At 60.2% G+C, this 461,373-nt stretch carries 415 protein-coding genes, 12 tRNA genes, 1 other RNA gene, 5 pseudogenes and 2 riboswitches (2 of these 435 cut by a window edge); of the genes and pseudogenes, 170 read left to right on the top strand and 263 right to left on the bottom strand.

Annotation, left to right across the window (positions count from 1 at the left end; translation table 11 throughout):
• The 4 genes in view from CFAEC_RS02680 to CFAEC_RS02665 are tightly spaced (at most 19 nt apart) and all read left to right on the top strand, a layout consistent with a single transcriptional unit that may run on beyond the window.
• A protein-coding gene (locus tag CFAEC_RS02680; protein WP_290278578.1) for a phytoene desaturase crosses the window boundary here: on the top strand, window positions 1–792 show its 3' end. 840 nt of this gene lie to the left of the window's left edge; the window shows 792 of its 1,632 coding nt (coding positions 841–1,632); its start codon lies off the left edge, out of view; the stop codon is at window positions 790–792.
• 19 nt (window positions 793–811) lie between these two features.
• A complete protein-coding gene (locus CFAEC_RS02675; RefSeq protein WP_353960120.1) occupies window positions 812–1,210 on the top strand; it encodes a lycopene cyclase domain-containing protein in 399 nt (132 codons plus the stop codon).
• Complete coding sequence (locus tag CFAEC_RS02670; RefSeq protein ID WP_290278576.1) at window positions 1,207–1,536, top strand: lycopene cyclase domain-containing protein; 330 nt, start codon at window positions 1,207–1,209, stop codon at window positions 1,534–1,536. Before CFAEC_RS02675 ends, CFAEC_RS02670 begins: the two co-directional genes overlap by 4 nt.
• Window positions 1,537–1,542: 6 nt before the next feature.
• The gene (locus CFAEC_RS02665; protein WP_290278574.1) at window positions 1,543–2,406 is read left to right on the top strand and encodes a prenyltransferase; all 864 of its coding nucleotides are present in this window, start codon (window positions 1,543–1,545) and stop codon (window positions 2,404–2,406) included.
• A 261-nt stretch (window positions 2,407–2,667) separates the two neighbouring features.
• On the opposite strand, the gene CFAEC_RS02660 is transcribed toward CFAEC_RS02665, so the two are convergent.
• Window positions 2,668–5,898, bottom strand: coding sequence for an error-prone DNA polymerase (locus CFAEC_RS02660; RefSeq protein ID WP_290278572.1), 3,231 nt, complete (start codon window positions 5,896–5,898; stop codon window positions 2,668–2,670).
• A gap of 182 nt (window positions 5,899–6,080) precedes the next feature.
• On the opposite strand from CFAEC_RS02660, the gene CFAEC_RS02655 reads away from it, so the two are divergent.
• From CFAEC_RS02655 to CFAEC_RS02640, 4 genes are all read left to right on the top strand, one after another.
• Window positions 6,081–6,971, top strand: coding sequence for a MetQ/NlpA family ABC transporter substrate-binding protein (locus CFAEC_RS02655; protein WP_290278570.1), 891 nt, complete (start codon window positions 6,081–6,083; stop codon window positions 6,969–6,971).
• 134 nt (window positions 6,972–7,105) lie between these two features.
• Complete coding sequence (locus CFAEC_RS02650; RefSeq protein ID WP_290278568.1) at window positions 7,106–8,155, top strand: methionine ABC transporter ATP-binding protein; 1,050 nt, start codon at window positions 7,106–7,108, stop codon at window positions 8,153–8,155.
• Window positions 8,152–8,829, top strand: a complete 678-nt coding sequence (locus tag CFAEC_RS02645) for a methionine ABC transporter permease (RefSeq protein ID WP_290278565.1) — start codon at window positions 8,152–8,154, stop codon at window positions 8,827–8,829. Before CFAEC_RS02650 ends, CFAEC_RS02645 begins: the two co-directional genes overlap by 4 nt.
• 309 nt (window positions 8,830–9,138) lie before the next feature.
• On the top strand, window positions 9,139–9,720 hold the full coding sequence (locus tag CFAEC_RS02640; RefSeq protein ID WP_435384252.1) for an AMIN-like domain-containing (lipo)protein: 582 nt from the start codon (window positions 9,139–9,141) through the stop codon (window positions 9,718–9,720).
• Window positions 9,721–9,738: 18 nt separating this feature from the next.
• On the opposite strand, the gene CFAEC_RS02635 is transcribed toward CFAEC_RS02640, so the two are convergent.
• From CFAEC_RS02635 to CFAEC_RS02625, 3 genes are all read right to left on the bottom strand, one after another.
• Window positions 9,739–11,316 carry a Y-family DNA polymerase gene (locus CFAEC_RS02635; RefSeq protein WP_290278563.1) on the bottom strand — a complete coding sequence of 526 codons (1,578 nt, stop codon included), beginning with the start codon at window positions 11,314–11,316 and terminating at the stop codon, window positions 9,739–9,741.
• An 18-nt stretch (window positions 11,317–11,334) separates the two neighbouring features.
• Entirely contained in the window at window positions 11,335–12,114 is a 780-nt protein-coding gene (imuA', locus tag CFAEC_RS02630; RefSeq protein ID WP_290278561.1) for a DnaE2-dependent mutagenesis accessory factor ImuA', read from the bottom strand.
• A gap of 159 nt (window positions 12,115–12,273) precedes the next feature.
• A complete protein-coding gene (locus tag CFAEC_RS02625; RefSeq protein ID WP_290278559.1) occupies window positions 12,274–13,662 on the bottom strand; it encodes a hypothetical protein in 1,389 nt (462 codons plus the stop codon).
• A gap of 291 nt (window positions 13,663–13,953) precedes the next feature.
• Here CFAEC_RS02625 and CFAEC_RS02620 point away from each other — a divergent pair, with 291 nt between their 5' ends.
• Entirely contained in the window at window positions 13,954–14,397 is a 444-nt protein-coding gene (locus CFAEC_RS02620) for a hypothetical protein (protein WP_290278557.1), read from the top strand.
• 22 nt (window positions 14,398–14,419) lie between these two features.
• Here CFAEC_RS02620 and CFAEC_RS02615 read toward each other — a convergent pair whose 3' ends face one another.
• Both CFAEC_RS02615 and CFAEC_RS02610 read right to left on the bottom strand, forming a co-directional pair.
• The gene (locus CFAEC_RS02615; protein ID WP_290278555.1) at window positions 14,420–14,728 is read right to left on the bottom strand and encodes a hypothetical protein; all 309 of its coding nucleotides are present in this window, start codon (window positions 14,726–14,728) and stop codon (window positions 14,420–14,422) included.
• Complete coding sequence (locus CFAEC_RS02610) at window positions 14,728–15,420, bottom strand: response regulator (RefSeq protein WP_290278541.1); 693 nt, start codon at window positions 15,418–15,420, stop codon at window positions 14,728–14,730. Before CFAEC_RS02610 ends, CFAEC_RS02615 begins: the two co-directional genes overlap by 1 nt.
• Before the next feature lie 137 nt (window positions 15,421–15,557).
• Between CFAEC_RS02610 and CFAEC_RS02605 the strand changes: the two genes are divergently transcribed.
• Together CFAEC_RS02605 and CFAEC_RS02600 are read left to right on the top strand one after the other, a co-directional pair.
• Window positions 15,558–16,640, top strand: coding sequence for a CAP domain-containing protein (locus CFAEC_RS02605; protein WP_290278539.1), 1,083 nt, complete (start codon window positions 15,558–15,560; stop codon window positions 16,638–16,640).
• A gap of 171 nt (window positions 16,641–16,811) precedes the next feature.
• A complete protein-coding gene (locus tag CFAEC_RS02600; protein WP_290278538.1) occupies window positions 16,812–17,729 on the top strand; it encodes a UTP--glucose-1-phosphate uridylyltransferase in 918 nt (305 codons plus the stop codon).
• Between the two features lie 8 nt (window positions 17,730–17,737).
• Here the strand turns inward: CFAEC_RS02600 and CFAEC_RS02595 are convergent, their stop codons facing one another.
• Window positions 17,738–18,940, bottom strand: a complete 1,203-nt coding sequence (locus tag CFAEC_RS02595; RefSeq protein ID WP_290278535.1) for a PspC domain-containing protein — start codon at window positions 18,938–18,940, stop codon at window positions 17,738–17,740.
• Window positions 18,941–19,055: 115 nt separating this feature from the next.
• On the opposite strand from CFAEC_RS02595, the gene CFAEC_RS02590 reads away from it, so the two are divergent.
• Complete coding sequence (locus CFAEC_RS02590) at window positions 19,056–20,225, top strand: PspC domain-containing protein (protein WP_290278533.1); 1,170 nt, start codon at window positions 19,056–19,058, stop codon at window positions 20,223–20,225.
• Here CFAEC_RS02590 and CFAEC_RS02585 read toward each other — a convergent pair whose 3' ends face one another.
• The 7 genes from CFAEC_RS02585 to guaB form a co-directional block, all read right to left on the bottom strand.
• Window positions 20,226–20,867, bottom strand: a complete 642-nt coding sequence (locus CFAEC_RS02585; protein WP_290278530.1) for a hypothetical protein — start codon at window positions 20,865–20,867, stop codon at window positions 20,226–20,228.
• 2 nt (window positions 20,868–20,869) lie between these two features.
• Complete coding sequence (locus CFAEC_RS02580) at window positions 20,870–22,273, bottom strand: hypothetical protein (RefSeq protein ID WP_290278528.1); 1,404 nt, start codon at window positions 22,271–22,273, stop codon at window positions 20,870–20,872.
• A gap of 125 nt (window positions 22,274–22,398) precedes the next feature.
• Window positions 22,399–22,782 (bottom strand): imm68 putative immunity domain-containing protein, encoded by a 384-nt coding sequence (locus CFAEC_RS02575; RefSeq protein ID WP_290278525.1) that lies wholly within the window; start codon window positions 22,780–22,782, stop codon window positions 22,399–22,401.
• A 151-nt stretch (window positions 22,783–22,933) separates the two neighbouring features.
• On the bottom strand, window positions 22,934–24,505 hold the full coding sequence (guaA, locus tag CFAEC_RS02570) for a glutamine-hydrolyzing GMP synthase (protein WP_290278523.1): 1,572 nt from the start codon (window positions 24,503–24,505) through the stop codon (window positions 22,934–22,936).
• Window positions 24,506–24,622: 117 nt separating this feature from the next.
• Window positions 24,623–25,231, bottom strand: a complete 609-nt coding sequence (locus CFAEC_RS02565; protein WP_290278521.1) for a YdcF family protein — start codon at window positions 25,229–25,231, stop codon at window positions 24,623–24,625.
• Between the two features lie 311 nt (window positions 25,232–25,542).
• A complete protein-coding gene (locus tag CFAEC_RS02560) occupies window positions 25,543–26,715 on the bottom strand; it encodes a GuaB3 family IMP dehydrogenase-related protein (RefSeq protein WP_290278519.1) in 1,173 nt (390 codons plus the stop codon).
• A 146-nt stretch (window positions 26,716–26,861) separates the two neighbouring features.
• Window positions 26,862–28,382 (bottom strand): IMP dehydrogenase, encoded by a 1,521-nt coding sequence (gene guaB, locus CFAEC_RS02555; protein ID WP_290278517.1) that lies wholly within the window; start codon window positions 28,380–28,382, stop codon window positions 26,862–26,864.
• 245 nt (window positions 28,383–28,627) lie between these two features.
• Between guaB and CFAEC_RS02550 the strand changes: the two genes are divergently transcribed.
• Window positions 28,628–29,002: a DUF5319 domain-containing protein gene (locus tag CFAEC_RS02550; protein WP_290278515.1), complete on the top strand. Its 375-nt coding sequence runs from the start codon at window positions 28,628–28,630 to the stop codon at window positions 29,000–29,002.
• Window positions 29,003–29,087: 85 nt separating this feature from the next.
• Here CFAEC_RS02550 and CFAEC_RS02545 read toward each other — a convergent pair whose 3' ends face one another.
• Together CFAEC_RS02545 and CFAEC_RS02540 are read right to left on the bottom strand one after the other, a co-directional pair.
• Window positions 29,088–30,083: a hypothetical protein gene (locus CFAEC_RS02545; protein ID WP_290278513.1), complete on the bottom strand. Its 996-nt coding sequence runs from the start codon at window positions 30,081–30,083 to the stop codon at window positions 29,088–29,090.
• Complete coding sequence (locus CFAEC_RS02540) at window positions 30,083–30,682, bottom strand: sigma-70 family RNA polymerase sigma factor (protein ID WP_435384251.1); 600 nt, start codon at window positions 30,680–30,682, stop codon at window positions 30,083–30,085. Before CFAEC_RS02540 ends, CFAEC_RS02545 begins: the two co-directional genes overlap by 1 nt.
• A 370-nt stretch (window positions 30,683–31,052) precedes the next feature.
• On the opposite strand from CFAEC_RS02540, the gene CFAEC_RS02535 reads away from it, so the two are divergent.
• Both CFAEC_RS02535 and CFAEC_RS02530 read left to right on the top strand, forming a co-directional pair.
• Window positions 31,053–31,352 carry a WhiB family transcriptional regulator gene (locus CFAEC_RS02535; RefSeq protein WP_290278509.1) on the top strand — a complete coding sequence of 100 codons (300 nt, stop codon included), beginning with the start codon at window positions 31,053–31,055 and terminating at the stop codon, window positions 31,350–31,352.
• Window positions 31,353–31,410: 58 nt separating this feature from the next.
• The gene (locus CFAEC_RS02530; RefSeq protein WP_290278506.1) at window positions 31,411–32,970 is read left to right on the top strand and encodes a succinic semialdehyde dehydrogenase; all 1,560 of its coding nucleotides are present in this window, start codon (window positions 31,411–31,413) and stop codon (window positions 32,968–32,970) included.
• A gap of 52 nt (window positions 32,971–33,022) precedes the next feature.
• On the opposite strand, the gene groL is transcribed toward CFAEC_RS02530, so the two are convergent.
• From groL to alr, 11 genes are all read right to left on the bottom strand, one after another.
• On the bottom strand, window positions 33,023–34,639 hold the full coding sequence (gene groL / locus CFAEC_RS02525; protein WP_290278504.1) for a chaperonin GroEL: 1,617 nt from the start codon (window positions 34,637–34,639) through the stop codon (window positions 33,023–33,025).
• A 10-nt stretch (window positions 34,640–34,649) separates the two neighbouring features.
• Window positions 34,650–34,949, bottom strand: a complete 300-nt coding sequence (gene groES, locus CFAEC_RS02520; protein ID WP_290279785.1) for a co-chaperone GroES — start codon at window positions 34,947–34,949, stop codon at window positions 34,650–34,652.
• A gap of 248 nt (window positions 34,950–35,197) precedes the next feature.
• Window positions 35,198–35,641 carry a hypothetical protein gene (locus tag CFAEC_RS02515; protein WP_290278502.1) on the bottom strand — a complete coding sequence of 148 codons (444 nt, stop codon included), beginning with the start codon at window positions 35,639–35,641 and terminating at the stop codon, window positions 35,198–35,200.
• 54 nt (window positions 35,642–35,695) lie between these two features.
• Complete coding sequence (locus CFAEC_RS02510) at window positions 35,696–37,426, bottom strand: bifunctional ADP-dependent NAD(P)H-hydrate dehydratase/NAD(P)H-hydrate epimerase (RefSeq protein WP_290278499.1); 1,731 nt, start codon at window positions 37,424–37,426, stop codon at window positions 35,696–35,698.
• Window positions 37,427–37,437: 11 nt separating this feature from the next.
• The gene (gene tsaD / locus CFAEC_RS02505) at window positions 37,438–38,481 is read right to left on the bottom strand and encodes a tRNA (adenosine(37)-N6)-threonylcarbamoyltransferase complex transferase subunit TsaD (protein WP_290278497.1); all 1,044 of its coding nucleotides are present in this window, start codon (window positions 38,479–38,481) and stop codon (window positions 37,438–37,440) included.
• Between the two features lie 3 nt (window positions 38,482–38,484).
• Window positions 38,485–38,997 carry a ribosomal protein S18-alanine N-acetyltransferase gene (rimI, locus tag CFAEC_RS02500; protein WP_290278496.1) on the bottom strand — a complete coding sequence of 171 codons (513 nt, stop codon included), beginning with the start codon at window positions 38,995–38,997 and terminating at the stop codon, window positions 38,485–38,487.
• Window positions 38,994–39,668 (bottom strand): tRNA (adenosine(37)-N6)-threonylcarbamoyltransferase complex dimerization subunit type 1 TsaB, encoded by a 675-nt coding sequence (gene tsaB, locus CFAEC_RS02495; RefSeq protein WP_290278494.1) that lies wholly within the window; start codon window positions 39,666–39,668, stop codon window positions 38,994–38,996. Before tsaB ends, rimI begins: the two co-directional genes overlap by 4 nt.
• Before the next feature lie 6 nt (window positions 39,669–39,674).
• Window positions 39,675–40,931 (bottom strand): alpha/beta fold hydrolase, encoded by a 1,257-nt coding sequence (locus tag CFAEC_RS02490; protein ID WP_290278492.1) that lies wholly within the window; start codon window positions 40,929–40,931, stop codon window positions 39,675–39,677.
• Window positions 40,932–41,024: 93 nt separating this feature from the next.
• Complete coding sequence (locus CFAEC_RS02485) at window positions 41,025–42,617, bottom strand: aspartate:alanine exchanger family transporter (protein ID WP_290278490.1); 1,593 nt, start codon at window positions 42,615–42,617, stop codon at window positions 41,025–41,027.
• A gap of 178 nt (window positions 42,618–42,795) precedes the next feature.
• Window positions 42,796–43,299: a tRNA (adenosine(37)-N6)-threonylcarbamoyltransferase complex ATPase subunit type 1 TsaE gene (gene tsaE / locus CFAEC_RS02480; protein WP_290278487.1), complete on the bottom strand. Its 504-nt coding sequence runs from the start codon at window positions 43,297–43,299 to the stop codon at window positions 42,796–42,798.
• The gene (alr, locus tag CFAEC_RS02475) at window positions 43,296–44,399 is read right to left on the bottom strand and encodes an alanine racemase (RefSeq protein ID WP_290278485.1); all 1,104 of its coding nucleotides are present in this window, start codon (window positions 44,397–44,399) and stop codon (window positions 43,296–43,298) included. The genes tsaE and alr overlap by 4 nt, the downstream gene beginning before the upstream one ends.
• A 167-nt stretch (window positions 44,400–44,566) precedes the next feature.
• Between alr and CFAEC_RS02470 the strand changes: the two genes are divergently transcribed.
• The gene (locus CFAEC_RS02470; RefSeq protein WP_290278483.1) at window positions 44,567–45,430 is read left to right on the top strand and encodes a dienelactone hydrolase family protein; all 864 of its coding nucleotides are present in this window, start codon (window positions 44,567–44,569) and stop codon (window positions 45,428–45,430) included.
• A 362-nt stretch (window positions 45,431–45,792) separates the two neighbouring features.
• Here the strand turns inward: CFAEC_RS02470 and CFAEC_RS02465 are convergent, their stop codons facing one another.
• The 10 genes from CFAEC_RS02465 to eccCa form a co-directional block, all read right to left on the bottom strand.
• Complete coding sequence (locus CFAEC_RS02465) at window positions 45,793–47,385, bottom strand: hypothetical protein (RefSeq protein ID WP_290278481.1); 1,593 nt, start codon at window positions 47,383–47,385, stop codon at window positions 45,793–45,795.
• The gene (locus tag CFAEC_RS02460; protein WP_290278479.1) at window positions 47,382–47,693 is read right to left on the bottom strand and encodes a hypothetical protein; all 312 of its coding nucleotides are present in this window, start codon (window positions 47,691–47,693) and stop codon (window positions 47,382–47,384) included. The genes CFAEC_RS02465 and CFAEC_RS02460 overlap by 4 nt, the downstream gene beginning before the upstream one ends.
• Window positions 47,694–47,801: 108 nt before the next feature.
• Window positions 47,802–49,145 (bottom strand): phosphoglucosamine mutase, encoded by a 1,344-nt coding sequence (glmM, locus tag CFAEC_RS02455; protein ID WP_290278477.1) that lies wholly within the window; start codon window positions 49,143–49,145, stop codon window positions 47,802–47,804.
• 169 nt (window positions 49,146–49,314) lie between these two features.
• Window positions 49,315–49,863, bottom strand: a complete 549-nt coding sequence (rpsI, locus tag CFAEC_RS02450) for a 30S ribosomal protein S9 (RefSeq protein WP_290278476.1) — start codon at window positions 49,861–49,863, stop codon at window positions 49,315–49,317.
• The gene (rplM, locus tag CFAEC_RS02445) at window positions 49,863–50,306 is read right to left on the bottom strand and encodes a 50S ribosomal protein L13 (protein ID WP_290278474.1); all 444 of its coding nucleotides are present in this window, start codon (window positions 50,304–50,306) and stop codon (window positions 49,863–49,865) included. The genes rpsI and rplM overlap by 1 nt, the downstream gene beginning before the upstream one ends.
• A gap of 241 nt (window positions 50,307–50,547) precedes the next feature.
• Window positions 50,548–51,444: a ferredoxin family protein gene (locus CFAEC_RS02440; RefSeq protein WP_290278472.1), complete on the bottom strand. Its 897-nt coding sequence runs from the start codon at window positions 51,442–51,444 to the stop codon at window positions 50,548–50,550.
• Window positions 51,445–51,943: 499 nt separating this feature from the next.
• Entirely contained in the window at window positions 51,944–52,234 is a 291-nt protein-coding gene (locus CFAEC_RS02435) for a WXG100 family type VII secretion target (protein ID WP_290278471.1), read from the bottom strand.
• 39 nt (window positions 52,235–52,273) lie between these two features.
• Window positions 52,274–52,597, bottom strand: a complete 324-nt coding sequence (locus tag CFAEC_RS02430) for a WXG100 family type VII secretion target (protein WP_290278469.1) — start codon at window positions 52,595–52,597, stop codon at window positions 52,274–52,276.
• Window positions 52,598–52,788: 191 nt separating this feature from the next.
• Window positions 52,789–53,712, bottom strand: coding sequence for a type VII secretion-associated protein (locus CFAEC_RS02425; RefSeq protein WP_290278467.1), 924 nt, complete (start codon window positions 53,710–53,712; stop codon window positions 52,789–52,791).
• Window positions 53,709–57,329, bottom strand: a complete 3,621-nt coding sequence (gene eccCa / locus CFAEC_RS02420; RefSeq protein ID WP_290279784.1) for a type VII secretion protein EccCa — start codon at window positions 57,327–57,329, stop codon at window positions 53,709–53,711. The genes CFAEC_RS02425 and eccCa overlap by 4 nt, the downstream gene beginning before the upstream one ends.
• A 409-nt stretch (window positions 57,330–57,738) precedes the next feature.
• On the opposite strand from eccCa, the gene eccD reads away from it, so the two are divergent.
• Together eccD and mycP are read left to right on the top strand one after the other, a co-directional pair.
• Window positions 57,739–59,148, top strand: coding sequence for a type VII secretion integral membrane protein EccD (gene eccD, locus CFAEC_RS02415; RefSeq protein WP_290278465.1), 1,410 nt, complete (start codon window positions 57,739–57,741; stop codon window positions 59,146–59,148).
• A gap of 8 nt (window positions 59,149–59,156) precedes the next feature.
• Window positions 59,157–60,428, top strand: coding sequence for a type VII secretion-associated serine protease mycosin (gene mycP / locus CFAEC_RS02410; RefSeq protein WP_290278464.1), 1,272 nt, complete (start codon window positions 59,157–59,159; stop codon window positions 60,426–60,428).
• 6 nt (window positions 60,429–60,434) lie between these two features.
• Here the strand turns inward: mycP and CFAEC_RS02405 are convergent, their stop codons facing one another.
• From CFAEC_RS02405 to secY, 15 genes are all read right to left on the bottom strand, one after another.
• Window positions 60,435–60,863 carry a TIGR02611 family protein gene (locus CFAEC_RS02405; RefSeq protein ID WP_290278463.1) on the bottom strand — a complete coding sequence of 143 codons (429 nt, stop codon included), beginning with the start codon at window positions 60,861–60,863 and terminating at the stop codon, window positions 60,435–60,437.
• A 227-nt stretch (window positions 60,864–61,090) separates the two neighbouring features.
• Window positions 61,091–62,626, bottom strand: a complete 1,536-nt coding sequence (locus CFAEC_RS02400) for an FAD-binding oxidoreductase (protein ID WP_290278461.1) — start codon at window positions 62,624–62,626, stop codon at window positions 61,091–61,093.
• A 15-nt stretch (window positions 62,627–62,641) separates the two neighbouring features.
• Window positions 62,642–63,907, bottom strand: coding sequence for a type VII secretion protein EccB (eccB, locus tag CFAEC_RS02395; protein WP_290278460.1), 1,266 nt, complete (start codon window positions 63,905–63,907; stop codon window positions 62,642–62,644).
• 120 nt (window positions 63,908–64,027) lie between these two features.
• On the bottom strand, window positions 64,028–66,367 hold the full coding sequence (locus tag CFAEC_RS02390) for a DUF6541 family protein (protein WP_290278458.1): 2,340 nt from the start codon (window positions 66,365–66,367) through the stop codon (window positions 64,028–64,030).
• A 58-nt stretch (window positions 66,368–66,425) separates the two neighbouring features.
• Window positions 66,426–67,310: a tRNA pseudouridine(38-40) synthase TruA gene (gene truA / locus CFAEC_RS02385; RefSeq protein ID WP_290279783.1), complete on the bottom strand. Its 885-nt coding sequence runs from the start codon at window positions 67,308–67,310 to the stop codon at window positions 66,426–66,428.
• A gap of 230 nt (window positions 67,311–67,540) precedes the next feature.
• A complete protein-coding gene (gene rplQ / locus CFAEC_RS02380; protein ID WP_290278456.1) occupies window positions 67,541–68,095 on the bottom strand; it encodes a 50S ribosomal protein L17 in 555 nt (184 codons plus the stop codon).
• Window positions 68,096–68,150: 55 nt separating this feature from the next.
• A complete protein-coding gene (locus CFAEC_RS02375) occupies window positions 68,151–69,167 on the bottom strand; it encodes a DNA-directed RNA polymerase subunit alpha (RefSeq protein ID WP_290278454.1) in 1,017 nt (338 codons plus the stop codon).
• A gap of 113 nt (window positions 69,168–69,280) precedes the next feature.
• Window positions 69,281–69,886: a 30S ribosomal protein S4 gene (rpsD, locus tag CFAEC_RS02370; RefSeq protein ID WP_290278452.1), complete on the bottom strand. Its 606-nt coding sequence runs from the start codon at window positions 69,884–69,886 to the stop codon at window positions 69,281–69,283.
• Window positions 69,887–69,908: 22 nt separating this feature from the next.
• Window positions 69,909–70,313: a 30S ribosomal protein S11 gene (gene rpsK / locus CFAEC_RS02365; RefSeq protein ID WP_290278450.1), complete on the bottom strand. Its 405-nt coding sequence runs from the start codon at window positions 70,311–70,313 to the stop codon at window positions 69,909–69,911.
• 3 nt (window positions 70,314–70,316) lie between these two features.
• Window positions 70,317–70,685, bottom strand: a complete 369-nt coding sequence (gene rpsM, locus CFAEC_RS02360) for a 30S ribosomal protein S13 (RefSeq protein WP_290278448.1) — start codon at window positions 70,683–70,685, stop codon at window positions 70,317–70,319.
• A 185-nt stretch (window positions 70,686–70,870) separates the two neighbouring features.
• Entirely contained in the window at window positions 70,871–71,089 is a 219-nt protein-coding gene (infA, locus tag CFAEC_RS02355; RefSeq protein ID WP_003854422.1) for a translation initiation factor IF-1, read from the bottom strand.
• 307 nt (window positions 71,090–71,396) lie between these two features.
• Window positions 71,397–72,158 (bottom strand): L,D-transpeptidase, encoded by a 762-nt coding sequence (locus CFAEC_RS02350; protein WP_290278446.1) that lies wholly within the window; start codon window positions 72,156–72,158, stop codon window positions 71,397–71,399.
• 140 nt (window positions 72,159–72,298) lie between these two features.
• The gene (gene map / locus CFAEC_RS02345) at window positions 72,299–73,093 is read right to left on the bottom strand and encodes a type I methionyl aminopeptidase (protein ID WP_290278444.1); all 795 of its coding nucleotides are present in this window, start codon (window positions 73,091–73,093) and stop codon (window positions 72,299–72,301) included.
• A gap of 153 nt (window positions 73,094–73,246) precedes the next feature.
• Window positions 73,247–73,792, bottom strand: coding sequence for an adenylate kinase (locus CFAEC_RS02340; RefSeq protein ID WP_290278442.1), 546 nt, complete (start codon window positions 73,790–73,792; stop codon window positions 73,247–73,249).
• Window positions 73,792–75,114 (bottom strand): preprotein translocase subunit SecY, encoded by a 1,323-nt coding sequence (secY, locus tag CFAEC_RS02335; protein WP_290278440.1) that lies wholly within the window; start codon window positions 75,112–75,114, stop codon window positions 73,792–73,794. The genes CFAEC_RS02340 and secY overlap by 1 nt, the downstream gene beginning before the upstream one ends.
• 350 nt (window positions 75,115–75,464) lie before the next feature.
• Here secY and CFAEC_RS02330 point away from each other — a divergent pair, with 350 nt between their 5' ends.
• From CFAEC_RS02330 to CFAEC_RS02290, 9 genes are all read left to right on the top strand, one after another.
• Window positions 75,465–76,271: an IclR family transcriptional regulator gene (locus tag CFAEC_RS02330; RefSeq protein WP_290278438.1), complete on the top strand. Its 807-nt coding sequence runs from the start codon at window positions 75,465–75,467 to the stop codon at window positions 76,269–76,271.
• Window positions 76,272–76,463: 192 nt separating this feature from the next.
• Window positions 76,464–77,780: a cytochrome P450 gene (locus CFAEC_RS02325; RefSeq protein WP_290278436.1), complete on the top strand. Its 1,317-nt coding sequence runs from the start codon at window positions 76,464–76,466 to the stop codon at window positions 77,778–77,780.
• A gap of 14 nt (window positions 77,781–77,794) precedes the next feature.
• Window positions 77,795–78,889: a PEP/pyruvate-binding domain-containing protein gene (locus CFAEC_RS02320; RefSeq protein ID WP_290278434.1), complete on the top strand. Its 1,095-nt coding sequence runs from the start codon at window positions 77,795–77,797 to the stop codon at window positions 78,887–78,889.
• Between the two features lie 71 nt (window positions 78,890–78,960).
• Complete coding sequence (locus CFAEC_RS02315; RefSeq protein ID WP_290278432.1) at window positions 78,961–80,877, top strand: PEP-utilizing enzyme; 1,917 nt, start codon at window positions 78,961–78,963, stop codon at window positions 80,875–80,877.
• Window positions 80,870–81,622, top strand: coding sequence for an SDR family NAD(P)-dependent oxidoreductase (locus CFAEC_RS02310; RefSeq protein ID WP_290278429.1), 753 nt, complete (start codon window positions 80,870–80,872; stop codon window positions 81,620–81,622). Before CFAEC_RS02315 ends, CFAEC_RS02310 begins: the two co-directional genes overlap by 8 nt.
• Before the next feature lie 137 nt (window positions 81,623–81,759).
• The gene (locus CFAEC_RS02305) at window positions 81,760–82,080 is read left to right on the top strand and encodes a 2Fe-2S iron-sulfur cluster-binding protein (protein WP_290278428.1); all 321 of its coding nucleotides are present in this window, start codon (window positions 81,760–81,762) and stop codon (window positions 82,078–82,080) included.
• Window positions 82,081–82,089: 9 nt separating this feature from the next.
• Window positions 82,090–83,367 carry an NAD(P)/FAD-dependent oxidoreductase gene (locus CFAEC_RS02300; protein ID WP_290278425.1) on the top strand — a complete coding sequence of 426 codons (1,278 nt, stop codon included), beginning with the start codon at window positions 82,090–82,092 and terminating at the stop codon, window positions 83,365–83,367.
• The gene (locus CFAEC_RS02295) at window positions 83,364–84,101 is read left to right on the top strand and encodes an HD domain-containing protein (protein WP_290278423.1); all 738 of its coding nucleotides are present in this window, start codon (window positions 83,364–83,366) and stop codon (window positions 84,099–84,101) included. The genes CFAEC_RS02300 and CFAEC_RS02295 overlap by 4 nt, the downstream gene beginning before the upstream one ends.
• Window positions 84,098–85,606 (top strand): aldehyde dehydrogenase family protein, encoded by a 1,509-nt coding sequence (locus CFAEC_RS02290; RefSeq protein WP_290278422.1) that lies wholly within the window; start codon window positions 84,098–84,100, stop codon window positions 85,604–85,606. The genes CFAEC_RS02295 and CFAEC_RS02290 overlap by 4 nt, the downstream gene beginning before the upstream one ends.
• 316 nt (window positions 85,607–85,922) lie before the next feature.
• Here the strand turns inward: CFAEC_RS02290 and rplO are convergent, their stop codons facing one another.
• The 6 genes from rplO to rpsH are packed head-to-tail and all read right to left on the bottom strand — an operon-like array spanning window position 85,923 to window position 88,602.
• Window positions 85,923–86,369, bottom strand: a complete 447-nt coding sequence (gene rplO, locus CFAEC_RS02285) for a 50S ribosomal protein L15 (protein ID WP_290278420.1) — start codon at window positions 86,367–86,369, stop codon at window positions 85,923–85,925.
• Between the two features lie 7 nt (window positions 86,370–86,376).
• Window positions 86,377–86,562, bottom strand: a complete 186-nt coding sequence (gene rpmD / locus CFAEC_RS02280) for a 50S ribosomal protein L30 (protein ID WP_290278419.1) — start codon at window positions 86,560–86,562, stop codon at window positions 86,377–86,379.
• 3 nt (window positions 86,563–86,565) lie between these two features.
• The gene (rpsE, locus tag CFAEC_RS02275) at window positions 86,566–87,201 is read right to left on the bottom strand and encodes a 30S ribosomal protein S5 (protein ID WP_290278416.1); all 636 of its coding nucleotides are present in this window, start codon (window positions 87,199–87,201) and stop codon (window positions 86,566–86,568) included.
• Between the two features lie 40 nt (window positions 87,202–87,241).
• Entirely contained in the window at window positions 87,242–87,646 is a 405-nt protein-coding gene (gene rplR, locus CFAEC_RS02270) for a 50S ribosomal protein L18 (protein ID WP_290278413.1), read from the bottom strand.
• Between the two features lie 3 nt (window positions 87,647–87,649).
• The gene (gene rplF / locus CFAEC_RS02265; protein WP_290278411.1) at window positions 87,650–88,186 is read right to left on the bottom strand and encodes a 50S ribosomal protein L6; all 537 of its coding nucleotides are present in this window, start codon (window positions 88,184–88,186) and stop codon (window positions 87,650–87,652) included.
• A gap of 17 nt (window positions 88,187–88,203) precedes the next feature.
• The gene (rpsH, locus tag CFAEC_RS02260) at window positions 88,204–88,602 is read right to left on the bottom strand and encodes a 30S ribosomal protein S8 (protein WP_290278409.1); all 399 of its coding nucleotides are present in this window, start codon (window positions 88,600–88,602) and stop codon (window positions 88,204–88,206) included.
• A gap of 402 nt (window positions 88,603–89,004) precedes the next feature.
• Here rpsH and CFAEC_RS02255 point away from each other — a divergent pair, with 402 nt between their 5' ends.
• From CFAEC_RS02255 to CFAEC_RS02230, 6 genes and pseudogenes are all read left to right on the top strand, one after another.
• Window positions 89,005–89,511, top strand: a complete 507-nt coding sequence (locus CFAEC_RS02255) for a GNAT family N-acetyltransferase (protein ID WP_290278407.1) — start codon at window positions 89,005–89,007, stop codon at window positions 89,509–89,511.
• A gap of 60 nt (window positions 89,512–89,571) precedes the next feature.
• Window positions 89,572–89,720, top strand: a riboswitch (adenosylcobalamin (AdoCbl) riboswitch).
• Between the two features lie 70 nt (window positions 89,721–89,790).
• Window positions 89,791–91,035 (top strand): prenyltransferase/squalene oxidase repeat-containing protein, encoded by a 1,245-nt coding sequence (locus tag CFAEC_RS02250; RefSeq protein WP_290278405.1) that lies wholly within the window; start codon window positions 89,791–89,793, stop codon window positions 91,033–91,035.
• Window positions 91,036–91,051: 16 nt separating this feature from the next.
• Window positions 91,052–92,119 carry an oxidoreductase gene (locus CFAEC_RS02245; protein ID WP_290278402.1) on the top strand — a complete coding sequence of 356 codons (1,068 nt, stop codon included), beginning with the start codon at window positions 91,052–91,054 and terminating at the stop codon, window positions 92,117–92,119.
• 106 nt (window positions 92,120–92,225) lie between these two features.
• Window positions 92,226–93,308 (top strand): annotated as a pseudogene (locus tag CFAEC_RS02240) (CbiQ family ECF transporter T component); the annotation flags it as partial.
• 259 nt (window positions 93,309–93,567) lie between these two features.
• On the top strand, window positions 93,568–95,334 hold the full coding sequence (locus CFAEC_RS02235; protein ID WP_290278398.1) for an ABC transporter ATP-binding protein: 1,767 nt from the start codon (window positions 93,568–93,570) through the stop codon (window positions 95,332–95,334).
• Window positions 95,331–96,116 (top strand): ECF transporter S component, encoded by a 786-nt coding sequence (locus tag CFAEC_RS02230; RefSeq protein ID WP_290278396.1) that lies wholly within the window; start codon window positions 95,331–95,333, stop codon window positions 96,114–96,116. The genes CFAEC_RS02235 and CFAEC_RS02230 overlap by 4 nt, the downstream gene beginning before the upstream one ends.
• Before the next feature lie 103 nt (window positions 96,117–96,219).
• Here the strand turns inward: CFAEC_RS02230 and CFAEC_RS02225 are convergent, their stop codons facing one another.
• Window positions 96,220–96,855, bottom strand: a complete 636-nt coding sequence (locus tag CFAEC_RS02225) for a hypothetical protein (protein WP_290278394.1) — start codon at window positions 96,853–96,855, stop codon at window positions 96,220–96,222.
• A 210-nt stretch (window positions 96,856–97,065) separates the two neighbouring features.
• A riboswitch (cobalamin riboswitch) is annotated at window positions 97,066–97,139 on the bottom strand.
• 172 nt (window positions 97,140–97,311) lie between these two features.
• Between CFAEC_RS02225 and CFAEC_RS02220 the strand changes: the two genes are divergently transcribed.
• The 5 genes from CFAEC_RS02220 (at window position 97,312) to CFAEC_RS02200 (ending at window position 101,772) form a co-directional block, all read left to right on the top strand.
• The gene (locus CFAEC_RS02220) at window positions 97,312–99,594 is read left to right on the top strand and encodes an FdhF/YdeP family oxidoreductase (protein ID WP_290278393.1); all 2,283 of its coding nucleotides are present in this window, start codon (window positions 97,312–97,314) and stop codon (window positions 99,592–99,594) included.
• A 111-nt stretch (window positions 99,595–99,705) separates the two neighbouring features.
• Window positions 99,706–99,999 carry a DUF6457 domain-containing protein gene (locus CFAEC_RS02215; RefSeq protein WP_290279782.1) on the top strand — a complete coding sequence of 98 codons (294 nt, stop codon included), beginning with the start codon at window positions 99,706–99,708 and terminating at the stop codon, window positions 99,997–99,999.
• Window positions 99,999–100,832: a formate dehydrogenase accessory sulfurtransferase FdhD gene (gene fdhD / locus CFAEC_RS02210; protein WP_290278391.1), complete on the top strand. Its 834-nt coding sequence runs from the start codon at window positions 99,999–100,001 to the stop codon at window positions 100,830–100,832. The genes CFAEC_RS02215 and fdhD overlap by 1 nt, the downstream gene beginning before the upstream one ends.
• Window positions 100,832–101,305 carry a hypothetical protein gene (locus CFAEC_RS02205; protein WP_290278390.1) on the top strand — a complete coding sequence of 158 codons (474 nt, stop codon included), beginning with the start codon at window positions 100,832–100,834 and terminating at the stop codon, window positions 101,303–101,305. Before fdhD ends, CFAEC_RS02205 begins: the two co-directional genes overlap by 1 nt.
• Window positions 101,305–101,772 (top strand): hypothetical protein, encoded by a 468-nt coding sequence (locus CFAEC_RS02200; RefSeq protein WP_290278388.1) that lies wholly within the window; start codon window positions 101,305–101,307, stop codon window positions 101,770–101,772. The genes CFAEC_RS02205 and CFAEC_RS02200 overlap by 1 nt, the downstream gene beginning before the upstream one ends.
• A gap of 20 nt (window positions 101,773–101,792) precedes the next feature.
• Here CFAEC_RS02200 and CFAEC_RS02195 read toward each other — a convergent pair whose 3' ends face one another.
• Window positions 101,793–102,002, bottom strand: a complete 210-nt coding sequence (locus tag CFAEC_RS02195; RefSeq protein ID WP_290278386.1) for a hypothetical protein — start codon at window positions 102,000–102,002, stop codon at window positions 101,793–101,795.
• 253 nt (window positions 102,003–102,255) lie between these two features.
• Between CFAEC_RS02195 and CFAEC_RS02190 the strand changes: the two genes are divergently transcribed.
• Window positions 102,256–103,098 carry an aldo/keto reductase gene (locus CFAEC_RS02190; RefSeq protein WP_290278384.1) on the top strand — a complete coding sequence of 281 codons (843 nt, stop codon included), beginning with the start codon at window positions 102,256–102,258 and terminating at the stop codon, window positions 103,096–103,098.
• Between the two features lie 3 nt (window positions 103,099–103,101).
• Here the strand turns inward: CFAEC_RS02190 and CFAEC_RS02185 are convergent, their stop codons facing one another.
• The 4 genes from CFAEC_RS02185 to rplN form a co-directional block, all read right to left on the bottom strand.
• A complete protein-coding gene (locus CFAEC_RS02185; RefSeq protein WP_435384250.1) occupies window positions 103,102–104,073 on the bottom strand; it encodes an SGNH/GDSL hydrolase family protein in 972 nt (323 codons plus the stop codon).
• A gap of 189 nt (window positions 104,074–104,262) precedes the next feature.
• A complete protein-coding gene (rplE, locus tag CFAEC_RS02180) occupies window positions 104,263–104,835 on the bottom strand; it encodes a 50S ribosomal protein L5 (RefSeq protein ID WP_290278382.1) in 573 nt (190 codons plus the stop codon).
• Window positions 104,835–105,149: a 50S ribosomal protein L24 gene (gene rplX, locus CFAEC_RS02175; protein ID WP_290278381.1), complete on the bottom strand. Its 315-nt coding sequence runs from the start codon at window positions 105,147–105,149 to the stop codon at window positions 104,835–104,837. The genes rplE and rplX overlap by 1 nt, the downstream gene beginning before the upstream one ends.
• Window positions 105,150–105,151: 2 nt before the next feature.
• The gene (gene rplN / locus CFAEC_RS02170) at window positions 105,152–105,520 is read right to left on the bottom strand and encodes a 50S ribosomal protein L14 (RefSeq protein WP_290278378.1); all 369 of its coding nucleotides are present in this window, start codon (window positions 105,518–105,520) and stop codon (window positions 105,152–105,154) included.
• Window positions 105,521–105,954: 434 nt separating this feature from the next.
• On the opposite strand from rplN, the gene CFAEC_RS02165 reads away from it, so the two are divergent.
• On the top strand, window positions 105,955–106,638 hold the full coding sequence (locus CFAEC_RS02165) for an LppP/LprE family lipoprotein (RefSeq protein ID WP_290278376.1): 684 nt from the start codon (window positions 105,955–105,957) through the stop codon (window positions 106,636–106,638).
• Between the two features lie 88 nt (window positions 106,639–106,726).
• Here CFAEC_RS02165 and rpsQ read toward each other — a convergent pair whose 3' ends face one another.
• The 12 genes from rpsQ to scpC all read right to left on the bottom strand — a co-directional run bounded on the left by rpsQ (window position 106,727) and on the right by scpC (window position 114,129).
• Entirely contained in the window at window positions 106,727–107,005 is a 279-nt protein-coding gene (gene rpsQ, locus CFAEC_RS02160) for a 30S ribosomal protein S17 (RefSeq protein ID WP_290278374.1), read from the bottom strand.
• A 2-nt stretch (window positions 107,006–107,007) separates the two neighbouring features.
• Window positions 107,008–107,238, bottom strand: coding sequence for a 50S ribosomal protein L29 (gene rpmC / locus CFAEC_RS02155; RefSeq protein WP_003854304.1), 231 nt, complete (start codon window positions 107,236–107,238; stop codon window positions 107,008–107,010).
• On the bottom strand, window positions 107,238–107,654 hold the full coding sequence (gene rplP, locus CFAEC_RS02150; RefSeq protein WP_290278371.1) for a 50S ribosomal protein L16: 417 nt from the start codon (window positions 107,652–107,654) through the stop codon (window positions 107,238–107,240). Before rplP ends, rpmC begins: the two co-directional genes overlap by 1 nt.
• A gap of 2 nt (window positions 107,655–107,656) precedes the next feature.
• Window positions 107,657–108,403: a 30S ribosomal protein S3 gene (rpsC, locus tag CFAEC_RS02145; protein WP_290278369.1), complete on the bottom strand. Its 747-nt coding sequence runs from the start codon at window positions 108,401–108,403 to the stop codon at window positions 107,657–107,659.
• The gene (gene rplV, locus CFAEC_RS02140) at window positions 108,403–108,765 is read right to left on the bottom strand and encodes a 50S ribosomal protein L22 (RefSeq protein WP_290278367.1); all 363 of its coding nucleotides are present in this window, start codon (window positions 108,763–108,765) and stop codon (window positions 108,403–108,405) included. The genes rpsC and rplV overlap by 1 nt, the downstream gene beginning before the upstream one ends.
• 3 nt (window positions 108,766–108,768) lie before the next feature.
• Window positions 108,769–109,047 (bottom strand): 30S ribosomal protein S19, encoded by a 279-nt coding sequence (gene rpsS / locus CFAEC_RS02135; protein WP_191732726.1) that lies wholly within the window; start codon window positions 109,045–109,047, stop codon window positions 108,769–108,771.
• A 16-nt stretch (window positions 109,048–109,063) separates the two neighbouring features.
• Complete coding sequence (rplB, locus tag CFAEC_RS02130; RefSeq protein ID WP_290278362.1) at window positions 109,064–109,906, bottom strand: 50S ribosomal protein L2; 843 nt, start codon at window positions 109,904–109,906, stop codon at window positions 109,064–109,066.
• 24 nt (window positions 109,907–109,930) lie between these two features.
• Window positions 109,931–110,236, bottom strand: coding sequence for a 50S ribosomal protein L23 (gene rplW / locus CFAEC_RS02125; protein ID WP_290278361.1), 306 nt, complete (start codon window positions 110,234–110,236; stop codon window positions 109,931–109,933).
• On the bottom strand, window positions 110,236–110,892 hold the full coding sequence (rplD, locus tag CFAEC_RS02120; RefSeq protein WP_290278359.1) for a 50S ribosomal protein L4: 657 nt from the start codon (window positions 110,890–110,892) through the stop codon (window positions 110,236–110,238). Before rplD ends, rplW begins: the two co-directional genes overlap by 1 nt.
• Window positions 110,889–111,545 (bottom strand): 50S ribosomal protein L3, encoded by a 657-nt coding sequence (gene rplC, locus CFAEC_RS02115; RefSeq protein WP_290278357.1) that lies wholly within the window; start codon window positions 111,543–111,545, stop codon window positions 110,889–110,891. Before rplC ends, rplD begins: the two co-directional genes overlap by 4 nt.
• Window positions 111,546–111,576: 31 nt before the next feature.
• Window positions 111,577–111,882 carry a 30S ribosomal protein S10 gene (rpsJ, locus tag CFAEC_RS02110; RefSeq protein WP_003854291.1) on the bottom strand — a complete coding sequence of 102 codons (306 nt, stop codon included), beginning with the start codon at window positions 111,880–111,882 and terminating at the stop codon, window positions 111,577–111,579.
• A 744-nt stretch (window positions 111,883–112,626) separates the two neighbouring features.
• Window positions 112,627–114,129, bottom strand: coding sequence for a succinyl-CoA:acetate CoA-transferase ScpC (scpC, locus tag CFAEC_RS02105; protein WP_290278355.1), 1,503 nt, complete (start codon window positions 114,127–114,129; stop codon window positions 112,627–112,629).
• A gap of 173 nt (window positions 114,130–114,302) precedes the next feature.
• Between scpC and CFAEC_RS02100 the strand changes: the two genes are divergently transcribed.
• A complete protein-coding gene (locus CFAEC_RS02100) occupies window positions 114,303–115,256 on the top strand; it encodes a GlxA family transcriptional regulator (RefSeq protein WP_290278353.1) in 954 nt (317 codons plus the stop codon).
• On the opposite strand, the gene CFAEC_RS02095 is transcribed toward CFAEC_RS02100, so the two are convergent.
• From CFAEC_RS02095 to rpsL, 5 genes are all read right to left on the bottom strand, one after another.
• Entirely contained in the window at window positions 115,253–115,951 is a 699-nt protein-coding gene (locus CFAEC_RS02095; protein WP_290278351.1) for a hypothetical protein, read from the bottom strand. The genes CFAEC_RS02100 and CFAEC_RS02095 overlap by 4 nt on opposite strands.
• A gap of 138 nt (window positions 115,952–116,089) precedes the next feature.
• A complete protein-coding gene (tuf, locus tag CFAEC_RS02090) occupies window positions 116,090–117,280 on the bottom strand; it encodes an elongation factor Tu (RefSeq protein ID WP_290278349.1) in 1,191 nt (396 codons plus the stop codon).
• A gap of 344 nt (window positions 117,281–117,624) precedes the next feature.
• Window positions 117,625–119,751, bottom strand: a complete 2,127-nt coding sequence (gene fusA / locus CFAEC_RS02085; RefSeq protein ID WP_290278348.1) for an elongation factor G — start codon at window positions 119,749–119,751, stop codon at window positions 117,625–117,627.
• Between the two features lie 371 nt (window positions 119,752–120,122).
• Entirely contained in the window at window positions 120,123–120,590 is a 468-nt protein-coding gene (gene rpsG / locus CFAEC_RS02080; protein ID WP_290278346.1) for a 30S ribosomal protein S7, read from the bottom strand.
• A 6-nt stretch (window positions 120,591–120,596) separates the two neighbouring features.
• Window positions 120,597–120,965, bottom strand: coding sequence for a 30S ribosomal protein S12 (gene rpsL / locus CFAEC_RS02075; protein WP_290278344.1), 369 nt, complete (start codon window positions 120,963–120,965; stop codon window positions 120,597–120,599).
• A gap of 362 nt (window positions 120,966–121,327) precedes the next feature.
• Between rpsL and CFAEC_RS02070 the strand changes: the two genes are divergently transcribed.
• On the top strand, window positions 121,328–121,996 hold the full coding sequence (locus tag CFAEC_RS02070) for a DUF1707 SHOCT-like domain-containing protein (protein WP_290278342.1): 669 nt from the start codon (window positions 121,328–121,330) through the stop codon (window positions 121,994–121,996).
• A gap of 166 nt (window positions 121,997–122,162) precedes the next feature.
• On the opposite strand, the gene CFAEC_RS02065 is transcribed toward CFAEC_RS02070, so the two are convergent.
• The 12 genes from CFAEC_RS02065 to rplK all read right to left on the bottom strand — a co-directional run bounded on the left by CFAEC_RS02065 (window position 122,163) and on the right by rplK (window position 138,942).
• The gene (locus tag CFAEC_RS02065) at window positions 122,163–126,164 is read right to left on the bottom strand and encodes a DNA-directed RNA polymerase subunit beta' (RefSeq protein WP_290278340.1); all 4,002 of its coding nucleotides are present in this window, start codon (window positions 126,162–126,164) and stop codon (window positions 122,163–122,165) included.
• 83 nt (window positions 126,165–126,247) lie between these two features.
• The gene (gene rpoB / locus CFAEC_RS02060) at window positions 126,248–129,745 is read right to left on the bottom strand and encodes a DNA-directed RNA polymerase subunit beta (RefSeq protein ID WP_290279780.1); all 3,498 of its coding nucleotides are present in this window, start codon (window positions 129,743–129,745) and stop codon (window positions 126,248–126,250) included.
• Window positions 129,746–130,245: 500 nt separating this feature from the next.
• The gene (gene pgfA, locus CFAEC_RS02055; RefSeq protein ID WP_290278338.1) at window positions 130,246–131,223 is read right to left on the bottom strand and encodes a cell envelope lipid trafficking protein PgfA; all 978 of its coding nucleotides are present in this window, start codon (window positions 131,221–131,223) and stop codon (window positions 130,246–130,248) included.
• 185 nt (window positions 131,224–131,408) lie between these two features.
• On the bottom strand, window positions 131,409–131,792 hold the full coding sequence (gene rplL, locus CFAEC_RS02050; protein WP_290278336.1) for a 50S ribosomal protein L7/L12: 384 nt from the start codon (window positions 131,790–131,792) through the stop codon (window positions 131,409–131,411).
• A 76-nt stretch (window positions 131,793–131,868) separates the two neighbouring features.
• On the bottom strand, window positions 131,869–132,384 hold the full coding sequence (rplJ, locus tag CFAEC_RS02045) for a 50S ribosomal protein L10 (protein WP_290278335.1): 516 nt from the start codon (window positions 132,382–132,384) through the stop codon (window positions 131,869–131,871).
• A gap of 328 nt (window positions 132,385–132,712) precedes the next feature.
• Complete coding sequence (locus CFAEC_RS02040) at window positions 132,713–133,339, bottom strand: SIMPL domain-containing protein (protein ID WP_290278334.1); 627 nt, start codon at window positions 133,337–133,339, stop codon at window positions 132,713–132,715.
• Window positions 133,340–133,347: 8 nt separating this feature from the next.
• Window positions 133,348–134,769 (bottom strand): phytoene desaturase family protein, encoded by a 1,422-nt coding sequence (locus CFAEC_RS02035; protein ID WP_290278332.1) that lies wholly within the window; start codon window positions 134,767–134,769, stop codon window positions 133,348–133,350.
• 120 nt (window positions 134,770–134,889) lie between these two features.
• Complete coding sequence (locus CFAEC_RS02030; RefSeq protein WP_290278330.1) at window positions 134,890–135,456, bottom strand: TetR/AcrR family transcriptional regulator; 567 nt, start codon at window positions 135,454–135,456, stop codon at window positions 134,890–134,892.
• Between the two features lie 10 nt (window positions 135,457–135,466).
• Window positions 135,467–136,144, bottom strand: coding sequence for an ABC transporter ATP-binding protein (locus CFAEC_RS02025; protein WP_290278328.1), 678 nt, complete (start codon window positions 136,142–136,144; stop codon window positions 135,467–135,469).
• Window positions 136,144–137,289 carry an ABC transporter permease gene (locus CFAEC_RS02020; RefSeq protein WP_290278326.1) on the bottom strand — a complete coding sequence of 382 codons (1,146 nt, stop codon included), beginning with the start codon at window positions 137,287–137,289 and terminating at the stop codon, window positions 136,144–136,146. Before CFAEC_RS02020 ends, CFAEC_RS02025 begins: the two co-directional genes overlap by 1 nt.
• A 272-nt stretch (window positions 137,290–137,561) precedes the next feature.
• The gene (gene rplA / locus CFAEC_RS02015; RefSeq protein ID WP_290278324.1) at window positions 137,562–138,272 is read right to left on the bottom strand and encodes a 50S ribosomal protein L1; all 711 of its coding nucleotides are present in this window, start codon (window positions 138,270–138,272) and stop codon (window positions 137,562–137,564) included.
• A 235-nt stretch (window positions 138,273–138,507) separates the two neighbouring features.
• Window positions 138,508–138,942: a 50S ribosomal protein L11 gene (rplK, locus tag CFAEC_RS02010; protein WP_290278322.1), complete on the bottom strand. Its 435-nt coding sequence runs from the start codon at window positions 138,940–138,942 to the stop codon at window positions 138,508–138,510.
• 325 nt (window positions 138,943–139,267) lie between these two features.
• Here rplK and CFAEC_RS02005 point away from each other — a divergent pair, with 325 nt between their 5' ends.
• Window positions 139,268–139,789, top strand: coding sequence for a TetR/AcrR family transcriptional regulator (locus CFAEC_RS02005; RefSeq protein WP_290278320.1), 522 nt, complete (start codon window positions 139,268–139,270; stop codon window positions 139,787–139,789).
• A 110-nt stretch (window positions 139,790–139,899) separates the two neighbouring features.
• Here CFAEC_RS02005 and nusG read toward each other — a convergent pair whose 3' ends face one another.
• From nusG to CFAEC_RS01970, 7 genes are all read right to left on the bottom strand, one after another.
• Window positions 139,900–140,757, bottom strand: coding sequence for a transcription termination/antitermination protein NusG (gene nusG / locus CFAEC_RS02000; protein ID WP_290278318.1), 858 nt, complete (start codon window positions 140,755–140,757; stop codon window positions 139,900–139,902).
• 222 nt (window positions 140,758–140,979) lie between these two features.
• Complete coding sequence (secE, locus tag CFAEC_RS01995) at window positions 140,980–141,306, bottom strand: preprotein translocase subunit SecE (protein ID WP_290278316.1); 327 nt, start codon at window positions 141,304–141,306, stop codon at window positions 140,980–140,982.
• Between the two features lie 25 nt (window positions 141,307–141,331).
• A tRNA-Trp gene (locus tag CFAEC_RS01990) sits at window positions 141,332–141,404 on the bottom strand.
• Between the two features lie 169 nt (window positions 141,405–141,573).
• Window positions 141,574–141,645, bottom strand: a tRNA-Met gene (locus tag CFAEC_RS01985).
• A 55-nt stretch (window positions 141,646–141,700) separates the two neighbouring features.
• Window positions 141,701–141,773, bottom strand: a tRNA-Thr gene (locus tag CFAEC_RS01980).
• A gap of 603 nt (window positions 141,774–142,376) precedes the next feature.
• Window positions 142,377–142,459, bottom strand: a tRNA-Tyr gene (locus tag CFAEC_RS01975).
• Between the two features lie 131 nt (window positions 142,460–142,590).
• On the bottom strand, window positions 142,591–143,643 hold the full coding sequence (locus tag CFAEC_RS01970; RefSeq protein WP_290278314.1) for a polyprenyl synthetase family protein: 1,053 nt from the start codon (window positions 143,641–143,643) through the stop codon (window positions 142,591–142,593).
• Between the two features lie 151 nt (window positions 143,644–143,794).
• On the opposite strand from CFAEC_RS01970, the gene CFAEC_RS01965 reads away from it, so the two are divergent.
• Window positions 143,795–145,090, top strand: a complete 1,296-nt coding sequence (locus tag CFAEC_RS01965; RefSeq protein ID WP_290278312.1) for a geranylgeranyl reductase family protein — start codon at window positions 143,795–143,797, stop codon at window positions 145,088–145,090.
• Between the two features lie 15 nt (window positions 145,091–145,105).
• On the opposite strand, the gene CFAEC_RS01960 is transcribed toward CFAEC_RS01965, so the two are convergent.
• From CFAEC_RS01960 to CFAEC_RS01940, 5 genes are all read right to left on the bottom strand, one after another.
• Entirely contained in the window at window positions 145,106–145,798 is a 693-nt protein-coding gene (locus tag CFAEC_RS01960) for a demethylmenaquinone methyltransferase (RefSeq protein ID WP_290278310.1), read from the bottom strand.
• Window positions 145,799–145,843: 45 nt separating this feature from the next.
• The gene (locus tag CFAEC_RS01955; protein WP_290278309.1) at window positions 145,844–147,073 is read right to left on the bottom strand and encodes a glycosyltransferase family 4 protein; all 1,230 of its coding nucleotides are present in this window, start codon (window positions 147,071–147,073) and stop codon (window positions 145,844–145,846) included.
• Between the two features lie 101 nt (window positions 147,074–147,174).
• Window positions 147,175–147,612, bottom strand: a complete 438-nt coding sequence (locus tag CFAEC_RS01950; RefSeq protein WP_290278308.1) for a DUF3592 domain-containing protein — start codon at window positions 147,610–147,612, stop codon at window positions 147,175–147,177.
• Complete coding sequence (gene menD, locus CFAEC_RS01945) at window positions 147,613–149,244, bottom strand: 2-succinyl-5-enolpyruvyl-6-hydroxy-3-cyclohexene-1-carboxylic-acid synthase (RefSeq protein WP_290278307.1); 1,632 nt, start codon at window positions 149,242–149,244, stop codon at window positions 147,613–147,615.
• A 10-nt stretch (window positions 149,245–149,254) separates the two neighbouring features.
• Window positions 149,255–150,271, bottom strand: a complete 1,017-nt coding sequence (locus CFAEC_RS01940; protein ID WP_290278305.1) for an o-succinylbenzoate synthase — start codon at window positions 150,269–150,271, stop codon at window positions 149,255–149,257.
• A 184-nt stretch (window positions 150,272–150,455) separates the two neighbouring features.
• Between CFAEC_RS01940 and CFAEC_RS01935 the strand changes: the two genes are divergently transcribed.
• The 6 genes from CFAEC_RS01935 to menE all read left to right on the top strand — a co-directional run bounded on the left by CFAEC_RS01935 (window position 150,456) and on the right by menE (window position 155,838).
• On the top strand, window positions 150,456–150,764 hold the full coding sequence (locus CFAEC_RS01935) for a 4a-hydroxytetrahydrobiopterin dehydratase (RefSeq protein WP_290278303.1): 309 nt from the start codon (window positions 150,456–150,458) through the stop codon (window positions 150,762–150,764).
• Between the two features lie 207 nt (window positions 150,765–150,971).
• A complete protein-coding gene (locus CFAEC_RS01930; RefSeq protein WP_290278302.1) occupies window positions 150,972–151,931 on the top strand; it encodes a 1,4-dihydroxy-2-naphthoyl-CoA synthase in 960 nt (319 codons plus the stop codon).
• Between the two features lie 407 nt (window positions 151,932–152,338).
• The gene (locus tag CFAEC_RS01925) at window positions 152,339–153,625 is read left to right on the top strand and encodes an inorganic phosphate transporter (protein ID WP_290278301.1); all 1,287 of its coding nucleotides are present in this window, start codon (window positions 152,339–152,341) and stop codon (window positions 153,623–153,625) included.
• Window positions 153,626–153,913, top strand: a complete 288-nt coding sequence (locus tag CFAEC_RS01920) for a hypothetical protein (protein WP_290278300.1) — start codon at window positions 153,626–153,628, stop codon at window positions 153,911–153,913. It begins immediately after the preceding gene.
• A gap of 243 nt (window positions 153,914–154,156) precedes the next feature.
• Window positions 154,157–154,597 carry a DoxX family protein gene (locus CFAEC_RS01915; RefSeq protein WP_290278299.1) on the top strand — a complete coding sequence of 147 codons (441 nt, stop codon included), beginning with the start codon at window positions 154,157–154,159 and terminating at the stop codon, window positions 154,595–154,597.
• A 110-nt stretch (window positions 154,598–154,707) separates the two neighbouring features.
• The gene (gene menE, locus CFAEC_RS01910; RefSeq protein ID WP_290278297.1) at window positions 154,708–155,838 is read left to right on the top strand and encodes an o-succinylbenzoate--CoA ligase; all 1,131 of its coding nucleotides are present in this window, start codon (window positions 154,708–154,710) and stop codon (window positions 155,836–155,838) included.
• 2 nt (window positions 155,839–155,840) lie between these two features.
• On the opposite strand, the gene CFAEC_RS01905 is transcribed toward menE, so the two are convergent.
• Window positions 155,841–156,707 carry a glycosyltransferase gene (locus tag CFAEC_RS01905; RefSeq protein ID WP_290278295.1) on the bottom strand — a complete coding sequence of 289 codons (867 nt, stop codon included), beginning with the start codon at window positions 156,705–156,707 and terminating at the stop codon, window positions 155,841–155,843.
• Between the two features lie 198 nt (window positions 156,708–156,905).
• Between CFAEC_RS01905 and CFAEC_RS01900 the strand changes: the two genes are divergently transcribed.
• Window positions 156,906–157,805, top strand: coding sequence for a 1,4-dihydroxy-2-naphthoate polyprenyltransferase (locus CFAEC_RS01900; protein ID WP_290278294.1), 900 nt, complete (start codon window positions 156,906–156,908; stop codon window positions 157,803–157,805).
• 82 nt (window positions 157,806–157,887) lie between these two features.
• Here CFAEC_RS01900 and CFAEC_RS01895 read toward each other — a convergent pair whose 3' ends face one another.
• Window positions 157,888–158,217 carry a DUF4229 domain-containing protein gene (locus tag CFAEC_RS01895; RefSeq protein ID WP_290278293.1) on the bottom strand — a complete coding sequence of 110 codons (330 nt, stop codon included), beginning with the start codon at window positions 158,215–158,217 and terminating at the stop codon, window positions 157,888–157,890.
• 107 nt (window positions 158,218–158,324) lie between these two features.
• Here CFAEC_RS01895 and CFAEC_RS01890 point away from each other — a divergent pair, with 107 nt between their 5' ends.
• Entirely contained in the window at window positions 158,325–158,633 is a 309-nt protein-coding gene (locus CFAEC_RS01890) for a hypothetical protein (RefSeq protein WP_290278292.1), read from the top strand.
• A 53-nt stretch (window positions 158,634–158,686) separates the two neighbouring features.
• The gene (locus CFAEC_RS01885) at window positions 158,687–159,040 is read left to right on the top strand and encodes an ArsR/SmtB family transcription factor (RefSeq protein ID WP_290278291.1); all 354 of its coding nucleotides are present in this window, start codon (window positions 158,687–158,689) and stop codon (window positions 159,038–159,040) included.
• 171 nt (window positions 159,041–159,211) lie between these two features.
• Here CFAEC_RS01885 and CFAEC_RS01880 read toward each other — a convergent pair whose 3' ends face one another.
• From CFAEC_RS01880 to CFAEC_RS01815, 14 genes are all read right to left on the bottom strand, one after another.
• Window positions 159,212–159,508 (bottom strand): cupin domain-containing protein, encoded by a 297-nt coding sequence (locus CFAEC_RS01880; protein ID WP_290278290.1) that lies wholly within the window; start codon window positions 159,506–159,508, stop codon window positions 159,212–159,214.
• Window positions 159,509–159,619: 111 nt separating this feature from the next.
• Window positions 159,620–160,660 carry a c-type cytochrome biogenesis protein CcsB gene (gene ccsB, locus CFAEC_RS01875; RefSeq protein WP_290278289.1) on the bottom strand — a complete coding sequence of 347 codons (1,041 nt, stop codon included), beginning with the start codon at window positions 160,658–160,660 and terminating at the stop codon, window positions 159,620–159,622.
• Window positions 160,661–160,786: 126 nt separating this feature from the next.
• The gene (locus CFAEC_RS01870) at window positions 160,787–162,421 is read right to left on the bottom strand and encodes a cytochrome c biogenesis protein ResB (protein WP_290278288.1); all 1,635 of its coding nucleotides are present in this window, start codon (window positions 162,419–162,421) and stop codon (window positions 160,787–160,789) included.
• A gap of 150 nt (window positions 162,422–162,571) precedes the next feature.
• Window positions 162,572–163,378 carry a cytochrome c biogenesis CcdA family protein gene (locus CFAEC_RS01865; RefSeq protein WP_290278287.1) on the bottom strand — a complete coding sequence of 269 codons (807 nt, stop codon included), beginning with the start codon at window positions 163,376–163,378 and terminating at the stop codon, window positions 162,572–162,574.
• 4 nt (window positions 163,379–163,382) lie between these two features.
• A complete protein-coding gene (locus CFAEC_RS01860) occupies window positions 163,383–164,006 on the bottom strand; it encodes a TlpA family protein disulfide reductase (protein ID WP_290278286.1) in 624 nt (207 codons plus the stop codon).
• 6 nt (window positions 164,007–164,012) lie between these two features.
• Window positions 164,013–164,621 carry a histidine phosphatase family protein gene (locus CFAEC_RS01855; RefSeq protein WP_290278285.1) on the bottom strand — a complete coding sequence of 203 codons (609 nt, stop codon included), beginning with the start codon at window positions 164,619–164,621 and terminating at the stop codon, window positions 164,013–164,015.
• A gap of 71 nt (window positions 164,622–164,692) precedes the next feature.
• Window positions 164,693–166,024 (bottom strand): glutamate-1-semialdehyde 2,1-aminomutase, encoded by a 1,332-nt coding sequence (gene hemL, locus CFAEC_RS01850; protein ID WP_290278283.1) that lies wholly within the window; start codon window positions 166,022–166,024, stop codon window positions 164,693–164,695.
• Between the two features lie 50 nt (window positions 166,025–166,074).
• Window positions 166,075–167,472, bottom strand: coding sequence for a protoporphyrinogen oxidase (locus CFAEC_RS01845; protein WP_290278282.1), 1,398 nt, complete (start codon window positions 167,470–167,472; stop codon window positions 166,075–166,077).
• A gap of 18 nt (window positions 167,473–167,490) precedes the next feature.
• Window positions 167,491–168,570 carry a uroporphyrinogen decarboxylase gene (gene hemE, locus CFAEC_RS01840; RefSeq protein ID WP_290278281.1) on the bottom strand — a complete coding sequence of 360 codons (1,080 nt, stop codon included), beginning with the start codon at window positions 168,568–168,570 and terminating at the stop codon, window positions 167,491–167,493.
• A 125-nt stretch (window positions 168,571–168,695) separates the two neighbouring features.
• Window positions 168,696–171,320: a heavy metal translocating P-type ATPase gene (locus tag CFAEC_RS01835; RefSeq protein WP_290279779.1), complete on the bottom strand. Its 2,625-nt coding sequence runs from the start codon at window positions 171,318–171,320 to the stop codon at window positions 168,696–168,698.
• 331 nt (window positions 171,321–171,651) lie between these two features.
• Complete coding sequence (locus CFAEC_RS01830; protein WP_290279778.1) at window positions 171,652–172,143, bottom strand: hypothetical protein; 492 nt, start codon at window positions 172,141–172,143, stop codon at window positions 171,652–171,654.
• Window positions 172,144–172,270: 127 nt separating this feature from the next.
• The gene (locus tag CFAEC_RS01825; RefSeq protein ID WP_290278280.1) at window positions 172,271–172,858 is read right to left on the bottom strand and encodes a hypothetical protein; all 588 of its coding nucleotides are present in this window, start codon (window positions 172,856–172,858) and stop codon (window positions 172,271–172,273) included.
• Between the two features lie 22 nt (window positions 172,859–172,880).
• Entirely contained in the window at window positions 172,881–173,900 is a 1,020-nt protein-coding gene (gene hemB, locus CFAEC_RS01820; protein WP_290278279.1) for a porphobilinogen synthase, read from the bottom strand.
• Window positions 173,901–174,164: 264 nt separating this feature from the next.
• Window positions 174,165–175,949, bottom strand: a complete 1,785-nt coding sequence (locus CFAEC_RS01815) for a bifunctional uroporphyrinogen-III C-methyltransferase/uroporphyrinogen-III synthase (protein WP_290278278.1) — start codon at window positions 175,947–175,949, stop codon at window positions 174,165–174,167.
• 756 nt (window positions 175,950–176,705) lie between these two features.
• Between CFAEC_RS01815 and CFAEC_RS01810 the strand changes: the two genes are divergently transcribed.
• The 5 genes from CFAEC_RS01810 (at window position 176,706) to CFAEC_RS01790 (ending at window position 181,224) form a co-directional block, all read left to right on the top strand.
• The gene (locus tag CFAEC_RS01810) at window positions 176,706–177,779 is read left to right on the top strand and encodes an ABC transporter substrate-binding protein (RefSeq protein WP_494337420.1); all 1,074 of its coding nucleotides are present in this window, start codon (window positions 176,706–176,708) and stop codon (window positions 177,777–177,779) included.
• A gap of 20 nt (window positions 177,780–177,799) precedes the next feature.
• Window positions 177,800–179,404, top strand: a complete 1,605-nt coding sequence (locus CFAEC_RS01805; protein WP_290278277.1) for an ABC transporter permease — start codon at window positions 177,800–177,802, stop codon at window positions 179,402–179,404.
• A 1-nt stretch (window position 179,405) separates the two neighbouring features.
• The gene (locus tag CFAEC_RS01800) at window positions 179,406–180,455 is read left to right on the top strand and encodes an ABC transporter ATP-binding protein (RefSeq protein ID WP_290278275.1); all 1,050 of its coding nucleotides are present in this window, start codon (window positions 179,406–179,408) and stop codon (window positions 180,453–180,455) included.
• 16 nt (window positions 180,456–180,471) lie between these two features.
• Window positions 180,472–180,786, top strand: a complete 315-nt coding sequence (locus CFAEC_RS01795; protein ID WP_290278273.1) for a hypothetical protein — start codon at window positions 180,472–180,474, stop codon at window positions 180,784–180,786.
• Window positions 180,787–180,975: 189 nt separating this feature from the next.
• Window positions 180,976–181,224, top strand: coding sequence for a hypothetical protein (locus tag CFAEC_RS01790; protein WP_290278271.1), 249 nt, complete (start codon window positions 180,976–180,978; stop codon window positions 181,222–181,224).
• Window positions 181,225–181,316: 92 nt separating this feature from the next.
• On the opposite strand, the gene CFAEC_RS01785 is transcribed toward CFAEC_RS01790, so the two are convergent.
• The 4 genes from CFAEC_RS01785 to tcuA all read right to left on the bottom strand — a co-directional run bounded on the left by CFAEC_RS01785 (window position 181,317) and on the right by tcuA (window position 185,058).
• Window positions 181,317–181,598: a DUF2243 domain-containing protein gene (locus CFAEC_RS01785; protein ID WP_290278270.1), complete on the bottom strand. Its 282-nt coding sequence runs from the start codon at window positions 181,596–181,598 to the stop codon at window positions 181,317–181,319.
• Window positions 181,583–182,590 carry an SDR family NAD(P)-dependent oxidoreductase gene (locus CFAEC_RS01780; RefSeq protein WP_290278269.1) on the bottom strand — a complete coding sequence of 336 codons (1,008 nt, stop codon included), beginning with the start codon at window positions 182,588–182,590 and terminating at the stop codon, window positions 181,583–181,585. Before CFAEC_RS01780 ends, CFAEC_RS01785 begins: the two co-directional genes overlap by 16 nt.
• Before the next feature lie 270 nt (window positions 182,591–182,860).
• On the bottom strand, window positions 182,861–183,520 hold the full coding sequence (locus CFAEC_RS01775) for a GntR family transcriptional regulator (protein WP_290278267.1): 660 nt from the start codon (window positions 183,518–183,520) through the stop codon (window positions 182,861–182,863).
• Between the two features lie 53 nt (window positions 183,521–183,573).
• Complete coding sequence (gene tcuA / locus CFAEC_RS01770; protein ID WP_290278266.1) at window positions 183,574–185,058, bottom strand: FAD-dependent tricarballylate dehydrogenase TcuA; 1,485 nt, start codon at window positions 185,056–185,058, stop codon at window positions 183,574–183,576.
• Between the two features lie 247 nt (window positions 185,059–185,305).
• Here tcuA and CFAEC_RS01765 point away from each other — a divergent pair, with 247 nt between their 5' ends.
• The 4 genes from CFAEC_RS01765 to CFAEC_RS01750 all read left to right on the top strand — a co-directional run bounded on the left by CFAEC_RS01765 (window position 185,306) and on the right by CFAEC_RS01750 (window position 189,277).
• The gene (locus CFAEC_RS01765) at window positions 185,306–186,286 is read left to right on the top strand and encodes a Bug family tripartite tricarboxylate transporter substrate binding protein (RefSeq protein ID WP_290278264.1); all 981 of its coding nucleotides are present in this window, start codon (window positions 185,306–185,308) and stop codon (window positions 186,284–186,286) included.
• A complete protein-coding gene (locus tag CFAEC_RS01760; RefSeq protein ID WP_290278263.1) occupies window positions 186,283–186,966 on the top strand; it encodes a tripartite tricarboxylate transporter TctB family protein in 684 nt (227 codons plus the stop codon). The genes CFAEC_RS01765 and CFAEC_RS01760 overlap by 4 nt, the downstream gene beginning before the upstream one ends.
• Window positions 186,966–188,513, top strand: coding sequence for a tripartite tricarboxylate transporter permease (locus CFAEC_RS01755; RefSeq protein WP_290278261.1), 1,548 nt, complete (start codon window positions 186,966–186,968; stop codon window positions 188,511–188,513). The genes CFAEC_RS01760 and CFAEC_RS01755 overlap by 1 nt, the downstream gene beginning before the upstream one ends.
• Window positions 188,514–188,632: 119 nt before the next feature.
• Window positions 188,633–189,277 carry an NUDIX hydrolase N-terminal domain-containing protein gene (locus CFAEC_RS01750; RefSeq protein WP_290278259.1) on the top strand — a complete coding sequence of 215 codons (645 nt, stop codon included), beginning with the start codon at window positions 188,633–188,635 and terminating at the stop codon, window positions 189,275–189,277.
• 110 nt (window positions 189,278–189,387) lie between these two features.
• Here the strand turns inward: CFAEC_RS01750 and CFAEC_RS01745 are convergent, their stop codons facing one another.
• From CFAEC_RS01745 to CFAEC_RS01730, 4 genes are read right to left on the bottom strand one after another with little or no spacing between them, the layout of a single operon-like run.
• Window positions 189,388–190,242, bottom strand: a complete 855-nt coding sequence (locus CFAEC_RS01745; RefSeq protein WP_290278257.1) for a quinate/shikimate dehydrogenase (NAD+) — start codon at window positions 190,240–190,242, stop codon at window positions 189,388–189,390.
• Window positions 190,242–190,697, bottom strand: coding sequence for a type II 3-dehydroquinate dehydratase (gene aroQ / locus CFAEC_RS01740; RefSeq protein ID WP_290278255.1), 456 nt, complete (start codon window positions 190,695–190,697; stop codon window positions 190,242–190,244). The genes CFAEC_RS01745 and aroQ overlap by 1 nt, the downstream gene beginning before the upstream one ends.
• A gap of 25 nt (window positions 190,698–190,722) precedes the next feature.
• Entirely contained in the window at window positions 190,723–192,588 is a 1,866-nt protein-coding gene (locus CFAEC_RS01735; protein ID WP_290278252.1) for a sugar phosphate isomerase/epimerase and 4-hydroxyphenylpyruvate domain-containing protein, read from the bottom strand.
• Window positions 192,588–194,114, bottom strand: coding sequence for an MFS transporter (locus tag CFAEC_RS01730; RefSeq protein ID WP_290278250.1), 1,527 nt, complete (start codon window positions 194,112–194,114; stop codon window positions 192,588–192,590). Before CFAEC_RS01730 ends, CFAEC_RS01735 begins: the two co-directional genes overlap by 1 nt.
• A gap of 262 nt (window positions 194,115–194,376) precedes the next feature.
• Here CFAEC_RS01730 and CFAEC_RS01725 point away from each other — a divergent pair, with 262 nt between their 5' ends.
• The gene (locus CFAEC_RS01725; RefSeq protein ID WP_290278248.1) at window positions 194,377–195,312 is read left to right on the top strand and encodes a LysR family transcriptional regulator; all 936 of its coding nucleotides are present in this window, start codon (window positions 194,377–194,379) and stop codon (window positions 195,310–195,312) included.
• Window positions 195,313–195,349: 37 nt separating this feature from the next.
• On the opposite strand, the gene CFAEC_RS01720 is transcribed toward CFAEC_RS01725, so the two are convergent.
• From CFAEC_RS01720 to CFAEC_RS01700, 5 genes are all read right to left on the bottom strand, one after another.
• A complete protein-coding gene (locus tag CFAEC_RS01720; protein WP_290278246.1) occupies window positions 195,350–195,883 on the bottom strand; it encodes a DJ-1/PfpI family protein in 534 nt (177 codons plus the stop codon).
• 101 nt (window positions 195,884–195,984) lie between these two features.
• A complete protein-coding gene (locus CFAEC_RS01715) occupies window positions 195,985–196,353 on the bottom strand; it encodes a hypothetical protein (protein WP_290278244.1) in 369 nt (122 codons plus the stop codon).
• Between the two features lie 153 nt (window positions 196,354–196,506).
• A complete protein-coding gene (gene hemC / locus CFAEC_RS01710) occupies window positions 196,507–197,406 on the bottom strand; it encodes a hydroxymethylbilane synthase (RefSeq protein ID WP_290278242.1) in 900 nt (299 codons plus the stop codon).
• Between the two features lie 24 nt (window positions 197,407–197,430).
• Entirely contained in the window at window positions 197,431–198,837 is a 1,407-nt protein-coding gene (locus tag CFAEC_RS01705; RefSeq protein WP_290278240.1) for a glutamyl-tRNA reductase, read from the bottom strand.
• A gap of 88 nt (window positions 198,838–198,925) precedes the next feature.
• Window positions 198,926–199,168, bottom strand: a complete 243-nt coding sequence (locus CFAEC_RS01700; RefSeq protein ID WP_290278238.1) for a glutaredoxin family protein — start codon at window positions 199,166–199,168, stop codon at window positions 198,926–198,928.
• A 189-nt stretch (window positions 199,169–199,357) separates the two neighbouring features.
• On the opposite strand from CFAEC_RS01700, the gene CFAEC_RS01695 reads away from it, so the two are divergent.
• Window positions 199,358–200,422, top strand: a complete 1,065-nt coding sequence (locus tag CFAEC_RS01695) for an HAD-IB family hydrolase (RefSeq protein ID WP_290278237.1) — start codon at window positions 199,358–199,360, stop codon at window positions 200,420–200,422.
• 41 nt (window positions 200,423–200,463) lie between these two features.
• Here CFAEC_RS01695 and CFAEC_RS01690 read toward each other — a convergent pair whose 3' ends face one another.
• From CFAEC_RS01690 to CFAEC_RS01670, 5 genes are all read right to left on the bottom strand, one after another.
• Entirely contained in the window at window positions 200,464–200,565 is a 102-nt protein-coding gene (locus CFAEC_RS01690; protein ID WP_003855542.1) for a 30S ribosomal protein bS22, read from the bottom strand.
• A 326-nt stretch (window positions 200,566–200,891) separates the two neighbouring features.
• Window positions 200,892–201,083, bottom strand: coding sequence for a helix-turn-helix domain-containing protein (locus tag CFAEC_RS01685; RefSeq protein ID WP_290278235.1), 192 nt, complete (start codon window positions 201,081–201,083; stop codon window positions 200,892–200,894).
• A gap of 254 nt (window positions 201,084–201,337) precedes the next feature.
• On the bottom strand, window positions 201,338–202,150 hold the full coding sequence (gene proC, locus CFAEC_RS01680) for a pyrroline-5-carboxylate reductase (protein WP_290278232.1): 813 nt from the start codon (window positions 202,148–202,150) through the stop codon (window positions 201,338–201,340).
• Between the two features lie 117 nt (window positions 202,151–202,267).
• Window positions 202,268–203,254 (bottom strand): Rv0497 family membrane protein, encoded by a 987-nt coding sequence (locus CFAEC_RS01675; RefSeq protein ID WP_290278231.1) that lies wholly within the window; start codon window positions 203,252–203,254, stop codon window positions 202,268–202,270.
• A gap of 26 nt (window positions 203,255–203,280) precedes the next feature.
• Window positions 203,281–204,210 carry a Ppx/GppA family phosphatase gene (locus tag CFAEC_RS01670; protein ID WP_290278229.1) on the bottom strand — a complete coding sequence of 310 codons (930 nt, stop codon included), beginning with the start codon at window positions 204,208–204,210 and terminating at the stop codon, window positions 203,281–203,283.
• Window positions 204,211–204,243: 33 nt separating this feature from the next.
• On the opposite strand from CFAEC_RS01670, the gene CFAEC_RS01665 reads away from it, so the two are divergent.
• Entirely contained in the window at window positions 204,244–205,209 is a 966-nt protein-coding gene (locus tag CFAEC_RS01665) for a DUF3109 family protein (protein ID WP_290278227.1), read from the top strand.
• 307 nt (window positions 205,210–205,516) lie between these two features.
• The gene (locus CFAEC_RS01660) at window positions 205,517–208,090 is read left to right on the top strand and encodes an ABC transporter permease (protein ID WP_290279776.1); all 2,574 of its coding nucleotides are present in this window, start codon (window positions 205,517–205,519) and stop codon (window positions 208,088–208,090) included.
• 72 nt (window positions 208,091–208,162) lie between these two features.
• Here the strand turns inward: CFAEC_RS01660 and CFAEC_RS01655 are convergent, their stop codons facing one another.
• From CFAEC_RS01655 to mshA, 4 genes are all read right to left on the bottom strand, one after another.
• Window positions 208,163–208,861 carry a response regulator transcription factor gene (locus CFAEC_RS01655; RefSeq protein ID WP_290278225.1) on the bottom strand — a complete coding sequence of 233 codons (699 nt, stop codon included), beginning with the start codon at window positions 208,859–208,861 and terminating at the stop codon, window positions 208,163–208,165.
• Window positions 208,858–210,099, bottom strand: coding sequence for a sensor histidine kinase (locus tag CFAEC_RS01650; RefSeq protein WP_290278223.1), 1,242 nt, complete (start codon window positions 210,097–210,099; stop codon window positions 208,858–208,860). The genes CFAEC_RS01655 and CFAEC_RS01650 overlap by 4 nt, the downstream gene beginning before the upstream one ends.
• Before the next feature lie 32 nt (window positions 210,100–210,131).
• Entirely contained in the window at window positions 210,132–210,878 is a 747-nt protein-coding gene (locus CFAEC_RS01645; RefSeq protein ID WP_290278221.1) for a phosphoglyceromutase, read from the bottom strand.
• 76 nt (window positions 210,879–210,954) lie between these two features.
• Entirely contained in the window at window positions 210,955–212,229 is a 1,275-nt protein-coding gene (gene mshA, locus CFAEC_RS01640) for a D-inositol-3-phosphate glycosyltransferase (protein ID WP_290278219.1), read from the bottom strand.
• 114 nt (window positions 212,230–212,343) lie between these two features.
• Between mshA and CFAEC_RS01635 the strand changes: the two genes are divergently transcribed.
• Window positions 212,344–214,050 (top strand): long-chain-fatty-acid--CoA ligase, encoded by a 1,707-nt coding sequence (locus CFAEC_RS01635; protein ID WP_290278217.1) that lies wholly within the window; start codon window positions 212,344–212,346, stop codon window positions 214,048–214,050.
• Window positions 214,051–214,690: 640 nt separating this feature from the next.
• On the opposite strand, the gene CFAEC_RS01630 is transcribed toward CFAEC_RS01635, so the two are convergent.
• Window positions 214,691–215,824, bottom strand: coding sequence for a UDP-N-acetylmuramate dehydrogenase (locus CFAEC_RS01630; RefSeq protein ID WP_290278216.1), 1,134 nt, complete (start codon window positions 215,822–215,824; stop codon window positions 214,691–214,693).
• Window positions 215,825–215,848: 24 nt separating this feature from the next.
• On the opposite strand from CFAEC_RS01630, the gene CFAEC_RS01625 reads away from it, so the two are divergent.
• The 6 genes from CFAEC_RS01625 (at window position 215,849) to CFAEC_RS01600 (ending at window position 221,946) form a co-directional block, all read left to right on the top strand.
• Window positions 215,849–216,352, top strand: coding sequence for a DUF2505 domain-containing protein (locus CFAEC_RS01625; RefSeq protein WP_290278213.1), 504 nt, complete (start codon window positions 215,849–215,851; stop codon window positions 216,350–216,352).
• A 14-nt stretch (window positions 216,353–216,366) separates the two neighbouring features.
• Window positions 216,367–217,185 carry a class I SAM-dependent methyltransferase gene (locus CFAEC_RS01620; RefSeq protein WP_290278211.1) on the top strand — a complete coding sequence of 273 codons (819 nt, stop codon included), beginning with the start codon at window positions 216,367–216,369 and terminating at the stop codon, window positions 217,183–217,185.
• Window positions 217,186–217,495: 310 nt separating this feature from the next.
• The gene (locus CFAEC_RS01615; RefSeq protein ID WP_290278209.1) at window positions 217,496–218,305 is read left to right on the top strand and encodes an LmeA family phospholipid-binding protein; all 810 of its coding nucleotides are present in this window, start codon (window positions 217,496–217,498) and stop codon (window positions 218,303–218,305) included.
• A 182-nt stretch (window positions 218,306–218,487) separates the two neighbouring features.
• A complete protein-coding gene (locus CFAEC_RS01610) occupies window positions 218,488–220,797 on the top strand; it encodes a heavy metal translocating P-type ATPase (RefSeq protein WP_290278206.1) in 2,310 nt (769 codons plus the stop codon).
• Entirely contained in the window at window positions 220,794–221,156 is a 363-nt protein-coding gene (locus tag CFAEC_RS01605) for a metal-sensitive transcriptional regulator (RefSeq protein ID WP_290278204.1), read from the top strand. Before CFAEC_RS01610 ends, CFAEC_RS01605 begins: the two co-directional genes overlap by 4 nt.
• Window positions 221,157–221,310: 154 nt before the next feature.
• On the top strand, window positions 221,311–221,946 hold the full coding sequence (locus CFAEC_RS01600) for a hypothetical protein (RefSeq protein WP_290278202.1): 636 nt from the start codon (window positions 221,311–221,313) through the stop codon (window positions 221,944–221,946).
• Window positions 221,947–222,017: 71 nt separating this feature from the next.
• Here CFAEC_RS01600 and CFAEC_RS01595 read toward each other — a convergent pair whose 3' ends face one another.
• Both CFAEC_RS01595 and deoC read right to left on the bottom strand, forming a co-directional pair.
• On the bottom strand, window positions 222,018–223,298 hold the full coding sequence (locus tag CFAEC_RS01595; RefSeq protein ID WP_290278200.1) for a Bcr/CflA family efflux MFS transporter: 1,281 nt from the start codon (window positions 223,296–223,298) through the stop codon (window positions 222,018–222,020).
• 279 nt (window positions 223,299–223,577) lie between these two features.
• Window positions 223,578–224,246 carry a deoxyribose-phosphate aldolase gene (gene deoC, locus CFAEC_RS01590; protein WP_290278198.1) on the bottom strand — a complete coding sequence of 223 codons (669 nt, stop codon included), beginning with the start codon at window positions 224,244–224,246 and terminating at the stop codon, window positions 223,578–223,580.
• A 96-nt stretch (window positions 224,247–224,342) separates the two neighbouring features.
• On the opposite strand from deoC, the gene purU reads away from it, so the two are divergent.
• Window positions 224,343–225,260 carry a formyltetrahydrofolate deformylase gene (gene purU, locus CFAEC_RS01585; protein ID WP_290278196.1) on the top strand — a complete coding sequence of 306 codons (918 nt, stop codon included), beginning with the start codon at window positions 224,343–224,345 and terminating at the stop codon, window positions 225,258–225,260.
• A gap of 82 nt (window positions 225,261–225,342) precedes the next feature.
• On the opposite strand, the gene CFAEC_RS01580 is transcribed toward purU, so the two are convergent.
• The 6 genes from CFAEC_RS01580 to CFAEC_RS01555 all read right to left on the bottom strand — a co-directional run bounded on the left by CFAEC_RS01580 (window position 225,343) and on the right by CFAEC_RS01555 (window position 231,753).
• Complete coding sequence (locus CFAEC_RS01580) at window positions 225,343–226,983, bottom strand: MDR family MFS transporter (protein WP_435384270.1); 1,641 nt, start codon at window positions 226,981–226,983, stop codon at window positions 225,343–225,345.
• 20 nt (window positions 226,984–227,003) lie between these two features.
• Window positions 227,004–228,656, bottom strand: coding sequence for an MDR family MFS transporter (locus CFAEC_RS01575; RefSeq protein WP_290278193.1), 1,653 nt, complete (start codon window positions 228,654–228,656; stop codon window positions 227,004–227,006).
• On the bottom strand, window positions 228,653–229,273 hold the full coding sequence (locus CFAEC_RS01570) for a TetR/AcrR family transcriptional regulator (protein ID WP_435384269.1): 621 nt from the start codon (window positions 229,271–229,273) through the stop codon (window positions 228,653–228,655). The genes CFAEC_RS01575 and CFAEC_RS01570 overlap by 4 nt, the downstream gene beginning before the upstream one ends.
• Before the next feature lie 211 nt (window positions 229,274–229,484).
• Window positions 229,485–229,781, bottom strand: a complete 297-nt coding sequence (locus tag CFAEC_RS01565) for a DUF2516 family protein (protein WP_290278189.1) — start codon at window positions 229,779–229,781, stop codon at window positions 229,485–229,487.
• Window positions 229,782–229,805: 24 nt separating this feature from the next.
• Window positions 229,806–230,309 (bottom strand): CGLAU_01105 family protein, encoded by a 504-nt coding sequence (locus CFAEC_RS01560; protein ID WP_290278187.1) that lies wholly within the window; start codon window positions 230,307–230,309, stop codon window positions 229,806–229,808.
• Window positions 230,310–230,325: 16 nt separating this feature from the next.
• Window positions 230,326–231,753, bottom strand: a complete 1,428-nt coding sequence (locus tag CFAEC_RS01555) for a DUF445 domain-containing protein (protein ID WP_290278186.1) — start codon at window positions 231,751–231,753, stop codon at window positions 230,326–230,328.
• Between the two features lie 59 nt (window positions 231,754–231,812).
• On the opposite strand from CFAEC_RS01555, the gene CFAEC_RS01550 reads away from it, so the two are divergent.
• Window positions 231,813–232,811, top strand: a complete 999-nt coding sequence (locus CFAEC_RS01550) for a winged helix DNA-binding domain-containing protein (RefSeq protein WP_290278184.1) — start codon at window positions 231,813–231,815, stop codon at window positions 232,809–232,811.
• Between the two features lie 27 nt (window positions 232,812–232,838).
• On the opposite strand, the gene CFAEC_RS01545 is transcribed toward CFAEC_RS01550, so the two are convergent.
• From CFAEC_RS01545 to CFAEC_RS01525, 5 genes are all read right to left on the bottom strand, one after another.
• Window positions 232,839–232,982 carry a hypothetical protein gene (locus CFAEC_RS01545; protein WP_290278182.1) on the bottom strand — a complete coding sequence of 48 codons (144 nt, stop codon included), beginning with the start codon at window positions 232,980–232,982 and terminating at the stop codon, window positions 232,839–232,841.
• Window positions 232,983–233,142: 160 nt separating this feature from the next.
• Window positions 233,143–233,484 carry a hypothetical protein gene (locus tag CFAEC_RS01540; RefSeq protein WP_290278180.1) on the bottom strand — a complete coding sequence of 114 codons (342 nt, stop codon included), beginning with the start codon at window positions 233,482–233,484 and terminating at the stop codon, window positions 233,143–233,145.
• Window positions 233,485–233,548: 64 nt separating this feature from the next.
• The gene (locus CFAEC_RS01535; protein ID WP_290278178.1) at window positions 233,549–234,298 is read right to left on the bottom strand and encodes a succinate dehydrogenase/fumarate reductase iron-sulfur subunit; all 750 of its coding nucleotides are present in this window, start codon (window positions 234,296–234,298) and stop codon (window positions 233,549–233,551) included.
• Entirely contained in the window at window positions 234,298–236,310 is a 2,013-nt protein-coding gene (locus tag CFAEC_RS01530; RefSeq protein WP_290278177.1) for a fumarate reductase/succinate dehydrogenase flavoprotein subunit, read from the bottom strand. Before CFAEC_RS01530 ends, CFAEC_RS01535 begins: the two co-directional genes overlap by 1 nt.
• A 21-nt stretch (window positions 236,311–236,331) precedes the next feature.
• On the bottom strand, window positions 236,332–237,105 hold the full coding sequence (locus CFAEC_RS01525) for a succinate dehydrogenase cytochrome b subunit (protein ID WP_290278175.1): 774 nt from the start codon (window positions 237,103–237,105) through the stop codon (window positions 236,332–236,334).
• A 536-nt stretch (window positions 237,106–237,641) separates the two neighbouring features.
• On the opposite strand from CFAEC_RS01525, the gene ramB reads away from it, so the two are divergent.
• A complete protein-coding gene (ramB, locus tag CFAEC_RS01520; RefSeq protein ID WP_290278173.1) occupies window positions 237,642–239,066 on the top strand; it encodes an acetate metabolism transcriptional regulator RamB in 1,425 nt (474 codons plus the stop codon).
• Between the two features lie 87 nt (window positions 239,067–239,153).
• Here the strand turns inward: ramB and ybaK are convergent, their stop codons facing one another.
• On the bottom strand, window positions 239,154–239,660 hold the full coding sequence (gene ybaK, locus CFAEC_RS01515) for a Cys-tRNA(Pro) deacylase (protein ID WP_290278172.1): 507 nt from the start codon (window positions 239,658–239,660) through the stop codon (window positions 239,154–239,156).
• Window positions 239,661–239,752: 92 nt separating this feature from the next.
• On the bottom strand, window positions 239,753–241,162 hold the full coding sequence (gene lpdA, locus CFAEC_RS01510) for a dihydrolipoyl dehydrogenase (RefSeq protein ID WP_290278170.1): 1,410 nt from the start codon (window positions 241,160–241,162) through the stop codon (window positions 239,753–239,755).
• Window positions 241,163–242,080: 918 nt separating this feature from the next.
• On the opposite strand from lpdA, the gene mytC reads away from it, so the two are divergent.
• The 4 genes from mytC (at window position 242,081) to CFAEC_RS01490 (ending at window position 247,965) form a co-directional block, all read left to right on the top strand.
• Window positions 242,081–243,187: a trehalose O-mycolyltransferase MytC gene (mytC, locus tag CFAEC_RS01505; RefSeq protein WP_290278168.1), complete on the top strand. Its 1,107-nt coding sequence runs from the start codon at window positions 242,081–242,083 to the stop codon at window positions 243,185–243,187.
• Between the two features lie 117 nt (window positions 243,188–243,304).
• On the top strand, window positions 243,305–245,323 hold the full coding sequence (locus CFAEC_RS01500; protein WP_290278166.1) for a prolyl oligopeptidase family serine peptidase: 2,019 nt from the start codon (window positions 243,305–243,307) through the stop codon (window positions 245,321–245,323).
• A 12-nt stretch (window positions 245,324–245,335) separates the two neighbouring features.
• The gene (locus CFAEC_RS01495) at window positions 245,336–246,724 is read left to right on the top strand and encodes a M1 family metallopeptidase (RefSeq protein ID WP_290278164.1); all 1,389 of its coding nucleotides are present in this window, start codon (window positions 245,336–245,338) and stop codon (window positions 246,722–246,724) included.
• A complete protein-coding gene (locus CFAEC_RS01490) occupies window positions 246,721–247,965 on the top strand; it encodes a hypothetical protein (protein WP_290278161.1) in 1,245 nt (414 codons plus the stop codon). The genes CFAEC_RS01495 and CFAEC_RS01490 overlap by 4 nt, the downstream gene beginning before the upstream one ends.
• 71 nt (window positions 247,966–248,036) lie before the next feature.
• Here CFAEC_RS01490 and CFAEC_RS01485 read toward each other — a convergent pair whose 3' ends face one another.
• The 3 genes from CFAEC_RS01485 to CFAEC_RS01475 form a co-directional block, all read right to left on the bottom strand.
• On the bottom strand, window positions 248,037–249,014 hold the full coding sequence (locus CFAEC_RS01485; protein WP_290278158.1) for a TspO-related membrane protein: 978 nt from the start codon (window positions 249,012–249,014) through the stop codon (window positions 248,037–248,039).
• Window positions 249,015–249,247: 233 nt separating this feature from the next.
• Window positions 249,248–250,372, bottom strand: coding sequence for a reverse transcriptase family protein (locus tag CFAEC_RS01480; protein WP_290278156.1), 1,125 nt, complete (start codon window positions 250,370–250,372; stop codon window positions 249,248–249,250).
• Between the two features lie 183 nt (window positions 250,373–250,555).
• Window positions 250,556–252,043 carry a phosphoribosyltransferase-like protein gene (locus tag CFAEC_RS01475; protein ID WP_290278154.1) on the bottom strand — a complete coding sequence of 496 codons (1,488 nt, stop codon included), beginning with the start codon at window positions 252,041–252,043 and terminating at the stop codon, window positions 250,556–250,558.
• A gap of 399 nt (window positions 252,044–252,442) precedes the next feature.
• On the opposite strand from CFAEC_RS01475, the gene rfbB reads away from it, so the two are divergent.
• From rfbB to CFAEC_RS01445, 6 genes are all read left to right on the top strand, one after another.
• Window positions 252,443–253,462, top strand: coding sequence for a dTDP-glucose 4,6-dehydratase (rfbB, locus tag CFAEC_RS01470; RefSeq protein WP_290278152.1), 1,020 nt, complete (start codon window positions 252,443–252,445; stop codon window positions 253,460–253,462).
• Window positions 253,463–253,465: 3 nt separating this feature from the next.
• Complete coding sequence (locus CFAEC_RS01465; RefSeq protein WP_290278150.1) at window positions 253,466–254,827, top strand: sugar nucleotide-binding protein; 1,362 nt, start codon at window positions 253,466–253,468, stop codon at window positions 254,825–254,827.
• Complete coding sequence (rfbA, locus tag CFAEC_RS01460; RefSeq protein WP_290278148.1) at window positions 254,828–255,694, top strand: glucose-1-phosphate thymidylyltransferase RfbA; 867 nt, start codon at window positions 254,828–254,830, stop codon at window positions 255,692–255,694.
• A 3-nt stretch (window positions 255,695–255,697) separates the two neighbouring features.
• Window positions 255,698–256,060 carry an SdpI family protein gene (locus CFAEC_RS01455; protein WP_290278145.1) on the top strand — a complete coding sequence of 121 codons (363 nt, stop codon included), beginning with the start codon at window positions 255,698–255,700 and terminating at the stop codon, window positions 256,058–256,060.
• Between the two features lie 191 nt (window positions 256,061–256,251).
• Entirely contained in the window at window positions 256,252–257,862 is a 1,611-nt protein-coding gene (locus tag CFAEC_RS01450; protein WP_290278142.1) for an FAD-dependent oxidoreductase, read from the top strand.
• A gap of 44 nt (window positions 257,863–257,906) precedes the next feature.
• Window positions 257,907–258,950 (top strand): NAD(P)-dependent alcohol dehydrogenase, encoded by a 1,044-nt coding sequence (locus tag CFAEC_RS01445; RefSeq protein ID WP_290278140.1) that lies wholly within the window; start codon window positions 257,907–257,909, stop codon window positions 258,948–258,950.
• Window positions 258,951–259,025: 75 nt separating this feature from the next.
• Here CFAEC_RS01445 and CFAEC_RS01440 read toward each other — a convergent pair whose 3' ends face one another.
• Window positions 259,026–261,104, bottom strand: coding sequence for a bifunctional metallophosphatase/5'-nucleotidase (locus CFAEC_RS01440; protein ID WP_290278138.1), 2,079 nt, complete (start codon window positions 261,102–261,104; stop codon window positions 259,026–259,028).
• Window positions 261,105–261,302: 198 nt separating this feature from the next.
• A complete protein-coding gene (locus tag CFAEC_RS01435) occupies window positions 261,303–262,412 on the bottom strand; it encodes a glycosyltransferase family 2 protein (protein WP_290278136.1) in 1,110 nt (369 codons plus the stop codon).
• Window positions 262,413–262,785: 373 nt separating this feature from the next.
• On the opposite strand from CFAEC_RS01435, the gene ppgS reads away from it, so the two are divergent.
• The 3 genes and pseudogenes from ppgS to CFAEC_RS01420 all read left to right on the top strand — a co-directional run bounded on the left by ppgS (window position 262,786) and on the right by CFAEC_RS01420 (window position 265,454).
• Window positions 262,786–263,520 carry a polyprenyl-phospho-N-acetylgalactosaminyl synthase PpgS gene (gene ppgS, locus CFAEC_RS01430; protein ID WP_290278134.1) on the top strand — a complete coding sequence of 245 codons (735 nt, stop codon included), beginning with the start codon at window positions 262,786–262,788 and terminating at the stop codon, window positions 263,518–263,520.
• Window positions 263,517–263,885 carry a DUF2304 domain-containing protein gene (locus CFAEC_RS01425; protein WP_290278132.1) on the top strand — a complete coding sequence of 123 codons (369 nt, stop codon included), beginning with the start codon at window positions 263,517–263,519 and terminating at the stop codon, window positions 263,883–263,885. The genes ppgS and CFAEC_RS01425 overlap by 4 nt, the downstream gene beginning before the upstream one ends.
• Before the next feature lie 416 nt (window positions 263,886–264,301).
• Window positions 264,302–265,454 (top strand): annotated as a pseudogene (locus tag CFAEC_RS01420) (IS3 family transposase).
• A 36-nt stretch (window positions 265,455–265,490) separates the two neighbouring features.
• Here CFAEC_RS01420 and CFAEC_RS01415 read toward each other — a convergent pair.
• The 6 genes from CFAEC_RS01415 to CFAEC_RS01390 all read right to left on the bottom strand — a co-directional run bounded on the left by CFAEC_RS01415 (window position 265,491) and on the right by CFAEC_RS01390 (window position 274,531).
• Window positions 265,491–268,154 carry an exonuclease domain-containing protein gene (locus CFAEC_RS01415; RefSeq protein WP_290278130.1) on the bottom strand — a complete coding sequence of 888 codons (2,664 nt, stop codon included), beginning with the start codon at window positions 268,152–268,154 and terminating at the stop codon, window positions 265,491–265,493.
• A gap of 134 nt (window positions 268,155–268,288) precedes the next feature.
• Window positions 268,289–269,224 (bottom strand): NAD-dependent epimerase/dehydratase family protein, encoded by a 936-nt coding sequence (locus tag CFAEC_RS01410; RefSeq protein WP_290278128.1) that lies wholly within the window; start codon window positions 269,222–269,224, stop codon window positions 268,289–268,291.
• Between the two features lie 33 nt (window positions 269,225–269,257).
• On the bottom strand, window positions 269,258–270,460 hold the full coding sequence (locus tag CFAEC_RS01405; protein ID WP_290278126.1) for an MFS transporter: 1,203 nt from the start codon (window positions 270,458–270,460) through the stop codon (window positions 269,258–269,260).
• Between the two features lie 120 nt (window positions 270,461–270,580).
• On the bottom strand, window positions 270,581–271,216 hold the full coding sequence (locus CFAEC_RS01400) for an MBL fold metallo-hydrolase (protein WP_290278124.1): 636 nt from the start codon (window positions 271,214–271,216) through the stop codon (window positions 270,581–270,583).
• Between the two features lie 2 nt (window positions 271,217–271,218).
• The gene (locus CFAEC_RS01395; protein WP_290278122.1) at window positions 271,219–272,325 is read right to left on the bottom strand and encodes an S-(hydroxymethyl)mycothiol dehydrogenase; all 1,107 of its coding nucleotides are present in this window, start codon (window positions 272,323–272,325) and stop codon (window positions 271,219–271,221) included.
• 181 nt (window positions 272,326–272,506) lie between these two features.
• The gene (locus CFAEC_RS01390; protein ID WP_290278120.1) at window positions 272,507–274,531 is read right to left on the bottom strand and encodes a glycoside hydrolase family 3 protein; all 2,025 of its coding nucleotides are present in this window, start codon (window positions 274,529–274,531) and stop codon (window positions 272,507–272,509) included.
• A gap of 123 nt (window positions 274,532–274,654) precedes the next feature.
• Here CFAEC_RS01390 and CFAEC_RS01385 point away from each other — a divergent pair, with 123 nt between their 5' ends.
• Complete coding sequence (locus CFAEC_RS01385; protein ID WP_290278117.1) at window positions 274,655–275,503, top strand: DsbA family protein; 849 nt, start codon at window positions 274,655–274,657, stop codon at window positions 275,501–275,503.
• On the opposite strand, the gene CFAEC_RS01380 is transcribed toward CFAEC_RS01385, so the two are convergent.
• Window positions 275,474–276,415: an RluA family pseudouridine synthase gene (locus tag CFAEC_RS01380; protein ID WP_290278115.1), complete on the bottom strand. Its 942-nt coding sequence runs from the start codon at window positions 276,413–276,415 to the stop codon at window positions 275,474–275,476. The two genes, CFAEC_RS01385 and CFAEC_RS01380, sit on opposite strands and share 30 nt — an antisense overlap.
• Before the next feature lie 400 nt (window positions 276,416–276,815).
• On the opposite strand from CFAEC_RS01380, the gene CFAEC_RS01375 reads away from it, so the two are divergent.
• The 4 genes from CFAEC_RS01375 (at window position 276,816) to CFAEC_RS01360 (ending at window position 281,334) form a co-directional block, all read left to right on the top strand.
• Window positions 276,816–278,024 carry an IS110 family RNA-guided transposase gene (locus CFAEC_RS01375; protein ID WP_290278112.1) on the top strand — a complete coding sequence of 403 codons (1,209 nt, stop codon included), beginning with the start codon at window positions 276,816–276,818 and terminating at the stop codon, window positions 278,022–278,024.
• A gap of 371 nt (window positions 278,025–278,395) precedes the next feature.
• On the top strand, window positions 278,396–279,790 hold the full coding sequence (locus tag CFAEC_RS01370; protein ID WP_290278111.1) for an MBL fold metallo-hydrolase: 1,395 nt from the start codon (window positions 278,396–278,398) through the stop codon (window positions 279,788–279,790).
• A gap of 35 nt (window positions 279,791–279,825) precedes the next feature.
• Window positions 279,826–280,434: a rhodanese-like domain-containing protein gene (locus CFAEC_RS01365; RefSeq protein ID WP_290278109.1), complete on the top strand. Its 609-nt coding sequence runs from the start codon at window positions 279,826–279,828 to the stop codon at window positions 280,432–280,434.
• Between the two features lie 45 nt (window positions 280,435–280,479).
• On the top strand, window positions 280,480–281,334 hold the full coding sequence (locus CFAEC_RS01360; protein ID WP_290278108.1) for a sulfite exporter TauE/SafE family protein: 855 nt from the start codon (window positions 280,480–280,482) through the stop codon (window positions 281,332–281,334).
• A gap of 69 nt (window positions 281,335–281,403) precedes the next feature.
• Here the strand turns inward: CFAEC_RS01360 and CFAEC_RS01355 are convergent.
• Window positions 281,404–281,479: transfer RNA gene (locus CFAEC_RS01355), tRNA-Thr, on the bottom strand.
• Between the two features lie 102 nt (window positions 281,480–281,581).
• Window positions 281,582–282,835, bottom strand: coding sequence for a DNA polymerase III subunit delta' (locus CFAEC_RS01350; RefSeq protein WP_435384268.1), 1,254 nt, complete (start codon window positions 282,833–282,835; stop codon window positions 281,582–281,584).
• Between the two features lie 74 nt (window positions 282,836–282,909).
• Between CFAEC_RS01350 and CFAEC_RS01345 the strand changes: the two genes are divergently transcribed.
• The 5 genes from CFAEC_RS01345 (at window position 282,910) to CFAEC_RS01325 (ending at window position 291,246) form a co-directional block, all read left to right on the top strand.
• On the top strand, window positions 282,910–284,436 hold the full coding sequence (locus tag CFAEC_RS01345; RefSeq protein WP_290278106.1) for an adenylate/guanylate cyclase domain-containing protein: 1,527 nt from the start codon (window positions 282,910–282,912) through the stop codon (window positions 284,434–284,436).
• Between the two features lie 117 nt (window positions 284,437–284,553).
• Window positions 284,554–286,014: a DUF3375 domain-containing protein gene (locus tag CFAEC_RS01340; RefSeq protein ID WP_290278103.1), complete on the top strand. Its 1,461-nt coding sequence runs from the start codon at window positions 284,554–284,556 to the stop codon at window positions 286,012–286,014.
• The gene (locus CFAEC_RS01335; protein WP_290278101.1) at window positions 286,015–286,674 is read left to right on the top strand and encodes a DUF4194 domain-containing protein; all 660 of its coding nucleotides are present in this window, start codon (window positions 286,015–286,017) and stop codon (window positions 286,672–286,674) included. It begins immediately after the preceding gene.
• Window positions 286,671–290,066 (top strand): ATP-binding protein, encoded by a 3,396-nt coding sequence (locus CFAEC_RS01330; protein ID WP_290278100.1) that lies wholly within the window; start codon window positions 286,671–286,673, stop codon window positions 290,064–290,066. The genes CFAEC_RS01335 and CFAEC_RS01330 overlap by 4 nt, the downstream gene beginning before the upstream one ends.
• Window positions 290,059–291,246, top strand: a complete 1,188-nt coding sequence (locus CFAEC_RS01325; protein WP_290278098.1) for a Wadjet anti-phage system protein JetD domain-containing protein — start codon at window positions 290,059–290,061, stop codon at window positions 291,244–291,246. Before CFAEC_RS01330 ends, CFAEC_RS01325 begins: the two co-directional genes overlap by 8 nt.
• On the opposite strand, the gene CFAEC_RS01320 is transcribed toward CFAEC_RS01325, so the two are convergent.
• From CFAEC_RS01320 to CFAEC_RS01310, 3 genes are all read right to left on the bottom strand, one after another.
• Entirely contained in the window at window positions 291,206–291,928 is a 723-nt protein-coding gene (locus CFAEC_RS01320) for a lysoplasmalogenase (protein ID WP_290278096.1), read from the bottom strand. The genes CFAEC_RS01325 and CFAEC_RS01320 overlap by 41 nt on opposite strands.
• Before the next feature lie 5 nt (window positions 291,929–291,933).
• The gene (gene topA, locus CFAEC_RS01315) at window positions 291,934–294,939 is read right to left on the bottom strand and encodes a type I DNA topoisomerase (protein WP_290278094.1); all 3,006 of its coding nucleotides are present in this window, start codon (window positions 294,937–294,939) and stop codon (window positions 291,934–291,936) included.
• A gap of 618 nt (window positions 294,940–295,557) precedes the next feature.
• The gene (locus CFAEC_RS01310) at window positions 295,558–295,761 is read right to left on the bottom strand and encodes a cold-shock protein (RefSeq protein WP_290278093.1); all 204 of its coding nucleotides are present in this window, start codon (window positions 295,759–295,761) and stop codon (window positions 295,558–295,560) included.
• A gap of 322 nt (window positions 295,762–296,083) precedes the next feature.
• Between CFAEC_RS01310 and CFAEC_RS01305 the strand changes: the two genes are divergently transcribed.
• The 3 genes from CFAEC_RS01305 (at window position 296,084) to CFAEC_RS01295 (ending at window position 299,293) form a co-directional block, all read left to right on the top strand.
• Complete coding sequence (locus CFAEC_RS01305; RefSeq protein WP_290278091.1) at window positions 296,084–298,468, top strand: DEAD/DEAH box helicase; 2,385 nt, start codon at window positions 296,084–296,086, stop codon at window positions 298,466–298,468.
• A 79-nt stretch (window positions 298,469–298,547) separates the two neighbouring features.
• The gene (locus tag CFAEC_RS01300; RefSeq protein ID WP_290278088.1) at window positions 298,548–298,991 is read left to right on the top strand and encodes a hypothetical protein; all 444 of its coding nucleotides are present in this window, start codon (window positions 298,548–298,550) and stop codon (window positions 298,989–298,991) included.
• Window positions 298,988–299,293: a transcriptional regulator gene (locus CFAEC_RS01295; protein WP_290278085.1), complete on the top strand. Its 306-nt coding sequence runs from the start codon at window positions 298,988–298,990 to the stop codon at window positions 299,291–299,293. The genes CFAEC_RS01300 and CFAEC_RS01295 overlap by 4 nt, the downstream gene beginning before the upstream one ends.
• Here the strand turns inward: CFAEC_RS01295 and CFAEC_RS01290 are convergent, their stop codons facing one another.
• The 7 genes from CFAEC_RS01290 to ssd are packed head-to-tail and all read right to left on the bottom strand — an operon-like array spanning window position 299,294 to window position 303,783.
• Window positions 299,294–299,632 carry an Rv3654c family TadE-like protein gene (locus CFAEC_RS01290; protein ID WP_290279774.1) on the bottom strand — a complete coding sequence of 113 codons (339 nt, stop codon included), beginning with the start codon at window positions 299,630–299,632 and terminating at the stop codon, window positions 299,294–299,296. It abuts the gene before it with no gap.
• Entirely contained in the window at window positions 299,607–299,939 is a 333-nt protein-coding gene (locus tag CFAEC_RS01285) for a hypothetical protein (RefSeq protein WP_290278083.1), read from the bottom strand. Before CFAEC_RS01285 ends, CFAEC_RS01290 begins: the two co-directional genes overlap by 26 nt.
• On the bottom strand, window positions 299,917–300,117 hold the full coding sequence (locus CFAEC_RS01280) for a DUF4244 domain-containing protein (protein WP_290278081.1): 201 nt from the start codon (window positions 300,115–300,117) through the stop codon (window positions 299,917–299,919). The genes CFAEC_RS01285 and CFAEC_RS01280 overlap by 23 nt, the downstream gene beginning before the upstream one ends.
• 60 nt (window positions 300,118–300,177) lie before the next feature.
• Window positions 300,178–300,789 (bottom strand): type II secretion system F family protein, encoded by a 612-nt coding sequence (locus CFAEC_RS01275; protein WP_290278079.1) that lies wholly within the window; start codon window positions 300,787–300,789, stop codon window positions 300,178–300,180.
• Window positions 300,786–301,571 carry a type II secretion system F family protein gene (locus tag CFAEC_RS01270; protein WP_290278077.1) on the bottom strand — a complete coding sequence of 262 codons (786 nt, stop codon included), beginning with the start codon at window positions 301,569–301,571 and terminating at the stop codon, window positions 300,786–300,788. The genes CFAEC_RS01275 and CFAEC_RS01270 overlap by 4 nt, the downstream gene beginning before the upstream one ends.
• Window positions 301,556–302,704, bottom strand: a complete 1,149-nt coding sequence (locus tag CFAEC_RS01265; protein ID WP_290279773.1) for a TadA family conjugal transfer-associated ATPase — start codon at window positions 302,702–302,704, stop codon at window positions 301,556–301,558. The genes CFAEC_RS01270 and CFAEC_RS01265 overlap by 16 nt, the downstream gene beginning before the upstream one ends.
• Window positions 302,704–303,783 carry a septum site-determining protein Ssd gene (gene ssd / locus CFAEC_RS01260; protein ID WP_290278075.1) on the bottom strand — a complete coding sequence of 360 codons (1,080 nt, stop codon included), beginning with the start codon at window positions 303,781–303,783 and terminating at the stop codon, window positions 302,704–302,706. Before ssd ends, CFAEC_RS01265 begins: the two co-directional genes overlap by 1 nt.
• 449 nt (window positions 303,784–304,232) lie before the next feature.
• On the opposite strand from ssd, the gene CFAEC_RS01255 reads away from it, so the two are divergent.
• From CFAEC_RS01255 to CFAEC_RS01245, 3 genes are all read left to right on the top strand, one after another.
• A complete protein-coding gene (locus CFAEC_RS01255) occupies window positions 304,233–305,087 on the top strand; it encodes an HAD family hydrolase (RefSeq protein ID WP_435384248.1) in 855 nt (284 codons plus the stop codon).
• Window positions 305,088–305,350: 263 nt separating this feature from the next.
• Window positions 305,351–305,899, top strand: coding sequence for a phage holin family protein (locus tag CFAEC_RS01250; RefSeq protein ID WP_290278072.1), 549 nt, complete (start codon window positions 305,351–305,353; stop codon window positions 305,897–305,899).
• 300 nt (window positions 305,900–306,199) lie between these two features.
• Window positions 306,200–307,141 carry an alpha/beta fold hydrolase gene (locus tag CFAEC_RS01245; RefSeq protein WP_290278070.1) on the top strand — a complete coding sequence of 314 codons (942 nt, stop codon included), beginning with the start codon at window positions 306,200–306,202 and terminating at the stop codon, window positions 307,139–307,141.
• Between the two features lie 90 nt (window positions 307,142–307,231).
• Here the strand turns inward: CFAEC_RS01245 and CFAEC_RS01240 are convergent, their stop codons facing one another.
• The 4 genes from CFAEC_RS01240 to nth form a co-directional block, all read right to left on the bottom strand.
• Window positions 307,232–308,428, bottom strand: a complete 1,197-nt coding sequence (locus tag CFAEC_RS01240) for a MarP family serine protease (RefSeq protein ID WP_290278069.1) — start codon at window positions 308,426–308,428, stop codon at window positions 307,232–307,234.
• Between the two features lie 348 nt (window positions 308,429–308,776).
• Window positions 308,777–309,529, bottom strand: coding sequence for an NUDIX hydrolase (locus CFAEC_RS01235; RefSeq protein WP_290278067.1), 753 nt, complete (start codon window positions 309,527–309,529; stop codon window positions 308,777–308,779).
• Entirely contained in the window at window positions 309,529–310,119 is a 591-nt protein-coding gene (locus CFAEC_RS01230) for a TlpA family protein disulfide reductase (protein ID WP_290278065.1), read from the bottom strand. Before CFAEC_RS01230 ends, CFAEC_RS01235 begins: the two co-directional genes overlap by 1 nt.
• Window positions 310,120–310,917 (bottom strand): endonuclease III, encoded by a 798-nt coding sequence (gene nth / locus CFAEC_RS01225; RefSeq protein ID WP_290278063.1) that lies wholly within the window; start codon window positions 310,915–310,917, stop codon window positions 310,120–310,122.
• Between the two features lie 63 nt (window positions 310,918–310,980).
• Between nth and CFAEC_RS01220 the strand changes: the two genes are divergently transcribed.
• Together CFAEC_RS01220 and glxR are read left to right on the top strand one after the other, a co-directional pair.
• A complete protein-coding gene (locus CFAEC_RS01220; protein WP_290278061.1) occupies window positions 310,981–311,184 on the top strand; it encodes a hypothetical protein in 204 nt (67 codons plus the stop codon).
• 260 nt (window positions 311,185–311,444) lie between these two features.
• Window positions 311,445–312,128, top strand: coding sequence for a CRP-like cAMP-activated global transcriptional regulator GlxR (glxR, locus tag CFAEC_RS01215; protein ID WP_290278059.1), 684 nt, complete (start codon window positions 311,445–311,447; stop codon window positions 312,126–312,128).
• A gap of 181 nt (window positions 312,129–312,309) precedes the next feature.
• Here glxR and CFAEC_RS01210 read toward each other — a convergent pair whose 3' ends face one another.
• The 4 genes from CFAEC_RS01210 to CFAEC_RS01195 form a co-directional block, all read right to left on the bottom strand.
• Complete coding sequence (locus CFAEC_RS01210; RefSeq protein ID WP_290279771.1) at window positions 312,310–313,161, bottom strand: MBL fold metallo-hydrolase; 852 nt, start codon at window positions 313,159–313,161, stop codon at window positions 312,310–312,312.
• A 129-nt stretch (window positions 313,162–313,290) separates the two neighbouring features.
• The gene (locus tag CFAEC_RS01205) at window positions 313,291–313,752 is read right to left on the bottom strand and encodes a RidA family protein (protein WP_290278057.1); all 462 of its coding nucleotides are present in this window, start codon (window positions 313,750–313,752) and stop codon (window positions 313,291–313,293) included.
• A gap of 4 nt (window positions 313,753–313,756) precedes the next feature.
• Window positions 313,757–313,912 (bottom strand): Sp36 family protein, encoded by a 156-nt coding sequence (gene sp36, locus CFAEC_RS01200; protein ID WP_006770232.1) that lies wholly within the window; start codon window positions 313,910–313,912, stop codon window positions 313,757–313,759.
• 70 nt (window positions 313,913–313,982) lie between these two features.
• A complete protein-coding gene (locus tag CFAEC_RS01195) occupies window positions 313,983–314,333 on the bottom strand; it encodes a WhiB family transcriptional regulator (protein ID WP_290278048.1) in 351 nt (116 codons plus the stop codon).
• A gap of 223 nt (window positions 314,334–314,556) precedes the next feature.
• Between CFAEC_RS01195 and CFAEC_RS01190 the strand changes: the two genes are divergently transcribed.
• Window positions 314,557–316,947 (top strand): transglycosylase domain-containing protein, encoded by a 2,391-nt coding sequence (locus CFAEC_RS01190; RefSeq protein ID WP_435384267.1) that lies wholly within the window; start codon window positions 314,557–314,559, stop codon window positions 316,945–316,947.
• Here the strand turns inward: CFAEC_RS01190 and CFAEC_RS01185 are convergent.
• Complete coding sequence (locus CFAEC_RS01185; protein WP_290278044.1) at window positions 316,944–317,408, bottom strand: GatB/YqeY domain-containing protein; 465 nt, start codon at window positions 317,406–317,408, stop codon at window positions 316,944–316,946. The genes CFAEC_RS01190 and CFAEC_RS01185 overlap by 4 nt on opposite strands.
• Before the next feature lie 9 nt (window positions 317,409–317,417).
• On the opposite strand from CFAEC_RS01185, the gene CFAEC_RS01180 reads away from it, so the two are divergent.
• The 8 genes from CFAEC_RS01180 to CFAEC_RS01145 all read left to right on the top strand — a co-directional run bounded on the left by CFAEC_RS01180 (window position 317,418) and on the right by CFAEC_RS01145 (window position 325,283).
• The gene (locus tag CFAEC_RS01180) at window positions 317,418–318,440 is read left to right on the top strand and encodes a metallophosphoesterase (protein WP_435384247.1); all 1,023 of its coding nucleotides are present in this window, start codon (window positions 317,418–317,420) and stop codon (window positions 318,438–318,440) included.
• A 16-nt stretch (window positions 318,441–318,456) separates the two neighbouring features.
• Window positions 318,457–318,533 (top strand) — tRNA-Pro (locus tag CFAEC_RS01175).
• A gap of 365 nt (window positions 318,534–318,898) precedes the next feature.
• Complete coding sequence (locus CFAEC_RS01170; RefSeq protein WP_290278040.1) at window positions 318,899–319,852, top strand: hypothetical protein; 954 nt, start codon at window positions 318,899–318,901, stop codon at window positions 319,850–319,852.
• Entirely contained in the window at window positions 319,836–321,326 is a 1,491-nt protein-coding gene (locus CFAEC_RS01165) for an SLC13 family permease (protein ID WP_290278037.1), read from the top strand. The genes CFAEC_RS01170 and CFAEC_RS01165 overlap by 17 nt, the downstream gene beginning before the upstream one ends.
• 22 nt (window positions 321,327–321,348) lie before the next feature.
• Window positions 321,349–322,569 carry a glycerate kinase family protein gene (locus CFAEC_RS01160; RefSeq protein WP_290278035.1) on the top strand — a complete coding sequence of 407 codons (1,221 nt, stop codon included), beginning with the start codon at window positions 321,349–321,351 and terminating at the stop codon, window positions 322,567–322,569.
• Between the two features lie 83 nt (window positions 322,570–322,652).
• On the top strand, window positions 322,653–323,090 hold the full coding sequence (locus CFAEC_RS01155) for a hypothetical protein (protein ID WP_290278033.1): 438 nt from the start codon (window positions 322,653–322,655) through the stop codon (window positions 323,088–323,090).
• Between the two features lie 42 nt (window positions 323,091–323,132).
• A complete protein-coding gene (locus CFAEC_RS01150; RefSeq protein WP_290278032.1) occupies window positions 323,133–324,608 on the top strand; it encodes a sensor histidine kinase in 1,476 nt (491 codons plus the stop codon).
• 6 nt (window positions 324,609–324,614) lie between these two features.
• Window positions 324,615–325,283: a response regulator transcription factor gene (locus CFAEC_RS01145; RefSeq protein WP_290278030.1), complete on the top strand. Its 669-nt coding sequence runs from the start codon at window positions 324,615–324,617 to the stop codon at window positions 325,281–325,283.
• Between the two features lie 38 nt (window positions 325,284–325,321).
• On the opposite strand, the gene CFAEC_RS01140 is transcribed toward CFAEC_RS01145, so the two are convergent.
• The 7 genes from CFAEC_RS01140 to CFAEC_RS01110 all read right to left on the bottom strand — a co-directional run bounded on the left by CFAEC_RS01140 (window position 325,322) and on the right by CFAEC_RS01110 (window position 332,913).
• Window positions 325,322–326,842: a YhgE/Pip domain-containing protein gene (locus CFAEC_RS01140; protein ID WP_290278028.1), complete on the bottom strand. Its 1,521-nt coding sequence runs from the start codon at window positions 326,840–326,842 to the stop codon at window positions 325,322–325,324.
• Between the two features lie 147 nt (window positions 326,843–326,989).
• Window positions 326,990–327,355 carry a cation:proton antiporter gene (locus CFAEC_RS01135; protein WP_290278027.1) on the bottom strand — a complete coding sequence of 122 codons (366 nt, stop codon included), beginning with the start codon at window positions 327,353–327,355 and terminating at the stop codon, window positions 326,990–326,992.
• Window positions 327,352–327,609 (bottom strand): MrpF/PhaF family protein, encoded by a 258-nt coding sequence (locus CFAEC_RS01130; RefSeq protein WP_290278026.1) that lies wholly within the window; start codon window positions 327,607–327,609, stop codon window positions 327,352–327,354. The genes CFAEC_RS01135 and CFAEC_RS01130 overlap by 4 nt, the downstream gene beginning before the upstream one ends.
• Window positions 327,606–327,971 carry a Na+/H+ antiporter subunit E gene (locus tag CFAEC_RS01125; RefSeq protein ID WP_290278024.1) on the bottom strand — a complete coding sequence of 122 codons (366 nt, stop codon included), beginning with the start codon at window positions 327,969–327,971 and terminating at the stop codon, window positions 327,606–327,608. Before CFAEC_RS01125 ends, CFAEC_RS01130 begins: the two co-directional genes overlap by 4 nt.
• A complete protein-coding gene (locus tag CFAEC_RS01120; protein WP_290278022.1) occupies window positions 327,968–329,617 on the bottom strand; it encodes a monovalent cation/H+ antiporter subunit D family protein in 1,650 nt (549 codons plus the stop codon). Before CFAEC_RS01120 ends, CFAEC_RS01125 begins: the two co-directional genes overlap by 4 nt.
• A complete protein-coding gene (locus CFAEC_RS01115; RefSeq protein WP_290278019.1) occupies window positions 329,618–330,073 on the bottom strand; it encodes a cation:proton antiporter subunit C in 456 nt (151 codons plus the stop codon).
• Entirely contained in the window at window positions 330,070–332,913 is a 2,844-nt protein-coding gene (locus tag CFAEC_RS01110; RefSeq protein ID WP_290278017.1) for a DUF4040 family protein, read from the bottom strand. The genes CFAEC_RS01115 and CFAEC_RS01110 overlap by 4 nt, the downstream gene beginning before the upstream one ends.
• Window positions 332,914–333,428: 515 nt before the next feature.
• Here CFAEC_RS01110 and CFAEC_RS01105 point away from each other — a divergent pair.
• Window positions 333,429–333,719: a hypothetical protein gene (locus CFAEC_RS01105; RefSeq protein ID WP_290278015.1), complete on the top strand. Its 291-nt coding sequence runs from the start codon at window positions 333,429–333,431 to the stop codon at window positions 333,717–333,719.
• A gap of 125 nt (window positions 333,720–333,844) precedes the next feature.
• Here CFAEC_RS01105 and CFAEC_RS01100 read toward each other — a convergent pair whose 3' ends face one another.
• Window positions 333,845–335,446, bottom strand: a complete 1,602-nt coding sequence (locus tag CFAEC_RS01100; protein WP_290278014.1) for a catalase — start codon at window positions 335,444–335,446, stop codon at window positions 333,845–333,847.
• Between the two features lie 258 nt (window positions 335,447–335,704).
• Here CFAEC_RS01100 and CFAEC_RS01095 point away from each other — a divergent pair, with 258 nt between their 5' ends.
• Both CFAEC_RS01095 and CFAEC_RS01090 read left to right on the top strand, forming a co-directional pair.
• On the top strand, window positions 335,705–336,283 hold the full coding sequence (locus CFAEC_RS01095) for an RNA polymerase sigma factor (RefSeq protein ID WP_290278013.1): 579 nt from the start codon (window positions 335,705–335,707) through the stop codon (window positions 336,281–336,283).
• Window positions 336,284–336,304: 21 nt separating this feature from the next.
• Window positions 336,305–337,309: a cation diffusion facilitator family transporter gene (locus CFAEC_RS01090; protein ID WP_290278012.1), complete on the top strand. Its 1,005-nt coding sequence runs from the start codon at window positions 336,305–336,307 to the stop codon at window positions 337,307–337,309.
• Window positions 337,310–337,382: 73 nt separating this feature from the next.
• Here the strand turns inward: CFAEC_RS01090 and CFAEC_RS01085 are convergent, their stop codons facing one another.
• From CFAEC_RS01085 to CFAEC_RS01060, 7 genes and pseudogenes are all read right to left on the bottom strand, one after another.
• Complete coding sequence (locus tag CFAEC_RS01085) at window positions 337,383–342,032, bottom strand: DUF5979 domain-containing protein (RefSeq protein ID WP_290278011.1); 4,650 nt, start codon at window positions 342,030–342,032, stop codon at window positions 337,383–337,385.
• A 495-nt stretch (window positions 342,033–342,527) separates the two neighbouring features.
• Window positions 342,528–343,079: pseudogene (locus tag CFAEC_RS14260) on the bottom strand (vWA domain-containing protein); the annotation flags it as partial.
• A gap of 116 nt (window positions 343,080–343,195) precedes the next feature.
• Window positions 343,196–343,981 carry an isopeptide-forming domain-containing protein gene (locus tag CFAEC_RS01080; RefSeq protein ID WP_290278009.1) on the bottom strand — a complete coding sequence of 262 codons (786 nt, stop codon included), beginning with the start codon at window positions 343,979–343,981 and terminating at the stop codon, window positions 343,196–343,198.
• Complete coding sequence (locus CFAEC_RS01075) at window positions 343,971–344,864, bottom strand: class C sortase (protein WP_290278007.1); 894 nt, start codon at window positions 344,862–344,864, stop codon at window positions 343,971–343,973. The genes CFAEC_RS01080 and CFAEC_RS01075 overlap by 11 nt, the downstream gene beginning before the upstream one ends.
• 75 nt (window positions 344,865–344,939) lie before the next feature.
• The gene (locus CFAEC_RS01070; RefSeq protein ID WP_290278004.1) at window positions 344,940–346,640 is read right to left on the bottom strand and encodes a SpaH/EbpB family LPXTG-anchored major pilin; all 1,701 of its coding nucleotides are present in this window, start codon (window positions 346,638–346,640) and stop codon (window positions 344,940–344,942) included.
• Window positions 346,641–347,353: 713 nt separating this feature from the next.
• Window positions 347,354–348,388: an aspartate-semialdehyde dehydrogenase gene (locus tag CFAEC_RS01065; protein WP_290278001.1), complete on the bottom strand. Its 1,035-nt coding sequence runs from the start codon at window positions 348,386–348,388 to the stop codon at window positions 347,354–347,356.
• 34 nt (window positions 348,389–348,422) lie between these two features.
• Complete coding sequence (locus tag CFAEC_RS01060; RefSeq protein WP_290277999.1) at window positions 348,423–349,688, bottom strand: aspartate kinase; 1,266 nt, start codon at window positions 349,686–349,688, stop codon at window positions 348,423–348,425.
• Window positions 349,689–349,877: 189 nt separating this feature from the next.
• On the opposite strand from CFAEC_RS01060, the gene CFAEC_RS01055 reads away from it, so the two are divergent.
• Entirely contained in the window at window positions 349,878–350,714 is an 837-nt protein-coding gene (locus CFAEC_RS01055) for a DMT family transporter (RefSeq protein WP_290277997.1), read from the top strand.
• A gap of 76 nt (window positions 350,715–350,790) precedes the next feature.
• Here CFAEC_RS01055 and CFAEC_RS01050 read toward each other — a convergent pair whose 3' ends face one another.
• Together CFAEC_RS01050 and CFAEC_RS01045 are read right to left on the bottom strand one after the other, a co-directional pair.
• Window positions 350,791–350,946: a hypothetical protein gene (locus CFAEC_RS01050; protein ID WP_290277995.1), complete on the bottom strand. Its 156-nt coding sequence runs from the start codon at window positions 350,944–350,946 to the stop codon at window positions 350,791–350,793.
• Between the two features lie 98 nt (window positions 350,947–351,044).
• Window positions 351,045–355,346, bottom strand: a complete 4,302-nt coding sequence (locus tag CFAEC_RS01045; protein WP_290277993.1) for a VaFE repeat-containing surface-anchored protein — start codon at window positions 355,344–355,346, stop codon at window positions 351,045–351,047.
• Window positions 355,347–356,069: 723 nt separating this feature from the next.
• On the opposite strand from CFAEC_RS01045, the gene leuA reads away from it, so the two are divergent.
• The 4 genes from leuA (at window position 356,070) to CFAEC_RS01025 (ending at window position 361,250) form a co-directional block, all read left to right on the top strand.
• The gene (gene leuA, locus CFAEC_RS01040; protein WP_290277991.1) at window positions 356,070–357,911 is read left to right on the top strand and encodes a 2-isopropylmalate synthase; all 1,842 of its coding nucleotides are present in this window, start codon (window positions 356,070–356,072) and stop codon (window positions 357,909–357,911) included.
• Window positions 357,912–358,043: 132 nt separating this feature from the next.
• Window positions 358,044–359,189, top strand: a complete 1,146-nt coding sequence (locus tag CFAEC_RS01035; protein ID WP_290277989.1) for a DNA polymerase III subunit epsilon — start codon at window positions 358,044–358,046, stop codon at window positions 359,187–359,189.
• Window positions 359,190–359,226: 37 nt separating this feature from the next.
• Window positions 359,227–360,498, top strand: coding sequence for a Mur ligase family protein (locus CFAEC_RS01030; protein WP_290277988.1), 1,272 nt, complete (start codon window positions 359,227–359,229; stop codon window positions 360,496–360,498).
• Window positions 360,498–361,250, top strand: a complete 753-nt coding sequence (locus tag CFAEC_RS01025; protein WP_290277985.1) for a type 1 glutamine amidotransferase — start codon at window positions 360,498–360,500, stop codon at window positions 361,248–361,250. The genes CFAEC_RS01030 and CFAEC_RS01025 overlap by 1 nt, the downstream gene beginning before the upstream one ends.
• 406 nt (window positions 361,251–361,656) lie before the next feature.
• Here CFAEC_RS01025 and CFAEC_RS01020 read toward each other — a convergent pair whose 3' ends face one another.
• The 6 genes from CFAEC_RS01020 to ffs all read right to left on the bottom strand — a co-directional run bounded on the left by CFAEC_RS01020 (window position 361,657) and on the right by ffs (window position 367,447).
• Entirely contained in the window at window positions 361,657–362,313 is a 657-nt protein-coding gene (locus CFAEC_RS01020; RefSeq protein ID WP_290277982.1) for a recombination mediator RecR, read from the bottom strand.
• Between the two features lie 121 nt (window positions 362,314–362,434).
• Window positions 362,435–362,758, bottom strand: coding sequence for a YbaB/EbfC family nucleoid-associated protein (locus CFAEC_RS01015; protein ID WP_290277980.1), 324 nt, complete (start codon window positions 362,756–362,758; stop codon window positions 362,435–362,437).
• Between the two features lie 95 nt (window positions 362,759–362,853).
• On the bottom strand, window positions 362,854–365,262 hold the full coding sequence (locus CFAEC_RS01010) for a DNA polymerase III subunit gamma and tau (protein WP_290277977.1): 2,409 nt from the start codon (window positions 365,260–365,262) through the stop codon (window positions 362,854–362,856).
• 18 nt (window positions 365,263–365,280) lie between these two features.
• A complete protein-coding gene (locus CFAEC_RS01005) occupies window positions 365,281–365,946 on the bottom strand; it encodes a suppressor of fused domain protein (RefSeq protein ID WP_290277975.1) in 666 nt (221 codons plus the stop codon).
• A complete protein-coding gene (locus tag CFAEC_RS01000) occupies window positions 365,947–367,227 on the bottom strand; it encodes an aspartate aminotransferase type Ic (RefSeq protein WP_290277973.1) in 1,281 nt (426 codons plus the stop codon). It lies immediately after the preceding gene.
• A 123-nt stretch (window positions 367,228–367,350) separates the two neighbouring features.
• Window positions 367,351–367,447: signal recognition particle sRNA small type (ffs, locus tag CFAEC_RS00995), an RNA gene on the bottom strand.
• Between the two features lie 138 nt (window positions 367,448–367,585).
• On the opposite strand from ffs, the gene CFAEC_RS00990 reads away from it, so the two are divergent.
• Both CFAEC_RS00990 and CFAEC_RS00985 read left to right on the top strand, forming a co-directional pair.
• A tRNA-Ser gene (locus CFAEC_RS00990) sits at window positions 367,586–367,670 on the top strand.
• A 100-nt stretch (window positions 367,671–367,770) separates the two neighbouring features.
• Window positions 367,771–368,607, top strand: a complete 837-nt coding sequence (locus tag CFAEC_RS00985) for an SDR family NAD(P)-dependent oxidoreductase (RefSeq protein WP_290277970.1) — start codon at window positions 367,771–367,773, stop codon at window positions 368,605–368,607.
• Window positions 368,608–368,633: 26 nt separating this feature from the next.
• Here the strand turns inward: CFAEC_RS00985 and CFAEC_RS00980 are convergent, their stop codons facing one another.
• From CFAEC_RS00980 to CFAEC_RS00965, 4 genes are all read right to left on the bottom strand, one after another.
• The gene (locus CFAEC_RS00980; RefSeq protein ID WP_290277967.1) at window positions 368,634–369,974 is read right to left on the bottom strand and encodes a hemolysin family protein; all 1,341 of its coding nucleotides are present in this window, start codon (window positions 369,972–369,974) and stop codon (window positions 368,634–368,636) included.
• A gap of 255 nt (window positions 369,975–370,229) precedes the next feature.
• On the bottom strand, window positions 370,230–371,132 hold the full coding sequence (gene gluQRS, locus CFAEC_RS00975; RefSeq protein ID WP_290277966.1) for a tRNA glutamyl-Q(34) synthetase GluQRS: 903 nt from the start codon (window positions 371,130–371,132) through the stop codon (window positions 370,230–370,232).
• A gap of 3 nt (window positions 371,133–371,135) precedes the next feature.
• Complete coding sequence (locus CFAEC_RS00970) at window positions 371,136–372,602, bottom strand: ABC transporter transmembrane domain-containing protein (protein WP_290277963.1); 1,467 nt, start codon at window positions 372,600–372,602, stop codon at window positions 371,136–371,138.
• Window position 372,603: 1 nt separating this feature from the next.
• Entirely contained in the window at window positions 372,604–373,701 is a 1,098-nt protein-coding gene (locus CFAEC_RS00965) for a DUF1611 domain-containing protein (RefSeq protein WP_290279770.1), read from the bottom strand.
• Window positions 373,702–373,852: 151 nt separating this feature from the next.
• On the opposite strand from CFAEC_RS00965, the gene CFAEC_RS00960 reads away from it, so the two are divergent.
• Window positions 373,853–374,626, top strand: coding sequence for a queuosine precursor transporter (locus CFAEC_RS00960; RefSeq protein ID WP_290277961.1), 774 nt, complete (start codon window positions 373,853–373,855; stop codon window positions 374,624–374,626).
• Here CFAEC_RS00960 and CFAEC_RS00955 read toward each other — a convergent pair.
• Genes CFAEC_RS00955 through CFAEC_RS00945 form a run of 3 tightly spaced genes read right to left on the bottom strand, consistent with a single transcriptional unit; the run spans window position 374,623 to window position 379,127 of the window.
• Window positions 374,623–375,396, bottom strand: coding sequence for a thioesterase family protein (locus tag CFAEC_RS00955; protein WP_290277959.1), 774 nt, complete (start codon window positions 375,394–375,396; stop codon window positions 374,623–374,625). The two genes, CFAEC_RS00960 and CFAEC_RS00955, sit on opposite strands and share 4 nt — an antisense overlap.
• A gap of 45 nt (window positions 375,397–375,441) precedes the next feature.
• Entirely contained in the window at window positions 375,442–376,707 is a 1,266-nt protein-coding gene (gene tgt, locus CFAEC_RS00950) for a tRNA guanosine(34) transglycosylase Tgt (RefSeq protein ID WP_435384246.1), read from the bottom strand.
• Window positions 376,708–376,718: 11 nt separating this feature from the next.
• Entirely contained in the window at window positions 376,719–379,127 is a 2,409-nt protein-coding gene (locus tag CFAEC_RS00945; protein WP_290277954.1) for an MMPL family transporter, read from the bottom strand.
• A gap of 369 nt (window positions 379,128–379,496) precedes the next feature.
• Between CFAEC_RS00945 and CFAEC_RS00940 the strand changes: the two genes are divergently transcribed.
• Both CFAEC_RS00940 and CFAEC_RS00935 read left to right on the top strand, forming a co-directional pair.
• Complete coding sequence (locus tag CFAEC_RS00940; RefSeq protein WP_290277952.1) at window positions 379,497–380,108, top strand: hypothetical protein; 612 nt, start codon at window positions 379,497–379,499, stop codon at window positions 380,106–380,108.
• Between the two features lie 107 nt (window positions 380,109–380,215).
• Window positions 380,216–380,842 carry a hypothetical protein gene (locus CFAEC_RS00935; protein WP_290277950.1) on the top strand — a complete coding sequence of 209 codons (627 nt, stop codon included), beginning with the start codon at window positions 380,216–380,218 and terminating at the stop codon, window positions 380,840–380,842.
• A gap of 62 nt (window positions 380,843–380,904) precedes the next feature.
• Here the strand turns inward: CFAEC_RS00935 and CFAEC_RS00930 are convergent.
• The 4 genes from CFAEC_RS00930 to CFAEC_RS00915 form a co-directional block, all read right to left on the bottom strand.
• Window positions 380,905–380,995, bottom strand: a tRNA-Ser gene (locus tag CFAEC_RS00930).
• 67 nt (window positions 380,996–381,062) lie between these two features.
• On the bottom strand, window positions 381,063–381,296 hold the full coding sequence (locus CFAEC_RS00925) for a CsbD family protein (protein WP_290277948.1): 234 nt from the start codon (window positions 381,294–381,296) through the stop codon (window positions 381,063–381,065).
• A 135-nt stretch (window positions 381,297–381,431) separates the two neighbouring features.
• Window positions 381,432–381,911: a tRNA adenosine(34) deaminase TadA gene (gene tadA / locus CFAEC_RS00920; RefSeq protein WP_290277946.1), complete on the bottom strand. Its 480-nt coding sequence runs from the start codon at window positions 381,909–381,911 to the stop codon at window positions 381,432–381,434.
• A 1-nt stretch (window position 381,912) separates the two neighbouring features.
• Window positions 381,913–382,398, bottom strand: a complete 486-nt coding sequence (locus CFAEC_RS00915) for a tRNA adenosine deaminase-associated protein (RefSeq protein WP_290277943.1) — start codon at window positions 382,396–382,398, stop codon at window positions 381,913–381,915.
• Window positions 382,399–382,435: 37 nt separating this feature from the next.
• Between CFAEC_RS00915 and CFAEC_RS00910 the strand changes: the two genes are divergently transcribed.
• Window positions 382,436–383,458, top strand: coding sequence for a prephenate dehydrogenase (locus tag CFAEC_RS00910; protein WP_290277940.1), 1,023 nt, complete (start codon window positions 382,436–382,438; stop codon window positions 383,456–383,458).
• Between the two features lie 235 nt (window positions 383,459–383,693).
• Here CFAEC_RS00910 and CFAEC_RS00905 read toward each other — a convergent pair.
• The 4 genes from CFAEC_RS00905 to CFAEC_RS00890 form a co-directional block, all read right to left on the bottom strand.
• A tRNA-Arg gene (locus CFAEC_RS00905) sits at window positions 383,694–383,766 on the bottom strand.
• Window positions 383,767–383,916: 150 nt separating this feature from the next.
• Complete coding sequence (locus tag CFAEC_RS00900) at window positions 383,917–385,449, bottom strand: SLC13 family permease (RefSeq protein WP_435384266.1); 1,533 nt, start codon at window positions 385,447–385,449, stop codon at window positions 383,917–383,919.
• Between the two features lie 450 nt (window positions 385,450–385,899).
• Window positions 385,900–385,972: transfer RNA gene (locus tag CFAEC_RS00895), tRNA-Arg, on the bottom strand.
• 30 nt (window positions 385,973–386,002) lie between these two features.
• Window positions 386,003–386,091 (bottom strand) — tRNA-Ser (locus tag CFAEC_RS00890).
• Window positions 386,092–386,217: 126 nt separating this feature from the next.
• On the opposite strand from CFAEC_RS00890, the gene hisC reads away from it, so the two are divergent.
• Genes hisC through CFAEC_RS00875 form a run of 3 tightly spaced genes read left to right on the top strand, consistent with a single transcriptional unit; the run spans window position 386,218 to window position 388,584 of the window.
• Window positions 386,218–387,246, top strand: coding sequence for a histidinol-phosphate transaminase (gene hisC, locus CFAEC_RS00885; protein ID WP_290277936.1), 1,029 nt, complete (start codon window positions 386,218–386,220; stop codon window positions 387,244–387,246).
• The gene (locus CFAEC_RS00880; RefSeq protein ID WP_290277935.1) at window positions 387,239–387,658 is read left to right on the top strand and encodes a phage holin family protein; all 420 of its coding nucleotides are present in this window, start codon (window positions 387,239–387,241) and stop codon (window positions 387,656–387,658) included. The genes hisC and CFAEC_RS00880 overlap by 8 nt, the downstream gene beginning before the upstream one ends.
• Before the next feature lie 5 nt (window positions 387,659–387,663).
• Window positions 387,664–388,584: an ABC transporter ATP-binding protein gene (locus CFAEC_RS00875; RefSeq protein WP_290277933.1), complete on the top strand. Its 921-nt coding sequence runs from the start codon at window positions 387,664–387,666 to the stop codon at window positions 388,582–388,584.
• On the opposite strand, the gene CFAEC_RS00870 is transcribed toward CFAEC_RS00875, so the two are convergent.
• The gene (locus CFAEC_RS00870; protein WP_290277931.1) at window positions 388,581–388,838 is read right to left on the bottom strand and encodes a MoaD/ThiS family protein; all 258 of its coding nucleotides are present in this window, start codon (window positions 388,836–388,838) and stop codon (window positions 388,581–388,583) included. The two genes, CFAEC_RS00875 and CFAEC_RS00870, sit on opposite strands and share 4 nt — an antisense overlap.
• A gap of 70 nt (window positions 388,839–388,908) precedes the next feature.
• On the opposite strand from CFAEC_RS00870, the gene modA reads away from it, so the two are divergent.
• From modA to CFAEC_RS00835, 7 genes are read left to right on the top strand one after another with little or no spacing between them, the layout of a single operon-like run.
• On the top strand, window positions 388,909–389,688 hold the full coding sequence (gene modA, locus CFAEC_RS00865) for a molybdate ABC transporter substrate-binding protein (protein WP_290277929.1): 780 nt from the start codon (window positions 388,909–388,911) through the stop codon (window positions 389,686–389,688).
• Entirely contained in the window at window positions 389,669–390,640 is a 972-nt protein-coding gene (locus tag CFAEC_RS00860) for a molybdate ABC transporter permease subunit (RefSeq protein ID WP_290277927.1), read from the top strand. Before modA ends, CFAEC_RS00860 begins: the two co-directional genes overlap by 20 nt.
• 20 nt (window positions 390,641–390,660) lie before the next feature.
• On the top strand, window positions 390,661–391,887 hold the full coding sequence (locus CFAEC_RS00855) for a molybdopterin molybdotransferase MoeA (protein WP_290277926.1): 1,227 nt from the start codon (window positions 390,661–390,663) through the stop codon (window positions 391,885–391,887).
• 27 nt (window positions 391,888–391,914) lie between these two features.
• Window positions 391,915–392,382 (top strand): cyclic pyranopterin monophosphate synthase MoaC, encoded by a 468-nt coding sequence (moaC, locus tag CFAEC_RS00850; protein ID WP_290277925.1) that lies wholly within the window; start codon window positions 391,915–391,917, stop codon window positions 392,380–392,382.
• The gene (locus tag CFAEC_RS00845) at window positions 392,379–392,864 is read left to right on the top strand and encodes a MogA/MoaB family molybdenum cofactor biosynthesis protein (protein ID WP_290277924.1); all 486 of its coding nucleotides are present in this window, start codon (window positions 392,379–392,381) and stop codon (window positions 392,862–392,864) included. The genes moaC and CFAEC_RS00845 overlap by 4 nt, the downstream gene beginning before the upstream one ends.
• Window positions 392,854–393,312, top strand: a complete 459-nt coding sequence (locus CFAEC_RS00840) for a molybdenum cofactor biosynthesis protein MoaE (protein WP_290277923.1) — start codon at window positions 392,854–392,856, stop codon at window positions 393,310–393,312. Before CFAEC_RS00845 ends, CFAEC_RS00840 begins: the two co-directional genes overlap by 11 nt.
• Window positions 393,309–394,370 (top strand): ThiF family adenylyltransferase, encoded by a 1,062-nt coding sequence (locus CFAEC_RS00835; RefSeq protein WP_290277922.1) that lies wholly within the window; start codon window positions 393,309–393,311, stop codon window positions 394,368–394,370. Before CFAEC_RS00840 ends, CFAEC_RS00835 begins: the two co-directional genes overlap by 4 nt.
• 3 nt (window positions 394,371–394,373) lie before the next feature.
• Here CFAEC_RS00835 and CFAEC_RS00830 read toward each other — a convergent pair whose 3' ends face one another.
• The 3 genes from CFAEC_RS00830 to CFAEC_RS00820 all read right to left on the bottom strand — a co-directional run bounded on the left by CFAEC_RS00830 (window position 394,374) and on the right by CFAEC_RS00820 (window position 396,074).
• Window positions 394,374–394,658 (bottom strand): 2Fe-2S iron-sulfur cluster-binding protein, encoded by a 285-nt coding sequence (locus CFAEC_RS00830; RefSeq protein WP_290277921.1) that lies wholly within the window; start codon window positions 394,656–394,658, stop codon window positions 394,374–394,376.
• A gap of 10 nt (window positions 394,659–394,668) precedes the next feature.
• Window positions 394,669–395,517: a putative endonuclease domain-containing protein gene (locus tag CFAEC_RS00825; RefSeq protein WP_290277920.1), complete on the bottom strand. Its 849-nt coding sequence runs from the start codon at window positions 395,515–395,517 to the stop codon at window positions 394,669–394,671.
• A gap of 472 nt (window positions 395,518–395,989) precedes the next feature.
• Window positions 395,990–396,074, bottom strand: a tRNA-Ser gene (locus CFAEC_RS00820).
• A gap of 111 nt (window positions 396,075–396,185) precedes the next feature.
• Here CFAEC_RS00820 and CFAEC_RS00815 point away from each other — a divergent pair.
• Window positions 396,186–397,142 carry an NAD(P)H-quinone oxidoreductase gene (locus tag CFAEC_RS00815; RefSeq protein WP_290279769.1) on the top strand — a complete coding sequence of 319 codons (957 nt, stop codon included), beginning with the start codon at window positions 396,186–396,188 and terminating at the stop codon, window positions 397,140–397,142.
• Here CFAEC_RS00815 and CFAEC_RS00810 read toward each other — a convergent pair.
• A complete protein-coding gene (locus tag CFAEC_RS00810) occupies window positions 397,139–398,317 on the bottom strand; it encodes an aminotransferase class V-fold PLP-dependent enzyme (protein WP_290277919.1) in 1,179 nt (392 codons plus the stop codon). The genes CFAEC_RS00815 and CFAEC_RS00810 overlap by 4 nt on opposite strands.
• A 193-nt stretch (window positions 398,318–398,510) precedes the next feature.
• Between CFAEC_RS00810 and wzm the strand changes: the two genes are divergently transcribed.
• From wzm to glfT1, 4 genes are all read left to right on the top strand, one after another.
• Window positions 398,511–399,359, top strand: a complete 849-nt coding sequence (gene wzm / locus CFAEC_RS00805; RefSeq protein ID WP_435384265.1) for a galactan export ABC transporter permease subunit Wzm/RfbD — start codon at window positions 398,511–398,513, stop codon at window positions 399,357–399,359.
• Between the two features lie 12 nt (window positions 399,360–399,371).
• Window positions 399,372–400,190, top strand: a complete 819-nt coding sequence (gene wzt / locus CFAEC_RS00800; protein ID WP_290277917.1) for a galactan export ABC transporter ATP-binding subunit Wzt/RfbE — start codon at window positions 399,372–399,374, stop codon at window positions 400,188–400,190.
• A 335-nt stretch (window positions 400,191–400,525) separates the two neighbouring features.
• On the top strand, window positions 400,526–401,137 hold the full coding sequence (locus CFAEC_RS00795; RefSeq protein ID WP_290277916.1) for a VOC family protein: 612 nt from the start codon (window positions 400,526–400,528) through the stop codon (window positions 401,135–401,137).
• A 21-nt stretch (window positions 401,138–401,158) separates the two neighbouring features.
• Window positions 401,159–402,097: a galactofuranosyltransferase GlfT1 gene (gene glfT1, locus CFAEC_RS00790; RefSeq protein ID WP_290277915.1), complete on the top strand. Its 939-nt coding sequence runs from the start codon at window positions 401,159–401,161 to the stop codon at window positions 402,095–402,097.
• On the opposite strand, the gene CFAEC_RS00785 is transcribed toward glfT1, so the two are convergent.
• From CFAEC_RS00785 to CFAEC_RS00765, 5 genes are all read right to left on the bottom strand, one after another.
• Window positions 402,090–402,725 (bottom strand): MOSC domain-containing protein, encoded by a 636-nt coding sequence (locus CFAEC_RS00785; RefSeq protein WP_290277914.1) that lies wholly within the window; start codon window positions 402,723–402,725, stop codon window positions 402,090–402,092. The genes glfT1 and CFAEC_RS00785 overlap by 8 nt on opposite strands.
• The gene (locus CFAEC_RS00780) at window positions 402,722–403,129 is read right to left on the bottom strand and encodes a hypothetical protein (RefSeq protein WP_290277913.1); all 408 of its coding nucleotides are present in this window, start codon (window positions 403,127–403,129) and stop codon (window positions 402,722–402,724) included. Before CFAEC_RS00780 ends, CFAEC_RS00785 begins: the two co-directional genes overlap by 4 nt.
• A 26-nt stretch (window positions 403,130–403,155) precedes the next feature.
• Entirely contained in the window at window positions 403,156–403,548 is a 393-nt protein-coding gene (locus tag CFAEC_RS00775; RefSeq protein WP_290279768.1) for a GtrA family protein, read from the bottom strand.
• Window positions 403,549–403,630: 82 nt separating this feature from the next.
• A complete protein-coding gene (locus tag CFAEC_RS00770; RefSeq protein WP_290277912.1) occupies window positions 403,631–404,515 on the bottom strand; it encodes a hypothetical protein in 885 nt (294 codons plus the stop codon).
• Window positions 404,516–404,563: 48 nt separating this feature from the next.
• Window positions 404,564–405,073 carry a hypothetical protein gene (locus tag CFAEC_RS00765; RefSeq protein ID WP_290277911.1) on the bottom strand — a complete coding sequence of 170 codons (510 nt, stop codon included), beginning with the start codon at window positions 405,071–405,073 and terminating at the stop codon, window positions 404,564–404,566.
• A 23-nt stretch (window positions 405,074–405,096) separates the two neighbouring features.
• On the opposite strand from CFAEC_RS00765, the gene CFAEC_RS00760 reads away from it, so the two are divergent.
• The 10 genes from CFAEC_RS00760 (at window position 405,097) to CFAEC_RS00715 (ending at window position 418,175) form a co-directional block, all read left to right on the top strand.
• The gene (locus CFAEC_RS00760) at window positions 405,097–405,324 is read left to right on the top strand and encodes a hypothetical protein (protein ID WP_290277910.1); all 228 of its coding nucleotides are present in this window, start codon (window positions 405,097–405,099) and stop codon (window positions 405,322–405,324) included.
• 20 nt (window positions 405,325–405,344) lie between these two features.
• Complete coding sequence (locus CFAEC_RS00755) at window positions 405,345–406,157, top strand: ABC transporter ATP-binding protein (protein WP_290277909.1); 813 nt, start codon at window positions 405,345–405,347, stop codon at window positions 406,155–406,157.
• A complete protein-coding gene (locus CFAEC_RS00750) occupies window positions 406,154–406,819 on the top strand; it encodes an ABC transporter permease (RefSeq protein WP_290277908.1) in 666 nt (221 codons plus the stop codon). The genes CFAEC_RS00755 and CFAEC_RS00750 overlap by 4 nt, the downstream gene beginning before the upstream one ends.
• The gene (locus tag CFAEC_RS00745; RefSeq protein WP_290277907.1) at window positions 406,819–407,481 is read left to right on the top strand and encodes an ABC transporter permease; all 663 of its coding nucleotides are present in this window, start codon (window positions 406,819–406,821) and stop codon (window positions 407,479–407,481) included. The genes CFAEC_RS00750 and CFAEC_RS00745 overlap by 1 nt, the downstream gene beginning before the upstream one ends.
• Complete coding sequence (locus CFAEC_RS00740; protein ID WP_290277906.1) at window positions 407,478–408,389, top strand: ABC transporter substrate-binding protein; 912 nt, start codon at window positions 407,478–407,480, stop codon at window positions 408,387–408,389. The genes CFAEC_RS00745 and CFAEC_RS00740 overlap by 4 nt, the downstream gene beginning before the upstream one ends.
• A gap of 218 nt (window positions 408,390–408,607) precedes the next feature.
• Complete coding sequence (gene dprE1 / locus CFAEC_RS00735; RefSeq protein WP_290277905.1) at window positions 408,608–410,074, top strand: decaprenylphosphoryl-beta-D-ribose oxidase; 1,467 nt, start codon at window positions 408,608–408,610, stop codon at window positions 410,072–410,074.
• Between the two features lie 19 nt (window positions 410,075–410,093).
• Window positions 410,094–410,855, top strand: a complete 762-nt coding sequence (gene dprE2 / locus CFAEC_RS00730) for a decaprenylphospho-beta-D-erythro-pentofuranosid-2-ulose 2-reductase (RefSeq protein ID WP_290277904.1) — start codon at window positions 410,094–410,096, stop codon at window positions 410,853–410,855.
• 153 nt (window positions 410,856–411,008) lie between these two features.
• Complete coding sequence (locus tag CFAEC_RS00725) at window positions 411,009–413,099, top strand: galactan 5-O-arabinofuranosyltransferase (RefSeq protein ID WP_290277902.1); 2,091 nt, start codon at window positions 411,009–411,011, stop codon at window positions 413,097–413,099.
• Entirely contained in the window at window positions 413,092–416,562 is a 3,471-nt protein-coding gene (locus CFAEC_RS00720; protein WP_290277899.1) for an arabinosyltransferase domain-containing protein, read from the top strand. Before CFAEC_RS00725 ends, CFAEC_RS00720 begins: the two co-directional genes overlap by 8 nt.
• Window positions 416,563–416,687: 125 nt before the next feature.
• Window positions 416,688–418,175 carry a glutamate-cysteine ligase family protein gene (locus CFAEC_RS00715; RefSeq protein WP_290277897.1) on the top strand — a complete coding sequence of 496 codons (1,488 nt, stop codon included), beginning with the start codon at window positions 416,688–416,690 and terminating at the stop codon, window positions 418,173–418,175.
• 172 nt (window positions 418,176–418,347) lie between these two features.
• Here CFAEC_RS00715 and CFAEC_RS00710 read toward each other — a convergent pair whose 3' ends face one another.
• Window positions 418,348–419,871, bottom strand: coding sequence for a glutamate synthase subunit beta (locus CFAEC_RS00710; RefSeq protein ID WP_290277895.1), 1,524 nt, complete (start codon window positions 419,869–419,871; stop codon window positions 418,348–418,350).
• Window positions 419,871–424,367 (bottom strand): glutamate synthase large subunit, encoded by a 4,497-nt coding sequence (gene gltB, locus CFAEC_RS00705; RefSeq protein WP_290277893.1) that lies wholly within the window; start codon window positions 424,365–424,367, stop codon window positions 419,871–419,873. The genes CFAEC_RS00710 and gltB overlap by 1 nt, the downstream gene beginning before the upstream one ends.
• A 198-nt stretch (window positions 424,368–424,565) precedes the next feature.
• Between gltB and CFAEC_RS00700 the strand changes: the two genes are divergently transcribed.
• Entirely contained in the window at window positions 424,566–425,000 is a 435-nt protein-coding gene (locus CFAEC_RS00700; protein ID WP_290277891.1) for a PAS domain-containing protein, read from the top strand.
• A 69-nt stretch (window positions 425,001–425,069) separates the two neighbouring features.
• Here the strand turns inward: CFAEC_RS00700 and CFAEC_RS00695 are convergent, their stop codons facing one another.
• Complete coding sequence (locus CFAEC_RS00695; protein ID WP_290277890.1) at window positions 425,070–426,059, bottom strand: PrsW family intramembrane metalloprotease; 990 nt, start codon at window positions 426,057–426,059, stop codon at window positions 425,070–425,072.
• A complete protein-coding gene (locus tag CFAEC_RS00690; protein ID WP_290277887.1) occupies window positions 426,056–426,829 on the bottom strand; it encodes a hypothetical protein in 774 nt (257 codons plus the stop codon). The genes CFAEC_RS00695 and CFAEC_RS00690 overlap by 4 nt, the downstream gene beginning before the upstream one ends.
• 370 nt (window positions 426,830–427,199) lie before the next feature.
• Between CFAEC_RS00690 and CFAEC_RS00685 the strand changes: the two genes are divergently transcribed.
• Together CFAEC_RS00685 and CFAEC_RS00680 are read left to right on the top strand one after the other, a co-directional pair.
• Entirely contained in the window at window positions 427,200–429,137 is a 1,938-nt protein-coding gene (locus CFAEC_RS00685) for a M13 family metallopeptidase (RefSeq protein ID WP_290277885.1), read from the top strand.
• A 198-nt stretch (window positions 429,138–429,335) separates the two neighbouring features.
• Window positions 429,336–429,728, top strand: coding sequence for a TetR-like C-terminal domain-containing protein (locus tag CFAEC_RS00680; protein ID WP_290277883.1), 393 nt, complete (start codon window positions 429,336–429,338; stop codon window positions 429,726–429,728).
• 6 nt (window positions 429,729–429,734) lie between these two features.
• On the opposite strand, the gene CFAEC_RS00675 is transcribed toward CFAEC_RS00680, so the two are convergent.
• The gene (locus CFAEC_RS00675; protein ID WP_290277881.1) at window positions 429,735–430,358 is read right to left on the bottom strand and encodes a CG0192 family protein; all 624 of its coding nucleotides are present in this window, start codon (window positions 430,356–430,358) and stop codon (window positions 429,735–429,737) included.
• Between the two features lie 286 nt (window positions 430,359–430,644).
• On the opposite strand from CFAEC_RS00675, the gene CFAEC_RS00670 reads away from it, so the two are divergent.
• Window positions 430,645–431,571, top strand: coding sequence for an alpha/beta hydrolase family protein (locus tag CFAEC_RS00670; protein ID WP_290277878.1), 927 nt, complete (start codon window positions 430,645–430,647; stop codon window positions 431,569–431,571).
• Here the strand turns inward: CFAEC_RS00670 and CFAEC_RS00665 are convergent.
• From CFAEC_RS00665 to CFAEC_RS00635, 7 genes are all read right to left on the bottom strand, one after another.
• On the bottom strand, window positions 431,568–432,632 hold the full coding sequence (locus CFAEC_RS00665; protein WP_290277876.1) for an NAD(P)-dependent alcohol dehydrogenase: 1,065 nt from the start codon (window positions 432,630–432,632) through the stop codon (window positions 431,568–431,570). The genes CFAEC_RS00670 and CFAEC_RS00665 overlap by 4 nt on opposite strands.
• 72 nt (window positions 432,633–432,704) lie before the next feature.
• The gene (locus CFAEC_RS00660) at window positions 432,705–433,043 is read right to left on the bottom strand and encodes an MGMT family protein (protein ID WP_290277874.1); all 339 of its coding nucleotides are present in this window, start codon (window positions 433,041–433,043) and stop codon (window positions 432,705–432,707) included.
• A 30-nt stretch (window positions 433,044–433,073) separates the two neighbouring features.
• Window positions 433,074–433,931 (bottom strand): VOC family protein, encoded by an 858-nt coding sequence (locus CFAEC_RS00655; RefSeq protein ID WP_290277872.1) that lies wholly within the window; start codon window positions 433,929–433,931, stop codon window positions 433,074–433,076.
• Entirely contained in the window at window positions 433,931–434,221 is a 291-nt protein-coding gene (locus tag CFAEC_RS00650) for an RNA-binding S4 domain-containing protein (RefSeq protein ID WP_290277871.1), read from the bottom strand. Before CFAEC_RS00650 ends, CFAEC_RS00655 begins: the two co-directional genes overlap by 1 nt.
• 34 nt (window positions 434,222–434,255) lie before the next feature.
• Window positions 434,256–434,933, bottom strand: a complete 678-nt coding sequence (locus CFAEC_RS00645) for a LysE family translocator (protein WP_290277869.1) — start codon at window positions 434,931–434,933, stop codon at window positions 434,256–434,258.
• A complete protein-coding gene (locus tag CFAEC_RS00640; RefSeq protein ID WP_290277867.1) occupies window positions 434,930–435,529 on the bottom strand; it encodes a DNA-3-methyladenine glycosylase I in 600 nt (199 codons plus the stop codon). The genes CFAEC_RS00645 and CFAEC_RS00640 overlap by 4 nt, the downstream gene beginning before the upstream one ends.
• A 70-nt stretch (window positions 435,530–435,599) precedes the next feature.
• A complete protein-coding gene (locus tag CFAEC_RS00635) occupies window positions 435,600–436,292 on the bottom strand; it encodes an alpha-ketoglutarate-dependent dioxygenase AlkB family protein (protein ID WP_290279767.1) in 693 nt (230 codons plus the stop codon).
• Between the two features lie 34 nt (window positions 436,293–436,326).
• Between CFAEC_RS00635 and CFAEC_RS00630 the strand changes: the two genes are divergently transcribed.
• Window positions 436,327–436,992 (top strand): sugar O-acetyltransferase, encoded by a 666-nt coding sequence (locus tag CFAEC_RS00630; protein ID WP_290277865.1) that lies wholly within the window; start codon window positions 436,327–436,329, stop codon window positions 436,990–436,992.
• A gap of 13 nt (window positions 436,993–437,005) precedes the next feature.
• Window positions 437,006–439,456, top strand: coding sequence for an ATP-dependent helicase HrpB (gene hrpB, locus CFAEC_RS00625; RefSeq protein ID WP_435384245.1), 2,451 nt, complete (start codon window positions 437,006–437,008; stop codon window positions 439,454–439,456).
• Between the two features lie 30 nt (window positions 439,457–439,486).
• On the opposite strand, the gene CFAEC_RS00620 is transcribed toward hrpB, so the two are convergent.
• Window positions 439,487–439,903 carry a hypothetical protein gene (locus CFAEC_RS00620; RefSeq protein WP_290277863.1) on the bottom strand — a complete coding sequence of 139 codons (417 nt, stop codon included), beginning with the start codon at window positions 439,901–439,903 and terminating at the stop codon, window positions 439,487–439,489.
• A gap of 78 nt (window positions 439,904–439,981) precedes the next feature.
• Window positions 439,982–440,764, bottom strand: coding sequence for a TSUP family transporter (locus CFAEC_RS00615; RefSeq protein ID WP_290279765.1), 783 nt, complete (start codon window positions 440,762–440,764; stop codon window positions 439,982–439,984).
• A 139-nt stretch (window positions 440,765–440,903) separates the two neighbouring features.
• Between CFAEC_RS00615 and CFAEC_RS00610 the strand changes: the two genes are divergently transcribed.
• Window positions 440,904–441,578, top strand: coding sequence for a hypothetical protein (locus CFAEC_RS00610; RefSeq protein WP_290277862.1), 675 nt, complete (start codon window positions 440,904–440,906; stop codon window positions 441,576–441,578).
• A 42-nt stretch (window positions 441,579–441,620) separates the two neighbouring features.
• Window positions 441,621–442,736 (top strand): AbrB family transcriptional regulator, encoded by a 1,116-nt coding sequence (locus tag CFAEC_RS00605; protein ID WP_290277860.1) that lies wholly within the window; start codon window positions 441,621–441,623, stop codon window positions 442,734–442,736.
• A gap of 77 nt (window positions 442,737–442,813) precedes the next feature.
• Here CFAEC_RS00605 and CFAEC_RS00600 read toward each other — a convergent pair whose 3' ends face one another.
• Entirely contained in the window at window positions 442,814–444,478 is a 1,665-nt protein-coding gene (locus tag CFAEC_RS00600; RefSeq protein WP_290277858.1) for a DUF885 domain-containing protein, read from the bottom strand.
• A 292-nt stretch (window positions 444,479–444,770) separates the two neighbouring features.
• On the opposite strand from CFAEC_RS00600, the gene panD reads away from it, so the two are divergent.
• Window positions 444,771–445,181, top strand: a complete 411-nt coding sequence (gene panD / locus CFAEC_RS00595; protein WP_290277856.1) for an aspartate 1-decarboxylase — start codon at window positions 444,771–444,773, stop codon at window positions 445,179–445,181.
• A 61-nt stretch (window positions 445,182–445,242) separates the two neighbouring features.
• The gene (locus tag CFAEC_RS00590) at window positions 445,243–446,148 is read left to right on the top strand and encodes an EamA family transporter (protein WP_435384244.1); all 906 of its coding nucleotides are present in this window, start codon (window positions 445,243–445,245) and stop codon (window positions 446,146–446,148) included.
• A 30-nt stretch (window positions 446,149–446,178) separates the two neighbouring features.
• On the opposite strand, the gene CFAEC_RS00585 is transcribed toward CFAEC_RS00590, so the two are convergent.
• From CFAEC_RS00585 to CFAEC_RS00565, 5 genes are all read right to left on the bottom strand, one after another.
• Window positions 446,179–446,931 carry a sulfite exporter TauE/SafE family protein gene (locus tag CFAEC_RS00585; protein WP_290277851.1) on the bottom strand — a complete coding sequence of 251 codons (753 nt, stop codon included), beginning with the start codon at window positions 446,929–446,931 and terminating at the stop codon, window positions 446,179–446,181.
• A gap of 586 nt (window positions 446,932–447,517) precedes the next feature.
• Window positions 447,518–449,368, bottom strand: coding sequence for an ArnT family glycosyltransferase (locus CFAEC_RS00580; RefSeq protein WP_290277849.1), 1,851 nt, complete (start codon window positions 449,366–449,368; stop codon window positions 447,518–447,520).
• 8 nt (window positions 449,369–449,376) lie between these two features.
• Entirely contained in the window at window positions 449,377–450,813 is a 1,437-nt protein-coding gene (locus CFAEC_RS00575) for a glycosyltransferase (protein WP_290277848.1), read from the bottom strand.
• A complete protein-coding gene (locus CFAEC_RS00570; protein ID WP_290277845.1) occupies window positions 450,810–452,366 on the bottom strand; it encodes a hypothetical protein in 1,557 nt (518 codons plus the stop codon). The genes CFAEC_RS00575 and CFAEC_RS00570 overlap by 4 nt, the downstream gene beginning before the upstream one ends.
• A gap of 54 nt (window positions 452,367–452,420) precedes the next feature.
• Window positions 452,421–454,391, bottom strand: coding sequence for a hypothetical protein (locus CFAEC_RS00565; protein ID WP_290277843.1), 1,971 nt, complete (start codon window positions 454,389–454,391; stop codon window positions 452,421–452,423).
• 245 nt (window positions 454,392–454,636) lie between these two features.
• On the opposite strand from CFAEC_RS00565, the gene CFAEC_RS00560 reads away from it, so the two are divergent.
• Together CFAEC_RS00560 and cysR are read left to right on the top strand one after the other, a co-directional pair.
• On the top strand, window positions 454,637–455,929 hold the full coding sequence (locus CFAEC_RS00560) for an MFS transporter (protein WP_290277840.1): 1,293 nt from the start codon (window positions 454,637–454,639) through the stop codon (window positions 455,927–455,929).
• 220 nt (window positions 455,930–456,149) lie between these two features.
• Window positions 456,150–457,310, top strand: coding sequence for a transcriptional regulator CysR (cysR, locus tag CFAEC_RS00555; RefSeq protein WP_290277837.1), 1,161 nt, complete (start codon window positions 456,150–456,152; stop codon window positions 457,308–457,310).
• A gap of 86 nt (window positions 457,311–457,396) precedes the next feature.
• Here the strand turns inward: cysR and CFAEC_RS00550 are convergent, their stop codons facing one another.
• Window positions 457,397–457,711, bottom strand: coding sequence for an NINE protein (locus CFAEC_RS00550; RefSeq protein WP_290277834.1), 315 nt, complete (start codon window positions 457,709–457,711; stop codon window positions 457,397–457,399).
• Window positions 457,712–458,068: 357 nt separating this feature from the next.
• On the opposite strand from CFAEC_RS00550, the gene CFAEC_RS00545 reads away from it, so the two are divergent.
• The gene (locus tag CFAEC_RS00545; RefSeq protein ID WP_290277832.1) at window positions 458,069–458,326 is read left to right on the top strand and encodes a LuxR C-terminal-related transcriptional regulator; all 258 of its coding nucleotides are present in this window, start codon (window positions 458,069–458,071) and stop codon (window positions 458,324–458,326) included.
• A 58-nt stretch (window positions 458,327–458,384) separates the two neighbouring features.
• On the opposite strand, the gene CFAEC_RS00540 is transcribed toward CFAEC_RS00545, so the two are convergent.
• On the bottom strand, window positions 458,385–459,056 hold the full coding sequence (locus CFAEC_RS00540; protein WP_290277829.1) for an NPCBM/NEW2 domain-containing protein: 672 nt from the start codon (window positions 459,054–459,056) through the stop codon (window positions 458,385–458,387).
• Between the two features lie 189 nt (window positions 459,057–459,245).
• Window positions 459,246–459,662: pseudogene (locus CFAEC_RS00535) on the bottom strand (gamma carbonic anhydrase family protein); the annotation flags it as partial.
• Between CFAEC_RS00535 and CFAEC_RS00530 the strand changes: the two are divergent.
• Together CFAEC_RS00530 and CFAEC_RS00525 are read left to right on the top strand one after the other, a co-directional pair.
• Window positions 459,656–460,011, top strand: a pseudogene (locus CFAEC_RS00530) (DNA-3-methyladenine glycosylase); the annotation flags it as partial. The pseudogenes CFAEC_RS00535 and CFAEC_RS00530 sit on opposite strands and share 7 nt — an antisense overlap.
• A gap of 149 nt (window positions 460,012–460,160) precedes the next feature.
• Window positions 460,161–461,373, top strand: the 5' portion of a protein-coding gene (locus tag CFAEC_RS00525) for a Fic family protein (RefSeq protein ID WP_290277827.1). Its footprint extends 17 nt past the window's final position; only the first 1,213 of its 1,230 coding nucleotides appear in the window; the start codon lies at window positions 460,161–460,163; its stop codon lies beyond the right edge, outside the window.

The following is a 461,373-nucleotide window of genomic DNA, read 5'->3' as shown; positions in this document are numbered from 1 at the left end:
GTGCTACACGGCGGGAAGGCTGAGAAGATCCCGGCGGATATCGTGGTCTCTGCCGGTGATCTTCACCATACGGAGAACAACCTTCTGCCGAAGAAACTGCGCACCTATCCGGAGCGTTACTGGTCCACCCGCAACCCGGGTATCGGTTCCGTTCTGGTGTTGCTTGGCGTGGAGGGTGAGCTGCCCCAGCTGGACCACCACAACCTGTTCTTCAGCGAGGACTGGACCGATGACTTCGCCGTGGTCTTCGACGGGCCACAGAAGACCCGCCCCTCCAACTCCTCAGAATCCATCTACGTATCCAAGCCATCGGCTTCCGAGGACGGGGTGGCACCTGCCGGTGCTGAGAACCTGTTTGTCCTGGTGCCGGTGAAGGCCACCAGCAGCATCGGCCATGGTGATGCGTACATGCCTGAGGCTTCTGCCTCAGTGGACGCCATTGCAGAGCATGCCATCTCACAGATCGCAGCCCAGGCCGGCATTGGGGATCTGCGCGAACGGATCATGGTCAAGCGCACCCTGGGACCCGCTGACTTTGAGCACCGCTACCACTCCTGGCTCGGTAGCGCACTCGGCCCTGCGCACACCCTGGCGCAGTCCGCGTTCCTGCGCGGGCGCAATAAATCACGCAAGATCGACACCCTCTTCTACGCCGGTGCCACCACCGTGCCGGGCGTGGGCATCCCGATGTGCCTGATCTCTGCGGAGAATATCCTCAAACGACTCCACTCCGACACAACCCCCGGACCACTACCGGAGCCAGTACCCAATGCTGCTGAATCAGTAGGGTAAATACGTGACCGATTTCCTGATGTCCTTCGTCTACCTAGGTTTGCTGATCGTCTTCATCGGCTGCATGGTGTTGTGTGATCACCGGTGGAAGCTCGCCTTCTTCCGTGACGCACGTCGTGCAGCCCTGGCGATCGGCATCACCTTTGCCGGATTTCTCCTGTGGGATGTGTTCGGCATTGTCACCGGCACCTTCTACCGCGGTGACTCCCCCTATATGACGGGCATCGACTTAGCTCCCCATCTGCCCATTGAGGAGCTGTTCTTCCTGTTCTTCCTGTGTTATCTCACCTTGAACCTGACCTCCGCGGTGAGTCTTGTGCTCAAGACCCCACTGCCGGAACAACGAACGGGCAGGGGTGATCCAGGTGTGGCAACCGGCTCCACCACAATGACCGGTGATAAGGGGGCCCGACCATGACCTATGTACTCATGAGTATCCCCTTCATGGTGTTTGCGCTCATCGCGTTTGTGCTCAAGCGGAAAAACGGCACCAGGAAGATCACCGTGGTCACCCTGTCGACCACCCTCATCCTGTTCGTGTTGACGATCATCTTCGACAACATCATGGTGTGGGCTGATCTCTTCGGTTATGGCGATGCCCAGCACTTAGGCATCTGGATCGGCCTGATCCCCTTGGAAGATCTCTTCTATCCCCTCTTCGCCGCCCTGCTGATCCCGGCGATCTGGTTGCCGGGCAGCATGTTCCGCAAAACTGACACACCTTCTGAAGCTGAAAGGGCGTAAACCATCATGATGGACACAATCCGCATTGTGTTTTCCTCATCCCGCCCCATCAGCTGGGTGAACACCGCCTTCCCCTATGGCCTGGCCTATCTGCTCGGTGGCGGCCAGCTAGACTGGTTGTTCTGGGCGGGTGTGGTCTTCTTCCTCATCCCCTACAACATCGCCATGTACGGCATCAATGATGTCTTCGATTATGAATCCGACATCCGCAACCCCCGCAAGGGCGGTGTCGAGGGTGCCGTGGTACCCAAGAAGTACCACCCCACCCTGCTGTGGGCCTCCGCCATCACCACCATCCCCTTCCTGGTGGTGCTCTATGCTGCAGGCACCTGGATGTCCGCCCTGTGGTTGACCATCTCGGTCTTTGCGGTCATCGCCTACTCCGCGGCGGGCCTGCGTTTCAAGGAGCGTCCGCTGCTGGATGCGATCACCTCCTCCACCCACTTCACCTCCCCGGCGCTGGTGGGTGCCACGATCACCGGTGCGGATATCTCCACCGCGATGTGGCTCGCCCTGGCGTCCTTCTTCCTCTGGGGCATGGCCAGCCAGATCCTCGGCGCGGTCCAGGATGTGCGCGCTGACCGCGAAGCCGGACTGGCTTCGATCGCCACGGCGATGGGCGCACGCGGTGCCACACGTTTAGCCACTGTGCTCTACATTGGTGCTGCCGGGCTGGTGTTCCTGCTGCCCTCACCTGCGTGGATTGTGGGCATCACCGCTATCACCTATGTGCTCAACGCTGGCCGGTTCTGGAATATCACCGATGCCACCTGCGAAGATGCCAACCGCAGTTGGAAGGTCTTCCTCTGGCTCAACTACCTGGTGGGTGCCGTGGTGTCCATGACCCTGATCAGCGTGTACCTGGTATAAAAAGCTGCTTGCCCACGCCCTGTCCTGTGCACAGCACCATTGCCGAAGGGGATACTGGCATGGCGATGGACACAACCGGGTAGAGGCAGGGTTTCCCCGCCTCCCCCTGGCACTACTGGAAGTCTGCTTCATGGAAGTTTCTTCTCTTGCCGGTCTGGTTTCATAGACACAGCTTTTGGTTTGGGAGAGCTATAAGCCTTCCAGTTTCTGCTGAAACAGCAGGAAACTTCATCGGACAACAGCGGTAAACAGCAGCTTTGATCACTTGAAATCCCTGGCCCCTCTACTGAGCCACTCCCCCACGGGGAGTGGCTCTAGTCGATCCGCCACCACATTCACCGCGCCGTTGGCATTCTGTACGATCCCACGGATGATGAGCGTCCTGGCGGTGCGGGCGAGTACCCGCTGACGGTTCCACAATCCGGGTGAGATCATCACATTCATCAGCCCGGTCTCATCCTCCAGGCCCAAAAACGTCACACCCGAGGCGGTCTGGGGGCGCTGACGGTGGGTGACCACCCCGGCGATCCGGACCCGGGTGCCATCGGAAACCCCGTGGAGCAGCTGATCTGCCGGGGTGATGCCACGTGAATCCAGATGGGTGCGCAACATCGCCATGGGTTGTTGATCATGGGTGACACCAGTGGCTGCGATGCTGGTGACCATCAGGTCGAAGGCATTCATGCCGGGCAGTGCCGGGGCGTCGATGGCCGAGAGACCAGGCAGCATGCCGGGGCGTTCGGTGGCGGCAATGCCGGCCTGCCAGAGTGCCTCGCGTCGGTTGATCCCCAGACAGTCCAGGGCACCGGCACGGGCCAGGGTCTCCACGTGGGCAACGCTGAGATCAGCCCGGCGCGAGAGATCCTGGATCGAGGTATACGGGGCATGCTGCTCAATGCGGGTGGCGGCGTCATCGCCCAGCCCTTTGATCAGGTTGAGCCCGAGACGGATCTTCCCATCCGGTGCATCAGCCTCCACGCCGGAGTCATTGACGGTGATGGGGAGGATCTCCACGCCGTGGCGCCGGGCATCGGCGATCAATGACTGCGGGGAGTAGAACCCCATCGGCTGTGCTCGCAGCAGACCTACACAGAACTCCGCCGGATAGTGGTACTTGAACCACGCGGAGAAATACACCAGGGAGGCAAAGGACTGGGAGTGGGATTCCGGGAAGCCATAGGCGGCGAAGGCCACGATCTTATTCCACAGCTTATCGGCGGTATCCCCGGTGATGCCCTGGGTGTTTTTCAACCCCTGGTGGAAACGCGCCTTTAAGGCCGCCATGCGGGCGGGGGAACGTTTGGAGCCCATGGCGCGTCGTAAAGCATCGGCCTCCCCGCCGGTGAACCCGGCGGCATCCACGGCAACCTGCATGAGCTGTTCCTGGAACAGCGGAATGCCCAGTGTTTTTCCGAGGGATTTCTCCAGCACCGGATGATCATAGGTGATCGCCTCCTCACCATTGCGTCGGCGCAGGTAGGGGTGCACGGAGCCGCCCTGGATGGGGCCGGGGCGGATGAGTGCCACCTCCACCACCAGGTCAAAGAAGGTGCGGGGTTTCAGGCGTGGCAGGGTGGACATCTGGGCGCGGGATTCCACCTGGAACACCCCCACGGCATCGGCGCGGCAGAGCATGTCATAGACCTCAGGTTCAGTGAGATCCAGCTCCCAGAGGTTGATGGTGGTGCCGCGGTGTTCTTTCACCAGATCCATCATGTGATGCAGTGCCTCCAGCATGCCCAGGCCAAGCAGGTCGAATTTCACGAGGCCAGCCGCCGCGCAATCATCCTTGTCCCACTGCACCACGGAACGGCCCTGCATACGGGCCCATTCGGTGGGCACCACATCGGCGATGGGTCGATCACAGATGACCATGCCACCGGAGTGGATGCCCAGGTGCCGGGGATGGCCTGTGAGTTGCCCGGCCAGCTCAACCACATCGTCCGGGGGCTCGGATGTGCCCTTGGCCCAGGCGTCGGCGGCACCCTGCGGGTAACCGAGGGCGCGGGCGGCATCCCGCATTGCCCCCTTGGTGCGGTAGGTGATCACATTGGCCACCTGCGCGGCATTATCGCGACCGTATTTGGTGTAGACATACTGGATCACCTCCTCGCGGCGACCGGATTCAATGTCAATATCAATATCGGGTGGGCCATCGCGGTCAGGTGAAAGAAACCGTTCAAAGAGCAGGCCCGCAGAGATGGGTTCCGCATTGGTGATGCCGAGGACAAAACACACCACAGAGTTGGCAGCCGAGCCCCGGCCCTGGCAGAGGATGTCAGCGGTGTGGCAAAACTGCACCAGGTCATCCACGATGAGAAAATAGCCCGGAAACCCCAGCTTTTGGATCACATCGAGCTCATGCTCGATCTGTTTCTGCGCCTGTTCCCGGATCTGCGGGGAGCGTGAACGATAACGGCGGTCAAAGCGGGACTGGACCGACTCGGTCAGCCAGGTCATCTCAGTGTGACCATCTGGAGTATCCCACCGGGGCAGATCAGGTGCCACCAGGTTAAGAGGGAAGGCACACTCCCGGGCCACGTCCACGGTGGTGGACAGCAGATCCGCACAGGACGGGTGGGCGCGCAGTAGTGCCTCACCGCTGCGCAGCCACGTTCCACCCATGGGGTGGAGTTCACTTGCAGCCTCGGAGAGGGAGTTGCGCAGTGCCAGGGCGTGCTTGGCACCTGCGAGCCGTGCCTGATCCCGGGTGGCTGCTGTGGGTGTCGTGCTGATAATGCCGCGCAGGCCTGTTCTCAATTGGATACTTCTCAAAATGTCATGATCATCGGCGTCTTCGGGCAGCATCCGGGAGGTGAATTCCAGCACCACATTTCCCTCCCCGAAGTAATCGATCAGTTGATCGATCTGTTTGCGCCAGGAGATATCAGCCACCACCACCCAATGGCCACCCGCCTGCTGGGCAATGAGTGGCAGAGGCGGATAATGGACCTCCCCCTTTGCCCCGGTGACCATTTTAGCGGAGGCGATGAGATGACTGAGGCGCCGGTATCCTTCCAACCCCCTGCACAACACCGTGAGAACCCCTTCACCGAGGGAAAGTTCAGCGCCGAATACGGTGGACAGACCAGCGGTTGCCGCAGCCTCAGAGAAGCGGACAGCACCGTAGAAACCATCCCGGTCCAGCAGCGCAAGGGCCGATACTCCCAGTTCATGGGCGCGGGCAACCATCGCCTCAGGATCAGATGCGCCCCGCAGAAAGCTGTAACTACTCGCAGCGTGAAGCTCGGCGAAAGGGGTGGGCGCCGACAGCCCCGCGCCAACAGACGCACCAGCTGGTGCGCGAGCCGGTGCGCCAGCCACATCCCCCGCACGCGCCGGCTCGCCTGCACGCACCGGCTTCCCCTCAGTCTCCGGCTGGTGCTGTACCGGACGTGGGGTGTCCACAACCTTCCCGGAGAGGATCTTCTCCACCGCAGACCAGGACAAGGGCCTTCCATTAAGACTCCCCGCCCCGGTCTCCCATTCCATATCCCAAAACTACCTCATTAGAACAAACTTTCCAATCACTTTTGGCCACTGAGCATGACCATCCACCCAACCCGCCCACACCCCAAACTAGACCGAGCTGTACAGAACCTGGTCTAGAATGCTAATCTCCTAAACACTGTCACTATCGCCCACCCACCTGAGATAAAAGGGATGCCGAATACATGAAGCTTCGTCGTATCACCACCACCGCCCTCGCGGGCCTGTTCGCCGCAACCACCCTGGTTGCCTGCGGCTCTGACTCCGATGGCACCAGCGCCACCACCGACGGTGGCAACGACGTCACCATCCGCATCGGCACCACCGATGCAACCAAGGAAGCCTGGACCGTTTTTGAGGATAAGGCTGCTGAAGAGGGCATCACCCTGGATATCGTCTCCTTCTCTGATTACCCACCGGTCAATGAGGCACTCTCCCAGGATCAGCTGGACGTTAACCTCTTCCAGCACCTGAAGTACCTGGCTGAGTACAACGTCGGCGCAGGCGAGGATCTCACCCCGGTTGGTTCCACCGAGATCGTTCCACTGGCACTGTTCTGGAAGGACCAGGACTCCCTCGACGGCATTGAGGGCGAGCAGGTCGCCATCCCCAATGACGCCACCAACCAGGGCCGCGCCATCAACGTCCTCGTCCAGGCTGGCCTGGTCACCCTGCGGGAACCCGGCCTGATCACCCCGGCCCCAGCCGACATCGATGAAGAGGCCTCTCAGGTCTCCGTCCTGCCGATCGATGCAGCCCAGACCCCATCCGCTTACCAGGAGGGCACCCCGGCGATCATCAACAACTCGTTCCTCGAGCGTTCCGGCATCGACCCGAACCTGGCTGTCTTCGAAGATGATCCGAACTCCGAAGAGGCTGAGCCGTACATCAACATTTTCGCCACTAAGGCTGAGAACAAGGACGATGAGAACATCGCCCGCCTGGTTGAGCTCTGGCACGACGCTGATGTTCAGGCCGCTGTTGACCGCGATTCCAAGGGCACTTCGGTAGCCGTGGACCGCCCAGCTGATGAGCTGCAGGAGATCCTCGACCGCCTCCAGGCTGCAAGCGAGTAATCAGCGTTACCTTCAACGCCCCGTTGTGAGCTTTTCGACGCACTACCAGCGTCGCTTCTGCCCCAACGGGGCGTTAGACTGTCTTCTTGTTCTTTTGTCTTTTTCCGATCCACCTCTGAATCGAGGACACCGCTGTGTCTACACCTGCGTCCAGCCCCCACCCGGGCACGCGCGTTGAATTCCGTGGAGTGACCAAGGTATTCACCAACAACAAGAATGCTGAAACGGTCGCTCTTGATGATGTCACCCTCACCGTCGAACCCGGTGAAGTCATCGGCATCATCGGTTACTCAGGTGCCGGTAAATCCACCCTGGTCCGCATGATCAACGGCCTGGATACCCCCACCTCAGGTTCCCTGCTGCTCGATGGCACCGACATCGTGACCATGCCTGAAGCAAAACTGCGCAAGCTGCGCAGCCGCATCGGCATGATCTTCCAGCAGTTCAACCTCTTCCAGTCCCGCACCGCCGAGGGCAATGTCGAATACCCTCTGCAGCTGGCGAAGATGGACAAGGCACAGCGCAAGGCCCGCGTGAAGGAGATGCTCGAGTTCGTCGGATTGTCCGACAAGGGCAAGAACTACCCCGAACAGCTCTCCGGTGGACAGAAGCAGCGCGTGGGCATCGCGCGTGCGCTCGCCACCAACCCCTCCCTGCTGCTTGCCGACGAAGCAACCTCCGCCCTCGACCCCGAAACCACCCAGGAAGTCCTGGCACTCCTGCGCAAGGTGAATAAGGAACTGGGCATCACCATCGTGGTGATCACCCACGAGATGGAGGTGGTGCGCTCCATCGCCGATAAGGTTGCCGTCATGGAGGCTGGCCGGGTCGTCGAATACGGCAGCGTTTACGATGTCTTCTCCAACCCGCAGACCAACGTGGCCCAGCGGTTTGTGGCCACCGCCCTGCGCAATACCCCGGACATGGTGGAGGCAGAGGATCTCCTCTCCCATGAGGGCCGACTCTTCACCGTCGACCTCACCGAGGATTCCGGTTTCTTCGCGGCTTCCGCCACCGCAGCTGACAATGGTGTGTCGATCAACGTGGTGCACGGTGGCGTGACCACCCTGCAGCAGCAGTCATTCGGCAAAATCACCGTCCGCCTGAACGGCGATCAGGCAGCGATCGAAGAATTCTACCGGTCCCTCACCCGCACCACGACCATCAAGGAGATCACCCGATGAACCAGATGATCATGGCCGCCGATTGGGACCGCCTGGGCGGCACCTTCCGCGACGCCATCCTGGACACCCTCTTCATGGTGGCCATCACCATGGTGGTCTCAGGTTTCCTCGGTCTCGTGGTGGGCCTGTTGCTCTACACCACCCGCGCCGGCGGCATCCTGCAGAACAAGGCTGTCTACACAGTCCTGAACGTGCTGGTGAACTTCGTCCGCCCGATCCCCTTCATCATCCTGATCGTGGCCATGAAACCGCTGACCATCGCGGTGATGGGCACATCCATCGGCCGTGATGCCGGCATCTTCGTGATGGTGGTGGCTGCGATGTTCTCCGTGGCACGAATCGTGGAACAGAACCTGGTCACCATTGATCCCGGCGTGATCGAAGCCGCGCGCGCAATGGGTGCCAGCCCACTGACCATCATCCGCACGGTGATCATCCCCGAAGCGCTGGGACCACTGGTGCTGGGTTACACCTTCCTGTTCATCGCCATCGTGGACATGTCCGCCATGGTCGGTTATATCGGTGGCGGTGGTCTCGGTGATTTCGCCATCGTCTACGGTTACCGCGCCTTCGACAACGAAGTCATGTACGTGGCCGTCCTGGTCATCGTGATCATCGTCCAGGCAGCCCAGCTGCTGGGCAACTGGCTATCGAAGAAGATCATGCGACGATAGGCTCCCCCCTCGCATCAAGAGTCACTGAAATCCCCGTGTCAGATTGTTCTGACATGGGGATTTCTGCCACCACGAGGACTCTTAGAGCCTGGAAGAGATCATTGCCCGGTTTCCCAGTCGTCGGAGACAAGGGGTGGATGGTAAAAACTGGAGCAGCGCTGAGCTTTCTTCGCTGCCTTTACAACGATTCGTTCACAATCCACCCCAACCCATCCTTTCGCTTAGGTCAGAGGCACCCCTGGAGGTTACGGTGTGAGGATGATTGTGCAGCGACCATTCATTACTCAACCGCGCTTCAAATTAACCGGCATGGCTGTTCTGGGTATCAGTGCCCTCACCCTTGCCGGTTGCGGGACCCAGGACACCCAGGCAGATGGGTCCCCCACCCAGACGATGGTCGCCACGGCGGATGGGGAATCAACCACAGACACCGCCTCGGCAGGACCGACCCCGCTCGGCTCCGCTGACATGAGTATGAAAACACTGCGCCCAGAGGTTCCGGCACAGCTTTTAGTGACCGATGTTCGAACCGGATCGCATGCGGGTTTTGACCGTGTGGTCTTTGACCTCATTGGTGAGGGTGAGCCGGGCTGGTTCATGGATTACACGACCACACCCACCCAGCAGGGCAGCGGAAACACCATCAATTATGAGGGTGCAACCGCCTTGAACATCAACATTGACGGCACCGTCTACCCCTTCGATCTGAATATGGAAGATCCACAGATCGGCACCGTGCAGGGCACCGGCAGCCTGGTCACGGAAGTCATCAGCGCCGGGACTTTCGAGGGCCGCTCCCAGTTCGTGATCGGTCTGGACTCCGAGCACCCCTACTCGGTGACGGTGCTGCAGGATCCACACCGTCTGGTTGTTGATGTCCTCGCCAATTAAGCCGATACATCTCCGGCGTTAGTAGATAGCTTCAATTCTCCATCTGCCTTTCATCCAGATCAGCAGCCAGGCACCCAGCCCGGCCTCCTGGTCAACAGCCCGCCCCACCACCTGGAGGCGGGCATATCGCTGCCCATCGCCTGCCCACCAGTGATCATCCACCGGCCAGGGTCCCGCCCACCCGGTCACGAGATAACGGCGGGCGCCCCACCCCAGTGCATAGGGTGCGTCATTGAGTAGCACCTCGGCGGTCACTGATACCGGTGTGCCGGTGGCGCTGATCAGCACCACCTGGGAGGCCGGGTGGTTGATACCGCCTCCCAAGCGGGCCGGCAACGGTGCTGGCAGTCGGCCACTCCACGTACCCTCTGGATTCCGCACCTGGTCCGGTTTGTCCCCAAATGGCACCAGGGTGATGCCCTCCGCTATCCCCCGGCCCCCAGTGGGCACGGGTTGCAGCACGGCGGTGATCCCCAGGGTGGACTGCACCCGCTCAATCACCTGCCGGGCAACGGCGCGCTGGCTGGTGCCGGTGTCCCACAGCCCGTCACTGGCCACCGCCGGGGGAACGCATTCCAATGGGGTCAGCCACAACGCGGTGATCCCACCCTGATCGTCCTCATCGGTCACGCCGCGCGCCGTCAGCCAACCATCCAATTGCCACCGCACACGATCCGCCGTTGCTGCCTCCGTCAGAAGTTCGGTGGTGCGCCACAGTCGACTGTTGCTGGTTCCATCGGTGAAATCAGCTGTCACCTTCAGCAATTGACACACCACACCGGCTTCCGCCAGACGTGCATGCAGCTGCACCGCCAGGTTACGTGCCATAAAGGCAGCCACATCTATCCGCTGGATCGGATCACCCGGCACATGCGAGACCTCCCAATCCACATGATCGATCGGCGGTGCGACTGTGCGTGCCTGCCGGGCGGTCGCGATATCGTGGCATCGCAGACCGGGATTGCCGAACCTGGTGGCAACCGAACCCACGGGAAGATCTGCCAGGTCACCAAGGGTCTGGATCCCGAGATCACCCAGGGCATCCACCACCTCCCGCGCACATCCCAGGGCTTCCTCCGCCACCAGCACCCCGAGGGGTTGCGCACGCAGAAAGCTTATCGACGCCCCGTCCCCCACCACCCCGCCATCCGCCACGCGGGTGGCTATTACTGCTGTATTGATCTCATCCGCAATCCCCGCAACGATATCCACGCCCGGCAGGGAAGCAGCACTGATCAACATCTGGGCCGCAATCTCCTCTGAACCGTGGTAGCGGGCAGCTGCGTCGGCGGAGATGACCACCAGTCCGGGCCGGAGCACCTCGACGCTTGGGGCCACTTCCCCGAGGGATGCAACAATCCCCTCGAACAGGCGGGCATCGCGTTCAGGATCATCTTCCACAACGGTGAGTTCGGGACAGACAGCCTGTGCCTGGCGAACTTTCATTCCACGTCGAACACCTCGTCTGCGGGCGGAATGCCCGCATACCTTGATCCGGTGGTGTGCTGCAATAGCAAGGGGCTGCCCCTGTTCCTCGGTATCCTCCCTGTTCAAGCGCACCGCCTGCACCGGCCAATCAGGAAACCACAGTGCCATGATGCGCATGATGCTTCCTCACACGACCCTGAGGGTTGTTCTCTTCTTCTGGGCAGGGAGGGGTTCGCTTTCCCCGGATCCGCCAATCATCACTGTCCCGCTCGCCGGTGCCTGTCCCTTGACGGTTACCCGGATCAGCATTTCTATGCCACGGATACGCCCCTCCCCCGCACCTATACCCAGGTAGTTCGTGATGTCCGCCTCTACCGTCACCGCCGGTGTCTGCACCCGGGTGCCCACCATCAACAGCGTGGCGGTTCCCTTGCGGAGCCTGCCCAGAAGGGGCCGCGCACGCACAGGGGAGAGCGTGATCTCCGGCCCCCGGTAAATCACAAGATCCAATCCTTCACACAGCACCGCCACGACACTGAGCGGTTCGGCACCTGGATCAGGGATCGCAATGATGTTCTCATGCACACCACCGGCAGCGATCACACCGGCGTAGGAGAATTCCTTCCAGCCGATCATCGCGGCATATCCGCCCCCGGCAGTAATGTGGGAAAGGAGTTCAGCCACCAGCAGCGGTTGATCCTGGAGCAGAGTCACTGACCTACGGGGTAGCCCTCCTCCCGGGAGGAAACCAGAAAAGATCTCAGGAACTGCAACAATGCTCTCCTTGGGCGGAGGTTTCAGTTGAGCCTGTTCAGGCCCTTCCCCCAGTTGTGGAACAGCCGCGCCCATCGCGGACATCTGTGAACGCAGCGCCCGGATGCGCTCCGCCCTGTCCATTCCGGTGAGGTTGGGGGGTGATGAACGAGAATCACCCTCACCCACTCCTCGAACGTCTGTTCTATTCATGAAATCCAGCTAACACTACTTTCGTCCCCCACGCAACTGGCTATCCCAGGATGGGGCGACCACCGATCCACCACCATATTGAATAACAAAACCCGGCCTTCTCACCAAGTAAAAATAGTGAACAGGCCGGGCAATGTCCTCATCGTGAAAATGAAAGGGTTAGATCAAACCCTGCAGGATGGCTGGGTTGCTCAGGAAGATTCCAGCGATTCCCCCGATGGCTGCAAGAATCGCAACAATGATCGGCAGAACACCCATACCCTCTGACTTCTTCTCCACCAGAGCGTCCTCGGATTCAGTAACTTCCACAGGGTCCGCAGAAACAGTCACCGTGGGTGTGGTGGTGACCGTTGTCGGTTCAGCAGTGACTGTCACAGTTGGCTTCACCGCAGTGGAGGTCGCCGGAGCTGGGGTGAGGACAACTGTTTCACGCTCCTTAGTGCTGGTCACCGGAGCGGGAGTAGCAGTGACGGTCTGGGGAGCTGCCGTCGATGTCACCGGTGCCGGGGTCTCCACAACAGTCTCCACCGGAGCTGTGGTCACCACCGGATCTGGGATCACAGTCGTGGTGACCGGCGCGGGGGTTTCGGTAAGAGTTTTTGTGGGAGCCGTAGACGTGACAGGCTCTGGGGTCACCGTGACAGTTTCTGTTGAAGCGGTGGTGGTCACCGGCGCAGGCTCAACCACGACGGTGGATGGCTCGGCGGTCACCGTCGATGGCTCAGGAGTCACGACCACAGTGGATGGATTAGCGGTGACAGTTACTGTCGGCGCATAGGTGGTGGTGGGAACAGACTCCGGTTCAGGGAAGTTCCCCGCCTCATAGGACTGCAAGCAGGCGGTTGCAGCCCGATCGAGCGCATAGTAATTCCAGGATTCATTGAACTGATCACTGATCGATTCAACCCGCACCTTATGGGGATTAATGATCGGACGCAGAGCTGCACTTGGTACCGAGTACTCCAGTTCACTGATTCCGTATTTATTGATCTCTTTTTCAGCCCTAATAGCATAGGTGAACTGACTAGTGCCCCAATTGGCGCCGGCAGCGATTACAGGTGCGGTTCCAAACGGGTAGTTTTCAAATTGAGCCTGTGTCCAGTTGGGAGCGATCTCAACCTCAACCGAGTAGCCATTTTTGGCAAAATCCTGATACTTTACGTGATCCGGGGAGTTGGTAAAGAAGAATAATGAAAGCTCACCATAGGCGAACCCTGCATTTGAGATGCGATTTCGCAGGGGCGCGGGATAACCCATGATGAAGGACTCACCTGCCGCTTGGCGGCGATCCACGTCCTCAAACTCTGCTTCCATCCCTGGGAAAAGCGCCCGGAGTTCAGATTCCAGGGCCAGGTGCTCATTGATGAGCGTCTGGAAAAAATCCTTGGACACCTGAGTTTCACGATCAGACAGGGTCGCAACGCAGATCGGACGCCCGGAGCGCTCTTCGCCATGCAGTTGAACCGCCGATGCAGCCGGAACTACAGATAGCGAGGTGGCAAAAATAGCTACCGAAGTAAGCCCGGCGATAAATTTTGATTTAGACATTGAATCCTCAACCTGGGTTCTGGCACTGATGTCCAGAAACAAACAGTATTTCCGTGGAGAACACACAGAAAAAGTACAGACTTAATACAAAATACCCACCCTGTACTTAAAAAGTATTTTTACACCCCCGACTATCACCCCTTTTTTATTCAGGGGAAGCAGTGGTCAAGCATAGTTTCTTTCATTCGCCATCAAAAGATCTAGCCACCTCCCCAGCATCCGGCGAGCCTCCCCCATCTCATTCATCACTGGTAATGGTCATTCGCCGGTCTTCTATTAGGCTGAACCCTTATGGACCCCATGAGCAGCTACACCCAGATGCGATCCCACATCACTCCGATCCCGACCCCACCCATCGTGCGCATCAGCGTATCCGCGCTGGTGGGAGCTGCCGTGGCTGTGCTCACCACAGTCCTCGCACCCGGTGTGAGATTCGGTGTCATGGCGGCCTGTCTCGCCGCAGCCCTGCTCATCACCCTGGCCCACCCCTACCGGGGACAGATGAAGACCTATCGGATTCAACACAATGTCAGCGTGGTGCCCACCATCGGCCAGCTGCTGCCGCTGTTTCTCACCTGGTTGGCCCTCATGATCGCTCCGTTGCTCGGCGGATCCGCGCTATGGGTCACGGTTTTAGTGTGGCTGGCGGTCAGCGGTTGGATGTTTGTGACCTTCCCGCATGTGGATGGAAGCCGGGCTCTGGCTTTCGTCGAAAAGCCTGGCCGGGACACGTAACGCCCCAAACAAGGCCAACCCCCTACCGCCTGGGTTTGCGATCTTTCTCCTGCTCGTCCATGATCTTCTTATTTCTGCGACCCAGCTCAATCAGCTTGAGGTTGGCCCAGTTGTAAAAACTGTGGCCGAGAATGAAGAAAGCCCAGACGACGAACCAGATCGGCAGGGCCCACCACAGTGTGAAGCCGGATTGCCACATCACCAGAGCGGTGAAAATGATGCTGAACAACAGGGTGCGGGTGGGTTGAAAGGTGAACTTCGCAGCTGTGCGGTCAAATTTGTCATCAGGGTCCGGGCCCGCAGGCGTGGAACCCCTGGAATTACGTGCCATTAATCCAGATCTCTCGAGTGCGCCCAACGGGTCAGTGCGTGGCGGTTGGACTGCTGGGTCTTGCGCAGAATATTGGAGGCATGGGTCTCCACCGTCTTCACCGAGATAAACAGTTCCTTGCCGATCTCCTTGTAGGTGTACCCCCTCGCCAATAGACGGAGAACCTCCAGTTCACGGCGGGTCAGCGCATCCACTATGGGATCATCGATCACAGCACCCTTCTCCACCGCGGCGTCCTTCTCGGGTGCGTCTACGATTCCTGCTCCCGCGGTGGAATCCGGTGCCGCGAAGGCATCCAGCACAAAACCGGCAAGTCGTGGTGAGAAGAAGGCGTCACCGGAGTTCACCCGGTTGATGGCCTCCACCAGCTCCTCGCCGGAGATGGACTTGGTCACATAACCACGGGCCCCTGCCCGGATGATCGCGATGACATCCTCTGCCGCGTCGGAGACGCTCAACGCCAGGAAGATGGTCTCCACCCCGGCATCAATGACCCGCCGGATCACAGCCAGGCCGCCACCGTCGGGCATGTGGACATCAAGCAACACCACGTCCGGTCGTGTCTCTGCAATCCCGGTGGCGGCATCAGCCACGGTGCCGGCTTCACCGACGATGGTGACTGCATCACCCAGCTCCGCCTTGACACCAGAACGGAATACTGAGTGATCATCAACCAGAAACACTTGAACCATGCTTTTCAGGTTACCGCTAGTGATGCACCCAGGGGGTGGCGGAGTCCCCACAGCGTGCGATAATCCCCCACCCACACAGGGTTAGCACTCCCACTGTCTTTCTTCTCCCCCACTCTGCCCGGGATACGGTTGCTCCCGTGAAGATCCGATCCTTGTTCATATCTGTAGCCACGGCCATCACCACCGCAGTGGCCCTCACCACGAGTCTCGCTGCCCCGGTGGGGGCAGCACCGTCGACAAGCCTCAATGTGGAGTTGGGGCCGGGTGTGGAGATCGGCACCACCGTGAACCTGGCTCAGACTGAGGTTCAGAGTGTGTCACTGCCCTATCTGCGTCAGGTTCGTGCAGATATGTATGACAGGAATGTGCCCTTCAACGGCAGATCACTTCGGGAGGCTGTCGCTTCAAAGGGGTTGACCCGGGATGATTACGTCAATGGTCTCCAGTGGAGTGGGGATATGGAGCGGATCGCGGTGCAGCGGGCTGTGGAGGAGAAATACTCCGGGCGCATCACCCATGATCGTGCCAATGACACCAGCCCCTTCACTGCCTTTGTGCCAGGTGGATCGCAGTCCTATGCAGAAAACCTCTGTCAGGGACATGCCACGGTGGAAGCCTGCCTCAAATCTTTGACCTATGGGGAGGAGCGTTATCTGCGACGTTCCAACGGCATATCCAACAATGATTCAGGTCATCTCTATAACGTGCTCAATCCCAGCAACTCGCACGTGGGCGTCGGGGCGGTGGATCGGTTCTACGTCACCCACCACTCCTCTGCGCCTTCATCTACCCAACCTCTGTCTGATGGTTACACTCCCCTCAGCCTCGCTGTGCCGGAAGAAGACATCACCCGCCATTTCTCTCTCACACCTTCACGTTCCAGGTTGGCACCGGGTGAATCAACTGATGTGATCATGCATAATGGCCAGGGTTTCGATCTCCCCGGGACCCTTGAATCCAGTGATAACAGCATTGCCACCGCGGTGGGCACCACTGTCACCGCCCTTGATCTTGGTAAAACCACCATCAGGTTCCTGAGTGATCATGAATATTTCTCCGACTCCACCTCCATCACCGTGGCAGAACGCGCTGCAGCCTCAGGGCCTGATGCAAGCTCAGGTTCCAGTGCTGATTCCAATCCCCTCCTGGTCATCATCGCTGTCATTCTGGCAACTGTCGGTATCAGCGCGGGACTACTCGGCCTTGACGCACTGCCTTAATGCTTTACCTTGATCCTTTATCGTGATACTCCGCCTGGCGCATTCTTGTCATTCCCCGCATGTCAACCAGTGTTTCTCATTCGGTGAACTGCATCGGATATACCCCCTGAGGAGGTCCTCAGATTCCCTATTAATCAGGCGCTTCACGCCACACCCGCTTAAGATTGATGAATGGTTAAAGCGAATCACACCCCCACCAGCGGTCTGCGTACCGTTGTTGTCCCTGCTGCTGGTCTTGGCACCAGGTTCCTTCCAGCCACCAAGACGGTGCCCAAGGAGCTACTTCCAGTCGTGGACACCCCCGGCATTGAGCTCGTTGCGGAAGAAGCCGCCGAGGCCGGTGCCCAGAGACTGGCTGTGATCACGGCGCCGTCCAAAGATGGAATTCTCGCCCACTTCGGTGATTTCACCGAACTGCAGGAACACCTCGCGGAAAAAGGAAAAACCACGGAAGCCCTCAAGGTTTCCCGCGCAGCGGACATCATCACCGTTCAGGGAGTGGTCCAGGACAAGCCACTGGGCCTCGGCCATGCAGTGGGTCTCGCCGAGAATGCTCTCGATGACGATGAAGATATCTTCGCCGTGATGCTCCCCGATGATCTGGTCCTCCCGATCGGTGTCACCTCCCAGATGCTCAAGGTCCAGCGGCAGTTCGGCGGAACCGTGCTGTGTGCGATGGATGTGGCACTGGAAGAGGTTTCCAAATACGGTGTCTTCGATATCGCTGATGTTGAGGGCCAACCCACCGTCAAACAGGTCAAGGGCATGGTGGAAAAGCCCTCCATCGAAGAGGCACCCTCCACATTCGTGGCCACGGGCCGTTACCTCTTCGACCGCCACATCTTTGATGCCCTGCGTCGCATCACACCGGGAAAGGGCGGGGAGCTCCAGCTCACCGATGCTATTGACCTGCTCATACAGGAAGGCCACCCGGTCCATATCCTGATCCACTCTGGTCAGCGCCATGATCTGGGGAACCCAGGCGGTTATATCGTCGCCTGCATTGAACTCGGCATGGAGCACCCTGTCTACGGTGAGACCGTGCGCAACGCAATCGCGAAGGCCGCGGCAACGCTCAACACCGTCTAAGACAATCCTCACACCCCCATCGTGATGGCAACCTCAGTGCCGTCATCGATCGCGGATTTAATCCGGACCGTCCCCCCGGCGCGTTCAACGCGGCCATGCACTGATTCCGCCAGACCATGGTGTCCGTCGGGAATATTGTCCGGATCAAATCCGCACCCGCGGTCGCGCACAAAAATACTCAGCTCACCGAGCATGATCTCCGCATACACATCTGCGGTATCCACACCGGCGTGTTTGGCCACATTCACCAACGCTTCCCTCGCTGCCAGCACCGCGGCGTGGGTTTCATCGGTCAGTGGTTCATCAGTACCCACGGTCACCGGCACGATACGCAGTCCGTAGAGATCCTCCACCTCACCACATGCCCGTTCCAGGGCGGTGAAGACAGTACCGGTGGTCTGCGGGGTTTTATCCTGCGAGTCAAACAACCACTGCCGCAGCTCACGTTCCTGACCACGCGCAAGACGCATCACCTCCCCGGGGTCCTCTGCGCGCTTCTGGATCAGCGCCAAGGTCTGCAGCACGGAATCATGCAGGCGCGAGGCGATATCGGCGCGTTCATCGGCGGCCGCTTTCTGCGCGCGTTCCTCCCCCAGCTGATCCCACAGACGAACCCACAGTGGCACGCCCAGAGCTGCCACACCGAGCAGGGTGAGAACCACGGTGGCCAGGGACGCAACGAAATTCGCCTGTCCGTCCCAGTTCATCACCACCACCACGATCGCGGAGAGCACCAGCACCCCGCCTGCGGCAATGATGGCGATATTGGTGTTGGACTCCAGCCCCCTGTCGTAGGCGATCCACACCATCAACACACCGATGCCCACGATGGCGATTGGAATGAACGTCGCCAAGCCAAAACCGGTGGTGAGCGTGAGCGAGGCACCGGCGCCGACAATGGCGAGCGCAACCAGCGACCAGGACGTGATCCGCGCGGGGCGCGGGGTGCTTATCGACGCCTCCCTCTTCTTCTCCCCGATCTTAGTGAATATCCACACCAGTGCGTAGGCCACCAACCCCACACCGTTGAGAAGGGAGGAGATGATCAGCACCGCCCGGACCCAGAACAGTGACACACCCAGGTGCTGCGCCAGTCCGGAGGCCACGCCGGCCACCACGCGTCCCTCACGGGAGCGCGTGAACTTGGGATATAACGGTTCTAGCTGCTGCCCCGCTGGCTGCGGGGTATACGGCGCGGGTGTATTACTCATGCCTCGATCTTGTCATGTGGCCTTCTCGCCCGGCCATCAGGGAACACCCTGAGGCGGTCAAGTTCAGGGCTTCCCCCCATGTTGTTTTCGCACCCGCCGGGCCACAATTGACGTTATGAGCACTTATGAGGAGCAGCCCCGGTTCATGCCGTTCGCTCAGGAAACCCCCGAACCTTCCCCTGCCGTGGAAGTCACCGGGGCTCTCAGCCAGATGTGGCACACCCGCCCTGTCCGCCTCCCCTCCGGGCAGGGCGGCAACGCCAAGGTTGCCGGTGTGTGTGAAGGAATAGGTGTCCGCTACCAGGTTGATCCCATCCTGGTCCGCCTGGCGTTTGTGGTGTTCGGTTTCCTCGGCGCCGGTGTCGCCGCCTACCTCCTGGCGTGGATGCTCATGCCCCGCTATTCCGTTCCGGTCTCACCTCTCGAGGCGACCTGGAAACCAGACCACCCACAGGACCGCACCCACGGCTGGTGGCTGCTGATCTTCTTCCTTCTCTTCTCAGGGGTCTTCACCTCCGGCGCCATGGAATTCTTCGGTTCCGCCTCCCTGCTCACCTATGTGCTCCTCGGTGCGATGTGGTGGGGACTGCACCGGAAACAACCCCTCCCACCTCTCGGATTACTTGCCAATGGTTACGACCCGACACAGGACCCCACAATGACTACTCCCAACCACAACCCCAATATCTACCCACAGCCCCAACCGGATCTGAGCAGCATGGATCCGGTCAGCGGATACAGTGCCCCCTTTGCCCAGCAGTACCGGGAGGAAACCCCCGCCTGGGATCCCCTGGCACCCACCTACAACACCTGGGATATCCAGCACGTTCCCCAACCGCCGGAGAAGAAAAAGAAGCGCGTCTGGCCCTGGGTGCTCGGCGGGTTCCTGGTGGCTGGCGTGGTGTCTTCAATGATGCTCGGAGCAGTGGTGTACAACATTGACACGGACCTGGGCGACGGGACTGCACTCGGAGAGTTGTCACTGACCCCCACCAACGGCAATCTCCAGGACACCTACAATTCCGGGATCGGTGAACTGAACCTGGATCTGACTGCCCTGACACCATTGGAGCAGGAACACAGCCTCCAGGTGTCCTCAGGGGTGGGCGAAGTCAACGTGACCCTCCCAGAAAATATCCCCGTCAACCTCACCTGCACAACCGGGATCGGCACCGCACACTGTGACGTGGAGGGCCTCAATGCTCGTGCCGATATGGATGCCCCACCGCTGAACATCCACATCAACTCAGGCATCGGCGAGGTAAAGGTTGAGTATGCAGACTAGTCAGAAATCCCACTGATGATTGGGATCGTTGAGCGCAGACGTTGTTGATTCAATGGACTCAAGGTCCTTGAACGGCGAAGTTTCCGCCAGTCGGAGTATGCCATCCAGTCCCATCGCCAGCTGCTGGATATTGTCCTTTTCCAGAGCATCATCAACCACTGTGAATAGCCGGCGGAAGTTCTCTTTCCGCTCATCAAAGGACTTATCCAGGTAGTCGATTAATACGGTCTTCTGCATCTCGATCTTCGCTAGGGCCACATCCCGCTCCGCTGCGATTCCTACTCGAACCGTCTGCTGGGCAGAATCGAACTTAGCCACTTCGCCGGCCATCAGAATCAGATGTTGCAGTGCGACTACGACATCGCCGGAGTCCCTCACCGCATTAACCTGCAACTGCTGCACAAAGTTTCTCTCGAAGTCTGCAGCATCGTGATAGTTCACTTGTGATGAACCCTCAAGATCTTCTCTCAGGTCATCCCCCAGATTCTCATCACTATCAGAGACAACCTCGTCATCTGTCCCGTTCAAATGATTCGGCTGGTGTGGCCGTCTATTATCAACTGCTTCCCTGGCCAGTTCAATGATTTGATCGCCGAACTCCTCATACAGCAGCTGAAACAGTTGTTTGTAATCCTGTGCCATGCCTAAACCTCCGTGTTCAGCACTGAACGGACCTTGCTGGAAATCTTCATGCTCTCATAGCTCAGGTTTCCATCCTCATCCAGCAGGGGAATCTGAGCGAGCGTCACCATCGTCTTAATCAGCACGCCACACTTATTAAAGACCACGACATGATCGGGATCCTGGAAATCAAAATCCTTAATGAGGCTTTCCAAGTTATCCAACTCGAAAATCGTCTTCCACTTCAGCTCCTCGGTAACCTCCCGGAGTTCCACGGTGCGGGTCTTGATTCCATCCATCACCACCCATGATTTCTCCAGACCGGCAACTGCAACACCGATCTTCTTTTCGTACTCTTTCGCCTCAGTAAGTTTCTTTCCGTAGTGAACGGAGACAATTGTTCCTGCCGCCAGGATTGCAAAAACTCCGGTAGTGCTGGCGGTGATAGTTGTCAGCACAGCCGTACCCGCAGCTACTCCGCCGCCTCCTGCTACCAGGCTCCCACCACCCAGCCAGGCCATCGTGGCATTGGTGGCAGCAGCACCACTGAGAGTGGAGATTGCGGTTCCTGTTGATGCTGCGGCAAACGTTCCGACGGCACCGGTCACCGCTGCAGGGGTACCAACCAATGCAGCGAGTCCAAAGGCACCCGCCACGGCCGTGGAACGCAGTGCCTCACTGGCAGCCATGTCCAGGTGTTCCATCTCAGCCAGCTTCTCAAAGCTGAACTCCGCTCCCATGAGGATCTCATATTCCTTGGCGGCGTTGTTCTGCTTGAGCTCTGTGAGGTACTCCAGGAATCGCCCCACCGTAAGGTGAAGGACCCGCAGGCGATACTCTCCGAAATCCGTGATCACATAGTTAAGGTCACGTCGCTTTTCCTCCGTGATCTCCTCTGCGCACTCGTAGTACTCAGAACACACTCTTTCAATGTTCTTGGCGGATTTTCTGTTCTGAATGCCCTGGATTCCAACCGCGCTCTTGCCAATTCGCACCGTTGCCCCGGCAATGCCTTTAGGATCCACACTTCCGATCGCTTTACCCGCTCCGGAAACCACATTCTGAGCACCAGCTTTGAGAGCAGAAGCTTCCAGATCCTTGATGGACTGGCCTGCATCTTTGGCTGCTGAGCTAGTCGCCCTACCTGCTCGCTTAGCGCCACTGGCAAAATCATCAAAACCCAGTTTTCCATCACCGCTGAAATCAAGTTTAGAGACTATTTTCTTTCCAAACTTTCGGCGTTTGCCCTCAACTTGTTCTGCATCCGTGGCTTCAACAACCTTGATTTCAGGTTCAACCCCGGCTTGTTCAGCTTCCAGACGCTGCTCTTCGATGTACTCATCTATATCGAAATCCGGAAAATCCCTGGAGATCAACTCCTGGTAGGCATCTTTGGATGCCTGAAAAACTTTGTACAGCTCTTCCATCGGAAACTGCTTTCTACTCGCGCTAAAAACTAATGGCAGAGGGACCACCAGTAATATCAGAGCAGCTTACTTTCCATGCAGGACAACCAAGGTAAAGACATCGAACAAAAGCGATCAGGTATTTCTTAATCCAACTGCCCCCGCAGCTCCTCAGCCAGGTCAGCCACATCATAGAGCTCATCCTCGCCGAAGCGTTCCGCCACGGTGTGCTCCTCCGGGGAGAATGCAAAATACTTCAGGGCGGTGCTGATCTGGGTGTTTTCCTTGGCATCAACCTGGAATTTCACCTCACCCTTGTCCACAATCAGCGTGGCCAGGGCTGCCACCACCATGAAGGCATCACCGTATCCATCCAGCTGCGTGTCGGTGTAGTTGCCAGAGAGCTTATCCAGACCCAGCTCAGCAAACAGAGCCGTCACATCGATCGTCTCGCCGGAGCGCTCTTTCACATGGTTGATCAGCGCCTGAGCCTCCTCAGAGGTACCGAATACCGTGTCCAGGTTGCTCATGGTTGTCTCTCCTAAGATCAGATGGCCGTAACTTGTGCGCCCCACATTACGCCGGGGTGGGCGGGGCGTCGTGAAGCAAAGCTGTTAAAACCCAATGGGCGGCGCACAGCCGTGAAGCTGTGCGCCGCCCATTGGTAAGAGCTGTGGGGATCTACTCCCACTCGATGGTTCCCGGTGGCTTGGAGGTTACGTCCAGCACCACGCGGTTGACATCAGCAACCTCATTGGTGATGCGGGTGGAAATGCGCTCAAGCACCTCATAGGGCAGGCGGGTCCAGTCGGCGGTCATGGCATCCTCGGAGGACACCGGACGCAGCACGATCGGGTGACCGTAGGTACGGCCATCGCCCTGGACACCGACGGAGCGGACATCGGCGAGCAGCACCACCGGGCACTGCCAGATGATGCCATCGAGGCCGGCTGCGGTGAGCTCGGTACGCGCGATCAGGTCGGCGTGACGGAGAGTCTCCAGACGCTCCTCGGTGACCTCACCGATGATGCGGATGCCCAGGCCTGGGCCGGGGAATGGCTGGCGGGCGACGATGACCTCAGGCAGGTTGAGCTCGCGACCAACCGCACGGACCTCATCCTTGAACAGCAGGCGGAGAGGTTCGACGAGTTCGAACTCGACATCATCAGGCAGGCCGCCCACGTTGTGATGGCTCTTGATGTTGGCGGTACCGGATCCGCCGCCGGACTCAACCACATCCGGGTAGAGGGTGCCCTGGACCAGGAAGTCCACGGTGGAACCTTCTGGGGCATCTTCAAGCACACCGGTGACAGCACGCTCGAAGGAACGGATGAACTCCGCGCCGATGGCCTTACGCTTGGCCTCAGGCTCAGTGACACCAGCCAGCTTATCCAGGAACGCCTTGCGCTCATCAACGGTGATGAGCTTCGCGCCGGTGGCCGCCACGAAGTCCTTCTCCACCTGCTCACGCTCGCCGGCACGCAGCAGACCGTGATCAACAAAGACACAGGTCAGACGATCACCAATGGCACGCTGCACCAGGGCGGCCGCCACGGCGGAGTCAACGCCACCGGAGAGTCCACAGATGGCGCGACCTTCAGGGCCGACCTGCTCGCGGATCTTCTCAATGAGCTCTTCTGCAATGTTGGCAGCGGTCCAGTTCTGCTCCAGGCCGGCGATCTCAGTGAGGAAGCGGGTGAGCACCTGCTGGCCGTGCGGAGAATGCAGTACCTCAGGGTGGTACTGCACACCGGCCATCTTCAGGTCATGATTCTCGAAGGCGGCAACCGGTGCCCCTTCGGAGGATGCGGTGACGGTGAAACCCTCGGGTGCCTCAGACACGGCGTCACCATGGCTCATCCAGACCTTGTGGGACAACTCGAGGCCGTCATGCAGCACGCCACCTTCGACGGTGAGGTCGGTGCGACCGAACTCGCGCTTACCCGTGTGGGCAACAGTGCCACCGAGGGCGTGGGTCATGGCCTGGAAGCCGTAGCAGATGCCGAATACCGGCAGCCCCAGCTTGAGGATTTCAGGATCCAGAGACGGTGCGTCTTCTGAATACACAGACGACGGTCCACCGGACAGCACCAGCGCAACAGCATCCTTTTCCTGGATTTCCTGCGCGGTGGCGGTGTGCGGGACAACTTCGGAGTAGATTCCAGCCTCACGCACACGACGTGCGATCAGCTGCGCGTACTGTGCGCCGAAGTCCACGACGAGTACGGGGCGATGATTAGGTGTAAGACTCACAGAACATCACTCTACTAGACGCGCCCGCGGATACTATTTTTCGGCCATATGCACCTGAAATAGCCCCCGATCCTAGTGTCGCGGCTACCCCAGCTCAGCGCACTGCGAGCAGACACCTTAACTGTTGCCACAGGGATTGGTGATCCAGAATTTGATGAATCCAGCTACTTCATGAAACACCTGGTAGATGATGGTGTTCTCATTGATATTGCGAACATTGGCCACCTTGACCTCAGATAGATTGGTGCACTGCTCGAAGAAGTAGTTCACCCGTCTGGTGTGTGGTCGGCTCGTCACCATGATCGCTGAATCCCAGTTCTCCTCCTCTGCCAGCTCGTGGAAGGTTCTGGCCTCACCGGAGGTGATCACAGGATAGGAATCCATGCACCAGGTCCTAGTCCCCTCGGGGCGATCCTCCCCCTGGCAGTGACTGTATCCCACCTTGTCCCGGGCACCTGCGGGATTGGACACCACGAAGTTCTCAATTCCATATTTCCTGACGATGTCCGCACCCAGCTCATGGCGCCCATCGGATGCGCCCGCGATAACCACCACCACATCGGCATTTTCCGACCGCTCATTGGGTGGGTAAACCGTCCAGAACGTAAAAGCGGTGAAACCCATGATGGCAGCCATGGTCAGCGACACCACCATCACCAGCGCCGCCCGGATGGTCGCAGTGACCACGCCGGTGCTGTTGATACGTTTTCGCTGTCTGATCCCCATGCCGTCCCATCACTGATGCTCCCCGAGTCCGGTGATGAGACTACCAGCAGCATCCGGGTATCCACCACGGGCAATCCGCCGGGAAACGCATGCACGTGATTAACCCAGAAATCCTATGTCCAGAAAGCACCAGCGATCTCTGGGTTAAGCACAGTGGTTTCTGGGAACAGGATCTCTGGGTTAAGTGTGGCCCACCCGATCGCGCCCCAAGACACGACATCGCATCACCGACATCGGCACTGATGTCGTGGTTCAGTGCACTGATGTCTGTGATGCGATGTCGTGGTGGGCGGGGTGGGCAGGCTTAAGGCCTAGCCGTTAAAGTGCAGCGGCACCTTCTGGAAGCTCTTCAGATCGGTGAACCCGCACTTGGCCAGGGCACGCTTGAGGCCGCCGCTGAAGTTCTCCACGCCCCACGGAAGGGTGGAGGGACCGTTGAGGATCTGCGCCAGGGATGGAACGGCGTCATCGAGGTAACCCGAATCAGCCACGATGCCACGGGGGAAACGAGGGTGCGCGGCAACCGCAGGCCAGAAGTATCCCTTACCGGCAGCTTCCTTGGCGCGTGCCAGGGGGGAACCGAGCACCACGGCATCAGCACCGCAGGCAATAGCCTTGACCACGTCACCGGAGTTGTAGATCTCACCGTCGGCGATGATGTGCACGTTGCGGCCACCGGTTTCATCCAGGTAATCGCGGCGGGCGGCGGCCACATCGGCGATCGCGGTGGCCATGGGTACATCCATGCCCAGCGCGAGGTCATTGGTGTTCTCGCCACCGCCGACGATGATGCCCACGGCACCGGTGCGCATCATGTGCAGCGCGGTGGTGTAGTCATAGACGCCGCCGGCGATGACGGGAATCTCGATGGAACCGATGAATTCCTTGAGGTTCAGCGGCTCACCACCGGTGTTGACGTGTTCCGCGGAGATGAGCGTGCCCTGGATGACCAGGAGATCCGCACCGGCCTTGGCCACCACGGGTGCCAACTCGCGGGCGTTCTGTGGGGAGACCCGCACAGCGACGATCTCACCGGATTCACGGACCTGGCCGATCCGCTCGGCGAGCAGCTCCGTGTCCAGTGGCGCGGCGTGCAATTCCTGCAGGGTTCGGGTGGCCGCGGCCTGGTCGCCACCGCCGATGATCTCCAGGTCGGAGGCACCGTCGCGGCCGTCCTCGCCCTCGTAGGCGGCGATGACCTTGGCAATGGCCCCATCAAGATCAGCGTGACGGCCCCAGAGACCTTCCGCATTGATCACACCGAGCCCGCCCTGTCGGCCCATCTCGATGACGAACTCGGGGCTGGCCAGCGCGTCGGTGGGATGGTTCATGAAGGGCAGATCAAACTTATAGGCATCAATGTGCCAGTTGGTGTCAACGTCCTTGGAAGAACGGGTACGGCGGCTGGCAACGACAGAGATATCGTCCAGGCTATAAGTGCGTCGTGCCTCGCGGCCGATGCCGATTTCTACGTAGTCACGCATCTGTGACAGGCCTCCCTTGAAGTTCGTATACCTCAAGGACTTTACCCGAGCTGGCAGGCAGAGAGGTAAGCAGCCTGCCACCGTTACGGTGGCAGGCTGCCGGTTGTTGCTGCTTGACGACGCCCAGACGATCGCCTCCGAACCTTTTAGTGGTAGTTCGGAGCCTCGACGGTCTGCTGGATGTGGTGGGGGTGGGATTCCTTCAGGCCAGCGCTGGTGATCTGGACGAAGCGCGCCCGGTGCAGATCACGGATGGTGGCGGAACCGGTGTAACCCATGGCGGCACGCAGGCCACCGACCTGCTGGTGGAGGATGTTCTCGATGGAACCGCGGAAAGGCACACGGCCTTCGATGCCTTCCGGAACCAGCTTCTCCTCGCTGCGCACATCTGCCTGGAAGTAGCGGTCCTTGGAGTAGGAGCGCTTCTCACCGGACAGTCCACGGCCCTGCATGGCACCCATGGAACCCATGCCACGGTAACGCTTGTACTGCTTGCCGTTGATGGTGATGGTCTCACCCGGAGCCTCTGCGGTGCCTGCGAGCATGGAACCCAGCATGACGGAGCTGGCACCTGCGGCGAGAGCCTTGGCGATGTCACCGGAGAACTGCATGCCACCATCAGCGATGATCGGGATGCCGGCGGCGTGTGCCGGAACAGCCGCCTCCATGATGGCGGTGATCTGTGGTGCACCCACACCTGCAACCACACGGGTGGTGCAGATGGAGCCGGGGCCGATACCGACCTTGATCGCATCTGCACCAGCCTCGATCATGGCCTTGGCAGCCTCACGGGTGGCCAGGTTGCCACCGATGATGTCCACACCGGGGAAGTCCTTCTTCACGCGGGCCACCATGTCCAGCACACCGCGACTGTGGGCGTGGGCGGAATCCACCACAAGCACGTCTACGCCGGCATCCACCAGGGCGCCTGCGCGCTGGTAGGACTCATCACCGGTGCCGATACCGGCGGCAACCAGCAGACGACCGGAGGCGTCCTTGGAGGAGTTCGGGTACTGCTCAGTCTTGACGAAGTCCTTGACCGTGATCAGGCCGACGAGCTTGCCATTGCCGTCCACGATCGGCAGCTTCTCCACCTTGTGGGTGGACAGCAGCTCCAGAGCCTCCTCCTTGGACACACCCTGCTCAGCCACGACCAGGGGCCTCGGGGTCATGACATCGCCCACACGACGGTTCGGGTCGGATTCAAAACGCATATCGCGGTTGGTGCAGATACCCAGCAGGGTGCCATCCTCATCAACAACAGGAAGACCGGAGATACGGAAGCGGGCACACAGGTTATCCACTTCTTCGATGGTCATGTCCGGGGTGCAGGTCACCGGGTCGGTCACCATGCCCGATTCGGATCGCTTAACCAGCTCAACGTTTCCGGCCTGCTCCTCGGTGGAGAGGTTGCGGTGCAGTACGCCGATGCCGCCCTGGCGTGCCATGGCCACAGCCATGCGCGCCTCGGTGACGGTATCCATGGCAGCGGAGAGGATCGGGGTGCTCAGCGTGATATTGCGGGTCAGCTGGGATGAGGTGTCAACATCAGACGGCACGATCTCGGACGCATCGGGCAGAAGAAGCACATCATCAAAGGTCAGTCCGATGAGTGCGACCTTGTTCGGATCGTTTCCCCCGGTGGAAACTCGGCTCTGGGTGGTCATATGCGACAGTTCCTCCTCATTTTGTGTCCACAATTATCTAAACCTTAATGCCAAATCCTCATTTCAGATAACCGTGTCCGCACCTTCCTGATTCCCGGTGACGATATGCACTCACCTTGACGTGTTGTACATCTCATCCCGCAGGGACGGGCCTCACCCAACCGGAACTATCTGTGGCGCTTCACGCAGGCACGGGTTGGTCTCCTGGTTGCCCATTGCACCTCGTGGGCAATAGGGTAACGGGTGTGAACTTTGATGCGATGATGCCCCGCGACCCGTTTGCCGACGATCCCAACGACCCGGCATCCTTCCTGACCGATGACAACGACCATATGGAGCCGTTGTCCGATGAGGAGCGCAGTCATGTGCAGCAGGACCTGAAACTCGTCGAGGAGTTCAAGCGTGTGCTGCGTCCCCGCGGCATTGAGGGAATCTTCTTCATGTGTGAGGACTGCGAGGAACTCCACTATTACGACTGGGACATCATGGCCTCCAATATGAGGGCCACCCTCGCCGGTGAGTTGAGTCCTGTGCATGAGCCGAGCCTGCATCCGAATGTTGAGGCTTATGTGCCATGGGATTATTGCCTGGGCTACCTGGACGGCCTGGAGGCACGCTGACCCCCTTCAATCACTTTTAGAGCTCAAGAAACACCCAAAAGAGGCTGTCGCTTAACGCAACAGCCTCTTTTTCATCGTGGGGAATTTAGTTCCCGAAGAATTGTGGTGGTGCTACTTCCCCACCATCAGTGTTTCCGCCTTCGCCGCCTTCGCCTTCGCCGCCTCCATCATCGACAGGTGGAATCTGCTGGGTGGGCGGTGCCGGAGGCTGGAAGGTCTGGGTCGGTTCAGGGGTCCACACCGGAGGCTGCACCACGGTGGACACCACGGTTTGAGTCTGGGTCTGGGTCTGGATCTGTGTCTGCACAGAGGTCTCGGTGACCGTCTCCGGGGCTGGTTCCTCCGGAATGGCAGTCTCGGTGACCGTGGCGGTGGCTGTCTCTGTGACAGGAACCGGGGTGGCAGCCTCCCGTGGGGCGGAGTTGCGCTGACGCTCATCCATGGTGGCTAGCATGCTTCGGGCCTGTTCAAGAAGCTCACGGGCTCCCTCAACATCACCGTTGGCGGTGCGGCTATCCACTTCCTCCAGGGTGGAGGCGAGCTCGACAACACTCGGGTTGTCGGTATTGCCAAACAGTGTGGTGCTCAATCCATGCAGGGGTGAATCCGCATCGGCGTTGTAGATGGCGGTGCCGCCGCCGGCGATGACCAGAGTGGCCGCTGCGGCACCCACCAGTCCATGGAGGAATGGGTGCGAGGTACGGCGCCCTGCTCCGGAGGCCTTAACCGCTCCACGACGTCCCCTGCGGGAATCCAGTGCCACCACGGCTCCGGACTCGTCGGAGTTGTCTCCGGACGGGGTGCTGATCGGGGCGAATTCGGTGGTTCCGGGATCGACGTCCGCGGCACCACCCTCACCGAAACCGGGGAGCAGGACGGACAGATCCGGCGCCGCCGGCATATCCTCGGTTATTTCCTTATTCATGTCGAGGAGGAGACCTGCCAGGGGATCCTCCCCCGCGGAGGGATCAACGCCGCGGGACAGATCAGTCAGAAACTCATCATCGACGAACAGCTGCTTCAGCTGTCCGTTGACAATGTCCTGACCATCCGGGTCACCACCATTATGACGTCGAGTCATTACTTTTTCTCCTGCTGCTCAAGTGCGCTTCGAAGTGTCGTGAGCGCTCTGTGTTGAGCTACTCGCACAGCACCCGGGGTGCTGCCTACCATCTCTGCAGTTTCTTCTGCGGAAAGGCCCACCATCACTCTCAGAATAAGAATGTCGCGTGCCTTCTCACTAAGTAGATCGAGAAGAGCCCTCACTCTGTTACTTCCGTCAGTGACCAGCGCAAACTCCTCAGGAGTATTGGAGTCTGGCTCAGTGTCCGGAACGTCTTCCGTGGGAGTGGACTTGTCCCGCGACATGGCGCGATGCGCATCGGCGACCTTATTGGAGGCGATACCGTAGACAAAAGCCATGAACGGACGACCCTGATCCACGAAATTCCCGATCGAGGTGGCCACCGCCAGACAGATCTCCTGCGCCACATCCTCCGGGGTTGGTTGCCGACCTCCGCCAATGCGGGCTCGGGCATAACGCAGGACCACCGGATGGATGATTTCCATGATGCGCTGGAGCGCCCGGCGATCCCCTGCCGTTGCCCGGGGAACAAGGTCCGCCAGCTCACGCTCGGAATCTGCCACCGTCCCGTACCTTCCTGCCAAAAAACACTTCATCAGGCTCCCCATGGGAGGGCGCCTGCCCGAGATGATCGTCTACCCGGATATCCGTTCATACTAACAACACCGGTCACACATCCTGCCCCTTGTGGGACAAACCCGCCGGACCAACCCCCGAAACAGTGGCCTGAATCACCCCTTTACCTGGGTTTATACGCCGTGGGAAAGAATTCACCCGAGATTCACCTATCGCCAAATCTGCAGGTCGCGGGGGGTAAGGACTAGACAGTTTCCCATTAAATCAACACCTGTCTACAAAACGGCCACCAACAGGACACCAACCGTTCACCGAGGCAGTCGACACTATCTCCTCGGGTGAACAACCCACCTCAGTAATACAAACTCGCTGAATAGGGAGTATTTCAAGATGACATTGCCCCACCAACTTCCGGGACCTAACGCAGACTTCTGGGACTGGCAGCTGCACGGTTCATGCCGCGGCGAAACCTCGGACGTGTTTTATCACCCGGATGGCGAGCGTGGACGAGCCCGTCAACGTCGTGAGCTGCGCGCGAAGGCCATCTGCACCGCCTGCCCCGTCTTGGAAGCTTGTCGCAGACATGCACTCTCAGTAGCCGAACCATACGGCGTCTGGGGTGGCTTATCAGAATCCGAACGCCTCGGAATTCTACGAAAGATCGACCGCAAACAGCCGGTAGCTGTGTAACCAGTACAGACCCAGGGTTTTCAACCCGGGTCTTTTTTCATTCTCTATTGTGGGGTGGATGTACCCACGCCGACTCAAACTCGAAGCCCTCCCCCACGACCTGCACCAACACCTGACTGGTCTGATCACCTCTGATTCGACCACGCGGATCGCCGTGGAATCTCCTTTCAACGGTGACACCATTGGACAGATCCCGGAAGGTGACGCCAGGTGTGTGGACAAGGCTTTCGGACTCGCCCGCGTGGCGCAGCGTTCCTGGGATGAGACTCCCCATGCTTTACGACGTTCCATCTTCCGCACCTTTCATTCATCGGTGCTGAAGCACCGGGAACTGCTCATGGACGTGGTGCAGCTGGAAACGGGCAAGAACCGTGCAGCAGCCTTCGATGAGGTGATGGATGTCGCCGCCACCGCTGATTATTACGGCAGGACAGCCGAGAAACTACTCAAGCCGAAACGCCGCCACGGTACCGTCCCTTTCCTATCCTCCACCTTTGAGCATCACTATCCGCTTGGTGTGGTGGGGCAGATCAGCCCATGGAACTATCCCCTGACCCTGGCCATTTCCGACGCGATTCCCGCCCTACTGGCAGGTAATGCAGTGGTATCCAAGCCAGACGCCAAAACCCCTTTCACATCTCTCCTGGTAACCAGCCTGCTTTATGATGCCGGCCTCCCACGTGACCTCTTTCAGACCGTCACCGGTGAGGGGCCAGTGGTGGGTGGTGCCATTTCGGAGCACTGTGATTACCTCATGTTCACGGGTTCCACCAAGACCGGCCGCATCCTGGGCGAGACCGCCGGCCGTCGGCTCATCGATTTCTCCGCGGAGCTGGGTGGCAAGAACCCGCTCATCGTTGCGGGTGATGCTGACCTTGACAAAGCCGTGGATGGTGCCGTCCATGGCACACTTTCCAACTCGGGCCAGCTATGTGTCTCCATAGAGCGGATCTACGTGGTGGATTCTGTTTATCAGAAGTTTGTGGACGCCTATGTCGACCGGATCAGGCACTCACGGATCGGCGCCGGTTTCAACTGGGAGGTGGAGATGGGTTCCTTGGCATCCCGCCAACAATTGGATAACGTCCAGACAATGGTGGATGATGCCGTGGACAAGGGTGCCACGGTGCTCTGCGGTGGCAAGGCGCGTCCTGATCTGGGCCCCTATTTCTTTGAGCCCACCGTCATCACCGGCGCCACCGGGGACATGGAACTTTACCGCAATGAGGTATTCGGGCCGGTGGTCTATATCGAGGTTGTGGAGGACCTCGCCGAAGCCATCGTCCGTGCAAATGACACGGATTATGGTCTCAACGCCGCCATATTCGCCTCCCCAGAAACGGCCCGTGCTGCCGCTCCCCTGATCAAGTCCGGTGGAGTGAACATCAATGATGCCTACACAGCTACCTGGGGAAATCTGGATACACCACTGGGCGGTTCCAAGGATTCAGGCCTCGCTGCCCGCCATGGCGCGGACGGCCTACTGAAATACACCCAGGTGCAAAATATCTCTGAGCAGAAGCTCATGCAGCTGCGTGGGCCACGATCGCTGAATCGTAAGGCCTACGCGGAAATCATGACGGTGGTATTGAAGGCGATGGCAGTGATGCGTCGATAAGCAAAAGACCGGCCTGGAAACCAGGCCGGTCAGTTCACGTCACCGTGTGCGACTAGTGGTGGTGGCTGTGGCCGTGACCGGCTGCAGCTTCCTCCGCAGGCTTCTCCACGATGGAGGCCTCGGTGGTCAGCACCATGCGTGCAACAGAGGTTGCGTTGACAACGGCGGAGTGGGTGACCTTGACCGGGTCAATGACACCCTGCTCAACCAGGTTGCCGTACTCCAACGTCGCGGCGTTGAAGCCCTCGTTGTTCGGCAGCTCGGCGGTGCGCGCGACAACCACGGCACCGTCCAGGCCGGCGTTCGCGGCGATCCAGTAGGCGGGCTTGCTCAGAGCAAGCGCCAGGGCGCGGACGCCCACCTTCTGATCTCCCTCGAACTCCTCGGCATAAACCTTGAGGGTCTCCGCGATCTGCACCAGAGCGGAACCGCCACCGGCGATCACACCCTCCTGTGCAGCGGCGCGGGCCGCGTTGATGGCATCCTCGACGCGCAGCTTACGCTCGTTGACCTCGGTCTCGGTGGCGGCACCGACACGGATGACGGCGACACCTCCGGACAGCTTGGCCAGACGCTCTTCAGCCTTTTCACGGTCCCAGGAGGAATCCGTGGTCTCGATCTCGCGGCGGATCTGCTGGCGGCGGTTCTCCACAGCCTCAGCGGAACCCGCGCCATCCACGATGATGGTCTCATCCTTGGAGACGGTGACACGACGTGCGGTTCCAAGAACCTCGGTGCCGGCCTCGTTGAGGGTGACACCGACCTCGGGATCAACCACGGTGGCGTTGGTGACAACAGCCAGGTCATCCATGAACGCCTTGCGCCGATCGCCGAAGTACGGGGACTTCACGGCGACAGCCTTGACGGTCTTGCGGATGGAGTTGACCACCAGGGTCTGCAGAGGCTCGCCCTCGATGTCCTCGGCGATGATGAGGACCGGACGGTTGGACTCCACGATCTTCTCCAGCAGCGGAAGGAAATCCGGCAGGGAGGAGATCTTGTTGCGGACCAGGAGGATCGCAGGATCATCAAACACAGCCGTCTGGGTGTCGGTGTCATTGATGAAGTACGGGGACAGGTATCCCTTGTCGAAGGAGACGCCCTCGGTGATATCCAGTGAGGATTCGATGGACTGGGACTCCTCGACAGTGACTACGCCGTCCTTGCCGACCTTCTCCATGGCCTCAGCCACGATGGTGCCGACAACCTCATCCCGGGAGGACACGGTGGCCACGTTGGCGATCTCCTGGGTGGAGGACACCTCCGTTGCGCGTGCCTTGAGCTCCTCGAGGGTCTTCTCAGCTGCTGCTGCGATACCCTTGTTCAGCTCGATCGGGTTGGCACCGGCTGCAACGTTACGCAGACCCTCGGCGATGATCGCCTGGGCCAGCAGGGTTGCGGTGGTGGTGCCGTCACCGGCGATGTCGTTGGTCTTTACTGCAACAGACTTGACCAGCTGCGCACCGAGGTTCTCAAAAGGATCCTCGACATCGATGTCACGGGCGATGGTGACACCGTCGTTGGTGACCAACGGGCCACCAAACGCCTTAGCCAGGACCACGTTGCGGCCGCGGGGACCGAGGGTGACCTTGACGGTGTCAGCCAGGGCATCGACGCCCCGGAGAATGCCTTCGCGGGCGTCCTGGTCAAAAGCAATGAGCTTTGCCATGAACTATCCCCTACTTCTCGACGATGGCGAGGATGTCACGTGCGGACAGCAGGAGGTACTCCACGCCGTCGAACTTGATCTCGGTGCCACCGTAACGGGAGAAGATGACAACGTCGTCTTCCTTGATGTCCAGTGGGATGCGGTTGCCCTGGTCATCGAAACGGCCTGGGCCCACGGCGATGACGGTGGCTTCCTGTGGCTTTTCCTTAGCGGAGTCCGGGATGACCAGACCGGAGGCGGTGGTGGTCTCAGCCTCGTTGATCTGAACCAGGATCTTGTCTTCGAGCGGCTTGATGTTGACGTTTGCCACGATGAATCCTTCCATGAGAAAAGAGTGTGATTGTTGTGCCGGTTGTGGATTTCCAGCACAGCCGTCGTCGCGGGTGAACAACTGTGTGTCAAACAACCTACTGGCACTCTACCTTCGCGAGTGCCAGCACTCAACCGCAGAGGGTGCTAAAGGTGTTCGCTGGTCGCGAACACCCCCACAGCCACTAAAAATCAGCAGGCCCCGCACACACCCGGATGTGGAGGCCTGCTGCAACAGATTTGCTCTGACTAAGACGAGTGGGCCTCCAGGTCCCGGTCACGCATGTTGTACACCGCGTTGCGCCAGAGCTGGAACTCCTCCGGATAATCCTCACGGTAATGCCTGGCTGCACGGATACCATCCATGATGCGTTCAATCTCCGCATCACCGACATCATCACCCTCCGCGCCGATGAAGATCACCGAACCACAGATGGCGGTGGTGGGATCACTGAAGAACGCAGAATCTCCGGTGGCGGCTTCCATCCGCCCCAGGGAAGCCACCGGATTGGCGTGGGCACCAAGCGCCCTGGCCTCGGAATTGTACAGAGCTGCGTAGGTGGAGCCATCTTCCTGGAAAGCTACCGATACCCGGGCATCATCGGCCCCACCCAGGAACTGTGCAGCCGATACAAGCTCAAACTCAACGGAACGGTGGGTCAGGTCGGGGTTAACAAGAAATCCTCTGGTCATGCCTTCAATTAACCGGGTGGGCCGGGAAACAGCGACCTGGGGCCTAAGAATTCATCAGGCGTTCATGATCCGGTTGATGTTGACCCGGGCGGTCGCCGCGGAGATGGCCTCAGCGATGCGGGATGCAGAGGTGGGTGCCGGACCGAACTCGGTACGCGCCGACAAAGCCGCCGCCACCGCATGAATACTCACCGCGGGCGCCACCAATGAATACACCGCTGTTGGAGGCAGCTCCATGTCCGGAATGAACTCCGGCAGGCGGGTCAGCTCCACATAACTCTGTGCCAGGTGCGCACCGATGAGACCGGAGAGCACATCCCCGGAACCAGGGGTGGCCGACCACGAATGACCGGCATTGACCACATAGGCGTAATCGGTGGTCGCCACGATGGTGAATCTGCCCTTGAGGAGCACACAACAGTCGAGTGCCACCGCCATCGCCAGGGTGGCACCGATGGGGTCAGTGTCGGCGGAGGGGATCTCACTGCCGTCGGCGCGCAGTGGTTCCGCCAACCGTTCGAACTCCCCTTTGTGGGGAGTGAGAACGGTGGGGGATGAGCGATGGCGCACCGTGGACCGTAACTCCGGCGACTGGGCGATGAGGGTGATGCCATCGGCGTCGATAAGCACGGGCTCGGGGGATGCCAGGAGCCCGGCGAGTTCTGCCGCCTGGCCAGCACCTGTGCCCCGACCGGGTCCGTAGACCCATGCCTGGACGCGGCCGGCCTCCTCCACCGACGGGGACACGACCACCTCAGGCAACGCGGCGATCACCTGGTTGCGGGCGACGCTGTCCCCGACGAACCGCACCATGGAGCTGGTTGCGCGCACCGCACCAGCACATGCGAGAATCGCTGCGCCGGGGTAGTCCTCGCTGCCCGCGGCGATGCCCACCACTCCCCCGGTGTATTTATCGGAATCAGGGGCCGGTTCCACATCCAGCATGATGAACTGGGCCCCGATGGGTGAGGCGCCAGGCACCGATATCTCCGCACTGACATCACGCCAGGCGGTGGAGGCGTACAGCGTGGGGCTGGCGTCCTTGAGCTGGATGTCCTGCAGCGCGGTGGAGAGATTAAGACCCCCGCCGCCCTCCACACGGATATCAGCACACAACACATAACCGCAGGCCATGGATACCGCGTGCGCGCGACGCAGACCACCGAAGGTGACGGTGACATCAGCATTGATGTGGGTGGGGATGCACTGCCGGGCAATGGGCGCTCCCTCGGCGTATCCCGCCAGCTGCATCATGATGGGTTCCGGAACGGAGCCGGTGTCCGCCTCAATGCCACTGGGGACGTCGACCGACAGGATCGGCACACCGGCGGAGTAGATACGTTCCACGAACTGGGCGGTATCCGCATCAATTCCCCCGCGCCCACCGATGCCGAGGATGCCGTCGATGACCAGATCATAGGAAGCGGGATCGGGGCTGGTGTCCACCACGGTGCCACCGAGGTGGTGAAAATGCCGGAGGGCGGGCTCATGCACCCGGTCCCCGCCCAGCAGTAGGGCATCCACCTGATAACCCTCCTCGCGGAGGAAGGCACCGGCATAAAGTGCATCACCGCCGTTGCCGCCGGAGCCGACGAGGAGGAGAATACGGTCTTCGCCAAAGTGGTCCTCACCGCTGTCGTCGGCAGCGGGCCCATCCACCATCGCCAGAGCCACATCGGCCACGGCGGCGGCAGCGGAGATCATCAGTTCATCGGGGTCGTTTTGTATTGCGAATAGTCGTTCTTCTGCACGTCGGATCTGGCCGACGGTGAACACAGACTTCATGCCGATTAAGTCTAGGCTGTTGAAAACACCTGTGGGGTCTCAACGGATAAAGAAGGATCAGTTCCCACACTGAGTTGTGAACCACCGGCGCCCTCGTGAATGCGTTGGGCCGCGAGCGCCGCGATCATCACGCCGTTATCGGTGCACAGGTTGAAACGGGGAACGCGTAATTCGATGCCTGCGGCGGCACAGCGTTCCTGCGCCAGTTCCCTGAGCCGGGAGTTCGCAGCCACACCACCACCGAGCAACAACACACGAGCGCCCACATCCTGGCAGGCACGCACCGCTTTGAAGGTGAGTACATCACACACCGCCTCCTGGAAGCTGGCGCACACATCCTCCACTGAGATGATCTCCCCGTTGCGCTCGGCTGCCTCCACATACCGGGCGACCGCGGTTTTGAGTCCGGAGAAGGAGAAATCGTGGCGGGAGTCTGATTTCTTGGTCAACCCGCGTGGGAACTTTATGGCCTCCGGGTTGCCACGGCGCGCCAGTTTATCAATGACCGGCCCGCCCGGATAACCCAGACCGAGCAGCCTGGAGACCTTGTCATAGGCCTCACCGGCGGCGTCATCGAGGGTGGACCCGAGTTCCTTCATGGGCAATCCCACAGCATCCACCTCAAGGAGTTGGGTGTGCCCGCCGGAGACCAGCAGAGCCACCGAATGCGGGAGGGTTTCACCTTCCAGATTGGCTACTGCGACGTGGCCGCCGAGGTGGTTTACCGCGTAGAACGGCACACCCCAGGCCGCGGCATAGGCCTTGGCGGCACTCGCCCCCACCAACAGCGCACCAGCCAGACCTGGCCCGACGGTGGCGGCCACGGCATCTGGCTTGGCGATACCCGCACGGTTGAGTGCCTCACGCATGACAGGAACCATGGATTCCAGATGCGCACGGGAGGCAATCTCCGGCACGACACCACCGAAACGCGCATGGTCCTGCATGGATGAGGCGACGGCATCCGCCAGGATGGTCAGATGTCCCTGCTCATCCAACCTGACCACGCCGACGCCGGTTTCATCACAGGAGCTCTCAATACCCAGGACAATCATGACTTAGAGGTTAGTCCTGTCCCCTGAATTCCCGGAACTCCGCCGGTCACTCAACCGCGGGCGCTGCATGGTGTATGCGTCCGCACCGGAGGGCCGGTAGTAATTCTTGCGTGTGGCCAGGGTGGTGAAACCAAAGGCCTCATACATCGCGATCGCGGCATCATTGTCGGTCCGGACCTCAAGGAATACCGGGCCGTCGTGACTGTCCGCCATGGTCATCATCTGATCCATGAGCACCCGCCCCAGGCCCCGACGCTGGTACTCCGGATCCACGCCGACGGTGTGGATCTCAAATTCAGGATCCTCCACCGGCCCCATCATCGCCAGACCCGCATAGGCGACCAGGAACCCGTCCTCGAAGGCTCCGAGATACAACGTGGTGGGGTGTGAAAACTCCACCAGGAACACATCCCGGGGCCACGGATTGTCACCGGGGAACAGTTGCCGTTCCAGGTCGGCGCAGCGCTGGGCATCCTCACGGCGTAGTTCACGGAGTTCAAACTGTTCGGTGCTCATAGCTCCACCTCCGGGATGGCCGGTGACTTCGGTTTTGGTTTCGGTTCCTTGGCATCGGGTCGGCGCAGATACATCGGCACCAGTGCCTCGGGAGTGGTGGCGAGGTCGGCCACCGCCACCAGGTTGGCGGGTAGCGGTTTCAACGTGAGCTTGTCGACGCCCCCGAGCCCCTCCGGCAACTTCTCCCCCAGGTGCTCCGGGATGGAAATGACATCGACCGCCCGGTCAAGCTCCAACTGTCCCGGCGCGACCACATCGGGCCCATCAGTGCGGATGCCCTGGGTATAGGTGGCCCAGTAGATCTCCCTGCGGCGGGCGTCAGTGGCCACCAGTGCGTGGGGGGTGGCGTCGAAATCAATGCCCTGGGCAATGGCATCGAGGGAACATACACCGTGCACCGGGATGCCCAGTGCATCGCCGAAGGCTGCGGCGGAGACCATTCCCACGCGCAGTCCGGTGAACGGGCCGGGCCCACATCCGACCACCACGGCTCCGAGGTCAGGGAAGGTCAGGCCGGCGTCAGAGAGGGCTTCCTGCACCATCGGGGTGAGCTGTTCATTGTGCTCCCGGGTGTCTTCGATGATGCGCTGGCCAACGGTATCTCCGGTCTCGGAGTTGACGATGCCGACGATGAGGTCCGGGGTTGAGGTGTCGATCGCTAGTACTAACACAGGGAGTCAGCGTACCTTCCGGCCATGCGCGAGATCGATGAGGTGAGCGAGTACAGCGCCGTCGCTGGCACGCAGGCCATTGTGCTCATGTTCGCTGGTGATGTGGAGCTGCACGCCGGGCAGGTATTCCGCGGTGTCCAGTGAGTAGTCCAGGGGCACGAAGACATCGTTGACATAGACAGCCGCGGCGCCCCTGGCACCTGATGCCTGTAGTGCCCGGGCATCGTAGAGTTTCGGCCATTCCTGTTGTGCGAGCGCGAGTGCCACATCCTTCCAGGGGCGCAGGGCCGGCACGGTATCGGCCCACTCCCGGAAGACATGCTCGCCGGTGAGCAGGGTGGGATCCGCCTGGAACTCCTCCGGGTAAACGCGTTCGGCTGCCCAGTCGGTGACCACGCCATCGGCATAGGACGATTCATGGAGGACGTAGTAGAGGGGGTTGCGGTTGCCATAGGGCAGCAGGGTGCTCAAATCGTGGAGGAAGGCGTTGGAGGCCGGATCCAGTTCCAGGAGAGTGTAGAGATCCAGCCAGCCGTCATTGCTGCCGAGCAGATGACCTAAGGAGCGGAACCTGGATTCAGAGACCACCTCGCCGGTGGGCAGGACGATCTCCCCGGCGCGTGCCCGGGCGACCAGGTCACCGATGATGGCACGGTGTTCGGGGAAACGCCGGTAGTACTGCTCTGAGTTGCGGTGCATGCGCCGGTAGGAATTGGCGTAGATGTCCTCGGCCGGCCGGTCAATCGCGCTGAGGCCACCGGTGATGAACACCTGATCCAGTGAATCAGGGTGTGTGGAGAGATAATGCAGGGTGGTGAAACCCCCGAAGGATTGACCGAGCACATTCCAGGTCCGGACCCCGAGTGCCTCCCTGACTGCCTCGCAGTCACGGACAATGCCATCGGCCCGCAGATGGCTGAGGTAGTCAACGATGTCCCCTGTGCTGTGCTCAGCCAGGAGCGCGTCCCCCACCGGGGTGGACAGGCCGGTGCCACGCTGATCCAGCATGACCACCCGGAAATGTGTCAGGGCTGTTCCCAGCCAACTCGGGTTCAGGGGCTCAAGGCTGGGGCGGGGGGCCTCAACACCCGGACCACCCTGAAGGAACACCAGGTACGGAAGGTCCTCCCCACCCTTCTTTGTCACGATGCGGGAGAAGATATCGATGGTGCGGTCATCGGTGTCGTCGGCGGTCAGTGGGACAGTGAGGGTGAGGGAATCCAGACGGAGATCGCCCAGGTGGATGGTGGTCATGTCAGTCATGACCCCAAGGTTACGCGCGGGGGTGGACACGGTCCTGCCCCCGCACGATTCTTCCTGGTGATCCGGCTTTGGGCGTGCCGGGCCACCGCGGTACTACAACAGGAGGAACAACACCTGGCAGGCCAGGATCTTGCCGATCATTGCTGTGGGATACACCGTGGCATAACCTCTGTTCGCCAGGTCTGTTCCGGTCTGATCGTTGAGATAGGAAATGATCGCCGGGTTGGTGGTGGCGCCGGCGGCCACACCCATGGATTCATCCCACCGCAGTTTCAGCAGCCACATGCCGACCGCTGCACACACCAACGCCGAGGTGATGGTGATGAGGAAACCCGCACCCATGTACACGAAGGACTTCGGGTCAGTCAGGGCCTCGCGGAAACCCACACCCGCAGACGTGCCCACACCTGCCAGGAACAGTGCCAGCCCCAACGTGGAGATGGTCCTGTTGGCATGGAAGGGCAGCTGCCAGGTGATGGGGCCGGAGCGGTTCAGGGCACCGAGGATGAGCCCGACCACGATGGGTCCACCACCGAAACCGAGATACATGGTGGTGCCACCTGGAAGTGGGATCGGGATGGCACCGAGCAGCAGACCGAGTGACAGGCCGATGGCGAAGGGCAGCAGGTTGACATCACCGAGAGACTTCTCAGAATCCCCGAGAAAGCGCCTCACATCACTCATACGACCCGGGGCAGCCACAACGCGGACGCGGTCGGAGTAGTTGAGCACGGTGTCCCGGTGCGGGACGATCTCGGTGTCGCCCTGGCGAATCCGGGCGATCATGAAACCATTGGCCACCGGGTCCAACTCAGCGACGGTATGCCCCACGATGTCCGGGTTGGATACGGTGAAGCGGGAGTAGACGAGCTCGGTGTCCTCGATCTTGGTGTCGCATTCCGCACCCAGGGCCTCGATCGCCCGATCAACAGCATTGACCGTTCCGTTGATCACCAGCTCCATCCCCGGCTTCACCGGCAGGGAGGGATCCGCCAGACGGTGTTCGTGCGGATCCTCCACGATGCGGGTGGCGATAATCTCCTGGCCGGACAACCGTGCAAGGTCACCGATGTTGCCGGTGATCCCCTCCCCGATCCTCAACCCTTTCCACACCAGCGGCTCTGACACAAGCCCTTCGGTGCGCGCATCCTCCCGGTGATCCACCTTGAGGAGTTTCGCACCGATCGCCGCCACCAGGATCGACCCCAGTACCGCGCCGGGATAGGCCAGCGAATATCCGATGACCGGTTCACCCGCCTGCGCAGGGTCGATGAGTTGGACCACCGCGGCCATACCCGGGGTGGAGGTCAGGGCACCAGCGAACATGCCTGCGCCGGCGCCCGCACCCAGTCCGAAGATCCGAACCAGGACCCAGGCCAGCGCTGTCATGGATATCAGCAGGAGAATCATGAAGACGGTGAGTTTCCATCCCCGCGATCGGAACTCGCGGAAGAAGGCTGGTCCAGCGGAGATCCCGATGACATAAACGAACATCGCCAGGCCGAGCTGGTACACGAATGCCGGGATCTGGATATCCGGGTTCAGGGTGGACACCGCCAATGCCACGAATAGGACCGCAGCGGCACCGAGGGACAGGCCGAAGAAGCGTATCCGTCCGATGGCCAGACCCACAGCCAGGATCACAGCCAGTGCGATCAGGGGGTTCGCCGCGAAGAAATCGAGCACGATTAGACCACTCCTCAACAGGTCAGGGGACTCTCACCGAATGGGGGTAACTCCGAGCGTCCCGTGATCCCAACTCCACTTTCACCACGGGCTTCAGGAGTAATTTTTCACTACTCCCCATAATCCCGCAGTGTCAGACATAAAACAACACATACAGAACTGCCGGGCGCTGTGCGGGTCAGTGTCCGGAAACCCAGCGCCAGGTGAAGATGCGCGCCTCCGAATCAGGGTCTTGCGCAACCGCGGTTTCCCTGTCGATGGAGATGAGCAGATAGGCGTCGGAGATCTGCTCCACCAGTCCCCCGCCCCACTCGGCGACCACCACTGCGGTGTCCAGGTCCGTGTCCAGATCGAGGGAATCCAGTGCACCGATGGGGTCGGAATCCACATCGTCCGGGTCTTCACCCAGGAGACGGTAGGCATCCACGTGGATGAGCGCGGGACCGGACACCTCTGAACGGTGTTCGCGGGCGATCACGAAGGTGGGTGAGGTCACCCGACCCCTGACCTGCAGTCCGCGGGCGATGCCCTGGGTGAAGGTGGTCTTACCCGCACCGAGTGGCCCATCGAGAATGACCACATCGCCTGCTTCGAGAACACCACCGAGCTGCTCCCCGAAGGCCTGGGTGTCGGGGGCTGTCTCGAATCGCTGGGTACCGGATTCGGGGAAACCTGGTTTCATTGACCTTCTCCTGTGTATTCGCGGACGGTCCGTCCGGTGGGACGACAGATGACCTCATAGTTGATGGTGCCCAGGGAATCTGCCAGCTCGGTGGCGGACATACCTCCTGAACCGAAGATGACCGCCTCATCACCCGCACTGACATCGTGGGGATTGCTGCCCAGGAAGATGACGAACTGATCCATGCACACCCTGCCCACCTGGGGATAATAGTGGCCGTTGATGTTCACCCGGAGATGGTCCTGTGCCATGCGAGGCACACCATCGGCATAACCTGCTGGCACCACGGCGAGGAAACCATCGGAGTCTGCGCGCCACGTGAGGCCATAGGAAGTGCCCTCCCCCTGGGCTATGGGCTTCACCACGGTGACCGCCCCGACCCAGGTCATGGCGGGACGTAAGCCGTGATCCAGTCCGCTGACCGGTTCCATGCCATACAGCGCCACGCCGGGGCGGACCAGGTCAAAGTGGAGGTCCTGGCGGGTGAGGGTGGCCGGAGAGTTGCACAGATGGTTCTCCTTCACCTCCAGGCCGAGTTCGCGGGCCCGGGTGATGCTGCGACGGAACACCTCCGCCTGGCGGTCAGTCTCCCCGTCATCCGGGTCATCGGCACAGGACAGATGGGAGAACACACCGGTGACCTCGATATGTTCGGCATCGCGGAGTAGGGAAAACACCTCATCCCAGTCCTCCTCATCAAGACCGGAACGATGCAGGTTAGTATCCACCTTGATGGATACGCGGATCCTGCGGGAGGTGGGGGGTGCGTCGACAAGCACTCTGGCATGGTGCGGGGAGATCACCGCAAGATCAATGTCGGCGGCAACCGCCGCGGCCCAGTCCTGTTCCGGGCCCCATATCCAGCACAGGATGGGCTGGGTGATGCCGCCGGCGCGCAGGGCGAGTGCCTCATCGAGGGTGGCCACACCGAAGGCATCCGCGCCATTGGCAGCCATGACCGGCGCCACCTGATTCATGCCGTGGTTGTATCCGTCCGCCTTGACCACAGCCATCAGCTTCGCCGTGCCCGCCCTGGCTTTCAGCAGACGGGTGTTGTGGGCGATGGCATCCAGATCGATGCGGGTGGTCAAGAGATTCATGGTTTCTCATTCTGCCACCAGCTCCGGTACACAATGGTGCAAGGGGGGATCTCAGGCGGGGCGCCCAGCGCCGGAAGTCGAGTGGGTGCACAGGAAACAAGCTGGATAATGACTCGGCCAGGACAACCTCCCCGTCATGCCTGGTGCTTTCCACTATTCTTGAGCGTGTGGCTGACAATCTGAAAAAACACCTTGCAAAGCTCTCCAAGCGCGGACCGCACCGGGTACTGGTGGGTGACCTCGATTACGCCGGCCTGCCCGGCAAGATCTACACCCCCGCTGAGGGCAACGGCGTCCCCGGCGTAGCCTTCGGACACGACTGGCTGAAACCCATCAAGTACTATCATCAGACCCTGCGTCACCTGGCCAGCTGGGGTATCGCCGTGGCCGCCCCCAATACTGAAACCGGCCCCATGCCCGATCACCGTGGCCTGGCCGCCGATCTGGAATCCGCCCTGCAGATCCTGGCGGGCGTGAAACTCGGTGCCGGCAACGTGACCGTCAGCCCGGGAAGTCTGGGCATGGTCGGCCATGGCATGGGAGCAGGCGCCGCCATCCTCGCCTCCGCCAACCGTGAAGCCGTCCGCGCCGTGGGTGCTCTCTACCCGGCAGTGACCTCCCCGTCCTCCGTGGATGCCGCACCAGCGGTGAAGGCCCCCGGCCTGATCATCGGTAGTGCGGACATCGGCATGTTTGATGCCGGTGATGCCTCCAAGGTCGCCGCCAACTGGGGTGGCGAGGTCGCCTACCGCGAGTTGAAGAATGGAAACCAGCAGGGATTCTCCGAAGACACCCTGTTTAAGATTCTGGTCGGTCTCGGCCGACCCCAGACCTCCGGTCAGGAAACAGCCCGGGGATTACTCACCGGGTTCCTCCTCCACCAGCTCGATGGTGAGCGCAAGTACAAGGCGTTCTCCGACCCCACCGCTGAGGCGAAGAAGGTCACTTCCTACTGGGGTGAGGAGCTTCAGAAGAAGGCCTACCCTGATGATGACTCCCCGCTTGCGTTCCTGAATAAGAACAACAGCTAGCAGTACATCCGCCTGACACGATCATTCCAGTCAGGCCTTCCGCAGTATCGACTGCACGGGCCCCCGGCCACGGGTCCGCGCACGCCCAGATTGCACCGGTTTCTTTAGCGGCTGAGCAGGCTGGGTGGTGTGATTCTCCACAGGCGTCGCCCTAGCCACATGCACCGAGCCAGACACGGGCGCCGGCACCTGCCCGGTCCCCGGTGGCCCTTGTTGCTTTCTCCCCTGCCGAGTTGGTGTTTCCGCCTGCGCCCTGGTTTCAGCCAATCCCTTCTGAGTTCTCGCCAGTGCCTTTTCAAATTCCTCCATCCGGGAACGTGCCCGTGCCCGGAACTGCGCCACAAAATCCTCATATTCCATGGTCACCACCCGCCTGCCTTGTGTATCCGGGGTTGAGTATCAGGGGAACCCGGCGGTCCTGCTGGATCAGGTAACGGCGGTTGCATCGGTTGCATCGGTTGCGCTGGCTGAGCTGATGTCTGCTGTGCCACGGCCACCGGGGCAACCGGCGTGACCGGCGCCTGGTGGGCAACCGGCGTTGACTCAGATGATGGCATCACGGGTGTCGGGTCGTCCACCGCGGCTGCAGACACCACATTCGGTGATGGTTTGGGAGCGGGTTCAGGAACCAGGTGGAGTTGCTCCTCCGGTGTGGCCACACTCGTCGCCTCTGTCTCATTATCCTGCGATTCAGCGGGCGCCGGGCTGTGGTCTGGCGAAATTGCGTCCGCAGGCAGCTGTCCAGTTGCCTCCGTTGGCGTCTGAGGTGTCATGTCCGTGGCCATATCAACCGGCATCTCCTGACCCACCCCTGCCACCAGATCCTGCACCGCGTCTTCCAGGAAATCGACGATCAGACCAACCCCCGCAACCAACAGCCCAGCACCGAGCACCCCTAGTAGCATGCCTTCACTGTCAGCGGTGTCCATAACCCCATCCCCGGTCAAGTCCTCCTCCGGTGTCTCCGTATCAGGGGTCTCTGTATCGGGGATCTCCGTATCGGGGATCTCCACTCCGGAGGATTTTTCGGTGTGCGGTGGGTCCGGTGGGCAGTCAGACTGCTCCTTCTCGGTGTCCTCACTGCAGTCCCTGAGATCCTCTCCACTTTCCTTGGTCACCGCATTGAGCTCGTCCCCGGCGTCACCCTCCATTGGTGGCGCCGATGCCGGCGAGGGGACGGGGGAGGTCACCGGGGAGGTCGCCCTGGATGTCTCCAGACCTGCATCGCTCCCATTAGATCCACCAGATCCCCCTGAACCACCAGTCCCTCCGGTTCCACCGTCAACCCCACTACCCGGCGTGCCCGTCGCCTGGGGAGCAGTCACAGCAGGGGCCAACGCCGGATCGGGTTGTCCACAGACCCGGTTGCCGTGATCGATGAGGGCGCAATAGCAATCTTCGATCGCGCGATCCCGATCAGCGCACAAACCCAGCACCATGGCGGCAGCATCATCGATAATGTCTGCTCCGGCTTGAAGCGTGGTCATGAACAGTTCCGGGTGCTTCTCCGGGTCGATGGTGGCGAGATGAGATGAGATCTGGCCGATAATTTCAGCCAACTGCAGGAGGATCGCCTCGATCCCTCCATCGGATTCCAGCACGGTGGTGTCAATGGCGTCCGCGGCTCGGTCCGCGGCATCAGCCACCTCGGTCGCCTCACCCCGGTTGGTTACCCAGTCCTCAACCTTTTCAATCAGTTCAGAAACCACCAATCCAGCCCCCACGCTGCCGAAGAATTTCATCAACGGCCCCAAAAATCCCTGCACGCCCGCGGTGTCCGCATTCCCCGCCGCCAGCTGCGCGCTACCCCGCAAGGCACCCGTATCAAGTCCCGCGATGGATGTGAAGGCTCGGTCCAACACGGTTTCGGTCACCGCTGGCCCAGGATAACGTCCGCGGCCCACGCTCCGTAACTGCTGCACCGCCCGCCCATAACCCGCGATCAGTTCAGTCACCGCCCCTCACCGTCCACGGCACCGAGCTCTTCGGCGAATGTGTGGTCCACTTCGACAAAATGCTTCACCTGGCGGGTGGCCGCGCCGGTGGTGGCTTCCACCGCCTCCAGACGCTTGTCGACGCTCCGGTGCAGCGCCCCCAACATCGTTGCCACCTCAGCTCCCAGCGCCGAAAAATCACGGCCCGCCGCTGCCGCCGGGTAGACCGGCGGTGCGGCGGTATGGTGTTCGCGTTGGTGTGTGGTCTCGCCCAGCATCATGCGCAGCGATGACAACGCCCCCTCCGCGTCGAGCTTGAATCCCGACATGATAATCCCCCTGTGCAATGAACAATGGTTGACAAGAATGTGTCTTACACCAGTGTTGGACTGCGCAGGGGGACAAACGGTTCCCTGGGAACCCGGAATGTGAGGAGCTTAAACCTCAGCGACCACCGCCGCGAGACGGCCAGCGACGCGGCGTGCCTGCTCCTCGTCTGCTGCCTCAACCATGACGCGGAACAGTTCCTCGGTGCCGGAGGCACGCAGCAGCACGCGACCGGTCTCACCCAGCTCATTCTCCGCGGCCGCGATGGAGGACTGAACGTTGGTGTCGTTCATGATGCAGGATTTGTCAGACACGGGGACGTTGATGAGAACCTGCGGCAGAACGGTCATGGCCGCCGCCAGTTCAGCCAGGGACTGTCCGGTATCCGCCATGCGCGCCATCAGTGCCAGGCCGGTCAGGGTGCCATCACCGGTGGTGCCGTGATCCGGGAGCACGATGTGGCCGGACTGCTCACCACCGAGAGCGAAACCACCCGCGTTGAGGTCAGCCAGGACATAGCGGTCGCCGACCTTGGTGGTGCGCAGATTGATGCCGGCCTTCTCCATGGCAAGCTTCAGACCCAGGTTGGACATAACCGTGGCCACCAGGGTGTTCTTGCGGAGCTCGGAGTTCTCCTTCATGGCGATCGCCAGGATGGCCATGATCTGGTCACCGTCGACGATGTTGCCGTCCTTGTCCACCGCGAGACAACGGTCGGCGTCGCCATCATGGGCGAGACCCAGATCAGCACCGTGTTCCAGGACCGCTGCCTGGACCTGGTCCATGTGGGTGGAGCCACACTTTTCATTGATATTGTAGGCATTCGGCTGGTCGTGGATGGTAATCACTGTGGCACCCGCAGCTTCATAGGCCTTGGGTGCGACCTCGCTGGCAGCACCGTTGGCGGCGTCCACCACCACGGTGATCCCCTTGATGCTGGTGGATACCGCATCGGCCAGGTGCTGCAGGTAGCGGTCCTGTGCATCCGGGGCTTCCTCGATGACGCGTCCGATGCCATGTCCGGTGGGGCCTTCCTCGGGGAGATCATCCATGACGCGCTCGATCTCATCCTCGATCTCATCGGGAAGCTTGTGTCCGCCGGCAGAGAAGAACTTGATTCCGTTGTCCGGCATCGGGTTGTGGGATGCAGAGATCATGACACCCATGTCCGCACCATAATCATCGGTGAGGAATGCGACACCCGGGGTGGGGATCACACCGACCCGGAGAACATCCACGCCACGGCTGGCCATACCGGCAGCGAGCGCGGCGGCGAGCATCTCACCGGAGACGCGCGGGTCCCGGCCCACGATAGCCACGGGCCGACGGCCGGTGCTCCGATTGCCCGCCGTTAAGACATGGGCAGCTGCTGCACCCAGTTTGAGGGCAAGCGGGGCGGTGAGGGCTTCATTCGCAAGACCGCGAACGCCGTCTGTTCCAAAAAGTCGAGTCATGTCTAACATTATGCACGTACTGGGGCATTTCACATGTTTGAACACCGTGTGCTGACCACTTTCCTCCGTAGGAAAGGGAGGGGTGCGTGGAAAAACATCGTAGAAAGCGGACAACCCGCCCACCGTGATGAAACGGTGAAGCGGGTTGAACGAGGCAAGCGGAGAAAAATCAGCGCTTGGAGTACTGCGGGGCACGACGTGCCTTGTGCAGACCAGCCTTCTTACGCTCAACTGCACGAGCGTCACGGGTGAGGAAGCCAGCCTTCTTCAGGGCAGGGCGCTCAGCCGGGTTGTAGGCGTTCAGTGCGCGGGCGATGGCGAGGCGGAAAGCGCCAGCCTGACCGGTAGGTCCGCCGCCACCCAGGTTTGCCTGGATGTCGAACTGGTTCTCGCGGTCCAGGAGGACCAGAGGCGCCTTGATCAGCTGCTGGTGCAGCTTGTTCGGGAAGTAATCCTCCAGGGAGCGACCGTTGCAGGTGATCTCGCCGGAACCGGCGACCAGGCGGACGCGGACGATGGCGCGCTTACGGCGACCAACGGTCTGGATCGGGCCGTCGAGAACTGCTGGTGCAGCCTCGAAGGTCTCTTCCTCGGAAGGAGTGGCAATCGCATCACCGATGGTGTTGGTGAACTCCTCGGTGGCAGCGGCTGCTGCAGCGATGTCAGCAGCGTCTGCGACGTTGCTTTCTACGTTCTCGTTCTGGATAGGCTCGGACATTACTGGGCCACCTTCTTGATCTCGTAGGTCTCAGGCTTCTGAGCAGCGTAAGGGTGCTCGGAACCAGCGAAGACGTGCAGCTTCTTTGCGGAAGCGGCGGTCAGCTTGGTGTGCGGCATCATGCCGACGATGGATTCCTCAAGCACACGCTCCGGGTGCAGTTCCAGGGAACGGCCCAGGGTCATGGACTTCAGACCACCCGGGTAACCGGAGTGGCGGTAGCGCATCTCGCGATCGCGCTTGTTGGAGGTGACTGCAATCTTGTCAGCGTTGATGATGATGACGTGGTCACCACAGTCGACGTTTGGTGCGTACAGGGGCTTGCCCTTGCCGCGAAGCAGGTCGGCGGCGTGGGTAGCCAGGCGACCCAGGACCACGTCAGTGGCGTCGATGACGTACCACTTGCGGGTGATGTCACCGCTCTTCGGGTGGTAAGTAGACACTATGACTCCTTAAATAAGTCTGTCTAGGAACTGCCAGCCAGGAACATGTGCGGAAGAATCAATGACGGCGGCCGGTGGTGACCCAAATTCATGCTCTGCTGTCAGGACCGCGCCTTAAAAAGGGGTGATCCGGACTCCACACACAGAGATATAAGAGTACTCTTTTCCACCACAGAAACCAAAATCGCCTGCCGTGCCGGGTTGAGGATTCGATGCCAGACCGCAGCGCCAGGGTTCAGGATCAGGAGCTCAGGGTCACCGCCGTGGCCACCCAGGACTTAGCCACCTTGGGCGCATCACCGCAGGAGGAGATGACGCCGTCGACGTCTTCTTGGGAGACCTCCACCTCAAAAACGCGACCATCGGGGAGTCGCACCTGGGTGCCATCCACCTGGAATCCAGACAGCCCCACTGTTTCACCCCGGCTGATCAGGTGCCCGGCAACAGCCAACTCCACCACCTGGCTGCGGGCATCCACCGTGCCACGCCCACGGTTGCCGGGGAGGAAGAACTCACCCTTCTGCGCTGCCATGAGCATGTCGGTGGTGGCTTCCCGGTTCAGCTGCCCGAAGGAGTAATTCCACGGCATCAACATCATGGACGGTGCGAAGCGGTGCCCCTTGGTGTGCGAGGACTCCCATACATAGTCAGACGGGAAGTCAGCAACCAGTTCAGCGGCCAGTGGGCGCCCCTTGAGTGCGCAGCAGACATCCCTTTTGGCGTGCGTACAAATGAGAAGCACCGGGTGAGCTACCGGACGGGCGCCGAACTCTGCATCATTTTGGCCCGGAGCGCTCAGATCCAGGTCCATGATCTGCTCCACGCTGTCCAGGACCAGCCGTTCCATGACCTGTTGATCACTGAACACCAGGTACACGGTGTGCCCGGTGATCTGACGGCCTTCACGCCCGGGTTTACGGATGAGCTGTAATCCCATACCGGATGCCTTGAGGTGTTTCTTCAGCCGACCGGTGAACTCCGGTGCAAAGGTGTCACCGTCCAGGACATCGCGACTCCAGGCCCCGGGATGTTCCAGGAGGACAAACCGGTCACCGGTCTTCGCGGTACCGGGCAGTGGTTCCACTCCGGTGTCGGAGCAGCGGACAGGGTTCGGCCGGGCGGTGTTTAACGCAGTCAAGGAAGATACAACCAATCTTGGAAGAGGCTCTATTCATAGCCAGGATACGGACACCGCTCCCACCACCTCCCCCACGGTGGCCCCCTGACTGGATTCACAGGTGATCTCTGGATCAAAAAAGAACTGTTGCTGTGACCACGCGAGTCGCTCACCCCGTGATTCGGCACACCCTCCCCATCCATGTTCAGGGGACACGGATGGGAAGGGTGTGCTCGTCTTGTGCCCACCTCCGGTGCCACCACAGACACCGGGGGCCACGAGTGTTCCCACGGGTGAACAGGCCGGGGGGAACCCTCTCATGATGGGCACCGGGGAAACTAGCTGCCTGCCACCCCTTCCTCTAACCACCCATCTCCACAACGTGGGGGTCTGTCCTGAACCTTAGGATTCAATGGAACGGAGATGGGTGGGTAAAAGAACTTGAGAGGTGCAGCAGCTGGATCAGGAACCGTTGATACACCACCTCGATCCCGGTGGAATCTGGATACCGGGCACGTGGCTATCCTCCCCAGCTGGCTGCAGCCTGCCGGTTAACGTCACTCATGCGCTCGGCTCCCTGCTGGACGGTCTGGGAGATGGTGGCCAGGATGGTGTTGAGTTCTGCTGCGGCGTTATCCCACTTCAGCTGCGCCTCGGCATAAGCTGCGGCCGAATCGCCCTCCCATGTGGAGACCATCGGCTGCAGCTGCTGCTTCAGGCCATCCAACAGAGAATTGATGCGGCCCGACGTGGAATTGATATCGGTGGCGGCACCCTGGATGGCACCGAATTCATAGCGGATCATGTCCATGTGTCTTATCCTTAACTTTTCGTTTGTTGCTTCGGTGAACTAGAGGGCCAGGCCGGAGCCACCGCCACCGACGGCGCTGAAAGCCTGCGAGTTATCAGCTTCAGTGTTCTCAAATGACCTGGCATTCGCGCGGATATTGGTGGAAATGGAATCCAGCGCCTCCTGCAGTTGGCGTGCGGAGTCATTCCAGCGGTTCATCAGCGCATCAAAACTCACCTGCGCCTGGCCTGCCCAGCTGCCACGCACGGAATCAACCACGCCACGCAGACGGCTCAGCTCATTCTGAACCTGATCATTGGTGTCATCGACCTGGCCTGCGGTGGCCAGCATGACATCGGATTCTGTCCTAAAAAGATTCGACATTGGGTTCGCCCCTCCTCGAACTAGTTGGTGTGTCAGTCAGGTGCACTATCCCCCGGGTATCCACCCGCGGTGCACCTTCCCCCGAAAAGGCCTTATTACCTTTCCTGCTTAGTAAGACTGCGCAAACCCCTCCACGGTTCCCTGCCCCCGAAAGATTCCCCCGCCACTGCCAGCCCACCGGTATGCCTCAATCATCCGATCTCAAGCGAATCTGTCACCTGCCGGCAGACGGCCTTCTGCACCACCGTGGGTTCCAACCGGGTGTGGCACCCCACGGTGATCTGGGTGTCGTCTTCAAACCAGGTCACCCACGCCACCTCTGACCCATCACCGGGATCCTCCCTGTAGCCGATCCGCCCAGGCTCCACCATCACCTGCGGTTCCAGCACCGGATCCGCTGTGATGAGCTGGTTCATCTCCTGCTCCACCAGCTGCGGGTCCACCCCGTGCAGCGGGTCAAGAGCGATCCGGATGCGCACATCCGGGTCCTGCCCGGTCATCACATGGGCATCATCATCCTCATGCATCTGAAACCCCGGTGGTGCCTCCACCCGGAAACCCCTGCCTTCCAGGACGCTTATCGACGCCCTCCCCATCCCCGTCCCCGCCCTCTCAGCGGGAGTGCCGGTGGGCGTCAGTGTCTCTGCCTGCGGCGGAGGTGATGCCGGAGCGTCGCCTCCGCCCACCAACATCCAGACAGCTGCCACCGCACTGGCAAACAACGTTGTCAGAATCAGATGGACGGGCCTGATGCCGAAGAAATCACGGTGGGTCCTCCCCCTGGTTGGTCTCATCACCACCGGGCCAGGATCTGGGTCAGGATCCTGCTCGGATTCAGGCAGGGGATGCTCCCGGAGGGTCTCGATGGGATAGGAGGTCACGCCCTTGCCGATGAAGGTCTTGGTCAGCATGTCGGTAACCTTGTCATCAGCATCGATGATCACCTCAACCTCCGGCCAGTACACCGAGGACAGCTGTTGCACCTGATCCACCACCGCCGGGATGGCCCAGCCCTCCAGGATGCCCGTGGCCATGATGTCATAGCGATAGACGGTGTCCGGCCCCTCAAAGATGGTGGCGGTTTCCAACACCGTCACCGTCAACACCTCAGTCATTGTTGTTCCCCTCCGATCCGTGCCACCTGGCAGACCCCCACCCGGGTCCCCCGGATACTGATCTGGGCACGTCCCGGTGGCTGCGCTGAAGGTTTGAGTCCGAGAACTGACCCTTCCTCCCGGTCTGAATCAAACAACAGGACCTGGGGTGATTGATCCTTGATCTCGGTGAGCACCGGGTCATAGAGTGCACGGGAGACACCACCTGATTTCCGGGTGAGCACCACATGCAGTCCCACATCACGGGCGTGGGGCATGATGTCCTTCAACGGGTGCAACAGACCGGCGGGCAGCAGGTCATAATCATCAATGATCAGGTAGATGTCCGGCCCGGTCCACCAGGATCGTTGTCTGAGCTGCGCCGGGGTGACATCGGGGCCGGGCAGGCGCCCGCTGAGGGTGGTCACCATGTCCGTCACTGTCGCCTGCGCCGCGGTGGAGGTGGCGCAGTAGGCAGCCACCATGGACTCATCCAACATGCCCAGGTGAGCACGCCGGAAATCCATCACCACCATCCGGATCTGTTCCCTGCCCAGAATGCTCAGCCCCGCCACGATGGTGCGGATGAGGGTGGTTTTGCCACATCCCTGCGACCCGAAGGCCACGAGGTGTCTGTTGGTGTCCGGATCCCAGGTGAGGGTGGACAATTCCATGCCACCTCGTGCCAGTGGAATACCCGGCGCAGCGGTGGGAGCCAGTTCGTGCAGGGTGATGTCAGTGGGCAGGATGGTGAGTCTGGGCACTGGTTCCTGTCCGATCTCCGTGGCCCGGGTACTCACATGGGCGATGTCCTGGGCGGTGGAGTTTGCGATGAGGATCTGCTCGCCCTGAAGGTTCAATCCCCTGCCCGGCGCCGAGGGGATCCGCAGTTGTGCCTTCCGGTCAATGACGGAATCCATGGCCTCCCCCAGTTTCAACTCCACCCGGCCCGGTATCAGATCCCTGATCGCCGGTCGGATCGAACTCCACCGTTGGGTGCTTAAAATCAGATGAACCCGGGAGGCCAGTCCGTGGGCTGCGATGTGGACGAAGGAGTCGAAGAGGTCCTCGAAATCCTGGGGAATGCTCTGCCAACCATCCACCACCAAAAAGGTGTGCCGGTCCTCCGGGGTGTCGATGAGCGCGGTGACCTCATCGAGTACTCGCCGCACCCGCTCCGGGTCGCTGCGGTGTGCGACCCCGGCGACATGCGGAAGTCGGCTCAGATGATCCAGGGTGGTGCCGGACAGATCAAGGATGTAGAAACGCACTTCAGCTGTGGTGTGGGTGGCGGCGAGGGAGACGACGATGCTGCGCAGGGCGGTGGATTTACCGGTCTGCGGGCCACCACACACCACCAGGTGTCCGGATCCACCGGACGGTGAAAAGTCCACCACCAGCGGGTCCTGGCGCTGATGGTAGGGGCGGTCGATGATACCGACCGCCGCGGCCAGATGCCCCACGGGATCAGCAACCCCACCGATGGACACCTCGGTGGGCAGCGGTGGCAGCCAGATGCGGTGGGCGCGCAACCCGCGCGCTGTGGCAGCGGTGGTTGAGGCGGTGACCACGGCGTCGATAAGCGTGGTTTCACCCTGCTGGATCACAACGGTGCCCGGGTCAGCCTCCCAGCCTGTGAACGGGCGCACCTGCTGGGGCGCATCGGTGAGTTCAACCTGGTGACTCACCGGACCGGAGACATAGCTGGCCTGGAAACGGGTGACCGTGTCGGCTGTGGACTTCAAATAACCCGCCCCCGGTTGCGCAGGCAGATGATAGGCATCCGTGATGCCCAGAACCTGGCGGGATTCGGTGGCGGAGAAGGTCTTGAGACCGATCCGGTAGGACAGGTGGGAGTCCAGACCACGCAGACGTCCCTCCTCCAGTCGCTGGCTGGACAGCAGCAGATGGATGTGAAGCGAACGACCGAGCCTGCCGACCGCGACAAACAGATCCGCGAAATCCGGGTGCTGCCCCAGCAGTTCGGAGAACTCATCCAGCACAATGAGCAGCGCCGGCATCGGGTCATGACCATCGGTGGGCGCGGCGGTGTTGTACTCATCCACATTGGCAAACCCCCCGGCGCGCCGAAGCTGTTCCTGCCGGCGGTTCATCTCCCCACTGATGGCATCGTGCATGCGCTCCACCAGAATGGATTCCTCCTCCAGGTTGGTGATCACCGCCGAGGTATGGGGCAATGTCTCAAACCCTAAAAAGGTGGCGCCACCCTTGAAATCCACCAGCACCAGGTTGAGCTCCGCAGGCGAATGGGTGAGAATCAGGCCGGACACCAATGTGCGCAGCAGCTCAGATTTGCCACTTCCGGTGGCGCCGATGCACAGCCCGTGCGGGCCCATGCCGCCGTGCGCGGATTCCTTGAGGTCCAGGATCATGGGTGTGCCCTGATCTGTCAGGCCCAGCGGCACAGTCAGTCGGGTTCGCGGGTTCTTCCGGAGGCCCGATTGACCCGCGTGTCCCGCCTGCCCGGTCTGATCAGGCCAGAGTGTCTCCGGGTTGAGGTGGGTGTGGTCGGGGATGCCCAGCAGGGGAAGAAGTTCACCGGAGACTCGGGCCTCGCTGGTTCCGGCTCGGCGGTAGGCGGTGAGCATCCTTCCGAAGGTGGCCGCCGTGGAGTGGGTGACCGCGTCCGGGGTGCCGAGGGTCTCAACCCCCTGGGCGGTGAACACGTTGAGTTCTGAATCCACATGCAGCAGCAACCCCTCCTCCTCTGCGCGCCGGCCCAGTTCGGTGCTCGTTAAAGCCCCGACGTTGATGATGCACGTCCACTGTGGATCATCAATGAACTCCTCGGTGCCGTTGGTCAGCTCAGAGTCCACGATGAGGATGCGGTGCGCGGCGGCGTCCGGATCCCTGGAGTGTGGAACCCACTTCAACCATTCCCACCCCTCATCCCCCGGTGTGCTGCCACGGGCGGTGACACTGACTGTTTCAGGACCGTGGTGATACAGCAACTGCACCACAATCGCGCGGGCAAGGTCATGGGCACCCGGCCCGTTGAGGCCGAGGAACCTGAACGCCTGCAGCTGCACCGCCACCGGCATCCCCTGCACCGACCCCACCGCCCGCACCGTGTGTCGCAGGGACACCGCACACACGGGATCCAGGTCCTCCGGCGCACCGGAATCCTGCACCTCGATCCCTGGTTGCAGGCTGGTGGTGCCCAGACCGAAACGGATCTCCAGACAGTCCTGGTCCGGGGTGGAACGCTCCCACATCCTCCGCGATCCCAGTTGTGCCCACAGCGTCGCCGGTTCCGGGTGCCGGTGTAGCTCATGGTGGCGCTGCGCCTGGGCATGATCCAATGCCTGTTTGCGCAATGCCACCAGGTGACGCATATAGGTCCGACGTGTCTCATCCGTATCCTGCCCCTCCGGTGGGGTGAACATCATGGCCATGGACATGATCATCATCAACGGGAAGATCATCACCATCGGGTTGATACGACCGCTCATCATCACCATGAGCGCCACCATCGCCAGCACCGCCGCCACCATGATCACCGGGAGCAGCACCTTGATCAACGGTTTGGGGGTGGGCCTTTCTGCGGGTGGCACCGGCTCAGCAACCAGCGGTGCCGTGGGCAGCGGTGGCGCGGGATCACGCTCAGACCAGCCCATCTGCTCCACCACATAACCTGCGATGCGTGCGGGATCGCCGGCGCGGGTGCTTCTCCACGCCTCCCCAGGTGATTCCGGAGCCGGCGTTCCCGAACCCTGCGGGTAGACGATCCGCGCTGTCGTACGCGCTTCCTGCTCCCCCTCTTCAGCGGTGGCAGCGGTGGCAGCGGTGGCAGCGGTAACAGCGGTCATAAGTAATCTCTCCCCAACCTGATGGCCACCCTGATGGTGTGCGCAGACGTGTCTCTCTCATCCATGGTTGGACTGCGAAACCCCGCCGAAGGTTCCCTCTCGGGGTCAAAGTGGGTTTCTTCTCACCAAACCGGTTTCTGACCTGGTTTTTTGGCAGAATTCCCAGCAACACACCTGATGGGATCTTCACGAGGATCCCATCAGACACAGGAGGGGGATGGAAGTTTTGGCGATCGACAATGTCCTGCGCATCAGCGTCCGCATCGATCTCACCGTGGGCACCATGCCCTTTGCCATGGCTGATCTGTCGTTACCGGCCTGGTCCAGTCTCGCGGAGATACTCGATGAGGTCCTGGATCTCACCGGTGCGCCGACCATCTCGCGGCCGTGGGTGGCCCGCACCGCCGCGGGTATCCCCATCGACCCGGGGGTTCCGCTGTCTCAAACCCAGCTGGAACAGGGTGGGGTTCTGGTTCTCTCCCCGGAGCGTGACCTCCCCTCACCCGTGATCCGGGACGCCGCGGAGGCCCTGGTCGAGCTGTCCTCCACCACCCGCACCAGCGGCCTGGTGGATCTTCTCACCCTCACCGGTTTCATCACCACCGCAGTACTGCTCACCAGTCCGATGTTGAACACAGTCGGGGTGAATATCCGCCTGCTCATCATGGCGGGCGTCTGCGTGGTCATCCTCGCCTGGCTACCCGGGGCACGCCAACTCCAGGCACACCAGCCCCAGGCGGGAGTCCCCATCACGCGCGCCCTTTTGCCGGTGGTGATCACTGGATTGATCTCGGTGTCCGCGATGCTCACCGTCACCGGTCCGCTGAGCGGCTCATCTGATCAGCTCGCATGGGGTCTGCTGTGTGCCTCCGCCGCCGGTTTCACCACCGTGATCATCCTTCAGCTGTTCTTCCGTCCACCCCTTCTGATCAGCGCCGCGCTCACCGCGTTGCTGCTGGTGCTGTCGGTGCCCGCTGCAGGCGCCGCTGTCTCAGGTGTGGAGGGTGATTTCAGTGGTCCGGCAGCCATCACCATCGCGGTGATCATGATCCTGATAAGCACAGCACCCAAACTCGCGGCCTCACTGGCGGGCCTGCGTGTGCCCGCACTGCCGACTGCAGGCCAGGATCTCTCCGTCAGCGACGGCGACCAGGTTGACCCCACGGCCTCAGCCTCCCGGGCCCAGACGCTTTACGACGCCCAGATCCTCGCCTTCTCCCTCACCGCCACCATGCTGATCATCTTCACCACCCAACCGGGAACGTGGTTCTCCACGCTCTTCGCCTTCGCCACGGCCCTGGCCGCCCTGTTGCACTCCATCCGGCAGAGTCGGGCCGTTCCCACCTGGTCGCTGATGGCCCTGGCCTGCGCGGGCATCATCTCGGCCGTGGTCTCGGCCACACGTCAGGAGGAATCCTGGGCGGCGTTGATCCTGGGGATCATCCTCGCCGGCATCACAGTCAGCATCGCACTCTGGATACCACGGATACCCACACCGGAACCCACCACCATCGTCTGGGTGGAACGGATCGAATCCCTCAGCGTAGCCGCCGTCCTACCGCTGGCGTTCCATCTTCTTGATGTGTTCGGGATGCTCCGGGCTCTCAATATCGGACTGGGAGGTTGAGTGTCACCGTGGCGCTTCCCAGGCTTTTACTTCTGCTGCTCACCGCCGGCTTCCTTGTCCTTCTGGGGGTGGGTGTCCCCGGTGGACCCGGTGGACCTGCAGTACCCACTGCCAACGCCCAGGGGCAGGTTGAACCCCTGGACTGCCCCGGGGTGATGCCGGTGGATCCTTCGGTGCATCCCCAGGATGAGGAGCTGACCCAATCCCTGGAGCAGGCCCACCGGATCGCCACGGGTAGGGACGTCACCGTCGCGGTCATTGACACCGGTGTGGCACCCCATCCCCGTCTTCCAGCAGTGATTCCGGGTGGCGATCTGGTGCGGGGCCACCTGGAGGAGGGAACCCCCGGTGAGCTCATCGACTGTGACGGGCACGGGACGATCGTGGCCGGCATCATCGCCATGCGCCCGGACCCGGGTTCCGGGTGGCCCTATGACGGCACGGGGGATACCCACACCGGCATTGCTCCCGACGCCACTATTCTCTCCATTAAACAAACCAGTGCCTTCGTGCGTACCTCCGGCGATACCGGGGTGGGCACCCTCGGTACCCTCGCCGAGGCCATCCATCGGGCCATCGACCAGGGTGCCAACATCATCAATATCTCGGTGGTGTCGTGCATCCCCGCCGGCCACGCCCCGGAACATGTGGTCACACCTCTGGACGAGGCGCTGCGCCACGCCGAGCACATGGGAGTGGTGGTCGTGGTCGCTGCCGGGAACCTCGGACAGGACTGCCCTGACGGGTCCACGGTGTACCCGGCGCATGCTGATACCGTGCTGGCTGTCTCCGCTCGTTTTGATCCCCACACCATCGCCAGTTATTCCATTCCGGTGAATCAGCATCTGCTCTCGGCGCAGGGGCTCATCACCGCAGGTCTGTCACCGCGTGGCGATGGTTTCGTGGCCGGGATGCTCACCCCCTCCGGTCTCAGTCCCTTCGAGGGCACCAGCTTCGCAGCCCCCGTAGTCAGCGCCACCGCAGCCCTGATCAAACAACGCCACCCGCATGCCTCACCGGAGGAGATACGTATGAGAATTCTGGGCAGTGTGGATCCCGCCCGGGGCGCGGTGGATCCCTACCGGGCGCTCACGCTGGAACCGTCCCATCACCCAGCCGTTCCCCATGAGGTGACCGTGGCGGCACCCACTCCCCCGGACAACTCGGTGGCCCACAGATCACTGCTGGTCATGATCGGGATCTGCGTGGTGATGACGCTGATCACCGTGCTCACCGGATGGTGGTTTCAGACCCGTCGACGCCCCCTGAACCGCCAGTGAATGACATCAGCGGGTCAAACCAAGCCACTCCATGAACTCATCCGCCCACGGCAGGGTGCCGTAGTACCACATGGCCCAGAACGTCACCATGAATACGATCCAGATCACGATCAGCAACGCCAGGAGCATGAGCATCCGGAAACGGAAGGATCTGGTGGCGTACCAGGCGAAGAACCGGTCATACTGGTGCACACCCCATCCCAGGAGTCGCTTGGCCCAGTTCTGTTCCAGGGAGAGAATGCCCACGCCGATGAATGTGGTCAGCCATCCCTGTCCCGGCAGTGGGATGGTGATGAGGCCGATGATCATGACCACCCATCCGCTGATCAGGGTGATCGGTCGGACCAGGAAACCGTATTTCTTCTGTTTCTGACGCTGGTGGGCGTCCTGTAACCGTTCAATCCGGTCCTGGACCAGTTCCCGCATAGTGCCCATGGATCAACACCGCCCCTGCAGGGCGGGGGAACACAGTGTGCAGTCCGCCCTTCTCGCGGGACCGACTGTTCCGGACCGGGTCATGCTTTTTAATCCTGCCAACTCATCAAGCGAATGAAACAATAGTGATCCAGCTTAGCAACGGAGCTGTTTCCTACTGGTTGATTTCCCACCGGTTGTTCACCCGTCGGGTAACTTCACACGGGATTCAACGGAAATCCCCAGCCCTACTGCCCGCCAACTGTTTTCTCATACAGCCCTGGGAACCGTTCCCCGGGATCGAATTTCTTCTTCAACTGCTCCAGCACCCCACCGCCGTATAGTTCCTCAAAGTGCTCACGGGTGTAGAACGACTCAGAGAACAACGAGGTGTGTCCGCCCAGTGCAGCGACCCGCTTCTCAATCTCCCGGCTGAGAGACCCGACGGGTTCATCGCCACCGACCGGGCCCGGCGGGGCCACCGACCCGACCGGCACCGATGACAAGATGCCCACCATCACCCAGGTCACCCCGGACGTGGCAGGATAGAGCGACCACGGGCGGGTGGTGGAGGTGTCTGCCCCGTCCCGCAACCGGATCGGGCACAACCACAGCGGTGCGATGCCGGGGGTGTCCAGAACCCAGGTGAGGAACTCCTCCAGTCGGTCGGTGGTGATCTCAATGTTGTGCACCACATGTTCGCGGGCTGGTCGCCCGGCGCGCTTCTCCAGGCGGTCCGTGACGTGGAACTTCCGGTCCAATCCGATGAGTTTCCAATAGAAGCTGGAGTGCAGCAGGTCACGTGGCCAGAACTTCCTGCTGGTGAGGTGGCGCGATCCCTGGGCGTCCTGGGGGTCCTGGGTATGCAAGCCCCATAACCAGTCGGTATCCCAGCGCCAGATATAGTCACGGATGTTCAACCGGTCATGGGTGATGCCGGTGGGGTGCTTGATGGATCGGTAATAAATCCTATCCCGGGTGTAGTTACTGACCGGTCCGGGTTCGGCGGTCTGGGTGCCCATGATCAGATATGTCTCTGTGGGTGAGAGCACCACGCCATCCAGATAGTCCACCTGCTGTCCCTCATAACGGCCGGTCTCAGAGACTTCCGTGAGAACCCACACCAGGACCGCCAGGTCATCAAAACGCACGTGTCGCAGTTCCACATAGTCCAGGACGGGTTCCAACTCGATCTTCACCCGCACCGCGTAACCAAGTGATCCATGGGAGTTCGGGAACCCGCGGTAGAGATCTTCATTTTCCTCCGGCGAGCAGGTCACCACCTCACCGGTGCCGGTCAGGATGTCCATCTCCAGGACCGATTCATGGGACAGGCCGTTGCGGAAACTGGTGGATTCCACCCCCAGTCCCGCCACCGCGCCACCGATGGTGATCGTCTTCAGATTGGGCACCACCAGGGGCATCAGACCGAAGGGTAGGGTGGCGTCCACCAGGTCTTCGAAGGTACACATCCCCTGGACATCAGCAGTGGCCTGGAAGGGGTCGATCGCGATGACGCCACGCAGTCCCTCCACGTCGAGGGGGTCAGCGGTGGATCCGGGACGTCCCCGGAACAGGTTGGATGTTTTCTTCTTCAGTCGCACCATGCGGTCGGAGGGGATCTCACGCAGGTGGTACACCAGGTCACCGACGGCGTCCTGATGCGCTGACCAGCCCGTGGCCTGGATCCTCCTCTGGTCCATGCCCCTACCGATGGGCAGGCTCCTGGTCAATCGTGCCAGCATCCTGATGATGGTGTTCTCCGGACGATTCACTGTGCTCATATGATGTCATCGTACTCAGTACATCGGTTGCAGCGCAGCGGTCTGTGACAGATCACTACCTCCCGGGAGCAGCCCCAAAACCAGCCACGGTACCTCAAAAACTTCAGAAATCCCCAGCGCGGTCATCGTTTCACCATCCGCCACCGCATGCACCATACCGGTGTCATCCACCAGGTAGTAGCCGAATCCACTGTCCACGCCTACGGCTCCGCCCAGGCCTGAGTGGAACTCCACGGCCACTGATTCCCCGGACAGCGCCACACCGGGTTCCAGTCCGTCCGACACCATCACCGGGCCTTCTCCATCCGCGCACACCACCATGCCGGTGGTATCCACCCACTCCACGAGTGTGTCCGGCAGGGTGAGTGGCAGCGCGTTTGTCTCCGGATAACCACCGATGGCGGGCCGGATCTCATGGACGGTGTGCGCGCCGGCGTCGATGAGCATGCCGTGCTGCAGCGGGGTGATCACCTGCAGCGCGTCCCCCACACGCATCCAGGACCGCGCCCCGGCCTGGACCACCTCCGGCAGCGGATCCGGGAAAACCACACCTGACTGCTCCGGAATGAGGTTGAGCATCTCAGGGGTCAGGTGCCATACCGGTGTGTCCGCGGTGATGCCAAGGTGGCGTCGCACCACACGGCCCTCGTGTGTGTCCTCCCCGGGGAGCGCAGCGCGGCCCCGGTCGGTGATCAGGTGCCAGGTCACCTCACCGGTGGTGCTTTGCGACGCCCCCACCACCGCCTCCCCCGCCCTCAGCCGTGGGGGTTGCGCCCCCAGCACCGCCACGTGCATATCGCCGGAGGTGGTGTCCTGGCACCCCAGCCACCACACATCGCCGGACTCTTCCGAACCACCCGGGGAGATGATCGCCGGGGCGTCGACAAGCCCGATGGGCACACCCCGGGGTGTGCCCATGATGACGGCATCACTGGCTGCTACCGGCTCCGCCGCCTCCCCCACGATCAGACGTGCGGATGCGAGATTGGCCACGGGGTGCACCGCATCATCAATGCGCACAAAGAGCGCACCTGATTCAGCGCGGATGATGGGGGCATCACCGGGATCGATCATGGGGCGAAACAGTGCCATCGCCACGGAGGCGACCCCCATGAGCACACAGGCGACCACTCCAAAAATCACCGCGCGACGGCGGCGGCTCAACGGATCGTGGATCATCCGCACATCACCGAGCACCAGACCGTGTTCAATCCGACGAACTAGAAATTTATGCCCGGACACCTGTGCGCTGGTGGTGGGCATGAGTATCCCATTGGCCATGGCTTTGCCTCCCCCATGTGGAAAAAGTTGACCGCCCCTGACCTTAGTGCAGGTCAGAGGCGGTTGTCGCGCTCATGTGAGGTTGTCCACGGCAGGGAACCTTTTAGCGTTTCGCGGAGTCTAACCCTCGGTGGAGGCTGCTTGCACACCAGGGGTCCAGGAGTTCTGCGACATGACCTCCTCGGTGGTGGTCAACTGCGGATCCGGGGCAAACGGCCCGGCATCCGCATCAGTTGACTGCGGGGTGGTGGGGCGATGGTAATAGGTGTCATCCCAGTCATCCATGCCCTCCGCCAGGCCGAGTTCACCCTTGGTGGGCAGTGGGGGTAATGGCTGCGGGGAGTTACCCGGAGCCCGCATCTGATCCAATTCCTCATCGGTGAACATCTGGTTCACAGCGAAGAGGGTGACATTGTCCAGCTGGTACACCGGGGTCACACCCGGGGTGCTCCACAGCTCATCGTAGATACGGAAGTTGGGGTCCTGGAAAGCCCAGAACGGCCACGGGGACGCTGCGAAGAAACCGACGTTGAGATCCTCGGCTGCCTGGTCCACATCATTTGCCTCGGTCAGATCACCATCATTGCCCACACCGAGCAGCTGTGGCCACCAGTAGAGAAAAGCGGTGGCGGTGCCCTCACCGGCGGCGGGCCAGGCGTAGTGGCGATTGACTGACTGGAGTCCGTTATAGGCGTACATCCAGCCGTGCCCATCGGCCGGATCACCCATCACGCGCAGTTCTGTGCCCCGTGGCTGCTCAATCAACCAGTCCCAGGCAGCACGGTCGGCGTCATTGATCATGCGGTCATCATGGGGTGCCAGGATGGAGAATTCCGACCCCTCCTCCACCAGATCACGTACCCAGGACTGCAGCGGGACTGCGACCACGAGTGCCATCACCACCGACACCACACCGGAGACCGCGGCGAACTGCTTCACCGGTCCCAGACACACCAGGCGAATCACCGCGGCCAGGCCGATGCCGGCGGCGGCGAAGGTGAACAGTGCCACCGGCATGATGAGCCGGTGTCCGGTCGAATAATGCAGACCACCGATGATGCCCAACCACTCGCCCCACGGCTCCTCGAAAGGTTTGAGGGAGTTAACAGTCAGGGCCAGGCTGACGAAGTAGAACAACGGCGCCCACAGATTGATGCGCCAGATCAGGGCCACCACACCACCGATCGCCGCGAAGATCAGCACCCAGGTCAGATCGATCTCCCCGAAGGAGTCCACGTGGCGGGTCTCCATGTGCAGGGCCTTCAACCATGATTCCGAGCGGGTGACATCCACCTCCGCGGAATAGGACATGACATCCTCGGTCTGTTCCGCACCGGAGAGCACCTGGGGCAGCACCAACAGCACACCCACGATGCCGGTGGCGGCCAGGATGCCCACATCACGCAGGCGCACCAGAGCCGCACCGGCGGCGGTCCCGGCCTTCCGGCTCGGCTTCCACAGCAGGTACAGCAGCCACCACAGGATCAGCGCCAGCACCACAATGGTCACCGCCGACGGGTGCAACTGGAACATACCGATGAACGCCAGCATCGCCGCCAACATGCGCACCGGAACCGCAGGGGTGGACATGTACAGTGCCAGCACCACACCCGCGGCGCCGATGGCGGCCAGGTATGGCCACGCGCCCACATAGTTGCCGATCCAGAACAGCACCGGCGAACCGATGACAGCAAGACCTGCGAACCCTGCACCGATCTGCGCGGTCAGACCACGGTTGTTGATCAGGCGCCAGGCGATCAGTGCCACCGCCAGCGGGATCAACAGACCGGACAGCACGATACCCGTGAGGTTGGTGGCCTCATTCGGGGTCAGGTCGGCTAAGTCAGATACCAGGAAGGCGCCTGCATGCCAGGCGGAGGGGTAGAAGAGTTCCTGCTGCGTCTCAATATTGCGCAATTCACCCATGCGCGTTGAGGAGGCGATGCCGGTGTCGGCGATGAACCTCACCGTGGAGGCGTGCCAGTGCACATCCCAGCCCTGGTAGAAATCATCCAGTCCGTGGCGGGTGGTCAGCAGCAGATCCACGGCGCGGTCAATGATCAACCATGCGCCGGCACCCACGCCCGCCGCCGGCAACAACCAGCGGGGATCCAGCAGGCCGCCCTGGCGCGCGTAGTCAAGCGGTGCGCGCCACCACACACTGGCCTCATCAGATGCTTCTCGACGCCCCGACCGACGCCGTCTCACCACCGCCACGGTGGCAAACCCCAGGCGCCAGACGAGCGCAAGGACCGACACCAGGAGTGTGGAGATGGCGACCGACCGGACGTCGAAACGCATGTCCGCCATGCCCAGCACCCAGGCCGCCATGCCGTAGATGCCGAACGACACCGGAATGGACGCGGCTGCGGCCCACGGAAACTTGAGTCCGGAGATCCACGACACGAGCAAACCGGGAACGGTGAAGACGAGGACTGCTATCCACACTGTCGTCAGCATCAGGCTCCACTCACCACTTTGTTGTTATTTACCACGCAACGAGTCTAACGCTGCCCGTTCAATCCTCAAGGTTAAGGCTCGCGGGTATCTCCGTCACAGTCCCGCGCACCGCCCGGGTTTCCCGCGCACGGGCCATGAGCTTGTCCGGTTCAGGGTAGTCCACCCCCACCAGACTCAAACCTTTCGCCGGCGCCACGGGGACATCCGGACTGCGCTGGGTGGCGGTGAGCAGCGTGGCGGTGAAGTCCTGACTCCGGCGGCCCTCCCCCACCGCCATGCAGGATCCCACCAGGGAGCGCACCATGGACCAGCAGAAGGCATCCGCAACAACATGGGCCTCATATAGCTGTGGCTCAGTGGGGGTGGATACGTCATGCCAGGTGAATTCCTGTAACTCCCGGATGGTGGTGGCATTCGGCTTGGCTTTGCAGAAAGCCACGAAATCATGGAGCCCGATGAGGGTGTCCGCCGCGAACTGCATGGCATCGAGATCCACAGGTTTCGGCCACGTCGCGGTATCCCTGTTGCGCGTGGGCAGGGGCCCCGCCGGATGCGTGGTGATGCGATAGACATAATGCCGGCGCAAAGCGGAGAAGCGGGCATCAAAACCCTCCGGTGCCACAGTCACCCCGTGCACACGGATATCATCCGGTAACAGTCGTGCCAGACGACGCACGAGTTTGGCCGGATCCCCATCGATGGAACGCTGCTGAAGGGATTCCGGGGAAACATCGCAATGCGCAACCTGACCCGCGGCATGAACCCCCGCGTCGGTACGACCGGCCACGGTCAGTTCGATTGTTTCCCGCAGCACCATGCTGAGGTTGTCCTCCAGGACCTTCTGCACCGTCCTCAGATCACTGGTGCCCTGTTTGGCCCAGCCGTGGAAATCAGTGCCGTCATAATCCAGATCCAGTCTGATTCGCACGGTGGAGCCGGGAATAGTCACGAGTGTCCTTTCGGATGGGGCGGTTTTTCATAGTTGAGCTTAGACCTTCGTGGAGGTCAGTCCGCCGCCTGCATAACGTCACAAGGATTCGGCGAAAAGGGTGTGCTTTTCCGCAATGCTTGTGACGTTGTGCTGATGGCATGACAACACCCCGCGCCCTCCACCGGATTTCTCCCATGGATGGTGCGGGGTGTGTGTTTTTCAGAAAAGAGGGGGAAGGAGAATTACTTCTCTTCGTCCTTCTTCTCCTCAGCTGGAGTCTCTTCTGCAGGAGCCTCGTCAGCCTCAGGGGCTTCGGTGGTCTCTTCTGCAGCGGTCTCCTCGGCTACCTCTTCAGCTGGGGCTTCTTCAGCCTGAGCTTCTTCAGCAGCCTGCTTGGAAGCGGCAGCGCGTGCGGCGCGGCCAGCTTCTGCGGAGACAGTCTCCTCGAGAACGAGGGAGATCTGGGACATAGGGGCGTTGTCGCCCTTACGGTTCTCCAGCTTGATGATGCGGGTGTAGCCACCAGCGCGGTTCTCGAACTTCGGTGCAAGCTCGTCGAACAGGTAGGCAACGATGTCCTTGTTAGGGATCAGAGCCAGAACGTTACGACGGTCTGCGACGGAACCGGACTTAGCCTTGGTGATCAGCTTCTCAGCGTATGGACGCAGAGTCTTCGCCTTGGCATCAGTGGTCTTGATTGCGCCGTGCTCGAACAGCGAAGCAGCCAGGTTAGAAAGAATCTTCTTCTGGTGGCTCGCGGAACCGCCGAGACGGGTGCCCTTCTTTGGTGTAGGCATGATGTACTCCTCGTGTACGTATGTTGTGAGCGCGGCCGGAGGGGCCTATTGCGAATTACTCGGAATCTTCCGGCTCAACATCGATGTAGCCACCGGTCTCGGCGTCATAGCCTTCCAGGGTGGATGGATCGAAGTCTTCAGGAGCATCCTTCAGGGTGAGACCCAGGCCAGCGAGCTTGATCTTGACCTCATTGATCGACTTCTGTCCGAAGTTGCGGATATCCAGCAGATCGGACTCAGCACGCTCAGCAAGTTCACCCACGGTGTGGATGTCCTCGCGCTTGAGGCAGTTGTAGGAACGGACGGAGAAGTCCAGATCCTCGATCGGCATGCTGTAGGCGGCGATGTACTCGGTCTCCTGTGGGGAGGGTCCGATCTCGATGCCTTCAGCTGCGGTGTTCAGCTCGCGAGCGAGGCCGAACAGCTCAACCAGGGTCTTGCCTGCCGACGCCAGGGCGTCACGTGCGGAGATGGAGTTCTTGGTCTCGACGTCAATGATCAGCTTGTCGAAGTCGGTGCGCTGCTCAACACGAGTGGCCTCAACCTTGTAGCTGACCTTCAAAACCGGGGAGTAGATCTGATCGACCGGGATACGGCCGATGTCACCACCGGTAGCGGTCATGGTGGACGGGACGTAGCCACGTCCACGCTCGACGACGAACTCGATTTCCAGCTTTGCAGTCTCGTTCAGGGTGGCGATGTGCAGATCCGGGTTATGGATCTCCACACCGGCGGGTGGCTGGATATCGCCAGCAGTGACGAGACCCGGACCTTCCTTGGCCAGATGCATGACCACCGGCTCATCAGAGTCGGAGGACAGAACCAGTCCCTTGATATTCAGGATGATGTCAGAGACATCCTCCTTGATACCGTTGATGGTGGTGAACTCGTGGAGAACGCCACCGATCTTCACGCTGGTGACTGCAGCTCCGGGAATGGAGGACAGCAGGGTGCGGCGGAGGGAGTTACCGAGGGTGTAGCCGAAACCGGGCTCCAGTGGCTCAATGATGAACTTGGAACGGGAAGAATCGACGAATTCCTCGGTGAGGGTTGGTCGCTGTGAAATGAGCATTGAACTCTCCTAATGTGACGCCCACTATTTGACGTCGGTAGACGGAAAGGATGATGAAGTACCGAAGAGACCCCTGCATGAGCCCGACCGGATGCGGCGGGCTCGCGCAGAAATTACTTCGAGTAAAACTCGACGATGAGCTGCTCCTGCAGCGGAACGTCGATCTGAGCACGCTCGGGCAGCTGGTGCACGAGGATGCGCAGGGATGCCGGAACGACCTGCAGCCATGCCGGAACGATGGCGTCGACGAGGTTATCCTGAGCCTCTTCGTACCAGTTCATCTTCTGTGACTTCTCACGGACATCGATGATGTCGTACTGAGAAACGCGGAAGGACGGAACGTCGACTGCCTTGCCGTTGACCTGGAAGTGGCCGTGGGAGACGAGCTGACGTGCCTGGCGGCGGGTGCGTGCGAGACCTGCGCGGTAAACGACGTTGTCGAGGCGGGACTCGAGCAGAACGACCAGGTTTTCACCGGTCTTGCCCGGGCGACGGTTTGCCTCGGCGTAGTAGCGACGGAACTGCTTCTCCATGACGCCATAGATGAAACGAGCCTTCTGCTTCTCCTGGAGCTGCAGCAGGTACTCAGATTCCTTGATTCGTGCGCGTCCTGCCTGTCCCGGAGGGTACGGGCGACGCTCAAAGGCCATGTCTCCGCCGATGAGGTCGACGCGCAGGCGACGGGATTTACGGGTTGCTGGGCCGGTATAACGAGCCATTATTTATCCTCTTCCTTCCCTATTAAACGCGACGGCGCTTCGCCGGACGGCAGCCGTTGTGTGGCTGTGGAGTCACGTCGGAGATCGAGCTGACCTCGAGGCCGGCGGCCTGGAGGGAACGGATAGCGGTTTCGCGACCCGAGCCTGGGCCCTTGACGAAAACGTCAACCTTCTTCATGCCGTGATCCATTGCCTTGCGGGCAGCGTTCTCAGCGGCCATCTGAGCAGCGAACGGAGTGGACTTACGTGAGCCCTTGAATCCGACGTGTCCAGATGAAGCCCAGGAGATAACGGCGCCGCTCGGGTCGGTGATTGACACGATGGTGTTGTTAAAGGTGGACTTGATGTATGCGTGGCCCTGGGCCACATTCTTCTTTACGACGCGACGGCCTGTACGGCGCGCGCCAGAGCGTGCTTTAGGAGGCATTTTCTACTTCTTCTTTCCGGCGATCGTCTTCTTAGGACCCTTGCGTGTACGTGCATTGGTCTTGGTGCGCTGACCACGAACAGGAAGGCCACGACGGTGACGCAGACCCTGGTAGGAACCGATCTCGATCTTGCGACGGATATCAGCCTGCACCTCGCGGCGGAGGTCACCCTCTACCTTCCAGGTGGCTTCAATGACGTCACGAAGGGAAGCGATCTGCTCGTCCGTGAGGTTGTCGGTGCGCAGGTCAGGAGAGACGCCGGTCTCCTCGAGAAGCTGCTTGGCTCGGGCTGGGCCGATGCCGTAGATGTAGGTGAGAGCGACTTCCATGCGCTTGTTGCGCGGGAGGTCAACACCAGCTAGACGTGCCATATGGCAGTAACCTTTCCGGTTGTTGCGATGGTTTTCTCCGCATTCGTCCTCGCCAAACAACGCTTTCCCCGGACGGAAACCGGGATGTGGGTTGTGATTCGCAAGGCTCCAGCCATCGTTACCTGGAGGTGTGTCAGCACAGACGGATGCCCCGCCTGCGCCCTGAAGTACGGAGGCTTAAAGATTTACTTGTAGCGGTAAACGATACGACCGCGAGTAAGGTCGTAGGGCGAGAGCTCTACAACAACGCGGTCCTCAGGAAGGATACGGATGTAGTGCTGGCGCATCTTTCCACTGATGTGGGCGAGTACCTTGTGTCCGTTGTCGAGCTCGACACGGAACATTGCATTTGGCAGAGGTTCGACAATGCGACCCTCAACCTCAATAGCGCCTTCCTTAGCCATATCCTCCACATTTCCAGGACCGCGACTTCCGTCCGGCCCCTTAAGTTTTCCACTGCAAAAGTGCGGTGATACGCGAACTGCACATACACCGTCGTCTAAGGTTACACGTTCTGCAGCCGGATACCAAATGACCTCATACCACACAATTCATACCGGGGTTCAGGAAGGGGTTTGCCCGCCCCGGAAAGCTCGACGACCTGCCACTTCTCGGAAATACCCTCAAAGAAATAAAGCCAGCGCACCCGGCAGGTCATCTGCCGGGTGCGCTGGTTTATGAAACTTTCAAGGCCCTTTGGAACTGAGTCTGCTAGTAAATGTAGACCATGTCCCCGATGTGGACATTGTTGAAGTAGTGGATCGCATCCTGCTGATTGAGACGGACACAACCTGCAGAGGTACGTGCGACGTTGCCCTGGTGGAAAGCGTGGCCGTTGTAGGTGAAGTACATGGCATACGGCATCGGAGCATTATTGAAGATGTAGGACACCTCGTCCTTCACCTTGCGGTTGATGTAGAAGGTGCCACGAGGGGTCTCCTGGGTGACTCCACCTGAGGAAACAGGAACGGCTCCGTAGACAACCTGGCCGTTCTCCTGCAGCCAGGAGCGTCCGCCGTCAATGTCCACGCAGACATCTGCGCTTGCCGGGCAGGAACCGCGGTTGAAACGGGCGGCCTCTTCAGCTGCACGCTGTGCCGCCTCAGCCTGCACCCGGGCAGCTTCTGCCTCAGCTTGTGCGCGACGGGCTGCTTCATTGGCCGCGGCCTTCTCCTCGAGGAGGCCCGGGAAAACTCCATTGATGGCCCCATCCACAGCCTGCTTGATCGGGAGGCCTGATGGCCCCATCGGATCAATCTGGGCATGGAGGTTGTTGCGGGTCACCCAGGCGCCTTCACGGGCGTCATTGGTGGCTGCTGCGATGGCTTCGTTGATGCCAGAGCTCCCGGCGGTGAAGTCCTGCGCGGAGGCTGCTGGTACGGCACCGAAAATGGTGGCTGCTGCAGCAACCGTGGTGAGAATCGCTGTTACACCACGTTTGGCGGTCTTCTGGGTGCGGGATGTCTTCTGCATGTGAATCAGTATATAAGCCAATATGAAAATACTGCAGGCTTTGTCACAAGATTTTCGCACCCACGCACCCCAGCTGCCTTAAGATGCGGGCCGCAAACCTTTGCTTAAGCAATCAAGCATCACACCCGGTTCTGCTTATCTCAGGTACGTGGTGTGAGAATCCGTGGTCCACCGGAAGTAGCTGCCACGGTGTGCTCCCAGTGCGCCGCGTAGGAACCGTCGAGGGTGACCACGGTCCAGTCATCTTCAAGAACGGCGGAATCAGTGGTGCCCAGGGTGAGCATCGGCTCGATGGCCAGCACGGAGCCCTCCTGAATCCGCGGCCCGCGGTTGGGCTTTCCCTCGTTGGCCAGGTAGGGATCCTCATGCATGGTGCGGCCGATGCCGTGCCCGCCGTAGCCATCGACGATGCCCAGGTGGACACCGAACTTCTGTTCAGCCTTGCGGGTGGCCAATTCCAGGGCGTGGGAGACATCAGTCAGACGGTTCCCAGGGACCATCGCCTTGAGACCTTCCATGAGCACCCATTCGGTGGCTTCGTTGAGGGACTGCACGTCGTCGTCAAGCTCACCGATGCCAAATGCCCACGCCGAGTCACCCACCCAGCCGTCGAATGTGGCGCCGCAGTCGACGGAGACCAAGTCTCCGTCTTTCAGGACATCGTCCTTGGAGGGGATGCCGTGCACGATGACCTCATTGACGGAGGTGCAAATCGACGCGGGGAAACCCTGGTAGCCCAGGAAGGTCGGGATGGCCCCGGCATCGCGGATCACGGCCTCGGCGATCTGGTCGAGATCGTGGGTGGTCATGCCTGCCCGCGCTTCGGCCTTGACCGCCTGCAGAGCGCGCGCGACGATCTCGCCGGACGCCTGCATTGCATCAAGCTCGCCCGGGGTTTTGGCGGCGATGGCGCGTTTCTTCGAACGGAAACCCATGTTTTGGGATCCTCCCTGATTCAGAGTGTGTGGAGTAATTATCAGTAAAAATGACTGCAGCCGGTCACCCACAGGTTGATGCGGGTACCGGCCGGAGTCATTGTCCCTGTGTCCCCCGCGGAAGTCTCATTCAGGGGAGGGACTGAAGGGGAACTACTTCCCCAGTGCCTCGAGGGTGCGGGCGCCGATCTCATCAACGGTGCCCTCAGCCTCAATGTTGATGATCTTGTCACCGTAGTGGTTGATCAGCGGAGCGGTCTCATCGCGGTACACACCGAGACGGGTGCGGATGGTCTCCTCGTTGTCGTCTGCGCGACCACGGGACAGCATGCGCTCGACCACGACGTCCTCGGACACCTGGTAGTTGACCACACCGTCCAGATTCTGGCCGGCCTCATCGAGAAGGTTGGCCAGGATATCGGCCTGCTCCACGGTGCGTGGGAAACCATCCAGGAGGAAACCCTCAGCAGCATCAGCCTCTGCGAGGCGGGACTGGACCATGCGGGCGGTGACATCGGTGGGGACCAGCTTGCCGGCGTCGATGTACTGCTTCGCCTCGATGCCGAGTGGGGTGCCCTCGCCGATGTTTGCACGGAACAGATCACCGGTGGAGATATGGGGGATGCCGAGCTTCTCGGAGAGAATGACGGCCTGGGTGCCCTTGCCGGCACCGGGAGGTCCAAGGAGTACGAGTCGCATTATTTCAGAAGTCCTTCGTAGTTGCTTTGCAGGAGCTGGCTCTCGATCTGCTTGACGGTTGTCAGTGCAACAGAAACAAGAATCAGAATTGCGGTACCACCGAATGGGGTGGCACCTGCCGAACCGGCGTCAACGCCTAGATCCAGCATAATGTTTGGCAGAACGGCGATGAGAGCCAGGTACAGGGAACCGATGAAGAGAAGTCGGTTCATAACGAAACCGAGGTACTCCGCGGTGGGGCGCCCAGGGCGGATACCGGGGATGAACCCGCCGTACTTCTTCATGTTCTCAGCCTGGTCGGCAGGGTCATACTGGACCGAGACGTAGAAGTAGGAGAAGAAGATCGTCAGCGCGAAGTACATGACAATGTACTGCCATGAGGACGGGGTCTGCAGATGGGCGATCACATTGCGCTGCCACCAGTTATCGGTTATCTCGAGGGAACCCGAGTTCACGATCTGGGTGATCAGAACAGGCATGTAGATCAGCGAGGATGCGAAGATCACGGGGATGACGCCGGCCTGGTTGACCTTCAGCGGCAGGTAGGTTGAGGAACCGCCGTACTGACGACGACCCACCATGCGCTTTGCATACTGCACGGGGATACGACGCTGGCCCTGCTCCACGAACACAACACCGATGACCAGGATCAGCACAGAAGCCAGAACAACGGCGAAGACCACACCACCGGAGTTGCCCAGGATGTTCATGCCGTCGGTAGGCAGGCGGGTGGCGATACCCGCGAAGATGAGCAGGGACATACCGTTGCCCACGCCCTTCTCCGTGATCAGCTCGCCGAGCCACATGACCAGGATTGCACCCGCTGTCATGGTGATGACCAGGATCAACAGGTCAAAGAAGGTGCGATCCGCATCCAGAACGCGGATACCCGCACCCAGGAGCTGCTCACGGTCGGCGAGCGCGACAATACCGGCAGACTGCAGGAGCGCCAGAGCCAGGGTGAGATACCTGGTGTACTGCGTCATCTTCGCCTGGCCGGACTGCCCTTCCTTCTTCAGCTGCTCGAAGTGCGGGATCACCACGGTCAGCAGCTGCACGATGATCGACGCCGTAATGAACGGCATGATGCCGATGGCGAAGACGGACAGCTGCAGCAGCGCACCACCCGAGAAGAGGTTGATCAGTGAATAGACACTCGACTGATCCTGAGTCAGGTCGCGTAGACGACCGCTGATCGATGCGTAATCAACTCCCGGGGATGGGATCTGAGCACCGATGCGGTACAAAATGATCATTGCAATAGTGAAGAGAATCTTCTTGCGCAGATCGGCGTCCCTGAATGCCTGGATAATGGCGGACACGTATCCTCCTGGATCCCGTTTTAGTCAGCGGTTCATCTCGAAAAACAACCTGTGAGCAGCGGGATAATGTGTTTCTGGTCCTACCCCAATGAGAAATTGGGCATGATTGACTTTTTTACCCTACCAGCACCCATTAAGTTCCGGCATTTCAACCGGCGGATTGTTAAACGTGTCATACCCACCCTGAGGGGTTCTGCTATCGGATCCCGGACCCCTCCCCCACTGGTTCACATAATTTCCACGGAGATGAATTTAATGCGAGCTGGCCCACACCAACCACTCATCCACAAATCAGAAGTGGGGAATACTTAAATACCCTCAGTGGAAACCCCTAAACAAAGGAGCCTCTCATGGCAGGCGGTAATCGCACCCCGGGGAGAACAGTCACCTCAAAGGTAATAGCTGTCCTGGGCGCTTTCGAGACATCCACCCGACCTCTCGGCCTGACGGAGATTGCAGAATTGGCGGATCTCCCGGCAAGCACCACCCACAGATTGGTGAATGAACTCACCGAGGGAGGACTGCTCACCCGAAAGTCAGATGGTCGCTATCAACTGGGTCTGCGCATCTGGGAACTCGCCCAGAATACCGGCAGGCAACTGCGTGACACTGCCAAGCCTTATGTGCAGGATCTCTACTCACTCACTGGAGAGACCTCCCAGTTGGTGGTCCGCGATAACAACGAAGCCCTGCTCATCGACCGGGTCTACGGGTCAAAGAGGGTGCCGCGCTCCTCCCGCGTGGGTGGCAGACTCTCCCTCCACTCCACAGCGGTGGGCAAGATACTCCTCGCCTTCGACGAACCCTGGGTCAGGGATTCCTACCTCAAGCTGAAACTGAGCGCAGCCACGGAGCAATCCGTCACCGACCCGGCGGTCTTAGCCGAACAGCTCAAGGAGATCAGGGCGCAGGGATATTCCATTTCCGTGGATGAGCAGCGCATCGGCGCCACGTCCATCGCGGTTCCCGTATGGCACACCGGAAGCCTCGGGGCTGCCATCGGTGTGGTGGTGCCGACATCGCAGTCGACAAATTTGGAGCGATTCCTCCCCGTACTCCAGGCAACAAGTCAGCGCATCACCAAAGCCACCGCACACATCCCTCTGGACACACTGTTGGCCTCCCATCGGAACATGCCCCGGAAAAGCAGGAGCTGACACATGGCCAACTAGCTGGAACGATCCACCTCGATTCCACTGAGTGGAAATCGGATTAGATCTTCATCTCCCCCGGGTTCACAATTGAGCAACACAACACGTGATGATCGTCACGATGTGGAACCAAGAGTGATTCATAACATGAACCTGGCTGGGCTCTCGCCGCCACGCCAGGTCCTGACAGGAGATGAGATGACTTCCGAGTCAACCACGGCCCTCACCACGGCACCCGACACCATTTCCGGAGGCTGCCCCTACGGCCACGGCACCCAAGATGCACCCGCTACCAGCCCGTCCGGCCATCACGGTTACGAACCTTTCAATATGAATGACCCTTTTCCGGCGTATGAGGAACTTCGCCGTGAAGAACCTGTCATGTTTGATGAACGCATCGGCTACTGGGTGGTCACCCGTTATGACGACATCAAGGCCACCTTCGATGACTGGGAAACCTTCTCCTCCGAGAATGCCCAGGCACCGGTCCGAAAGCGGGGCCCCCAGGCCACGAAGATCATGACCGACGGTGGTTTCACCGCCTACTCTGGTCTCTCCGCCCGCATCCCACCGGAGCACACCCGCATTCGAGCCATCGCACAGAAGGCCTTCACACCCCGCCGGTACAAGGCCCTCGAACCAGATATCCGCGCCAACGTGGTGGCCGCCCTGGAGAAGATGGTGGACCGCGGCGCTCCCGGTGACATGGTCGCTGATCTTGCCTACGATATCCCCACCATCACCATCCTCACCCTCATCGGCGCGGATGTGTCCATGGTGGACACCTACAAGCGCTGGTCAGATGCGCGAGCCGCTATGACCTGGGGAGACCTCTCTGATGAAGAGCAGATCCCACATGCACACAACCTGGTGGAGTATTGGCAGGAATGCCAGCGCATGGTGGCTGATGCCCATGAAAATGGTGGCGACAACCTCACCGCTGATCTGGTCCGAGCCCAGGAGTCCGGTCAGGAGATCACCGACCATGAGATCGCTTCACTCTTGTATTCCCTCCTCTTCGCCGGTCATGAAACCACCACCACACTGATCTCCAACTGTTTCCGCGTGCTGTTGAACCACCGTGACCAGTGGAATGCACTGATCGAGGATCCGAAGAAGATCCCGACCGCTGTAGATGAAGTGCTGCGCTATTCAGGATCCATCGTCGGTTGGCGTCGCAAGGCGCTCAAGGACACTGAGATCGGTGGCGTTCAGATCAAGAAGGGAGAGGGTGTGCTGCTCCTCATGGGTTCCGCCAACCGCGATGAAGAGCGCTTCGAAAACGGCGAATCCTTCGACATCACCCGCACCAACGCCCGCGAGCACCTCTCCTTCGGTTTCGGTATCCACTACTGCCTCGGAAACATGCTGGCCAAACTGCAGGCGAAGATCTGCCTGGAGGAAGCAACCAAGCTCATCCCCTCACTGGAACTCGCCGGTGATTCCCCCGTTGATTTCCGGGACAACCTGTCCTTCCGCGTCCCGATCTCAGTTCCGGTTACCTGGAACACTTAAGCAAAGGAAAAACCATGACCAACAGCCTCAACATTCCATTTGTGCAGCGTTTCGACGAAGGACTCCCTCCCCTCCTCGAGATTCTGGGCGGCAAGGGTGCATCTCTGGTTTCCATGACCGATGCTGATATGCCTGTCCCACCGGGTTTCGTGGTGACCACCGCCTCCTTCGATGAGTTCATCCGGGAAGCCGGCGTGGCCGAGGATATTGAAAAATACCTCAGCGATCTGAATCCCGATGACGTCAAGGAAGTTGACCGTGTGTCTGCCATCATCCGTGATGAACTGTGCAGCCGCCCCGTGCCGGAAAATGCCCGTAATGCCGTCCATAATGCCTTCCATGAACTGATGGAGAAATGTGGCGGAGAAGTTCCGGTGGCAGTACGTTCCTCCGCCACCGCCGAGGACCTCCCGGATGCATCCTTCGCCGGCCAACAGGACACCTACCTCTGGCAGATCGGCCTCCAGGCTGTCACCGAGCACATCCGTCAGTGCTGGGCATCGCTGTTCACCTCACGCGCCATCATCTACCGCGTCAAGAACAACATTCCCAATGAAGGTCTGTCCATGGCCGTGGTTGTCCAGAAGATGGTCAATGCACGGGTAGCCGGTGTGGCCATCACCATGAATCCCTCCAACGGGGACCGCTCCAAGATCACCATCGATTCCTCCTGGGGTGTCGGTGAAATGGTGGTCTCCGGTGAAGTCACCCCGGACAATATCCTCCTGGACAAGATCACCCTCCAGGTTGTCTCCGAGCACATCGGCGAAAAGCATGCCGAGCTGGTTCCCGACCCCCAGGCCGGTGCCCTGGTGGAAAAGACCGTTGAACCTGAGCGCGCCGACATCCGCAGCCTCACCGACGCTGAACTTGAGGCTGTCGCACAGATGGCCAAGCGTGCAGAAAAGCATTACAAATGCCCGCAGGACATCGAATGGGCCCTCGACGCTGATCTCCCCGACGGTGAGAACCTTCTGCTCCTGCAGTCCCGCCCCGAGACCATCCACTCCAACGGTGTGAAGAAGGAAACCCCCACCCCTGCCGCAGCAGTGCCAACCGGGGCCTTTGATTTCAGCTCCATCACCGCCGCAATGACCGGCGCCAAATAATCCCTTTCATTAAGACCACCTCGGCGATCATCTTTTCGTCGTCAAGCATCTTTTAATCTCTAGGAGTCATCATGGGTAACAAGTCTTTCCCTAAGCCGTCTGATCTTTCAGTACCAGCAGGTGCTGAGGGGTGGGAGTCCATCTACCCGTACTACCTGGTGTTCCAGGACAAGCTGATGGAACAGGAGAACGAAAAGTTCTGGTTCTGCGATTCCCAGCACTGGCCAACCGTGTTCAAGCCGTTTGAGACCATCGGTGGAGAATTCGCCGTGAAATGCCTGGGCCAGTACAACGCCCGCCATCTGATGATCCCGAATGCCAACGGCATTGAATTCCGCGTTCACCTCGGATATCTCTACATGTCCCCCATTCCGGTTCCGGAGGAGCAGATCGCGGAACGCGTGCCGCATTTCCAGGAGCGCATCACCCACTACTTCCAGAACTGGGAGCCTATGCTCGCGGATTGGAAGAAGCGGGTCTTGGGTACCATCGATGAGCTGGAATCCCTAGAGTTCAAACCACTTCCGGAGATGGTCCCGCTGGAGGACATCCTCTCCGGGAAAGCCAAGGACGGCACTGAGGTACTTCTGGAGAACTATGACCGTCTGATCCAGCTGGCGTATCAGAACTGGCAGTACCACTTCGAGTTCCTCAACCTCGGTTATATCGCTTACCTGGACTTCTTCAACTACTGCAAGGAGATCTTCCCCGGCATTCCGGATCAGTCCATCGCCACGATGGTTCAGGGTGTGGACATGGAGCTCTTCCGTCCAGATGACGAGCTCAAGACCCTTGCCAAGCTGGCTGTTGAGCTCGGCCTGCAGGCGCAGTTCGCCAATTCGGATGATCCAGCCGCCACTCTGGCTGCCATCGAGAATGCACCTGGCGGTGATAAGTGGTTGGCCCGCTGGAAGGAAGCACAGGATCCATGGTTCAACTTCACCGTGGGCAATGGTTTCTACGGCCATGATAAGTACTGGATCGAGCACCTGGAACTACCACTGGGTTATATCGCCGACTACATCCGCCGGCTTGACGAGGGACAGACCATCTCCCGTCCGAAGGAAGAACTCATCGCGGAGAAGGACCGCATCGTAGCCGAGTACCGCGAGCTGCTCGAGGGTGAGCAGCTGGCCATGTTCGATGCCAAGGGCCAGCTCGCCGCCACCGCGTACCCATACGTGGAGAACCATAATTTCTACATCGAGCACTGGACCATGTCCGTGTTCTGGCGCAAGGTCCGCGAACTTTCCCGCACCCTGCACGGTTATGGCTTCTGGGAGGACGAGGATGATCTGCTCTACCTCAACCGCACCGAAGTCCGCGATGTCCTCTTCGACCTGTCCACCGCCTGGGGTGTCGGCGCACCCGGTGGCCCGATCGGCAAAGTTGTCTGGCCGGAGGAGATCGAACGCCGCAAGAAGATCGTCACGGCGCTGAAGACCGCACGCCCGGCACCTGCACTCAACACCCCACCGCAGCAGATCACCGAGCCTTTCACCCGCATGCTCTGGGGCATCACCACCGAGCAGGTCCAGTCCTGGTTGGGCAATGACGCGGATGCGCAGGAAGGTGTACTCAAGGGCATGGCAGCTTCTCCCGGAATCGTCGAAGGCTACGCCCGCGTGATCATGGACGCCGATGATCTTTCCGAGATTCAGCAGGATGAAATCCTGGTTGCCCCGGTCACCGCACCATCGTGGGGTCCGATCTTCGGCCGGATCAAGGCCACCGTCACTGATATCGGTGGCATGATGAGCCACGCCGCCATCGTCTGCCGCGAGTATGGCCTGCCGGCGGTCACCGGCACCGGTTCCGCCTCCACCACGATCACAACCGGTCAGCTCCTGCGGGTTGATGGCACCAAGGGCACCGTCACCATCGTGGACGAAGACACCCCCGTGATCGAGGGGCCCGGCGCGCACAGCCACCACCACGGTGTCGACGCTGAGCTCGACCAGCCAGCGGGAGTCGGCGCGCATGTCTAAGGATCACGCCCGCACCGTCCTGATCACCGGCGCCGCCGGTGGGTTGGGCCGAGCTTTCGCGGCAGGTTTCGCGGACAAGGGTGACCGGATCGCGGTTGCCGATATCAATCTGGACGGTGCACGGGAAACCGCAGCTCAGCTCGCCGCCTCAGGCGCGGAGGTGGCAGCCTTCCAGGTCGATGTCACCTCACGGGAATCCACCGATGCACTGGCCGCAGACGTGGCGGAATTCGGCGGCGGCACCATCGACGTGGTGGTCAACAACGCCGCGATCTATGCCACCGTCACCCGCTCACCGTTGGAGGATATCGACCCGGATGAATGGGATCTGGTCATGGGGGTCAACCTCAAGGGCCCGTGGCTGGTCACCCGCGCAGTCAGCCCACATCTGGCGGAGAATGCGCGCATCATCAACCTCTCCTCTGCCACCGTCATGTCGGGTTCCGCCCAGTGGGCGCACTATGTCGCCTCCAAGGGCGGTGTCATCGCACTGACCCGGGTCATGGCCAAGGAACTCGGGGCACGCGGGATCACCGTCAACGCCGTCGCCCCGGGCTTCACCCTCACCGAAGCCAGCCTCAACCTCATGGAGGATGCCGCCACCTACGGCGTGGACCGCGGTTCCATCAAACGCGCCAGCCAACCCGAGGATATCGTCGGCGCCACCTTATTTCTTGCATCACCGGAAGCCGGATACATCACGGGCCAGACCCTGGTTGTCGATGGCGGACGGCAGTTTCTCTAGCGCAGTTTCTCTAACGCAGTTCATCTAACGCAGTTCATCTAGCGCAGTTCATCTAGCACGGTTTATCTAGCGCAGTTCATCTAGCGCAGTTCATCTAGTTCACACATCACCACCCACGAAAGACCCAGGAGAACATCATGTCAACCATTCACTTCACCGATAACGCAGGCGACACCCGCACCATTGAGGCGAACGTTGGCGATTCGGTCATGGAAACCGCTGTCCGCAACGGTGTACCCGGCATCGTCGCCGAATGCGGTGGCTCACTGTCCTGCGCCACCTGTCATGTTTTCGTCGAACCTGCTGATTTCGAATCACTTCCCCCCATGGAGGAGATGGAGGACGAGATGCTCTGGGGTGCTGCTGTGGACCGCGAGGACTGCTCCCGGTTGTCCTGTCAGATCCCAGTCACCGACGGCATGCAGCTGCGTGTGACCACCCCGGAGACCCAGGTCTAGGAGAACATCATGACTACTACGACAAACACGGAAACTGGTTTGCTGATCATCGGTGCCAACCAGGCGGGTGTGCAATTGGCGATCTCCCTGCGGGCCACCGGTTTCACCGAGTCCATCACCCTGTTGGGCGAGGAGGACCACCGCCCCTATCAACGTCCGGCACTGTCCAAGGAGTTCCTGCAGGGCAAGATCGATAAGGAACGCCTCATCTTCCGCTCCAATGAGTACTGGGAGGAACACAACATCACCCTGGTCAAGGGTGTGCGCATTGAGCGCATCGATAAGGAAGCCGATGGTTCCGGCGTTGCCACCGGCAACGACGGCAATGCCTATGCTTTTCGACGCCTCGCTCTCGCCGTGGGTGCGCGCCCCCGTTACCTTGAGCTCCCAGGTGCAGATCTGCAGGGTGTGACCTACCTGCGCAACGCCGATGACGCCCTTGAGTTGAAGGCCTTGATCGGCGAGGTGCAGGACGCCGTGGTGATCGGCGGTGGCTTCATCGGCTTGGAGGCGGCCTGTTCACTGCAGGAATTGGGCAAAAATGTCACCGTCCTCGAATACGGCCCCCGCCTGGTCGGTCGTGCGGTGGGTGAAGAAACCGCTGAATTCTTCCTGGAGCAGCACCGCAAACGTGGCATCGATATCCAGCTGGGTGCCCGCATGAAACGCTTTGTGGGTTCGGGAGGGCAGTTAACTGGCGTCGAGCTTGCTAACGGCACTGTTATCAAGGCACAGCTGGTCATCGTGGGCATCGGTGTCCTGCCCAATACAGAACTAGCCGAACAGCTGGGTCTGCAGGTGGATAACGGCATTGTGGTTGATGAGCATGCGGTGGCCTCTGATGGCACGACCATCGCCATCGGCGATGTGGCCAATATCCCCAACCCCATCCCTGGCTCCCCCGACGGTGAGCGCATCCGTCTGGAGAGTGTGAATAACGCCATCGAGCATGCCAAGATCGCTGCCTATTCACTGGTGGGTCAACCTGAGGCCTATGCCGGTATCCCCTGGTTCTGGTCCAACCAGGGTGATCTGAAACTCCAGATCGCCGGCCTCACCCTGGGGTATGACCAGACCCTGATCCGACGTGATGAGGAGAAGAAGAAATTCTCTGTCCTCTACTACCGCGATGGCCAGATCATCGCTGCTGACTGCGTCAACGCCCCACTCGATTTCATGGCTGTCAGGGGTGCGCTGTCCAAGGGGCAGAACATCCCCTTCGACAAGGCCCGAGACATCAACACCCCACTGAAGAAGCTCGCTGTTGACCTGGAGGTCGCATCATGACGAATAACACCCTGCCGGCCTGGGAAAAGGCAGATCCCAGTGTGCACGCCGATGATCCCCGCGCCATTGCATTCCAAGAAAATTTCCCAGTCCGCCCCATTCCTACGGATGGCCCGGTAGTAACCGAACCCATCTGTGCCACCCCATCAACCGGGTTCGAGAAACTGTGGAAGGCCATCGAGCCGGAGACCCGCACCCGCGGCAATGACGTTCATCTCCCCGTAGTCGCCGCCTATGCAACACGGCTCTGCGATGCCCATCCGGAAGCTGATCGTGAACTGGTTCTGGTGTCCACCATCCTCCATGACACCGGTTGGGCCCATGTGGATGAAACCCGCATCATCTCGGAGGGGTTCTCCGGCAACTGGCGCAAGGCCGCCATCCGCTTCGAACACGAAGCCGAGGGTTGTGTGGTTGCCCGGCGGGTCCTGCCCGATTTGGGTTATGACAGTGAGTTTGTGGAGAAGGTCTGCGAGATCATCGATGGCCACGACACCCGCCAGGTCGCCTACTCCATAGAAGATGCACTGGTTCGCGACAGTGACCGACTTTGGCGTTTCGATCGCGCCGGCATAATGGCATCATCATCCTGGTTCGGGATGCCGGTGTCGGATTATGTGGACCGCCTGTACCGGGAGATCCTTCCTGAGTTGATCACCGATGCTGCCCACCAGATGGCCAACGCCGACCTCACCCGCGCCAAGGCGCTTCTCCGGACGGAGGCAATCCGATGACCTCTACAATCTCCTCCGCCATCCAGCGCCGGGATTCCCTTGACCTTCCCTATACCCACGTTAATGACTTCTACATTGACGGCTCCTGGGTTCCCGCAACCACCGATCAGCGCAACCCGGTGGTGGATCCCGCCACCGGTCAGGAGTGGGGTTCAGTCCCCGAAGCCGGCCAGCCGGAGCTGGACCGCACTGTGGCTGCTGCCCGACGAGCTTTGCCCGGGTGGAGTGATCTGAGCGGGGCAGAACGTGCCGGATATCTGCTGCGCATCGCCGATGAGATAGAAAAACGGGCGGAGATACTGGCGCTGACCAATACCAGGGAGAACGGTTCCCCCATTTCAGAAACCCGTGGCGCGGCCTCCAACGCAGCCGGAATTTTCCGGTACTTTGCCACACTTGCCCCCTGGTTGGATAACGAGGATATCCGTCCTTTTCCTGCCGGTGGTGCAGAATCCATTGTGGACAAGGATCCCATCGGAGTCTGTGCACTGATCGCGCCCTGGAACTTCCCGATCAACCTGGTGGTGATCAAACTGGCACCCGCACTGTTGGCTGGTTGCACCACCATCATCAAACCGGCATCCCCCACACCGTTATCCATCCGCTTCATCCTGGATGCAGTCGATGCAGCAGGAGTTCCTGCCGGAGTGGTCAACCTGCTGACCGGTTCCGGAGGCTTCGGCGATTCCATGGTCCGCCACCCCGGTGTGAATAAGGTGGCTTTCACCGGTTCCACCCCGGTGGGACGTAAAATTGCCGCTGCCTGTGGTGAACTGCTCCGACCAGTCACCTTGGAACTCGGTGGAAAGTCCTCCGCCATTGTTCTGCCCGATGTGGATTTGGATGTTCTTTCCCAAAGGCTGATTCGTTCCTGCATGCGTAACACCGGCCAGACCTGCTATATCAGCACCCGCATCATCGCTCCGGCCTCGCGTTATGAGGAGGTGGTGAAAACCGTGGCGGACACCATTGCAGCCGGCACCCAGGGCGATCCGTTAGATGAAGCCACTGTTTTCGGTCCGGTGGCCACCGCATCCCAGTACCGGGGTGTCATGGAGTACATCGAATCAGCTCACGCCGCAGGTGCCCGGGCAGTGGCTGGTGGCACAGCCGCCACCGACCTGACCGATGGTCTGGAGAACGGCGAGTTCATTCAACCCACCGTGTTCGCCGATGTCACCCCTGAGATGCGAATCGCCACCGAGGAGATTTTCGGGCCGGTCATCGCCATCCTGAAATACGACGATTCCCAGGGTGTAGAGGAAGCCATCGAGATCGCCAACAACACCGAGTTCGGACTGGGCGGTTTGGTCTTCGGTGCTGATGAGTCGCACGCCCTCGAGGTTGCCCGCCGCGTGGACTCCGGTTCCGTGGGTGTCAACTTCTTCGGCTCCAATCATTCCGCGCCCTTCGGAGGGCGCCATGATTCCGGCATGGGTGTGGAGTACGGCATCGAAGGTCTCAGTGCGTATCTGAGCTACAAGTCGATCCACCGGATGGTGTGAGCAGTAGCCGCCGCCTGGTCGTGTCCCCCCAGCTGAGGGTCTTCAACTCCGCTGGATAAGAGTGGAGGGGGAAAAGATGGAGATCTCCATCTTTTCCCGCCACAAAAGCCCAAGATAGCTCTACAGAACTCCAAGTTTTGTTCTCCCACTGGTTTTGCTCTCACACTGCCTAGAACACCCCATTCACCTTGAGCCTCCCACCGAGCCGCTAAACACCCCAAGCCAAAGAGACCCCCTTATCCCCGGTTTTCACCCGGGATAAGGGGGTCTCTCGTTGCACTACCTTCTCAGGCGGTGCGAAAAAGCTCAGTGATTCTTATGCGTTGGTGATGGAGCCGCCAGCGGCTTCGATCTTTTCCTTCGCGGAACCGGAGAACTTGTGGGCGGTGACGTTCAGCTTGACGCTGATGTCGCCGTTGCCCAGAACCTTCACGAGCTCGTTCTTGCGAACGAGGCCGGCAGCCACGATGTCGGCAACAGCGATGTCGCCGCCCTGTGGGAATGCCTTCTCGAGGTCCGAGACGTTAACTACCTGGTAGTCAACCTTGTTCGGGTTCTTGAAGCCCTTCAGCTTAGGCAGGCGCATCTGCAGTGGCATCTGGCCACCTTCGAATGCTGCCGATACCTGCTTACGTGCCTTGGTGCCCTTGGTGCCGCGACCAGCGGTCTTACCCTTGGATGCTTCACCGCGGCCAACGCGGGTCTTAGCCTTGTTTGAGCCCTTTGCAGGGCGCAGATCGTGGAGCTTGATTGGATCGCTCATTTGTTACCTACTCCCCCGCCACTTCTTCGACGACGATCAGGTGACGTACTGCCTGGATCATGCCACGAACCTGTGCGGTATCGGGGCGGACCACGGAGTGGCGAATACGCTTCAGACCGAGGGAACGAAGATTGTCGCGATGCTTTGGCTTGGTGCCAGCAGTGCCTTTGATCTGGGTAATCTTCAGCGCCATTTCTTAAGCCTCCTGACCTGCGCGGGCGCGCAGAATACGTGCCGGAGCGACCTCTTCGACGGTCTTGCCACGACGGGCAGCGACCTCTTCAGGACGGACCAGCTGCTTCAGGCCATCCACGGTTGCGTGGACGACGTTGATAGCGTTGTCAGAGCCCAGGGACTTGGACAGGATGTCCTGAACACCAGCGCACTCAAGAACTGGACGTGCTGCGCCACCGGCGATAACGCCGGTACCTGGAGCAGCTGGCTTCAGCATAACGATGCCTGCTGCCGCTTCGCCCTGAACTGGGTGGGTGATGGTTCCGCCAACCATTGGAACGCGGAAGAAGTTCTTACGAGCCTCTTCTGCACCCTTCTGGATAGCTGCTGGAACTTCCTTGGCCTTGCCGTAACCGACACCGACCATGCCCTGGCCGTCGCCAACGATCACGAGAGCGGTGAAGCTGAAGCGACGACCACCCTTGACGACCTTGGAAACGCGGTTGATGGTGACGACACGCTCAATGTACTGTGAGCGCTCGTCCTGCTGCTGATTGCGACGGTCATCGCGGCGGCCTCCGCCACGACGCTCGTTGCGATCATTCGACTTGTTCTCGTCGGCGGATCGACCGCCGTCACGCCGTTCACGTCCCGGCATTACGCAATCCTTCCGTTGATGTTCTTAGAAATGGTCATCATTAGAACTTCAGACCACCTTCACGTGCGGCGTCAGCGAGAGCTGCGACGCGGCCGTGGTACTTGTAGCCGGCGCGGTCGAAGACGACCTGCTCGATGCCGGCTGCCTTGGCGCGCTCGGCGATCAGCTGACCGACCTTAGCACCCTTGGCCTTCTTATCTCCCTCAACCGCGCGGACATCTGCCTCGATGGAGGAGGCAGCTGCCAGCGTGTGTCCGGCCAGATCATCAATGATCTGGACGTGCATGTGGCGAGAGGAGCGGTGGACGACCAGACGTGGAGCCTCAGGGGTGCCACGAAGGGTCTTGCGAATGCGGAAGTGGCGACGTGCACGGGCAATGCGACGACGAGTCGCAATGTCCTTACCGACGGAAACGCGCTTCTGCTTGTTTTCAGTATTGCTCATTGCTTACTTACCCGTCTTTCCGACCTTGCGGCGGATCTGCTCACCCTCATAGCGGATGCCCTTACCCTTGTATGGATCATCCTTGCGGAGGCGGCGGATCACTGCTGCAACCTGTCCAACCTTCTGCTTGTCGATACCAGTGATCGACAGCTTGGTGTTGCCATCAACAGCGAAGGTGATGCCCTCGCCAGCTTCGATCAGGACTGGGTGTGAGTAGCCGAGGGAGAACTCGAGGTCCTTGCCCTTCAGCGCCACACGGTAGCCGACACCGAAGATTTCCATCTTGATGGTGTAACCATCGGTCACGCCAACTACCAGGTTGTTCACCAGGGAGCGGGAGAGACCGTGCATGGAACGGCTGTTGCGGTGGTCATCCGGACGGACGACGAGGATCTGGCCGTCTTCAACAGAAGCGGTGATCGGCTCCGGCAGGGTGACGTTCAGGTTACCCTTTGGGCCCTTGACGTCGACCAGACGGCCGTCGATCTTGACCTCAACACCGGATGGGATGGCAATCGGGTTTTTACCGATACGTGACATAGTTAGTCAATCCTCCCTTACCAGACGTAGGCGAGAACTTCTCCGCCTACGCCCTTCTCGGTAGCCTGACGGTCGGTCAGAAGGCCCTGTGACGTGGAGATGATGGCCACGCCCAGGCCGCCCAGAACCTGCGGCAGATTGGTGGACTTTGCGTACACGCGAAGACCCGGCTTGGAAACGCGACGCAGTCCAGCGATGGAACGAACGCGGTTACCGGTGTACTTCAGTTCGAGGGTCAGGGTCTTGCCGACCTTGGCGTCCTCAACGGTGTAGGTGTCAATGTAGCCTTCCTGCTTCAGGATCTCAGCGATGTTCGCCTTGAGCTTGGAGGATGGCATGGACACGGTGTCATGGTGCGCATTGTTTGCGTTACGCACGCGCGACAGCATGTCCGCAATGGGATCAGTCATGGTCATAGAAAGTGACCTGATGCCTTTCTCGTTGGGGTTCCCTACCCACCTGAAGCGTTGACCGTGTGTTTTCTGGCAACTTAGCGCTCCCCGCCTCAATAGACGGTTTGCTCGCCACCATTTCCGACTCGGACCGCTAATGAACGGCGGGGGGCCTACAACAAAGTAGGTTGTTTACGTTTACATGAACTTAAAGGCACAGATCCTCTATTGAGTTAAGTGTGGCTCGAAGTCCAAACGGACAGAGTACAGGACATTAATGCAATAACACAAGTTTCTGAATTATCCTATTTGGACTGTCCATTTAATAGCGCTTGTCGACGCCCCACCACCCCACCCGCGCACGCACCGCACCGACGGTGCGGTGCTAGATGGTCGGGGGCGTCGATAAGCATTTATTCTTTGGGCATGCGCCGTTTGATAATGCCGGACGCCGGTAGATATGAGGACTGGGCGACCTGCCTCAGGGAGTTCGGCGACGGGCCGATGGACGGATCAGGCTTTGAGCACACCCCGGATCTCTCTCGGGCTGTTTTCGCGGCGTATCTCCAGGACCGTTCGCGGTGGGCCGATAGAGCAATCGCACCACCGGCGGGGTGGGTGCACTGTAATTTCTACTGGATCGTGGACACTTCAGAGGCGTTGCTGGGGTTTTTAGCGATCCGGCACTCACTGACCCCTCATTTGTTGGAGGTTGGTGGGCACATCGGCTATTCCGTACGGCCATCTGCCAGGAACCGCGGTGTGGCCAGCGCTGCCCTGGAGCTGGGGTTAGAAAAAGCCCGGGAATTGGAGATTTCGCCGGTGTTGCTGACGGTGAAGGAGGATAACCCGGCCTCCCGGCGCGTCATCGAGCGGTGTGGGGGCCGATATGAGGATTCTCGCCAGGGTTTCCGCAGGTATTGGTGCGGGTAGGCAGCAGGGGCAGCAGGGGTGCGGTCCGTATTGACCAGCTTGCTCACAGTTTCTAAAGTGACATCTACCTACAGTTTGTCATCAGGGGAAGTCCGGTGTGAATCCGGCGCTGACCCGCAACCGTGTGGTGCTTATTAGGCACTAAGTCGGAATACCTGAGACGAAACAGTTGGCTCCAAACCGTCGAGGACTACGGTTCTGCAGCCCGTTTCAAGGCTGCCTGCCTTTTCTCGGGAATGCGTCAGAAGCGTATCCCACAAAGAAAAGGACATGCCTTTCATGGCTACTCTTACCGGCACGCGTGCAACCACGCTTTCACTCGCCCTAGTGACAGGTGCTGCGTTGTTCAGCCCGTCCGTGGCCAGTGCCGCCACTCCCCCCACCACCGCGGAACTTCAGATCACCGGGGATTTCCTGGCCGCCCAGCTGCGGGACACCAGCAACGGCCTGCTCTCCGGTCCCACCGGCTGGACCGATATCGGATTAACCGCTGATGTGATCTTCGCATTGGATGCTCTTGATCTTCACAGTGATCAGGCCGACCGTAGTTATGCAGCGTTGCTGGATAATGCGGATGATTTTCTGTATTTCGACTACGGGGATGGCAACGTCGAGGCTGATGCGGGACGCCTGGCCAAGATCGTGGCGCTGCAATCAACCAGAGGTGTGCGCACCGACAGCTATGTCGACGACCTCGTGGACGCAGTCCAGGATGACGGCAAGCTCATGAACGAAATCAATGGTGAACCCAGTTCCGCCGCGCAGAACTTCTCGCAGGCCTGGTCAGTCATCGCGCTGTCACGCTCTGGTGAGACTGCCGCCGCTGAGAAAGCCGCTGATTTCCTGGAGAGCCAGATCTGCCCGGACGGCGGCATTCCGCTGTCACAGGCGGTTCCGCCGAACTGTGGTTCCGTGGATCCTGACACCACCGGTCTCGCAGGCCAGGCTCTTGCTCTTGTTCAGGGTGCAGATGCCCCGTCTACCCAGAATGTGCTGCAGTACCTGCGTACCAACATGACTGAGGAAGGTGGAATCACCAGCCGTTTCTCTGGTGTGAATGCCAACACCACCGCACTGGCGGCCGGTGCTTTCGCTGCCGCCGGGGAGCTGGACAACTTCCAGCGCACCCATGAGTACCTCACTTCCGTTCGTTTCGGTGACAGCGCCGTGGAGTCCCTCCAGGGCGGTTTCGCGTGGCGCTCCCGCGACATGGACACCTACACCGCACCCAATGATCAGGTGCGTCGTACATCCGCGCAGGCAGCTCTCGGGTTTGTGGGAGGCAACTACGCCAACTCCACCACCATCTATTCAGTGCAGGTGGACGAGACGCCGGATCCGACTGAGGAGCCGACCCCAAATCCCACCCCGAACCCCACCACGACCCCATCCGCGCCAACCGAAACCGGCAGCGGATCGTCCGATGGCGGTCTTCTCTTCGGTGGCATCGCCGCCATTCTCGCGGTGTTCGCCGCAGTTATCGGGTTCATGAGCCCCGGTTCCTTCCTCCCCACTCAGTTCTAAGCGGCATAGGAATCACATGATGTTGAACCTCACAAGAACCCATAACCTGTTCAGGGTGGTCATCGCCACCGTGGTGGGAGCGCTGATACTGGCTGTATCCCCGTGGGTGCCCACCGCCAATGCCACCACCACCCCGTGTTCTGATGATGAAGTCACCGTGCTTATCCAGGGCTACCCTCCTGCCTGTTCACCTGCGGGTGGTACTGGCTACCAGACCCTGATCAACGCTGGTTTCGCTGTTGAGGGCACCCAGCGGTTCCCTGAATTCATCTGTCGCATCAACAGTTTCCCCAATGCCAGTGTGGATAAATGTCTCACCGCGTCACCGGCCTCTGCTTATTGGACCTACTGGCATGCCCCGCTCGGCGCGTCCAACTGGACATACAGCGACATGGGTGCCCACGGCCGGTCCCCGCAGGCCGGCACCGTTGAAGCATGGACCTGGGGACCCGGTCTGGAACCGGGCCCTGTTCCGGTGAGCAGGACCGCTGCCGTGGAGGAGACGACGTCCCGCTCCGGCAGCCTTCGGGATTCCCCCATGCCAACTGTTCCGACCATGAACTGGGGTCCGGAGACACGAAGCAACACCCCAGATGGTTCGGTCACCCCAAGCCAGACTGCATCACAGGAACCGGAGCCGGAGGAGAACCCGGACAACCCTGATGAGGTGCTGGTCTTCCTCGATTCCGAGGGTAACCGAATCAGCAGGCAGGACTATGAAGACCTTGTTGCCGCTGCAGCGCGGGCTGCCGCCACCCGAACTGCTCCCGGCATCAACCCGCAGGGCGCACCGGGAGCTCCGGCGCCGGCTGCAGTCCCGGAATCCGCTGCGACGGAAACCACCGCTGAAGAACCTGATCCGAAAAGCACCCGGATGATGACAGCCCCCGTTCTCGAGGCAGCACCCCTGGTTCAGTCGGATGGGCAGACGGTCATTCCACAGTATGATGCGGCAGCCAACGCACAAGGAGCCGAAGGATCCTCCCAGGCATGGCTGATTGGTGTGACCGTTGCCTTCATCATTCTTCTCGGTGGTGGCGCAGCCGCAACCTGGGTACTCCGCCGTGAAGAGGTCAACGGATGAGGCATGTCCCAGCCGTAGGACACCGCGCGGTGTCGGCGCACCTCTGCAGGGCATCACGGTGACGGCGCTCAAACGATATCTACTGTCCCGCAGGCTCATCCACCCCATGGCCTGGTGGGTGTGGGCCCTGGGTATCGCCGCCACCGTCAGTCTGAGCACCAACCTGTATGTGCTGGCCATGGCTCTGGTTGCCCTGTGTTTTGTGGTCGCGCAGCGCAGGGGTGCCTCACCGTGGGCGAGGGCCTTCCCGATCTATTTCATGCTCTGTGGTTGGATTGTGGTTTACCGCCTGGTCATGCACATCCTCGTGGGTGCGAAGATCGGCGAGCAGGAACTGTTCCGCATCCCACCGGTGAGCCTGCCGGAGTGGGCTGCTGGCATCAATGTCTTCGGCACCGTCTACGCCGAAGGCCTGCTCATGAGCGCGACTCAGGGGCTGGTGCTGGGCACCATGATCGTCGCTGTCGGTGCCGCCAACTCCCTGGCGGATCCGAAGAAACTGGTCAAGTCACTGCCTGGTGCGCTGGGTGATCTCGGCACCGCCATTGTCATCGGTATCTCGATTGCTCCGCAGATGGCGGAATCCGCCTACCGTATCCACCGCGCCCGCATCCTCCGTGGTGATGACACCAGGGGTATCCGGGGTTTCGCCCGTATCCTCATGCCGGTGTTCCAGGATACCCTCGACCGGTCGTTGGCTCTGGCGAGTTCCCTGGATGCCCGTGGTTACGGACGACGCGCTGATACCTCCCTCTTGGCACAACGCATCACCTCGGCTTTCGGGGCGCTCGGCATCATCGGCGCGACCATCGGTATCTTCGTGGTCCTGGATGCCGGAGCACCGATGTTCATCGCCGTTCCGATTTTCATCATCGGGGTGGGTTTCCTCATCATCTCACTGGTGATCGCTTCCCGTCGCAAAACGGCCACCACCTATGATGCGCTTCCGTGGGCAGGCGCGGAGTGGGTGACCAGCTTGTGTGGATTAGTGCCTCTTCTGGCTGCCCTCCTCGAACTCAATATCAATCCCGCATCCATGGTGACCACCTGGCTTCCGCTGCATTTCCCCACCCAGGTGCCACTTCTTGTCATCCTGGGTCTGGTGGTGGCAGCGCTGCCGGGCATATTCACCCCACGACTCCCCCGGAATACCGTCCGGGCCAGGCGTCGCACTCAGCGTCCCTCACCCAGCACCGATGCCTCCCCTGCGGATCAACCGCAAAAGATCAGACGGGAGAGCACCCGGGAGAATCAGCATGACCATCATCGCGGACAGGACAAGCCCCTGCAGCTGCACGGCAGCAATGCAGACATCCCGGGCAGTCCCGCACTGGCAGATCGTGTCCGGGTACCTGCTGAACTGAGCCAATCAGCCCAGACCACCCTCTCCCCCTCGCAGGCCACGTCCCAGGGCTTTGGAGATGTTGCCACTAAGAAAGAAGTCCGTCATGAGTAATACCCGCGCGACCACCCGGCGCGAAGCATGGTCTGATGCCCCGATCCTGGAGATGGAGGACGTATCTGCCTCCTATTACGCCGATGAGCGCACCCTGGCTGAGCCTCAGATCAGGAATGTGAATCTCACCCTCACTGAAGGTGAGATTCTGCTGGTCATCGGCCGAACCGGTGCGGGTAAGTCCACATTGCTCAACACCATGACCGGAGCCATGCCACATGCCACCGGCGGCCACATGGATGGCCATGTCCGTGTCGTCGGACGTGATACCCGGGATTTCCCACCGCGGTTGCTCTCTGATGTGGTGGGTGTGGTGGGTCAGGATCCGGCAGCGGGTTTTGTCACCAACACCGTGGAGGAAGAGCTTGCCTACAGCATGGAACAGCTCGGGCTTCCCCCGGCGGTGATGAAGAAACGTGTGGAGGAAACCCTTGATCTTCTCGGTATCGCTGACCTGCGTGGGGTCCCACTATCGGAGCTGTCCGGCGGTGAACAGCAGCGGGTGGCCATCGGCGCTGTGCTCACCACCCGCCCGGCCCTGATGATCCTGGACGAACCCACCAGTGCCCTTGATCCCAATGGGGCTGAGGATGTCCTGGCCACGGTGACCAAACTGGCCCATGACCTGGCCATGACGGTGGTGCTGGCTGAGCACCGCATTGAACGGGTGCTGCAATATGTGGACCGGGTGGCCCATGTGGACCAGGACGGGTCAGTTACCTTGGGCACCCCGGAGGAGATCATGACCACCTCCGATGTGGCGCCCCCGGTGGTGGAACTCGGGCGGTGGGCGGGCTGGTCACCGCTGCCCATGTCCATCCGTGGCGCCCGCCACCAGTCCCATGCGATGCGGAGGCGTCTTTATCAACGGGGATTGGTGGTTTCCCGGGTCCCTACGGTGAAACCCGCTCCCCTGCTCAAAGCACAGGACATCGTGGTGGACTTTCCGGAGATCCGTGCTGTTGATGGGGTGGATCTCACCCTCCATGAAGGTGAGATCACCGTGCTCATGGGGCGCAACGGCTGTGGTAAATCCACCCTGTTGTGGGCGCTGCAGGGCACCGGTAAACGCAATCAGGGAACAGTGCAGGTCAAAGATGATGAAGCCACCACCCGCCGGTTGAGCCGGAAATCCAGGCGCAACACCACTGCCACGAGCGGTGGGTCCCCATGGTCAGATCCCCATGAACTCAAACCCGCCGACCGCCGTCGGATCGTATCCATGGTGCCCCAGACTCCGACGGATATCCTCTATGAATCCTCCGTGGCCCAGGAGTTGCACCGTTCTGACAAGGATGCCTCCGCTCAACCTGGAACCACCCGGGGCATCCTGGATTCCCTCGCCCCCAATATCCCCGATGCACACCATCCCCGGGATCTTTCTGAGGGACAAAAGCTATCCCTGGCTTTAGCCATTCAGCTTGCCGCACAGCCACCGGTAGTTTTCTTCGATGAACCGACCCGCGGGTTGGATTATGCCGGTAAGAAGACGCTCGCCGACAGCTTCAAAGAGCTAGCTATCACGGGGCATGCGGTGCTGGTGGTGACCCACGATGTGGAATTCGCCGCACTGTGCGCCGACCGTGTACTTTTCATGGCCGCCGGCAAGATTGTCGCTGACGGTCCTGCGGTGGACATCCTGGCGGCATCCCCGGCCTATGCGCCGCAGATCGCCAAAATCACCGCAGGCATTCAGGATGCCTCCCACTGGCTCACCGTCCCGGCGGTCAGAACGGCGCTCGGGGAGGGCGAGCTATGAGAAACGCCATCCTCCTCAAACCGAAGAGCTTCCTCACCCTGGGCATGCTGGCTGTGCTCAGCGTGGTGATCTTCTTCTGGCCGCTGATTGTGAACCCGGAGTCTTTTCTCTCCGATGATGCACAGGCCCCCTTGTACCTGGCGTTGGTGATCCCGCTGGTCCTGGCGGCGGTGGTCGCAGAGATCAGTGAGGACGGCTTCGATGTGAAAGCCATCGCCATGTTGGGTGTTCTAAGCGCAATGGTGGCCATCGTGCGGCCTTTCGGCGCCGGATCAGCAGGGTTTGAGGCTGTCTTTTTCATCCTCATCCTGGGCGGGCGTGCCTTCGGGCCCGGGTTCGGATTCATCCTGGGCAATACCGGACTGTTCGCATCAGCACTGCTCACAGCGGGTATCGGGCCCTGGCTGCCCTATCAGATGCTGGCCGCTGCCTGGGTGAGTTTCGGCGCCGGGCTCCTGCCACCGTTGCGTGGCAGGAAGGAGACCATCATGATCATCATGTACGCGGTGGTCGCGGCTCTCGGGTACGGGTTCTTGATGAACATGAGCTTCTGGCCCTATGCCATCGGGGTCTCCACTGACCTGTCTTTCACCGCAGGTGCACCGGTGTTGGACAATCTCCACACCTTCATCATCTTTACCCTGACCACATCCCTGGGATGGGATCTGGGCAGAGCAGTATTCACCGCAGTGTTACTACTGTTGACTGCCAAACCGATCCTGGGTGCTTTGCGACGTGCCTCCCGGCGTGCTGCTTTCGGTGTGGAGCGCAGCTTCAGCTAGTCAGCTGTCCACAGCAGCCCTGAAAGACCCCTAAGAAACTCACGTTTTCTTAGGGGTCTTTCCTTTTCTGCTTTATTGGGTGGAGCGCAGCCCCCAATCCCACTTAGAGTTTCGGCAGTACGACGCCTGGAATGTTGAGGCCTGGGATCGTGAACAGTGCAGCCAGTCCGCCACCCACTAGTGCCAGGATTCCGGCGATCACAGCGAAGATGCCTGTGTCTGCAGAGGATCCGGAGGACTGGGAAGGATCATCCTCAGCAGGTGCAGCAACCAGCTCAGTCAGGGAAGGTTGGAGGGAACCATCTGAGGCCACCCATGCCTCCACGGTGCCTGCTTCCGGGGTGGATCCGGAGGCCCCGACCATGTAGGACTCATAGCTCACGGAATAGTCCGCTGCCACATTACCGGTCCAGTAACTCCAGTACACGGGGTTATCTTCGGTCCAGGTGGGTGCAACACCTTCGATACCACTGAGCATGGCACCGTATTCAGAATCGATGTAATCCACATCAAAGCCTGCAGATTTCAGTGCAACGAGTCCATCGGTGAAATCAGTGGCACATCCGCCCTTCGCTGGTTGATCGGATTCTGTGCCGAAGTCCACCTGGACCCAGACGTTCTCAGCATCCACGCAAGCACGAGCAGTGGCGATCTCAGCAGCCTGCGCAACTGGAAGGAGTGCAAAGCTGGTGGCAGCAGTGGCAAGGAGGGCAGTGGCCACGCGATTGTTAGTGATCAAGGTCTTTCGCCTTTCAGGGGAAGAGTTCTTAAACCGGTGAAAGGGAAAGCGATGTGTATCAGTATGCACTGATGAAGCTCCCTTTTTTTTAAACTTGGGGGAACGCTTCTTAAACAATCCACGGGTGGGGAGAAAAGAGACTCCGCCACCCTGAGGAGACTTAAGAACCGTATTCCACGACGGTTGTTGCTAAGCCATGGGATGGACTCTGGGTATTCCGACTTGCCACCTATGAAAAGTAGCCTACGGTTGCGGGTCAGTGCCGGATTTGGACCGGCTTCCCCCTATGAGAACATCCAGTGGTTAAAGACTGGTTATCGCTGCAAGCGACTCCTCTATTCTATCCCAGAAACACCCCACCACCACCATCAACGCCACGTTCAACCCCCATCAGAGTATGTGAAGCTGGGCAGTGTCGATCCGACAAGCATTTTGTGCTCGCATAGACTGTCCCCTATGACTACTCCTCCTGCACACATCACAAATCCAGCGAATGAATTCGATAACCCTGATGTAGGTAGGCGTGTTAAATCAGCCGCCGGTGTTCCCGGAGTTCTCCACGCCATGCAGCATGCTGTACCGAATAAGGCACTCTTACCACTGCTGACCATGAATAAGCCCGGTGGTATTGACTGCCCCGGTTGTGCTTGGCCGGAGCCGTCTACGCATAATCTGGGCATCGTGGAGTTCTGTGAAAACGGTGCGAAGGCTGTGGCGGAGGAAACCACTCCGGTGCGTGCCACCCGTGATTTCTGGGCTGAGCATTCCATTTATGACCTGCGGGAAAAGACGGATCACTGGTTGGGTAAGAGTGGCCGTATCACTGAGCCGATGCTCTATGACCGCAGTTCCGGTGATGATCATTATCATCCGATCGCCTGGGACAAGGCCTTTGAGATGATCGCTTCCAAGCTCAAGGAGATTGAACCGGATGAGGCGGTGTTCTACACCTCCGGGCGTGCACCAAATGAGCCTGCCTATATGATGCAGCTGCTGGCGCGTCGTCTAGGCACCAATAACCTTCCCGACTGCGGCAACATGTGCCATGAGTCCACCGGTTCCGCCCTGGGCGAAACACTCGGCCTGGGCAAGGGTTCTGTGGTGATGGAGGATTTCTACAACACTGACCTGCTGATTTCTGTGGGCCAGAACCCGGGCACCAATCACCCGCGTGCCTTGGATGCCTTCAAGCAGCTCAAGGACAATGGTGGCAAGATCCTCACCCTGAATCCGCTGCCGGAAACCGGACTGATGAAATTCCGTGATCCACAGACCGTCAAGGGTGTACTCGGCATGTCAGCTGATCTGACTGATGAGTACATGCAGGTGCGTCTCGACGGTGACCGTGCTTTCTTCCAGGCGTTGAATAAGGAGTTGATCCGTCGTGACGCTCTGGATCATAAGTTCTTAGACCAGTTCTGCTCTGGTGTGGAAGACACCATTGCGCACCTCAACAGTCTGGATGATGCAACCTTGCTGCGTGGCTGCGGACTGACTGCTAAGGATATTCAGAAGGCCGCGGACATGGTGGAAGATGCTGACACCGTGGTGGTCTCCTGGACACTGGGTGTCACCCAGCACAAGAACGCTGTGTACACCATCCGTGAGATGGTTAACTTCCTGCTGCTCACCGGCAATATCGGTAAGCCTGGCGCAGGTACCGCCCCCCTGCGTGGACATTCCAATGTTCAGGGTGATCGCACCATGGGTATCTGGGAGAAGATGCCGGAGCCTTTCCTGCAGGCTCTGGAAGATGAGTTCGGTTTTGATGTGCCCCGCAAGCACGGCTGGGATGCGGTTGATTCCCTGCGTGCGATGCGTGATGGCAAGACCAAGTTCTTCCTCTCACTGGGTGGCAACCTGGTGCGTGTGGCCTCTGATACTGAGGTGTTGGAAAAGGGCATGGAGTCCAATGAGCTGACGGTGCACCTGTCCACCAAGCCCAATGGTTCCCATGCCTGGCCTGGTGAGAAGTCCCTGATCCTGCCAGTGATTGCGCGCACCGATAAGGATGTGCAGAAGTCCGGTGTCCAGATTGTCACCGTGGAGGATTCCGTCGGTGCCGTCCATGGTTCCACCGGTAAGAGCCGTGCCAACCTGGATCTGAACTTGAAGTCTGAGTGTGACATCCTCGGTTCCATTGGCCGGGAGACCTTCGGGGATCCTTTTTGGCAGCCGATGATCGATGATTATTCCGTGATCCGTGATCATATCGAGGCCACCATTCCCGGCTTCCATGACTTCAACCGGCGTATCCAGAACCCTGGTGGTTTCCTCCTGCCCAATGGGCCGCGTGAGCGTGTCTTCAACACCTCTGATGGCAAGGCCCAGCTGACGGTCAATGAGACCAATGTGATTGATCTTCCTGAGGGCTATTTCCTCATGAACACGGTGCGTTCCCATGACCAGTACAACTCCACCATCTACGGCTTGGATGACCGCTACCGTGGTGTGCGCAATGGTCGTCGTGTTGTTTTTGTCAGCCCGGCCGACTGCCGCGAACGTGGTCTGAAGGACGGCGATCTGGTGGACATCGTGTCGGTATTTTCTGATGGTGAGCGCCGTGCCCCGAACTTCCGCGTGGTGGAGTACAACACCGCCAAAGACTGCGTGACCACCTATTTCCCGGAGGCCAATGTGCTGGTCCCATTGGATTCCGTGGCGGAGAAGTCCAACACCCCGGTGTCCAAATCCGTGGTTGTCCGTCTGGAAGCACTGGGTGCCCGGGCTGATAAGTAGGACTTTTCCACCCGCACCCGGCGTTGAATCTAAAAGATCTCGCATGGGTGCGGGTTTCACCTTTGAGAGGACAAAATTAATTTGAGTGCTCATGATGCCGAGGCGGACAAGATGTATCGCATGTACGAGTGGCTCGGTGTGGTCTGCGAGGAATTCAGCATTGATAAAGAGCTTCTCGACGCCGTCATCCCCCAGCTCTTAGACCTCACCCGCGACGTTGCGCACGGCCCCGCCCGCCCAGCCGCGCCCATGACTGCCTTCCTGCTGGGTGTGGCGGCCACCCGACAGACCCTGGCTGGTGAAACTGATGCAGGCTCAGCAGGGGAAACAGCAGAACTGGCACGTCATGTGCTCGCAGGCTCACACCATCTACAGAACTTGATCGCTGAAGGATACGAAAACTAATGGGAAGAATTACACAGAACCTCCAGGTCCCACGCGTGGTGTCCACAGAGGCGGAAGTGTTCATCAACACCCGCCCCGACACCATCGCGGTGGAGGAACCGCTGGAGATCCACGTCAACGGCACCAGTCTCACCACCACCATGCGTACCCCAGGCCATGACATTGAACTGGTTCACGGTCTGCTGCTGGCAGAGGGTCTGATCAAGGATCCTTCCGAGGTGTCCACCGCACGCTATTGTGCCGGTGCTGTGGGGCCGGATAACCAGAACACCTATAATGTCCTGGAATTGGATGTGGTCCCCACCAACCCCAAGCGTCAGCTGAACCTGGTGTCGGTGCAGCGTAATCTCCCCACCTCTTCTGCCTGTGGTGTCTGTGGCACCACCTCTATTGAGCAGCTGATGAGCAAGAAGGGCTGGCCGATTGAGCCCATCACCCCTGATCCCCGTATGATCCTCACCCTGCCGGATAAGCTGCGGGCGCGACAGAAGATGTTCGATAAGACCGGTGGTGTGCATGCTGCAGGTATCGCCACCCTGGATGGTGAACTTCTTGTAGTTCGTGAGGATGTCGGCCGACACAATGCAGCGGACAAGGTCATCGGCCACATGCTCATGGAGGGCAGACTGCCCTTGCAGGACACCATCCTGGTGATGAGTTCCCGTGCTTCCTTCGAGCTGGTGCAGAAGGCTGCGATGGCCGGCATCCCCGGTGTCATTGCCGTGGGTGCCGCCACATCCCTGGCTGTTGATGCCGCCAGGGATGCGGGTATCTTCCTCGCAGGTTTTGTCCGCGGTAACAAGTTCAACCACTATGCCGGGGAGATCGGCTAGTGACCACTGCAGCCAGAGATGAACTGATCCGTATCTTCCCGCAGTGGTTTATCTCTGCTGCAGAGCATCATGACTACGTGCCGGGACAGGTGATGAAGTTCTCCCCTGGTCGGTGGTTCTTCCCCGACTTCAGCTTCCACGATGACCACACTGACTACGTGGTGATGCTCTTCGTGGATGTCGATGCTCTGGTGGATGAGCTCCTGGCCCATGAACCAGGGAGTTTCCACTTCTATGGAATTAACCTCAAGCTTCCCTCCAGGTGGTCTGAGATGAAGGAAAAACACATCCAGGACTGTCTTTGGTGGGCCTTGGATCACTGGTTCTACTATTTCAGCAGCCAGGTCGGATTTAATACTGACATTCAAAAGTTCAAGCGTGGCCAGGTCCCAGGTGATCTCCGCACAGCATGCTACTTCGACACTTTTAGCAATCCTGAGAATCCCAATGTCCAGTTCGCCGGAGAAATCTGATGAACACACCAGCCAGAGATGAACTGATCCGTATCTTCCCGCAGTGGTTTATCTCCGCTGCAGAGCATCATGACTACGTGCCGGGGCAGGTGATGAAGTTCTCCCCTGGTCGGTGGTTCTTCCCCGACTTCAGCTTCCACGATGACCACGCTGACTACGTGGTGATGCTCTTCGTGGATGTCGATGCCCTGGTAGATGAGCTCCTGGCCCATGAACCAGGGAGTTTCCACTACCCGGGGATGACGCTCAAATTCCCCGAAAAGTGGAATGAACTCAATGAGAAACATATCCAGGACTGCCTCTGGCATGCCCTGGAAGAATGGTTCTTTTATTTTGATTACCGGGTCGGGTTTGCTACTGATATCAAAAAGGAAAACCGTGGACAGATCCTCGGTGGCCTTCGCTCAGCCTGCTACTTCGATGCTTTTTCCGACAGGCCCAATATCCAGTTTCTCACCGAGGTCTAGGGAGAAGCTGTCCCACCGGTTTAGCCATGCTGCTGAGATTTGAACAGCATATAGAACATCACCAGTAGTGGCACCATGAATGCCAGCAGCATCAGAAATGATGTCCACTGTGTCCACATCACCACTGCTGCAGCCACCATCGCCACTGCGGGAAGAGCGAACCGTGCCCAGTCTGGATAGGACAGTTCCTGGGCGGTGAAGTACAGCAGTCCTGCACCGAGGAACGTCACAGGAGCACACACTAACCAGTCCCCCAGTGCCAATGTGTCCCCTGTTTTTGCGATACCCCGGAAAGTCGCAATGCCACTCCAAAGAAGAAGTGGCCCGAGGAATGCGCAGATCATCTGCCATGATGTCTTCTGGGTGCTCGTGTCCATGAGGTCCTTAAATTTCAGCTGCAGCAGGAGTTCTTGTCATTCACCTTAACAACGATGCCCTGCGCGGACAGACCATTCAATGGCATCATTCGCTACCCTGGCGGGCATGACTTCTCCAATGGATTCCTCCAAGACTGAACCACTGATTTCCCTGCCACCGATTGGTTTCGGCACCGTCCACCTTGATGGTGCTGCGGGTGTCCAGGCCATGACCTCTGCCATCCAGACCGGTTACCGGCTGATTGACACCGCCTACAACTATGAAAATGAAGGCGCGGTCGGTGTCACGATCCGTAAATCCGGGGTGCCACGCGATGAACTCATCGTCACCAGCAAGCTACCGGGGCGTTTCCACCAGTATGATCTGGCCGGCCCCCGCATCGAGGAGAGCCTCTACCGCCTGGGTCTGGATCACATTGATCTTCTGCTCATCCACTGGCCCAACCCCAGCAAGGATCTCTACGTGGAGGCCTGGCAGGCGCTTATCGACGCCCGCAACCGTGGTGTCGTCAAGCACATCGGAGTGTCCAACTTCCTGCCAGAACACATCGCGCGTCTCGAGGCTGAGACCGGCGAGCTGCCAGCCGTCAATCAGATCGAATTGCACCCCTACTTCCCGCAGGTGGAACAGGTGGAATGGCATGATGCCCGTGGCATCGTCACGGAAGCCTGGAGTCCTCTGAGCAATGGCCGTGGGCTTGTCCGGGAACCCCTGCTCACTGAGATCGGCCAGCGTTATGGGGTCGGCGGTGGCGAGGTGGCTCTGGCATGGCACCATGCACGCGGTATCGTGCCCATCCCCCGTTCCACCAATCCTGAGCGCCAGAAATCCAACCTGGAGGCGGTCAACATCACCCTGACGGAGGATGAGCTCTCAGCCATCACCGCCCTGGGCAGAGCTGATGGTCGGATCAAAGACCAGGACCCGGCGGTGTATGAGGAGTTCTAACACCTACGGAGCATCAAGGCTGTCGCCAACCTGATTGGTGAGCAGACCCGCCGTCACCGCATCACCGCGTACCGAAGGATGCCATGGCATCCCGATCAGGTTCGCGCGCAGATCCAGCACACCATTGGCCAGAGGATCACCGGAACAGCTGCTCCGACCGGTGGTGGCGGCACGCAGATCCACATGCTGAACCTCGAGGATCTCCGCTGCACCAGCGATGGCGCTTTCCAGACGATCCATATAGGAAACAAGCGCACTCGCATCAGGTTTGCGGATATCAATACCGCCAAACCTCACACAGACCTCGCTTCCTGATTGTGGCAGGAACTCCTGATACCCCAGGAGAGTGATGTCTGCATTGGGGGCAAAGTAGCGGAGATAGTCAATCACCGGTTCCATGCGCTGGGCATAATGTTGCGCAGTCACCGCGCCAGGATCCTGCATCGTCCCGGCAGCGATGGCACGATCACCACAACCGTTGACCAGATCCGTCAGACAGTTGATCACTGAATTCCTCAGGCTGACGCTGGACTGGCCCCAGTGGTCGTTCTTGCCGAACTGGATGATGATCTGTTCAGTGCGTGCGCCGATCGCGCCACGTGCTTCTGCTTCACGGACCTCATCGGAGAAATGCAATCCGCCGGAGTTGATTGAGGCGCCGTTGCAGGAGACGTCGATAAGCTCACCGCGCGCCAGGCCAAGGTTGGCCTGCAGCTGGGCAGGCCAGGAATCCGTGCCGTGAAGGCACCCGCGTTCATCGGTGCGGAACGGGGCGTTGGTCCCGGAGGCATGGGAATCACCGAAAACCACGACCTTCGCACCACCGTCCGGCGCGTGGATATCCGGGGTGCCCTGCGACGATGTCACGGCACGCAGCACCTCAGTCTCCGAGGACACCTGCGCGGAAGCAGGCCCCGCGAACACGGACAAGCCGAGAACAATGGCCATGAACACACCGACACGTCGCAGCAGCATAAAGAGTTCCCCTTAAAGATTGGTCGACCCATAATTTTAGCCACAAAACATCAACACAAATGCGCTTATCGACGCCCCACCCACCCCTGCCCTCCCGCACCCCCCGGTGGGGCTCCCGTCCGCGGCAGGGCATGAAAAAACACCCACCCCCGAAGGGACAGGTGTTCATTTTCAGCTTAGAAAAGCTGATTACTGCATCTTGCCGTCTTCACCCTTGAATGGGAAGCCGAGCTCGCGCAGCAGGGAGCGACCCTCATCGTCGGTCACAGCGGAGGTGACAACGGTGATGTCCATACCACGAGGACGGTCGATCTTGTCGACGTCGATTTCGTAGAACATGGTCTGCTCGGTGAGGCCGAAGGTGTAGTTACCGTGGCCGTCGAACTGCTGGTCGGAGAGTCCACGGAAGTCGCGGATACGTGGCAGGGCCACGGTCAGCAGACGATCCAGGAACTCCCACATGCGGTCGCCGCGGAGGGTGACCTTCGCGCCGATCGGCATGCCTTCACGGAGCTTGAAGTTAGCGATGGACTTCTTCGCACGGCGAAGCTGTGGCTTCTGACCGGTGATTGCGGTGAGGTCCTCGAGTGCGCCGTTGATCATCTTGGAGTCACGGGCAGCGTCGCCGACGCCCATGTTCACGACGATCTTGGTGACACCAGGGATCTGCATGACGTTCGAGAACTCGAACTCCTTGTGCAGATTGGTGCGGATCTCGTCCTGGTAACGGGTCTTGAGACGTGGGGTGTAGTTCTCAGCCATTAGATGTCCTTCCCGTTGCGACGAGAGATACGGATCTTCTTACCGTTCTCGTCCACGCGGAAACCAACGCGGGTTGGGTTTCCTTCAGCATCGATGACCATGACGTTAGAGACATGGATCGGTGCTTCCTGGGTCACGATTCCGCCGGACTCAGCACCACGCTCTGGTGCGGAGTTGGCAACGTGCTTCTTGATGCGGTTAACGCCCTCAACGAGGACCTTTTCGGAGCTAGGGAAAGCCGCGATGACCTTGCCCTTAGCGCCCTTGTCTGGTCCAGAGATGACCAGAACCATATCGCCCTTATGGACCTTCATTCTTAAATCACCTCCGGTGCGAGAGAAACGATCTTCATGAACTTCTTCTCACGAAGCTCACGTGCGACTGGGCCGAAGATGCGGGTACCGCGTGGCTCATTGTCGCCCTTGAGGATGACAGCTGCGTTCTCATCGAAGGAGATGTAAGAACCGTCTGCGCGACGGGTTTCCTTCTTCGTGCGAACGATGACAGCCTTGACGATCTCGCCAGACTTCACGTTGCCGCCGGGGGTTGCTTCCTTGACAGTGGCGACGATAACGTCACCAATGCCAGCAAAACGTCGGGTGGATCCACCGAGAACGCGGATGCACAGAACTTCACGTGCACCAGTGTTGTCGGCGATCTTCAGACGCGATTCCTGCTGAATCACTACTGGTCTCCTGACCTGGATTATGTGTGCTGGATTTCCGTCCCAAACACACGTGGTCTTTGTACTACCTGTGCCTGCCCACGCTTCAAAGTGAAGGCAACGAACACGGTGACTGATCAAAGATCAGCGCAGCGTCGAGGGGTCTCGGGAGCATGACTCGGAAAAGCACCATGGTTCCCGACCTACGCAGACAACCTGAATATTAAACCACATCTGGGTGTGCTAAAACAAATAGCGCCGGGCATCGGCGACGGCTCTGGGATGCGATCTGATACCGCCGTTATGTGCTGCGCAGCGGAGATAACTACCTGGGCATCTGAGCTGCGAAGATCTGGTGGTCGACGGCGTCCGCTGAAGTGGTGCGCAGTCCGTGCACATGCGTCTACGATTGGGTTTCATCAACCCGGTGATTCCCAGTCAAGGAGGCATCCCCCATGCATGAGAGCAATCGTGTCGGTCTCCTCGCGGTGACCCTGTCCACGGTGTTCATCCTGAGCGCCTGTGTGGAGACTCAAACCGTGGACACCGACACCGAAACCCCGATCAACGTGCCGGGTGCCGCGGCATCACCGGATGCCACCAGTGACGGGAACCTTCCCGATGAGACGTCCGTGGACACTCCCCCGCAGCAGTGCACGACAAATCCCATGGCGTCGGATTTCGCACCGTTTGTGGAACAGGGCGTAGTCCCCACCGGGTTGCTGGGCACCGCAGGTCCGGGTGGCATCATCCCCACATCCGATGTCTTCTACCACTTCCAGATCGGGGAGAACGGGTACAACTCCTGTGCTGAACTCAGTTACCTGGTTCTGAACGGGTCGAATGGTGATGCTCAGCAGTCCGCCGGGATCGGGGCAGCGATCGCCGATGCCGTGGTGCTCTTCCATAACGGGGACATGATCGACTCACCAGCACCGTTCCAGATGAAGCTGGTGGAGGATGTCACCAGGATCTCTGATCATCAGATTGAGGTGCTCTACGGCCATGCGGGACGATCCACCGCCGAAGGGGTCACCGAGCACCACACCTTTAACTTCGTGTACACAGATGGTGGTCTCACCGGTGAAGGTTCCCTGCCGGAGGACATCGATGGCCACGTCAGACTCAATCTGAAATAGCTTAAGGGATGCGGAACGCCCCCAGTCCGTTATGGACTGGGGGCGTTGCATTACAACAGTTCCCGGTGAGGGGATCAGTTGTCAGAGACTACTTGGCCTTCTCGATGATCTCGACGAGGCGGTAGTTCTTGTCCTTCGACAGAGGACGGGTCTCCTCGATGCGGACCAGGTCGCCGGTGTTGGCGGCGTTGTCCTCATCGTGGGCCTTGACCTTCTTGTTGGTGCGAAGGATCTTGCCGTAGAGGGCGTGCTGCTTACGGTCCTCGAGCTCGACGACGATGGTCTTCTGCATCTTGTCAGAAACCACGTAGCCGGTGCGAACCTTGCGTGCGCCCTTTTCCTTATTGCTCACGTTTGCCTCACTCATAATTAAGCCTCAGCTCCCGGAACGACGGACAAGCCCAGCTCACGCTCGCGAATAACGGTGTAAATGCGGGCGATGTCGCGCTTGACCGTGCGAAGGCGGCGGTTGTTGGTCAGCTGGCCGGTGGCGAGCTGGAAGCGGAGGTTGAACAGTTCTTCCTTAGCCTCATTGAGGCGGGTGACCAGTTCTTCCTCGTTGAGTTCACGGAACTCATGTGCTGGGGTACCGATAGCCATTAGAGCTGATCCTCCCTCTTGACGATACGGACCTTGCAAGGAAGCTTCTGGCCAGCGCGGCGCAGGGCCTCGAGAGCAGTTGCTTCATCCGGGTAGGACATCTCGAAGAGAATGCGGCCCGGCTTGACGTTTGCGACCCACTTCTCCACTGGACCCTTACCGGAACCCATACGAACGCCGAGTGGCTTCTGGGTCAAAGGACGGTCAGGGAAGATGTTGATCCAAACCTTGCCACCACGCTTGACGTGGCGGTTGATGGCGATACGTGCAGATTCGATCTGACGGTTGGTGATGTAGGCAGGCTCGAGAGCCTGGATGCCGTACTCACCGAAGGTGACGCGGTTGCCGCCCTTGGAGATACCGCTACGGGTTGGGCGGTGCTGGCGACGGTACTTAACGCGCTTAGGAATAAGCATGTTTAGCCCTCCTGCTTCTGCTCAGCACGCTGACGGCGCTGGCCACCGCGACGCGGACGTGCGTTGCGGTCGCCGCGACCACGGCGCTCTGCGGGTGCATTGATCTCGCTCTCGCGACGTCCACCAACGACGTCACCCTTGTAGATCCACACCTTGACGCCGATGCGTCCGAAGGTGGTGTGGGCCTCGTAGGTGCCGTAATCGATCTCAGCGCGGAGGGTGTGCAGTGGAACGCGACCCTCGTGGTAGCGCTCGGTGCGGGACATCTCGGCACCGCCGAGACGACCGGAGCACACAACCTTGATGCCCTTGACCTGTGGCTGGCGCATTGCGGACTGGATAGCCTTGCGCATTGCACGGCGGAATGCCACGCGGTTGGTCAGCTGCTCGGCGATGGACTGAGCCACCAGCTGAGCGTTGGCGTCGATGTTCTTGACCTCGAGGATGTTGAGGGCAACCTGCTTCTTGGTGAGCTTCTCCAGCTCACGACGGATGCGGTCTGCCTCAGCACCACGGCGGCCAATGACGATGCCTGGGCGAGCGGTGTGGATGTCAACGCGAACGCGGTCACGGGTGCGCTCGATGACAACGTCGGCGATGCCGGCGCGGTCGAGGCCCTTTGACAGAAAATCGCGGATCTTGATGTCCTCAGCGACGTAGTCAGCGTAGGACTGGTCGGCGTACCAATGGGACTTCCAGTCGGAAGTGATGCCCAATCGGAGGCCGTGTGGATGAATCTTCTGGCCCACTAGTTGGCTCCTTCCTTCTGGCTTTCAACAACCACGGTGATGTGGCTGCTGCGCTTACGGATCTGGAATGCACGACCCTGAGCACGTGGCTGGAAACGACGCATGGTCGGGCCCTCATCGGCATAAGCCTCAGAGATGACCAGGGTGCGTGGATCCAGGCCGAAGTTGTTCTCAGCGTTGGCAGCTGCAGATGCAACAACCTTGGCTACAGGCTCGGATGCGGCCTGAGGAGCGTACTTCAGGATGGACATTGCCTCGACCACGGTCTTGCCGCGGACGAGATCGATGACACGACGTGCCTTCATCGGGCTGACCCGGACGAAGCGAGCAGTCGCGCGTGCGGAAGTGATGTTGTCACTCATCGCTTATCGGCGTCCCTTCTTATCGTCCTTGATGTGACCCTTGAAGGTCTTGGTTGGGGCGAACTCGCCCAGCTTGTGGCCGACCATTGCATCATCGATGAAAACCGGCACGTGCTTGCGTCCATCGTGGACAGCAAAGGTGTGACCGATGAAATCGGGGAGAATGGTGGAACGGCGGGACCAGGTCTTGATAACCTGCTTGGTACCCTTTTCGTTCTGAGCATCGACCTTGTTGAGGAGGTGCTCATCGACGAACGGGCCCTTCTTAAGGCTGCGTGGCATTCTTCGTTACCTCCTCTTAGCGCTTCTTGTTCTTGTTAGCGCGACGGCGACGGACAATCATGTCATCGCTGTAACGCTTAGGGCTGCGGGTGCGGCCTTCCTTCTGTCCCCAAGGGGACACAGGGTGACGACCACCGGAGGTCTTACCCTCACCACCACCGTGTGGGTGGTCGACCGGGTTCATAACGACACCTCGGACGGATGGGCGCCAGCCCTTCCAGCGCATACGACCGGCCTTGCCCCAACGGATGTTGATCTGGTCGGCGTTGCCGACCTCACCGATGGTTGCGCGGCAGCGGATGTCGACGCGACGGATCTCGGTGGACGGCATACGCAGAACTGCGTAGGAGCCTTCCTTACCGAGCAGCTGGATGGATGAACCAGCGGAACGGGCCAGCTTGGCACCTGCACCCGGCTTCAGCTCCACGTTGTGGATGGTGGTACCGGTTGGGATGTTGCGCAGTGGCAGGTTGTTGCCAACCTTGATGTCTGCGTTGGCACCGGACTCAACAACAGAACCCTGGGTCAGGCCCTTCGGAGCGAGGATGTAACGCTTCTCGCCATCGAAGTAGTGAAGCAGTGCAATGTTGGCGGTACGGTTCGGGTCGTACTCGATGTGAGCGACCTTGGCCAGCACGCCGTCCTTGTCATTACGACGGAAGTCGATGACGCGGTAACGACGCTTGTGTCCACCACCGCGGTGACGGGTGGTGATGTGACCGTGAGCGTTGCGGCCGCCAGTCTTGGACAGCGGGCGCAGAAGAGACTTCTCAGGGGTCGAACGGGTGATCTCCGAGAACATGGAAACGGAGCTTGCGCGGCGACCCGGGGTTGTCGGCTTGTACTTACGAATAGCCATAGTGTGTCCTTTTCTATCGACGTCTTAAGCGACGGAGCCGTTGAAGATGTCGATGGAGTCGCTGCCCTCACGAAGAGTGACGTAGGCGCGCTTGGTGGCCTTGCGGACACCGAAGCCGGAGCGGGAGCGCTTGCGCTTACCCTCACGGTTAACGGTGTTCACGGAAGCAACCTTGACGCCGAAGATCTCTTCGACAGCAATCTTGATCTGGGTCTTGTTGGCGTCACGGGAAACGAAGAACGTGTACACGTTCTGCTCCATGAGGCCATAAGACTTCTCAGAAACGACCGGTGCGAGGATGATGTCGCGTGGGTTGGCGATAGTAGCCATTAGTTCTGCTCCTCCTGTGCCGCACCGGAAGTGCGGTTGATGAAGGTGTGGAGAGCCTCAACGGAGAACACAACGTCGTCGGAGTTAAGGACGTCGTAGGTGTTCAGCTGATCAGCGGCCAGGATGTGGACGCCGGGCAGGTTGTTGGCACTCTTCTGTGCGTTGATGTCCTCACGGGTGAGAACCAGCAGGACGGACTTGCGTCCGGTCAGACGCTCGATGAAGGACTTTGCAGCCTTGGTCGAGGGGGTCTGGCCAGGCACCAGTTCGGAGATGACGTGGATACGATCGGTACGTGCGCGATCGGACAGGGCGCCGAAGAGGGCGGCCTTGATCATCTTCTTGGGGGTGCGCTGCGAGTAGTCGCGTGGCTTGGGGCCGTGGGAGATGCCACCACCGGTGAAGTGAGGTGCACGGATCGAACCCTGACGGGCGCGGCCGGTACCCTTCTGGCGGAATGGCTTGCGGCCACCGCCACGTACTTCAGCGCGGGTCTTGGTGGAGTGGGTGCCCTGTCGAGCTGCTGCAAGCTGTGCGTTGACAACCTGGTGCAGCAGAGCGACGGAGACCTCACGGTCGAAAATCTCTGCAGGGAGGTCGACAGTGCCGTTGGTGGTACCTTCAGCAGTCTGGACGTCCAGCGTCAGATTGGTCATGCGTGTGCACCGCCCTTCACTGCGGTCTTAACGGTAACGATGCCGCCACGGTTGCCCGGGATCGCACCCTTGATCAGGATGAGGTTGGCATCGGCGTCAATCTTCTGAACCTTGAGGTTCTGGGTGGTGACGCGGTCATTACCCATGCGGCCTGCCATGCGCTTGCCCTTGAAGATACGGCCAGGGGTTGCAGCTGCACCGATGCCACCGACGCGGCGGTGTGCAGCCTGGTTGCCGTGTCCGGCACCCTGTCCGGAAAATCCGTGGCGCTTCATGGCGCCGGCGTAGCCCTTACCCTTGGAGGTACCGGTGACGTCAACGAACTTGATGTCGTTGAAGATCTCCACGGTGACGTCCTGTCCGACCTCGTAACCGGAGACATCGTCCATACGAATCTCGGTGACGTGGCGGCGGGGGGTAACGCCTGCCTTCTTGAAGTGACCAGACACAGGCTGGTTCACCTTACGGGGGTCGATTTCGCCATAGGCGATCTGGATGGCGTTGTAGCCATCGGTTTCAACGGTGCGAATCTGGGAAACCACGCATGGTCCAGCTTCGACGACGGTCACCGGGATAACACGGTTCTCCTCGTCGAAGATCTGGGTCATGCCGAGCTTGGTGCCCAGAATGCCCTTGATCTCGTTTTCACTCATTATTTATTCTCCGCTGCCAAAGTTCCGTCGATCACTGAATATTCACATCGACGCTGGCCGGAAGGTCGATGCGCATGAGCGCGTCAACAGTCTTCGGCGTCGGGTCGAGGATGTCGATCAGGCGCTTATGGGTGCGCATCTCGAAGTGCTCGCGAGAGTCCTTGTACTTATGGGGAGAACGAATAACGGCGTATACGTTCTTTTCGGTGGGCAAAGGCACCGGTCCTACGACTCGGGCACCCGTGCGGGTGACCGTCTCAACGATCTTGCGTGCAGACGCATCAATCGCTTCGTGGTCATAGGCCTTGAGCCTAATGCGGATTTTTTGTCCCGCCACGCTAATCCTCTTCCTCGCTCGTCCCACATCTTCCATTTAGGAGAGCGGTGGGAATTCGCTTCATTCATTCTCTATAACGTTGTCCGGGCTTGGGGCTCGGGCGCAACGCCAGTGTTTAACCTGACTGTCAAATGTGTCTGACATGGATCACGGGCGCTGAACAAACAAAAGCGCCACGATTGACCCCGCAGCCACACGATGTGTGTTGCCAGGAAATCGGAAGGGACCAAAATGCGTAATGCGTGGCCCTAACGTAACTGCCGCTGTTTATTTGCCATGCCCCTTCTCCGGTTCCGCCGTTGCCGGTTCAAACCCGACTACAGTGGACCCCCTGGAGTTGAATCACATCACAGATGATCTGTGTTGCTCCTCGACTTCAATGAAGGTGTCATGTTTGCCATACCAGCGCCACGCTCCCCTGCTTGGGCACCCATCTTTGCAGGTGGATGCACACAAGAAACCGTGCCGTGTTAAGGCAACTCAAGTAGTTAACCACAACGTCACCTGAAATACAAGCTCTATCTGCAAGAACTTTGGGGTTTTCCACACCATCAGAGATTTGTCGCCCTCGTCACCCACAAACTCCGTCGAATAACAAATCTGTCATTCTTTTTCCGTTCGCCGCCCATGCGAAAGGCCTCCCCGCACACCAACGCACCCCACCGCCCCGACCCACTCCACGGTGGCGTGGGGAAAGGTCGGGAGAGCGGGGTGCGTGACACGGGTGGGACGCCGATAGGCGTTTTAACCCTTCATGGATCCGGTTTCTTCCAGGTTGATGTGGAAGTTGAGGGCGGTCCTCAGGTCATGCGGGGTCTGGAGGAACTTGTTCTTGGAGGCGCGGTCGAAGTACTCCTCCAGCAATGGGCGGTAATCAGGATGCGCGACGGCGATCATCTTCGGAGCGCGCTCACGCGGGGACAGGCCACGAAGGTCCGCGTAGCCGTATTCGGTGATGACCACCATGGCATCGTGTTCGGTGTGGTCAATGTGGGAGGCGAACGGCACGATCGCGGAGATCGCATCCCCCTTGGCCACCGACGGGGAGATGAACGAGGATACGAAGGCGTTGCGGGTGAAGTCGCCCGAGCCGCCGATACCGTTCATGATGCGGGTACCTGCCACGTGGGTGGAGTTGACGTTGCCGTAGATGTCCGCCTCGATCATGCCGTTGGAGGCGATCAGGCCCATGCGGCGGATGACCTCTGGACTGTTGGAGATCTGCAGCGGGCGAAGGACCAGGCTCTTGCGGTAGGTGCCGGCTTCGCGGTTCATCTTCTCGGCATACTCAGGCGACAGGGCGAAGGAGGTCGCGGACGCCTGGGTCATCTTGCCGGCGTCGATGAGATCGAGCATGCCGTCCTGGACAACCTCGGTGTAGGCCTTGATGTTCTCGAACTTGGAATCGAGCAGACCAGCCATCACGGCGTTGGGCACGTTACCCACGCCGGACTGCATGATGTAACCGTCATAGGTCAGGCGTCCTGCACGGACCTCGCCTTCGAGGAAATCGAGGAAGTTGCCGGCGATTTGCTTGGAGGTCTCATCGAAGGGCTTGAAGGGGCTGTTGCGGTCAGGTGCGTCGGTCTCCACGATCGCGACCACCTTATTGGTGTCAATGCGGATGAAGGTCTCACCGATGCGGTCATTGACATTGTTTATCGGGATCGGGGTGCGGTTGGGAAGGTGGGGCACGCGGTAGATATCAGCCATGCCCTCAAGCTCCAGGGACTGCCAGGAGTTGACCTCGATGATGATCTTATGGGCGGACTCCAGGTACTCGATGTTGTTTCCCACGCCGGAGGACGGCACGAGGTGGCCGTCTTCGGTGATGCGACATACCTCAACGATGGCCACATCCAGATCCCCGAAGAACCCCTGCTCCACCTGCAGGCCCGAGTGAGAGAGGTGGATGTCCTGGTACTTCATGGAGCCGGCGTTGATCTTGCCGCGCATCTCAGGATCGGACTGGTACGGCATGCGGTAGTTGATGGCATCAGCTTCAGCCAGGACACCGTCACAGTCAGGCGCGGTCGATGCACCCGTGAGCATGTTGATGGCGTAGGCATCACCCTTGGAGTGTGCCTCCTTGGCGCGGTTCGCGATCGCCGTGGGCATTGCCTTGGGATAGGCCGCCCCGGTGAAGCCGGACATTCCGACGGTGTCACCGTTGTTGACAAACTGTGCAGCCTCTTCTGCGGTCATAACCTTGGAACGCAGTTCGGTGCTCGCGATTCTCTCAGACATGCTTACTCCTCGTAGATTGGTCGTCAGCTTTTCATGTAACTGACATCACACACCAGTGTGCCGAGTGAGCTACGCTAATGCCATGTCCTATCGGCCACAAATCTTGAAGAATCGGACATCCACTACATGAGACAACAATTCCGCACCCACAACAACAACACCCCGGAGCGCCCATGAAGAAGATGGCCCTCCTGATCTATGACGGCGTGACCATGCTTGATGTCTCCGGCCCCGCCGAGGCACTCAGCCGCGCAGAAGGATACGAACTCACCCTCCTCTCCCCCACCGGCGGCGCGGTCACCACGGCCGCGGGCATCACCCTCAGCCAGACCCGGCAGGCCTCCACGGTGAACCCCCGCGACTTCAACACCGTCATCATCGCCGGCGCCGATGAGCTCCCCATGTCCCCGATTCCCCGGGAGCTTCTCGACGCCACGCGTCACCTCGCCGACGGCCCCCAGCGGGTGGCAAGTGTGTGCACGGGCGCCTTCATCCTCGCTGAGCTCGGATACCTCAACGGCAGGCGCGCCACCACCCACTGGCGCAATGCGCTCGACCTGGCCCGACGCTTCCCCCTGGTGCGCGTCCAACCCGACACCCTGCACGTCCACGATGGAAAATTCATCACCTCGGCAGGCATCACCGCCGGCATCGATCTCTCGCTCTCCCTCATCGAAGAGGACCAGGGTGCGGACGTGGCCCGACGCATCGCGCGGGACATGGTGATGTTCATGCACCGCCCGGGCGGACAGTCCCAGTTTGCGGCCGCCACCAACTCCCCGTCGGTGAGCAACCCCATCCTGCAGAATGTCCTGGAAACCATCCGGGAGAAACCCGACCGACAGCACACCATCGCCAGTCTGGCCAGTGACGCGGCTGTAAGTCCCCGGCACCTGGGCCGGTTGTTCCGGGAGGAGCTGGGAACCACGCCCACCGGATGGTTGGAGCAATTCCGACTGAGCATCGCCCAGCAACTCATCCTGGATGGCCACACCGTCACCGCTGCCGCCCGCAAATCCGGGTTCTCCAGCGATGACAGCATGCGGCGCGCATTCGAACGTCGTCTGCACAGCACACCCTCGGAATACCGTGCACGGTTCAGCTCCACCTTCAGGTCAAAGCTCTAACCCTCGATATAAAAGCAGTCCTCCACAGTGCCGAGCTCCAGGTGCGCACGTCTCTGGGGCACCTCCACCACAAGCGGATGATCGGGTCTGGCCTGAACCAGCCGGGTCCACGGGTGGGAAACATGCGCAAGTTCCCGGCGGTCGGCGGTGAACACATGCATCGTGCGGGAGAGCACCACCGTACTGTCCCCGGAAAGCTTGAGTAGTGCGACGCGGTCGTCGATAAGCTCACGGGTCAGACCGGTCAAGCCGGTCTCCGTCTGCAGGGGTGCATCGCTGACGCGGTGGATCGCGGTGACCACGCCGAGCCGGTGTCGGATATCTTCGCGGTCGGTGATCACCAGGGGGGTGCCGACCTCGCACCGGGTGATGTCCCGGTAGCTCCAGACGCCGGGTTGGGTCTTGCCTCTCCCCCGGTCTCTGCGCACGACCACACGGAACGGGTCGATGGTGACCCGGCTATCCGGGCTGATGGTCTCGACGACGAAACGCGCGGTGATATCCGGTCCGATACGGGGCGGATTGAGATGCTGCATTCCACGGAGCGCCTCCATCAGTACCTCATCATCGGTCCCCCAACCGATGCCCTGATTTCCGAGAATCCCGAAGAGGGTGGGCAGACTCAGGTCGGGTTGTCCCTCCCAGGTGGTTCGGAGTTGCTCCAGAACGGGTGCAATGCGCGTGGGATCCTTCATCCGCCCAACTCTAATGGAGCAGCACGTGGGCATAAAAATACAGCACTGGGGCTCGCAGAGAATAATCCCTGCGGGCCCCAGTGCTGTGGGTTTCAGATCTTTGCGGCTATACAGCCACAGGATCCGAGAAGATCATTATTACTTGATGATCTTGGTGACACGGCCGGCGCCAACGGTGCGGGAGCCTTCGCGGATAGCGAAACGCAGGCCCTCGTCCATTGCGACTGGCTGGATCAGGGTGACGGACATGTCGACGTTGTCGCCTGGCATGACCATCTCGGTGCCCTCAGGAAGCTTCACAACACCGGTAACGTCGGTGGTGCGGAAGTAGAACTGTGGGCGGTAGTTGTCGAAGAATGGGGTGTGGCGGCCACCCTCATCCTTGGCCAGGATGTAGACAGAGCCCTCGAACTCGGTGTGAGGGGTGTAAGCGCCTGGCTTGATGATGACCTGGCCACGCTCGATGTCTTCGCGCTTGATACCGCGGAGCAGCAGACCACAGTTGTCGCCGGCCTCAGCGGAGTCAAGGAGCTTACGGAACATCTCGATACCGGTGACGGTGGTCTGAGTTGCCTTCTCCTTGATGCCGATGATCTCGACGTCATCGTTGACCTTCAGGGTGCCACGCTCAACACGACCGGTGCAGACGGTGCCGCGGCCGGTGATGGTGAAGATGTCCTCGACAGGCATGAGGAATGGCTTCTCGGTCTCGCGGACTGGGTCCGGAACGGACTCGTCAACAGCAGCCATGAGCTCGAGGATCGCGTTGGTCCACTTCTCTTCGCCGTTCAGGGCGCCGAGTGCGGAGATGTGAACGATCGGAGCATCTTCGTCGTAGTCCTGCTCAGCGAGAAGCTCGCGAACTTCCATCTCGACGAGCTCGATGATTTCCTCATCATCAACCATGTCGCACTTGTTCAGGGCAACGAGGATGTAAGGAACGCCAACCTGGCGGGCCAGAAGGACGTGCTCACGGGTCTGTGGCATTGGGCCGTCAGTTGCGGCGACGACGAGGATAGCGCCGTCCATCTGAGCAGCGCCGGTGATCATGTTCTTGATGTAGTCGGCGTGGCCCGGTGCGTCAACGTGTGCGTAGTGGCGCTTCTCGGTCTGGTACTCAACGTGGGAGATGTTAATGGTAATACCACGCTCCTTCTCCTCAGGAGCCTTGTCAATCGCGTCGTAAGCGAAGGACTCGTTGAGGTCAGGGAAAGCGTCAGCCAGAACCTTGGTGATAGCCGCGGTGGTGGTGGTCTTACCATGGTCAACGTGACCGATGGTGCCGATGTTAACGTGGGGCTTGGTACGCTCGAACTTCGCCTTTGCCACTGTATGTCCTCCTGGACTTCGTGGTGGCTACGACTTTCGCAGCCACGAATTGGTTTTTGCTTTCACTGTGAGGACCAGCCACAAGGACGGTGGAACACAGATCTAGCGCATTACAAAATGTGCCAGTTACATGATCCTAGGGGCACCGGCGGTCAATTTCAAACTACCAGTTACCCTGTGGACATTCGCAGGGTAACGGCCAGCAGAATCCATCCTCACTGCCTGTGGAAACGACAGCTGGATACAAACTGCAGGCCGCTACCCCACTCCACCCTACGCGTGCGCTGGCACGGTCCGGCACGCAGGGTGTGTGGGAAGCGAGCTCCCCATTTTCCGCTTAGAGATTAAGCGGTACCGTTGCGCTCTGCAATGACGTCGGCAGCAACGCTGGTTGGAACCTCAGCGTAGGAATCGAAGACCATGGAGTAGTTTGCACGACCCTGGGTCTTGGAACGGAGGTCACCGACGTAGCCGAACATCTGGGACAGAGGAACCTTGGCCTTGACCAGCTTGGCGCCGGCACGGTCCTCCATGGAGGAGATCTGTCCACGGCGGGAGTTCACGTCACCGATGACCTCACCCATGTACTCCTCAGGAGTGGTGATCTCAACGGACATGATTGGCTCCAGCAGAACTGGCTTCGCCTTGGCAACAGCTTCCTTGAACGCCTGGGAACCGGCGAGCTTGAAGGCCATTTCCGAGGAGTCAACGTCGTGGTAGGCACCATCTTCGAGGGTGGCCTTGACGTTGACCAGTGGGTAGCCGGCGAGGTAGCCGTACTGCATGGCGTCCTGGATACCTGCGTCAACAGATGGGATGTACTCACGTGGAATACGGCCACCGGTGACGGCGTTGTCGAACTTGTAGATGGCGGACTCGCCCTCTTCCAGTTCTTCAGCAACAGGTGCATAAGGCTCAATGGAGATGATGACCTTAGCGAACTGACCGGAACCACCGGTCTGCTTCTTGTGGGTGTAGCTGAGGGACTCAACCGACTTGCGGATGGTCTCACGGTAGGCGACCTGTGGGTCACCGATGTTGGCCTCAACCTTGAACTCGCGCTTCATGCGGTCAACCAGGACGTCGAGGTGCAGCTCGCCCATGCCGCCGATGACGGTCTGGCCGGACTCCTCGTCCAGGTGGACGGTGAAGGTCGGGTCTTCTTCAGCGAGCTTCTGGATGGCGACACCCAGCTTCTCCTGGTCAGACTTGGTCTTTGGCTCGATGGCGACCTGGATAACTGGATCCGGGAAGTCCATGGACTCAAGAATGATCGGGTTCGCAGCATCACAGAGGGTGTCACCGGTGGTGGTGTCCTTCAGGCCGATGAAGGCGTAGATGTTACCAGCGTGCGCGATCTCAACAGGGTTCTCCTTGTTGGCGTGCATCTGGAACAGCTTGCCCACGCGCTCCTTCTTGTTCTTGGTGGAGTTCAGGACCTGCTCGCCTGGCTCGACCTTGCCGGAGTAAACGCGGACGAAGGTCAGCTTGCCGAAGAATGGGTGAGCAGCGATCTTGAAGGCCAGTGCGGACAGTGGCTCATCGTCAGAAGGCTTACGGGTCAGCTTGATCTCAGGATCCTTGACGTCGATGCCCTCAACCTCACCGGTGTCCAGTGGGGTTGGGAGGTAATCGATGACAGCGTCCAGCAGTGGCTGAACACCCTTGTTCTTGTAGGCGGTGCCACAGAACACTGGGTAGATCTCGGACTTGACAACCATCTTGCGGATGGCGCCCTTGATCTCGTCGATGGTGAGCTCTTCGCCACCGAAGTACTTCTCCATGAGCTCTTCATCAGACTCAGCAACGGTCTCGACGAGCTTCTCACGGTATTCCTGTGCACGCTCGAGCAGATCCGCTGGGATCTCCTCAACGGTGGCGTCGGTACCGATCGGGGTGACGCCGCGCCAGGTCAGGGCCTTCATCTCAAGAAGGTCAACGACGCCGTCGAAGGCATCCTCTGCACCGATTGGGAGCTGCATAACCAGTGGCTTGGCACCGAGGCGATCCTCGATGGTGCCCACGGTGAAGTAGAAGTCCGCGCCCAGCTTGTCCATCTTGTTGACGAAGCAGATACGTGGAACGTCGTACTTGGTTGCCTGACGCCAGACCTGCTCGGACTGAGGCTCAACGCCCTCCTTGCCGTCGAAGACAGCAACTGCGCCATCGAGGACACGCAGGGAACGCTCGACCTCAACGGTGAAGTCAACGTGACCCGGGGTGTCAATGATGTTGATCTGGTTGTTGTCCCAGAAACAGGTCACCGCGGCGGAGGTGATGGTGATGCCGCGTTCCTTCTCCTGCTCCATCCAGTCGGTGGTTGCGCCACCGTCGTGGGTCTCGCCGACCTTACGGTTGATGCCGGTGTAGAAGAGGATGCGTTCGGTGGTGGTGGTCTTACCGGCGTCAATGTGAGCCATGATGCCGATGTTGCGGACCTTGTTCAGATCCTTAAGCACGTCTTGTGCCACAGTGGTACCCCAACTTGTTGGTTGTGGCGCTTCCCGCTTCAGCCCGGGCGCTGGTTCCTGATCCCCGGTGAGGGGTTCCTTCTCCAGCGCCCTGGATGATTCAGTTAGACACCTACGGATAATTCTCTTGTTACATTTTGCCATTAAGTGGCGCAGCTGGCATAGTGCCAGCCCCGACCGCTCTAAAGTTCCTGTGTAACACACTGCCTGAGCAGCGGCGACCCAGAAGAGGATCGCGGGGTTTGATCTCCACTAATGAGACCAAAAGCCCAATCACCGGTCCCCCACCGTTGCTGGCGCACGTCCCCATGACAGGGCGCGTGGAAACAGCAGGTGGGAAATGGGTGAGTGGGCGATCATGGTGGTTCTTACTACCAGCGGTAGTGAGCGAAGGCGCGGTTGGCCTCAGCCATCTTGTGAGTGTCCTCACGACGCTTCACGGAAGCACCAAGGCCGTTGGCCGCATCCATGATCTCGTTGGCGAGACGCTCGATCATCGTGTTCTCACGACGCTGACGGGTGAAGGTCACCAACCAACGCAGAGCCAGGGTGGTGGAGCGGTCCGGACGGACCTCAACAGGAACCTGGTAGGTTGCGCCACCGACACGGCGTGAACGAACCTCGAGGTCTGGACGGACGTTGCCCAGAGCCTTTTCCAGGGTTCCGACTGGCTCAAGGCCGGTCTTCTCGCGGCAGATCTCGAGGGCACCGTAGACGATGCGCTCTGCGGTGGACTTCTTGCCACCGGTGAGGATCTTGTTCACGAGCTGGGTGACCAGCTGTGAATCGTAGACTGGGTCCTTGACAATAGGACGCTTGGGAGCTGCTGACTTACGCATTTTTAATTATCCCCTCTTCGCGCCGTAGCGGGAACGAGCCTGCTTGCGGTCCTTGACGCCCTGGGTATCCAGTGCGCCGCGAACGATCTTGTAACGGACACCCGGGAGGTCCTTAACACGACCACCGCGAACGAGCACCATGGAGTGCTCCTGGAGGTTGTGGCCCTCACCTGGGATGTAGGCGGAAACCTCAATGCCGGAGGTGAGGCGCACACGGGCGACCTTACGCAGAGCAGAGTTAGGCTTCTTAGGGGTGGTGGTGTACACACGGGTGCACACGCCACGACGCTGAGGGGAACCCTTCAGTGCCGCGGTAGCCACCTTGGTGGACTTATCGTGGCGGCCCTTGCGGACCAGCTGCTGAATAGTTGGCATGAACCATCCTTATTTCGGAGTTGTTCTGTAAAGCTGACGTGCCGCCTCATTAAAAGCTAGGCACGCGTTGAGTTCTTGATGGCGCATGGGATAGATAAAGTGTCCAGACACGCGAAAAAAAGGGCTCTTTTCGGGGCCCGACCGACGTGTCACGGACACCTACCAAAGCTCACATGCGCCAACGTTCCATGTTTAATCATGGGACGAATCAGCGCGTGCAGCGAGGTGCCGTCAATTCCCAACTACTAGAGTGGGACTCATCGGGTTACCCTACCACCAGCCCCTTGGATTTACAAACAGGATCCAAGCACCCACTGCGGTTAGCCCGTGTTTTCACACCGGGATCGCTTTATGCTGGAGCTATGAACAACATGACGGAAGACAATGCCCCTCGCAGACGCGCCTCAGATGATAACCGCAGCGCAACCGTCGAAGAGCTCTCAGCAGCACTGTCCCGGGGCCAGCTCACCCTCGCAGAGTTCGATGAGCGATCATCCCTGGCATGGTCCGCACGCTACGTGGATGAGCTCCGCCCCCTCCTGGCGGATGTGACTGATTCTCCCAGCGCCCTGCCCGCCCACCTTGATCCCCACCGGCCGGCGCCACATCACGATCCCACCTCCCAGGCTGTGGCACGGGTCAGCAGCCAGATCAGCGGCCACCAGGGCGGATCGCCACTGTCAATGTCCGTCATGGGCGGTGCGGAACGTGCAGGCAACTGGCTATGCCCGAGCAATCACACCAGCATCACGGTGATGGGCGGCAATCTGGTGGATCTCCGTGAGGCCAGTTTCGAAAGCGGATCGATCACCATCAAGGCCTTCGCACTCATGGGTGGCATTGAGGTCATTGTCCCGGAGGGTGTGCGGGTGATCTGCGATGGCTTCGGCCTCATGGGTGGTTTCGGCTCCACGGTGGATAAGAAGGCCACTGTCCCGCCGTCCTCGCTCCCCCGTGACGCGCCGGTGGTCAAGATCAGTGGACTTGCCGTGATGGGCGGGGTTTCGGTGGTCACGAAGCCAAGAGAGTGAGGGCTTTTCGTCGATAAGCACTGCCCTCAGGCGGGACGTGCCACAGGCGGCACGGCAGCGTTGCGTCAATGGTACATAAAAAAGCCTGCCCCGCACGAGGATCTCGTGCGGGGCAGGCTTTCAGCGACCAGCTATTGCTCAGTGCCGGAGTAGGTCTTCCTTGCTCTTAGAAGGCCTCATCCAGTGGGACGGAGGCACCGGTGAATTCACCGAAGCCGTCGTCACCGTAAATCGACTCACCATAGGTGGGGATCGAGTAGGCGGCGTTGCGGGCCGCCTCGGTGGGCTTGATCGAGATGTTTCGGTAACGGGAGATACCGGTACCGGCCGGGATCAGCTTACCGATGATCACGTTCTCCTTCAGGCCGATCAGCTTGTCGGAGCGCTTGTTGATGGCAGCATCGGTGAGCACGCGGGTGGTCTCCTGGAAGGAGGCCGCGGACAGCCAGGACTCGGTTGCCAGCGACGCCTTGGTGATACCCATGATCTCAGAACGCAGCTCCGCCGGCTGACCACCGTTGGAGATGGCCTCCGAGTTGGCCAGCTTCGCCTCGGACAGGTCCACGAGTGAACCTGGGAGGAACTCGGTGGAACCGGACTCGATAACGGTACCGCGACGCAGCATCTGACGGATGATGATCTCGATGTGCTTATCGTGGATGGCCACACCCTGTGCACGGTAGACAGCCTGCACCTCATCAATGAGGTGCTGCTCCACACCACGACGACCCAGAATCTCCAGGACGTCATGCGGATCAGCCGCACCGCGCAGCAGACGAGTACCAACGGTGACGCGGTCACCCTCTGCCAGGGTGCGCTCGATGAACGCACCTGGGTTGGATTCCATCGGCACACGCAGGGATGCGAGCCCCTGTCGCTTGGACAGCTTCTCGTAGACAACATTGTCTGAGCCATCATCAGGGACGACGGTCAGGGTGTAGAAGTTGCCCTCATCCTCGAGGTGGACCACACCGTCGGCAGAGGCGATCGGTGCACGGTTCTTCGGAACACGTGCCTCGAACAGCTCCTGCACACGGGGCAGACCGCCGGTGATATCGCCACCGACACCACCCTGGTGGAAGGTACGCATTGTCAGCTGGGTACCAGGCTCACCAATGGACTGTGCGGCAACAATACCGACAGCCTCTCCGATGTCGACCTGCTGGCCGGATGCCATGGACTTGCCGTAGCACTTGGCACAGACACCGGTCGGGGTCTGACAGGTGAGCACGGAGCGCACCTTGACCTGCTCGATACCGGCCTCAACGAGGAGGTCGATGTTGAGCTCCGTCAGGTCGGTGCCCGCTGCGAGGATGACTTCGCCTTCAGCGTTGGTGGCGTCGCCTGCCAGGACACGACCGGACACGGAGGTCTCGATCAGGTCATGGCGGGTGTAACCGGTGACAGCGCCGGTGGAGTCGAGAACCTCTGCAGCCACTGGAACGCGCACACCCTGGCGGGTGGCACAATCCTCGACGCGGACAATGACATCCTGCGCCACGTCGACGAGACGACGGGTCAGGTAGCCGGAGTCAGCGGTACGCAGCGCGGTATCGGCAAGGCCCTTACGGGAACCGTGGGAGTTGTTGAAGTACTCGAGAACGGTCAGTCCCTCACGGAAGGAGGTCTTGATCGGACGGGTGATGTAGTCACCCTTCGAGTTCACAACCATGCCCTTCATACCGGCAAGGGTCCAGATCTGACGCATGTTACCGGCAGCACCGGACTTCACGATCATCGGAATCGGGTTGTCATCAGGATAGAGATCCTCGACAGCCTGACCGACCTCATCGGTTGCGTCCTTCCAGAGCTCAACCAGACGGTCATAGCGCTCACGGCCGGTGAGCTTACCGCGGCTGTACTTCACTTCGATCTGACGTGCAGATGCCTCGTAGCGGTCAAGGATCTCGTCCTTGTTCGGCAGAACCAGAACGTCGGACATGGCGATGGTGACACCCGAGCGGGTGGACCAGTAGAAGCCGGCATCCTTCATCTTGTCCATGGTCTGCGCCACGGTGATCATCGGGTACTTGGCAGCGAGGTCATTGACCACGTCGCCGAGCATGATCTTGTCGGAGCCGCCGCCCTTACGGAGCATGATGCCCTCGAGGTACGGGTAGTTCCACGGCAGGATCTCATTGAACATGACGCGACCCAGTGTGGTGGTGGCAAGCCAGGTATCGCCCTGCTTCCAACCATCTGGGAACAGCTCATCTTCACGCTCCACCGGCGGACGCAGGTGATCAAGACGGATCTTGATCGGTGCCTGCAGGCCGAGAACACCACGGTCGTAGGCCATGATGGCCTCAGCGTAGGAAGAGTAGACACCCTTCTCCGGGCCGTTCTCATCGGCAGCCCTGTACGCACCCTGGCCACCGAACTCCTCTGGGGACTTCTTGAGGGTCAGGTAGTACAGACCGGTCACCATGTCCAGACGTGGCATGGCCAGTGGCTTACCGGACGCCGGGGACAGGATGTTGTTGGAGGCGAGCATCAGGATGCGGGCCTCAGCCTGTGCTTCAGCGGACAGTGGCAGGTGAACTGCCATCTGGTCACCGTCGAAGTCGGCGTTGAACGCTTCACAGGCCAGTGGGTGCAGCTGGATGGCCTTACCCTCAACAAGCACAGGCTCGAAAGCCTGGATACCGAGGCGGTGCAGGGTTGGTGCGCGGTTCAGCATCACCGGGTGCTCGGAGATGGCCTCTTCGAGGACATCCCACACCTCTGGACGCTGACGCTCAACCATGCGCTTGGCGGACTTGATGTTCTGGGCGTACTCGTTTTCCACGAGACGCTTCATCACGAAAGGCTTGAACAGCTCAAGAGCCATCAGCTTCGGCAGACCACACTCGTGCAGACGCAGCTGTGGACCAACGATGATCACCGAACGACCGGAGTAGTCAACACGCTTACCCAGAAGGTTCTGGCGGAATCGACCCTGCTTGCCCTTCAGGAGGTCAGACAGGGACTTCAGCGGACGGTTGCCCGGTCCGGTGACTGGACGCCCACGACGACCGTTGTCGAAGAGTGCGTCCACAGATTCCTGCAGCATGCGCTTCTCGTTGTTCACGATGATCTCGGGTGCACCGAGTTCGATCATGCGCTTGAGGCGGTTGTTGCGGTTGATCACGCGACGGTAGAGATCGTTCAGGTCGGAGGTGGCGAAACGGCCACCGTCGAGCTGAACCATCGGACGCAGCTCTGGCGGGATCACTGGAATGGCGTTGAGCACCATGCCGGCTGGATCGTTGCCGGAGCGCTGGAAGGCTGCAACGACCTTGAGTCGCTTCAGCGCACGCATCTTCTTCTGGCCCTTGCCATTCTGAATGATGTCGCGCAGTTCCTCAGACTCGGCATCGAGATCGAAGCCGCGGATGAGGGTCTGGATGGATTCTGCACCCATGCCGCCGGTGAAGTAGTCCTCGTAACGGTCAACGAGCTCGTCGTAGAGCTTCTCGTCACGGATCATCTGCTTCGGGGCAAGCTTGATGAAGGTCTGCCAGATCTCCTCGAGGCGATCGATCTCACGCTCGGAGCGCTCACGGATATGCTGCATTTCCTTCTCAGCAGCATTCTGAACCTTGCGGCGTGCGTCGGCCTTGGCGCCGGCGGCCTCGAGCTCAGCGAGATCCTCTTCGAGCTTCTCAGCGCGGTCGGCGATATCCGCCTCGGCGTCTGCCTCAACGTCCTTCTTCTCCAGAAGCATCTCAGCTTCCAGGGTCGACTGATCGCTGTGACGGGCTTCGTCATCAACACTGGTGATGATGTTGGCACCGAAGTAGATGATCAGATCCAGGTCCTTCGGAGCAAGGTCCAGAAGGTAACCCAGACGTGAAGGCACGCCCTTGAAGTACCAGATGTGGGTCACCGGTGCGGCGAGCTCAATGTGGCCCATGCGCTCACGGCGAACCTTGGACTTGGTCACCTCAACGCCACAGCGTTCACAGATGATGCCCTTGTAGCGGACGCGCTTGTACTTACCGCAGGCGCATTCCCAGTCGCGGGTCGGGCCGAAGATGCGTTCGCAGAACAGACCGTCCTTCTCAGGCTTGAGGGTTCGGTAGTTGATGGTCTCCGGCTTCTTGACCTCACCCTTGGACCAGCGGCGGATGTCGTCGGCAGTGGCCAGGCCGATGCGGAGCTCATCGAAGACGTTTACGTCGAGCACGTAAAACTCCCTTTCACCCCGGTAGTTTCTTTATGGTTACCGGGGGATGTTGGCTTGATTTCTAGCGTGTGTTGGTTGATCTGCTATGCGGTATCAGCGTCGGAACGCTCGTCACGGGACAGGTTGATGCCCAGTGAGGCGCCTGCCTGATCGAAGTCGTCATCGTCGCCCGCGAGTTCCATCGGTGTGCCGTCAGCGGAGAGGACCTCCACGTTCAGGCAGAGCGACTGGAGCTCCTTGAGGAGAACCTTGAAGGACTCAGGGATACCTGGATCCGGGATGTTCTCGCCCTTGACAATTGCCTCGTAGACCTTGACACGGCCGACCACGTCATCAGACTTGATGGTCAGAAGTTCCTGCAGGGTGTAGGCGGCACCGTATGCCTGCATCGCCCACACCTCCATCTCGCCGAATCGCTGTCCACCGAACTGGGCCTTACCACCGAGCGGCTGCTGGGTGATCATGGAGTACGGGCCGGTGGAACGGGCGTGGATCTTCTCATCAACAAGGTGGTGCAGCTTGAGCATGTACATGTAACCGATGGAGACCGGGTACGGGTACGGCTCGCCGGAACGACCGTCGATGAGCGTTGCCTTGCCGTCCGCGTTGACCATGACGTCACCGTCACGGTTCGGGCGGGAGTTGGCGAGCAGACCTGCGAGCTCCTCATTGGAGGCACCGTCGAACACCGGGGTGGCGGTCAGGGAACCAGCCGGAACCTCGAGGAGGTCCGCAGGCAGGGTCTTGACCAGTTCAGCGTTGTCAGGATCCTCAGGATCCACGGACCAACCGGCGGCTGCAAGCCAACCGAGGTGGGTTTCCAGAACCTGGCCGATGTTCATACGACGTGGAACACCGTGGGTGTTCAGGATGATGTCCACCGGGGTACCGTCCGGCATGAACGGCATGTCCTCCTGAGGCAGGATCTTGCCCACGACACCCTTGTTGCCGTGGCGGCCGGCGAGCTTATCGCCGTCCTGGATCTTGCGCTTCTGGGCGACATAGACGCGGATCATCTCGTTGACACCCGGGGCCAGATCGTCATCGTCCTCGCGGGAGAAGTGACGGACGCCGATGACCTTGCCGGTCTCGCCGTGCGGAACCTTCATGGAGGTGTCGCGGACTTCGCGGGCCTTCTCGCCGAAGATGGCGCGGAGCAGTCGCTCCTCCGGGGTCAGCTCGGTCTCACCCTTCGGGGTGACCTTACCAACCAGGATGTCGCCATCACGGACGTCTGCACCGATGCGGACAATACCGCGTTCGTCGAGGTCCTTGAGCACGTCCTCGGAGACGTTCGGGATGTCACGGGTGATTTCCTCGGCACCAAGCTTGGTGTCGCGGGCATCGATCTCGTGCTCCTCGATGTGGATGGAGGTCAGGATGTCCTGCTCCACGATGTTCTGGTTGAGGATGATCGCATCCTCATAGTTGTGACCTTCCCATGGCATGAACGCCACGAGCAGGTTACGTCCCAGAGACATTTCACCATTGAAGGTACCTGGACCATCGGCGAGGACCTGTCCGGCCTCAACACGCTGCCCCTGGCTGACCAGTGGCTTCTGGTTGTAGCTGGTGCCCTGGTTGGTGCGCTGGAACTTGCGCAGCACATAGGTGTCGCGCTTGCCCTCATCGTCCATGATGGTGACGATGTCAGCGGTGACGTTCTCAACAACACCGGCCTTCGGGGTGATCACGAGGTCGCCTGCATCGTAGGCTGCACGCTGCTCCATGCCGGTGCCCACGAATGGGGCCTCGGCGCGGACCAGTGGCACGGCCTGCTTCTGCATGTTCGCACCCATGAGGGCACGGTTGGCATCGTCGTGCTCGAGGAACGGAATCATCGCGGTGCCCACGGAAACCATCTGGCGTGGGGACACGTCCATGTAGTCAACGTCAACGTTGGCCACCATAGCGATGTCGCCATCCTTCAGGCGCACGGTCACGGACTCATCGATGATGACACCGTCGTCGCTGTAGTGCGTGTTTGCCTGGGCGACAACGAAGCGGTCTTCCTCGTCAGCGGTCAGGTAGTCGATCTGATCGGTGAGCTTGCCATCGATGACACGACGGTAAGGGGTCTCGATGAAACCGAAGGGGTTGACGCGGGCGTAGGACGCCAGGGAACCGATCAGGCCAATGTTCGGGCCTTCCGGGGTTTCAATCGGGCACATGCGGCCGTAGTGGGACGGGTGAACGTCTCGCACCTCGATGCCGGCACGCTCACGGGACAGACCACCCGGGCCGAGAGCCGACAGACGACGCTTGTGGGTCAGACCCGACAGCGAGTTGTTCTGATCCATGAACTGGGACAGCTGTGAGGTTCCGAAGAACTCACGGATGGCAGCGGATACAGGGCGAACGTTAATCAGGGAGGTCGGAGTGATGGACTCCGCGTCCTGGGTGGTCATACGCTCGCGGACAACACGCTCCATGCGGGACAGACCCACACGGACCTGGTTCTGGATGAGCTCACCAACGGTGCGGAGACGACGGTTACCGAAGTGATCGATGTCGTCGGTCTCCACCGGGATGTCCTCGCCCGTCGGGGAGGTCATCACACGCTCACCTGCATGCAGGCGGACGAGATACTCGATGGTGGTGGCGATGTCCTCTTCGGTCAGTGTCATCAGACCGTCGTTGTCGCCACCGAGTCCGAGCTTGCGGTTGATCTTGTAACGGCCAACCTTGGCCAGATCGTAGCGCTTTGCACGGAAGAAGCTGTTGTCCAGCAGGGACTGCGCAAGATCGCGGGTGGGCTGCTCGCCCGGACGCTGCTTGCGGTAGATCTCCAGCAGGGCCTCGTCGGTGTTGGCAACACCATCGGACTCCAGGGTGGACATCATGATCTCGGAGAAGCCGAAGCGCTCCGTGATCTGTTCGGTGGTCCAACCGAGTGCCTTCAGCAGCACGGTGACCGGCTGACGGCGCTTGCGGTCAATGCGGACGCCGACGGAATCGCGCTTGTCCACATCGAATTCGAGCCATGCACCGCGGGAAGGAATTACCTTCACTGCGTGCAGGGGACGCTCGGTGGACTTGTCGATGGTCTGGTCGAAGTACACGCCCGGGGAGCGGACGAGCTGACTGACCACCACACGCTCGGTTCCGTTGATGATGAAGGTTCCCTTGTCGGTCATCATCGGGAAATCGCCGATGAAGACGGTCTGGGACTTGATCTCACCGGTGGTGTTGTTGACGAACTCCGCGGTCACATACAGTGGTGCCGCGTAGTTGATGTCCTTTTCTTTAGCCTCGTCAATGGTGTTCTTGACTGGCTCGAAGCGTGGCTCCGAGAGGCTCAGGGACATATTTCCAGAGTAATCCTGGATTGGGGAGAGCTCCTCGAGAATATTCTCGAGGCCGCTGGTGATGCGGGCTCCCTCGCCGAACTCCTCTTGCTGACGTGCACGCCACTCAGACGTGCCGATCAGCCAGGAGTAGGAATCGAGTTGAAGATCTAGTAGCCCCGGCACCTCAATGGGCGCGGACACCTTTGCGAATGAATAACGCTTGGGTGCGCCGGGAATATCGACGACTGACTTGGTCTGGCGGGAGACTGCCAAGATGGGTCCTTCCAGCACCTCACGCGGGTGAGTCACACGGGGCTGGTCAAGGCTCGTATGATCGTCACAACCGCTGGTATTTTTGAGCAATTGGTCTGCTGAGGAACTCGTGTCCGATTTTGGCTCAGATAGCACTGAATGACCTTGTCAAATCGGTTTTTTCAACCATTTCGATCAAGGTCTCGGGCACTATCCAGACGAAAAAGAGTCACGGATTCCAACGCAACGACTCAGCTTATACCACAGTCACGTGGAAGTAAAGGGGAGATTTTTCCATCGGGTGTACCTCGTGCTATTGAAGCCGTTTCCCGCAGTTCCTGATTCACATCATCACCTGCGGTGGCCTACAGCACTTGAGCGTCCACCAGAGATCTCTGTTTCCCTCTCAAATGAGCACCCTAACAAACATCGGTGGGTTTTTCGCAATTCAAAGGCCCCTCCTACTGGTGTTACCTGTGAGAAAAGCCCACTGACGTGCATATTATCCAGAGTTATGGACAGTGATGAACAGTTATGAACTAGGAACGCTTCCTGCTGAACAGCCCGAAAACACCGAAGGATCCCAGGAGACCGATCAGCACCAGAACCACTCCGACACCGATGCCGATGCTATTGGCCACTCGCGAGACCTCACCGTCCGGAATGGATTCCGCCTGGGCCCTCAGATCTTCCGCCTGCTCCTGAGACAATGAACCCTCGAAGAGGAAAACCTGATCGTATTTCTCACCGTTGCGGTCGCCGTAGAAGTCATCAATACGCTCAGAGATGTCCACGACGAGACCGGTGCGCTGATCCACCCAGAAGTCACGGGTCACGTCATGGTAGAGGTATCCGGTGGTGGTGCCACCGTCCTCACGGGTCAGCGTGGTGGTGTTGGAGGGGTCGGCGAAGGATTCAGCCACATTGGCGGTGTCAATGACCTGCCGGTAGTGCATGATCGTGCGCCCGTCCACCTCGTCTGAGCCGATGAAATCAGCCGGCCGGGGTTGCCGCAGGGTGGGGTCCAGAACCTGGTAGGAGGTCTCCTCCGCGTCGGTGGGGAACTTCAGCCAGATCCCGTCCACGGGATAGTTCAGGGTGGGGCTGGCCAGCTGGTCGGTCACCGCCACCTCCGACAGGATCTCACCGCTGAAGCGGTCCACCCGGAAGCTGTAGACCGACGCTGACAGCAGCCTCTCCTGCTCGTTGCCGTCCACCCCCTCGGTGCCATGCAGGTGGATATCACCGACGCGCAGGGTGGCTTCCTCGGCGTCCGCCGGATCCATCACCTGGAAATGGAGCTGTCGGGTGATGGGGGTCTCCACCAAACCGGCCTCCGGATCTGAGTTCAACCGGGTCTGCCCGTTGTCATCGATGAGGGTATAGGTGGTGGCGTCGAGGTCCAGAGGTAGTCGACCATCAGCGTGCACAAATCTCGGTGCCACGAGGCCCCAGACAATCAGTGCCACACCAATCCCGAGCAGCAGCGCGGAGAAGATCCTGGTTTTAGGCAGCATGCGGACGATGTTACCTGAGCCCCTCCCCCGCCCTTCAATAACGCCATATGCTTATCGACGCCCCGCTTGCCCGCACCCACACGGCTATAGCCTGCCGAATGGGAAAACCCCCGTTCCCACAACCCTTGAGGGTCGTGACAACGGGGGTTTCAGAAGCATCTGTGAAGATGCAAGTAAGAAAGTTCTTACTTGAGGGTGACCTTTGCGCCAGCCTCTTCGAGCTTAGCCTTGGCAGCCTCAGCGTCTTCCTTGTTTGCGCCTTCGAGGATAGCCTTAGGTGCGCCCTCGACGAGCTCCTTAGCTTCCTTCAGACCCAGACCGGAGACGAGCTCGCGGACAGCCTTGATCACGCCGATCTTCTTGGCGCCTGCATCCTCGAGAACAACGTCGAACTCGGACTGCTCTTCAGCAGCAGCAGCCTCGCCGGCGCCGCCTGCAGCAGCAACTGCGACTGGAGCAGCAGCGGTGACCTCGAAGACCTCTTCGAATTCCTTGACGAACTCAGAGAGCTCGATGAGGGTCATTTCCTTGAAAGCCTCAATGAGCTCGTCCTTGGTGAGCTTAGCCATGATGGCGTCCTTTCTGTTGGGGCGAATTCACGCCCGAAAAAGTTTGGGGTAAAACTGTTGCGCCTGGAGCGGCGACTTAAGCGTCCTTCTTCTCCTGGAGCGCAACCGCGAGGCGCGCAACCTGGGAAGCAGGGGCATTGAACAGGCCTGCGGCCTTTGCCAAGTTGCCCTTCATGGCGCCGGCAAGCTTCGCGAGAGTGGTCTCGCGGTTGTCCAGCTCAGCAATTGCCTTGACCTGATCTGCGGTCAGAGCATTGCCATCCATGTAGCCACCCTTGACTACGAATGCCTTGTTGTCGTCGCCGAATTTCTTCAGCACCTTTGCGGCATCGACTGCTTCGCCCTTGATGAAGGCAACAGCGGTCGGACCGGTCAGGAGATCATCAAGGCCCTCGACGCCAGCTTCATTAGCGGCGATCTTAACAAGGGTGTTCTTGGCGACGGAGTACTGGACATCATTGCCAAGTGCGCGTCGCAGTTCAGTGGTCTGAGCTACGGTCAGGCCACGGTATTCGGTGAGAACGACTGAATCGGTCTCAGCGAACTGTGCCTTGAGCTCTGCCAGAGATGCTTCGTTCTTTGGGTTTGCCATTACTTCGCCTCCTTTCCTCTTATATGTATCTACTGATCCGCGGGACCTTGACCATGAGTAAATCCTGAGGATTAGCCCATGAAAAAAGCCCCGTGCAAGAGCACAGGGCGCATCATATTCCACATAAGGGAACCTAAGGCGTCAAAGTGTCTCCTGCGTGGGCCGTTCCAGAGAATGGAAGCCTTCGATCCGCCAAGCGGATGACCAACGGTCTTCGGTGAACCTTGAGTTCAACCGGGAAAATCCCGGTTGTTCAAACTTCGGTCTCTCACACTAGTCATCCGTCAGGCAGTAAAGCAAATCCGCCCTCCTACCACAGTGGAACAGATCAGGGATCGGGAACAAAAAGAAAGCTCACAGCCACCTGCGCACGGACATCAATGAGATCCGGCACCAGTCTGAGTTCCATCACCCGCGGCGGAAGCGCCTCACCCATGGTGCGGGACACCCCCATGGCCATGACCGCGCGTTCTGTTCCGAAGTTGTTGACGCTCTGGTCGCTGGTGGCGCGGATCAGTTTCCCGCAGCTGCCCCCGAGTGCGCGGGCGATGACGTCCGCATCAGCACGCGCCACCCCACTGGCGGATGCCAGAGCTTTCGCCCGGCCTTCCTGCTCAGCTGTGGTGCTCAACTCCCAGCGGGGACCGTGCATCTCCACATCGGCCACACCCGCCAATCTGGAGACCAGTTCCCGCAGTTGCCCGGTCCCATCCACCGATCCGGTGATCACACCGGACCACCCGGCGATGACGCCCTCCGGATCGAAGGCCGCGCCGTCTTCTACCCGCTCCGCGGTCAACTCCACCCCGGCCAGTGCCTCAAGCGTGCGCTGAATGGTGGCTACCGCCTGGGTGCGACGTGGCGCACTGCGGACGTGCACCTGCACGCTCAACCGCCAGCGATCTGCCTGCTGACTGATGACCGCCTGTCCCCTCGCCTCCACCACGGGTGTCATGGGAGTGCCTACTCCTGATCGCGCAGCACGGCACGGGCCACCCAGGCTCCGGGCATGCCGTGCACTCCGCCGCCGGGACTGGTGGACGAGGAGGCCATGTAGAGACGCGGCCCCAGTTTGTACGGCATACGGCGGATCATCTGCACCCCGGCGGTTGCTCCGCCACCGACATCACCCCCCACCAGGTTCGGGTTCCAATTTTCAAGATCCTGAGCATTGTTCTCCACCACGCTGAGGATCCGATCCCGGAACCCCGGGGCGAAGCGTTCAATCTGCTTGAGAATGAGGGTGGCGGCACGCTTGTCCACATATCCCTGCGGAACGTGGGCATAGGCCCAGACCACGGTCTCACCATTCTGCGCCCGGGTGGGATCCGCCACCTGCTGCTGACACACCAGCACAAAGGGTTTATCCGGTACCCGCCCGGCAGCCGCATCGGCCTCCGCCATCTGGATCTCATCCAGACCGCCACAGACATGCACGGTGGTCGCCTCCCCCACTTCCGGATTGGTCCAGGGGATGGGTCCGTCCAGGAGAATATCCAGCTTGTAGGAGCCGGGACCGTATTTCCAGTTCTTCATTATTCTTTTCGCCCTGCGGGAAAGCTCCACGTTCTTCAGGCGGGCAACCTGGTTCGGGGTGAGGTTGAGGATAACCGCCTCGGCGTCCTCGAACTCCGCCAGATCCTCCACAGGGTGGTCGGTGTGGATCGTCCCACCGTGTTCATGCAGGACGGACACCAGTGCATCGACCACACTCTGTGAACCCCCAACCGCCACCGGCCAGCCCCTCGCCATGCCCAATGCGCTGAAGAGAAGGCCGAAGGATGAGGTCATGGGCCGATCAGGTGGGGTGATCGCGTGTACCGCGGAACCGGCGAAGAGAACCCGGGCCTCTTCTGTCTCGAAGGTCGCGCGCGCCAGGGCGCGGGCGGGAAGCAAGGCCACTGTGCCAAACGCCGCCATCTTCACCGGATGTTTCGGCACCCGGATCACCGGACCCAGGACGTTATCCAGGTGCTGATCAATATCCCGGGTGAAAGGATGATGGAGTTTCCGCCACCTGGAGTAATCCTCCCCCAGCTGTGTGGCGGTTCTCTCCACGCCACGACTGAGGAAGGCTGCGCGCCCTCCATCGAGTGGGTGCGCCATGGCATAACGGGAATGGGCCCATTCCAGCCCGTGCGCCTCCAGATCAAGCTCCCGGAACACCGGGGATGAGATACCGAAAGGGTGCGCCGCGGACCCCAGGTCCACGGTGGTTCCCTCCCCCAGTACCGGCGCCGAGCGCGCCGCACCCCCCGGTGTCGGGCCTTGTTCATAGACATCCACCTGCCAGCCTTCCCGGGCAAGTAGACACGCCGCTGTGAGTCCATTGGGCCCCGATCCCACAACCACCGCACGAGGTCTCTCTTGAGATAACTTAGTCACGGGCCCCACGCTACCCCCGTCGTTTAATCCAGTGCCGGGCAGTCCACCCGAAAATAGATTGACCCCCTCAAACCCAGCGATCAGAGGGGATTGAGGGGGTACATGGTCCAGCCTGGCCGGTCATTTCAGGGCAGCGCGCGCCATCCGCTGAAGTATTTCTGAGATTTCATCGAAGTCCGCGACAGACTGGTTGACCATCTCCGCACCACGGTTGATCATGGCATCGATCAAGGGGCGGATCACCGTGACCTCATCCCCCAACAATTCCAGCAGCGCCGGATCCAGGCTGTTATGGGACTCCTGGACGCGGTCATCCATGAAGGTTTCCGGCAGGGTACTTGCCGCAGACATCAACGGTCCGTGTGAACCTTCCACAAACAGGCGCAGTGTCACGCGGACATAGGCTGCCAGGCGCTCGGATGGGTCCGGGCCCGCGACTTCCAACTCGCCGCTAAGTCTGTCCAACCATGCCGGGATGGCCCTGACCAATAGCTGAATGATCAGGTCTTTCCCTGAACTGACATAAAGATAGACACTGGAGCGGGCAAGTCCCACCTCCGCAGCAACCTCGGCGATGGTGGGAACTTTACCCTCTGATTCCACGATCAGCCGCTCCGCAGCCAGGAGCACTGCACGGTGCTGGGACGCGCGGTGTTCAGTGACGGTGGGCTCTGAAATCTTAGGCATATAGTGAAGCCTAGTCCCTGGCGGTGAGCCTTCCATCAACCATGTCATAGACACGATCACAGTGCTCGATCACGTCAAGGTCATGGGTGACCATGACACCGGCCACACCGAGCTCATGGCATTCGCTGGCAAGCAGCTGAACGATTTCATGTGCGCGGTTACGGTCGAGGGCGGCTGTTGGTTCGTCGACAAGCAATACGTTGGGCCCACCCACCAACGCCCGCGCAATACCGATGCGCTGACGCTCACCACCCGACAGGGTGGCAGGGCGGTTGTTGGCGCGGTGCGACATACCCACAGCTTCCAACAGTTCATCATTGCTGCGGCGGCCGCGGCGTCCCAGAACCCGGGCGGCCAATTCCAGCTGCTCATGGGCCTTGAGTGCAGAAGGCAGGTTTCCAGAGGACTGGAACACAAACCCGATATGCTCGCGGCGGATACGTGCGAGTTCCTTATCGGAGTACTCGGTGATGGACTCCCCCGCGACCCGGACATCACCGGAGTGCGGTGAGGTCAGGGCGCCGGCGACTGCCAGCAGTGTGGACTTACCGGATCCTGAGGGGCCCACGATTGCCACGAATTCACCGGGGTTGACGCTCAGGGAGACCCCATCCAGGGCATGGACCTCAGAATCACCGTCACCGTAGCTGACGCGGACATTATCAAGAATGAGTGCAGGGGTAGTCATTATCGGTTCTCTCCCAGGGCAGTGAGTGGATCGGTTTTGGTGACTCGGTAAACAGCAATGAATGCACCGATGAGTCCCGAGATAAACAGCATTGCGGCACCACCCAGGACAGACTGCCATTCCGTGGCGAAGGGCATGGCGGTGGTTTCGAGCCAGAGGCCGAGCCCCACCGCGAGGGATACGCCCACGATGATGGACAGTGCGAGAATGACCACGGCCTGTCCGAGGCTGTCACGCAGGAGGAATCCGCGGGTTGCACCGATCGCACGCATGACGGAGATATCAGCCGAGCGCTGAATGGTCCAGACCAGGAAGAACGCACCGGTGACCAGTGCGGTGATGATGTAGAGGAACCACTCGATCATGGTCAGAGTCATGGTTTCCGCGGTATAACCCGGGGAAGAATCATAACTCTGCTTGAGGGATCGGGTATCCAGGCCGGTCTCTGCGGCCAGAGCCTCCAGGTCTACACCGGGGGCATTTGCCACGATGACAGAGGCTTCCTCATAGGAACGCTCTGCAGGTGCTTCACCGGCGCGGGCACCGGCATGCACCTCCTGCCAGGTGTCCATCGGAACATAGGCCAGGTCAACGTGGCCGAAGGTGCGCTGATCATCGGTGAAACCGGTGACGGTGAATTCGATCTCCAGACGGTCCACGGTGATGGTGTCGCCGAGAGCGATGCCGGAATCCGCCAGGGTTCCGGAAACAATGGTTTCGTGGGCGGTTGGGGTCGGCTGACCAGGCATGCGATCTGCACTGATGGCAGGCAGGCCCTCAGGTGCGATGAAGGAATCAGGATCCACACCGACGAGCGTGAGATCGATCGGGGTGCCTTCCTGGTTGCGGGCGTTGATCAGTGACAGCCCCATTGGGGTTGCCTCCTCTACGCCATCGGCCTGAGCCAGGATATCCGCGTCGTTGACGTTCACCACGGAACGGGTGAAGGCGGAGTCGGTCTGGGTACCCTCTTCGAAGGCGACGACATCAGCTTCAAGGGCCTTGAGGCCGGAGATACCGTCATTGGTCAGGCCGGCGGTCAGACCGGAGATGATCACGATCAGAATGGACATCAGACCCAGGACGAGGCCCATGAGCAGGAATCGGGTGCGCGCAAAAAGCATGTCGCGCCAAGCTAGAAACATGGAAATTAACTCCAGGTGGTATTGGGGTGTGTCGACGCCGATTCAGATAAGATACCGACGCTATGTCGATATCTTAACAACACTGTGTCGATAACTTTAAATCCCACTATCCCTTCCCATGAAAATACCCCAATGAACAGCGAAAACTTGTCCAGCCTAAAAGGTCCATGAAGGCATACCCAGCGCTGCCAAGCGTCTCCAGCATGAAAAAACGCCTTCCTTTTCCCCGAACAGAGAAAAAGAAGGCGTCACACCATACGGGTCGGGGCTGTTTATGCCTCGCCAGCGTAGTTCTTGGTGATGTGGGTATCCACGGAAACACCAGGACCGGTGGTGGAAGACAGGGTGATCTTCTTCAGGTAGATGCCCTTGGAGGAGGAAGGCTTGATGCGGACGAGCTCATCGATGAGAGCGCCGTAGTTCTCAGCCAGTGCCTTGGCATCGAAGGATGCCTTACCGATGGAAGCGTGCAGGTTGGACGCCTTGTCAACGCGGAAGGAGATCTTTCCGCCCTTGACCTCTTCGATGGCCTTGGCGACATCGTTGGTCACGGTGCCGGTCTTAGGGTTAGGCATCAGACCACGTGGGCCCAGGACGCGGGCGATGCGGCCGATCTTGGCCATCTGGTCCGGTGTTGCGATGGCGACATCAAAGTCGGTCCAGCCGCCCTGGATCTTCTCAACGAGCTCATCGGTGCCAACGAAGTCAGCGCCGGCAGCCTCAGCCTCGGTGGCCTTCTCGCCTGCAGCGAAGACTGCAACGCGGACGGTCTTACCGGTGCCGTTTGGCATGGAGACGGTGCCGCGGACCAGCTGGTCAGCCTTACGTGGGTCAACGCCCAGGCGGATGGCAACGTCGACGGAAGCGTCGTAGTTCTTGGAGGAGGTCTCCTTGACCAGCTCAGCAGCCTGGATTGGGGTGTACTCGCGGCCACCGTCGATCTTGGCGGCGGCTTCGCGGAATGCCTTGGACTTCTTGCTCATTATGTAATTCCCTTTCGCGGAATTTGTGGTCTGCGGGCCGGAGCTGGCCCTGCCACAGGAAAGTTTCAAGTGGTGCGTGACCAACCTGCAGGGGAAACCCTGCGTGGAGGCTGGCCATGCGGTGATGTGGGCGGCGCCCCGGTGGAGCGCCCCCTGGGTGGGTCGCACCTAGGTGAGGCACCCGGGGTGGGCCGCACCTAAGTGGTGCGGCCCAGCCTCTCATCACAGGTGGGGATTAACCCTCGACGGTGATACCCATGGAGCGGGCGGTGCCGGCGATGATCTTTGCAGCGGCGTCGATGTCGCGTGCGTTGAGGTCTTCCTGCTTGGTCTCGGCGATCTCGCGGATCTGAGCCATGGAAACCTTGCCCACCTTATCGGTGTGCGGAACGCCGGAGCCCTTCTGCAGGCCAGCGGCCTTCAGCAGCAGCTTGGCAGCTGGTGGGGTCTTCAGCTTGAAGTCGAAAGAACGATCTTCGTAGACGGTGATCTCAACTGGGACCACGTTGCCGCGCTGGTTCTCGGTTGCTGCGTTATAAGCCTTGCAGAATTCCATGATGTTGACACCATGGGCACCCAGTGCAGGACCAACAGGAGGAGCAGGGTTAGCCTGTCCAGCCTGAATCTGCAGCTTGATGAGGCCTGAGACCTTCTTCTTCTTCGGAGCCATCGTTTGACCTGCTTCCTTGTTACCGGGGGCGCTGGGGACGATGTAAACCCCGCAACACTCCCGTCCGGATGCTCGATGCCGCTACCAACAGACCTTCTCTGAGGTCCTGCGTTGGATCGTCACGTAACCGGGCCACCGGGGATGAACGTATGATTGCATGTCAGAAAACATGCGGTTGTCCACTTTACACGGCGGGTTCGGGAAAACCAAAGTGCTCATGGAGTTAAACCGTGGGCCTCCGATGCCCGGTCTCAAACACTGCATGCACAGCGTAAAAGCCGTTTAATATATCTGACAGTGGAAAACACAGGAAAGGACATAAGCTGTGAGGGCAGACGCCAAGACAAATCGCGATCAGATCGTGGAGACCGCCAAAACACTGTTCCACGAACAGGGAGCCGGGGTACCGTTCCGCACCATTGCTGTCCGCGCCGACGTCGGAGTGGCCACCCTTCACCGTCACTTCCCTGACCGGGAGTCATTGGTTCATGCCGTAACCGAACTGGTTCACACAAATATCCGGACCATGATCACCGAGCACCTCTCCGCCTGGCCCATGGACCCGTGGGGTGCCTGGACCAGGTTCGTCCAGGAGCTGGCGGACCGTGGCATCGCCATGACCGGTGATTCCGACTCGCAGCCCGCTGGCGCCGAACCCCTGCAACAGATCCTCACCAAGGCCCGTCAGTACGGTTATGTCCCCCACGATCTCCAGCTCCACGATTTCATGTTCGGCATCACCGTGGTCTCCCGCCCCAACACCGCCCAGCGGGTCCTCCCGGAGCAGCGGCGGTGGCTGATCATCACCTATCTGGACGGCCTGCGGTCGCAGGCGTCCAGGCATTAAAGCGCTTATCGACGCACAAGCAGGACCAGAACAGACTTCAACCCCCATGGAGAACTCCGACACAACCTGTCGGATCCCCATGGGGGTTGATGTTTGTCTTTATGTTCGGACTAGCTGACCTTCTCAACCTGATCGAACTTGAGATCAACCGGGGTCTCACGACCGAAGATGGACACCAGGGCTTCGAGCTTCTGGTTCTCAACATCAATGGAGGAGATCGTCGCAGAGACAGACGCGAATGCACCGGTGAGAATGGTGACAGCCTCGCCGACCTGGAAGTCAACGGATACCTGCTGTGCGGAGGAATCAGTCGGCATGGCCACGAGCTGCTCACCCTCGGCGGTGGTGGGCGCTGCTTCGCCGGCAGTGACAGCGGATTCTTGAGGCATGAGGAACTTCGCCACATCGCGGTGCTTCACGGCCGTGGCATTGCCCTCATTGCCCACGAAGCTGGTCACACCGGGGGTGTCACGGACAACAGACCAGACGCGGTCATTCATCTCCATGCGGACCAGAACATATCCCGGGAGGAGCTTGCGCTTGACCAGCTTGCGCTTGCCATCACGGATCTCGGTGACCTGTTCGATGGGGACGACAACCTCGTAGATGTCCTCCTCCACCTCCAGGGTCTGGGCACGCATGTCCAGGTTTGCCTTCACCTTGTTCTCATAACCGGAGTAACACTGGATGATGTACCAGGATCCTGGCTGCTTCTTCAGATCGCGGGTGAACTGACGCAGGCGGGTCTTGTACTCCGCATCGGCGTCTACCTCACCGGTGTCACCCAGTGCGGCAGCAGCCTGCGCGAGGTCACCGGCGTTGGACTCATCATTTTCAGCCGGTGCCTCTTCGAAGCTCTCACCGATCTCAAGGTCCGCGGCCTGTACGGCCTGCTCTTCAACGGCCCCTTCGGTGGTCTCTTCAAAGGCATCTTCAACGGCGAACCCGTTGTTGTTCTCTTCGCTCATCTTGCGTGTTCTCCAAACCTGTCTGTTCTGGTCATCCCGACCCCACTGCCGGTCATGTCACCGTGGATGTCTGCGTTGACTAACGCTTCTGGGATCCATGCTACTTCCCGAATCCACCGTTGACATCCATCGGCCCATGTAGGCGGGAGGGTGTGACAAAAAATCATCCCGCCGGTTCCTTGCGGATCCAGCGGGATGTTAAAGCTTATGTGTTCATCCTACCTATGGAGTAAGAATCTTCTCAACTCCGAGGCCTGCGATGAAATCCACACCTGATACGAGGGCGGTGAGGATAACCAAGAAGATCAGCACCACAATGGTGTAGATGACCATCTGACGTGCGGTAGGCCAGATGACCTTGCGAATCTCAGAGTAGACCTCTGGAAGGAAGCTAACCACGCTGCCGCCGACTTTTTTCTCGGTGGTTGGGGTTGGTGCAGCTACTGTAGCCTTCTTGGCCTCATATGAGGAAGTGGAGACACCGGACAACTGACGCTTACCAGTGGGGCGGGAGGTCCCGCCTACGCCAGAGTTCTGATCGTCGCTCAAAGCACTCCTCGGGTTGAAAATCTTGCAGGGGCGACAGGACTTGAACCTGCAACCTACGGTTTTGGAGACCGTTGCTCTGCCAATTGAGCTACGCCCCTATGCGCTACAGTGTTCTGCAGCACGGATAACACTACCAGAATCCTACGATTACGCATCAAACGCGATCTCAGACCCTCAAGCTATCCGGGTTGTTGCGAAAAGCACCGAACCAGATTCATATTCATGAAACCTATTTTCGGCGCTGCACCCTTGACGGGTTTTTCGCGGTAGCGATGGCGGGAATTGAACCCGCGACACAGCGATTATGAGTCGCTTGCTCTACCACTGAGCTACACCGCCATTATTGTTCATCCCCACGATGAACCGGTTGGGTGCCGCAGGAGAAAAACAATTGAGCCCCCTAACAGAATCGAACTGTTGACCTTCTCCTTACCATGGAGACACTCTACCGACTGAGCTAAGGGGGCATCGGCTTCACTGGGAACTTATGGGGCTTTATTGTTTGCCCCGCTCCGTTGAAGCCTTAAGAAGATTAACCCGAAGTGCCTTCACAACACAAATCCGCAGCTTAACAGCCCTTTTTAGTGGCCTTTAAACACTCGTTAACGTGCCATGTTGCGTGCGCACTCGCCAAGGACCCCGAAACGGCCCATCTTCCCCTCCCCACCGCTGTTCTCGGCAGTGGGTTCGGGCACGGGCTCCTTGATCGGCCTACCCCGGAGCAAGTCCACACCCGGTTCATGCGCGCCCGGGGAAAGAACCACCGGGGATCACAGCCCCCTCCCTGAGCCGACCTCAGATGCCCACGGGTTCCCCACAGATACGCATGCGCGTGCCCCGCAAGGTCCCTGCAAATCGCCCATGAACCTTCCATGAGGGCCTCAAACGGCCCCTGCCGTACATAACGTCACAAGATTTTGGAAGAAACGGCCCCTATTCACGGAAATCTTGTGACGTTATGTACGTTCCCTCCGCCCACGCCCCGTAACCGCCGAACCCACCCCTGAGTCCGTCAGGCTTCCGGGAACACAAAAACACCCACCGAAAATTAATTCGGTGGGTGTTATTTGTGCCAGATGTAGGATTCGAACCTACGTAGGCGCAAGCCGACGGATTTACAGTCCGCTCCCATTGGCCGCTCGGGCAATCTGGCATGCACCGCTTGGTGCGCTACATACTCTACTATGACACACCATCGTTTATACAAATCAGCTGGTCAAGCAGGTGAAAAAGAGGGATCGATGGAGCAGGTTCGACCGCCCCACCGCACCACGCGGAAAGGAACTAACCCACGCGCCTGACGGTGAATACGGCAAGTTCACGCAGGGCGTCCTTGACAGAGTTGTCGGGTAAGCGGTCCAGTTCGGTGTTGGCGATATCCATGTAGTGGTGGACATCAGCCAGGGCTGCCTGACGCCCACCGGACTTCGCCAGGAGGGTCAGGACATGGTCAACGGTCTGATCGTCTTCCACGGGACCGGTGAGGACGCTGCGCAGTTCGGCACCCACCTCTGTGTCTTCACGCATGGCGTAGAGGACGGGCAGGGTGAACACACCTTCGCGCAGATCAGTGCCCGGGGTCTTTCCGGATTCATCGGTGTCGGAGAAGATATCGATGATGTCGTCCACAATCTGGAAGATCATGCCCACCGCTGCACCGAATTTTTTCAGCGCATCCACGTGTTCCGGGGTGGCATCGGCATGCAGTGAACCCAGGAATCCTGCGGAGGCGATGAGCACGCCGGTCTTCTCGCGGATCACTTCCATGTAGTGATCGATGGGGTCTCCCCCGCGTGCACCGACGGTTTCACGCATCTGGCCGGTGACCAGCTCACCGAAGGTTTCCGCGAAGTGCGCAACGGTCTCCACACCGAGCTGGCTCATCAACCGGGAGGCGTGGGCAAGGAGAATATCGCCGGCGAGGATGGCCACGGAGTTGTCCCAGCGGGCATTCGCGCTGGGCACACCACGTCGCATGGTGGCTTCATCCATCACATCGTCATGGTAGAGCGTGGCCAGGTGGGTGATCTCGACCACCGCAGCTGCCTTCACCACCTGCTCGGTCAGTGGTTTCTCACCGAACTCTGAGGCCAGGAGGGCGAACATGGGACGAAAACGCTTACCGCCAGCCCTGGTGAGGTGCATGACTTTGTCCACGAGGAAGTCCTCCCCTGTGGATAGTTCTTCACGTAGGGTGTTCTCCACCTGCTGCATCGCATTGTTGATCCGTGCGGTCAGCGCTGGATCACCAAATTCGACCTGAGTTGCGTCGTTACCTGACGCACCTTCTTTTCCGAGCCCGTGGGAACGGGTTGGAACGGTTCGGCCGCTACTCATTCATCGCTACCTTTGGTGATCTGAGTGGTTTCTCCCCAGTTTGTGCGGTTCGAAACCATGAAATGGACGTTGAAGCTTTTTGTTCAACCGTAGTCCACAGCAGGCATCTGAAGCACCCTGGGGTGGCTTTCACCCGTTGCCTCCTGCGACAATGTATCGCGTGTCTGTTACTTCTGGTGTGTCCTCTTCCGGTTCCGTTGCTTTTGATGTTCTGGTCATCGGTGCCGGCCCCTCAGGCTCGGCGGCGGCGGCCTATGCTGCCCGCCTGGGGTTGTCAACGTTGCTTATCGACGCCGCCACGTTCCCCCGCGACAAGACCTGCGGCGACGGACTCACGCCCCGGGCCATCCACCAGCTCAACAAGCTGGGTCTGGGCGAGCAGGTCACGTCCGACTATTCCAACCGCGGACTGAAGCTACACGGCTTTGGTGGCTCCGTGGAGGCACCCTGGCCGGACTCTCCCTTCGGCACCCAGGGGTCCGCGATGCCCCGCGCGGGTTTCGATAATCTCCTCTTCGAGTTCGCCCAGTCCCACCCCGAGGTGACCACCTGGGAGAATGCCACCGCCGAGACCCCTGTATTCACCGGCTCCCGCCTGAGCGCCGTGGAGGTGAATCACCGGGGACAGACCCACACGGTCAAAGCTGGACATGTCATCGTCGCTGATGGGGTGCGTTCCACCTTCGGTAAGAAACTTGGCCGTATCTGGCATCGCAATGAGGTCTATGGCATTGCCGCCCGGTCCTACTGCGCATCCCCGCAGTCCGATGAGCCCTGGATCCATTCCCACCTCGAATTACGTGATGAGGAGGGCACTGTCCAGCCAGGTTATGGCTGGATCTTCCCACTGGGTGACGGCACCGTGAATCTGGGCTGCGGCGCCTTGTCCACCGACCAGCGCCCCGCCCGGGTTAATACCAAGAAATTGTTGAGCTTCTACGCCTCCCAGCAGCGGGAGGAGTGGCAGCTCGGCCCCGAGGAGGATGTCGCCTCCGCTTTGCTGCCGATGGGCGGAGCGGTGTCCAATGTTGCGGGACCGAACTGGATGCTCATCGGCGATTCCGCCGCGTGTGTCAACCCGCTCAACGGCGAAGGTATTGATTATGGCCTGGAGACAGCCGAACTTGCCGTGGAACTGATCGGGGCCCATCCCCGCCGTGATCTCACACTCGTGTGGCCCCATGTGCTGAAAACCCATTATGGCGAGGCCTTCATGCTGGCGCGTACCGCAGCACGCCTGTTGACCTACCCGGCGTTTCTTCCCGCCATGGGTCCCCTGGCGTTCCGCGGCCCACTCCGTAAGGCGGTCATGCCGGCGGCGGCCCGTCTGATGGGCAATCTCATCACGGATGGGGATAGGGATATTCTCGCCCGCGGCTGGCGGCTGGCAGGCAGTACCGTGACCGCTGCCCGCCGGGGTTCACCGCTGTGGAACTCCACCGTCTAGCACACCCCTGGTCTCTCAGACCGAGGGTTTGATGGCTGAGTGCATGGCCACGATGCCGAAGGTGAGGTTCTGCCACCCGCAGTCGGACCAGCCGTTGGCATTGATCTCCTGAGCCAGTTCCTCCTGGTCTGGCCAGGCACGGATGGATTCCGCGAGGTAGATATAGGCCTCTGGGTTGGAGGAGACCACGCGTGCCACATTCGGCAGCAGTCTCATGAGGTATTCCTTGTACAGGGTGCCGAACACGGGGATCAGCGGGGTGGAGAACTCCGCCACGGTGAGCCGTCCACCAGGTTTGGTCACCCGCGCCATCTCACGGAGCCCGGCGCGGAAATCATTGATGTTGCGCAGTCCGTAGGAGATGGTCACCGCGTCGAAGGTGTTGTCGGCAAAGGGCAGCTGCATGCCGTCGCCGACCACTTTGGGAACATCGCGGTCGTGTCCTGCCGCGAGCATGCCCTGGGAGAAATCACAGGCCACGCACCAGGCACCGGATTTAGCCAGTTCCTCCGTGGAGACAGCCGTGCCGGCGGCGAGGTCTAAGACCTTCTCCCCCGGCTTGAGGTTGAGGCGCTCGCGGGTGCGTCTGCGCCACACGCGGTCCTGACCGAAGGACAGCACCGTGTTGGTGAGGTCGTATTTGTCTCCGACGTCATCGAACATCGATGCAACGTCGAACGGATCCTTGTCTAGAGATGCCTTAGCCACGTTGAACAGTGTATGCCACCACCGGGATCATGCACCCAGGGTGTCTCAGGCATCAATGCGGATCTTGGAGTCGGCGCGGACCCCCAGCATTCGAGCCACCCACTGTGGCATCCTGGCCACTTCGGCATTGGGGCCGAAGAAGGTCAGTGGGATGCGGCGGGATAGTTCCACCACATCGGTGTAGTGCTGGAACAGCTGCTCGCACAGTGCGTTCCAACTCTTGTTCTTCACGCCTTCACGTGCGGCCTGGCGCATGGTGTCATGGCGGGTGTTATCCAGAATCCATTCAGCTGCGGCCGGGAGGGTCTCGCGGAAATCAATCACGTCCAGGAGCAGTCCGTTGACGCCTTCCTCGATGAGATCGATCGGGCCGCCGGCCCGTGGTCCGATGGTGGGCACACCGGAGGCCTGCGCCTCCTGGATCGCCTGGCAGAAGGTCTCGAATTCACCGGGGTGGACGAACAGGTCCAGCGATGCGTAGGTCCGCGCCAGTTCCTCCCCACCGAGGGCACCGGTGAAGATGGCGTCCGGCATCTTCACCTGCAGGTACTTGGCTTCTGGCCCGTCGCCGACGATGACCAGCTGGATATCATCCCGACCAGACAGGCTGATCAGGCGTTCCACACCCTTCTCAGAGGCGAGGCGGCCGACGAAGCCGACGACCTTCTTCTGTCCGGTGGGATCCCAGGAGCGTCGCAGTTCGGTGGAGCGCTTGGATGGGTGAAAACGCTCGGAGTCCACACCACGTGCCCAGTGGAAGATGTCATTCACGCCGTGGTCACGGAGTTCATCAATGCTCATGGAGGATGGTGCGAGGGTGCGCTGGCAGGTGTTGTGGACGGTTCGGATCCACTCCCAGCTGGCGGCGGCGAGAGGTGCCAGGTGGTAGCGCTGGGAGAAGCCGGCGACATCGGTCTGGTAGATCGCGATGGCGGGGATGCGCAACTGGCGGGCGGCGAAGGCCGCGGCTCCTCCGAGAACGAAGGGTGAGGCCAGATGGATGATGTCCGGGTTGTAGTCACGCAGGACTGTGGTGACAGATGGCAGGGGGATACCGATGGGCAGGGAGTCAATCAGTGGGACGCGGACGGTGGGGACCCGGACGATCTCAAATCCCAGGTACTCGCCGATCTCTTCTTCGAATTCCCTGGCCCCCGGAGCAATGACCAGAGCTTCATGGCCGTTCTCAGCCAGATATTCCAAAACCCGGAGTACCGAGTTGGTGACTCCGTTGACGTTGGGAAGGAATGACTCTGCAACGATTGCTACACGCATGGGTCTCATTATCTCCATATCAGGCCGTCGGGTCGATGAACCCCACATGGCTTTATCGAGAACTTTGTTTAATTCTTGGGCTAAACGGGGTGAACTTAGTGTTAAACAGCATTCCGGGTCTTGGTTCTTCCACCGATGAAGCCGACCGCAACCCATAATAGTCCGGCGATCACGGTGGCGACAGCCCCCACACTCAAGGCGGGGATGATGGCGAGTGTCCATTCGCGGCCTTCAACCTTCACCAGGTCAGGTGAGGTGCGGGCGTAGTTGACCCATACGCGCTGCCCCTCCCCCAGGCCCGTTGGATACAGCAACCCGGTCGCGGGCGAATGGAAAATGCCGTTCTCGTCCTGGAAATCCACGGTGGTGCGGAAACTACCCACATCGGTGACCTGCGCCAATGCGCGACCGGGGTCTGCGGCGATGCTGCGGTCATTGAGGAACGGTCCGATCACCATCGCGCTGCATCCCAGAAGAGCCGATATATACAGGGCGATCACGAGCTGGTACGCGCGACGCCGGATCCTGTCCCACTCCACCTAGCGGACCTTTGAGGTCAGGGCACGTTGCAGCTCCCGACGGGTGTCCCGGGCCGTGCACGCCTCAATGACGGTGAAGCCGGATACCTCCGTGGTGTCCACGAGCGCGGTGATCAGATCCGGCAGGTTGCCCACCTGCCGGTAGTCCACGCCATAAGCGTCACACAGCGCGGCGATGTCCACATCATGAGGGGTGCCGAAGGCACGCTCGAAGCTGGTTCTCAGGCCGGGGGCGCCGGTCTCCAGCAATTCGAAGATGCCACCGCCGTTGTCATTGGACACCACGATGGTGAGGTTCTCCGGCCGGGGTTCATCGGGGCCGATGAGCAACCCGCCGGCATCATGGAGGAAGGCCAGATCGCCGAGCAGGGCCACGGTGCGCGGGGCGCGGATCTCATCGGGGTGCCGGGACTGCACGGCCAGTGCGGTGCCCACGGCCTGCGCCACCGAACCGTCGATACCCGCCGTGCCGCGCGGGGAGAACACGTCCACGCCGTCGAACGGAAGCCCCGCGATGCTCAGATCACGGATGGGGTTGGACGCCGCACAAAACACCGTGTCACCGGTGCCCAGGGTGTCAGCAACAGCGGCCGCGACATGCAGACCGGTGAAGCCGTGGGCATCATCGCCTAAGACCTCACGCACCCCTTCAGCAGCCAGGTCAGAAGCGGCATCGCAGATCTTCAGCCACTGTTTCTGCTGCGCACCGGTTGCCTTCACACGGGTGCCCACCTGGTCGGCGTGACGGCCTGGATCGGTGATCACATCGGTGCGGGAGAGCACCGTGAGCTTGATGCCCGGATCGGTCATCAGCTTGAGCACGCCACGGTGCAGGGTGGGGTGCCCCACCACGATCACGTGATCCGGGCGGGTGTTGACCACATACCCCTCCGCGGACACCTGTTCCTTGATCAGCACCTCGGCCGCCAGCGGATGTACGGGGCGGTACGGCACGGGCGCGGTCGGCTCCGCGATGGTGGGCACCTCGGCCAGCGCCTCAATCTCCCAGGCCTCATCACCGGCGATCACCAACGTGTTCTCGGCCAGATCCACGGACACCTCACCATGATCCAACCAACGCTGCTCCCACACCGGAGGGCGGCGCTCTCCGTGGCGCTCCGGCAGCTCAGGGCTCACCAGCGGCATATCCAGCGCCACGTTGATATGACGTGGGCTTTGCGACGTTCCACCCGCCAGCGCCTCAGCGATGCGCTCAACATCAGCGGTGGTGGCGACCGAAACGGTCGGTGCCAGGGCACCGAAGATGTCAGTCTGGGTGATCGTCTGGCTGGAACCGGTGCCCACCAGCTGTGCAGGGCGGTCAGCGGAGACCACGATCAGGGGGATATGCGCGTGGGCCGCCTCCGTGACCGCCGGGAGGCAGTTGGACACGGCGGTGCCTGAGGTCATGATCACCGGCACCGGGCGGCGCTGGATGCGCGCCAACCCCAGGGCGAGGAACGCGGCGCTGCGCTCGTCGATACGCACATGCACACGCAGATCATCGCGCGAGAGCACCTCGAGGGACAACGGCGAGTTCCGTGAACCCGGGCAGAGCACCACGTCAGTGATGTGCGGGCTCAGGGATTCGATGACGTCACTGGCTAGTTTTTGGGCAGGCGTGCTGGACATGCCCCACAGTCTAGATCGCCGTCAGGACAGAATAGGATTCACGCACCCGGTTGAACCACCAGTCACGCCTGTCCGCGGTGGCGGCGAGGGTATCCAGGCGGTCCCGCTCCGGGGTGATGACGGTGGTGTCCATGAATCCGTCAACGATGCGGTGGGGAGCCGCCACATCCTCGATGAAGAACTGGGAGGTGGCCAGGCCGGCGGCTGCGGGGGCGACATCGATGAGGTCGTCGTCGTCAAGCTTCGGCAGAGCCGCAACCGCCGCAAGGCCGGCGTTCATGCCCACCACCGTATCCAGCGCACTGGCCACCGTGATGTCCATGGTGCGCGCGCGGAGGTGCGCCGCCACCTCCAGCACCCGGCGCACCCCACCGAGCGGTGCAACCTTGACCACGGCCACGTCGGCGGCGCGCAGGTCCGCCACCCGGTAGGGATCGTCGGAGCGCCGGATCGACTCATCTGCAGCCACCCGGGCGAAGATGCCCCTGCGCTGCAGGGTCGCGCGCACCTCCGCGAGCTCCTCCACCGTGGCGCAGGGCTGTTCCAGATAATCCAACGGGCCGAGCTGCTGAGCGGCCTCCAGCGCCTGTTCCACTGACCAGCCGGTGTTGGCATCCACCCTGATCACCGCGCCGGGGCGGGCATCACGCACCGCATTCACACGGGCGATGTCATCGGCGAGGGTCTGACCCTTCTCCGCCACCTTGACCTTGATGGTGCGGCAACCCGGGAACCTGTCCAGCACCGCTGCCACCTCATGCGCCGGCACCGCCGGGATGGTGGCGTTGACCTCAACATGGCTGCGCAGGGCTTCCGGGAACCCCTGCCAGGCGGCTTCAATTCCGGAGGCCAGCCAGGCACTGGATTCCGCCGCATCATATTCCAGGAAGGGGGCGAACTCGCCCCACCCGGCGGGCCCCTCGATCAGCAGTGCCTCGCGGGTGGTCACCCCCCGGAAGGTCACGTTCATGGGCAGGGACACCACATGGGCGCGCTCGAGGATCTCATCAACGGTGGGAAGGCTCATGGGAACCAAGCTTAGGTGGGAGGCCCCCTGCCGGCGGGGTTGACCTCGCCGCTCAGCTGTTGATCACCTGTCGGGATAAGGGATTGAGGCCTGGCGGTAGGACATGAACGACCAATAACGATTTCATAATATTGTGGCTGCCACGGGTGCTGAACCCGGATCAGGTGATGCACCATGGGGAGCTATGAATACACCACAGGACCGAGTCAACATGCAGCAGATCCACCAGTCCGGCCTGGGCTGGTCAACAGTGGGCAAGACCATCGTCGGCACTTTTGAGAGCGCCGACTTCGCCACCGGCCTGAAGTTTGTCAACCTCATTGGTGCCTCCGCGGAAGCAGCCAACCACCACCCTGATATCGAACTGACCTACTCATCTGTCAAGGTGACCCTGACCAGCCATGATGTGGGCGATATCACCGAACGTGACCTCAAACTGGCCGAGGAGATCAACGACCACGCCTCCAGCCTGGGCATCAAACACAACTCTTAAGCAGCCCCAGGCTGCACGTCTCCGCAGCCCCGCACAGGCAGTGAAGCTGCCAGGTCACCGACACCCCCACAGTGCGCACCGTTAACGCGATGCGCGGTGGGGGTTGTCTGCTGCTTTCCTTCCCTCATGCAGCAGCCAGAGCTGGTGTGCGAGGGAGCGGCCAGGCACGTGCCCGGGGGAAATGTGGTGCCCACCTAAGCTGTAGTCATGAACACCTACAGCACTGATAATCCCTTCGATTCCTCCCAGTGGGCCACGGTTCCCGGCTTCGAAGACTTCACCGACATCACCTACCACCGCCACGTGGGCACCACCCGCGCCGACGGCACCGTCCGCATCGCCTTCGACCGCCCCGAGGTACGCAATGCCTTCCGTCCCCACACCGTGGATGAGCTGTACCGCGCCCTTGATCACGCACGCCGCACCCCTGATGTGGGCACCATCCTGCTCACCGGCAACGGCCCCAGCGAGAAGGACGGCGGCTGGGCATTCTGCTCCGGTGGTGACCAACGCATCCGTGGCCGCTCCGGTTATCAGTACGCCTCCAGCCATGACTCCGATGATGCCCATGCCGATTCCTCCACCGTGGATGCCGCACGCACCAAGGTCGAGGGTGGCCGTCTCCACATCCTTGAGGTGCAGCGCCTGATCCGCACCATGCCGAAGGTGGTCATCGCGGTGGTCAACGGTTGGGCCGCCGGTGGCGGACACTCCCTCCATGTGGTCTGTGACCTGACCATCGCCTCCCGCCAGGAAGCCCGCTTCAAGCAGACCGATGCCGACGTGGGATCCTTCGATGCCGGTTATGGCTCCGCCTACCTGGCCAAGATGGTGGGCCAGAAATATGCCCGCGAGATCTTCTTCCTCGGACGTACCTACGATGCCGAACGCATGCAGCAGATGGGTGCGGTGAATATCGTCGCCGACCACGGCTTGTTGGAAGACGAAGCCATCCAGGTCGCCCGCGAGATCAACACCAAATCCCCCACCGCCCAGCGCATGCTGAAATTCGCCTTCAACCTCACCGACGACGGACTGATGGGACAGCAGGTCTTCGCCGGCGAGGCCACACGGTTGGCGTACATGACCGATGAGGCCGTCGAGGGCAAGGAGTCCTTCCTGGAAAAGCGTGATCCGGACTGGTCGGAGTTCCCCTACTACTACTAAGGCTTGGGTGTGGGGCCTGGACCTGGACTTGGAACCACCTGTATCAGTCCCCGGCACCAGAACGCCGCAGCGCAGGCCTATGCGGGCCTGCGTCGGCTTGCGCAGGCCCGAGCGTTCGAACATCCACCCCACATACCCACCCTCACCAAAAGAATTAACCAAGAATTCATCTGTATGGTTCTCAAATAACATTTGGATAGGGTTCACGGCGTTTCTGCGCTGTACTTCAAAACGTGACAGCAAAAGCGCATGTCAAAGCTTGGCTATTACCAACCATCATGCGAAACCCAGTACACACCCCTGCCCCAAAACGGGGCTAGGCACTGTACCCTAGCTAACACTCTCCCAGCTCAGAACCGTTTTCGGGATTAATAGAATATGTCCGAAATGTTGCATACTTCTATCCCGTGACCGAGTTGATAATTCTGCTGATCGTGATCGTGACGGCACTCGCCTTCGATTTCACGAATGGATTCCACGACACCGGCAATGCCATGGCCACGTCCATCGCAACCGGCGCCCTCAAGCCCAAAGTGGCTGTAACCCTGTCCGCAGTGCTCAACCTCGTTGGCGCATTCCTCTCCGTTGAGGTTGCCGCCACCGTGGCCAGAGGCATTGTGGACCTTGACCAATTCGACCTCTCCAACCCCTGGGATTCACACCAACTGCTCCTGGTGGTATTCGCAGGTCTCATCGGTGCCATTCTCTGGAACCTGCTGACCTGGCTGCTGGGTATCCCCTCAAGCTCCTCCCATGCACTATTCGGTGGCCTCATCGGCGCTGCGATCGCCTCCCTCGGCTTCGGAGGTGTGGTGTGGGATGGAGTTCTGGCCAAGATGATCCTGCCCGCACTGGCAGCGCCCGTGGTTGCTGGACTGGTGGCCGCCATCGGCACCTTCGCGGTCTACGCACTGACCAAGACCGTCGCCGAGAAAGACAAGAACCGCTACTTCCGCTGGGGCCAGATCGGCTCCGCCTCCCTGGTTTCCCTGGCGCATGGAACCAACGATGCCCAGAAGACAATGGGCGTCATCTTCCTGGCTCTGGTGGCCACCGGCAATGTGGGCACGGATGCTGACATCCCCTTCTGGGTGAAGGCTTCCTGTGCCTTCTTCATTGCCTTCGGCACCTACCTGGGTGGTTGGCGTGTCATCCGCACCCTGGGCAAGGGGCTCGTGGAGATCGATTCCCCCCAGGGCATGGCCGCCGAGACCTCCTCCGCAGCTATCATCCTCACCTCCTCCCACTTCGGCATGGCACTGTCCACCACCCACGTGGCCACTGGCTCCATCATGGGCACCGGAATCGGCCGCTCCGGGGCATCGGTTCGCTGGTCTGTCGCTGGTCGCATGGCGCTTGCCTGGCTGATCACCCTGCCGATGTCCGCTCTGGTGGGCATCATCTGCTGGTGGATCGCACACGGCATCGGCATGTTCACCTCGGATCTGCTGGGTGTCCTGGTTGCCTTCGCCATCCTGATCGGGCTGTCCGCCTATATGTGGCTCTACTCCCGCAGGGATCCCATCGACCCGAGCAATGTCAATGAGGATTGGGATGAGGAATCCAACGGGGTGACCCCTGCCAAGAAGCAGGCAGCTGTTGACGTATCCGGCATTCCAGTCGCTTCCCACCCACTGGAGGTTGACGCATCCGCGGTCACCAGCCGGAACACCACCATCGAAGGGACCAAGTAGATGAACTTCAGCAATCTTTTCGGCAGCCTGGTGGATGTCACCCTGGTGGGGCTCCTACTGGGAGCCGGCCTGCCTGCATTGTTCGCTCTGGGTATCCGCCTGGCGCATGGCCCCTCCGCCGTGACCGCCGATGGCACCGTCACCCACCATGCCAGCCCCTTCGGCAAAGCGGCGGCCACCATATGTTTCGGCATCATCATCATGTCCGTGGCGGTGGGCATTCTCTGGGTAACCAAGTCCACAATCCACCAGTACTTCAGCTGGGACATCTTCGGCACCGAGGTATAAGCCCTTGGCGGGGATCCCGCATCAACTCTCATTCACGTCTGATTGGTGGCCGCGCAGCCCCTCAGATGGCCAACCCTGGCCGGGGAACATTTCCTTCGGCCAGGGTTTTTCCTGTCCCGAATGAGGGCGCACGTAGGAAAGTCGGCCAATCAGGCAGGCCCCCTCGGCGCCTAAATAATCCCACCACCAGCACAAACCCCAAATAGTTGACACGGCAAGCAATTGCCCGTAACTTTGTTGCCTATGTCAACAACTAAGGAAATCGCCCTGCTCATCTCCCGCGTCCTGCTGGGTGTCATTCTCATCGCCCACGGCTGGGATAAGTTCGCCATCACCGGCCTGGAAGGCATCACCGGATTCTTCGACTCCATCGGTGTCCCCGCAGCCAGCATCGCCGCTCCTGCTGTCGGCGCCATCGAGCTCATCGGCGGCATCATGATCCTCCTCGGCGCGTTCACCCGCATCGTGGCCATCATCGTCGCCCTGGTCATGCTCGGCGCAGCCGTCTTCGCCCACATCAGCTTCGGCATCTTCGCTGCCAACGGTGGCTGGGAGCTGGTCGGTGCCATCGGTGCCGGCATGCTCGCCTTCGCCGCCGTCGGCGCCGGCGCGTGGAGCGTCGACGCGCTGCTGGCCAAGAACAAGGCCTCACACACCACCGACCGCGAGCTCGTCAACGCCTAATACGAACACCGGAAAACCCGGAAGCAACCCTTCCGTTCAACGACACCGATCACGCCCGTCCCACGGCGCCTGATCGGTGTTGTCCTGTCTTCCCACTACACTTTTCAACCATGAACACCCGCATCCTCGAACCGTTGCCTATTGACCCCGCCAATCCCGTGGCCATACTCAGCGACCTCGAGGATGCCATCGCAGGCAGGCGCACCTTCCTCCCGATCCCCGCCCGGGACCGCCCGCGCGCCCAGCTGCTCCGGGAGTCACAGCGCGCAGGCCAACCGATTGATCCGCACATCGCGTTGGTCATGGCCACGTCCGGATCCACCGGCACCCCCAAGGGGGCGCAGCTGACCCCCGGCAATCTGGTCAGCTCCGCCGACGCCACACACCAGTACCTCGGCGGCGAAGGCCAGTGGTTGCTCGCCATGCCCGCCCACCACATCGCCGGGATGCAGGTTCTCATCCGCGCGCTCATCGCCGGGGTGGAACCTTTGGCACTCGACCTCAGCGACGGTTTCCACATCCCCGACTTCGCCACCGCCGCCCGGGAACTCCGTGAAACCGATGACCGCGTCTACACCTCCCTCACCCCCATGCAGCTGATCAAAGCCATGGATTCACTGGAGGGCATCGAGGCACTCCGTCTCTTTGACGCCATCCTCGTCGGCGGCGCCGCCACCTCCCGCCAGACACTGGAGGCGGCGGAGGCACTCGAGATCACGGTGGTCACCACCTATGGGTCCTCAGAAACATCCGGCGGCTGCGTCTATGACGGCCAGGCCATCCCCGGCGCCCGCATACGCGTGCGCGATGCCCACATTGAGCTCGGCGGCCCCATGATCGCCGACGGCTACCGCAACGCCCCCAACCACGAGGACTTTGCGGAGCCCGGCTGGTTCCGCACCTCCGACACCGGGACGCTTGTCGACGACCACCTCACCGTCATGGGCCGCCTCGATTCCATGATCGATTCCGGCGGATTGAAACTCCACCCCGAGGTCTTGGAAAAGGCCATCACCGACCTGGAGGGAGTAACCGGCGCCTGCGTCCTGGGCATTCCCGATCAGCGTCTGGGCCAGGCGATCGTGGCGGCATATGCAGGGACCCCCTCCCCAGCCGAAGTTATCCGGGGACTCTCAGACCTGCCCCGCTGGCAGCTACCCAAGCAGCTCAAGCATGTGGAAGCCCTGCCCATGATCGGACCGGGCAAGGTGGACCGTAGGGCGATCACCACGCTGTTCTGACGTCAGTCCTCGACCCGGCTGGCTTCGACCAACCGGGCGATGTCCTCATCGCCGTAGACCCGGGCGATCTGTTCATCATTGCCACCCATGAGAGTATTGCCCACCACCAGCGCCCCAACCTGGGTCGTGGGCACCACCGCGAAGTGCCGGGGCTGGGCATAGACCTGCCGAACCGGATGCCCGGAACGCAGCGCACACACATGCAGCCACACATCATCGGCGCGTTTGCAGGTCTCCAGGAAAACATCACCCTGCTCCACCACATAATCAATGAAGCTCGTCGGGTAGAGCACACCGGAAACACCCGTGGCGAAGTGGAGGAACGAGGCCTCCGAGGTGTCTGCCGCGGTCCATTTGACGTACGGGAGCATCTTTTCGTCGCGAAGCTCAATGCGGTGGGCGCGGTAGGCGACCACCGCATCATTGCGCAGATCGCCGATGAACTGGAGGCGTTGCAGGAACCACTCCGGGTAGATCATGTCATCATCGACCGTGACCACCCGGACACCGGTGCCCTGCACCAGGCGGAAGAGGTTCCAGTATTTGGTGTGTGGTCCGTACATCCCGTCGCTGCACCGGACTTTGAGTCCACGTTTCACCAGACGCCTGATGGTGTCCGGCCACTCAGAGTTGAAATCGGGTTCATCCAACCAGAGCACAATCGGCGCTTTCTGATGCCCCCGGGCGATGGACTCAATGGTGAAATAAGCCTGGTTGAGACGTTTTCCATGAGTGGTGAGCGAAACCACGACATCCCCATCAAAAGGAATCTGCCGACGGGAGAACCTGTTGAGCACCGCCAGGGGAAGCATCCGCAGCAGGGTGAGGAACGTGCTTGCCACCTGCCTGATCACATAACTGATCCACATGGGTTTGCGCGTCACCTCCACTAGCCATCAGATTCCGGGGAATATCCTTACCCAGAACACAATAGCGCCACAGCAGGATTTCCGACCGACCGTGCCGGTGCGGTGCCGGTCACGTCAGCGGTGTATGAGCAGTTCTCCACCGCGCGATCCACCGCCGGTCATTTCGATCAAAGCAGTCGGATGGGGGAAGATGGTGGAATGTCGTCGACCGTTCCACATCAACCCCCTGCAACCCCCGCCCAGTGGTTGGAGGGCGCCCGTCCCCGCACCTGGGCCAACGCCTTCGCCCCCGTATTCGCAGGTTCCGGTGTCGCTGCCCTCCACGGCGGATTCGTCTGGTGGAAAGCCCTACTCGCACTCGTGGTGGCCTGGGCACTGATCATCGGCGTGAACTACGCCAATGACTACTCCGATGGAATCAAGGGAACAGATGAGGACCGCACCGGACCACTACGCCTGACCGGATCCGGAGTGGCCAGGCCCCACCAGGTGAAGCGGGCGGCATTCATCGCCTTCGGTGTGGCAGGCATCGCGGGTCTGGTACTCAGCCTGAGCAGCGCCTGGTGGTTGGTGCTCATCGGGATCTTCTGTGTGCTGGGTGCCTGGTTCTACACCGGTGGCTCCACACCCTATGGATACATGGGATTGGGCGAGGTCGCCGTCTTCGTGTTCTTCGGTCTCGTGGCAGTCCTGGGAACCGAATTCACCCAGACCGGTTCGATCAGCTGGCAGGGTCTGGCCGCCGCCGTGGGTGTGGGATCCATCTCCGCGGGCGTGAACCTGGCCAACAACATCCGCGATATCCCCACCGATGCGCAGGCCGGCAAGATCACCCTCGCGGTTCGCCTCGGTGACCGCGGTGCCCGCAGGCTCTACATGGCACTGGTATCCATGCCGTTTCTGATGTCCCTGGCCCTGGCCACAGCCACACCCTTTGCACTCCTGGGCCTGGTGGCGCTGCCGCTGGTGATCACCGCTGCCCGCCCCATACTCCGGGGAGCGGTGGGCCGGGAGCTCATCCCGGTGATCGGCGGGACAGGCCGGGGCATGGCGGTGTGGGCACTGATCACTGCGGTTACGTTGGCGTTCCTGGGCTAGTAGAGAATGAATGGGGCTGTACGGAGAGCAATATCCATTGCTCTCCGTACAGCCCCATTCATCTGTTCTGGGTCTCGAGCGTCTAACGATCCGCCAGCTCACTCTGCACCCAGGCCTTGTGTGCCTTGCGCTGGGCATCCCACTGGGCCACAGCGGAGGTGGCATTCATGCGCAGGCTGTCAAAGGCCAACATGGATAAGGGGAACGCCACGATCAGCGCCAACATCGCGGAAATCAACAGCGGAACCGGGGAGCTGATCAACAGCGCGATGCCGTGGATGACGGCGGTGAGAACAATGAACAGCAGGATACGTGCAGCTCCATAAATGAAGACATTCCTGCGGGCGGAGCGCTGAACCTTCTGGTCAAGCACTGGGGGCTGGTTGCTGATGGACTCACTCACATCTATCAACCCTACTCAACCGTGTCGCACACTCAAGAATTACGGGACCTGATGCACCGCCTCAACAGCGGTTTTCCGTATTGTAGAGGGGAAACACTACTAGCAGGAGGAGAACGGTGGGACGGCTTCTATTACTACTGCTCATCATCGCAGCTGTTGTACTCATCTGGATGGCCTTCAAGCCATCCACCTGGAAGCGCAACCAGCAGCAGATGGGGGCAACACCGGCACCAAAGCCCATCAAGGGGCCGGACGATGATGAGGAATTCCTCTGGAACATCGAGAAGACCCGTTTCAAGCAGCGTCGCGCACAGGAGGCTGCGCGACAGGAAGAAGAGGAACGGATCAAACGGACCAGGGAGCGCTACCAGGAGCCAGAGAGCACCCCGGAGGCACCCACCGAGGATGAGGATCCCAAGCCTTAATTTTCAAGCACCCTCTGCCCCACTTAGGTTATGCATACCTCTATAGTGAGTGAATGACTTCTGCGATCTCCCTGCCGCCTCGCCCCTCGGGCCAGACGCCCCAGCCGGTGCAGGTTCCCTCCGGTGTTCTTCAGCACACCGAGAAGGCCAGCAGCTTCTTCAAGGCGCTCTCCGATCCAACACGGTTGTCCATCCTCTACATCATCGCCACCCGGGAAGACAACAGGATCAGTTCCAATGCTCTGTCGCAGGCACTGAGCATCTCCGCACCCACGGTGACCCACCATATGAAGAAACTGCTGGGCGCCCAGCTTGTCACCCGTGAGCAGGACGGCAAGTGGGCCTATTACTCCCTGCATGAGGAAAACGCAGACAATGTGGCCAGGATCTTCGACAGCGCGAATTGAGCACGGCCACGATGTCAGATCCCGGTGAGCGTCACTGCTGTTAGACCGGCTTCCCCATGGTGACCGGGGCCCCCTTTCCTGCATAACGTCACAAGAAGTCGGTGAAAACTCCCCCTTTTCACCGACTTCTTGTGACGTTATGCAGGTCCCACCACCCTGCTTCACCGGTGCCTAGCTGGAGAAGGTGAACCGGATACCTTTCGGCATGATGTGCACAGCCGTGAACGCCGGATCCGCCTGCACGGAGTGCCACATGCCTTCCGGAAGAATAAGGGCATCCCCCTGGCCGAGTGTGCGGTTGAAGTCGTCGAAGGCCACGATGCACTGGCCTTCTGTCACGATGAGCGCGGACTCCCGGGACGGCCGGTGCCGCGGCATCATGGCGCTGCCGGTGGCGGACATCTGTTTGGTATCGAAGAGTTCGCCTTCTTCGATCAGCTGGGTGGTGGGTGTGCTGTTTTCTGACATGATGAACCTCCTGGTGTTCTCATGGCCCAGCCTAACCTTGAACGAAAACACAAGGGCGGTCTGAACGGAAGCTATATCAGCTTCCCTCAGACCGCCCTTGGCCTCTTATCTCTAGTTCAGTCCTGCGTAGGAGTGCAGGCCGGAGACGACCATATTGATGAAAAACAGGTTAAAGATCATGGTCGCCAGGGCCAGGATGTTGATCCACGCAGCCTTGGAGTCACGCCATCCGGCTGTGGCACGGGCGTGGAGATAACCGGCGTAGAGGATCCAGGTGATGAAGGAAACGGTCTCCTTCGGGTCCCAGCCCCAGAACCTACCCCAGGCAGCTTCCGCCCAGATGGCACCGAGGATGATACCCAGACCGAAGATCGGGACAGTCCAGATGGCGGTTTTATAGGCCAGGTTGTCCAGGGTCTTGGCGGAGGGCAGCGGCTTGGCCACCCCACCGAAGAAGCCCTTTTCACGGCCCTTGGGCTGCCACATGCGCAGCAGGTACAGCAGTGAGGCGATACCCGAGACCATGCCGATGGAGGCACCGATGGATACCGAGGAGACGTGGATCGGGAACCAGAAGGACTGCAGCGCCGGAACCACCGGAGCGGAGTCGGAGTACAGGGCCGTGCCACCGTAGAACAGCAGGGCGATCATCGGGGTGATCACCCAGGGCCACATCACGCGCAGCTGCGGGCGCTGCAGCAGGAACGCGGCCATCACCATCGCACAGAAGGTGATCACGAGGATGTACTCATACAGGTTGCCGAACGGGAAACGGTCCGCGGACAGTCCCCGCAGCACCACGGACACCAGGTGGACGATCACACCCAGCCAGACCAGGGACTGCGTCATGTTGGCCAGCTTGCGGGCGGTGGCCTGGCGGGCCTCCAGCTCATCATCGGCCACGATGCCATCCTTGACATCGGCTGCGCCGGGCAGATCATGATCATCATTGAGGTAGGTCTCATCCTCGGCGTTGCCGGCACCGCCTGCGGTGACCAGCTGCTTGACGCGTGATGCTTCACGACGGGCATCGATGACACCCTGGATTTTCACGTAGTAGACCAGGGACAGGATCAGCGCCAATGCATAAATGATGAAGGCGGTTCCGAAGGCAGTGTCCGAGAATGTTGCGTAGGTCTGATTGACCGGCATGGATTCATCCACCCTATTCGTTGAAAATGTTTGGGATTTTATTGACACCCTACCCCCTGATGCCTGGGCTCAACTAATGCTCAGACATAGGGGGCCGGGGATGGTGCAGGTGCGTGTGGTCAGGGCTTAATCGCGGTCATCGTCATCGAAGTAGACCTCTTCATCGTCATCCTCTCTGGTGATTCCGAGGAGTTCATCATGGAAGTCCTCGTATTCCGAACCCCAGCCTGCGCGGTCGGTGCGGGCAAGGCCACCGGTTTCCACGCGGGTGGTGCCATCTGGCTGAGGATAGAGGCGGACCCAGATGCGACGGCGACGGACCATGAGGGAACCAACCAGCGCCAGCAGGGCGATCGTGGTGGTCACCAGCACCCAGATCTGGGTGGGGTCCTTACTGATCTGGTAGTTGGCGAATTCCGATGCCCCGTCGAAGGTGATCTCGGTGCCGTCATCCAGGGTGACGGTGTCCCCGACCTCGAGGTTGACGCGTTCGAGCTTCTGCAACTGGCCGCTGTGCATCAGGGAGGGATCCAGGCTGAAGATATTCTGCCCCACACCGGTGTCCAGACCGTTGTCCCCGCGGTAGATGTCAATTGCCACCGCCGGGTCACGCATCGCCGGGTAGGCAGAGGTGAGCAGCTCACCGTTGTCGCCACCCCATTCAGCGGTCGGTGCGAACAGTCCCTGGATGGCCAGCTGGTTCTGACGGCGTTCGTACAGATCCGGGTAGACGCCAGCGGGTGGGTCGAATCGCATGACACCTGAGGACAGGAAGAAGGTCGGGTCATCCGGGCGCCACTGCACGGTCTGGGTGCGGGTCTCACCGTTCGGCCAGGCAACGGTGAAGGTCGGTGCGAAGCCATGCCCCTGGAGGTACACACGGTCACCCTCGATGCGCAGCGGGTGGTTCACACGCAGCTCATAATCGGTCCAGGTCTCTGGATCAGTGAAGATGTCATCGCCCATGGCGTAGGAGATATTGGAGCGGAACATCTCAGCCTGTCCGTTGGGGAGATAATCCGCGGAGAAATCATGCGCCTCGAAGCAGAAAGTGGTCAGGCCGGTGCCGTCGAAGTTCGCACCCGCACGGAAGGAGTCATAGTTCGCGGTGGCGGTGTTGCAGAACACCGAGTCCTGGGAATGCTGCTCACCGTCGGTGACCACGATGACGTGGCCTTCGTAGTAGAAGATCCTGCCCAGACCCGCGGTGACGATCATGCCCACGATGCCCAGGTGGAACACCAGGTTGAAGAACTCGCGGATATAACCCCGTTCCGCGGAGATGGACCGCGCACCGGCACGGTCCTCCTTGGCGGTGAAGGTGTTGGTTTTCCATCCCTTGAGCAGGCGCAGGGCGTCCTTCTCCACCTCGTCGACAGGCTTGGTTATCACGCCTTCGCCGTGGTGCTGCAGGCGGGCGAGGTTGCGTGGGGCACGCACCACCGGGGTCTTCATCGCCTTGTAGTGATCCCATGAACGCGGGAGGATACAACCCACCAGCGAGATCAACAGCAGCATGTAGATGGCGGTGAACCAGGTTGAGGAGAATACGTCGAAAAGCTGGAGCCGGTCATAGAACTCAGCCAGGCGCCCGTTGTTCTGGAGGTACTCGATCACGTTGGATTCATTGAGTGACCGCTGTGGCAACAGGGCGCCCGGGATGGCGGCGATGGCCAGGAGGAACAACAACGCCAGTGCGGTACGCATGCTGGTCAGCCAATTCCAGGATTTCTTAGCGTAGACCTTCACGGTTTTGAGCATTGTCGTTGCCGGTTCTCTTCCTATAATTCTGACTTGGGGGTTCTTAACGGTCATTGCGGCTGGATCAGTACTGATGTCGTAGTCTGGGCCACCACATCCATGGAGGCGGTGCCCCACTGAAACTTCTGTTCAGGCGCACCAGTTACATCACTAGATCAGGGTGGCGCCGTACTCCAGGGTCCACTGGCGGACCCAGTTGATGAACAGGGCCCAGGTTCCGGACAGCAGTGCCACGCCCACGAGGATCAGCATGGCGCCACCGAAGATCTGGATTCTGCGGGAATGTTTGCGCAGCCATTCCACACCCGTGATCGCCCGGGAGGAACCCAGCGCGATGAGCAGGAAAGGCAGGCCCAGACCCATGCAGTAGCCCAGGATGAGGACAACACCGCGCAGGGCGGTCATGCCCTCGGTACCGGCGGAGACGGAAATGATCGCAGCCAGGGTCGGTCCCAGGCAGGGTGTCCACCCGAGGGCGAACACACCTCCCAGCAGCGGGGCACCCAGCCAGGTGGTCCACCGTTTCGGGGCCATGCGGGTATCGCGTTGGAGTGCCGGCACCATGCCCATGAACACCAGTCCCATGAGGATGGTGATCACACCGCCGACCCGCATGAGGGTCTCAGCGTTGAGGGTGAGCATGCTGATCGCACCGAACACGGTGACGGTGGCCAGGACGAACACCACGGTGAACCCGAGGATGAACAGCAGGGCTGCGGTACCGACCTGCACGCGTTTGGTTTTCACCTTGGTGCCGCCGGAACTGTACTCCACTTCACCTCCGACAACACCTGCCAGGTAGGAGATATAACCGGGGACGAGTGGCACCACGCATGGGCTGGCGAAGGAGACAAGACCTGCGGCCAGCGCGGCGAGAATGCCGAGGAACAACGGTCCGGACCCGACCATGTCGGCGAACTGAGCTCCGATACCCTGGGCCAGAATCATCTCATTCATGGTGTCAGGCCTCTTCCACCAGCGGCAGGGCCACCTCGAGGATCTCGTCATAGGTGATCTCGCGGAGGAACACCGCTGCCGGGCGGTGCTGTTTATCCAGAACGATCGTGGTCGGGATGACCGAGGCGGGCACGCCGCCGAGCAGGGCGGCTGTCATGAAGGGTGGGTCATAGATGCTGGGGAAGGTCAGGCCGTTGTCCGTGGTGAAGTCCTGTGCGATGTCACGGGAGTAGTCACGGACGTTGATGCCCAGGACGGTGCCGCCCGGAGTGTCACCCTCTCCTGCGGACTGAAGTTCCTCATGGATGATCTGGAGATCATCTGACTCGGAACGGCACGGTGCACACCACTGGCCCCACGCATTGAGCACCACAACCTGGTCCTCATAATCGGCGAGGTTGATCTCGGTGCCCTCATCCATGAGGGAATCGCCACTGATCTGGTTCAGCGGCTGGCGCTCATCCTCGTCATAGAGAATATCCATCTGCCCGCCCGGGGAATGGAACTGGAAGGTCCCGCCCACGGCCACGGCGTCAGTGCCCGCGGTGTCTCCCGAGCTGCAGGCCACCAGGGTGGTGGCTCCGAGAAGGATACTTCCGATGAGGGCGGAGATTTTCGAGGCACGCACGATTGATCAGATCTCCTGTGCAGGTTCGTTGTAGTGGACACCCACGATGGCATCATCCTGGAATACCAGTGAGGTAACGGATGCCAGGTTGCACTCGCGCACGGCCGGGTTGTGCCAGAGGCGCTGGCCACGGGCGCTGCGCTGGATGCACACGATGGGAAGCTGGTGGCTGACCAGGATCGCCTCATGGCCCTCGGCGGCCTCGCGGGCACGCTCGACTGCCTTCATCACGCGGGCTTCAATATCAATGTAGTGCTCACCCCAGCTGGGCTGGAGCGGGTTGTACATCAACTGCCAGCGCACCGGATTCCAGAGTTGGGAACGCCAACCCTTGGTGCGCAGGCCCTCGAAACGGTTGCCGGCCTCCAGCAGGTCATGATCGGTCTGAACAGTCAGCCCGGTGATCTCTGCGAAGGGTTCAGCGGTCTCCTGGACACGCTGCAGCGGCGAGGCCGCCAGGTAGGTCACATCGTGGTCGGCGAAGGAGGCAGCCGTGGTGGCCGCCTGTTGACGGCCCCGTTCGGACAGGTGATAGCCGGGGATCCGTCCGTAGAGGATCTTCTCGGGGTTGTGTACCTCACCGTGACGGATGAGGTGGACAATCGTGGAGCTCATGTCGCCTTCAGGTTGGGGTGGAAAGTCCGCAGCCGTTGACTGCTGCAGACCCTTCAATTTTCTGCTGTTTCTTATTCTGCGGTGGCAGCTGCTGCTGCGGCCGCTGCGGGAACCAGCGCGTTCTCGATCTTCTGGAAATCATCGTCGGTCAGAGCCGAGGACACAAACCAGGTCTCGAAAACGCTCGGTGGAGCGTAGATGCCGTTATCCAGCAACGCATGGAAAAATGGGGCGAAACGGAAGGTATCGGCATTCTTCATATCGGTGAAGTTATACCCCGGGCCCTCCGCGAACCGGATGGACAGCATGTTGGATGCACGCTGGATATGATGCGCCACGCCCTCACGCGCAAGCGCCTCAGAAATCAGACCGTGCAGCCGGTCGGCGTTGGCGTCAATCGTGCGGTACACGCTCTCATCCGCGGCGCTTAACGACGCCCGGCCGGCCGCCACTGCCACCGGGTTGCCCGACAGGGTTCCGGCCTGGTAGACCGGCCCCTCCGGGGCCAGCATGTTCATGATTTCCGTCTTGCCACCGAAGGCAGCGGCCGGCAGGCCGCCGGAGACGACCTTGCCGAAGGTGACCAGGTCGGCGGTGACCTTGTCCACGCCGTACCAACCGCGGTAGGAGGTGCGGAAGCCGGTCATGACCTCATCCAGGATGAGCAGCGCGCCATCAGCATGGGCGATCGCGAGGAGCTTGTCGTTGAAATTGTCCCTGGGTGCGACGGTGCCCATGTTACCGGCTGCCGCCTCGGCGATGATGCAGGCGATCTGGCCGGGGAACTCGGCGAAGGCATTGCGGACCGCTTCGATGTCGTTGTACGGGACCACGATGGTGTCGCGGGTCTGGGCGCCGGTGATGCCCGGGGAGTCCGGCAGGGCGAAGGTGGCCACTCCGGAACCCGCGGAAGCCAGGAGGGAATCCACATGCCCGTGGTAGCAGCCCTCGAATTTGAGGATCTTGGAACGACGGGTGTATCCACGGGCCAGACGCACCGCGGACATGGTGGCCTCGGTGCCGGAGTTGACCAGGCGGACCTCCTCCACGGAGGTGCGCTTGATGATGTCCTGGGCCAGTTCCACCTCACCGATGGTGGGGGCGCCGAAGGAGAGGCCGTCCACAATGGTCTTCTGCACTGCCTCGATCACAGCCGGGTGGGCATGGCCCATGAGCATGGGGCCCCAGGAGCACACCAGGTCCACGTAGTCATTGCCGTCCACATCCACCAGGGTGGAGCCGTGGGCCTTCTCGATGAAGCGGGCCTGCCCACCGACGGAACCGAAGGCACGGACCGGGGAGTTCACACCACCCGGCGTGAAGTTCTTCGCCTTCTCAAACCATTCGGCGGAACGGGAAACATTTGCGGAGGTACCCGACGTGGAAACAGACATGTCAACCATTGTATTGATTCAACCTCTTAAAAAATACTCGTGAATTAAAGATAAGGAACCTATGCATCGAGCAGACGTGCGACCGCTGCCCTGGCATCAGCGATGACAGCGGGCACACCCACACCAGAAGTCCATGCTCCGATGGCCTCCAAGCCCTCTACCTGGGAGATTTCTGTGCGGGCTGCGGCCACGGTGGCGATGTGGTCAACGCCATAGCTGGGGAGACCACCGAACCAGCGCTGGACGAAGATTTCTTCCAGTCCTGCGGCGCGACCATCAAAACCCGTGATCGTCTGGAGGTCATCCAGGGCTGCGTCCACGAGGTCATCCTCATCCATCCGTGCGGTGGCCTCATCACCAAGCCGGCCGAAGGACGCGCGCACCAGCGCACCACCACGCTCACCCAGGTGCGGCCACTTGTTGGAGGAGAAGGTGAAGGCCTTGGCGGTGACATCCGGCTCACCCATGGCCACGAGCACACCGGATACCTCCGGCAGACCTGCGGCCGAATCGAATTTCATACCCACCACAGCGGATGAGGCCAGTTTGATGGCCTTGAGGTGAGGTCCGGCGGTGGGTGCCAGATCACGCAGCAGCACCGCGGCCGTCGGGGCGGGAACCGCGAGGATCACACGGTCATAGGTGCCCTCTCCCCCACCCTTGATCTGGAAGCCGGCGCCGTTGGCGGAGGTGATCGCAGAGACGAAGCTATCCAGGTGGATATCCGCACCGCACTGATCCGCCAGGGCCTCATACAGCTCGGCATAACCGCCGCGGAAGGTCTGGAAGACCGGGGTGGTCTCAGTATTCTTACGGGCCTCGGCGCGTTCGGTCTCCACGAGTTTGACCGCGCCACTCAAGGTGACGGGCTCCCCGGATTCGGCGAGGCGGTCCAATGCCGCGGCGAGTGCCGGGACAGTGGCACGAATGCCCAGGTCATCGGCGGAGGAGGAGTACACCCCACCGAGCAGTGCAGAGACAAGAACATCCACCACTTCATCGGAGTACCGCGCGCGCACCAGCGCGCCTACGGTCTGATCCGCGCCGACCTGCCAGTCAAGTGGGACGGTGAGGGCTTCAGCGTCGATAAGCTCCCTGGTTTTTTCAGAGAGGATCTCCTCGAGGCCCTCGGAAGAAGATGGGATGCCCATGACACCGCCGCGGGGCATGGGGCGCAGCTGACCGCCGGCGTAGAACTGCGAGCGGGCACCTGATGGTGCCACCAGCGAATCGCCCAGGCCGAGCTCGTGGAAGAACTCGGTCGCATCCGTGCGCGTGGCCAGGTAGGCCTCGGCGCCCATGTCGGTGGGACCGGAGGCGAACGGGACGGTGAACAGTTTGCCGCCGATACGCTCACCTGCCTCCAGGACATCGATGTGGATGTTCGGGTCGGTCTTGTGGATCTCGTAGGCGGCGGTCAGGCCCGCGAGCCCCGCACCGATGATGGCGATACGCATGTGCAGAAAGTGTCCTTATTAAGAAGCGTGGATGATGGAGACGGCCTCGGTGATGTCTTCCGCCACGGTGTTCGGCATGACGCCGTGACCCAGGTTGAAGATGTGGCCGGTGGCATTACCGGCAGCGATGGCGGCCGCCGCCTCGTCCTTGATGCGCTTGATCTCACGCGTCAGTGGCTCGGTGCCGGCGAACAGCAGCGCCGGATCCAGGTTGCCCTGCAGGACCTTCGGGCCCGACACCGCAGCGATTCGCTCCGCTGCCTTATCCAACGGTACGCGCCAATCCACACCCATGACCTCGGAGCCGGCGCGGCTCATCGCACCCAGCAGTTCACCGGTGCCCACACCGAAGTGGATGCGGGGCAGCTGGTACTGCTCGATCTCCTCGAAAATACGGATGGAGTATGGGAGCACATGCTCGGTGTAATCACGCTCGGTGAGGAAACCAGCCCAGGAATCAAACAGCTGCATGGCGTCGATGCCGGCATCGATCTGGGTCTTGAGGAAGTTGACCACGGTTGGCACGAGGCGTTCCATCAGCGCATGCCAGGTCTCTGGCTCTGCGTGGATCATGGCCTTGGTGCGCTCGTGGTTCTTGGAGGGGCCGCCCTCCACCAGGTAGCTGGCCAGGGTGAACGGCGCACCGGCGAAACCGATGAGTGCCTGGGTGTCCTTCAGCTCATCGAGAATGATGCCGATTCCGTCAGTCACCTCAGTGACCTCATGATCCAGGATCGGGAGCTTGTCAATGTCGGCGCGGGTGCGGATCGGCTGGTCCATCACCGGGCCACGGCCGGCGACGATCTCCACACCGACACCAGCGGCACGCAGTGGGACGACAATATCGGAGAACAGGATAGCGGCATCAACATCATGTCGACGCACCGGCTGCAGGGTGATCTCAGCCAGCAGTTCAGGCATGAAACAGGAGTCCAGCATGGTGGTGCCCTCACGGGCCTTGAGGTACTCAGGCAGGGAACGCCCCGCCTGGCGCATGAACCACACCGGGGTGCGGGTTGGGGTCTTGCCGTGGGCGGCATCGATGACGGGGGCGTTGGTGAGAACGCGACGCTTTGCAGGGATCAGCTCAGATGACATGGACTCAATATTGCCCCATCAACCTAAATTTGGGAAAAGAAGCCAGACCTTATGATGATCACCAGTGTCCATCTAAGGGTGGACGTATGACATGGAAGGTCAGTCTTTTCGGTGCACCTACGACATCACCATCGGCGTGCCCGGTTGGACTGCCATTCAATGACCAGCGTGGATGCCAGCATGAGCACTGTCGCGGCCATCGGGTGGAGCAACCCCGCCGCAGCCAGAACCGTGGCGATGATGTTATAAGACCAGGCCAGAATGATATTGCTATTGGCTAACCGGACATACCGGCGCGCCAACCGGAACAACCGTGGCACGGAACTGATCTCGCTTCGGAGCAGGATGACATCAGCGGCCGGGTCATCCGAATCATCCCGGATCTCTGCGGGATCATCCACCTCCATGAGTACCCCCACATCAGCCACACGCAGAGCATCGAGTACAGAGCTATCCCCCACCATGGCCACCGTGGACCCCCTGGTGTGGACCGCACGCACCGCCTGTGGTTTCTTACCCGGCGCGATACCGGCCAGGACATGGGCGATGCCGAGGCTGTCGGCGAATCTGCGGGCCACCGGATAGGTATCCCGGCTGAGCATCATGGTCTCCACGCCCTGATCCTCTAAGGCGATGATGGCGTCCTGGGCATCGGGGCGTTCCTGGTCATGGAGGGTGATCACACCGCGATCTCTACCCTTCCAGCGGACGATGAGCGGGGCACCCCCGGAGATCGCCGCGGCAGCCAGACGGGTGCTGAGCTGGGATCGGACCTCTGTCATGGAACTGGGACGCCACAGGAACGCCTCCACGGCACGAAGGTGAATGGTGCCATCGGAACCACGCAGGGGTATCTCCACGGTGCCGTGGAATGCGCCATCGTCGGTGACCCCCACGGTGCCCACCTCAATCCAGTGGGGGATGTGGTCACCGCCGCTGCCGGTGTCACGGGCCTCACGGGCTGCACGAACCAACGCCTGGGAGGCGGGGTGATCGGATTCCATGGCCAGGGCACCGGCGACACGCAGAATCAGGTCGGGGTCCTCGCCCTTATCGGCGGTGACTGTCTCCACGTTTATCTCGCCATCGGTGAGGGTGCCCAGCCGGTTGAAGATCACGGTGTCCACATCATCGAGGATGCGCAGGGTCTCGCCCGAACTGACCAGAATGCCCTGACGGGCGGCGGCCTCCACGGAATTCCTGGTTGCCAGCGCCGTGGACAGGGCGAGGGACACCGGGCCCACACCTGCGAGGATGGCCAGCGCGGTGATCACTGCGGCGTTGATATTGCCTGAGATCAACGCCCACAGGATGAAATCAACGACGGCGAGTGTGAAGGCCACCGGGACCAGGGTGGCAGCCGATCTCAACGCTGCCCGGTTGTGGCGGTTCTCCGTGACCGAGGCTTCCCGCACCCAGCGGTACACGGCTGCGATGCGGGTGCGGTGGCCGGTGCGAACCACCCTGACTTTGATGTCCCTCTCCTTGTTCATTCCCCCGGCATAAACCTTGTCCTGCACCTTCACCGCACGCTGGTCCTGGCCCATGATGATGCTGGCCGCGATGTGCGAAAAACCACCGATAATCACACCATCCACCGGGACCACCTCGCCGGAGTGCACGATCACATCATCGTTGACGCGCACCTCCTGGACAGGGATCCGTATTTCCTCCGGGTGCCGCGTGATCTTGTGTTTTCGCACCACGGTGACGATGCGCTGTGGATCGACCTGCAGGCGTTCCAATTCCGCCACCAGACTCGACTGAGCGGAACGACGGGCAATCAGACGTCCCCCGATGAGCAACACGGTGATACCGCAGGCCACATCGAAAAACACTTCGCTTTCTGAGAGGACACCATGGTTGAACGCGAACCAGGAGGGGTGGGATCTCCATCCAGGCTCCCCCGCGGAGGTGAACACCAGGATGCAGACCGACCAGGCATAGGCGATGAGAATGGCCAGGGAACTGGTGGCATCCAGGGCAGAAAGGCCACGACGCAGGCCACCGGCTGCTGCACGGTGGAACGGCCAGGCGCCCCAGGTGACCACCGGCAGGGTGAGCACCGCGGCCGCCCACTGCCAATAATCAAACTGCAGGGACGGGATGAAAGACACGATGATGACCAGCAGCGCCAGGGGCAGGGAGATCCAGAAACGCAGTGGGGTGATCAGAGCGCGGGCGGTGAACAACACATCCCCGGTGGCACCGATCTTCTCAGGGGCGGCTGCCCCGCGCTCACGGGAGATCCACCCGGCTTCCCTCGCCCGGAGATTGTGCAGCATCTCCTCCCTGGCATGTCGGCGTACCCGGGGACTGACACCCCGGGAATCCATCCTGCTTCGGTTTCGGTCCAGGCGGTTCCCCCGGCTGCTATCCGTGGAGAGTCTCTGCGATCTGCGCATGAGGGAGGAGGCGGTGAGGTGGGCCCGGATTCCGAAATTGGCGAACACCGTGATCAAACGTTCCGGATTCACCTCTTCATCGGCTGAGATCCACGCCGTGGAAGAGGGATAAACGATGGTGGCCGACACCCCGGGGATCTTCTCCAGTGCCTGCTCAATGGTGATCAGCGAGGGTGCGCTGCCCAACCCTTCGAGTTCAAAGGCGAAGGACACCCTGCGGATATCCCGGGGTTCATCCTCGTCCCGGTCAGCCCTGCCCGGAAGCTGATCTGAGGGAATGGACACGCCCGCCTGCTGTGCTGCGATCTTGGCTTGGGCGATGGCATCACCGACAGCGGTGTCCATGGTGGATCTGGAACCCGTGGCGGAGGCATGCTCATGGCCAGCGGTGCCGTGCCCGTGTGTCTGATCAGCAGCTGGATCATTGGCCTGATCGGTCACGGGGATTCCTTTTCCTGGGGTCAGAACTCACGATAAGCAGATGCTCAAAGTATAGAACTGAACCGCAGTATCAGGAGGATGGTCACCGTTATTTCGGGCAGGTGATCATCGCCCACATCTTCTGCGGGGCCAACCCAGGGACAGGGTCAGACCACTGAAATCCATGAGGGCAGACGCGATCAGTGGGGAGACCGATCTCAGACCCGCTGTCGGTGCTGCCCATAACCCGCTGGAGTTATTTCTCCATCTTCTTCGTTCGGTGGTTCTGCTCCACCACATCACTAACTGAAGGACGGAATACAAGGAGACAGCCCAGTGCCAACAGAATCGCGATGACCGCGAGCGAGATTCCCCCGGCGCGGGTGACAAAGGAGATCAGATCAACCAGGACCACCAGCAGGGAGATGGCCAGCAGAAGTCGGCGGACATTCTTACCACTGCGCGGGACCTGGGAAATCAGAGCTGCGATGACCACACCTGCCACACCATTGAGGGCACCGATGAACTTCTGGTTGTTCACCACCACCTCCTGGTAATCTTGATCCGCATCAGCGGGACCGGTGTAGCCAGCGGTGTACATGACCAGCCCCGTCAGAACCATGAGGGCAGCCGTTGCGATGAACAGTCCAAGGGCCCACTTCAACGAGGGGGGCATGGTGCTGCCATCGGCGGATTTCCGGGGGCGGCGGTTGATGTCATCGCCACCGCTTGCCGGCGTGGGGAACATGGTCACAGTGGGCTCCGATATATGGCTGTGTGGATCGTTTTGATCATGAGGGTAGACGCAACGGGGTCCGAACGCCTGCGGTATCCACGGCATCCCGCGGATACTGACGGTACTGCGGGGAGTCTGGCTAGCGCTTGGACTTGGGCGAGAGCGGTGGCTTGGGCGGCTTTGTCGGGCCGATCCACTCCACAACCTCGGGCTTGCGTGCCAGGAGGTAGGCGATGATACCGACCACAGCGGTGAGAATCTGGATTGAACCATCAATGGCATAGAGCGCCACCGGCACATCACCGCTGGGGCTGGCCAGGAATACCAGCAATGCGCGGAAAGCGAAGAAGAAACTGAAGATCATCAGCAGCATATAGGCGGTGGGTGCCCGTTTGCTGCGGTTTTTCACCACGAAGATCATCCAGGTGAGCACACCGATGATGACCAGATTGAGCAGCCCCATCAGCAGTATCGCTGCGGTGGCGGTGGCATTGACCACGGTGTCGGACAACCCCTCGGCTGCGCTCTGCTGCCGGGCAGCAGCCCGCAGGGCCGAGGGATCAAGCAGACCGATCAACACATTGAAGATCTGATGAACCAGCTCCAACCCCACCATGACCGCCCATAGTGTCAGCACCTGCTGAAGGGTTTCGGATCTGGTGGGAGCTGACTTCTGCTCGGTGTTGCCCTGCGGCGGGGTCGTGTGATGTTGACTCGGCGTGCTCATAGGGTTCCTAGTTTAGCGTGACCTAGCGGTTGTTCAGCTTTCGTGCTGCCTCGGTGGCGAAATAGGTGAAGATCTGGTCAGCGCCGGCGCGTTTGATGGACATCAGGGATTCCATCATGACCGCATCGGTGTCAATCCAACCATTGAGTCCTGCGGCCTGGATCATCGCGTACTCGCCAGAGACCTGATAGGCGGCCACGGGCACCGGTGACATCTCCGCGACGCGGGTGAGCACATCCAGGTACGGCAGGGCGGGCTTAACCATCACGAAGTCTGCGCCTTCAGCGATATCAAGTTCCACTTCCAGGAGGGACTCGCGCAGATTCGCTGGATCCTGCTGGTAGGTACGGCGATCGCCCTCCAGGGAGGAACCGACGGCCTCGCGGAAAGGTCCGAAGAATGCGGAGGCATACTTAGCGGAGTAGGCCATGATGGCCACATCCTGGAAACCTTCAGCATCCAGTGCGGAACGGATAGCCACGATCTGGCCGTCCATCATGCCGGACGGGCTGACGATATGGGCACCTGCGCGGGCCTGTGCCACTGCCATCTGCTGGTAGAGAGGCAGCGTTGCATCATTGTCCACCACTGCCACACCACGGCTATCAGTGGTGACCACACCGCAGTGCCCGTGGTCTGTGAACTCATCCAGGCAGGTATCCGACATGATCATCACATCATCACCGAATTCACGTCGCACCGCGGCCAGCCCACGGTTGAGCACACCCTCCGGGTTCCAGGCTTCGGAACCATTGGCGTCCTTATCGGCATCAACGGGCACACCGAAGAGGTCGACGCATCGAACACCTGCGTCAAGTGCTTCGTGCACCGCGCGCAGGAGGGAATCCTCAGTGTGCTGGTAGACGCCGGGCATGGAGGTGATCTCACGGGCCTCAGTGATGCCATCGGCGAAGAACATCGGCAGGATCAGATCCGCCGGACGCAGGGTGGTTTCAGCGACGAGTTCCCGCATCGCCGGGGTGGAACGCAGGCGGCGTGGACGGCGGATCAGGTGCTGGCTGTAATCAGATGGTGTGGACATTCAGGGATGCCTTTCTCAGAAAGAATCGGAAAAGAAGCTCTCAGGCTGTTTCCCACCCAGCATAGGCGGGACCGTGGACACCGCCATCACCCCGCGAATGATCGGCGCGCTGCCCACCTGAATTACCGGTACTCGACTGACGCGCTCCTGATGGCACAGCTGTCTGTTAACTGGCGGATATTTCCAGGGATTCCTGGGGGCAGAAGAGAAACCAGCGGAAAGCAATCCCCGCTGGTTTCTCTTTGACGTTTATCTCATGTGTCCTCAGGACACTTTGCGACGACGACGCTTCTTACGGGGAGGAGGAAGTTCACCCTTCTCACGCAGATCCGCAACATGCTCTGCCAGGGCGTCCACGAGGTCTGGCACCTCAGCAACCTCAGGCATGACATCCACCCGCAGCCCCAGTTCACGGGCGGTATCGGCGGTCATCGGCCCGATGCAGGCGATGATGGTGCGCGCATGCGGCTTACCGGCGATGCCCACCAGGTTGCGCACCGTGGACGAGGAGGTGAAGCACACGGCATCGAAGCCACCGGATTTGATCAGATCACGGATATCCGCGCTCGGAGGGGCAGCACGGACGGTTCGATAAGCTACGACGTCATCGACTTCCCAGCCAAGGTCGATCAACCCGTCGACAAGCACGTCTGTGGCAATGTCCGCGCGAGGCAGCAGGACACGTCCCACCGGGTCCAGCTCTTCGACATACTCAGGGAACACATCAACAATGCCCTGAGCGTTCTGGCGGGTACGCGGTGGCAGCAGCTCAGGGGTGATACCCAGCGCGCGGATCTCAGCGGCGGTTTTCTCGCCGACAGCCGCGATGCGCACACCTGCGAAGGCGCGGGAATCCAGGCCGAATTCAGTGATCATATCCCAGACGGCACGCACGGCGTTTACGCTGGTGAGCACGACCCACTGGTAACGGCCCTCCACGATGCCCTTGATGGCGCGTTCCATCTGCGCCGGGTTGCGTGGTGGCTCCACGGAAATCGTCGGAACCTCCTGTGGGATGGCCCCGTGGCTGGCGAGACGGGCACTCATCACAGCAGCCTGCGGCTTGGCGCGGGGCACCAAGACCCGCCATCCGTAGAGTGCACGGTTCTCCCACCAGGAGTACTTGGCGCGGTCGCCCACGCCCCTGCCCAGGGTGACCACGAGTGGGCCCGGCAGCTCGGCATCCAGCTTGGCCAGCGCACCCAGGGTGGTGTCATAGGTGCGCTGCATGCGGGTGGTGCCGTTGACGGTGACGGATACGGGCAGATCCGCGGCCATGTCACGGGCCTTGAGCTCCGTGGCGATGGTGACCAGGTTCTCTGCGCGTGCCTGGAGAACCAGTGGCTGAGGTGCACTGGCCAGCTGGTCCCAGTCCACGACAGGTCCACTGACATCGGTCTCGGTGTAGGTGGATCCCAGGGCGATACCGGCAAAGGCCGGGACCGTGCCGGGCAGGGACATTCCGGGGACAACCTGGAATTCCATACCGGCCTCAGAGACCGCGGTGATCTCCGCCAGGGTGGTGTCACTGCTCAACGGGTTGCCGGTGACCAGACGGATGACATCTCCACCCTTGGCCAGCTGCTCAGAGAGCACCGTGGCGATATTCACCGGGTCGGTGTCCTCCACCTCGATGATCTCGGCGGCAGTAGGCGCCAACGGGCGTGGAGGCCTGCGACGTGCCCCACTCGCCTTGGCCTCAGCGCAGATGCGCTCATACTCATCAGCGGCGGCCTGGAGTTTTTCCTCCGGCACGGGAAGCTCAGCGGCGACAAAGGCACGGACACTGTCCAATACCTGGGCATCGGTGACAGCGCGGACAGTATTACCCAGCACCTCGCGGGCACGAACAGTCAACAGATCCGGATTACCCGGGCCTGCCCCAACAAAGATGACCTTGCCTGGAATTAACTCTTCAGCTGCGTCTGCGTGAGACACAACTGACACGAGCCTGCGTGCAGCGTACGTTTCAACCACGGTGGTATCGGGAACCTGGCTGGTCTCGATCCCGTTGGCATCAGCCATCTCGGCCTTCTGGGCGATAGTCATCAATATCTTTTCTAGTTCATATCCCGGATACAACCGATACCCACCAGCCACCGACAGCACCTGAACCCGCATGTTTAACAGTATGAAACGCACATGCGCCGAACTGGCACCGCCGATAAATGATGAGCACTGACTCCATCCGGATGAGGACGTAACTGGTCGGCGCACAAATTCACGCCCGATCAAGTTGGGCGGATCCCACTGGGGTCCGCTACCGATGTGGTCAAAAGCGACCACCCGCTTGATGGGCGTTCACCGTGTGGTATATACACGATAATTCAGTGTGGGCGTTTTACGAAAACGTAGCTTTTATCATCCTCCACCATCACCAGAGCATCGGACTCTCGAAACCACCCGACACCGGGAGATCCTGCAGCGGATGACGCTGCCGGAACCAACAGTTTCACCAGCTCAACCGGCCACAACCCAAATCCCCATATAGGCGGATATGATCGGCGGAAATCTGTTCCACACATGGAACACCCCCTGTATCCACTCCCCCGCCACAATGACCCTCCACCACCCACAGACGGGGAAGTAAAGGTGTGAACCCAGGATCGCGCACACCTGTGCCGCGCCTCCTTCGAACCCCCTCCTGGTGCCGCTTCACCCGCGGCCAGGTGGGAGAGAAACAACGTGCTGATTCACCGAGCACAATCCCACCAAGCGTGAAATGATGAAGTTTTGTCAGCACACCCACACCCGGCGCTCCCTGGTTTTATGAAAGGCACTTCCATGACGCTTCTGACTCAGCGGATGTTTATCCGTCGCTCCGCCACCACCGTCCTGGCGCTCGGCGCTTCCACAGCCCTGCTCGTCGGCTGCTCCGAACCTGAGGCCGATAACACCGATAGCACCGAAACCACCGGCACCACCACTGCCGGTACCAGCGAGCAAGCATCGTCTGCGGAGCAGGTGACCATCACGGTCTACACCTCCGAGCCGGAGGAGAAGGTCGATGAGATCAACGCCGCGTTCATGGAGGCCAATCCGGATATCAACGTCGAGGTCTACCGCGCCGGCACCGGTGATCTGAATGCCCGCATCGCCGCGGAGAAGGCCTCCGGTTCCATCGAGGCGGATGTCCTCTGGGCCGCCGACGCCCCCACCTTCGAGTCTTATGCCGAGGCTGGTGACCTGGCTGAGCTGGATGAGGTTGATGCTTCCGTGGTGATCGAGGAGGCCCGCGATGCCGAGAACTTCTATGTGGGCACCCGCATCATCCCCACGGTCATCGCCTATAACACCAGCCTCGTGGATGAGGCTGATCTGCCGCAGTCCTGGGCGGATCTGACCGATCCGAAGTACGCCGACATGCTGGTCATGCCGGATCCTGCCGTCTCCGGTGCAGCGGCATTCAACGCATCGGTGTGGAAGAATGACCCGGCCCTGGGCGAGGACTGGATCAACGCCCTCGGGGAGAACCAGCCGATGATCGCCCAGTCCAATGGGCCTACCTCCCAGGAGATCGCCGGTGGCGGTCGCCCAGTCGGTGTGGTCGTGGACTACCTGGTCCGCGACCTTGCCACCGCTGGATCCCCGATCGCCACCATCTACGCCTCCGAGGGCTCCCCCTACATCACCGAACCCGCCGGTGTGTTCGCTGATTCAGAGCAGAAGGAAGCCGCACAGCGCTATATCAACTTCCTGATCTCCGTAGAAGGCCAGGAGCTTGCCGTGGAGCAGGCCTACCTTCCGGTCCGTGAAGATGTCTCCACCCCGGAGGGCACTCCGGAGCTGTCCGAGATCGCCCTGATGACCCCTGATCTTGAGGTTGTCACCGCCGATAAGGATGCAGCCGTGGAGCTGTTCCAGAACGCCATGAACTAAGAGGATCTACTGTTTCACCTATGCGTTTATCCTCTTCGCTGACTTTCATGCGGGCAGGCGTGTGGCTGATCGTCATTGGTCTGTTCATCGCCCCGCTCGCACTGGTGGTCAGTCTCGCCCTCGGCCGCAACCAGATTCCCCAGCTCTTAGATCAGGGGCTGGGCACCGCTGTGTGGAATTCCACCTACACCACGCTGTTATCAGCGGTGGGTGCGGTGATCGTCGGCACCGCCATCGCCCTTCTTCTGGACCGCACGAATGCCCATGGACGCAGTGCGCTCAGGTTGTTTTTGTTGTCGCCGTTGCTGATCCCACCGTTCATCGGCGCCATCGCCTGGTTGCAGCTTTTCGGTCCCAACCAGGGTCTGAACAGGTTTTTCGGCACCCAGCTCTGGGATATCTACGGCGCGGACGGTGTGACGGTACTGCTGATCATCCACTCCTATCCCATTGTCTACGTGGTCATGTCCAATGCCCTGCGTCAGCTGCCCTCGGATCTGGAGCAGGCAGCCAGGATCGCAGGCGCCAGCACAGCCACGGTCCTGCGCACCATCACCCTGCCGCTGCTGCGCCCTGCCCTGCTCTCCGCCTTCACACTGACCGCGGTGGCCAACCTGGCGGATTTCGGTATCCCGGCGCTCATCGGTTCCCCGGCGCGCTTTGAAACCCTGGCCACCATGATCTACCGATTCATGGAGTCCGGCACGGTGGATAATCCCCTGCAGACGGTCTCCACCATCGGTGTGGTGCTGTTATTCCTCGGCATTGCTGCCGTCACCGCGGACTATCTGGTCTCACTCTATGCCTCCACCCAGTTGCAGGACACCGGTGCCGCCCTCACCTTCGACCTGGGCAGGGCACGCATCCCGGTCACCTTCATCTCTTGGGTCATCGCCCTGGCCTTCACGCTCGCCCCGATCCTGGGGCTGGCCTACCGCGCCCTGCTGCCGGCACCGGGTGTCCCCTTCACCCTGGACACCATCACCCTGAAAAACTTCCAGGCCGCATTGAATAACCCGCGCGTGATCGAGGGGTTCACCAACTCCGTGACACTCGCCCTGGGCGCCGCGGTGATCTGTGGTGTGCTGGGCTGGCTCATCGGCCTGCTGGTCACCCGCACCCGACATTTCACCAACACCCCCATGACGTTGCTGGTGCTGCTGCCCACTGCACTACCGGGCATGATCATCGGTGTGGGCTGGTTGATCCTGGGCCGCTACACCGACCTGTACAACACCCGGTGGATCATCCTGGGCGCCTATGTCTGTGCCTTCACCGCGCTGGTCCTGCAGGCCGTGCGCGCCCCGCTTGCGCAGACACCGTTGGCCATGGAGGAAGCCGCCCGCATCAGTGGCGCCGGCCGGGTGAGAGCGTTGATGGACACCACCGGTGCGATGGCCATCCCCGCCGCGGTGGCCGGTGCGGTGTTGGTGGCGGTCACCGCGGTGCGTGAACTGACCGTGTCCATTTTGCTCATCGCGCCGGGAACCACCACCCTGGGTGTGCAGGTGTTCAATCTGCAGCAGGCCGGTAATTACAATCAGGCATCTGCATTATCGTTGATATTTGCGGTCATCGGTATCGTGGCGCTATCTGTCACGGTGCGCAGCCAGAAGGAGCGATAACTTGTCTTCCATCTCCATCACCGACCTGTCTGTGACTTTCGCCGATGGCACGGTGGGGCTCGACCATGTCGATATCGATGTCCACCCGGAGGAGTTCGTGGTGCTGGTCGGCCCGTCCGGGTCCGGCAAGACCACCCTGTTGCGCACCATTGCAGGGTTCATCACCCCCTCGGAGGGCAGCCTCACCATCGCCGGTGAGGACATGACCCGGGTCCCTCCGGAAAACCGCCGCATGGGCATGGTCTTCCAGCAGCACGCGGTGTGGCCTCACATGTCAGTGGACAAGAACGTGGCGTACCCGCTGAAACGGGCTGGGGTGGGCAGGGCGCAGATAAGCACGCGCGTGCAACGCGCCCTCTCCCTGGTCGGTCTGGACGGGTTCGGCAACCGCAAGCCGGCAAGCCTGTCCGGTGGTCAGCGTCAGCGCGTGGCGTTGGCGCGCGCGGTGGTGGCGGATCCCACCGTGTTGCTTCTCGACGAAGCCCTCTCCGCCCTCGATGAACCCCTGCGTGATTCGCTGCGCCGGGAACTGGTGGCACTGACCCGGCGCGAGGGACTGACCACCGTGCATGTCACCCACGACCGCGCGGAGGCCATCGCAATCGCCGACCGCATCGTGGTGCTGGATAATGGCCGTGTACAGCAGGTATCCACCCCCGCGGAGTTGATCAACGCTCCCGCGAGCGCGGCGGTGGCCTCGTTTATCGGTGATGCCACGCTCCTGCCCGCCACCATCGCAGGGGAGTTTGTGGAATGCTCCGTGCTGGGCACTGCCTGGCGCCGCGATAAGGTCCGGGAGATGGCAACGCTGTACCCGGGTGACACAGCCACCATCGCGGTGACTCCCCTGACCGTCACCGTGGTACCACCCGCCACCCCGGGGGCTGTCGATGCCGTGATCACCTCGGTGCTGTTTGAGATCACCTCACACAGCATCACCGCGGAAACCCCCGGCGGCCAGCGATTCCGCGCGCATGTCACAGGAACAGTGCCTGCCATCGGGGAACGCATCGGCCTGAAAATCAGTGAACCGCTGGTCTATCCGGCATAGAGAAAGGACTCATGTCATGTTTCAAGCTTTATTCGGTGGCGGACCCGACCGCGGGGAGATAGACCGGTTGCGGATGCGGGTGGGCGAATTGGAGCGCACCGTCACTAGGCAGCAGCAGAACATCGACATGCTCATGGCCGAACTCGGGATGGAAGTCTCCTCGCTACCCGCCTCGCTGCGTCCAGACCGCGATATCCTCCATCCTGAGGTGATCGCCCTGCTGCGCGAGCGCAGGGAGATCTCGGCGATCAAACGCCACCGCGAGCTGACCGGCGCCGGTCTACGCGAGGCCAAGGAGCTCATCGACAGGGAGAAGGGAAAATACCTCTAGCGTCGTTCTCCAACCCCAGCCCCCACGCCTTTCAAAAGGTGTGGGGGAAGGTGATGATTGTGAAACAACTTTCGCCACTTTCCACTCACATCTATATAGTGAAGCTATAAACACCGCGCCCCTCTCGTGATCTGGCCAGATCGTTCACGACGGGCCGGTTTTCTTTTTGTGGCCCGATAGTGAGGTTTCGTGCACGACAAACCGCACCTCTCATATGAGAAGCAGCTTCGTCTACTTGAAGAGCGTGGTGTAGAGCGTCCACAGCCCCCGGCGTTGAGCAGTGCCGCGGTCACCAGGTGCGTGATCACCGGCACCGACCCGAGCACCCGGTTGAGAAGCCGCGCCGGGGTGGTGGGCAGGACCCGCAGTGCCAGCATGATAGGAGCTGCCGTCACAAGCACCAGCACCAGAGTCATGGCGACGATGATCTCTCCCTGATGAGGGTGGTCATGCCCCATGTAGAAGATACTTATTCAACCGGTGATGACGGGTTGACCGCAGACCAGCCAGACCGATAATGGTCAGTGTCCTTAGAAGAACAGATCCACCCCGGAGCGGATCTGGTGGATGCGTAGGATTTTGTGGTTGACCACACCGTCGAAAAGCTGGAACACGCCGATCCCCAGGGCGACCGCCGTCGCCCACCTGCCCCAGGGAACGTGGATGTGCCGGCGGAGATCGGCCGGCATGAACAGGCCCCACACCGTGATCAGCCAGATCAAAGTGTGGAAGATGCCGTCCGATATCAGCGGCCCGGTCCGTCCGCCCCGGGATGTTCCCGGGGGCGGGGATGGTCTTATACTGCGGACCAACCACCATCATTGGCCAGGATCGCGCCGTTGATATTGGAGGCTTCATCGGAAAGCAGCCACACAATGGCGGATGCCTGCTGTTCCGCGGTGGACAGCGATGGGATATTGCCGCGCGCCTCGGTCAGGCGGGCATTGCCGAACTCACCGAGCGTCTCCGCCATCGGGATGCCAGTGGCCACACCGCCCGGGGCGACGGCGTTGGTGCGCACACCACTGGTGGCATACATGAAGGCCATGGACTTGGTGATGCCCAGAACCGCATGTTTAGAGGCTGTGTAGGCCACGCCTGAGGCGGAACCACGCAGGCCAGCCTCGGAGGCGACATGGACAATCGCCCCGGCAGATTTGTCCAGCATCCGGCCGGTCACCGCGCGGGTGAGCCGGACAAGGCCGTCGACGTTGACGGCGAAAACCCGGCTCCACATCTCATCGCTGACCTCGTGGATGGCGGAGAAGTCATCATTGATGCCGGCGACATTGGCCAGGCCGTGGATCTCATCGCCTGCGGCATCCAGGATGCGCTGGACTGCAGCCGGGTCGGTGAGGTCGGCTGCGACGGTGATCAGGTGCTCGGTGTCCTCGGCCTGGGCAAGTTCATCCAGTCGCTGCCCGGAGATATCCACCCCGATGACGCGGGCGCCCTCACCCAGCAGCTGCCGGGTCGTGGCGCGACCGATGCCGGAGGCCGCGCCGGTGACGATGACGGTCCGGCCGGTGAAACGTTGCCCCGCAGCAGCAGGTGCGGTGGCGGTCTCAGGCATCACGCCGTCATTGGCGGCAAGCACCATGCCGTCGATGGCCTCCTGGGGCATCCGGCCACCGGACATCTCCACCAGGTTGCCCAGGGGCAGACCGAGGGCTGGGCGCAGCTGCTCGATATCGGAGCCTGCCTGCTCGAGGAAACCACGGAGGATGGGTCCGCCCTTGGGGTGGTCGAGCCACTGCTGGATGGTGTGGCCTGCGGTAATCGGGGTGTGCTGGTTCTCAGACACGGAGATCTCCTTTTCAAATAGTGGATATTTTCCAAATGAATTTAATCACCACTGTAGAGACATCAGAGAAAACGCGCCTGACCTGCACTTTCCTCGGCAAAAGGGTTGCTATTTTCGGTAGTTTCTGATCGCGCAGAGGAGAATCGTGCATCGTCCCAGCTCAAAACCCATAGCTGCATGAATACAGGAACGAGATGGTCCTCCGGAAGGGCTTGCCGGAGGGGATGACCACTGTTCCCTGCGGAACACCCGCCAGGCAGGTGGACGGCGTCAGAGTTGGTTAATCGCGTGTTCGCGCAGGAGTTGCAGGCGCGTGCGCTTTGCATCTTTCATGTGCTCACGCAGGAGGTTCGAGGCACGCTCCTCATCCCGATCCTCGATCGCCTTCAGGATAGCTTCGTGTTCATCCAGGGCCCGTTCCCACCGTCCCCCCACAGACAGGGTGGAGGTGGGGTAATGAATCAGGTGGGTATTGAGACGTCCCAGCAGATCAATGAGAACAGGATTATGGGTGGCCTGCCAGATCGCATCATGGAATTCCAGGTTGGTGCTGATCCGCTGCTGCTCATCAGGATGCTCCAATGACCGATCGCGTGCTAAAAGCGCCTCCAACTTCAACAGATCAGAAAGTTGATGGGCGCGTGCAGCCTCGCCGGCGGCAGTGCCCTCCAACTGAATGCGCAGATCATATACCTGAATCACCCGTTCAGGATCTGCCTCAGGGACACGTAGCCCGCGGTCAATCCGCACCAGGAGACGTTCTTGTTCCAAACGGGAGAGAACCGCGCGGATAGGCGTGCGTGACACCCCGAAACGCTCAGTGAGAGGAATTTCACGGAAGGGTGTGCCGGGAGGATGCACTCCTGTCAGGATCTCCTCACGTAATAAGTGGAAGATAGCATCACCATCGACTTTTCGGGGTTCAGTCATCCCGCACACCTCCATTCCCTCCGTGTTTATCCAGCTCACCCAATTCTAGCTGGTCAGGCCAGCGCCCCAGCCCTGCGCCCGAATACACAACCCGCAGCCAGCCCGCTTCCGCCCGGATAATTGGAGCTGAATAGTCCACCCAACATCTCACCTGCGGCATAGAGGCCTTCGATATGCTCACCGTCACCGTTGAGCACCCGACCGTGGGTGTCAGTTTTCACGCCGCCGAAGGTGAAGGTGATGCCACAGGTCACCGGGTAGGCGTAGAACGGGCCAGCTTCCAAGGGGAGCGCCCAATTGCTCTTCTTCGGCTCAGCATCAGAGGATTTTCCATCCTTTACGGTGGGATCAAATTCAATCTCGCGGTCAGCTTTGTCGTTGTAGTCCTCCACCGTCGCCACCAGTGTTTTTTCATCCACATTGATTTTGCGCGCCAGTTCCGCGATGCTGTCCGCTGATTCGACAGAAATGCCCGGCATGTCATATTCCTCGGTCCGGAGCATTCCCCGCAGCGTGGAATCAAAGATCTGATATGCGACAGAACCTGGCTGTTTGAGAATCTCACGGCCATATTTGGCATAAGTGTAATTACGGTAATCCGCGCCCTCATCCAGGAAGCGTTCACCGTTGCGATTCACAATGACACCCAGGAAATAGCTCTGACGGGTGAGACGGTTGGTCAGCTCACGGTTGCTTTCATTATTCGGGGTGTAGGCATCCCACTGCACACTGTGGCAGGTGGAGAAATCACCACCGGCGTCCGCGCCAATACTAAGGGCAGCACGAATCATGTCACCCTGGTTGTAGGGCGTGCCACGGACCTTCGCATTTTCCCATCCATCACCGAGATACTCCCGGCGCATCTCCGGGTTCGATTCGAAACCTCCTGCGGTGAGCACCACAGATTCCGCAAAGATCTCCACGGGCCCTTCGTCAGTATCAGCGCGAACCCCAATCACTTTGCCCCCATCAGTGATCAGTGAGGTGGCCCGGTATCCATAACGGATATCCACACCATGCTCCCTGGCCACACGGGTGTGATCAGCGATCAAACCTTCGCCACCGCCGACATTACCCACATGCAGGCCACCCCAGAAGAGGAAGCTGCCGTCTGGGCGTTCATAGGCCTGACGCTCGTACATGAGCCGGTACTTCAGCCCCAGGGACTTCAACCAGCGGAGCGTGGGTGATACCTCTTTCACCAGAACATCAGTGAGCTCAGGATCATTCTTACCCTCTGTCACCTTCTCCAGATCAGCTCTGTACTCATCTGCAGAATACGGCGGTACAACGGAGCGATCATGGCGGTCATCATGTTCAACCAGGTCCTGGAGGTCCTCCAGTCCATCATGAACGATGCGGGTGGCTCCGGCGGTGTAGAAACTGTTTCCCCCAGCCATATCCTCAGTCCCCCGTTCCAGGAGCATGACTTTCCTGCCTCTGGTGGCTGCCGCGTGGACTGCGGTGAAGCCTGCATTTCCCCCACCAACCACAATCACTTCAGTCTGTTCCCGACGGAGCGCATCTTGTAGAGCCATGTTTTTCCTTTCCTCAAGTCCATTTCCTTCATTGTATACAACTGTATTCAAAAGGTTCTGTCAAGCACTTTTTTCCGATCAGTGAGACGGAAGTCGCGGACAGGAACAGCAGAAGCTGCAAAATCGACCGCCAACAGCTGGGAAAACTGCCCCTTGATGTGATCCACAGCATAGTGTACAAATGTATACACATGGCTTGGAATGTGGCCATAACAAACTAATGCAAGAGAGGACGTTGGACCCTCAGATGACTAGAACTTTGAAATTGGGTGCCTTCTTCGCCGTGGTCTTTGTGGTTGCCAGCCTGGCGTTTATCAGTGCGGCATCCAGCGGCGGAGTCAGTACCGCCCGCAGCAAACTCACGCTCATCGCGCCGGCCGCCCCCGGTGGTGGTTGGGATGGATTCGGACGCGAGGCCCAGGCAGTTATGCGATCCACAGGTATCGTCACCAATCCCCAGGTGGTGAATATTCCCGGAGCCGGTGGCACGATCGGTCTCAGCCAATTCGTGCAGGAAACCGGCAGAGAAGATCTACTCATGGTTACCGGAGGGGTCATGGTGGGGGCCATCGAACTGGCAAATAATGCAGAATCCTTCGATGATGTCACCCCAATTGCCCGGTTGGCTGATGATTATGCAGTATTGGTGGTTCCGGCAGATTCTCCTTATCAGACACTGGATGATTTCCTCGTGGCCTGGCAGTCCAATCCTGGCGCCACCTCCATCGGTGGTGGATCACTTGGTTCCATCGATCACCTCCTGGGTGGTCTCCTCGCCCAGGAAGTGGGCATGGATCCCCGCAGCGTCAACTACATCGCCTACTCAGGTGGCGGTGAGGCGTTGAACTCCCTTCTTGCACACACCACCGCGGCCGGCATCTCCGGCTATAACGAGGTGAAAGATCAGATCGAGGCTGGGAATCTGCGCGCTTTAGCCATTTCCTCGGAGGAACGGCTTCCCGACTCTGATGTTCCCACCTTTGTTGAACAGGGAGTGAATGTCTCGATGTCCAACTGGCGTGGTTTTGTCGCTCCACCCGGGATCTCCGATGAAGCCCGACAGGAGCTGTCCGCCATCATCGAGGAGCTCCACGCACAACAGGAATGGCAGGATGCCGTCAGCCGCAACAGCTGGATTGATACCTACCAGGTGGGCGAAGAGTTCGAGCAGTTCATCCAGGACGAAGTATCAACCGCCAATAATATTGTGAAGGAGCTCGGACTATGACCACGCAACAAAGCCCACTCCCATCCCCCACCTCACCTTCACCGAAGTGGAAATCGGTCTCCACCCCATCAACCACATCCCCCGGAGACTTCGGCGTGAAATCACGTTGGGGTTGGTTCGCAGGCCGCGGTGAACTTGGGTTCGTCCTCCTCATTGTGGTGGTAGCCAGTTGGCTGCTCTATGGTGGCCTCACCATGGAGGTCCTTGGCTCCTCCCGGCCCGGGCCCCAGTTCTTCCCTCTCCTCATCTCCGGGTTGCTGTATATCGCTGCAGCCGCCATCACGGTATCTGTTCTTCGGCGGCCAACCCTCCCGGATGGAGAGCCCCACCCGGGGCGGGGCAACTTCTCCAAAGACATGCTGTCGGACCTCGGTTCTATTGATAATGAGCGCGCCCGTCGTCGTTTCAGTCGGTACTCAGAGGACTGGGCCACCTACTCAGACTGGAAAACCCTGGGGTGGATCCTCGGTGGCATCGCCTTGTTCATTCTCATTCTGAACCCGGTCGGCTGGGTTCTCAGCGCAACATTCCTGTTCTGGGTGGTTGTTCGAGCATTGGGATCCCGGCGAACCTTTATCGATCTCGGCGTCGCCCTGTTGTTCGCCTCTGTAATTCAACTCGCATTCAATGACGGGCTCGGCCTCCCGCTGCCTCCCGGCTTTCTGGAAGGACTGTTGTAATGGACCAGCTATCACTCCTCTTTGAGGGTTTCGGGGCCGCACTCACCCCGATGAATCTGCTGTGGGTGTTCATCGGTGCGGTCCTTGGTACCGCAGTCGGTGTTCTCCCCGGTCTGGGTTCGGCCATGGCCGTTGCCCTCCTGCTCCCCATCACTTTCGCCCTGGATCCCACTGGCGCATTCATCATGTTCGCCGGTGTCTATTTCGGTGGTCTCTTCGGAGATTCCACCGCCGGTATCCTGCTCAATACACCGGGTAATTCCTCTGCAATCGCCTCCACCTTCGAAGGCCACAGGATGGCTAAGAACGGACAGGCGGCAAAAGCCCTGGCCACCGCGGCGATCGGTGCCTTCATCGGTGGTTTGATCGCTACATCGCTCGTGGTGTTCTTCGCCCCCACGCTGGTTCGCCTGGCCACCATGTTCGGCCCTGCTGAATACTTCGCACTGGCGGTTGGTGCATTCCTGGCCATTTCCGCGGTCGTCGCAGAATCTGTTTTCCGTGGTCTTGCAGCGCTGGGTATCGGACTGGCTCTGGTCATGGTTGGTATTGACGGCCCCAGTGGAACATCACGGTTTACATTCGGCATGCCGGAGCTTTTCGACGGCATCTCCATCATCGTCATCACCGTCGGTCTCCTTGCACTCGGTGAGGTTTTCCGTGTCGCTTCCCGAATCCACCGGGAGGAAGTCCCTGACCTGATCCAGCCAAAGGGTTTCGCCCGCCTGACCCGCAAGGATTTCCGCGCGGCTCTTCCCGCCTGGTTGCGTGGCACCGGATTCGGCGCACCCTTCGGCCTCATTCCCGCCGGTGGGTCAGAGGTTCCCACCTTCCTGGCCTACGGTACGGAGAAACAGCTGGCTAAACGCGCTGGCGACAAGGAATTCGGCACCACCGGCTCCATCAAAGGTCTCGCCGCTCCTGAGGCCGCCGGCAACGCCACAGCAGGCACCGCCATGGGTGCGCTTCTCGCTCTGGGACTTCCCACGTCAGCCACTGCAGCGATCATGCTGGCTGCTTTCCAGCAGTATGGAATGCAGCCCGGGCCGCTTCTCTTCGAGCGCAGCGGCGATATGGTGTGGACCCTGCTGGCCTCGCTGTTCATCGGGCTGTTCATCCTTTTGATCCTCAACTGGTCTTTTGCTCCCATGTGGGCGAGACTCCTCAATATCCCACGCCCCTACCTCTATGCCGGTATCACTGTGTTGTCCATGCTTGGTGTGTATTCCATCAGTGCTTCCACTTTCGATCTCTGGTTGGTTCTGGGCCTGGGCCTGTTGGGCTTCATGATGCGCCGTTATAACATCCCGGTGGCACCGGTGCTCATCGCGGTTGTGCTCGGTCCCCTGGCTGAAACCGAACTGCGACGTGCCCTCGCTGTCTCTGAAGGGGATCCATCCATCCTCATCAGCAGCCCCTTCACTCTCGCCATCTACGGTCTGTTGTCCATCGGCTTGGCCGTCAGTGCGATCCAACATCTGCGCCACCGCAAGTCCGATAAAAACCCCACCACCCCGGAACAGGAACCGGCCACCACCAGCGCTTAGGTAGATCACTATAAACCGGCCTGGGTTAGTGAGAGGGCATGATATAACACAGGAGGAACATCATGCCCTCGCGCCAACCCAGGCCACTTCAGGGTGTTATGCCTAGTACCGTCGAGAAGATGACTACCGAGCACAAGCCTAATGAGGTAATCCAGATTGCGATGGAACTGTCGGCGATTGCCGAATCCGGCCTTGCCTACTGTCGCGATGATTTCGATATTGAACGTTTCCACCGGGTTGGGGCCCTGGCAAACACGTTAATGCAGGCTTTAAGCACCGCACCTTTGGCTCAGTATCAACGAGAGATTGCTGCTACCGCCGGGTACACCACCCCGAAGATCGATGTGCGGGCTGGAATATTCAATGACCACGGCCAGGTCCTTCTTGTCCGTGAAATCGCCGATAATGGGTTGTGGACGTTGCCTGGTGGTTGGTGTGATGTCCTTGAAACACCACGTGAGGCTGTGGAACGGGAATCACTGGAAGAAGTAGGCGTTCCTGTCCGTGCCACTCATCTGGCTGCGGTTATTGACCGACACCAGTGGCCGCATGAACCAGTCTACGACCGACACATCTACAAACTGTTTTTTATCTGCCAGGCCCTGAAACCTGTTGATCTTGAATTCACCAGTCAGGAAACCAGTCAGCTGGGCTGGTTTGACGTGGATGATCTTCCCTCCTTATCTGTTGCGCGTGTCCTTGCTCAGCAGATCGTTTTACTTCATAACCACTGGCAGGATCCAGATATCGCATATGTTGACTAAGTTTGTTGTTTCACCTGTGGGATGTTTCACCTGTGGGATGTTTCACCTGTGGGATGTTTCCCCTGTGGGATGTTTCCCCTGTGGGTGAAACAATAAGCTCAGTCCTGCCTCTACGAAGACAGGAATGCCTCACGCATTCTCTCCACATCGGGTTCCAACCCGGTAAAGAGACGGAAGGCATCAACTGCCTGGTGGATGGCCATTCGGGTGCCGTCCAGGGTCCTGCACCCCAGTTCCCTGGCGGTGACCAGCAGCTCAGTCTCGATAGGCATGTACACCACGTCCCCCACCCAGTGCTGTGGGGTCAGGCAGGAAGTGTCGAAGGCCGTGCCGGGGTGGGCGAGCATCCCCATCGGGGTCGCATTGACCACACCGTCCGCGGCAGCAATATGTTCTTCAACGCCACGGGCATCCACACCGATCACCGCGTCCCTGCCGATGGCCGTATTGATATCCCGGGCCAGTGCCTCCGCACGGGTTGGATCCAGATCCGCCACCTTCAGCTGCTCCACGCCGTGGGTGACCAGGGAATAGGCCACGGCATTGCCCACCCCGCCGGCACCAACCTGAACCACGGTGGTCATGGTGGCATCAGGTAGGCCTTCCTCGAGCCCACGGGCAAAACCGGTGACATCGGTGTTATGGCCGGTGGTTTTTCCCTCCTCATCGATGACCACGGTGTTCACCGCGCCCAGCTGGGAGGCCTGTTCGGATACCTCATCCAGCAACGGCAGGATTTCCTGCTTGTAGGGGTGGGTGATGTTGAGGCCGTTGAAGCCGGTGGCGCGGGCGGCGTCGAGAAGCTCTTTCAAAGAGCGATTCCCGGCGCGGGTGGTGAGGGTGTCGATGCGCCGGTATACGGTCGCGGCCCCCTGCGCGAGGCCTTCCGCCTCGTGCATGGCGGGGGTGCGTGACAGTGAGATATCCTCGCCGATCAGGCCGAGGAGAATGCTGGTGCGGTTCATCAGTTGCTTATCTTTCTTGAGACATGGTCGGCGGCGAGGATATCCACGGCGAAGGCATAACCCTGGATACCCGCACCGGCGATCACAGCCCTGGCGGCCAGGGAAATATAGGAATGGTGTCGGAATGCTTCCCGGGCATGGGGGTTGCTGATGTGGACCTCCACCGTGGACAGTTCTGATGCCTTCACCGCATCTAACAACGCCACCGAGGTGTGGGTCAGTCCACCAGGATTGAGCACACACCCGATATGGGTGCCGCGGGCGCGGTGCAGGGCATCGATGAGATCGCCTTCGTGGTTGCTCTGCACGGCATCGATGGTGCACCCGTGTGCCCGGGCCTGTTCACGCGTCAGTGCCACCACATCATCCAGCGTGGCCTCGCCGTAGATCTCCGGTTCCCGCAAACCCAGCATGTTGAGGTTGGGGCCGTTGAGCAGCAGAATACGTCCGCTCATGGATTGTTCTCCTTCACTCATTGTTTCAGCGTGGGACTCCGCGTTCGGCATCGCGGACTTTCCGGTACTGGGCGGCGAGACGGACCGGGGCGTTGCTCTCTCCCCAGCCGGTGAAACCTCCGCGGCGTTCCACGACCTCGATGAACATGGTGCCCAGGGTGCCGGTATAGAAGTGCAGGAACTCACCGTGTTCATCACAGTCATAGAGCAGGTTATTCTCCCGCAGGGTGGCAAGAAAGCCCGGATCGAGGTCAAAACGTGCCTGGAGATCCTCGAAGTAATTATCCGGCACCGGAAGGAATTCCAGCCCGCGTCTGCGGGCACGTCGGGCGACCGCAACGATATCGGAGGTGGTCAATGCGATGTGTTCCGGGTAGGCGGCATCGAGGAAATCACCCTGCTCGCCATCCTCGGGGGCGATGCTGAGTAAGAGACGCACGGCATCATTGGGGGATCTCATCACCTGGTTGCTGATCAGGCCGATGGGGCTTGGGAACTCATCCTGCCCCTGGGCTTCCAGAGCCATGAGCGAGGTGTAGAACAGGATGGACTCATCAAAGTGCTGCCAGGGCTGCGCGAGGTTGATGTGGTCCACCCCGGTGATGAGGCAATCTGTCACCTGATCGGTTTTCTCCAGACCGAATTCACCCAGCCAGGTGGGGAATCCGTCGGGGGTCACCTCGGCAAAGTAGACTTCGGTGCCGTCAGGAGCATAAGCACCGCGGAGATCAGCTTCATCCTCCTCCCGTTCCCGGGGGATGGTGCGGGCCTGAAGCAGCTGGGCGCGTCGTTGTGCCGACGTTGGATCCGGGGTGGCAAAACCCAGGCCGGTGATGGTGGTCGGGGCGCCGGTGGGTCCGCGATCGCCGATGATGATCCGCACGTCCCCCTGAACCCACACCTGATAATCCGGCTTGCTGCGGTGGTGTCCTCCCAGCTGGAAACCCAACTGGTGGAGGGTTCTGATGGTCTCCCCCAACCTGCCGGTGGAGATCTCCAGAAAATCAATCCCCTCCGGTTCCGCCACCTCCGGCAGGGGTGTGAGCTCAAGGGGTCCGCTCCGCTCAGCGCTGCCAAGCGTATGCCAGGTCTGATCCTCCAGCCAACGCAGGGACCGCAGGCCGTCAATCGCGGTGCGGGCCACATCGGCCTTGCGGAAGGAATCATTGAAGATCTCCAGGGAGATCGGCCCGTCATATCCGGTGCGGGCCAGGTGGGTCATGAACTTGACCAGGTCAAAATCACCTTCTCCGGGAAATACCCGGTGGTGACGGGACCAGGACAGGATGTCCATGCTCAGTGTCGGCGCATCAGCGAGCTGGACGAAGAAGATCTTCTCACCGCGGATCTGCTCCACCGCCCCGGTTTCCCATCCGCGGGAGAGGATGTGGAAGGTGTCCAGGCAGGTGCCCACCTGTGGGTGATCAGCCAGGTCCACGATGTGCTGGGCATGCTCAAAATCATTAACAAACCTGCCCCAGGCCAGTGCCTCATAGGCGATCCGGATGTCGTAGTGCGCAGCCAAGTCGCCGGCGCGACGCAGTTGCTGAGCAAACAGTTCATCATCATTGATGGTGGCGGTGGCGACATTGGAACACAGCAAGATGGTGTCGATCCCCAGCCTGTTCATCAGGTGGAACTTCGCCTCCATGCGGCGCAGGTTGTTGCGGAACTCCTCCTCCCCCACCCCCTCAAAATCCCGGAAGGGTTGGAAGAGATCCAGGGTCAGGCCCAGGTCTACGGCGCGTTGACGGATCTGTTCCGGGGAGTGCGGGGAGACGATGAGATCCTGTTCAAAGATCTCAACCCCATCAAAACCCGCATCGGCGGCGGCGCGGAGTTTCTCCGCGAGGGTTCCGGATAGACAGACTGTGGCGATCGACGTTTTCATCAGAGTGTGGATTCCTTGTACTCATCACGGTAGGTGTCGGAGGTGATCCTCCCCGTCCTGCTCAGCGATCCATCCGGGCTGACGGTCACTGTGGTGGGGCGTGTTGCCACGGCCGCGGCACCGGTGCGTGCCAGATCCGCGGCCTCACCACGGGCGAAGTGCAGGGCGTCGATCTCATCGAGGTTGAGATCCTTGGTTTCCTTGGCGGTCGCGGCTGCACCCGCGGCGATGACACAGACCACGCCGACGAAGATGGCGACCTGTACCCAGTTGTCCCCCTCGGCACCTGCCAGCAGGGAGGCGATGATCGGGGCGAAACCACCGGAGACGGCGAAACCGATCTGGGTTCCCAGGGCAAGGCCGGTCACACGCACAGAGGTGGGGAACATTTCAGCGTAGAACGCCGGCCACACCGCATTGGACAGGGAGTACAGCAGACCGGACATCACGATGCCCATGGAGAAGATCATGAGCCAGTTGCCGGAGTAGATCGCACTCAGGTAGCCGTTCATGGCCAGTCCCGCACCGATGGCACCGATGATGAATACCGGGCGACGCCCGAAGCGATCAGCCAACAGACCGGAGAAGGGAATGGTCAGCAGGGCAACCACATTGGCCACCACCGGAACCATCAGCATGGTGGAGCGATCCAGTCCGACCACATTGGTGGCAAACGACAGGGACCAGACGGTGAAGACGACATTGACGGAGTTGATCATCGCGGCGACGGCGACACGGGCAACAGCTGCCTTGTGGTACTTCAAGGTGATGGCCAGCGGGGATGCTTCCCGGGTGCTGGCGGCCTTGTTCTCACGGAAGGCCGGTGGTTCCTCCAGTCCGCGACGAATCAGGAAGGCAACGAGGACCACCACTGCGGAGAGCCAGAACGGCACGCGCCAACCCCAGGACATCAGGGCTTCCTCACTGAGGAAGATGGTGAAAGGGATGAATACCGCGGTGGCCAGCAGGGTTCCGAACTGTGTTCCGTGAAGGGTCCAGCTGGCGGTGAGTGCGCGCCGGTGTTCCGTGGCGTGTTCCAGCGACACGGAGATGGCACTGGACTGCTCACCCGAGGCGGACAGACCCTGGATGATGCGGCACATCACCAGCAGCGCCGGTGCCAGATAACCCACCTGATCGAAGGTGGGGAGACAGCCCACGATAAACGTGCTGGCCCCAATGAGGAACAGGCAGAGCATCAGAACAAATTTCCGGCCATACCGGTCGCCCAGCGGCCCCATGATCAGGGCACCGAGTGGACGGACGATATAGGCAACACCCACGGTGGCCATGGAGGCCAGGATGGCCACTCCTGGGGCGGTGTCCTCGGGGAAGAACAGTTGGTTGAGCACCAGGGCGGCGGCTGTTCCATAGACAGCGAAGTCGTAGTATTCCAGCGCTGAACCGATCCAGCTGGACAGCGCTGCCTTCTTCGGAGTCTTGGCAGGGTGGGTGCCCGGGTCCTGAGCGCCCCCGGGAATTGGGGAATCAAGGTTCAGGGAACCCTGTGGGTTCTTGCTCATCATTATTCCTTTTCTAAAGGACCGTTCAGGGGTGAAAGTGCGCTGACGCGGTGATGGACGATAAGGGGTAGCGCGGTCGGCCGGAGGGTGGCATCAGTCCGGTGATGATGACTTTTCCTACCTTCGGTCAGGAAGAGGGAATATGGTGTGTCCCTTTGGGTGAAGAATATGTGAGCCTGATCTATAGTACAAATGCATATAGCACAACTGTGGTATGCGGTTATCGCATACCAGAGGTGGTCTTTCCGCAGACAGGAGCAGAACCATGAATCTGGAACAGTTGAAATCCTTCGTCGAGGTAGTTCGACATGGCCAGATCTACCGGGCCGCGGAGGAACTTCACATCTCCCAACCAGCACTGAGCAGGCAGATGTCCGCATTGGAGGCTGAGATCGGTGCCCCTCTGTTGGAACGCCACTCCCGTGGAGTCCACATGACCAGAGCCGGCGAGGCGCTTCACGACGAGGCCGTGGAGATCATGACCCGGATGCAGTCACTGGTGGATGAGATCCGCTCAGGCGAACACCTCATCACCAGCATCAACATCGGTGTACCGCCCGGTCTGCCCAATTCCTGGCTGCAGGAACGCCTGGTCACCACCGGGGAAAGCTTCCGCGTCTCACTCATCGAGGCCCCCACAGATGAACAGCTCACCATGCTCAAACAGAAGAAGTTGGATATTGCCCTGGCCAGGAGACGGAGTGAGGCCTTCCCCACCCAGCTGGTTTATCAGCAGCGGCTGGGCATTGTCGTCCGGGAGCAGTCGGCACTTTTAGAGTCTCTCCACCATCGTGATTCCGCGACACTGGTGGACATGGAGGGTCTCCGTGTCCTGGCGCATTCCCGCGGAGAGGTCCGTGTCCAGGAGGAGATCCTCAAAAATGCGATGCTCTCCGCCGGCGTCAATGCCACCTGGATCTTCCGCAAATTCGGTCAGTACAGCGCGCTCATCGCTGACCTGGTTGATGCGGATGTCGCACTGACCACCAAAACCTCCGCCGCCAAGAACTTCCCCGGTTGGGTGTGGATCCCCCTCGAAGGTGAAGATGCCGCCGGTGATGATCTTGTGGTGCGCACCTGGGCAACCTGGGATCCGCAGCCCTCCGAGGAGGTCACAGCCCTGATCACCCGATTCACCACCCCACTGTTGATGCCCCCGGAAATGAACCCTTCCATAGGTCAAACCCCGCGGACCGGATGAGAGATCACGGTTCGCGGGGCGGGTTATGGAAGTATTACTAAGCCTGATCGATTGCCTCGATAAAAGGATCCAGATCGCCCGGATTGCGGGAGGTGATCAGTGTCCACTCATCGGTGTTGCAGATCTGGACGGGGACGTCATGCCAGGTGGCACCGGCATTTTCCAGGTCAATCCGCACGGAGGTGTAGGACGTGAGGTTTTTGTTGGGGGCCAGACCGGCGTCGATAAGCGCCCACGGCGCATGACAGATGGCCGCAACCGTGCGGCCTGCCCCTGCCTGCTTCTTCAGCTGGTCGAGGATTTCGGTGTCCAGGCGGGCGTTGTCGGAGTTGACGGTGCCGCCGGGCAGGACGATCACGTCGAAATCGGTGGAGGTGTACCCGGAGAGCTTTCCGTCGACGGGGAATTCGAGATCCCAGTCCTTGTCGCTGAGCACGGTCTGAACCGGCTCACCGTTGGGCGTGGCCACCGTGACGTCATGGCCGAGGCCTTTGAGCTTGTCCACCGGCACCACCAGCTCATCCCGCTCGGTGCCGAAATCGGTGGAAATGACAAGAATCTTCTTGGACATGTACTTCTCCTCATGCATCTGGTTGCTTCGGATCGATGTGGGCCCGATGGTAACCAAATGAGGGTGAAGCTGCAGAATCCCCAGGTGTTTCAGCGCAACGGCTAGCGGGCCAGGGCCAGCTCCGAGGCGTACTTCTCGGCGTCCTGGGTGGACACGACGATGCGGCCGATGCTGACCTTGTCTAATTCGATGACCAGGCCCGGATCGTTGCGGCGGCACACGCTGAAAACATTGCGGTGGTTCTCCTCAGTGAGGAATCCCCCGGCCCGGGTGCCGGCGACGAAGACACCTGGGATACGGACCATGCCCCGGACACCGGGGACATCAGCGGAGTCGAGGGCATTGTCCACCACCTGGATATCACGGATCGCGCGCAGGGGAACCGTGAGATGGCTGCGACGGGCACCGATCTTCTCCCACCAGGACAGGTGGATGGTGAGGTGCTTCTTTGTAATTTTCAATTCAGCCACAACAGCGGGTCTCTTCCACGTGTCGGGGCGAACAATGTCACCAATGTCGCCAATTCAACTCATTTTGATCCATTGTTACACGGGGAACAGAGAAATTCCCCTAAGACACCAACCTGTTACCCAACTCTCCGACTCCCGGCAGGCGGGTGTCAGTTAGCCGATCAGCTCTGCGGCGCCATGTTCAATGAGCTGGGCCGCGACCTGCTCGGACAGCTCCACCGGCTGATCGCCCGGACCCTGGGCACTGAAAACCAGCTGCTCACTGCCATCGAGAGCGAACACCCCGGCGGTCAGGGTCATGGTGTCACCGGCATAACCGTCCAGGGTGGCGTGTGCTGCAACCGGTGCAGTGCAGCCTGCCTCCAGGCGGTTGAGCACGGTGCGTTCCGCCACCGCTGTGACGTATGTATCAGCATGCATGAGCATGTTGAGCGCGGTGACGATGTCCTCGTCCTCCACGCGGCACTCGATTGCCAGAGCACCCTGGGCCGGAGCCGGCATGAGGATTTCAGGGTCGAAGACCTGGGTGGCACGGTCCTGCATTCCCACGCGGGACAAACCGGCGAAGGCCAGCACCACGGCATCCAATTCACCGTCGGTGACTTTGCCCATGCGGGTGTCGATATTGCCACGCAGTGGCAGGATCTCCAGGTCAGGGCGAATGGCCTTCAACTGGGAGATGCGTCGCGGTGCGGAGGTGCCCACCTTGGCGCCTTCAGGCAGCTCATTCAGGGTCAGACCATCCCGGGCGATGAGCGCATCGCGGGCATCCGCGCGCGTGGGCACCACCAGGTGGAACCGTGGGTCCGGTGCGGTCGGGAGATCCTTGAAGGAATGCACCGCCACATCGATCTCATCAGCCATGAGCGCATCGCGGAGGGCCTGGGTGAATACACCCACGCCGATGCGTTCCACCGGTGACATGTTCACATCGCCCGGGGTGGTGATGATGGTCAGTTCTGCGTCACGGCCGAAATGCTTGAGCTTGTCCCGCATGTGGCCAGCCTGGGTGGTGGCCAGTTTTGATCCGCGGGTACCGATTCTGAGAGTCATTCCACTCCTTGAAGTTATGGAAGTTTAGGAACCGTCCACAGACACGGGTTGGCCTGTGGAGGTAGGTGAGTTCACGATGGCGACAATACCTGCATCGGGAAGTTCGGACGCGTTGACGGAGGTGATCGTGGCGGGCGCGGTGGTCTGCACTGCTTCCAATCCGAAGAGTTCCTGCAGCGCAGACTCATAGGACACGGTTCCGGACCGGGCCGCCAGCTTCTTTACGCGCACCGTGGGTTCATGCAGGAATTTGTCCATCACACGGCGGATTGCACGGGTGACTTCCTTGCGGTCCTCCTCGGACATGTCCGGGGTGCGGGAGTGGAGACGGTCCAGTTCCTGGTTGAGCAGCTCGTTGGCCTGCCTGCGCAGGGCGGACACAGCCGGCACCACATCGCGGATGCGCTGTTCGGAGGTGAACGCCTCCAGCTCCTCCCGGACGATCGCCAGGGCATCAGCACCTTCGGTGGCATCCCCGGTGGGATCCTCGCGCTTGGCGCGGTGCATCCTTTCGATGTTGACCAGGTCCACACCAGGGACCTCGATGCACGCATCATCGATATCACGCGGCATGGACAGATCCACGAGCATGAGCTGCGCATCCACGGGGATGTCACTGGGCTTGATGGTGAAATCATCGGCGCCGGTGGCGGACACCACCAGATCAACCCGGCTGAGCACGTGGGCGCGCTCGGCGTAGTCAATGACCTCGGCAGGCACACCGGCCTGCTCCGAGTGCGAGGCCAGCCGCTCGGCACGCTCGCGGGTGCGGTTGGCCATAACGAGCTTATCGACGCCCTCCCGACCCAGGTGTGTCGCCGCCAGCGAACTCATCGCCCCGGCACCCAACACCAGGGCGGTCTTACCCGCGAGGGGATTCTCCGAAGCCGGATCAATACCCATCTGGGCGAGAGCCTGATCGATGGCGAAGGACACCATGGAGGCACCCGCCTCATCAATGTCAGTCTCGGAGTGGACACGCTTACCGGTGTGCAGGGCGGTCTGCGCCAGGGCATGCAGTGCCGGACCGACGGTTCCCGCATCAGTGGCCTGCTGGTAGGCGGTGCGCACCTGACCGATGATCTGCTGCTCCCCCACCACCATGGAATCCAGACCGGAAGCCACCACCAGCATGTGCTCGGCCGCGGCATCGGCGTAGCGAACATAGAGATAACCACGGAGGGTCTCGATGTCCACACCACTGACCTCGTGGAGCACCTCCACGACATCATTGACGCCGCTGTGGAAACTGCTGGTTACCGTATAGACCTCGAGACGGTTGCACGTAGAGACGATGAGAGCCTCAGACAGTGACGGCCGTTCCACGAGGGAAGAAGTGGTTTGTCCACGGACGGAGTCGTCCATGCTGAGGCGCTCTAAAAGCGCCACAGGTGCTGACCTGTGGGACATTCCCACAACGAGCACGCTCACTATCTCACCCGACTTTCAAAGGAGGGACTGATCAATCGAAAGAATGAATCAAAGTTTATTGATTCACGGTAGCGCTCAATCGCCGGAGTCACAACAAAGCCTTGGCTAACTCGTCGTTGTCCACTTCCCAGCAGGCGAACTCCTCATCGTCCACCAGGATGACGGGAACACGATCACCGAACTCGATCTTCAACGAGGGATCCTGATCAACATTGCTCACCACCAGGTCAATCCCGGCCGCCGCGAGCACAGGTTCGATCTGTGCCTGCACACGGACACAGGATCCGCAGTTGTCACGAACGATCAATTCCACACTGTGGTCTGATGCCACGTGTTCCGCCACCCTTCACTACATCTTCGCCCACCCACGACAAGCACCGTGGCGCACAAAGCTTTACCATGGATACGATACCCATTCCGGGCGTTAAGATCATGCCCGATCATCTTTTCATCACCCGAACATCACCCGAACACAGCGCCTTGCCGCTCATCTCGGTACAAGGAAGGTTTTTGTCACCACATGAGCTCAGCCAGCGGAAACAACAACTGGGGTTTTGACATCATGGGCTCCCCGGAGGATTTTCTCTCTAATTGGAGCGCATCCCGGGGCAATCTCCGCAGGTTCATCGAAGATATCGCCGCACCGCCCATCGATGATGAGGCTCAGCGCCAGGCCGGTGAGGCAGCGGCGGCAGAGGCGGTGGCCTCCATTTACGGACTGGAACTGGATGATTTCCATTCGGGTGTGGATTCGGTCACTGGGGCCATTGAAGCCGCCGGATCCGTCCATGTCAGCATCCCCGACCCTGATGTCCCACAGGATATCGGCGCCGCCGCCTTCTTCGATGTGGACAACACCCTCATCCAGGGTTCCTCCCTCATCGTCTTCGCCCAGGGGTTGTTCCGGAAGAAGTTCTTCACCCTGCATGAAATTGTCCCGGTGATCTGGAAACAGCTGAAATTCAAGATCTCCGGCTCCGAGAACGCCGATGATGTGGCCCAGGGACGCGAACAGGCATTGGAGTTCATCAAGGGCCGTTCCGTGGAGGAACTGGTGGAGCTGTGCGAGGAGATCGTGGACCGCACCATGGCGGATAAGACCTGGCCCGGCACCAGGCAGCTGGCGGATATGCACATCGCGGCCGGCCACCAGGTATGGCTGGTCACCGCCACCCCGGTCCAGCTGGCACAGATTCTCGCCCAGCGTTTCGGTTTCACCGGGGCACTCGGCACGGTTCCAGAGGCAAAAGACGGCATCTTCACCGGCCGACTCGTCGGCGATATTCTCCACGGACCCGGTAAGCGCCATGCGGTGGCAGCCCTGGCGTCCATTGAGAAGCTCGATCTGTCCCGTTGCACCGCCTATTCCGATTCCATCAACGATCTTCCGATGCTCTCCATGGTGGGTACCGCAGTGGCGGTGAACCCGGACCGGAAACTGCGGACGGAAGCCCTCAACCGTGGCTGGGCGGTGCGGGATTTCCGTTCCCTGCGCAAAGCGGTGCGCACCTTCGGGGTTCCAGCCCTGGCAACCGCGGCGTTCAGTGTCACGGGCTGGCGGATGCGGCGCCGGTTCCGGAAATAAAAAACACCACCTGCAGTGCAGGTGGTGTTTTTGTCTGAAGCCTACTTGCCCAGTTTTCTACGCTGGACTCGTGTGCGGCGCAGCATCTTGCGGTGCTTCTTCTTGGACATGCGCTTGCGGCGCTTCTTAATGACAGAACCCATAACGGTTTCCCTCGCTTACATCGTTGTTGTACGTACAAAACCTGCCAGCACCCATTACCGAAGTGCACATTCGGAAACCGCGGACCGCTGTGGTGAGTGTTGCAACACCACCCGGTTGTTCGCAATGGAAAATTTCCATAGGTGTGCGCTGACACGAATGTGAATCATCTTACCCCCACAGGCTGTGGGGCTCCAAAATCCGGGGCCCACCGTGGTGCAGGAATGACGAAGTCCCTCCCACCGGGTGGAGCCATGAGGCACCGAGGTGATGGGAGAGACTTAATCTCAATGGGTTCTCAGAAAGACCGCGGACGGCTGCCTGGGTTTTAGCCAGCCTCGTAGAACGAGGAATCCAGGTAGTCATTGACGGCCTTCTCATGGACGCGGAAAGAGCGCCCCACCCGAACCGCCGGAAGTTCACCGGAGTGAACAAGCCGGTAGACAGTCATCTTGGAAACGCGCATGATCTCCGCGACCTCAGCAACTGTCAGGAAGGTTCCTTTATCTTCTCTAGCCATTTTCATCTCTACCCTTCAACATTTCGCGTGCTGCGGGCTTCCCCTCCCGCAGTACGATCACGCACGTGCGTGGTACAGCTTAGCGTGATTCTTGTGATTATTGCGACAATTGTTACCTAATTTCAGTGGTGAGACCGGGTTGAGACAGCCCACCGGGGGCGTTGATGCTGGTCGCACACCCCAGGGGGAAATCGATTTCATGAATTTCCCCCCAGGCAACAGCCCCACAACAGCCACGTAACGGCCAGGGGCGCTTAGGAGCGGCCCATTTCAGCGGATCGGTCCGCGCATGCCTGGGCTGCACGGAAGAATGCTCCGCGGATCCCGCTCTCCTCCAGTTCACGGAGTGCTGCAACCGTGGTGCCCGCCGGGGAGGACACCCCCGCCCGCAGTTCCGAAGGTTCCCTACCGGTCTCCTTGAGCATGGATGCAGCGCCATGGAAGGCACTGACCGCCAGCTGCTGTGCTGCGGCGCGGGTCAGTCCCAGGTTCACGCCGGCATCAATGAGGGCTTCGGTCACCAGGAAGAGATACGCCGGTGAAGAACCCGACATGGCGGTCACCGCATCAATATCGGACTCTTCCACCACCAGGACATCACCCACGGAGCGGAGCAGCTCCTGGACCAGGTCCAGCTGCTCCCCATCAACGAAGCGGCCTCCGGTCACCGTGCACATCCCCTTGCGCACCAGCATCGGGGTGTTCGGCATGACACGCACGATGGGCAGGCCCGCGGACACCTTCTCCTCCATGGAGGCCAGGTTGATGCCCGCGGCCATGCTGACCATCACCGTGGCTGCTGAGTTGTTGTCCACGGTGGTGGAGATCTCCGCGAGCACATCGAGGATCATCTTCGGCTTCACGCAGAGGAAAACCACATCGGCTTCATCCACCGCCTGCGCATTGTCGGTGAGTGCCACCACGCCATAACGCTCGTGGAGTTCTGCTCCGCGTTCCTCACGTCGGTTGGTGACTCGGATGTTCTGTGGGTTCACGTCGGCTGCCACCAGACCGGAGACCAGTGCCTCGCCGATCTGACCGCCACCAATTACTGCAATTGTTGTCATACCCTCCACAGTGCCATCTTCCCCACCTGTTGCGCAGAATCAGGTCATGAAAAACCGCCCATCCGCAGGTGGATGGGCGGTGATCACTGCGCGTGGCTGAGCGATAGAAAGCGCTGTTTAGAACACGATGAGCAGGGGCCCGAAGGTCATGACCAGGCCGACCACACCGGCAAGCACCATGCTGAAACCATCACGGGAGGTCCGCAGCGCATGGACGATTCCGACCATGCCCAGGGTAACCGCGATGGCCAGGAGGGCCACCAGCCAGTTGTTGAGGCGCTCCCAGAGCATCTCGAAAGCGAGGAACACAGCGGCACCGAGCACCACTCCGACGATCGCCATGAGGAGCACGGAGAACACCGACACCTTGCCGGATTCCTTCTCTTCAGCCTCATCAGCGGCATCAGACACCTCGAGTTCACCGGTGGTGGCGTCCATCTGCATGGTGTCCGCAGGATAGTCAGCTGCCCGATCCTCCGATCCGGTGGCGGCGAACTCCGCATCGGCGGCCGCCTCAGCATCCTGGGTGTCGGCAGATGACTGCTGAACCTGCGCGGGCTTCACCGCAGAGGCAGGGACCACGGGGAACGCACCGGTGGTGAGACGGATCGGATCCTTCTCATCCACGATACTGAGCACCATGGTCTCATCCTCGCTGGGTGCAGAACGCACGGGTGCGGGCTTGACGGGGAGCTCGGCCTTTTCAGGTGTGCTCTCCTCCGCCTGCGGTGCAGCTACGGGTTCAGCCGCTGGAGTCACCTCTACGGCAGGCTCGGCCGCAACCTCAGGCTTAGCCTCTGCCTTCGGCGCAACCTGTGGTGCTGCTTTAACCTCGGCGGCCTCCACCGGCGACTCAGACACAGCGCTGGCAGGAGTCTCAACCGGGGTGGCCGGTGGCGTTGCGGGGTCATCGATCTTGACCGCGGAATGCCTGGACTCCGCCGGCTTCTCCTTGACAGCAGGAATGGAGCCGGTCAGCTCAGCGACGGAAACGCCACCATCTTCCAGGCTGCGGCGACGACGTCGCCGGGGAGCGTCCGTTGAGTGCCCCTCCTTGGCTGCGCGGGCCATCAGCTCCGCGACAGTAAGTTTTTCTTCACTCATCTACGCCAACTCCTTTCCTAACAAATCTACTCGAGACCCTTATCGATCCGCGTGAAGATAACACCCTCGCGGAGAGCCCACGGGCAGATCTCAATTTTGTCGATGTCCAGAGCACGCATGGCGGCCTCCGCCACCAGCGCACCCGCGACAATCTGATGCGAACGGTCAGCGCTGATACCTTCCAGCTCCGCACGGTCAGCTGCAGTCATTCGTGAGATAAAGGCAATCAACTGACGCAGACCGGGAGCGGTCAGGGTGCGGGTGACGTGGGGGCCGGCAGATGAAGGAGCGGCACCGGTCAGACGCGCGAGGGTACGGAAGGTCTTGGAGGTACCCACAGCGAGCCGTGCCGGGCCGAGCGTGCGCATCTGCTGCGCGGCAACGACCAGTTCCGCGTCAATATAATCACGCAGCAGGTTGACTTTCTTGCGGGCCGGCGGATCGGTGTCAAACCACTGATGGGTCAGACGGCCTGCACCCAGATCCAGGGAGAAGGCCATGTCCGGGTTCTCGTCGGAACCAGAGGAGATCTCCAGGGAACCACCACCGATATCCAGGTTGGTGATGCGGCCGGCGGACCAGCCATACCAGCGGCGCACCGCAAGGAACGTCTGGCGGGCCTCCTCTTCACCGGAAAGGATGTTGAGGCGGACACCGGTCTGTTCCTCCACATGGTCGAGAACTTCCTCGCTGTTGGTGGCGGAACGCACAGCTGAGGTGGCAAACGACATCAGCTCCGCACAGCGGAGTTTTTCCGCCAGTTCGGCAGCTTCACCAACGGCGGAGGTGAGTTTGTTCACCCCCTTCTCATTGATCGCCCCGGAGTCGTCGAGAAGCTCGACAAGACGCAACGGGGTACGCCAATTGCTCATAGGGGTGGGATGCCCACCCGTACGAGCGTCTACCGCAATCAAGTGGACAGTGTTACTGCCCACGTCCAATACACCTAATCTCACACCTAAAGGTTAGTCGGTCTAGGGTGGCAAAGTGTGAATTGGTCTTCTTCGTCCCCGGTTTTTCTCGGCTTCCCCGAGGCCTCCCCCGCTGCCGCCTCCATCCGGACAGGGGAGGAACTACCACTGGATTTCCCTCGTGAATGGTATGAATTCACCAATCCGACCGATTCTGATCACATTTTCAGCATTGATTTAACCTGGCTGGAATCCCATTGGAATTGCACCTTCGGTACCCCCGATTGTCTGGGGATCAACGCCACCAACCCGGATGTGGGTTGCTGTGTACACGGTGCTTTCCTCGCCGATGAGACTGACCGCGATCAGCTGTACAACGCTGTCGCCGAGATGCCCGCGAAATACTGGCAGCTCCGCCCCGCCGCGGTGGACAGCTTCCTCAACACTGATGACGGAACTGAGATCGAGCCGTGGTTGGAATGGGATGAGTTGGATGATGATGACGGCAATCCTGAACCTGCACTCAAGACCATCACCACCGATGGCGCCTGTATCTTCGCCAACCGCAAGGGTTGGGCGACCGGCGCGGGGTGCGCGCTCCATCAGTGGGGCGCTGCGGAAGGCAAGGACCTGACCGTCGTCAAGCCTGAGGTCTGTTGGCAGTTGCCGTTGCGCCGACTGGAGGCCTATGAGGAGCGTGCCGATGGCCACGAGATCCTGCGCACCACCATTACTGAATACAACCGTCGGGGTTGGGGCAACGGTGGCGAGGATTTTGACTGGTATTGTTCCACCTCTCCGCGCTGCCACGCCGGTGGTGAGCCGATGTGGAAAACCCAGGAAAGTGAACTGCGGGCACTCATGGGCAATGAGTCCTATGATCTGCTGCGCGCGCACATGGAGGAACGAGCCAGCGCACGTCAGACCTTGCCACTGACCGTTAAGAACAGCCTGTTCAGCACCCACCCCACCACCGCGCTGGTGACCTCCGGTGAATGGGACCGCGCCGAGGCCGACCGCCGGGCGGGTTCACCTGAGCGGTGACGCCCACCCGCCCTCTCCTGGGAGCGTGACCATAACTGTCCACCGTGGCGGTTAAACTGAGGGAACTGAGGTGTTTTCACCTTTATCATTCTTAAGAATTCCGGTGTCCCACCCGGCTGCAATCCCCCCATCCACCGGCGCTGACGCCAACCGCACCATCACAGCCCGAGGAGGCTCCGAAATCTCACACAGAGGTCAACCCGGCGCACCCGGCGCCACACTGGCATCCCGCCATCCCCTCACCACATTTCTGAGTTCACCGCTGCGCAAAACCACGTGGCGCAGCGTGGTGGCCAACAAGATGCGCATGGCGTTGACGGTGCTCTCCGTGGTGTTGGGCACAGCCTTCCTGTGTGGCTCCCTGTTGCTGACTGATTCTCTGGAACGGTCCTTCACCTCGATCGTGGATGCGGGTGTGGAAGGGGTTGATGTCGGGGTCGTCGGCACCCAGAACAACCGGGCGGGTGTCCCCTTTGAGGTCCTGGACACCATCGAGCGCTACCCCGAGGTGCGCGCCGTCAACATCATCGGTGACGGCCCCGGGATGCCGTCCGGTACCTCGATCACGGGGCAATCCGCCCTCATCCTCACCGATTCCGAGGGCCTGCCCTTGCAGGCAGGCTCCTCCGGCACCCACCCGTTTGCCATGTACGAGCCCGGCGCGTGGGTGGGGCCTGAGCCTGTGCTTATCGACGGACGCGTTCCCACCGGCCCCGAAGAGGTGATTGTCAATGTCTCGGCGGCCGAGCGTGGCAACCTCACCGTCGGCGAACAGGTCACGGTGATCACCCCGACTGAGCGCATTGATGCCACCCTCTCCGGCATCTTCGAATCCCCATCCGATGCCGCGGGATGGATCGGCATCGGTTTCACCGAGGAGCGTTATCTCGATCTGTTCACCGATGGCACCCACGCGCCCCAGATCGTCATCGCCGTCCACGACGGTGTGGATCCCATGCAGGTGCGCAACCAGATCGGGCGCACCTACAACTACCTCACCCCGCTGTTGCCCGAGCAGATCGTGGAACGCACCACCGGGGATACCACCCGCCAGCTGGAGTTCATCACCTATATTCTCATCGCCTTCGCCTCGATCGCGCTGATCGTGGGGGCGTTCATCATCGCCAACACCTTTGCCATGATCGTGGCCCAGCGCACCAGCGAATTCGCCCTGCTGCGCAGCATCGGTGTGTCCTCCTTCCAGATCGGTTTCTCCGTGGTGATGGAGGCCGTGGTCATCGGTGCGATCGGTGGTGTGCTGGGAATCGTGGTGGGTATCGGCGTGATCAATCTCCTGGTGTTCATTCTCAACCGATCAGGCAATGAGCTCGCCTCCATCGAGATCGCCTACGGCACCGGCGCGGTGGTGCTTCCCCTGTTGTTCGCCCTCGTGGCCACGGTGTTCAGCGCCATCGCACCAGCGCAGCGGGCTGGTAATCTGCCTCCTGTGCAGGCCTTTGATTCCGCGGACTCGCGCAGTGGCTCCCTGCGCAGGGGGGTCAACCTTGTGGCGGCCGTGTTGATGACCCTGGCCATCAGCCTGATCGTGGCGGGTGCCCTGGTGTCCGCGGTCAACGGCGAGGAGTTGCTGACCAATCCCCGCCTGGTGCTCATCGGTATCGGTGCACTGTTGTTCTTCGCCGGTATCGCGCTGGCCGGCCCCACCCTGGTGCAGGTGATCAGCATGACCCTCGGCGTGGCGGTGTGTGCACCTTTCCGGGCGGTGGGACGACTTGCGCAGCGCAACACCCTGCGCAATCCGCGCCGTTCCGCCACCACGGCGCTGGCGGTGACCCTGAGCGTGGGCCTGGTCTCCTGCGTGGGTGTCATCGGAGCCACCACCCGGGCCAGTGTGTTCGGCACGGTGGAATCCTCCATCCAGGCGTCCTTCGTGTTGGATTCCATTGGCGGCACCACCATCCCCGGACAACCCGCGGGTGGATCCCGTTCACTGTCCCTCTCCCCCGCCGTGGCCTCCCAGGCAGCGGACGTCACTGGTGTGGAGGACGTCGGGATGCTCATGACAGCCGGGCTGCAGGCCAACGGTTGGGACAATGAGAGCACCACCGTGTTCGAGGGTGATATCGATGCTTTCCTGGACATTGCGGTGCGCTCCGGTGACGCCTTTGATGATTCCCGACCCGGTGCGATGATCTCCACCACCTATGCCAGCCAGTCCGGTCTCCGGGTAGGTGACACCATCACCCTCAACCCTTATGGCTCCGATGACGGCATCCGGGTCCCCATCACCGCCGTCTACGCGGAAACCGGACTATTGGGGCACATGACCGTCAACTACGCCGCCGCTGAGCGGGTGCTCACCACCCAGTCCGCGTACCACCGCTCCCAGGTGTTTGTCCTGGCCGATGAATCCGTCTCCGAGCAGCAGCTCCGGAGTAATCTCACCGATGCGGTCAGTCAGTTCCTGGTGGTGCAGGTGAAGAACAAAGACGAGTTCCGGGGAGGTCTGGGCACCCAGATCAACCAGCTGCTGGCTATCGTCTATGGCCTGTTGGCCCTGGCGGTGATCATTGCGGTGCTCGGCATCATCAACACCCTGGTGTTGTCCTTAAGTGAACGCACCCGGGAACTGGGTACCTTGCGCGCCACCGGTGTGCAGCGTGGACAGATCAAGCTCATGGTCACCCTGGAATCGGTGATCCTGTCCATCCACGGCGCATTGTTCGGCATCGGGATGGGCACCTTCCTGGGGTGGGCGATCGTCAGTTCCCTCAGCAGCCGTGGCATGGCCCCACCGGAGATCCCGTGGACCCAGGTGACGATGATGTTCCTGGCGGCGATCGGCATCGGTGTGCTCTCCGCACTCATCCCGGCCCATCGTGCGGCACGGATCGCACCACTGGAAGCCATCAAGGAATAGGATCGACCTACCCAGACAGGCGGGGCACCTCAGTGAAAAACTGAGGTGCCCCGCCTGTTGTTAGAAAAAAGATCAGAGTTCGTACTTATAACCCAGTCCGCGCACTGTCACCAGGTGACGGGGGCGTGAGGGCTCCTCTTCGATCTTGGAACGCAGACGCTTCACATGCACATCCAGCGTCTTGGTGTCGCCGACATAATCAGCGCCCCAGATACGATCGATGAGCTGGCCACGGGTGAGCACCCGGCCGGCGTTGCGGAGCAGATACTCCAGCAGGTCGAACTCCTTCAGTGGCATGTTCACCGCGTCACCGTCGACGGTGACGGTGTGGCTATCCACATCCATGCGGACCCGGCCACCTTCGAGGACCTGCTCATCAAAATCATCATCGGCAGCCTCGGCCTCGCTGTCACCGCGGCGGCGCAGGACCGCGCGGATGCGGGCGATGAGTTCACGGGAGGAGTAGGGCTTGGTCACATAATCATCCGCGCCCAGTTCCAGACCGACAACCTTATCGATCTCCGAGTCGCGGGCGGTCACCATGATCACCGGGACATTGGAGACCAGGCGTAGTTCCTTACACACATCAGTTCCGGACATGCCGGGCAGCATCAGGTCGAGCAGGACGATATCAATGTCGTTTCTGCTGAATTCCACGAGGGCCGTGGGGCCGTCGCCCGCGATGACCGTGTCGAATCCTTCCTTCCTGAGGAGAAAGGCCAAAGGATCTGCCAACGATTCCTCATCTTCAACGATCAGGATGGTTGTCATGATTTTTCCTTTCGGCGTCCGGTGACTTTGGACGCGGTCGAGCGAAGCGGAGAATCCAGGCCCGGTCGCTTGGTGGTATCAGGCTGAGCTTCAGATTCTGGATGATGCACAGGTAATTCGAGTGTGAAGGTGGATCCCGTTCCAGGCCGTGACCACACACTGATATTACCGCCGTGGTTTGCCATCACATGTTTGACAATAGCCAATCCGAGGCCGGTTCCGCCTGTTTGACGTGACCTGGCCTGATCCACACGGAAGAAACGTTCGAATACCCGCGCCTGATCTTCCGGGGCAATCCCGATGCCGCGGTCGGTCACGCGGATCATCACCACATCATTGCGGATGTTCTGGGAAACGGAAACCGGCATGGATTTAGGCGAGTAGTTGATGGCGTTGCTGATCAGGTTGGCAAGGGCAGTGACCAGCAGGGATCGTTCCGCCTCCACCCACACGCCGGTGCGGTCACCACGGACCAGTTCGATATTGGCGTTGTCGGCCGCGAGCTGGGTCCTCTCGATGGCTTCATCGATGATGTCATCCACCCGGACGGGTTCCATGTCGGGAAGACGTTCAGCTCCCTGGAGTTTGGACAGGGAGATCAGTTCATTGATCATGTCCGCCATGCGGTGGGCTTCACGCTGCAGACGGTTACCGAAGTACTCCACCTGCTCGGGATCATCGACGGCTTCCATCAGAGCCTCGGCCAGCAGCGCCATGCCACCGACGGGGGTTTTCAGCTCGTGGGAGACATTGGCCACGAAATCACGACGTGCGGATTCCATGCGGACGTTCTCGGATTCATCGGTGGCGTAGACGATGATGAAGCGGTCGTCGATAAGCGTTAACGGTTTGACCACGGCCTGCACGGCGGTGATGCGGTTACCGGGGCGACGCGGGTTCACCGAGGGGTTGACATCGAGGGCGTGGGTTTCCTTGTCCTCGAAGGCCTCCTGGGCCACACGCCACACATCACCGTTGACGGTGCGCTGGTGGACGATGCCCAGTTCATGGGCACGTCCGTTGGAGAGGATGACATCACCGGTGCGGTCCATCACGGTGATGCCGGTGGGTGAGCCCTGGATGGCCAGGTGCAGGACCTGGCCGACCGTGGTCACCTGGTTTTCAGCCAGGGTGGAGGCTGATTTGTGTCGGCGGAAGCGCTCCTTGGTCCAGGCATAAATAGGTAGGGCGAGGCCCATGACGGCCACGCCCACCAAAAATGCGAGGAATGTGCTCACCTGATACCGACAGCGGTGTCCTTAACTACCTGTTACTTTCCGCCCTGGTTGGCCACGGCGGCTGCGCCTGCTGCGGCTGCCTCCGGATCCAGGTAGGTGCCACCGGGGTTGACCACGGTGCCATCAGCGGTGATTTCATAGACCAGTGGGATACCGGTTGGGATATTCAGCTCTGCGATGTCCTCATCAGAGATGTTGTCCAGGTGCTTGACCAGCGCGCGCAGGGAGTTGCCGTGTGCGGCGATGAGAACGTTCTCACCCTTCTTGGCGCGTGGCAGAATCTCAGCCTCGTAATAAGGGATGAAACGCTCAACAACGTCCTTCAGGCACTCGGTGCGTGGAACGGCATCGAGGTCTGCGTAGCGGACATCATCAGCCTGGGAGAACTCAGCGTCATCGGCGAGCTCTGGTGGCGGGGTGCCGTAGGAACGACGCCATGCCATGTACTGCTCATCGCCGTACTTGTCCTTGGTTTCCGCCTTGTTCAGACCCTGGAGCGCACCGTAGTGACGCTCGTTCAGGCGCCAGTCACGGATAACGGGGATCCAGTGGTAATCCGCTGCGTTGAGTGCGATGTTGGCGGTGCGGATGGCACGGCGCATCAGTGAGGTGTAGACAATATCCGGCAGGACATTGTTCTCAACGAGCATTTCGCCGCCGCGCTTGGCCTCGGCCTCGCCCTTTTCGGTGAGGTCGACGTCTACCCAGCCGGTGAACTGGTTGGATGCGTTCCATTCACTCTGGCCGTGACGAAGAAGAATCAGTTTTCCGTTAGTCATACCCAACAGTTTGCCAGTTCATGAGGTCTAATGCCCGTTGAATCAGGTATGTGGGTGACATCACCCCCAAAAAGCACTAATCCCAGCGCGCACCATCTGCCCGGCGCGGTGTGTTGGCGTCCAACTCCGTGGTGATCGCTTCGTTGTACAGCGAGGACAGTTGGGTGGCGGTGGCGGACCAGGAGAAGGCTCGGGCATGGTCGACGGCGTCCTGTCCCATGCGGATGCGGGTTTCGTCGTCGTCAAGCAGCGTTGCCAGGGTGTCTGCCCACATCACCGGATCGTGGCCGTCCACCAGCAACCCGGTTTCGCCCTCGGCGACGGCGATGGGCAGACCGCCCACGCGCGCGGCCACCACCGGGGTGCCGGTGGCCTGCGCCTCCATGGCCACCAGCCCGAAGGATTCGTTATAACTCGGCACCGCGATGATGTCGGCGGCGCGGTAGACCGACACCAGCTCCTCGGGTGGACGCGGATCAAGAAAACGAATGCGCTTTTCGACGCCCAACTCCGTAGCCAGCGTGCGGTAGGTCTCGGGAGTTGCGGTCGGCCCGGACGGACCGCCACAGATAAGCACGCGCAGATTGCGGTTCGGATCGCGTTCGAGCAGTTCCGCCACCGCCCTGATTAACACCTGGGGACCCTTGAACGCCTGGAGCCGTCCGACGAACGCCACCACCTTCGCATGCAGCGGAACACCCAGCTCACGCCTGGAACGTTCGGTGGCGCGGTCATTGCCCGGGGTGTAGAGCGAGATATCCGCACCCGGGGAGACCACACTGATGCGGGCGGCATCAGCATCATAATGGTTCACCAGATCCAACAGCTCCTCCTGGGTGTTCACCGCCAGTACATCGGCGTTGTCCACCAACTGCTGCTCGCAGATACGACGGGCCTCGGATTCCGGGGTGTCCTCATCATCGCGGTAGGAGTTCTTCACCGCGGCCAGGGTGTGGGCGGTGTGCACCAGCGGGATGCACCACAGATCACGCATCAGCCACCCCACCTGGCCTGATAGCCAATAGTGGGAATGGATCAGGTCATAGTCGATGCCCCCACGGCGGGTGAATTCCAGGACACCACCGGCAAAAGCTGCCAGCTGGGTGGATAATTCCTCCTTGGCCAGGCCCTCATAGGGGCCGGCGACGATGTTGATCACCCTCAGGTTGGGTGAGACCTGGACAATCTCCCCCTGGGATGGCCGGGTGGCACGGGTGAAGATATCCACCTCCACACCCTGCCGGGCTAATTCGGTACCGGTGGACATCACATAAACGTTCATTCCACCGGAGTCACCGGTGCCCGGTTGCTGCAGTGGTGAGGTGTGCATCGAGATCATGGCAACGCGCATGGAACCATTCTAGGTCTATGGGACCATTCTGGGTCTGCAGGGGACACTCGGTGTGCAGCAGCTCTATATACTCGGTAGGAAGAAGTGACGGCGGAAGATTTTTGAAGGGACATCATGTCGGCATACGAAACCAGAGCCTGGTTGAAGCACTACCCTGAGTGGACTCCCCACTCCCTTGATTACGGTGACACCACCCTGCTGGATGTCTATGACAATAATCTGGCCATCAACGCCGAGAGGTCCGCAACCTACTTCTTCGGCAGGTCTCAGACCTATGGTGAGCTGGACAAAGAGGTCCGTCGGGTAGCTGCGGGTCTGCGTGCCCTGGGCGTGCGCCCCGGAGACCGCGTGGCCATTGTCCTACCCAACTGCCCCCAGCACATCGCTGCATTCTACGCAGTGCTGAAACTGGGCGCCACCGTCATCGAACACAACCCGCTCTACACCGCGAGTGAGCTCCGCGAACCCTTCAAGGACCACGGTGCCCGCGTGGTCATCGCCTGGGACAAGGCCGCCTCCACCCTGGAGCAGCTGCGCGGTGACACCGCGCTGGAGACGATCGTGTCCGTGAACATGATCAACGCCATGCCCACCCTGCAGCGTTTCGCCCTGAAACTCCCCATCCCGGCACTGCGCAAAAGCCGTGAGGCACTGTCCGGATCCGCACCGAACACCGTCCCCTTTGAAGTTCTGACCAGCTCAGCCATGGGTGGCCTGGGTGAGGATGTCGAGTCTGAGAAGTCCGTCACCAAGGACACCACCGCCCTCATCCTGTACACCTCCGGCACCACCGGCAAGCCCAAGGGCGCACAGCTGTCCCACGGCAACCTCTTCGCCAACATCCTCCAGGGCAAGTCCTGGGTTCCGGGCCTGGGCGATAAGCCGGAGCGCATGCTCGGCGCCCTGCCCATGTTCCACGCCTACGGCCTGACCATGGTGGGCACCCTGTCCGTGTTCATCGGTGGTGAGATGGTGCTGCTGCCCACCCCGCGCATTGACCTGATCATGGACGTGATGAAGAAGCACACCCCCACATGGTTGCCCGGTGTGCCCACCCTCTACGAGAAGATCGTGGAAGCCTCCGATGAGCAGGGCATTGACATCAAGGGTGTACGCAATGCCTTCTGTGGCGCCTCCACCCTGCCGGTGCGCACCGTGGACCGCTGGGAGTCCCACACGGGGGGCCGCCTCGTTGAGGGCTATGGCCTGACAGAGACCTCACCGGTCATCGTGGGCAACCCCATGGACGGCAACCGCCGCCCAGGATATGTGGGAATCCCCTTCCCCGACACCATCGTGCGCATCGCCAACCCGGACAATCCGGATGAAACCCAGCCAGATGGTGTGGAAGGCGAAGTCCTGGTCAAGGGCCCACAGGTGTTCAAGGGCTACCTCAACCAGGAGGAAGCCACCAAGAACAGCTTCCACGACGGCTGGTACCGCACCGGCGATGTCGGAGTGATGGATGAAGATGGTTTCATCCGTCTGGTCGCCCGTATCAAGGAAGTCATCATCACCGGTGGCTTCAACGTCTACCCAGCCGAGGTGGAAGAAGCCCTGGCAGCTCACCCCGACATCGAAGACATCGCCGTGGTGGGCATGCCCCGCGAAGACGGCGCCGAGAACGTGGTAGCCGCCATCACCCTGGTCGAAGGTGCCGCCCTAGATCCGGAAGGCCTGAAAGCCTACGCCCGCGAAAACCTCACCCGCTACAAGGTGCCACGCACCTTCTACCACTTCGAGGAAATGCCCCGGGATCAGATGGGCAAGATCCGCCGCCGCGAAGTCCAGGAAGAACTGATGAAGAAGCACCCGGCCTAGATCACAGTGTTTGGCTATCTCCCACAGGGCCCCTTCGACCTCGCCGACGAGGATATCGAAGGGGTTCCGCTTTTGCCCTGACATCGTGGACTGGCCAGTATATGAATACGGTGGCTGCTTGTGCGGGCTAAAACTTTAAACCAGGTTTGGCTGTCCCTTGCTGTAGTGGCCCTTCCGATAAATTTATACGCAAAGTCACCTTGGTATAGCAATATTGCAATCTTAGTAATTATTGCTTGGGGAATTTGGGCAGTAGCGAAAACCCCAAGACAGTAAACTGCATTAATACCAATGCCGTAACCTCCGAAGGTGCGCTTCCAGTTGTTGAGCCCTCCTGGCCCTGCGTGCTTTTGCTGGGGGCCCGAAGGGAGAGAAACGTGCATAACGTCACAAGATTTCTGGGAAAAGGGGCCGTTTCGCCCAAGATCTTGTGACGTTATGCACGGTAGAAGGAGCCCGCGGACATGCGATCTGGATCATATGCAGCATCGGGGTTATGACCACTCAAGTAAATCAGGCCAAGCACTCATCCTTGTGGCTGGAAGATGCTCAGTCACAGGACTTTCCCCAAATTGATGGTGACACCGGACCGCTGATGTGGCAGTGATCGGAGGTGGCATAACCGGCAGTGGCCAGGGACTTAATCGAGGGTTACGCCGATCCAGACGGGTTCCGGCACGAGGGTGACTCCGAAAGCTGCGAACACTCCGTCGCGGATCTCCCGGGCCAACTCCACGAGGTCGTCGCTGTTGGCATCTCCCCGGTTGGTCAGCGCGAGGGTGTGCTTGGAGGACAAGCCCGCGCGTGCTCCAGCACCGGGGTGCCCCTTGTTAAACCCGGCGCGTTCGATGAGCCAGGCGGCGGAGAGCTTTTCCTTACCCTCCCCGGCTGCGTAGCGCGGCATGCTGGTGGCCTCCTGCTCACCACGTTCCGCGGCAATCTTCCGCTGGACGCTATCGACTAAGGCAGGCTCCACGATGGGGTTGGTGAAGAAGGAACCGGCGGACCAGGTGTCATGGTCGGTGGTTTCCACCACCATGCCCTTTGCGCGTCTAAGTTCCAGCACGGCCTCACGGACCAGGAGGATCGGGCGGCGGACTTCCCCGGCCGCGTTCTCTTCTTCCGATACGGCCAGGCGGCGTGCCAGCTCACCGAAGCGTAGCGGGGCGGAGAGACCATCAGCGTGCAGCTGGAGTTCAATGGCGAGCACCACGGCACGGTTGGTGAACTTCAGGTTTGAGTAACGATAAGCCAGATCCAGCTCCGAGGCCTCCACCCACTCCACCGTTCCGGTTCCGCGGTCCAGCAGCTGCACGCGGGTGAGTACATCAGAGATTTCCACCCCGTAGGCGCCCACGTTCTGCACCGGGGTGGCACCAGCTGATCCCGGGATTCCGGAGAGGCATTCAATGCCACCCAGGCCAGCTTCCACGGAAAGCGACACCACATCGTCCCATTCAGCTCCGGCCTCCGCGGTGACCATCCCGGTGGAGAGGTTGAGGGTGACATCATCGGCTTCGATGATCACAGCCACCAGATCAAGGTCGCCATCAGCGACGACAAGGTTGGAGCCACCGCCCACAATGAGGAGGGCGACAGCAGCGCTATCAAGCTTTTTCACCACCTGCGCCACGGCTGATGTGGAGCTGCACCGCACGGATAGCGTGGGCTTTCCGCCGATGCGCAGCGTCGTGAGATCCGCGAACGTCACGTCCGGATCGAGTTCGGCGCCGTCGACTGCGGCGATTTCCTGGGTCAGCGATGAATCCAACACCCCACTAACGGTAGTCTTATCCTCATGGCAACGCGTACAGAAAACACCGTAACGATCAACCAGTCCGCTGAGAAGGTCCACCAGGCCCTCACCAACCAGGAGTACTGGGCATATATCGCTGAGAACCTCTCCCCTGAACCAGGCGAGGTCAACTCCTTCACCGAAACCGATGGCGGCGCAGAAGTCGTCCTCTTCGAGATCCTCCCACTAGATGTCCTTCCTGAGGCTGTCCGTGCGATGATCAGCCAGGCCCTCAAGGTCAAGCGCGTGATCACCGTCAGCGCACTTAACGACGGCACCGCACACATCGACTACAACGCCGATGTCAAGGGCACCCCTGTGGACTTCAAGGGCACCATCGGCCTTGCCGGCGATGACACCTCCACCACCCTGGCCTACAACAACGAGGTCTCCGTGAACATCCCGTTCATGGGACCTGCCATCGAGCCGAAGGTCGCCGACGCACTCGGTGAGCTCTTCGCCAACGAAGGCGCACTGACCGACAAGTGGATCTCCGAGAACCTCTAGAGCGTTTTTAATCAATGGCCGATCACGCCCATAACCTGCGCGCCGACTTTGCCAAGGCAAAAACGGATAAGCCAATCGGCGTGATCACCCGAGGCACCACCGGCATCAACCGTCTCCGACGGTTCGATCGGTGGTGCTTTCATCATTCCCGGATCCAGTCACTTCTGGATTCAGCGGATACTCCACTGGTACTGGACGTGGGTTACGGCGCCAGCCACACGACCACTGTTGAATGGGGCCGGTGGATCCACCGGATGCGTGCCGACGCCACCGTCATCGGTCTGGAAATCAATCCCGAGCGGGTCCTGCCCCCACAGGGCGGTGTGAGTTTCGAACTGGGTGGTTTTGAGCTCGCCGGTTATCAACCTCAGGTGGTCCGGGCATTCAATGTGCTGCGCCAATACGATGTGGAGCAGGTGGAGGATGCCTGGCACACCGTGGTCTCCCGGTTAGCGCCGGGCGGGGTGTTCATCGAAGGCACCTGTGATGAGATTGGGCGCCGCTGCAGTTGGATCATGCTGGATTCGGCTGGGCCACAGACATTGACCCTGGCCTGGCATCCCTGGGGAGTGTCCCGGCCCTCTGATGTGGCCGAGCGCCTGCCCAAGGTGCTCATCCACCGCAATGTTCCCGGTGAGAAGATCCACACACTGCTGACCGCAGCCGATACCGCGTGGGATTATGCCGCCGGCTGGGAACCCTATGGCCCGCGCGTGCGCTGGGAAAAGGCGCGTTCCATGCTGATTGATCAGGGCTGGCCCATTGAGGTCTCCCGGCGGCGGGTGGGCGATGCCCTGCTCACCGTGCCATGGTCAGTGGTGGCGCCGGACTAGTTTGACCTGTCGGCATTGTTTCAATTTTCAGGACTACTTCCTGCAGCTTCTGATCCGGACAATTACCCAGAGCAGAAGAACTGGACGAAGTTACGGATTCCCGTCTTCTGATCTCAATCATTAAGCCCGCACCGGTTAAAACCAGGAGCGGGCTTGATACATTTCCAGACATTCCTTCCGCTTTCCCCCCGACCGCTCAAAGACTGTAAATACCCTGCCCCGACAAAAGACCTGATCTCCCAGTAACCTTTCAGCCACTTTTGCGGGGTCAACCTGACATCAGATGGGTTTATGAGGGACACTAGTGTGCGTGGCTAAATCAAGAAAATCAGTTCTACCCAAGGTCCTGATCACCCTCGTGGTGATCATCGTGGTCCTCCTTCTCGTGGCTGAGTTCGGGCTGCGCTGGTTCATCGGCAAGGAACTGAAGTCAGAGTTCTCGCAGCAGGCAGTGGACCAGGGGCTCACCGTAGAGGAAGATCCCACCATCTCCTTCGGTTCTTATCCCCTACTGCTGGGCCTGGCCCAAGGCAGCATCAAGCATGTCGCCGTGGAAACTCCGGACACCCTGCAGATCACTTACCCAGGTGGTGCCGGCACCGCCCCGGAGATCGCAGGAACCCCGGAGGCAACCATCACGCTCGGGGACTTAAGCATCGCGGATACGAATAACCCGGTGGCGGATACTTTCGATCTGACCACCTTCGCCCCGGATGAGTTCATTCTGGCCACCGTCCAGGCAGAGATGGCGAACGCCACCGGTGGAGAGAGTGCCGGACTGGCTGAACGGCTGGTCCAGGAGCTGGTGAAGATCACCGGTGTCCGCTCCAATGTGGAAGCCCAGGCTATTGAGGTGGAGTTCACCGATGGTGCCGCCCGCGCGAACCTGCGCCCCATCGTGCTGAATGGCCAGTTGGCCTTTGAGGTTCTGGATTCTCAGCTGTTTGGCATCGCCCTGCCGGAGGATATCTCCAAGGCGCTGACAGACGGTATCCAGTCCTCGGTGGATCAGGTGGCCGGTGGTCTCCAGATCGCGGGCATCGATGTTGTTGAAGGTGGCATCAATATCAATCTGACCGGTCAGAATATCAACGTGCGCACCCTGGAGAGCGTGGGCTGATCCCCCGCAGGCTCCGCTGCATGGCGAAGGCCCTTCTGGAACACATTATGTGATTCCGGTGGGGCCTTCATTCATGCACCATCCGTGCAGGATGCATGAACAGACACTCTTGCCACATACCCCGTGGGGGTATATGATTGATGGCAGTAAATAAACTTTCGAGCGCAAAGGACTGATCAACGATGGCTGGCATGCCGACAGCTGTGAATCTGATCGAGCTTGATCTCGGCGTGACGGGCATGACCTGTACCTCCTGTTCCGCCCGCGTGGAGCGCAAGCTCAACAAGGTGGAAGGAGTGGAAGCCACCGTCAACTTCGCCACTGAATCCGCCTCCGTGAAATACGATCCGGACAGGGTCAACGAAGATCAGGTGATCGACACCGTCAAGGGCGCAGGTTATGGCGCCTTTGCCATGTCCACCCCGGATCCTGTTGAAGACACTTCTGGTGATGCCACGGACACAGCAGGCTCCCCGGACTCAGCCAGCGGTCAGGGCCGCATCGACGCCGCCCGTGACGCCGAAGCAGCTGACTTAAAATTCCGTGTCGTCGTCTCCGCCCTGCTCACCGTTCCGATCGCCCTGCTCAGCATGATCCCGGCCCTACAGTTCACCAACTGGCAGTGGGCAGTTCTGACCATGACCACCCCGGTGTTCTTCTGGGGCGGAGCACCCTTCCATAAGGCCACATGGGTGAACCTCCGCCACGGTTCCTTCACCATGGACACACTGGTATCCCTGGGCACCACAGCCGCCTATGTGTGGTCACTGTGGGCACTCTTCCTCGGCAATGCCGGGGCGGCCGGGATGACCATGGAGATGCACCTCTTCCCCACCGATTCCTCCATGGATGAGATCTATCTGGAAACCGTCGCGGTGGTGATCACCTTCCTCCTTCTCGGCCGCTGGTTTGAAACCAAGGCCAAGGGACAATCCTCAGAGGCTCTGAGGAAACTTCTGGATATGGGCGCCAAGGATGCAGCCGTCATCCGTGATGGGCGTGAGGTCCGCATCCCGACCTCGCAGCTGAAGATCGGTGATGTCTTCATTACCAGGCCCGGTGAGAAGATCGCCACGGACGGTGTTGTTCTCGAAGGAACCTCCGCGGTGGATGAGTCCATGCTCACCGGTGAATCCATTCCCGTAGAGGTGACTAAGGGATCCAAGGTCACGGGCGCCACATTGAATACCTCCGGGCGCCTCATGGTGGAAGCCACCCGCATCGGGTCTGACACCACACTGTCGCAGATGGCCAAACTGGTCACAGAGGCCCAGTCCAAGAAGGCGCCGGTTCAGCGCCTGGTGGATCAGATCTCCCAGGTCTTTGTGCCCGTGGTGATAGTCATCTCGATCCTCACCCTGGCCGGCCACCTGATCTTCACCGATAATGGTCTCGCCGCTGCCTTCACCGCAGCGGTGGCTGTCCTCATCATCGCCTGCCCGTGTGCACTGGGCCTGGCCACCCCGACAGCATTGCTCGTGGGCACCGGCAGGGGCGCCCAGCTCGGCCTGTTGATCAAGGGGCCGGAGATCTTAGAATCCACCAAGAAGGTGGACACCATCGTCATGGATAAGACCGGAACCGTCACCGCTGGTGTCATGTCCGTCCACGATGTCACCACAGCCGATGGATTTGACCGCGATGAGGTGCTGCGTCTGGCCGCTGCAGTCGAATCCGCCTCTGAGCACCCGATCGCCCAGGCGATCGCAGCAGCACACAAGGGCACGAAGCCGGAGGTCACCGACTTCCAGAACACCGCCGGCCGTGGTGTGACCGGACAGGTGGAGGGCCACACCGTCACGGTTGGCCGACCTGCAACCGAGCTGGACCCAGCGCTTTCTGAATCCTTCACCCGGGCCCAGAACCAGGGTGGGACCCCGGTGGTGGTGATGATCGATGATGTCAACGCCGCTGTGATCACCGTCCGCGACACCGTCAAGGCCACCTCCGCAGAGGCTGTTGCAGGACTGAAGGAACTCGGCATGACCCCGATGCTGCTCACCGGCGACAACCTGGGAGCTGCGAAGGCGGTGGCAGCAGAGGTGGGAATCGCGCCCGAACATGTCATTGCTGAGGTGATGCCGGATGAGAAGGTGTCAACCGTCGAAAAGCTTCAGGCTGAGGGCAGGAATGTCGCCATGGTCGGTGACGGCGTCAATGACGCCGCCGCGCTTGCGCAGGCCGATCTCGGCCTGGCCATGGGCGCGGGCACCGATGTGGCCATCGAGGCCTCCGATATCACCCTGATGAATAATGACCTGCGCTCCGCGGTGGATGCGATCCGCCTGTCCAGGCGCACCCTCGGCACCATCAGGGGTAACCTCTTCTGGGCGTTCGCCTACAATGTGGCACTCATCCCCGTCGCTGCCGCCGGGTTCCTCAACCCGATGCTCGCCGGAGTGGCCATGGCCCTTAGTTCTGTCTTCGTTGTCACCAACTCCCTGCGCCTGCGCGGGTTCGCATCAAGCCACCAAGGAGGCTCCCACTCATGACCACAACTGACCCCGCGATCAAGGATTCCGTGGTTGAAAATCAGGTGCAGACCTGCTGCAGCAGCCACCACGAGCATGCCCACGGTTATATCGACGAGAAGAAGCGCTACCTGGCCCGCCTCAAGCGGATCGAGGGACAGACCCGCGGCATCCACCGGATGATCGACGAGGAGCAGTACTGCATTGATATTCTCACGCAGATCTCCGCGGTGAACTCAGCCCTGAAGAATGTGGCCTTCGGATTGCTGGAAGACCACATGAAACACTGCGTCCGCGATGCCGCCGAACTCGGTGGTGAGGAACTGGACGCGAAGCTGAAGGAAGTCACCGACGCCATCGCGAGATTCTCCAAGGCTTAAAAACTTCCCGCAGCACCCGAAGTGACCGACAGCGCAATACTTTTCCCTGTCACCTCGGGTTTTGTTATGGAAACTTGTCCTACGGCCCCCGAAGATTCATCGTGATCCATGCCACGATTGAAGGACATGCAACGGGCAGAAGGGATAAGAGGACATGAGCAACCAATATCCAGGCACAACCCCCGGAAACACCCCAGACGGCACTCCGAACCACCCGCGTGGGAAAAACCGGACAGCCATCATGGTGATCAGCGTCCTGGTGGTGTTATTACTGATTGCAGCCGTCACCATCGGATGGCTCTTCGCCAACCAGGATTCCGATGGCACGGAATCAACCACGGCAGTGGCCACCTCGTCGGTGGAAACCGTCACGGATAGCTCCCCTGAGCCGGGCACAGTCACCGTGACCGACATCAACACCGCCACCAATACAGTCTCGGTGGAACCGACCACCGCCACCATCACCCAGGAACCCACTGACCCCCAAACCACCACGACGGGCCAGGTTAGCCTGCCGGCGGATGCCTGCGAACCAGCCGCCTTCCAGGAAGCTGGCCATGACTTCGTAGATTTCGTCACGTTCTGCTATTCCGGCTGGGCACGCGGTGGCATGCTCCAAACCGATAATATTCGCCTATTCCACTGGGTGGATGGCGCCTGGGAGATATTCCCGCCGGCTGGTGAATCCACCATCAGTGGTTATCCGTGTTACGACAGCCAGGCCATGGCAGACGAAGGCGCACCGAGGGTGTTGCTGATGGAGACCTTGGATTGTGAGTTCGCCAATTAACCCAAGGCGAGAACGTCCTCTTTGATCGCATGACCGCACGTTCCTTTTGGGTTCCTTTTTGGGGCGGTCGGTCAGAGTGACGTACGCGTTTTAGCCTTGGTGGACTCAGCGATCAAGGCCGCGGCGATTGCCAACAGGGCCGCAGAGACTAAAACCGCTGCCATCGGGCGGGCATCAACACCGAGCACGCCCACAAGTGGAGGAGCTGCAGCTCCCAGCAATGACTGCGTGAAACCGATGACTGCCGAGGAAGCACCGCCCCGGAGCGGACTTGCATCCATGGCCAGGGCGCTGGCGCTGCCTGAGATCAGTGCTACCGGAGCCACCGCCACAGCCAACGCCGCGATGTACCAAGCTACATGTGCTTCTGTGAGCACAGTGATCAGCACCAAAACGGAACCTACAACCAGTACGACCAGGCCAATGAGCACAGCGCTGGAGGCAGTGAGAACGCCGAATCGGTTAGTGCTCCCGATAAGACGAGAACCTGCGATACCCACCCCAGCCATGGTCAGGGAAAGAAGTGCGCCAGCCCAGGCATAACCCGCCGGGGTGAAACCGTGGAGCTGTTGGAAGATAAAGGGAGCCGATGACACATAGGAGTACATGGCCATGAAGGCAAAACTCACTACTGCCGTGTACATGGCGAAACGAAGTGGACTCGAAGGAGGCACGGTGGCTTGATATCTACCAGCCGGTGTTGAGGCTTCAGTGCCCTTTGCAGTCTCACCCTTAGGTACGGGATGTGTCTCGGGGATCTTGATTGCGCTCCATATACCAACAGCCGCACCGAGCCCTGCGAGTACAAGGAAAATGGTGCGCCAATCAGCAAAGGCGAGGATCGCTGAACCGAGAAGCGGGGCGAGCGCCGGGACAATCAGCCCCGCGGCGGTGATGATATTCAACGCCCGGGCAGCCCGGTCACCCTGAACAAGGTCGTGCACGATGGCGCGCCCCAGCACCATGCCGGCACTGGCTGAGATTCCCTGCAATAGGCGCAATCCCAGCATCACTTCAAGGTTGGGGGAGAACGCAATCGCGACACTGAATATCACGAATGCCCCGATGCCTATGAGTAGGGGTTTCCGCCTCCCCAACCTGTCAGAAAGGGGTCCGATCACCACCTGTCCTAATGCCAGACCGATGATGTATACCGTGAGGGTTAGTTGGGCGGCACCGGTTGTGATGCCGAGGTCTTCCGCAGCCATGGGCAGGCCCGCCAGATAGGCGGCTGTGCCGAGTGGTGGCATGGCAGAGACGAGCACCAGCAGGGCAAGAAGACCACCGCTTAATATGACGGTAGCTGTAGTAGGTGTGAGAATTGCCCGCGTGGGACTTGGGGAAGTGGACAAGGATTTTTATCTTTCATGGTTAATGGGTCATCCCGAATCATGGACAGGTGAGACCACAATCCGGACAAACCTCACCCCACCATACCCCAGGGGGTATCCGCAGGCCAGTCTCGGCCCCATCTACGAAAGGCAGGGCTGAGTAAAAAAGGGAGCACCCACCTCGAATAACCGAGTCAGGTGCCCCCTTTTGAGGCATTAACGCTGGGATCAGTTCTGGCGGTGGGTCTTGAACCCGGTCGATCCCCTTTGCACTACCCACTGCCCGTCCATCTGAGCACCTTAAGCCGGAGCCCCCTCCAGAATGGCGCGCGCATTTGAGGTGCCGATCCGCGTGGCACCGGCCTCCACCATGGCCACGGCATCGGCCCAGGTGCGGATACCACCGGAGGCCTTGACCCCGATCTGGCCCTGGGCGGCTTCTGCCATGGCGCGGACAGCTTCCACGGTGGCGCCACCGGCGGGGTGGAAACCGGTGGAGGTTTTCACGAAATCGGCACCCGCGGCCCGCGCAGCGTGGGTGACTACACCGAGGGCTACATCGCTGACCACGGCGGATTCCACAATGAACTTCAGCTTCGCCGGTGAGGCCACGGCTTCACGGATGGCCACCATCTCGGTGAGCAGAGCATTGTCATTCGCGGCTTTCACCTGGGCGATGTCCAGCACCACATCCACCTCTGAGGCACCGTATTGCACGGCCAGGCGCGCCTCGGCGGCCTTGACCAGGGCTGATGTTTTTCCGTGGGGAAATCCGGCGACGGTGGCGATGTTCAGGCCGGCGTCCTGCGCCCGTTTCGTGTTGTTCATCATGCTGGGTGGAACACAGATGGTGCCCACGCCAAGCTCGAGGGCTTCGTCGATAAGCGCGTGTAGTTCTTCGACGGTGACCTCAGGGCCGAGCAGGGTGAAATCAATGATCGCGGCCATCTGGGCGCGGGAGATAGTCATGGTGGATAGCCTAATCAACCAGGCCGCGCGGTGTCTCCCGCGGCCTGCCACGACCCCTGGTTAGGAAACCCCTGATAATACAGTAGAATCCGAGCAATGACCCCGAGTTTTTCTGAAATCCGTCACCGTCCAGGCACGGCGCCTGAAGAGCGCCAGTATGTGCTCACCTTCGGCTGCCCCGACTCCACAGGAATCGTGGCCAAGCTGTCCTCGTTCCTCGCAGAGCGTGGCGGATGGATTACAGAAGCCGGATACTTCACCGATCCGGATAGCAACTGGTTCTTCACCCGCCAGGCCGTGCGCGCCGAGTCCATCGACATGGAGATCGAGGAACTCCGCGAGGAGTTCACCGCCTTCGCCGAGGAGGAGTTTGGCCCCCGTGCCCGCTGGCAGTTCACCGACACCCAGCAGACCAAGAAGGCTGTGATTTTGGTGTCCAAGGAGGGCCACTGCCTGCATGATCTGCTGGGCCGTGTCGCGGAGAATGATTACCCCATGGAGGTGGCTGCCGTTATCGGTAACCACGATAATCTGGAGTACATCGCCAAGAATCACGGCGTGCCCTTCCACCACATTCCTTTCCCCAAGGATGCCGTGGGCAAGCGACGTGCGTTTGATGAGGTTGCGGAGATTGTCAATGGCATCAACCCGGATGCCATCGTGATGGCACGCTTCATGCAGATCCTCCCACCGGATCTCTGTGAGATGTGGGGCGGCCGCGTGATCAACATTCACCACAGCTTCCTGCCGTCCTTCATGGGTGCCCGCCCCTACCACCAGGCGCACAGCCGTGGTGTGAAGCTGATCGGCGCGACCTGCCACTATGCCACCCCTGACCTGGATGATGGTCCCATCATTGAGCAGGATGTCATCCGCGTGACCCACAAGGACAGCCCCACTGAGCTGCAGCGCGTGGGCCGCGACGCCGAGAAGCAGGTCCTTGCCCGTGGCCTGCGTTTCCACCTCGAGGACCGCATTCTGGTCTACGGCAACCGCACCGTCATCTTCGACTAAGCCCGCGCTTATCGACGAAAACCCCACACCCCGTCTCCCCTGACCACTAAAGAAATGGTCTCGGGGAGGCGGGGTGTGTCAGTTATGCCATGGCGACTGGCTCGTCAGAGGTGGTTTCCCGCAGTTTCTCATGCTTGACAAATAGCAGCAGGATGAAGGCTGCACCGACCAGCGGCATCATGGTGGTGAACACCGGAAGGAGCGCATCGTTATAGGCTCCGGTGAAGGCGTCGTGGACTGCTGGGGGCAGTTCCTTGACCAGCGCCGGGGTGAGTTCATTGGAGTCGAGTCCACCGGCGGCAGCCAGGGCGGCCTGATCCTCTGGCGGCAGCGCAGCAACAGCACCGGGGAGGCGCTCACCCATAAGCGTGGTGAGGTTGCCCACGAACATTCCACCCACCAGCGCGGAGCCCAGTGAGGAACCGATCTGGCGGAAGAAGTTATTCACCGCCGTAGCCGAACCCACCACCGCGGTGGGCAGTGTGTTCTGCACGATGAGCACCAGCACCTGCATGGCCATGCCCAGACCGACACCCATGATCAGCAGGTAGACACCGATTGCCCACAGGGAGGTCTCGGGGCTCAGGGTGCGGAAGAGCAACATGGCCCCGAAGGTGATGATCATGCCGATCGGCGGGAACCACTTGTACCGGCCGGTTTTGGTGATCCGCAGTCCCACCCAGATGGACAGGCCCATCATGCCCACCATCATCGGGATGAGCATATAACCAGCCTGGGTGGCGTTGATGCCGTGCACCATCTGGAGGTAGGTGGGCAGATAACCCAGCACTCCGAACATGGCAATACCCAGGATCAGACCCGCGATGGTGGTCAGGGTGAAGTTCAGGTTTTTGAAGAACTGCATCGGCACCAGTGGGTCCGTGACGCGCAGTTCCACGAACACCAGCAGTCCGGCACCGATGATGGTGGCGGCGATCAGGCTGAGGATGATCGGATCGGACCATGCGTAGCGGGAGCCTCCCCAGGTGGTGAACAGCACCAGGGAGGTGGTGGCCACGATCATGAGGATGGTGCCCAGGTAATCCCAGCGGAAGGTGATCTTCGGTTTCGGCAGATCCAGCAGACGCCACGCCACGAAGATGGCGATGATGGACAGTGGGATGTTCATCCAGAAGGCCCAGCGCCAGCCGGGTCCCTCGGTGAACCAGCCACCGAGCAGTGGTCCGAGTACCGCGGAGAGTCCGAAGACACCACCCATGACACCCATGTAGCGGCCACGTTCGCGGGCCGGGACCACATCGGCGATGATGGCCTGCGAGAGGATCAACAACCCGCCACCACCGATACCCTGCACGGCACGGCCGATGATCAGCCAGGTCATGGAGCCCGCCAGACCACCAATGATGGAACCGGCCAGGAAGATACCCAGCGCGCCGATGAATAACCCCTTGCGGCCGATCAGGTCACCCAATTTGCCGTAGATGGGCAACATGATGGTCTCCGCCAGAAGATAGGCGGTGATCACCCACATCATATGATCCACACCGCCGAGCTCACCGACGATGGTGGGCAGCGCGGTACCGAAGATCATCTGGTCCAGGCTGGCCATCATCATGGCGACCATCAGCGCGCCGAGGATCCACCAGACTTTCTTCTGCTCCTCCGGGGTCATGGAGGACGGGATCTTTTCCTTCTTCTTCCGAGCCGGGCGAGTTTTTGGCTCTTTCACCGCGGTGGCGGTGTCTGCATCCGGGGTGAGCACCACGGGTGGTTGTTCAGACATTATTCGATTGTTTCCTTGAGGTGTTCTTCACGGATAAAGAAAAGCAGCACGGCTGCCAGGACCGCGACCGGTGCCAGCAGCAGGAAGACCGGGGTGAGTGCGTCGTTGTAGGACAGCTGGATGGCATCCCGGATCACGGCCGGGAGGGTCTCCAGCAGCTGTGGGGTGAGGTTCTGCATGGCGGAGCCATCAGCCATCTGGGCTGCGAACCCGGTGCCCTCCTCACCGAGGGATTCCACGGCACCGGGGACGTTCTCATTGAAGCGGTTGATCAGGTTGGTGGTGAACAACCCGCCGATGAAGGCGGAACCCACGGCGCCACCGATCTGACGGAAGAAGTTATTCGCACCGGTGGCGGTACCCACCATGGTGTTCGGGAAGGAGTTCTGGACAATGAGCACCAGGATCTGCATGGCCATGCCCAGGCCGAAACCGAAGATGAAGAAGAAGATGCCGATCGTCCACAGGGAATCGGCCGGATCCAGGGAGGACATGAGGTAGAGCGCGACCACCATGATCAGCATGCCGGTGAAGGGGTACCACTTGTAGCGACCGGTCTTGGACACCAGGGAACCCACCACGGTGGAGGTGCCGATCAGGCCGATCATCATCGGGATGAGCATGAGGCCGGCGTTGGTGGGGTTCAATCCGTGGACCATCTGGAGGTAGGTCGGGATATAGGCCAGGGTGCCCATCATGAACAGACCAACACCGATACCGGCGACCGCAGTGAGCACGAAGTTGCGGTTTTTGAACAGGCCCATGGGGACCAGGGGGTCCACGGCGCGGCGTTCGATGAAGACGAAGACAATGGTGGCCACCACGGCTGTGATGATCAAACCGATGATCATCGCGGAGTTCCAGGCGTACTCATTGCCACCCCAGGTGACGGTGAGCACGGTGGCGGTGGTGGCAATCGCGATGAAGACGCCACCTGCCCAGTCGATGGTGACCTTGCCACGGGAACGCTTGGGCAGCTTCAGAAACACAGCAATGGCCAGCAAGGCCACCACGCCGAGTGGCACATTGAACCACAGTCCCCAGCGCCAGCCGGGGCCATCGGTGAACCAGCCGCCGAGCAGTGGGCCGAGCACAGAGCTGAGCCCAAACACTGAACCCATGATGCCCATGTACTTGGCGCGTTCACGGGCGGTGGTCACATCTGCCAGGATCGCCTGGGAGAGGATCATCAGGCCACCGCCGGCCACACCCTGGAGGGCGCGGGCGATGATGAGCACGGACATGGTGTTGGCCATGGCACCCACCGCGGAACCCACCACGAATAAGGTGATGGCGAACATGAACAGGTATTTGCGGCCGAATTGATCGCCCAATTTGCCGAAGATGGGCAGGGAGATCGTCTGGCCGAGCAGGAAGGCGGTGACCACCCAGGACATGTGGTTAACGCCACCGAGCTCACCGACGATGGTCGGCAGTGCCGCACCGAAGATGGTCTGGCCCAGGGCGCTGAGCAGCATGGTCAGCATGAGGGCGGCGATGATCAGCGGCAGGCGCTTCTTCTCTACCGGAGATGCCTCAGGATTATGTACCCGGGTGACCGTGTGGGCTGCGGGTGCCCCACTCTTGGTCATGGTTGTGACGGGACGTTCCGCATTGAGTGCGGTGCCGCGTTCCTTATCTATCTGAGTCATTCGGTCGAACCACCTTTAATAAGAAAAATATCGTTGAGAGCCTTTTTGCAGCAGTCGTTGAAGGCTGCGGAGGAAGCGCTATCCATGTCATGCCATGCGCGGCTTCCCTGATGAACGGCGGTGAGCAGGACACCGACGATCGTGATCGCCTCGGCTTCGGGGACATCCTGAAGCCTCTGGGCGCTGGGCCAGCGGCGCAGGTAATCAGCAAGGAGCTCTTCCAGGGCTTCCCGGGTCTGATGAACCCGGGCGAAGTGTTGCATCGCCAGCTTGGGGTGATCGGCGCGGATGCATTTGCGTCGGCGTCGAAGTTCCTGGGGCAGGCCGGGGGCGGTGTTGTCATGCTCACCAAACAGCCTGATCACCAGATCAAGGGCCACGGCGAAGAAGTCATCGTGCAGGGTGGCGAGGAAATCCGCGCCTTCCGCTTCGGTGGGGGTGCGTGGTCCCGGGCCGACCACCGCGACCTCTTTGGATTCCACATAGTTGAAGAAGGTGCGTTTAGAGATCCCCGCTCCGGCACAGATGTCATCGATGGTGACATCATCAAACCCCCGATCCAACACGAGCATGGTGGCGTTATCTTCGATCGCCTCCAGGGTCTGCTGGCGTTTCATTTCACGGAGCGAGGGCTGTTCTGCAGTGGTCACATCAGTAAACCTAGTGCAAGTTTGCACCGAGTGCAATAATGCACCGGGTGAAATTAGCCGTTTAACGCGCCCCGAGTGCAGCCCGTCACACAGCCCCCCTCAGAACTTAAGCAATGACAGGCATTAAAAAATCCCCCGCCTTCACAGGCGAGGGATCAATGGAGACATCGGAGGCTTGCTACCAGCCGCCGTTACCGGCCAGGATGTTTTTGATCTGTGGGCGCACATCCCACCAGTACAGGCCGATGATGACCATGCCCACCCAGGTCAAAAATGGCAGACCCAGCAGCAGCGCGAATCCGGAGACACCCAGCAGGGCCGTCCAGATCAGTTTGCTCTGGCGACCGGCCACCTCGAAGGCGTCTTCGCGGGTGGTGGCAACCATGAAGGCACCAACGAAACCGAAGACCGCGATCAGGAAGTAGATGCCTCGAACAGTCCAGGCGGTAACAGCAAAGAGCAGTGACAAATCCATGGTGAGTGCGTGAGCTTCCTTATTCTAGACGCGGGGTTCCTGCGGGTCTTCCGGGTTGGGAAGTACTTCGCCTTCGATGATATCGGTTTCCGGGCCATTTGTAGATTCTGCCGCATCATCCACAGCTGCCTGGCGCTCCGCCTTCTTGGCGCGGGCCTTATCTACGGTGTCATCCAGCTTGTCGCGGGAGCTCTCCACCACGGAGGCGAACGCACTCTTGGTGGAGGCGGCATCCTCGGATTCACGGGCCTCCCCCACGGCGGACTTCACTGAATCGGCCACACCCTTGAGGAAGGTGCCGGTGTCTTGGGCAAAGTCTTTACCTGCTGCGATGTAATCATCACGGGAGTCAGCCTCCTTGAAGGAACCGACCGCCTCGGAAGCATCAGCTTTGAATTTACCCAGGCTGTCCGGGTCGCCCTCGGTGAGATCTGAGCGGACCTTTTTGGCCACCTGCCCGGCCAGGTTGCCCAGGGAGGAACCAGCCTTGCCCAGGTTGCCGCGGACGGTGTTGTTCTCTTCAGTCATTAGCTACTCCGTTCACTCATGCGCCGAACATCAGATGAGACACAGTGTAAATGGTCAAACCCGCGAGCGCACCCACCACGGTGCCATTGACCCTGATCCACTGCAGATCCTTGCCCACCATCAGCTCGATCTTGTCGGAGGCCTCGTTGGCATCCCAACGTTCAATGGTTTCGGAGATGATGCTGGTGACCTCCGGGGCGTAGTTGTCCGCCAGGAAGGAGGCGGCTCCGGTGATGCGGTTGTCCAGGTCGGCGCGGAGGGTGTCGTCGATAAGCACGCGCTCCCCCCAGCGGACCGCAAGCTCGGCGATCTTGCGTCGCAGGATGGACTCAGGATCCGAGGCGGCCTCGGTCAGCGAGGCGGACGCCGACGCCCAGATGGTGGGCGCGATCTGCGCGACCGCCCCGGAACCCATGACGTCTTTTTTAATCTCCTCCATCTTGGTGATCATGCCGGCATCATATTGCAGGTCATTGGCCAGTTTGTTGAGGAATCTGCGCACCGACTGGCGCGCCTCGTGGTCTGGCTGGGAGGCCACGGCCCCGGTGAATTCGATGAGTTCGCGGTAGACCTTGTCGCCGACCAGCTCATTGACAAAGCGCGGCGCCCAGATCGGACGGCGCTCATCCAGCAGCTTGGAGATCAGATCCTCCGAGGTCAGCGCCTTCTTATGTAGCCACTTAGCCAGCTCATCCACCACCGGCTCGGCCTTGCCCTCGGCGATGAGCTGCTCCAGCAGACGGCCTGCCGGTGGGCCCCAGGCGGGTTCGGCGAGTTTATCAATCAGCGCGGAGTTGATCACGGCTTCCGCGTCCTTCGGGTCGATCGCCTTGACAATATTCGCGGTGAGTTTGCCCGCTTCACGTGAAACCACCTCACCGTTTTCCGGCTTGGACAGCCACTCCCCCACCCGGTCCGGGATCTGCGCCTGCCGGACCTTCTCCGTGATCAGCTGGGCATTGAGGAAGTTCTCGCCCACGAACCCGCTGAGCGCCACACCCAGTTCATCCTTCTTCCGCCGGATGATGGCTGTGTGCGGGATCTTCAGCCCCATCGGATGCCGGAACAGCGCGGTCACCGCGAACCAGTCCGCCAACCCGCCGATCATCCCGGCCTCGGACGCGGCGCGCACGAACCCCACCCACGTGTCCGTCTCCCCGGGTCGGGTCTCGATATAGCGGCAGATCAGATAGACCACAGCCGCGAAGATCAGCAGGCTCAGCGCGAAGGCCTTGTGCCTGCGCAGTGCTTTACGACGCTCCGCCTCCACCTCGGCTGAAGGCCCCGGTACGGCGAGGGGTTTGGCATCAGGTGCGGTCTTGCCGCCACGTGTGGCGATGCCGGTGCCGGCGGTGGGGTCGGCGGTGGTACCGGCGGCAGGGTCAGCGTCGGGGTTAGCGTCGGCCGTGAAGTCGGCGGCGTCGGGCAGTTGGTGTTTTCCCATGTGACCATTATGTACGCTCACCCCATTCTCCGGCACCTCCACCGAGGTATCCTCGGGCTATGAACGCACAGTTGACCCTGGATCGGCTCCGCGGACTCCGCCTGATAGCCCAGCTCCTGGGCACATCCACCGCATTCCCACGCACCCCGGCGCAGGAAACGGTGGTGGGTGTGAGCAAACACCTGCTGGCCACCCAGGCACAAAACCGCCCCGCCGCGCTCAAGGCGATTGACCTGCGGGCCCGGGCCGATACCGGCACCACCGCCGATGCGCTGAACCGCTCCCTACTCATCCGCACCTGGAGCCAGCGCGGCACCCACCACCTGCTGGCCGCGGAAGATGTCCGCTGGATGACGTTGTTGTGTTCCCCACGTGTGCTGGCGACCTCCACCAAGCGCCGGGGCGCCCTGGGGCTTGACGACGCCGCCGTCGACCGTGCCCGGGACATCCTGATGGAGCATGCCACCGAGCCGGTGGGCCGCCAAACAGCATATGAGTTATTCGCCTCTGTGGGGGTGGATCCGGGCGATAACCGGGGACAGCATCTGCTTCGTCATTTCGGTGGCGAAGGCACGCTCGTGCAGGGCCCACCTCAGGGCGCAGCAGACACCTTCGTGTTGTTGGATGCCGTGTGCCCGCTGTCCATTGACCTGACTGGCGACGCTGCACTGGAGGAGATGACCGTGCGCTATTTCCGCGCCCGGGGTGTCGCCACGCAGAAAGACCTGCAGTGGTGGTCAGGGCTGAAACTGGTGGATATACGCCGGGGCATCACAGTTGCTGAAGAGGCAGGTGAGATTATGCCCGTGCCGGGCCCGGGTGGCGAGGCCATGTGGATACCCACCTGGGCAGCCGATGTCACCGATGCTGAGATTGAAGCCACGCTGGAACAGGTGCTGGATCTGCCGGCTTTTGATGAATATCTGCTGTCCTATACCGACCGCAGCCACGTGATGGATTCCGAGCACCTGGTGAGCATCGGTCCGGGGAAGAACGGGATTTTCAAGGCGTTCCGGGTGATCCGGGGTGAGGCGCAGCCGGTTGTGGCGGGGGCCTGAGACGGCTGCCTACCCACGCTATCTGACCTATCCAGCCAGGGTGCCGAGCATCATGGTGGCACCGCGCACCGGGATTTCTCCGCTGTAGATGCCGATGGTGATCTGGATGAGGTTATACACCACCAACACGGTGATCAGGGCGGCGAGCACCATGATGATTCTGTTGCGCATGGTGTCCAACCTACTGGCAGCACCTTCGGGTGGGCAAAGAAAACCACACCCAGTCTCATCTCCCGTGATGGGGGATGCGACTGGGTGTGGTTGGAGGTGCCTTGATCAGCCATGAGATGGCATCCGAGGCAGAAACCCGTGGGCCTAGATCCGAGTGGACCTAGTGGACGCGTCCGGTTTCCTTGACATAACGACGGTACGGTGCGCGGCCCTTCATGATCAGCAGGGTGCCGATGATACCGCCGACGACAGCGAAGACCGCGCCGATGATGACATACAGCAGCCAGTTCTCCTGCTGCTGACCAACGGAGTTGGATGCGATACCGAACAGAACGGCGCCCACACCAGCAAGAGCGGACAGCAGCAGACCCATGCCGGTCCAGGTTGAACCGCGCTCCAGGGAGGAGTGCGGAGCAACGTAGCTCACCGGCGTGTAACCGTCGATGTAGTTCATACGCTCAGGTGCAGACTTGATATAAGTCGCGTGAGAATCGGAAGACATGGCGTTCACTCGTCTTTCTTGTTGTTATGAAGCCGTTGAATCATGGGTACGTGTGGTTTATAGCTTAGTTGTCTTTGCCACGGAAAGCCGCACGCGCACGTTCCTTGGTCACGGCAGCCACAGCGGTCAGTGGGATGCCTGCTGGGCAGACATCGGCACATTCACCGTACAGGGAGCAGTGACCGAAGTTGGTTTCCATGTCATCGATCATCTTGGTGGCACGCAGGCCACGCTCTTCCTTGCCCAGGGGCAGGAGGGAGAGGTGAACCAGTTTGGCACCGGTGAACAGGTGCGCTGCACCGTTCGGGCAGGCTGCCACACAAGCGCCACAACCAATGCAGGCTGCGTGGTCAAGTGCCAGTTCAGCAATCTGGTGGTTGACGTGCAGGGTGTCAGCATCCGGTGCGGTACCGGCGTTGAGGGAGACATAGCCGCCGTGCTCGGAGATACGCTCCAGAGCGGAGCGATCCACGACCATGTCCTTGATGACCGGGTATGCGGCGTTGCGCATTGGCTCGATCTTCAGGGTGTCACCGTCGGTGTAGCTCACCAGGCGCTGGGAACAAGCGGGCTTGTTCTGGTCAGCGCCGTGTGGACGACCGTTGACCAGGAGGCCACAGGTACCACAGATGCCTTCACGGCAGTCAGAGGCGAACGCGAATGGTTCCTTGTTCTCCTCGATGAGCTTGTTGTTTACGTGGTCAAGCAGCTCCAGAATGGACATCTGCTCGACGGCGTCGTCGACAACGAGTGTCTCGAACTTTCCTTCTGCCGTCGGGCCTGCCTGACGCCAGATCTCAAGTGTCAGTTTCATTACTTGTAGTTCCTTGTCTGCAGAGGGATGGACTCGAAGAACAGAGGCTCTGCGTGACGGACGAAGGTTCCGTTCTCGCCTGGCTCCCATGCGGAAACAAAGCACCAGTTCTCGTCGTCGCGTTCTGCTTCGCCATCCTCGGAGAGGTGGTCGTCGCGGAAGTGTGCACCACAGGACTCGTCGCGGTCAAGTGCGTCAACGCACATGAGCTCACCGAGGTCGATGTAGTCAGCAACGCGTGCTGCGTACTCGAGAACCTGGTTCATCTCATCCGGGGAACCGGTGATGCGCATGTTCGCCCAGAAGTCCTCGCGGAGTGCACGGATCTTGTCGATACCGTCCTGCAGGTCCTTGACGTTACGGGACACACCACAGGAGAAGTACAGGATCTCACCGAGCTGGCGGTGGTAGTAATCCGGTCCGTGTGGGTTGTCGCCGCGGATGTTCATCAGCTTGTCGATGCGTGCCTGGGCGCGCTCGAGAGCTGCCTGCGCTTCAGGAGCATCCTCTGCGAGGCGCTCCTGTCCGAGCAGTGGTCCCAGGTAGTTAGGGACGGTGAACGGCAGGGTGAACCAGCCATCAACGGATGCGGACAGCAGGGAGTTTGCACCCAGGCGGTTCGCACCGTGGTAGGTCCAAGATGCCTCGCCGGCTGCGAACAGACCTGGCAGAGAGGTCATCTCATTGAAGTCGGTCCACAGGCCACCCATGGTGAAGTGGCAGGTCGGGGCGATACGCATCGGGGTGGAGTATGGGTCCTCACCGATGGCCTCTTCGTACATGACGAAGAGGTTTGAGTAACGCTCGCGGATGGTGTCCTGGCCGAGACGCTCGGTGGCGTCACGAAAGTCCAGGTAGGCAGCATTCTTCAGCGGTCCAACACCGAGACCGGCGTTGATCTGCTGGGAGATGGCTCGCGATGCAACGTCACGGGGGACGAGGTTACCGAAGGCCGGGTAGCGGCGCTCCAGGAAGTAATCGCGCTCATCCTCAGGGATGGTCAGCGGATCGCGGTCATCGCCTTCCTTCTTCGGGGACCAGATGCGGCCGTCATTACGCAGCGACTCGGACATCAGAATGGTCTTCGACTGCCAGGTGGAGTTCACCGGCAGGCCAGTTGGGTGGAACTGGATGAAGGATGGGGATGCGAGGTAGGCGCCGGCTTCGTAGGCACGCATGATGGCCGAGGCGTTGGAGTTCTTCGCCAGGGTGGACATGTGGTACACGTTGCCGTAACCGCCGGTAGCCAGGATCACGGCGTGACCGGTGTGAGCGGAGAGCTCGCCGGTGATCAGGTTGCGCATGATCAGGCCTTCGCAGCGCTTCTCACCGTTACGTTCGGTGACGATGACGTCAACCATTTCGTTGTGGGTGAACATCTCCACGGCACCGAGGTGGATCTGGCGCTGCAGGGAAGAAGCGGTGGACAGCTGAAGCTGCTGACCGGTCTGTCCGCGGGTGTAGTAGGTACGGGAGACCTGCACACCACCGAAGGAACGGGTTGCCAGGGCACCGCCGTATTCACGGGCGAATGGTGCACCGATGGCGTTCATGTGGTCGATCACACGACCGGACTCGATGGCCAGACGCCAGCAGTCGGACTCGCGGCAACGGTAGTCGCCGCCCTTGACGGTGTCCTTGACGTGGCGGTAAGCGGAGTCGTTGTCCACCTTCTTGCCACGGGCGGAGTTAACGCCACCCTGTGCGGCAATGGAGTGCGCGCGACGTGGTGCGTCGTGGTAGGTGAAAGCCTTCACGTCATAACCAAGCTCGCCGAGGGCTGCTGCTGCAGCGCCACCGGACAGGCCGGTACCAACGACGAGAACGCGGAACTTGCGACGGTTCAGCGGGGAGACCAGGTTCATGTGGTCTTTTTGGTAATCCCACATGTCCTTGGTGGGAACACCGGCTGGCTCGGCGGCGTCGAGGACGGTGCCGGGCTTGACCTCAGGAAGAATGGACACCGGATGGTTGAACTCCGGGCGCTGGGTCGTTTCAGTGTGAGTGGTCATTAAAGAATTCCTACCTTCTACCTAGCTAATCCAGCCGATTGCGATGGCAAACGGGATGGAGATATTGCCAATCAGAACCAGCGCAGGGACGATGTAAGAAACTGCCAGCATGATGGCCCTCCAGCGACGACCGGTGATACCGAGGTCGCTGACGGCGAGCCAGATGCCGTGGGACAGGTGCAGGAACAGAACCAGGTTGGCAATGATGTACCAGATGGCCACCGGCCAGCGGCTGAAGCTGGCGATCAGGTTGGCGTATACAGCTCCGTGCTCGAATGCGTCCGGCGCTGCTGGCGCAACACCGACGGTCAGGTCGAGGATGTGGAAGATGATGAACGCAAGCAGCACGATGCCGGTGACCAGCATGGTGCGGGTTGCGAAGGTGTTGTAACCACCCATCATTCCGGTGCGACGGAACTTGCCGCGCGACTTGTTGGAGCGGGCGGTCAGGGCGAATGCACAGTAGATGTGCAGCACCAGGGCCACCAGCAGAATAATTCGCAGGATCCAGAGGATGGACTCGTACGGGAAGAGCGGTTCACCGATCTCACGCAGGAACGAGCCATAAACATCAATCTGGCGTTCACCCGGATGTGTGGAGTCGGCTCCATAATCCGGCATGAAGAATTTCAGGTTTCCGATCATGTGGACCAGAACGAAGCCGCCGAAGATCAGGCCAGTGATGGCCATGGTCAGCTTCATTGCCCATGTCGGGTATGCGGGACGCTCACGCAGCGCCTCCGTCGTGATTTTTCCGTGACGGATCGCCTCACGGTCGGGATTTCTAACAGTCATGGCACCTCCAGTGTCAGAGGACACTGTACTTCGGCCTGAGGTTTATTAACTAGTTATCCGGCGACCCTTCCCGGTTGGCTGACCACGGTTTACATGGACCCAGTGGCGTGTTTTAGGGTAGCCTCACCTGGTTGCCATTTAAACCAGGCTGAGTTGCGGGCAGTCTACCTGCGGAAACGTGGGGGTTATCCTACATTCCCGCTGGCAAGTGACCTTACTCACAAACTTGTTTTTCCGGTGGATATCAACCCCGTTTGGTATCAACCAAAAAGTTTACTTGGGCCTCAACCCAAGCATTGGGGGAACTTTTTGCAGGTGGGATGACCAGCGCAAGAACACTGGGCACTCACTGCTGGCCGGGAGAGTTGTCCAAAACACCGCAAGGCAGCCGCGCACACAACCACGCCTCCCCTACCCCGATCAGCCCCGTCCCTGCATCGCCCCCACCCCGCCTTAGACCACGGGAAATACACAAGTTTGCAATACCTCAGTGCCAAGAATGGTTAAGGTGACCCCGATCACGCTATAGTCGTGCCATGGGTAAGACATATGTGGGTTCCAGGCTGCGACAACTGCGGCGGGAACGAGACTTGAGTCAAGCGTCGCTTGCAGCCACGCTCGGACTTTCTGCTAGTTATGTGAATCAGATTGAACATGACGTGAGACCCCTGACGGTTCCGGTGCTGCTGCGTATCACCGAAGCCTTCGGTGTGGATGCCACCTTCTTCTCCCGCGACGATGACTCCCGGCTCCTCGCAGAGGTGCAGGATGTGATGCTGGACCGGGAGATCAACCCGTCGAGCGTGGAACTGCAAGAACTGTCCGAGATGGTGTACAACCATCCGCAGTTGGCGCGCGCCATGGTGGAAATGCACCGCCGGTACCGCAATGTCCGCGACAAGCTCTCCATCGCCGTGGACAATCGCCACAACTCCCCTGAGGAACGCCGCCCCATCGCGGAGGCTGTCAGCATGCCGCATGAAGAGGTCCGCGATTTCATCTACGCCCGCCAGAACTACTTCGACGCCCTGGATCGCCGCGCCGAAGCGATCGCCGCGCAGTTGGGTTGGCAGCCCTATGACGCACGCGCCATGGAAGATGCCATCACCCGGCGCCTGCAGCTGGACCACGATGTCACCATCAACACCTCCACCGAGGAATCCGGCATCCTCCACCACTTCAACACCGAGACCCGCCTGCTTACCGTGCATGCGCGACTCACCCCAGGGCAGAAGGCTTTCCGACTGGCCACCGAGCTGGGTTACCTCGAGGCCAATGATCTCATCGAGGGCATCGTGGATGATGGCCACTGGTCCACCCCTGAGGCCCGCACCCTGGCCATCCGTGGCGTGGCCTCCTACTTCGCCGCTGCCGTGATGCTGCCCTATAAGATCTTCCACTCCGAGGCCGAGAAGTCCGGCTATGACATCGAGTACTTAGGCCAGGTCTTCGGTGTGGGCTATGAAACCACCGCGCACCGCCTTTCCACCCTCCAACGCCCCAACCTGCGTGGCATCCCCTTTACCTTCGTGCGCGTGGACCGGGCCGGCAACATGTCCAAGCGCCAATCCGCCACCGGTTTCCACTTCACCCACTACGGCGGCACCTGCCCCCTGTGGAATGTGTTTGAGACCTTTACCAACCCCGAAAAAGTACTCCGCCAGTTCGCCCAGATGCCCGATGGCAGGAACTATCTGTGGATCTCACGCACTGTGCGCCACCACCAGGCACGCTTCGGCGACACCGGCAAACTCTTCGCCATCGGCCTGGGGTGCGAGGCCCGCCACGCCGACCGCACCATCTATTCCCGCGGTTTCAACCTGCAGGACCTCTCCACCGCCACCCCGATCGGTTCCGGTTGCCGAGTATGCACCCGCGACAACTGCGCCCAGCGCGCCTTCCCCTCTGTGCACGAGCGCATCAACATCGACGCCCACGAATCCACGGTGGCGCCGTACTGACAGAGAGCTTGTCGACGAAAAGCTCAAAGCAATCGCGCCCCTCCCCCACTGCTGTGGAGGAGGGGCATGTCGTTGGATCATTGTTACTCAGTGATCAGCAATGTCCGCGTACTGCCCGCCGGTGGCTTGAAGGACATCATCGGGGGCCATGATCAAGGACCAGCCACGTCGTCCGGCACTGATATAGATCCGCTCTTGCAAAATGGCGGATTCATCCAGGAACACCCGGTGAGCATGTTTCTGTCCGATCGGTGAGATCCCACCGGGTACATAGCCTGTAACCACTTGTGCACGGGAGCGGTCCATCATCTCTGCGCGTTTTCCATGACCGGCTTTGGCCAACTTCTTCAGGTTGAGGGTGGTGTCAGCCGGTACGATGGCCACCACATGTTCCCCATCGATCTCAGCCATGAGTGTTTTATAAACGGTGGCCGGATCCACGCCCATGGCTTCTGAAGAATCCAGGGCAAAACCCTTAGCGGATGTTGGATCAACATCATGGATATCCAGCTCATAGGGGATATTCGCCGCGGTGAGTTTTTTGAGGGCCGGGGTTGCGGTCCTGTTGTCGACCTTCTTCGCCGATGGTGCCATAGTGGAAAATTCTACCCACATGACAACGCCCACCCTCAAGCAGTGGAACTGCTTGAGGGTGGGCGTTGAAATTGGCTCTGGTTGAAAGAGTCTTAGAAGTTGATCATGTGGCCGGTGATGCCGTGAGCAGCTTCCTTGACGGCCTCGGACAGAGTTGGGTGGATGTGCACGCTGCGTCCGATCTCCTCGGTGGTCAGGTCCCAGTTCTGGGCCAGGACCAGCTCGTTGAGCAGCTCGGAGGCGTTGGCACCGACGAGGTGTCCACCCAGCAGCTCACCGAACTCAGCGTCGGCGACGATCTTGGCGAAACCATCAGTTTCCGCCAGGCCAACAGCCTTGCCGTTCGCGGAGAATGGGAAGGACGCGACCTTGATCTCGCGATCTGGCCACTTCTCCTTGGCCTGCTCTTCGGTGTAACCGAAGGAGGCGACCTGTGGATTACAGAAGGTTGCGCGAGGCATCATCATGTAATCGCCCAGGGTCTGGGTCTCTGCACCAGCGATGGTCTCGGCGGCGACGATGCCCTGAGCCTCGGCGACGTGGGCCAGCTGCAGCTTGGCGGTAACGTCACCGATGGCGTAGATGCCATCAACGTTGGTGCGCATGTGGTCATCGATATCAATGGCACCGCGCTCAGTGAGCTTGACACCGGTGTTCTCCAGGCCGAAACCCTCAACGCGTGGGCGGAAGCCAACGGAGACCAGGACACGGTCGACGGTGAGGGTCTCCGTCTTATCGGAACCCTTCTTCTGGTAATCAACCTCGACGGAATCGCCGTTGTCACGCACCGCGGTGGTGGCGTGGCCTGGAAGGAGCTTCACGCCCATCTTCTTGTAGGCCTTAGCGATGACCTTGGATACCTCAGAGTCCTCGTTCGGCAGAACGCGGTCCATGAACTCGATGACGGTCACGTCAACGCCATAGTTGCCCAACACGTAGGCGAACTCCATACCGATGGCGCCCGCGCCGACGATAACCATCTTCTCTGGGGCAACAGGGTTGAGGATCTGCTCCTCGTAGGAGACCACGTTTTCAGAGAATTCAACACCACGGAGGGAGTTGACCACAGAACCGGTGGCAATGATGCAGTCATCGAAAGTGATGGTCTTACCGGCATCCTTGCCGTCGGTCACCTCGATGGTCTTGGCGTCCTTGAAGTTACCAAGACCGTGGATCTCGGTGATCTTGTTCTTCTTCATCAGGTAATGAACGCCACCGACGATCTTGTCGGACACGCCACGGGAACGCTTGTGGGCGTCTTCGTAGTTGAAGGAGACCTCACCGTTGATGCCGAAGGTCTTCTTCTCGTGTGTGAAGATGTGGGCGATCTCAGCGTTCTTGATCAGCGCCTTGGATGGGATGCAGCCCACGTTGAGGCAAACACCGCCCCAATACTGCTTCTCAATAACCGCAACCTTCTTGCCAAGCTGCGCTGCACGGATGGCGGAGACATAGCCACCGGGGCCAGCTCCGAGTACTACTACGTCATAATGTTCAGTCACGGTTTCAACAATACGTGTTCCGAGTTGCATTGTCGTGCATCCGGGGGCTTTAGATTTCCCGACTTCACTTCACGAAATGGCTATAAACTCGAAAACACCCACGCGAGCGCCGCCAAAGCGTGCAACAACGTAGGTGTTAACGGACGATTGGATCAGTGCAGTGGCTTAGAACAAACCGATAGTAAGAGAAAGGTTGCTGGACGCGGAGGAACCGGCGTGCAATCCATAACCCAAGAGGTTATTGATAAAGAAAATGATCTGCTCATGAATCGGCATATGTTGTCCTTCGCTAGATAGATGGGCCCTCATAGAGACCCTGGATGACAGGGCCATGTAGATGTCACTCTTAAAGAAGTAACGCTCCAGTCGACCAAAATGTTAACAGTCCCTGCGGAGTAAGTGGTCCTCACTAATACCCGATGCATGGCTCATCTCACCTAAACTACATTTTCCCTGTCAAAAGAGAAGGCCCCACAAATATTTTCGCCCAGCTTCCTTTGAGCGGCGATCTAAACTGGACTTCGCCTTACACTTGACGATCTCTCACCCGCACCAGCATGGGATACCACTCACTTACGGCCCGGAATACACAGTGATCTACAAGGTCTGGCCTTGCGAACGTATAGATCGGTGTGAATTACAGCTCGGGACACAACGCAGCCCTCTTACATAATCGGCCAGATCACGTTTCTGGAATGAAACTGTTAACGTTTAGTCATAGAATACCGATTTGAAGAAAAGATGACGTTCCTGCTCCCGGGAGGGATAGTGAATTCGAAAGAACCCGTACAGGTTCCCGAGAACTCCCAATCGTTGATAAATTCATATTTGTTGCCGATCAATGGCCATCCCAGTTACACGAATCATCCACTGGAGTTTGGGAAAGCTCCTGACCACACTTTCACAAGGGAATGACATATGAAGGTTTTTCGTCGCATAGCAGCGCCCATCGCCGCGCTGGGCATTGCACTGTCCGCAATCACCACGCCGGCTGCTGCCGGCACCGCTGACCTGACCCCTGAACAGGTTGCTGGTGACACCCAGCTGTCCACCATCACCGAGGGCGCAAAGTATCCAGAAGAGCCTGCCCCTCGTTGGCGCGCATATGTCAACGCCTCCGGTGATCGCGTCAAGGAAATGTGGGCTTATTCCCCATCCATGGACCGCGATGTTCCCATGGTGGTCATCACCGCTGAGGAGTCCGCTGGCCCACGTCCAGTCATCTACCTGCTCAACGGTGGCGACGGTGGCGAAGGCAACGCAAACTGGGTCATGCAGACCGACGTTATCGATTTCTACCTGGACAAAAACGTCAACGTTGTCATCCCAATGGAAGGCAAGTTCTCCTACTACACCGACTGGGTAGAAGAGAATGCCGCTCTGGGCGGCAAGCAGATGTGGGAGACCTTCCTGGTGAAGGAACTCCCAGGCCCGCTTGAAGCTGAGCTGAACGGCGACGGCCAGCGTGCCATTGCTGGCATGTCCATGTCTGCCACCACCTCGCTGCTGTTCCCACAGCACTTCCCCGGCTTCTACGACGCAGCTGCATCATTCTCCGGATGTGCAGCCACCTCCCAGATCCTGCCATGGGAATACCTCAAGCTGACCCTGGACCGCGGCAACGCCACCCCAGAGCAGATGTGGGGCCCACGCGGTGGACAGGTCAATGTTTACAACGATGCCCTGATCAACTCCGACAAACTGCGTGGCACCGACCTCTACATCTCCAACGCCTCCGGTCTGTCCGGTGAGTGGGAGTCTGCAGGAAGCCCCCGTTTCGAGGGTCTTGAGCAGCCTGTCCTGTCCCTGGCGATGACCGAGACCATCGTTACCGGTGGCATCATCGAAGCCGCCACCAACAAGTGCACCCACGATCTTAAGGCCAAGCTGGATCGTTCTGGCATCCCAGCCGACTGGAACCTCCGCCCAACCGGCACCCACTCCTGGGGCTGGTGGCAGAATGACCTCCGCGGCTCCTGGGAGACCTTTGAGCGGTCCTTTGGTCTTGTGGACGAGAGCGCTTAAGAGCTTCTCTTCTGAATACGGCACCCCCACTGTTCGACAGGTGGGGTGCCGTTTTTTCATATCTTCCGCAGCCCACCCCACCAATGTGTGTCAAGCACACCGGTTAGGGTTGGTCGCATGAACGATTACAGCTTTCTTGAACCCATTGATTCCCCCGAAGCCCTGGAATGGGCGGAGAAGTGGTCGGGGGGAACCGTCGATAAGCTCCCCACGGCGCCGCGCACCGCACTACAGCAACGCCTCCTAGAGGCGTTGGACACCGATGACCGGATCCCGTATGTCAGCCGTCGTGGGCAGGCACTGTACAACTTCTGGCGTGATGCCACCCACCCGCGTGGGTTGTGGCGCACCACCACGCTGGAGTCCTACCTCTCCGGGGAACCTGCCTGGGAGGTGCTCATTGATGTGGATGCCCTCGCGGAGGCCGAGGATGAGAACTGGGTGTGGAAGGGTGCACAGGTGCGCGCACCGGAATATGACCTGGCGTTGGTGAAGCTATCACGGGGTGGCGCGGATGCCACCGTGATCCGGGAGTTCGACCTGGAAACCGCCACGTTCGTGGACGCCGACCCCTTCACCGTGCCCGAGGCGAAAACCGATGTTGCCTGGCTGGACCGCGATACCCTGCTGATCGGCACCGACACCGGCGAGGGGTCCTTGACCACCTCCGGCTACCCGGCGCGCGTGCTGACGTGGCGGCGCGGGGAGGATCTTGCTGGTGCCCCGTTGTTCTTTGCTGGTGAGGCGGAGGATGTTGCGGTTGGTGCGTGGGTGGACCCGACGCCGGGGTGGGAACGCACCTTTGTCAGCCGCGCGGTGGATTTCTATAATTCCCGTGAGTTCGTTGAGATCAACGGCGAGTTGGTGGCTATTGAGGTGCCGGATGATTGTGATGTGGTGATCCGCAAGCAGTGGATCTTCATCAATCCCCGCACTGAGTTCGCAGGCATCCCGGCTGGTGGTCTGGGTGTGATGGACTTTGATGCCTTCCTGGCTGGGGAGCGTGCTTTCCAGCCGGTGTTCACCCCGACCCCGTCCACCTCACTGCAGGGACTGGCTACCACCAAGAACCATCTGCTGTTGACCTTGCTGGATAATGTGGCCTCCTCCATCATGGTGGTGGATATCAATGACCCGACCGGTCAACAACGCTCACTGCCACTGCCGGAGCACACCACGGCCCACATCGTGGCCACCTCCGCGTTGGAGGGCGATGAGATCTGGGTGCAGGCTGCCAGCTTCACCCAGCCAGGAACACTACTGCGCGGTGATCTCAGTCAGTCTCTGGAACTCACCGAGGTCCGCCATTCACCGCTGCAGTGGGATAATGCCGACCTGGAAACCCGCCAGCACTGGGCCACCTCCCAGGACGGCACGAAGATCCCGTATTTCATCTCCGGCTCCTTTACCGGTGGGCCGCTGCCCACGCTCGTGCATGCCTATGGCGGTTTCGAAGTGTCGCTTACCCCAGGCCACTCCCCCACACGTGGCATCGCCTGGATGGAGAAGGGCTATCTATTCGTGGAGGCCAACCTGCGTGGCGGTGGTGAGTTTGGGCCGCAGTGGCATTCGCAGGCAACGAAGCTGAACCGCATGCGGGTGTTTGAGGATCACCGCGCCGTCCTGGAGGACCTGATTGTCCGCGGATATACCACCCCGGAACAGCTCGCCATCCGCGGTGGATCCAATGGTGGTCTGCTCACCAGTGGTGCACTCACCCAGTACCCGGAGGCCTTTGGTGCTGCGGTGGTGCAGGTGCCACTGACCGATATGTTGCGCTATCACACCTGGTCAGCGGGTGCTTCGTGGATGGCGGAGTATGGAAATCCCGATGATCCGGAGGAGCGGGCTGTCATCGAAAGTTACTCGCCGCTGCATAATGTGGTTGGTGCGGATGAGCGCCCCTACCCACCTGCATTGGTGACCACTTCCACCCGTGATGACCGCGTGCACCCCGCGCACGCACGCCTGTTTGCGCAGGCACTCAAGGATGCCGGCCAGCCGGTGGACTATTACGAGAACACCGAAGGCGGGCATGCGGGAGCAGCAGATAATAAGCAGGTGGCCCAGATGGAATCACTGATCTACACCTGGATCGAGACTGCCCTGGGTTTGGTTTCCACTGATGAGGGGTAATATCTCCTAGCGATGACTATGCGACGGATGCGATCCACCCCAGTTCCCGGTACCCGTGATTCCTACACCGGTATTGATTTCAACCTCGGTTTCCACATCCGGAATTACGAACTTGATCTCACCTACCGGGTGTCGCCGAATCTGCTGATGGGTACCGCGACCCTGCACATGGATAATTACCATCCGCTCAAGACCCTCACCCTGGACTTGAGTAATAACCTCCGCGTGGAGAAGGTCACCGCCCAGGGCACGGCCGGTAATCAGGTGCAGGTGGCGCGGTTTAGGCATAGCAATAAGAAGCTGCACATCAGTTTCCGCGAGGAAATCCCGGTGGACCAGGAGTTCTCTCTGACCATCCGCTACCGTGGCACCCCACGTCCCACCCGCACGCCCTGGGGTGCGATCGGGTGGGAGGAGCTGGACAACGGGGCACTCGTGGCCTCGCAACCGTGTGGCGCGCCGAGCTGGCTGCCCAGCGATGACACCCCCGATGAGAAGGCCCGTTTCGATATCAAGGTCACCGCCGACAACGGTTATATGGTGATCTCCAACGGTGATCTGGTCGGGCGCATTACCCGTGGCAGTGCCACCACCTGGCACTACCGCACCCGCGAACCCATGGCCACCTACCTTGCCACCATCCAGGTGGGAAGTTATGAGGAGGTGTCACTGGGTGCCTCTCAGTCCGGGGTGCCGGTGCTGGCGTATATCCCCACCGGTGATATCGACCTGCGCCACCGCATCCTGCAGGATTTTGCCGCCCAGGCGCAGATGGTGGATGTGTATGAGGAGCTGTTCGGCCCTTATCCCTTTGCTGATTACCGCGTGGTGATCACTGAAGATGATCTGGAGATCCCCATCGAGGCCCAGGGCCTGTCCACCTTCGGAGCCAACTTCGCCACCGGGGACGGCGAATGGGAACGCCTGATCACCCATGAGCTCTCCCACCAGTGGTTCGGCAATTCCCTTGGTCTGGCCCAGTGGAATGACATCTGGCTCAATGAGGGTTTCGCCTGCTACGCCGAGTGGCTGTGGTTTGAGAAGTCCATCGGGATTTCCGCCGCGGAGAGCGCCCGTAGGCATTACGCGAAGATCGCCGAATTGGGCCAGGACATTGTGCTCGCCGACCCCGGCCCGAAGGACATGTTCGACGACCGCGTGTATAAGCGGGGTGCGCTCACCGTCCACGCCTTCCGGGTGTTGCTGGGTGATGCCCACTTCTTCCCAGCCCTTCGTGCCTACGTCGCCGAGGGCAAACACGGGCTGGTGGAACCACGTGATCTGTGGCGACACCTCGCCGCGGCGTGCGCGTCGGCGGGGGTCACCGAATCCGAGCTTGTCGACGTCTGGAACGCCTGGCTGAAAAACCCTGAGCTGCCGGCGTTTCCTGACCGCCCATGAAATACCTGACCCTGGCCACCATCATCGCCGGTATCTCCGGCTTCGTGGTCATCATCATCGCCGCCTGGGCACTCGGCTCCTCCGGCACACTCACCGAGGAGTTCACCGCCTACTGGGGACTGTTCTTCGCCGGCACCGGCGTGCTGACAGGACTGACGCAGGAGACGACGCGCGCGGTGTCGGCGGCACGAGGTGGGGGGAAGGTGGCGTCGAGAAGCTCGGTGCGTCCGATCCTGTTCTCACTGGGCGCTGCTGCGGTGACCGCGGTGGTGCTGGGTGCGACAGCGCCGTTCTGGATCGGGCGGTTGCTGAGCGAGCACCAGGGTATTGGTGTGGGCATGCTGGCCGTGGGCCTGGGCAGTTACGCGGTACAGGCGACGGTGTCCGGGATCCTGTCCGGATGCCAGTTGTGGAAACAGTACGCGGCGCTGATCTCCCTGGACACCGGCATGCGTATGATCCTGGCAGTGATTGCCTGGCTGCTGGGATACCAGCTGCTGGCGTTCCTGTTCATCACCGTGGTGGGGGCGGTGTCATGGATGGTGATTGTGGCGTTGTCAAAGGAAGCGCGGGCGGCGCTGGGCTCGGTGACCGATGTGTCTGCTCGCGTGTTTATGCGTCAGGCGCTGACCGCGATGGCGGCATCTGGTTCGACGGCCGTGCTGATCACCGGCTTTCCGACGCTCGTGAAACTCACCAACCCCGACACCACCGGCCAGGCCGTGACGGCTGCGGCCGTGATCTATGCGGTCACGCTGACACGCGCTCCTTTGCTTGTGCCGCTGCAGCAATTCCAATCCGCGATCATCGTGCGATTTGTGCAGGGTGGGCGTTCGCCGTGGAATGCGCTTGCCGGGCCACTGGCGATTGTGTGGGGCGTCGGGCTGGTTGGATCCGGGCTGGCCTGGCTGATCGGGCCCTGGCTTTTCGAGGTGATCCTGCGTCAGGAGATCTTCGCCGTGCCAGGTAGTCTGCTGGCTGCGCTAACACTGGGGGCTACTGCTACGGCCACGTTGATGGTCACGGGTTGCGCCACCATTGCCTACGACCGGCATGGCCTATACCTGGCCGGCTGGGTCGTGGCCACAGTGGTTGCCGTGGCGATCTTGATGGGGCCGTGGGAGCTGGCGACGGGGGCTGCGCTGGCTCTGATTATCGGCCCATTGGTGGGCCTGGTTGTGCACCTGGTGGCGCTGTTTGGGCGTGGGGCGCCGGTTATTTCAGGAACCCAGGCCGGATAGCAGAACCCGCCGTCTGCTACGAGGTAGGAGACGGCGGGTGACTTGTGGGGATTATCTAGACGCGCCGGTAGTTAGCTGGTGGCGTGTCCTGGTTCAGCTGGTGCCTGGTCTCTGGTCGCCGGGGCTCGCCCGCTGGTGGCAGAGCGCCTGAGCGACCAAGCGATGATGGCAGTCAGCAGGACAACGGCAGAGGCCGCGGCAGCCGTGATCACCAATATTTGTGAGTCATAGGTGCCGGTGGTGCGTCCCACCGCGATCCAGGCCAGGCCCCAGGAAGTGGCGAGGGCTGGGGCGATGCGGCCGCCGTCGATAATCGCTGCGACCACGCCGATGAGACCAGCGAGGACAATACCGGCAACGCCCACGGGGATGGTGGTGAAGGCATCGAGCCCCGCTGAAGAAAGGTACGCAAAGAGGTTGGCGAAGGTGGCCACCAACACCCAACCGAAGTAGAGGCCAAACGTGCCCTCAGTGAGGATTAAATCAGGCCAGCCACCCGTGCGGGGTTCACCCAGGATGTACATGATGCGGATAAGCACTACGAGCAGCACCGTGATCACCAAGACCGATGCCCAGACTTGATCGAACTGCACCGTCCAGATCCACACGGAATTCAAGACGACAGAAGCAATCGCCCAGGGGCGTAGGTGTTTCTGCCTGGGCGAGCGCCGGGCTGCAGGGAATAGCTGCCAAATGGCATACCCGGCTAGGCCTGCGTAGATTACGCTCCAGATGCTGAAAGCCGTGCTGGCGGGGGCCAGTGGTGTGGCATCTGCGGACAATGCCCCGCCGGCAGCCTCTGCGATGGGGGTGCCACCAATGGCTCCGCTGCCTAGGAAGGCAGTAAAGATGGCAAAACCGGTAACGATGATCGTCAGGATGGGCATTCCCCATCCGACATCGCTGGTGTCGGCTGGGCGGGTGTGGCTAGTTTGGCCATTCTGTGTGGTTGTGGGCGGCGTGCCGACCTGGCGGTTTTGGTCCGCGGTCTGGTGAGTCATGCCAGCCACGGTGGAACCTGACTGGGGTTTGGTTTCGCTCGGTTGCATGTTCTTATGGACCTCCTTGGCCCCACAATATGGACGGGGTCAGATAAGGACAATAAAAAGCATGTGGTTGAGGAGAATCTTCACAACAATGTGATCAAAGGCAGAATTTATTTAGTAGCTTACGGGGACTCTTTCACGACTCGGTTTATAACAGTTTCGATTTTGCGCTTAAAGAACTTCAATCCCGATTCAAGACTCAAAAAGTATTATCATAAGTTGTTTATGACCCATCTTCAGGAAGATGGCTTATCAAGCGAGGGAACAAGTTCCCGCCATGTTTCGAAAGAAGCTTCAGCAAAACTCGGTTCAACATTGCGTGCAAACTCTAGCAGTCCCTCTACGTGGTTTACGAAGGAAAAAATCGAGCGAAACTTACGATGTTGCACATGTGCAACAAGACCAAATTTTTCCACACCTCGCAGATGAGTATTTACCCGCCGTTTAAACTCAGGAGTAAGACGAACACTGTTTTCGTCGATCAGCAAACCGAGGACGATTTTCCGTGCCCCTGGAGGTATTATTCGGGTCTTGTCTTGCCGGAGGCGAAAACCAGCAAAAGAAAGTTCACGCTCGACATCTCGCTTCAATGAGACCAGCTGGAAACGGTCTACTTTAGAGCTCGTAGAGAACACTAAATCATCCGAGTAACGGGTGTATGTAAAACGATGCCTACGAACGATGCTCTGTAGAGTCTGATCAACCTTAATCATCGCAGCATTCGCCAACGCCCCACTAGTAGGAGCCCCTTGAGGTAACTGGCCTTTGACGGGATATCGATAACTAAAGATGCTATTATATTTCGCTAGGTCCTCGTCAAATCGAGGAGATTTGGAAGTTACCCTAGTACAGAGGCGCGCCAATTCAAGGCTGATAAGTTTTTCATAACCAAGAGAGCGAAAGATTTTATATACGGATATCTCATCCACACTGTCGAAAAAATCTTTTATGTCTAATTTTAGAAGCCAACGCGCTCCGACGTGCCGACGGGCACAATGGACTATCGACCTTCCTGGCGTATAAGCGAACGAAGCATCATTATAATTTAGATTTGATAATACATTCGCTAAAATCCATTTTTGAGCCACCATGAGCAACGGATGTGGCCGAGATAATTCTCGTCTACCACCCCGTTTTTTGGGAATGGACAAATCTTCATACGGGTCCCATGATCTGTCGACCACACCACGAAGCACTGAATAATCTACACGAACAAGACTCGCTAAATGCCCGAGAGTTAAAATCGGGGTAAGGCCACGATCCCTCTGGAATGTAAACCCGTCCCATGCGGCATCAAGCACCTCATCAGGAATACCGTTCGGCCGACTACCGTAGAAGAGGTTAGGAGAAAATTCGTTCATTTACTCTGGTCCTGACTGGGTGGGGTGGGCAATGCGGCGTAGACCGAAGGTCGAAGTCCAGCATTGCCCACCGCGCAGCCAGAGAGCGTGGGCTCAACCCGAGAGACAGGCTAAGGCCTGCCCCCACATTCACCTATTTTTCAAAAGGTGGGTGTCACCGCGACACGATGACTCTCACTAAAATCACCAATCTTCTCCTAGCCTCAAGGAGTGAGGGTAGTACACCTTATCGACAGTGCGCAAGAAATATTTTTTCCGATATTTAGTTTTTTGCATATAATGCAGTTCGTCTACGCCCTTTTGCGTTAACTGCCAACCACGGTCTATGAATTGCCCCTTCTCCAGAACTTTTAGTCTTCTTTCGATCTCATTCATATCTACTCCAAGCTTGCCGGATAATTCAGCAATATCAAGAGGAGGACCGGCTGATTGCTTATTTAGAAAAAGGATAAATAAAATGTCAATTAGCTTCAGCACCTCAACATAATAGGAGGATCGCTTCGCCGCCGACAGGCTCGGACCCGGCTCAAATTCAGGATGATTATTTATCAATATCGCTTCATCTGATCCGGTTGCTGGGATTCCAGAAAATTCTCGACTGATGTTCTGATGGGTAAAAAGGGGGTGCCAGTTTGGAGTCGGTCCATAAGACTGCCTAAGCACTATCGGCAAATTATTCGGGATTGAAAAACCAGAACAAAAGAGCGCCCCGGATCTTTGGAAGCCAAAAGAAAATTTGTTTCTTGCCTCTTTATTGAATGCGTGCTTAGTGAGAAATTCTCTCAAATCTTCCATCTCCCGAGATGACCAATGCAAGGTCGCGAGAGTCGGAACTCCTTGGATAAATTCGTGCTCGTCAAAGTGGTCTGAGTTGATTTCTATCCACTTTTGAGCAAGAGGGGTGGAAGCATAACAAATTAATGCAATTTTTAATTTGCCCGCTTTGCGTCGCTCTTTCACGCGTTTATTAGCGAGGAAGGTTCTTGCATACTGAAGGATTTGAGTTCCGGTTCCCGCAAAGTCAGCGATTAAAAGTACCGTGCGAGCTTCCTCAATCACTTCATCCTCCCCCGCAGCCGCTTTGAGGAACTCGTTCTCCATTTCGGCAGATAATTTTCCTAGAAGATTAGCGGTAATCGCTTCACTGCCAGGTGCCGTAGCAAACATGTCATCACCCGAGTGCAATGCTGGCTGGTTGGGATAAAAAGTCTCGAAAGCACAATGCTGAAAATAACCTACATTAGCAGGAGGAAACCGATGTTTTTCTTTAAGGAACCTTAGTTGGTCCTCCAATGAAAACGGATTAACATCCTTAATATTTAATGAGTTTTTAAATAAATCCTTATTTCTATCTTTCCATTCTTTATAAGACTTATTCCCCTTCCCTTTTAGCGCCTCAATTTCCTCTGCGTGTTTCGGGTTGGGAACAGGAGGGATTTCTTTTAGGGAAATCACATTGGTAGGAAAAATTTTTGCGTTGATTCTACCCGATTCAAGCATCTCAAAAAGCGCCTTAGAAATATTGTTTCTAATAACATCTGTGGGTTGGAATTGTATTTCACTCAGTAGTTTCTGAGCTATATGCCAATCCGAATAAAATCTTCCCTCTGCAGGCTGTTTAGAAAAATTTTGGAGCCATTCTTGCGCCATTTCACTTTTCGCAATATCCAACTTTCCCCCATCTTGGACGAGCCACCCGTTAAATACTTAGCTCTATTTTTACATAAGACCTATTCCCCGGCTCGAATACCCATGAATCACTCTGCGGCTTTGAGATGTATGATCCGTTTCAAGGTTGAATAGAATTTGAGATGCCTTAATTCGAATCCACGAGACTAGAAAGCGAAATAATCACAGCAAGTCTCAAACGCTAAGTCACAGTCTGATGCATCTGGACTAAGATCTTACTGCGTTTATATAAGTCCAGCTTCTCTCGGTAAAAGGTGGTTCCGTAGCGTCTTCATGTGCTGGGCTCGGTTAACTCTTATTCCTCCACCAAGCCTCGTCATATTTGCAAATGTTCCCCCGCGCTCCCCGGCGCAGTCAGCGCAACCGATTAAGGTAGTCACCATGACTTCTTTGCTTGTGACCGGTGGTGCCGGGTTTATCGGTGCAAACTTTGTACGCCAGACAGTTCAGCAGCATCCTGAATATGACAAGATCACGGTGTTGGACAAGCTGACCTACGCCGGCAACGCCGAGAACCTCGCAGGGCTGCCCGAAGATCGGGTCAAGCTCGTCGTGGGTGATATCTGTGATGAGGGGCTCGTCGATAAGCTTGTGGCCGACCACGACATCACGGTGCACTTCGCCGCCGAGTCGCACAATGACAACTCGCTCAATGATCCCTCCCCGTTCGTGCAGACCAACGTGGTGGGCACCTTTGTCATCCTGGAGGCGATCCGCAAACACGGCAAGCGCCTGCATCATGTCTCCACCGATGAGGTCTTCGGTGATCTGGAATTAGATGATCCCAACCGTTTCACAGAGACCACCGCTTATAAGCCCTCCTCGCCGTATTCAGCCACCAAGGCAGGCTCCGATCACCTGGTGCACGCCTGGATCCGCTCCTTTGGCATCAAGGCGACCATCTCCAACTGCTCGAATAACTATGGCGCGTACCAGCACATCGAGAAGTTCATTCCACGCCAGATCACCAATATCCTCTCCGGGCTCACCCCGAAGCTCTACGGCACAGGCGAGCAGGTCCGCGACTGGATCCACGTGGATGACCACAATGACGCCGTCCACCTGATCCTGAAAGAAGGCGTGCTCGGGGAGACCTATATCATCGGCGCCGACAATGACCACGTGAACAATAAACAGGTCATCGAAATGATCTGCGAGCTCATGGGACTTGGCGCCGATGCCTACGAGCACGTGGCGGATCGCCCGGGCCATGACCTGCGTTATGCCATGGATTCCACCAAGCTGCGCACCGAGCTTGGTTGGGCTCCGAAGTACACCGACACCGATACCGGCATGCGCGCAGGACTTGAGCAGACCATCGCGTGGTACACGCACAACCAGGACTGGTGGAAACCCGCCAAGGACCAGGTTGAAGCCACCTACGCCAAGCAGGGCCAGTAAACCATGACCTCATTCAACAAAGACCTCACCTTCCGCGAGACCGACATTGATGGCCTGTTCATCTTTGATTTCCCGGTTCACGGCGATAACCGCGGCTGGTTCAAGGAAAACTGGCAACGCAACAAGATGACCAGCATGGGCCTGCCGGATTTTGGCCCCGTGCAAAACAACATGAGCTTCAACGCCACCGCCGGAACCACCCGCGGTCTGCACGCCGAGCCCTGGGATAAATTCGTCTCCGTGGGCACCGGCGCCGTGTTCGGCGCGTGGTGCGATCTCCGCGAAGGCTCCCCCACCTTTGGGGCGGTGGTCACCACCACGATCACCCCTGATGTCGGCGTGTACGTCCCGCGCGGGGTGGCCAATGGTTTCCAGGCGCTGGAAAACAACACGCTCTATACCTACCTGGTCAATGATCACTGGTCCCCCAACGCCACCTACTCCAATGTCAACCTCGACATGATCGACTGGCCCCTGCCGATCACCGAGATCTCCGATAAGGACAAAAAACACCCTGCGCTTGCCGACGCTTCCCCGCTGCCCTCCCGCAAGGTTCTGGTCACAGGTGCCGCCGGTCAATTGGGCACCGCGCTGCGCGCGGCGTTCCCCGGCGCTGAATTTGTCACCCGCGCCGAGCTGGATATCACCGCTGATCTGAACACCGCTCGGCCCTGGAAGCAGTATTCCGCCATCATCAACGCCGCTGCCTACACGGCCGTTGACACGGCTGAAACCGATCGAGCCACCGCGTGGGCCGTTAACGCCACCGCGGTAGGAAACCTCGCCACGATAGCCCGGGAGAACAATCTCACCCTGGTGCATGTGTCCTCTGATTATGTCTTCGATGGCACTGCCCAGTCCTATGATGAGCAGGCTGCCTTCTCCCCGCTGGGTGTGTACGGCCAGTCCAAGGCCGCCGGTGATATCGCCGCTGCCACCGCCGGCAGGCATTATGTGGTGCGCACCAGTTGGGTGATCGGTGATGGCAATAATTTTGTGAAAACCATGACATCACTTGATCAACGTGGCATTTCCCCGTCGGTGGTGGATGATCAGATCGGGCGTTTAAGCTTCACCCGGGATATCGCCGCAGGTATCAAACACCTGCTGGAATCCGGTGCTGACTATGGCACCTATAACCTCAGCAACTCCGGTGAACCTGCATCCTGGGCGGATATCGCCCGGGAGGTATTCCGGGATGCCTCCCAGGTGACCGGTGTGTCCACGGCAGACTACTTCGCTGACAAGCCTGAGGCAGCACCGCGGCCGTTGAACTCGGTGCTGGATCTGTCCAAGCTGGCGGCCACTGGTTTTGAGGCACCGGATTGGCGCACACGTCTAAGCGATTACCTTGAGGAGCTGTAAATGAAGGGCATCATTCTAGCCGGTGGGTCCGGTACCCGGTTGTACCCGATCACCAAGGGCATCTCCAAGCAGTTGATGCCGATCTATGACAAGCCGATGGTCTACTATCCCCTGACCACCCTGATCCAGGCCGGTATCCGCGAAATCCTGATCATCACCACTCCGGAGGATCGTGACTCCTTTGAACGCCTCCTGGGTGATGGTTCCGCGTGGGGCATTAAACTAACCTATGCGGTACAGCCCTCCCCGGATGGGTTGGCGCAGGCGTTTATCATCGGTGAGGACTTCATCGGTGATGATGATGTGGCATTGGTGCTTGGCGATAACATCTTCGACGGCGCCCAACTCGGCCGCGCCCTGAAAGCCTGTGCCGATCCCGACGGTGGCACGGTGTTCGCCTATGAGGTCTCCGACCCGGAGCGTTATGGTGTGGTCGAATTTGATGCGGATAACCGCGCGGTCTCCATCGAGGAAAAACCGGTGGTGCCGAAGTCCAACTTCGCGGTGGTGGGTCTGTACTTCTATGACAACCGCGTGGTGGAGATCGCCAAGTCGATCAAGCCTTCTGAGCGTGGCGAATTGGAGATCACCTCCGTGAACGAGGCTTACTTGCAGGCCGGTGCCCTGACCGTGCAGCGTCTGGATCGTGGCGATGTCTGGTTGGATACCGGCACGATTGATTCCATGTCGGAGGCGTCCTCCTATGTAGAGGTGCTGCAGAAGCGTACCGGCAATATCATCGGCTCCCCTGAGGTTGCTGCCTACCGGGCCGGGTTCATCACTGCTGCTGAGCTGGTGGAACTGGGCGAGAGCTTGAAGAAGTCCGGCTACGGCCACTACCTGCTGCGCGCCGCGGGTGAACGCTAGGCCATGAGCGAGGAAGCCCTTGGGCTTATCCCGCTGTTGTTCTCCGTGGTGATGCTCGCACCGCTGTGTATCGGTATCACCCGGGCGGCTGCAGCGGGGCGGCTCCTGCACAACGGTGGCGTGGGCATCAGGACCAGGAAAACCACGCGTTCGCAGGCTGCCTGGCAGGCGGGGCACGCAGCAGCCTTGCCCATCATTAATCATCTGTGGTGGATGGCAGGGGCCACGGTGACTATCGCTGTGCTGGTGCAGTGGCAGGCTGGGGGTTCCTGGGGGATTGTGGCTGGACTGGCAGGCATGGGCGCAGAAGTGGCTATATTGATGCATGCCACCAAAGCAGCGGGACATGCCGCTGAGCGGTCTTAATTTCCATCTCTGCATTCTGGGGTTGATCAGCAGACACCGAACTCCTCTGAAGAACCAGTGAAGCTGCTCACACAACCACCACCCAATATACCCCCTGGGGTATAGTGGTGGGTATATTTCGTGACCCCTTCACATCCCCTGCGCAGGGTTCTTTCCCACGCTGCTCAACCAATGAGGAAGTCAGTATCACCATGACCACCACTGTTATCGTCGGCGGCGTTGCCGGCGGCATGTCCACAGCAGCTCGTCTCCGTCGTCGCGATGAGAGCATGGACATCATCGTTCTTGAAGCTTCTGGCTATGTTTCCTTTGCCAACTGCGGACTGCCATATCACGTTTCCGGTGTCATCCCGGAGCGGGATTCGCTTCTGCTGCAGACCCCGGAATCACTGGCTGCGCGTTTTAATCTTGATGTGCGTGTGAACACCCGCGCCACCAACATTGATCGCGAGAACAAGACCGTCACCACCGCTGCCGGAGACATTATTTCCTATGACCATCTGGTGCTCTCCCCCGGCGCGACACCAATCATCCCACCGATCCCAGGCATTGAACGCGCCCTGAATCTGCGGACTGTTGAGGATGTGGATGCGGTCATCGCAGCCCTGACTGATGAGGTGAAATCCGTTGCCATCATCGGTGGTGGTTTCATCGGCCTGGAGATGGCCGAGAATCTGCGTCACCGGGATCTCCAGGTCACGGTGATTGAGCGGGCACCGCAGATCATGACCCCGCTGGATGAGGAGATGGCGGCAATCGTCGAAAAGCACCTCGTTGCCAACGGCGTGCAGGTCATCACCAACGGCGATACCACCAGCATCAGCCACAGCGACCTGACGCTGGCTGATGGCCGCACTGTCCCGGCTGACCTGGTGATCGCCTCCATAGGGGTGCGTCCAGCCAGCGAATTGGCTGCGGCTGCTGGTCTGGCGATCGGTGAGCGGGGCGGTATCAGGGTTGATGAGCAGCAGCGCACCTCCGACCCGGCGATCTTCGCCCTGGGTGATGCCGCAGAGAAGGCCGACGCCGTCTCCGGCGAGGAGACTTTAGTGCCGCTCGCCCAGACTGCGAACCGTCACGGCCGCCTGGTGGCCGACATCATCACTGGCCGGGATGTCTCCCGAACCACCACCCTGGGTACCGCGATCGTTGGCCTTTTCGGTCTGGCCGCGGCATCAGTGGGGTGGAATGAGCGCCGTGCGCGTGCCGCCGGCAGGAATCTCCGCGTCATACACACCCACCCGGCGGACCACGCCGGTTACTACCCTGGTGCGGAGATGTTGCATCTTAAACTCGTGGTAGATGCAGACAGTGACGCTATCTTGGGCGCGCAGGCCGTAGGTGGGGCTGGTGTGGATAAGCGTATCGATATCATCGCCACCGCCATGCGCGGCGGCCTCACCGCCACGGACCTCGCTGATCTGGAACTGGCCTATGCCCCACAGTTCGGTTCCGCCAAGGACCCGGTCAACTTCCTCGGGTATATCAATGACAACATGGTGGGCGGTGAGCGCACCGCCCAGTGGTATGAGCTCGGCGATGCCGCAGCCCAGGGCTGGACGCTTGTCGACGTCCGCACCCCCTCCGAATTCACGGCCGGCACCATCCCCGGTTCCGTCAACATCCCGTTGGATGATCTGCGCAAGCGCATTGATGAGCTCAAGGACACCAAAGCCCTGGTCTTTTGCCGAGTGGGCCAGCGTGGACATGTCGCCACCAGTCTGCTGGGCCACCTCGGTGTCCACGCAGCGAACCTCGACGGCGGTTTCATGACCTGGGAGCTGTCACCAGCCAATAAATAAAAGAATCTGGTCTACAGGGGCCTGCCACCACTACCCTGGCTCAAATGACCATCCCAGTAAAAGCACTCCAGAAGACCGGACCCGACTCCCCTTTCGAGATCCGCACCATCGAACGCCGTGAACCACGTGCCGATGACGTGGTTATCGATATCAAGGCCGCCGGTATCTGTCACAGCGATATCCACACCATCCGCAACGAGTGGGGCGAGGCAAACTTCCCGTTGACCGTGGGACATGAGATCGCCGGTGTGGTTTCCGCGGTGGGTGCCGGTGTCACCGGGTGGAAGGTGGGCGACCGCGTCGGTGTGGGCTGCCTGGTGGACTCCTGCGGCACGTGCGAGATGTGCCGTGACGGCTTTGAAAACCACTGCCTCAACGGCGCTGTAGGTACCTATAACTCCGTGGACGTGGACGGCACCATCACCCAGGGCGGCTACGCCGAGAAGATCGTGGTGAATGAACGGTTTGTGTGCCGCATCCCCGATGAGCTGGATTTTGATGTCGCTGCTCCCCTGCTCTGTGCTGGTATCACCACCTTCTCTCCCATCCTTCAATGGAATGTGAAAGAAGGCGCCAAGGTCGCCGTCATGGGCCTCGGCGGACTGGGCCACATGGGTGTGCAGATCGCTGCAGCCAAGGGAGCAGAAGTCACGGTGCTATCTAGGTCTTTGAAGAAGGCAGAGGTTGCGGCATCGCTGGGTGCAGCGAAGACCCTGGCCACGTCTGATCCGGAGTTCTTCACTGAGTACCGCGGGCACTTTGACTTCATCCTCAATACCATCAGCGCGGACATCAACGTGGATGCCTACCTCCGGCTGCTCAAACCACGCGGTGTAATGGCCGTGGTGGGCCTGCCTCCGGAGAAGCAGCCCGTGAGTTTCGGAGCCTTGATCAACGGCAGCAAGGTGCTCACCGGCTCCAATATCGGTGGCATCCCTGAAACCCAGGAAATGCTTAATTTCTGCGCTGAACACGGTCTGGGTGCACGGATTGAGAAGATCTCCGTGCACGAGGTTGATGAGGCCTATGACCGCGTGGTGGACGGAGATGTGCAATTCCGCTTTGTGATTGATACCTCGACTTTTTAGACCCGGGATCTAAAATCCCCAGTTCCACCCTCGCGGGCGGAACTGGGGATCTTTTCAGGTGGGCTCAGCAGGAAACTACTTGAACTGCGCTGCAATCGCCTGGATCTGTGCGTTGAGCTGCACCAGTGCTGGGAACTGTGCCAGTGCTGGTGGGAGGGCTACACCCATGACGGAGCTGAAGACGAAACCAACGACGCTGGCCAGAGCTGCGAAGATACCAGCAACTCCAACGAGTTCTCCGGCGGAGGAACCGGTGCGTGGTGCATCATTGACAGGCTCCTCGGCCACGGTGACAGGCAGGGAGAAGGTGGTGCCCGCGTCGGTCTCCAGGGCGAGTGCAGTTGCACCAGCTGGGACAGTCACGGTGACGGTGGCGGTACCGGTGTTGTCCAGGTTCGGGAGGATGGTGGTGTCCACATCGGCGGTGGCTTCCGCTGCACCGAGCTTCACGGTGACGGTGGTCGGCTTGAGTTCGCCACCGGTGTAGGACAGGGACGAGAGGTTGATGGTGAGTTCTTCACCGGCGATGAGAGCTCCATCCTCGGCAACAGCTGGGCCGTCGAGGGAAATCCCCACGGAGGACTGATCATTGCGGACCTCTGCACCCGGGTTGGCGGCAAGATAGGCGTTGAAAAGATCGACGTCAACCATGCCGGAATCCTGGACATCACTGCCCGCTGCCAGGGCGTCGAAGCTATCGCCACCGGAGAGCAGGAAGCTGGAACCGGCCACGCGGTAGGTCGCTTCGAGATCAATCGGTGCACCGTTGACGGTGACATGGGTGATGCGGTCACCGGCATCGCGGGTTTCATCAAAGGAGTATTGGACGTTGTTGGACAGACCCAAAGCCAGGCGCGGGCGCTCACCTTCAGGATCCTTCCACTGCTGCTCCAGAGCTTCCTTGAACTGAGCACCGGTGATGTCAACGATCCCGTAAGTGTTGCCGAAAGGTTGGACCAGGTAGGCGTCAGCGAAGGTGACTTCGCCGGCGGCCAGGTCTGCACGCACACCACCGGCGTTCATCACACCGATATCTGCAGACAGTGCGGTGAGCTCGTTCATGCCCCACAGTCCGGCCTCTGCCAGGAGATTGTTCAGGGAGGATTCCACGCCACGGTTGCTGCCATATGCGCCTGCAGAATCGGCACCCCGGTAGAAGGTGTTCTCGATGGTGGTGACAACCGCCTGGCCGGCCTCAGCGGAAGCATCCTTGGCAGCAGCCACAATGTTTTGAACATTGGCCACGACCTCGTTTCCGGAAACGGCATCGCAGGCTGCCAGGATCTCATCGACTAACACATTGCGGGCATCGATATCGGTGATCTCACCGGCAGCGCGATCGAAGGTGATCTCCACATCGGAGATGGCCTTGCCGTACTCCCAGCCCTGGATCATCACCAGGGGCTGCTTGCCCTCACGTGCTGGGCCGGTCTCAATCCGGTTTTGGTGGGTGTGGCCAGCGAAAACCACATCCACATCCGTGGAGAAGGCATCATTGGCGGAAGCACCGGAATGGATGAGGGCGATGATGACATCAGCCTCGTCCGCGATGCGGGCTGCCTCGGTGTTGATGGACTCAATATCAGCGGTGAAGGTGATACCCGGGATCCCTGCCGGGGACACCAGCGTGGCGGTCTCCTGCGTGACAGCGCCGACATAACCGACCTTCACACCACCGAGATCAACGATCTCACTGCCTGCGGGAGCCGGGACTCCGCCGACGACGTTGGCGCCGAGGTACGGGAACTGCGCCTGACCGGTGCCATCAACAGAGACACGCTGGGTGAGGTCCTCATAGCCTGCATCAAACTCGTGGTTGCCCAATGCGGAGGCATCCACACCGATGGCGTTGAGCACATCCAAGGTGGGCTTGTCCTGCAGGATGGAGGTGACGAATGGGGAGCCTCCGATATTGTCGCCAACTGTGACGAAGTTGGTGAGCGGGTTATCTGCGCGCTCAGCTTCGACGTAGCAGGCCAGACCTGCTGCACCGGCCTCACCATCGGCCGGCTGGATGTGCCCGTGGAAATCGGTGATACCGAGAATGTTCAGCTCGACGGAGTTGTCCTGCGCGTAGGCGGGAACGGTGAGCGCACCCAGTCCGAGTCCGGTGGCGGTGACGACAGCGAGTGCCGTACGGGAAAGCCTCTTCATTTGTTCAAATTCTCCTGTGGGGAAGCGGGCGTTCATTAACAGAAGTATTGAAACCGATGAGAAAATGCATGAGCAGGGACTTTAGGTCCCATATAAGTAGTATTAATTGAGAATTCACTCATCGCGCCCCGCAGGTTCACCCACCCTGCCCCCGGTCGGGGTGGGTGGGGCGTGCGGGAGGGGATGAGGGGAACGCGGCTAAGCAAAAAGGCGGAGGATCGCGCGGCAGGCCTGGTAATAGGCTTTGTAGATCCTGTTCACGGTCTTATTGGTGCCCAGCGCGCCGAGATTGGGGTTATCGAAACGCCACTCCATCTTCTCCAGGTACTCCGCGGGGGTGAGGGCACGAAGCTGCTGGGACTTCCCCCGCAGGGCGAGGATCTTGGGCAGATCACGAATGAGCAGACGCAGGGATGTCACCTTCAGGCCCAGGCGGTTCTCCTTCGCCGCGATCGCCCACAGACCCAGGTTCGCACCGAGAATCTGCGGGATGAGCACCACCAGCGTGGGCAGCGGCAGCACACTGAGCAGCAACACATGGCGGTTGCGCTCAATGTAGATCCACTTGTAATCACCCTTGGCGTAGTCATAGTGGTGGGTGACATAACCGGAATGGACCAGACCAATGCGTCCGCCGGCGAGCAGCAGACGGGCGGAGAAATCCGTGTCCTCGTGGTACATGAAGTAGAGCTCCTCCATGCCGTTGAGGCGCTTCCACCACAGCGTGCGCACCACCAGGCAGGCGCCGGAGGCAATGGAGATATCCGTGACCTCCGGGGTGTCATCGGCTTCATTGGGGTGCAGGCCCACGGGCTGTTCATCCAGGCCCGTCACCCAGGACAGCCCGGAGATATGCAGCGCATTACCCGCGGAGTTGATGGTGCCATCTGGCAGGAGAAGATAAGGCATGAAGGCAGCCCACTGATCATCCACCCGACGGAGGGTGTCAAAGAGGGTGGGATCCTCGATCACGGTATCCGGATTGAGGAAGAAGAGCAGATCCACCTCATCCTGGATGCGAGCTGCACCCACGTTGCACCCGGCGGCGAACCCACCGTTGTCGTGGTTGATGATCTCCACCCGGTTGTGGGAGCTGCCGTTGTGGCTATTACCGTTGCGGCGGTTGGACGAATTGTGGGCAAGGAGACGCTCCCCCACCACCGATTCCAACACCCAGGGTTTGCGGTTATCCACCACCACCACGCGATCACCATCACGAAGTTGACCTGCGAAGGAATCCACCAGGTTCGCCACATCCTGCTCATGGCCATAGGACACAATGACCACACCGATGCTGTTGTCGCTCATCGACAATCTGGCTCCTTCATGATGATGCTTGGACGCTGGTGCGCCTCTCCGACGCGTGCAAGCTTACCCGCCCCAGGTCTGCTCACCGGGGTGCAAAATGCGGGGGCAGGGGCTTTTAGGGCGCTCGCGATTGCCGGCGCGAAGGCGGGGGAGGTTGTCCGCGCGGCACAGGGGACAGGGCACGCAGGCCACACACCCCAGGCACAGGGCGCACCTCCAGCATGGATGCCCCCACCAGTACGCCGCGCCGGATAATGGAGCCGGGTGATGGAGCCGGGTGATGGATTAGCCCCTGATAAGCTCACCCCATTTTGTGGATAAACCCATGCTCTGCAGGCAGAGCGACTGAAATGCACTAGGCTATGTGAACATCATGGATGCGACACACACAAGCGACACCGGCGCGCACGCTTCGCCGGATTTCAGTGACACGTGGCTGGTCGTGCCCTGTTATAACGAGGGCTCGGTCATCCGGGAGGTCCTGATCAATGCACGGCAGACCTTCCCCAACATCGTGGCGGTCAATGACGGTTCGCCCGATAATTCCGCTGAAGAGATCCACGCCTCCGGCGCCCACCTGGTCAATCACCCGGTGAACCTTGGTCAGGGTGCAGCGATCCAGACCGGTGTGGAATACGCCCGCAAGCAACCCGGCGCGCAGTTCTTTGTCACTTTCGATGCCGATGGCCAGCATCAGGTGAAAGACGTGGTCCGGATGGTGGGTCGTCTGCGCCAGGAGGAGCTGGATATTGTGGTGGGCACCCGTTTCGGCCGCCCGCGCAAAGAGGATGATCAGGTGCCGTGGATCAAGCGCGTGGTGTTGCGCACGGTGGTGATGTTGTCGCCGAAGACCCGCAAACTGGGGTTGACCGACGCTCACAATGGGCTGCGCGTGTTCAACCAGAAGGTCGCCCAGGAGCTGAATATCCGGATGAATGGCATGTCGCATGCCTCGGAGTTCATCGATCAGATCGTGGACAATGAGTGGCGCATTTCAGAGGAGCCAGTGGATATCCTCTACACCGAATACTCAATGAGTAAGGGCCAGTCCCTGCTCAACGGCGTGAATATCCTCGCCGATGGATTCCTTGCCAGGAGGCTGCCATGACCGATTCCACCACCCAGATCATCATCCAGGTGTTGTTGTTGCTGGCCACGGCTGGTTTGTCGGTGTATTTCCTGCAGAACCGTCGTAAAGCCCGCGCTAAGGCCTGGGTGAAGATCGGTTTCGTGGTCTTCATCCTGGCCGCCGTGTGGGCGGTCCTGCGTCCGGAGGATCTTACCGCGCTTGCGCATTTCGTCGGCGTGGGCCGAGGCACCGATCTATTGCTGTATGTGCTGGTGGTGGCGTTCATCTTCACCACGTTGTCCAGTTATGTGCGTTTCCGCGAGCTGGAGTTGCGCTACGCCAAGCTGGCGCGCGCGGTTGCACTGCAGAATCCGGTGCTACCGGAGGACTCTGTGCAGAAATAGCTGAGAGGGCTACTTAAAGGGGTTGACGCTGGCCGTATGCATTCAAGGGTGGGTGCATGTTAGTTGGGTGGTTAAACAGTGTTGTGGGGCCGGTTTTCGGGAGCTTGGAAGGCGAAAAAGACGATTCGCCCGCACGGGGTGCTCTGCGGGGTGGGCGTGTCGAAAAAGTCGAACTCTCATGGCTCGCATGGTTGAAAAAATTGACACACCCAGAGCTGCCGCCCCGGGGTGTGCTGAAAAAGTCAAGGGGCGTGGTGGCCTGGAGCGAGAGCAGATAATCGCACTGTCTCCAGGGTCGGACCTGATCCCCTGGTGGTGGACACGCTGAAACCAGCATCTCGCTGGGGAAGTGAGGCACCTTTCCACCATGCCACGCTAGGCACACCGAGCAGTTCAAACGTGACGGAAGTCTTGTTATACGAGTCAACCCCGGAGCAATGCTCAACGCCATCGCCACCGATCTCGGGGTCAACCGCAACTGCCTATGCACCTGACTCGACGCCTTCGGCACCGGCACCAAAACTAACACCAACGGCGAGAAAGTCCCCAGCCCGATCACCGCATCCAACAGCACACGGATCCCTACTGAAGGACTCTCCGACGCCGAACGCATCCGCGTGCTGGAACGCGAAAACGCCGAGCTCCGAGTGGAACGAGAGATCCTGCGCAAGGCCACAAATCATTTTCCCGGCGAGAGACGAACTGGTAAGCCACTTTCAGCTCGCCTGCGGCCACCGAGACCTCTACGAGGTCAAGCGGTTATGTGAGGTCCTGAAGATCAACCGGTCCCCGTACTACTCATGGACGTCTGCTGCTTCTACCCGCCGGCGGCGCCTTATCGACGACGCGGTGCTGGGAGCGAGGATCAAGACCGTGTTCACAGCCGAGAACGGCTGTTATGGGGCGAAACGCCTGACTGCGGCTATCAATGCCGATCCCGCCAGCGAACCGGGCAATGGTGACCGTCTAAATCACAGCGCACCGTCAGGTTGTTGCGGCAGATGTGCCTGTTCGGCTACACCAAAAACGCCGGGTAAAGACCACCGTGCCTACGCAACGGTCTCCTAAGTGTCCAGAGCTTCTGAAACGCCGGTTCACCGCGGAGAAACCGAACACAATCTACGTCGGCGATATTACGTATCTGCCGATCGCAGATTGGTCGAATATGTATCTGGCCACCATCATCGACTGCTATTCGTGGCTGTTGACCGGTTTCGCGATCGCCGATCATATGCGTACCGAGTTGGTCGAGGAGGCGCTCGCGATAGCCCACGGGGGCCGAGGCAACCTTGACTGGGTGATTTTCCACTCGATGACAGCAGCGTCTATACCTCTGAGTAATACCGCAAGCTGTGTGAACGGATCGATGGCTGAGTCGTTCAGCGCCACGCTGAAACGGGAAGTCCTGAAGGACTGGCCTGTTTTCGCCAGTCAGCTGGTATGTCGTCGGGACGTGTTCCGGTGGTGCATTCAGCTCTCAACACCAGGCGCTTGCACTCGTGGTGCGGTTCTCGCTCACCAAACACCTTCGAAGCAGCCGGATCAGCTACACTCACTATCGAATCTTGATTAAACCCCAGTATCCATAACTGCACCCCGTTTGTTCTACCGGTCCAGCCTCGGAGACCATGCCTGACTGAGATTGCTGACAAGTGGAATGAGATGTTCCTCGTTGCGGTGGCGTAACCGCGCCACGGTGCGACGGAGTGGAGCTCCAAATTCTAGACCGATGGCGGTATTCAGGATCTGCACTGCGTTCATATTCCCGGTGATGCAATCGTCGAGACCAGTGAGATTGAGCAGCTCCGCACGCGGGTCGGAATCCTCGGGAGATTGACGTGGGGTAGCCGGTCGGACATCGAAACCATTTTCCGGATCGAAACACAGCCAGATACGGTCGCCCTCCTTGGCCCCCATATCATCAAGGAATCGACGGATGGTGGAACAGGTTCCGTTGGTGCGCCCCCAGCCGATTATCTGGTCCCCTAACCTGCTCGGGACTGCGACCTTCCCGAGGAATGGCACCCCGAAAAGAGCCAGAATGCCCTTGTGGATGGCCATTCCTGAGCCACGGAGGTGATCAAAAGTGACGGTGAGTAGCAGATGCCAGGCGCCGTCCCGATGGTAGAGACCTTTGACCTCTTCTGGGAGAGCGGTATTCTCGACAGGTATCTCCGGTTTCGTGATCATACCGTCTGCCACTATGTATTCCCCGCTGGTGGCGAAGGCCCGAATGGAGCTTTGGGAGATGCGGAGAGATTCCGCCTCCTCCAAGAGCGAGGCCAACGGGTATGATCCACCGTTTTCATCCAGCCTCTTGCCGATATGACCGGCTATCGTGGTGAATTCCTCAAGTCCCCATTCCCTCAATGACCAGGTATCGTGTGCGCTGCGGATGAATCGGTCATCGATGGACAAAGCATTGGACAGTGAGCGGGCGTTGCCGGTCGGGAGCCGCTCAATGATCTGCTGCGATGTCAAAGCTTCTCCCGCCAGGTGCAGCACAGCTAGGCAACGGTCCCCATAGTTGGTGATTGCAGTAAGAACCCTGCCCTCGTAGAACCCGATCCTATAGCGGCCTGTTTCCCTGAGTCGGTCCATCAATAAACGCTCCCCGACTCCCAGCCGGGTGGCGAGTTCCTCCGGTTCAACAATGCCGTAATCATCTGAGGCCTCGGTCAATTGCTCGGCGATTTGGGCATCTACCCCGGTGGTCTGCCACCAGCGTCCGTCAAGCTCGAAATCGCCGGACAACCCGGTGATGGCGCTTAGCAGAGAATGCCCTTCAAATGGTGAGGGAGCTTTCAGCTGTGGGTATTCGCGGTAGATCTCTTCAATGGTGGTGAACGGTGCGAACCTCTGTACGAGGGCTGCCCGGATCATCTGGACCATGGGACCGACTGATCGGGCGCGCTCGCGGAGAGGTTTTTCCAATTGGCGGACACGTTCACGGGTGATTCCCATTGTTATGCCGAGGGCATCAAGAGTCGCTTTCCCGAGGAAGCGGTCTCGGGCGATGATACGGAAACGTGGATCCCCAGCCACGAATTCGGACAACTCGCTGACCACCTGACCCCACAACCTTTGTTCCACTTCTGCAACCTCTGAGAGGCTATCCACCACGTTCATCGCCGCGAGCACCGGCTCCGGCGCTGCTGTCAGATCCAGCGTGGATCCCATCAGAATCCACCAATGCCATACTGTCTGTAGCTCAGGTGGCAACAGAAGTGTCCTGGGTTCTGCGATGTCATAATCTATCTGCCTACTGAGCAGAGAATCTCCATCTAGATCGGTGGAACCCAAGGCAGAAATGACGACCCGCTGCACCATTTCCTCGAGTTGGAATCCATCCACCCCGGGAATATCGGCCAGAAGTTCAACAGTAGCGGTCAAGGGCTCGGGATATCGATCCACCCAGAACTGCATGGCTTCAGTACGCTGTTCCCCCAGATTGGGGATGAGGCTGGCGCTCAACACCGGAGACATCTGGAAAAGTGGGTGCTCCGGATATCGATCAATCCATTCCCTCACGATGCTCTGCATACTCGAAGCATCGACGGCGGTGGCCGACCGCCACGGGAAGATCCCCGAATGATCACCGAGTGAATTATCAGGATGGTTCAGTGTGGTTGTGGCCCGTCCGATGCCCACGGTTTCCCCCTCCGGATCCGTCGTGGCAACATCGTCGCGGGCGCATGGCATTGCCACCTTGTCTGGAAAACGGCGCCGTGGGATATGACACGGCCATACGGGTCGCAGATCCTCCCCGATCATGGGCAGAAGATGCGCAAACAGTTGCGCTGTGGCGTCAGCATCTGCCGAAGCCACGTGCGGACGGGGGTGTTCCAGCCCGATGGCGGACAGGCAATCCTCCAGGCGGCTGGGACCACCGGGGAGGTATTTCTGCGAAAGTTCCTTGGTACCGAGGGAGTTGATGGAGAAATCAAGATCCACACCCAGACGGGAGAACTCATTCACAAGAAATCGAAGACCGAAATCCACATCATGGGAGACGATGATCCTGCCCTTCAGAAGCTCCACCAATTCTGCCGCCACCTGCCCGAATGTGGGTGCAGCCGCCACATCGTCGGTGCTGATCCCGTGGGCATGGGTGTTGGGGATAGTCCTTTCCGGCCTTATGAGCGTGTCCCATCGCCGTTCAACATGGCCATCGCGATCCAAGTGGACCAACCCGATTTCAACAACCCGATCCGTGGGGCTCAGCCCTGTGGTCTCGAGATCAATGATGACGAAGGATGCTTTGGTCACAGGCGGTTTTCTTCCCTTTTGAATTCTAGTGTTGTGATAATAAGGCTTGAGTTTATCCGGGACACGGACACACTCCAGATTCCGCTCGAACTACCGTTCGGCAGGCCGCCCTGCCTGGATAGCCCCTACCAGCCCTAGTTATGGCGGAAGTACTCCACCGTGTTGGCCACACCCTGTTTGATATCCACCTCAGGTTCCCAGCCCAGGATTTCCTTGGCCCGGCCGTAGGACAGTGCGCTGCGGGGAACATCACCCAGGCGGGCCGGGGCAAACTCCGGATCGTCCTTGGAGCCGGCGGCCTCTGCCACCAGGGTGTGTAGCTGGCGGTCGGAGGTTTCCACGGAGGTGCCGATGTTGAAGCGCATGCCGCCACCGATTTCACCTGATGCCAGGTAGAAGGCGCGGACCACATCGCCGACATAAACATAGTCGCGGGTGTTGCCACCATCACCGAAGACGCGGGTGGCATCCCCGGAGAGCAGACGCTGGGAGAAGATGGCCACCACTCCCGCCTCACCGTGGGGATCCTGGCGGGGTCCATAGACATTGGCTGGTGCGATGTGGGAGCAATCCAGTCCATAGAGGTGGCGGTAGGTGTTCAGGTAGATCTCACCGGAGACCTTGGACGCCGCATAGGGCGAATGTGGATCCACCGGGATGTCCTCGCTGACCGGGAACTCGGTGGGCTCACCGTAGATGGAACCACCGGATGAGGTGAACACCACCTTGCGCACACCGTGCTGGCGGGCGGCATCGGCAATGCGGATGGTCGCCAGGATATTGGTCTCGGCATCATGGAGTGGGTCAACCACGGAGTGGCGGACATCAATCTGGGCAGCCAGGTGGAAGATCACCTCGGGGGTGTGCTCGGCCAGGAACTCGTTGAAATCAACATCCAACAGGTCGGCTTCCACAAAGGTCAGCTTGCCGGTGGCCTGGGCATCGTGGAGGTTTTCCAGGCGGCCGCGGGAGAGATTATCAATCACCACAACCTCATGCCCATTGGCAATGAGCAGGTCGGTGAGATGTGATCCGATAAAGCCGGCGCCGCCGGTAACTACAGTACGCATGCAGACTACTCTAACCCTGCACACCGGAAGCTGTCAGAGTTTACGAGCCGTTACACTCACGATCCCCAGGCAGAGAACGGCCACCACCGCACCGAATCCCAGCATCTGCGGATAGGTGAAGAAATCACTAAGCCGCGTGAGCACCGCGGGGAAGATCATGCCGGTATAGGTCAAGCAATAGAAGATTCCTGTGAGCCCTGCCAGGTCGGTCGGAGTGGCGATCCGTTGCGTCTCCGCCAGTCCCATGAACATGCCCAGACCATAGGACAATCCGAGTATCGCGCAGACCAGCAGCGCCCACCACGGATGCGGATCTGCTGCCACCCACACTGATCCCGCCATGCCCACCACGGTGACGGCCATGGCCAGGATCGGTCCCCGGGTACGGCTCTCCCCCATGATCTGAGGGCCGAACTGCTGGATGGCAAAACCCGATCCCAGCGTCACCAGAGCGATCAGCGCCGAGTAGGCCACCGAAGCGCTCACCATGTCCCGCAGGAGGGTGGGCAAAATGGCATAGGAGACAAAGCCCGCACCGAACACCCACGGTGCCATTGGAACCACCACAAACAGGAAACGCTTGTTCTTCACCGAGGGGACCAGAATATCGGCCCAGAAGGAGCCCTTGATTTGCAGGTGTGCGGACTGGCGGGTTTCCGGGGCAGTGAGGATGATCGGGAGCAGGACCAGGGACAACACAATGTGCAGCAGGTACGGCAATTGACCGGGCAAGGGCAACCACTGTGCCATCACTCCCGCCACCGCCGGGCCGAGGGCGAAACCCGCGGTGAGAGACATTGATGCCCGGCGCGCACCCTCGCTGGCTTTAACCCCGGGCTCAAAACGTGGATGGGATAGTTCCTTGATCCAGGAGCCGCCCACGGTCATGGCCATGCCCACGGAGATACCCGACAGGGTCCTACCGATCGCCATGAGCAGCCCCAGTTCTTCGCCCGAGGCGATGAATGCTGAGCCGAGTGCTGCGATCAGGGGTGCGGGGAGCATGAGTGCGCGTCGACCATAACGGTCTGAGAGTGGGCCACCGGCCAGGAGTCCCACGGCCACGCCGACGGCGTAGCAGACCAGCATCATGTCGATGAACAGGTCGGTGAAGATGCCCTGTTCGCGGTAGAGCACCAGCAGCGGGGTGAATTCATTTCCGCCCCATGCCACAGTGAATACCGAGAGTGCCACCGCCAGCCAGACCTGTCGCTGTCCGCGCTTATTCACATTCATGCTGGCTATGTTATGGGTCACACCGGAATATGGAGCGAAGAAGGCAGAACAACCGTAAACAGTACGATCGTTCCGCCCTCATTGGGGGGTGATTTGATTGCTTTACCCCAGTCGGTCAGCCTAGTGACCCCGTCGGATCCATTCCTCCAGATGCGGTGCCTCGGCACCGATGGTGGTGTGGTCGCCGTGTCCGGTGCGCACGGTGGTCTCTGCGGGCAGATCCAGGATGGAGGTCTGCAGGGATTCGATGATGGTGTCAAAGGAGCTGTATTTGCGCCCTGTGGCACCCGGTCCGCCCTGGAAGAGGGTGTCACCGGAGAACAGCTCATCTGCTTCGGGAAGGTAGAAGCAGCAGGAGCCTGGTGAATGGCCCGGGGTGGTGAGCACGTGCAGTTCGGTGCCGGCGATCTCGAATTTCTGACCATTGGCCAGATCCTCGTGCTTGAGGTCACCGTGGGTTTCCTCCCACAGCATCTGATCCCCCGGGTGGACGAAGATGGGTGCGTCGAATTCCGCAGCCAGTTCAGGGGCGACGGTGATGTGGTCATTGTGGGCGTGGGAGCACAGGATGCCCTTCACCTTGCGGCCACCCACGGCGTTCATGATCGGGGTGGCGTTGTGGGCGGCGTCGATGATGAAGACTTCTTCGTTGTTGCCCACGATCCAGATGTTGTTGTCCACCTCCCATTCCCCGCCGTCGAGGGCGAAGATCCCGGAGGTGACAATGTTTTCTACTCTCAAATCATGATGTGCCATGTTTATAACTCCACCACGGAACGGAGGACATCGCCAGCCTTCATGGTGTTGAAGGCCTCCTCGACGTCATCCAGTCCGATGCGCTCAGATACGAATTTGTCCAATGGGAAACGACCCTGCAGGTGCAGTTCCACATAGGTTGGGAAGTCTCGCTCCGGCAGGCAGTCGCCGTACCAGGCAGGACGCAGGGAACCACCGCGGCCGTAGAAATCAATCGCGGGGATGTCAATGCGTGAGGTCAGGTTCGGAACACCCACCATCACCATGCGACCGGCGTGATCGCGTGAGTAGAAGGCCTGCTGCCAGGTCGGCATGATGCCCACTGCGTCGATCGAGACATCCGTGCCGAAGCCGTCGGTGAGCTCACGGATCCGGGCAACCACCTCGGATTCCTCGCCCTCACCGGAGAGCTGGGAGGAATCAATGACATCGGTGGCACCGAATTCCTTCGCCCACTCGAGCTTGCGGGGATCAACGTCCACGGCGATGATCTTGGAGGCACCCGCCAGCTTGGCACCGGCGATGGCAGACATGCCCACACCGCCCAGACCGAACACAGCCACAGATTCTCCACGCTTGATATCCGCGGTGTTCACCGCAGCGCCCAGGCCGGCCATGATGCCGCAGCCGAGCAGACCGGCTGCCGCTGGATCCACATCAGGGTTGACCTTGGTGCACTGGCCTTCATGGACCAGCGTCTTTTCAATGAAGGAGCCGATGCCCAGCGCCGGGGACAGCTCGGTGCCATCTTCCAGGGTCATCTTCTTGGAGGCGTTGTGGGTGTTGAAGCAGTACTTCGGATCACCCTTCTTGCAGGCACGGCATTCGCCACACACCGCACGCCAGTTCAGCACCACGAAGTCACCGACCTCAACGTGGGTGACGTTCTCCCCCACCACAGAGACCACACCAGCGGCTTCGTGGCCGAGCAGGTACGGGAACTCATCAGAGATATCGCCGTCACGGTAAGCCAGGTCAGTGTGGCAGACACCGCAGGCCTGGATGTCCACGATGACATCATTGGTACCCGGGTCCGGGACAATAACATCCACCTTTTCCACCGGTGCACCCTTGGACCTGGCGATGATGCCGGAAACGGTAAAGCTCATAGTCACTCCTTGAAAGTTGTGGGGATTGTGTTTCCCGAGGTTACCCATTTCCCCACAACGGGGGCCTGTGACCTACATAACCAACCCCCGCCAACCCCCACCGACCCCCCAAGGAGTCCAACAGGCAAAGAGGGCGGGAAGCACTCTCTGCTTCCCGCCCCCTGTGCACTACACGCTTTAACTACAGTGTCAGACCGTGCCCATAGGCGTAGGCCACACCGGTGGAATCCACATATGTGTAGTCAGAGCCCAGGAACATGCCCGGCACATCACGTGGGGAATCCGCGATCACCTGTGCAGAGGCAGGAACCGTCAGTGGCAGTTTGCCCTTCGGCCCACCCTCTTCACCAGCCAGGGAACGGAGAATGATGTCCGGCTTGATCTCATAGGTGCCCACCACGGCGGCTGCACCCGGTTCCAGTTCCGACAGGATCCACGGGTTGGTGAAGTTGACCGCCAGGATCGTAGGTACTGCAGCCTGGATGGCCTGGACGCGGTCCACATCCACACCGTTGTCACGTGGATCCACAGACAGGGACACCCCCTCGCGGTCATCTTCAAACAGGGCGATCTCCGGGCGCGCCCAGACGAAGGCCAGATCGGCCTCAGCTTCAGAAGCCACCAGTTCCACCTGTGGGAACACCTCGCGGAAGGCATCCTCGAGTTTGCCCTGGACCTGGTCAATCTTGGTGCGTCCGGTCACCCAGGCATAGACCTTGACTGCGCTGTCGGTCTTCAACGGCAGCAGGTCATCATTGCCACGGAGCAGGGTGACGGAATCCAGCTGTGCCTTACGGCCCATCGCGGAGACTTCCTCCGCACCGATGACAGCTTCGGCGGTGTCTTCAGATACATAGGGGTTCTCGAAGAGGCCGAGCTGGAAGATTTCGGTGAGCAGACGGGTGACGGGGCCGTTGAGTTCGGAATCCTCCAGGTGCCCCTGGGAGACGGCCTCCAGCAGGCGCGCCGGGTTGGACATGTCGGAGAAGATCTCGGTGCCGGCGCGGACGGCGGCGGCGAAACGCTCAGGTTCGGTGAGATCCTCCACGCCCCACATCATGGCGTCGATAACACCGGAGTCGGAGTTGATATATCCCTTGAAGCCCATCTTGTCGCGCAGCAGGTCCTGCAGGAAGGTGCGGTTGTAGGCGAACGCGACCTCCTCGAACTGGGTGGTGGGGTTCATCCACAGCTGTTCCTCCAGCTGCGGGGCGGAGTTGTTCATGGGGCGTGCGTAGTACGGCATGATCGAAGCGCACCCTGCGTCCACCGCCGCCTGGAATGGTGGCAGGTGGTACTGGGCGAGGGCATTTTCGGTGGGGTACTCATTGGTCTGCCCCCAGGCGAAGTGTGGATCGTGGCCATCCAGTCGCACGCCACCACCGGGGAAATGCTTGATGGTGGTGGACACCGATGCAGCAGACAGGGATGGTCCCTGCATTCCGCGGACCACGGCGGCGATGTAGTCGGAGATCAGTTCCGGATCCTCACCGAAGGTGCCGTTGAAACGCGACCAGCGTGGTTCAGACGCCAGGTCAGCCATGTAGCCGTAGAGCTTGTGAATGCCCCCGGCGCGCCACTCCTTGGCAATCTTCTCGCCGAAGGTTTCCATCAGTTCCGGATCACGCAGCGCCGCCAGGCCCAGCTCGCCCGGCCATTCGGAGAACACGCCAGCGGATTCATTGACACCGAACTGTGCGACCAGTGCCACGTGGTTGCGTGGATTGGAGGCGAACACCACGGGGATACCGAGGCGGGAGCGCTCGGCGATCTCCTGGACGGCGTTGGTCCAGGTAGCCAGTTCCGCGGGCCGGAGGTTGTCACGGACGATCAGGTAACGCTGGTGGCGCTCATTGATGGCACCGTCTGTGGAGGAGGTGACCAGGACCGGTTCGGTGAAGGGGACACCCGTGATGGGGTTCTCCGTGCGCCAGACATCCTCTTCATTGAGCAGCTGGCCCTCCTTCGGGTTCGGCAGGAAGGAGGAATGGCCGGGGTGATGGGAGCCGATGATCATGAGGCCGGCTTTTTCTTCTGTGGTCATGCGTTCCACCAGGTCAGTGGCGCGCTCTTCGGCGCTTAAGCGCCAGTCTTCGTAGGGGGACAGCTGTCCGTCACCGTCGAGGTCCTTGAATTTCAGACCATCTACTTCGATGATATTCGATGCCCTGGCACCGAGATCGGGCTGTGTGGAATTCTGCAACATATTGGTAATCCCTTTCGACGTCTTCCCTCCAGGATAGTCAATTTTCGCCGGCAATAGGATGCCAATTTTGTCACATTTGAAGCCCCCTGCCCCAACTGCCGCGACCAGATAAGGTGTAGCACCATGACTTCAGCAGTTAATCCATACGAAGGGGATCGGGACGGGGCGTCGACAAGCGTCCCTATCCCAGGCAAAGCCTGGGCACTCGTTCTGGGCGCCGCGCTCATCGCGGGTGCCGGTGGTTACCTTGCCGGACAACAGACCGGCACCACCTCTTTTGCGCTTGCCACAGGTGGCCAGGTGGTGGCCGGCACCGACACTGCCGGTCCAACCATGCTTGACGACGCCCTCTACGACGCCACCATTTACGGCCCCGGTGGCACGTTGACCGGTTCCAACGACATCACCGCCATCCACCGCCGCGACGCCGCCGACCCCTTCGCCATCGGGGCGCTCGACGCACCCGTGGTCATCTCTGAATTCTCCGACACCGAATGCCCCTTCTGCGCCCGCTACACCACCGACACCGAAGCCCAGATCATTGAAAAATACGTGGGTACCGGCCTGGTGCGCATCGAGTGGAATGACATGCCCATCAACGGCGAACACGCCGATGCCGGAGCCAAGGCCATCCGCGCCGCAGCAGAGCAGGGGAAATTCCACGAGTTTAAAACCGAGCTCTACGCCAACCACCCCACCGCCGGCGGGCACCCCGAATTCACCATCGATGATTATGTCCGCTTCGCCGAAACCGCCGGCGTGTCCGATCTGAATCTCTTCCGCGCACATGCCACCGATGACAGTTTCACCGCATCGGTGGAGGCCGCGCGATCCTATGGGCAGCAGATCGGAATCACCGGAACCCCCTCATTCCTGGTGGGCACACAGTTCATCTCAGGCGCGCAGCCCTTCGAAAACTTCGACCGCGCCATCCTGGGCGAACTAGCTGTTCTTGGCGCTGAGCAGGGATAACGCAGGCTTCCAATGCACCGGCATAGGGGCGGAGAACTCCTGAACGCTGCCATCCGGCATGGGCACGCTCAGTTCCGATGAGTGCAAAAACATATGCCTGGTGTTGATTGACCGGCTGAAGCGATCATCACCATATTTACGATCCCCCGCGATCGGGTGCCCCGCATGACGTGCATGGACCCGGATCTGATGTTTACGCCCGGTGGTTAAACGGGCCTTGACCAGCGTTGCCCGTTGCCCGTACCTACGCTGCACCTCAAAAAATGTCAGCGCGTCCTGGCCCCGCTCATTCACCCTGACCGCGGAGTCAGTGCGCAGGAGTGGCGCATCCACCTGCCTGACATGGTCCGGCCAATGCCCCCGGACAAGAAGCAGATACCGTCGCGGAATGGAATGGTCATCCTCCCGCAGCACCTGCTGGAGGTGACGGAGCATGGATGAGGTCTTGGCCACCATGAGCAGACCGGAGGTTTCACGGTCCAGGCGGTGCACCAATTCAAGATCATGTTCGTCCGGCCGCAACTGACGCAGGGCCTCGATGACGCCGCCAGCGACACCGGTACCCACGTGCACCGCGATATCGGCAGGCTTATTCAGCACAATCAGTTCCGAATCCTCGTGGATGATGCTGTGTTCGATCTGTTTGAGCAGGGGCGGAGGAAGCGTTACCGGTGGTGGAAGATCCTGCGGAAGATCCATCTGGAGCATCTTCAGCACATCACCATTCTGGATGCGGTAATCCGGCTTGGATTTTCGCCCATTGACCTTGATCTGACCCGTGCGCAGCTTCCGGAAGATCACCGAGGCGGGCACACCTTTGAGTTGTGACCGAAGGTACTTATCCAGCCGCCGACCCGCATGCGACTCCGTGATTGCCACCTCCTGGAAAGTGGCTTTGCTTTTCTGCTCCATGGCCGTAACACCCTACCAGCTTTAAAATGCCTGGTAAAGGCAGATTTTTTCGCATACCTCGGCAGCTGTTGGGCATGGGCAACATCCGGGAGGGGTGGAACCGGGATGCAGTCGCGGTCGCATTCGCGCCTGTTCGATGGCGGGTTTGCCCGTTACTTTGAGAGTATCCCCATAATGGGGATAGTCGCTGGGCCCGGTATGGCTTAATCGCCCTGTAGTTCACATGATCCGGGGGGTGTTGCCGCCGGGACTCCAGGACAACCGTTGACTGCTAATAGGGACACGGACGAACCAGTTGAGGTTCAGTTCTCTTTGTAACGTGGGTGCCAGCATCGGATGTCATGACACCAGCGACGAGTTTGACCCGTCACTGTTGCTACGACATTCAAGGAGGCCGGTAATGACCACCGGCAACACCCATGACGTCACCATCGGACTCGACGTCGGAAAAACCGCCCACCACGCTTGCGCGATGCTCAGCTCAGGCGAAATCATCTACGACAAACCCCTACCCCAAGACGAAACCCAGCTCCGGAAAGTCTTCACCGACCTGCAGCAACATGGCACAGTCTTGATGGTTGTCGACCAACCCAACACCATCGGTGCCCTGCCCATCGCCGTCGCCCGCGATGCCGGCTGCCTGGTTGGTTACCTCCCAGGTCTGGCCATACGCAAGGCCGCTGATCTCTATCCAGGGCGGTCCAAAACCGACCGTCGGGACGCCTTCATCATCGCCGATACCGCACGGACCATGCCACATACCTTGCGTGCTGTCGACCGCGACAACGAAGTCTTGTCAGCGTTGAAGATGCTGTCAGGCTTTGATGACGACATCGCCAAAGACTGCACGAGAACCATCAACCGATTGCGCAGCGTGCTCACCCAGATCTACCCCAGCTTCGAACGAGCACTGGTCGGTGATGTGATCACCCGACCCTTAGTGTTAGAGATGCTGATCCATTACGGCGGACCAACGAAGATGAAAAAGGCGGGATACCAGCGTGTTCACACCTGGATGAGTAACCGCGCGAAGAAGGATCCCACGAAGCTGGTGGATGCTATCTTCGACGGTTTGAAAGCCCAAACCGTCACGGTACCTGGAACCGCAGCTGCTGAGATCGTCATCCCGCAGTTGGCCACCAACATCAAGTCCCTGCTGGAACAGCGCAAAACTATCGCTGAACAAGTTGAGGAGTTACTCGAAGAATTCCCTCTTCACCAGGTCTTGATATCTATGCCGGGAGTTGGCATCAAGACCGCAGCCAATATCCTCCTGGCTGTCGGTGACTGTTCTGACTTCCGATCCGCCGGGCACCTGGCCGCTTATGCCGGGATCGCCCCGGTGACACGAAGATCTGGCACATCCATCCGTGGCGAGTTCCCCGCTAGATCAGGCAACAAAAGGCTCAAGAATGCGTTGTTCTACTCCGCGTTCGCATCCTTGCGATCTCATGAAGCATCGAAGACCTACTACGAACGGAAACGAGCCGAGGGCAAGCGCCATAACGCAGCCATCATGTGTTTGGCCAGGCGGCGGTGCAATGTCATCTACGCGATGTTGACCCGAGCTGAGTTCTTCCGGGAGGTTCCCTCCAGGGCCGCTGCCTAATTCACTGCCAGCACGATCAGCTGGTCAACAATGAACACGCTGACCAGCCGATCAGCCATGCTGATTACGAGAATTAGAAGTTACCCCCGAAGTGGTTTCCTGAGTACAGGGCCCACCTCTTGACAAAAACATAGGGACACCCCCCAATGGCGTGGGCCTTGGCTTAGCGATTTCCCCCACTGCCCGCTCCGGCCGGGCGGTGGCACGGCCCCTGTCACGCTTGCACGTTCCCCCGCACAAGCCGACACCCAGCAAAACCCTCCCACCAGCAGATTCAGATACTCCCCCCAGTACAACTTGATACCCCGGGGGGTATATGCCACACTGGGTTCCACTCACCCACCACCATCGAAGAACCTGGAGTGATTCCCATGCTTTTACACCGCTTCTATGACGAGGACCTGGCACAGGCCAGTTATTTCATTGGCTGTCAGGCTGAGAACACCGCTGTCGTTGTAGACCCCCGCCGCGACATCGCCGACTATCTTGATCTGGCCAGCCACCACGGAATGACCATCACCGGTGTCGCCGAAACCCACATTCACGCCGATTATCTCTCTGGCACCCGTGAGCTCGCTGCGGCCACCGGTGCTCAGATCTATGTCTCCGGGGAAGGCGGGGAGGACTGGCAATACGGTTTCGACGGCACCCGACTCCATGACCGCGACACCATCACCATCGGCAATATCGTCATCCAGGCCCGCCACACCCCGGGCCATACCCCGGAGCACCTGTCGTTCCTGGTCACCGATGGAGCTTTCGCCAATACCCCCGGGTATATGCTGTCCGGTGATTTCGTTTTCTCCGGCGATCTGGGTCGCCCGGATCTACTTGATGAGGCCGCAGGGGGCATCGACACGCGCTTCGCCGGAGCATCGCAACTGTTCCATAGCCTGAAAAATGTCTTTTTGGACCTGCCCGACCATGTCCAGATCTATCCCGCCCACGGCGCAGGTTCCGCCTGCGGCAAGGCTCTCGGTGCTCTGCCCTCGACCACTGTTGGTTATGAACGCAGCTACGCCTGGTGGGCCCCTTATCTGAACAATGACGATGAGCAGGGTTTCATCGAAGAGCTCCTCGAGGGCCAGCCTGATGCCCACGCCTATTTCGGCCGCATGAAACGCCAGAACAAGTCCGGCCCGTTGATCCTCGGGTACCCACTGACCCCACTTCCTGAGCTGCAAGGCGCAGACATCGCTGACCAGGTCCGGCGGGGTGAGAAGATCCTCGTGGATACCCGTCACCACACCAAGGTCCACGCGGGCACCGTCGAGGGTGCGGTCAACGTGCCAGGCGTGGACAAGGCAGCGACCTATTCCGCCTGGGTCTTCGACCCAGAGGTGGACAGTGGCAACCTGGTCATTCTCGCCGCCGATTCAGAAACAGCTGAAAATTATCGCAACCATTTCATGCGCGTCGGCATCGACGAGGTCGCCGGTTTCATCACCTCCTTCGAAGGGCTGCCCATAACCACCCCGGAGGTTCTCCCCCAGGCTCAGCTCGAACACACCAATCACGCCATGCTGCTGGATCTGCGCAATAAAACCGAGCACGCCGACGGCCACATCCCAGGTTCAGCGCAGCTCTCCGGTGGACGGGTTCTCTGGAACTTAGACCAGCTCCCCGCTGACGACGCCACCATCATCACCTACTGCCAATCGGGTGTCCGTAACTCTGTGGCCGCCTCGGCACTGCGTCGCAGGGGCTACCGAATCATCGAGCTCGAAGGCTCATACCTGGGCTGGCTCGCCCACAACAACACATAATCTCATTCACCGCCCAGATAGGAACCCACACACCCATGACCACTGCAACCACACTGATCACCACACTCGAGGCAGAGGAACTAAAGGCTCGCCTCGCCCATGATCAGCAGCTGATGATCATCGATGTCCGCACCCCCGCAGAGTTTGAGTCCCTGCATATCCGCGGTGCCTACAATGTCCCCCTTGCCATGCTGTCCGAGCACACCGCGGAGTTCGCCTCCCGTTTCCACGATGGCGTGGTGTTGGTCTGCCAATCCGGCATCCGCGCAGAGGAAGCCCGCGAACGCCTCGCCGCCGCTGGCTTAACCGAAGCCAGCGTCTTGGCCGGTGGAACAGCAGCCTTTGAATCAGCGGGCGGTGACGTCATTCGTGGCACACGGCGCTGGGCCATGGACCGCCAGGTCCGCATGGTCGCAGGTTCGCTGGTCCTAGCGGGTTTCCTCGGCTCCCGCACCATCGCCCGACCATTGGGATACCTCTCCGCAGCGATCGGAGCCGGACTCACCTACTCCGCACTCAGCGACTCCTGCATGATGGCCAGCGCCCTGTCCAAAATGCCCTGGAACCGGACCGCGGTGACCCCGACCCTGGAGTCCACTGTGCGCAATATCCCCGTGGCCACCACAAACATCACCCGGGTCTAGACACCCCCTGGCCTGCACCCGGCCCACGTTTCAAAGACAGGAATCATGAGCATCACTCTCGCACTGGTGATTCTGCTCGCCATCGTGGTCGGGCTCAGCCTCGGACTGCTCGGTGGCGGCGGATCCATTCTCACCGTCCCGCTTCTCACCTATGTCGCCGGAATGGATGCCAAGGAAGCCATCGCAGCCTCACTGTTCGTGGTGGGCACGACCTCCGTGGTCAGCACCATCGCACATGCCCGGCACGGACATGTGCAGTGGCGCACCGGACTCATCTTCGGTGTGGCCAGCATGCTCGGTGCCTTCCTGGGTGGCCTTCTCGGCGGGTTCATCCCCGGGACGATTCTCCTCATCGCCTTCGCCCTGATGATGATCGCCACCGCCACCGCCATGCTGCGCAGCCGGAAAAAACAATCCGGAACCAGCGCGAAGAAATCCCTGCCGCTGGGCAAAATCCTCGCTGAAGGGTTGGCCGTCGGTTTGGTCACCGGGCTCGTCGGAGCCGGCGGTGGGTTCCTGGTGGTCCCAGCCCTGGCGCTCCTCGGCGGATTGTCCATGCCGATGGCGGTGGGCACCTCCCTGCTGGTGATCTCCATGAAATCCTTCGCCGGACTCGCCGGTTACCTGACCTCCGTGAGCCTGGACTGGCCCGTGGTGCTGGCGGTAACCGCTGCCGCACTGGTCGGTGCGGTGATCGGTGCCCGCCTGACATCCGTGGTTCCCGAGCAGGCCCTGCGCAAGGGCTTCGGAGTATTCGTGCTGGTCATGGGTGTGGCCGTTCTGTCCCAGGAACTCCCCCAGCCCTGGGGGCTGGTGGTCATCGGTGCTGCGGTGCTCACAGCAGGTGGCCTCTATGCTTTTCGACGCAACCCCCACCTCCCGAACACCATGGGCAACTAACGCGCCGCTCAAGAATATGACGACAGCCCCCTTTCACCATTACTGGAAAAAGGGGGCTGTCGTTCTATATGGAGCCGCTTAGGAGAATCGAACTCCTGACCTTCTCATTACGAGTGAGACGCTCTACCGACTGAGCTAAAGCGGCGCAGTACTTTTAACGATTCGACAGTTTACCGCACAGCATATGCCCGGCAATAATCAGGGGGCACCCTTAGCCCTCAGGCACCCCGCGGCCGTCAATAAACCCTCAGCGGACTTTATACGCCTTGCGGAGTCTGCCTACCAGCGCATCCATGGCCACCACCGGGCGGACGTTGTATCCGAAGTATTCGCGGCATTTGTTGATCGCATCGAGGCAGTCGAGCAGACCTTCGCCGGTGACTTTTTCTGCCAGCTCCCGGGATAGTCCTTCCATGTCGGGGTGCGTCAGGCCCACGCCAGCACCGGAGGAGAGGACCAGGGCATCACGGTAGATTCCGGCCAGGTCAATCAGGGCAAGGTCGAGTGCGTCGCGGAGAAAACGGGTGCGGCGTTTCCGCTGGTTGTCCTCCAGTTCCTTGATCTGGCCGGATACTCCACGCAGGGCCTTTTGCATGCCTTTGCCCTTGGATCCCATGCCGAGGGAGGTGTGGAGTTTCTCCATCTCCTGGTCCTCAATGGCGGCGAGACTGTCCTGGGATTCCTTCTCAATGCCTTTCACCAGGGAGTTCACCGCCTGGAAGGCCTGGTCGCCGTGATAGATGAGCTCAGCCAGGTTGATGATGTTGGCACGTCTGATCTGGGCCTGCTGGTTGTGGGCTAGGTGTCGTGCGCGTCCGATATGTCCGCCGGAGGCCGCGGCGGCCAGGCGGGCATCGTTCTCCGCGACCCCACCCTCACGGACCAGGATGCGGGCCACCTCATCCACGGTGGGCGTGGGGATATAGATGTGTCGGCAACGGGAGCGCAGCGTCACCATGATGTCTTCTGGGTCGGTGGATGGCGCGCACAGGATGATCACGGTGCGCTCTGGTGGTTCCTCCACTGTCTTCAGCAGGGCGTTTCCGGCAGGTTCGGTGAGGCGATCGGCGTTTTCCAAAATGATCACACGCCAGTTGGATACCGTGGGCAGTTTCGCGGCATCGTCGACCACGGTGCGCATCAGGTCAATGCCGATGGAGAGTTCATGGGGTTGGATGTACACCACATCGCCGTGGGAATCAGAGAGCACGGACCGGCAGTGTTCACACCTGCCACACCCCACGATGTCCGGAGCTGAGCACACCAGGGCTGCCGCGAAGGCACGGGCGGCCACGGAGCGTCCCGAACCGGGTGGGCCGGTGAAGAGCCAGGAATGGGTGAAGGCCGAATCACTGATCCCCGCGCCATCCTCCACATGAGTGTCCGCGTTGTTACCCCGCGCCCCGGAGGTGTCCCGCGCAATCGCGCGGGCGGCGGTGGCGGCGTCGATAAGCGTGCCTGAAATGGATTCGGGACCGGCCAGCTGATCGAAGACACTCATGTTATTCACATCAACCACACTAATCGCTAATGCCTTCACGGTCTCATGTCCGCAGGCAGGATAGAGTAATGGGCATGAGTCGACTGCTTCAGGCGCTGAAATGGCTGTGGGGCACTTCGTGGCCGCTGTACGCTGCGACGGTGCTGGGCACCAATGTCATTGGCGCGCTCGCGATCATGCTGTTTGTCCGTTATATGATTCCGCATCCGACGGACACCAGCTTCAACCCGGATATCTCCTACCTACCGGTGGTCGGGAGCGTGTACGTGGTGTTCGCGGTGTTGGTGGGTATCCTGGTGACCTTCCTGCTGTTCCGCCCGGTGTTGGACTGGCAGCGGCACCCCGACGATCATGATCCCAACATGGTGCGCAATCTGGTGATGCGCATCCCCATCTACCAGGCGATTCTGTGTGCCGTGGTGTGGCTGATCGGTATCCTCATCGCCACCGCCATAGCCGCCACCATGTCCACACCACTGGCGATCATCGTGTTCGTGTCCACGTTGATGGCCTGCGCGGTGGTCTCACTGCTGACCTTCCTGGAGGCCGAACGCCTGGTGCGCCCCGTCGCGGCCACCGCACTTGCACGCCGTTTTGAGGATTCCACCCTGGAGCCACCGGTCAGCCAGCGCCTGCGGATGACGTGGGTGCTCACCATCGGTGTGCCTGTGCTGGGGATCCTGTTGATGATTTTCGGTTATAGCACCGGCATCTTCGGCGATGATGCCTCCGTGATCCTGCCCGCCATCCTGGCGTTGTCCCTGGCTGCGATGGTCACCGGTTATTTCGGCACCCGTCTGGCGGTGGCATCTGTGGTGGATCCCATCCTGGAGCTGCAGGAGGCTATCGGCCGCGTGCGCCGGGGCGATAATGATGTTCAGGTGGACATCTATGACGGCTCCGAGATCGGTGTGCTGCAGGCCGGTTTCAATGAGATGATGCGTGGTCTGCGTGAGCGCCAACGCGTCCGCGATCTGTTCGGCCGTTATGTCGGCGATGAGGTTGCGCGCCGGGCCCTGGAGGAACGCCCCACCCTGGGCGGTGAGGACCGCAAGGTGGCCGTGCTGTTCGTGGATGTCATCGGCTCCACCACCTTCGCCGTCAACCACGCCCCTGAGGAGGTCGTGGAGGCTCTCAACGAGTTCTTTGAGCATGTGGTGGAGGTGATCCACCGCAACAAGGGTGTGATCAACAAGTTCCAGGGTGATGCCGCGCTCGCCATCTTCGGCGCCCCACTGCCGCTGTCCGATGCCACCGGCCATGCCCTGGCCGCCGCCCGTGAGCTCCGCATCGAATTGAAAGACCTGCAGCTCAAGGCAGGTATCGGTGTGGCTGCAGGCCATGTGGTGGCAGGCCATATCGGCGGCCATGAGCGTTTCGAATACACCGTCATCGGCGACGCCGTGAACCAGGCCGCCCGCCTCACCGAGCTGGCCAAGACCACCCCGGGCCGCACCGTCACCAACGCCGCCACCCTGCGCGAGGCCAATGAGGCTGAGCAGGCCCGCTGGACGCTGATGAAGTCCGTGGAACTGCGCGGACGCGGCGAGATGACCCAGCTCGCCCGCCCGATCCGGCCCACGCTCGCGGACCGCTCTTAAAAAAGCGCTTATCGACGCCCCACCCCCAGCTTCCTCATCCCACTTTTCGAAGCTATGAGCGGTGGTAATTATCATTTTAGCGGCCCCGGTGTCCTGGCCATGTGAAACGATATGTACATGAGCGTCGCAGCGCATGTCCTCACCCTGAAAAGAATCAGTGCGGAATCCCCCGCGCTCAAACTCCTATCCAGTGCCCACGCGCCAGTGATTCTGGCCATTATCAGAGAATATTTTGGCGAGGGTGTGCAGCGCCGCCCAGCCGCGGAACTGTATGAAAACATGGTGCAGGATTTCCGGATGATCCGAGATGACATTGAACTCGCCCGCACACCCCAGCAGTACATCAATGATTGGGTGAAGGCCGGTTATTTTCTCCGATCCGCAGGAACCACCTCCTCCGGAGAGATGATCGAGCCCAGCGAGGATGCCCTGTACGCCATGGATGTGGCCTCCCGTCTATCTGCCCCACGAAGCACGGCCACAGCCTCACGGATCGAATCCCTCTCCGCATCTCTGCAGGTGCTTGCCCGTGACACCGACCCTGATATCTCATCCCGGTTGCTCAGACTCGAACGAGAGCGTGACCTGCTGGAGGAACAGATCGCTCGTGTCAGCCGTGGCGATTTCGATCTGCTGTCCCCCGCACAGGTCAAGGAACGAGTCAATGACATCCTCGACGCCGCAGCGGGAGTCCCAGCTGATTTCACCCGGGTGAGGCAGGAACTGGAAGAACTCAACCGGTCCCTGCGTCGCCAACTCCTGGATCCCGAGGGCACCCGCGGTGCCGTGTTGGAACAGATCTTCCAGGGTGTGGATCTGATTTCTGAATCAGATGCTGGGAAGAGCTTCACCGGCTTCTACGCAGTGTTGATCGACCAGGAGAAAAGCGCTTATATCGACGACTGGATCGAGCACATCCTCTCCCGGGCAGAATCCCATGCGCTCACCCCGGATGAACGCATGAGGATCCGTCGCCTGTTCCGGGATTTCGAACAGGGTGGTTATGAAGTCAACCTCATGATGACCAATCTTGCCCGGTCCCTGCGCCACTATGTCACCTCTGAGCAGTTCAATGAGGACCGCCGGATGGTCGAATTGCTCCGCGAAACCCGTGGGCTTGCCGCCGATGCTGTCGCCGCAAGCAACCTCTCGCCCCTTGCCAGGATGACCACCCCGCTGGTTCGTATCGGAATGCAGGTGTCCTCCATAAGCGCGCTCAGGCTCAAAAACCCAGGAGAGGAATTCGTTGAGGACGAACCCACGATCATTGAACCTGAAGAGCCAGATATCCAGGCTCTGTTGGATATGGTTCGGGAAAGTGAAATCGACATGGAGGAACTGATGGATGCAGTCAGATCAGGTGTGGATAAACACGGAACCTGCACCGTGGGAACCATCTTGACCGATCACCCGGCCACCCAGGGACTCGCCTCCGTGGTGGGACTTCAGTACCTCGGACTGATGCACGGCCTGCCTACGGAACACAATGAAACGGTGACCTGGGATGAGGATGGCACCCCACGTGCTGCCCGCATAACGGGGCGATACTTCGATTCCACCTCTATCCGGGAGATGTAGATGACCTCAGACAATAACAACACACCTGATCAGAACCCCGATGGACTCTGGCCAGGCGATCTGGGAAGCCTGACCTTCAACTCACGGCGGGCACTGGTCTCCCTGATCAAAGGACCCCTGATCACCTCGGAGAAACACCCCGACCTGTGGAACGCCGTGGTCTCCGATACGGATGCCCTGCAGCGGTGGTTGGCCGATATCTTCCTCGAATTGATCGTGGATGATGATGCGGGCATTGCGTTTACCCGCATGGTCAAGGCCTCCGATGAATACCAGATTCCGCAGGTGCTGCGAACTGAATCCCTGAGCCACACCGACACGGTGATTCTGCTGCACCTGCGGTCAGAACTGGCCTTGGCCGCCCCAGGTGAGCGCGTCATCCTTGGGATTGATGATATCCACGAGGCCGCCGATCCATACCGCAGTATTACCAACCTGGATGCTGCCGGGTATGCAAAGCGGATCGATGCCTCGATCAACCGCCTGAAGTCCTTCAGCCTGCTCAACAACACCGAAACCGAGTCCCGCCTGGTGGTATCCCCGGTGTTGAGGCGTCTTTTTGATCCGGAGACGGTCAGTTCGATCAAGGCGGAGTATGAGAAGTTCCGAACCCCGGACGTGGACAACAGTTCCGAGGATGCCCCAGAGGAGAACCAATGAGTGAAGCACCACACCAACCGACGTTGGATCTGGGGATGGCGCCGGCCACCGCAGTCGACCATGATCTCATCCACCCCGGCCAGTTCCGGCTCAGCCGAATCCAGGTGGTCAACTGGGGTACGTTCTCCAACTACATTGATGTGCCTGTAGCCCGGAAAGGGTTCCTCATCACCGGAATGTCAGGGTCAGGAAAATCAACACTCATTGATGCTATTTCCTCTGTTCTGGTGCCACCGGGGCGTGTGGACTTCAACGCCGCAGCACAGCAGAACGCCAAACGGGGCCAGGGGCGAAACATTGTGTCCTATATCCGGGGTGCATGGCGCAGGCGCGAGGATTCCTCCACAGGAGAAATCGCCACCACGTATCTTCGTCCGCGGGCGACATACACCATCATCGGGTTGACCTACGATGATGCGGCCGGAACGGTGCGCACCCTCACGGCACTGTATTACCTGAAAGCAGGGGATAACTCAGAAACTGATGTGAGTAAATACTTCATCATCTTCCCGCAGGATCAGGATCTGGATCAGATGCACGGCTTTCTGAAAAGCGGCATCGATAAAAGGAAGATCAAGGCGGCGTTTCCCGATGCGAAATTCAATGTGAACCACAATGCCTTCGCCGCCGCTTTCAGCCGTGAGCTCGGTATCTCCAGTTCTGAAGCACTTCTTCTGCTGCACCGCACACAGTCCGCGAAGTCCCTATCCAGCCTGGACTCTCTGTTTCGTGAATACATGCTGGAATATCCCAAAACCTTTGAGATTGCACAGCGCGCCGTTGAGCGTTTTGATGAACTACGCATCTCCTATGAAAAGGTTCAGGACGTGCGTCACCAGATTGACGTCCTTGACCCTCTCCAGGCTCTGGTGAACACCCGCACCCAAGCTACCGAATCCAAGAAGGACGCCCAGGAAATCAAAAGTGTGCTGCCTGCGGTGCGTGACAAGGTTCAGGCAGAGCATCTTAAAGGAGCGATTTCAGAGATCACAGCGAGGATCTCCACGGCGAGTGCGATCCGTGATCAGGCAGTTCAGCGTGTGGAGCAGGCCCAGGATGCATTTTCTTCAGCCCGGGCCGCACTGCAGGGACATGACCAGCGCATTTCCCTGGGAAAGGATAGGGAGCACAGCGCCGCGGATCTGACCAACGTGGAACGGGAGCACGGCCGGGTGCAGGCTGCGGTGGAGCAGATCGAGGGTGTGATGGCTACTGATGCGGAGAGTTTTGAGGTTCTCCGCGCCCAGGCCCAAAGCGTGGTGGATGGGCATGAGAAGAAGATCGAGGAGTGGAATGAGCAGCGTGATCAGGCAGTTGCTGAACGCCGCTCAGTGGCCACTGAATCAGACAACCTAAAGCGTGAACTGGATTCCCTGTCCAGGCGATCCTCGAATATCCACAGCGACCACGTCAGAGTCAGGGACGAACTGTGTGCAGCCCTGGGGCTGCCCTCCAAGGAACTGGTCTTCGCGGGAGAACTGATCGATATCGCACCGAGTTCCCGTGAATGGGTACCGGTGATCCAGCGCCAGCTCGGGCGTTTTGCCACAGCGCTTCTCGTCCCAGCGGAGTTGGAGCAGCAGGTATCCGAGTGGGTTAATGCCCGGTCCCTGGGTGTGAATTTTGAGTTCCGCAGTGTTCCTTCCACAGTCCCTGACCCACGCCCCCACCGGGATCCCCGGGCGCTGACCAGAAAACTGCAGGTGGTCCCCCACCCCATGACCACGTGGGTTCGCCATGAACTGAATGCCAAACACGAGTACCTGTGTGTGGACACGGTGGAGGATTTCACTACTGTGTCTGATCGGGAGCGCGCGGTGACCAAGGAAGGCCTGGTTCGGGGCGCCCGGGAGAAAGATGGCTCCAAGCGGTTCATCAAAAATGACCGCATCCCGCTTGATGATCGCTCCCGCTACCGGCTCGGTTCCTCTAATGATGAGAAGGTGGAATTACTCCAGGTTGAACAGAAAAACCTGGGGCGGAAACTTGATGCCGCCACCCGTGCCGTCCGTGAGTTCGATCGTCATATCAGTCGACAGAATCTGCAGAACAACGCAGCTCAGGCCATCCTCCAATTCACCTGGCCCCAGATCGATCCTGCGCCTCTGATCGCACGCATCAAGGATATCGATGACCGGATCGCCGCCTGGGCGGCATCCCCGGAGAATGCCCAGCTTCAGGCAGATATGGAACGGGCTGAACGTGACCTGAAACAGGCCTCGGCAGATCAGGCGGAAGCCCAATCAGCACACGGAGGACTGGTGTCCACCCGCAGGGACCTGGCTGAACAGTTGGCGTCCCTCACAGCAGGGATCACCGAGGCTGATATCGCCGAGGGCCTCTTCGCCAAGGCGGAGTCGCTGCTGCGCACCCACACCCGGCGGATCACCACGGTGTCCATCGGTCAGGCCTATGACAAGGTGGCCAGACAACTCGATCAGCAGATCAGCACTGCTCAGCACGCCATTGATCGCGCGAACAGCCGCATCACCACCGTATTGTCTGATTATCTCACCCGCTGGCCTAACGCCAAGGCGGAGATCCAGGCGGAACCCGCCTTTGCAGGTGAGGCCATCAACCGTCTCACGGCCCTCCGGACAGATGGCTTGGCGCAATTTGAAAGCCGTTTTCTGGAGTTGATGAATGGTGCTTCCCTCCAGAACCTCAGTGAGCTTGCCAATCAGCTTCGCCGTGCCATCACGGATGTGCAGACCTTTATGGAACGGGTTAACCACTCGCTGGCTGCCTCTCAGTTCGGACCGGAGCGATGGCTGCGCATTGATGCCCGCGATAACCGAGGCCCCATTGCCTCACAGTTCCAAAAGGACCTCAGCCACGCTATCTCCGGCGCTCTGAGCAGCAGCAACAATGCCCGTTCCGCGGAGGAGCACTACGGCCGGATGGCTGTCATCCTGGATAAGCTCGCCTCCTCGGAAAGTGCCGATGCCCGGTGGCGCAACACTGTCCTGGACACCCGTCGGCATGTCAGTTTCGTCGGCGTCGAGGTTGATTCGAACGGCGACACCATCAACACCTATGTGGATTCCGCAACGCTTTCCGGTGGTCAGGCTCAGAAGCTGGTGTTCTTCTGCCTCGCGGCCGCATTGCGTTATCAACTCGCGGATCCGGAGGAGGCTGTTTCCCGCTATGGCACCATCGTGCTGGACGAGGCCTTTGATCGCGCCGATCCCACCTTCACCCGGACAGCGATGAATGTGTTCACCGATTTCGGTTTCCACATGGTGCTGGCCACCCCCATGAAACTCATCAAGACACTGTCACCGTATGTGGATGGCACCATCACCGTCACGTATTCCGAGCGTGCCAACGCAGATGGAGCCGTTGTGGCACAATCCGGTTTCGGGTTGATTGAGAGCATCGACCATGGCTGAACCAGTCTTTCCTGACGCTGTTCGGGACCGCGCGGTCCGCAAGATGAACCGGGACATCCCTGTCTGGCTCCTGGGTACTGACACTGAGCTCAGCATCCCGCTGCATCCTTTTACCGGAAGACAAGCAGCAGAGGATCTCGACCAGGCAAAGGCTTTCAATGCTGCGTGGATCGGCAATCCACATGTGCACTGGGAGACCCGAGCCTGGCATGCAGCAGGGTTGGGCATGCAAGAGGTTCCCACCCGTTTTATTGCCCGTGGCGCCGAAGAAATATCCCAGGCCGCTGGCCGCGCCCATGACTGGCACGAGACCGTGCGCAAATTCCACCTGCTTTGCCACGACGCCGCCACCCCGGAGGTGCTGGCCACTGCCGCGCGCACGGTTCGCCGGTGGGTGGAGCTTGACGACGCCGACCTCACCCGCATCCGCCATGTTGTCCGCTGGTTCCTCCATAATCCCGACAGCGGATTACTCCCCCGTGCCGTGGCCGTCGAAGGTATCCACGGCAAGTGGTTGGAAAACAACACTTCCCTGGTCCAGGCGCTCCTCTCCGCTGCACGGGGAGCCCCAGATGGTTCTGCGGGGGATCTGGGCTTAGGCGTGATTGAACCCACGGTGCGACTCCGCCGTCTGGATCCTCTTCTTCGGGGTAGTGAACACCTAGACGATATTTCCGTTCCCCTATCCGAAGCGACATCATTGTTCAGCACAGGCCACCGACCGAAGGTGATCCTCATGGTGGAGAATCTGGCTACGTTTCTCTCCTTCACCCAGGCACCTGAAGGTTCCGGCGCGGTGGTGTTGTGGACCAAGGGGTATGCCGTTGATGTCGTCGCCAGGATGCCCTGGTTCGAACAGTGCCGTCTGCTGTACTGGGGTGATCTGGACAGTGATGGTTTCGCCATTCTGCACCGCTTGCGCAGAGCCCTGAACGAGGGAAGAACAGTGGACTCTGTCCTCATGGATCCTGAGACAGTGAACCGCTTTGCCACATTCGGGGTTCATGATCCCGGTGATGTGTCGCTGCATCTGCCGTCCCTGACCGCGGATGAAGAATCAGCACGAAATCTCCTGGTCATCCAGGGGGTGATGCGGATTGAGCAGGAACGGATCCCCTGGCAGTATGCCCTGGATGAGCTTAAGGAGAAAGGTTTTCCTGGTGGAACAGACCGTGGATAAGCAGCAGCTGTGCCACGGTATAGGTCCCCATCACTACGGCATCAGCCAGCCGCGCGGCCGTTGTTCCGGAGGCAAGTAGCGTCTCCCGGGAGATTAACACCGCATCAGAGACGAGGAACAGATTGCCGCCGTGGCCCAGTCCATAGGTGGCGGGCTGATCAGGATCAATCAGTCCCGGATCATCGGCCAGGATAGAGGTGGTGGCCAACAGGCCGCCATAGCCGAGCACCACCGGCACCAGCCTGGGGTGTTTCCGGGCAGCCAGGACCGCCGCCACCGTCAGGGGTACGGCACGGATGGCCACGCGGGCTGCACTGGGGCGGGCACCCCGGTTGGCCAACAAGTAGGCATAGGCCAGGTGATTGATAGCGAAGCCCGCAGCACCGGCGGGGATGTTGCCCGGTTTCATCAACGCCAGATCCCCGGCCCAGCCACCGGCCAGACCCACCAGACCCACTGCCCGATCAGGGGCCGTCGAACGGCACACCCTGCCGGCCAGCAGTGGCATGAGCACAGGCTTGGTGATCTTCCTGAGCGGGGTCCAGCCCAGCAGCGCGGATACCGTATTGATATCCGCTGCCACCAGATAGGCGGCCCGCTCCGGTTCTGTCGTGGCCCTGCCCACAGAGGCGCGCAGGGCACATATGCCCTGACCGGTGCGTCTGATGAATCCGCTCAGCATGGAGTCTAGGACTGCTTCCTGGCTCCGGCCTTCACCACGCGCTTGGTGGTCTGGGGAGGACGCTTCGCGGTGGTCTTCTTCGCAGTTGCCTTCTTGGCCGTTGTCTTCTTTGCCGTGGTTTTCTTGGCAGGAGACTTCTTGGCCGTTTTCTTGGTGGTCTTCTTCGCAGCACCACCACCATCGGCTGCTTCCTTGGCACGGCGCTCAGACAACAGCTCATTGGCGCGGGCATCGGTCAAAGACTCCGGCACATCACCCTTGCGCAGTGAGGCATTAGTGGTGCCATCAGTGACATAAGGACCGAAGCGTCCATCCTTGACGGTCATCGGCTTGCCGGAGACGTCATTGTCACCCAGGGTCTTGAGCGGTGGCTGGGCGGCAGTGCGGCCGCGGCGCTTCGGCTCAGCGTAGATTCGACGCGCCTCATCGAGGGTGACCGTGAAGATCTGATCCTCGCTGCTCAAGGAACGGGAATCAGTGCCCTTCTTCAGGTAGGGACCATAACGACCATTCTGGGCGGTGATCACCTCACCATCGGCTGGATCCACACCCACCTCGCGGGGCAGCGACAGCAGCTTGAGTGCCTCCTCCAGGGTCACCGTTGCCGGTTCCATCCCGGTGAACAGGGATGCCGTGGAGGGCTTCAGGGTTTCCTCAACCAGCTGGTTGATGCGCTTTTCCTTCTGGTTTGCCGCGGTCTTGGTCTCCCAGTTCTTCGCACGCATCCCATCGGCGGCGCGCTGTTCATCCTCGGCCTTCCGCTCCGCGGCAACAACCTTCTCCGCCTCAGCTTCGGCACCGGCACGCTCATCCTCGGTGACCTGTTCGGTGACATAGGGTCCGAAGCGGCCCTCCTTGGCCACGATCATGCGACCATTATCCGGGTTGACACCCAGTTCACGGCCGCCCTGCGGGGTGGCGAACAGCTTCTCCGCCACCTCGAGGCTGAGCTCATCCGGGGTGGTCTCCTCCGGGAGGTTGGCGCGCTGGTATTCCGGATCGCCTTCTGCAGTCTGACCCACGACGCGTTCGATATAAGGCCCGTACCGACCAACGCGGACGTTGATGGGGCGGCCCTGTTCGTCGTCGAAAAGCTTCAGCGAGTTCACGGAGCGCGCATCGATCTGCTCCAGGTTCTGGTCCACCAGAGCCTTCAGACCGCCCTGGCGCGCAACCGACTCCGCCATGGATTCATCAGCCTCGGCATCACCGAAGTAGAAACCATTGAGCCATTCGGTGCGGTCCTGATCACCGCTGGCAATATTGTCCAGCTCATCTTCCATGGAAGAGGTGAAATCATAATCCACCAATGAGGTGAAGTTGGATTCCAGCAAACCGACCACAGCGAACGCCACCCAGGACGGCACGAGTGCATTGCCGCGGGAGTAGACATACCCACGGTCCTGGATGGTCTTGATGATGGAAGCGTAGGTGGACGGGCGTCCAATGCCCAAGTCCTCCATCTTCTTCACCAGTGATGCCTCGGTATAACGGGCCGGCGGGTTGGTGTTATGGCCATCAGCCTGAATGTTGGTGGCGGTCAGCTCATCACCCTGGGACAGGCGTGGCAGACGCTTCTCGGCATTGTCGGCGACATCGCGGCCCTCGGCGTTCTGGGTGCTCTCCACATAGGCACGCAGGAAACCGGGGAAAGTGATGGTGCGACCCGTAGCGTTAAACTCAGTTTTCTCACCGGAGGTGGCTTGGCCGGCAATAGTCACCTTCATGGAGGTGCCCTTGGCATCAGCCATCTGGGAAGCGACGGTGCGCTGCCAGATCAGCTCATAAAGCTTGTACTCCTCGGCGTCCAGCTGACCATGCAGCTGCCCCGGGGTGGCGAAGCTCTCGCCGGCGGGCCGGATCGCCTCGTGGGCCTCCTGAGAGTTCTTCACCTTGCGGTCATAGGTGCGTGGGCTCGGCGAGACATACTCATTGCCATAAAGCTCCACCGCCTGGGAGCGGGCGGCCTTGAGGCCCTGCTCCGACAGGGAGGTGGAGTCAGTACGCATATAGGTGATGTGGCCGTTTTCATAAAGACGCTGCGCGATGCGCATGGTGCGCTCAGAGGTGTAATGCAGCTTGCGGCCGGATTCCTGCTGCAGCGTTGACGTCATGAACGGTGCGTACGGACGGCGGGTGTAGGGCTTTTCCTCCACACCGGCAACGGCCATCTCCTGGCCCTGCAGCGCCTGTGCCAACGCCTCGGCGCGGGTCTTGTCCACCACAACCACATCGGCGGTGAGCTGACCGCGGTCATTGAAGTCACGGCCCTGGGCCACACGCTGACCATCAATGGTGGCCAGCTTCGCGGTGAAGGTGGAGGGGTTATCCGCATCCGCCTGGGAGGCCGCACCATTGTGGAATTCCGCGGAGAGATCCCAGTAATCAGCGGAGATGAACGCCATGCGCTCACGTTCACGTTCGACGATCACGCGGGTGGACACCGACTGCACACGCCCTGCGGACAGCCGCGGCATGACCTTCTTCCACAGCACCGGAGACACCTCATAACCGTAGAGACGGTCCAGGATGCGTCGGGTCTCCTGCGCATCCACCAGGTTCACATCCAGCTCACGGGTGTTCTCCACGGCGGCGAGGATGGCGGGCTTGGTGATCTCGTTGAACACCATGCGACGCACGGGCACCTTCGGCTTGAGCACCTCCAGGAGGTGCCAGGCGATGGCTTCGCCCTCACGGTCGGGGTCTGTTGCCAGGAGGAGCTCGTCGCATTCCTTCAGCTTGGTCTTGAGGTCAGCGACCTTCTTCTTCTTATCCGGGCTGACCACATACAGAGGGGAGAAACCGTGTTCGGTATCCACCCCGAGGCGTGCCCAGGGTTCCTTTTTGTATTTCAGCGGAACATCGGCGGCACCACGTGGGAGATCACGGATGTGACCGACTGAGGCCTCGACGATGTAGTCGTTGCCCAAGTACGGCTGGATCTTGCGGGCCTTGGTCGCCGATTCCACGATGACCAGACTTTTCTTCCGCGATCCCTGTTCTTCTGCCACGGGGCTGCATCCCTCTCATTGACTCCAATGCCCCACTCCCCCTTGTATCGGGAGTGGAAACACTGTTTTTTATTATCTTCACCGACCACCCACACCCGATATTCATCGGGCGTTGCAGTGTCCAGTCCCTGAAAAGCATAACCATAGAGGTACGACTTTCCCTGAATCCGTCACCCCGCATGGGGTTCCTGCGATTCCAGGCCCAGACCCACATGTGGGAATAGCTCGCACCCACATCTCGGATAGTCCTCTGAGAACTCTAGACCCCCTCTGGAGGGGAGGTGCCCATCAAGTTCCTCATTGTCCTACACGGTACACAGTATTAATAGGGGCTCCTGCTAACATTCCATAATTTTCCCCATCAAACCTCATGCACACCTTTTCGATACTGCACGAAGGCCCACCCCCGCAGTTCACTAAAACCCCAGAACACCACAGGTTTTGCGGCCATGTGCCTTCCACCCTGCTCTCGGGATGCCCCAAATTCGGGGGTGTTCAGTGGTGTGTACGGGGGCTTTTCGCCACAGAAGCTGGATGGCGGAGAAAACAACTATTCAACCCCCCATAGAGCGCGAAAAAACCGGTAACCAATGGTTACCGGTTTCTTATCAGCTGCGTTTAGACTGCGCGAACAGCCTGAGCCTGGAGGCCCTTGGCGCCTTCGCCGATCTCGAACTCAACGAGCTGGTTCTCCTCGAGGCTGCGGAAACCGTTGCCCTCGATCTCGGAGTAGTGGACGAAAACGTCAGCGGATCCGTCGGAAGGAGCGATGAAGCCGAAGCCCTTCTCTGGGTTGAACCACTTAACAGTGCCCTGTGCCATTTGTCTTACCTTTACTGATTGGAAAAATACCGGGTTCGATCTCTTCCAGGTTCCACATGAATGTGGTGCCCCCGAGAGATCTGGCCGTTGTTGCTCGAACGTCAACAGTTTGACATGCCAACGCCCGCGTCTATCCTTGCGAGCGATTAAACACTGCGCACTGAAACTGCGACCTGCCAACAAGTGTCTCACGTTTAAAACCCAAGCGATAGTCTCAGTGAGATACTCTTCAGTTTCAGCTGGTCAAACCCTTTCCACCCCCAAAAAGCCCGGGGGTGAAGATACACACACCCCCGATTTTGAGAACGAAAAACTACGAACTATGTCAGGCACGAAAAGCCAGTTCGGCGCACCCTTGAGCTTCGGTGAGGAACTCGCCGGGATCATCACGCGACGCTACCCCGAGTCCACGCTGACCCACATGGTCACATTGCCCGCACAGACCGCGACCTTCGCCCCGTGGCCGGGATGGGTCCCCCGCGGGTTGCGGAACCAGCTGGGTGAGCGGGGCGTCGACAAGCCCTATTCCCACCAGGTGCGCACCGCCGAGCTGGCGTGGCAGGGCCGCCATGTGGTGGTGGCCACCGGCACGTCTTCCGGCAAGTCGCTGGGATACCAGCTTCCGATCCTGACCACCCTGGCCACCGACCCGACCGCCTGCGCCATCTACCTCACCCCCACCAAGGCGCTGGGTTCCGATCAGCTCACCGCCACCTCGGAGCTGATCCGTGACACCCCCGAGCTGGCCGGTGCCGGCATCCACCCCGCGCCCTATGACGGTGACACCCCCTCCGAGGCCCGCTCCGGCATCCGTGATCTGTCGCGTTTTGTGTTCAGCAATCCGGACATGATCCACGCCTCGGTGCTGGCCAATCATGCACGCTGGGCGCGGGTCCTGCGCCATCTGAGATTCATCGTGGTTGATGAATGCCACTCCTACCGCGGCGTGTTCGGCGCCAACGTCTCCCTTGTTCTGCGTCGGCTGCTCCGCATCGCCGCGCATTATGGTTCCCATCCGACGGTGATCCTGGCATCGGCGACCAGCACTGACCCCGCGATCCACGCCTCCCGCCTGATCGGCGCTCCGGTGGAGGCGGTCACCGAGGACGGCGCGCCGACCGGGGAGCGCACCGTGATGCTGTGGGAACCCGGTTTCATCGAAGGCGCCGAAGGGGAAAACGGTGCCCCGGTGCGGCGTGCGGCCAGCACAGAATCCGCCTCCCTGATGGGCACACTCATCGCCGAGGGTGCCCGCACGCTGACCTTCGTGCGTTCGCGCCGGCAGGCCGAGATCGTCGCGCTGCGCACACAGGAGGAACTCACCCTGCTCGGCCGCCCGGACTTCGGACGCCGCGTCGCCTCCTACCGCGCCGGTTACCTCGCCGAGGACCGTCGCAGGCTTGAAAAGATGCTTGACGACGGCACCCTGGTCGGCGTGGCCACCACCAATGCACTGGAACTCGGCATCGATGTCGGCGGTCTCGATGCGGTGGTCACCGCGGGCTTCCCCGGCACCATCGCCTCATTCTGGCAGCAGGCCGGCCGGGCCGGCCGCCGGGGACAGGGTTCCCTGGTCATCCTGGTCGCCCGTGATGAACCCATGGACACCTACCTGGTCCACCACCCCGAGGCACTATTGAATAAGCCCGTCGAGGCCGCCATCTTCGACCCCACCAACCCTCATGTGCTGCGCGGACATCTCTACTGCGCCGCCGTGGAACAACCCCTCACCCATGCCGAGGTGGCCGCCTTCGGAGCAGAGAAAGTGGTGGAGGAACTCACCACCGACGGGCTGCTCCGGAAACGCCCACGCGGTTGGTTTGCGGCACACAAGGCAGCCGATGATGCCGAGGATTTAAACCCTGAAACCGCCCACCACGCGGTGAATCTGCGTGGCGGATCAGGATCGGAGTACATGATCGTGGACATCAGCGATGGCCGCCTGCTGGGCACCATCGACAGTGCCCGTGCCATGGCCCAGGTCCACCCCGGCGCGGTGTACCTGCACCAGGGCGAACACTTCGTGATCGATGAGCTGGACACCACGGAGCAGCTTGCCCTGGCCCGCCCCGAGACACCTGAGTACACCACGTTCGCCCGCAGTGACACGGATATCCGGATCATCGGGGCACCCGGTGATGATGAGGTGTTCAACCCCGGCGGTGGCCTCTGGGTGGCCAATGTGGATGTGGAGGTCACCGACCGTGTCACCGGTTATGTGACCAAACTGCCCGACGGCACCACCTTGGACGCCACTGCTCTGTATCTACCCGCCCAGAAGCTCATCACGCGCGCGGTCGCGTACACGATTGACCCGCTCGCCCTGACTGCCATGGGCATCGCCGCTGCCGATGTACCCGGCGCGCTGCACGCCGCGGAACACGCGGCGATCGGCATGTTACCCCTGCTGGCCACCTGCGACCGGTGGGATATCGGCGGGGTGTCCACCGCGTTGCATGCTGATACCGGTTATCCCACGGTCTTTGTTTATGACGGCATGGAGGGTGGTGCGGGGTTTGCCGATTGTGGTTTCCGGCGCTTCACCGACTGGATAGAGGCGACGTTTGAGGCGGTCCGCAGTTGTTCCTGTGAGGCCGGGTGCCCGAGTTGTGTGCAGTCTCCGAAGTGCGGAAATGGCAATAATCCCCTGGATAAGGCGGGGGCGATCGCGCTGTTGGGGGCGATGGTGACGCTACTGCACGGATAATTACCCCTTGACCTTCCGGCATATACTTTCTAGAATGGAAAGTACTTTCTCAACATACGCTACTCGGAGGGTTGCCATCATGAGCACCAATCTGAACCCCCAAGACGCACAACAACTCCTCAACCGCGCCAGCCGGTTGCAGCACTCCGCCACCGGCTTCTCCATCAGCTGGGTAGGATTTGTGGGCATCTGCGCCGGCAGTGCCCTGTATGCCATCTCGGCAGCCACCTGGGCCGCCGCCGGTTTCCCCCACGCCCTCCTGTTGATCACCGCCCTGACCTGGATCCTTTGCTGCACCCTGTTCAGCATCATCGTGGCCTTCCGCTCCGGGAGCGCCCCACGTGGTTTCGCCATCCGCTGGGCAACGATGATGGGGCTCTGGACCCTGCTGTGGGTGATCGCCACCTTCTTCGGGCCTGAGTTCACCGCGCTGCAGGCAGCCGGAATGTCCATCGTCTTCCTCACCCTTGCCCTGGCGGGCCCGACATGGGAGCTGATCAGCATCGGCAGGTCCACTCAGTGACTAATAACAGCGGGCATCCCCGGATGGATCTGAATGCGGCCTTCACCAACCCCCTGCGTTTCTCCCTGATGGCTGCGCTCTCCGGGGCGGAGTCCCTCACCTTCAAGTACGCCCGGGATTTCCTGGAGACCACCGACTCCACCCTGTCCAAACACATCTCCGCCCTGGAGGAACTCGGCTACCTCCAGGTATCCAAGGGCTTTGCCGGTAAATTCCCCCAGACCAGCATCAAACTCAGTGCAGCGGGACAACGCGCGTGGCGTGAACACCTGGACGTGCTCAAAACCATCGCGCGTTCCTGATCACACAGGCCCCGCCCGCGCCTGGGCAGACCTGCCCCGCACGGTGATCTCCACGGTCACATCCTCTCCGGTGATCTCACACCTGTTCAGCGTGGCATCATTGAGCTGCGCCACCAGGCCAGCTGATGCACACGCAGCCTCTGGCCCCTCCCCAACCGCGATCCGGTACGCACCGGCCACCGCCGCCAGATCAGCACCGCGCTGCGCTTCGGCAGCGGCAACCACCGCACCGGCCTGCCAGACCACCACCGCGCACAGCATGACCAGGACGGCAGCGAACCCGGCAGCAGCCACCGTGGCATATCCCCCGTCATCAGTTCTCCACCGGGAACACCGCACTGGCACTTACTTCTCCAATCACAGCGGGAATGGATACCGTCGCGGTGATCAGACCACCTTGTTCCGTGGTGGTGACCTGGCCCCGTGCAGGTACATACACCTCCCCGATCGCATGCGCCCGGGCTGCAGCCCCGGCGCCGTTGACTGCCGCCACATGCATGGCCAGGGTGGCCAGCACACCCACGATCAAGGCGCTGACCACCACCAGGGAACTCAAGGCAAGCGCGGCTTCGATGGTGACGGAGCCCTGCTCATTCCTCCACGCCTGCCTCATGGGTGCCCGATCAGGGCTGGGTATTGAGGGCATCGGTGATGATATCTTCGAAGGCCGTACCCACCGCCCCGCTGTTGACCACCGTGTACAACACGATGGCCAGGGCCGCTGCGGCGAGGGTGCCCAGGGCATATTCGACAGTGGTCAGGCCCTCATCATTGCGCAGTGTGGCCAGGGCACGCTGGGGAAAGGTCATCAGATTAAGGTTCATTGTCTTCTCCATCAGATAGTGTGATTCGGTCGTATGAATAGTCAGTTGGACAGGTCAGTATTAAAGATGTCCCATCACCTTCATGCCCAGGCCGAGCACCACGGGCGCCAGACCGAGAATCATGAAGGCGGGGAGGAAACAGGCAGCCAGGGGAAGTGCGATGAACACGCCTGCACGTTCCGCAGCGGCAGTTCGATGATCGGCTGCCGCTGCAGAGAGGGACTGGGCGATCCGGTGACATCCCTGGCTGAGAGCACTGCCTGAGCGGTGGGAAACCTCCGCCAGGTTCGCTAACTCATCCAAGCCCTCCACCTCTGCCATCGGGGCGAATGCCCTGTCGGGCCCCACACCGATCGACAACAGTGCCACCGTCTGTTCCCAGACCCTGCGGTGCCCGGAATGCGCCACGCGTGCCACCACGTGGGCGGCATCGCGGGTGCTCAAACCCGCACCGAGACAAGCAGCGAACAGATCTATATCCGCTGCGGTGTCCAGTGGATCGCCCCGCACCCCCTGAGCTGAGGATCCAGCACCTGGGAGCAGGCGTTCCAGCCACGCCATCAGACCGGGTCCCGCCCTGATGCGTTTCTCACCCGGCACTCCTGCCCTCACCCCGGGCATGGGAGGGATGACCAGCAGGGCCATCACCGCAAGCACACAGGATGCGATCATGAGGGATTCGCCCCCTCGAGGATCTTCTGGGTCATCACGAAACCGCTGGCCCCGAAGGCCACCCCGACGACAAGCAGGGCTCCACCGATTCCTCCCCCGGTGAGCAATCCGACCGGGTCCGCCCCCATCGCCGTGCCCATGAGTATCCCCGCCAGGGGCAACAGTGCCAGGATGACCGCGGTTGCCTGAGGCCCCTGTAGTTGGGCGGCGGAGGCCTGACGGTGACGTTCGCGGGTGTCCAACCGGGTTCGCATCTGTTCCATCAGCCCGACCAGGGGCACCCCGTGTTTCTCCGAAACATCCCACACGGTGCCGAGTCGCTGGAGGTCGGTGACGGGGGCGTCGATAAGCACCGCAGGGCCGGCACCGCCGGACCTGGCCCGGCGAGCTGACGCCGTGAGCACATCCGTCACACCCGCTACCGGCGGGGTGTTGGCCAGTGCATAATCCAGCGCATCCACCATGGACACCCCGGCGCGGAGATTACCGATGCATAATCCCAGCACCGCGGCCAGCGATTGGGTCCGCCGCCTGCCACGGCGCAGCTCCCGGTTCCGCCGCAACCTCCACACCACCACAGCTCCCACCATCACCAATGCGATCATGGAAGCCACGTCGATGCCCAGGATGATGAACCCCGCGGTGAGCACGGGAAAGGTCGCGATGATGGCTGCGGGCGGCAGCGCTCCGCGTGGTGACTGCCGGGCCACGCCTCTCCCGGACACTGGCCCACGCCCGGGCAGTGCCATCCCGACGGCGAGGAAGATCAGGACTGAAACCATGTCGCCAGCTCCGTGTCCGGGTCAACGAGTCCCCGATCCATATCCCACACGACGTGGGCCTCGGTGGGAGATCCCCGAAGTGTGCCCAGTTGGGCAAGTCGACGCCCCTGCGCGGTGTGTTTCATCACGATCACCACGTCCACCGCCGCAGCCAACTGGGAATGCAGAGCCATCCTGTCCACCCCGCCCCTGGCGGCCAGGGCCTCCATGCGGGCAGGAACCTCGGCGATGGAATTGGCATGGATCGTCCCGGCACCACCTTCATGGCCGGTATTGAGGGCAGCAAGAAGGTCAACCACCTCGGCACCGCGGATCTCCCCCACGACAATGCGGTCCGGCCGCATCCGCAGCGCCTGTTTCAACAAATCCGACATGCTGACCTCACCGGCACCCTCAACATTGGCCGCCCGGGACACCAGGTTCACCGTCCCGGGGTGTGCCGGATTGAGTTCAGCGGTGTCCTCGATGCAGACGATCCGCTGATCTCCGGGCACCTCACTGAGCAGTGCTGACAGCAGGGTGGTCTTCCCGGAACCGGTGCCACCCACCACCAGGAAGGCCCGGCGCTTGTCCACCACGATCCGGAGCACATGGGCCAACTCCCCGGTGAGGGTGCCGCCCCGGACGAGATCATCCAGGCTCAGTGTGGCCTGGCGCAACACCCGGAGGCTGAGGCAGGTGCCGGATTCCGACAAGGGCGGCAACACCGCATGGATGCGAATGATGCTGCCGTCATCCCGGACGAGACGCCCATCGGCAAATGGCTGGGCATCATCAAGCCTGCGACCACACTGAAGCGCGAGGCGGGTTGCTAAACGACGCACCGCCTCATCCGACCCGAAATCCAGATCCACCCGCTCAAGTCCATCACCCCGGTCAAGCCAGATATCGTGGGCACCATTGACCAGCACATCCGTCACACCCGGCAGGGCCAGAACGCGTTCCAAGGGGCCCACACCGACGGAATCACTGCGCAGCCTGCGGAGAATCTCAATCACCTCCTCATCACCGATCACACCCGCCTGATCCCGCACAACCTGGACCACTTCCGCTGAGCTGGCCTGCTCCGGAAGTCCCGCCAGCACGCGTTGAACCCGCTCGATGAGCAAATCCTGCGCACCCCGCGTAGACATCACGCACCCACCTTCAACTCGGCTGTGATCGCATCGCTGACCAGCACCAGTGATCTTGGGAGGGCACCGGTCAGCCCGTGCATCTCCGCGGTTTTGGGCAGTCTGGCGATGGTTCCGACCTCTGCGATCACCGGTGTGCTGAGGATCCTCTCCACCTCCGCGACATCCAGTCCCGACCAGCCGCGGTGCCTCAATACCACCGAGACCTGCACCTGGTGGCGCTTAAGTTCCTGTAATTGTGAAACCGCGGCGGCAACCGCACGCACCTCAGCGGGAACCACCACCACGAGATGATCCAGCACCGGTACCACCTCCTCGGTGATGGCCCCCGCCTGCAGATCCACCACCACATCCATGGGACGCTCGCCCTCCATCAGGCTCACCACTGCTGTCTTGACCACCGCCGGTTCCAGCACGAAAGGGTCCGCCACCAGTGACCGTGCTGCGGAGAGGACAAAGAGGTTATCCCCCATGGCGGGTAGTGCCGCCACCACGTCCTCTGCGGCGACGGCCCCGCGGGTGAAACCGAGGTCAGGCCACCGGGCGCCCGGTACGTCCTCGGCACCCACGAGCAGATCAAGGCCTCCCGATCCCGGTACCGCATCAATGAGGACGGCGGGATTCCCGGTGGCCCGCCTGCGTGCCAGAGCCACCGCGATGGTGCTCACCCCCACCCCGCCGGCCACACCCAGCACTCCGATGACGGTGCCTGATCCACGGTTCACCGATGCGGTCCTGCCATCATCCCGTCCCAGCGCGGTGAGCAGCTCCGCAGTCTGGGCTGGCAACAACAAAGCCTGTTCGGCTTGGATGGTCATGGCTGCCCGGTAATCAGCTGGGCCGGGGTCTGATCCCAGAAGAAAGATGCGGTCCCGCCGACGGTCATTGGTGAGGTTTCCCGCCATCTCCGCATCCAGGAGCACAGCCGACGCCCGGTTCCAGTGGCGGGCGACATCAGCCGGGCTGGTCGAGTCCACGATGGGACGCCCGGTGGCAGCAGCGATATGCATGGCTTCGGGGTGAAGGACGGGATCATGAATAGCGACGAGGATGGCCTGGGTTCTGCGGGGCGAGTTCATGCCCCACACTCTGCTGGGGATCACCCCGCCCATCAACGGGTTGGCAACCGACCTGTGGATAACCCCCGGTTTTGTTGATGGTGCCCCAAATTAATGTGGACAACCCGGGAACCTTTCGGGGCTCCGCGCAGTCTTATAGGAATAAGGGACGGCCCGCGCCTCGGGGGGGGGTGTGCGCGGGCCGTCGGTAACCCGACCTCGGGGGGGGTGTGGTCGGGGCAGGCCACACGGTATGTCGGGGCCTTGCACCTGAAATTATGACACAAGAAGCGGAACATGACAATAACCGCGGGTCAACTCAATCAAATTCCCAATTAGCACATGTGATCGCATTTGCTAACCGCAACACCTCCCAGAATCGCCACCCCTTTAGTATCTTTCATCACTTCAGCCCCACTAGTTTCAGTTCCGATCTTTAAAACCGTCGAAAAATCTATAGACTACCCCTTGTGAATAACCCAGACTTCTCCCCACTGGCCCGCCCCGGTACAGGAGATGCAGACAGGGCCACGCCGGGCACGGTGGCGGCCTTCTTCGATCTGGACAAAACAATCATCGCCATGAGCTCCACCTACGCCTACGGCCGGGAGTTCATGAACAGCGGCCTGATCTCCCCGGTGGAGGCCCTCCAACTCTCACTCGCGCAGGCCACCTACATGTTCGCAGGCCACACCAGTGAGCAGATGGACAACACCCGTGACCAGCTCACCGCCATGGTCCGTGGCTGGGATGTGCAACAGGTCCGCAGCATCGCCGAAGAGACCATGCACACGGTGGTGACACCCACCATCTACGCGGAGGCGCGGGAGCTCATCGACTATCACCGGGAACGGGGACACGATGTCATCATCATCTCCGCATCGGTGAGGGAGCTGGTGGAGCCGATAGCCAAGGAACTGGGGGTCACGCGAACCGTCAACACGATCCTGGAGGCAGTTGACGGCCGCTATACCGGCGAGGTGCTCTTCTACTGCAAGGGCGCCGCCAAACAGCAGGCCATCTTCGACCTTGCTGAAGAACACGGTTATGACCTCGAATCCAGCTTCGCCTATTCCGATGCGTTCACAGATGTGCCCATGCTGGAGACTGTCGGCAACCCCGTCGCCGTCAACCCGGACAGAGCGTTGAAGAAGACCGCTCTGGAACGCGGATGGACGATTTTAAGTTTCAAAAACCCTGAGCCGTTGTTCCAGATGCCGAGCACACGGGACGTAGGGATAGGAACCGGCGTGGTGGCCGGCCTCGCGGCCATGGCCGCCGGCGGCATCTGGTGGGTCAAACGCGCCAGGCGCGGCACCGCCTGACACCTCACCGTCAAGGATGAGGGCTGAGGTGCGCGATGGGGAGGGTGTCGCACCTCCCCGCCATGATGCCCGGCGTCAGATACCTCTATTATGTAACTCAGCGCCCATGATCGGCGGTGGAGAACACGCACGGTGACAACATTTGCGCAACATTCCCCATGCTGCACGGCCGGGAAGTTCACCCGGGATTGAATTTCATGGCACGATTGGGACTAAAGAACGCAGAAGATGTACGCCTTTAAAAACACTGGAGGAGCTTCCAAGTGAGCAACAACGATGGCCTTTTTACCGATGGCAGCGATACCTTCACCCCGAAGGTCAATGCGATTCCGCTCAGCGACGTGGACACCAGCATCAAGGGTGACGCGTCCATTGGCACGCTGATCTCCAATGCCACCTCCCAGATGTCCAGCCTCTTCCGCGCGGAGGTGGAGCTGGCGAAGACCGAGCTGGCAGGAGAAGCCAAGAAGGCAGCTGTGGGCGGTGGAGCCTTCGGTGTCGCAGGCACCATCGCGCTGTATAGCTCTTTCTTCTTTTTCTTCTTCCTGGCGGAACTCCTCTCCACCTGGCTCGACCGCTGGGCGGCATTCCTGATCGTCTTCCTCATCATGATTGTCCTCGCCGCCGCACTGGCGTTCTTCGGATGGAAGAAGGTCAAGAAGATGGGAGCACCGAAGAACACGATCCAATCGGTGAATGAACTCAAGAACCTGGTTCCAGGTCAGGCCACCAGCAACCTGGAGCGCTCCAACCAGCGTGGGCTCTACACCGCTGGTTTCCACGGCCCCGGCGCCACCGCTGCGGGCAAGTAGTTTCCCCCAGCCCTCACGCAGCCTTTTTTCATCGCCCCGCGACACACCCCACCCACGGCACACGGCCTGCACCCTGGATAAACCCCTCGGTGCCAGTCCCCCGCCTGGTTCGTGCCGAGGGGCGTTGGCGATGGCAGCCTGGGGATCACCCCCACCATGCGTCAGCCCACTCTCCCCTGAGGCCCCCCCTTGACACCATCCATCAAGTTCCCAGATACATCCACCCCGCTTCCCGGTCAGGATCGGGGAAACGGCGGTGTGGTCAGGCGTTTTTTCACCTCCTGGAGAAACTGGTTGACCATGGTCAATCGGAGACGCTCCATGAACCGGACCGTGGCATCAATTAGTCGCTCACCGTCCGTGGTGGCACTTGACGGGCCCTACCAGCATGACAATGTGTATGTCCGTGGGGTGCGGCTGCATGTGGCCGTGGCTGGTTCCTCCACCGATCCCCTGATCCTGCTCCTCCACGGGGCGTTCGGTGGCTGGTTTGACTACAAGGATGTCATCGCACCACTTGCTGCCCGGGGTTTCCATGTCGCAGCCGTGGATCTGCGTGGTTATGGTTTGTCCGACAAACCCCCGAGTGGTTATGATCTGCGCCGTTCCGCGGGCGATATCAACGGGATCATCGGTGCTCTGGGGCATGACTCTGCGATCCTCGTGGGCACGGACACCGGTGGCAGCATCGCCTGGTCGGTGTCCACCTTGTACCCGGAGCGGGCGACAGCGGTCATCTCACTCGGAGCAGTCCACCCCGTGGATCTGAGCCAGGCGGTTCTCCGGCGGCCGCACCTGTTCGGTACCACCATCATCCGGATCATGCTCTGCAGCCTGCCCACGGCCGTGTTGCGCCCGGCGCGCATGTTGATCCCCCGCGCCGCCCGCCAAGAAGTGCTCACCCACACCACACCCCCGTTTCAACGCAGCAGGGCTTTTGCCGAGGCCGTGAAATTGCGCCAGAAGGCTCTCTCCATCGATCACACCTTCACAGCGATTGTCCGCACCAATCGGCTCCTGATGGCATCGCTGCCATCGAAACTCAGCAACCAGGTCGCCAGCTGCCCCGTCTGGCTTATCCGTCCCCGTGACAACCGTACGGATCCCCTCGCAGCGCTCGCCCGCACCCGCACCACCGGGGCCTTCAAAGTGGTGACCGTCCCGGGGGTCACCAATCTGTCCTTTCTGGAGGATCCAGATCAGTTCACCGGAATGGTCGCGGAGTTCGCTCAGACCGTCTGACACCATCGCCTCGAGCTGCGCCGAGGGGGATCCACCCTGGGGCGGCCAAGCCCAGCGGGGTGGTCGGGGGAGCGTCGCAAAGCAGAGGTGTTAAGACACCGCGCACTGCATGGTGTCCACCGGTGTGACCAGACGCTGAATGTCCCCGACGCGGCTCTGCACCTCATCGGTGGTGAGCACGAAACCGGTGTCGGAACCATCAATCGCCGCGCCGAACACCACACCCGCAACATGGCCCTCCTCATCCACCATGGGGCCACCGGAATTACCGGAACGGATGGTGCCCCGCACCGAATAGGCCTCACGTTCATGCTGGCCGGAGGCGTAGATATTGGCACCCGTGATCATGATGCGCTCGCGGATACGGGCCGGGGATGCATCGAAGGGACCGGACAGCGGGAAGCCCATCACGATCGCCTCCTCACCTGTCTCCAACGGGGTCTCCGCCATGGTGAGCGGACTCAGGCCCAAGCCGGGGCTGTAAAGCACCGCGATATCCACATCGGGATCATAAAAAACCACCTCAGCGCCGTGGACACCGACCGTGGTATCCAGGTTGACGGTGTCGGTGCCCGCGACGACATGGGCGTTGGTGATCACATAATCCGGTGCCGCCACAAACCCGGACCCCATGAGACGACGGCTGCACTCACCAGCATCACCCATCACATGGACCACAGAGGGGCGCAGCGACTCCACCAACTCCACATCGGCCACATTGATGGTCGGGGCCTCCACCTCCAGGATGGGCCGGTTATCAAACGGGGAAATCAGCGGCGGGAGACCGGTGTCCGTCAGCATCGCAGCAATCCTCGACGGCAGAGTCTCCAGACCACGCGGGGTGTTGTCATCCACAAAGCCCAGAATCCGGGAATCCCTGATACCGGAGGCCACCGGCCCGGACAATGCTGTGGCCAGCGGAATCGCCACCAACCACACCACGATGAGGGTGGCCAGAGCCTGGAACACCGCCCCCACCAGAGAATCCACAATCCTGGAACTGCGGAACCTGATGCGATCACGGATGGCGTTGCCGAGATGCGCACCGATGAGATTGCCCAACCCCACCAACAGCACCACGGTTCCGATCGCCAGGAGGAATCTCAAAGCCGTGGACTCCGTCAACCGCATCACAAAAGGCGCGGCGGCAGCACCGATCACCAGACCTGCCACCACCCCCGCCGTGGACAACAGCGAGGTGAAGGCACCCTGCCTCCATCCGCCCCACAGTGCGAACACCAGGATGACGAGGATGATGACATCAACGACCGGACTCGAACTCAACAATTTCTAGGGTGCTCTGCTCTTTCACAACCCGACGATGTGTGGCTGTGCGGCTGTCACCGCTGTGCAGCTGTGCCGTTTCGCCGTCGGATTTCAGATGGAACTATATCCTTGACGAGTTTAGAATACTCGCGGGTGCTGCACCTAACGCGGACTTAATGCGGGCCGATGCACTCAGCGCCGGTTTGGGCGAACAAACGCCAGTCTGCGTGCACCCCCGGCACTGGCTCGCGCGCACCCCGGCGCTGGCTCGCGCGCACCCCGGCGCTGGCTCGCGTGCGCTCACGCTGCATAACGCACCCCGGCCGCCAAGCAGCTCGGGCAACGCGCACAAGCGCCGACGAACGCAATCTAGCGCAGGCGTTCGTTATTGCGTGACCTGGCCAGGGTGTTCTCCAGATCGTAAATCCGGTCGGTGTCCCAGTCGTGGGCCCAGCCGGCCTGATCGATGATGGCGGACAGCAACCCGCCGGTGAAACCCCAGATCACGTAATCGGCGACGCGGAAGGCGGGTCCCTTCCACTCCCGCCACCCCACCATCAGGCGGTTGTCGGGGTTGATGAGGTCATAGAGCGGGGCATCAAAAACCTCATCGGCTTCATCCGGACTGATCACTGCCACGGGTGAGGGGCTGTGCCAGTGTCCCAGCACCGGGTAGACGGGATATCCGGTGGCGCGGATGTGCACCTCGTCCAGCTGGGCGAGCGGGGTGGCGGTGCGGCGATCCAGGCCGGTCTCCTCCCAGGCTTCACGGAAGGCACAGTCGACGGCGTTGATATCCTCCGGATCGATGCGTCCGCCGGGAAACGCGATCTGACCGGAATGTGACCTCATGGTCGGTGAGCGGTGGGTCAACAGCACGGAGGCGTCATTGGGTAGATCGAAGGAGGTGGCGGAACCTGCGAAGAGCATGAGTACCGCGGCCTGCTTCTCCGCATCGGTTGTTCCGGTGACCTCCGCACCGGCGAGGGGATTGCGCAGATGCCCCTCCTCAATCCGATTCATTAATCGACGCATCCACACCGGCGCATTATCGGGTGCCAGATCGACGTTCTGCCCCGGGAAATCATGGGGCAGATCGGGGAACAGATGGTTGGCATGCATCACAGCAACTCACCCACGGAACCCACGGCAGCTTCCAGATCCTCCACGCTGTCAAAAGTCTGGGGGAACATGTCCACCATCTCCCCGGAGGAATCAATGACGACGGTGATCGGCACCACGGCCGGCAGACCGAGCGTGCCCGCAAAAAGATTGGCATCATCCTGATAGCTGGACAGTTCGATCCCCAGATCATTGAGCATGGCCGCACCGTTGGATCCATTCGAATCAGCATGCACACCGACCACGTTCAGTTCGGGATGCGCCGCGGCGAACTGATCAAACACCGGCAGCTCGGTCCTGCACGGTTCACACCACCAGGCCCACACGTTGACGATGGTGGCCAGATCATTGCCGTCGCCCGTCTCCCCGCCCAGACAGGGCAGCTCGATCCCCGCCGCATTGTCGGCCGGACAGTCTGGCCTATCGGCCACCACGCTGCTTATCGACGCCTCCCCCGCCCCGTCCCCCGCCTCGCCGGCGGTGGTGCCGCCATTGTCACCGGGGTTGGACAGCAACTGCGGAATCAGTGCGATCAGAACGGCCAGAACCACCACTACGCCCAGAAGGGACCATTTAGCGCTCGTTGTCATCTATTCAATCCCTGCCATCTTCAGCAGGTGCTCCCTGTCATCACTCTTGATCAGCTTCTGCGCCTCCACGGGATCCGCCGGACCCTCCAACCCGAAGGATGGACAGTCGGCCGCCAGCATGCAGGCTCCGCAGGCTGCCCGCCTGCTATGACATATCCTACGTCCATGGAAGATCAGCCGGTGGGAGAACATGGTCCACTCAGGTTTTTCGATCAGTGCCCCGATCGCATGCTCCACCTGAACAGGGTCAGTTAATTCCGTCAGTGCCAGGCGTTGCACCAACCGGCCGAAGTGGGTGTCCACGGTTATGCCCGGAACATCGAAGGCATTGCCCAGCACCACATTCGCGGTCTTTCTCCCCACTCCGGGTAATTCCACCAGCTCCTCAAGCGTGTCCGGCACCTCCCCACCGTGGTGCGTGATCAGTGACTGGCCGAGGCCGATCAGTGAGCTCGCCTTGTTGCGGTAGAACCCGGTGGGCCGGATGAGCTCCTCCAGTTCATCGCGATCTGCGTTGGCATAGTCGAAGGCCGTGGGGTATCGACGAAACAGAGCAGGCGTGATCTGATTGACCCTCACATCGGTGCATTGCGCCGACAGGATCGTGGCCACGGTGAGTTCCAGCGGAGTGGTGAAATCCAATTCGCAGTGGGCATCCGGATACGCCAGGGCCAGCGTCCGGTTAACGCGACGGGCTCGACGTTTCCTGCCGATATCCGTCTCACCACCCTTATTGGCGATGTGGGAACCAACCCGTGGACGTTTCTGGGGGGTTATCGATCCGATTGAGCCAGCCATGGTTCAAGATTGCCAGACCCCGCAGGTAGGCGCGAAACCCGATAATCATTAGACTGATTACCCATGACTGGTCTACTCGTAGTGCTGATCCCGCTTCTGCTGCTGTTTTTCATGTTCGCCATGCAGCGAATCGAGACTTCCCTCCTGAGCACCCCTGACACCGACGAGGCAGCTGACAGTGGCACCCCTACCGAAACCGCTGGCAATGACCTTCCGACTGAATCCTCCGACGATCCCGAGACCCCACCGCAAGCCCAGGCAGCTTGATAAGATAATGTTTGAGTAATCAACCTACTCATTGGGTTCCATTGTCAGTATCCTGTGAATATTCTTTTTCTCTCGTTTCAAGTGTGACAATTCCTGCAATTCAACTATTGTGGTGACCAATCGCATAGTAGAGTTGTGGACGACACAGCATGGATGCCTCTAGCCAGGCATCGTCCGGATTTTCGTTTACCTCAGACACCCACGGTGTCGCCACTCATCCGGACCGGAATAAACATGTGTTCAGATGAAGGAGAAAAGTAGTGGAAGGTGTACAGGAAATCCTGTCACGCGCTGGAATTTTTCAGGGCGTAGATCCGACGGCCGTCAATAACCTTATCCAGGATATGGAGACCGTCCGATTCCCCCGCGGAGCCACAATCTTCGACGAGGGCGAGCCGGGCGACCGTCTCTACATCATCACCGCAGGCAAGGTGAAGCTGGCACGTCATGCCAATGACGGCCGCGAGAACCTTCTGACCATCATGGGCCCATCTGACATGTTCGGTGAACTGTCCATCTTCGACCCGGGTCCACGCACCTCCTCCGCAGTGTGCGTCACCGAGGTTCATGCAGCAACCATGAACTCCGAGATGCTGCGCAACTGGGTTTCCGACCACCCGGCGATCGCTGAGCAGCTGCTCCGCGTCCTGGCACGTCGTCTGCGTCGTACCAATGCCTCTCTCGCCGACCTCATCTTCACCGATGTCCCCGGCCGAGTCGCCAAGACCCTGCTGCAGCTGGCCAACCGCTTCGGCACCCAGGAAGCTGGCGCACTGCGCGTCAACCATGACCTCACCCAGGAAGAGATCGCCCAGCTGGTCGGCGCTTCCCGTGAGACCGTGAACAAGGCTCTGGCAACCTTCGCCCACCGCGGATGGATCCGTCTGGAAGGCAAGTCTGTGCTCATCGTGGATACGGAGCACCTCGCGCGTCGTGCACGTTAGTCCCCTTTAAAGGACTGAATAGATAAACCACGCCTGAACCCGGCAGCGATTCTGCTGGGGTCAGGCGTGGTTCTCTGCTTCCCACCCGAACAAACAGCCTCCATAGAGAAACCGCCTGCAACCCACGATGAGAGAGGGTTTCAGGCGGTGTCCAGGTGTTTCCGGGTGTTCTGGAGGGGGCTCAGGCGTTGCGGGCACCCGAGGCCGAAGCCTGGTTAGCCGCTTCCAGCCCCTCGAGGTAGCGGATGGCCACGTGGGTGGACTGCTCCGCAGCGCCACGCAGGACCGGATCCACATCATCATAAATGGCATCGATGAGGTCTTTCATCGACACGTCCTTGCCCTGATCCGCCCAGACCTCACGGATCTGAGCCAGTCGCTGTTCGCGGCGGTCAATGTATTTGCGGGCGAACCAGGACACATCAGTACCGTCTGGGCCGTGTCCAGGCAGGAGTGGGACATCCTTGCCGCGCTCCTCCAGGACCGCCAGGGAATCCAGGTAGCTACCCAGATCACCATCGGTCTCGGAGATCATGGTGGTGTGGCGGCCTGCAATGGTGTCACCGGTGACGATGCCCTCCAGGACCGATTCGTGCGGGGTGCCGCTCCAGATGAAGAAAGAAACAGAATCACGGGTGTGCCCCGGGGTCGCGACCACCTCAATCTGAGGTGTCACTCCGTCGATGGTGATGATCTCCCCATCAACGATATCGTCTGCCTTCGCACAGTAGCTGGGATCGAAGGCCCGGATGGGTGCGCCGGTCAGCTGGCGGAAACGCGTCGCACCATCAGCGTGATCGTGGTGACGGTGGGTGAGCAGAATGAGCCCGACCTCGCCACCCCTGGCATTAAGAACATTGAGGTGTCCCTCATCTTCAGGACCCGGATCGATGACGATACTCCGGGAATCCTCAGGCGCGCGGATCACCCATGAGTTAGTGCCCTCAAGTGAGCTGTAGCCAGGATTCGGGCACAGGATAACTGAGGCAGAGGGGGTTACCGGTCGCAGTTGGCTGTAAGCAGGATGCTCCATATGGATCAGCTTAGCGGTCATTGACACTTTCGTGGAACCGGGCAGAGTAACCACCCTGCCCGATCCAAGAGGAGAAGATCCAGGAGAAGAAACCGGAGGCGGCACCCGCCTCCTGGATGGGAGGAGCTTCTAGGCGGAGACTTCGACGATCACTTCCACTTCAACCGGAGCACCGAGCGGTAGCTCAGCCACACCGACTGCGGAGCGGGCGTGGGCACCGGCCTCGCCGAACACTTCACCGATCAGGTTGGAGGCTCCGTTGATCACAGCGGGCTGCCCGGTGAATCCCTCAGCTGAGGACACGAATCCGACGATCTTGAGCACGCGGGTGACCTTATCGATCCCCACGAGTGCATCAATGGCAGCCAGAGCGTTCAGGACAGCGGTGCGCGCATAATCAGCAGCATCCTCAGCACTGACCTCTGCGCCGACCTTGCCGGTCGCTGGAAGTTCACCGTTGATGAAGGGCAGCTGGCCGGAGGTCCACACCTGGTTACCGGTCTGTACAGCCGGGACATATGCGGCCACAGGAGCAGCCACGGCGGGCAGGGTGATTCCGAGTTCCGCCAGGCGGTCTGAAATAGAGGCCATCTGCTTAGGCCACCTCTCGCTTCATATAGGCGACAAGGTTCTCAGGGTTCATTCCCGGCATGACGGTGACGAGCTCCCAGCCATCCTCACCCCAGGTATCGAGGATCTGCTTGGTTGCGTGAGTGATCAGTGGCACAGTGGCGTATTCCCATTTAGTCATGAGCCTGATCCTACCGTGACTGGTGGGGCCGGAGGGAGGGCACTCACCTCTGATCATGTGGCGGCACCGCCTAGATGCCGGCCAGTTCCCCACCCTGGGCAAGGTGCTCAGCCCAGTTGGTGATGTGCGGGTTCTTGCGTAGCAGGGCGCGACGCTGACGCTCCGTCAGACCACCCCACACACCGAACTCAACCTTGTTGTCGAGGGCATCGGCAACACACTGCATGGCTACCGGGCAGTGCCGGCAGATCGCTGCGGCACGGCGCTGCGCTGCTCCACGAACGAAGAGTGCGTCGGGATCTCCGTTGCGGCACTTAGCCTGGGTGACCCACTCACCACGCTCGGCGGAATCCACCTTCGCAACCGCAACATTATCCCGCACGAACGGGTTGTTACGTTGTTCAGAGATGACAGACGTCATGACTCGCTCCTTAAGTCCAGACGGCACTTACCATTACAAAGTTAGTGTAGTCACACCATGATTTGGCTGTCGAATGCATCACACAAACGGGGGAGTCTGCGGGTGTTCTACGTGGAGCATTTGAATCCGCGCAACGGGTAAGTCATATCCCGGCACTGCAAAAGGTGGGGTTCGCGAAACTGGCACAACTCGCTAGGCTGTTAACGTGTCCATCGCAAAGTCCATGACCAAGCTCCTGGCCTCCACAGTCGCCGCGGGTGTCCTTGGCGCGCTCGCACTCGTGCCTGTCGCCGGAATTTCCGCTGTCGCCGTCGCGCGCACCAATGAGACCATGCAGTCTAATCTCGCAGATCTCGAAGATGGCCGTGGCCCCGGTGTCACCACCATCACGGATGCTCTCGATCAACCCATAGCCTACCTGTACTCACAGCGGCGTTTTGAGGTGACCGGTGACCAGATTTCCGTTCCGATGAAGGACGCCATCGTGTCCATCGAAGACAGGAGATTCTATGAGCACGACGGTGTTGATCTCCAGGGATTCGGCCGCGCCATGCTCACCAACCTGGCCGCCGGCGGGGTGGAACAGGGTGCCTCCACCATTAACCAACAGTATGTGAAGAACTTCCTCCTGCTCGTTGATGCCGATGATGAATCAGAGCAGGCCGCGGCCGTGGAGACATCCATTCCCCGCAAACTGCGTGAGATGCGCATGGCCTCCGATCTGGATGACAAGTTGAGCAAGGATGAGATCCTCACCCGGTATCTCAACATCGTGCCCTTCGGCAACGGCGCCTATGGAGTGGAAGCTGCCGCCCGCACCTACTTCGGCACCTCCGCTGCGGAGTTGAATGTTCCCCAGTCTGCGATGCTGGCCGGAATCGTGCAGTCCTCGTCCTACCTGAACCCGTACACCAACCACGACGCGGTTTTTGACCGTCGCAACACGGTGCTGGCGGCGATGGCGGACACGGGTGCGATCACCCCGGAGGAGTCAGCTGCCCTCCAGCAGGAACCCCTCGGTGTGCTGGAATCCCCCCAGGGACTGGCCAACGGCTGTATCGGTGCAGGTGATCGCGGTTTCTTCTGTGATTATGCACTTGAATACCTCGCGGATCAGGGCATCACCCAGGAGATGCTGGCCAAGGACACCTACCGGATCAAACTGACCCTTGACCCCGCCATCCAGGATGCCACCCGCACGGCCGTGGTGAACCATACCAATCCCACAGCGCAGGGCGTGGCCGAGGTAGTCAACGTCATCGAACCCGGCGCGAGCTCCCGCGATATCCTCGCCATGGCCTCCTCCCGCAACTACGGCCTGGATCTGGAAGCCGGTGAGACAATGCTCCCCCAGACCACCTCCCGGGTGGGTAACGGTGCGGGGTCCATCTTCAAGATCTTCACCGCGGCGGCAGCCATCGACCAGGGCATGGGCCTGGACACCGTGCTGGATGTTCCTGTCCGCTATGAAGCCAGGGGCATGGGCACCGGCGGTGCTGCAAATTGCCCGGCGAACACCTACTGCGTGGAGAACGCCGGCACCTACAAATCACAGATGACCCTCCAGGAGGCGCTCGCCTACTCCCCCAACACCACCTTCATCCAGATGATCGAACAGGTCGGTGTGGACAGTGTCGTGGACATGTCGGTGAAGCTGGGTCTGCGCAGTTACACCGAGGAAGGTAGCTTCGACGGCAGCTACTCCATCGCGGATTACATGAAGGATCACAACCTGGGTTCCTACACCCTGGGGCCCACGGCGGTGAATCCTCTGGAGCTGTCGAACGTGGCTGCAACCATCGCGTCCGGTGGAATGTGGTGTGAGCCCAACCCGATCGTCTCCGTGCATGACCGCGAAGGGAACGAGGTCTACATCGACCGCCCTGAGTGCGAGCGCGCCATTGATGCCGATGTTGCCGATGCCCTGACCGTGGGCCTGAGCGAGGACACCACCGAGGGCACAGCCCGGGGGGCTGCCAGCATGTATAACTGGACCCGTCCGATCGCCGCCAAGACCGGTACCACCGAGTCCAACCAGTCGTCAGCTTTCATGGGTTTCAACAACAACTTCGCCGCAGCACCCTACATCTACAACGACGGCACGACCACCACCCCGCTCTGCAGTGGCCCGGTGCGCCAGTGCGGCAGCGGCAACCTCTACGGTGGCTTGGAACCAGCGCAGACCTGGTTTGCGATGGCCAACAACGTGCCAGCAGCCCAGCAGGGAACCATCCCGGACAACTCCGATGAGTTCAGGCTCGGCACCGCCGGCGCACTCCTCGAGGACCTCACCGGCCAGAGCGAAGCGAGCGCCAAGCGCATGGCTGAGGCCGACGGTTACAGCGTGACCACCCGCTCCGTCGGTGGCACCGGCCGCCCCCGCGGCACGGTTGTCACTGCCCGCCCTGAAGGCGGAACGCTTATCGACGGCAGCACAATCATCCTCGACATCTCCGACGGCACCAGACCCGCAGCCCCACCACCTCCGGCCCCGTCCGATGATGACAACACCCCATCCCCTGCCCGTCCCGCATCTCCAGCGCCAGAGGCACCTTCTGTCCAGGACGGGGTGGACGCCATCAACGACGCCATCCGACAGATCCTCGGAAACTAGGACAAACGGCTCTTCACTGCGGTGGAGAGTCGTTTTCCATCCGCACGGCCCTCCGCTTTCGCCGTGGCGGTTTTCATCACCTGGCCCATGTGCTTCATTCCGGCTGCTTCGCCGGTCTGGTCGGACACTTCGGCGATGCTTTCGTCGATAAGCACGTTGAGCTCGTCATCGGACAGCTGCGCTGGCTGATAAGCCTCGAGTATTGAGGCCTCTGTCAGTTCCACATCCGCCAGCTCCTGGCGGTTGTTCTGGACGTAGATCTCCGCCGACTCGCGGCGCTTCTTGATCTCGCGGGCGATGATCCGCAGCACGTCCTCATCGGTCAGTTCATGCTTCGCGCCACTGGTCTCCTCCTGGGTCAGTGCCGACAGCAACATGCGCAGCGTGCCGGTCTTCTCCTTGTCCCGGGCTTTCATGGAGGTGGTCAGGTCGTCACGGATTTTCTGCTTAAGCTCACTCATGTTTTCCCAATGTACTCCCCGGGTAGGGTGAATAACGTGCCAACAAACGTTAAAACTCTCGCTAAGACCACCGGCGGCATCCTCGGAGCCGGACTCGGCCTCGGATTGGGTATCGCAGCCTGGGGTTATTCGGAACTAAACAATTTCAGACTGAAAACCCACACCCTGCCGATCCTCGAACCCGGCACGCTCCGCGGCAAGGAATCCTTCCGGATCCTCCATGTTTCCGACCTGCACATGATCCCCGGTCAGGAAACCAAGAAGGCCTGGGTCTCCGCCCTGGATGCCCTGGATCCGGATCTGGTGATCAACACCGGCGATAACCTCAGCGATGAAAAGGCAGTCCCCGATGCCCTACAGGCCCTCGAGCCCCTGCTGAACCGCCCCGGCATGTTCGTCTTCGGCACCAATGATTACTGGGCGCCCCGCCTGGTCAACCCCTTCAAGTACCTGTTCGGAACGAAACGCACCCCCAGTTATGTGGACCTTCCCTGGCAGGGCATGCGTGCTGCCTTCATTGAACGTGGCTGGCAGGACGCGAACCAGAAACGACTGGAATTCCAGGTGGGCAAGATCCGCCTGGCCGCCGCGGGTGTCGACGATCCCCACCACCACCTCGACGACTACTCCGAAATCGCCGGCGCCCCGAATGCGGATGCGGATCTGTCGATCGCGTTATTGCACTCCCCGGAGCCACGGGTCCTTAAGCAATTCGAGGCCGACGGCTACCAGTTGTCCTTCTCCGGACACACCCACGGCGGCCAGATCTGCCTACCGGGCGAACGCGCGATCGTGACCAATGCCGGCATCGACCGCAAACGTGCCTCCGGCCTGCACAAGTTTGGGTCGATGTGGATGCATGTCTCCAACGGCCTGGGTACCTCCAAGTTCGCCCCGGTACGGATTTTCTGCCGCCCCAGCGCCACCCTATTAAAGATCACCGAACGCGATTCCCAGCTCTCTGACCATGCAGGAACTGGCCACTCCCCCATTTTGAGCAGGCGTTTTGGCCTCTACAAACCCGAGTACTAAAGTGGGGCGGGTGCCACGGGATATGGCGCAGCTTGGTAGCGCGCGTCGTTCGGGACGACGAGGTCGCAGGTTCGAATCCTGTTATCCCGACCAATAAACAGGCTGGAAGGTTATACACCTTCCAGCCTGTTTTTCATGCCTGGGCTGTACCGCCCCACCAGTTTTCCTCTCGTGCCGGGACACACTTTTTCCGTCTTAATCTGAGCCCGGTGGAGAAACAACCCCCATGCGATGCAGCCACCGTGGGCAGCTGTGGGCACTTCCGCGTCACGCCCCGCCGAAGCCTGTGGTGCACTACCTCGTGAGCACCGTATCCACCCGGAGTGACTCTCTCAGAGGTGCCCTCACGAAGATGAAGAAATCCTCATTTTCATCTCATCGAGGATTCATCATGGACCGTGATCATGGTTCTTACAGCGCCACACCGGCGCTGTGGAATGTAGAGAGAGAATCCGCCCATGATCAAGCGCAATGACATCAGATTCATCCCTGCTGTTCTCATTGCAGGGCTGTCGTTGGTGTTTTTCACCGTGGCTTTGCACGCTGTGTTGATCGCCCGGGTTCATCATCAGGCCCGGGTGGAGGTGCAATCCACCGTGCGGGATTTTGTTCACTTCTCGGGTTCCCAGGAAGCAGATTCTGCGCATTCACTCTTGGCAGAGTTTATTGAACAGCATCCCGTCAGCCCCGATGAAGCACTGGTGGGCATCACCCCGAAGCAGTTGATCCAGTCCGACTGGGTTGAACAGCCCCTCGATTCCAGAGATGCCCTCATCGTGGCAGCCACGAATAGCCCGGAGGCAACCGGAGTGGTGGAGAAAACGGAGGGGCCTGTCTACTGGGCTTCGGTGGAGATCGAGACAGCTGATTCTTCCCTGCTCATCGCCCGGTTCACCGGCATGGACATTCACCATACCCAGCGTCTCATCCGGATGGTGGTGTCACTTGTTGTAGCAGGCGTCACGGTGGTGGGAATGTTGTGGTGGTTTTTCCCCAAGGCTCGTCGAAGCCCCCAGCTGGTGGAGGAGAACCTGAATGCCGTGGGAAAGAGCATCGGGGAACGTTGCGGCCTGGAATTGGCCCTTCCATCGGATCCACGGGTCCTCATGCATGTGGATGTCGCAGCACTGGGCACCGCGCTGAAGGCTGCCGCCGATTTCTGTCGAGGCACCGCCGCCGGCATGAGTATCCGGCACGACACCGTCACCCTGTGGGTGCATTCCCCGGACACCCAGCTCACATCACGACACCTCAATACAACTTTCAGCGCTCCTGAAATGCGTCCGGTGCTCGATGCCAGCCAGCAACACGGTGGTGTCGCCTGGGTGGAATCCGCTCCCCGGTCAGGATGCACCATCGGCATTGATCTGCCCCTCCACCAAGACAGGAGAAACCATGCGAACCATCACTGACAGCTTCATCGGCCCCAGATACCGTGTCTATGCCACCGTGCCGGAGTCGACCTCACGTACCCGGAGACTGATCTCCATTGTCAGTGCCCTGTCCATCCCCGTGATCTGGTTTATGACATTGCCCGAAACTGCGGAAACCGCAGGCACTGTTGTCATGGACACTGATGCCCGGGTGACTTTGGTGGTCTTCGCTGTTGCGGTATGGATGTGGGTGTTTTCTGCAGTATCAGATACTTTCGTAGCACTCAGTGCGGCGAGCGTGTTGGTGTTGTTGGGAATCATCAGCGCAGATGCACTATTTTCCCCGCTGGGGAGTGAAACAATCTGGTTGTTGATCGGAGCTTTCATCATTTCCTCCGCCGTGACCAGATCCGGGTTGGCTCTACGGGTGACTGTGCGGATCAGCGTGGGGATATCCTCACCGCGTATTCTCGTCCATGTTCTCACCTTTGCCACGGTCCTCACAGCTTTTGTTGTTCCTGCCACGAGTGGTCGTGCTGCATTGATCCTGCCTGTATTTCTAGCTTTCTCTGCGGTGCTACCCCCCTGGTTGTTGCGGGTTCTGGCCATCACACTCCCCAGTGTGGTGCTGTTTTCCGCGGTGGCATCGTTAATCGGCGCTGGTGCCCATCTGATCACTGAGCAGATTCTGCTCGACCAGGGTTTGGAGGGTTTTAGTTTCGCACGCTGGTTATTGCTGGGGTTACCTTTCGCCCTGTTCAGCTCACACCTTGCGGCCGAGATCATTCTACTGGCGCTTTCCGACGACCAGCAGCGCGCCCAGCGTCTGGTGATCACCGAGAAGTTGCTCAACCAGGGAAAAGACCAAGAGCCCCTCGGCGCAAAGGAACTCCGTTCCCTGCTGGTGCTGGCAGGAGTGGTCATTTTATGGTTCACGGAGTCCATCCACCATATTCCTCCGGCCATGGTGGCTGTGCTCGGTGCGCTGCTGGCTGCGTCACCATATATCGGAACAGTGGATCTGGCTGAAGCTGTCCGCAAAATCCCCTGGTCATTGTTGTTATTCATGGCGGCGACCATCGCCATCAGCCAGGCCCTGACGGAATCCGGCGCCGTAGAGATCCTGGCCTCATCGCTGCTCCAAGGACTCAATGGCACCATGTTTGTGCTGGTGGTCATTGTCGTCTCCGCTGCTGCGCACCTGGTCATCCAGTCCCGGTCTGCCCGCTCAGCTGTCCTAATTCCCATCGTGGTGGCGCTCGCCCCGGCAGTGGGGGTGAATCCCGTGGCTGCAGCGTTCATCTCCACCGCCGCCGCTGGTTTTTGTCATACCCTGCCGGCGTCAGCGAAACCCCTGGCTATTTTCCGCGGTGATGACACCGGTGCCAAACAGAACTTCGATCCCTCAGACCTGGCCCGTATGTCACTGCTCATGGCCCCCATGTTCATAGCGGTGACCGCTGTGTTCGCCTTCTGCATCTGGCCGGCCCTCGGCCTTCCCCTCTTCAACTAAACCCAAAGCAAGGAGCTTTCCTATGACTCTCTACCTGCCAGAACGTATTCTTGTCGCCCCTTCAGGCTTCAAGGAATCCCTGTCTGCCGTGGATGTTTCCGATTCCATTGCAGCCGGTGTGCGCCGCGTCCTTCCCGGTGTGCGTGTGGATACCTTCCCCGTCCCAGATGGTGGTGAAGGCACCCTGGAAATCCTCAGTTCCCGTTCGGGAACCCTTCTGCATACCGAGCAGGTGATGGGCCCGGTCGGAAAGGAAGTCACTGCCCAGTGGTTGGAATATGTCGATGAGGGCGTCGGTGTCATCGAAATGGCCCAGGCGGCCGGACTCAGCCTGGTGCCACGTGATCAGCGCGATCCCACCGCCACCACCACCTATGGAGTGGGGCAACTTATCGCACGCATGCTGGATCATGGCATCAACCACATCATCATCGGCTGCGGTGATTCCGGAACCTCGGATGGTGGTGCGGGAGCACTCAGCGCGCTCGGTGCCCGAATCCTGGATGATTCCGGTGCCGAGGTAACCCCGGGTGGTAGAGGCTTGAGCGCTGCAGTGAAAATTGATACCACGAAGCTGCACCCGAAACTGGCTGATGTTTCCCTCACCCTGGCCTGCAATATCCACAATGTTCTCACTGGGAAGAAAGGTGTCGCCGCTGTATTCGGCCCGCAGAAGGGAGCCACGAAGAAGCAGGTCAAGCAGCTATCCAGAGCGCTAGAACAGTGGGCCACTCTACTGGACCACACCTTCTTCCCGGCAGCAGACCTCCACCGTGGTCCCGGTTCCGGTGCATCCGGGGGGCTCGGGGCAGGATTGATGGCCCTGGGTGCAGTAGCCCGGGACCGTTTCGATGTCCTGCTCTCGGACCTCCCCACCCCTATCAATCTCGATGATCTCATCAGTACTTCTGATCTCATCATCACCGCCGAGGGCGCCATTGATTTCCAAACACCCCGGGGCAAGGTACCCGCCGAGGTGGCACGGCGTGCACGTGTCACCGGAGTTCCTGTCCTGGCACTGGCTGGTTCGCTGGGCAAGGGAGCACCTCAGGTGCATGATGTGGGTATCGGTGCCATCCAATCCATCATGACTGTTCCCATGGCCATGGAGGATGCGGTCCGCGATGGACGCGAACTTCTGACTGATGCGGCAGAACGCGCAATCCGCCTGCTCATGCTCGGCTGTGCCGTCTCCGGAAGACGCGAGGATCATATCCGTTCCCACTTCCAGGCAGCCGCCTGAGTCACCAGGAAAACTCTCATCCCTATTTCATCTTCAGAGTCAATGATGGAAATAGCTCAAGAAACCCAAGGGAGAACACCATCATGAAGTCACTTCCGCGCTTCGCTCCGCTCATCGCCATCCTGGCGCTGCTCGTGCTTGTCGCTATCGGCGGATCAGCACTGGCCAATAACACCTCCGCGCCTGAGGTGGATGCGGAAACTGCCACCGTACGGTTGAACACCGGCATTGACCCGAGCACTCCTCGAGATCAACCCTCTTCCCGGTCAATGACATCGCCTGAGGCACCTGAACCAGGTACTGAGGGCCAGGCGTCTGCCCCAGCACAGCCGGCTGACACCGCACCCATCCCAACCCAGATGCCGGCGCCCGCCTACAATCCCGCACCGGCACCTGTTCCCCAGGTACCGCTGAACTATCAGTACTGGGATGATGATGGGGATGACGATGGAGATGACAATGACGACTGGGACGACTACGACGATTACGATGACGATTGGGATGATGGGGATGATGACTAAGCCAGTGCACCCCTCCTCCCCCTGCCCTACCCTGTCACCCGGATGAGCAGACTCAAGTTCCTCAACAATTCGCCAGCATCACTTCGCTGGCGAATCGTTTTCTGGATGACCGCGGTTGTGGTCACCACACTGACCAGTGTCGTGGTGATCACGCGTTCTGTGTTGCTCTCTGATGTGGTTGCTGCGGCCAACGCAGCTGTTGAACAGGAGATCAGCGAGTTTCGCCGTTTTGCTGACGAGGGTACGGATCCCACCACAGCCGCCTCCTTCCCCTCCCCCCAGCGATTGATTGAGGTGTATCTCTCCCGGCAGATTCCCGATGACAATGAAGCCATCGTGGGTGTCTTCTCGGATCAACTGATCCAGGTGGACTTCTCTCAGCTCAGTGGGCTACATCCGGAACCACTGACCTATAACGAACCCCTCGTCGAGGAAGTCCTCGCATCCCCATCCCATTCCGGGGTCTTTGATGATCCGGTTCGGGGCAGGGCCTATTGGGGGCGGGTGGCCTTTGAAACAGCTCCCGGCACTACGGATGGGCATTTCATCGTTGCCTATTTCACGGAACCGGGAGAAACAGCCGTCAAGAAGCAGGTCAGGGTGCTGTCATTCGTCGGTGCCGGAGGTGTGTTGGCTTCCGTACTGATTGCTTGGTTGATCGCCGGGCAGATCATTGCCCCCATCAGGCGGGTCAGCAAGGTCGCTTCAACGATTTCCAATTCTGACCTGACCCGGCGCGTTCCGGTGGAGGGTAATGATGAGATTGCACAGTTAGCCCGTACGTTCAATGAGATGCTGGATCGTTTGGAGACGGCGTACAACGATCAGCGCCAGTTTGTTGATGATGCAGGTCATGAACTGCGGACGCCGATCACGGTGGTGCGCGGTCAACTGGAGTTGCTGGAGAGTTCACCACCGGAGGAGCGTGCACGGTCAATTGAGTTGGCTACCACGGAATTGGATCGGATGGCACGGATGGTTAATGATCTGTTGACCCTGGCGGTGGCGGATTCAGGTGAGTTCCTCCATACGGCACCGGTGGATGTTGCAGAGTTGACCATTGATCTTGAGGATAAGGCACGCATCATCAATGATCGGGTGATGTTGGTGGACGCCGCCGAAGGTGTGGTGATTTTAGATGAGCAGCGGGTCACGGAGGCGATTCTTGAGCTTTATGGCAATGCGCTGCGCTATTCAGAAGGACCGGTGGCTATTGGTTCTGATTTCCAGGGATCGGGAGCTCAGCGGGTGTTCCGGATCTGGGTGCGCGACAGTGGTCCGGGTATTGAGAAGGATGCGCAGGAGGCACTGTTCAGTAGGTTTTCCCGCGGCAGGCAGGCTGATCCCCGGCATCCGAACCGGCCGAAGGGAGCGGGTCTGGGTTTATCCATTGTAAAAGCTATTGGCGAGGCTCATGGTGGGCGTGCCTATGTCGAATCCACGGTTGGTCTGGGATCGATCTTCGGGCTGGAGATCCCTGCCCCGGCGACAGCACTCATAACAGAGACGGAGGAGTAAATGGCCATGGAACGGATTCTCATCGCCGAGGATGATGATGGCATTGCGGACTTCATCAGGCGCGGCCTGGTACAGGAGGGTTTCGAGTGCGAGGTGGCGGTATCCGGCGCGGCCGCTTTTGCACGCGCCCACAGTGGTGATTTTGATCTGATGATCCTGGATCTGGGGCTGCCGCATATGGATGGTGCGGATGTTCTGGAGCAGCTGCGGGTGTTGAAGGTGTCCCTGCCGATCATTGTGCTCACCGCCCGGACGAACATTGAGGATCGTATCCGGTCCCTGGAGGGCGGGGCGGATGATTATATGCCCAAGCCTTTCCAGTTTGCGGAGCTCCTCGCGCGGGTGAAGTTGCGCCTGGCCAGCCATCAGCCGGTGGAGAAGACAACCAACGCGCACCTGCTCAAGCACGGCACTCTGGAACTGGATCTACGCACCCAGAAAGTGTTTGTGGCAGATACGTGGCGTGATCTTTCCCGCCGTGAGTTTGACCTGCTGGAGGCTCTCATGCGCCATCCGGGTCAGATTCTCTCCCGCGCCCAGCTGTTGCACATGGTGTGGGATATGAGCTTCGATCCGGGGTCCAATGTGGTGGATGTATATATCCGTGCGCTTCGGAAAAAGATAGGCACGGAGAAGGTGGAGACCGTCCGGGGTTCGGGCTACCGACTCGTTTAGCGGAGCAGGCGCAGAACACAGCTTTCCGCTCTGAGCGGTCAGGGGGTCGATGTTGTTGCCTCTTCTTGCACACCTTCGCGGTTCGGTAGGTCGTCGGATGCCATCTCAATAGCCGCCACAGGCGCACGACGCCGCAGCATCACCCCGCCGAGGAGCAACAGGCCCGCCAATACAGCCACACCAACCCACACCGGGGTCAGGGCACCACCGTTACCCAGGGCGGTCAGGGCGAAGGTGGGATAGTGCAGGGGCATCAGTCCCGCCAGAATCTGCCACATGGTGCCGATCTCAGCCACGGCGGTGGTATTCCAGACATGTCCCACCACAGCGACCTGCGCGATCCATCCGATCACGGTGGTTATCACCGCTCCGGTTACGCCGAAGGCATGGATGAGCACGCGGGTTATCACCGCCGAGACGATGGTGGCCAGCAACAGCACGGCCACGGCACCCGCCAGCGCAGCAGCACTCAGGCCGAGCGCCACCGTGAACAATACGACACCACCCAGTGCGGTGATGCCCAGCAGCACGAAGGCCAGCAGCCACCGGTTGCGCAGCGTGACCCATCCGAGTGCTGCTCCGGCCAGCATCACCACGGTGGCGATCAGGAAGGCATACATCGGCGGCAGGGATGCGGACTGTCCCTCGGGTCCGGCTGCGGTGAGTTCCACCCCCGCAGCAGGTACCTGAGGGGCGGGGAGAGCACGCTGGACGGCACCGGTTTTCTCCTTGTTGAGTGCAGCCATCGCATCGAGGCGGGAGGCACCCTCATCCAGGGCAGTGAAACCTGCGACGGCCTCGCCGACACCCGCCTCCAGTTCCCCGAGTCCCGCGGCCAGCTCAGCAGCACCGTTGGTGGCTGTGTAGATGCCGTCGTGGTAACCGTAGCCTGGAACGGCCAGCTGGTTGGCCAGGTCGCGGGTGCCGGAGCGCAGCTCGTCGAGGCGGTCGGTCATCTCCACATCGAGTCCCACTTGCTCCAGCTCTCCCTTCAGGTTCGCCAGCTGGCCCCGGACCTCCTCGGCCTCGGGCCGGTCCATGGCCGCCAGGTCGCGGTCGGCCTGATCCAGCGCCACCCGGATCTGTTGTGTCAGGATCACCAGGCCGGTCATCTGTTCCACTGCGGAGGCCACACCATCGGCGATCTCGGTGGCACCGGTGCCCATCTGTCCCGTGCCGGCCTGCAGCTGGATCAGCCCCTCGTGGAGCTCCCGGGCGCCCTCGGCCGCGGCACCCACGCCCTCCTGGAGGGGGGTCGCGGCGTCGACAAGCTCTTTCGTGCCGGCGGTGAGCTCGCCGGTGCCGCTGGCGAGGAAACCGGCCTGGGCACCGGCCTCACCGGCGGCACGACGGGCGTCGATGAGGTCCTGACTGTTTGCCGACGCAGGCGCGGGCGCGCCCGTGACCTCCCCGGCCGCTGACCAGGACCGGGAGATATCCATATCCGTCGCGGTGACAAACGCCGTGCCCGCGATGAGCGGAACCAGAAGAAGCAGCGCAGCCAGAATCCCACCCCTGCGGGTGGCTGGTGTTTCAGTGGGGGCGACAACAACAGACATACCTACGAAATGTAGTGACCCAGGTTGCCTGGAGCTGGTAGGCGCACCGGATGGACACACCAGGAGATCCCGTGCCACCCAGGTTGCTGTCATGGCGGTGGCCAATTCCTAGAACCAGGATCACCACCCATGCGGGGTACAGGAAAGCTATCTGGTGTTTTCCCTGGATACGGCGCGGAGAGAAATGGTGTCCTCCTCCAGCTCATCATATTTCCAGTGTTTCATCTTCACATCCGTCAATAGGGCCGACCGGGCAACAGCTGTGGTGCCCACCGCAGAGGTAGCCAGCTGGATGATGATGATGGTGAGTGCCAGGAGGAGGTTTATCCACGACAGATTGTGGAACAGGGTGCCCGCCACCACCAGGATGATTCCGATTCCACCGGCGGTGCCAAGCGCGGAGATACGCATGTACACATCCGGGAATTTGAGAAAACCGATACCCGCGGTGATGAACACGATGAGTCCGAGGACGATCAGGATGTCACCGATGATAGAGATGTAGTCACTCATCGACGACCCCCCAGCAGCGCGCGGGCCAATGATAACGCCCCCAGGAAACCAACCAGCGAGGTCACCAGGACAACATCGAAGGTGTAATCGCTCCCGCCACGGATACCGAAGAGAGCCAGTAGTCCCACGGTGGCAAAGATCAACAGGTCGGCTGAGATCACCCGGTCAGCATTCGACGGCCCTACAACCATGCGGTAGGCCGCAGGCAGACAGGTCAGACCGATGACAATGATTGCGATGTTTATCACCATCATGGTGTCTCCTTCCGGATTCGCACTGCTTTCAGCATTCGATCCTCCATGTCCTTGAGTTCCGCGCGTAGTGCATCGGCATCGGAGGAATACAGGCTGTGCACGTAGAGTTTCCTCGGTTCGCCTTCCTCCCGTGTCGTGGTTCCGAGAGACAAGGTGCCGGGTGTCAGCGTGATCAGAACCGAAATCAGGGAAAACTCAAACTCGGTCTCAGCGCGGCTGTGGAACAGGCCGATGCCGGGCGTAGAGTTCTGTCCCGGGGTGAGAACATCCTTCAATACGGCGAAATTCGAGGTGACCAGGGCCCCGAGATACCAGAAGAAAAAACCCACAATCCTAAACGGCCAGGTCAATAAATCTGTCATGGTGTCAACACCGCCTCAACGTAGGGGGTCGTATTCTGCAATCCGTGAGCTGCGGTCTCCGCCCATGCGAGCAGGGGTTCCGCGACCATGCCGATACTCAGCGTGATGAGTGCCAGCGCCACCGACGGCAGAACCAGGGAGAGCTTCACCTTCGGCAGTTCCTCGGCACTTTCCACCTTCTCCACCGGGTCCGCCAGAACGAGGGCGGCCTCCGACTCTCCGTCCAGAGCAACGGCAGAGGTTGATCCATCCCGTTTACGATCACCAGAGACGCCGGTGGCGTGGTTCCCCTCCGGGACCGCAGCCGGCTGGGTACGACGCCCCACCGTGGCCCAGGGGAGGTCCCAGAATACACCGGACCAGATCTTGAGCATGGACAAAAGCGTAAACAGACTGACGATCACCATCACCGCCACCGCGATCCATTGACCGACCTCGGCTGCGGCGACAATGAGCGCAAGTTTCCCGACGAATCCGGAGAAAGGTGGCAGGCCTGCCAGGGACAGCGCAGCGGCCATGAAGGCCAGCGCCAGTAACGGTTCCCGTTTGCCCATGGGGGGCAGAGCACCCAGTCTGCCGGTTCCATGGGTGACCTCCAGGGCCCCGGTGGACAGGAAGAGCGAGGCCTTCACGATCATGTGGTGGACCAGGTAGAAGATACCCGCGGTGAGACCGAGCTCTGTGAACAGGGCGACACCCAGCATGATGTAACCGATCTGGCTGGTCATGTGGAAAGCCAGAATCGAGCGGGTGGTGTGCTCCCCCACGGCACCGAGCACGCCGACCAGCATGGTCAGGCTGAAGAACACTACACCGATCCACAGATAGGTCTCATCACCGTCGAACACCACGGCGTACAGACGATAGATGGCGTAGTTGGCCACCTTGGTGTGGATACCGGAGAAAAGGGCGGTGATCGCGGGGGTGGTCAGTGGGTAGCTACGGGCCAACCAGCCATGGGTGGGCACGATCGAGGATTTGATGGCGAGCGCGAACAGACAGATCGCGGTCGCAAGCGCCAAGGCATCGTTTTCCGCCGCGAGTCCGGCCAACTCGGCGATGTTCACCGTGCCCACGACACCGTAGATGAACCCCACTCCGGCGAGGAAAACAGTGGAGGTGAACAGATTGACGGTGAGGAACAGGCGTAGTCCGGCGACCCTCGAACGCGGTGTGCGTGTCGCGCCTTTAGGCGAAAGGATGTACAGCCCATAAGCGGGCAGCAACATGACCTCAAGGAACACGAAGAAGTTGAAGATATCCGCCGTCAATAATGCGCCGTTGACACCCGTTACCATTACCAGCACGAGCGGGGCGAAATACGGTGACTGGGCGAAACCTGCTGCCAGCGCGAAAGCGATACAGGCGATGGTGATGATGCCGGTGGCCACCAACATGAGCGCGGCAAACATGTCAGCCACCAGTGGGATGGAGATTCCCCCGGGCCACAGGGCGACTGAGTGCGCGTATACGCTCCCGTCGGCGGTCAACCGGATCATCACGGCGGCCCCACCGAGTGAGGCGATCAGGACCAGAAGCAGTGTGACGGACTGGAAGATCCGGCTGCGCCGGAGCATCATGAGCAGGCCGGAGGCCAGGAGGGGGGCGACAATAAACGCTGCAAGCAGGGAATCACTGATGGTCATTTACTCACCCTCCTTCTCGGTGAACCCGGCGGTGCGTTCATCCTCTGTGGGGGGACGGTGCATATGTCTCGCACGTGAAGCACGAACCATGTCTAGCTGTTCGGGTCGGATTTCTTGTCCTTCCTCATACAACTCGGGGTTGTTGCGGATGTCTTCGCTGGATTCCACCTCGTCATCACGTCGACCGGTCACGGTGAGCACCAGCATGAACACGGTGATCGAGAAGGCGATGACGATGGCGGTGAGCACGAAAGCCTGTGGCAGGGGATCCGCCGCGGAGGTGGAGCCACTACCGAAGGGTTCATCTCGGCGGAACACCCCGCCGGAGGCCATGAGAATGATCACGGAGGCATGCCCCAGGAACACAAACCCCAACGTCACACGCAGCATGTCGCGACGCAGCATCAAGTAGACGGCAGCGGTCATCAACAGACCTGCAGAGATAGCGATGGTCATGCTTTCACCTCTCGGTTCTCACTGGTGCGATTCTCAGTCGTTCCCGGGGTGAGGGAATCATCAGGGCCTGGTGGGTTGGCTTCTTCTTCCGCAAGGGGCGGAGTTGACTGGCCCATGAGATTCAGAGCGGTCAGGATCATGCCGATCACCGCGAGGTAGACACCGATATCAAAGATGAGCGCAGTGGTCATGTGTATACCGAACACATCGAAATGGAGTGGCTTGAGGAAGGACCCCTCAAGGTAACCGGTGATACCGGTGGCCACACCCACCAGCACGCCGGCACCAATCAGGGCGACGTATGGCAATCTGATGAATCTGGACCTGTCGGTTGCAGATGCCAGGTAGAGCAGGGCGAACCCTGCGCCACCAACGAGGGCTCCGATAAAGCCACCCCCGGGTTCGTTGTGCCCGCGTACCAGCAGCACCATCGACACCAGAATGATGACCGGGACCATGATGCGGCTGATCGCACGGAAGAACACCGCGTTGGCCCAGGGATCATCCAGCGGGTGTTTCCCTCGATTGGGGACGCGGAGAATCGGGGACGGGCGACGCGCCTGGAGGAGAACAATCACAGACAGACCAGCCACGCCCAGGACGGTCAACTCACCCAGGGTGTCCAGGGCACGGTAGTCGACCAGAATGGTGTTGACGATGTTGTCGCCGCCGGAGATCGGAGCCGCCTCATTCAAATACCATTGGGCGGTCTCGGTGAAGTCTCTCCGCCCGGTGAAGGCCCAGACAGCGAAGAATGTCGCCAGACCCGCGGCACCGGCAAGAACCGCCGACCATACCTTCGGACCGGTTTTCTCCCTGGGCAGTTTTGCCGGAAGTCGACGGAGCACCAGAACCAACACCAGGAGCGTCAGGGTTTCCACCAGTAACTGGGTCATGGCTACGTCCGTGGCTCCCAGGTTGAAGAACCAGAGCGCCATGCTGTAACCGGTGACACCCAAAATGACCACAATGCCGATGCGGGTTGTGCTTCGGAATGCCCCTATGACACCTACAACCATCAAACCGACCAGCAGCCAGTCGATGGGCTCGGTATCACCGGGCATCCGTCCCGGGAGCCCCGTGAGTGCGATACCGCCGCTGAGCGCCAACAGAATCAGACAGGCGACGGGAATCCCCAGGTGGCGGGGCAACGAACTGGTGCCAGCCAGGCGGGAGACCTGTCCGCCGGATGTGATGACCGCGTCGCGGAGCTGCTCCACCACACGCAGGCCTGAAACCGGGGCATTAAACCGTGACAGGAAGATCGATACCGGTTTCTGCAGGATCACCAGAATGATGCCGACACCGATGATCAGTGCAGACAGCAGGAGCGGAAGATTAAAACCATGCCAGATCGACAGGTAGACGGTTCCGGGGGCGCCGGTGACCGCGTTGGCCGACCAGGTCACCAGGGTGTCCAGGAGCCCGGGCAGCAGGCCGAAGACCAGGGTGCACGCTGCCAGCACCGTCGGGGCGAGGTAGAAGGCGGGTGTCGCCTCCCCAATCGTCATCCCGGGGTCACCCTCGCTGTTCTGCCGGCGTGGCCATACCGCGAGGATGTACCGCAGAGAGTAGGCGAAGGTCATCATCGAGGTGAGAACCACACCTGCGGTGACCAGCACCACCAGGGCGGTGTTCCCGGGTGCATCCACGAGAGCTGTGATCAGCGATTCCTTGCTGATGAAACCGAAGGTCAGTGGCACACCCGCCATGGACAGGGCGGAAATGGTGACCACCGTGGTGGTGATGGGAAGACGTAGATTGAGTTTGGCCAGTTCACGCCTGTCCCGGATTCCGGTCTCATGTTCGATGATGCCGACGGTCATGAACAGGGCGGCCTTGAATAGGGCGTGGGCAATGGTATGGACCACCGCGGCGGTGAGCGCCGCGTCGGTGCCCACTCCGATCAGGGTCACCAGCAGACCCAGCTGGCTGATCGTGGAGTAGGCGAGCAGCTCCTTGAGGTCGTTACGTCTGATGGCGGTGAACGCCCCAAACAGCGCGGTGATGAGTCCACACGTGATCAACAGGATCTGCCAGGTGGCGACATCCGACATTGCGGGGGAGAAACGCAATGCCAGATAGATACCGGCCTTCACCATCGCTGCGGCATGTAGATAAGCGGAAACCGGTGCGATGGCAACCATGGAATCCGGCAACCAGGCCTGGAAGGGGAACTGGGCGGATTTGGTGAACACCGCTCCGGCCAGCAGGAAGGCGATCGCCACCGTGAAGCCGGTGTCCTGGGTCCAACTGGTATCCCCCAGGATCTCACTGATCCGTGTGGTGCCGGTGTGCGCCATCAATATGGCGAAGGCGGTCAACAGTGACAGGCCACCCGCGACGGTCACAAGCAGGGTGCGGATGGCGGGGTCGCGACCTCCGGGGCCGGAACGCGCAATGAGCAGGTAGGAACAAAGCGTGGTGATCTCCCACGCGAAGAAGAACACCACCAGGTCATCGGTGAGCACCAGTAGCAACATCGCCGCGGCGAAGAGGCTCATCAACAGATAAAAGTGACCTGGATCCGATTTGCCCAGGTAGCGCGTGCTGTAGATGAGAACAGCGGCACCAATGAGCAACACCAACATGGAAAAGACCAGCGAGAGGCCATCCAGATGGAAGGAGAAACTCACCCCCAGGGTGGGCATCCACGGCACGGATTCCTGGATACTCAGTGAATCTGCGGCGGTGTTTCCCGGCAGAGCCTGCAGGATGAGTGCGGCTGCCAGCACCAGCGGGATGGCGAGAATCCATCCAGAGTTACGACCAACCCATCGCCTGAGCGGCACTGCCAGCACACAGCCAAGCAGGGCTAGAATAAGAGAACTTGATAACATTCGGCAACCTTGATCCGGAGAAAAATGACGGAATCTTGATGAGCCGGTTCCTTGAAATATAGTCCCTGATTGAAGTTAAGAAATCAGTACACTGAACGACCGGCTAAAACCCAGCTACCGGGGTGGTACCGGACAGGTATTCTCCCCACGTGGGAAGGTAACCGTTGGTCCCCGCAGGCGGGAGCACCCGAAAAAGCGGCCTGAAGGCACGCCGGGAAACAGCAGTGGTCTGGGACATAGTGGATGATCTTAGCAGAATGGCCCACGACGGGCGCACGTGAGCCACCAGCCCGATGCCTGTTCCTCCTCAAACAGAAAACCAGCCTTGCCGCACCGGCGCTTTTCGACGCCCCACCCCCACCGCCTCCCGCGCCCTGGCAGTAAAGGTGCGGGAGGCGGGCGTCGTTAAGCAGCTCTTTCTCTGTTTTTCATCAGCGGACCGCTGAATTCACAGGTTTCCTGAACTACTATCGGATGTGATTCATTCATTGCTCGATCAAGTGAAGGAGTACCCCATGCGTTTCAAGAAGCTCGCTGCAGTTGCGCTGTCAACAGCCCTCATCTTTGGTGGCACCACCGGCGTCGCCCACGCACAGTCCGTAGCACCGGCCCCAAGCTCCGAAATTCCGATCCCACCGGAGTTGGTCGGTTTTGTCACCCAGTTCAACGTCCCCGCCGATGTTGCCTACGCAGGTCTCCAGATCGCTGCGGCGTGGGTTGGTATCGGTATCGGTTCCAGCGCCCTGAGCCTGGGCAGCTCCGCTCTGGGCACCGGCAGCGCCGTGCTCAGCTCCCCGCTGTACTGATAGACAAACACCACCCCGGTGCCCGTCTCGGCGGACACAGGGGTGGTGTTGTTTTTATGCAGCGGAAAACCCCACCTGCAGGACGCAGGTGGGGTTTTCACATCACACAGTGAGAGTAGGTGATACTACTTCTTGTCGATGTCGTCACCGGTGGAAGAGGTGTGCTCAGCTGCGCCGGCTGCCTTCTTCTGCAGGTAGAGCTCCTTGACGCGTGCGCCGAGGTTTTCATCAACGTTGGTCCAGTACTCGTAGACGCGTGGCTCGGTTGCCTCGGAGATGCCCTGCATGGCGTTGGAGATATTGTCTGCCAGACGCTCCTTCTCACCGTCGTTGTAGACCTCGCGGTAGAGGATGCCAGCCTGCATGAAGTCATCATCATCCTGGTGCTTGACATAGCCTGCGCGGGTCATGTCGGTGCCGTGTGGATCTGGATTGACGTAGATATCCTCAGCCTGACCATAGGTGGTGTGGTTGGAGGATGAGGTCGCGCCGTCATCCAGGTAACCTGCACCCTTGGTGTAACGGTTGGGGCTGTAGGAAGGCTCGCCCTCAGCGTCGAAGACGAACTGCATGTTGCCTTCACGGCTGTAGGTGTTGACATCGTTGACAGGACGGTTGATCGGCAGATCACGGTAGTTCGCGCCGATGCGGTAACGCTGCTGGTCAGCGTAGGCGAAGACACGTGCCTGGAGCATGCGGTCCGGGGACAGTCCGACACCTGGGACGGTGTTGCCTGGATCCAGGGCGATCTGCTCGATCTGCGCGTGGTAGTTGCGTGGGTTGCGGTTCAGAACGAAGTGACCGACGTCGATGCGTGGGTAATCCTTCTTGGACCAGACCTTGGTCAGGTCGAATGGGTTCCAGCGGTAGTTCTCTGCGTCCTCGAAAGGCATGATCTGAACCTTGACGTCCCAGATCGGGTAGTCACCGTTCTCGATGGAGTTATAGAGATCCTCGCGGTGGTAGTCGGCGTTCTGGCCGGCCATCTCTGCTGCTTCGGCGTCGGTGAAGTTCACAACACCCTGGCGGGAGATGAAGTGGTACTTGACCCAGAATGCCTCGCCCTCGGCGTTGACCCACTGGAAGGTGTGGGAGCCGTAGCCGTTCATGTGGCGGGTGGTCTTCGGGGTTCCGCGGTCGCCCATCAGGTAGGTGACCTGGTGTGCGGATTCAGGTGCACGGGTCCAGAAATCCCACTGCATGTCTGCATCACGCAGGCCGGAGGCGTTGAGTCGCTTCTGTGAGTGGATGAAGTCTGGGAACTTCATGCCATCACGAAGGAAGAAGGTGGGGGTGTTATTACCCACGATGTCATAGTTGCCCTCTTCGGTGAAGAAGCGGAGAGCGAAACCGTGGACATCGCGCCAGGTATCAGGGGAGCCCTTCTCACCTGCAACGGTGGAGAAACGGATACCCATCGGGGTGACCTTGCCCGGCTGGAACAGATCAGCCTTGGTGTACTTGGACACATCTTCGGTGATGTGCAGCTCACCGAAGGCGCCGTGGCCCTTGGCGTGAGGGATACGCTCCGGGGTGTTCTCGCGGTTGAAGTGCGCGAGCTTCTCAATGAGGTGGATGTCATTGAGGATGTTCGGGCCCTGTGGACCTGCGGTGATAGAAATATTCTCGGACGGAACTGGGGCGCCGTTGTGGCGGGTGGTGTTTCCGGAGGCCTTCGGACGCATGCCGCGGTCGATGATCTGATCTGCTGCTGAGTTGTCAGCCATAATCATATCCTTCCATTTATGAGGGTTACCTATGGATTGAATCTTATTGATAGTCTACCGGAGAATGTCACTTTGCGCCACCCTTTCGGCACCCGGGATGCACGGGAAACCAGTTCACCCACACAGAGGAACAAAGGATCGAGGCAGGTTACGCACTTTGTTCCCCCTCAACCTACCCCCTTCCCCCGCTCCCCGCAGGGGAAAAACTGCAGTACGCTGAGTTAAAACCTGACAGCTGAGCTGGTAATCTTTCCTGTTGTGAAGTCCCAAGAGCGCAATGACGCCCACGTCACCGAGCTGGCATTGGCCGCCGGTCGTGGTGATCGTGACGCGCTCACGGAATTCATCCGCGCGACCCAGGATGACGTCTGGCGCCTGCTCGCCCACCTGGGCGGACGTGAGATCGCGGATGATCTGACCCAGGAAACCTATCTCCGGGTCATGGGCGCACTCCCCCGTTTCGCCGCCCGCTCCTCCGCGCGCACCTGGCTGTTGTCACTGGCCAGACGGGTCTGGGTGGACAATATCCGCCACGACATGGCCCGCCCACGCAAATCCCACGTGGAATATGAAGACACCGGTGCCACCGACGCCACCAACTCCGCCATCTGGTCCGAGTGGATCGACGTACGCACGCTCATCGACGCCCTGCCTCCCGAACGTCGCGAAGCCCTCATCCTCACCCGGGTGCTCGGCTACACATATGAAGAAGCGGCGAAAATCGCCGATGTGCGCGTGGGCACCATCCGGTCGCGCGTGGCCCGCGCCCGCGCGGACCTAATCAGCGCAACCACCAGTGAGCTTGACGACGAAGGGACCGGCACCCGCGGCCCATAAGGATCAGTAATCTTGGGATGCATGAGCACCCCCATCCGAGGCGACCGGTCCATGACGCCGGATGCCGTCCACAATGCCACCCGGAAATGCGTGATCCTGGCCTGGTGGACCCTGGGTTACCTGGTGGTGGACACCATCATCCTCTTCATGATCAAGGGCAATTCCCAGACAATGCAGGCCGCCTGGATCCAGGATCTCCTGGGGATGGTGCCGCCCCTGGCATTCCTCATCGGGGTGAGGGTGGCGCGTCGCAAAGCAACACGCGCACACCCGTACGGCTACGCGCAGGCCATGGACATCGCACACCTGGCGGCTGGTGCCGCCCTGGTGGGATTCGGTGGATTTTTGTTATTTGAATCCTCCATGACCCTGGTTGCACGCGAACGGCCTGACATCGGGCAATTTTCACTCTTCGGCCTCGACATGTGGCAGGGCTGGGTGATGATCGCCTTCATGTTCATCACAATCTTCCCGCCCCTGCTTCTGGGGCGGCTGAAGATGAAACCCGCGAAAGTGCTGCACAGTAAGGCACTTTTCGCCGATGCCCGTATGAACCGCGCGGACTGGATGGCCGGGACAGCCTCCATCGTCGGCATCGCAGGAATCGGCATGGGTGTCTGGTGGGCGGATGCGGTGGCCGCGATCCTCATCTCACTGGACATTCTGGAAGACGGATTCAAAAACCTCAAAGGCTCGTTGAGCTCCATGATGGACTCCGTACCCAAAAGCCTGGGCGAGGGGGAACCCCATCCGGTGCCGGGGCTGGTCAACGCCCGCCTGGCCGAATTGGAGTGGGTGAAGGAGGTGGGCAACCGCACCCGGGAGGAAGGCCATTTCTTCCATGTGGATGCCTTCGTGGTGCCGGTGGACGCGAATATGGTGACAGCTGCAGACCTTATCCTGGCCCGCGAATCCTGCCTGGACCTGCACTGGAAGATCCATGATGTCTCCATCACCCCGGTCACCGAGCTATCTCCGCTCTTGCGGACTGACACCGCCACGCTGGAGGAGGTGGAGACAGACTAGGCAACAGGGCTGGGGACACCAGCACTGGTGAAAGTACCGCGATGCTGCCCACAGCCCTGCCTCCATCTGATCTTTAGTTCTGGCGTCGGCGTATTCCCATCCAGGAAAACAGGGCAAACAACAGGAACCCAGCACCCGTGCCCACCATCGTCCAGATGCCCATTCCTCCGGTCATCGGCAGCTCACCTGATTCCACATTGGCCACCTTGATGATCCAGGGGGTCACCGGATCTTCCCCAGGTTCCTGAACCTCAATCAACCCTGAATTCTGGGCATAGGCGGACAGATTGAATTCAAGATCACCCAGTTCACCGGCATTGGTCGGTTCCACATCAAAGCGCCACGGCGCCGGCAACAATTCGGAACCAGTCCCGGACCGTGTCTCCACCAGGAAGTAACTGCCTGGACGGAGGTTGACGGTGAACCTGGTGTTGTCCCCATCTGAAATATGCTGCAGCTCTTCAGCGACCACCTCACCCAGTGAATCAGCCGCGTTGGGGTCAACCTCATAGATGGCAAACCGCGCCCCGGACAGAGGCTGATCATCAGGGTAACTCACCTTCTGTACCTGGACCTCCCCATCAGCCCGGTAGAGGGAATTGAGCAGCCAGGCGTAGGAACCGGCCTCCCCACCCAGAGGGATGACAGCACCCTCACGCAGCTGGAGGCGCGGTGCATCCCCGATGACAGGTTGCGGCACAGTGCCCGGATCTTCTGGATCCACCGGCTCAGGCTCAATCAGATCAGGGTTTTCCGCCGGGTAGACGTAGTTCGGCTGCATCTGCAGGTTGTTGTCATCTAGAATCTGCTGCACCTCAGCGGAGAATGCCTGCTCACTCACCTCACAGCTGGATCCCATCGGGAGTGCACCAGTGGCCCACTGTTGTCCATGGCCCAAGGTGAAGGAGCCCTCAACTATCACCCCTCCATCAGGTCCTGTTTCTCCTGTGAGCGGGATGCCGTTGGAGATGGCGGGAACAGGTTGACCCGGTAGCAGATTGGTCACCTCGCAACGGAAGTTGAAGTTGAAAGCAACGCCACCTTCCCCGCCCTCAGCAGCTGGCGGGAAAATGCTTCCGTCCGGGTCACCCTCGATGTATTTGTCCAGCCCCAGGTAGGTCTGGTTCACCCAGTAGGAGTTGGTGAATTCAACCGTGGTGGCTTCCGCCCCCAGGCCGAATTCATCGGTGGTGACCACATTTGCCCGCTGGAACACGGTCTGATCATCGCGGGTGACATGAACCTCATGGGCGGAGTTCACCACATCCTCGAACCCCGCCGGGATCTTAGCGTCAATCACCTCGCTGACGGAGCAGAGTGCGGACTGCGGGATCAAAGTACCGTCCGCCAGGGTAAGGGGGGTGGGTTCCGCACCCGGCGTCACCACGACCGTCCCGGAATAACTGGTATTTTCAATGAACTGGTCTGTACACACCCAGTTCATGGTGAATCTTTCCGGCTCGGTGATATAGGCGTTAACACTGCCTACGTTGTCACTGCCCGCCAGTTGCTTTGCCACAGCCAATTCGGCACGGGGGCGTTCATAGTTGTTGACCACCGTGATGCGTTGCGGCTCAGCATTAACATACCCCTCACCGGAGAGATCCCCGGCGACCACCGTGAAGCCCTCGGTTGCACCTTCAATAACAGTGGGATCATGGGTGGTGTCTTCACCGATGAAGCCATCGCCGTCGAAAGTTGCACTCACAACCGCGTCATAACCGCCCACCTGGGATTCGGTGATGGTGCAGTCATACCCCACGGGCACCGGGGTTGGTGCGGTTGCACCCCTGTCCCCGGTGATGGAGATGCGCTGCGTGATGGTCGGATCCTGGATGAATGGCAGGTCTCCCAACCCACTGTCGGCGTAATTAGGGTCGGTGCACACAAGTTGGAAGGTGAAGGTATCCCCTGTGGCAAGGTCCGCCCCATCACCTGTCACGCGCTTGGTTACCTCGAGCATATTCTTCCAGTAGGTGTAGGTATTCCACAGCACATAAGTGCCCTGGAAGTTAGCAGGCAGCAAGGTGGCCTCACCGGGGTCCCCGGAGGGGCGTTCTTCCTTGGCCACGATCCGGAAAGTCGCCTGGTGAGGAGAATTCTCAACATCCGTGGAGCAGGTGATACCTGCACCTGTGCCACAGGCATCTTCCTGAGCGCCCCAACCTGAGGAACTATCGGCCACGGTCCAGCGATTGTCCAGGTCCGCATTGAGTTCATCCGCAGACTCCAGGTCCTCGGTCACCACACAGTCAGAACCGAGCGGCACCCCGTCAACTGTGAAGTCAGCGGCATCATCAAATCTGCCGATGTTCAGTTCTCCCTGTTTAATCTCATTAGCACCGAGAACACATCGATAGCTGAACTTAAAGTCCTTGGAGGAAGGGATGGTGGCAACGCCTTCACCATCCACCTTCTTCTTGAGGCTGAAACTACCGTATTGCATCTGGTAGGTATTCAGAATATCCACAACGAGGGGAGCTTCCGTGTCATCAACGGCAACCGTGATGCCCCCCTCCACCGCCCCAGCCCCATTGAGGGAATAAGTAGCCACCGGGCCTGAGGTATTGGGAATTGGTTGGCTATTCTCCGTAATGACGCAGTCAGTGCCGACAGGCACCTGGATTGTGGTCTCCACCCCGGCGCGGATGTTCTCGGTATAGGTGGGAAAGACTGTGCCCGGTGCACTCTGCCTGGTGCAAGTGTAGGAGATGGGATAGGTTCTGTCCGGATTGATCACCTCATCAACCCAGCCCTCGGTGATTACCTCATCATTGGCATCCACCAGAGCTGTTTCCTTGATCAGGGTGATCTCGTGGCGGGCAGGCCGGTACTGGTTATTGACCACTACGGTTGCGCCGCTGCCCCCTGTGGGGAAATTGAATGAGAACTCGTCTCCACTCTGTGTACCACTCACGCCCCGGAACTCCGTGGTGCGCTCCACCTCTCGCGCATCTGTATTGCTCTCCGAAACCACGCAGGAGGCACCTGCAGGCACGCCTTCAATGGTTTTACTCTCCCCATCAGCCAGAGGTATAGAACCTGCCGGCCCACCTACACAGCTGTAGCTGATATTGAATTGTTCGGGGATGAATGCATCGAGATCAGAGGTCCGAACATCGGTGACATCCACATCTTTAGTGATGACCAGTTCACCACGTGCCGCCTGGAAAGTATTCACCAACGTGCCAGTGTTATTCCCCTCTGCGGTCACAGTGATGGTCACTGACCCAGGAGTGACCAGCTCGACCCCCTCGGGGAGATCATCCAGATGCTGCTCGATGAACCGGCAGCTGGTGCCGACAGGGAGGTTGTTGACCTCAAGCGAACTGACCGCCGATACAGAACCGTTGATGTCTTGGCGAGTGCCATCTGGAAGTTCACACACACCGGTGATCGGAAAACTGGTTGTGAGAAGATAGTCCTTAACTGATGGATCGGTGATCCTCCCATCAACCACCACTTCCTTGGTCAGGACGGCACTTCCCCGCTTGTAGTTGAGGGTGTTGGTCATGGTGACATTCGCAACCTCATCCCTGGACTGGAGCAGGACAGTTTGGGGGGCGGGCAAGGTGACATTGATGTCGGAGCTACCCGATTCCAGAGGCGTCTCAGTAACTGTGCATTCTATTCCCACCGGCACATTATCAACGCGGTAGTTACCACCGGCGCTGACCGTGAACTCCCGGGTGAAATCATTTTCACAGCGGAGAACAAACGGGTACTGGAATTCATTACCCCGGTTGGCTGCATCACCATCAACCGCCTTATTCACCACCACAGAACCCAACTGACGGGTGTAGGTGTTCACCACCGTGACGTTGTGCTCATCCGCAGAATCCACATAAATATAGTTGCTGTTGCACTGGCTGAGCTCACCCGCGCCCGCACCTGAGGAAAGACAAATATCAGACTGCCAGGTGGTGGCCAAGTCAAATTGGGGGACGGTGATGGGACTGGTCGCAGATCCAGGCTCTGACAGCTCACACTGTGTACCCACTGGGAAAAGACGTGGCTCACCCCCGGGTATGGGCCTTCCCGCGGCGTCAGCCACCGGGATGGTGACAGAGGTCCCGTCTCTGGGAACCAGGACATAACCATTGCCCACAAAGTACGGGTCAGGCGCATCCGGATCCAACTCCGGCGGATTGCCGATGTCGGGAACATAGCGACAGGAATACTGCACCTGGAACGTGCCGGGTGCACTTGCCAGGGGAATGTCCCCGGTGACCTTCTTACTCACCGTGATGGTGGCGGAAGCAGTCTCATAGGAGTTTGTCACCTGCACCGTGGTGCCGGTCCCAGAGGTAAACCCTCCAGATCCCACAATTACAACCGTCTCCAATCCGGGCTCGGGAGACGAAACGCTACCGTTGACCGCCGACCACGTTGTTTCCAAGCTGTACCGGTCCGCTGCGGCCTCAGGCTGATCCTCTCTGATGGTGCACCTCGCACCAACTGGGATGTGCTCATTGCCTACAGGGGCCTCTGCGCCACCTGCCACGTTTTCCACCCGGCCGGAGGCGATGATTTCTTCTCCAATGCGGCAGGTATAGGAAAATGAATAACTTCTGCTGTTTAGCTCCTCCTGCAGGATCGTGCTGTTGGAGTTGACTGTTTTAGTCAACTTCAACGGCACACTGGCCAGGTTCCGGAATGTGCAGGCAATGATCTCCGTGGCATTAAGCGGAACCCTCACACCCAGAGCTCCAGCATTGGTCACGCTCACCTCCTGGCGGGGAGCTCCGACCTTATAGGCAAAACATTGGGCATTCTTCCCATCAGCTGTAGGCATCAGGCTATAACCGTCTTGTTGCCTCTCCTGGATTGTGACGCGTGGGCTTCCTGAACCAAAACCACCAAGGGAAAACTCTGCAATTCCATTGGCTCCAGTGACCACCTGAGAAGGTGGGGCAGCTGTGCCGGGCAGACCTTCGAAGCTCAAATCAAATGTCCATCCGGACCCATTTTGTAGAACGGTGCCGTTGGCATCCACGATTTCTTTAACCACCTGGACACAGCCGGTGGCAAAATTAGCGAAAAGTTGGCTCTGCAGTGTGGAGTAGCTTGGAGCAATAATTGGAGTTTTCCCGCTGGTGGTCATATCCCTGAGCAATTGCTGATGTCGGGTTTCATAAGCAACTCGCCACCGAATCCAGATCAGACCGTAGGGTTCATAAACCGCAATTATCGCGTTGTTCTCCATATTTGTACCCACGCCTACAGGGATTAAAGCTCCCCCGTTTTGCTCGATGCGGGCTTTTTGTTGCAGAGCTTGTTCTATTTCGCTCCTCTCTGTAGTCCCCCCCGACTGGTTCATCTGCCCATTGAGGCCGTAAGTTGGCTGCCCATCAGTAATAAAATATACTACTTGATATTTATGTGTTGCCATATCATTGGCGACAGCTTGCAACCCCGCTGCCCAGCTGGTCCCTCCCGTGTTAGCACCGGAATTCGGCATATTGTATAGAGCATCAATAGCATTAACGACAGCGTTATAACCGGCTGGAGTTTGCAGACTACGAGCAGGAAGGTTGATCAGTGCCCCTCGATTATCCCCCTGAAATGGAGAGTTACTGCCAAAGGTGTAGATGGCCACATCATAAGGCGCACCATTGAGACTCTGTACGAGTTCCCGGAGGGTATTTTTCAGCTGTGTGACATCACTAGCTGAAAGCGAGTTGGAAAGGTCAACCAGGAAAGCAACCGAAGAACCACAGACACCTGACGACGGAGCAGGAGGAGCAGTCTGTGCCTGCGCCTCCGGCATGACCGTATCCGATACGGGTGACTGCGGGATCGACATCAACGTGAAAGCCAGCAACACCACCAGGAGGGACGCACACGCTTTCATGAAAGTTCTGGTGATTGATGCGACTGACTTCATTACTTCTCACTCCAAAAGTTAAAACTGGTATTCCCCATGGTCTCGCTTCGGCGGGTTCTCCACGTCAGATACGCCCCCATGAAGAGCAGGAGAATGCCGGCTCCGATAAAACCAAGAACGTTGGCTCCGGTGCTGGCCAGACCTCCGGTGGATATCTCCCCTGGCACTAGAGGCACTTGTCCGCCTGGTGCGGTATCACCAGGGCCGGGGATGCCACCGCCTGAGGGTGGAGGTAGTGGCCTGCTGGTGGTGGGTTTGCTGGGGGATACTGTCCCATCGCCCCCATCATCGTCTCCGTCCCCGGGTTCTGTGGGGACAAGGGGCGCAGCAGCCACCTTGGGGTGGACATCAATTATGTATTCCCAGTGGTCATCTTGCGAGCTTGAAGGAAGCGCGAGAATGAAAGGAACGAAAGTATTTTCTTCAAGTGGCGTTATTCGGTACAACCCCAGGGGAAGGCCGGAAAAGGTTACAGTGCCTGACTCATTGCTGTACCCGGTACGGTCCACATCGAATGCGGAATCCTCACGGTTCAGCAGCTCTTCTGTGGTGAGGGATGCTGCCTCGCTCCAACCACTCCGGGTACTCAAGTCAATATCACTCACCCGCTGCACACGGGCCCCCACCCCCGCAGGAGAAGGAGCTGGTACATCGTCGAAGATGTTCGGATGTGCGAAGTTGAGGGTGATGGTGCCGGTTTGTGCCGGGTCGATGGCAACCGCCTGCGCGGTCGCAGGCAATAAAAACGCCAGGACCATCAACAGGCCTGCAAGATTACGCAGCACGGTGAGCACCCACTTTCTGGTTCTTACGCCGTTCGCGCAGGATCAGCCACGCAATGATGAGCAGGACGGCTACCACTCCGATGAGCACCCACGTCATCCAGGGTTGCCAGAGTGAGGAATTCTCAAATACCTCATCAATGGACTCCTCCGGATCCATCGGCACACGCACACCACGCACCAGAAGGCGGTGGGAATTGATGCCATAAGGCGTGCAGGTGATCAGGGTGAGATGATCCTGCCCCATGATCGGCTGCACATCCGAGGTTTCCTCCGGCAGCACCACCTCAATCTGATCCACCTCATATTTGAGCGCTTCACCCATCACCTCGATGTAGATGGCATCACCAAGAACCACCTGGTCAAGTTCATCAAACATGGTGGCCGTGGTCAGACCGGTGTGCCCGGTGAGGATGGAGTGGGTGTTCTCCCCACCGACAGGCAGGGCGGAGCCATAGAGGTGGCCTACTCCCTTATGGAGGGTGTCATCCTCGGTGCCATGGTAGATGGGGAGTTTCACATCGATCGCGGGGATGGAGATCGCCGCCATGACGGCATCCTCATCACCGGATGGATTGAGCTCTTCCACGTAGTTTTGGTACGGGCGGTTGTCCTTGGCTACCCGCGATAACCACGGGTCCAGGATCGGTGCGCCGGCGTTAACTGCATTGTAGGCATGTGCGCGCTCGATCCACTGGGAGCGGTCCTCCACCGACACCTCGGACTGGGAGTTGCGATAGGCATCCACCACCGCGCTCTGGCCGGCGTTGTAGAGGTAGGTGGCAACCACCGGGTAAAGAAGCGCGGCGATTCCGGCGATCGCGAGGATCAGCGGAATCACCTTATCTTTAAGGGAACGACCGCTGTCCTTGGTACGGGTATCCACGGACATAGGGTTCTCCAGATCTTGGGGGCGGAGGGCGCCTGTGCTTATCGACGCCGCCCGCTGTCCCCTCTTTCCTTAGGCCTGCTTGCGGTTGCGGGCTGCGTAGTAGGCAGCTGCGATCAGCAGCAGCAGTGCGCCGCCACCGAGTGCGACCCAGATGCCCATGCCACCGGTCAGTGGCAGGTTGAAGCCTGCGTTACTACGGACGTTTTGGATATCTGCGTCAACAGTCAGCAACCCAGTGGTAGACGTAGTAGGGCTGAACGTTACTGGTACAGGCTGCGGTAGCAGCTCATAGCCGTCAGGTGCCTCCGTTTCCAGCAGGCAGAACGTGGTTCCGTTATCTATCCAGATATTCTCGAAAGCCCTTGCACCATCTGCCGTACTACCCTGCAGATTGCCAAGGTGGATGCCCGAGATGGATACCTCACCAGCAGAACCGGTGCTCCACTCCGAAATCCGCGCACCAGATCCTTCAACCCCTACACTGATGGGGTCACTCACAGGACGCAGGCGTTCGTCTGGATCTACTTCACAGCGGTATAGCTCAAAAGTTGCAGGACTTGCAGTGATGGGACTGGAATCACTATCCAACTTGGAGATATTGATCTCGCCGTAGATCGCGGTGGCCGTGTGTGAGATAGCACCGGGAACTGGCTCACCGGAGCCAGGGTTTTCTGGGTCCCAGTCTACCGGCGGAATGGTTCCGAATCCCTCTGTGCGCCTGAACCATGCGTTGTTGTCCAGGTTGTCTTGTGGAACAGCACTCAGCGTAGCTCGGATTTGCACACTAATCTCAATGTCACCAGTTGCCAAAGCAGAATTTAAGGCAGTGAGACCAGCTGCGGTGAAATCCACGAAGAGAATCTGACTCTCCTCTGTGGCGTCGCCTGATCCCAGGTTGCGCACGTCGTAGCTGCTCGGTGCCATTGGTTGTCCATTGAGGGAAATCGACTGGATCTCCCCATTTGTCAATTCTCGAGGCAGCTTATCCGTGAAGGTGAGTCCTGTCATGCCATTTACTGGGCTTCGAGGAATGTTGACTGAGATATCGTACTGGATAGCTTCACCCAATGAAGTACCGGTGACATCGATACCCTCAGCTTCAGCTACGGGGTCACCAATGAGCTTGGTGGGAACACCGAAGGACTGTCCCTTTGGATAGACATACACAGTATTCAGCCATCCGTCACCGTCTACCTCAGGCGCTGGATTGGTCATGGGCACGGCAACCAGGAAAGGATCACTGGGGGCGACGGCCACGTTATTCACATCACGGGGATCGAACTCTTCCACAACCAGGTAATACCCGATGTCAAGGTCATTGAAAGCAGCCAACCCATCTAAATCGGTAGATCGTTCCTCAGGCATTACGCCGCTCAGCCGAGAATGGTTCGTGTTGAGGGTCCTAGCGTTAAGGACAGAGCCGTTGAAGAGCCCGGCGATGTCAACGCCCGCTGCCTGCCGCCATCCATTCTGAGTGGTCAGATCAATGTCATTCAACCTATAGGCGGAGTATGTAATACCCTCTGCACGATCATCGTCAACAGACTTCTCAGTTCCATCTGCAGAAATACCGTTGTCAAGACTTCTCACCTTGTAAATATGAAGATTCGCCTTCGTTGGAATGCCCTCTAACGGCGGGGTCACATTCCCCTGCGCCACGGCACTTGGCAGAGCAACAGGGGAAACATTGTAGGCAACCGCACCAACGGCGCCAGTGGCTAGAAGGGCGGAGACGGCGACAACCGATGCCGCACGACGAATGGAATGCATGGAATGCTCCTGTGAATCAGCGACTGGACCCCAGGGGACAGCCGGAATGAAGGTCGAGACCGCTTATTCATGGGCTCGGATGGTAGAAGATGCCACGCCAGCAAGAGTGGAACGCTCTTAATCATCTGCTCCGATGCATATGACCCCATTTGGCCTGACATCTAAATAACAGCGGTTTACTTAATTAGTAACCCAACCCCAGCTAGCTGTCAATATCACATGTACTTCACAGGTTCACCATTTGAAACAGGGTGGATTTTTCACATAAATCGTGATAAAGGGGATTGAATCCACCTATAACCCGGCGGGTGGCGGGAGCCAACTTGAGGCGTTAAAACTTCCCAGGTTCATAAATATGACTATGCAGATAATTATTCATCACGTGAAAATCTTCAGATTGTACCAATAGGGTTTGGGCAGCTAGCCACCCCTGCCGATACCCTCCCTGCATAAATCCTTCCACCCCACCTCATTAAGCTTAAAATAATATAAAAATCACTCAGGTTTCCCATGTGCTAAACATAACCCCTAATAGCTAAGCAATAAGACCCCCATCTTTGCATTAAACCCAAAATGAGGGAGTCAGATGGAGATAAAAAACACATATGGCATTCGAGTGTAAAGATCGACACTCCTGGGTTGTGAAACAAAAAATGAGGTTGTCACATCTACAAAATGTGACAACCTCGCCTCGCCGAGTGAAAAACTGACAGCTACTTCACCAGCAGCTCCGCAATCTGGATAGTGTTCAGGGCAGCGCCCTTGCGCAGGTTGTCACCGGAAACCACGAAGATCAGGCCACGGTTGTCATCAACGGTGGAGTCCTGGCGGATGCGACCCACCAGGGAATCATCGGCGCCGGCGGCGGCGAGGGGTGTGGGGACGTCGACAAGCTTGACGCCGGGAGCGGCACCCAGCAGCTCCTTCGCCTGATCCACGGTGATGGAGCTGGAGAACTCGGCGTGGATGGTCAGGGTGTGGCCGGTAAATACCGGAACACGCACGCAGGTACCTGAGACCTTCAGGTCAGGCAAACCGAGGATCTTGCGGGACTCGTTGCGGAGCTTCTGCTCCTCATCGGTCTCGAAGGTGCCGTCATCGACCAGGTTGCCGGCGAAAGGCAAGACATTGTACGCGATCGGAGCAACGTAGGGGCCCAGGTCACCGGAGTCAGCGGCCTGACCGTCGTGGACAAAATCAACGTTGTGGTCACCAAGTTCGGAGACCTGCTTGGCCAGTGTTTCCACACCGGCCAGACCGGAACCGGATACCGCCTGGTAGGAGGAGACATGCAGCTTGACCAGGCCGGCGGCCTCGTGCAACGGCTTGAGCACTGGCATGGCGGCCATGGTGGTGCAGTTCGGGTTGGCGATGATGCCCTTGGCCAGGTTGTCCTTCGCGGACGGGTTCACCTCGGAGACGATCAGCGGAACCTCATCGTCCTTGCGGAACGCGGAGGAGTTATCCACCACGGTGGCACCGGCTGCGGTGAACAGTGGTGCGTATTCCCTGGAGGCAGTGCCGCCAGCGGAGAACAGCGCCACGTCAATGCCCTTGAGGGAATCCTCGGTGGCCTGGGTGATGTCCTCGACCTCGATCTGCTGGCCGCGGAAGTCAAGCTTCTTGCCTGCGGAGCGTGGGGATGCGAAGAAACGGACGGTATCAACCGGGAAGTCGCGCTGCTCCAGAAGGGCGCGCATAACCTGGCCGACCTGGCCGGTGGCACCCACAACTGCAATGGTGGTCATAATAAACCTTGTTCCTTAATATAAAAGCTGTTGTTTAGCGTCCGGTACCAGCGTAGACAGTGGCTTCTTCCTCGCCACCGAGCTGGAACTTCTCATGAAGTGCCACTGCGGACTTATCCAGGTCATCTTCGCGGATGAGCACAGAGATGCGGATTTCAGAGGTGGAGATCAACTCAATGTTGACGTTGACATCACGCAGCGCCTCCATGAACTCAGCCGTTACACCCGGGTGGGACTTCATGCCGGCGCCGACGAGGGAGACCTTGCCCACCTGGTCGTCGTAAAGCACGTTTGTCCAGGCGCCCTGCTGCTGCATCTTCTTCAGCAGTTCCATGGCGCGTGGTCCGTCGGAGCGCGGGCAGGTGAAGGTGATGTCGGTGGTGCCGTCCTCCACGGAGGAGACGTTCTGCAGCACCATGTCAATGTTGATCTCGGCATCAGCGAGGGCACGGAAGACCTTCGCCGCCTCGCCCGGCTTGTCCGGAATACCCAAAACGGTGACCTTGGCCTCGGACTTGTCGGTTGCTACACCGGTGAGAACTGCTTCTTCCACAGGAATATCCTCCATCGAACCGGCGATCAGGGTGCCGGGGTCATTGCTATAGGACGAACGTACACGCATCGGAACATTGAACGCGCGGGCGTATTCAACACTGCGCAGCACAAGAATCTTGGAACCCACGGCAGCCAGTTCCAGCATCTCCTCGAAGGAGAGTTTCTCCAGCTTCTGGGCGTTGGGCACGATGCGCGGATCAGCGGTGTAGACGCCATCAACATCAGAATAGATCTCACAGACATCAGCATCCAGCGCTGCAGCCAGCGCCACCGCGGTGGTATCTGACCCACCGCGGCCCAGCGTGGTCACATCGCGGGTTTCCTTATTCACACCCTGGAAACCGGCGACGATACAGATCTTGCCCTCATCCAACGCCTCACGCACACGGCCCGGGGTGACATCAACAATGCGGGCATTGCCGTGACGCTCCGTGGTGAGCACGCCAGCCTGCGAACCGGTGAAGGACTGTGCCTGCGCCCCCAGCGACTCAATAGCCATGGCAACCAACGCATTGGAGATGCGCTCACCGGCGGTGAGAAGCATATCCATCTCACGGGCCGGCGGAACGGGGTTGACGGCTTCAGCGAGTTCCAGAAGTTCATCGGTGCTGTCACCCATGGCGGAGCAGACCACCACGACATCATTTCCGGCCTTCTTGGTGGCAACGATCCGTTCAGCAACGTTCCGGATGCGTTCCGCACTCTCCAGTGAGGAACCGCCATATTTCTGTACGACTAGGGCCACCAAGTGCCACCTTTCGTTCGCGGTACCGACAGTTACGCCTCACCACTCTACCTTTTCGATCGCATGATACATATCTGAGGCAAACATTTATCCACACCAAGGTTTCACCCCTGCTTATCGACGACCAACCCCCAGCGTCCCCAACCTCCCAATTATCTGCACCCCACCCGATCAACTAACGTTGACCGGGTGCAAAGCGACCTGTTAGCCGTGCTATTCGCACTGGCGTCGGCACTCACCATTGCGTGGGGCACCGTAGTCCGACACCGCATCGCTGTCAGCGTGCCCGCGGGTGATTCCCCGTTCCTCAGCGCCATCCAACGACCAATGTGGTGGGCTGGCATGTCCACCGCGATCGTTGCCTACGGTTTACAGGTTGTGGCCCTGGCTTTTGGCCCATTGCTGCTGGTGCAGCCGTTTCTGGTGATGTCCTTGATGTTCACCCTCCCACTGTCCGCGTTATACAGCAGACGCAGAATGTCCCCGGCTGAAATCATGTGGTCAACTCTGCTCACCGGTGCAGTGATCGTGGTATCCGTGATGGGTCGCCCCATCGGCGGCGATGACCATCCGCCCATCCAACGGTGGATCCCTGCCATCCTCGTCGGCATAGCGGTTCTCACCGTGCTCTATTACGCGGGAGCCCGACTGGGGCAGCGCAAACGCGCTCTGCTGCAGGGCCTGGTCACCGGTGCGATCTTCGGCTACGTGGCCGTGTTGTCCAAAGCAGTAGCTGATTCCTTCACCTCCGCCGGTGTGGTGGGACTGCTGACCGCCTGGGAGCTGTACGCACTCATCGTGGCAGCAACGGTGGGCACCATTGTCCAGCAGAATGCCTTCAACGCGGGCGCACTCCGGACGTCCCTGCCCGCCATGAAAATCGGAGAACCCCTCGTCGCATTTAGCCTGGGATACGCGGTGTTGTTGGAACGTTTCCAGGTGGTGGACTGGGAGTGGATCTGGATGGGTCTGGCCTTGGCACTGATGGTGATCTCCACTATTTCCCTGTCCCGGAAAAGTCTGTAGATACCACAAAGGCCCGCCTCCCCCTGTTTTGTTCTAGGGGGAAGCGGGCCTGAAGTGTTACAGCGTCAGAAACTAACTAGCTGCTGGATGGAACAGAAGACAGAACACCAGAACTTCCGGCGCCGTCAATGAAATCGAACAGCATGACTGACAGATCGATCAGGAAATCGAACACGCTGGATCCGACATAGCCGAGATCCTCGATCACGATCGGGATTGGAATAACCATCATGGTAATACTCCCTAAAGGGTTCTAGGTGAAGCTGAGGCTAGGGGGTCAAGGTGGAGGCCAGCTGTTGAGAGCCAGCCTCCACCTTGAGGTCCTACTGTTTAGGATTCGTTGCGACGTCCGCGAAGGACGAGCCACGCACCCAGGAGCAGAATCATGATTCCGCCACCTGCGAGCAACACGACGTCAGCGCCGGTAGCTGCAAGGCCGGTCTGCTGCGCCTGTGGTACAGCACCCCGCTGTGGAGCAGCTGCCTGTGGCTGAATGCCGTCCTTTGCGGAAGGCTGGATGCCATCCTTAGGAGACACTGGGGACACCGGGGCTACCTCTGGTGGAGCAGGAGGTGTTACCGGAGCAACCGGAGCTGGCGGTGGGGTTGGGCCGCCACCAGCTGGTGGCAGTGGGATTGGAATTGGAATGATGATCAGCGCATTGGAGCTGGTCTTGTTCTCCAGTCCAACCTGAACCGTTGCACCTGGGTTCTCCAGGGTGATGATGCCGCTAGCGGAGTCACCAGACTGATCAACGACGCCTTCGCCGGACCAGATGATGTCACCCCACTTAACGTTGCTGACACTGGTATCGGCACCGACCTCGGTGAGGACGATCTCCGTATCCAGTGGCAGACCCACCAGTTCAACAGGCTGACCAGGGGTGACATTGAAGGTTCTGGTCTGGGTGTTGCCCTGACCATCAACCCACTCTGCCCTGATCTGGAATTCTGCGTCCTCATCGTTCTCGACAGCATCGCCCTTCGGGCCAGTAACTGTCTTGGTGACAACGATGATTCCACCAGGTTCAATGTCGAATCTCTGGTCCTCGTCCTCTGGATCCTCGTGAACTGCCACAGGAACATCCGGAGTCGGGCCCTCAAGCTCAAACGCCCGCTCGTACACAACCAAGGTCTTGCCAGCGTACTCAACTGCCTGAGCACCAGTGATAGTGAAAGTCACCGTCTCAGTACCAGAAACATATCCCTCACCAGCTGCACCAGCAGGAGTGGTAAACGTCGTGGACGCAGCGATACCCGTTGACACAGGAGGAGTAACACTCACATCCATCAACACACCATCAAAACGGTACTCAGTATCCGCCTTCAGATCAGTGTAGGAAATAGTATCCACCACAGTGCCACCAGTAATCGGCAGCAGCTTCGGATTATCTACATCCTGGACCTCAGCAAGAGTACCAATCTCAGGCTCACGCTCAACGCGGAATCTCTGGTCCTCGTCCTCTGGATCCTCGTGAACTGCCACAGGAACATCCGGAGTCGGGCCCTCAAGCTCAAACGCCCGCTCGTACACAACCAAGGTCTTGCCAGCGTACTCAACTGCCTGAGCACCAGTGATAGTGAAAGTCACCGTCTCAGTACCAGAAACATATCCCTCACCAGCTGCACCAGCAGGAGTGGTAAACGTCGTGGACGCAGCGATACCCGTTGACACAGGAGGAGTAACACTCACATCCATCAACACACCATCAAAACGGTACTCAGTATCCGCCTTCAGATCAGTGTAGGAAATAGTATCCACCACAGTGCCACCAGTAATCGGCAGCAGCTTCGGATTATCTACATCCTGGACCTCAGCAAGAGTACCAATCTCAGGCTCACGCTCAACGCGGAATCTCTGGTCCTCGTCCTCTGGATCCTCGTGAACTGCCACAGGAACATCCGGAGTCGGGCCCTCAAGCTCAAACGCCCGCTCGTACACAACCAAGGTCTTGCCAGCGTACTCAACTGCCTGAGCACCAGTGATAGTGAAAGTCACCGTCTCAGTACCAGAAACATATCCCTCACCAGCTGCACCAGCAGGAGTGGTAAACGTCGTGGACGCAGCGATACCCGTTGACACAGGAGGAGTAACACTCACATCCATCAACACACCATCAAAACGGTACTCAGTATCCGCCTTCAGATCAGTGTAGGAAATAGTATCCACCACAGTGCCACCAGTAATCGGCAGCAGCTTCGGATTATCTACATCCTGGACCTCAGCAAGAGTACCAATCTCAGGCTCACGCTCAACGCGGAATCTCTGGTCCTCGTCCTCTGGATCCTCGTGAACTGCCACAGGAACATCCGGAGTCGGGCCCTCAAGCTCAAACGCCCGCTCGTACACAACCAAGGTCTTGCCAGCGTACTCAACTGCCTGAGCACCAGTGATAGTGAAAGTCACCGTCTCAGTACCAGAAACATATCCCTCACCAGCTGCACCAGCAGGAGTGGTAAACGTCGTGGACGCAGCGATACCCGTTGACACAGGAGGAGTAACACTCACATCCATCAACACACCATCAAAACGGTACTCAGTATCCGCCTTCAGATCAGTGTAGGAAATAGTATCCACCACAGTGCCACCAGTAATCGGCAGCAGCTTCGGATTATCTACATCCTGGACCTCAGCAAGAGTACCAATCTCAGGCTCACGCTCAACGCGGAATCTCTGGTCCTCGTCCTCTGGATCCTCGTGAACTGCCACAGGAACATCCGGAGTCGGGCCCTCAAGCTCAAACGCCCGCTCGTACACAACCAAGGTCTTGCCAGCGTACTCAACTGCCTGAGCACCAGTGATAGTGAAAGTCACCGTCTCAGTACCAGAAACATATCCCTCACCAGCTGCACCAGCAGGAGTGGTAAACGTCGTGGACGCAGCGATACCCGTTGACACAGGAGGAGTAACACTCACATCCATCAACACACCATCAAAACGGTACTCAGTATCCGCCTTCAGATCAGTGTAGGAAATAGTATCCACCACAGTGCCACCAGTAATCGGCAGCAGCTTCGGATTATCTACATCCTGGACCTCAGCAAGAGTACCAATCTCAGGCTTCAGCAGGTAGTTCGTCAGTTCAATACCAACGTTTCCACTCTGAGTGGTCTCAAAAACTGCATAGGCGCGACCTTCAGCATCCAGACCGGAATCTTCAATACCGGCACCGGAGAACTGTGGAGTACCCCAGGTGAAGCCTGGAATAGTTTGTGGAGGGATCTCAGTGAGTCGGATCTTCCATCCATCAGGACGTGAGTTCTCACCATTGATAACGGTTCCGTCAGTATCAACAGCAATGGTATAGGAGGCGTTCGGATCTCCTGACAGATCTGCACCAGGAGCAAACTCCTCTACAAGGATGCCGATGGTACCAGGCACTGCAACTCCAACGAGAGGGGCAGAAGGAGCGACAACAACCTTGTTCAGATCAAAAGTTCCGCGGTTCAGGGCGACAATGGTGCCCGAACTGGCGTAGCGCTGGGTCTCTGAAGCGATGGCGGTGTAGGAATTCCAGGTGACACTGTTCTCATAGAGAGTGCCACTTGCATCAAGACCGCCGGAAGCAGTACACAGCGAGTACTTGATGTCGATCGTGTGATTCAGGCCGCCACCAATAACAAATCCACCAGCCGGCGGGGTAACAGTGATCGTCATGGACGTATCACTGGTCTGCACCAGAGTGGCAATATCAGTATAGGTATTACCACGATAGACAACCTCGAGGCGTGTTATATCTGCACTCGCACAGAGTCGGAGGTTATCGCTGAATGAATCCTCAAGAACGATGGGTTCATCAATGGTGAGCACCCTGGTGTCTGGGGAGGAGATTTCAGCTTCCCAGCGGAACACGGTTCCGAAGGGCTCGCTCACCAGATCCATATCAAGCTCAGCCATTTCGACGCCCTTGCCAAGGCCGACGTCAGCAGCAATGATGTTGAATTCATCGCTGACAGAAGTAGCGATCACTTCACCAGCCCACTCACCATAAGCACTGGTACCAGGGAGCTCCTCGATGTCACACAGGAAGAAATTCTGGCCCCCGCCTTGTGGAGCACAGTAACCCCACTCCGGAGTGCCAGGCTCATTCTGAGCCCGCAGAGGGAATCCACCCAGAGCTCGGAGTGTTACAACATCAGGGAGGTGGATCTCAAAGCTGTCGCCGGGCTGCAGATCGAAATCTCGGCCATCCCACTCACCCGAGATCCATACCGCTTGGCCAACTTCCTTGGGATCAGTTGTCGAGCCGCCTTCCTCAGTGAAGATTTGGGTGGCGGTGTGAACAGTGAGATCTCCCCAGTTTTGGGGCTCCCTCAGCTGGAGAGGGCTAATAAGGTCACTAAGACCATCGAGAATGCCGACCTCATCAGTAGGTTCAATGAGATCATCGCCGATGACCACGTCATTCGATGTCTCATCGACCTCAACTGGGTCTGATTCAATCAGTTCAGGGAGGGGTTCCTCCTCGTCGTTGAGGGTTTGATCGCTTGCCACATCAAGCTCATCAGCAATCTCGATGACTGCGCCGTCATTCAGCGCAAATTCGTCAGCTCGAGCAGCTGTGGGCGACAGCAGTGCGAAAATCAGCGCCATCACAGCCATGAAGACCGTAACCACAATCCAGGGGGACACCCCCTTCCCAAATACGCGTGTAGATGTGAATTTATTCATGATTCCCCTTCCAAGGACCAACTGCCGCTACTGGGGCGGACCTACCCATCAAGTGCTATGCAACGAGTTAGCAGGCCATCTCATTCGACAAATCTGCCACTCTTCGCGCAAGGCTAACAGCAACGAAACCCCAGCTCAAGCGCTTTAATTGGTTAAGTTTTCCCTTAGGAAAAAGCTGATCAGCGAATTTCCTAAACCTGCCCCCACTTCAGCGCTCCCCCACTGGCCACCTGCCATTTCCATGGGAAAAGCTTAAAAACATCAGCAGGGAAGCTTGGAGCAAAACTGAGATCTACCTAAGTGGCTACCACCCCCGCACGGGGCTGTGCCTCGAGCCATGGGTCACAAAACTATTGCGACTTGATCTACTTAACAGGATTTTTCCAGGATTTTGCCATCGATAATGAATTTCTCACGCATCCCCACAAGCACTCATCCAGCAAAGGAACGCCACCCCAGCGGGATTCACCATTTGCTGACGGAAAATTAAGCGTGGGTTATACTCCAAGGCATGTTCTCATCACGTGAGCGAAGCCTCCTTCTTCTTCGCCGCGGCGGGTTCCAGAGGTCTTAAACGGCCGGCACCCCGTCGCGGAGTTTGTGTTGCCGGTCGTTACCGCAACAGCGCTAAGGTTCTACTACAGACAACTTGCGCACAACTTCCACGAAGGATGAGTACTAAAAATGTCTCCCAATGACGCTTTCATTTCCGCCCCCTCTGAAATCCACACTCCTGATGGAGACCGCAACCCCGGTCAGCCGACATGGAACAAGCAGCGCAACTCATCAATGCCGGTGAAGCGTTACCTGCCCTTCGAGGTGGAGGTGGAGGACATCTCCCTGCCCGATCGCACGTGGCCGGACAAGAAGATCACCGAAGCTCCGCAGTGGTGTGCCGTGGATCTGCGTGACGGCAACCAGGCACTGATCGATCCCATGTCACCAGACCGCAAGCGCCGCATGTTCGAGCTGCTGGTCCAGATGGGCTTCAAGGAGATTGAGGTGGGCTTCCCGTCTGCCTCCCAGACTGACTTCGACTTCGTCCGCGAAATCATTGAAAAGGACATGATCCCGGATGATGTCACCATCCAGGTTCTGGTGCAGGCACGTGAGCACCTGATCCGTCGCACCTTCGAGGCATGTGAGGGCGCGAAGAATGTCATCGTGCACTTCTACAACTCCACCTCCATCCTGCAGCGTGATGTCGTATTCCGCATGGATAAGGAACAGGTCAAGACCCTGGCCACCGACGCGGCTGAGCTGATCCAGACCATCGCCAAGGATTACCCTGACACCAACTGGCGCTGGCAGTACTCCCCGGAGTCCTTCACCGGCACCGAGGTTGAGTACGCCAAGGAGGTTGTGGATGCCGTCGTGGCCGTGATGCAGCCAACCCCGGAGAACCCGATGATCATCAACCTGCCCGCCACCGTGGAGATGATCACCCCGAACGTCTACGCCGACTCCATCGAGTGGATGCACCGCAACCTGAACAACCGCGAATCCATCATCCTGTCCCTGCATCCCCACAATGACCGTGGCACCGGTGTCGCAGCAGCTGAGCTGGGTTATATGGCCGGCGCTGACCGCATCGAGGGCTGCCTCTTCGGCAACGGTGAGCGCACCGGCAATGTCTGCCTGGTCACCCTGGCTCTGAATATGCTGACCCAGGGTGTTGATCCTCAGCTGGACTTCTCCGATATCAAGCAGATCCGCCGCACGGTGGAATACTGCAACCAGCTGCGTGTTCCTGAGCGCCACCCCTATGGAGGCGACCTGGTCTTCACCGCTTTCTCCGGGTCTCACCAGGATGCCATCAACAAGGGCCTCGATGCCCTGGCGGCCAAGGTCCACCCCGGTGCCTCCTCCACCGAGGTGCCGTGGGAGGAACTGCGTGGCACCGAATGGGAGGTTCCCTACCTGCCGATCGATCCGAAGGACGTCGGCCGTGATTATGAAGCTGTCATCCGCGTCAACTCCCAGTCCGGCAAGGGTGGCGTTGCCTACATCATGAAGACCGATCACGGTCTGAAGATGCCTCGTTCCATGCAGGTGGAGTTCTCCGGTGTGGTTCAAAATGTCACCGACGCCGAAGGTGGGGAGGTCAACTCCAAGAGCATGTGGGATATCTTCGCCACCGAGTACCTGGACCGCAGCGCACCGGTTGAGCAGATCGCCCTGCGTGTGGAGAACGCCCAGACCGAAAACGATGATGCCACCATCACCGCGGAACTGGTGGTCGAGGGTGAGAACAAGACCGTCAGTGGGCGCGGAAATGGTCCATTGGCCGCCTATGCCAACGCCCTGGAGTCCCTCAACATCGACGTTGAGATCCAGGAGTACAGCCAGCATGCCCGCACCTCCGGTGATGACGCGGAGGCCGCTGCCTATGTTCTGGCTGAGGTCAATGGTCGCATGGTCTGGGGTGTGGGTATCGCAGGTTCCATCACCTATGCCTCCCTGAAGGCCGTGACCTCTGCGGTCAACCGTGCACTGGACATCAAACACCAGCAGGTCCTGGTGTAACCACCTCCCTGCCGTCCTGCACTGATATATCCCGGTGAATCCAGATCATGGATTCACCGGGATTTTCTCAAGTTTCAGGTGCCCGGCATCCGCTACCCGGGATTGCAGCGCCCACAGACTAGGATGAGACGAATGAACCAACCTGCACTAGACCCCGAGACCTCTCCGGAGCAGCAGTCGAGGTCACCTGAGGAGCAGGCTCGACGCGAGGCGCATGAGCGTGCCCGCCAAGAGGCGATCGCCGAAGCCCCGTTTGTGTCGGTCACGATACAGAGCAGTGGCATCCATCCCTCCACCTCTCGGATGATCACCATTGATGCTGTCACCCTCACCGCCGCCAATGAGCCCGTGGAGACCTTCCATGCGGTACTCAATCCCGGCACCAACCCCGGCCCGTTCCATCTCCACGGGGTGACTGAGGAGGAATTCGCCTCAGCCAAGAAGTTCTCCCAGATCCTCAAGAGCCTGGACCGGTTGATTGACGGCCGCACCCTGATCCTCCATAACGCGACCCGCGCCTGGGGTTTCATAGTGTCAGAATCTAAGCGCGCCATGACTGACGCGGCACGCGCCAACCGGAGCAATAACCGCGGCAACCGACGCGGGGGGCGTGGTCGACGCCGCCAGCGTGTGGGTCATCTGCCCAGGCCGGTCCTGATCGTGGATACCCTGGCGTCTGCGCGTCGTCAGGGCGTGGAGCTGGATGATATCCGGATCCGCGGAGTCGCCCACACCCTCGGTATCGATACCCCACCGGCCACAGCGTCCATCGAACGGGCGCAGATGCCCCATGAAACTTTGTCGCGGGAAGATACGCTGCTGGTGGCCGAGATGTACACCACGCTGCGCGAACGCGGGGAGCTGGCCACCCGGGTCCCGAATGATCTGAAGGCGGACAGGTTCGGCCTGCAGCGCTCCCATATCCGGGTTCAGGCACAGGACACCACCCCGACGCTGGTCAACCCCGGCACCTACCAACCCGGCACCTCTCTGGTCGCGGGCATGGAGGTGGTCGTAGCACCTCAGATCGAGATGGATCCCGATGTGATCATCCAGGCTGTGGTGGATTCAGGCCTCAGCTACTCAGAGAAACTGACCCGCCAGACCTCGGTGGTGGTGTGTAATCAGACACGCAATGTGGATGGCAAGGCCATGCACGCACAGCGCAAGAATATCCCGCTGCTCTCCGATGTGGCGTTCCTCCGCGCCGTCGAGCGCGTGCGGGAGGGCACAACCGCGCCGCAGGGTGTGGCGGGAGGCGTCGTCAAGCGGGGTTAAGTCACGTTGCCTTGAGTATTCACTAGACTCATATCCCATGAAGCCTCGACTGCCCGATGCCCTGCGCCGTCTACGAACCCGTGCGGCCACCACCGCCGCCTATCTCGCCACCACCGCCTCGCGGGTGACCGGCCGTGGGTCTGGTGGCATGATCGGTGGCCTGGTGGCAGGTGCGGTCGACCCGGAGATCATGGGCACGCTCGCCGATGAGCGTCCCGTGGTGCTGGTGACCGGCACCAACGGCAAATCCACCACCACCCGCATGTTGGCTGCGGCGATGCGTGATCAGTTCAGCATCGCCACCAATGAGGGCGGCGACAACATGGACGCCGGCATCATCTCCGCGCTGCTGGCGGGGCGCGACGCCTCCCACGTGGTCCTTGAGGTCGATGAGCTCCACGTCCCCTCCGCCATCGAGCGCCTCGAGCCGTCCTGCCTGGTGCTGCTCAACCTCTCCCGCGACCAGCTGGACCGCGTCGGTGAGATCAATAAAATCGAACGTGTCCTCCGCGACGCCGTACGCTCCAACCCCGACATGATCGTGGTGGCCAACTGCGATGACGTACTGGTCACCTCCGTCGCCTTCGACGCCCCCAACGTCATCTGGGTCGCCGCCGGCAGCGGCTGGCAGGGCGACGCCGTCTCCTGCCCGCGCACCGAAAGCCGCATCGTCTATGAAGGCAACCACTGGCGCGCCACCAAAGAGCTTCTCGACGGCCGCACGTTCGAACGCCCCACCCCCTCCTGGGCGGTCGACGGTAACACGGTGCGCACGCCCGACGGCGACGTGAACCTCGACCTCAACCTCCCGGGCCAGGCCAACCGCGGCAACGCCGCCCAGGCCATCTGCGCCGCCACCGTCTACGGCGTGGACCTGCACGAAGCCGTTGACGCGGTGAACAGCGTGGACAACGTGGCAGGGCGCTACTCCACCATCACCTACGGCGACCACGAAGTCCACCTCCTGCTGGCCAAAAACCCAGCCGGCTGGCAGGAAGCCCTCGCCATGGTCGACCGCACCGCCGACGGCCTGGTCATCGCCGTCAACGGCCAGGTTGCCGACGGCGAAGACCTCTCCTGGCTCTGGGACGTCCGCTTCGAAGACTTCTCCGGCCTGGCAGTCATGGCCTCCGGCGAGCGCGGCACCGACCTGGCTGTCCGACTCACCTACGCCGACATCGACCATGATTTACACCGCGAACCCCTCGCCGCCATCCGCGCCTGCCCACCCGGCCGCGTCGAAGTACTGGCCAACTACACCGCCTTCCGCGACCTCAAGAGGGCACTGGACAAGGAGATCAACAACTGATGAGTACCTTAACGATCGGCCTGATCCTCCCCGATGTTCTGGGAACCTACGGCGACGACGGCAACGCCCTGGTCCTCCAGCGGCGTGCCCTCATGCGCGGCCTCGACGTGGAGGTAAAGCGCATCACCCTCGATGATGCCGTCCCCTCCGGCCTGGACATCTACTGCCTCGGCGGCGGCGAGGACACCGCCCAGATCCTGGCCGTGGAACACCTGGCCAAGGACGGTGGCCTGGCTGTTGCCGCCGGTGCGGGTCGCCCCATCTTCGCCGTGTGCGCCGGCATGCAGGTGCTCGGCGATTCCTTCCGCGCTGCCGGTCGCATCGTCGACGGCCTCGGGCTTATCGACGCCACCACCGTCTCCCTCCAAAAACGCGCCATCGGTGAAGTCGTCTCCACCCCCACCCGCGCCGGCATCACCTCCGACCTCACCGAACCCCTCACCGGCTTCGAAAACCACATGGGCGCCACCCTCCTCGGCCGCGATGCCGAACCCCTGGGCCGTGTGCTGCGTGGCGAAGGCAACTGCGACACCTGGGGCGCCTCCGACGTGATCGACAACGAACGACAGCAGCACGCCGAAGGCGCAGTCCAGGGCAGTGTCATCGCCACCTATATGCACGGCCCCGCCCTCGCCCGGAACCCCCAGCTCGCTGACCTGTTGCTGGCGAAGGCGATGGGCACATCCCTCGCGGAACTGGCGCCTGTGGACATCGATGTGGTCGACCGCCTCCGCGCTGAACGCCTGGCCTAATCTCCAGTTTCCTTCCGGCTCGAGCCACTGCCCCCATTCTTTCGGGAGCTGTGGCTCTTCCGGTTTTCTTGGTTTGCTGTGCACAACCGTACGGATTATCTCGCTGGCGGGGCTTGGCCAGGCCCTAACTCGTACCCTTTTGCCCGCCACGCCCTCGTTTCCAGGTTTGCTGTGCACAACCGTACGGATTATCTCGCTGGCGGGGCTTGGCCAGGCCCTAACTCGTACCCTTTTGCCCGCGACGCCCTCGTTTCCAGGTTTGCTGTGCACAACCGTACGAACTTCCCCGCCAGCGGGGCCTCCCCAGGCCCTAACTCGTACCCTTTTGCCCGCCACCAATAGAACAGCGCCCTTCCTCCCTCTCAAAGGGTGTGGAAGGGCGCCGACGCGACAAGAGCGTCTGAGTTTAGATCTGGAGTCGCCCACTCAGGGCACGGGACAGGGTCAACTCGTCGACAAATTCGAGGTCGCCGCCCAATGGCATGCCGGAGGCCAGGCGGGACACCACCAGGTCAGGAAAATCCTTCAGCAGGCGCCCGAGGTAAGCCGCTGTCGCTTCGCCTTCGGTGTTGGGGTCTGTGGCCAGAATAACCTCGTGGACCTGGGGTTTATCATCAAAGAGGGGGACGTCGGCAGTGGAGTCGGCAAGCTCACGGTCGTCCAGAACCCCGCCGATGCGCTGGAGCAGGGTGGAGATATTCAGTTCACGCGGGCCCACGTTCGCGAGTGGATCGAGCGCGCCGCCAAGCACATGGTAACGACCACTGAATTCGCCGGTGCGTTCAATGACCTGGATATCCTTCGGTTCCTCAACCACGCAGATCAGACCACGATCGCGGCCGGAGTCGTTGCAGATGCGGCAGACCTCATCACGGGAGATATTGCAGCAGATCCGGCAGAAGCGAACGCCGTCGCGCACAGCACCCAAGGCGCCCTGCAGCCGGGAAATATCATCGGGATCCACGGAGAGCAGGTGGAACGCGATGCGCTGGGCACTCTTCGGGCCGACGCCAGGGAGTCGGGAAAGTTCATCGATGAGATCCTGAAGAGGGCCTTCAAACACGGTCGTGATTCACCTATCTATAAACAAAATGCGTTGAACTAGCCAAGTATCGCACATGGAAGGGCCGGGTACGGAAGCGCACTGTAGCGCTTCCCCACCCGGCCCAGGAGAAATTCAAAAACTAGAAGAGGCTACCCATGTCGCCGCCGAAGCCCTGGGACAGTGGGCCCATCTTCTCCTGTGCGAGATCAGCGACCTTCTTGTGCGCGTCAAGGAATGCACCCTGAACCAGGTCCTGAAGGGTCTCCACGTCTTCCGGGTCGACAACCTTTGGATCAATGTTGACCGCGGTGACTTCACCGGAGCCGGACATGGTCACGGTGACCAGGCCGTTTGCGGCGTCACCGATAACTGAGGAAGCCAGGATCTCCTGCTGTGCTTCCTGCAGTTTCGCCTGCATTTCCTGGGCCTGGGCGAGGATCTGGGACATATCTGGCTGAGTCATTTTGACCTTCCTGAAGAATTTGTAATCCGTTTGCGCACGAGTCTACCGACGCGCCCGCGAACCCGCGTCCGAAAATCCGCAGGTTCGCTCTCGGCTTACAGAGGCTTCGCCCCGAGCTCGGACGCGAGCAGTTCCATCGCGATCGCCTTGGCATCACGACGGTCCATCTCACCCGGTTCGTTGGCGGCCTCGCGCATCATCTCTTCCTCTTCGCTTCTCGACGACCACCCCCCAGCCCCTTGCGCTTCCTGCACAGGTTGCGCTGCTTGTTGGGGTGCCGGTGCAGGCGGGGCGGGCCGCGTCTCCTGGTTGCGCTGCGGGATCCCCTCATCGGCCTGGTAATCATAAGGGTCAGCCGCGGGCGGAGGTGGGAAGTCCTCTGGCTCAGGTGGCAGGGGCACACCACCGTTGAAGGGTGCGCTGGTTCCCTGCTGTGCCTGGCGTTGGGCCGAAGCATTCGCTGCCGCCTGCTCCGCTATTTCCCGCCAGGATGGCTTGGATGTCGATTCGGGTCGAGGCATAGGGGCAACCGGGGTCGGCGCTGGCGCCGGGGGGTCCGGGGCCACCGGCACCGGCCGGTCACTGCCGATGTTGACCGGCTTACCCCATCCCCCAGTGTCCCGGGCCGGACTCTCGGGCTCCTCTGGGTCATCTGATTCCGCGGCCACCGGCTGCTGCACCGGTGCTGCCGGGACGGCTGGCTTCGTCGGATTCCACGTTGGTTTATCCGATGTTGGTTTCGCGGTGAAACCGGCGGCCGCTGGGTCTGTACCCACGATGCATTCGACCGCCAGCTGACTACCCAGCTCCTTCTTCAGTAACGACACAATCACTTCATTATGATCCGGGGCGTTGAGACGATTCGCCAGTGCGCCCGTGCTGTGACCGAGCACCAGCGTCTGCTCACGGATACCCAGCACCTTTGCCTCGGTGAGCATGATCTCAGTTCGAATATTTTCCTTGCCCACCAACGCACGCAGGCTCGCCCACTTGTTGCGGATCACGGATAGAAGATCCTCGTCCGGAGCTGGTGTCGGTGTCGGTTCCGGAACAGGAGCCGGCTCAACCTGGGGCGCCGGTGTTGGCACTGGTTTGGGTTCCGGGGCCGGTTCAACGCGGGGCGCCGGTGTTGGCACTGGTTTGGGTTCCGGGGCCGGTTCAACGCGGGGCGCCGGTGTTGGCTCCGGAGTCGGGGCTGGTGCCGGGGTCCTGTCCGGCGCCGGAGCAGAGGCAGGTGCAGGCGCAGGCGCCACAGGTTCCGGCTTCTTGGCTTCCGGGCGCTGACCATAGCTTTGCGACGCCGCCAGCGCCTTCGCACGGGCCGCCGCGGCAGCACCACCCGGTCCTGAGTAAGAGGGTGCTGAAGGTGCGACCTCATCGGGGGCTGTTGCGATGACCTGGGCGGCCTGGCCCCGGGAGAGAAGCAGGCGGACGCAGAGGATCTCCAGAAGAAGACGGGGTGAGGTGGCACCGCGGAGATCATCAAGCCCGGAGTTCACCATCGAAGCGAGTGTGGCCAGCTCATTGCCGTTGAACATCGCTGCCTGCTCGGTGAGGACCTGGGTGCGGTCGGTGGGGGCATCCACCAGTCCGAGGTTGAGGGCTTCGGGGACGGCCTGGATAACCATGAGGTCACGGAGGCGGTCGAGGAGGTCGGTGGCGAAACGACGGGGATCGTGTCCAGCCTCTATGACATGATCGATGGTGGAGAACATGCCCGCTTTGTCATTGGTGGCGAGGGAGGTGATGGCGGCGTCGATAAGCGTAAAATCGGTGACCCCCAGCAGGGGGAGGGCGCGCTCGTAGCTCAAGCCATCGGGGCCGGCGCCGGCGAGCAGCTGGTCCAGGAGGGAGAGGCTGTCGCGGGGGCTGCCGCCGCCTGCGCGGATGACCAGTGGGAATACGGCGTCGTCGACGTGGACGCCCTCTGCCTGGCAGGTGCGCTCCAGGAGTCCGCGCATGGCGCCGGGCGTGAGCAGGCGGAACGGGTAATGGTGGGTGCGTGAGCGGATCGTGCCGATGACTTTTTCAGGTTCGGTGGTGGCGAAGATGAAGATGAGGTGCGCCGGGGGCTCCTCCACGATTTTGAGCATCGCGTTGAAACCCTGCGGGGTGATCATGTGCGCCTCATCAATGATGAAGACACGGTAGCGGGACTCCGCCGGGGCGTAATGGGCCTTCTCCCGCAGCTCACGCATATCATCCACACCGTTGTGGCTGGCGGCGTCCAGCTCGGTGACATCCAGGTTGCCCGGACCACCCGGTGCCAGGGATACACAGGAGTTACAGACACCACACGGCGTGGAGGTGGGCCCCTGGGCACAGTTCAGGGAGCGGGCAAGGATGCGCGCCGAGGAGGTCTTTCCACAACCGCGCGGGCCTGAGAACAGGTAGGCGTGATTGATACGTCCGCTATCCAATGCCACGGAGAGTGGGTCGGTGACGTGCTCCTGCCCTACTACCTCGTCGAAACTTGCCGGTCGATACTTACGATACAAAGCCACGCGTCTCAGCCTACCGTCCTACCTATGGAGATCCAGGAGATCCACCTGCTGCTCAGCCATCTGCTGGAAGAGAACATCACCGCCCTGTTGGACTGCCACCGCGAATTCCTCATCGGTGAGCAGAATCAACTGGAGAGGCAACGTCAGACGTGCAAGCCCGGAGGCCTCCTCGCCGGGCTCGAGGTTAACCTCACCGGCCTCTTCCCGCACATAGGGGATCTCGGGGCCCCAGATGCGCGGATCAGCGAGAATGCCGTGTTTCACGGTGTACCCCTCCTGCGGGAGGTTGGCCATGATGCCCACTGCCGGCAAGACCCGGCCGGGTTGGGCATGCATCGGGGTCATCTCCGTTGCCTGCGCCGGGGAGGTGGCAAGGGATTCGAGGTAGGTGAGGGAGGCGTCGTGAAGCATCGTTGCGGCCGCCGCCACCGCACGGCCCGGCACGTCCACCGAGGCGCGCGCCAGGCAGAGCAGTTCGCTGCGGACCTCGACGCTCTCCGCCTCAGCCGCGGTGACCAGGCCCGTGTCCACCCGCCCGAAGTTGACGGTGCAGGCCGCGACCTCACCGGGACTGTCGGGGTTGATGTTCTCGAACGCCGCGACCGTGAAGTCCCCCACCCGGTGGAACTGCGCCGCACCGGGCAGCAGCCTGTCCACCCAGTAGGACGTCTCCTGGATATTCACTTAAGCGGCGTAGTGCTCCGCCGCGGCGAGCAGAACACAGGTAGCCACACCGTCCATGGCAACCTCCAGCTCCGACACGGGAGGCAGCGACGGTGCAAGACGGATATTGCGGTTATTCGGATCCCGGCGCAGCGGGAAGGAGGAACCCGCGCCGGTCAGCGCGATCCCGGCTTCCTTGGCCAGCTCAACCACGCGGGAGGCGGTGCCGTCCACCACGTCCAGAGAGATGAAATAACCGCCGGTGGGCACAGTCCAGGTGGCCACGCCGTACTCACCGAGGCGGTTGTTCAGGATGTTCAAGACGGCCTCGAACTTCGGCGCCAGGGAACCGGCGTGCTTGCGCATGACCGCGCGCACACCTTCCGCATCGCCGAAATAGCGGGCGTGGGCCAACTGGTTGACCTTGTTCGGGCCGATGCCGCGGATACCGGCGATGTCGGTGTACCAGTTGCGGTTGGCTTCCGAGGTGATGAAGAAAGACACACCCGCGCCGGCCAAGGTGATCTTGGAGGTGGAGGTGAAAGCCCAGAAACGATTCGGGTTGCCGGCCGCCTCGGCGATGGCGACGATGTCCAAGATCTCCGGGAATTCATCGGTGAGCGTGTGCACGGCGTAGGCGTTGTCCCAGACGATGCGGAAGTCCGGCGCCGCGGTCGGCAGCTCTGCAAGCTGCTTTGCGACGCCCTCACTCACGCTGTACCCCGTCGGGTTGGAAAACGTCGGCACGACCCACATGCCCTTGACCTGTGGATCCTTCACCAGCTCACGGATGGCGTCCACGTCGGGGCCGTCCTCGTTCATGGGCACGGTTATCATCTCAAAACCGAAACGCTCAGAGATGGAAAAGTGACGGTCATAGCCCGGAGCCGGGCAGATCCACTTGATGGTCTCCTCGTCCTTCCAGGGCCGCTCGGAGTCATTGTTGCCGAAGGCATGAGACCAGCTGATCACATCGAACATGATGTTCAGGCTGGAAGCATCACCGGCGAGAATCTGCTCAACCGGAATACCCATGAGGTCCGCCCAGATCTGACGGATATCCTGGATGCCGGTCAGTCCGCCATAGTTACGCACATCGGTGCCGTCAGCAGCCTTATGATCACCCTTGCCCGGCAACGCCAGGAGCTCATCCGCGAAATCCAACTGCTCAGAGGACGGCTTACCGCGGGTCAGGTCCAGCTTCAGATTCCTGGCCTTGAGCTCATTGAACTCCTTCATGATGTCTTCACGAAACGCGGCGAGCTGATCAGCATCAAAGTCGTGCAACTGGACGGAACTCATGACGGTGTACCTCCGGGAGTGGTGGCAGGGGGAACAGCCGGATCGAAGGGCTGTCCCACGGTGCAGATTGCAGGAAAAGACCACAAAAAAAGAGCAGTAGCCTTTGGGCCACCACTCTAGACGTTTAAGGGGATCCCGCGCACCCGTCAGAGCTCGCTGACCCTTGCTGCATTCCTGCCCTGGGGGAGTTCACAAGATGAACGCCGCACGGGATCCTGATGCCAACTCTAGCGGACGCTTGGGGAAAAACGCCAACCAGGGCCACATATGATCCTTGAGCTGCGGATTTGGCATGGGTCAACGCTTTTGTGTACGCTATTCCCAGAACGAACCAACCATGTGTTGAACTAGTTCTGCTGGAGGATTCGACTAGCGGCCTATGTCGCTCGCCTGGAACGCGGGTTGGGAGCAATCCCTCAGGGGTTCAAATCCCCTATCCTCCGCAATCAAGATCAGCCCCTCACTTCACAGTGAGGGGCTGATCTTTTTTTCATCCTGGGGTGCGCAATTCCCGCCGACGGGATTTTCCCTATACTCGCCCACATGAAAACCATTGTGATCACAGGAGCATCAGACGGCATCGGCGCATCCGCCACCAAAATCCTCCATGAGGCCTGCCCTGAAGATCGACTGGTCCTAGTCGGACGGGATCCAGGGAAGACAGAGAATGTGGCAAAGCAGGTGGGTGCCGAATGGCACACAGCGGACTTCGCCGACCTCGCCCAGGTCAGGCGTCTGGCCGGCGAACTCGCCGCACTCGACCGCATCGATGTGCTGGCCAACAACGCCGGTGGCGTGTTCCCAGGACCGGTGACAACCATCGACGGGTTCGAGAGGTCCTGGCAGGTCAATGTGGTTGCCCCCTACCTGCTGACCAACCTGCTGCTGCCCGTCCTGCTGGACTCAAAGGCCTCCGTGGTGGCGACCTCCTCCGTGGCCTCAGCGCTGTTCTCCCGTTTTGACGTGGATGATCCCAATACTTTTGAGGACTTCACCGCGGACCGGGCCTATGGCAACGCCAAACTGGGCAACATCTTTGTGACCAAAGAACTCCACCGACGATTCCAGGGGGACGGGCTGAACACGGTGGCCTTCCACCCCGGTGTGATCGCCACGAACTTCGGGCAGGAAGACGCAGGGTTGTTGGGGAAGATGTACCAGAGCCCCATCGCGAATTTCTTCGCACGCCCCGGCGTCGGTGGCGACAACCTGGCCTATTTCATCACCGGCGTGCCCGGCATCCACTGGGAATCAGGACGCTACTACGATGACCGCCGGCGACCCGGCAGGCAGAAGGCGATTGCGAAGGACCTGGATGTGGCCCGGCGCGTGTTCTCTGACCTCGGTGAGCAGCTGGGTGTGGAGTGGTCTAAAGACTAGAAAACAGGTAGAACCCCGGGGGCCTCTCACCTGGCCTCATCGGCCGAATCGTTGGTCTTCCGCAACTCCACCCGGGTGATTCTATTCCCTTTGACCTCTGAGATCTCCAGTTCATAGCGGATATCACCACCATCATCTTCACCATCGAGGGTGTAATCCGAGGGGATCTCCACCACATCTCCCACCCGGCCCAATCTGCTGAGCTCCATGATCACCCACCCTGCCACAGTCTCATATGGTCCCTCCGGGAGCAGGATTCCGGAGGTGTCCGCGAAATCCTCCAGGTTGGTGCTGGCGTCCATGAACTTGGAATCATGAAGCTGCATCACGGCCCGGTGCTCATCGCGGTCATACTCATCCCAGATCTCACCCACGAATTCTTCCAGTAGATCTTCCAGCGTGATCAGGCCATCGGTGCCGCCATATTCATCCACCACCATCGCAATGTGGTTGCCACTGGCCCGCATCTGCCGCATCGCCGCAGGCAGACGGAGAGTCCCAGGGAAATACTGGATGGAACGGAGGATCTTACCCAACGGGAGGTCCCCCTCTCCCCTGGTCGCGACTTCCAGCAGGTCACGGACGTGGATGAAACCAATCACCTCATCAATGGTCTCCTCATACACCGGATACCGGGAATACGGTTGGCTACGGATAGCCTCCGCCACATCCGCGACGATCTCTGACACTTCAAAGGCCACAACATCCGAACGGTGGCGCATGATCTCCGTGACGAGCCGTTCATTCGCCTCAAATACATCCGCGACGATCTCCCTCTCCCCCTGATCGAAACCCTCATAGGTGGTGACAATCTCCTTCACCTCCTCCTGGGTCATCTCCTCAGTACGCGCGTTGGGATCAAAACCAAGCAGTTTCAGCAACAGATTGGACGACCCATTGATCAACCAGATCACCGGCCGCATCAACGAGGCAAACACATTGAGGGGCGGCGCGACGATGAGCGATACCCGTTCTGCCTTCTGCATCGCGATACGTTTCGGAACAAGCTCCCCGAGAACCAGGGACAGGTAGGACACAATCAGCGTCAGCACAATCAACGAGATCACCCCGGCTGTCTCCGCGGGCACTCCCCACCCCTGCAGAATCGGAGACAGCTGCGGTGCGATTGTCGACGCACCGAATGCCGACGAGAAGAATCCAGCGAACGTCACCCCGATCTGAACCGCCGACAGGAACAACCCCGAGTCCCTGGCCAGACCAGCAACAGTCCTGCCCGCACCTGTGCTCCGCTCCAGTCGTCTGATCTGCGATTCACGAAGACTGACCAGCGCCATCTCCGTCGCAGCAAAAACTCCACCGACCAGGACGAACACCACCACCAATGCGGCACTGACACCCACGCTCATCGGTCTACCCGTTCCCGTTGCGCTTCCGAGGCTCCGGCAGATACGAACTCGCCGTGCCCTCTCGGTTCAGAAACATAAGAGGTAGTCATGACACCATCCTAATTTTCCCTGAAGGAATCCGTTCGGGATTGCCCGCGGTGGTGCCTGGCGGGCAAAACCGTACAAACTAGACGCCCAGAAGGCCCCGCTGACGAGAAAGTTCGTACCCTTATGCACACGCGACCATGGAAGCATGTGCTGGCGGACGTGAGGGGCTCAGTGATCCGAGGTCAGGTCAGTGAAAACAAAGGGTTCCATGGTCAGGGCGGTCGGGTCGAAGACCTCGAGCAGCTCCCCCGGGGTCGATATATCCGTATAACCCAGCGAACTTGCAAGGGCGCTCACCACGGTGGGGAGGGGTGCGTCGATAAGCATGTCTCGTAGCGTCACTGCGCCGTCGCGTTTGGCAAGGCGCTGGCCGCGGGTGTTGAGGACGAGTGGGACGTGGATGTATTCCGGGACTGGGGCATCAAGCAGCTGGAAAAGATAAGCCTGGCGGGCGGCGGAATCGAGAAGATCATCGCCGCGAACCACCTGGTCAATGCTTTGGAAGGCATCATCGACAACCACGGCGAGGTTGTAGGCCCAACCGGGTTCCTGGCCACCGCGCAACAGGATGAAATCATCCACATCGCCAATTACCGTGCCGCGCAGGCGGTCATTAAAGGTGAAGCCGTCCACCTCAGCACGCAGGCGGATGGCGGGGTGACGGTTCTGGGCGGCCAGCTCAGCACGGCGGGTCGACCGCTCAGAATCAGACAGCGAGCGGCAGGTGCCCGGGTACATTCCGGATGTGGCGTGGGGTGCGCGGGAGGCTTCCTGGATGTCGCGGCGGGAACAATAACATTCGTAGGTGTCTAATTGCCCCAGCGCAGCGCGGTAGGCCTCATAGCGGGTGGACTGGTAGAGGATATCGCCATCCCAGTCCACCCCGAGCATGGCCAGATCCTCAAGCTGGCGCTGGGCGGATTCCATGCTGGAGCGTTGTTCGTCGATATCTTCCACGCGCATGAGGAAACGTTTACCGTCGTGGCGGGCGTAGAGCCAGGCGAGCAGGGCGGTGCGCAGGTTTCCGAAGTGGAGGTCGCCGCTTGGTGAGGGTGCATATCTTCCAGCCATGGATTACACATTAATGCCGTCGGGGTTCCAGGTGCGCGCGGCACCAGCCGCAGCTCCGGCAGCACCGGTTGTGATGATCACCCCGGGGTAGTTATCCGGCACGGGCAGGTTGAGGTCTTCCATGATCAGCAGTGGCGGTTCGCGCAGGATGGCACGGGCGAGTTTAAGACGTTCCACATCATGGGTGTTCCAGGGTGCACCACCGTTTTTGAGTTGGCGGCTAAGCCCTCGGGCATCTGCTTCCACCACCGGCAGCAGCCCCACGCGCTCAAGTACCCCGCGGATTTCATAGTCGGAGGCATCCGGTACGCGGTAGCTGGCGAGTCGGCTTATGGATCCACGTTCCAGGTGGTGGTGGGCGGAGGCCACGCCGATGAGGTTGCGGCGTTCTTTCAGGGGAAGGTCGGCGAGCCACTGGCCGTTGATAGAAACCTCACCACCGTCGATGAGCTGGGCGATCAGGGTGCGGGCGGCATGCGGGGAGTCAGTGGTGAGATGGATATGCTCGCCTGCTTCTGCATGGAGTTCCCCGATGATCACCCCGCTTCCCGCTGCTTGCCCCGGGACCAACCCGGCGTCCCATGCCATGAAGTCCGTGGCCTGCTGGAGCTGTGGCACCAGGATGCGGGTGGCGGCGCGGTGATTTTGTCGGTATTCCACCACGCGTCCCAGATCGCCGATGGGTGTGGTGAGCACGCCGAGCAGCATCATGGTGCCGGCCACCTGCTGCGCGTCGAGGTGCCCGGAGAGCACCACGGCAACGGTGCTTATCGACGCCCCCGTCACCATCACCGCCCTGGTTAATCCGGTGGCCCAGGCCCGTTGCACCGCACTGTTGACCACTTTTTCTGAATCCCGCGATACTGCGTTGATTTCACGGTGGATGGCTCCTGCAGCACGTACGGACTCCCCGGCCATAACGGAATCAGCGATTCTGGCTGCCATCCGTCCGCGGCGCCGGCGTAATTCGCGGGCACATTTCAAGGTCCAGCGGGCCAGCATTGGTAGCAGGGCCACACACCCCAGGATCGGTGCTGACACGGCCAGACCGGTGCGCCAGTCCTGGAGGAAGAGCACCGCCACCACCACACTGATCAGTGGAATGCCGGTGACCAGGGGCACGATTCCCAGGGCAATCCAGTTGCGAACCGCACTGAGGTCATTGCTGGCCCGGGTGACAGTCACTCCCAGGGAGGAGGTGTTCCCCGGGGTAAGTGCTGCAGTGACCAGCCCGGCGCGTATCTGGTGCACATAGTCCTGGCCCAGGTCTTCGGAGATCACCCGCTCCACCCAGCGGGCACCACCGATGGCGAGCACCGTGGCGATGAGGAGGATGCTCAGTCCTGTGGCACCTTCCAGGATGCGCATGACGGTCAGTGACATGATGATCGCCACGATGGCCTGCAGGCTTCCGAGAAGGGCCAGTTCTATCAGGAGGATGCGGCGGCGGCCGGACCAGATCGGTGGCATTTTAGAACTCCACAACCCCGGTGGCCACCTCAGGTTCCGTCAGTGCGAAGGTGGAGATCACCGGTACCCCCAGTGACTCCAGTACTCCAGCAGCTTCAGCGGTGGCCAGTGGGGAGGCTGTCATGACACCGGCGGCGGCTGAGACCTTCAGGCCGGCCTTGATCAGTTCCTCCGCACCGGCCTTGGCACCGAGTGCGTCCACGGCGGAGAAGACCACGGAGTCCACGCACTCCTGGAAAAGTTCATCGCGGAGCAGGCGGGCGGTTTCACCCTGGTAGATGCCATCGGCGATCTCCACGATGACGGTGTCGGAACCGGCAGACAGGGTGTTGATCATGTTGACGGTGAGTGCGCGGATTTCAGCAAAGTTCATCTTGAAAGTGGTGGGGTATCCGAAATCGGTGAAGTCCACCACGCGGTGTGCGCCGGCATCGTGATAGAGCATGCGGTCATTTCCGGCACCGGTGCCGGTGATCTTACCTGCCGCAACCTGTTGTCCGGCTGCGGTGAGACCGTTGACCAGGCAGGCCAGGGTGGTGGATTTGCCCGAGTTCATGGAGGTGCCCAGCACGGCGATGACCTTGGGGCGCTGCTTTGGGGCCGCCACAGCCAGGGGGTTGTCGAAGGCTGCGAAGTCACGGACATTGACCACCCCATCAGTTGTGGCCAGCAGGCCGAGTGGTTCGATCTCGGTGGGTTCTTCCATGCGGTCATGCAGTTCGGTGACCACCCCGGCGATGCCTCCGGCAGCTACCAGGTGGCAGTGGTCCAGGTTGTCGGGAACATGGGCCAGGAACTGATCGGCTGCATAGCGGTGTCCATAGGCGAGCATGACCAGGGCGCCGTCGAAAAGCACTGCCTTGCGGGACGCCGGGGTTTCCACGCGCTTGTGGTTACTGATGTGGCTGATGCGTGCGATCACCACATCACCAGGGGCCGGGGTGAGGTCCCCGCCAGCGATCAGGTGGAAATCCTGTGGGTGCTGCGCAACGGCGGAAGCAACAAAGCGGGCGGTGTAGCTGGCCTGGATGCGCGCTGGCAGTGGTGCCTCCCGGCGCGGCCCGGTGGCGGCGATTGCGGGGAGCTTCTCGGGAACCATGGTTGAGATCTGGGGATGGAAGGTGGTGAAATCCAGGGTGGTGGTCATGGTGCAAACCTTTCGGCGGGAGGGTGTCTTCCTTGCTGACACCACCTAGTTAAATCCGGGCCGATGAAACCACCATGAAACAATCATGAAAGATTTTTCATCTATGAATTCTCTCTGTGCCACCGGCGGGTTTAAGGTGGTGAACGTGAAAAATGACAACACCACATCAACGTCTGGGCAGGGCGTGGCCGGTACTACTACAAGTGCCACCGCGTCCGGCAAAGCTCAGTTCATTCCGTTACAGGCCAGCATGTACCCCGTGCTTGTGGCCCTGTTCACCGCAATCTTCCTGATTTCCAACATAACTGCATCCAAGGGTGTGGAACTGGGACCACTGATCACCGATGGTGCCTTCTTCCTCTTCCCCGCCGCCTATATCCTCGGTGATGTGCTGGCTGAATGCTACGGCCTGCGTCCCACCCGCCGTGCCATCATCACTGGTTTCGTGGTCACCATCGTGGCCGTCATCTCCTTCTATATCGCCATCTGGTTGCCTGCTGCCAGTTTCTGGGAGGGACAGGAATCCTTCGAGGCCACACTGGGCCTGGTGCCCCAGATCGTATTGGCATCATTGGCCGGTTATATGGTGGGCCAGCTGCTCAACGCCTATGTGCTGGTGGCCATCAAGAAACGCACGGGTGAGAAATCCCTGTGGGCGCGTCTTCTCGGTTCCACCGTGGTCGGTGAACTGGGCGATACCCTGCTCTTCTGTGCGATCGCAGCACCGGTCATCGGCATCACCACCGGCTCTGATTTCTTCAACTACGTCCTGGTGGGTTTCCTGTGGAAGACCCTCATTGAGATCGTCATGCTGCCCCTGACCTACCTGGTCATCGGCTGGGTTAAGCGCCGGGAAGGTTATGGCGCAGGCGTTTAAAGCTTTCGGAGTGTCACGCTCTGCAGCGCACGTCCCACCGGCCCGTGGATGTCATGGAGCACTGTGCTGGTGATGCCCATGCCGGTGGCTCCCCAGTCCACGCTGGTATCCATACCCACCCACTCCCCTTCCGGCTGGCGGAAGAAATGCACGGTCAGATCCACATTCGGGAAAGCCCACTTCCCTGGCTCCTGACGCACCGCCATCCCATTGGACACATCAATCAAGGCGCAGTACTGGGCCACCGGAATCTGTGGCTCATCTGCAACCAGACTGGTGGGTGAGGTGAGCCAGGTGGCTCCCCGGCCAATGGTTGCCGGAACAGCCTCGCGGGCCTCCAACTGTTCCATGAAGCCACCGCCCCATATCGTGGTGATGTCCCGGGGTGGGCAGTCCTGCGGTGCCTTGAGAGGTGTGGCGGGGGTTCCGGCTTCTGCTTCCGTATCAGTGGCCAGCAGATACCAGGCACGCACCCTGATCGCGCTTCTGCCCGCGATGGTGGCCACCGCCTCCACCAGTTCAATGGTCCGCCCCGGACGTAGAACCTCAACCCTGATATCCACCTCAGCAAAAGGCAGGCGGCCCAGGATATCGAAGGAGAGCTGCGCCAACTGCAGGGGGCTTTTCCCGCGGTTTTCTTCCAGGACATGGACCATCAGGCCAGCCAGCGCACTGAAGTGATAATCCTCCCGGGACCAGGCACCTTCAGTCAGGGGGGTGGGTTGGAAGGTGGTGGGGCCGGTGCGGAGGAAATAGGAATCAGCGCTCATGGATTTACAGGATACTTTTCCTGTTGTGCCAGCCGTGCACCGACTCTATTTCTTGTTGGCGTAGTACCTTCCCAGGAATTCTTCCTTGAACTCGTAGTAGGTGCCATTGTCGATGGAGGCACGGATGTCGTCGACAAGCTTGATCATGAAGTGAAGGTTGTGCATGGTGCACAGGGTCCCGGCCAGGAATTCCTTCGCCTTGAGCAGGTGCTGGATATAGGCGCGGGTGTAGTTCTGGCTGACATAACCGCCCACCTCTTCATCAATGGGGCGGAAGTCACGCTTGAAGCGGGAGCTGACCAGGTTGAGGCGCCCATCCAGGGTGTACACGCCACCTCGTCGCCCCAAGCGGGTCGGTGCGACGCAGTCGAAGGTGTCCGCACCTGCCTCAACCGCCACGAAGAGGTCATCCGGCTCGGAAATCCCCAGGAGATGACGAGGCTTTTCATCGGGCAGTTCATCACAGACCCAGCCCACGATGGTGCCCAGGTTCTCCTTCTCCAGAGCACCGCCGATACCGAAACCGCCGAAACCGCGACGGCCCTCGTCGACCGCGCGGCGGTCGAGCTCCAGCAGACCGTGGACAGCATTTCTGCGCAGATCTTCATATTGGGCGCCCTGCACGACGCCCCAGAGCGACTGCAGAGGCTTATCGACGCGCTCCTGTGTCAGACGTTCATGTTCCAGCAGACACCTCTGTGCCCAACGACGGGTGCGCTCAACGGATTCAACCTGGTAGTCATAGGTGTCGATGAGCGTGGTGAGTTCATCGAAGGCGAAGATGATATCGGCACCCAGCTGGTGCTGGATCTGCATGCTGACTTCCGGGGTGAAGCGGTGCTTGGAGCCGTCGATGAAGGACTTGAAATCAACGCCGTCCTCATCCACATGGGCCATGCGTTCCTTCTTCGCGGCCTTGATGTCCTCACGGGTGAGGTTGGCGGTGTCCATCGCCAGCACCTTCTTGAACCCGGAACCCAGACTCATCACCTGGAATCCACCGGAGTCGGTATAGGTGGGACCGTGCCAGTTCTCGAATGTTGAGACGCCCCCTGCTTCATCGACGATATCGGAGCCCGGCTGCAGATACAGGTGGTACGCGTTGGACAGGATGGCCTGTGCACCGGTTTCACGGATCTGCTCCGGGGTCAGGGTTTTCACGGTCGCCTTGGTGGCCACCGGGATGAAAGCCGGGGTTCTGATGTCGCCGTGGGGGGTATGGATGGTTCCGGTGCGACCGTGCTTGCCGGGAGTGTCGTCGTCAAGCTTGGTGTGGAGCGTGAACGAGAGATCAGGTTTTTCCGCAGACATGGTTGACCACTCTACTGCCTGACCTGGCTGCGCTCCCATTCCTTTTCCAGGGCGGAACCCTCCACGTCAAGACTGGGCAGGATTCTGTCCAACCAGCGGGGCATCCACCAGGTGGCCCGGCCCATGAGGAACATGGAGGCGGGAACCAGACCCATGCGGACAAAGAAGGCATCGAAGAACACGCCCACACCCAGCGCGAAGCCGAAGACCTTGATGAAGGGCAGGGGCTGATCGATGAACGCCGCGAAGACCGCGATCATGATCAACGCCGCGGCGGTGACCACACGGGAACCCTGCGTATAACCCTCAATGACCGATTGATCCACCGGGCTGTACTTAGACCCTGCGATCCCCTTGCCGTCATGGTGGGAGTAGTGCTCGCGCATGCGGGTGACCAGGAAGACCTGGTAGTCCATGGCGAGGCCGAAGGTGACACCGATGAGGAAGATCGGCATGAAGGAGATCAACGGGCCCGGGGTGTTGACGATATCCCACAGTCCCTCCTGCCAGAACAGCACAGTTACGCCGAAGGCCGCGCCGACGGACAGGAGGAAGCCGAGTCCCGCGACCAACGGAACCATGATTGAGCGGAACACCAGTATCAGCAGGAAGATCGCCAGACCCACCACCACAGCCAGGTACAAAGGCATGGCCCCCTCCAGCTGTTCGGTGATGTCCTGCTGCACCGCGGTGAGTCCCGTGGTGCCCAGTTCCACCCCGGTGGCGTCCTCCATCTGGGTTTCCTGGGTGCGCAGGACATGGAGCAGATCAGTGGTGGCGGGATCAGCAGGTCCCGTGAAGGGGGTCACCAGAACCTGGGCTGCGGTGCTGTCATTGTTCACACCGATGATCTGGGCGTTCTTGACATCCAGGTTGGAATCATAGGTCTGGGTGACGTACAGGAACGTCGCAAAGCGGGCGGCCGCCTCGCGGTCAAAGCCGGGCTCACCGGTGTCCTGGACGCTGATGAGCGGTTGCAATGCAAGCGCATCGGCGTTGACCTCATTCGCATCCACCACCACCAGGAATGGCGCATTCACACCTGCCCCGAAGCCCTCCGCCATGAGCTCCGCGGACTGGCGTTGGGTGGTGTCGATATTAGACGTGGAATCCGAGGGCAGCGCCAGCTCAAGGTTGATGACCGGAATGGACAGGGCTCCCAGGCCCAGAACCACCACGGCCACCACCAGACCGGGAACCTTCTGCACAAAGGTCACCCAGGTGCGTCCCTTCGAACGACGGCTCAGCGCCTGTTCCCAGGTCTGTTTCGGCGTCGGGTTGCCCGCGATCCCGGGGATCTTGCCCTTGAACGCACGACCACCCAGCACACCCAGCAGCGCCGGGATGAAGGTGATCGCGATGAGCACCGCCATCAAGACGGTGAACGCGGCGGAGATACCCATGACGGTGAGGAAGCCGATATCAGCGATTGCGAGTGCAACCAGCGCGATGATCACAGTGGCGCCGGCGAACACCACGGCGGAACCAGCGGTGCCCACCGCCATACCGGCGGCCTCGGCACGGGGCATCCGTTTATATTCGGCGCGGTAACGGGACAGGATGAACAGGGCGTAATCGATACCCACCGCCAGACCGATCATCACGGCCAACACCGGGGTGATGTTATTCAAATCCATGAAAGTGGTGGCCAGGACAATGGAAAGCGCACCGATGCCGACGCCGATCACCGCGGTGATCAACGGCAGACCGGCAGCCACGAGGGATCCGAAGGTGAAGATAAGAACAAGGAAGGCGATACCGATGCCGATGATCTCACTGGTGGTTTCAATCTGGATCGGATCACCGAATCCCGCGCCACCGGCCTCAACGCGGACGCCCAGGTCACGGCCCTTATCCAGGGCATCATTGATGGCATCACGGTGCTCGGAGGTGACATACTCCGGGCCCGGCACATCCACGTTGAAGGTGGTGTAGCCGATGGTGGCGTCATCGCTGAGCATCCGGAGATTGGCGGCGTCCTCGATGGCCGATTCCTCCGGCAGCCCCATGCCGGTCATCTGCTCCACGATCTGCTGCTCCAGGGCCGGCGACACCACTGCCGGGTTACCGAAACGGTCAGTTCCGGTCATCTCATCACCGAGGTTGGCCTCCAGGGTCTCAACGACGGAATCCACCGCCAACATCATCTCGGGGTGTTCCAGCGTCATGCCCTCCGGTGCCTGGAAGACCACATTGATACCTGCGGCTGTGACCGGGTTCGGCTGATCCGGGAAGTTCTCCACCAATGACTCGGTGGCATCGATGGAGGGAGTGTTATCAATGGTGAAGGTATCGGTAAATCCACGCTGCAGTGAAAGCGCGAGTCCCGCGACGATGGCCAGGATGAGTAACCAGGCAGAAATCACGATCCACTTGCGGTTATAGGACCATCGGCCCAACCTGAAGAGCAGCTTTGCCACCGGGGAGTTTCTCCTCTAACCGTCCTGAAGTCAAATACCCTCCCCAACTTACCTGCGGAAGGCACGAATAGGAGAACCGCTCAGAGGAATCGTGGAACCCGGACAAGGTACGACTGCTCTCGACCGCGCCCGGCACCAATCACACTGCAAACCGCACTGCGCTCCCCGGGATTATGTCGCACGGAATCACCGCCAACGAGATTCCAGGCCCCGAAAATAATATATGAGGATATAAAAACAGCTGCTCAGAGCCTATTTTCAGCTCTTCAAAACCTTCCCAATCACCTACCACGCACCGTACACTTCAGTTAAGGAAAGTTTATGATCTGCGTCTCAATATGATTCCCGTCTCGGATCTGAGGAAATTCCATGCCAGCCCCTACCCGAAGCGCCGTTCCCGTCATCATCGCCCTGGCTACCCTCTGTGCCACCGCTTCTCCCACACTCGCCACGGCAGCACCTGCCATGGAATCAGGTTCGCCCACCTACTGCCTGGCGCCTGATGGCATCATCTCCCCGCCGGCCACCTTCAACGCTGATCCCACAACGAACATCCCGCACTGGCACGTCGGCCTCCATTCCGATCCCTCAATTGATGTGAGTGATTTCCTCGCTTACCGGGAGGGCGAGAATTTTGGGATTCATCCGAGTGGATTCGGCGAGATGACCGAAACACAGAGCCTGACCTTTGACGCACGGGGATTCACCGGCACCACCACCGAGGACTCAAATACCGGTGATATCAGGTTCGCGGGCATTAGCTTCCGCAATGAAAACAACCTCTACACCCAGGCCGACGCGCCTGCGTTCTACATGTACATCGGCCCATCAACCACGATCATCCACGACCGCTGCGAAGGAACCTTCTACGACGCCCTCGGCTCAGAGCGCGAAGCCGAGGAGATCTACTGGACCCCCGGTTATCAATTCAATGATCCCACTACCGAGATCGACTGGTCCAGATTGCCACTGAGCCACTGAGCGGGCGAACATTAGTTCTCTAGACAAAACATTTGGGCCAACTTATGATTTATATCACAACTGATTATCGATCAAGCCCATGCACGACCCCGCCCCTAGGAGACTTCATGTCCCATCTTTCTCACACCCTTCGCATCACCATGGCCACCCTCGCCACAGCTGGCCTCTCCCTCGCCGTTCTCCCCGCCGCTACGTCAGTGGACAATGGCCGGGGTGGTGGCGTGCCCATCTACTGTCTTGCACCCGACGGTAAAATAGAGGCCTACAACCCAATCTATGAGGATGGCGTCCTCGCCTCCCATGACTGGTATCTCTCATCCTTCACCCCGTCGGGCATGGACACCCCCCTGGAAGAATGGGGACCCGGTTATGCGATGCACCCCACCGTGACCGGAACGATCAGCCCAACCTTCATCATGAACCTTGACGCGCTTCCAGAACCCGGGCAGACCACCAGGCAGTCGAACACCGGGGACATCCCATTTGTTGGACACGGGTTCAGGGCCGGAGATCTCCACAGCGATCCCCATGTTTATACCCTGTACGTCGGACCTTCCCTGGAAACCATCAATGAGATCTGCGACGGTGTATTCTACGATTCCAACGGCAACGAGCGCCCCGGATCAGAGATGAACTGGAGACCGCGGTATGTAAACACCGATGACGGGTTCGTTGACGCCACCCTGCCCGGAGGCGGAAACGGCGGAGGTGGTGGTTCATCACTCAGCAGCTAACACGCCTTTGCTCAAGGAAAAATAAAACCATCTACCGACAAGACAAGTCGGTAGATGGTTTTTGGCGGTGGCGGGGGGATTTGAACCCCCGGTTGGGGATTACCCAACAATCGCTTTCGAGGCGATCACCTTCGGCCGCTCGGACACGCCACCGCAGACCAGCTTAATGGTTTGGTGACGTGTCGAACAAATCTGGTCTAAAAGAGCCCCGGAAGGGGAATTAGTTGACGGCCTCTGGGTGCTCCTTGTCCGGATCATCCTTCTGGAAGGAACCCAGCACCTTGTTTGCTGCATCCTTGACCTTGTCGCCGGCGTTGCTCACGGCGTCCTTGATGTCGGCCTTGGTCTGGTCAGCACGGCCCTCATCAGCAAGGGACTCATTGCCCACAGCCTCGCCGGTGCCTTCCTTGATCTTGCCGCCTACGTTTTCAGCCTTGTTGGAAAAGTCTCCCATGATGTTCAACTCCTAAAATAAGTTCGTTTCAGTTGCTATACCGCCCCACAATAGGCGTGCCCCCGACCGAGTGTCGCCCAGGGAACTGACCGTTATTGAATTTTCATCAGGCTGTGATAAAACTCCCCCGGAGCCTCAGCGTTGTTGTTCGAAAAAGCCCGTCATCAGCGCAGCGGTCTCCTGCTCGAGGACCCCGCCGGTCACCTCCACGCGGTGCAGCACGGCCGGGTCCCGCACCACATCGAATACTGAGCCGCACGCGCCGGTGCGGGGCTCAAACGCACCGAACACCAGCCTGCCCACCCGGGCGCCCACCAGCGCGCCGGCGCACATGGTGCACGGTTCCAGGGTGACCACCAGGGTGCAGTCAGTTAATCGCCATCCGTCCGAGTACCGGCGGGCGGCCTGCCGCAGGGCGATGATCTCCGCGTGGGCTGTCGGATCAGCGTCCGTCTCACGGCGGTTGGTGGCGGTGGCCAGGATCTGGCCGTCGGGGGAATAGATGACGGCGCCCACTGGAACGTCGTCAAGCGGGGTCTGCCTTGCCACCTCGATGGCGTGACGCACCCGGCGTTCGTCTTCGCGCACCCGCAGCGGGGTGGGTAGTACGCCCATATCAGTCCATGCCCGTGGCGCGGGCGAGCTCGGTGCCAAAACCGAGTTCCTCAGCGATGCGCAGAAGCTGCTCGGAGGGCGCCAGATCCATGTCATCACAGATCACGGACACCACCTCCTCGGCCAGGCCCAGATCCGCGAGAATATTAAAATCACCCTCAGGCCAGGGATCAACATCATCCAGCTCATCGGGGTTCAGATCCGGGATATCCGCATCAAGCTCATCCATCGCGGAAGCGGCGAAATCATCATCCACCGCCATCGTGGCATCAGAGAGGAATATATAGGTGTTGCCGGGAGTCGGGCGGACAATCACAAAGTACTCATCTTCGACGCTGAGGAGTGCAAACGCCGGACCTTCACTGCGCAGCGCCCGCACTGCCTTGACAGAAGTGGAAATTCTGGTGAAATTATCGTCAAATTCACGCACATGCCAGCGTCCATCCGCCAGTGTGGCTGTGACCGCAAAGCTAAAACTGTCATCCATAGAGCTAACCGTAGTGGTAATGTGCCACACTTGTCAGGTGACTACCAAAGACATCTCCCGCCCGGTCTGTATCCTTGGCCTCGGCCTCATCGGAGGATCCCTGCTGCGTGACCTCCATGCCGTCGGCCACCCTGTTTTCGGTTATAATCGCTCCCGCTCCGGCGCCCGATCCGCCGTTGACGAGGGCTTTGATGTCTCCGCTGATCTCATCCCCACCCTCGAGCGCGCAGCCACGGAGGATGCACTCATCGTCCTCGCCGTCCCCATGACCGCGGTGGGTGAACTCCTCGATGACATCAACACCCACGCCCCCTCCTGTGGCTTCACCGATGTGGTCAGCGTGAAGACCGCCGTCTACGAAGCTGTGAAAGCCCGCGGCATGGACGATCGCTACGTGGGCAGCCACCCCATGGCCGGCACCGCGAATTCCGGGTGGGGCGCCTCCATGACGGGCCTGTTCGACCGCGCCGTATGGGTGATCACCTTCGACCACCTCATGGACGCCCCGAAGGTGTCCTCCCGGTGGACCGGCATCTGGAAGGACGTCTGCCAGATGGCCGCCGCAGTCGGCGCCGAGGTGGTGCCCTCCCGCGTGGGCCCCCACGATGCCGCCGCCGCCCGGGTCTCCCACCTGCCACATCTCCTCGCAGAAACCCTCGCCATCGTCGGTGACAACGGTGGCGCCCTCTCCCTTTCCCTTGCGGCCGGCAGCTTCCGCGATGGCACCCGGGTTGCCGGCACCGACCCCGCGCTGGTCCGCGCCATGTGCGAAAGCAACGCTGATGCCCTGCTCAAGTCGCTCGACGAGGCACTGGCCATCCTGCAGGAGACCCGCGATCACCTCGCCGGCACTCCACCGAGCGTGGAGCAGCTGGCCGATAACGGTTACCGTTCCCGTCTGCGCTACGAGGCCCGCACCGGGCATGGCCGTTCCACGGACTCCGTCAGCCCGATGCTCACCTCCTCCCGCCCCGTGCTGCGCATGCACCCCGGCCAACCCAACTGGGACAAACAGCTGATCCACGCCGAGACCCTCGGCGCACGCATCGAGGTGTTCTAAAGCTTAAAAAGCGCTTCTCGACGACCACCCCTCATCCGCTGGGGAGCAGAGGGGAACAAAAGGGAGCGCAAAAGTTGGAGATCTCCAGGTTTTACTCTCACGCGTGCATAACGTCACAAGATTTCATGGAAAACGGCCCCTTTTCGGGGAAATCTTGTGACATTGTGCACGGGTTTTGGGGTTTTCGTCGACAAGCAAAAAATCCCAGCCAACCGGCTGGGATTTCTCTATATTGTGCGCCCGGAGGGATTCGAACCCCCAACCTTCTGATCCGTAGTCAGATGCTCTATCCGTTGAGCTACGGGCGCAGTGCAGATTATCGCTCACGCGCTCTCTGCAACGACTGATTACATTACACCCGGTTCGATTTTCTCACAAATCCGCAGGTCAAAGGAGAAAGCCCGCCCCGCGGCAGGAACCGGGGGCGGGCGATTAGTTCACCAGGATTTCAGTGAATGTTAAAGCACGATGCCGAAGACCGGGATCGCCACCAGGTAGGTGAAGATGGTGATGAGGATGACGGCGATGATGTTGAGCCAGATACCACCCTTGACCATCTCGCCGATCTTGACATAGCCGGAACCGAAGGCGATGGCGTTCGGTGGGGTCGCGACGGGAAGCATGAAGGCACAGGTCGCGGAGAGTGCAACCGGAATGGTGAGCAGCAGGATGTTCTGCTCGCCGCCGGCGGTGAGACCGATGCCGACTGCAACACCACCCATGATCGGGAGGAAGGTCGCGGCGGTGGCGGTGTTGGAGGTGAATTCGGTGAGGAACAGCACCAGCGCGGCCACGGAGAAGATCAGCAGGATGATGGGCAGGGCGCCCAGGCCCTTCGCCAGCTCACCGATCCACAGGGACAGACCGGTCTGGGTGAACATGGCAGACAGCGACAACCCGCCGCCGAAGAGAATCAGTACGTCCCAGGGGGTTTCATTGGCGGTCTTCCAGTCGAGCAGTCGCTCACCGGTCTTGAAGTTCGCCGGCACGGTGAACAGGATGACACCGGCGATGATGCCCACCATGGCGTCGTGGATGGCCAGTTCGGAACCGGTCCAGTCCAGAGCCAGTGGCACAAACACCCAGGAGATAGCTGCGGCCAGGAAGACCAGGCCGACGGCGATCTGCGGGCGGGTCCACGGTCCCAGCTTCTTGATCTCCTCGCGGATCAGTTCCTTACCCCCCGGGATCTCATCGATCTCCGGCTTGAACACGGTGGTCAGAACCAGCCACGCCAGAACGGTAAAGATGACGGCGATCGGTACACCCACCATCATCCACTGGCCGAAACCGATGGTGATGTCGTGGGATTCCGACATGTAGGCAGCCAACAGAGCATTCGGCGGGGTACCGATCAGGGTGCCCAGGGAACCGATGGAGGCCGCGTAGGCGATGGCCAGCATGAGACCGGTGGCAAACTTCTTCTGGTTCTTCATTCCGCCGACGGTCTCAGCGGTGAGCACCAGCACAGACATGCCGATCGGAAGCATGACCACGGCGGTGGCGGTGTTGGAGACCCACATGGAGAGGAATCCGGTGGCCACCATGAAACCCAGAACCAGCTGCTTGGGCTTGGTGCCCACAGCCAACACCACGGCGAGCGCCATGCGGCGGTGCAGGTCCCACTTCTGCAGACCCAATGCCAGCAGGAATCCGCCGAGGAACAGGAAGATGGTGGGGTTGGCATAAGGTGCCGCCGCAGAGGCGAACGATGTCACCTGGAACAGCGGGAACGCGATCAGAGGGATTAGGGCGGTGGCCGGCAGCGGGATGGCCTCGGTCATCCACCAGGCGGCCATGAGGACGGTGGTGGCGGCGGTGATGCGCATGGCGTCACGGGAGTATTCCGCGTCCGGGTCGAAACCTGCGGACTCGGCAACCACCTCCACGGCGTTCGCGGGGAAGAAGAGATACACCAGCAGGGCGAGCACCACACCGGTGATCAGACCTCGCGCCTGGCGGTGCCACTCCTTGCGATTCCCCACCTTCATTACATCTCCGGTTTCCCCAGCGGAGTCTTCTTTCACTTCAGATGCACTCATGGTGACATCCCTCCTTTTCCCTATTGCTCTCTAATTAACCTGGGAATAGTAACGCCATTCACAGAAAAGGGTACAAAATGGAGTCACCAATAAGGTATGACCACACCGCGTGGCGGACGAGGCACCTTGAACCACCTGCAATATTGCAGAGACCTGCTACCAGACTGTGGCCTTTCTGCCCACCCCCAAGTCACCCCCAGCACGTGAATTATGCTATTTGCTTGACGACGCCCCCAACCCCTCCAGCCTCCCGCAGCAGGCACGCGCCTGCACCGTGCATAACGTCACACGATGTTGGGAAAATGGCCCCCTTTTCGGGGAAAGCTTGTGACGTTGTGCACGCTTTTCGTCGACAAGCAAAAAAAATCCCAGCCGCTTGGCTGGGATTTCTTTCTATCGTGCGCCCGGAGGGATTCGAACCCCCAACCTTCTGATCCGTAGTCAGATGCTCTATCCGTTGAGCTACGGGCGCATGCCTCTGATCCCGTTAAGGATCAGAGAGCGGAGACGAGAGGATTTGAACCTCCGGTCCTCCGTTAAAAGGACAACTCATTAGCAGTGAGCCCCATTCGGCCGCTCTGGCACGCCTCCATGGTCATGGCCGATAGCATCGGTATAACCGTCTAGTACAGTACCGCGCGTTCTCAGATTTAGACAAATTACGGGGTCAACGGCGGTTTCAGATGGTTGCCCACCCCCGCTAGTAGGGTTGGAAACATGATTAGAGCCGATCTCTCCGATATCCCCACCTACGTTCCCGGAAAAGACATCGACAACGCCACCAAGTTGTCCTCCAATGAGGTTGCTTTCACCCCGCTGCCTGCAGCAATCTCCGCCATCACCGAAGCGGCAGGGGGTGCCAACCGTTATCCGGACATCGCAGCGGTGGAGCTTCGGGGTGTGTTGGCTGAGCATCTGGAACTTGATCCGGAGCAGGTGACGGTGGGCTGTGGTTCCTCCGCCCTGTGCCAACAGCTGGTGCAGACCACCTGCCTGCAGGGCGATGAGGTGATCTTCCCGTGGCGCAGCTTTGAGGGTTATCCCATCTTCGCCCGCGTCGCTGGCGCGGTGGCCGTTCCGATCCCGTTGCTCCCGGAGACCCAGGGGCACGATTTGGACGGCATGATCGCGGCCATCACTGACCGCACCCGCCTGATTTTCCTCTGCAATCCCAACAACCCTTCGGGCACCACCTTCACCGAGGCGGAGTTCGAGGCCTTCATGGAGCGGGTGCCATCCCATGTGGTGGTGGGTCTGGATGAGGCTTATTTCGAGTTCAACCGCTCCGAGGACTCCCCCGTGGCCACCGAAGCTGTGCGCCGCTACCCCAATGTGGTGGGTCTGCGTACCTTCTCCAAGGCTTATGGTCTGGCAGGGGTGCGCATCGGTTATGCCTTCGGCGACCCGGAGATCATTGCTGCGATGAACAAGGTGGCCATCCCCTTCGCGGTCAGCTCCGTCGCACAGGCGGCCGCCATCGCGTCCCTCAATGCCGCCGATGAGCTCATGGAACGCGCCGAGGAAGTGGTCGCCGAACGTGATCGCGTGGCTACCGCAGTGGGCGCTGCCCCCAGCCAGGCGAACTTTGTGTGGCTACCCGGTGAGCAGGCATCAGACCTGGCCGGCAGGCTCGCCGAGCACGGGGTGGTCATCCGCGCCTTCCCGGAGGGTGCCCGGATCACAGTCACCACGCGCGAGGAAAACAACCGGCTTATCCACGCCTGGGAGGCTGTTCACAATGGGTAGTTTATGGGGTTTCCTCGTTCGCACCGTAGCCACGGCGGCAGCATTATGGGTGGTTATCCAGCTCATCGCTGGCATCTCCATCACCACGCCCCCGGAACCGCTCTACGCCAACGGTGAATATGACAATGTCCTGGTGTTCCTGGGCGTGGCCGCCATCATCGTGTTGCTCAACGCCACGGTGAGACCAGTGCTCAAGCTCATCGGCCTTCCCCTGACCATCCTCACCCTCGGGTTATTTGTCCTGGTCATCAACGCCGGTATCTTCCTCCTCGCGGAGTGGATATCCAACATGGTGGGCCTGGGTCTTCACATCACAGACTTCTGGTCCGCGGTGTGGGGTGCCCTGGTGCTGGCGGTGGTGAACTGGGTGCTCGGCCCGCTCACCGGGTTGCTCGGCGGACGTAGGCGCTAATCCACGTGGCACTGCAGGTACAGGGCGTAAGCAGGGTGTTCGACGGGGTCACCGCCCTGGATGAGGTGACCTTGGAGGTTCCATCCGGTTCCATCACCACGATCGTGGGCCCTTCGGGGAGCGGCAAAACCACCCTGCTGCGGTTGCTCGCAGGTCTGGACGCACCGGATTCCGGTGAGGTGAGCATCGATGGGCAACCGGTGGAATTAGGGTCGACCGCCCTGTGTTTTCAGGATGCTCCCCTCTACCCGCATCTCACCGTGGCGGATAATGTCGCTTTCCCGCTGCGGCTGCGTGGCTCCCGTTGTTCCGGGGCTGAGGTGGCAGGACGGGTCAGGGAGGTTCTTTCCATGCTGCGCATTGATCACCTGGCCGGGCGGAGGATCTCGCAACTATCCGGTGGGCAGAAACAGCGGGTGGGTATCGCCAGGGCCCTGATCAGGCAGGTGCAGGTGTATCTCTTTGATGAACCCATGGCGCATCTGGATGAACAACTCGCCCGAGACATCCTTGATGATCTCCGGCAGATTCAGCGGGATCTCGGGTTGACGTTTGTCTATGTCACCCATTCCAAGGACGAGGCCTTCGCCTTAGCCGATCAGATGGTCATTCTGCAGGACGGGCGGGTTGCTCAGGCGGGGCGCCCAGAGGAGTTGATTGACTCCCCGGCGAGTTTGTTTGTGGCGGAGTTTCTGGCGAGGACGAGGTTGAATGTGGATAAACACGGCACCCAAGTCACGGCCAGCAGGCCGGAGGAGGTCACCGTCGTGGCTGCAGGCGACGGGGTGGCGGTGGAACAGGTGACTTACCTGGGACCGGGTTGGTTGATCCGCACGGCCATGGGCGCCGGGGTGTCCGAGGGGCCGTTCGCGGTAGGCGACACAGTCCGTCTGGAACCACGCAGGATCTTCACTTTTCCGGTTTAACCACCGGCGAAGGGCGGCAGTACATCCACGCGGGAGACACCGGCCAGGGAGGCGTCGGGCTGGGCGGAACGGCCATCGATGAGGAAGGTGCAGCGGTCAAAGACCTGCGCCAAGGTCATACCTGCGGCGGTGGTGTCGGTGTTCTCCTCGCCCAGGCGGATCAGGAGATCACGAAGGGTCGCATCCTGCCCTGCGATGGTCTCCCGGTCAACCCCACGGGCCGCGCGGGCAGCCGCGAAATAATGAATGTCCATGGCCGGTATTCACACGCTTTCTCAATTACGCTCAATTTAATACTGCCCCAATCGTAGGAAAGGCGACTCCATGAAGCAAGGGTTCAGGTTCATCCTCAGCATTCCTGTCTTGTTGGTCGCAGTATTCCTGCTGGCAGGATGCCTATCATCCGACTCTGGCTCTGGTTCGGACCGTGATTCCGGCACCGCCCATGTCTTCGCAGCGGCCTCGCTGGGCACCGTGGGAGAACACCTCGCCGAAACCTTTGCGGAGGACCACCCCGACGCGGAGATCGTGTTCAACTTCGCCGGTTCTGCCGCCCTAGTCCGCCAGTTGGGAGAAGGTGCGCCCGCAGACCTGTTCATCTCAGCCGATGGAGCCACCATGGACAAAGCCCTTGCACTGGAGGAGTTCACCAGCTCCGAGGTGGAGGTCATCGCCACCAACCGGTTGGTGCTGGCCACCGCCGACGGCAATCCCGCCCAGATCCGGGAGCTGGCCGATACCACCGACCATCTGATTGCCATCTGCGCTCCTGAGGTTCCGTGTGGTGCCCTCGCCACCACCGCACTTGAGCACGCCGGGGTGGATTTAGCCACCAGCTCCGAGGAGGCCAATGTGAACGATGTGACCACGAAGATCGCCACCGGCGCGGTGGATGCCGGCTTCATTTACTCCACTGATGCACAAGCTCTGGGCAGTACGCGGGACATCACGGTCATTGAGCTCGACGGGACGCCTCCGAATGACTATCCGGCGGCACTGACAACGCGGGGGCGGGATAATGATGTGGCCGTTGCCTTCGCGGAGTTCCTGACCTCAGAAAGCGCCCAGGGTATCCTCGCAGGTTATGGGTTCGGAACAGACTAACGGGCACGGCGGAGCCAACAGTATTGGGGGCGTTGGGAGATCCCTGAGCCCGGCGCGGGTCCCCAATTTCAGCCTGCCCACCTGGTTGCTGAGCCCGGCGCGGGTCCCCAATTTCAGCCTGCCCACCTGGTTGCTGATCCCGGCCACCATCGCTCTGCTGTTCATCCTGGGGCCGATCCTCGCACTGATCCTGCACATCCCGTGGTTCAGGTCATGGGAACTGCTCACCCAGCCGGAAGCCCTGCAGACGGTGGGATTATCCATCCGAACAGCACTGGTGGCCACCGGATTGTGCGCATTGCTCGGATTTCCACTGGCCTTGGCCCTGCACCATCATGGCCGGAATCATCGCCGGTGGGTTGCTGTGGTTCAGGTGCTGGTCTACGCACCGCTGGTTTTGTCCCCGGTGGTGTCGGGTCTGGCTCTGACTTTCCTATGGGGGCGCAGGGGTTTTCTGGGTCAGTATTTGGATCAGCTCGGCATGCCGGTCACATTCACCACGTCCGCGGTGGTGATCACCCAGGTGTTTGTGGCGCTGCCCTTCTTCGTGTCCACGGTGGTCATCGCCTTACGCGGCATTCCCCTGCGTTTTGAGGAACTCGCCGCCACCGAGGGCGCCACCCGGTGGGAGGTGATGTGGCGGGTGATCATCCCGCTGAGCCTGCCCGGGATCGCGATGGGCATGATCCTTGGTTTCGCCCGCGCGCTGGGTGAGTATGGTGCGACGCTGACTTTCGCGGGTAACGTCGCTGGTATCACCCGCACCATTCCCCTGCACATCGAGTTGGGCTTGAGCTCCAATGACATGGATCGGGCTCTGGGGGCGGTCATCATGTTGTTGGCGGTGTATGTGCTGATCATCGGAGCGATCGGAGTGATCAGGATGTTTTCACGACAGCAACCCGGGCAGCCTCAATCCAGGCAACCCGGGCAGTCCCGGCAGTCCCGTTGAGCGGCGGAAGGAAACACACCATGTCCCGTACACCCGAACAGCACGTGGATGAGATCAGATCACTCCTCCCACCACTGGGCAGTGAGACGGTGGATCTGCACGCCGCGCTGGATCGCCGCACCGCCGGCCCGGTCAGTGCCCGGTGGGATTCTCCGCGTTTTGATAACTCCCAGATGGACGGTTACGCACTCAGTACCGCGCAGCTGGCCGGAGGCATCTTCCCGGTGGGTCCGACGGTGGCGGCCGGGGTGGACCCCGCCACGGTGTACCCACAAGGGCTTGACGACGCCTCCCTCTGCCCCATCATGACCGGTGCCCGGTTGCCTTCCGGTACTGCGGCGGTGGTCGCGGTGGAGAAAACCGGGCCGGGTGATTTCGTTCCTGAAGGTACGGCGGTGACAGTCCCCGCCGCGGCCGCCGGCCAGTTCATGCGTTTACAAGGATCAGATATCCGTGCAGGCGCGGAGATCATCTCCGCGGACACCGAGCTCACTCCCGTGCATATTGCACTGCTGGCGAGCCAGAGCATCACGTCTGTGGAGGTGGTGCGCCGGTTGAGGATCATCACGGTGACCGGCGGCGCAGAAATAACAGAAATAGCAGAAATAACAGAGAACGCCACCAGCACCGCCCAGCCCGCAGCCACCATCCCCGATGCCAATGGTCCCCTGCTGTATGCCCTGGCCAAGCGACACGGGATTGAGGTGCTCGCCCAGTTACATACTGATGACAACCCGGCGCGCCTGGCTGATCAACTCGAACAGGCCATTGACCAATATCAACCCGATGCGGTGATCACTTCCGGGGGTATCAGCCAGGGGAAATTCGAGGTGATCCGGCAGGTCCTGGAGCCCACCGAGGGAGCGTGGTTCGGGCATGTGGATCAGCAGCCCGGGGGCCCGCAGGGGTTGGCGGTATTCCATGGCACGCCCGTCATTGCGCTGCCCGGTAATCCGATTTCCACGCTGGTAAGTTTCGCGTTGTTCATCCCACCGGTGCTGCGGGGAGAGCCGTTGACCCCGATCATCGCTGAGATGGGCGATGCCGCCACCGGTTTGCAGGACACCAGGGATCAGTTTCTCCGCGGTCGGTGGGAGCTCGTGGATGGGCGCCTGGTGGCCACCCCACTTCCGGGAACCTCCTCCCACCTGCTCGCCCAGGGTGCCAGCGCAACCTGCCTGATTCGTGTCCGCGCGCGGACTACGGTGGAGGCAGGAAACAGCGTGGAAATCTACCCGCTTGGTTGAGATACCCACTTGGTTGAAGGAGAGACAATGAGCGATTTGACCCACGTCAGGGCTGACGGTTCTGCACACATGGTGGATGTGACCGCCAAGGAGGAGACCACCCGTACGGCGGTAGCCGAGGGGTTTGTACGCACCCGCACTGATGTGGTGGAGAAGCTCTTTGCCGCTGACCTGCCCAAGGGTGATGCGCTGCCTGTGGCGCGCGTGGCCGGCATCATGGGGGCGAAGAAGACGCCGGAGATCATTCCGCTGTGCCATCCCCTGCCGCTGGGCAAGATCACCGTCGATTTTGAGCGCCTCGACGATGGTGTGCGCATTGAGGCTTCCGTGAAAACCCGTGGTGTGACCGGCGTGGAGATGGAAGCCCTCACCGCGGTCACCACCGCCGCGCTGACGGTGTACGACATGATCAAGGCCGTGGACAAACTCGCCGTGATCACTGATATCCGCGTGCTCGCCAAGTCCGGTGGTAAGTCCGGAGATTGGTCGGTATGAGTGCGCACACCGGATTAGTGCTGGTCAGCTCTACACGCGCGGCGGCCGGCGAGTACGAGGACCGCTCCGGCGCTTACCTTGTCGGCTGGCTGCGGGGCCGGGGCATCACGGTGCCTGATGCCCGCGTGGTCGCCGATGCGGATCTGCCGCACATCCTGTCCAGCCTGCTCAATGACCGCCTCGGATTACCCGATGTGCTGCTGGTGTCCGGTGGTACGGGACTGACACCTGATGACCGCACCCCGGAAATCCTCACCCCCTTCCTGGACAAAGAAATCCCCGGTATCGTGCATGCCTTCTGGAACAAGGGCCTGGAATCCGTGCCCACCGCGGTGTTGTCACGTGCGGTCGCAGGCACCATCGGAACCTCGTTTGTGATGGCTCTGCCCGGGTCCACAGGTGCCGCCCGTGATGCGGCAGCCGTGCTCGACCCCCTCCTCGATCACCTCCTGGCCACATTGAAAGGACACCATGACCACTGACCCCGCCTACGTTGGTGAACAGACCGGAAAACTCATCGATGCTTTCATGACCGAGAAGCCCCTCACCGGGTTCCTCGCGTCAGCCAAGGCAGCAACCTGCACCGATGCCATGGGTGCGCTCGTGGTGTTCGAGGGCGTGGTCCGCGACCACGACGGTGGTTCGCGCGTGTCCTCGTTGACCTACACCGCGCACCCCACCGCCGATGCGGTGATCAGGGAGGTGGGGAACGGGGTCGTCGCAAAGCATCCGCGTGCCCGACTGTGGACGGCGCACCGCACGGGCGCGCTGCAGATCGGCGACATCGCATTTTTGGTGGTTGCGGCCGCCGCGCACCGCCACGACGCCTTCAACGCGTGCTCCGAGCTTGCCGACGCCGTGAAAGCCCAGGTCCCGATCTGGAAAGAACAGGAATTGGTGGGCGGCGACACCGAGTGGGTGGGCCTGTGAAACGCGCAGATATTGCCCGCTACCGCCGCCAGATCATGCTCGGCGAGGTCGGTCAGACCGGCCAACAGCTGCTTTTCGACGCCCGCATCGCCGTCATCGGTGCCGGCGGCCTGGGGTCTCCCGCGCTGCTGTACCTCGCTGGCGCGGGAGTGGGGCATGTGCTGATCATCGACGATGACCTGGTGGACCTGTCGAATCTGCACCGCCAGGTGATTCACTCGACTGCCGGCGTCGGGCAGCCCAAGGCGGAATCCGCGCGCGAGGCCATGCTGGCGTTGAATCCGGACCTGGATGTGGAGGTGGCACTGGAGCGATTGACCTGGTCAAATGCGCTGTCGATGCTGGAGGGTTATGACATGATCCTCGACGGCTCCGACAACTTCGAGACCCGCCACGTGGCTTCCTGGGCCGCCGCCTCTCTGGGGATCCCACATATCTGGGCCTCCATTTTAGGGTTTGATGCCCAGCTCACCGTCTTTCACGCGGGCCACGGACCGATTTACGAAGACCTCTTCCCCACCCCACCACCTGCCGGTTCCGTTCCCTCCTGCTCCCAGGCCGGGGTGCTCGGACCTGTCGTGGGTGTGGTCGGATCAGCGATGGCGATGGAAGCATTGAAGCTGGTCACGGGCGTGGGCAAGCCTCTGGTAGGCAAGCTGGGGTACTACTCCTCTATGGATGGGACCTGGGAGTACATCCCCGTGCTGGGCTCACCGGGTGTCCTGGAAGTGGTACTGGCACGGACGGCACCGGCACCAGCCTCCTCCCACGAGGAGTTGGATGTGCCACGGACAGATTCGGTGGCGCCGGGGTCCGTGCTAATTGATGTCCGTGAACCCCACGAATTCGCCGCCTATGCCATGCCCGGAGCCGTGAATGTTCCATTGTCAGCGATCCGGTCTGGCGAGGTGCCTGCTGAGGTGGCTGCGGGCGAGAAGGTGCTGGTCTACTGCGCAGCCGGAGTCCGATCTGCGCAGGCAGTGGCGATTTTGGAAGCTGCTGGTTATGGCAATCTGACCAGCCTGGACGGCGGCATCGAAGGCTGGTTGGACCGCTAGCGGCTACTCAAAGATGCAGTGGTACGGGCCCGCATCCTCGCGGAGGACCTGACAGGCCAGCACCTGATCCTCCTTCTCGATCTCATATTTCCCCAACACCTCATTATTGAGCATGTGTGAGCGCCCGCCCGTGAGCGTGACCTGGGAGGTGCCACAGTGTCCCTCCATGCAGGAATAATAGGCAGGGATATCCTGGTCGAGCAGTGCATCCAACAGCGTCTGTTCTTCTGGCCACGTGAAGGGGTAATCCTGGCCATCCACTGTGCACCTGTGCTGGATATCGCTCATGTGACCGAGGTTAGTAGTGAGTCAGCATCATATGCCACATCCACACCGGCTCATCAACGATCCCCCTCAAGCGCGCCCGCGGACTTTTCGTGCGGAATGCTCTGACCTGTTCCAGCAACCGGATCAGCTTCCTGACCGCGACGTGCCCGACGCAATCCTCCGTAATGCGCAGCGCGGTCCATCCCAGCAGCTGCGCATGATTGGTCTTCCAGCGATCAATAATGAAGGTCTGATGCAGAGGATCCCCGTGATATTTACGACTATCCACATCAATCACCACCTTCAACTCCTCAATACACACATCCCACTTGTATCCCCCGATCCTGAAATTCTGCTTCGTCTTGAACCCCTTCCGGTGCAGACTCCCCACCAACTGCGACTCCAAACCACTATCCGTTCCATAAACACAGCTGTCCAGAAACGTCCTGAGCGTGGTCTTCTTCTTGGTTTCCATGGCGGCGAGCTCCCTGACCATTCGTGTAATTCCACTCTCACCGGTGAACCTGGCATTGGTGACGTCCCGAAGATCTTTCTCCGACATGGACCCATCCTCCAGACACACCCGGATCGCCTCCACCAACGGCACCACCCGATATCCACCGCGGTCCTCATAGCTACGTTTCTGACCTCGGTTTATCCTCAGCAGATGCGGAGTTGTGGTGCGGGTATTGCCAGTAGGTGCCCTCACCACCAGCGGCAATGACAACGGCCTCACCTCATGTGCCTCGATTGCCGAACGCCCATCCAACACGAGGCCCGTCCTGACCAGGTTGATAGCCTCCCACACCGTCTCCCCTGTCGGGTTGGCCCTGGTGGTATAGGTTCCGTGCAGTAATTTCACCAGCTTCCCCTCTTTCACCAAGGTTTCGATCCTTCGCCGGCTATAGCCATGCTTGCGGAGCTCCCCGTAGGTCCAGGCTGTTCTTTTCTTCGCTGATTGCGTGTGATCCATATCTGGTTTGACCGCTGGGAGATGCACTGGGTTCCCTTGGCGGGCAAAAGGGTACAAACTAGGCCTCCACAAGGCCCCCGCCAACAGCCAACCCGCACGGTTTTGCCCGGCCCACCCCAGGACCCCTCCACGACCGGCCCTGGTGGGCAAAAGGGTACAAACTAGGCCTGCCCAAGACCCTCCCCAGCAGCCAACCCGCACGGTTCTGCACACCACACCGCCAACGGACCTGAGCGAGCAAAAGGGTACAAACTAGGCCTGCCCAAGGCCCCCGCCAACAACTAACCCGCACGGTTTTGCCCGGCCCACCCCAGGACCCCTCCAACGCAGAAATCCCGGTCCACCATGCGTTGTGCGCGGTGGACCGGGACCAGATTTGCGGAGACGGAGGGATTTGAACCCTCGGATGGTTGCCCATCGCTGGTTTTCAAGACCAGTACATTCGGCCGCTCTGTCACGTCTCCAGCGTCGATTGAATATCGACAAGAAGGAATCTTACCCGACTCCTTTCGCATCGAGGAAACTGCCCCGATAATCTGCGAAGTCACCTACCCTGGGGGACCATGACACAAACCATGAAGGCAATCGTTCAGACTGAAGAAAAGAACACGGCTTCCCTGGAACTGCAGGAAGTCCCCACCCCAACCCTGAAACCGGGCGAGGTGCTCGTCGAGGTGAAGGCCGCCGGCGTCAACCGTGCGGATCTCCTCCAGACGCAGGGCAATTACCCCGTCCCACCTGGAGCGTCGGAGATTCTCGGGTTGGAGTGCGCAGGCATCATCGCGGATCCGGGCGACACCGGCCGGGAAAAGGGAGAGAAGGTAGCCTGCCTGCTCACCGGCGGTGGTTATGCAGAATATGTGGCCGTTCCGGAAGGACAGCTGCTGCCGATCCCCGAGGGTTATTCCTTCACCGAGGCAGCCTCCATCGTGGAGGTGGCGTGCACGGTGTGGTCGAATATCGGCATGCTCGCAGGGCTGAAGGAGGGGCACACTTTTCTGATTCATGGTGGCGCGGGTGGCATCGGCACGTTTGCGATCCAGATGGGCAAGGCTCTCGGTGCAACGGTCGCGGTGACGGCGGGTTCCCAGGAGAAGTTGGATGTCTGCAAGCAGCTGGGCGCGGATATCCTCATCAATTATAAGGAGGAGGACTTCGCGGACATCTTGAAGAACAAGGCGGATGTGATTCTGGATATCATCGGCGCGAAATACCTGGGCCAGAATGTGAAGGCCCTGGCCAAGGATGGTCACATGGTCACCATCGGTTTGCAGGGCGGGGTGAAGGGCGAGCTCAATCTCGGCCTGCTGCTGTCCAAGCGCGCAAGCATCTCAGCCACCGCCCTCCGTGGCCGCGAGGATGAGGACAAGGCCCGCATTGTTGCTGCCACCCGCGAAAATATCTGGCCACTGCTGGACAGCAACAAGATCAGCCACCATATCGATCACACGCTTCCCCTCGCCGAGGCGGCCACAGCACTCAAGGCGCTCCAGGACGGCACCGTCACCGGCAAGCTGGTGCTGGAGGTTTAAGCCAGGGAGGCCAGCACGCGGGTGAGCTGGTCGATCTCGTAGGTGGTGTTGAACGGTCCGAGGCCCAGGGTGACAGACCCGCCGGCCTCGGTGACACCCATGGCGTCCAGCAGTGGATCGCTCGGGCTGACGGTGGTGACCAGGTGGTTATCCATCAACCTGCGGTGCACCATCTCCGCGGGCACATCCTGGACGGTGAAGCTCAGGCGTGGGATACGGTCCAATCCGGCGGCATCCTCGCCCGCGGCGTCACCGGAGATACCGATGATGTGCACCGCGGGCAGTCCCTGGAGGGATTCGATGAGGTGATCCATCACCTGCTGCTGGTGGGTGGCCAGGGAGGCCATGGACTCACGCAGTTGCGTGGTGTTCTCATCGAGTTGCACCAGGTGTTTGAACAGATTCGGCACGCCACCGAACAGGCCATGCGGCAGGAAATTCACCTCGGGTTCAAGCTTCACGGAGCGGTCCAGGCGCGGGAACATCGAGGAATCCCGGAAAATCAGCGCCGATACCTGCGGCCCGCCGAGTTCGCCCATGTCGAGCATGACAATATCGGCCTGCCACTCTTCCAGGTCCAGCGGGCGGTAGGCGGCATAGGAGGATGCGTCCACCACGATCCAGGCACGCGAACGCGCGCGGACCGTATCCACGATCTGGGCCGTCGGTGCCACCGTGCCCAGCAGGGGGTGCGCTGCGGAGAGCACGACGAGGCGGGTCGCGCCGTCGACAAGCTCCTTGTACTGCCACGCGGGCAGCTGGCCGGTCCCCAGATCCGGCTCCGCCCACCGGACGGTGGCGTCGAGGCTGCTGAACGGTTGAGTCAGCCACGCGCCGTCCGCGCGCGCGAGCACCACGCCTGCTTTACGACGAACAAACGACCCCAAACTCTGCGCCAACACCCGAACGAGATAATGCCTGGTGGGACCCAGAATCACCTGGGCGGGATCCACACCGGCCATCTCTGCGATGGTGGCGCGGGCCTGCTCAAGCTGTGTGACCGCGAAAGGCTGCATCGGCCCATCAAACGGCATCTGGGCATGCCTGCGAAACGCTGAGGCAACACCAGAGGACACACGTTCAGGGACCTGCGGAAGCTGATGCGCGTTCAGGTACGTCCAGCCATCGCCCAAAGAGGTGTACAGACCCCGGACCCTGGCCACGTCAAAAACCATGAACGGCGCTCCCTTCCTAGCGATCGAATCCCCACACTACAACGACTCCATGGCAACTTTACCCCACCCGGTGGACATCCAGATCCCCCTGATTTTGCCACTGTGGATACCTTGCCTTCGGGTCTGGACGGCTAGGGTATTGACTGTGCAGGAACAATCACAGCAGAAAGACCTACAGGCAGACCTCGCCAGAATGACCGCGGTGACGGAGGACACAGTCCCCGCATCGCAGTCCATGACATTCCGGGCTGCCTGGGACGACATCATCCGCGGATTCACACAGCACGAACTGTGGCTGCAGCTCGGTTGGCAGGACATCAAGCAGCGCTACCGGCGCTCCGTCCTCGGCCCCCTGTGGATCACCATCGCCACCGGCGTCATGGCCATCGCGCTCGGCCTGCTGTACTCCGTGCTGTTCAAGATCCCCCTGGCGGAGTTCCTCCCGCATGTGACGGTGGGCCTGATCATCTGGAACTTCATCTCCGGATGCATCAAGGAGGGGGCGGATATTTTCATCGACAATGAGGGACTGATCAAACAGCTCCCGTCGGCATTGTCGGTGCATGTGTACCGCCTGGTGTGGAAACAGGCCTTGTTCCTGGCCCACAACCTGGTGATCTGGCTGATCCTCATGCTGATCTTCCCGAGGCCACTCGGCTGGGACGTGCTCTTGATCATCCCGGGAATGTTCCTCCTGGTGATCAACGGGGTGTGGGTGGCGATGTTCTTCGGCATCGTCGCGACCCGCTACCGCGACGTTTCTCCTCTGCTGGAGGCCGGAACGCAGCTGCTGTTCTACGTCACCCCGATCGTCTGGATGACCTCCACCCTGCAGAACCACAGCGAAGAGATGGGCGGCCGCGCACGACTTGCCGAGCTGAATCCGCTGTACCACTACCTCGAAGTTGTCCGCGCCCCCATGATCGGCTCCGACCTGCCCGCCTACCACTGGTGGATCGTCCTCGGTTTCACCGCCGTGGGCCTGTGTCTGGCACTGCTGGCAATGAAACAGTGGCGCTTCCGCGTCAGCTACTGGGTTTAGGAGGCAATGACCATGGTTTCCATTGATACGTATAACGCCTGCGTGGACTTCCCGATTTTCGACGCGAAGTCCCGCTCCATGAAGAAAGCCTTCCTCGGCGCTGCCGGCGGTGCCATCGGACGCAACCAGGACAACGTGGTGGTGGTCGAGGCCCTGAAGGACATCAACCTGCACCTGCGTGAAGGCGACCGCGTCGGACTGGTCGGCCACAACGGTGCCGGTAAATCCACACTGCTGCGCCTGCTGTCGGGCATCTACGAACCAACACGGGGGCGTGCCGATATCCGTGGCCGTGTGGCACCGGTTTTCGACCTCGGTGTGGGCATGGACCCGGAGATCTCCGGATACGAGAACATCGTGATCCGCGGCCTCTTCCTCGGCCAGACCCGCAAACAGATGAAAGACAAAATGGAGGAAATCGCCGACTTCACTGAACTCGGCGAATACCTCTCCATGCCGCTGCGCACCTACTCCTCCGGCATGCGAATCCGCCTGGCACTGGGTGTGGTGACCTCCATCGAACCCGAGATCCTGCTGCTGGATGAAGGTATCGGCGCCGTCGATGCAGCCTTCATGGCCAAAGCACGCGACCGCCTCCAGGCACTGGTGGAACGATCCGGAATCCTGGTGTTCGCCTCCCACTCCAACGACTTCCTCGCCCAACTTTGCGATACCGCCCTCTGGGTCGATCACGGATCCATCCGCGAGGCCGGCCTGATCCCCGATGTGGTGGAAAGCTACGAAGGCAAGGGCGCCGGCGATCACGTCCGCAGGCTGCTCAAACGCGTGGAGGACGAAAAAAACGGAATCCCACTCAATCCTGAGCAGTAGTGTGCTGGGGACCTAAGGTGCCGGCCGCTTTCTGAAGCTGATCGCTTCGGGAGGTGGCCGGCTTCTTTTTGCCTGGGGGCGCGGGCGTGTGCAAAAGGGTACGGGTTAAGTGGCGGGCAGGGCCTGTTCTGGCCTTAGTTCGCACCCCTTTGCCCGGCAGCACCCTGCCCCGGGCAAAACCCTACGAGTTACCTCTCCACCAACACCCGTTGCCGGCCTAATCAGTACCCTTATGCACAACCACGCCCCGCACCGGGCAAAACCATACGAGTTACCTCCCCGATAGCTTCCTGCCCCGACGCAACCCGCACCCTTTTGCACCTATCATGGCGCCCATGACTACACACCTGGATCACATCGTCATTGCAGCACCGGATTTGAATGAACTGGTCACGCGGTTCACGGAACTCACCGGTATCACCCCGGTAGAGGGTGGCCGTCATAACACGGGTACCGCCAATGCCCTGGTTCCACTGTCAGAGCCGAAGGGTTCCTATATTGAGCTCATCGGCCCGGACCCGAAGGCGGAGGAACTCACGGAGGATAATTTCGCCATCGCATCCACCGAGGCCACTGAACCCCGGGTGGCGGCGTGGTGCGTCCGCCCGGAAAATCTCGATGATTATGCCGCAGCCGGTGATAAAACTGTTGAGGAGATGAGCCGTCGCACTCCGGATGGGGCAACACTGGCCTGGAAGCTCATCAAGCCCACTCCCGGTGTGGATTATGCGCCGGAGCCCTTCGCCATTGACTGGTTGGAGTCTGATCATCCGTCCAGGGTCGAAGAACCGCTGGCCAAGGTGGTTAAGTTGATTGTCCGGGGCGCGCAGCCACCGGCGGATCTGGCTGAAGATCTCAGTACCCTCCTGGAAACCAGGGATGGTGAGCCCTATCTTGAGCTGATTCTGGATACGCCGATGGGCGAGGTCAATCTGAAGGACATCTAGGGACGTGGCAATATGTAGTCCATGGCCAAAACCTCTTCACATCTCCGGGACGGCATTGATGTCGCGGCGGTGATCGTCACGCATAACCGCGTTGAACTGCTACGACACTCGCTGGAGGTCGTTGCGAATCAGACGTATCCGGTGAAGCACATCATCGTGGTGGATAACGGTGCGGATCCGGCGGTGGAGGCCATGGTCAACGATATCGCCGGTGAGCGCGGTGTTTATACGCCTTCTAACACCAATCTCGGTGGTGGCGGCGGTTTCGCCTATGGTTTCCTCACTGCCCTCGCACTCGGGGCAGATGCGGTGTGGTGCGCTGATGATGACGGCCGACCGGAGGGCCCAGAGGTACTGAAAACACTGATCCACGCCGCCGAGGCACACAACCTGGAGCAGATCTCCCCGGTGGTGTGCAATGCCGATGAACCGGACAGGCTGGCCTTCCCACTGCGCAGGGGCCTGGAGTGGCGTCGTTTCCGCAGTGAGCTCATCGATCCGGCCAATCCCGAGGAGGATCTGCTGCCCGGTATCGCCTCGCTGTTCAACGGCGCCCTGATCAGCGCTCACGCCATGGAACGCATCGGGGTGCCAGATTATCGCCTGTTCATCCGCGGTGATGAGGTGGAATATCACCGCAGGCTCGTCCGCTCCGGCCTGCGCTTCGGAACCTGTCTGACCACTGCTTATCTGCACCCCGATGGCTCAGATGAGTTCAAACCGATCCTGGGCGGGCGCATGCACACCCAGTATCCGGATAATGATTTCAAACGGTTCTTCACCTATCGCAACCGTGGCTACCTGATGAGCCAGCCCGGTATGCGCAGGCTGCTCCCCCAGGAGTATGCCCGTTTCGCGTGGTTTTTCCTCGTCCAGGAGAAAAGCCCGAAGAAGTTCCTCGAATGGTTCCGGCTCCATCGTCTGGGCCGCCAGGAGAAGTTCGACAGGCCTGCTAAATAAGCCGCAGCAGCTCTTCGTGGTAGCGCCCCGGCAAGCATCCAGCTGCCACGACCTGGCGCGCCAGGTCCTTGTCCCCCATCTTCGCGCGGAAGGCCATGCCCATGGTCACCCCATGCGCGGGTTCATCCAGGGCAACCAGGGAATCACCCGGCATGATCCGCCCCGCCTGAATCACCCGGAAATAGGCACCCACCCGGCCGTGGGCGGTGAAGGTTTTCATCCACCCTTTGCGTTCCAACCAGGCGCCGAAGGTGCGGCAGGGGCGGCGTGGAACAGATACCTCCAGCACCGCCCCACCCACGCGAAACCGCTGGTTGATCAACACGGCAGAAAGGTCAATGCCGGAGGTGGTGAGGTTCTCCCCAAAGAATCCGTTTGTGTACGAAGGATCCCAAAAGGACAGCTCCTCGCGCTCGAAGGCGTAGACCGCCTTGTGCATGCCGCCGTGATGGAGGGAGTCGCCGATGACGTCGCCAAGCACACCGGAACCATCGCCGTAGCTGGGACCCGGCGCGAACACCTCAATCCCCGCGGACACCGGCCGCTTATCAATCCCGCTGACCCGGTCCGCGCCACCCGGATCGGGCTGGGACACAGCCACATTGGTGCTCAGCACCAGGCCGGTCATGCGGCCACCCGTCGCGCCTCGTGGAAGCGGGAGAAGCCCGCGACCAGGCACATCACGATGCCGACCGGCAGCAGTATGAGCATTCCGACGGAACCGACGGTGGCCAGGGTGTTGGCCAGCGTCATCATGGCATCGCCTGAGGAGATCAGGAGGTTGGCCAGCACTGAGCACACGCCGGGCGTAGCGATCAGCAGCGCGCCGACCAACCCCACCCAGGTTCTCCAGGTGGACTCACTGGCTTCCCGGGCATTGACCACCGCCGCGATGATCGCCACCACGGTCAGCAGGATAAACGCGATATACATGCCGATCGCCAGGTCCATCGGTGCGAACACCAGGGAGATGAGGGCAAAGAAGAGGACTCCGGCAAGTCCGGTGATCAGGGTGATGTTCCAGCGCTTCATGGCTGTCACCTTACTAGGCGAGCCTGTTACTTGAAGATCATCGTGCGTTGGACAATGAAGTTGATGGTGGTGCCGGTGCCCTGTGCGATTACGAAGGCGGCAACCATGGCCAGTGCTTCCGGCCAGCCCCAACCACGGAAAAGCACGTCGCACAACGTCTGCAGGCCCACATTGATCAGGAAGGTCAAGGCGTAGAGCACCACCACGGCCACGAAGCGTTTGGTGGATTTCTCTGCCTGGAAGGTCCAGCGCCGGTTGATCATGTAGGCGGTGGTGGTGCCCGCGATGAAGGAGATGGTGCGGGCGGCGGGGACTGGGAAGCCGAAGACCAGTTGGAAGAGGGCGAGGAGACCGAGGTCGACAACCGCCGAGATGCCGCCGGTGATGATGAACCGGAAGGCCTGGGTGCCCAGGCTCATCCGCTCAGCGGGCACGGCGGCAGTTGTGATGGTGGGATTCTCTGACACGGGCTACACATTAGTCCTGCGGGCAGGAAAAGCGCTAAGCCCGCAGCAGCACGCGGTAGATGTCGAGCCGGTCCACGGGGGCTGTGAGGTGTTCCCCATAGGCGCCGAGCTCCTCCAGCGCTGAGAGGGAATCAGCACACGATGCCGTGATATCAGCAGCACCCAGAGGTGAGCCGTCATCGGCCACCCAACCGAGTGTGGACATGGTGGAGGTGATCACTTCATTAAAGAGCTGCTGGTCGCCGAGACAGGAGAGCGCGAGGATGCAGGACCAGAAGGCGTCGCTGGCTTCGGCGCTGTGCTCCCGTGGAAGCGCGCGGCAGGCGCGGGTGGTGGGGGCGTCGATAAGCGTGTCGCGGTGCAATTCAAGCGCCTGGAGCAGGGGAATGAAATCAAAGACACCGGTGCGGTCCACCAGGTCAATCACCTCGGGGCGCACGTGGCTGAGCACGGAGCGGATGGTGTCGGTGCCGGTGAGTTCGGCGTTGATGGCGGCTTGATCGAAATCGATGGTGAAACCGCCGGAACCGCCAATGCAGAGGGCGCGGGGGGTGCCGTTATCGCGCGGATAAATTTCCAGACAGTGCAATTCAAAATGCCATAATCCCCAGACATAAACGATGGTGCCGTCCTGGTTGAGCACATGCCCAACGCAGCTGGAGCGGTCGAGTTTATGGCCCCCCTCATCAATGAAGAACCACGGCGATCCCCCGCCAACCCCGAACGCGATATCGAGTACTTTACGCAGCTCAGTGAGTGTCATTGACGCATCAAGCCCGATATGGCGGTGCACTTCCTGCTCTGCCTGGATGTTGCTCGCCTGGATTAAAAGTGTTCGTTCCGGCCCCCGATTACCGCTCCGTTGCGCACGCGCGGACGCCAGGGAGATGACGTTGTCGTGGGCGAAGTGGGTTGGCATGCGCCCCAGCGTAGTCATTTTTGCCCGGCCTTTTCAGGCCGGCACGCTTCACACAGCGCTTTGCGACGCCCTTCGTGCCCGCATATCAAACTCACAGGTGACATAGCTTGTCGCCGCATAAAAGATGCCCAGGACTGAATACGGACGCGATACTCCACGCCTGCTCAGGACACGTGCGAGACGTTTGGTGAAAGCCATGTCCAGGCGGATGATGAGGGCGGTGAACAGCAGAAACAGACCAACATACAGCCAGGTGGCGACAGGCCCGCGGATCCCTTCATAATCAGAGACCGGTCCCGGGGTGACCCCCAGATCACCGAGCTCCTGACGCAGTTGATCATTGAGCAGGGCGAAGTCTTCCGGAAAGAGATACCTGCTGCCATCACCCTGGGGAATCATCCCGATCACGCCGACCCCAGCCCCCATGAGCCCGGCATAGGCCAGGGCGCGTTGGCGTGGGCTGTCCAGATAATCAGTGAGTGCCACACCCGTCCCGACGAGCGTGGCACCGAGGGCTGCCTGGAGCCGTGATGCGGTCTTCTTGGTGCTGGAATCCATGCCTTCAGAGTACCGTTGTCAGCATGTTCGGTATTTTCAAGAAGAAGCAGGACGCACCCACCCATATCGCGGCGGAGCGCACCAACCTCCCCCTGGATGATCTGATGACCCGCATGATCGCCCAGGAACTACCACTGTTGGACAGCGTGGACCGCTCCCGCGTCTATGAGATCCTCCGGGAATACGATGGCCCCACCATCACCTCCCAGGAGGAACTGCCCGCTGAGATGCGCGAGATCATGGATCTCTAGACCACAGAAAGGGCCGCAGGATGATCACCTTTGATGCGGTATCCAAGCATTACCCCGATGGCACCATCGCAGTGGATGAGGTGTCTTTCACCGTGGAGGACAATTCCACGGTGGTATTGGTCGGGTCCAGTGGTTCCGGTAAATCCACCCTGCTGAGTCTGGTGAACCGGATGATTGATCCTACTGCCGGCCGGGTGCTCATCGATGGCGACGATGTCGCCCACACCGATCCGGTGCAGCTGCGTCGATCCATTGGATATGTCCTGCAGTCCGGGGGTTTGCTCCCCCACCGCACGGTGGTGGACAACGTGGCCACCGTGCCATTGCTGAAGGGGGAATCCCGGAGTTCAGCCCGGCGAAAAGCCCTGGAATTCATCGAGGTGGTGGGCCTGGATCCAGCGGTAGCCAGACGATATCCAGCGCAGCTCTCAGGCGGCCAGCAGCAGCGTGTCGGAGTGGCCCGGGCACTGGCGGGTGAGCCGGACATCCTGCTCATGGATGAACCCTTCGGGGCCGTCGACCCGATCGTGCGCCTTGACCTACAAAATGAGGTCACGCGCCTGCAGCGGGAACTGGGCAAGACCATTCTCTTTGTCACCCATGACATCGATGAGGCGTTCAGCCTTGCCGACAAGGTGGTGGTGCTGCGCCCCGGTGGCGTCATCGCCCAGGAGGCCACCCCGAGTGAATTGATCACCGCCCCCGTGGATGATTTCGTACGTAATTTCATCGGCCTGGGCTCCGGCACACGGAGTCTCCGGGTGGTTCAGGAGGGCTCTGAACAGCTGATTGTGGATGCCCACGGAAAGATTCTGGGGGCTCTGGATCAGTGAAATGGCTATCGCAGAACTATCCCTGGGTGATCGATCTGACCTGGATCCATCTGTGGTTGACCCTCCCCGCCGTGCTGCTCAGTCTGATCATCGCAATCCCGCTGGGATGGACGGCGCACCGGTGGCGGATCGGTGGGGCCCTGCTGCCAGTGGTCGGTGTCCTCTACGCCATCCCTTCCCTACCGTTATTCGTGCTGATCCCGGTGGTGTTCGGCACCGGCCTGCGGTCGCCGATGACCATGATCGCGGTGCTGACCATCTATGGCGTGGCGATTCTGACGCGCACAGTCGCTGATGGCTTCGCATCTGTTCCTACCCACGTAACCAGGGCAGCCACCGCCATTGGCTTCTCCACGGCCCGTAGATTCTGGTCGGTGGAATTCCCCCTGGCCCTGCCGGTCATCATCGCCGGCCTGCGCGTGGTGGTGGTCAGCACCGTCAGTCTGGTGACGGTGGGCTCCGTGGTGGGTATCCAGAGCCTGGGCACCCTGTTCACCGATGGTTTCCAACGCGGGATCGTCTCAGAGGTGGTCACCGGTGTGGTGCTCACCATCGCCCTGGCGCTGCTTCTTGATGCCTGCTGTGTCCTGGCTCAGCGGATATTGCTGCCCTGGTCCAAAGCCGCTGAGTCCCATTCTGCGGCGAAACAAGGGGCCCACTGATGGAACTGCTGAACGTCACCTGGGCGTGGTTATCGGATCCGGCGGAATGGTCCGGGGCGGGATCAATACCGCAGCGTCTGGTGGAACACCTGGCGGTGACGCTGGTGGTGGTGACTATCGCCGCAGCCATCGCGATCCCGCTGGGAGTGCTCATCGGGCATTACAGGGTGGGCGGAAATCTGGTGTCCGCCATCGTCGGTGCCGGTCGTGCCATTCCCACCCTGGGGCTTCTCACACTGCTCGGCCTGTGGATCGGCATCGGTGTGACTGCCCCCATGATCGCCCTCATTGTCCTAGCTGCCCCACCGCTGCTCGCCGGCGCCTATTCTGGGGTGACCAGTGTGGAGGCGATCACAGTGAAGGCAGCCCGGGCCATCGGGATGTCGGAGTTTCAGATCATCCGTTCAGTGGAGTTGCCGTTGGCATCCCCGTTGATCATCGGTGGGATACGTTCCGCCGTTGTGCAGGTGGTGGCCACGGCCACGCTGGCTGCCTACACCGCGGATGTGGGATTCGGCAGATATATCTTCTCGGGACTGAAAACCCGGGATTATGGCGAGATGATCGGCGGCGCGTTGCTGGTTATCGCGCTGGCACTCCTGCTGGAAACTGTTTTCTCCTTCATCCTGCACACCAGGAAACTACTGAAAGGTCAGTCATGAAGACACTGTTTCGTACCGGGATCGCAGTGAGCACAGTGAGCCTCGCCGGTGCCCTGTTGGTTGCTTGTGGTTCCTCAGACACGATAGAAGGCACTGATGATGCCTCCGGTGACGCCATCGTGGTGGGATCACAGGACTACTACTCCAATGAGATCATCGCGGAGCTCTACGCGCAGGCGCTCGAGGCCGCTGATTACCAGGTGGAGCGCGATTTCCGCATCGGCCAGCGCGAGGTCTACATGGGCGAGGTGGAGAGCGGCACGGTTGACCTCTTCCCGGAATACTCCGGGCCACTGCTGCAGTACTGGCAGCCGGACACGCAGGCGCGCCTGGGCGCTGAGGTGCATACGGAGCTTGTCGACGCCGCACCCGACGGCCTCACCATCCTCGACGATGCCCCCGCCACCGACCAGGACGCTTATGTGGTGACCCGGGCCCTGGCAGAGGAATACAACCTCACCAGCATCCCGGACCTGGCCAACATCCCGGGCCCCATCGTCCTGGGTGCGAACTCCGAGGCTGAAACCCGCCCCAACGGACCCGTGGGGTTGATGGACAACTACGGCATCGACGCCGGATTCACCCCGATCGAGGACGGTGGCGGTCCCCTGACCATCAAGGCGCTCAACGACGGCGATGTGCAGTTCGCCATCATCTATACCGGCGATCCGACCATCCAGGACAATGACCTGGTGGTCTTAGAGGATCCGGATGGCATGTTCCTGGCCTCCCATGTGGTGCCGGTGGCCAGCGACGCACTGGATGAGGGTGCCCGGGACATCATCAATGAGATCAGTGCTGCGCTGACCTCCGAGGAACTGCTGTCCCTCAATTCCCAGAGTGTCACCGACCAGTCGTCGGCATCGACCATCGCCTCGCAGTGGTTGGAGGAGAAAGACCTGGTCTAACGCCGGAGACGATCGGCAGTAATCAAGATCACATTAAGTCCCCAAACGTGTACCTCCTCGACGCCCCGCAGATAAATAGGTAATGACCCACTGCAGTTATAGCCCCCATTCGTGGGAGTGATGTCAGCAGGGGCCTGCGGGGGATTGTGGTAATACCTGTCGAGAATCACATCGCAGCGACGGTCATGACGGTTGAAGCGGGGTAACCTTGGTAGCCGATGAACAGTTCTAACGGCACGTCCAGCACCGGCGCTTCGGCCGGTGCCCCCGGAGCCCTTCCACTAGAAGCCCACACACTGACCGGCTGGGGCCGTACCGCCCCCACCACCGCTGAAGTTCTCTCCACCCCGGATCTCGACGTGATCGTCGAGGCGGTCCGTCGGGTTGCGGAACAGAACGATTCCAAGCCTGCCTACCTCAGGCGCGGTGTGATCCCCCGTGGCATGGGACGCTCCTATGGAGATCCTGCACAGAACGCCGGTGGCCTCGTCATCGACATGCAGCAGTTGAACAAGATCCACTCGATCGACCCGGAATCCGCCATCGTGGACGTGGATGGCGGTGTCACCCTGGATCAGCTGATGAAGGCCGCACTCCCCTACGGCCTGTGGATTCCCGTTCTGCCCGGCACCCGCCAGGTGACCATCGGTGGTGCCATCGGACCCGATATCCACGGCAAAAACCACCACTCCGCAGGTTCCTTCGGTGACCACGTGGTCTCCATGGAACTGCTGGTCGCGGACGGTCGCATCCTGCACCTGGAGCCGGAGGGCACCGCAGAGGATCCAGACGGCACCCTGTTCTGGGCAACCGTCGGCGGCATGGGACTGACCGGCATCATCGTCCGTGCGTGCGTGCGCATGACCAAGACGGAAACCGCGTACTTCATCGCAGACACCGATCGCACCAGCAACCTGAATGAAACCGTTGAGTTCCACTCTGACGGATCTGAGCACAACTACACGTACTCCTCCGCATGGTTCGATGTGATCTCCCCGGAACCGAAACTGGGGCGCTCCACCATCTCCCGTGGCTCCCTGGCCACCCTGGCGCAGCTGGAGGAACTCTCCCCCAAGCTGGCCAAGGATCCCCTGAAGTTCAATGCACCACAGTTGATGACCGTGCCGGACATCTTCCCGTCCTGGACCATGAACAAGCTCAGCCTCATGGCGATCGGCGAAGCTTATTACGCCATGGGTTCCCCTGCGCGTCACCAGGTGAAGAACCTGACGCAGTTCTACCAGCCACTGGATCTCATCGGCGAGTGGAACCGCGGTTATGGATCCAAGGGATTCCTCCAGTATCAGTTCGTGGTGCCCATGGAGGCCGTCGATGCCTTCAAGGACATCATCCGCGACATGCAGAAGTCCGGCCACTATTCCGCACTGAACGTGTTCAAACTGTTCGGCCCCGGCAACCGCGGGCCCCTGTCCTACCCGATGCCGGGTTGGAACGTCTGCGTGGACTTCCCGATCCGACCGGGTCTGGGTGCCTTCCTGGACGATCTGGACAAGCGCGTCATGGAATTCGGTGGCCGCCTGTACCTGGCCAAGGAGTCCCGCACCTCCGCGGAGAACTTCCATGCCATGTACCCGGGCATGGAAGGCTGGTTGAAGACCCGCAATGAGATCGACCCCACCGGTGTCTTCGCCTCCGACATGTCCCGCCGACTCGAGCTGCACTAGTTTTAAGGAACGTAAGTAAATGCTGAACGCTGTGGGCAAAGCCCAGAACATCCTCCTTCTCGGCGGAACCTCCGAGATCGGAATCGCGATCGTGGAACGTTTCCTCCAGCAGGGTGGCTCCAATGTCACCCTCGCAGCCCGTAAGGACTCCCCTCGCATCGAGGCCGCCGTCGCCCAGATCAAGGCCGCCGGCGCTGACACCGTCAAGGTCGTCGACTTCGATGCACTCGATCCCTCATCCCACCCCGCCGCCATTGATGCTGCCTTCGCTGAAGGTGACGTGGACGTGGCCGTGGTGGCCTTCGGTGTGCTCGGTGACAATGAGGTTCAGTGGCGTGATCAGGCCGAGGCCGTGAGCGCCGTGTCTGTGAACTACACCGCCGGCGTGTCCGTGGGTGTGCTCCTGGGCCGCAAGATGGAAGCTCAGGGCCATGGCACCATCGTGGCCATGTCTTCGGTGGCCGGGCAGCGTGTGCGCCGCTCCAACTTCGTCTACGGCTCCGCCAAGGCGGGCTTCGACGGCTTCTACACCCAGCTCGGTGAGGCCCTCCGTGACTCGGGTGCCAGCGTGCTTGTCGTGCGTGCAGGCCAGGTCCGCACCAAGATGAGCGCCGATGCCGGTGAGGCACCACTGACGGTGAACCGTGAGGATGTCGCCGAGGCCATCTACAAGGCTGTCGTGGAGAAGAAGGACATCATCTATGTCCACCCACTGTTTGAGTATGTCTCACTGGCCTTCCAGTTCATTCCACGCGCAATCTTCCGCAAGCTGCCTTTCTAGAGGTTTTTCGCGGAGAGTGTTCGCCTCAACAACCCGCTGATCGGAGATACCGCCCGTTGATTCACGGGCGTGTTCTCCGATCAGCGGGTTTGTTGCATTTGCGCTACTGATCCATTCCCATGTTTGTCCACCCGATGTGAAAGACTTCTATTCATGAAGAACTCCGCCGAACACCATGGGGCCGGGAAGGCTGACACCCCCAGGACGCAGACGCTGCCCACCTCCGGTGGGCACGGCAGCTCCGCCGTCCAGGTCCATGACTTCTACCCGGACCGGTTGGATAATGGCCGCACCGTGGTGTCCATCGTCCTGGCAGCGGTGGGAGCCTTTGTGTTCACACTCGTATCGTGGCTGGTGTTGAAGCAAACCAGTCTGCCGGCCTTCGGTTCCTCGATGGTCACGCGTGCATTGGCTTCAGCCACCATCGTGGTGGTGCTGATGATCCTGGGTGTCCTGATGTGGTTATGGATCCGCGATGAACATTTCGCCAGCTCTCGACAAAATGGCGGTGTTCTACAGAAGGTCCCCCGCCCGATGTGGCGCAGGGTGTTGACCTACCTCGTGGCCTATCTCAGCCCCGCGGCGCTCGTGGTGGCAGTGCTGGCCATCCCGCTGTCAGCCACCCGGCTCTACCTGGATGGCATCAGCGTTGATCAGGGCTTCCGCACCCAGTACCTGACCCGGTTGGCGGATGATATCGCCATCACCGACATGAACTATGTGGACATCCCCACCTACTACCCGCCGTTGTGGTTCTGGTTCGGTGGCCGTCTGGCCAATCTCCTGGATATCCCCGGGTGGGAAGTCTTCCAACCGTGGTCGATCATCTCCCTGGCCATCGGCGGTGCGGTGTTGGTTCCGGTGTGGCAGCGTCTGGTTGGTTCCCTGCCGGTGGCCACGGGCATCGCCATCGTCACCACCTGCGTGATCCTGGTGATGAGCCCGGATGAGCCCTATGCCGCGCTGGTCGCGATGGGGATCCCTGCCATGGTGGCCCTGACCCCGGGCATTCTCCGGGGCAAAAAGTTCGCGCTCATCGGCGGCATCCTGTTCCTGGGGTTCTCCGCCACGTTCTACACACTGTTCACGGCGGCCATCGCGTTGTCGGTCGTGGTGGTCACCGCGGTGGTGTTCCTGACTCTGAAACGAAGTTGGAAACCAGTGGTGTGGTTGACGGTGTTGGGGGTTGCGTCGATAAGCATCGCGCTGATCACCTGGGGCCCGTTCCTGCTCGCCAGCGCCGGGGGCGCGGAGCAAAGTGGTGATACCGCCATGCATTATCTGCCGATGGAGGGCACCCAGCTGCCGCTGCCGTTTCTCGCGCCGAGCATGCTCGGGCTGCTGAGCATCATTGGGCTGGTCTATCTGGTGGTGCGCCGTTCGGATCCGGTGGTGCAGTCCATGCAGATCGCGCTCATTGTGTTCTACGGCTGGATCATCGCCTCGATGATGAGCACGCTCCTTGGCTCCACCTTGCTGGGTTTCCGCCTGGATACCCTCGTGGTGCTGATGCTGACCACAGCAGGTGTGCTGGGGATCGCTGATTTCCTGCTGGCCGGGATCTACATGCTGTACCCCAACCGGATCACGCCGAGGGTGGCAAGCAACACCACCACCATCCTCATCGTGCTGGTGCTCGCGGGCGGTCTGAATTATGCCCAGAATATCCCGCAGCGCAATGCGCACGCGATCGACCTTGCCTATACGGATACGGACGGTTATGGCGAACGCGCGGACCTCTACCCGGCGGGGTCGGCGCAGTACTACGGTGAGATCGACGCGCATCTGCAGGAGGAGGGTTTTCACCCGTCTGACACCATCGTGCTCACCGATGAACTGAACTTCATGTCCTATAACCCCTATCGCGGTTTCCAGGCGTTCACCTCGCATTATGCGAATCCATTGGGGGAATTCGGCAAGCGCAATGCCACGATCGAAGGCTGGGCGGTGGAGAGCTGGGATGAGCTGTCGGACCCTGCTGATTTCGCCGCCGCGATCGACGGTTCCGAGTGGGCGGGCCCTGAGGTGTTCATCCTCCGGGGCGATGCGGAAGATGTGGGCCGGGGCGATGAGGGCCAGGGTGCGGCCGGCTGGAAATATGACCTCGCGGAGGACATCTACCCCAATAATCCGAATGTGCGTTTCCGGGGCGTGTTCTTCAATCCGCAGGTGTTTGTGGCCGATGGTGCCCCGTGGCAGGTCGAGCAGATCGGGCCGTTCGTGGTGGTGACGCGTGATGAGTGATACCTCACGTGACGGACGTGAAAGCGGAAGTTACCGCGCCCATACCGTAGACTCGTTGCCTGTGTCGGAAGTAGTTGTGTCGAAAAAAGAACAGGGTGCCGCGGGCTCCAGCCCGGTCGGCCGTCCCGTGAAGGTCGCGCCCGGATGGTTGAAGAAGCTCGCCATCGGCGCCGGTCTCCTGGGCATGTTGATGTTTGTGCTCACGCCGTTCATGCCGGTCAACCAGGTGCAGTCATCCTTGTCCTGGCCGCAGAACGAGGAGCTGTCCAGCATCAACGCCCCGTTGATCGCCTACGCTCCCCAGTCGCTTGATGCGACCATTCCGTTGTCGACGTTGGATAACCTCAACAACGGGCAGTCACTCATCTTCGGAACACTGCCGATGGACAGCACCGATGCCACGAACCGTGGCCTCTTTGTGCGCACCATCGACGGCAACCTGGATGTGGTGGTACGCGGCGAAGTCCTCCTGGACATCCCCGCCGCCGATGTCGGGGATCTGCCCGGCGGCGCGATCCTGGAGATCTCCTCTGGTGAGGAGAACACCACCGCCGAGATCACCGGGACCAGCTACTTCGGCGAGACCGAAGCTGACTCGCGGCCCCAGGTGACCGGCGTCTACACAGAGCTTGTCGACGACTCCCCGACCCACTCCTCCCTGGTGGCCGATGGCCTCACGGTGGATATGGAGGTCAATTCGCGCTACACCTCCTCACCGAGCGTGATCAAGTACATCGTGATGTGGACCGGCCTGCTGCTCACCGTGGTGGCGCTCTGGACCCTGCACCGCATGGACATCCTCGATGGACGCAAGGTCCACCGCTTCCTCCCAGCCAAGTGGTACCGGGTCAAACCCCTCGACGGTGTGGTTGCGTTCGTGCTGACATTCTGGCACTTCTTCGGCGCCAACACCTCCGATGACGGCTTCATCATGACCATGGCCAGGGTGTCCCACAACGCGGATTATATGGCCAACTACTACCGGTGGTTCGGTGTGCCCGAATCCCCCTTCGGCGCACCGTTCTACGACTTGCTGTCACTGATGGCCTATGTGTCCACGGCATCGATCTGGCTGCGCCTGCCGGCGTTGATCTCCGCATTCATCATCTGGTTCGTGCTCTCCCGTGAGGTGCTCCCGCGCCTGGGTGCCCGCATCGACGGCCGTCGCGTGGCCCACTGGTCCGCCGCCATGCTGTTCCTCGCGTTCTGGCTTCCCTACAACAACGGCCTGCGCCCCGAACCGATCATCGCCGCCACCGCGCTGCTGGCATGGGTGTCCTTCGAGCGATCCATCGCCTCCTCACGCCTACTGCCCGCTGCGATCGGCACCATCCTGGCCACCATCGCCCTCGGTGCCGGCCCCACCGGCCTCATCGCCGTGGCCGCCCTGCTGGTGAGCCTGTCCAGTCTGATCAGGATCCTGTACCGCCGTCTGCCACTGTTCAATGCTGGCCCCGGTGCCTCCAGGGGCTCGGTGTTCACCGGTGTCATGGCCATGCTGGCACCGTTTTTGGCCTCCGGCACAGCGATCCTCATCGCGGTGTTCGGTGACCAGACCTGGGCCACCGTGATGGAATCCATCGCCGTGCGCTCTGAAAAGGGCCCATCACTGAGCTGGTACAACGAGTACGTCCGCTACCAGACCCTGTTTGAACAGACCGTTGACGGCTCCTTCACCCGACGCTTCGGCGTGATCATGATGATCGCCTGCCTCGCGATCGTGGTCGCCTGCATCCTGCGTTACGGCCGCGTGCCGGGATCAGCCAGGGGCCCCGCACTGCGCCTGACCCTCGTGCTGTTCGGAACCATGTTCTTCATGATGTTCACCCCCACCAAGTGGACCCACCACTTCGGTGTGTACGCAGGCCTCGGCGCTGCGCTGGCCGGTCTGGCCGCTGTGGGGCTGTCTTATGTGGCGGTGAAATCACCACGCATGCGGACGATCTCCGTGGGTGTGTTCCTCTTCCTCTTCGCCTTCGCCCTGGCCGGCACCAACGGCTGGTGGTACACCTCCAGTTATTCAGTGCCCTGGTGGGACAAGACCATCCAGATCAACGGCATCGAAGCATCCACCGTGGTGATGATCATCGCCGTGCTCGTCCTGCTGGCGGGTGCCATCCAGTCCTTCGTCAAGGATGTGAAGGTGGCGCAGGCTGAAACCCAGCACACCATGGGAGAATTCCGTTCCGAGGAGGCTGCCAAGGTTGCCCGCGCCTCACGCTTCAAGGGTCTCCTGGCCTCCCCGATCGCCCTGATCTCAGCGGCGGTGGTGCTGGTATCCATGGGGTCCATGGGTAAGGCCTTCGCGGATCAGTATCCGAACTACAGCGTCGGCCTGGGTAATATCCGGGCACTCGGTGGACAGACCTGTGGCCTGGCCGCAGATGCCATGCTGGAGACCAACTCCAATGATTCCTTCCTGGCCCCGGTCAACTCCTCCCTCGGAGAATCCCTCGAGTCAGATACAGTCCGGGGCTTCAGTGCCTTCGGCATCCCGCCTTATATCAACCAGGACCAGGCCTCCACCACATCCGTGGGTGCGATCGCGGATTCCCTGGATGAAGACACCAGCGGTTCTGACGATGCCTCCGGCCAGGCAACCGGCACCACCGGTGGTCTGCGCGCTGATGTGGGCATCAACGGTTCCACCGCACGTCTGCCCTTCGATCTGGATTACACCCAGGTCCCTGTCGTGGGTTCCTGGACCGATGGCACCCAGGTCCCTGCTCAGATCACCACCGACTGGTACGAACTACCCGAGGCAACCGAGGAGGCACCGATCATTGTGGTGTCCGCCGCGGGTCGCGTGGAGCACTTCGATATCAACGGCATCCTTCAGTCCGGCCAGTCCGTGCTCCTGGAGTACGGCACGCTCAGTGCAGATGGTGAAGTCAGCGACATCGGCGAGCGGATGATGTACGACATCGGTCCCGAGCCTTCATGGCGCAATCTCCGTCTCCCGATCGATGCCCTCCCTGAAGAGGCGGATGTCATTCGTATCGTGGCCATCGATGACAACCTGGATCCAGACCAGTGGGTCGCCGTCACCCCACCACGCGTGCCGAACCTGGATTCCCTGGACAACATCATCGGATCCGAGGCTCCAGGTCTGCTTGACTGGGCTGTCGGTCTGCAGTTCCCCTGCCAGCGCACCTTCGATCACTACGCCGGCATCACCGAGATCCCTGAATACCGCATCTCCCCTGATCATGGCGGCAAGTCCACACTCAGCCCGTTCATGGACTGGGCCGGTGGTGGCGCGATGGGTACCGCAGAGGCAGTGAATGTCTCCTATGTGATCCCGTCCTACCTGAAGAATGACTGGGGCCGCGACTGGGGTTCCATCGAGCGTTATGAGCTCCGCACCAACTCCCGTGGTGAAACCCCCAACGTGGCAGAAGCCGAACTGGAAACCATCCAGCGATCCGGCCTCTGGAACCCGGGGAGCATGAAGGTGGATTAATCTTCGGAGATCCACATGGAGAGGGGGCAGGAAACCTGATGGTTCCTGCCCCCTTTTCCTGTTACTGATGTCGGTGAGAGAAATTTTTCCATCATGGGACCCCTTTTTATGGTTTATTCAGAGTCATGGGCGAATCAATTTCCTCCGACAGATACACTCCTCGACAGCGGACACGTTACCGTCAGCTGCTTATGGAGGACCTCGAGATCTTCGACCGCCACCTGCAGCGGTCCGACTTCGACGACCACGGTTCCATAGGGCTTGAGCTGGAGCTCAACCTGGTCGATTCCGCCATGCAGCCGGCCCTGCGTGGCGGTGAGGTACTCAAGCTTCTCGACGAGGAATACCAGTCCGAAATCGGCAACTTCAACGTCGAGCTCAATCATCCGCCCTTGTCGGTGAAACACGATGGTTTGAAGCGCCTGGAAGACGGCGTCAACCACCGTCTCTCCCGGGTCCGCGAGGCCGCTGCCTCCACCGGTGTGCAGGTCGCCATGATCGGGACGCTCCCCACCATCACACCTGAGTTCCTTTCCGACCCCGCCTGGATGACCCAGGAGAACCGGTACCGGGCACTGAGTAATGCGGTGATCGAATCCCGTGGAGAACTGGTCCATATCAACCTCTCCGACCGCGAACACGTCAGCGAAGAATTCAGCGACATCGCCCCCGAATCCACATGCACCTCGATGCAACTGCATCTCCAGCTCGCACCGAACCGCTTTGCCGCTGCATGGAACGCCTCACAGGCAGTCGCCGGAGTCCAGGTCGCACTCAGCGCCAACTCGCCGTTGTTCCTGGGTCGCCGGGTCTGGCATGAAAGCCGCATCCCGGTATTCCAGCAGGCGATCGACACACGGACATCCGAACTGGTCAACCAGGGTGTCCGCCCCCGCGTCTGGTTCGGCGAGCGCTGGATCACCAGTGTCTTCGACCTTTTCGAGGAAAACGTCCGCTACTTCTCCCCCCTCATCGCCGAGGATCGCGCTTTGGCGGGAACCCCCATCATGAAGGGTAACTCCCCGGCACTGCACTACCTCAACCTCCATAACGGAACCGTCTGGCGATGGAACCGGCCGATCTACGCCCCCGGTGAGGAACGGTCCCACCTCCGATTGGAAAACCGCCTCCTTCCAGCTGGCCCCACCACGGTGGACCTCGTGGCTGACGCGGCGTTCTACTATGGCATCGTCAAATACCTCGCAGAGGAAAACCGCCCGGTCTGGTCACGCCTCACCTTCCCTGATGCGGAGAAGAACTTCCAATCTGCTGCACGCTCGGGCCTGTTCGCCCGTATGACCTGGCCGACGATGGGACAGATCAATGTCGCTGACCTCGTCATTGAGCATCTTCTGCCCCAGGCTCGTGAAGGGCTCCGCCGTCTTGAGGTCGATGACTCCTCAGCGGATCATTACCTCGACATCATCCGCGACCGGGCAAAATCCCGCCAGAACGGCGCCACCTGGCAACTCCGGACCCTTAATAATCTCGAATCCCACCGGGGTCTTCCCGACTCGGATGCTCGTCGCGCTGCACTGGCCACCATGTTGGAGCTCTATCTGAAGAACCAGGCCACCGGCGAACCCGTGCACAGCTGGGAAATCGGCCACTAACGTCCTTCACCTAAAACTGGCGCCACCTCCATAAAGGGAATGGGGCCGGTTTATTCGTTGGGAACTCGGGCGCGGGCAAAACCGTACCAACTAGGCCGCGGCAAGGCCCACCCCGAGGCCAAACCCGCACCCTTGTGCACACCGCACACCTGCTCCCTGTGCCCGTCCAGTCCTAAACAGCCATCGGCAGATCACTCGGGGTCACGGCAACCGGCAGCGCAGTTTCGCCCATGAGGTCGGCGTCCACGGCGGCGGCACAGGCGCGTCCCTCGGCAATGGCCCAGACGATGAGGGACTGACCGCGGCCGTTGTCACCTGCGATATAGACGCGGGAGTTCGTGGGGCTCCGGTAACTAGAATCGCGGATCATCCGGCCTCGCGCATCGAAGCCAACTCCCAGTTCATGGGCCAGCCCGCCCTGTTCTGCGCCGCTGAAACCGAGGGCAACCAGGACCATGTCGGCGTCGAAGGGGAATTCGGTGCCCTCGATGGGTTCGCGTCGTCCGTTGACCACTTTGATCTGGCATCCGGTGAGACCAGTAACCCTGCCGTGGTCGTCGCCATGCAGGGAGACAGTGTTTACGGCGAACTTCCGCTCCCCCAACTCGGAACCTGCGGTGCGCTGACCTAAACCGAGGGTTTCAATATCGGCGACCGATTCATCGCCGCTCAACACATAGGAACCTTCTTCGTGGGCGGTGGCGGTGCGGAACTGGTTGGGGTACATCGGCCAGGGGGTATTCGCGTCCCGCACGAATGGTGCTTTGGGGCGGATATCGAACTGGGTCACGGAGGCAGCTCCTTGTCGCAAGGCGGTTCCGAAGCAGTCCGTTCCGGTGTCGCCACCACCGATGATCACCACTTTCTTTCCGCGGGCGTTTAAGGATGAGACAACAGAATCACCTTCGTTGCCCTTGTTCTGTGCGGTGAGATAGTCCATCGCGGGGTGCACACCGGCAAGGTTCGTTCCTTCCACTCCGAGGGGACGTGCGACAGGAGTGCCGGTTGCCAGCACCACGGCATCGAAAAAGGCTAGTTCAGCAGCTTTTGGGGAGACTCCGACGCGGAATTCGGTGCCCTCGGCACGCATCTGGTCCAGGCGTCGGTCGATCCAGCGGTTCTCCATCTTGTAGTCCGGCACGCCATAGCGCATCAGTCCACCGAGGCGGTCATCGCGTTCGAACACGGTCACGCGGTGCCCCGCGCGGGTCAGCTGTTGCGCGGCTGCGAGACCAGCCGGGCCGGATCCGACGACAGCGATGGTCAAACCGGTGTCCAGGGATGCCCGAACTGGCTCCACCCAGCCTTCCGCAAAGGCGCGTTCCACAATCGCCAATTCAACATTCTTGATGGTCACGGCATCATCGTTGATTCCCAGCACACAGGCACCCTCGCACGGCGCCGGACACAGACGTCCCGTGAATTCCGGGAAGTTGTTCGTGGCATGGAGGCGATCATAAGCCTCCTTCCACCGTCCTTCCCGCACCAGATCATTCCATTCCGGGATGATGTTTCCCAGCGGGCAACCTTCGTGGCAGAACGGCACACCGCAGTCCATGCATCGGGCGGCCTGCTCCTCGATCTGGCCTTCCGGGGCGGCCTCGTAGACCTCGCGGTAGTCCATCAGTCGAAGGGGCACGGGGCGGTGCGCTGGTTCCGCGCGGGAAAATTTCATGAATCCATGTGGGTCGGACATTAGTGGGCCTCCTCCATCGTCAGGGCGGACAGTAGTACTTTCTTATAATCGCGTGGCATGACTTTGACCAGGTCTTTTGCCCGTACTGGCGTGCTGGATCCGGTGAGTGCCGCGTGCCGGGCGATCAGGCGGTCGGCCCAGAGGGCCTCATCGGGACTGAGCTTTTCCACATCCACCAGTCCCCGATTGATCTTCTTCTCCAGATCAGGCTGATCCATCAGGTACGCGATGCCCCCGGACATTCCTGCCCCGAAGTTCTCACCGACTGGACCAAGCACCACCACGCGTCCGCCGGTCATGTATTCACAACCGTGGTTGCCGATGCCCTCCACCACGGCGGTGGCACCGGAGTTACGGACACAGAAACGCTCGCCGACCTCACCGCGGATGAACATCTCACCACTGGTGGCTCCATAACCGATGACGTTGCCGGCGATGATGTCCGGGTTGTTCTTCAGTTGCTTCGGGGCCTGAGCAGAGGGGCGGATGATGATACGCCCGCCGGAGAGTCCCTTGCCCACGAAGTCATTGGCATCACCGGTGAGATTGATGGTCATGCCTGCCGGAATGAAGGCTCCGAAGGAGTTTCCTGCGCAGCCGGTGAGGTTGAGGGTGAGGGTGTCGTCGATAAGCCCGGGCGCCCCGGCAGCCTGGGTGAGCGCGTTGCCCAGCATGGTCCCGACCGACCGGTGAACATTGCTGACCGTGGCAGTCAGTGTGGTGCGGGCGTCCTCGCCGGCGGCGGCGCGCGCGATGGTGTCGGCGGCCTGGGTGATGAACTGGTTGTCCAGGGCTGCATCCAGGCTGTGGTCCTGGGACCTGGTGCAACGGATGTCCTGGTCCGGAAAGTGGGGGGTCTCCGGCTTATGGAAGATCGGTGTGAGATCAAGGTGTGCAGCGCGGGAATCAGCACGGATATCGGTGCGTTTGCGCAGGACCTGGGATTGCCCGACCGCCTCGTCGATGCTGCGGAAACCAAGCTGGGCGAGGTATTCGCGGACTTCTTCGGCGAGGAAGGTGAAGAAGTTGACCACGTGCTCCGCCTTGCCGGTGAACTTCGCACGCAGGTCGGGGTTCTGCGTGGCGATGCCCACGGGGCAGGTGTCCAGGTGGCAGACGCGCATCATGATGCAGCCCTCCACCACCAGCGGGGCGGTGGCGAAACCGAATTCCTCGGCGCCCAGGAGCGCAGCGATAATGACATCACGGCCGGTTTTGAGCTGGCCATCGCATTGCACCCGGATGCGGTCGCGCAGACCGTTGAGCAGCAACGTCTGTTGGGTTTCTGCAAGGCCGAGCTCCCACGGACCGCCGGCGTGTTTGAGGGAGGTCAGCGGGGAGGCACCGGTACCGCCGTCATGGCCGGAGATGAGCACCACGTCGGCATGGGCCTTGGATACACCTGCGGCAACGGTACCCACGCCTTGCTCAGCCACCAGTTTCACGTGGATGCGTGCTCGTGGGTTGGCGTTTTTCAGATCATGAATGAGCTGGGCCAGATCCTCGATGGAGTAGATGTCGTGGTGCGGTGGCGGGGAAATGAGACCCACGCCCGGGGTGGTGATGCGAACCTCGGCGATCCAGGGATAGACCTTCTCCGGAGGCAGCTGACCGCCTTCACCGGGCTTGGCACCCTGGGCCATCTTGATCTGGATATCGGTGCAGTTATTCAGGTAGTGGCTGGTCACACCGAAACGGCCCGAAGCCACCTGCTTGATGGCGGAGCGCTTCCAATCACCATTGGGTTCCGGGGTGAAGCGGGCTGGGTCCTCCCCGCCCTCGCCGGAATTGGACATGCCACCCAGGCGGTTCATCGCGATAGCCAGGACTTCATGCGCCTCGGCGGAGATGGAGCCATAGGACATCGCACCGGTGGAAAAACGCCGCACGATCTCACTGACCGGTTCCACTTCCTCCACCGGGATTGGCTGGCGGTCGGTGCTGAATTCGAAGAGGCCACGGATGGTGCCCAGACGCTCAGATTGGCCGTCCACCTTGGCTGTGTAGTCCTTGAAAATGGAGTACTGGCCGGTGCGCGTGGCGTGCTGCAGTTTGAAGATGGTCTCGGGGTTGAACAGGTGGTATTCGCCTTCGCGGCGCCATTTGTACTCACCACCCAGGTCGAGTTCGCGGTGGGCGTGTTCCTCGGGCCGGGGCAGGAAGGCACTGCGGTGGCGGGCCTCCACATCGGCGGCGACCTCCTCCAAACCGATGCCAGAGATCGGTGAGGCCAGTCCCCCGAAGTAGTCATCCAGCAGGTTCTGGTGCAGTCCGGTGACGTCAGCGAGCTGCGCGCCACGGTAGGACGACACCGTGGCGATGCCCATCTTCGACATCACTTTGAGCACACCCGTGGTGGCGGCGGTGACATAATTACGGCAGGCCTCATCCAGATCCAACTCACCGAGTTGCCCCTTGAGACGCAGCTCATCGATGGTTTCAAAGGCCATATAGGGGTTGATGGCATCGGCACCGAAGCCGACCAGCATGGCCAGGTGATGGACCTCGCGGGCATCACCGGATTCCACCACCAGCGAGCACCGGGTGCGGGTGCGCTGCTGCACCAGGTACTGATGCACAGCGGAGGTGAGCAGCAGGGCCGGGATGGGGGCAAGCTGTTCATTGGATTCACGGTCAGAGAGCACGATGAGGCTCTTGCCCTGACGGATCGCCTCAGAAACCTCACGGCGCACACGTGCGATGGCGGCCTTCATTCCGGCGCCGTGGTGCGCGACCGGGTAGAGACCAGAGATGACGGCCGCGCCGAAATGCTCCCAGTCGCCATCATCGTCGGCGTGAATGAGGGTGGCCAGCTCATGGTTATCAATGATCGGTGATTCCAGGCGGATGCGCCGTGCTGCCTCCGGGCCCGGGTTCAGCACATCGGACTGCGCACCGAGCAGCGTGTACATGCTGGTCACGGGCTTCTCACGAATGGAATCCAGGGGTGGGTTGGTGACCTGGGCGAAACGTTGGGCAAAGAAGTCATAGAGCATCCGCGGACGCTGGGAGATCGCGGCGATCGGGGTATCAGACCCCATGGATCCGATGGCCTCTGTGCCGGTGCGCGCCATCGGCAGGATCAGCAGATCCACATCCTCCCCGGTGATCCCGAAGACACGTTGACGCAGCACCACGCGCTGATGTGGCATGTATTCATACCGGGTCTGCGGCAGGCCGGACAGGTGCACGAAGTTGCTGCGGATCCACTCTCCATAAGGCGCGCTGGCTTGCAGCCCGCGCTTGATTTCATCATCGGCGATGAGGCGGCCGGATGCGGTGTCGACAAGGAACATCTGGCCGGGCACCAGACGAGTGCGCTTAACGACGTCCTCTTCGTCCACATCCAATACCCCTGATTCCGAAGCCATCACCACGAGTCCGTCACTGGTGATGGTGATCCGTCCTGGGCGCAGACCATTGCGGTCCAGGACGGCTCCGACATAACGGCCATCGGTAAACGCCAGGGCAGCCGGCCCATCCCACGGTTCCATAAGGCAGGAGTGGTACTCGTAGAAGTCACGGAGTTCCTGGTTCATGGAGGTGCTGTGCTCCCACGGCTGGGGGATCATCATGGCGACGGCATGAGGGAGTTCGTACCCGCCGAGATGGAGGAGTTCGAGGGCTTCGTCGAAAAGCGCAGTGTCCGAGCCACCAGGCGAGCAGATGGGCAGCACCCGGTCGAGGGACCCCAGCACCTGGGAGTTGATGAGCGCCTCGCGGGCGCGCATCCAATTTTCATTGCCACGGACCGTGTTGATTTCGCCGTTGTGGGCGACCAGTCGGTACGGGTGCGCGAGTGGCCAGCTGGGGAAGGTGTTGGTGGAGAAACGGGAGTGAACCACTGCGATGGCGGATTCCATGCGCGGATCCTGGAGGTCGTGGAAGAAATTCTCCAATTGCTGCGTGGTGAGCATGCCCTTGTAGATCACCGTGCGCGCGGACAGCGAGGGGAAATAAGCGGTGGGACGATCGCCCAGGGTGCCGAGTTCGCGTTCGCAGCGTTTGCGGATGAAGAACATGACACGATCCAGGTCGATGCCGGATATGCCTGGAACCTCGAGGAAGATCTGGGAGAAACTCGGCATGGCATCGATGGCCATTTGCCCCAGACCACGGGGATCCACCGGCACGCTGCGCCATCCCAGAACGGTTGCACCTTCATCTTCGGCGATGCGGGTGATTTCCTTCTGGGCATCGAGCATGGCCATGCGAGCCTGCGGGAGGAAGGCGATTCCGGTGGCATACTGCCCTGGTTCCGGCAGGTCACAAGGGGCGATATCGCGATAGAAGGCATCGGGGATCTGCATGAGGATGCCGGCACCGTCGCCGGTGGTCTTCTCTGCGCCGGCGGCACCGCGGTGGTCCAATCGACGGAGCGCCTCGAGTGCATTGGCGACGATCCGACGACTGGTGCGGCCGTGAATATCCGCGACGAAGGCGACCCCACAGGAATCGTGTTCGAAGGCTGGGTTGTAGAGACCTTGTTTCTGCATGCTGTTCCCCCTAAGGGTTTCTATTAATCATTCGATAATAAGAAAAACAGGCGGGCAGGCAGCGGCGCAAGGGGTTTTTGAATTGTTTTCGATCGACCAATAGGAAAGAGGTGGTGACAGCCGGGCCCTATGACGCAAATCACAGGCTAAGGTGGGTCTGGACCGATGACATCCACCCCATCCCGGAGCCCATGAACCATGTCCAACTTTGAAGAAACCGCAGCCCGACTTGTCGCCGAAACCCATGAGGCGATCATCTACGCATCCCGCGACGGCATCATCCGCCTATGGAACGGTGGCGCGGAGGAGATGTTCGGATGGCCCGCCGGCGAGGCGATCGGCAAATCATTAGACATCATCATGCCCGAAAAGCACCGCGCCCCGCACTGGACCGGCTGGGATCGGGTCATGGATACCGGTGTGACAAAGTACGGCAGCGAACCCCTGAAAGTGCCCGGAATCAGAAAAGACGGCTCAAAGATCTCTTTGGAATTCTCCATCACCATGCTCAAGGACGAGGATGGAGAAATCGAAGGCGTTGCAGCATTTCTCCGCGATGTGTCGACAGCCTGGGAAGAGAAGAAATCCCTGCATATGCGCCTGCGGGAGCTGGAGCAGTCAGCGGAAAAATAGCTATCGAGAGGCCGCCCCCACCGGGAGAACAGATCCCCTGACGCAAAGCCGGTCTCCGCATGGCCGCCATCATTCGATGGCGGTTTCGTCTTTCCCGCCCCGGGTGTCCACCGGCAGGGCGGCGGGGGACGGTGGGGTGGTCGGGGCGTCGATAAGCGCAAGGTCCCGGGTAGTGGTGATCACGCCCGGTGCATAACCGTAGGTGCCGTCTGCGCGGGCATCGCGCCAGTTGCGCCAGATGAGATAAATGAACAGCGGGTACATGATCAGGGAGATCACGACGATATTGATGATGCTGGCGATGTTACTGTCCCACAACATGTTCCAGGCGAAGTGCAGGGCGAAGGCCACGAAGATCCAGGCGAGTGCGACACCCCATCGCCACGCTCTGGTTTTGTTGGCACGGAAGAAAGCGAGGGCGATGCCATACCCGGCGAATGCCGAAAGAATCGTGTGGATGAGCGGGCCGTACAACGTGCGGGAACCCCACATGAACAAAACGCCACCCACATCAGAATTCGCGTGAATCAGGGCACCCGTGACTCCATAGAGGAAATTCTCATTGACCTCGAAACCCAAACCCACCAATGCGCCCGTGACAAGACCATGCCACGGCCTGTTGAGCTGCCGGAACACTAACAAAATGATCGCGATACCCAACGACTTCACGATTTCCTCCGGGTAGGCACCCCCGAAACTCGCCATGAAGAAATCCCACCCCCACTTCCGGGTCAGATCAATGACGGCCTGGGCAGGCACCAGCAACAGAGCCGTTGATACGAACGCACCCCAGAGCAACGACGCCGCCACCCACTGCATGGTCGACCCGTGCCTGCGACGTTTCCGCCCCTCCCGCGTACGCCGGAACGACCGGAAATCTGGCCACAGAGGGGTCCTGCTGAGCGCCCAGATGACAATCACGAGATAGAGCACAGCGAACACCACACCCAGGACACCTGCGAGAGGCTCAAAGAATACTGTGCCCGCCAGGGTGAGGAAAATCACCGGAAGCGTCAGGACGGTCAGCACCCACAAGGTCACCGAGAACAGACGGCTCATGCTGTTTCCTCCTGCAGGTCGGTATCGAAATCGCCGAAACGGTTGTTGCGGTTGTCCGGGGCCACACCCTCCGGTTCATTGAGCAGATCCTCCCACGGCAGCTCATCCCAGGGCAGCTCACCGAAGGGACTGTCATTGAAGGGATCCTCCGATCCCTCCATTTCCAACGGGAACTCCTGCCCATAAGGCAACCCACGTTCTTTAGCCATACTCGACCAGATATGGGTGGCGTAATAATCATTGGAGAAACCGTTGATGATCGCCACCGCAGTCAGGTGCTCATAATCGCCTTCACCGCGCTGGCTCACAGCGACAATCGGCAGATTCACGAACTCCCCCACAGACTCCCCCGGCACGTACATCGCATGGGAACGACCATCCTCACTGCTCACAGCCGGAATATCATCCGAAACCTGAGTGGTGAGACCAGCCCGGACCATGCGGCGGAGAGAATTAGCAGGATCCTCCACATCCTCCACCATCATGGTGACCACCGTTGTATCGCCATTACATTCCCAGTACTTCATAAGCAGTTCATCGGTTGTCATCTCACACATCACCGGGGCGTCTGCCTCCGTGACGACCGGAACTTCCCATTCATAACCGAACGATCCAACGATTAATGGCTGATAGCTATTCCTTTGCTCCGGAACCACTGCATTGATACCCACCGGCAACAGGAGAAGTACGAGTGCCAATCCGATGATCGACCACCACAGACTCCCCCTCCCCACGGGTTTCAGCTGATACATGCCCTCTGTAGAACTCACGTTACAAAGGCTACCCGGTGAACTCGTAGCTGGGGTTTCCTGAATCGTATCCGATGGGCTTGCGGGAGCTCAGCGGGGCTTGGCGTGGCCGGGCGGAGCCGGGCGGGCAAAAGGGTACCGACTAGACGCCGGACAGGTCCTGTTGCCGGAGTAACCCGCACCCTTATGCACACGCGACAGGTAAAACGCCGCCGAAGCGGGGGTCCAACGGGGCCGGGCGGGAGCTTGGCGGGGCCGGGCGGGCAAAAGGGTACCAACTAGACGCCGGGCAAGTCCTACTGCCGGAGTAACCCGCACCCTTATGCACACGCGACAGGCCACCACCCCACTGCGCCTCCCACGGATAGGCGACTTGTCTAAAGTGGGCCGTATGAAAGATCTCTATCGTTATGTAAATGGTCCTTGGCTCGATACGCACGTCATCCCGGATGATCGCGCGGTGGATGGGACATTCCATAAGCTTCGTGATGATGCGGAGGAGGACGTCCATCAGATCGTGAGGGAGGATTCCGGGCGTGCGGGCGCGATTTATGCCTCGTTCATGGATGCAGAGACCATCGATGAGATTGGTGTCAAGGCCATCGATTCGGATCTGGACAGATTGTCAGTGGCCAATATCGATGAGTTCGCCACGGTTCTGGGTGAGCTTGACCGGGAGGGCGTGGGGGCGCCGATCGGTTACTGGGTGGAGAAGGGTTCCTCATCCAATGACGCGATTGCCTACATCATGCAGTCGGGTATCGGCCTGCCGGATGAGGCGTACTACCGTGATGAGTCCCATGCGGACACGCTGCAGAGTTACGGGGAGCATGTCGCCCGCATGCTGGGTCTTTTAGATCCGACCCGTCTGTTTGGTCTGGATGCGGATACTGCTGCGAAGCGCATCGTCGCCCTGGAAACAGAGATCGCCCGTGGGCACTGGGATGTGGTGAAGACCCGTGATGCGGTGGCCACCCATAATCCGATGGAGTTCGAGGAGGTGCCGAGTCGGGTCCGTGCGCTGCTGATCGGCTCGAATCTTCCTCAGGTGAAGCTGGTGAACATGATGCCGTCCTATACGGAGCATCTGAATAAGCTGCTCACGCCTGATCGTCTGGCGGATTGGCAGCTGTGGGCCACGTGGCATGTGCTGCGGAGTCGGGCAGGTCTGCTGTCTGAGGAGAGTTCGCAGGCAAACTTCGATTTCTATGGAACGAAGCTCTCGGGGGTGACCATGCAGAAGGATCGTTGGAAGCGGGCGATCGCCCTGGCGGAGAGGACGGTCGGTGAGGAGATAGGTAGGCGGTTCGTCGAAAAGCACTTTCCGCCAAGCAGCAAGGCGGAGATGCTCGAACTCGTCGATTATCTGGTCGCGGCCTACCGCGAGCGGATCAGCAGTCTTGCGTGGATGACGCCGGCGACGCGGGAGCGGGCGCTGGAAAAGCTCGAGAAGTTCAACGCGAAGATCGGTTACCCGGAGAAATGGCGTTCTTTTGAGGGGCTGGAGTTCAGTGCCAGCGGCGCGGATCTGGTGGAGAATGTACGGCGGGGTACTGCGTTCCGGCATGATTATGAGCTGAATAAGATCGGGAAACCCGCCGACCGGGAAGAGTGGGTGACCACCCCGCAGACGGTTAATGCCTTCTACAACCCGGTGGTTAATGACATCACCTTCCCCGCTGCGATTCTCCGGCCGCCGTTCTTCGATCCTGAGGCTGATGCCGCTGAGAACTTCGGTGCGATTGGTGCTGTCATCGGCCATGAGATCGGGCATGGTTTTGATGATCAGGGTAGCCAGTATGACGGCGACGGCAATCTGAATTCCTGGTGGACTGAGGAGGACCGGACGGAGTTCACGAAGCTCACCACCAAACTGATTGACCAGTTCGATGGCCTGGTTCCAGCGGTGTTGAAGAAGAATGACATCAAGACCACTGGTGTCAACGGCGCGTTCACTGTCGGTGAAAATATCGGTGACCTGGGCGGATTGGGTATCGCGGTGGTGGCTTATCGCAAATATCTGGCGGACAAGGGCCTGACATTTGAAACCTCCCCCGAGGCCCCGTTTGCTGCCGACGGTGCAGAGTCTGAGCTGGCCGACCGGAAGTTCAACGGTCTGCAGCGTCTCTTCCTGTCGTGGGCGCGTGTCTGGCGCACGGCGATCCGTCCGGAGATGGCCGTGCAGTATCTGGCGATCGATCCGCACTCCCCCGCGGAGTTCCGTTGCAACACCATCGCCGGCAATATTGCTGAGTTCTATGAGGCCTTTGATGTGCAGGAGGGTTCCGCGGTTTATATCAAGCCCGAGGACCGCATCGCAATCTGGTAAAGGCAAGCTTCGCTTACCCGGGCCCCCATCATTGTCTCATTCTCCCCACCACCTGAGTGGGGGGGGTGCTCTGGCATGACTTGGGGGATATCGGCATTCGCCAACACCGGTTCCGCCCAGAATGCCGGGGGATGAACCAATGTCTCCCTTTTCCCCTTCCACCAGCCAGCTCGGTCGCCCACGGGGGCCCGGTCGCCCATGGACAGTGGACGGGTCTTCCCGTCCGTGGAGATCACCGGCCAAGTAGAAGATGCCCTTGTCGATATGATGTTCAACCGGACCGAGGAGTCCCAGGGGCAGTATTCAGATGGGATATTCCGGAAACGGTTGCAGCTGGTCATGGTTGATCGTGAACTGCAGCAGGCCTACTGGGAAACACATATGGCGAATCGCCGCAGAGCTCTGGAAGATGCCCTGGATCTTGCCCGGGACCGCGGTGAAATCAGAGAAGACACCGATATCGAGGCTGCGCTCGATGCAATCTACGGTGTCTTCTACTATCAGATCGTTGTACGGGGCGAGCCCATTACGGGCGAGACCAAACAACGCTGTTTGAAGGCTTTCAACCTCATCTGGAGAGGCCTGGAATAACCCGTATTATTCCATCCAGTTGAACTCGGCGATGAGCAGTTCGCGATCCTTCTGTCCCGGGTGGGGTGCCACCAGGCGAAGGGCGGTGGCGCTGTGGCCGCGACCGGTGTGCTTGAATCCTGCCAGCACATGAGGGAGACGGAGGAGGAACTGGCGGCGACGCCCATTGACCTCGACGGTTCCCACGGCACGCTGGCGGGTGGATTCAGTCAGTTCTACGTCGGCAAGCTTGAGGTCGGTCTCGGTGCCAGTGCCGCGGATGTCCAGGTAAGGGCCAACGCCATCGTCGCGGGAGGCACCGTCATCACCGGTGAGGATGGTGCGGATGATCTCACGAACAGCCACAGGATCGCCGAGTGCGTTGGTCACCCAACGCTGGCCCAGGACGCCGTGTTCGATGGTGGAGAGCGTCTCCTCCGGATTGATTTCAGACGGGCGGTAGCTGAAGGGGATCTGCACGAGGCGCTCATCCAGATCAGTGGCTATCAGCACTTCAATGCCCACCTCCTCATCCACGGTATCGACCAGGCGGTAGCTTCCCTTGAGGGTCACCGAACCTGCCCAGTTACGGGCAACTTCATCCTTGGACGGAACGATGGTGGTGTCGTACATTTTGGCTACGCCGCTCATGGCACATCTCTCCAAATAAAGTGAGGAAAAGTATTTGTAGATCCAGACTACGCGTCGACACGGTTTGGGGGTGGGTGGAATTCAGGACGAACAGAGTCGGCGCAAACTCGGCGCAGAATCGGTGCAGACTCGGCGCAGACCCAATCAGCCCCAAGCAGAGAATCGGTGAAACCCAGGGGACACACAAGACTGATTGTGCATCAGGAGAGCACGGTCGACTGTGATATTGACCGTCCGCGGGACAATCCGTGCCCCCGTGTCCACCATGCGAACTAAGGTGGTTGCCATGGCTGAGAAGAACACTCCAGAAGAGACGACCGAACAGCAGGAACAGCGTTTCCGTGATGAGTTCGAGGTTGGTGGCATCGACCGCGAACTCAACGATGAGGAGCAGCTGGAACAGCTCGCCTCATATTTCGATGCCCACTATCCCCTCCCCGACTTCACTCCTCCCTGGGCCGGTGGCGCCGGTGATCCGGATCCCGCAGACCGCTACATCGCCCACCTCCCGGACCGCATCACGCACTCCGCGATGCTGATGCTCGGCTCCGCGGTGGATCATGCGATGCCCGGGGTCGCCTATATCGGAGATGTCTCTGTGGAACCGGTACCGGATGTGGGTGGTGCGGTGTTCATACCCTCCAACCCGACCGGTCGGTGGGCTGTGTCCTTCCACAGTGGTGGCTGGTGGCGTGGTTCAGGGGATGCCTTGGAATTTCAGTGGCGTCCTGAGGTGGCCGCGGCCGCGGAGCTGTCCGGCACCACCATCCTGGACCTGGATTATCCCCTCGCCCCGTCGCATACCCTCGCGGAGATGAACGAGGCAGTGGGCAAGGCGGTCGGTTACGCCCGCCACCACAATGCCACCTCGCTGACGGGTTGGGGTTATTCCTCGGGTGCGGCGTTGGCGGTGTTCAACGCCAAGCTTTTCGACGCCCTCATCCTCACCTTCCCCGATCTCGGGAGTGTGGATAAACTTCCTGAGGGTGTCCGCGGCTCCGCACAGTTGCCTGCGGCAACAGAGTGGCCATCCACCCTGGCTCAGATCGCCACCCATGATGAGATCGCAGGGCGCCCGGAAGGGCTGGAGGCTGCGGGACACGTGACCACCAGGGAGTATGTGTCCCTGCACCGGATCTCCACGCCGAAGGTTGCCCGCGAGAAGATCAGGGATGTCGCGGACTTCCTGAAAACCGTGGAGAAGCTGGCCTAGAACGTGGAGGCGTCGATCACGAAGCGGTAGCGCACATCCGCATTGATGGTGCGCTCATAGGCTTCGTTGATCTGGCTTGCCACGATGAGTTCGATCTCCGCGGTGATGTTGTGGTGTGCGCAGAAGTCCAGCATCTCCTGGGTTTCCGGGATGCCACCCACCAGCGAGCCGGTGAGGGTGCGCCGCTGGGAGGTCAGCAGACGGGTGGGTACCTGCATCGGTGCGGCCGGAAGCCCGAGCGCGACGAGGGCACCATCGAAACGCAGTAGCGACAGGTAGGTGGGGATCTCCAGATCCACGCTGACGGTGTTGAGGATGACATCGAACTGCCCATGCCACTGCATCGCAAAATCAGGGTCCGCGGTGGAGACATGCTCAACCGCACCGAATTTCAGTGCGTCCTCCCGCTTGGCGGTGGAATGGGAAAACACCACCACCTCGGCTCCCATGGCCACGGCAATTTTCACCGCGACATGACCGATGCCACCCAGGCCGATGATGCCCACCTTCTTCCCCGGACCCGCACCGTGGTGCTTGAGGGGTGAGTAGGTGGTGATGCCCGCGCACAACAGTGGTGCCGCCGCCGCTGGATCAAGGGTATCGGGGATCCGGACCACGAAGTCCTCCTTCACCACGATGGCCTGGGAATAACCACCGCGGGTGATGTCCCCATCGGCATAACGATCAGGTTGTCCATAGGTGGGAACCGGCCCCGTGACGCAGTAGGAGTGCTGGCCGGCCAGGCATGGTTCGCAGGTGCCACAGGAGTTGACGAAGCATCCCACACCAACACGATCCCCCACCTGGTAACGCGTCACAGCATCCCCGACCGCGGCGACCCGCCCGATGATCTCATGGCCCGGCACCAGCGGATATTCCCGCTCGCCCCATTCACCGCTGGCGGTGTGGATATCTGAGTGGCAGATGCCGGAGAACTCAATGTCGATGGACACATCATCGGCACGAAGTTCACGGCGGGTGATGGTCACTGGTTCCAGGGGCTGCGCCGTGGCGGTCACGCCCCACGCGCGTACGGGCAGAGAATGGTGTGGGGTGGTCATGGTCGTGGCTCACTTTCAACGATGCTGGCTCAGATCGCTGCCCAGCTTAACCTGACCACAGACCGGCATGGGTCAAGGTGAAGAAAGCCTGTCCACGATTTTCTGCACCTCATCCACCCCGATCCGGTGCTGTGACATGCGGACCTTCCATAAGCGGGCGCGACCGTGGGTGATCCCCTCAGCTTCCCACTTCATACGGGCGCGGTCAGCCACCTGGGAACCACCGTCGGCGCGGACCACCCGCCACCAGTTGCTGAGGTGACCGTGGGTGGCCATGATGCGCCCAACCTGCCGTGGGCCGGTGCCCACCATCGCGGCGATATCCCCGTAGGTGGCCACGCGCCCGGGTGGGATCAGGTCGACGCAGTCCAACACCCGGGAGGTCAGTTCATCGAGGTGAAGATCGTCCATCAGTTGAGATGACCCGCGAGTAACCGGTACTTAAGCGTTGTCCCTGCGCAGCTGTTCCTCGAAGGCACTGAGGTCGATGTCGAGCAGGTCCTCGGCCTCGCTGGCTTCCTCCTCCACGGGCTCATCCACATCGCAGATGGTGAGCGTAGCTCCGGTGGAATCAGAGATCAGCGCCATGCGACCAAACTCTGATTCCCACGGTTCGCGGATGACATCGCCGCCGAACTCGCGGGCCTTCTCCACGGCGTCATCGACGCTGAGCACACCCAGGTAGGTCTGCCAGAAGCTCGGCACCTGGGGCGGGAACTGGCCCTTGGCATCGTAGACACCGGCGAAGGCGGCGCCGTCGACAAGCGCGGTGGTGTAGCGGAACCCACCCTCCCCCTCCTCGCTGGAGAGCTCAGAGGTCATCCAGTTGAAGAGTTCACCGTAGAAGTCCACGGCCTCCGGGTACCTGGTCACGGTGGTCAACTCATGCCAGACCGGGGTTCCCGGCTCGCCGGCGGCCACGAAGGATTCCTCGCTGCCGGGTTCGATGAGACCGAAGAGGGCGCCGGCGGTGTCCACGGCCAGGACCATGCGCCCCAGGAACACCTCGGTGGGTTCTGCCAGGATACGTCCTCCCAGCTCAACCACCTTGGCGGTGACCTCATCCAGGTTGTAGGACAGGAAGTAGGTGATCCAGGTGTCCGGGATGGTGGTTTCTTCCGGCTGCTCGATGAAGCCGGCAACGGGCAGACCCTGGACCCGCGCCATGCGGTAACCGGCGTTGACCTCGTTGATCTCCCATCCGAGGACGTTTTCGTAGAAGTAGGAGGACTTCGCGATATCCGAGGTGGTCAGATCGATCCAGTACGGCATTCCTGGCTGTGCCTCAAAAGCTGGCATTACATATTCCTCCACTTTTCGGGATCGAAGTCATCGTTGGCGGTGGCTTCGTCAAAATAATCATCGTCATCGTCGCCGGTGACCACCTGTGCGCAGGCGTCACCGATGCACACCACATCGCCGTCCCGGAGCGTCTTGCCACGGCGGGTATCAACCTCACCGTTGACTATGACATCACCGTTGGCGATGGCATCCTTAGCCTCCCCGCCGGTACTGACAAGGTTGGCTAATTTGATGAACTGACCAAGTTTGATGGCCTCGTCCCTGATGTGCACTTCTTCAGGCTGCATGGTTCCTGAGTCTATCCATGTCCGCGGACGGGAGCTAACCCAGGATCCAGCCACCGATACCCACAACACCCTGCCAGACCATGAACATTCCAAGAGCTATGAAGATCACCCCCGTGATCAGGTCGATCACCGCTCCGTTCCGGGTGACCACCGTGGCGAAGGTCCGCACGAGCACTGCGAAACCGACGAACCACAGCACACCCGTGATGATGAGGAACAGTGCCAGGAACACACTCCATCCCAGGCTCATGTCGGGTGTGATGAACTGTGCGAACACCGACCCGAAGAAGAGCACGGCCTTGGGGTTGGACAGGTTGGTGGCGATGCCTGTCCTGAGCGCTGGCCACGCACCGATCGATCCAGCAACACCCGGTCCCTCCATCACACGCTCAACAGCACGGGCCACCTGTTGGGTATGGACACGCTGCTTCCACCAGGACCGCACCGCCCCGATCCCCATCCACGTCAGGTAGGCGCCACCGATCAATTGGAGTATCCAGAGGACCAGCGGTGTGGTGGAGATCAACACCGACAGGCCCAGCAGGCTGGCGCAGATCCAGATGGTATTGCCCACCATGATTCCGAGGGCGGCCCAGATGCCGTCACCGCGGCTGCGGGAACCGAGTCGGATGATCTGCACCAGGTCGGGTCCCGGGGATACGATCGCAGCGATCCAGACAATAAGCAGGGCAAACAGGGTGGCGGTGGTCATCGGTTCAGATCATAATGCCCCCTGATGGGTATCACTCCTGTTGCCTGCATGAGGGAGAACGCGGCGGTAGGCCCGATGTGGGTGAAACCGAGTGTCTTCAGCTCCCGGGACAACCCCTCCGAGGCGGCTGTGGTTGTGGGTATGGTGCCGTCATCGTCCACGAACCCGCTGTTCCCGTACCTGCTGAGGATCTGCCCGAGCGGTTCCGTCAGCGCGGCCAGGGCCCGGGCGTTGGTGATGACCGCCTCGATCTTCCGACGGTTTCGGATGATGCCCGGGTCACCCACCAGTCGTTCCACCTCCACCGCCCCCAACGAGGCCACATGTTCCACGTGAAACCCTCCAAATGCCGCCCGTAGGGCCTCACGTTTATTCAACACCGCATGCCAGGTGAGTCCGAGCTGGAACACGGTGAGAGCCAGTGCTTCACACCACTGCGAGTCCGTGCCCGGTGGTCTGCCCCACTCCTCGTCAAAGTACCGCCAGCTCTCCGTACCCCGGGATGCCCAGCGTGGCCGGGGTCGCCCATCGGCACAGAGAATCAGGTCATTCGGATGGGCCTTGATGTCATGTGCATCTTCGTGTGAAATAGTCATGGCTGCACCATAGGAAGCGCACCGGACACGGCGGGGTTAAATCACCCCCGACACCCACTTTGAGCTGGCCTTATAGAGACACCTGGCGGATGGTGATGTTGATTCTGCCCTCAACCAGGCCGCAGTTCTCCGGGGCAGTGTGAGGCTCGATCCGGGGCACCCCGTGGAAGGCCCGCCGGTGTTCACCACCGAAGATGATCAGATCACCACTGAGCAGCGGCACATCCACCCAGGGCCGGTTGCGGTTGGTGGTGTTGCCCAGGCGGAAGATGCCGGTGTCCCCGATGGACACTGAGATCACAGGCGCCTCGGAGAGTTCATTGGCGTCCTGATGCATGCCCATCGCAGACTCCGGAGGGTAGTAGTTCACCAGGGCAGCCTCTGCACGGTACTTCCCCGACCATGCCGCCAGTGCGGGGCTCAATCCCGCCGCATCCGCCAGGGCACGCTGTGCCAGATCATGGAGGGACTGCGGGATGGGCGGCACGCGCACCCCATCCACTGCAGAGACATACCGGTAGGGGTTGGTGGCCCAGTGCTGGCCCAGCGACAGGATGTGCACGCTCATCTGGCCACTGCGCAGCTGCGGGCGGGTCATGGCCAGCGGGGTACCGGCCACCGTGCGGGCGATGTCGCGCGCCTGCGCGACCAGCGCCGCCTGTTCACTGGCGGATAACCAGTCAGGCAGGTGGACCACACCACCGGCCACCTCGCGGGGTGGGCGTGGGAAGTGGGCCTCCGGAGCGTCGAAAAGCGTAGGCAGCTTGATCACCTGAAAACGTGCACAATGGGATGGCATGGACACATTCGACCCTACTCCATATGCCACCTTTGACCGGATGAGCAGCGGAAAGTGGTACCTGGCGGTTTCTGATGAGCTCGGAAACATCGCGGGGAACGCAGCCCGGCTCTATCACGAATACAACCAGATCGGCCCCACCAATCCGGAGCGTTCCCGGGAGCTGCTGCGGGACCTACTCAATCCGGCGAGTGGTGACTGCACCATCAAGGCGCCCGCCATCATTGAATACGGCATCAACACCACGATCGGTGAGGATGTGTTCATCAATTTCGGTCTCACCATCTTGGATATCGCCCCGGTGACCATCGGTGCGCGCTCCATGCTGGGTCCGAATTGTCAGATCCTCACCGCAGGCCACCCGGTGCACGATGTGGAGATGCGCCGGGGTGGGTGGGAAAATGGCGCCCCGGTTCACATCGGTGAAGATGTGTGGTTGGGCGGCGGGGTCACGGTGGTGGGTGGCGTCAGCATCGGCGACCGCGCGGTGATCGGAGCGGGCGCGGTGGTGACCCGGGATATCCCCGCTGATTCAATCGCGGTGGGCAACCCGGCGCGGGTGATCCGGATGCGCGATGAGGACAACCTGGAGCGCACCCAGCTCCCGGATGATGTGCCGGTGGAGGCATTGGCTACGCTTCGGGAGCAAGCCCACAACCGTTAAAGATGAGCACACCGTGACACCACCCAGCACCCCACCCCATAGCCCACCGCAAACCCCACCCAGCCTTTTCCACCTTCCCACCATCGCTGATGGCCTGCCCGCGCAGACGCTGCTGGGTGCGCTGACCCGCAGCCTGAGCACGAGGCCTGAGAATCTGGTCATTCAATCCCCGCCGGGTACGGGTAAGACCACGGTGGTGCCACCCGCGGTGGCCAATGCCCTCCTGGACAACCCGGGACTGTATCCGCAGCAGGGCCCCGTGCTGGTGACCGCCCCCCGGCGCGTGGCGGTGCGTGCGGCAGCGAGGCGGTTGGCGCACCTGGATGGCAGCGCATTGGGTGACCGGGTGGGATTCACGGTGCGCGGTGAGCATAAACAGGGCTCCCACGTGCAGTTTCTCACCCCAGGCGTGTTGATTCGCAGGTTGCTCAATGATCCTGAGCTGGCCGGGGTCAGCGCGGTCATCATCGATGAGGTCCATGAACGTCAGCTGGACACCGATCTCATCGTCGGCATGCTCACCGAGCTCAGTCAGTTGCGTGATGATTTCACACTGCTGGCCATGTCCGCCACCCTGGACGCTGATCGTTTCGCCACCTTGTTGAATGCGCAGACCCTCAGCGCGCAGGCCCCGGTCCACCCGGTTGAGGTGCACTATTCCCCCGGCACCGCGCCGCGCCTGAACCAGCGGGGTGTGAACTGGGAGTATCTGGACCATCTCGCCCGGGTCACGCAGGAGGCGGTGGAGCGCAGGCAGGAATCAGCGCTGGTGTTTTTGCCCGGTGTCCGGGAGATCGACCATGTCACAGCGACACTCGGCAGGCTCGGTCACACAGAGGTGCTCCCCCTGCATGGTCGCCTCACCCCCGCGGAACAGGACCGCGCCCTGGCCCGGTCGGATCAGCCCCGCATCGTGGTGTCCACACCTGTTGCGGAAAGTTCGCTGACCGTCCCCGGTGTACGCATCGTGGTGGATTCCGGCCTGTCCCGGTCCCCGAGGCGCGATGCCGCACGCGGGATGACCGGCCTGGTCACCACCAGTTGTGCGCAGTCGTCTGCAGAACAGCGTGCCGGACGCGCCGGGCGTGAGGGGCCGGGTGAGGTGATCCGTGGCTACACCCAGGATGATTTCACCCATTTCGCACCCTTCACCACCCCGGAGATCCAGTCCGCCGACCTCACCCAGGCCGCCCTGTGGCTTGCGTGCTGGGGCACCCCGCGCGGCGATGGCCTGCCGCTGCTCACACCCCCACCACCCGCTGCCCTGCAGGCAGCAGAAACCACGTTGATCTCAATTGGGGCAGTCAGTGACCACGGCGCCGCCACGCCCCTGGGCCAACGCTTATCGACGCTCCCCCTCGCCCCACATTTCGGCGCCTCACTGGTGCACCACGGCCGCCAGGCGGCTGAGGTATTGGCCGTCATCGCCGACGATCCACGCGGTGATGTGGAGAAACAGGCACGCACCTCAAAGGGGATGAGGAGTTTTGATCGGGAGGTGTCACGGTTGCGTGGTCTGGCCCCCGGCGCTGCCAGCCCGGCGACGGCAGGTCAGATAGTTGGCACCGCACTCCCCGGGCTCATCGCGCGACGCGAAGGTGAAACCGACTATCTGCTGGCCAGCGGAACCCGCGCCACGCTTATGGAACGCGATCTCATCGGAGCCCCCTGGTTGGCGATCGCCGACATCAACCGTGCCGGTTCCCGCGCCATCATCCGGGCAGCCGCCCGCATCGAGGAAACCCATGCCCTGGAGATCATCGGCATCCGCGACACAGTCCGCGCCACCGTGCGTGATGGAAAGGTCCAGGCCCGGAAGGTACGGGCAGCAGGGGCCATCGAGTTGAGCTCCACCCCGACCCGCCCCACCCCGGAGGATGCCGCCACGGCCATCACCGATGCCATCGCGGAGAAAGGTCTGGGGTTGTTCAGCTTCTCGGATAAAGCCAGTGCGTTGCGGGACAGATTGGATTTCCTCCATAAGCAGATTGGGGATCCCTGGCCCGATGTGGCGGCGGCCGATGTCCATGAATGGTTGGGCCCGGAGTTGGAGAAGATCGCGCAGGGCACCCCCATCACCAAGGTGGATATGTACCCAGCGCTGCAGCGTCTGCTTCCCTGGCCAGCGGCGACACAGCTGGATGAACTGGCCCCCTCCCACCTCACCGTGCCCAGTGGTAACAGGCACCGTCTGGATTATGCAGAGGGCCGCCCGGTGGTGCGGGTGAAACTACAGGAGTGCTTCGGATTGGAGACCTCCCCAAAGTTCTGTGGCTCCCCCGTGCAGTTCCATCTGCTCTCCCCCGCAGGCAGGCCCCTGGCTGTGACCGATGATCTGGCCAGCTTCTGGTCGGGTCCCTATGCCCAGGTGCGGGCTGAGATGCGTGGGCGGTATCCGAAACATCCGTGGCCTGAAGATCCGTGGACGGCACCCGCGACAGCCAGGATCAAGAAACGGATGTGAAGGCGGGCGCGGACAAACACTCTTGTTGAATCAGGAAGCGGCGAGCTTCCTGCCCAACCACACCACCGACTCGGCTGTGAGCACCGTGGCATCGTCTGGATGCTCATGCACGCAGGTCTCAGCTTCACAGAACTGGAACGTCTCGGGCAGATCATCGGCGATCTCCGAGGCGGCCACCGCCAGCTTCGGCAGGTGCCGGGCCGGTGCGATCACATGCAGCTCATCCAGACCCAGGATCCGGGTGGAGGACGCGGCACCGGCGAGGAGCACCGGGAAATCCAGTGGATCCGCATCATCATCAACCAGCACCGTCACCAGAGTGGACAGCTCCGACAGATCAGTGATGATCCCGGTTTCTCCGCTCACCTCCGGATGGGTGGGCAGGATGGTACTCGGGGGCTCCTCAGCGGTCTCACTGGACCAGAGATCAAGTTGTGTTCTCGTCATAAGAATCAAGCTTAGGAAGTATTTATCCAATTAACCAGGAAATCAGCCGCCAGTTTCCTGATTTTTGTACCGATCTGTCTAGATTCCCTGATACTGCTGCCAGCCGAGATAGATGCACATCACGACAACCAGGGTCAGTAATGCATACCTGATCAGCCTGGTACCGCCCCCTAACACCGTTCGGGCACCCAGTTGCGCCCCCACGACATTCGCCACCGCCAGGACGAGTGCCAACTGCCACCACACATGCCCCCCGGATATGAATACAATCAGCGCACCGACGTTGGTGGCGGTGTTCACCACCTTCGCCATGGCCGCGGAGGTGAGGAAATTCTGAGACAGCAACGCCGTGAACGCCATGATGAGGAACATGCCCGTGCCGGGACCGAAGATGCCGTCATAACCGGCAATCACCCCGACCGCACCGAGTGCCATCCATAAGCGCCAGCCCCGGGGCAGATCGTGGCTCTCCCCGGTGCCGAAGGAAGGTTTGAACACCACGAACAACCCCACCACCAACATGAGCACGATGATCATCGGCCGCATGATCTGTTTATCCAGGGAACTCGCGGCCAACGCCCCCACCCCGGAGCACACCAGCGCCACCGGGATGTACACCGCCACAAGCTTCAATGGTGGGCGGACGCGTCGAACCATGGTGAATGCCGCCGACGCGGTTCCCGTGACAGCGGCGACCTTATTCACCGCCAACGCCGACACCGGTGCCAGCTGAGGCATGACCGCCAAGATCAGCGGGATGAGAACCAGCCCTCCCCCGCCGATGACCGCATCGATCCACCCTGCGATGGCGGCGCCGGCGATGAGCATTGCCCATCCACCTGCTGCCAGGTCAACTCCCATCATCCACCCCTTTCCATAAGCCACAGGATCGGATAATTCTGCGCTGATGTTTTCAGATGATCAGAGTATAGACCTGGATTTATCCAGGTGCGGGTGATTAATCTGAGGGTAGAGATGGTCGCCCCGAAAGGATGTCACCATGAATATCCGCAGGACCAATATCCGTGCCCAGCTGGTCGCCCCGCTGGCAGTTCCGATTGCCCTGAGCATTGCACTGAGCATTGCTCTGGCAGGGTGCGCACCGGTTGACCGCACCGAGGCACGTGCCACCACCGGCGGTGAATTCCCGGTGTTCGTTGAGGTGGCCACGGAAAAACCCACTGAACAATCTGAGATTCCCCGCCACGGCCCCGGCCTCTACAGACTTGATCTGGGGATGGCTGAAGGCTCTGACACCGGACCCGGTCCCATTCAGGCTGAGCAGCAGCAGTTCCTCACCTGTATGGCCCGCGAGAACACCCCGGGCGATGTGATCAGCTGCCAGGCGGATTTCCCCGTCCGGTGGAAGGAAACAGACGGCCAGCACCGACAGGCCCGCACGGTGATCATCAGTATGGATGAGGACGGAGATCTAGATGTCCGAGCCGAGGTGGAAGCCATGCGCACACCTGAGATCATGCCCACCGATATCACCGACGAGGCCGTGATCGCAGGATTACACGTTCACCTCACCGACAATGAAGCCAGGTTCAGCACCGATCCGGAGGAGCTCCCGGGCAGCGTGCTGATCACCCCGGACTCCTTTGAGGTGGTCACAGAGGTGCACACAGAGACCACCGGTGATTTTCCCGCTGTTACAGTGAAAACCACCTAGAAGAACACACCCCTGCCCAGATGATGAGGAGACCCACCCAGGTTGAGTGACTCGCTACCCCGGCCCACCCGCGGGGTCATCGCACTGAGGTGGGCGCTGGTGGCACCACTGTCACTGATGGCGGGCTGGGTGTTCACCATCTTCCACGTCCCGGCCTCATGGATTCTAGCCGCGATCGTTGTCGCCGGTGCCTGCGCACTGATCACCGGTCAGGATCTCCCCATGGCCAAAAGCGTGCATATCTTCGGCCGCTCCATGATCGCGGTCCTGGCTGCCCTTCCCCTGATCAGTGCCCCCACCCGGGATCTCCTCCACTACCTGTTACCGGGTGTGGTGATCTCATTTTTCACCGTGGCGGTGGGTGTGATCGGTGGGCTCCTGCTCTCCCGGTCGAGAAAGGAGATCTCGCCTGAGACCGGTGTGCTGTCCATGTTGGCGGGCGGGGCATCGGTGATGCCGGTGCTGGCCAAGGAGTTGGGTGCAGATTTCCGATATGTTGCGCTCAGTCAGTATCTGCGCCTGTTGGTGGTCTCGATGACACTGCCGTTGGTCACCCACTTCTTCGCGCCTTATGGAACAGGTGCTGAACGCCGGGCGGTTGCGGGGCTGGAGGTGTTCGGATTGGGTGAGTTCGGGACGTCGACAAGCATCTTTTCCCTGGCCGTCCTGGCACTGATCGTGGTGGCGGGTGAACCGCTCGGCAGGCTCCTGCATCTGCCGGCGGCGGCGGTCCTTGGACCGCTGTTGCTCACCGTCGGTCTGAGCACGGTGCTGCCGGCGGGGATCAATATTGAACCGCCCACCCTGTTCAAGATCCTCGCGTTCATGGCGATCGGTTGGATGTGTGGTGGAGCCCTGAACCTGACAGCGCTGAAAGTGTTCGCCAAACAGCTGCCGGCGACGTTCCTGTTCATCTTCGCACTGATGGCGGTGTGCGCCGCGGCTGCCGTGCTGTTGACGTTCTGGCTGGACATCAGCTACTTCGAGGCGTATCTGGCCACCAGCCCCGGCGCCTTGGAAACCGTGTTGGCGCTGTCCTCGGAGGGGGAGGCAGGACCGGTGGTCGTGACGATCCAGATCATCCGTCTCCTGGCGATTCTCGCCATCGCCGGTTGGTTGCCGGGCATTCTGCGTCTGATCCTGCGCAACCGGAACTAGCGGGAAAATGTGGTTGCCTGACCGCAACGGCAACCACAGCGCCACCACGCCTCGGGGGGCTCCCGTCGCTTATGGAACTAATCCAGAATCTGATCCCGCAGAATCGACATCGGGATGCTTCCATAAGCCAGCGCCTTGCCATGGAACTCCGACAGGGTCATGCCCTGGGCGATGGCGTCGTCGCGGAGCTGCTGCCAGAGGCGCTGGCCGATGGCGTAGGAGGCAGCCTGCCCTGGCCACCCCAGGTAGCGATTGAGCTCAAAACCGACGGTGGCCTCCGGCATGGAGGTGTTCTCGCGGAGGAAGCTGCGCGCATAGGAGGCGTCCCAGGCACCGGTGGCCTCCGGGTTTTTCTTGCCCAGGTGTACGCCGATATCAATGGCCACGCGTGCTGCGCGGAGACGCTGCGCGTCCAGGTATCCCATGCGGTTGCCGGGATCTTCGTGGTATCCGAGGTCCTTCATCAGGCTCTCGGCGTAGAGGGCCCAGCCCTCGCCGTGGCCGGAGTTCCAGGCCACCAGACGACGCCACAGGTTGAGGTTGGTGGATTCCGCGAGTGCCTGGGAGATCTGCAGGTGATGGCCGGGGACGCCCTCATGGAACACGGTGGTCAGTTCCTGCCAGGTGTGGAAGGTGTCCTGGGTTTTGGGCACAGACCACCACATGCGGCCGGGGCGGGAGAAATCATCGCTCGGTGGGGTGTAGAAGATGCCACCGGTGCCCGCCGGGTCAATGCGGCATTCGATGGTGCGCGCCTCGTCAGGGATGGTGAAGTACTTGCCGTCCAGTTCCCTGATGGCGCTGTCGGCGATACCCTGCATCCATTCCTGCAGCGCATCGGTGCCGTGGATGAGGTAGCGCTCATCGGCGTTGAGTTTCTTCAGTGCTTCACGGACGGTGGTGCCGGCGCCGTAGAGCTCGGTGGCCAGCTGCTGCTGCTCGGCGGCGATCTCACGGAGTTGTTCCAGGGACCAGCGGTAGGCCTCATCGAGGTCAACGAATTCACCCACATGGAGGTGGGAGAACTGCTCATAGCGGTCACGGCCCACGGCATCCTCGTGCGGGGCGTGGGGTGCCAGCTGCTCGCCCAACCAGGTGCCCACGCGGGTGAAGGCGTCCTGTGCCTCCTCCACGACGGGATCATTTTCCGGCAGGCCGAGGTTCTCCAGGACGGAATCAGGTTCGGCGAGGTCCTCGCACTGTGAGATGACCTCTTCGATCTGACGGATCGCAGCGACCCGGCCCTGGCTGGCGGCCTCCGCGAGGGATTCACAATAGCCGTGGAGGGCATCCGGGACGCGGGAGAGGCGTTCGCGGATGCTGTCCAGATCGTCGGCCGTCTGATTCGGCATGATAAGGAAGGTATCGCGGATGGTCTGCACCGGCGAGTCAATATTATTGAGCAGACGCATCGACTCACCCTGGTGGTGGAGGGCGAGGTCGAGGCACACGCGGTCACGCAGGACATCGGCGGTGACGCGGTCGACATCATCGAAGTCTTCGTCATCATCGTTGTCATCGGTGCCGTCGTCGAAGGCATCGACATCCGCAACCATGTCGCGGTTGCGCTCAGCGATGGCATTCCAATAATCAGGCGAAAAATCCTGGAGCTCACCCTCGAAACCGGGGATACCCCAGGCCGTCGCGTCAGTCGGCGACAGTGCCGCCAGGTCATGGACGTAGACCTCACACGAGGCGTCCAGCAGGGAAGGAGAACGTTGTACAGAACTCTCAAGAGTCATAAATGGCTATCGTAGCTACTTAACGGCTGTAATCCCACCTGACGCGAATCGTTGTTGCAGATTCGCAATCTTTGCCGCTTCCGGGCTCCCGAATCACCGTGGCCACACAGCTGTGGTCATGTGGGCATAGCTCAAGAACCAGGGCACCCCTACCCCACACTTGAATCGATCCAGATGAACGCATCCATCAACTTTCTTTGACCTAAGGACCGCCACGCTCTACCCTTAACGGCATTATTCAGCACTTCCCCTGAGGTGCCATCTCCACGCTGTTCCCCGAAGGACCCCCTACATGCTGCGTACCATTCTCGGAAGCAAGATCCACCGCGCAACCGTCACCCAGGCTGACCTCGACTATGTCGGTTCCATCACCATTGATGCCGACCTGGTCAACGCCGCCGGCCTCATCGAAGGTGAGAAAGTGTCCGTCGTGGACATCACCAACGGCGCCCGCCTGGACACCTACGTGATCACCGGCGACGCCGGCACGGGAAGCATCTGCATCAACGGTGCCGCCGCCCACCTCATCAACCCCGGTGACCTGGTCATCATCATGAGCTACCTCCAGGCCACCGACGCTGAGGCCAAGGCCTATGAACCGAGCATCGTCCACGTGGACTCCGACAACCGGATCGTGGCCCTCGGCAACGATCCCGGCGCCCCCATCCCCGGCTCGGGTCTGCTGAGCTCGCGCTCTCTTTAAAGCGCTTTTCGACGCCTGATACACCAGCACCCCTTCCATAAGCGGGATAAGAGAGAGGCGAATGGAAACAGTGACGCGAACATCCCCCGCAGGAGTGGTGACCTCGGTTCTGGCCTCCCTCCTGTTCGGCATCATCTTCTTCATCTCCGGGGCGATTGATGCCCGCGCGGAAACCATCGTGGCCTGGCGGGTCCTGATCACCGCAGCGTGTTATCTGATCCTGCTCATGGTGCCGGCAGGCCGACAACTGTGTGGGGATTTCTGGAGGGCAGCCACGGCCACCCGTTGGCGCCCGCTCGCCTTCGTGGCCTTGGTCCTCCTCATAGCCCTCCAACTGTGGTTATTCGCCTGGGCCCCCAAAGGGCATGCGTTGGATGCCTCCCTGGGTTATCTGCTGCTGCCGATCTTCCTGGTGGCGGTGGGCCGGTTCTTCTTCAAGGACGACATCAGTCACCTGCAGTGGTGGGCGGTGGGGATCGCCGTGGTGGCGGTGGGCATCAAATTCCTCATCTCCGCGCAGTTGTCCTGGGTGACACTGGCCATCGCTGCCGGGTACGCCCTCTACTTCGGGATCCGCAAGGCAACCGGACTGAACAACGCCTTCGCTTATGGAGCGGAGGTGATCGTGCTCAGCCCCCTGGCCATCCTGTTGCTGGTCAGCGTCAGCGATCCCGCCGATGGCACCTCGATGACCCTGGTGATGATTGCGGGTTTCGCAGGATGCCTGGCCATGGTGTTGTACCTCGCCGCATCAACCCTGCTGACCATGCCGGTATTCGGTCTGCTCAGTTATGGGGAGCCACTCCTGTTGTTCATCGCGGCACTGCTGCTCGGTGAAACCCTGGGGATCAGCGACGGTGTGGTTTACGGCCTGTTGGGCATCTCCCTGATGATCCTGGCGCTGGATGGACTACGCCGCTCACGGGTGTCGCCCGCACCGGTGGTCCTCCATAAGGAAAACGTCTGAGCAGTTAATCCTGCTCAGGCATGTGATCTTCTACAAAAGCTCCATGAGGCCACGCACCAGCACCACGGTGGCACCCGCCGCGGCCAGGAAAGTGGCCAGGCGTTTCGCCATCGGGGTGGAGATCTTCGCGTTGACACGCTCACCCAACCAGGCGCCCACGAAGATCATCGCGACCGCGCTGATCCACAGCCATGCCGGTGCTCCACCAAAATCGAGACCACCGATGAGGATGACCTTGAGTAGGAAGGACACCGTGTTGGCCACCAGCAGAATCGGGTGGAGGGTGGCCACGAAGTCGCGGTAATCCCAACGGGAGAGCCTGGCGTACACGGTCAGCGCCGGTCCGGCGATACCCGCGACGGTGGACATGAAACCGCCGATGATGCCGAAGAGGATCATCGGACCCCGGGCGTGTTCATCGATGCGGAACTTCTCCGTGGGGAACAGGGAGATGCTCAACGCCAGCAGCACCAGGGCGCCCACGACGATGAGCAGCCACGGGCCATTGAGCAGATGCACCACCAGGACCGCGGGGAGGGAACCGACGATCAACGCACCGGCCAGCACACGAAAACGCTTCCAATCGGTGCGTTTGCGCACCGACCAGGCATTATTGACCGCGTTGATGATGGACAGTCCGTTGACCATCGTGATACCGGCCAGTGGACCGAGCAGGGCGGTGAGGACAGGACCTGCAACCAGACCGACGCCGAGGCCGGTGATGCGCTGCAGGATGGCACCGATGAGGACCGATGCGAGGAGGACAGTGGCGATGGTTAACACGATGAATCAGAATAGATCCTTCAGCGGACAAAGGTATAACTGAATCCACCGCGTCGTTGCCCTATCCCCCCTTTCCGAGTCAGTGGAGGCGCGGGTTTGAGGCGCGGGTTTAGAGAACTCTACTTTCGTTAGTTCAGAAATGGTTTCCACGCAATAAATGCGCCAGATAAGATAATCAGAAGATTGGATGTTATTCCCAGGGCAGAGTATTCACCTAGAAAAAGTCGCAGGACTAAAAGCAGTGTTCCTGTTACCGCAATAAATACTCCAAATTTGAATAGACCTGAACTATAGGTCTTTGTTTCTTTTAATTTGGATTCTTCATTTATGTATTTTTCTGTATTCATAGCGTCTAAAAACTACTCCTCCAGTAATTGGCGCCGGCAAACCCAAAAGTGGCGGCAATACCGGCTGCAGTGTCGGCTGCGGCGATGATGCCTGCAGGTGAACTCCCTGGCAACGCGTTCACAACGTCACCGGGAAGTACACCTGGGCCGCCCGGATGACCGGCTGCCCGGCTGCCCGGCTGCCCGGCTGCTCGGCTGCCCGTTTGCTCGGCTGAGGCCCACCATGCATCATCCTGATCCTACTGTTCCTCTGGAACACTGAGCACGCGATAGAGACGCCAGTCAGGTTGGCCCACGCCCTGATTCTGGAATTCCAGCTCCAGCGTGGCGATACCGGATCCTGTTTCATACAGTTCGGGGTAGCGCATGTTGATGGGATCAACACGTTCCCCCATTTCAGGAGAGGACACCAGGAGATACCGCAGACCGGCTTCAGAAGGGTTATTCAAAGCAGTGATGAAGTCCTCATCCGAGGGGATCACAAACTGCTTCTGGTTCTGCGATGAGGTCAGCACCGCGAAGCTGCTGGTGACCGAGGTCAGCACCTGTGCCTCCCCGAGGTTGAGCGAATCCAGGTGATTGGCGATATATCGTTCCGTGGAAAAGGTCTTCAGCATGCGGAGACGATATTCCTGCTCCGCCACGGTGCCCTTGTCTACCAATGGAATCGCCTGTTTCAAGGCGAACTCCTGCGGTGCCCACTTCGGAGATCCCATGCCCACGGTGGTGATGACTGTGCCAATCAGCACCAGGAGGAGGAAGAACACCTTGGTTCCGGTCCGCGGAGCCCGGGCGGTACGCCGATCAATATAGGTCGCTCCCGGCCTGAGAGTGGGGAACCTCCCGCCCGGAGGAATGACCTGGATGAGCAGCACTGAAGTCAGGGCGATCGCAATGATGAAGAATCTCAGAAATCCGAACGTAGACCCAAGAGTATAAGTGAGGGTCTGGAAGGCCAACACCGTCAACATGATCACGATCGGGAAATAGGGTTCAACATCCTTTCGCCTCAGGGAGAAGAAGACCACCACAATAAGCAGCACCGGAAGGGCTGGCGCGATGAGGAGAATCCGGTAAAGAGCATCCATGAGTGCTGGGAGACCTGTGGGGCCACCACTCTCCTGCTCGATAATGGCTGAGTTTCCGTACTGCGAAGTGAACTGGGCAAGCAGCTCACCCGTGGACATCCAACTGGCGACGGTCCACGTGAGGAAGGCCAGGCCAATGGGCCACACCAAGACCAACATATCTAGAAAAGCGAATCCGAAACGATCAGTCCAGTTCCGTCGGTGGCGGGCCCTCCACACCGTTGCCCCCACCAGCAGCATCACAACAAAGGCCATCACGAGGGCGTCATACCTGGCGAGGAATGCCACAGCGAAAGCGAAACCGGCGACGATGAGATCATGCACATCATCGGTGGAGGTCCATCGGATCAACCGCCGGGAGGCCCACAGCACCCCGAAGATGAACGGTGCCTCACTCATTCCCACAGCACCGTAGATCAGGATCATCGGATGCACTGCGAACATCCCCACCGCGATCACTGCGTACCAGCGGGGAGCATCACGTTCAGCGGCGATGAGCCACAGCTGTCTGCAGGCACCCGCCATGAACAAAGCAGAGACTACCGCCCCTGATAAACCCGTGTTCGTGAGTTCAGGCAGCAGCGGTGCAAGGGCAGCCAGGGGCAGCTGGGCGATGGTGGTCAGCGGAGTGAAGATGAATCCCATCACCGCCAGGTTCGGATTCCGGGAATAGAGGACGGACTCTGCAGCCTGGGTCCGTGACAATGCATCACCCAGGTAAAACTGCACATCAAAAGCCAACCAACAGGCCATCACCATATAAATGGACAGGGTGATCACAAAGACGAGGTTGCCCTGCCTGCCCCAGTCCTTCCGCTCCGGGAATCCTGCCACCATGGAGCTGGGCAACACCGGGGACAGGCGTGGCAGGTTAGGCATCCGCGCAGACTGGGGTAGACCAACCAGTGCGGGGTCTTTAATCGGTTTCCGGGAGACGTTTTTCCGGGAAATGCCTTTCTCAGAGCTGTCCCTGGTGGCGCCACCTTTTGTGGAGATGGTCATGGTTGGATTCACGCTTCCAATCCGTGGGCGGTTTTCTCCCAATAGGACGGCCTGGTGATCAGCTGCCAGGTGCCTTTCAACGCGGCGATACTCATGAGCAGCCAGTACAGCGGGAAGGTCAACACAGCAATCACCAACAGCGGATCACGTCCCTCCCTGCATCCTATGAGGTTCATGTACATGGTTGCTGCATTTCCAAGGATGAGGCAGATGAGAGCTGGATAGTAGACCAGTGGCGGGAAAATCGCGGCGATCGTGGCTGGTTGGCCCAGTATCCATGTCAGTGACAAATACCAGAAGAGCAGATTCAAAACGGCAACGATCGGGGTGCCAGCCATGAGGAAGGTGAACCGGAGGGCAGGCAACATACCAAGTTCGCGTACCAACCAGCCGGGGCGTCGCATGTACACCAACCACGTCTGCAGATACCCCTTGTACCAGCGCGAACGTTGGCGCAACCAGTTGATGGTGTCGGAGTTGGCTTCCTCCCAGGTAACTGAATCCAGAACCGCGGTGTTATAACCATGGGCCTTGATCCGGACACCGAGATCAGCATCCTCGGTGACATTATAGGGATCCCACGCTCCCAGTTTCCGCAGTACATCCGTCACCAGGTGGTTAGATGTCCCGCCGAGGGGAACAGGTGCATTCATGCGCATGATGCCGGGGAGCAGGAAGTTGAACCACACATCATATTCGATGGTGAACCACCCGGTGAGGAGGTTCTGCCGGGCATTTCGGTAGGACAACCTCGATTGAACACACGCCGTGTTCCCAGGGGACCGTTCGAAAGCCACCACCACCCGGCGCAGCTGCAGGGGATCGGGAATGTCCTCAGCATCGAAGATGGTCACGATCTCACCGGTGGCGAAATGCAGCCCGTAATTGCAGGCCTTCGGTTTAGTACGTGGTTGAGCCGGCGGCACCTTGATGATCGTGGAGATCTCCCCCAGGTTGGCACGTTCGGCTTCCTCAATGGTGGGTAGATCATCCTCCTCCAGCATGAGGAGCACCTGGAGGAGGTGTCGTGGATAGTCAAGGGCGTTCATGGCTGTAACCAGCTGGGCGATCACCTCCGGTTCTCCATAGGCGGGCACCAGGATGGTGTAGGACTTCAACCTCTCCAGTGGGACCGCACGGGCCTCCGCATCAGTAACTCTCATGATGGCATCCGCGCGGAGCCCTTTACGGAACATGATGAATCTGTCCGTCAGGGTGACCACATATATCAGGGTGCATACACCGGTGAGGGTAATCAACGCCACCAGGGGCGCGAACACCATGAGTATGACGAACACCACGATCAGGATGATGAAAATGATTTTCTGGCTTCGGGTGAATGCCATGGCTGCAGATTCCAGGGGTGCCTTCAGGCGGAGGCCGTCGATGGCATCAATCAGTGCTGCCCGCTTATCCTTCTCGGGAGAATCGAGTGTGAGAATCATCGCTTCCTCTCCATCTGCCAGCTGACAATATCCCGGGCAGCCTCCGTGACCAGATCCAAGTCCTTGTATTCCGTCTCCGTATCCACGGTCACCGCATTACCCCGGAGCAGGATGGTGATCACCTGGGTCAGCATCATTGCGAGTGACGGTGCCAGCTGTGGAAAGCGGGCCTCTGGACGGTGATCATCCACGGCGATGATGCTGATGTTCTCCACCACGTTGTCTTCCTTGATCCACGAGAACACCAACTTGGTATAGGTGAGAAAGTCTGATTCATCCAGGACGGTGTAAACCCGACCCTGGATGCCATAACCCAGATCCACCTCGAGCGGTTCCGAGCGCCTACCGGTCAGTGTGGAGTAGAGAGTCTCATCCCCAAAAGCTCTGGCCTGGTAGTAATCAGTGGCCAGAAGGGTATCCACCATGACGGTGCGTACCAGTCCTGATCTATTCCAGTCGGCGTTGTACTCACGGGAGGTGAGTTGCTGCCTGATCAAGGAGGATCCCGGTCCGAAGTATCGGCTTGCCCATTCATAATCCTGGTAACCGGTGATCTCCCAGTCTGGAGGTACGGAAATTCCCGGAGTGGGTGTCCTCGAGGGGCCATCTGGCAGGAGGTCCGGATCCCAGGGGCTACGGGGAACAGGATTTAATGCGAGTATCACCGCGGCAACCACAACGAGGATTGTGGCCAAGCGGGCGTTTTTCACGGTGGGGTTGCGTCGTCTGAACAGTGCCCACTGCCCGGGCACACCGCGAGAGGTGTTGTAGACGACAACCACGGTGGCCACGATTCCCGGAACATGTGTGAGAAACGTCGGTGGGAGGACGATCAACCGCATGACAACTGTGATTATGAGCCCCAGCACCAGTGTGAACAGTCCGAAATAGATCTTCTGAACCAGATCACGGTTCAGCGCTACCGTCACTGCCAGTGACATGCCGATAACATTGGCTACCGCCATGCCCAACCAACCACCACCCACCACCGTGCTCACTATGAGGTGAACCGGTGGATTGTACAGGAACAACACCGCCCATCCGGGTGCGAAGTGCAGTGTGGAACGCATCCCGAAGAGCAGACCTGAAGCGCCGAAAATATAGACCAGGATGGCGAGGATATCCAGTCGCAGGAGCGCATCCCATTCCACAAATCTCGGCAAAAGGAGGGTTTTGATCGTGACGGCAATGATCAACGCTATGCCGCCGATGATGTAGTCCACCTCGCGGTCATGGATATTCAGAGCCCGCGCCCGTTTCCTGTCGAGCCCGATGAAAAGCACAATGGACATGAGCAGCACGAGGAGGATATCGTGCTCGAATCCGATGAACCCCACCTCGAAAATTCTGGCGAAAGTGTCATGGAAGGCCACCACAAGACCAACAAACAGCACGAGTCCACGCAGGGTGTAAAGGCCCATGTCCGGTTTCTTCTCCGGGAAGTCTGGAACAGACAGATCAGCAGCAGCGGTCGTAGCGAACTGGACACCCGGCTCAACTGATGCGGATTCCAGTGGCGGTTTGGCCTGCGGGTCTTTGTTTTCAGAAGTCATGGTCGCGAACCTGTCCATGCGCGGTTGCCACAGCTTTTCCCCGGGCTGTCCCAGTTACTCATGTGCGGCAGGCTTCCGTGACCTGCGGGAGACAAGGAGAGATGCTGCCACGGCCACCGCGATAACCACCGCGGCCACCGCCACCGCCATCCAGACGGTTGCCCGGTTGGATGGCTGATCAGGGCGTCCTGCCACTTCCAAATCAACGGGAGTCCGATCCAACACCTGGGCGATCACATCCCCCCGGAGCTGAGCCCAGCGGGAATCATCCTCAGCCAACCAGCTGATCACACCATCGAGCTGGCGCGCACTCTGGTTGGAGGATGCCACCAGGATCATACGGTTCACCTCAGCGTCCCAGACAGCCTGAATGCCACCGGCCGCAATATCCCTATTGAGGGTGAGCTGTCGGGCGTATTCCAGATCCTCCGGTGTCGGCTCCCCGGATACCCCGCCGGAACCATCGCGCGTGACCACGGTCATGTTGATGCCGGCTTCGGCAATATATCGTGGCAGGTCCTCAACCCGTTCGCCTTCTGCATCAATGAACAGGGTGGCACGGGTACTGGTCACTGCATCCTCCCAGGAAACCAGCTCTGGGCGGACACGGACGTTGCTGAGGGACTGCACTCCGGTCAGGATGCTGGCCGCCCGAGACAGATCCGCCACATCGCCGTTGGTCATCGCCACATCGACTGTCGGTTGGAAGGCCTGCGGTAGTGATTGAAATCCGGTCAGAATAGGAACATCGGTGTGCTGTGTGGTGACCAGACTGTCCCCATCAATGGTCAAACCCACCGGCTGGGTGGTGCCACAGGTGATCTCGCCGGTGGTGTGATACTCCACCACCAGTTGCGTGAAGCGATCGATCAGTTCACCGGGGACGGAGATAGTGCGGTCAATGACACCGGAATTATCCACGGTGAAATAATCCAGGACCGTATCTCCAATCCGCGTGGTGATCTGGCCACTGTTATTGGCAGGCAGAGGGGTGTAGTTGCCGGTGAGGTGAACATCGAAGGATTCCACGAAAGGCCTCAATTGTGACCGTTCGATTCCCACGAAAACAGCAGTCCTGGCGACGGATTCCGATGTCAGGTTGAAATTTCCCAACGCCGTCAGGGTGGCCATGTCGGTGGAGACATCGGGGATCGCTCCGAATCCGCTGCCTGTGACCTGGTCATCCGCAGCAAGCGGGAGGAGGGAATCAGTGAGAAGACGGGCTTGATCAAAGATCCGTTGATCCTCTCCATTGATACGGAGGAATACATCATCGCTGCCGGGATTGATCAGTTCGATTCCGGCGGTGCCGGTGTCACTGAGTACGATATTTCGTTCACCGCTCCCGGCTGGGGCACTCGGTTGGGTGCTGCCCTCCGGCAGGCCGATCACCTGCACCTCCACTCCGGTTGCTCGGTACACGGAGGCCATGGATGTCGCCAGCTCAAGAGTCGCCTGCTGCACAGCCTCAGATGGGTCTGCCGGAACATAGATGCTGAGGGTGCGAAGGATCGGTGGAAGAAAATCTGCGACCACCTCTGGCCGTGTGGACTCCCCGGCATAGCGGACTTCACCATTGATCAAAGTTAACTCGGGAATCTCACGACACCACTGGTCGCCTGTCACATTCATCACTGCGCGCAGGGTGAATCCCGCCAGTCCCTCCTCCACCGGGACCTGCGCAAGGGGGATCTCCACATCGGCGAGGAATCCCTCCACCTCCAGCGTCTGAGAATCCAGGAGCCGATCACCGCTGTACAACTCAATGACACCACCGTCGAAGTCGGTGGGAAGTTGAAAAGTTCCGGTCAGTACCTCAGGTGTGGTCCCGGCCGGGACGGCGATGGTGAAGGGCACTTCTGCGCTGCGCCCGAGAAATACAGCGGTGTCACCCAATCCGAGATCCGCCGTGGAAATAATTGTCTCCTGGGCTGTCGCCGGCGCAACCGCTGACGATGCCATTAATAATCCGCCCGCCAGCAGTGCAGCAGTGGCCCTGCGGATGGATCCCTTCAAAAATGGCATGGGTTCTCCTTATTTTTCCAAAGCGCACGGCTTCTCACCCCAGAGATTATAACTGTGCTAACACCTTCAGAAAAGAGTCGAAATCGGGGTGGCGCATAACCGGTTTTATCGAAGGCATGCCGTAACCAGACAATGCTTATCGACGCTCCGCCCCGCCCCTCCCGCCGGCGCGGGCCGCCCGCCACGGTTGGCTGACCAGCGCCACCTTGGCAACACTCCAGCCAGATGGGGCTAAGGTGTGGCGCGTGAGTTTCAAAGATATCTTCGCGGACACCCGCCCCTTCCGGGTTCCTGCCTTCAAACGCTTGTGGTTGGGAAACGTGGCAACGGTGCTGGGCGCTCAGCTCACCGTGGTGGCGGTGCCGGTTCAGATCTATCAGATGACCGGTTCTTCGGCCTATGTGGGCCTGACCGGCATGTTCGGTTTGGTCCCGCTGGTGATCTTCGGCCTCTATGGAGGGTCCATCGCCGATGCCTTTGATAAACGCATCGTGCTCATCTGCACCACCATCGGCCTGATTGCCACCACGGCGGGTTTCTGGCTGTTGACCATTCTGGGCAACACCAATATCTGGGTGTTGTTGATCAACTTCGCCCTCCAACAGGCATTCTTTGCGGTGAACCAGCCGACGCGCACGGCGATTCTCCGGCGCCTGCTCCCCATTGATCAGCTGGCTGCGGGCACTTCTTTGAACATGCTGCTCATGCAGACCGGTGCGATCGTGGGGCCGCTGTTGGCCGGGGCGCTCATCCCTCTGATCGGTTTCGGGTGGTTGTATTTCATTGACGTGCTCTCCATTGCCCCGACATTGTGGGCGGTGTGGGCACTGCCGTCAATGAAGCCTGTGGGTGAAGTGATGAAGGCAGGTTTAGCCAGTGTGGTGGATGGCCTGAGATACCTCATGGGACAGCCGGTGCTGCTGATGGTGATGCTGCTGGATCTGATTGCCATGACCTTCGGCATGCCCCGCGCCCTGTATCCAGAGATTGCCGAGGTGAGTTTCGGCGGTGGAGCAGCCGGTGCAACGATGCTGGCCTTCCTCTATTCCTCCATGGCTCTGGGTGCTGTTCTGGGCGGGGTGTTCTCCGGGTGGGTGTCCAGGATCAGCCGTCAGGGTGTGGCGGTGTATTGGTGCATCATCACCTGGGGTGCCGCGGTGGCACTGGGTGGCGTGGCTATTTTGATGAGTCCCGGGCAGGTCACCTACTGGGCATGGTTGTTCATCCTGATGATGGTGATCGGGGGGATGGCGGATATGTTCAGCTCCGCGGTGCGTAATGCCATCCTCCAACAATCGGCCGCGGAACATGTGCAGGGCAGGATCCAGGGAGTGTGGATCATCGTTGTCGTCGGCGGGCCACGCCTGGCGGATGTGCTGCACGGTTGGTTGGCCGAACCGTGGGGCGCTGGTTGGACGACCCTGTGGGGAGGCGTGGCAGTAGTAGTACTAACCTTTGTATGCATGGTGTCGGTTCCCAAGTTCTGGCGCTACCGCCGACCACACCCGACAGTGGATGAAACAGGCCCGGAATCTTGAGAAGAAGTTCACTGTTTCACCCCCTGCAAGGTTGGGTAAGGGGTAGGGCGATCGTTGATAAGATTTTTCTTATAAGACCCCCAATTACGGGGACGGCAAACGGAGCCACGCCGACAACCAGCGGAAACGTGAGCACCCCCACCCCCAAAATAGACTATGCTGTCTATGCTGCTGCCTGGAAATTAGACAGTGTTGTCTACGATTGGCTATTGTTTCATTCATGCCAAATCAGGCCCAGTTCTCAGCTTCCTTCGCCCGCCCGTCGACCCCGGCCGCGAAGTGCATGCATCATATCCGTCTCGGTCAGCAGCTCATCCGCAATGAGCTCGTCGAAGCGACCGCACTCTCCCAGCCGACGGTGACCCGTGCGGTCACCGCGCTGATGCAGGCGGGCCTTGTCCGTGAGCGCCCCGATCTCACGCAGTCCACCGGCCCCGGTCGACCGAATATTCCTCTTGAACTGGCGCCGAGCCCCTGGATCCACGCAGGTGTAGCAATTGGCACGAGGTCGTCCTATATCGCACTCTTCGATACCCGGGGCCGCACGCTCCGCGACAGCATCCTGGAGAAGTCCGCCATCGAGCTGGATCCGGACACCTTCCTCGAGCATCTCATCGCCGGTGTTAACCGCCTGACCACCGGCATCGACCTGCCACTCGTGGGCATCGGTGTGGCCACCTCCGGCAAGGTCACCACCTCCGGTGTGGTCACCGCCAATAACCTCGGGTGGAACGCTGTCGATATCGCAGGACGCATGAACTACCAGTTCAGCGTGCCCGCCACCATCGCCTCCGCCATTCCGGCCATCGCCGCCTCAGAACTGCAGGCCGCCCCTCTCCCCCGCCCGGATAAAAACACCCCGGTCACCCTCACCTTCTACGCCGATGATTCCGTCGGCGCCGCCTACAGCGACAGCACCGGCGTCCACGTCGTCGGACCGCTACAGGCCGCCGGCAACTCCGCGCTGGACACCCACGGCATGAGCCCCGAGGACGCCTTGAACACCCAGGGCTTCCTCAACCGCGTCTCCGACCAGGGCATCTATGCCGATACCCTCACCGATCTGGTTGCCCAGGCCGATAAGAACAACAAGGCCAGAACGCTTCTCGACGAACGCGCCGCCCTCCTGGCCCACGCCGCAGCTGCCGCCGCCCACGACCTCAACCCCTCCACGCTCGTGCTGTCCGGTTCGGCATTCTCCGAAGACCAGAAGGGTCGTTCCGTCTTCGCCGCAGAGCTGAAGAAGGAATACAACCGCGATATCGAACTCCGTCTCATCCCCACCCACCGCGAAAACGTCCGCGCCGCTGCCCGCGCCGTAGCCCTGGACCGGTTGCTGAACACCCCATTGGCACTGGTGCCGGAAGAGGCAGCCAGCTAACCCCTGGTCACACATACATAAAGACAAAGCTCCGAGCCCCCACAAACAATCGTGGTGACTCGGAGCTTCATGCTTTCCAGATGAGGTCAGAGGAGCGGGACACCCCGGGAATCAAACTTGAGGCGACCACTGCGCAGCAGAATCCGGAAGAAATCAATCAGTGCCCAGGCGCCCACCACGAAGAGGAAGAGGAACCCGATGAGCACGATGGACAACACCCATCCCGCCACGGTCAGCCCGACCTGCATGAGTCCAGCACGGGTATAACCCAGGTAGAAGTTGTGCACACCCAGGTTGCCCAGGAACAACGCCAGCAGAGCTGCCAGGATCATGCTCTTCTGCTGGGGTTGGGGCTGGTACTGCTGGAACTGTGGCATAGATGCCCCGTGATGCTGTGGCACATTGTATGACTGTGCCTCATAACCCCCGCCCCACTGTGGCTGCGCCGGAGGCTGAGCCCACTGCGGAGGTGGGGCATTTCCCACATGGGGATATGTATTAGCCGCCTGGTCATCCGCACCGTTATCCGGCTGATAAAAAGGTGTACCCACCACAAACTCCCCTGTCGTTGAAACATGAGTCTGAAAACTACTTACCGCATCAAAGTAGCATGCTGCTACCCAACAGATCAGAGCCGTGATAAAACCGAACCTGATCACATGATATTTACGAGCCCCTGCTTTTGGGGTCTGGCCTGCAGGCTTTCATGGTGAAAAGCTACCGGTAGCCTTCCTTATCCCCCCTCTGAGGAGCGAGCCATGAATATTCCACTGAGCAACACCCGACAACCACGTCTCACACCCCGTGAGATCGAAGTGACCCTCACCTGGATAGCCTCCGGTTCGAAAGCGATTGCTGCACGCCGCCTCCACCTCGCGGAGCCAACCGTACGCGCGCACATTGCTAATGTCAGGGAAAAATACTCTGCCGTGGAGCGGTCCGCACATACGAAGTCTGATCTACTGCTGTGCTTCTTGGAAGATGGTCATCTACATTCTGGTTTTCGAGCCAACTAGCAGTAAAGGACACCGCAGGCTCGCAGTGCCCCTCGATTGCCCAGCTTTCATTTTAGGTCTAACGATGAACCATCGGACTTCCGATGACAATGCCCCTTTCATTGGATAAGACTGTGTTATCAGGCTTATAGCTGGCCGTTTCAATGCGGAGTCGGAGCCCCTGATTCAGTGGGATGGAGACCTCAACGGGATCGCCGAGTTCTGCGCGGACCTCTCTGATAAGAACGCCGTCGACGTAGAATTTCACCAGTCCATACTGCGCTGCGATCCTGGCATTATCATCAATGCCTACCGTGGCGGTGAAGGTTTGATACTCCCTAGACAGGTTGTATTCGACAAAGCTCGTACTCCCGCCCCTTTGCACTGCAAGTGAGTTCTCGTACACTCGGCCATTGAGAGCCACGGAAACACCAGTGTCCATCAAGGACCTATTAACCCTCTCCAAGGCGACCAAACGTACTGAAGGTACAGGAGTCGTAGAGGTAGTTGGCGCTGTCGTCGGAGCCGGGGTTGGCGCCGTCGTTGGAGTCGTGGTCGGCACTGTGCTCGGAGTAGTGGTGACGGTGGTCGTCGGAGTGGTCGTGGGAGCAACCTCATCCGAGGTACTTGATCCCATAGCCGGGAGGATACCAAGAGAAGCAACCAGGGCAATGATTGCCAAAACCTGAGCAATAACCTTCTCAATCTGGCCATTTCTCAGCGCAAAAAAGAAATCATCTAGAAAGTTCATGATGGGGGTCCATTCAGGCGGCGAATATTCTGTTAACTCCCCGAAGAATATCTGCTATTTCCCTATCAGTTAGCACAAAAACTACTATTTAGTCCAGGTGGCCTAACCCGAATGGGGCCTATGTATATCACGCTGGAAAATTAGTGGATTCTGTCCGCAGAACACCCACAATCCCGCAACAACCAAAACTCAGTTAAAACGTACCTCATCCAGCGACAATGCTTCGCTTATGGAAGCCTGGTTTTTGGAGGTCTCGACATAGCGTCCCGCATGAGGAATGAAGGCGGCGGATTGTTCGTCGTCAAGCTCTCGTCGCACTTTCGCCGGCACGCCGGCGGCCAACGATTTCGCGGGGATCTCCTGGCCTTCCAGCACCACCGCACCGGCGGCGATGAGGGAACCTTCGCCAATCACGCTGCGGGAAAGCAACCCGGCTTTCATGCCCACCAGAGTGCCATTGCCCACCGTCGCACCGTGGACGAGCGCCATGTGGCCGACGGTGACATCATCGCCAAGGGTACAGGGGGCATCGCCATCAACATGGAGAACACAGTTGTCCTGGATGCTGGTCCGCGCGCCGATGCGGATGGCGTTGACGTCACCGCGCGGGCAATATCGCCTGCGCACCGGAGGGCACAGGGCAGGGTGTCCTGCTGCGCGCAGGTGAGGTGGTGGCCGGGGAAGAAGAAGCTTATCGACGCCGCGGCCCCGTCCCCTTTACCCGCCTGGCGCAGGGGCCCGGCAACCTGGGTCAGGCGCTCAATTTCCAACTATCCGATAACCACGCCCCCATAGGCGGCCCGAATTGCCAGTTGAAGGAACCCGCAGAACGTCCGGACTGGGTCAGCGGGCCACGCATCAGAATCTCCAAGAACGCCGCTGCCCCCTGCGTTTCTGGATCCCCGGTGACCCCACTGTGAGTGTGCGACGGGGACGGCCTAAAACCAAGTCTTGAAAAGACTTTTTTGGTGTATTTCCACCTTTAGCAGCCGTGTAGCATGTTCCTAAACGGAAGAAAATTGCTTTTCTTCCGTTTAGGGACCCTAATTTTTCTTCAATATGACAATTTCAGACCATTTAGCATGATTAGAAAAGAAGAAGTCCATGATGCTGCGCAGATCGACTTACCGTACGCTTAAGAAAGAATTCCATATCAATGATGCAGCCAGTGCAGAAGCCCTCTACACAACGAGGTTTAACTCTGAGTCGACTATCAGCTGGAATTTCCCTATCGGCCCCCACCCTTTGTTCTGCCTGATCACCCCGGAAATATTAATCCAGAGTGAGCGCATCTATCGGTTAGAACAAAAGATCCAAGAGCTCTGGCGGGCACTCCCAGGTGGAGCAACCGACCACTATCTCCGATCGCTACTCTTTGATGAAGTGATTTCGACTAATGCCATCGAGGGGGTTCATTCAACTCGTCGTGATATTGAAGCCGCATTGGAGGAAAACACCGGGTCTGACAGAAAACGATTCCGTGAAATCTCGCACCTCTACTTGGCCCTGGCGAGAAATGAAGGACTTTTGCCCACTTCACCGGAGGAACTACGTCAACTGTATGACAAGCTGATGGACGGTGAATTGGCTGCGGATGACGTTCCAGATGGTGAGCTCTTCCGAAAAGGGTCCGTGGATATCCACGACGCACGTCAGAAAGTCGTACACAGTGGCTTTCAGCCAGAAAGTAAGATTATCAGTGCGCTGAAAATCTATCTGGATACGGTACACAATATCGAAATCCCAGGTCTTGTACCAGCACTGATCTCACATTTCATGTTTGAAACAATCCACCCGTTTTATGATGGCAATGGACGTACCGGGCGATATCTTCTGGGGACCCAGTTGAGCAAGTTATTGTCACCACCTACAGCTCTCACTCTTTCCCGGGCGATCAATGCTGACAAATCAAACTATTACAAGGCATTCCAGGAAGTGGAGTCCCCGTTAAATCGTGGAGATGGGACACCATTTGCCCTGATCATGCTCAACATCCTCATTGATGCCCAGTCTGATCTCTTGAGCAACCTCGAAGCCAGAAACCACCTCATGGGTTACCTACGGGATTCCATCGCTTCCTTAAGAAAAAAGAAGGAATGGAAAGATCATCATGTCAACCTTCTTTTCCTCCTGGGCCAAATCTATCTTTTCGGTGCTGATCAAACCCTGTCGCTCAAAGGTGCCCAAAGATATATTGCGCTTTCGGAAAAGACGATCAGTGTCTACCTGAAGGAACTAAAGGAAGCTGATTTGGTTCACCTCGTTACCCATAAGCCCCTGCGCTATACCCTCACTTCACAGGGGGTTGGTTTACTGG

This window comes from Corynebacterium faecale (genome assembly GCF_030408735.1).
Lineage (GTDB): Bacteria > Actinomycetota > Actinomycetes > Mycobacteriales > Mycobacteriaceae > Corynebacterium > Corynebacterium faecale.
This window is presented reverse-complemented; position numbering and strand designations above follow the sequence as displayed.

Bases quoted from the DNA above. Each gene is read 5' to 3' on its own strand.
- CFAEC_RS02675 (WP_353960120.1), top strand. From the start codon at position 812: ATGTCCTTCGTCTACCTAGGTTTGCTGATCGTCTTCATCGGCTGCATG.
- CFAEC_RS02670 (WP_290278576.1), top strand. From the start codon at position 1,207: ATGACCTATGTACTCATGAGTATCCCCTTCATGGTGTTTGCGCTCATC.
- CFAEC_RS02665 (WP_290278574.1), top strand. From the start codon at position 1,543: ATGATGGACACAATCCGCATTGTGTTTTCCTCATCCCGCCCCATCAGC.
- CFAEC_RS02660 (WP_290278572.1), bottom strand. From the start codon at position 5,898: ATGGAATGGGAGACCGGGGCGGGGAGTCTTAATGGAAGGCCCTTGTCC.
- CFAEC_RS02655 (WP_290278570.1), top strand. From the start codon at position 6,081: ATGAAGCTTCGTCGTATCACCACCACCGCCCTCGCGGGCCTGTTCGCC.
- CFAEC_RS02645 (WP_290278565.1), top strand. From the start codon at position 8,152: ATGAACCAGATGATCATGGCCGCCGATTGGGACCGCCTGGGCGGCACC.
- CFAEC_RS02640 (WP_435384252.1), top strand. From the start codon at position 9,139: ATGGCTGTTCTGGGTATCAGTGCCCTCACCCTTGCCGGTTGCGGGACC.
- CFAEC_RS02635 (WP_290278563.1), bottom strand. From the start codon at position 11,316: ATGGCACTGTGGTTTCCTGATTGGCCGGTGCAGGCGGTGCGCTTGAAC.
- imuA' (WP_290278561.1), bottom strand. From the start codon at position 12,114: ATGAATAGAACAGACGTTCGAGGAGTGGGTGAGGGTGATTCTCGTTCA.
- CFAEC_RS02625 (WP_290278559.1), bottom strand. From the start codon at position 13,662: ATGTCTAAATCAAAATTTATCGCCGGGCTTACTTCGGTAGCTATTTTT.
- CFAEC_RS02620 (WP_290278557.1), top strand. From the start codon at position 13,954: ATGGACCCCATGAGCAGCTACACCCAGATGCGATCCCACATCACTCCG.
- CFAEC_RS02615 (WP_290278555.1), bottom strand. From the start codon at position 14,728: ATGGCACGTAATTCCAGGGGTTCCACGCCTGCGGGCCCGGACCCTGAT.
- CFAEC_RS02610 (WP_290278541.1), bottom strand. From the start codon at position 15,420: ATGGTTCAAGTGTTTCTGGTTGATGATCACTCAGTATTCCGTTCTGGT.
- CFAEC_RS02600 (WP_290278538.1), top strand. From the start codon at position 16,812: ATGGTTAAAGCGAATCACACCCCCACCAGCGGTCTGCGTACCGTTGTT.
- CFAEC_RS02595 (WP_290278535.1), bottom strand. From the start codon at position 18,940: ATGAGTAATACACCCGCGCCGTATACCCCGCAGCCAGCGGGGCAGCAG.
- CFAEC_RS02590 (WP_290278533.1), top strand. From the start codon at position 19,056: ATGAGCACTTATGAGGAGCAGCCCCGGTTCATGCCGTTCGCTCAGGAA.
- CFAEC_RS02585 (WP_290278530.1), bottom strand. From the start codon at position 20,867: ATGGCACAGGATTACAAACAACTGTTTCAGCTGCTGTATGAGGAGTTC.
- CFAEC_RS02580 (WP_290278528.1), bottom strand. From the start codon at position 22,273: ATGGAAGAGCTGTACAAAGTTTTTCAGGCATCCAAAGATGCCTACCAG.
- CFAEC_RS02575 (WP_290278525.1), bottom strand. From the start codon at position 22,782: ATGAGCAACCTGGACACGGTATTCGGTACCTCTGAGGAGGCTCAGGCG.
- CFAEC_RS02565 (WP_290278521.1), bottom strand. From the start codon at position 25,231: ATGGGGATCAGACAGCGAAAACGTATCAACAGCACCGGCGTGGTCACT.
- CFAEC_RS02560 (WP_290278519.1), bottom strand. From the start codon at position 26,715: ATGCGTGACTACGTAGAAATCGGCATCGGCCGCGAGGCACGACGCACT.
- guaB (WP_290278517.1), bottom strand. From the start codon at position 28,382: ATGACCACCCAGAGCCGAGTTTCCACCGGGGGAAACGATCCGAACAAG.
- CFAEC_RS02545 (WP_290278513.1), bottom strand. From the start codon at position 30,083: ATGACTCGACGTCATAATGGTGGTGACCCGGATGGTCAGGACATTGTC.
- CFAEC_RS02540 (WP_435384251.1), bottom strand. From the start codon at position 30,682: ATGAAGTGTTTTTTGGCAGGAAGGTACGGGACGGTGGCAGATTCCGAG.
- CFAEC_RS02535 (WP_290278509.1), top strand. From the start codon at position 31,053: ATGACATTGCCCCACCAACTTCCGGGACCTAACGCAGACTTCTGGGAC.
- CFAEC_RS02530 (WP_290278506.1), top strand. From the start codon at position 31,411: ATGTACCCACGCCGACTCAAACTCGAAGCCCTCCCCCACGACCTGCAC.
- groL (WP_290278504.1), bottom strand. From the start codon at position 34,639: ATGGCAAAGCTCATTGCTTTTGACCAGGACGCCCGCGAAGGCATTCTC.
- CFAEC_RS02515 (WP_290278502.1), bottom strand. From the start codon at position 35,641: ATGACCAGAGGATTTCTTGTTAACCCCGACCTGACCCACCGTTCCGTT.
- CFAEC_RS02510 (WP_290278499.1), bottom strand. From the start codon at position 37,426: ATGAAGTCTGTGTTCACCGTCGGCCAGATCCGACGTGCAGAAGAACGA.
- tsaD (WP_290278497.1), bottom strand. From the start codon at position 38,481: ATGATTGTCCTGGGTATTGAGAGCTCCTGTGATGAAACCGGCGTCGGC.
- rimI (WP_290278496.1), bottom strand. From the start codon at position 38,997: ATGAGCACCGAACAGTTTGAACTCCGTGAACTACGCCGTGAGGATGCC.
- CFAEC_RS02490 (WP_290278492.1), bottom strand. From the start codon at position 40,931: ATGACTGACATGACCACCATCCACCTGGGCGATCTCCGTCTGGATTCC.
- tsaE (WP_290278487.1), bottom strand. From the start codon at position 43,299: ATGAAACCAGGTTTCCCCGAATCCGGTACCCAGCGATTCGAGACAGCC.
- alr (WP_290278485.1), bottom strand. From the start codon at position 44,399: ATGAATCTCTTGACCACCCGCATCGATCTGGATGCCATCGCCCACAAC.
- CFAEC_RS02460 (WP_290278479.1), bottom strand. From the start codon at position 47,693: ATGTCGGGATTCAAGCTCGACGCGGAGGGGGCGTTGTCATCGCTGCGC.
- glmM (WP_290278477.1), bottom strand. From the start codon at position 49,145: ATGACTCGACTTTTTGGAACAGACGGCGTTCGCGGTCTTGCGAATGAA.
- rpsI (WP_290278476.1), bottom strand. From the start codon at position 49,863: ATGTCCGAGCCTATCCAGAACGAGAACGTAGAAAGCAACGTCGCAGAC.
- CFAEC_RS02435 (WP_290278471.1), bottom strand. From the start codon at position 52,234: ATGGACATGATCCGCTATGAATTCGGTGCCATCCAGGGTGCCGCCACC.
- CFAEC_RS02430 (WP_290278469.1), bottom strand. From the start codon at position 52,597: ATGTCGAATCTTTTTAGGACAGAATCCGATGTCATGCTGGCCACCGCA.
- CFAEC_RS02425 (WP_290278467.1), bottom strand. From the start codon at position 53,712: ATGACTGAGGTGTTGACGGTGACGGTGTTGGAAACCGCCACCATCTTT.
- eccCa (WP_290279784.1), bottom strand. From the start codon at position 57,329: ATGGGCTGGTCTGAGCGTGATCCCGCGCCACCGCTGCCCACGGCACCG.
- eccD (WP_290278465.1), top strand. From the start codon at position 57,739: ATGGAAGTTTTGGCGATCGACAATGTCCTGCGCATCAGCGTCCGCATC.
- CFAEC_RS02405 (WP_290278463.1), bottom strand. From the start codon at position 60,863: ATGGGCACTATGCGGGAACTGGTCCAGGACCGGATTGAACGGTTACAG.
- CFAEC_RS02400 (WP_290278461.1), bottom strand. From the start codon at position 62,626: ATGAGCACAGTGAATCGTCCGGAGAACACCATCATCAGGATGCTGGCA.
- eccB (WP_290278460.1), bottom strand. From the start codon at position 63,907: ATGGCCAATGGGATACTCATGCCCACCACCAGCGCACAGGTGTCCGGG.
- CFAEC_RS02390 (WP_290278458.1), bottom strand. From the start codon at position 66,367: ATGCTGACGACAGTGTGGATAGCAGTCCTCGTCTTCACCGTTCCCGGT.
- rplQ (WP_290278456.1), bottom strand. From the start codon at position 68,095: ATGCCTACACCAAAGAAGGGCACCCGTCTCGGCGGTTCCGCGAGCCAC.
- CFAEC_RS02375 (WP_290278454.1), bottom strand. From the start codon at position 69,167: ATGCTCATTTCACAGCGACCAACCCTCACCGAGGAATTCGTCGATTCT.
- rpsD (WP_290278452.1), bottom strand. From the start codon at position 69,886: ATGGCTCGTTATACCGGCCCAGCAACCCGTAAATCCCGTCGCCTGCGC.
- rpsK (WP_290278450.1), bottom strand. From the start codon at position 70,313: ATGCCTCCTAAAGCACGCTCTGGCGCGCGCCGTACAGGCCGTCGCGTC.
- rpsM (WP_290278448.1), bottom strand. From the start codon at position 70,685: ATGGCACGTCTAGCTGGTGTTGACCTCCCGCGCAACAAGCGCATGGAA.
- infA (WP_003854422.1), bottom strand. From the start codon at position 71,089: ATGGCTAAGGAAGGCGCTATTGAGGTTGAGGGTCGCATTGTCGAACCT.
- CFAEC_RS02350 (WP_290278446.1), bottom strand. From the start codon at position 72,158: ATGCAGAAGACATCCCGCACCCAGAAGACCGCCAAACGTGGTGTAACA.
- map (WP_290278444.1), bottom strand. From the start codon at position 73,093: ATGGGTTTCCGTTCGAAGAAACGCGCCATCGCCGCCAAAACCCCGGGC.
- CFAEC_RS02340 (WP_290278442.1), bottom strand. From the start codon at position 73,792: ATGCGACTCGTACTCCTTGGACCTCCCGGTGCCGGCAAGGGCACCCAG.
- CFAEC_RS02330 (WP_290278438.1), top strand. From the start codon at position 75,465: ATGGCAGGCGGTAATCGCACCCCGGGGAGAACAGTCACCTCAAAGGTA.
- CFAEC_RS02325 (WP_290278436.1), top strand. From the start codon at position 76,464: ATGACTTCCGAGTCAACCACGGCCCTCACCACGGCACCCGACACCATT.
- CFAEC_RS02320 (WP_290278434.1), top strand. From the start codon at position 77,795: ATGACCAACAGCCTCAACATTCCATTTGTGCAGCGTTTCGACGAAGGA.
- CFAEC_RS02315 (WP_290278432.1), top strand. From the start codon at position 78,961: ATGGGTAACAAGTCTTTCCCTAAGCCGTCTGATCTTTCAGTACCAGCA.
- CFAEC_RS02310 (WP_290278429.1), top strand. From the start codon at position 80,870: ATGTCTAAGGATCACGCCCGCACCGTCCTGATCACCGGCGCCGCCGGT.
- CFAEC_RS02305 (WP_290278428.1), top strand. From the start codon at position 81,760: ATGTCAACCATTCACTTCACCGATAACGCAGGCGACACCCGCACCATT.
- CFAEC_RS02300 (WP_290278425.1), top strand. From the start codon at position 82,090: ATGACTACTACGACAAACACGGAAACTGGTTTGCTGATCATCGGTGCC.
- CFAEC_RS02295 (WP_290278423.1), top strand. From the start codon at position 83,364: ATGACGAATAACACCCTGCCGGCCTGGGAAAAGGCAGATCCCAGTGTG.
- CFAEC_RS02290 (WP_290278422.1), top strand. From the start codon at position 84,098: ATGACCTCTACAATCTCCTCCGCCATCCAGCGCCGGGATTCCCTTGAC.
- rplO (WP_290278420.1), bottom strand. From the start codon at position 86,369: ATGAGCGATCCAATCAAGCTCCACGATCTGCGCCCTGCAAAGGGCTCA.
- rpmD (WP_290278419.1), bottom strand. From the start codon at position 86,562: ATGGCGCTGAAGATTACCCAGATCAAAGGCACTGCTGGCACCAAGCCA.
- rpsE (WP_290278416.1), bottom strand. From the start codon at position 87,201: ATGCCGGGACGTGAACGGCGTGACGGCGGTCGATCCGCCGACGAGAAC.
- rplR (WP_290278413.1), bottom strand. From the start codon at position 87,646: ATGAGCAATACTGAAAACAAGCAGAAGCGCGTTTCCGTCGGTAAGGAC.
- rplF (WP_290278411.1), bottom strand. From the start codon at position 88,186: ATGTCACGTATCGGTAAAAACCCGATTGCCATCCCATCCGGTGTTGAG.
- rpsH (WP_290278409.1), bottom strand. From the start codon at position 88,602: ATGACCATGACTGATCCCATTGCGGACATGCTGTCGCGCGTGCGTAAC.
- CFAEC_RS02255 (WP_290278407.1), top strand. From the start codon at position 89,005: ATGCGCCGTTTGATAATGCCGGACGCCGGTAGATATGAGGACTGGGCG.
- CFAEC_RS02250 (WP_290278405.1), top strand. From the start codon at position 89,791: ATGGCTACTCTTACCGGCACGCGTGCAACCACGCTTTCACTCGCCCTA.
- CFAEC_RS02245 (WP_290278402.1), top strand. From the start codon at position 91,052: ATGATGTTGAACCTCACAAGAACCCATAACCTGTTCAGGGTGGTCATC.
- CFAEC_RS02235 (WP_290278398.1), top strand. From the start codon at position 93,568: ATGAGTAATACCCGCGCGACCACCCGGCGCGAAGCATGGTCTGATGCC.
- CFAEC_RS02230 (WP_290278396.1), top strand. From the start codon at position 95,331: ATGAGAAACGCCATCCTCCTCAAACCGAAGAGCTTCCTCACCCTGGGC.
- CFAEC_RS02220 (WP_290278393.1), top strand. From the start codon at position 97,312: ATGACTACTCCTCCTGCACACATCACAAATCCAGCGAATGAATTCGAT.
- CFAEC_RS02215 (WP_290279782.1), top strand. From the start codon at position 99,706: ATGTATCGCATGTACGAGTGGCTCGGTGTGGTCTGCGAGGAATTCAGC.
- fdhD (WP_290278391.1), top strand. From the start codon at position 99,999: ATGGGAAGAATTACACAGAACCTCCAGGTCCCACGCGTGGTGTCCACA.
- CFAEC_RS02200 (WP_290278388.1), top strand. From the start codon at position 101,305: ATGAACACACCAGCCAGAGATGAACTGATCCGTATCTTCCCGCAGTGG.
- CFAEC_RS02190 (WP_290278384.1), top strand. From the start codon at position 102,256: ATGACTTCTCCAATGGATTCCTCCAAGACTGAACCACTGATTTCCCTG.
- CFAEC_RS02185 (WP_435384250.1), bottom strand. From the start codon at position 104,073: ATGCTGCTGCGACGTGTCGGTGTGTTCATGGCCATTGTTCTCGGCTTG.
- rplE (WP_290278382.1), bottom strand. From the start codon at position 104,835: ATGGCTGAGAACTACACCCCACGTCTCAAGACCCGTTACCAGGACGAG.
- rplX (WP_290278381.1), bottom strand. From the start codon at position 105,149: ATGAAGGTCCATAAGGGCGATATGGTTCTGGTCATCTCTGGACCAGAC.
- CFAEC_RS02165 (WP_290278376.1), top strand. From the start codon at position 105,955: ATGCATGAGAGCAATCGTGTCGGTCTCCTCGCGGTGACCCTGTCCACG.
- rpsQ (WP_290278374.1), bottom strand. From the start codon at position 107,005: ATGAGTGAGGCAAACGTGAGCAATAAGGAAAAGGGCGCACGCAAGGTT.
- rpmC (WP_003854304.1), bottom strand. From the start codon at position 107,238: ATGGCTATCGGTACCCCAGCACATGAGTTCCGTGAACTCAACGAGGAA.
- rplP (WP_290278371.1), bottom strand. From the start codon at position 107,654: ATGCTTATTCCTAAGCGCGTTAAGTACCGTCGCCAGCACCGCCCAACC.
- rplV (WP_290278367.1), bottom strand. From the start codon at position 108,765: ATGAGTGACAACATCACTTCCGCACGCGCGACTGCTCGCTTCGTCCGG.
- rpsS (WP_191732726.1), bottom strand. From the start codon at position 109,047: ATGCCACGCAGCCTTAAGAAGGGCCCGTTCGTCGATGAGCACCTCCTC.
- rplB (WP_290278362.1), bottom strand. From the start codon at position 109,906: ATGGCTATTCGTAAGTACAAGCCGACAACCCCGGGTCGCCGCGCAAGC.
- rplW (WP_290278361.1), bottom strand. From the start codon at position 110,236: ATGGCTACTATCGCCAACCCACGCGACATCATCCTCGCACCGGTCGTT.
- rplD (WP_290278359.1), bottom strand. From the start codon at position 110,892: ATGACCAATCTGACGCTGGACGTCCAGACTGCTGAAGGTACCACCAAC.
- rplC (WP_290278357.1), bottom strand. From the start codon at position 111,545: ATGAGTGAAAACGAGATCAAGGGCATTCTGGGCACCAAGCTCGGCATG.
- scpC (WP_290278355.1), bottom strand. From the start codon at position 114,129: ATGTCTGAGAGAATCGCGAGCACCGAACTGCGTTCCAAGGTTATGACC.
- CFAEC_RS02100 (WP_290278353.1), top strand. From the start codon at position 114,303: ATGAAGAAGATGGCCCTCCTGATCTATGACGGCGTGACCATGCTTGAT.
- CFAEC_RS02095 (WP_290278351.1), bottom strand. From the start codon at position 115,951: ATGAAGGATCCCACGCGCATTGCACCCGTTCTGGAGCAACTCCGAACC.
- rpsG (WP_290278346.1), bottom strand. From the start codon at position 120,590: ATGCGTAAGTCAGCAGCTCCCAAGCGTCCTATTGTCAAGGACCCAGTC.
- rpsL (WP_290278344.1), bottom strand. From the start codon at position 120,965: ATGCCAACTATTCAGCAGCTGGTCCGCAAGGGCCGCCACGATAAGTCC.
- CFAEC_RS02070 (WP_290278342.1), top strand. From the start codon at position 121,328: ATGAACAACATGACGGAAGACAATGCCCCTCGCAGACGCGCCTCAGAT.
- pgfA (WP_290278338.1), bottom strand. From the start codon at position 131,223: ATGCTGCCTAAAACCAGGATCTTCTCCGCGCTGCTGCTCGGGATTGGT.
- rplL (WP_290278336.1), bottom strand. From the start codon at position 131,792: ATGGCTAAGCTCACCAAGGACGAGCTCATTGAGGCTTTCAAGGAAATG.
- rplJ (WP_290278335.1), bottom strand. From the start codon at position 132,384: ATGGCAAACCCAAAGAACGAAGCATCTCTGGCAGAGCTCAAGGCACAG.
- CFAEC_RS02040 (WP_290278334.1), bottom strand. From the start codon at position 133,339: ATGACACCCGTGGTGGAGGCGAGGGGACAGGCGGTCATCAGTCAGCAG.
- CFAEC_RS02030 (WP_290278330.1), bottom strand. From the start codon at position 135,456: ATGCCTAAGATTTCAGAGCCCACCGTCACTGAACACCGCGCGTCCCAG.
- CFAEC_RS02025 (WP_290278328.1), bottom strand. From the start codon at position 136,144: ATGACTACCCCTGCACTCATTCTTGATAATGTCCGCGTCAGCTACGGT.
- CFAEC_RS02020 (WP_290278326.1), bottom strand. From the start codon at position 137,289: ATGTTTCTAGCTTGGCGCGACATGCTTTTTGCGCGCACCCGATTCCTG.
- rplA (WP_290278324.1), bottom strand. From the start codon at position 138,272: ATGAGCAAGAAGTCCAAGGCATTCCGCGAAGCCGCCGCCAAGATCGAC.
- rplK (WP_290278322.1), bottom strand. From the start codon at position 138,942: ATGGCTCCGAAGAAGAAGAAGGTCTCAGGCCTCATCAAGCTGCAGATT.
- nusG (WP_290278318.1), bottom strand. From the start codon at position 140,757: ATGAGCGAAGAGAACAACAACGGGTTCGCCGTTGAAGATGCCTTTGAA.
- CFAEC_RS01970 (WP_290278314.1), bottom strand. From the start codon at position 143,643: ATGAGTAGCGGCCGAACCGTTCCAACCCGTTCCCACGGGCTCGGAAAA.
- CFAEC_RS01965 (WP_290278312.1), top strand. From the start codon at position 143,795: ATGTATCGCGTGTCTGTTACTTCTGGTGTGTCCTCTTCCGGTTCCGTT.
- CFAEC_RS01955 (WP_290278309.1), bottom strand. From the start codon at position 147,073: ATGCGTGTAGCAATCGTTGCAGAGTCATTCCTTCCCAACGTCAACGGA.
- menD (WP_290278307.1), bottom strand. From the start codon at position 149,244: ATGTCCAGCACGCCTGCCCAAAAACTAGCCAGTGACGTCATCGAATCC.
- CFAEC_RS01940 (WP_290278305.1), bottom strand. From the start codon at position 150,271: ATGAGCCTTCCCACCGTTGATGAGATCCTCGAGCGCGCCCATGTGGTG.
- CFAEC_RS01935 (WP_290278303.1), top strand. From the start codon at position 150,456: ATGAATACACCACAGGACCGAGTCAACATGCAGCAGATCCACCAGTCC.
- CFAEC_RS01930 (WP_290278302.1), top strand. From the start codon at position 150,972: ATGAACACCTACAGCACTGATAATCCCTTCGATTCCTCCCAGTGGGCC.
- CFAEC_RS01920 (WP_290278300.1), top strand. From the start codon at position 153,626: ATGAACTTCAGCAATCTTTTCGGCAGCCTGGTGGATGTCACCCTGGTG.
- CFAEC_RS01915 (WP_290278299.1), top strand. From the start codon at position 154,157: ATGTCAACAACTAAGGAAATCGCCCTGCTCATCTCCCGCGTCCTGCTG.
- menE (WP_290278297.1), top strand. From the start codon at position 154,708: ATGAACACCCGCATCCTCGAACCGTTGCCTATTGACCCCGCCAATCCC.
- CFAEC_RS01905 (WP_290278295.1), bottom strand. From the start codon at position 156,707: ATGTGGATCAGTTATGTGATCAGGCAGGTGGCAAGCACGTTCCTCACC.
- CFAEC_RS01900 (WP_290278294.1), top strand. From the start codon at position 156,906: ATGTCGTCGACCGTTCCACATCAACCCCCTGCAACCCCCGCCCAGTGG.
- CFAEC_RS01885 (WP_290278291.1), top strand. From the start codon at position 158,687: ATGACTTCTGCGATCTCCCTGCCGCCTCGCCCCTCGGGCCAGACGCCC.
- CFAEC_RS01880 (WP_290278290.1), bottom strand. From the start codon at position 159,508: ATGTCAGAAAACAGCACACCCACCACCCAGCTGATCGAAGAAGGCGAA.
- ccsB (WP_290278289.1), bottom strand. From the start codon at position 160,660: ATGCCGGTCAATCAGACCTACGCAACATTCTCGGACACTGCCTTCGGA.
- CFAEC_RS01870 (WP_290278288.1), bottom strand. From the start codon at position 162,421: ATGCTCAAAACCGTGAAGGTCTACGCTAAGAAATCCTGGAATTGGCTG.
- CFAEC_RS01865 (WP_290278287.1), bottom strand. From the start codon at position 163,378: ATGAATGAGATGATTCTGGCCCAGGGTATCGGAGCTCAGTTCGCCGAC.
- CFAEC_RS01855 (WP_290278285.1), bottom strand. From the start codon at position 164,621: ATGAGCTCCACGATTGTCCACCTCATCCGTCACGGTGAGGTACACAAC.
- hemL (WP_290278283.1), bottom strand. From the start codon at position 166,024: ATGGTTGACATGTCTGTTTCCACGTCGGGTACCTCCGCAAATGTTTCC.
- CFAEC_RS01845 (WP_290278282.1), bottom strand. From the start codon at position 167,472: ATGCGTATCGCCATCATCGGTGCGGGGCTCGCGGGCCTGACCGCCGCC.
- hemE (WP_290278281.1), bottom strand. From the start codon at position 168,570: ATGTCATCTGAGCTGATCCCTGCAAAGCGTCGCGTTCTCACCAACGCC.
- CFAEC_RS01835 (WP_290279779.1), bottom strand. From the start codon at position 171,320: ATGGACACCGCTGTCGGTGATGCCATCGCCCAAGCCAAGATCGCAGCA.
- CFAEC_RS01830 (WP_290279778.1), bottom strand. From the start codon at position 172,143: ATGTTCCCCACGCCGGCAAGCGGTGGCGATGACATCAACCGCCGCCCC.
- CFAEC_RS01825 (WP_290278280.1), bottom strand. From the start codon at position 172,858: ATGAGCACGCCGAGTCAACATCACACGACCCCGCCGCAGGGCAACACC.
- hemB (WP_290278279.1), bottom strand. From the start codon at position 173,900: ATGTCCACACCATCTGATTACAGCCAGCACCTGATCCGCCGTCCACGC.
- CFAEC_RS01815 (WP_290278278.1), bottom strand. From the start codon at position 175,949: ATGACTATCGCCCAGAAGGCCGAGATGGCTGATGCCAACGGGATCGAG.
- CFAEC_RS01810 (WP_494337420.1), top strand. From the start codon at position 176,706: ATGTTTATCCGTCGCTCCGCCACCACCGTCCTGGCGCTCGGCGCTTCC.
- CFAEC_RS01805 (WP_290278277.1), top strand. From the start codon at position 177,800: ATGCGTTTATCCTCTTCGCTGACTTTCATGCGGGCAGGCGTGTGGCTG.
- CFAEC_RS01795 (WP_290278273.1), top strand. From the start codon at position 180,472: ATGTTTCAAGCTTTATTCGGTGGCGGACCCGACCGCGGGGAGATAGAC.
- CFAEC_RS01775 (WP_290278267.1), bottom strand. From the start codon at position 183,520: ATGACTGAACCCCGAAAAGTCGATGGTGATGCTATCTTCCACTTATTA.
- tcuA (WP_290278266.1), bottom strand. From the start codon at position 185,058: ATGGCTCTACAAGATGCGCTCCGTCGGGAACAGACTGAAGTGATTGTG.
- CFAEC_RS01765 (WP_290278264.1), top strand. From the start codon at position 185,306: ATGACTAGAACTTTGAAATTGGGTGCCTTCTTCGCCGTGGTCTTTGTG.
- CFAEC_RS01760 (WP_290278263.1), top strand. From the start codon at position 186,283: ATGACCACGCAACAAAGCCCACTCCCATCCCCCACCTCACCTTCACCG.
- CFAEC_RS01755 (WP_290278261.1), top strand. From the start codon at position 186,966: ATGGACCAGCTATCACTCCTCTTTGAGGGTTTCGGGGCCGCACTCACC.
- CFAEC_RS01750 (WP_290278259.1), top strand. From the start codon at position 188,633: ATGACTACCGAGCACAAGCCTAATGAGGTAATCCAGATTGCGATGGAA.
- CFAEC_RS01745 (WP_290278257.1), bottom strand. From the start codon at position 190,242: ATGAACCGCACCAGCATTCTCCTCGGCCTGATCGGCGAGGATATCTCA.
- aroQ (WP_290278255.1), bottom strand. From the start codon at position 190,697: ATGAGCGGACGTATTCTGCTGCTCAACGGCCCCAACCTCAACATGCTG.
- CFAEC_RS01735 (WP_290278252.1), bottom strand. From the start codon at position 192,588: ATGAAAACGTCGATCGCCACAGTCTGTCTATCCGGAACCCTCGCGGAG.
- CFAEC_RS01730 (WP_290278250.1), bottom strand. From the start codon at position 194,114: ATGATGAGCAAGAACCCACAGGGTTCCCTGAACCTTGATTCCCCAATT.
- CFAEC_RS01725 (WP_290278248.1), top strand. From the start codon at position 194,377: ATGAATCTGGAACAGTTGAAATCCTTCGTCGAGGTAGTTCGACATGGC.
- CFAEC_RS01720 (WP_290278246.1), bottom strand. From the start codon at position 195,883: ATGTCCAAGAAGATTCTTGTCATTTCCACCGATTTCGGCACCGAGCGG.
- hemC (WP_290278242.1), bottom strand. From the start codon at position 197,406: ATGACTCTCAGAATCGGTACCCGCGGATCAAAACTGGCCACCACCCAG.
- CFAEC_RS01695 (WP_290278237.1), top strand. From the start codon at position 199,358: ATGAGCTCAGCCAGCGGAAACAACAACTGGGGTTTTGACATCATGGGC.
- CFAEC_RS01690 (WP_003855542.1), bottom strand. From the start codon at position 200,565: ATGGGTTCTGTCATTAAGAAGCGCCGCAAGCGCATGTCCAAGAAGAAG.
- CFAEC_RS01685 (WP_290278235.1), bottom strand. From the start codon at position 201,083: ATGGCTAGAGAAGATAAAGGAACCTTCCTGACAGTTGCTGAGGTCGCG.
- proC (WP_290278232.1), bottom strand. From the start codon at position 202,150: ATGACAACAATTGCAGTAATTGGTGGCGGTCAGATCGGCGAGGCACTG.
- CFAEC_RS01675 (WP_290278231.1), bottom strand. From the start codon at position 203,254: ATGAGTGAAGAAAAACTTACTGTCGCGGAGCTGATGGCCCGCGCAGCC.
- CFAEC_RS01660 (WP_290279776.1), top strand. From the start codon at position 205,517: ATGGCGTTGACGGTGCTCTCCGTGGTGTTGGGCACAGCCTTCCTGTGT.
- CFAEC_RS01655 (WP_290278225.1), bottom strand. From the start codon at position 208,861: ATGACAACCATCCTGATCGTTGAAGATGAGGAATCGTTGGCAGATCCT.
- CFAEC_RS01645 (WP_290278221.1), bottom strand. From the start codon at position 210,878: ATGACTAACGGAAAACTGATTCTTCTTCGTCACGGCCAGAGTGAATGG.
- mshA (WP_290278219.1), bottom strand. From the start codon at position 212,229: ATGCGCGTTGCCATGATCTCGATGCACACCTCACCACTGCAGCAACCG.
- CFAEC_RS01635 (WP_290278217.1), top strand. From the start codon at position 212,344: ATGTCGGCATACGAAACCAGAGCCTGGTTGAAGCACTACCCTGAGTGG.
- CFAEC_RS01625 (WP_290278213.1), top strand. From the start codon at position 215,849: ATGGCAACGCGTACAGAAAACACCGTAACGATCAACCAGTCCGCTGAG.
- CFAEC_RS01620 (WP_290278211.1), top strand. From the start codon at position 216,367: ATGGCCGATCACGCCCATAACCTGCGCGCCGACTTTGCCAAGGCAAAA.
- CFAEC_RS01610 (WP_290278206.1), top strand. From the start codon at position 218,488: ATGGCTGGCATGCCGACAGCTGTGAATCTGATCGAGCTTGATCTCGGC.
- CFAEC_RS01605 (WP_290278204.1), top strand. From the start codon at position 220,794: ATGACCACAACTGACCCCGCGATCAAGGATTCCGTGGTTGAAAATCAG.
- CFAEC_RS01600 (WP_290278202.1), top strand. From the start codon at position 221,311: ATGAGCAACCAATATCCAGGCACAACCCCCGGAAACACCCCAGACGGC.
- deoC (WP_290278198.1), bottom strand. From the start codon at position 224,246: ATGACTATCTCCCGCGCCCAGATGGCCGCGATCATTGATTTCACCCTG.
- purU (WP_290278196.1), top strand. From the start codon at position 224,343: ATGACCCCGAGTTTTTCTGAAATCCGTCACCGTCCAGGCACGGCGCCT.
- CFAEC_RS01575 (WP_290278193.1), bottom strand. From the start codon at position 228,656: ATGACTCAGATAGATAAGGAACGCGGCACCGCACTCAATGCGGAACGT.
- CFAEC_RS01570 (WP_435384269.1), bottom strand. From the start codon at position 229,273: ATGAAACGCCAGCAGACCCTGGAGGCGATCGAAGATAACGCCACCATG.
- CFAEC_RS01565 (WP_290278189.1), bottom strand. From the start codon at position 229,781: ATGGATTTGTCACTGCTCTTTGCTGTTACCGCCTGGACTGTTCGAGGC.
- CFAEC_RS01560 (WP_290278187.1), bottom strand. From the start codon at position 230,309: ATGACTGAAGAGAACAACACCGTCCGCGGCAACCTGGGCAAGGCTGGT.
- CFAEC_RS01555 (WP_290278186.1), bottom strand. From the start codon at position 231,753: ATGGGAAAACACCAACTGCCCGACGCCGCCGACTTCACGGCCGACGCT.
- CFAEC_RS01550 (WP_290278184.1), top strand. From the start codon at position 231,813: ATGAACGCACAGTTGACCCTGGATCGGCTCCGCGGACTCCGCCTGATA.
- CFAEC_RS01545 (WP_290278182.1), bottom strand. From the start codon at position 232,982: ATGCGCAACAGAATCATCATGGTGCTCGCCGCCCTGATCACCGTGTTG.
- CFAEC_RS01540 (WP_290278180.1), bottom strand. From the start codon at position 233,484: ATGTCTTCCGATTCTCACGCGACTTATATCAAGTCTGCACCTGAGCGT.
- CFAEC_RS01535 (WP_290278178.1), bottom strand. From the start codon at position 234,298: ATGAAACTGACACTTGAGATCTGGCGTCAGGCAGGCCCGACGGCAGAA.
- CFAEC_RS01530 (WP_290278177.1), bottom strand. From the start codon at position 236,310: ATGACCACTCACACTGAAACGACCCAGCGCCCGGAGTTCAACCATCCG.
- CFAEC_RS01525 (WP_290278175.1), bottom strand. From the start codon at position 237,105: ATGACTGTTAGAAATCCCGACCGTGAGGCGATCCGTCACGGAAAAATC.
- ramB (WP_290278173.1), top strand. From the start codon at position 237,642: ATGGGTAAGACATATGTGGGTTCCAGGCTGCGACAACTGCGGCGGGAA.
- ybaK (WP_290278172.1), bottom strand. From the start codon at position 239,660: ATGGCACCATCGGCGAAGAAGGTCGACAACAGGACCGCAACCCCGGCC.
- mytC (WP_290278168.1), top strand. From the start codon at position 242,081: ATGAAGGTTTTTCGTCGCATAGCAGCGCCCATCGCCGCGCTGGGCATT.
- CFAEC_RS01500 (WP_290278166.1), top strand. From the start codon at position 243,305: ATGAACGATTACAGCTTTCTTGAACCCATTGATTCCCCCGAAGCCCTG.
- CFAEC_RS01495 (WP_290278164.1), top strand. From the start codon at position 245,336: ATGACTATGCGACGGATGCGATCCACCCCAGTTCCCGGTACCCGTGAT.
- CFAEC_RS01490 (WP_290278161.1), top strand. From the start codon at position 246,721: ATGAAATACCTGACCCTGGCCACCATCATCGCCGGTATCTCCGGCTTC.
- CFAEC_RS01485 (WP_290278158.1), bottom strand. From the start codon at position 249,014: ATGCAACCGAGCGAAACCAAACCCCAGTCAGGTTCCACCGTGGCTGGC.
- CFAEC_RS01480 (WP_290278156.1), bottom strand. From the start codon at position 250,372: ATGAACGAATTTTCTCCTAACCTCTTCTACGGTAGTCGGCCGAACGGT.
- rfbB (WP_290278152.1), top strand. From the start codon at position 252,443: ATGACTTCTTTGCTTGTGACCGGTGGTGCCGGGTTTATCGGTGCAAAC.
- CFAEC_RS01465 (WP_290278150.1), top strand. From the start codon at position 253,466: ATGACCTCATTCAACAAAGACCTCACCTTCCGCGAGACCGACATTGAT.
- rfbA (WP_290278148.1), top strand. From the start codon at position 254,828: ATGAAGGGCATCATTCTAGCCGGTGGGTCCGGTACCCGGTTGTACCCG.
- CFAEC_RS01455 (WP_290278145.1), top strand. From the start codon at position 255,698: ATGAGCGAGGAAGCCCTTGGGCTTATCCCGCTGTTGTTCTCCGTGGTG.
- CFAEC_RS01450 (WP_290278142.1), top strand. From the start codon at position 256,252: ATGACCACCACTGTTATCGTCGGCGGCGTTGCCGGCGGCATGTCCACA.
- CFAEC_RS01445 (WP_290278140.1), top strand. From the start codon at position 257,907: ATGACCATCCCAGTAAAAGCACTCCAGAAGACCGGACCCGACTCCCCT.
- CFAEC_RS01440 (WP_290278138.1), bottom strand. From the start codon at position 261,104: ATGAAGAGGCTTTCCCGTACGGCACTCGCTGTCGTCACCGCCACCGGA.
- CFAEC_RS01435 (WP_290278136.1), bottom strand. From the start codon at position 262,412: ATGAGCGACAACAGCATCGGTGTGGTCATTGTGTCCTATGGCCATGAG.
- ppgS (WP_290278134.1), top strand. From the start codon at position 262,786: ATGGATGCGACACACACAAGCGACACCGGCGCGCACGCTTCGCCGGAT.
- CFAEC_RS01425 (WP_290278132.1), top strand. From the start codon at position 263,517: ATGACCGATTCCACCACCCAGATCATCATCCAGGTGTTGTTGTTGCTG.
- CFAEC_RS01410 (WP_290278128.1), bottom strand. From the start codon at position 269,224: ATGCGTACTGTAGTTACCGGCGGCGCCGGCTTTATCGGATCACATCTC.
- CFAEC_RS01405 (WP_290278126.1), bottom strand. From the start codon at position 270,460: ATGAATGTGAATAAGCGCGGACAGCGACAGGTCTGGCTGGCGGTGGCA.
- CFAEC_RS01400 (WP_290278124.1), bottom strand. From the start codon at position 271,216: ATGGCACATCATGATTTGAGAGTAGAAAACATTGTCACCTCCGGGATC.
- CFAEC_RS01395 (WP_290278122.1), bottom strand. From the start codon at position 272,325: ATGAGCTTTACCGTTTCCGGCATCATCGCCAGGTCCAAGGGTGCACCG.
- CFAEC_RS01390 (WP_290278120.1), bottom strand. From the start codon at position 274,531: ATGTTGCAGAATTCCACACAGCCCGATCTCGGTGCCAGGGCATCGAAT.
- CFAEC_RS01385 (WP_290278117.1), top strand. From the start codon at position 274,655: ATGACTTCAGCAGTTAATCCATACGAAGGGGATCGGGACGGGGCGTCG.
- CFAEC_RS01380 (WP_290278115.1), bottom strand. From the start codon at position 276,415: ATGGAGCAGAAAAGCAAAGCCACTTTCCAGGAGGTGGCAATCACGGAG.
- CFAEC_RS01375 (WP_290278112.1), top strand. From the start codon at position 276,816: ATGACCACCGGCAACACCCATGACGTCACCATCGGACTCGACGTCGGA.
- CFAEC_RS01370 (WP_290278111.1), top strand. From the start codon at position 278,396: ATGCTTTTACACCGCTTCTATGACGAGGACCTGGCACAGGCCAGTTAT.
- CFAEC_RS01365 (WP_290278109.1), top strand. From the start codon at position 279,826: ATGACCACTGCAACCACACTGATCACCACACTCGAGGCAGAGGAACTA.
- CFAEC_RS01360 (WP_290278108.1), top strand. From the start codon at position 280,480: ATGAGCATCACTCTCGCACTGGTGATTCTGCTCGCCATCGTGGTCGGG.
- CFAEC_RS01350 (WP_435384268.1), bottom strand. From the start codon at position 282,835: ATGAGTGTCTTCGATCAGCTGGCCGGTCCCGAATCCATTTCAGGCACG.
- CFAEC_RS01345 (WP_290278106.1), top strand. From the start codon at position 282,910: ATGAGTCGACTGCTTCAGGCGCTGAAATGGCTGTGGGGCACTTCGTGG.
- CFAEC_RS01340 (WP_290278103.1), top strand. From the start codon at position 284,554: ATGAGCGTCGCAGCGCATGTCCTCACCCTGAAAAGAATCAGTGCGGAA.
- CFAEC_RS01335 (WP_290278101.1), top strand. From the start codon at position 286,015: ATGACCTCAGACAATAACAACACACCTGATCAGAACCCCGATGGACTC.
- CFAEC_RS01330 (WP_290278100.1), top strand. From the start codon at position 286,671: ATGAGTGAAGCACCACACCAACCGACGTTGGATCTGGGGATGGCGCCG.
- CFAEC_RS01325 (WP_290278098.1), top strand. From the start codon at position 290,059: ATGGCTGAACCAGTCTTTCCTGACGCTGTTCGGGACCGCGCGGTCCGC.
- CFAEC_RS01320 (WP_290278096.1), bottom strand. From the start codon at position 291,928: ATGCTGAGCGGATTCATCAGACGCACCGGTCAGGGCATATGTGCCCTG.
- CFAEC_RS01310 (WP_290278093.1), bottom strand. From the start codon at position 295,761: ATGGCACAGGGCACTGTTAAGTGGTTCAACCCAGAGAAGGGCTTCGGC.
- CFAEC_RS01305 (WP_290278091.1), top strand. From the start codon at position 296,084: ATGTCAGGCACGAAAAGCCAGTTCGGCGCACCCTTGAGCTTCGGTGAG.
- CFAEC_RS01300 (WP_290278088.1), top strand. From the start codon at position 298,548: ATGAGCACCAATCTGAACCCCCAAGACGCACAACAACTCCTCAACCGC.
- CFAEC_RS01285 (WP_290278083.1), bottom strand. From the start codon at position 299,939: ATGCCCTCAATACCCAGCCCTGATCGGGCACCCATGAGGCAGGCGTGG.
- CFAEC_RS01280 (WP_290278081.1), bottom strand. From the start codon at position 300,117: ATGAACCTTAATCTGATGACCTTTCCCCAGCGTGCCCTGGCCACACTG.
- CFAEC_RS01275 (WP_290278079.1), bottom strand. From the start codon at position 300,789: ATGATCGCATCCTGTGTGCTTGCGGTGATGGCCCTGCTGGTCATCCCT.
- CFAEC_RS01270 (WP_290278077.1), bottom strand. From the start codon at position 301,571: ATGGTTTCAGTCCTGATCTTCCTCGCCGTCGGGATGGCACTGCCCGGG.
- CFAEC_RS01265 (WP_290279773.1), bottom strand. From the start codon at position 302,704: ATGTCTACGCGGGGTGCGCAGGATTTGCTCATCGAGCGGGTTCAACGC.
- ssd (WP_290278075.1), bottom strand. From the start codon at position 303,783: ATGAACTCGCCCCGCAGAACCCAGGCCATCCTCGTCGCTATTCATGAT.
- CFAEC_RS01245 (WP_290278070.1), top strand. From the start codon at position 306,200: ATGGTCAATCGGAGACGCTCCATGAACCGGACCGTGGCATCAATTAGT.
- CFAEC_RS01235 (WP_290278067.1), bottom strand. From the start codon at position 309,529: ATGCATGCCAACCATCTGTTCCCCGATCTGCCCCATGATTTCCCGGGG.
- CFAEC_RS01230 (WP_290278065.1), bottom strand. From the start codon at position 310,119: ATGACAACGAGCGCTAAATGGTCCCTTCTGGGCGTAGTGGTGGTTCTG.
- nth (WP_290278063.1), bottom strand. From the start codon at position 310,917: ATGGCTGGCTCAATCGGATCGATAACCCCCCAGAAACGTCCACGGGTT.
- CFAEC_RS01220 (WP_290278061.1), top strand. From the start codon at position 310,981: ATGACTGGTCTACTCGTAGTGCTGATCCCGCTTCTGCTGCTGTTTTTC.
- CFAEC_RS01210 (WP_290279771.1), bottom strand. From the start codon at position 313,161: ATGGAGCATCCTGCTTACAGCCAACTGCGACCGGTAACCCCCTCTGCC.
- CFAEC_RS01205 (WP_290278057.1), bottom strand. From the start codon at position 313,752: ATGGCCTCTATTTCAGACCGCCTGGCGGAACTCGGAATCACCCTGCCC.
- sp36 (WP_006770232.1), bottom strand. From the start codon at position 313,912: ATGACTAAATGGGAATACGCCACTGTGCCACTGATCACTCACGCAACC.
- CFAEC_RS01195 (WP_290278048.1), bottom strand. From the start codon at position 314,333: ATGACGTCTGTCATCTCTGAACAACGTAACAACCCGTTCGTGCGGGAT.
- CFAEC_RS01190 (WP_435384267.1), top strand. From the start codon at position 314,557: ATGACCAAGCTCCTGGCCTCCACAGTCGCCGCGGGTGTCCTTGGCGCG.
- CFAEC_RS01185 (WP_290278044.1), bottom strand. From the start codon at position 317,408: ATGAGTGAGCTTAAGCAGAAAATCCGTGACGACCTGACCACCTCCATG.
- CFAEC_RS01180 (WP_435384247.1), top strand. From the start codon at position 317,418: ATGTACTCCCCGGGTAGGGTGAATAACGTGCCAACAAACGTTAAAACT.
- CFAEC_RS01170 (WP_290278040.1), top strand. From the start codon at position 318,899: ATGATCAAGCGCAATGACATCAGATTCATCCCTGCTGTTCTCATTGCA.
- CFAEC_RS01165 (WP_290278037.1), top strand. From the start codon at position 319,836: ATGCGAACCATCACTGACAGCTTCATCGGCCCCAGATACCGTGTCTAT.
- CFAEC_RS01160 (WP_290278035.1), top strand. From the start codon at position 321,349: ATGACTCTCTACCTGCCAGAACGTATTCTTGTCGCCCCTTCAGGCTTC.
- CFAEC_RS01155 (WP_290278033.1), top strand. From the start codon at position 322,653: ATGAAGTCACTTCCGCGCTTCGCTCCGCTCATCGCCATCCTGGCGCTG.
- CFAEC_RS01150 (WP_290278032.1), top strand. From the start codon at position 323,133: ATGAGCAGACTCAAGTTCCTCAACAATTCGCCAGCATCACTTCGCTGG.
- CFAEC_RS01145 (WP_290278030.1), top strand. From the start codon at position 324,615: ATGGAACGGATTCTCATCGCCGAGGATGATGATGGCATTGCGGACTTC.
- CFAEC_RS01140 (WP_290278028.1), bottom strand. From the start codon at position 326,842: ATGTCTGTTGTTGTCGCCCCCACTGAAACACCAGCCACCCGCAGGGGT.
- CFAEC_RS01135 (WP_290278027.1), bottom strand. From the start codon at position 327,355: ATGAGTGACTACATCTCTATCATCGGTGACATCCTGATCGTCCTCGGA.
- CFAEC_RS01130 (WP_290278026.1), bottom strand. From the start codon at position 327,609: ATGATGGTGATAAACATCGCAATCATTGTCATCGGTCTGACCTGTCTG.
- CFAEC_RS01125 (WP_290278024.1), bottom strand. From the start codon at position 327,971: ATGACAGATTTATTGACCTGGCCGTTTAGGATTGTGGGTTTTTTCTTC.
- CFAEC_RS01120 (WP_290278022.1), bottom strand. From the start codon at position 329,617: ATGACCATCAGTGATTCCCTGCTTGCAGCGTTTATTGTCGCCCCCCTC.
- CFAEC_RS01115 (WP_290278019.1), bottom strand. From the start codon at position 330,073: ATGACCATCGCTATCTCTGCAGGTCTGTTGATGACCGCTGCCGTCTAC.
- CFAEC_RS01110 (WP_290278017.1), bottom strand. From the start codon at position 332,913: ATGTTATCAAGTTCTCTTATTCTAGCCCTGCTTGGCTGTGTGCTGGCA.
- CFAEC_RS01105 (WP_290278015.1), top strand. From the start codon at position 333,429: ATGCGTTTCAAGAAGCTCGCTGCAGTTGCGCTGTCAACAGCCCTCATC.
- CFAEC_RS01100 (WP_290278014.1), bottom strand. From the start codon at position 335,446: ATGGCTGACAACTCAGCAGCAGATCAGATCATCGACCGCGGCATGCGT.
- CFAEC_RS01090 (WP_290278012.1), top strand. From the start codon at position 336,305: ATGAGCACCCCCATCCGAGGCGACCGGTCCATGACGCCGGATGCCGTC.
- CFAEC_RS01070 (WP_290278004.1), bottom strand. From the start codon at position 346,640: ATGCATTCCATTCGTCGTGCGGCATCGGTTGTCGCCGTCTCCGCCCTT.
- CFAEC_RS01065 (WP_290278001.1), bottom strand. From the start codon at position 348,388: ATGACCACCATTGCAGTTGTGGGTGCCACCGGCCAGGTCGGCCAGGTT.
- CFAEC_RS01050 (WP_290277995.1), bottom strand. From the start codon at position 350,946: ATGATGGTTATTCCAATCCCGATCGTGATCGAGGATCTCGGCTATGTC.
- leuA (WP_290277991.1), top strand. From the start codon at position 356,070: ATGTCTCCCAATGACGCTTTCATTTCCGCCCCCTCTGAAATCCACACT.
- CFAEC_RS01035 (WP_290277989.1), top strand. From the start codon at position 358,044: ATGAACCAACCTGCACTAGACCCCGAGACCTCTCCGGAGCAGCAGTCG.
- CFAEC_RS01030 (WP_290277988.1), top strand. From the start codon at position 359,227: ATGAAGCCTCGACTGCCCGATGCCCTGCGCCGTCTACGAACCCGTGCG.
- CFAEC_RS01025 (WP_290277985.1), top strand. From the start codon at position 360,498: ATGAGTACCTTAACGATCGGCCTGATCCTCCCCGATGTTCTGGGAACC.
- CFAEC_RS01015 (WP_290277980.1), bottom strand. From the start codon at position 362,758: ATGACTCAGCCAGATATGTCCCAGATCCTCGCCCAGGCCCAGGAAATG.
- CFAEC_RS01000 (WP_290277973.1), bottom strand. From the start codon at position 367,227: ATGAGTTCCGTCCAGTTGCACGACTTTGATGCTGATCAGCTCGCCGCG.
- CFAEC_RS00985 (WP_290277970.1), top strand. From the start codon at position 367,771: ATGAAAACCATTGTGATCACAGGAGCATCAGACGGCATCGGCGCATCC.
- CFAEC_RS00980 (WP_290277967.1), bottom strand. From the start codon at position 369,974: ATGAGCGTGGGTGTCAGTGCCGCATTGGTGGTGGTGTTCGTCCTGGTC.
- gluQRS (WP_290277966.1), bottom strand. From the start codon at position 371,132: ATGGCTGGAAGATATGCACCCTCACCAAGCGGCGACCTCCACTTCGGA.
- CFAEC_RS00970 (WP_290277963.1), bottom strand. From the start codon at position 372,602: ATGCCACCGATCTGGTCCGGCCGCCGCCGCATCCTCCTGATAGAACTG.
- CFAEC_RS00965 (WP_290279770.1), bottom strand. From the start codon at position 373,701: ATGGTTCCCGAGAAGCTCCCCGCAATCGCCGCCACCGGGCCGCGCCGG.
- CFAEC_RS00960 (WP_290277961.1), top strand. From the start codon at position 373,853: ATGAATTCTCTCTGTGCCACCGGCGGGTTTAAGGTGGTGAACGTGAAA.
- CFAEC_RS00955 (WP_290277959.1), bottom strand. From the start codon at position 375,396: ATGAGCGCTGATTCCTATTTCCTCCGCACCGGCCCCACCACCTTCCAA.
- tgt (WP_435384246.1), bottom strand. From the start codon at position 376,707: ATGTCTGCGGAAAAACCTGATCTCTCGTTCACGCTCCACACCAAGCTT.
- CFAEC_RS00940 (WP_290277952.1), top strand. From the start codon at position 379,497: ATGCCAGCCCCTACCCGAAGCGCCGTTCCCGTCATCATCGCCCTGGCT.
- CFAEC_RS00935 (WP_290277950.1), top strand. From the start codon at position 380,216: ATGTCCCATCTTTCTCACACCCTTCGCATCACCATGGCCACCCTCGCC.
- CFAEC_RS00925 (WP_290277948.1), bottom strand. From the start codon at position 381,296: ATGGGAGACTTTTCCAACAAGGCTGAAAACGTAGGCGGCAAGATCAAG.
- tadA (WP_290277946.1), bottom strand. From the start codon at position 381,911: ATGGGCGTACTACCCACCCCGCTGCGGGTGCGCGAAGACGAACGCCGG.
- CFAEC_RS00915 (WP_290277943.1), bottom strand. From the start codon at position 382,398: ATGGATGACAGTTTTAGCTTTGCGGTCACAGCCACACTGGCGGATGGA.
- CFAEC_RS00900 (WP_435384266.1), bottom strand. From the start codon at position 385,449: ATGAAGGTGGGGAATCGCAAGGAGTGGCACCGCCAGGCGCGAGGTCTG.
- hisC (WP_290277936.1), top strand. From the start codon at position 386,218: ATGATTAGAGCCGATCTCTCCGATATCCCCACCTACGTTCCCGGAAAA.
- CFAEC_RS00880 (WP_290277935.1), top strand. From the start codon at position 387,239: ATGGGTAGTTTATGGGGTTTCCTCGTTCGCACCGTAGCCACGGCGGCA.
- CFAEC_RS00870 (WP_290277931.1), bottom strand. From the start codon at position 388,838: ATGGACATTCATTATTTCGCGGCTGCCCGCGCGGCCCGTGGGGTTGAC.
- modA (WP_290277929.1), top strand. From the start codon at position 388,909: ATGAAGCAAGGGTTCAGGTTCATCCTCAGCATTCCTGTCTTGTTGGTC.
- CFAEC_RS00860 (WP_290277927.1), top strand. From the start codon at position 389,669: ATGGGTTCGGAACAGACTAACGGGCACGGCGGAGCCAACAGTATTGGG.
- CFAEC_RS00855 (WP_290277926.1), top strand. From the start codon at position 390,661: ATGTCCCGTACACCCGAACAGCACGTGGATGAGATCAGATCACTCCTC.
- moaC (WP_290277925.1), top strand. From the start codon at position 391,915: ATGAGCGATTTGACCCACGTCAGGGCTGACGGTTCTGCACACATGGTG.
- CFAEC_RS00845 (WP_290277924.1), top strand. From the start codon at position 392,379: ATGAGTGCGCACACCGGATTAGTGCTGGTCAGCTCTACACGCGCGGCG.
- CFAEC_RS00840 (WP_290277923.1), top strand. From the start codon at position 392,854: ATGACCACTGACCCCGCCTACGTTGGTGAACAGACCGGAAAACTCATC.
- CFAEC_RS00830 (WP_290277921.1), bottom strand. From the start codon at position 394,658: ATGAGCGATATCCAGCACAGGTGCACAGTGGATGGCCAGGATTACCCC.
- CFAEC_RS00815 (WP_290279769.1), top strand. From the start codon at position 396,186: ATGAAGGCAATCGTTCAGACTGAAGAAAAGAACACGGCTTCCCTGGAA.
- CFAEC_RS00810 (WP_290277919.1), bottom strand. From the start codon at position 398,317: ATGGTTTTTGACGTGGCCAGGGTCCGGGGTCTGTACACCTCTTTGGGC.
- wzm (WP_435384265.1), top strand. From the start codon at position 398,511: ATGACCGCGGTGACGGAGGACACAGTCCCCGCATCGCAGTCCATGACA.
- wzt (WP_290277917.1), top strand. From the start codon at position 399,372: ATGGTTTCCATTGATACGTATAACGCCTGCGTGGACTTCCCGATTTTC.
- CFAEC_RS00795 (WP_290277916.1), top strand. From the start codon at position 400,526: ATGACTACACACCTGGATCACATCGTCATTGCAGCACCGGATTTGAAT.
- glfT1 (WP_290277915.1), top strand. From the start codon at position 401,159: ATGGCCAAAACCTCTTCACATCTCCGGGACGGCATTGATGTCGCGGCG.
- CFAEC_RS00785 (WP_290277914.1), bottom strand. From the start codon at position 402,725: ATGACCGGCCTGGTGCTGAGCACCAATGTGGCTGTGTCCCAGCCCGAT.
- CFAEC_RS00780 (WP_290277913.1), bottom strand. From the start codon at position 403,129: ATGAAGCGCTGGAACATCACCCTGATCACCGGACTTGCCGGAGTCCTC.
- CFAEC_RS00775 (WP_290279768.1), bottom strand. From the start codon at position 403,548: ATGAGCCTGGGCACCCAGGCCTTCCGGTTCATCATCACCGGCGGCATC.
- CFAEC_RS00770 (WP_290277912.1), bottom strand. From the start codon at position 404,515: ATGCCAACCCACTTCGCCCACGACAACGTCATCTCCCTGGCGTCCGCG.
- CFAEC_RS00765 (WP_290277911.1), bottom strand. From the start codon at position 405,073: ATGGATTCCAGCACCAAGAAGACCGCATCACGGCTCCAGGCAGCCCTC.
- CFAEC_RS00760 (WP_290277910.1), top strand. From the start codon at position 405,097: ATGTTCGGTATTTTCAAGAAGAAGCAGGACGCACCCACCCATATCGCG.
- CFAEC_RS00755 (WP_290277909.1), top strand. From the start codon at position 405,345: ATGATCACCTTTGATGCGGTATCCAAGCATTACCCCGATGGCACCATC.
- CFAEC_RS00745 (WP_290277907.1), top strand. From the start codon at position 406,819: ATGGAACTGCTGAACGTCACCTGGGCGTGGTTATCGGATCCGGCGGAA.
- CFAEC_RS00740 (WP_290277906.1), top strand. From the start codon at position 407,478: ATGAAGACACTGTTTCGTACCGGGATCGCAGTGAGCACAGTGAGCCTC.
- dprE1 (WP_290277905.1), top strand. From the start codon at position 408,608: ATGAACAGTTCTAACGGCACGTCCAGCACCGGCGCTTCGGCCGGTGCC.
- dprE2 (WP_290277904.1), top strand. From the start codon at position 410,094: ATGCTGAACGCTGTGGGCAAAGCCCAGAACATCCTCCTTCTCGGCGGA.
- CFAEC_RS00725 (WP_290277902.1), top strand. From the start codon at position 411,009: ATGAAGAACTCCGCCGAACACCATGGGGCCGGGAAGGCTGACACCCCC.
- CFAEC_RS00720 (WP_290277899.1), top strand. From the start codon at position 413,092: ATGAGTGATACCTCACGTGACGGACGTGAAAGCGGAAGTTACCGCGCC.
- CFAEC_RS00715 (WP_290277897.1), top strand. From the start codon at position 416,688: ATGGGCGAATCAATTTCCTCCGACAGATACACTCCTCGACAGCGGACA.
- CFAEC_RS00710 (WP_290277895.1), bottom strand. From the start codon at position 419,871: ATGTCCGACCCACATGGATTCATGAAATTTTCCCGCGCGGAACCAGCG.
- gltB (WP_290277893.1), bottom strand. From the start codon at position 424,367: ATGCAGAAACAAGGTCTCTACAACCCAGCCTTCGAACACGATTCCTGT.
- CFAEC_RS00700 (WP_290277891.1), top strand. From the start codon at position 424,566: ATGTCCAACTTTGAAGAAACCGCAGCCCGACTTGTCGCCGAAACCCAT.
- CFAEC_RS00695 (WP_290277890.1), bottom strand. From the start codon at position 426,059: ATGAGCCGTCTGTTCTCGGTGACCTTGTGGGTGCTGACCGTCCTGACG.
- CFAEC_RS00685 (WP_290277885.1), top strand. From the start codon at position 427,200: ATGAAAGATCTCTATCGTTATGTAAATGGTCCTTGGCTCGATACGCAC.
- CFAEC_RS00680 (WP_290277883.1), top strand. From the start codon at position 429,336: ATGGACAGTGGACGGGTCTTCCCGTCCGTGGAGATCACCGGCCAAGTA.
- CFAEC_RS00675 (WP_290277881.1), bottom strand. From the start codon at position 430,358: ATGAGCGGCGTAGCCAAAATGTACGACACCACCATCGTTCCGTCCAAG.
- CFAEC_RS00670 (WP_290277878.1), top strand. From the start codon at position 430,645: ATGGCTGAGAAGAACACTCCAGAAGAGACGACCGAACAGCAGGAACAG.
- CFAEC_RS00665 (WP_290277876.1), bottom strand. From the start codon at position 432,632: ATGACCACCCCACACCATTCTCTGCCCGTACGCGCGTGGGGCGTGACC.
- CFAEC_RS00660 (WP_290277874.1), bottom strand. From the start codon at position 433,043: ATGGACGATCTTCACCTCGATGAACTGACCTCCCGGGTGTTGGACTGC.
- CFAEC_RS00655 (WP_290277872.1), bottom strand. From the start codon at position 433,931: ATGCCAGCTTTTGAGGCACAGCCAGGAATGCCGTACTGGATCGATCTG.
- CFAEC_RS00650 (WP_290277871.1), bottom strand. From the start codon at position 434,221: ATGCAGCCTGAAGAAGTGCACATCAGGGACGAGGCCATCAAACTTGGT.
- CFAEC_RS00645 (WP_290277869.1), bottom strand. From the start codon at position 434,933: ATGACCACCGCCACCCTGTTTGCCCTGCTTATTGTCTGGATCGCTGCG.
- CFAEC_RS00640 (WP_290277867.1), bottom strand. From the start codon at position 435,529: ATGACTATTTCACACGAAGATGCACATGACATCAAGGCCCATCCGAAT.
- CFAEC_RS00630 (WP_290277865.1), top strand. From the start codon at position 436,327: ATGGACACATTCGACCCTACTCCATATGCCACCTTTGACCGGATGAGC.
- CFAEC_RS00620 (WP_290277863.1), bottom strand. From the start codon at position 439,903: ATGACGAGAACACAACTTGATCTCTGGTCCAGTGAGACCGCTGAGGAG.
- CFAEC_RS00615 (WP_290279765.1), bottom strand. From the start codon at position 440,764: ATGGGAGTTGACCTGGCAGCAGGTGGATGGGCAATGCTCATCGCCGGC.
- CFAEC_RS00610 (WP_290277862.1), top strand. From the start codon at position 440,904: ATGAATATCCGCAGGACCAATATCCGTGCCCAGCTGGTCGCCCCGCTG.
- CFAEC_RS00600 (WP_290277858.1), bottom strand. From the start codon at position 444,478: ATGACTCTTGAGAGTTCTGTACAACGTTCTCCTTCCCTGCTGGACGCC.
- panD (WP_290277856.1), top strand. From the start codon at position 444,771: ATGCTGCGTACCATTCTCGGAAGCAAGATCCACCGCGCAACCGTCACC.
- CFAEC_RS00590 (WP_435384244.1), top strand. From the start codon at position 445,243: ATGGAAACAGTGACGCGAACATCCCCCGCAGGAGTGGTGACCTCGGTT.
- CFAEC_RS00580 (WP_290277849.1), bottom strand. From the start codon at position 449,368: ATGACCATCTCCACAAAAGGTGGCGCCACCAGGGACAGCTCTGAGAAA.
- CFAEC_RS00575 (WP_290277848.1), bottom strand. From the start codon at position 450,813: ATGATTCTCACACTCGATTCTCCCGAGAAGGATAAGCGGGCAGCACTG.
- CFAEC_RS00570 (WP_290277845.1), bottom strand. From the start codon at position 452,366: ATGACTTCTGAAAACAAAGACCCGCAGGCCAAACCGCCACTGGAATCC.
- CFAEC_RS00565 (WP_290277843.1), bottom strand. From the start codon at position 454,391: ATGCCATTTTTGAAGGGATCCATCCGCAGGGCCACTGCTGCACTGCTG.
- cysR (WP_290277837.1), top strand. From the start codon at position 456,150: ATGCCAAATCAGGCCCAGTTCTCAGCTTCCTTCGCCCGCCCGTCGACC.
- CFAEC_RS00545 (WP_290277832.1), top strand. From the start codon at position 458,069: ATGAATATTCCACTGAGCAACACCCGACAACCACGTCTCACACCCCGT.
- CFAEC_RS00540 (WP_290277829.1), bottom strand. From the start codon at position 459,056: ATGAACTTTCTAGATGATTTCTTTTTTGCGCTGAGAAATGGCCAGATT.